The sequence below is a fragment of the Pseudomonas sp. TE12234 genome (assembly GCF_054061835.1).
Genome location: NZ_JBSSEP010000001.1, coordinates 452866 through 797714 on the forward strand (window position 1 = coordinate 452866; position 344849 = coordinate 797714).

General features: G+C 60.2%; 311 protein-coding genes, 1 tRNA gene, 1 pseudogene and 1 riboswitch (1 of these 314 running past the window's edge). Of the genes and pseudogenes, 153 read left to right on the forward strand and 160 right to left on the reverse strand.

The window, feature by feature from the left end; translation table 11 throughout:
* Window positions 1-222 carry the beginning of a glutamine synthetase family protein gene (locus ACVWYU_RS02130; RefSeq protein ID WP_090326336.1) on the reverse strand. Its footprint begins 1155 nt before the window's first position, so only the first 222 of its 1377 coding nucleotides appear in the window; it begins with the start codon at window positions 220-222; its stop codon lies beyond the left edge, outside the window.
* Window positions 223-500: 278 nt separating this feature from the next.
* Here ACVWYU_RS02130 and ACVWYU_RS02135 point away from each other — a divergent pair, with 278 nt between their 5' ends.
* The 8 genes from ACVWYU_RS02135 to ACVWYU_RS02170 all read left to right on the forward strand — a co-directional run bounded on the left by ACVWYU_RS02135 (window position 501) and on the right by ACVWYU_RS02170 (window position 9327).
* Window positions 501-809 carry a glutamine amidotransferase gene (locus tag ACVWYU_RS02135; RefSeq protein WP_390957633.1) on the forward strand — a complete coding sequence of 103 codons (309 nt, stop codon included), beginning with the start codon at window positions 501-503 and terminating at the stop codon, window positions 807-809.
* A gap of 93 nt (window positions 810-902) precedes the next feature.
* Window positions 903-2261, forward strand: coding sequence for a glutamine synthetase family protein (locus tag ACVWYU_RS02140; RefSeq protein ID WP_247254406.1), 1359 nt, complete (start codon window positions 903-905; stop codon window positions 2259-2261).
* 59 nt (window positions 2262-2320) lie between these two features.
* Window positions 2321-3685 (forward strand): aspartate aminotransferase family protein, encoded by a 1365-nt coding sequence (locus ACVWYU_RS02145; protein ID WP_090326331.1) that lies wholly within the window; start codon window positions 2321-2323, stop codon window positions 3683-3685.
* A 168-nt stretch (window positions 3686-3853) separates the two neighbouring features.
* Complete coding sequence (locus ACVWYU_RS02150) at window positions 3854-4966, forward strand: polyamine ABC transporter substrate-binding protein (protein ID WP_457371801.1); 1113 nt, start codon at window positions 3854-3856, stop codon at window positions 4964-4966.
* Window positions 4967-5209: 243 nt separating this feature from the next.
* The gene (locus ACVWYU_RS02155; RefSeq protein WP_457371802.1) at window positions 5210-6307 is read left to right on the forward strand and encodes a polyamine ABC transporter substrate-binding protein; all 1098 of its coding nucleotides are present in this window, start codon (window positions 5210-5212) and stop codon (window positions 6305-6307) included.
* A 73-nt stretch (window positions 6308-6380) separates the two neighbouring features.
* The gene (locus tag ACVWYU_RS02160) at window positions 6381-7523 is read left to right on the forward strand and encodes an ABC transporter ATP-binding protein (RefSeq protein ID WP_090326325.1); all 1143 of its coding nucleotides are present in this window, start codon (window positions 6381-6383) and stop codon (window positions 7521-7523) included.
* 35 nt (window positions 7524-7558) lie between these two features.
* Complete coding sequence (locus ACVWYU_RS02165) at window positions 7559-8440, forward strand: ABC transporter permease subunit (RefSeq protein WP_174552510.1); 882 nt, start codon at window positions 7559-7561, stop codon at window positions 8438-8440.
* Window positions 8437-9327 carry an ABC transporter permease subunit gene (locus ACVWYU_RS02170; protein ID WP_090326320.1) on the forward strand — a complete coding sequence of 297 codons (891 nt, stop codon included), beginning with the start codon at window positions 8437-8439 and terminating at the stop codon, window positions 9325-9327. Before ACVWYU_RS02165 ends, ACVWYU_RS02170 begins: the two co-directional genes overlap by 4 nt.
* A gap of 143 nt (window positions 9328-9470) precedes the next feature.
* On the opposite strand, the gene ACVWYU_RS02175 is transcribed toward ACVWYU_RS02170, so the two are convergent.
* Window positions 9471-10112, reverse strand: coding sequence for an HD domain-containing protein (locus tag ACVWYU_RS02175; RefSeq protein WP_247254408.1), 642 nt, complete (start codon window positions 10110-10112; stop codon window positions 9471-9473).
* 305 nt (window positions 10113-10417) lie between these two features.
* Here ACVWYU_RS02175 and ACVWYU_RS02180 point away from each other — a divergent pair, with 305 nt between their 5' ends.
* A complete protein-coding gene (locus ACVWYU_RS02180) occupies window positions 10418-11383 on the forward strand; it encodes a GlxA family transcriptional regulator (RefSeq protein WP_457371803.1) in 966 nt (321 codons plus the stop codon).
* 127 nt (window positions 11384-11510) lie between these two features.
* Here the strand turns inward: ACVWYU_RS02180 and ACVWYU_RS02185 are convergent, their stop codons facing one another.
* On the reverse strand, window positions 11511-13922 hold the full coding sequence (locus ACVWYU_RS02185) for a penicillin acylase family protein (protein WP_457371804.1): 2412 nt from the start codon (window positions 13920-13922) through the stop codon (window positions 11511-11513).
* A gap of 99 nt (window positions 13923-14021) precedes the next feature.
* Window positions 14022-14603, reverse strand: a complete 582-nt coding sequence (locus ACVWYU_RS02190; protein WP_457371805.1) for a DUF6436 domain-containing protein — start codon at window positions 14601-14603, stop codon at window positions 14022-14024.
* Between the two features lie 97 nt (window positions 14604-14700).
* On the opposite strand from ACVWYU_RS02190, the gene bipL reads away from it, so the two are divergent.
* Window positions 14701-15648 carry a phospholipase BipL gene (bipL, locus tag ACVWYU_RS02195; protein WP_457371806.1) on the forward strand — a complete coding sequence of 316 codons (948 nt, stop codon included), beginning with the start codon at window positions 14701-14703 and terminating at the stop codon, window positions 15646-15648.
* Window positions 15649-15667: 19 nt separating this feature from the next.
* Here bipL and ACVWYU_RS02200 read toward each other — a convergent pair whose 3' ends face one another.
* Window positions 15668-16420, reverse strand: a complete 753-nt coding sequence (locus ACVWYU_RS02200) for a DUF2059 domain-containing protein (protein ID WP_090326304.1) — start codon at window positions 16418-16420, stop codon at window positions 15668-15670.
* Between the two features lie 108 nt (window positions 16421-16528).
* Between ACVWYU_RS02200 and ACVWYU_RS02205 the strand changes: the two genes are divergently transcribed.
* Window positions 16529-17161, forward strand: a complete 633-nt coding sequence (locus ACVWYU_RS02205; protein WP_247254414.1) for a 2OG-Fe(II) oxygenase — start codon at window positions 16529-16531, stop codon at window positions 17159-17161.
* Window positions 17162-17163: 2 nt separating this feature from the next.
* A complete protein-coding gene (locus ACVWYU_RS02210) occupies window positions 17164-17649 on the forward strand; it encodes a DUF523 domain-containing protein (protein ID WP_457371912.1) in 486 nt (161 codons plus the stop codon).
* 127 nt (window positions 17650-17776) lie between these two features.
* Here ACVWYU_RS02210 and ACVWYU_RS02215 read toward each other — a convergent pair whose 3' ends face one another.
* Window positions 17777-18361: a transporter substrate-binding domain-containing protein gene (locus ACVWYU_RS02215; protein WP_090326300.1), complete on the reverse strand. Its 585-nt coding sequence runs from the start codon at window positions 18359-18361 to the stop codon at window positions 17777-17779.
* Window positions 18362-18495: 134 nt separating this feature from the next.
* On the opposite strand from ACVWYU_RS02215, the gene ACVWYU_RS02220 reads away from it, so the two are divergent.
* Window positions 18496-18921, forward strand: a complete 426-nt coding sequence (locus ACVWYU_RS02220; RefSeq protein ID WP_390957614.1) for a DUF4399 domain-containing protein — start codon at window positions 18496-18498, stop codon at window positions 18919-18921.
* 62 nt (window positions 18922-18983) lie between these two features.
* On the opposite strand, the gene serA is transcribed toward ACVWYU_RS02220, so the two are convergent.
* Window positions 18984-20213 (reverse strand): phosphoglycerate dehydrogenase, encoded by a 1230-nt coding sequence (gene serA / locus ACVWYU_RS02225; protein ID WP_077048552.1) that lies wholly within the window; start codon window positions 20211-20213, stop codon window positions 18984-18986.
* Between the two features lie 204 nt (window positions 20214-20417).
* Here serA and ACVWYU_RS02230 point away from each other — a divergent pair, with 204 nt between their 5' ends.
* The 4 genes from ACVWYU_RS02230 to ACVWYU_RS02245 all read left to right on the forward strand — a co-directional run bounded on the left by ACVWYU_RS02230 (window position 20418) and on the right by ACVWYU_RS02245 (window position 24657).
* Window positions 20418-21812 (forward strand): FAD-binding oxidoreductase, encoded by a 1395-nt coding sequence (locus tag ACVWYU_RS02230; RefSeq protein ID WP_090326295.1) that lies wholly within the window; start codon window positions 20418-20420, stop codon window positions 21810-21812.
* Window positions 21813-21835: 23 nt separating this feature from the next.
* Window positions 21836-22501 carry a fumarylacetoacetate hydrolase family protein gene (locus ACVWYU_RS02235; protein ID WP_090326292.1) on the forward strand — a complete coding sequence of 222 codons (666 nt, stop codon included), beginning with the start codon at window positions 21836-21838 and terminating at the stop codon, window positions 22499-22501.
* A gap of 196 nt (window positions 22502-22697) precedes the next feature.
* Window positions 22698-23624, forward strand: coding sequence for an SdiA-regulated domain-containing protein (locus ACVWYU_RS02240; protein WP_457371807.1), 927 nt, complete (start codon window positions 22698-22700; stop codon window positions 23622-23624).
* Window positions 23625-23736: 112 nt separating this feature from the next.
* Window positions 23737-24657: an SdiA-regulated domain-containing protein gene (locus ACVWYU_RS02245; protein ID WP_247254418.1), complete on the forward strand. Its 921-nt coding sequence runs from the start codon at window positions 23737-23739 to the stop codon at window positions 24655-24657.
* Window positions 24658-24777: 120 nt separating this feature from the next.
* Here ACVWYU_RS02245 and rpiA read toward each other — a convergent pair whose 3' ends face one another.
* Entirely contained in the window at window positions 24778-25452 is a 675-nt protein-coding gene (gene rpiA, locus ACVWYU_RS02250) for a ribose-5-phosphate isomerase RpiA (protein ID WP_090326285.1), read from the reverse strand.
* 310 nt (window positions 25453-25762) lie between these two features.
* Between rpiA and ilvA the strand changes: the two genes are divergently transcribed.
* Both ilvA and ACVWYU_RS02260 read left to right on the forward strand, forming a co-directional pair.
* Window positions 25763-27277, forward strand: a complete 1515-nt coding sequence (gene ilvA, locus ACVWYU_RS02255; RefSeq protein WP_390957607.1) for a threonine ammonia-lyase, biosynthetic — start codon at window positions 25763-25765, stop codon at window positions 27275-27277.
* 39 nt (window positions 27278-27316) lie between these two features.
* Window positions 27317-27742 carry a DUF2269 domain-containing protein gene (locus ACVWYU_RS02260; RefSeq protein WP_457371808.1) on the forward strand — a complete coding sequence of 142 codons (426 nt, stop codon included), beginning with the start codon at window positions 27317-27319 and terminating at the stop codon, window positions 27740-27742.
* A 119-nt stretch (window positions 27743-27861) separates the two neighbouring features.
* Here the strand turns inward: ACVWYU_RS02260 and ACVWYU_RS02265 are convergent, their stop codons facing one another.
* A complete protein-coding gene (locus ACVWYU_RS02265) occupies window positions 27862-28518 on the reverse strand; it encodes a histidinol-phosphatase (RefSeq protein ID WP_090326278.1) in 657 nt (218 codons plus the stop codon).
* Window positions 28519-28661: 143 nt separating this feature from the next.
* On the opposite strand from ACVWYU_RS02265, the gene ACVWYU_RS02270 reads away from it, so the two are divergent.
* Together ACVWYU_RS02270 and ptsP are read left to right on the forward strand one after the other, a co-directional pair.
* Entirely contained in the window at window positions 28662-29141 is a 480-nt protein-coding gene (locus tag ACVWYU_RS02270; protein WP_007897732.1) for an RNA pyrophosphohydrolase, read from the forward strand.
* A gap of 22 nt (window positions 29142-29163) precedes the next feature.
* Window positions 29164-31443 (forward strand): phosphoenolpyruvate--protein phosphotransferase, encoded by a 2280-nt coding sequence (gene ptsP / locus ACVWYU_RS02275; RefSeq protein ID WP_090326277.1) that lies wholly within the window; start codon window positions 29164-29166, stop codon window positions 31441-31443.
* A gap of 161 nt (window positions 31444-31604) precedes the next feature.
* Here ptsP and ACVWYU_RS02280 read toward each other — a convergent pair whose 3' ends face one another.
* A complete protein-coding gene (locus tag ACVWYU_RS02280) occupies window positions 31605-32351 on the reverse strand; it encodes an NRDE family protein (RefSeq protein WP_457371809.1) in 747 nt (248 codons plus the stop codon).
* 132 nt (window positions 32352-32483) lie between these two features.
* On the opposite strand from ACVWYU_RS02280, the gene ACVWYU_RS02285 reads away from it, so the two are divergent.
* The 3 genes from ACVWYU_RS02285 to ACVWYU_RS02295 all read left to right on the forward strand — a co-directional run bounded on the left by ACVWYU_RS02285 (window position 32484) and on the right by ACVWYU_RS02295 (window position 35182).
* The gene (locus tag ACVWYU_RS02285) at window positions 32484-33266 is read left to right on the forward strand and encodes a sulfite exporter TauE/SafE family protein (protein WP_090326273.1); all 783 of its coding nucleotides are present in this window, start codon (window positions 32484-32486) and stop codon (window positions 33264-33266) included.
* Window positions 33267-33349: 83 nt separating this feature from the next.
* Window positions 33350-34162, forward strand: coding sequence for a prolipoprotein diacylglyceryl transferase (lgt, locus tag ACVWYU_RS02290; RefSeq protein ID WP_090326270.1), 813 nt, complete (start codon window positions 33350-33352; stop codon window positions 34160-34162).
* A gap of 48 nt (window positions 34163-34210) precedes the next feature.
* A complete protein-coding gene (locus ACVWYU_RS02295; protein WP_248914491.1) occupies window positions 34211-35182 on the forward strand; it encodes a thymidylate synthase in 972 nt (323 codons plus the stop codon).
* 133 nt (window positions 35183-35315) lie between these two features.
* Here ACVWYU_RS02295 and cadR read toward each other — a convergent pair whose 3' ends face one another.
* On the reverse strand, window positions 35316-35765 hold the full coding sequence (cadR, locus tag ACVWYU_RS02300) for a Cd(II)/Pb(II)-responsive transcriptional regulator (protein ID WP_390957600.1): 450 nt from the start codon (window positions 35763-35765) through the stop codon (window positions 35316-35318).
* 85 nt (window positions 35766-35850) lie between these two features.
* Between cadR and ACVWYU_RS02305 the strand changes: the two genes are divergently transcribed.
* From ACVWYU_RS02305 to ACVWYU_RS02335, 7 genes are all read left to right on the forward strand, one after another.
* Window positions 35851-38142 (forward strand): heavy metal translocating P-type ATPase, encoded by a 2292-nt coding sequence (locus ACVWYU_RS02305; protein ID WP_457371810.1) that lies wholly within the window; start codon window positions 35851-35853, stop codon window positions 38140-38142.
* A gap of 16 nt (window positions 38143-38158) precedes the next feature.
* The gene (locus ACVWYU_RS02310) at window positions 38159-39022 is read left to right on the forward strand and encodes a LysR family transcriptional regulator (RefSeq protein ID WP_390957596.1); all 864 of its coding nucleotides are present in this window, start codon (window positions 38159-38161) and stop codon (window positions 39020-39022) included.
* A gap of 218 nt (window positions 39023-39240) precedes the next feature.
* Window positions 39241-40317: a putative 2-aminoethylphosphonate ABC transporter ATP-binding protein gene (locus ACVWYU_RS02315; RefSeq protein WP_090326194.1), complete on the forward strand. Its 1077-nt coding sequence runs from the start codon at window positions 39241-39243 to the stop codon at window positions 40315-40317.
* Window positions 40317-42041: a putative 2-aminoethylphosphonate ABC transporter permease subunit gene (locus tag ACVWYU_RS02320; protein ID WP_457371811.1), complete on the forward strand. Its 1725-nt coding sequence runs from the start codon at window positions 40317-40319 to the stop codon at window positions 42039-42041. The genes ACVWYU_RS02315 and ACVWYU_RS02320 overlap by 1 nt, the downstream gene beginning before the upstream one ends.
* Before the next feature lie 53 nt (window positions 42042-42094).
* Window positions 42095-43120 (forward strand): putative 2-aminoethylphosphonate ABC transporter substrate-binding protein, encoded by a 1026-nt coding sequence (locus ACVWYU_RS02325; RefSeq protein ID WP_090326187.1) that lies wholly within the window; start codon window positions 42095-42097, stop codon window positions 43118-43120.
* Window positions 43121-43235: 115 nt separating this feature from the next.
* Window positions 43236-44369 (forward strand): TIGR03364 family FAD-dependent oxidoreductase, encoded by a 1134-nt coding sequence (locus tag ACVWYU_RS02330; protein WP_457371812.1) that lies wholly within the window; start codon window positions 43236-43238, stop codon window positions 44367-44369.
* Complete coding sequence (locus ACVWYU_RS02335; RefSeq protein WP_248914488.1) at window positions 44369-44926, forward strand: phosphonate degradation HD-domain oxygenase; 558 nt, start codon at window positions 44369-44371, stop codon at window positions 44924-44926. Before ACVWYU_RS02330 ends, ACVWYU_RS02335 begins: the two co-directional genes overlap by 1 nt.
* A gap of 132 nt (window positions 44927-45058) precedes the next feature.
* Here the strand turns inward: ACVWYU_RS02335 and ACVWYU_RS02340 are convergent, their stop codons facing one another.
* On the reverse strand, window positions 45059-46423 hold the full coding sequence (locus tag ACVWYU_RS02340; RefSeq protein ID WP_090326180.1) for a GTPase/DUF3482 domain-containing protein: 1365 nt from the start codon (window positions 46421-46423) through the stop codon (window positions 45059-45061).
* Entirely contained in the window at window positions 46416-47786 is a 1371-nt protein-coding gene (locus tag ACVWYU_RS02345; protein WP_457371813.1) for a DUF2868 domain-containing protein, read from the reverse strand. The genes ACVWYU_RS02340 and ACVWYU_RS02345 overlap by 8 nt, the downstream gene beginning before the upstream one ends.
* 100 nt (window positions 47787-47886) lie before the next feature.
* Here ACVWYU_RS02345 and ACVWYU_RS02350 point away from each other — a divergent pair, with 100 nt between their 5' ends.
* On the forward strand, window positions 47887-48399 hold the full coding sequence (locus ACVWYU_RS02350; protein ID WP_247254430.1) for a dihydrofolate reductase: 513 nt from the start codon (window positions 47887-47889) through the stop codon (window positions 48397-48399).
* A 115-nt stretch (window positions 48400-48514) separates the two neighbouring features.
* On the opposite strand, the gene ACVWYU_RS02355 is transcribed toward ACVWYU_RS02350, so the two are convergent.
* Window positions 48515-49906 carry an L-cystine transporter gene (locus tag ACVWYU_RS02355; RefSeq protein ID WP_457371814.1) on the reverse strand — a complete coding sequence of 464 codons (1392 nt, stop codon included), beginning with the start codon at window positions 49904-49906 and terminating at the stop codon, window positions 48515-48517.
* A 240-nt stretch (window positions 49907-50146) separates the two neighbouring features.
* On the opposite strand from ACVWYU_RS02355, the gene ACVWYU_RS02360 reads away from it, so the two are divergent.
* The gene (locus tag ACVWYU_RS02360) at window positions 50147-51202 is read left to right on the forward strand and encodes a haloacid dehalogenase-like hydrolase (RefSeq protein ID WP_457371815.1); all 1056 of its coding nucleotides are present in this window, start codon (window positions 50147-50149) and stop codon (window positions 51200-51202) included.
* Window positions 51203-51384: 182 nt separating this feature from the next.
* On the opposite strand, the gene ilvD is transcribed toward ACVWYU_RS02360, so the two are convergent.
* The 4 genes from ilvD to ACVWYU_RS02380 form a co-directional block, all read right to left on the reverse strand.
* Window positions 51385-53226, reverse strand: coding sequence for a dihydroxy-acid dehydratase (gene ilvD, locus ACVWYU_RS02365; protein WP_090326166.1), 1842 nt, complete (start codon window positions 53224-53226; stop codon window positions 51385-51387).
* Window positions 53227-53485: 259 nt separating this feature from the next.
* Window positions 53486-54688 (reverse strand): MFS transporter, encoded by a 1203-nt coding sequence (locus ACVWYU_RS02370; RefSeq protein WP_457371816.1) that lies wholly within the window; start codon window positions 54686-54688, stop codon window positions 53486-53488.
* A 133-nt stretch (window positions 54689-54821) separates the two neighbouring features.
* Window positions 54822-55280 carry an REP-associated tyrosine transposase gene (locus ACVWYU_RS02375; protein WP_457371817.1) on the reverse strand — a complete coding sequence of 153 codons (459 nt, stop codon included), beginning with the start codon at window positions 55278-55280 and terminating at the stop codon, window positions 54822-54824.
* A 215-nt stretch (window positions 55281-55495) separates the two neighbouring features.
* Entirely contained in the window at window positions 55496-56692 is a 1197-nt protein-coding gene (locus tag ACVWYU_RS02380; protein ID WP_090326160.1) for a class I SAM-dependent rRNA methyltransferase, read from the reverse strand.
* A 248-nt stretch (window positions 56693-56940) separates the two neighbouring features.
* Here ACVWYU_RS02380 and ACVWYU_RS02385 point away from each other — a divergent pair, with 248 nt between their 5' ends.
* Both ACVWYU_RS02385 and mutM read left to right on the forward strand, forming a co-directional pair.
* Complete coding sequence (locus ACVWYU_RS02385) at window positions 56941-57756, forward strand: HDOD domain-containing protein (RefSeq protein WP_457371913.1); 816 nt, start codon at window positions 56941-56943, stop codon at window positions 57754-57756.
* 44 nt (window positions 57757-57800) lie between these two features.
* The gene (mutM, locus tag ACVWYU_RS02390) at window positions 57801-58613 is read left to right on the forward strand and encodes a bifunctional DNA-formamidopyrimidine glycosylase/DNA-(apurinic or apyrimidinic site) lyase (protein ID WP_047534590.1); all 813 of its coding nucleotides are present in this window, start codon (window positions 57801-57803) and stop codon (window positions 58611-58613) included.
* 195 nt (window positions 58614-58808) lie between these two features.
* On the opposite strand, the gene ACVWYU_RS02395 is transcribed toward mutM, so the two are convergent.
* From ACVWYU_RS02395 to ACVWYU_RS02415, 5 genes are all read right to left on the reverse strand, one after another.
* Window positions 58809-59060 carry a YfhL family 4Fe-4S dicluster ferredoxin gene (locus tag ACVWYU_RS02395; RefSeq protein ID WP_090326155.1) on the reverse strand — a complete coding sequence of 84 codons (252 nt, stop codon included), beginning with the start codon at window positions 59058-59060 and terminating at the stop codon, window positions 58809-58811.
* A 203-nt stretch (window positions 59061-59263) separates the two neighbouring features.
* Entirely contained in the window at window positions 59264-59743 is a 480-nt protein-coding gene (gene coaD, locus ACVWYU_RS02400) for a pantetheine-phosphate adenylyltransferase (RefSeq protein WP_007939322.1), read from the reverse strand.
* Between the two features lie 115 nt (window positions 59744-59858).
* Window positions 59859-61454, reverse strand: a complete 1596-nt coding sequence (locus ACVWYU_RS02405; protein WP_457371818.1) for a GMC family oxidoreductase N-terminal domain-containing protein — start codon at window positions 61452-61454, stop codon at window positions 59859-59861.
* Window positions 61455-61586: 132 nt separating this feature from the next.
* Window positions 61587-62132, reverse strand: coding sequence for a twin-arginine translocation pathway signal protein (locus ACVWYU_RS02410; protein ID WP_090326151.1), 546 nt, complete (start codon window positions 62130-62132; stop codon window positions 61587-61589).
* A gap of 28 nt (window positions 62133-62160) precedes the next feature.
* Entirely contained in the window at window positions 62161-63591 is a 1431-nt protein-coding gene (locus ACVWYU_RS02415; RefSeq protein ID WP_457371819.1) for a coniferyl aldehyde dehydrogenase, read from the reverse strand.
* Window positions 63592-63737: 146 nt separating this feature from the next.
* Here ACVWYU_RS02415 and ACVWYU_RS02420 point away from each other — a divergent pair, with 146 nt between their 5' ends.
* Window positions 63738-64406, forward strand: a complete 669-nt coding sequence (locus ACVWYU_RS02420) for a TetR/AcrR family transcriptional regulator (protein ID WP_090326146.1) — start codon at window positions 63738-63740, stop codon at window positions 64404-64406.
* A gap of 50 nt (window positions 64407-64456) precedes the next feature.
* On the forward strand, window positions 64457-65311 hold the full coding sequence (locus tag ACVWYU_RS02425; RefSeq protein ID WP_457371820.1) for a sulfurtransferase: 855 nt from the start codon (window positions 64457-64459) through the stop codon (window positions 65309-65311).
* Window positions 65312-65362: 51 nt separating this feature from the next.
* Here the strand turns inward: ACVWYU_RS02425 and ACVWYU_RS02430 are convergent, their stop codons facing one another.
* From ACVWYU_RS02430 to ACVWYU_RS02450, 5 genes are all read right to left on the reverse strand, one after another.
* Window positions 65363-66202: an AraC family ligand binding domain-containing protein gene (locus ACVWYU_RS02430; protein WP_457371821.1), complete on the reverse strand. Its 840-nt coding sequence runs from the start codon at window positions 66200-66202 to the stop codon at window positions 65363-65365.
* A gap of 3 nt (window positions 66203-66205) precedes the next feature.
* The gene (locus tag ACVWYU_RS02435) at window positions 66206-67204 is read right to left on the reverse strand and encodes a hydrolase (protein WP_457371822.1); all 999 of its coding nucleotides are present in this window, start codon (window positions 67202-67204) and stop codon (window positions 66206-66208) included.
* Between the two features lie 63 nt (window positions 67205-67267).
* On the reverse strand, window positions 67268-67882 hold the full coding sequence (gene rsmD / locus ACVWYU_RS02440) for a 16S rRNA (guanine(966)-N(2))-methyltransferase RsmD (RefSeq protein ID WP_130206689.1): 615 nt from the start codon (window positions 67880-67882) through the stop codon (window positions 67268-67270).
* On the reverse strand, window positions 67882-69372 hold the full coding sequence (locus tag ACVWYU_RS02445; protein WP_248914479.1) for a M16 family metallopeptidase: 1491 nt from the start codon (window positions 69370-69372) through the stop codon (window positions 67882-67884). Before ACVWYU_RS02445 ends, rsmD begins: the two co-directional genes overlap by 1 nt.
* Window positions 69365-70720 carry a M16 family metallopeptidase gene (locus tag ACVWYU_RS02450; protein WP_248914478.1) on the reverse strand — a complete coding sequence of 452 codons (1356 nt, stop codon included), beginning with the start codon at window positions 70718-70720 and terminating at the stop codon, window positions 69365-69367. Before ACVWYU_RS02450 ends, ACVWYU_RS02445 begins: the two co-directional genes overlap by 8 nt.
* A gap of 344 nt (window positions 70721-71064) precedes the next feature.
* On the opposite strand from ACVWYU_RS02450, the gene ftsY reads away from it, so the two are divergent.
* From ftsY to rpoH, 4 genes are all read left to right on the forward strand, one after another.
* Window positions 71065-72507 carry a signal recognition particle-docking protein FtsY gene (ftsY, locus tag ACVWYU_RS02455; RefSeq protein WP_457371823.1) on the forward strand — a complete coding sequence of 481 codons (1443 nt, stop codon included), beginning with the start codon at window positions 71065-71067 and terminating at the stop codon, window positions 72505-72507.
* Window positions 72504-73175: a cell division ATP-binding protein FtsE gene (gene ftsE / locus ACVWYU_RS02460; protein ID WP_457371824.1), complete on the forward strand. Its 672-nt coding sequence runs from the start codon at window positions 72504-72506 to the stop codon at window positions 73173-73175. The genes ftsY and ftsE overlap by 4 nt, the downstream gene beginning before the upstream one ends.
* Window positions 73172-74194: a permease-like cell division protein FtsX gene (gene ftsX / locus ACVWYU_RS02465; RefSeq protein ID WP_457371825.1), complete on the forward strand. Its 1023-nt coding sequence runs from the start codon at window positions 73172-73174 to the stop codon at window positions 74192-74194. The genes ftsE and ftsX overlap by 4 nt, the downstream gene beginning before the upstream one ends.
* 113 nt (window positions 74195-74307) lie before the next feature.
* Window positions 74308-75162: an RNA polymerase sigma factor RpoH gene (gene rpoH / locus ACVWYU_RS02470; protein WP_047534555.1), complete on the forward strand. Its 855-nt coding sequence runs from the start codon at window positions 74308-74310 to the stop codon at window positions 75160-75162.
* 175 nt (window positions 75163-75337) lie between these two features.
* On the opposite strand, the gene mtgA is transcribed toward rpoH, so the two are convergent.
* Window positions 75338-76060, reverse strand: a complete 723-nt coding sequence (gene mtgA / locus ACVWYU_RS02475) for a monofunctional biosynthetic peptidoglycan transglycosylase (protein ID WP_457371826.1) — start codon at window positions 76058-76060, stop codon at window positions 75338-75340.
* A 74-nt stretch (window positions 76061-76134) separates the two neighbouring features.
* Here mtgA and ACVWYU_RS02480 point away from each other — a divergent pair, with 74 nt between their 5' ends.
* From ACVWYU_RS02480 to trmB, 4 genes are all read left to right on the forward strand, one after another.
* Entirely contained in the window at window positions 76135-76515 is a 381-nt protein-coding gene (locus ACVWYU_RS02480; protein WP_090326120.1) for a DUF423 domain-containing protein, read from the forward strand.
* A gap of 71 nt (window positions 76516-76586) precedes the next feature.
* The gene (gene thiS, locus ACVWYU_RS02485) at window positions 76587-76787 is read left to right on the forward strand and encodes a sulfur carrier protein ThiS (protein ID WP_007953386.1); all 201 of its coding nucleotides are present in this window, start codon (window positions 76587-76589) and stop codon (window positions 76785-76787) included.
* 60 nt (window positions 76788-76847) lie between these two features.
* Window positions 76848-77642, forward strand: coding sequence for a thiazole synthase (locus ACVWYU_RS02490; RefSeq protein WP_457371827.1), 795 nt, complete (start codon window positions 76848-76850; stop codon window positions 77640-77642).
* A gap of 9 nt (window positions 77643-77651) precedes the next feature.
* The gene (trmB, locus tag ACVWYU_RS02495) at window positions 77652-78377 is read left to right on the forward strand and encodes a tRNA (guanosine(46)-N7)-methyltransferase TrmB (RefSeq protein ID WP_457371828.1); all 726 of its coding nucleotides are present in this window, start codon (window positions 77652-77654) and stop codon (window positions 78375-78377) included.
* A gap of 117 nt (window positions 78378-78494) precedes the next feature.
* On the opposite strand, the gene ACVWYU_RS02500 is transcribed toward trmB, so the two are convergent.
* The 9 genes from ACVWYU_RS02500 to ACVWYU_RS02540 form a co-directional block, all read right to left on the reverse strand.
* On the reverse strand, window positions 78495-78818 hold the full coding sequence (locus ACVWYU_RS02500; RefSeq protein WP_056853986.1) for a DUF3392 domain-containing protein: 324 nt from the start codon (window positions 78816-78818) through the stop codon (window positions 78495-78497).
* Window positions 78819-78827: 9 nt separating this feature from the next.
* The gene (gene hemW / locus ACVWYU_RS02505) at window positions 78828-80033 is read right to left on the reverse strand and encodes a radical SAM family heme chaperone HemW (RefSeq protein WP_457371829.1); all 1206 of its coding nucleotides are present in this window, start codon (window positions 80031-80033) and stop codon (window positions 78828-78830) included.
* The gene (gene rdgB, locus ACVWYU_RS02510; RefSeq protein ID WP_090326109.1) at window positions 80030-80626 is read right to left on the reverse strand and encodes an RdgB/HAM1 family non-canonical purine NTP pyrophosphatase; all 597 of its coding nucleotides are present in this window, start codon (window positions 80624-80626) and stop codon (window positions 80030-80032) included. The genes hemW and rdgB overlap by 4 nt, the downstream gene beginning before the upstream one ends.
* The gene (locus ACVWYU_RS02515; protein ID WP_090326107.1) at window positions 80623-81057 is read right to left on the reverse strand and encodes a DUF4426 domain-containing protein; all 435 of its coding nucleotides are present in this window, start codon (window positions 81055-81057) and stop codon (window positions 80623-80625) included. Before ACVWYU_RS02515 ends, rdgB begins: the two co-directional genes overlap by 4 nt.
* A gap of 26 nt (window positions 81058-81083) precedes the next feature.
* Window positions 81084-81704, reverse strand: a complete 621-nt coding sequence (metW, locus tag ACVWYU_RS02520) for a methionine biosynthesis protein MetW (protein WP_390957555.1) — start codon at window positions 81702-81704, stop codon at window positions 81084-81086.
* A gap of 7 nt (window positions 81705-81711) precedes the next feature.
* Complete coding sequence (metX, locus tag ACVWYU_RS02525) at window positions 81712-82851, reverse strand: homoserine O-succinyltransferase MetX (RefSeq protein ID WP_090326101.1); 1140 nt, start codon at window positions 82849-82851, stop codon at window positions 81712-81714.
* 183 nt (window positions 82852-83034) lie between these two features.
* Window positions 83035-83622: a YggT family protein gene (locus tag ACVWYU_RS02530; protein WP_090326098.1), complete on the reverse strand. Its 588-nt coding sequence runs from the start codon at window positions 83620-83622 to the stop codon at window positions 83035-83037.
* Between the two features lie 24 nt (window positions 83623-83646).
* Entirely contained in the window at window positions 83647-84465 is an 819-nt protein-coding gene (gene proC, locus ACVWYU_RS02535) for a pyrroline-5-carboxylate reductase (protein ID WP_090326095.1), read from the reverse strand.
* Window positions 84466-84499: 34 nt separating this feature from the next.
* Window positions 84500-85186, reverse strand: coding sequence for a YggS family pyridoxal phosphate-dependent enzyme (locus ACVWYU_RS02540; RefSeq protein WP_457371830.1), 687 nt, complete (start codon window positions 85184-85186; stop codon window positions 84500-84502).
* Between the two features lie 57 nt (window positions 85187-85243).
* On the opposite strand from ACVWYU_RS02540, the gene ACVWYU_RS02545 reads away from it, so the two are divergent.
* Window positions 85244-86278, forward strand: a complete 1035-nt coding sequence (locus tag ACVWYU_RS02545; RefSeq protein ID WP_247254447.1) for a type IV pilus twitching motility protein PilT — start codon at window positions 85244-85246, stop codon at window positions 86276-86278.
* Window positions 86279-86419: 141 nt separating this feature from the next.
* Here ACVWYU_RS02545 and ACVWYU_RS02550 read toward each other — a convergent pair whose 3' ends face one another.
* Window positions 86420-87040: a C40 family peptidase gene (locus ACVWYU_RS02550; protein ID WP_090326087.1), complete on the reverse strand. Its 621-nt coding sequence runs from the start codon at window positions 87038-87040 to the stop codon at window positions 86420-86422.
* A 250-nt stretch (window positions 87041-87290) separates the two neighbouring features.
* On the opposite strand from ACVWYU_RS02550, the gene ACVWYU_RS02555 reads away from it, so the two are divergent.
* Window positions 87291-87710, forward strand: a complete 420-nt coding sequence (locus ACVWYU_RS02555) for an NINE protein (protein ID WP_090326084.1) — start codon at window positions 87291-87293, stop codon at window positions 87708-87710.
* A gap of 100 nt (window positions 87711-87810) precedes the next feature.
* Here ACVWYU_RS02555 and ACVWYU_RS02560 read toward each other — a convergent pair whose 3' ends face one another.
* The 7 genes from ACVWYU_RS02560 to gshB form a co-directional block, all read right to left on the reverse strand.
* Entirely contained in the window at window positions 87811-89082 is a 1272-nt protein-coding gene (locus ACVWYU_RS02560) for a dihydroorotase (RefSeq protein ID WP_248914474.1), read from the reverse strand.
* A complete protein-coding gene (locus ACVWYU_RS02565) occupies window positions 89079-90083 on the reverse strand; it encodes an aspartate carbamoyltransferase catalytic subunit (protein ID WP_007939362.1) in 1005 nt (334 codons plus the stop codon). Before ACVWYU_RS02565 ends, ACVWYU_RS02560 begins: the two co-directional genes overlap by 4 nt.
* A 27-nt stretch (window positions 90084-90110) precedes the next feature.
* Window positions 90111-90614 (reverse strand): bifunctional pyr operon transcriptional regulator/uracil phosphoribosyltransferase PyrR, encoded by a 504-nt coding sequence (gene pyrR, locus ACVWYU_RS02570; RefSeq protein ID WP_090326079.1) that lies wholly within the window; start codon window positions 90612-90614, stop codon window positions 90111-90113.
* 94 nt (window positions 90615-90708) lie between these two features.
* A complete protein-coding gene (gene ruvX / locus ACVWYU_RS02575) occupies window positions 90709-91146 on the reverse strand; it encodes a Holliday junction resolvase RuvX (RefSeq protein ID WP_130206659.1) in 438 nt (145 codons plus the stop codon).
* Window positions 91146-91718: a YqgE/AlgH family protein gene (locus ACVWYU_RS02580; RefSeq protein WP_090326075.1), complete on the reverse strand. Its 573-nt coding sequence runs from the start codon at window positions 91716-91718 to the stop codon at window positions 91146-91148. The genes ruvX and ACVWYU_RS02580 overlap by 1 nt, the downstream gene beginning before the upstream one ends.
* 204 nt (window positions 91719-91922) lie before the next feature.
* Entirely contained in the window at window positions 91923-92822 is a 900-nt protein-coding gene (locus ACVWYU_RS02585) for an energy transducer TonB (RefSeq protein WP_247254450.1), read from the reverse strand.
* Between the two features lie 64 nt (window positions 92823-92886).
* Window positions 92887-93840, reverse strand: coding sequence for a glutathione synthase (gshB, locus tag ACVWYU_RS02590; protein WP_247254451.1), 954 nt, complete (start codon window positions 93838-93840; stop codon window positions 92887-92889).
* 360 nt (window positions 93841-94200) lie between these two features.
* On the opposite strand from gshB, the gene pilG reads away from it, so the two are divergent.
* From pilG to ACVWYU_RS02620, 6 genes are all read left to right on the forward strand, one after another.
* Window positions 94201-94605, forward strand: coding sequence for a twitching motility response regulator PilG (pilG, locus tag ACVWYU_RS02595; protein WP_090326068.1), 405 nt, complete (start codon window positions 94201-94203; stop codon window positions 94603-94605).
* A gap of 57 nt (window positions 94606-94662) precedes the next feature.
* Window positions 94663-95028 carry a twitching motility response regulator PilH gene (gene pilH, locus ACVWYU_RS02600; RefSeq protein ID WP_090326066.1) on the forward strand — a complete coding sequence of 122 codons (366 nt, stop codon included), beginning with the start codon at window positions 94663-94665 and terminating at the stop codon, window positions 95026-95028.
* 10 nt (window positions 95029-95038) lie between these two features.
* Window positions 95039-95578 (forward strand): chemotaxis protein CheW, encoded by a 540-nt coding sequence (locus ACVWYU_RS02605; RefSeq protein ID WP_090326063.1) that lies wholly within the window; start codon window positions 95039-95041, stop codon window positions 95576-95578.
* Between the two features lie 129 nt (window positions 95579-95707).
* Window positions 95708-97768, forward strand: a complete 2061-nt coding sequence (locus tag ACVWYU_RS02610; protein WP_425524285.1) for a methyl-accepting chemotaxis protein — start codon at window positions 95708-95710, stop codon at window positions 97766-97768.
* 49 nt (window positions 97769-97817) lie between these two features.
* Window positions 97818-103826, forward strand: coding sequence for an Hpt domain-containing protein (locus ACVWYU_RS02615; protein ID WP_457371831.1), 6009 nt, complete (start codon window positions 97818-97820; stop codon window positions 103824-103826).
* Window positions 103819-104286 carry a chemotaxis protein CheW gene (locus tag ACVWYU_RS02620; RefSeq protein WP_457371832.1) on the forward strand — a complete coding sequence of 156 codons (468 nt, stop codon included), beginning with the start codon at window positions 103819-103821 and terminating at the stop codon, window positions 104284-104286. The genes ACVWYU_RS02615 and ACVWYU_RS02620 overlap by 8 nt, the downstream gene beginning before the upstream one ends.
* A gap of 109 nt (window positions 104287-104395) precedes the next feature.
* On the opposite strand, the gene ACVWYU_RS02625 is transcribed toward ACVWYU_RS02620, so the two are convergent.
* The 8 genes from ACVWYU_RS02625 to ACVWYU_RS02660 are packed head-to-tail and all read right to left on the reverse strand — an operon-like array spanning window position 104396 to window position 113760.
* Window positions 104396-105499, reverse strand: a complete 1104-nt coding sequence (locus tag ACVWYU_RS02625; protein WP_248914472.1) for a helix-turn-helix domain-containing protein — start codon at window positions 105497-105499, stop codon at window positions 104396-104398.
* The gene (locus ACVWYU_RS02630; protein WP_457371833.1) at window positions 105453-107639 is read right to left on the reverse strand and encodes a lipase family protein; all 2187 of its coding nucleotides are present in this window, start codon (window positions 107637-107639) and stop codon (window positions 105453-105455) included. The genes ACVWYU_RS02625 and ACVWYU_RS02630 overlap by 47 nt, the downstream gene beginning before the upstream one ends.
* 12 nt (window positions 107640-107651) lie before the next feature.
* Window positions 107652-108425, reverse strand: coding sequence for a hypothetical protein (locus ACVWYU_RS02635; protein ID WP_457371914.1), 774 nt, complete (start codon window positions 108423-108425; stop codon window positions 107652-107654).
* 31 nt (window positions 108426-108456) lie between these two features.
* Window positions 108457-109230 carry a hypothetical protein gene (locus ACVWYU_RS02640; protein WP_457371915.1) on the reverse strand — a complete coding sequence of 258 codons (774 nt, stop codon included), beginning with the start codon at window positions 109228-109230 and terminating at the stop codon, window positions 108457-108459.
* A gap of 31 nt (window positions 109231-109261) precedes the next feature.
* Complete coding sequence (locus ACVWYU_RS02645) at window positions 109262-110035, reverse strand: hypothetical protein (protein ID WP_457371916.1); 774 nt, start codon at window positions 110033-110035, stop codon at window positions 109262-109264.
* A gap of 31 nt (window positions 110036-110066) precedes the next feature.
* On the reverse strand, window positions 110067-110840 hold the full coding sequence (locus tag ACVWYU_RS02650; protein ID WP_457371834.1) for a hypothetical protein: 774 nt from the start codon (window positions 110838-110840) through the stop codon (window positions 110067-110069).
* Window positions 110837-111691 (reverse strand): DUF4123 domain-containing protein, encoded by an 855-nt coding sequence (locus ACVWYU_RS02655; protein ID WP_248916666.1) that lies wholly within the window; start codon window positions 111689-111691, stop codon window positions 110837-110839. The genes ACVWYU_RS02650 and ACVWYU_RS02655 overlap by 4 nt, the downstream gene beginning before the upstream one ends.
* Window positions 111688-113760: a type VI secretion system Vgr family protein gene (locus ACVWYU_RS02660; RefSeq protein ID WP_457371835.1), complete on the reverse strand. Its 2073-nt coding sequence runs from the start codon at window positions 113758-113760 to the stop codon at window positions 111688-111690. Before ACVWYU_RS02660 ends, ACVWYU_RS02655 begins: the two co-directional genes overlap by 4 nt.
* Before the next feature lie 164 nt (window positions 113761-113924).
* Between ACVWYU_RS02660 and ACVWYU_RS02665 the strand changes: the two are divergent.
* The 12 genes and pseudogenes from ACVWYU_RS02665 to madM form a co-directional block, all read left to right on the forward strand.
* Window positions 113925-114014, forward strand: a pseudogene (locus ACVWYU_RS02665) (chemotaxis protein CheW); the annotation flags it as partial.
* Between the two features lie 61 nt (window positions 114015-114075).
* A complete protein-coding gene (locus ACVWYU_RS02670; RefSeq protein ID WP_090326052.1) occupies window positions 114076-114705 on the forward strand; it encodes a nucleotidyltransferase domain-containing protein in 630 nt (209 codons plus the stop codon).
* Window positions 114668-115093, forward strand: a complete 426-nt coding sequence (locus ACVWYU_RS02675) for a hypothetical protein (RefSeq protein WP_247254455.1) — start codon at window positions 114668-114670, stop codon at window positions 115091-115093. The genes ACVWYU_RS02670 and ACVWYU_RS02675 overlap by 38 nt, the downstream gene beginning before the upstream one ends.
* A gap of 233 nt (window positions 115094-115326) precedes the next feature.
* Window positions 115327-116997, forward strand: a complete 1671-nt coding sequence (gene mdcA, locus ACVWYU_RS02680) for a malonate decarboxylase subunit alpha (protein ID WP_457371836.1) — start codon at window positions 115327-115329, stop codon at window positions 116995-116997.
* A complete protein-coding gene (locus ACVWYU_RS02685; RefSeq protein WP_457371837.1) occupies window positions 116997-117872 on the forward strand; it encodes a triphosphoribosyl-dephospho-CoA synthase in 876 nt (291 codons plus the stop codon). The genes mdcA and ACVWYU_RS02685 overlap by 1 nt, the downstream gene beginning before the upstream one ends.
* Window positions 117872-118171 (forward strand): malonate decarboxylase subunit delta, encoded by a 300-nt coding sequence (locus ACVWYU_RS02690; RefSeq protein ID WP_247254458.1) that lies wholly within the window; start codon window positions 117872-117874, stop codon window positions 118169-118171. The genes ACVWYU_RS02685 and ACVWYU_RS02690 overlap by 1 nt, the downstream gene beginning before the upstream one ends.
* Window positions 118164-119015: a biotin-independent malonate decarboxylase subunit beta gene (locus tag ACVWYU_RS02695; protein WP_457371838.1), complete on the forward strand. Its 852-nt coding sequence runs from the start codon at window positions 118164-118166 to the stop codon at window positions 119013-119015. The genes ACVWYU_RS02690 and ACVWYU_RS02695 overlap by 8 nt, the downstream gene beginning before the upstream one ends.
* The gene (gene mdcE / locus ACVWYU_RS02700) at window positions 119012-119815 is read left to right on the forward strand and encodes a biotin-independent malonate decarboxylase subunit gamma (protein ID WP_457371839.1); all 804 of its coding nucleotides are present in this window, start codon (window positions 119012-119014) and stop codon (window positions 119813-119815) included. The genes ACVWYU_RS02695 and mdcE overlap by 4 nt, the downstream gene beginning before the upstream one ends.
* Window positions 119809-120429: a malonate decarboxylase holo-ACP synthase gene (locus tag ACVWYU_RS02705; RefSeq protein WP_457371840.1), complete on the forward strand. Its 621-nt coding sequence runs from the start codon at window positions 119809-119811 to the stop codon at window positions 120427-120429. The genes mdcE and ACVWYU_RS02705 overlap by 7 nt, the downstream gene beginning before the upstream one ends.
* On the forward strand, window positions 120426-121337 hold the full coding sequence (mdcH, locus tag ACVWYU_RS02710; RefSeq protein WP_457371841.1) for a malonate decarboxylase subunit epsilon: 912 nt from the start codon (window positions 120426-120428) through the stop codon (window positions 121335-121337). The genes ACVWYU_RS02705 and mdcH overlap by 4 nt, the downstream gene beginning before the upstream one ends.
* A 58-nt stretch (window positions 121338-121395) precedes the next feature.
* Window positions 121396-121812, forward strand: a complete 417-nt coding sequence (gene madL, locus ACVWYU_RS02715) for a malonate transporter subunit MadL (protein ID WP_090326027.1) — start codon at window positions 121396-121398, stop codon at window positions 121810-121812.
* A gap of 1 nt (window position 121813) precedes the next feature.
* Window positions 121814-122578 (forward strand): malonate transporter subunit MadM, encoded by a 765-nt coding sequence (gene madM / locus ACVWYU_RS02720; protein WP_247254463.1) that lies wholly within the window; start codon window positions 121814-121816, stop codon window positions 122576-122578.
* Window positions 122579-122620: 42 nt separating this feature from the next.
* Here the strand turns inward: madM and ACVWYU_RS02725 are convergent, their stop codons facing one another.
* The gene (locus tag ACVWYU_RS02725; protein WP_090326021.1) at window positions 122621-123535 is read right to left on the reverse strand and encodes a LysR family transcriptional regulator; all 915 of its coding nucleotides are present in this window, start codon (window positions 123533-123535) and stop codon (window positions 122621-122623) included.
* Between the two features lie 230 nt (window positions 123536-123765).
* Between ACVWYU_RS02725 and trhA the strand changes: the two genes are divergently transcribed.
* Window positions 123766-124383 (forward strand): PAQR family membrane homeostasis protein TrhA, encoded by a 618-nt coding sequence (gene trhA / locus ACVWYU_RS02730; RefSeq protein WP_247254464.1) that lies wholly within the window; start codon window positions 123766-123768, stop codon window positions 124381-124383.
* 6 nt (window positions 124384-124389) lie between these two features.
* Here the strand turns inward: trhA and ACVWYU_RS02735 are convergent, their stop codons facing one another.
* Window positions 124390-125313: a LysR family transcriptional regulator gene (locus tag ACVWYU_RS02735; protein ID WP_457371842.1), complete on the reverse strand. Its 924-nt coding sequence runs from the start codon at window positions 125311-125313 to the stop codon at window positions 124390-124392.
* Between the two features lie 109 nt (window positions 125314-125422).
* Here ACVWYU_RS02735 and ACVWYU_RS02740 point away from each other — a divergent pair, with 109 nt between their 5' ends.
* Genes ACVWYU_RS02740 through ACVWYU_RS02750 form a run of 3 tightly spaced genes read left to right on the forward strand, consistent with a single transcriptional unit; the run spans window position 125423 to window position 127980 of the window.
* A complete protein-coding gene (locus ACVWYU_RS02740) occupies window positions 125423-126664 on the forward strand; it encodes a D-amino acid dehydrogenase (RefSeq protein ID WP_457371843.1) in 1242 nt (413 codons plus the stop codon).
* Window positions 126665-126691: 27 nt separating this feature from the next.
* Window positions 126692-127045: a RidA family protein gene (locus tag ACVWYU_RS02745; protein ID WP_457371844.1), complete on the forward strand. Its 354-nt coding sequence runs from the start codon at window positions 126692-126694 to the stop codon at window positions 127043-127045.
* A gap of 32 nt (window positions 127046-127077) precedes the next feature.
* A complete protein-coding gene (locus ACVWYU_RS02750; protein ID WP_090326005.1) occupies window positions 127078-127980 on the forward strand; it encodes a transporter substrate-binding domain-containing protein in 903 nt (300 codons plus the stop codon).
* Between the two features lie 102 nt (window positions 127981-128082).
* Here the strand turns inward: ACVWYU_RS02750 and ACVWYU_RS02755 are convergent, their stop codons facing one another.
* Window positions 128083-128802 carry a 16S rRNA (uracil(1498)-N(3))-methyltransferase gene (locus ACVWYU_RS02755; protein WP_247254467.1) on the reverse strand — a complete coding sequence of 240 codons (720 nt, stop codon included), beginning with the start codon at window positions 128800-128802 and terminating at the stop codon, window positions 128083-128085.
* 185 nt (window positions 128803-128987) lie between these two features.
* Entirely contained in the window at window positions 128988-130394 is a 1407-nt protein-coding gene (locus ACVWYU_RS02760) for an adenosylmethionine--8-amino-7-oxononanoate transaminase (RefSeq protein WP_457371845.1), read from the reverse strand.
* A gap of 902 nt (window positions 130395-131296) precedes the next feature.
* Here ACVWYU_RS02760 and ACVWYU_RS02765 point away from each other — a divergent pair.
* On the forward strand, window positions 131297-131848 hold the full coding sequence (locus ACVWYU_RS02765; protein WP_457371846.1) for a cytochrome b: 552 nt from the start codon (window positions 131297-131299) through the stop codon (window positions 131846-131848).
* Between the two features lie 32 nt (window positions 131849-131880).
* On the forward strand, window positions 131881-132474 hold the full coding sequence (locus tag ACVWYU_RS02770) for a YceI family protein (protein ID WP_457371847.1): 594 nt from the start codon (window positions 131881-131883) through the stop codon (window positions 132472-132474).
* A gap of 233 nt (window positions 132475-132707) precedes the next feature.
* Here the strand turns inward: ACVWYU_RS02770 and ACVWYU_RS02775 are convergent, their stop codons facing one another.
* The 4 genes from ACVWYU_RS02775 to ahcY form a co-directional block, all read right to left on the reverse strand.
* Window positions 132708-134570: a DEAD/DEAH box helicase gene (locus ACVWYU_RS02775; protein ID WP_090325988.1), complete on the reverse strand. Its 1863-nt coding sequence runs from the start codon at window positions 134568-134570 to the stop codon at window positions 132708-132710.
* Window positions 134571-134792: 222 nt separating this feature from the next.
* Entirely contained in the window at window positions 134793-135608 is an 816-nt protein-coding gene (locus ACVWYU_RS02780) for a substrate-binding periplasmic protein (RefSeq protein ID WP_390957516.1), read from the reverse strand.
* Between the two features lie 193 nt (window positions 135609-135801).
* Window positions 135802-136647: a methylenetetrahydrofolate reductase [NAD(P)H] gene (gene metF, locus ACVWYU_RS02785; RefSeq protein ID WP_090327591.1), complete on the reverse strand. Its 846-nt coding sequence runs from the start codon at window positions 136645-136647 to the stop codon at window positions 135802-135804.
* Window positions 136648-136808: 161 nt separating this feature from the next.
* A complete protein-coding gene (gene ahcY, locus ACVWYU_RS02790) occupies window positions 136809-138218 on the reverse strand; it encodes an adenosylhomocysteinase (RefSeq protein ID WP_457371848.1) in 1410 nt (469 codons plus the stop codon).
* 23 nt (window positions 138219-138241) lie between these two features.
* Window positions 138242-138344: riboswitch (S-adenosyl-L-homocysteine riboswitch) on the reverse strand.
* 198 nt (window positions 138345-138542) lie between these two features.
* On the opposite strand from ahcY, the gene ACVWYU_RS02795 reads away from it, so the two are divergent.
* Both ACVWYU_RS02795 and ACVWYU_RS02800 read left to right on the forward strand, forming a co-directional pair.
* On the forward strand, window positions 138543-138950 hold the full coding sequence (locus ACVWYU_RS02795) for an acyl-CoA thioesterase (protein ID WP_003229043.1): 408 nt from the start codon (window positions 138543-138545) through the stop codon (window positions 138948-138950).
* A 176-nt stretch (window positions 138951-139126) separates the two neighbouring features.
* The gene (locus ACVWYU_RS02800; RefSeq protein WP_457371849.1) at window positions 139127-140014 is read left to right on the forward strand and encodes a formate/nitrite transporter family protein; all 888 of its coding nucleotides are present in this window, start codon (window positions 139127-139129) and stop codon (window positions 140012-140014) included.
* Between the two features lie 21 nt (window positions 140015-140035).
* Here ACVWYU_RS02800 and ACVWYU_RS02805 read toward each other — a convergent pair whose 3' ends face one another.
* Entirely contained in the window at window positions 140036-141205 is a 1170-nt protein-coding gene (locus tag ACVWYU_RS02805) for an MFS transporter (RefSeq protein ID WP_248916678.1), read from the reverse strand.
* A 318-nt stretch (window positions 141206-141523) separates the two neighbouring features.
* Between ACVWYU_RS02805 and ACVWYU_RS02810 the strand changes: the two genes are divergently transcribed.
* Both ACVWYU_RS02810 and ACVWYU_RS02815 read left to right on the forward strand, forming a co-directional pair.
* Window positions 141524-142357 (forward strand): EamA family transporter, encoded by an 834-nt coding sequence (locus ACVWYU_RS02810; protein ID WP_090325970.1) that lies wholly within the window; start codon window positions 141524-141526, stop codon window positions 142355-142357.
* 52 nt (window positions 142358-142409) lie between these two features.
* Window positions 142410-142793 carry an MAPEG family protein gene (locus ACVWYU_RS02815; protein ID WP_090325967.1) on the forward strand — a complete coding sequence of 128 codons (384 nt, stop codon included), beginning with the start codon at window positions 142410-142412 and terminating at the stop codon, window positions 142791-142793.
* A gap of 112 nt (window positions 142794-142905) precedes the next feature.
* Here the strand turns inward: ACVWYU_RS02815 and mltA are convergent, their stop codons facing one another.
* Window positions 142906-144090 carry a murein transglycosylase A gene (gene mltA / locus ACVWYU_RS02820; RefSeq protein ID WP_457371850.1) on the reverse strand — a complete coding sequence of 395 codons (1185 nt, stop codon included), beginning with the start codon at window positions 144088-144090 and terminating at the stop codon, window positions 142906-142908.
* A 129-nt stretch (window positions 144091-144219) separates the two neighbouring features.
* Between mltA and ACVWYU_RS02825 the strand changes: the two genes are divergently transcribed.
* Window positions 144220-144669, forward strand: a complete 450-nt coding sequence (locus tag ACVWYU_RS02825; RefSeq protein ID WP_247254475.1) for a c-type cytochrome — start codon at window positions 144220-144222, stop codon at window positions 144667-144669.
* A gap of 175 nt (window positions 144670-144844) precedes the next feature.
* On the opposite strand, the gene ACVWYU_RS02830 is transcribed toward ACVWYU_RS02825, so the two are convergent.
* The 4 genes from ACVWYU_RS02830 to ACVWYU_RS02845 all read right to left on the reverse strand — a co-directional run bounded on the left by ACVWYU_RS02830 (window position 144845) and on the right by ACVWYU_RS02845 (window position 149480).
* Window positions 144845-145240 (reverse strand): DUF1090 domain-containing protein, encoded by a 396-nt coding sequence (locus tag ACVWYU_RS02830; protein ID WP_390957506.1) that lies wholly within the window; start codon window positions 145238-145240, stop codon window positions 144845-144847.
* 99 nt (window positions 145241-145339) lie between these two features.
* Window positions 145340-147019, reverse strand: a complete 1680-nt coding sequence (gene ligB, locus ACVWYU_RS02835; RefSeq protein WP_457371851.1) for an NAD-dependent DNA ligase LigB — start codon at window positions 147017-147019, stop codon at window positions 145340-145342.
* 255 nt (window positions 147020-147274) lie between these two features.
* The gene (gene metK / locus ACVWYU_RS02840) at window positions 147275-148465 is read right to left on the reverse strand and encodes a methionine adenosyltransferase (RefSeq protein ID WP_247254478.1); all 1191 of its coding nucleotides are present in this window, start codon (window positions 148463-148465) and stop codon (window positions 147275-147277) included.
* Window positions 148466-148484: 19 nt separating this feature from the next.
* A complete protein-coding gene (locus ACVWYU_RS02845) occupies window positions 148485-149480 on the reverse strand; it encodes an ArsR/SmtB family transcription factor (protein WP_090325948.1) in 996 nt (331 codons plus the stop codon).
* 259 nt (window positions 149481-149739) lie between these two features.
* On the opposite strand from ACVWYU_RS02845, the gene tkt reads away from it, so the two are divergent.
* From tkt to ACVWYU_RS02880, 7 genes are all read left to right on the forward strand, one after another.
* A complete protein-coding gene (gene tkt / locus ACVWYU_RS02850) occupies window positions 149740-151737 on the forward strand; it encodes a transketolase (RefSeq protein WP_090325945.1) in 1998 nt (665 codons plus the stop codon).
* 190 nt (window positions 151738-151927) lie between these two features.
* Window positions 151928-152992 (forward strand): erythrose-4-phosphate dehydrogenase, encoded by a 1065-nt coding sequence (epd, locus tag ACVWYU_RS02855; protein ID WP_457371852.1) that lies wholly within the window; start codon window positions 151928-151930, stop codon window positions 152990-152992.
* A gap of 17 nt (window positions 152993-153009) precedes the next feature.
* Window positions 153010-154173 (forward strand): phosphoglycerate kinase, encoded by a 1164-nt coding sequence (locus tag ACVWYU_RS02860; RefSeq protein ID WP_247254481.1) that lies wholly within the window; start codon window positions 153010-153012, stop codon window positions 154171-154173.
* Between the two features lie 35 nt (window positions 154174-154208).
* Complete coding sequence (locus ACVWYU_RS02865; RefSeq protein ID WP_090325935.1) at window positions 154209-154430, forward strand: hypothetical protein; 222 nt, start codon at window positions 154209-154211, stop codon at window positions 154428-154430.
* 56 nt (window positions 154431-154486) lie between these two features.
* Window positions 154487-154819, forward strand: a complete 333-nt coding sequence (locus ACVWYU_RS02870; RefSeq protein WP_090325932.1) for an MliC family protein — start codon at window positions 154487-154489, stop codon at window positions 154817-154819.
* A 289-nt stretch (window positions 154820-155108) separates the two neighbouring features.
* Window positions 155109-156173 (forward strand): class II fructose-bisphosphate aldolase, encoded by a 1065-nt coding sequence (gene fba, locus ACVWYU_RS02875; RefSeq protein WP_019694035.1) that lies wholly within the window; start codon window positions 155109-155111, stop codon window positions 156171-156173.
* Window positions 156174-156411: 238 nt separating this feature from the next.
* Window positions 156412-156828 carry a hypothetical protein gene (locus ACVWYU_RS02880; RefSeq protein ID WP_247254482.1) on the forward strand — a complete coding sequence of 139 codons (417 nt, stop codon included), beginning with the start codon at window positions 156412-156414 and terminating at the stop codon, window positions 156826-156828.
* A gap of 97 nt (window positions 156829-156925) precedes the next feature.
* Here ACVWYU_RS02880 and ACVWYU_RS02885 read toward each other — a convergent pair whose 3' ends face one another.
* Window positions 156926-157594, reverse strand: coding sequence for a polysaccharide lyase family 7 protein (locus ACVWYU_RS02885; RefSeq protein ID WP_390957495.1), 669 nt, complete (start codon window positions 157592-157594; stop codon window positions 156926-156928).
* Window positions 157595-157917: 323 nt separating this feature from the next.
* On the opposite strand from ACVWYU_RS02885, the gene ACVWYU_RS02890 reads away from it, so the two are divergent.
* From ACVWYU_RS02890 to ACVWYU_RS02900, 3 genes are read left to right on the forward strand one after another with little or no spacing between them, the layout of a single operon-like run.
* The gene (locus ACVWYU_RS02890) at window positions 157918-160041 is read left to right on the forward strand and encodes a putative bifunctional diguanylate cyclase/phosphodiesterase (protein ID WP_457371853.1); all 2124 of its coding nucleotides are present in this window, start codon (window positions 157918-157920) and stop codon (window positions 160039-160041) included.
* A gap of 45 nt (window positions 160042-160086) precedes the next feature.
* A complete protein-coding gene (locus tag ACVWYU_RS02895) occupies window positions 160087-160578 on the forward strand; it encodes a M48 metallopeptidase family protein (RefSeq protein WP_248916684.1) in 492 nt (163 codons plus the stop codon).
* A gap of 17 nt (window positions 160579-160595) precedes the next feature.
* Window positions 160596-160892, forward strand: a complete 297-nt coding sequence (locus ACVWYU_RS02900; protein WP_007894945.1) for a winged helix-turn-helix domain-containing protein — start codon at window positions 160596-160598, stop codon at window positions 160890-160892.
* 105 nt (window positions 160893-160997) lie between these two features.
* Here ACVWYU_RS02900 and ACVWYU_RS02905 read toward each other — a convergent pair whose 3' ends face one another.
* The gene (locus ACVWYU_RS02905; RefSeq protein ID WP_247254486.1) at window positions 160998-161450 is read right to left on the reverse strand and encodes a GNAT family N-acetyltransferase; all 453 of its coding nucleotides are present in this window, start codon (window positions 161448-161450) and stop codon (window positions 160998-161000) included.
* Between the two features lie 254 nt (window positions 161451-161704).
* Between ACVWYU_RS02905 and ACVWYU_RS02910 the strand changes: the two genes are divergently transcribed.
* Entirely contained in the window at window positions 161705-162442 is a 738-nt protein-coding gene (locus ACVWYU_RS02910) for a substrate-binding periplasmic protein (RefSeq protein WP_248916685.1), read from the forward strand.
* Window positions 162443-162687: 245 nt separating this feature from the next.
* On the opposite strand, the gene yccS is transcribed toward ACVWYU_RS02910, so the two are convergent.
* The 9 genes from yccS to betI all read right to left on the reverse strand — a co-directional run bounded on the left by yccS (window position 162688) and on the right by betI (window position 176717).
* Window positions 162688-164871, reverse strand: coding sequence for a YccS family putative transporter (gene yccS / locus ACVWYU_RS02915; RefSeq protein ID WP_457371854.1), 2184 nt, complete (start codon window positions 164869-164871; stop codon window positions 162688-162690).
* Between the two features lie 252 nt (window positions 164872-165123).
* Window positions 165124-166302 (reverse strand): BaiN/RdsA family NAD(P)/FAD-dependent oxidoreductase, encoded by a 1179-nt coding sequence (locus tag ACVWYU_RS02920; protein ID WP_248916686.1) that lies wholly within the window; start codon window positions 166300-166302, stop codon window positions 165124-165126.
* 147 nt (window positions 166303-166449) lie between these two features.
* Complete coding sequence (dbpA, locus tag ACVWYU_RS02925; RefSeq protein WP_231977978.1) at window positions 166450-167787, reverse strand: ATP-dependent RNA helicase DbpA; 1338 nt, start codon at window positions 167785-167787, stop codon at window positions 166450-166452.
* 248 nt (window positions 167788-168035) lie between these two features.
* A complete protein-coding gene (gene mdtD, locus ACVWYU_RS02930) occupies window positions 168036-169463 on the reverse strand; it encodes a multidrug transporter subunit MdtD (protein ID WP_247254489.1) in 1428 nt (475 codons plus the stop codon).
* Between the two features lie 176 nt (window positions 169464-169639).
* Window positions 169640-170977, reverse strand: a complete 1338-nt coding sequence (locus ACVWYU_RS02935; RefSeq protein ID WP_390957485.1) for a TldD/PmbA family protein — start codon at window positions 170975-170977, stop codon at window positions 169640-169642.
* The gene (locus ACVWYU_RS02940; RefSeq protein ID WP_457371855.1) at window positions 170977-172419 is read right to left on the reverse strand and encodes a TldD/PmbA family protein; all 1443 of its coding nucleotides are present in this window, start codon (window positions 172417-172419) and stop codon (window positions 170977-170979) included. The genes ACVWYU_RS02935 and ACVWYU_RS02940 overlap by 1 nt, the downstream gene beginning before the upstream one ends.
* A gap of 266 nt (window positions 172420-172685) precedes the next feature.
* Window positions 172686-174386: a choline dehydrogenase gene (gene betA, locus ACVWYU_RS02945; RefSeq protein WP_457371856.1), complete on the reverse strand. Its 1701-nt coding sequence runs from the start codon at window positions 174384-174386 to the stop codon at window positions 172686-172688.
* A gap of 157 nt (window positions 174387-174543) precedes the next feature.
* Window positions 174544-176016: a betaine-aldehyde dehydrogenase gene (gene betB, locus ACVWYU_RS02950; RefSeq protein WP_090325899.1), complete on the reverse strand. Its 1473-nt coding sequence runs from the start codon at window positions 176014-176016 to the stop codon at window positions 174544-174546.
* A gap of 107 nt (window positions 176017-176123) precedes the next feature.
* Window positions 176124-176717, reverse strand: coding sequence for a transcriptional regulator BetI (gene betI / locus ACVWYU_RS02955; protein ID WP_090325896.1), 594 nt, complete (start codon window positions 176715-176717; stop codon window positions 176124-176126).
* A gap of 378 nt (window positions 176718-177095) precedes the next feature.
* Between betI and ACVWYU_RS02960 the strand changes: the two genes are divergently transcribed.
* Window positions 177096-179036: a BCCT family transporter gene (locus ACVWYU_RS02960; protein ID WP_245706755.1), complete on the forward strand. Its 1941-nt coding sequence runs from the start codon at window positions 177096-177098 to the stop codon at window positions 179034-179036.
* 124 nt (window positions 179037-179160) lie between these two features.
* On the opposite strand, the gene choV is transcribed toward ACVWYU_RS02960, so the two are convergent.
* From choV to ACVWYU_RS02975, 3 genes are all read right to left on the reverse strand, one after another.
* The gene (choV, locus tag ACVWYU_RS02965; RefSeq protein ID WP_090325891.1) at window positions 179161-180339 is read right to left on the reverse strand and encodes a choline ABC transporter ATP-binding protein; all 1179 of its coding nucleotides are present in this window, start codon (window positions 180337-180339) and stop codon (window positions 179161-179163) included.
* Window positions 180336-181181, reverse strand: a complete 846-nt coding sequence (choW, locus tag ACVWYU_RS02970; RefSeq protein ID WP_090325888.1) for a choline ABC transporter permease subunit — start codon at window positions 181179-181181, stop codon at window positions 180336-180338. The genes choV and choW overlap by 4 nt, the downstream gene beginning before the upstream one ends.
* A gap of 66 nt (window positions 181182-181247) precedes the next feature.
* Window positions 181248-182195, reverse strand: coding sequence for a choline ABC transporter substrate-binding protein (locus tag ACVWYU_RS02975; RefSeq protein WP_090325885.1), 948 nt, complete (start codon window positions 182193-182195; stop codon window positions 181248-181250).
* Between the two features lie 436 nt (window positions 182196-182631).
* Here ACVWYU_RS02975 and ACVWYU_RS02980 point away from each other — a divergent pair, with 436 nt between their 5' ends.
* A complete protein-coding gene (locus ACVWYU_RS02980; RefSeq protein ID WP_090325883.1) occupies window positions 182632-184008 on the forward strand; it encodes an L-serine ammonia-lyase in 1377 nt (458 codons plus the stop codon).
* A gap of 538 nt (window positions 184009-184546) precedes the next feature.
* Window positions 184547-185650, forward strand: coding sequence for a choline metabolism transcriptional regulator GbdR (gene gbdR, locus ACVWYU_RS02985; protein ID WP_090325880.1), 1104 nt, complete (start codon window positions 184547-184549; stop codon window positions 185648-185650).
* Between the two features lie 155 nt (window positions 185651-185805).
* Here the strand turns inward: gbdR and ACVWYU_RS02990 are convergent, their stop codons facing one another.
* The 6 genes from ACVWYU_RS02990 to ACVWYU_RS03015 form a co-directional block, all read right to left on the reverse strand.
* Window positions 185806-186072, reverse strand: a complete 267-nt coding sequence (locus tag ACVWYU_RS02990) for a hypothetical protein (protein WP_457371857.1) — start codon at window positions 186070-186072, stop codon at window positions 185806-185808.
* Between the two features lie 364 nt (window positions 186073-186436).
* Window positions 186437-187600 (reverse strand): gamma-butyrobetaine dioxygenase, encoded by a 1164-nt coding sequence (locus tag ACVWYU_RS02995; protein ID WP_457371858.1) that lies wholly within the window; start codon window positions 187598-187600, stop codon window positions 186437-186439.
* Between the two features lie 13 nt (window positions 187601-187613).
* Window positions 187614-188090: a thioesterase family protein gene (locus ACVWYU_RS03000; protein WP_457371859.1), complete on the reverse strand. Its 477-nt coding sequence runs from the start codon at window positions 188088-188090 to the stop codon at window positions 187614-187616.
* 131 nt (window positions 188091-188221) lie between these two features.
* Entirely contained in the window at window positions 188222-189187 is a 966-nt protein-coding gene (locus ACVWYU_RS03005; protein WP_457371860.1) for an L-carnitine dehydrogenase, read from the reverse strand.
* A 129-nt stretch (window positions 189188-189316) separates the two neighbouring features.
* Window positions 189317-190204, reverse strand: coding sequence for a BKACE family enzyme (locus ACVWYU_RS03010; RefSeq protein WP_090325869.1), 888 nt, complete (start codon window positions 190202-190204; stop codon window positions 189317-189319).
* A gap of 89 nt (window positions 190205-190293) precedes the next feature.
* Window positions 190294-191238 carry a choline ABC transporter substrate-binding protein gene (locus ACVWYU_RS03015; RefSeq protein ID WP_457371861.1) on the reverse strand — a complete coding sequence of 315 codons (945 nt, stop codon included), beginning with the start codon at window positions 191236-191238 and terminating at the stop codon, window positions 190294-190296.
* A 208-nt stretch (window positions 191239-191446) separates the two neighbouring features.
* Here ACVWYU_RS03015 and ACVWYU_RS03020 point away from each other — a divergent pair, with 208 nt between their 5' ends.
* Window positions 191447-192391: a GlxA family transcriptional regulator gene (locus ACVWYU_RS03020; RefSeq protein ID WP_090325863.1), complete on the forward strand. Its 945-nt coding sequence runs from the start codon at window positions 191447-191449 to the stop codon at window positions 192389-192391.
* A 139-nt stretch (window positions 192392-192530) separates the two neighbouring features.
* Here the strand turns inward: ACVWYU_RS03020 and ACVWYU_RS03025 are convergent, their stop codons facing one another.
* From ACVWYU_RS03025 to ACVWYU_RS03040, 4 genes are all read right to left on the reverse strand, one after another.
* Window positions 192531-192947: a DUF3010 family protein gene (locus ACVWYU_RS03025; protein ID WP_090325861.1), complete on the reverse strand. Its 417-nt coding sequence runs from the start codon at window positions 192945-192947 to the stop codon at window positions 192531-192533.
* Window positions 192948-192980: 33 nt separating this feature from the next.
* Window positions 192981-193304: a helix-turn-helix domain-containing protein gene (locus ACVWYU_RS03030; protein WP_390957472.1), complete on the reverse strand. Its 324-nt coding sequence runs from the start codon at window positions 193302-193304 to the stop codon at window positions 192981-192983.
* Window positions 193288-193542, reverse strand: a complete 255-nt coding sequence (locus tag ACVWYU_RS03035; protein ID WP_090466679.1) for a type II toxin-antitoxin system RelE family toxin — start codon at window positions 193540-193542, stop codon at window positions 193288-193290. The genes ACVWYU_RS03030 and ACVWYU_RS03035 overlap by 17 nt, the downstream gene beginning before the upstream one ends.
* Window positions 193543-193754: 212 nt before the next feature.
* On the reverse strand, window positions 193755-194156 hold the full coding sequence (locus ACVWYU_RS03040) for a lysozyme inhibitor LprI family protein (RefSeq protein WP_090325858.1): 402 nt from the start codon (window positions 194154-194156) through the stop codon (window positions 193755-193757).
* A gap of 248 nt (window positions 194157-194404) precedes the next feature.
* Between ACVWYU_RS03040 and ACVWYU_RS03045 the strand changes: the two genes are divergently transcribed.
* The 7 genes from ACVWYU_RS03045 (at window position 194405) to ACVWYU_RS03075 (ending at window position 202910) form a co-directional block, all read left to right on the forward strand.
* Complete coding sequence (locus ACVWYU_RS03045; protein WP_008033250.1) at window positions 194405-195382, forward strand: dipeptidase; 978 nt, start codon at window positions 194405-194407, stop codon at window positions 195380-195382.
* Between the two features lie 78 nt (window positions 195383-195460).
* Window positions 195461-195991: a DUF5943 domain-containing protein gene (locus ACVWYU_RS03050; protein WP_056726569.1), complete on the forward strand. Its 531-nt coding sequence runs from the start codon at window positions 195461-195463 to the stop codon at window positions 195989-195991.
* A gap of 15 nt (window positions 195992-196006) precedes the next feature.
* Window positions 196007-198067 (forward strand): dimethylglycine demethylation protein DgcA, encoded by a 2061-nt coding sequence (dgcA, locus tag ACVWYU_RS03055; RefSeq protein WP_090325856.1) that lies wholly within the window; start codon window positions 196007-196009, stop codon window positions 198065-198067.
* Between the two features lie 209 nt (window positions 198068-198276).
* A complete protein-coding gene (gene dgcB, locus ACVWYU_RS03060; protein WP_390957467.1) occupies window positions 198277-200226 on the forward strand; it encodes a dimethylglycine demethylation protein DgcB in 1950 nt (649 codons plus the stop codon).
* Window positions 200226-201446, forward strand: coding sequence for an electron transfer flavoprotein subunit alpha (gene etfA / locus ACVWYU_RS03065; protein WP_247254499.1), 1221 nt, complete (start codon window positions 200226-200228; stop codon window positions 201444-201446). Before dgcB ends, etfA begins: the two co-directional genes overlap by 1 nt.
* Window positions 201447-201461: 15 nt before the next feature.
* Window positions 201462-202232 (forward strand): electron transfer flavoprotein subunit beta, encoded by a 771-nt coding sequence (gene etfB, locus ACVWYU_RS03070; protein WP_457371862.1) that lies wholly within the window; start codon window positions 201462-201464, stop codon window positions 202230-202232.
* A 111-nt stretch (window positions 202233-202343) separates the two neighbouring features.
* Window positions 202344-202910 carry a GNAT family N-acetyltransferase gene (locus ACVWYU_RS03075; protein WP_090325848.1) on the forward strand — a complete coding sequence of 189 codons (567 nt, stop codon included), beginning with the start codon at window positions 202344-202346 and terminating at the stop codon, window positions 202908-202910.
* A 920-nt stretch (window positions 202911-203830) separates the two neighbouring features.
* Here the strand turns inward: ACVWYU_RS03075 and gbcA are convergent.
* A complete protein-coding gene (gbcA, locus tag ACVWYU_RS03080) occupies window positions 203831-205126 on the reverse strand; it encodes a glycine-betaine demethylase subunit GbcA (protein WP_090325846.1) in 1296 nt (431 codons plus the stop codon).
* Between the two features lie 295 nt (window positions 205127-205421).
* On the opposite strand from gbcA, the gene gbcB reads away from it, so the two are divergent.
* Window positions 205422-206522: a glycine-betaine demethylase subunit GbcB gene (gene gbcB / locus ACVWYU_RS03085; RefSeq protein ID WP_247254500.1), complete on the forward strand. Its 1101-nt coding sequence runs from the start codon at window positions 205422-205424 to the stop codon at window positions 206520-206522.
* A gap of 65 nt (window positions 206523-206587) precedes the next feature.
* Here gbcB and ACVWYU_RS03090 read toward each other — a convergent pair whose 3' ends face one another.
* The 6 genes from ACVWYU_RS03090 to ACVWYU_RS03115 form a co-directional block, all read right to left on the reverse strand.
* Window positions 206588-206974: a hypothetical protein gene (locus ACVWYU_RS03090; protein ID WP_457371863.1), complete on the reverse strand. Its 387-nt coding sequence runs from the start codon at window positions 206972-206974 to the stop codon at window positions 206588-206590.
* 30 nt (window positions 206975-207004) lie between these two features.
* Complete coding sequence (locus tag ACVWYU_RS03095) at window positions 207005-207391, reverse strand: hypothetical protein (protein WP_390957464.1); 387 nt, start codon at window positions 207389-207391, stop codon at window positions 207005-207007.
* Window positions 207388-208860 (reverse strand): hypothetical protein, encoded by a 1473-nt coding sequence (locus ACVWYU_RS03100; RefSeq protein WP_457371864.1) that lies wholly within the window; start codon window positions 208858-208860, stop codon window positions 207388-207390. The genes ACVWYU_RS03095 and ACVWYU_RS03100 overlap by 4 nt, the downstream gene beginning before the upstream one ends.
* Complete coding sequence (locus tag ACVWYU_RS03105) at window positions 208857-209342, reverse strand: Hcp family type VI secretion system effector (protein WP_248916698.1); 486 nt, start codon at window positions 209340-209342, stop codon at window positions 208857-208859. Before ACVWYU_RS03105 ends, ACVWYU_RS03100 begins: the two co-directional genes overlap by 4 nt.
* A gap of 142 nt (window positions 209343-209484) precedes the next feature.
* Complete coding sequence (locus ACVWYU_RS03110) at window positions 209485-210309, reverse strand: SDR family oxidoreductase (protein WP_457371865.1); 825 nt, start codon at window positions 210307-210309, stop codon at window positions 209485-209487.
* Window positions 210310-210518: 209 nt separating this feature from the next.
* Window positions 210519-211559, reverse strand: a complete 1041-nt coding sequence (locus ACVWYU_RS03115; RefSeq protein ID WP_457371866.1) for a threonine aldolase family protein — start codon at window positions 211557-211559, stop codon at window positions 210519-210521.
* A gap of 143 nt (window positions 211560-211702) precedes the next feature.
* Between ACVWYU_RS03115 and ACVWYU_RS03120 the strand changes: the two genes are divergently transcribed.
* The 8 genes from ACVWYU_RS03120 to fdhA all read left to right on the forward strand — a co-directional run bounded on the left by ACVWYU_RS03120 (window position 211703) and on the right by fdhA (window position 221781).
* Complete coding sequence (locus ACVWYU_RS03120) at window positions 211703-212434, forward strand: TraX family protein (protein WP_457371867.1); 732 nt, start codon at window positions 211703-211705, stop codon at window positions 212432-212434.
* A gap of 283 nt (window positions 212435-212717) precedes the next feature.
* Window positions 212718-213971 (forward strand): serine hydroxymethyltransferase, encoded by a 1254-nt coding sequence (gene glyA, locus ACVWYU_RS03125; protein ID WP_090325837.1) that lies wholly within the window; start codon window positions 212718-212720, stop codon window positions 213969-213971.
* 23 nt (window positions 213972-213994) lie between these two features.
* Complete coding sequence (locus tag ACVWYU_RS03130; protein ID WP_007980419.1) at window positions 213995-215245, forward strand: sarcosine oxidase subunit beta; 1251 nt, start codon at window positions 213995-213997, stop codon at window positions 215243-215245.
* A 14-nt stretch (window positions 215246-215259) separates the two neighbouring features.
* On the forward strand, window positions 215260-215589 hold the full coding sequence (locus tag ACVWYU_RS03135) for a sarcosine oxidase subunit delta (RefSeq protein WP_047534309.1): 330 nt from the start codon (window positions 215260-215262) through the stop codon (window positions 215587-215589).
* Window positions 215586-218603 carry a sarcosine oxidase subunit alpha gene (locus ACVWYU_RS03140; RefSeq protein ID WP_090325834.1) on the forward strand — a complete coding sequence of 1006 codons (3018 nt, stop codon included), beginning with the start codon at window positions 215586-215588 and terminating at the stop codon, window positions 218601-218603. The genes ACVWYU_RS03135 and ACVWYU_RS03140 overlap by 4 nt, the downstream gene beginning before the upstream one ends.
* Before the next feature lie 132 nt (window positions 218604-218735).
* Window positions 218736-219368 (forward strand): sarcosine oxidase subunit gamma, encoded by a 633-nt coding sequence (locus ACVWYU_RS03145; RefSeq protein WP_090325831.1) that lies wholly within the window; start codon window positions 218736-218738, stop codon window positions 219366-219368.
* A gap of 155 nt (window positions 219369-219523) precedes the next feature.
* Entirely contained in the window at window positions 219524-220381 is an 858-nt protein-coding gene (gene purU, locus ACVWYU_RS03150; RefSeq protein ID WP_047534304.1) for a formyltetrahydrofolate deformylase, read from the forward strand.
* Between the two features lie 200 nt (window positions 220382-220581).
* Entirely contained in the window at window positions 220582-221781 is a 1200-nt protein-coding gene (fdhA, locus tag ACVWYU_RS03155) for a formaldehyde dehydrogenase, glutathione-independent (RefSeq protein ID WP_090325828.1), read from the forward strand.
* A 62-nt stretch (window positions 221782-221843) separates the two neighbouring features.
* On the opposite strand, the gene ACVWYU_RS03160 is transcribed toward fdhA, so the two are convergent.
* From ACVWYU_RS03160 to ACVWYU_RS03175, 4 genes are all read right to left on the reverse strand, one after another.
* The gene (locus ACVWYU_RS03160) at window positions 221844-222962 is read right to left on the reverse strand and encodes an RHS repeat-associated core domain-containing protein (protein ID WP_457371868.1); all 1119 of its coding nucleotides are present in this window, start codon (window positions 222960-222962) and stop codon (window positions 221844-221846) included.
* A gap of 133 nt (window positions 222963-223095) precedes the next feature.
* Window positions 223096-223770 carry an anti-sigma factor gene (locus ACVWYU_RS03165; RefSeq protein ID WP_457371869.1) on the reverse strand — a complete coding sequence of 225 codons (675 nt, stop codon included), beginning with the start codon at window positions 223768-223770 and terminating at the stop codon, window positions 223096-223098.
* Window positions 223767-224411, reverse strand: coding sequence for an RNA polymerase sigma factor (locus tag ACVWYU_RS03170; protein ID WP_090327580.1), 645 nt, complete (start codon window positions 224409-224411; stop codon window positions 223767-223769). The genes ACVWYU_RS03165 and ACVWYU_RS03170 overlap by 4 nt, the downstream gene beginning before the upstream one ends.
* 55 nt (window positions 224412-224466) lie before the next feature.
* On the reverse strand, window positions 224467-225063 hold the full coding sequence (locus ACVWYU_RS03175; protein ID WP_390957458.1) for a fasciclin domain-containing protein: 597 nt from the start codon (window positions 225061-225063) through the stop codon (window positions 224467-224469).
* A 301-nt stretch (window positions 225064-225364) separates the two neighbouring features.
* Here ACVWYU_RS03175 and ACVWYU_RS03180 point away from each other — a divergent pair, with 301 nt between their 5' ends.
* Window positions 225365-225925: a DUF2780 domain-containing protein gene (locus ACVWYU_RS03180; RefSeq protein WP_457371870.1), complete on the forward strand. Its 561-nt coding sequence runs from the start codon at window positions 225365-225367 to the stop codon at window positions 225923-225925.
* Here ACVWYU_RS03180 and ACVWYU_RS03185 read toward each other — a convergent pair whose 3' ends face one another.
* Window positions 225926-226813 (reverse strand): acyltransferase, encoded by an 888-nt coding sequence (locus ACVWYU_RS03185; protein WP_457371871.1) that lies wholly within the window; start codon window positions 226811-226813, stop codon window positions 225926-225928.
* A gap of 305 nt (window positions 226814-227118) precedes the next feature.
* Between ACVWYU_RS03185 and rloA2 the strand changes: the two genes are divergently transcribed.
* On the forward strand, window positions 227119-227622 hold the full coding sequence (gene rloA2, locus ACVWYU_RS03190; protein ID WP_390957455.1) for a retropepsin-like aspartic peptidase RloA2: 504 nt from the start codon (window positions 227119-227121) through the stop codon (window positions 227620-227622).
* A 146-nt stretch (window positions 227623-227768) separates the two neighbouring features.
* Here the strand turns inward: rloA2 and ACVWYU_RS03195 are convergent, their stop codons facing one another.
* The 11 genes from ACVWYU_RS03195 to ACVWYU_RS03245 all read right to left on the reverse strand — a co-directional run bounded on the left by ACVWYU_RS03195 (window position 227769) and on the right by ACVWYU_RS03245 (window position 240800).
* Window positions 227769-228650 (reverse strand): RHS repeat-associated core domain-containing protein, encoded by an 882-nt coding sequence (locus ACVWYU_RS03195; protein ID WP_457371872.1) that lies wholly within the window; start codon window positions 228648-228650, stop codon window positions 227769-227771.
* 192 nt (window positions 228651-228842) lie between these two features.
* Window positions 228843-229943 (reverse strand): RHS repeat-associated core domain-containing protein, encoded by a 1101-nt coding sequence (locus tag ACVWYU_RS03200; protein WP_457371873.1) that lies wholly within the window; start codon window positions 229941-229943, stop codon window positions 228843-228845.
* A gap of 102 nt (window positions 229944-230045) precedes the next feature.
* Window positions 230046-230675 carry a glutathione S-transferase gene (locus tag ACVWYU_RS03205; RefSeq protein ID WP_248916661.1) on the reverse strand — a complete coding sequence of 210 codons (630 nt, stop codon included), beginning with the start codon at window positions 230673-230675 and terminating at the stop codon, window positions 230046-230048.
* 190 nt (window positions 230676-230865) lie between these two features.
* The gene (locus ACVWYU_RS03210) at window positions 230866-232164 is read right to left on the reverse strand and encodes an MFS transporter (protein WP_090325807.1); all 1299 of its coding nucleotides are present in this window, start codon (window positions 232162-232164) and stop codon (window positions 230866-230868) included.
* 287 nt (window positions 232165-232451) lie between these two features.
* Entirely contained in the window at window positions 232452-232631 is a 180-nt protein-coding gene (locus ACVWYU_RS03215; protein WP_457371874.1) for a hypothetical protein, read from the reverse strand.
* Entirely contained in the window at window positions 232628-233758 is a 1131-nt protein-coding gene (locus ACVWYU_RS03220; RefSeq protein ID WP_457371875.1) for a PepSY-associated TM helix domain-containing protein, read from the reverse strand. Before ACVWYU_RS03220 ends, ACVWYU_RS03215 begins: the two co-directional genes overlap by 4 nt.
* A gap of 72 nt (window positions 233759-233830) precedes the next feature.
* The gene (locus ACVWYU_RS03225; RefSeq protein WP_457371876.1) at window positions 233831-236266 is read right to left on the reverse strand and encodes a TonB-dependent siderophore receptor; all 2436 of its coding nucleotides are present in this window, start codon (window positions 236264-236266) and stop codon (window positions 233831-233833) included.
* A gap of 186 nt (window positions 236267-236452) precedes the next feature.
* Window positions 236453-237460, reverse strand: coding sequence for a FecR domain-containing protein (locus ACVWYU_RS03230; protein WP_457371877.1), 1008 nt, complete (start codon window positions 237458-237460; stop codon window positions 236453-236455).
* A complete protein-coding gene (locus ACVWYU_RS03235) occupies window positions 237457-237975 on the reverse strand; it encodes an RNA polymerase sigma factor (protein WP_090325797.1) in 519 nt (172 codons plus the stop codon). The genes ACVWYU_RS03230 and ACVWYU_RS03235 overlap by 4 nt, the downstream gene beginning before the upstream one ends.
* Window positions 237976-238161: 186 nt before the next feature.
* On the reverse strand, window positions 238162-238869 hold the full coding sequence (locus ACVWYU_RS03240) for a 3'-5' exonuclease (RefSeq protein ID WP_457371878.1): 708 nt from the start codon (window positions 238867-238869) through the stop codon (window positions 238162-238164).
* Entirely contained in the window at window positions 238866-240800 is a 1935-nt protein-coding gene (locus tag ACVWYU_RS03245) for a putative nucleotidyltransferase substrate binding domain-containing protein (protein WP_342671318.1), read from the reverse strand. The genes ACVWYU_RS03240 and ACVWYU_RS03245 overlap by 4 nt, the downstream gene beginning before the upstream one ends.
* Window positions 240801-241060: 260 nt before the next feature.
* Between ACVWYU_RS03245 and ACVWYU_RS03250 the strand changes: the two genes are divergently transcribed.
* Window positions 241061-241507 carry a response regulator gene (locus tag ACVWYU_RS03250; RefSeq protein ID WP_247254517.1) on the forward strand — a complete coding sequence of 149 codons (447 nt, stop codon included), beginning with the start codon at window positions 241061-241063 and terminating at the stop codon, window positions 241505-241507.
* A 169-nt stretch (window positions 241508-241676) separates the two neighbouring features.
* Here ACVWYU_RS03250 and ACVWYU_RS03255 read toward each other — a convergent pair whose 3' ends face one another.
* Window positions 241677-243854 (reverse strand): malate synthase G, encoded by a 2178-nt coding sequence (locus ACVWYU_RS03255; protein WP_090325787.1) that lies wholly within the window; start codon window positions 243852-243854, stop codon window positions 241677-241679.
* Window positions 243855-244431: 577 nt separating this feature from the next.
* On the opposite strand from ACVWYU_RS03255, the gene ACVWYU_RS03260 reads away from it, so the two are divergent.
* Window positions 244432-244950 (forward strand): glycine cleavage system protein R, encoded by a 519-nt coding sequence (locus ACVWYU_RS03260; protein ID WP_090325785.1) that lies wholly within the window; start codon window positions 244432-244434, stop codon window positions 244948-244950.
* Window positions 244951-245165: 215 nt separating this feature from the next.
* On the opposite strand, the gene rarD is transcribed toward ACVWYU_RS03260, so the two are convergent.
* The 5 genes from rarD to ACVWYU_RS03285 all read right to left on the reverse strand — a co-directional run bounded on the left by rarD (window position 245166) and on the right by ACVWYU_RS03285 (window position 250923).
* Window positions 245166-246053, reverse strand: coding sequence for an EamA family transporter RarD (gene rarD, locus ACVWYU_RS03265; RefSeq protein ID WP_390957446.1), 888 nt, complete (start codon window positions 246051-246053; stop codon window positions 245166-245168).
* A 183-nt stretch (window positions 246054-246236) separates the two neighbouring features.
* Entirely contained in the window at window positions 246237-247211 is a 975-nt protein-coding gene (locus ACVWYU_RS03270; RefSeq protein ID WP_457371879.1) for a serine/threonine protein kinase, read from the reverse strand.
* Window positions 247212-247385: 174 nt separating this feature from the next.
* A complete protein-coding gene (locus ACVWYU_RS03275; protein WP_457371880.1) occupies window positions 247386-249287 on the reverse strand; it encodes a PhoX family protein in 1902 nt (633 codons plus the stop codon).
* A 67-nt stretch (window positions 249288-249354) separates the two neighbouring features.
* A complete protein-coding gene (locus ACVWYU_RS03280; RefSeq protein WP_457371881.1) occupies window positions 249355-250119 on the reverse strand; it encodes a TOBE domain-containing protein in 765 nt (254 codons plus the stop codon).
* 63 nt (window positions 250120-250182) lie between these two features.
* Complete coding sequence (locus ACVWYU_RS03285; protein ID WP_457371882.1) at window positions 250183-250923, reverse strand: phosphoribosyltransferase family protein; 741 nt, start codon at window positions 250921-250923, stop codon at window positions 250183-250185.
* 86 nt (window positions 250924-251009) lie between these two features.
* Between ACVWYU_RS03285 and bioB the strand changes: the two genes are divergently transcribed.
* From bioB to ACVWYU_RS03320, 7 genes are all read left to right on the forward strand, one after another.
* On the forward strand, window positions 251010-252065 hold the full coding sequence (gene bioB, locus ACVWYU_RS03290; protein ID WP_090325772.1) for a biotin synthase BioB: 1056 nt from the start codon (window positions 251010-251012) through the stop codon (window positions 252063-252065).
* A gap of 193 nt (window positions 252066-252258) precedes the next feature.
* Window positions 252259-253437 carry an 8-amino-7-oxononanoate synthase gene (gene bioF, locus ACVWYU_RS03295; RefSeq protein WP_248916652.1) on the forward strand — a complete coding sequence of 393 codons (1179 nt, stop codon included), beginning with the start codon at window positions 252259-252261 and terminating at the stop codon, window positions 253435-253437.
* On the forward strand, window positions 253430-254161 hold the full coding sequence (locus tag ACVWYU_RS03300; protein ID WP_457371883.1) for an alpha/beta fold hydrolase: 732 nt from the start codon (window positions 253430-253432) through the stop codon (window positions 254159-254161). The genes bioF and ACVWYU_RS03300 overlap by 8 nt, the downstream gene beginning before the upstream one ends.
* Window positions 254154-254966, forward strand: a complete 813-nt coding sequence (bioC, locus tag ACVWYU_RS03305) for a malonyl-ACP O-methyltransferase BioC (protein ID WP_390957441.1) — start codon at window positions 254154-254156, stop codon at window positions 254964-254966. The genes ACVWYU_RS03300 and bioC overlap by 8 nt, the downstream gene beginning before the upstream one ends.
* Window positions 254963-255643, forward strand: a complete 681-nt coding sequence (bioD, locus tag ACVWYU_RS03310) for a dethiobiotin synthase (protein WP_090325756.1) — start codon at window positions 254963-254965, stop codon at window positions 255641-255643. Before bioC ends, bioD begins: the two co-directional genes overlap by 4 nt.
* A 107-nt stretch (window positions 255644-255750) precedes the next feature.
* Complete coding sequence (locus ACVWYU_RS03315) at window positions 255751-256047, forward strand: pyrroloquinoline quinone biosynthesis protein PqqE (RefSeq protein WP_090325755.1); 297 nt, start codon at window positions 255751-255753, stop codon at window positions 256045-256047.
* 277 nt (window positions 256048-256324) lie between these two features.
* Window positions 256325-258130: a phenylacyl-CoA dehydrogenase gene (locus tag ACVWYU_RS03320; RefSeq protein ID WP_457371884.1), complete on the forward strand. Its 1806-nt coding sequence runs from the start codon at window positions 256325-256327 to the stop codon at window positions 258128-258130.
* A gap of 77 nt (window positions 258131-258207) precedes the next feature.
* Here the strand turns inward: ACVWYU_RS03320 and ACVWYU_RS03325 are convergent, their stop codons facing one another.
* Window positions 258208-259977, reverse strand: a complete 1770-nt coding sequence (locus tag ACVWYU_RS03325) for a hypothetical protein (RefSeq protein WP_457371885.1) — start codon at window positions 259975-259977, stop codon at window positions 258208-258210.
* A gap of 1184 nt (window positions 259978-261161) precedes the next feature.
* On the opposite strand from ACVWYU_RS03325, the gene ACVWYU_RS03330 reads away from it, so the two are divergent.
* The 4 genes from ACVWYU_RS03330 (at window position 261162) to ACVWYU_RS03345 (ending at window position 268546) form a co-directional block, all read left to right on the forward strand.
* Window positions 261162-263249 carry a cytochrome-c peroxidase gene (locus ACVWYU_RS03330; RefSeq protein ID WP_457371917.1) on the forward strand — a complete coding sequence of 696 codons (2088 nt, stop codon included), beginning with the start codon at window positions 261162-261164 and terminating at the stop codon, window positions 263247-263249.
* Between the two features lie 155 nt (window positions 263250-263404).
* The gene (locus tag ACVWYU_RS03335; protein ID WP_090325751.1) at window positions 263405-264697 is read left to right on the forward strand and encodes a GGDEF domain-containing protein; all 1293 of its coding nucleotides are present in this window, start codon (window positions 263405-263407) and stop codon (window positions 264695-264697) included.
* Window positions 264698-264783: 86 nt separating this feature from the next.
* Window positions 264784-266580 (forward strand): acyl-CoA dehydrogenase C-terminal domain-containing protein, encoded by a 1797-nt coding sequence (locus tag ACVWYU_RS03340; RefSeq protein ID WP_457371886.1) that lies wholly within the window; start codon window positions 264784-264786, stop codon window positions 266578-266580.
* Between the two features lie 187 nt (window positions 266581-266767).
* Complete coding sequence (locus ACVWYU_RS03345) at window positions 266768-268546, forward strand: acyl-CoA dehydrogenase C-terminal domain-containing protein (RefSeq protein WP_457371887.1); 1779 nt, start codon at window positions 266768-266770, stop codon at window positions 268544-268546.
* 227 nt (window positions 268547-268773) lie between these two features.
* Here the strand turns inward: ACVWYU_RS03345 and ACVWYU_RS03350 are convergent, their stop codons facing one another.
* Entirely contained in the window at window positions 268774-269703 is a 930-nt protein-coding gene (locus tag ACVWYU_RS03350; RefSeq protein WP_248916647.1) for a LysR family transcriptional regulator, read from the reverse strand.
* Between the two features lie 169 nt (window positions 269704-269872).
* Between ACVWYU_RS03350 and ACVWYU_RS03355 the strand changes: the two genes are divergently transcribed.
* The 4 genes from ACVWYU_RS03355 to ACVWYU_RS03370 all read left to right on the forward strand — a co-directional run bounded on the left by ACVWYU_RS03355 (window position 269873) and on the right by ACVWYU_RS03370 (window position 272316).
* Window positions 269873-271156, forward strand: a complete 1284-nt coding sequence (locus tag ACVWYU_RS03355; protein WP_457371888.1) for an aspartate aminotransferase family protein — start codon at window positions 269873-269875, stop codon at window positions 271154-271156.
* A gap of 247 nt (window positions 271157-271403) precedes the next feature.
* On the forward strand, window positions 271404-271760 hold the full coding sequence (locus ACVWYU_RS03360; RefSeq protein ID WP_247254542.1) for a type II toxin-antitoxin system RelE/ParE family toxin: 357 nt from the start codon (window positions 271404-271406) through the stop codon (window positions 271758-271760).
* A complete protein-coding gene (locus ACVWYU_RS03365) occupies window positions 271753-272073 on the forward strand; it encodes a helix-turn-helix domain-containing protein (protein WP_247254529.1) in 321 nt (106 codons plus the stop codon). The genes ACVWYU_RS03360 and ACVWYU_RS03365 overlap by 8 nt, the downstream gene beginning before the upstream one ends.
* Before the next feature lie 84 nt (window positions 272074-272157).
* Complete coding sequence (locus ACVWYU_RS03370; protein WP_003228885.1) at window positions 272158-272316, forward strand: YqaE/Pmp3 family membrane protein; 159 nt, start codon at window positions 272158-272160, stop codon at window positions 272314-272316.
* A gap of 90 nt (window positions 272317-272406) precedes the next feature.
* Here ACVWYU_RS03370 and ACVWYU_RS03375 read toward each other — a convergent pair whose 3' ends face one another.
* The 10 genes from ACVWYU_RS03375 to ACVWYU_RS03420 all read right to left on the reverse strand — a co-directional run bounded on the left by ACVWYU_RS03375 (window position 272407) and on the right by ACVWYU_RS03420 (window position 283385).
* On the reverse strand, window positions 272407-274233 hold the full coding sequence (locus ACVWYU_RS03375; protein ID WP_457371889.1) for a prolyl oligopeptidase family serine peptidase: 1827 nt from the start codon (window positions 274231-274233) through the stop codon (window positions 272407-272409).
* Window positions 274199-275371, reverse strand: a complete 1173-nt coding sequence (gene pqqE, locus ACVWYU_RS03380; RefSeq protein ID WP_248916644.1) for a pyrroloquinoline quinone biosynthesis protein PqqE — start codon at window positions 275369-275371, stop codon at window positions 274199-274201. Before pqqE ends, ACVWYU_RS03375 begins: the two co-directional genes overlap by 35 nt.
* Window positions 275343-275618 (reverse strand): pyrroloquinoline quinone biosynthesis peptide chaperone PqqD, encoded by a 276-nt coding sequence (gene pqqD, locus ACVWYU_RS03385; RefSeq protein WP_021784513.1) that lies wholly within the window; start codon window positions 275616-275618, stop codon window positions 275343-275345. The genes pqqE and pqqD overlap by 29 nt, the downstream gene beginning before the upstream one ends.
* Window positions 275615-276367 carry a pyrroloquinoline-quinone synthase PqqC gene (pqqC, locus tag ACVWYU_RS03390; protein WP_247254532.1) on the reverse strand — a complete coding sequence of 251 codons (753 nt, stop codon included), beginning with the start codon at window positions 276365-276367 and terminating at the stop codon, window positions 275615-275617. Before pqqC ends, pqqD begins: the two co-directional genes overlap by 4 nt.
* A gap of 149 nt (window positions 276368-276516) precedes the next feature.
* Window positions 276517-277428 (reverse strand): pyrroloquinoline quinone biosynthesis protein PqqB, encoded by a 912-nt coding sequence (gene pqqB / locus ACVWYU_RS03395; protein WP_248916643.1) that lies wholly within the window; start codon window positions 277426-277428, stop codon window positions 276517-276519.
* 86 nt (window positions 277429-277514) lie between these two features.
* On the reverse strand, window positions 277515-277589 hold the full coding sequence (gene pqqA / locus ACVWYU_RS03400; protein WP_009045898.1) for a pyrroloquinoline quinone precursor peptide PqqA: 75 nt from the start codon (window positions 277587-277589) through the stop codon (window positions 277515-277517).
* Window positions 277590-277744: 155 nt separating this feature from the next.
* On the reverse strand, window positions 277745-280174 hold the full coding sequence (gene pqqF, locus ACVWYU_RS03405; RefSeq protein WP_457371890.1) for a pyrroloquinoline quinone biosynthesis protein PqqF: 2430 nt from the start codon (window positions 280172-280174) through the stop codon (window positions 277745-277747).
* Between the two features lie 38 nt (window positions 280175-280212).
* Window positions 280213-281007: a carbon-nitrogen hydrolase family protein gene (locus tag ACVWYU_RS03410; RefSeq protein WP_390957429.1), complete on the reverse strand. Its 795-nt coding sequence runs from the start codon at window positions 281005-281007 to the stop codon at window positions 280213-280215.
* A gap of 12 nt (window positions 281008-281019) precedes the next feature.
* Window positions 281020-282702, reverse strand: a complete 1683-nt coding sequence (locus tag ACVWYU_RS03415) for a flavin monoamine oxidase family protein (RefSeq protein ID WP_090325731.1) — start codon at window positions 282700-282702, stop codon at window positions 281020-281022.
* Between the two features lie 221 nt (window positions 282703-282923).
* Entirely contained in the window at window positions 282924-283385 is a 462-nt protein-coding gene (locus tag ACVWYU_RS03420) for an Lrp/AsnC family transcriptional regulator (RefSeq protein WP_007980298.1), read from the reverse strand.
* A 175-nt stretch (window positions 283386-283560) separates the two neighbouring features.
* Here ACVWYU_RS03420 and ACVWYU_RS03425 point away from each other — a divergent pair, with 175 nt between their 5' ends.
* Both ACVWYU_RS03425 and ACVWYU_RS03430 read left to right on the forward strand, forming a co-directional pair.
* Window positions 283561-285915 (forward strand): glucose/quinate/shikimate family membrane-bound PQQ-dependent dehydrogenase, encoded by a 2355-nt coding sequence (locus tag ACVWYU_RS03425; RefSeq protein ID WP_390957427.1) that lies wholly within the window; start codon window positions 283561-283563, stop codon window positions 285913-285915.
* A gap of 113 nt (window positions 285916-286028) precedes the next feature.
* Window positions 286029-286649: a peptidase M41 gene (locus ACVWYU_RS03430; RefSeq protein ID WP_457371891.1), complete on the forward strand. Its 621-nt coding sequence runs from the start codon at window positions 286029-286031 to the stop codon at window positions 286647-286649.
* Window positions 286650-286772: 123 nt separating this feature from the next.
* Here the strand turns inward: ACVWYU_RS03430 and ACVWYU_RS03435 are convergent.
* From ACVWYU_RS03435 to rpsU, 5 genes are all read right to left on the reverse strand, one after another.
* A tRNA-Ile gene (locus ACVWYU_RS03435) sits at window positions 286773-286849 on the reverse strand.
* Window positions 286850-286864: 15 nt separating this feature from the next.
* Window positions 286865-290611 carry a bifunctional diguanylate cyclase/phosphodiesterase gene (locus ACVWYU_RS03440; protein ID WP_390957425.1) on the reverse strand — a complete coding sequence of 1249 codons (3747 nt, stop codon included), beginning with the start codon at window positions 290609-290611 and terminating at the stop codon, window positions 286865-286867.
* A gap of 123 nt (window positions 290612-290734) precedes the next feature.
* Window positions 290735-292582, reverse strand: a complete 1848-nt coding sequence (gene rpoD / locus ACVWYU_RS03445; protein ID WP_457371892.1) for an RNA polymerase sigma factor RpoD — start codon at window positions 292580-292582, stop codon at window positions 290735-290737.
* A gap of 67 nt (window positions 292583-292649) precedes the next feature.
* Complete coding sequence (dnaG, locus tag ACVWYU_RS03450) at window positions 292650-294617, reverse strand: DNA primase (protein WP_247258108.1); 1968 nt, start codon at window positions 294615-294617, stop codon at window positions 292650-292652.
* Window positions 294618-295097: 480 nt separating this feature from the next.
* Entirely contained in the window at window positions 295098-295313 is a 216-nt protein-coding gene (rpsU, locus tag ACVWYU_RS03455; protein ID WP_002551877.1) for a 30S ribosomal protein S21, read from the reverse strand.
* Between the two features lie 199 nt (window positions 295314-295512).
* Between rpsU and tsaD the strand changes: the two genes are divergently transcribed.
* Entirely contained in the window at window positions 295513-296538 is a 1026-nt protein-coding gene (gene tsaD, locus ACVWYU_RS03460) for a tRNA (adenosine(37)-N6)-threonylcarbamoyltransferase complex transferase subunit TsaD (RefSeq protein ID WP_247258109.1), read from the forward strand.
* A 23-nt stretch (window positions 296539-296561) separates the two neighbouring features.
* On the opposite strand, the gene plsY is transcribed toward tsaD, so the two are convergent.
* Window positions 296562-297131 (reverse strand): glycerol-3-phosphate 1-O-acyltransferase PlsY, encoded by a 570-nt coding sequence (plsY, locus tag ACVWYU_RS03465; protein ID WP_090325720.1) that lies wholly within the window; start codon window positions 297129-297131, stop codon window positions 296562-296564.
* Between the two features lie 74 nt (window positions 297132-297205).
* Here plsY and folB point away from each other — a divergent pair, with 74 nt between their 5' ends.
* Window positions 297206-297562: a dihydroneopterin aldolase gene (gene folB, locus ACVWYU_RS03470; protein WP_457371893.1), complete on the forward strand. Its 357-nt coding sequence runs from the start codon at window positions 297206-297208 to the stop codon at window positions 297560-297562.
* The gene (folK, locus tag ACVWYU_RS03475) at window positions 297553-298071 is read left to right on the forward strand and encodes a 2-amino-4-hydroxy-6-hydroxymethyldihydropteridine diphosphokinase (protein ID WP_090325719.1); all 519 of its coding nucleotides are present in this window, start codon (window positions 297553-297555) and stop codon (window positions 298069-298071) included. Before folB ends, folK begins: the two co-directional genes overlap by 10 nt.
* Window positions 298072-298156: 85 nt before the next feature.
* Here the strand turns inward: folK and ACVWYU_RS03480 are convergent, their stop codons facing one another.
* The 11 genes from ACVWYU_RS03480 to ACVWYU_RS03530 all read right to left on the reverse strand — a co-directional run bounded on the left by ACVWYU_RS03480 (window position 298157) and on the right by ACVWYU_RS03530 (window position 312348).
* Window positions 298157-299386, reverse strand: coding sequence for a multifunctional CCA addition/repair protein (locus tag ACVWYU_RS03480; RefSeq protein WP_457371894.1), 1230 nt, complete (start codon window positions 299384-299386; stop codon window positions 298157-298159).
* A gap of 63 nt (window positions 299387-299449) precedes the next feature.
* Window positions 299450-301012, reverse strand: a complete 1563-nt coding sequence (locus ACVWYU_RS03485; protein ID WP_390957418.1) for a SpoVR family protein — start codon at window positions 301010-301012, stop codon at window positions 299450-299452.
* Window positions 301009-302280, reverse strand: coding sequence for a YeaH/YhbH family protein (locus ACVWYU_RS03490; protein ID WP_390957417.1), 1272 nt, complete (start codon window positions 302278-302280; stop codon window positions 301009-301011). Before ACVWYU_RS03490 ends, ACVWYU_RS03485 begins: the two co-directional genes overlap by 4 nt.
* Before the next feature lie 201 nt (window positions 302281-302481).
* A complete protein-coding gene (locus ACVWYU_RS03495; protein WP_047534149.1) occupies window positions 302482-304404 on the reverse strand; it encodes a PrkA family serine protein kinase in 1923 nt (640 codons plus the stop codon).
* Window positions 304405-304700: 296 nt separating this feature from the next.
* Complete coding sequence (gene glpE, locus ACVWYU_RS03500; RefSeq protein WP_390957416.1) at window positions 304701-305030, reverse strand: thiosulfate sulfurtransferase GlpE; 330 nt, start codon at window positions 305028-305030, stop codon at window positions 304701-304703.
* Window positions 305031-305063: 33 nt separating this feature from the next.
* The gene (locus ACVWYU_RS03505) at window positions 305064-305948 is read right to left on the reverse strand and encodes a symmetrical bis(5'-nucleosyl)-tetraphosphatase (RefSeq protein ID WP_457371895.1); all 885 of its coding nucleotides are present in this window, start codon (window positions 305946-305948) and stop codon (window positions 305064-305066) included.
* Window positions 305948-306328: a Co2+/Mg2+ efflux protein ApaG gene (gene apaG / locus ACVWYU_RS03510; protein ID WP_090325715.1), complete on the reverse strand. Its 381-nt coding sequence runs from the start codon at window positions 306326-306328 to the stop codon at window positions 305948-305950. The genes ACVWYU_RS03505 and apaG overlap by 1 nt, the downstream gene beginning before the upstream one ends.
* Before the next feature lie 123 nt (window positions 306329-306451).
* The gene (gene rsmA / locus ACVWYU_RS03515) at window positions 306452-307270 is read right to left on the reverse strand and encodes a 16S rRNA (adenine(1518)-N(6)/adenine(1519)-N(6))-dimethyltransferase RsmA (protein WP_090325713.1); all 819 of its coding nucleotides are present in this window, start codon (window positions 307268-307270) and stop codon (window positions 306452-306454) included.
* A complete protein-coding gene (gene pdxA / locus ACVWYU_RS03520; RefSeq protein ID WP_457371896.1) occupies window positions 307267-308256 on the reverse strand; it encodes a 4-hydroxythreonine-4-phosphate dehydrogenase PdxA in 990 nt (329 codons plus the stop codon). Before pdxA ends, rsmA begins: the two co-directional genes overlap by 4 nt.
* Window positions 308253-309575 carry a peptidylprolyl isomerase SurA gene (gene surA, locus ACVWYU_RS03525; RefSeq protein ID WP_390957414.1) on the reverse strand — a complete coding sequence of 441 codons (1323 nt, stop codon included), beginning with the start codon at window positions 309573-309575 and terminating at the stop codon, window positions 308253-308255. Before surA ends, pdxA begins: the two co-directional genes overlap by 4 nt.
* The gene (locus tag ACVWYU_RS03530) at window positions 309550-312348 is read right to left on the reverse strand and encodes an LPS-assembly protein LptD (protein ID WP_457371897.1); all 2799 of its coding nucleotides are present in this window, start codon (window positions 312346-312348) and stop codon (window positions 309550-309552) included. The genes surA and ACVWYU_RS03530 overlap by 26 nt, the downstream gene beginning before the upstream one ends.
* A gap of 130 nt (window positions 312349-312478) precedes the next feature.
* Between ACVWYU_RS03530 and ACVWYU_RS03535 the strand changes: the two genes are divergently transcribed.
* From ACVWYU_RS03535 to ACVWYU_RS03545, 3 genes are read left to right on the forward strand one after another with little or no spacing between them, the layout of a single operon-like run.
* A complete protein-coding gene (locus ACVWYU_RS03535; RefSeq protein WP_457371898.1) occupies window positions 312479-313498 on the forward strand; it encodes an aminoglycoside phosphotransferase family protein in 1020 nt (339 codons plus the stop codon).
* Entirely contained in the window at window positions 313495-314166 is a 672-nt protein-coding gene (gene murU / locus ACVWYU_RS03540) for an N-acetylmuramate alpha-1-phosphate uridylyltransferase MurU (RefSeq protein WP_457371899.1), read from the forward strand. Before ACVWYU_RS03535 ends, murU begins: the two co-directional genes overlap by 4 nt.
* Window position 314167: 1 nt before the next feature.
* Complete coding sequence (locus ACVWYU_RS03545) at window positions 314168-314932, forward strand: TerB family tellurite resistance protein (protein WP_248916634.1); 765 nt, start codon at window positions 314168-314170, stop codon at window positions 314930-314932.
* A gap of 98 nt (window positions 314933-315030) precedes the next feature.
* Here ACVWYU_RS03545 and ACVWYU_RS03550 read toward each other — a convergent pair whose 3' ends face one another.
* Window positions 315031-316023, reverse strand: coding sequence for an alpha/beta hydrolase family protein (locus tag ACVWYU_RS03550; RefSeq protein ID WP_457371900.1), 993 nt, complete (start codon window positions 316021-316023; stop codon window positions 315031-315033).
* A 73-nt stretch (window positions 316024-316096) separates the two neighbouring features.
* Here ACVWYU_RS03550 and ACVWYU_RS03555 point away from each other — a divergent pair, with 73 nt between their 5' ends.
* From ACVWYU_RS03555 to ACVWYU_RS03620, 14 genes are all read left to right on the forward strand, one after another.
* Window positions 316097-318496, forward strand: coding sequence for a PAS domain-containing sensor histidine kinase (locus tag ACVWYU_RS03555; protein ID WP_457371901.1), 2400 nt, complete (start codon window positions 316097-316099; stop codon window positions 318494-318496).
* A complete protein-coding gene (locus tag ACVWYU_RS03560) occupies window positions 318497-319126 on the forward strand; it encodes a response regulator (protein WP_090325697.1) in 630 nt (209 codons plus the stop codon).
* Window positions 319127-319445: 319 nt separating this feature from the next.
* Window positions 319446-320570: an ABC transporter ATP-binding protein gene (locus ACVWYU_RS03565; protein WP_090325695.1), complete on the forward strand. Its 1125-nt coding sequence runs from the start codon at window positions 319446-319448 to the stop codon at window positions 320568-320570.
* A 48-nt stretch (window positions 320571-320618) separates the two neighbouring features.
* Complete coding sequence (locus tag ACVWYU_RS03570) at window positions 320619-321662, forward strand: ABC transporter substrate-binding protein (RefSeq protein ID WP_047534118.1); 1044 nt, start codon at window positions 320619-320621, stop codon at window positions 321660-321662.
* Window positions 321663-321858: 196 nt separating this feature from the next.
* Complete coding sequence (locus ACVWYU_RS03575) at window positions 321859-323106, forward strand: ABC transporter permease (RefSeq protein WP_390957407.1); 1248 nt, start codon at window positions 321859-321861, stop codon at window positions 323104-323106.
* A 12-nt stretch (window positions 323107-323118) separates the two neighbouring features.
* Window positions 323119-323943: an ABC transporter permease gene (locus tag ACVWYU_RS03580; protein WP_090325691.1), complete on the forward strand. Its 825-nt coding sequence runs from the start codon at window positions 323119-323121 to the stop codon at window positions 323941-323943.
* Window positions 323944-324169: 226 nt separating this feature from the next.
* Window positions 324170-325324 carry an iron-containing alcohol dehydrogenase gene (locus ACVWYU_RS03585; protein WP_457371902.1) on the forward strand — a complete coding sequence of 385 codons (1155 nt, stop codon included), beginning with the start codon at window positions 324170-324172 and terminating at the stop codon, window positions 325322-325324.
* Between the two features lie 85 nt (window positions 325325-325409).
* Window positions 325410-326084 (forward strand): ribulose-phosphate 3-epimerase, encoded by a 675-nt coding sequence (gene rpe / locus ACVWYU_RS03590; protein ID WP_457371903.1) that lies wholly within the window; start codon window positions 325410-325412, stop codon window positions 326082-326084.
* Window positions 326081-326899: a phosphoglycolate phosphatase gene (locus ACVWYU_RS03595; protein ID WP_090325686.1), complete on the forward strand. Its 819-nt coding sequence runs from the start codon at window positions 326081-326083 to the stop codon at window positions 326897-326899. Before rpe ends, ACVWYU_RS03595 begins: the two co-directional genes overlap by 4 nt.
* A gap of 70 nt (window positions 326900-326969) precedes the next feature.
* On the forward strand, window positions 326970-328451 hold the full coding sequence (trpE, locus tag ACVWYU_RS03600) for an anthranilate synthase component I (protein WP_247258124.1): 1482 nt from the start codon (window positions 326970-326972) through the stop codon (window positions 328449-328451).
* Between the two features lie 113 nt (window positions 328452-328564).
* Window positions 328565-329158 (forward strand): aminodeoxychorismate/anthranilate synthase component II, encoded by a 594-nt coding sequence (locus ACVWYU_RS03605; protein WP_090325683.1) that lies wholly within the window; start codon window positions 328565-328567, stop codon window positions 329156-329158.
* Window positions 329159-329167: 9 nt separating this feature from the next.
* The gene (gene trpD / locus ACVWYU_RS03610) at window positions 329168-330217 is read left to right on the forward strand and encodes an anthranilate phosphoribosyltransferase (RefSeq protein WP_247258125.1); all 1050 of its coding nucleotides are present in this window, start codon (window positions 329168-329170) and stop codon (window positions 330215-330217) included.
* The gene (trpC, locus tag ACVWYU_RS03615; RefSeq protein ID WP_390957405.1) at window positions 330214-331050 is read left to right on the forward strand and encodes an indole-3-glycerol phosphate synthase TrpC; all 837 of its coding nucleotides are present in this window, start codon (window positions 330214-330216) and stop codon (window positions 331048-331050) included. Before trpD ends, trpC begins: the two co-directional genes overlap by 4 nt.
* Before the next feature lie 145 nt (window positions 331051-331195).
* The gene (locus ACVWYU_RS03620) at window positions 331196-331897 is read left to right on the forward strand and encodes a lipoate--protein ligase family protein (RefSeq protein WP_457371904.1); all 702 of its coding nucleotides are present in this window, start codon (window positions 331196-331198) and stop codon (window positions 331895-331897) included.
* On the opposite strand, the gene crp is transcribed toward ACVWYU_RS03620, so the two are convergent.
* Window positions 331894-332538, reverse strand: a complete 645-nt coding sequence (gene crp / locus ACVWYU_RS03625) for a cAMP-activated global transcriptional regulator CRP (protein ID WP_247258128.1) — start codon at window positions 332536-332538, stop codon at window positions 331894-331896. The two genes, ACVWYU_RS03620 and crp, sit on opposite strands and share 4 nt — an antisense overlap.
* A gap of 229 nt (window positions 332539-332767) precedes the next feature.
* Between crp and ACVWYU_RS03630 the strand changes: the two genes are divergently transcribed.
* Together ACVWYU_RS03630 and speD are read left to right on the forward strand one after the other, a co-directional pair.
* Window positions 332768-333190, forward strand: coding sequence for an OsmC family protein (locus tag ACVWYU_RS03630; RefSeq protein WP_008061600.1), 423 nt, complete (start codon window positions 332768-332770; stop codon window positions 333188-333190).
* A gap of 237 nt (window positions 333191-333427) precedes the next feature.
* Window positions 333428-334222, forward strand: a complete 795-nt coding sequence (gene speD, locus ACVWYU_RS03635) for an adenosylmethionine decarboxylase (protein ID WP_247258129.1) — start codon at window positions 333428-333430, stop codon at window positions 334220-334222.
* A gap of 81 nt (window positions 334223-334303) precedes the next feature.
* On the opposite strand, the gene coq7 is transcribed toward speD, so the two are convergent.
* The 6 genes from coq7 to hemJ all read right to left on the reverse strand — a co-directional run bounded on the left by coq7 (window position 334304) and on the right by hemJ (window position 338888).
* A complete protein-coding gene (gene coq7, locus ACVWYU_RS03640; protein WP_090325671.1) occupies window positions 334304-334951 on the reverse strand; it encodes a 2-polyprenyl-3-methyl-6-methoxy-1,4-benzoquinone monooxygenase in 648 nt (215 codons plus the stop codon).
* Between the two features lie 208 nt (window positions 334952-335159).
* Window positions 335160-335498: a histidine triad nucleotide-binding protein gene (locus ACVWYU_RS03645; protein ID WP_047534088.1), complete on the reverse strand. Its 339-nt coding sequence runs from the start codon at window positions 335496-335498 to the stop codon at window positions 335160-335162.
* A gap of 81 nt (window positions 335499-335579) precedes the next feature.
* Window positions 335580-336368, reverse strand: coding sequence for an SDR family NAD(P)-dependent oxidoreductase (locus ACVWYU_RS03650; protein ID WP_090325668.1), 789 nt, complete (start codon window positions 336366-336368; stop codon window positions 335580-335582).
* A gap of 61 nt (window positions 336369-336429) precedes the next feature.
* Window positions 336430-337380 (reverse strand): DUF805 domain-containing protein, encoded by a 951-nt coding sequence (locus ACVWYU_RS03655; RefSeq protein ID WP_457371905.1) that lies wholly within the window; start codon window positions 337378-337380, stop codon window positions 336430-336432.
* Between the two features lie 74 nt (window positions 337381-337454).
* Entirely contained in the window at window positions 337455-338423 is a 969-nt protein-coding gene (locus tag ACVWYU_RS03660) for an NAD(P)H-dependent flavin oxidoreductase (RefSeq protein WP_390957402.1), read from the reverse strand.
* 33 nt (window positions 338424-338456) lie between these two features.
* On the reverse strand, window positions 338457-338888 hold the full coding sequence (gene hemJ, locus ACVWYU_RS03665) for a protoporphyrinogen oxidase HemJ (protein ID WP_090325662.1): 432 nt from the start codon (window positions 338886-338888) through the stop codon (window positions 338457-338459).
* A 135-nt stretch (window positions 338889-339023) separates the two neighbouring features.
* Between hemJ and argC the strand changes: the two genes are divergently transcribed.
* Window positions 339024-340058: an N-acetyl-gamma-glutamyl-phosphate reductase gene (gene argC, locus ACVWYU_RS03670; RefSeq protein WP_247258132.1), complete on the forward strand. Its 1035-nt coding sequence runs from the start codon at window positions 339024-339026 to the stop codon at window positions 340056-340058.
* Between the two features lie 168 nt (window positions 340059-340226).
* Window positions 340227-340577 (forward strand): iron-sulfur cluster insertion protein ErpA, encoded by a 351-nt coding sequence (gene erpA, locus ACVWYU_RS03675; RefSeq protein ID WP_007906865.1) that lies wholly within the window; start codon window positions 340227-340229, stop codon window positions 340575-340577.
* Between the two features lie 66 nt (window positions 340578-340643).
* Here the strand turns inward: erpA and ACVWYU_RS03680 are convergent, their stop codons facing one another.
* Window positions 340644-341735 (reverse strand): anhydro-N-acetylmuramic acid kinase, encoded by a 1092-nt coding sequence (locus tag ACVWYU_RS03680; protein WP_457371906.1) that lies wholly within the window; start codon window positions 341733-341735, stop codon window positions 340644-340646.
* Between the two features lie 3 nt (window positions 341736-341738).
* Window positions 341739-343169, reverse strand: coding sequence for a peptidoglycan DD-metalloendopeptidase family protein (locus tag ACVWYU_RS03685; RefSeq protein ID WP_247258134.1), 1431 nt, complete (start codon window positions 343167-343169; stop codon window positions 341739-341741).
* A gap of 213 nt (window positions 343170-343382) precedes the next feature.
* Here ACVWYU_RS03685 and tyrS point away from each other — a divergent pair, with 213 nt between their 5' ends.
* Complete coding sequence (tyrS, locus tag ACVWYU_RS03690; protein WP_457371907.1) at window positions 343383-344582, forward strand: tyrosine--tRNA ligase; 1200 nt, start codon at window positions 343383-343385, stop codon at window positions 344580-344582.
* Window positions 344583-344849 lie beyond the last annotated feature (267 nt).

Consider the following 344849-nt stretch of genomic DNA (forward strand, 5'->3'; position numbering starts at 1 on the left):
GGTGCTTTCCACCGTAGAGCCATTGATATCCAGAGCAAATAGAGAGGCCGGCAGGTTGATGCCTTTCTCGTAAACCTTGTGGAGGCTGGTGCGTTCGATGCGCTTGCCGCGCACCACACCATTCATATCCGCAATCAGAAGGTCAACGTACAGAACCTCAGGATGTTCCTTAAGGAACGCGTTCGCTTCGTTAAGCTGAACGGCACGCGGGGGTACCGACATGATGCAACACCTTTGTTGTTAAAAATATCAATCATTGATCTCTTCGGATTCCAGTCAACCCGAACGGCATGCCGAAGTCAAGCGAGGCCGTTTTTGCCCTAAAAAAGCGCTCGTGTGGCTTTTTTGAAGCACTTTGGGGCGTTTTTATGCCCTTGAGCGCTATGCCGTATGCAGGCTTGAGCGGGCCGTGTTGTATTTTTTACGGGGGTGTTGTGTAAAAAAATGAACAAGGCTAAGCTCGAATCAAACCCATAACAGCAATAATACCGGGGTGCTTCATGTCTCGCCTGCCGTTAATCGGCGTCACCGACTGCTCTAGGCAGATCGGTCTGCATGCTTATCACATCAGTGGCGACATTGACGTCAGCGTCGCAGCCTTCACGGCTCCGGGACTGCCGGTGATTCTTCCGTCCCTGGCGAGTCGACCATTGGCGTCCGATATTCTGGACAGCCCTGATGTCACCCCCATTACGGTTACTCCATTCAATATAGAACCGATTCACAATAGCGGCGCCTCCATTGCCTTGGGCACCGCTTGCGATTCTGCACGCCCGGCATTTGCCGCGTGGTGCGAAAAAACACGATAGCCTTTCGTACACTGGAATTTCAACGCGACGCCGATGCGTCAAACATCGCCTGGCTCATGCAAGAGTCGGGAAACTCAAAGCCTAGAGGCATTTATGAGTAACAACCTCGACCAGCTCACCGATTGGTTGAAAGACCACAAGATCACAGAAGTCGAATGCATGATCGCCGACTTGACCGGGATCACCCGGGGCAAGATTTCGCCGACCAACAAATTCATCGCGGAAAAAGGCATGCGCCTGCCAGAGAGCGTGCTGCTGCAGACCGTGACCGGCGATTACGTCGAAGACGACATCTATTACGAGCTGCTTGATCCGGCCGACATCGACATGGTCTGCCGTCCCGACCAGAACGCGGTGTACCTGGTGCCTTGGGCCATCGAGCCCACCGCCATCGTCATTCACGACACCTACGACAAGCAAGGCAACCCGATCGAGCTGTCGCCGCGCAACGTGCTGAAGAAAGTCCTGAAACTCTATTCCGACAAGGGCTGGCAGCCCATCGTCGCGCCGGAAATGGAGTTCTACCTGACCAAGCGCAGCGATGACCCGGATTACCCGCTGCAGCCGCCGATCGGTCGTTCCGGACGCCCTGAAACCGGTCGCCAATCGTTTTCCATTGAAGCGGCCAACGAATTCGATCCGCTGTTCGAAGACGTCTATGACTGGTGCGAACTGCAGGACCTGGACCTCGACACGCTGATCCACGAGGACGGCACGGCGCAGATGGAAATCAACTTCCGTCACGGTGATGCCCTGTCCCTGGCCGACCAGATCCTGGTGTTCAAGCGCACCATGCGCGAAGCGGCGCTCAAGCATGACGTGGCCGCCACCTTCATGGCCAAGCCCATGACCGGCGAGCCGGGCAGTGCCATGCACTTGCACCAGAGCATCATCGACATCGAAACCGGCAAGAACATCTTCTCCAATGAAGACGGGACCATGAGCCAGTTGTTCCTGCACCACATCGGTGGCTTGCAGAAACTGATTCCCGAGCTGTTGCCGCTGTTCGCGCCCAACGTGAACTCGTTCCGCCGCTTCCTGCCGGACACTTCGGCACCGGTGAACGTTGAATGGGGCGAAGAGAACCGCACCGTGGGCCTGCGGGTTCCGGATGCCGGGCCGCATAACCGTCGGGTGGAAAACCGCTTGCCGGGCGCCGATGCCAACCCGTACCTGGCGATCGCCGCGAGCCTGCTCTGCGGTTACATCGGCATGGTCGAAGGCCTGAACCCGAGTGCTCCGGTGGTGGGCCGTGGCTATGAGCGCCGCAACCTGCGCCTGCCACTGACCATCGAGGACGCGCTGGAACGCATGGAAAACAGCGCGACCATCGCGAAATACCTGGGCAAAAATTTCATCACTGGCTACGTCGCGGTCAAGCGGGCCGAGCATGAAAACTTCAAGCGCGTGATCAGTTCGTGGGAACGGGAATTCCTGCTTTTTGCCGTCTGACGCGCCGGGCGTCGTTGTGATCAAACGGCGCCTCCACCTGATTTTTTTAGGAGATTGGTATGACCAGCAACAACCCGCAAACCCGTGAATGGCAAGCCCTGAGCAGTGACCACCACCTGGCCCCGTTCAGCGACTTCAAGCAGTTGAAAGAGAAAGGCCCGCGGATCATCACCAACGCCAAAGGCGTTTACCTGTGGGACAGCGAAGGCAACAAGATCCTCGACGGCATGGCCGGCCTGTGGTGCGTGGCCATCGGTTACGGTCGCGATGAACTGGCCGATGCCGCCAGCAAGCAAATGCGCGAACTGCCGTACTACAACCTGTTCTTCCAGACCGCTCACCCGCCGGTGCTGGAACTGGCCAAAGCCATCGCCGATATCGCGCCTGAAGGCATGAACCACGTGTTCTTCACCGGTTCCGGCTCTGAAGGCAACGACACCATGCTGCGTATGGTTCGCCACTATTGGGCGATCAAGGGCCAGCCGAACAAGAAAGTCATCATCAGCCGCAAGAACGGCTATCACGGTTCCACCGTGGCCGGCGCGAGCCTGGGTGGCATGACCTACATGCACGAACAAGGCGACTTGCCGATCCCGGGCATCGTCCACATCGCCCAGCCGTACTGGTTCGCCGAAGGCGGCGACATGACGCCGGAAGAGTTCGGTGTCTGGGCGGCCAACCAGCTCGAAGAGAAAATTCTGGAAATCGGCGTCGACAACGTGGGCGCCTTTATTGCCGAACCGATCCAGGGCGCCGGCGGCGTGATCATTCCGCCAGACACCTACTGGCCGCGCATCAAGGAAATCCTCGCCAAGTACGACATCCTGTTCGTGGCAGACGAAGTGATCTGTGGTTTCGGCCGCACCGGCGAGTGGTTCGGTTCCGATTTCTACGGCCTCAAGCCCGACATGATGACCATCGCCAAAGGCCTGACCTCCGGCTACATCCCCATGGGTGGCCTGATCGTGCGCGACGAAGTGGTGGCAGTGCTCAATGAAGGCGGCGATTTCAACCACGGTTTCACGTACTCCGGGCACCCGGTGGCGGCTGCGGTGGCGCTGGAAAACATCCGCATCCTGCGCGACGAAAAAATTATCGAGCGCGTACACAACGAAACGGCACCGTATTTGCAGAAACGCTTGCGGGAACTGAATGATCACCCATTGGTGGGCGAAGTTCGTGGTGTGGGTCTGTTGGGGGCTATCGAGCTGGTGCAGGACAAGGCCACTCGCAAGCGCTACGAAGGCAAGGGCGTTGGCATGATCTGCCGGCAGTTCTGCTTCGACAACGGCCTGATCATGCGCGCCGTGGGCGATACCATGATCATCGCTCCGCCGCTGGTGATCACACTGGCGGAAATCGATGAGCTAGTGACCAAGGCACGCAAGTGCCTGGACCTGACCCTGAGTGCATTGCAGGGCTAAGTGCTAGGCTCTGAGCGCAAGTATGAAACTTTCGCTCAGAGCAGCCATAAAGGGTGGCCTTTTGTTGAAAGACCGCCTCGGAACTTGCCAGACTAGCCGCGGTTCCAGTTGCCCGGGTTCGGCCGCTGAACTTAGTGGTTCAAAAAAGAAAAATTTGGAGCATCACGCATGAAGGCATTAGGCAAAAAGTTTGCTGGCAAGACTCTTCTCGCCATGTCCCTGATGGGCATTATGGCGGGCGCGGTTCAGGCCGATGACAAAGTTCTGCACGTGTACAACTGGTCCGACTACATTGCTCCGGACACTATCGCGAACTTCGAAAAAGAGTCCGGCATCAAAGTCGTGTATGACGTTTTCGACAGTAACGAAACCCTGGAAGCGAAGTTGCTGGCAGGCAAGTCCGGCTACGACATCGTTGTACCGTCGAACAACTTCCTGGCCAAGCAGATCAAGGCCGGTGTTTACCAGAAGCTGGACAAGTCCAAGCTGCCTAACTGGAAAAACCTGAACCCGGACCTGCTCAAGGCCGTAGCGGTGAGCGACCCAGGCAACGAACACGCCTTCCCGTACATGTGGGGTTCGATCGGTATCGGCTTCAACGCCGAGAAGGTCAAGGCTGCACTGGGTGCCGACGCACCGACCAACTCCTGGGATCTGATCTTCAAGCCTGAAAACGCCGCCAAGCTGAAGTCGTGCGGTATCAGCCTGCTGGATTCGCCGACCGAGATGATTCCGGTGGCGCTGCATTACCTGGGCCTGCCAACCGACAGCCAGAAGAAAGATGACATCGACAAGGCTCAGGCGCTGCTGCTCAAGGTTCGTCCTTCGATCGCCTACTTCCACTCTTCCAAGTACATCTCCGACCTGGCCAACGGCAACATCTGCGTAGCCGTGGGTTATTCGGGTGACGTGTACCAGGCCAAGTCCCGCGCGGCTGAAGCCGGTGACAAGGTGAAAGTCAGCTACAACATTCCGAAAGAAGGTGCGGGCAGCTTCTACGACATGGTCGCCATCCCTAAAGATGCCGAAAACGTCGAAGGCGCCTACAAATTCATGACCTACCTGCAGAAGCCGGAAGTCATGGCTGCAATCACCAACGCCGTGCGCTTCCCGAACGGTAACGCGGCTGCCACGCCACTGGTTGATAAAGACATCACCAGCGATCCAGGCATCTACCCGCCAGCGGATGTGCAGGCCAAGCTGTACGCGATTGCCGACTTGCCGGCCGCGACCCAGCGGATCCTGACTCGCAGCTGGACCACGATCAAATCCGGTAAGTAATGGGTAAAACCTTGTAGGAGTGAGCTTGCTCGCGATGAGTCTGATAGCGCCGCGAGGTGTCAGGCACCCAGCGTCATCCTTGACGGCCATTGCGAGCGGGCTCGCTCCTACAGGTAACTGCATAAAAGTTTTGCTGGAACGGTTTTTCGAGGGTAAGTTGCGCGCCGGTTTTGTTGCCAGGCAGCCATGGCTGTCATGTAACGCGGGGCAACTTGGGCCCAACTAATTTTAGAGGACCTCCACTTGCCTATTTTTTCTTTTTTGCGCAATGCCTTGCTGGCTGCTGCCGGGTTGACGCTTGCCGTCAATGCCCAGGCCGCCGGTACTGTGCATGTTTATAATTGGTCGGATTACATCGGGCAGACCACCCTGGCGGACTTTCAGAAAGAGACCGGCATTAAACCGGTTTATGACGTTTTCGACTCCAACGAAACCCTGGAAGGCAAGTTGCTGGCCGGGCGCACCGGGTACGACGTGGTCGTGCCGTCCAACCACTTCCTTGGCAAGCAGATCAAGGCCGGCGCTTTCCAGAAGCTCGACAAGAAACTGCTGACGAACTACGGCAACCTTGATCCGGCGCTGCTCAAGCGCCTGGAGCAGAACGATCCGGGCAACCAGTACGCCGTACCGTACCTCTGGGGCACCAACGGCATCGGCTACAACGTCGACAAGATCAAGGCCGTGCTGGGCGTCGATTCGATCGATTCCTGGGCGGTGTTGTTCGAGCCGGAAAACATCAAGAAGCTGCAGAGCTGCGGTGTAGCGTTCCTCGACTCCGCTGACGAAATGATGCCCACCGTTCTCAACTACATGGGCCTGAACGCCAACAGCACCAACCCCGAAGATTACAAAAAGGCTGAAGCCAAGTTGCTGGCAGTGCGGCCTTACGTGACCTACTTCCATTCGTCGAAATACATCACCGACCTGGCCAACGGCGATATCTGCATCGCGGTCGGCTTCTCCGGCGACATGTTCCAGGCACGCAACCGTGCCGAAGAAGCCAAGAAAGGCGTGAAGATCGCCTACACCATTCCCAAAGAAGGCGGCGCACTATGGTTCGACATGCTGGCGATTCCGAAAGATTCGGCCAACGTCAAAGAGGCCCACGCGTTCATCAACTATTTGCTGAAACCTGAGGTTATCGCCCAGGTCAGTGATTACGTCGGCTACGCCAACCCTAACCCGGGGTCGGACAAACTGATGGAACAGTCCATTCGCACCGACGAAGCGGTTTATCCACCGCAAGCCGTGCTCGACAAGACTTACGTGTCTATCGAGTTACCACCAAACATTCAACGTTTGATGACCCGCAGCTGGACCAAGGTCAAGTCGGGTAAATAGCTTCAAGGCTCAAACTATCCAAGGTTGGCTCACCTTGAGCGAACTGCACTCTTTTTTTCTGGGAGTTTCGTAAATGGCAGTTGCCTCCGGCGCCTATAAGAAAGCCCTCGAGGGCGACCAGTCACCTAAACAGGTGCTGGTCAAAATCGACCGGGTCACGAAGAAGTTCGACGAGACGATTGCCGTGGACGATGTGTCCCTGGAAATCAAGAAAGGCGAGATTTTCGCCCTGCTCGGCGGTTCGGGATCGGGCAAATCCACCTTGCTGCGTATGCTCGCGGGTTTCGAGCGTCCAACCGAAGGACGGATCTTCCTCGATGGCGTAGACATCACCGACATGCCGCCCTACGAGCGGCCGATCAACATGATGTTCCAGTCCTACGCGTTGTTCCCGCACATGACCGTGGCGCAGAACATCGCCTTCGGCCTCAAGCAGGACAAGCTGCCGGCCGCTGAAATCGATGCACGCGTGGCCGACATGCTCAAGCTGGTGCAGATGAGCCAATACGCCAAGCGCAAACCCCATCAATTGTCCGGTGGTCAGCGTCAGCGTGTGGCCCTGGCCCGTTCCCTGGCCAAGCGGCCGAAGCTGCTGCTGCTCGACGAACCGATGGGCGCACTGGACAAGAAGCTGCGTTCGCAAATGCAGCTGGAGCTGGTGGAGATCATCGAACGCGTCGGCGTAACCTGCGTCATGGTGACCCACGACCAGGAAGAGGCCATGACCATGGCCGAGCGCATCGCGATCATGCACCTGGGCTGGATTGCCCAGATCGGCAGCCCGATCGACATCTACGAAACCCCGACCAGCCGCCTGGTCTGCGAATTCATCGGCAACGTCAACATCTTCGACGGTGAAGTGATCGACGATGCCGAAGGCCACGCGACCATCACCTGCAAGGACCTGGACCGCCAGATCTATGTCGGCCACGGCATCAGCACCTCGGTGCAGGACAAGTCCGTGACCTACGCGATTCGTCCGGAAAAGCTGCTCGTGACTCCGACCATGCCGACCTGCGAATACAACTGGTCCAGCGGCAAGGTGCACGACATCGCTTACCTGGGCGGTCACTCGGTGTTCTACGTCGAACTGCCGAGCGGCAAGATCGTCCAGTCCTTCGTCGCCAACGCCGAACGCCGTGGCCAGCGGCCGACCTGGGGTGATCAGGTGTACGTGTACTGGGAAGACGACAGCGGCGTGGTACTTCGCTCATGAACATGCGCAAACTCAAACGCCGCTTCAGTCGAATAATTCCCGGTGGCCGCCAGTTGGTCATCGGGGTTCCCTTCATCTGGCTGTTCCTGTTCTTCATGCTGCCGTTCTTCATCGTCCTGAAGATCAGCTTCGCCGAAGCCGACGTGGCCATTCCGCCGTACACCGAGATCTACAGCTACGCCGAGCAGAAATTGCAGCTGCTGCTGAACCTGGGCAACTACGCGACGCTGGCTGGCGACGAGCTGTACATCGCCGCCTACCTCGGCTCGCTGAAGATGGCGTTTTTCAGCACCATCCTCTGTCTGCTGATCGGCTATCCGATGGCCTACGCCATCGCCAGCGCCCGTAAAGAGCTGCAAACGGTGCTGGTGCTGCTGATCATGATGCCGACCTGGACCGCGATCCTGATCCGCGTGTATGCGTGGATGGGCATCCTCAGCAACAACGGTCTGCTCAACGGTTTCCTGATGAGCATGGGCTGGATCAACGAACCGCTGCAGATCCTCAACACCAACCTGGCGGTCTACATCGGCGTGGTTTATTCCTACCTGCCGTTCATGATCCTGCCGCTCTACGCCAACCTGGTGAAGCACGATCAAAGCTTGCTGGAAGCCGCGTCGGACCTGGGTTCGAGCAACTTCAACAGCTTCTGGAAGATCACGATTCCGCTGTCGAAAAACGGCATCATCGCCGGCTGCATGCTGGTGTTCATCCCGGTGGTGGGCGAGTTCGTGATCCCGGAACTGCTCGGTGGTCCGGAAACCCTGATGATCGGTAAAGTGCTCTGGCAAGAGTTCTTCAACAACCGAGACTGGCCGGTGGCTTCTTCCCTGGCGGTAGTGATGCTGGCGATCCTGATTGTGCCGATCATTCTCTTCAACCGCAGTCAGGCCAAGGAAATGGAGGGTAAAGAATGAAGCGCTTCCGTTTCTCCAGCTTGATGCTGGTGTTGGGTCTGCTGTTCATTTATGCGCCGATGCTGATCCTGGTGATCTACTCGTTCAACGCCTCGAAACTGGTGACGGTGTGGGGCGGCTGGTCGATCAAGTGGTACGTCGGCCTGCTCGACAACACGCAACTGATGGGCTCGGTGGTGCGCTCGCTGGAAATTGCCTGCTACACGGCGGTGGCGGCGGTGGCACTGGGTACGCTGGCAGCGTTCGTCCTGACCCGTATCACTCACTTCAAGGGCCGTACGCTGTTCGGCGGCCTGGTGACCGCGCCGCTGGTCATGCCCGAGGTGATCACCGGTCTGTCGCTGTTGCTGCTGTTCGTGGCCATGGCGCAGATGATCGGCTGGCCACAGGAACGCGGCATCGTCACCATCTGGATCGCTCACACCACGTTCTGTGCGGCGTATGTGGCGGTAGTGGTCTCGGCGCGTTTGCGTGAGCTGGACCTGTCCATCGAAGAAGCGGCCATGGACCTCGGTGCTCGGCCATGGAAGGTGTTCTTCCTGATCACCATTCCGATGATCGCGCCATCCCTGGGCGCGGGCGGCATGATGTCCTTCGCCCTGTCCCTGGATGACCTGGTGTTGGCGAGCTTCGTGTCGGGTCCGGGGTCCACGACCCTGCCGATGGAAGTGTTCTCGGCGGTGCGCCTGGGCGTGAAGCCGGAGATCAACGCCGTGGCCAGTCTGATTCTGCTGGCGGTATCGCTGATGACGTTCCTGGTGTGGTTCTTCAGCCGCCGCGCCGAAGAAAGCCGCAAGCGGGCGATTCAGCAGGCCATCGAAGAAGGCGCTGCCGATTCGTGGAAGCAACCGGACGTGCGTCGAGCGCAGGCACCGGAAGCGGCTTGAGCTTGATGTCGGGTTGGCCACAATTTCGTGGCCGACCCTGATCCACTGTAGGAGCGAGCCTGCTCGCGATGGACTCCCAGTCGACCTCTTCGTTGACTGACTCTCCTTCGCGAGCGGACTCGCTCCCACAGGTTGTTTGGAGGTCAGGCAACCCAAGGGGATTTGCGGATGACCTCGACAAAGTTCATCGGTTTGAACCCCGGCTCCTGATCCACCAGCACATCCGTCTTCACGTTGCCAAACGTGGTCTGCGGGCGATGGCGCAAGCCGTCGGCAAAGGCGCAGATGATGCATTCCTTGAATCCTTCACCCCGTGGATGCGCATGCACCACTGCTTCGCGCTGCGCGGTGGGAAACGCTGCGTAGTCCATCCCCAGTACGTCCATCTCGACACCGGCCGTCACCAGCGCAACGGTAGGCCGCAAATGTTGGGGCACGCCAGGGGTGGTGTGCAGGGCGATCGATAACCAGACCTGCTCGATGTCGTCATCGCTGAACCCGTAGGGCCTGAGGAACGCGGCCGCCGCATTGGCGCCATCGACTTCGAAGCGTTCGCTGTCACTGCGATAGCCTTCCACCAGGCCGAGGTCATGGAACATCGCGCCGACGTACAACAGCTCAGGGTTATAGGCCAGTTGCTTGCGTTCACCGCTCAGCGCACCAAACAGGAATACCCGGCGCGAGTGGTGGTAGAGCAGGTCTGATTCGATGTCGCGGATGTATTCGGTGGTGGCTCTGGCCAAGGCGCTGTCAGGGATTTTGATACCGGCGATGGTGGTGCTCATGGGAGTTCCCTCGTGATGAACGCCGTGGCGGCGCTGAGGGGTTCAGTCTGTTCGTCCACCCCAAACCGGACAATCGATCCATGGCTGCGATCCCGGCCAATGAGCGAACATATCGCGCCAACCTCGCTTGTCGGGCCTGGATTGGCTAGGGTTGCACACAGCCCCTGTAGGAGCGAGCCTGCTCGCGATGCACGCAAGAGCGCTGCGTTCATCCAGGCAGCCCGCGTCATCGTTGACGTCTATCGCGAGCAGGCTCGCTCCTACAGGAGACGGTGTGATCCGATTCATAAAAGGCTATTCACGTCATGAGTAAAACCGTTGCCATCGTGGTGTTCGCAGGTGTGCAGTCGCTGGACGTCACTGGCCCCATGGATGTGTTTTCCGAAGCCAATCGATTCCTCGCCCCCAAGGATCATTATCAGATTGAAGTGATAGGCGTGGAGCGCGGCGCGATGGCGTGTTCCAACGGCCTGTCGCTCAACGCCCATCGACATTTCAGCGAAGCATTGCAGGGCTACGACTTGCTGCTGGTGGCGGGTGGGCCGCAGTTGCCATTCATGAATTTCGGCGCGGCATTCGATGCCTGGCTGCGCGATGCCTGCGCGCGGGCGCAACGCTTTGGCTCGATCTGCAACGGCGCATTCATGCTCGCCCGGGCGGGTTTGCTGCAGGGGCGTACGGTGACCACCCATTGGAGCGATGCGCCAGCGTTGGCGGCGCTTTGCCCGACCACTCGGGTCGAAGCCGATCGCCTGTACGTCCAGGACGCCGAGCTTTACACCTCGGCGGGGGTCACGGCGGGGATCGACTTGTCGTTGTACCTGCTGGGTCGCGACCAGGGGCCGGAAGTGGCGTTGAGCGTGGCCAAGCGGCTGGTGGTGTTCACCCAGCGCTCGGGCGGCCAGTCACAGTTCAGCCCGTTCCTCGCTCCCCACGCCGAACCGACCTCGGCGGTGGCAATGGTCCAGCACTACGTGTTGGCCAACCTCAACGGCGACCTGACCATCGCCGACCTGGCCAATGCCGCCAACATGAGTGCGCGCAATTTTTCCAGAGTGTTTGCCAGGGAAGCGAAGATCACCCCGGCCGAGTTCGTCGAGCGGGCCAGGGTAGACGCGGCACGGGTGCTGCTGGAAAGCACCCGGTCGCCGCTCAAGACGGTGGCCTATCAATGCGGCTTCCGCGATGCCCAGCACATGCGCAGTGTGTTCAATCGCAGGCTGGGAGTGACGCCGCAACAGTTCAGGCTGAACTTTGCGGCGATGGTTTAAGCCAGGATTTGCGTTGTTCTCGCTGGCCTTATCGCTAGCAGGCTAGCTCCCACAATGGATCTGCGTGCGCCGGATCAATGTGGGAGCGAGCCTGCTCGCGATGAGGCCAGTCCAGGCAACACAAATCTTACTGAGCACCTCGCGCCGGCAACAGCTTCAACGTACTGCGCGTATTGGCCGTGACCTCTTCATCATTGAGATATGCCTGGTAGTACAGGCCTTCGATGTACGACTCGGCCTGATCGTCGTAGTGGCTGTCGAACGGCACGCCGCTCTGGCCGACCGGGTTGACGGTCAGGCTGTGGGCCGGGTCGGCGAAGTCGATCAGGCGCCGGGTCGACGGGCCATACGTCACCGGCCAGGGCGCCGGGCCGATCTTGGCTGACAGGTTGTTCGGCACTTCATGGCTGCCGGGCGCGGCGAAGGGGCCGACGTTGAAAATCAGGTCCAGCGGTTTTTGCTGCCCCAGCGGATGGCCGTGGGTCAGCGTATGGGCCTTGCCCCACTGCCATTGCGCGAAATCCGGACCGAGGGTGGTCTTGAGGTGGGCGATACAGGCCTGCCACGCAACCTTGACGGTATCGGCCCGGGTTTCCTTGCCAAGGGTGTTGCGATTGTCCCACCACGGCGAGTCGGGGCTGGCGGCCAGGCGCGGCAGCGCGGCGTCGATCACGCGGGTCGAGAGCAGTGTTTCGAAGAAATCGTTGCCCAATTCATCGTGCATCGTCGCGTCAGCCAGATTGAACAGAAACTGGTTGAACACCGTGGCGCTGGTGGATTCCAGCGGGTAGTCGCCCTTCCATTGAGCCAGTTGTTCCACCAGTTTCAGTTCGGCGGGATCGCTCACCACTGCACGCAACACCGGCAGTAATGGCGCTAACACGCGCGGGCCGTAGGCAGTGGTGGTACCCAGTTGCAGCTTCTGGCTGGATTCCAGATCCCACTTGACGCCCTTGGCGCTGAGTTGTTGATTGAGCTGCTGACCACGGTCGGCCAGGTTGTAATAACCGGGGATCTCCATGCCCGTCGGTGACACCGGCTGGAAGTTGGCCGAGACGATGTACCCCCGCGCCGGGTTTTCTTCCTGCGGGTTGGCGCTGAAGGGATAGAAACCGTCCTTGTCGGCCTCGGGCGTGCTGCCGTCGAGGATAAAGCCGGGGCGCACACCCGCAGGGCGCTTGGGTAGTTGTGCTGCGGCCCACCAGCCGATGTCGCCCTTGGCGTTGGCCCAGACGATGTTCAGGCCGGGGGCCTGGACCTTGGCGGCAGCACTGCGTGCCTTGGCCAGGGTGTCGGCACGGTTGAGCTGATAGAAGCCCTCGAGGATCGGGTTCTGGCTTTCGAGAAAACCCCACCACATGGCGATTGGCGTCTTGCCCACGCCGCTGCCCAGTGCATCGTTGACGATCGGGCCGTGGGGCGACTGGCGCAACACCAGTTTGACCGGAGCCTGACCCTTGACCGCGATTTGCTGTTCGCTGGTCGACATGTCCACCCACTTGCCGTGGTACCAGACCTGGTTGGGGTTGTCCGGGTTGACCTTTTCGGCAATCAGGTCGAGGTCGTCGTTCTGGAACATGGTGATGCTCCAGCCGAAATCACGGTTCATGCCCAGCGAAGCGAACGGCATCAAGGCCTGATAGTGGCCGTAGAGTTCGAACCCCGGCGCAGAGAGATGCGCTTCGTACCACACCGCGGGCGCGGAAAAGCGGATATGCGGGTCGCCGGCCAGCAGCGGCTTGCCGCTTTGGGTCCGGCTGCCGGCGACGACCCAGGCGTTGCTGCCTTCGAATTGCGGCAGGCCATTGTCGGCCAGCGCCTGTTCACTGAGGCGGGCGAGGGCGTTGAGGTCTTTCCAGTCGCTGCCGGCGAGTGCGGGTGCCGCGCCACTGTGACGCTTCGCCAATACGCCCTTGGGCTGCCAGTCGAGATCGAAGATGTTCAGGTAGTCGGCGCCCAGCTGATCGCGCACGTAGGTCAGCAGGGGCTCGGTGCGAAACGCCGCAGCAAAACTGTAGGCCATGTAACCGGCGATGCTGATGGTGTCCTGGGCCGTGAACGGGCGCTTGGGAATGCCCAGTACATCGAACTCCACGGGTTTGGCGTGAGTGTCCTGATACTGGTTGATGCCATCCAGATAAGCCTGCATGGCGATGAAGGCGGGCGATTGTTTATCCAGGTTCGCCAGGTAGGTTTCGGCGCGCTCGCGAATGCGCAGGCTGCGCATCAGCTTGTCGGTGTCGAGCAGTTTCGGCCCGAGCACTTCGGCCAGCTCGCCACGGGCCAGGCGACGCAGGATTTCCATCTGGAACAAGCGGTCCTGGGCATGGACGTAGCCGAGGGCGCGGTAAAGATCGGTTTCGTTTTCGGCGCGGATGTGCGGCACGCCACGCTCGTCGTAGCGCACGGTGACCGAACCTTGCAGGTGTTGCAGTTCCACCATGCCCTGGCGTGACGGCTGCTTGCTGTAGGCGTACCAGCCGCCCGCCGCGGTGAGCGCGATGATCAGCAAACCGAGAGCGGTCAGGCTACGTTTCATGGTGTCTCCTTATTGTTATGTGTGACAGCGATTCCCTGGCGCCACTGTTTAACACGGCAGGCCGGTTTGGCCCATCGCCCGTAGGAGGGATTCGTGTGGCTACTTCGCCGTGGTAACGGGCCAGGGGCAGTAACACCCCACCGCCAGGGTGTGCGTGGCACTCACCTCACGACCTTCGTTCAGCGCTTTGAGGATCGGTTCGATAAAGCTGTTGCTCGAATTGCAGGTCAGGCCTTCGCTGTAGGGACCGAAGTACGCCAGTTTGCCGCTGCGATCCCAGATCGCCACGGCCGGGCTGGCCGGGATCTGCTCGGAGCCGGGCAAGACGTCGAGGCTTTTCAGGCTGCTCAGGGTGCTGGGTAGCTGGCCATGACTGCCGGGCTTTTGCACCGCATAAAATTCCACACCTTGCGGCACGTAGCGCTCGACCAGTTCGGCCAGGTGTTGTTGATTGCCGACATTGCACGGACAGGCCGGGTCCCAGAAATGCACCAGGCGGATGGCGCCGGGGCCGGCGAGGTCAGCGGGAAGTCGCAACGGATCGCCGGAGAACACCGCCGTGTGCTCACTGAACGCGCGCAGGTAACGCCCTTGAAACCAGTCGTATGCAGCCCACAGTACTCCGGCACACATGAGCGCCAGCAGGCCGATAAGCAGTGTGGCGCGGTAAGGCGGGCGCATTGAGGGCACTCCTTGAGGGTCGGCTAGCTTGCCATGCTTGCTGCGACAGATGAATATCGCAGGTCAATAAAGTCCGTTTCACGCCCTGGAATCGTTCATGCCTGCCACCTTCGACCCTGATCACCTGCGCGCCAGCCTGCGGACATTGGCCGAGAGGCAGCCGTTGTCGGTAGAGGCGCAGGCTTATCAGCGGTTTTACGGGCTGGATTTTTCTTCACGCAATGTGCGCAGCGGCCTGGGGCGTTTCCAGGTCGACGGCTATGAAGTCGTCAGCCAGTTCTGGTGGCCCGAGCGGGCGAAAGCGACGCTGTTTGTGTTCCATGGTTTTTATGATCACACCGGGCTTTACCGGCATGTGATCGAGTGGGCGCTGGATCAGGGTTTTGCCGTGATTGCCTGCGACTTGCCGGGGCATGGACTGTCCAGTGGCGAGCGGGCGAGCATCAGGGACTTCGCCGAGTACCAGGACACCCTGCAAGGGTTGTTCAGCGAAGCGCAATCCCTGGAGCTGCCGCAACCGTGGCATTTGTGCGGGCAAAGCACCGGCGGCGCCATTGTGATCGATCATGTGCTCAATGCGGGGGCGAGCAGCCCGGCCCAGGGCCAGGTGATTCTGCTGGCACCGCTGGTGCGGCCGCGGGCGTGGGGTTGGTCGAAATTCAGCTATTACCTGCTCAAGCCTTTCGTCAAAGCCATTGCCCGCCGCTTCAGCGAGAACTCCAACGACCCGGAATTTTTGCCCTTCCTGCAGGCCGATCCATTGCAGCCACTGCGTCTGCCGACGGCTTGGGTAGGCGCGCTGGCACGCTGGATCAAACGTGTCGAAGCCGCACCGGCGAGTCCCCGGCGACCCCTGATTGTGCAAGGCCAGGCGGACATGACAGTGGACTGGGAGCATAACCTTGAGGTGTTGCGGGGCAAGTTCGATCGGCCGCAGGTGCTGATGCTGCCCGAGGCGCGGCATCATTTGGCGAATGAAGTGCCGGCGTTGCGAGGGGAATACTTCGGGTTTTTGACCAAGCGGATCAAGGGGCGGAATCAGTGACCATTCTGGCCCCCAAAAATTATTGGGCCAGGTTTGACGTGCTTTGCCCCACCGCCAGCCCCGCCCGAATCGCCGCCAGTGCCGCCTGGTAATAAGCCTTGCCCTCTGCCGACTCGGCAAACGTGGCGAACTCTTCCAGTTCTTCATCCGACAGATCGCGATAGACATACAGCAGTGTGTTGTTCAGGTCGCTGCCGATCTGCTCCATCAAGCGCTGGCGCTGACTGTTCAACATGCCTTGTGCCTGACCGGCGCCGAGCAGGCCGGGGATCATCGCGCTCAGGCTGTCGGCCGCAACACCGGCAATCGCCAGGCTGACTTCCGCGCCGGCCTCGCGAGCGGGCAGGGCCTGGGCCAGGTGACCGATGATCAACAGGCGGCTATCGCTGGCCTGCATCCTCGGCAAGCCCTTGGCGTTTTTCGCCAGTTGGTCGCGGCGGGTCGCCAGCAATTCGGCGGTGACGATCTTCTTGCCCAGTGGCGATTGGAAGAAGGCCAGCGCCGGTTTCGGATCGGCGAGGTTCTTGCGCAGTTGCGATTCGGCGCGCTGATCCACGGCTTTGGGGTCAAAGCGTTGATTGCTGTTGTTGACCAGTGCCTGGAACACTGCAGGTGGCAGACTGCTTTGGTAGCGTTGTTGGGCGGCTGAAAGAGCGTCGTTGAAATGCGCGCGTTGTTCTGGCCAACCGGCGACCTTGTACAACTGGTCGTGGCCGTCTGCCCAAGCGGGCAAAACGCAGAACATCAGCAGGGAGAAAAGCAAACGGCGCATAGGGACTCCTGTCAGCAGGCGACTATTCTCCGTGTGGCATACGGACTTGTCGAGAATTCGTATCAACCCGCTGCGTGGCTCTGTCGGATTTTCAGGCGCAGGAATACTATGCGCGCCATGCCAATACCTTCTGATCACCCATTGCTGTTACGAATCGTCGATGACCTGGCCGCCAATGGCTGGTCGCAGCAAAATATTTTCCTGCCCCTGGATCTGACCCGGGCACTGGCGGCCGAGTGCCGTAAACGTGCCGCCGAAGGTGAGCTGGCTCCCGCTGCGGTGGGGCGCGGGTCGTCCTCGGAGATTCGCGAGGGTATTCGCGGCGATCATATCCAGTGGATCGAGCCCGGCCAGGCCGAGCCTTGCGACAGTTACCTGGAGTTGATGGACAGCCTGCGCGAGGCCATGAACCGCGATCTGTTCCTGGGGCTGGAAGATTTCGAAAGCCATTTCGCGATGTACCCGCCGGGGGCGTTCTACCTCAAACATGTCGACCGGTTTCGCGATGACGACCGGCGCATGGTCTCGGCCGTGGTCTACCTCAATGAGGGTTGGCTGCCCGAGCACGGCGGCCAATTGCGCATGTACCTGGAGGAAGGCGCGGCATACGATGTGACACCGATCGGTGGCTGCCTGGTGGTGTTCCTGTCGGGTGAGGTCCCCCATGAAGTTTTGCCTGCGACCCGCGAACGCCTGTCGTTGACCGGCTGGTTCCGGCGTCGCGGCAACGAGCCGTTCTGATGATGCAGAAAATTCTGGTAAGCCGCTGCCTGCTGGGGCATCGCGTACGTTACGACGGCGGGGCCAGCGGTCCGTTCGATCAGCTACAGATCTGGCTCGATGAAGGTCGTGTCGTGCCGTTGTGCCCGGAAGTCGCCGGTGGATTGCCGACACCACGTGCGGCGGCGGAAATCCCGGGCGGGCAGGGCGGTGAAGTGCTGGATGGTCAGGCGTCGGTGCTGACGACCGAGGGCGAGGACGTCAGCGCGCAGTTTCTGAGTGGGGCCTGCCAGGCACTGGAGCTGGTGCGGCAGCATGGCATCCGCATCGCCGTACTCAAGGCCAACAGCCCGTCTTGTGGCAATCTGCTGACCTATGACGGGACGTTCAGTGGGGTGAAGGTCCGTGGCGAAGGCGTGACGGCTGCACTGCTCAAGCGCCACGGCGTGCAAGTCTTCAGCGAGCTGGAGCTGGCTGAAGCGGCGGCGGCCCTGGAAAACCTGAGCTGACCCCGAACCCTGCAGGCGCTGGCTGGTCGGGTCGCCGCATCGCAGCGATGGTCGTTAACGATAACGCGTGTGAGCTGTGTAAACGCGGCGCACTTGAGTCCTTTGCGAGCAAGCTCGCTCTACAGGGTCATTGCTTTGGCGTTACACCCGCATCTGGCCCAAACCATTTCTCTTCCAGCGCTTTAAGCCGGCCATCGGCCTTGATTCGCTGCAACGCGTTTTCCAGGCTGGCATGAAAGGCCGGATTACCCTTCTGAAACGGAATCGCCAGGTTCACGGGCGAACTGGCTTTGGGCTTCTCTTCTGTCAGCGATTGCACCAGCAGCATTGAGCGCGGCTCGTCTTTCTGCGCAATCAGCTGTGCATCGGTACGACGATAAGGTTCGCTGAAGTCGAAACGTTCCTTGAGCGCCGGGGTCTCTGTTATGTGATTGATGGCGATGTCGTACTTGCCGCTTTCGACGCCGGTCAACAGATCGCTGCCGTCAGTGACGACGAAATCGGCCCGAACTTCCAGTTCGTTGGCGAGCAGTTGGCCCAATTCAACTTCGAAGCCCTCGAGCTTGTCGTCTTTCTTGAAATTGAAAGGGGGAGTATTGGCCTCAAGGGCTATGCGCAGTTCGCCGCGGTCGTTGACGTCATCAATCAGTTCGGCATGAGCCAACGGGCTCAAAAGGGGTAGCAGGCAGATCAGGCCAGGCAGAAAACGCATGGTCACTCCTTTGAAATCATTATCGCGACGCTGTTATCAGGTTCGCTTTGCTATGGTTATCGAGTGCCTTCGACAACGATTGACCATGAAGTTGTGATGGTCACGCGGATTTTACGGAAAAACTGGAGAAGAGAATGAAAACCTTTATGTCACGAGCTGCTTTGGCTGGCCTGCTGATGGGCGTTTCTGTGCTGGCCAGTGCTGCGACTCCGGCGCCTGCGGGTGCTGCAGTGTCCATCGTTTCTCCTAAAGACGGTGCGACGGTTCCACAGACTGTCGTCGTCAAGTTCGCTGTCGAGAACATCGCGCTGGCGCCAGCTGGCGATCCCACCAAGAACACAGGCCACCATCACCTTCTGATCGATGTGGATAAAATGCCGGCGGCGGGTATGCCGATTCCGAACGATGCCCACCACCTGCACTACGGCAAGGCGCAGACCCAGGCTGAAATAACCCTGACACCGGGCAAACACACCCTCCAGCTGGAGCTGGGCGACAGCGGCCACATGCCATTCGATCCGCCGATCGTCTCGAAGAAGATCACCGTAAACGTTAAATAACGTTATTGCGCGCATGAAAAAGGGAGCCCCGAAGGCTCCCTTTTTTGTCGCTCAACTCGCGATCAGAACAACACGCGGCTACGGATGGTGCCGTTGACGTGTTGCAGCTTCTCTTGCGCCAGCTCCGAGTATTCGGCGTCTACGTCGATAACCACGTAGCCGACTTTCTCGTTGGTCTGCAGGAACTGACCGGAAATGTTGATGCCGTTTTCGGCGAAGACCTTGTTGATCTCGCTCATCACACCCGGAATGTTTTCGTGGATGTGCAATAGGCGGTGCTTGCCAGGGTGAGCCGGCAGGGCCACTTCCGGGAAGTTCACGGACGATACCGAGGTACCGTTGTCGCTGTACTTGACCAGCTTCTCGGCCACTTCCAGACCAATGTTGGCCTGCGCCTCGGCGGTGGAACCACCGATGTGCGGGGTCAGGATCACGTTGTCCAGGCCACGCAGCGGGCTTTCGAACTCTTCATCGTTGGAGCGTGGCTCCACCGGGAATACGTCGATGGCAGCGCCGATCAGGTGTTTGTCCTTGATGGCGGCGGCCAGGTGGTCCAGCTCGACCACGGTGCCGCGTGCGGCGTTGATCAGGATGCCGCCCTTCTTGATGGCGCGGATTTCCTTCTCGCCGATCATCCACTGGGTCGCAGCGGTTTCCGGTACGTGCAGGGTCACGATGTCGGACATGCCCAGCAGCTCGTGCAGGTTGCCGACCTGGGTGGCGTTACCCAGTGGCAGCTTGGTCACGGTGTCGTAGAAGTACACCTGCATGCCCAGGCCTTCAGCCAGGACCGACAGTTGGGTACCGATCGAGCCGTAGCCGACGATGCCCAGCTTCTTGCCACGGATTTCGAAGGAGTTGGCCGCGCTCTTGATCCAGCCGCCACGGTGGCAGGAAGCGTTCTTCTCGGGGATGCCGCGCAACAACAGGATCGCTTCGGCCAGCACCAGTTCTGCGACGGAGCGGGTGTTGGAGTACGGGGCGTTGAACACGGCGATACCGCGCTCGCGGGCCGCGTCCAGATCAACCTGGTTGGTGCCGATGCAGAAACATCCAACCGCGACGAGCTTCTTCGCATGATCGAAGATCTCTTCGGTCAGTTGAGTGCGCGAGCGAATGCCGATGAAGTGAGCATCAGCGATCTTTTCCTTGAGTTGGGCTTCCGGCAGAGAACCTGTGAGGTACTCGATGCTGGTGTAGCCCGCCGCCTTGAGGACGTCGACAGCCGATTGGTGGACGCCTTCGAGAAGAAGGAACTTGATCTTGCTCTTATCGAGAGAAGTCTTGCTCATCTGCGTAAACCTGTATCCCGGAGAAAAATGGCAGGAGATAGCCAGCAGACGCTGACCCGGACGGCAGGAAAGCCGTCGCCGCAGAACAGCCGTTGGGCACTATGCTGCGGGGTCGGTATGCTAGCATATGCGCCCCGCTAAACACTCATTCCTGCGACGTGAAGCGTTCTCAGGATGACCATGAATTGTTCGAGAGTTCTGTCGATGACCAATCCTGCCCTGATTGATGAGCTGAAGACCCTGGTTGAGCCCGGCAAGGTGCTGACCGATGACGACTCCCTGAATGCTTACGGTAAGGATTGGACCAAGCATTTCGCCCCGGCACCCACGGCCATCGTGTTCCCGAAGACCACCGAACAGGTCCAGGCCATTGTCCTGTGGGCCAATAAACACAAGGTGGCGCTGGTGCCGTCCGGCGGTCGTACTGGTCTTTCTGCGGCGGCGGTCGCGGCCAACGGCGAAGTCGTCGTGTCGTTCGACTACATGAACCAGATCCTCGACGTGAACCTCACCGACCGCACCGCCGTGTGCCAGCCGGGCGTGGTGACCGAGCATTTGCAGAACGTGGCCGAAGAAAACGGCCTGTACTACCCGGTGGACTTCGCGTCGGCAGGTTCAAGCCAGATTGGCGGCAACATCGGCACCAATGCCGGCGGGATCAAGGTGATTCGCTACGGCATGACCCGTAACTGGGTCGCCGGCATGAAAGTGGTCACCGGCAAGGGCGACGTGCTGGAACTGAACCGTGACCTGATCAAGAACGCGACCGGCTACGACATGCGTCAGCTGTTCATTGGTGCTGAAGGCACCCTCGGTTTCGTGGTCGAGGCGACCATGCGCCTGGATCGCGCACCGAAAAACCTCACTGCCATGGTCCTCGGCACCGCCGATTTCGATTCGATCATGCCGGTGCTGCACGCGTTCCAGAGCAAACTCGACCTGACCGCCTTCGAATTCTTCTCCGATAAAGCCCTGGCCAAAGTCATGGCCCGTGGCGACGTTCCGGCGCCGTTCGAATCCGATTGCCCGTTCTACGCACTGCTCGAATTTGAAGCGACCACCGAAGAAGTGGCCAACCACGCGCTGGAAACCTTCGAGCACTGCGTCGAGCAGGGCTGGGTGCTGGACGGCGTGATGAGCCAGAGCGAAACCCAGCTGCAGAATTTGTGGAAACTGCGCGAATACATCTCCGAAACCATTTCCCACTGGACGCCATACAAGAACGACATTTCGGTCACCGTGTCGAAAGTCCCGGCGTTCCTGAAGGAAATTGATGCGATCGTCGGCGAACACTACCCGGACTTCGAAATCGTCTGGTTCGGTCACATCGGCGATGGCAACCTGCACCTGAACATCCTCAAGCCGGATAACCTGAGCAAGGACGAGTTCTTCGCCAAGTGTGCGACCGTTAACAAATGGGTATTCGAAACCGTCGAGAAGTACAACGGTTCGATTTCCGCCGAGCACGGCGTGGGCATGACCAAGCGTGATTACTTGACCTACAGCCGCTCCCCGGTTGAGATCGAGTACATGAAAGCCGTCAAGGCGGTGTTCGACCCGAACGGCATCATGAACCCGGGCAAGATTTTCGCTGTTTGAATCAACGAATCAGGAGTCGGTCAATGAGCTATCAGCACCAGTATGTCGACGGTACGCGTATTCATTTCCCGCTGGGAAAAGTGGTGTGCATCGGCCGTAACTACGCCGAACACGCCAAGGAACTGGATAATCCGATCCCGACCGAGCCATTGCTGTTCATCAAGCCGGGCAGTTGCGTGGTGTCACCGGAAGGTGGTTTCAGCATTCCGACCGACCGCGGTGCAGTGCATTACGAGGCGGAAATTGCGGTGTTGATCGGCAAGTCACTGTCGACCAAGCCAAGCCGTGAAGAAGTGCTCGACGCGATCTCCGGTTTCGCTCCGGCCCTGGACCTGACCCTGCGTGACAAGCAGGCCGAGCTGAAATCCAAGGGCCTGCCCTGGGAAATCGCCAAGTCCTTCGACGGTGCGGCGGTGATTGCTCCGTTCGTATCCGGCAGCACTTTCGCCGACCTGACCGATATCGGCATTCGCCTGACCATCAACGGTGAAGTTCGCCAGGATGGCAACAGCAGCGCGATGCTCAACCCGATCGTGCCGATGATCCAGCACATGGCCGGCTGCTTCTCGCTGCAGGCCGGTGATGTGATCCTCACTGGCACGCCAGTGGGCGTGGGTCCGTTGAATGTCGGTGATGAGATCGTTCTGGAACTGCCGGGCGCCAGCAGCTTCACCAGCAGCGTTCGCTGATCACACGCAAGACCTCGGTAGGCGCTGGCTTGCCAGCGAAGGCGGTCTTCCAGTCAACCTGTTCATTGACTGTGAGGGCCTCTTCGCCGGCAAGCCAGCCCCGCAGAGGTGTCACTTCGCCCGCCTGGTTTTCGGCGCCTGAGCCGAGCCCAAGCGTGCTTTTACCCACCGATTGATTTTCTGGATGCATTCCCCGATGGCCACCCGACCGCTGACCACGCTGAAAACCGCCCGCCGATCGCGCTTCGCCATGCGTTGGTACTCCTGGCTTTTGCTGGTCATCGTCGCCGCCTACGGCCTTGCATTTGCCATGCATTGGGACAATCGCGGCGTGCTGTGGGTGCGAGAGCAGTTCAAGAGCCCGGCTGAGCGCCAGGCGAGTGTCTGGCTGCCGGACTATCGTGCGGTGATCGACGCCAAGCCCCTGCCGGGCATGGAAAAGGACGAAGCGTCGGACCTGGCCTACGATCCGCTGACCAAAACCCTGTTTTCGGTCATGGGGAAAAACCCGTTTCTGGTCGAGTTGACGTTGCAGGGCGATGTGTTGCGCAAAATGCCGCTGGTGGGCTGGAGCAACCCGGAAGGCGTCACGGTGCTGGGCAACGGCTTGCTGGCCATTGTCGATGAGCGCTCTCACTTGATTACCATCGTCAAGGTCGATGCCGATACCCGCGAGCTGAACATCGCCAATTTCCCGAAATACGACCTCGGCCCGTCTAAAGACCAGAACAAAGCGTTCGAAGGGGTCACCTGGGATTCGAGCAATCAGCAATTGATGCTGGGTGAAGAGCGTCCGCCAGCGTTGTTTGCCTGGAAAGGCGACGGCAAGGTCCTGACTGGTGACAAGGTCAAGCTTGCCAGTCATGCGCTGGACATGCGCAACCTTTCGGCCCTGGCCATTGATCCACGGACCGGGCACATGCTGGTGCTGTCCGCCGATTCCCATCTGCTGCTGGAGCTGGATAAAAAGGGCGAGCAGGTCAGCTTTATTGCCCTGCTGGGTGGTTTCAATGGCCTGAAAAATACCATTCCCCGCGCTGAAGGCGTGGCCATGGATGAGGCCGGTACGCTGTACATGGTGAGTGAGCCTAACCTGTTCTACCGCTTCGAAAAGCACAAGTAATCGCGGCGACGCCGGCAGCTCTTGCGTTGTCCTTCAGGGCTGATGGCCATTAAGCTGCAATTCAGACAGGCGTGATATTTCATCCGCCTGTTTTGATTCCGAGCCTGTCCGAATGCGTCGATTTGCCCGCCCCAAGCCTCTGATACTGATCCTGTCGGCGATTGCGCTGATCGTTCTGGTCGCAATCGGCCAATACCTGCGCCTGTTCGAGCGCGCGTGGTTCAACCTGAATACGCTTTGGCAGCCGATGGATACCCAGTCCATTGGCCTGGACCAGTATCAAGTGGTCCTGGAAGGGCAAGTCATCAAGGGTCTGGACGCCGATGTTTCGGCGTTGACCTTCGATCCGGTGCGCAAAAGCCTGTTCACCGTCACCAACAAAAATGCCGAGTTGATCGAGCTGTCCCTGGACGGCAGGATTTTGCGTCGTGTGGCATTGATCGGTTTTGGTGATGCGGAAGCGGTGGAGTTCATCAGTGCCGACACCTACGTGATCGCCGACGAAAGCCAGCAGCGCCTGATCAAGATTCACCTGGAACAGGGCACTACCTTCCTCGATGCGGTGGACGCCGAACAGATGACGCTCGGCGTGCACGCGAGCGGCAACAAGGGCTTCGAGGGGCTGGCCTACGATTCGGTGGGCAAGCGTCTGTTTGTCGCCAAGGAGCGCGACCCGATGCTGATCTACGAAGTGCACGGGTTTCCGCACTTCAATCCGGAAAAATCCTACGCGGTGCACGTCATCAACAATCCCAAGCGTGACGCCGGTTTGTTCGTGCGGGATCTGTCGAGCCTGCAATATGACGAACGCAGCGGGCACTTGATGGCGCTGTCCGACGAGTCTCGGTTGGTTCTGGAGCTGGATGTGGACGGACGACCGCTGAGCACGATGTCGTTGAGCAAGGGGCGCCAGGGGTTGCAAAAGAACGTGCCGCAAGCGGAAGGGATCGCCATGGGTGACGACGGTACGATGTACCTGGTGAGTGAGCCGAACTTGTTCTATGTCTTCAAGAAGCCGCACCAGAGCGAGTAAACACCCCCAAACAACTGTGGCAGCGAGCCTGCTCGCGATTTCGGTCCATCATTCAACATCTGAGTCGACTGATCAGGCCTGATCGTGAGCAGGCTCGCTGCCACAGGTTTTGTGTCTGGCTTATTCGGCGCGCAGGGTCTTCACGCCTTCGCTGGTTCCCAGCAACAACAGGTCCGCCGGACGCGCCGCGAACAAACCGTTGGTGACTACGCCGACGATCGCGTTGATTTGCTTCTCCAGCTCCACCGGGTTGGTGATCTGCATGTTGTAGACGTCGAGGATGATGTTGCCGTTGTCGGTCAGCACGCCTTCACGGTAGACCGGGTCACCGCCGAGTTTCACCAGTTCGCGGGCCACGTGGCTGCGGGCCATCGGGATCACTTCCACCGGCAGCGGGAAGGTGCCCAGTACCGGCACCAGCTTGCTGGCGTCGGCGATGCAGATGAAGGTCTTGGCCACGGCCGCGACGATTTTTTCGCGGGTCAGGGCTGCGCCGCCGCCCTTGATCAGGTGCAGGTGCTCGTCGCTTTCATCGGCGCCGTCGACGTAGAACTCCAGATCGCTCACGGTATTGAGCTCGTACACGGGAATGCCGTGGCCCTTGAGGCGGGCGGCCGTGGCTTCGGAGCTGGCGACCGCGCCGTCGAATGCACCCTTGTGTTGGGCCAGGGCGTCGATGAAGCAGTTGGCGGTGGAACCGGTGCCGACCCCGACGATGCTCTTGTCATCGAGTTTCGGGAGGATGAAGTCGACGGCGGCCTGAGCCACTGCCTGTTTGAGTTGATCCTGGGTCATGCGGGCTCCGAGGTGCCGAAGAGGGGAACGAAAGGCCTGCATTATAGGCGTCGGGGCGGGGAAGGTCATTGCCCGATTGGCGGGTCATATGCACGCCCAATTACTGAGCGAGCTTGCTCGCGATGGTCGTGAACGATAACGCGTAAAACCAGATACCCCGTGGTGCCTTTGGTTTTTTCGCGAGCAAGCTCGCTCCTGCAGACAGTGATCTCTTTCGGGTGACTTAAAACCACCGGTTTAGTGTGGTCGCCTGCCCAAAAGCCGGGTTAGACTCCTTGGTCCTGCCCAACCCGCTCAGTGATGCTTTCCGATGCTTGAACAGTACGTCAAAAAGATCCTCACCTCGCGCGTTTATGACGTTGCCGTAGAAACCCCATTGCAGACTGCCCGTCAGCTCTCCGAGCGGCTGGGCAACAGTATTTTGCTCAAGCGCGAAGACTTGCAGCCGGTGTTCTCGTTCAAGATTCGCGGCGCTTACAACAAGCTGACCCAATTGAGCGACGAAGAGCGCGCGCGTGGCGTGGTCACCGCTTCGGCGGGCAACCATGCGCAAGGCCTGGCCCTGGCGGCCAAGGTGTTGGGCGTGAAGGCGACCATCGTAATGCCCAAGACCACTCCCGAGATCAAGGTCGAAGGCGTGCGCTCCCGTGGCGGCAAAGTGGTGCTGCACGGCGATTCGTTCCCGGAAGCCCTGGCCTACTCGCTGAAACTGGTCGACGAAAAAGGCTACGTCTACATCCACCCTTATGACGATCCCCACACCATTGCCGGGCAGGGCACGGTGGCCATGGAGATCCTGCGCCAGCATCCCGGGCGCCTGGACGCGATTTTCGTCCCGGTGGGCGGCGGCGGGCTGATCGCCGGTATCGCGGCGTACGTCAAATACCTGCGCCCTGAAATCAAGATCATCGGCGTCGAACCGGACGACTCCAACTGCCTGCAAGTCGCCATGGCGGCGGGTGAACGGGTTGTGCTGCCGACCGTGGGCATCTTTGCCGACGGTGTCGCGGTGGCCCAGATCGGCCAGCACACCTTTGATATCTGCAAAGACCATGTCGATGAAGTGATCACTGTCAGCACCGACGAAATCTGCGCCGCGATCAAGGATATCTACGACGATACCCGCTCGATCACCGAACCTGCCGGGGCCTTGGGCGTGGCGGGGATCAAGAAGTACGTCGAGCAGCGCGGCGTCACCGGGCACACCTTCGTGGCCATCGATTCCGGGGCCAACGTCAACTTCGACCGTTTGCGCCACGTGGCCGAGCGCGCCGAACTGGGTGAGGGTCGCGAAGCCATCATCGCCGTGACCATTCCCGAGAAACCGGGCAGCTTCAAGGCGTTCTGCGAAGCCATCGGCAAGCGCCAGATCACCGAATTCAACTACCGCTACAACACCGGCAGCGAGGCGCACATCTTCGTTGGCGTGCAGACGCACCCGGAAACCGACCCGCGCAGTGCGCTGATCGCCAGTCTCGGCGAGCAGGGCTTCCCGGTGATCGACCTGACGGACAACGAACTGGCCAAGTTGCACATCCGTCACATGGTAGGCGGCCGCGCGGCCCATGTGGTCGATGAAGTGATCCTGCGCTTCGAGTTCCCGGAGCGTCCGGGGGCGTTGTTCAACTTCCTCAACAAACTCGGCGGGCGCTGGAACATATCGATGTTCCACTACCGCAACCATGGTGCGGCGGATGGCCGTGTGGTTGCCGGCCTGCAGGTGCCTCACGATGAGCGTCACCTGGTGCCCGCAGCGCTTGAGGAAATCGGCTACCCGTACTGGGACGAAAGCGACAACCCGGCCTATCAGCTGTTTCTCGGCTGAACGGCTACGCTGATGGGCAAGCCATAAGGAACTCGAGCCATGGAAACGTTAACTGCCCTGAAAGCGGCGCACATGGTGGCAACGGTCGTGTTGCTGCTGTGTGCTTTGGGTCTGGGGATCTGGGTCTGGCGGACCCGGCGAAACGGTGACGCCACGGCGGGAAGTCGCACCTTGCAGAAGCCGCGGGTGTTTGTCTGGCTGTTGATGGGACTGGCGCTGCTGAGCATGCCGTTTACCGGCTGGGGGATGGTCCACTTGGTGGGCTGGCCATTGGGTCAGACCTGGCTGCTGGCATCGAGCGTGTTGTACGCCGTGGCAGCGCTGGCTTGGTTCTGGCTGCTGGTGCGCTTGAATCGGTTGCGCAAGGCACCGGGTGGTGTCGGCAAATTCAGCTTTGCCTTGGCGCTGTTCAGCTTTGTGTGTTTTATCGCGATTGCCGGTTTGATGGGCGCCAAACCGGTCTAACCCCGAAACCGCGCTGGCCCAATCGCTGGCAAGCCAGCTCCCACAGGGATCTTCAGTGAATACAGATTTTGTGAACACCAGAGACACTTGTGGGAGCTGGCTTGCCAGCGATGGCGATATCAGCCGCGCAGACTGATGACCGGCCAGCCACGCTTTTTGGCTTCAGCATGGAGGTTGGGGTCCGGGTCGACGGCCACCGGGTTCGCCACCTGCTCCAGCAACGCCAGGTCATTCATCGAGTCGCTATAGAAGTAGCTGTCTTCCAGCGAATGCCCGGTTTCTTCCAGCCATCGATTCAACCGTGTCACCTTGCCTTCACGGAAGCACGGCACGTCGGTGCTGCGCCCGGTGTAACGGCCGTCGACCATCTCGCATTCGGTAGCAATCAGGTGTTCGACACCCAGACGCACGGCAATCGGTCCGGTGACGAAGCGATTGGTGGCGGTGATGATCACCAGCTTGTCGCCGGCTTCCCGGTGTTTGGCCAGCAGATCAATCGCCTTGGGCAGTACGATCGGCTCGATGCAATCGCGCATGTAGTCGCTGTGCCATTGATCCAGGGTGGCCATTTCGGTGCGGCCGAGGACCTCGAGGCAGAAATTCAGGTAGGCGGCGTTATCCAGCTTGCCGGCCAGGTAGTCCTGATAGAACTCGTCGTTGCGTGCCTTGTAGGCCACGGCGTCGAGGAAGCCGCGTTCACAAAGGTAATCGCCCCAAGCGTGGTCGCTGTCACCGCCCAGAAGGGTGTTGTCCAAGTCGAATAAAGCCAGCCGCATTGCAGTTACTCGCTGAAAAGTCTGTAGAAAGGTGTCCAGAATACGGACTTTTCACAAGAGTGCACATAAGGTAGGCCCGCGCGTTGCTGCCTTCACAACCTTTGTGGAACAATGCGGCGACATGCGTTTGCGAGGTTGTTGCCGTGATCGACCCCGATGGTTTCCGTCCTAATGTCGGGATCATTCTCACGAATGATGCCGGACAGGTGCTATGGGCTCGCCGTATCAATCAAGATGCCTGGCAGTTTCCCCAAGGTGGAATCAACCCCCAGGAGACGCCGGAAGACGCCTTGTACCGCGAGTTGAACGAAGAAGTGGGCCTGGAGCGCGAAGATGTTGAAATTCTCGCCTGCACCCGGGGCTGGTTGCGCTATCGTTTGCCGCAACGTCTGGTCAGGACTCACAGCCAACCGCTGTGCATCGGCCAGAAGCAGAAATGGTTTCTCCTGCGCCTGATCTCCAACGAGCAGCGGGTGCGGATGGATTTGACCGGTAAACCGGAGTTCGATGGCTGGCGCTGGGTCAGCTATTGGTATCCGTTGGGCCAGGTGGTGACATTCAAGCGCGAGGTGTATCGACGCGCTCTCAAAGAGCTTGCCCCGCGCCTTTTAGCGCGCGACTGACGACGGAGTTCGACCCCGAGCCATGCTCAATACGCTGCGCAAGATCGTCCAGGAAGTTAACTCCGCCAAGGATCTCAAGGCGGCGTTGGGGATTATTGTGTTGCGCGTCAAAGAGGCCATGGGCAGCCAGGTCTGCTCGGTCTACCTGCTTGACCCCGAGACCAACCGTTTCGTGCTGATGGCCACCGAGGGCTTGAACAAGCGCTCGATCGGCAAGGTCAGCATGGCGCCCAATGAAGGTCTGGTCGGTCTGGTCGGCACGCGTGAAGAACCCCTGAACCTCGAAAATGCTGCGGATCACCCGCGCTACCGCTACTTTGCCGAAACCGGCGAAGAACGCTACGCCTCGTTCCTCGGGGCGCCGATCATCCACCACCGTCGCGTTGTCGGCGTGTTGGTCATTCAGCAAAAAGAACGTCGCCAGTTCGATGAAGGTGAAGAAGCCTTCCTCGTGACCATGAGCGCGCAGCTCGCCGGCGTCATCGCCCACGCCGAGGCCACCGGTTCGATCCGTGGCCTGGGCCGTCAGGGCAAGGGCATCCAGGAAGCCAAGTTCGTCGGCGTACCGGGTTCACCGGGCGCGGCGGTCGGTACGGCGGTGGTCATGCTGCCCCCGGCCGATCTGGACGTGGTGCCCGACAAGACCATCATCGACATCGACGCCGAGCTGGGGCTGTTCAAGACCGCCATCGAGGGTGTGCGCGCCGATATGCGCGCATTGTCCGCCAAGCTCGCCACGCAGCTGCGTCCCGAAGAGCGCGCCCTGTTCGACGTCTACCTGATGATGCTCGACGACGCGGCGCTCGGCAGTGAAGTGACCACCGTGATCAAGACCGGTCAGTGGGCCCAGGGCGCGTTGCGTCAGGTGGTGACCGATCACGTCAACCGTTTCGAATTGATGGACGACGCCTACCTGCGTGAGCGCGCTTCGGACGTCAAGGACCTGGGCCGGCGCTTGCTCGCCTACCTGCAGGAAGAGCGTCAGCAAACCCTGGTCTACCCCGACAACACCATTCTGGTCAGCGAAGAACTGACGCCGGCCATGCTCGGCGAGGTGCCGGAAGGCAAGCTGGCGGGGCTGGTCTCGGTACTCGGTTCGGGTAACTCCCACGTGGCGATCCTGGCGCGCGCCATGGGTATCCCGACGGTGATGGGCCTGGTCGACCTGCCGTATTCCAAGGTCGACGGCATCCAGATGATCGTCGACGGCTACCACGGCGAGGTCTACACCAACCCGAGCGACGTATTGCGCAAGCAGTTCGCCGACGTGGTCGAGGAAGAGAAACAGCTGGCGCTGGGCCTCGATGCCCTGCGCGATTTGCCGTGCGTGACCGTCGATGGCCACCGCATGCCGCTGTGGGTCAACACCGGCCTGCTGGCCGATGTGGCGCGAGCGCAGAAGCGCGGTGCCGAAGGCGTTGGCCTGTACCGCACCGAAGTGCCGTTCATGATCAACCAGCGCTTCCCCAGCGAAAAGGAACAACTGGCGATCTATCGCGAGCAACTCGCCGCGTTCCACCCGCAACCGGTGACCATGCGCAGCCTGGACATCGGCGGCGACAAGGCGCTGTCGTACTTCCCGATCAAGGAAGACAACCCGTTCCTCGGCTGGCGCGGCATTCGCGTGACCCTCGACCACCCGGAAATCTTCCTGGTGCAGACCCGCGCCATGCTCAAGGCCAGCGAAGGCCTGAACAATCTGCGAATCCTGCTGCCGATGATCTCCGGTACCCATGAGCTCGAAGAAGCCCTGCACCTGATTCATCGGGCCTGGGGCGAAGTGCGCGACGAAGGCACCGACGTGCCGATGCCGCCCATTGGCGTGATGATCGAGATTCCGGCGGCGGTGTACCAGACCAAGGAACTGGCGCGGCAGGTGGACTTCCTGTCAGTCGGCTCCAACGACCTGACCCAGTACCTGCTGGCCGTGGACCGTAACAACCCACGGGTGGCCGATCTCTACGATTACCTGCACCCGGCCGTGCTGCAAGCGCTGCAAAACGTGGTGCGCGATGCCCATGCCGAAGGCAAGCCGGTGAGCATCTGCGGTGAAATGGCCGGTGATCCGGCGGCGGCGGTTCTGTTGATGGCCATGGGTTTCGACAGCCTGTCGATGAACGCCACCAACTTGCCGAAAGTGAAGTGGATGCTGCGCCAGATCAACCTGAGCAAGGCCAAGGAGTTGTTGGCGGAGCTGATGACCATCGACAACCCGCAAGTGATCCACAGCTCGCTGCAACTGGCGCTGAAAAACCTCGGGTTGGCGCGGATGATCAATCCGGCTTCGGTCAAAACCCTCTGAGTCTGCACACCCCTGTGGCGAGGGAGCTTGCTCCCGTCCGGCTGCGAAGCAGTCGTAATTTGGGCCGATGCGGTCTTACTGAAAGAACGCATCGGCGGGGTCGGGAGCGCTTCGCGCTCCAGCGGGAGCAAGCTCCCTCGCCACAGTTTATCGCCCGACCTTCAAGTCATGACTTCAACTTCCCCCAAATGCCCGCCATAGGGCCCGAAACTCCTTTCGACCAAATGCCGCGAGCCGTCCGCGTGCACAATCAACGCCGTACTCGCCCGGGTGCCGTAACTCTGGCTGGCAATGAACACGCTCGACAGCAATGTCTCGGTGGCCAGTCCCACGCCGGTATCCGGCAGCTCGGCGAATGGCGCGGTCTGCGGATCGCTCAGCAAGGTCAGTAGTGTGTCAGGTCGTGGATCATCCATTGCCGCGCTCAATGCAGCCTTGGCCTTGAGCAGCTTCGGCCACGGCGTATCCAGCCCGGCATTCGACACCCCGTAGACGCCCGGTTGCAGCATGACGGCTTCCGATTCCCGGGCATTGAAGTGCCACAGCTCATGCAGGTTGCCCACCAGCAGGTTAAAACCGCCGTATTCCGGCGAACGTGCGACAACGTCGTCTAAATAGTCGTCAATCGGCAGTTCGCCAGCGAGAAAGCGCGCCACCAGTTCACCACGGGACCGGCGGCCGGGCGGTCGATGCGGATCGCGGATATTGGTCAGCGCGGCAAAGCGACCATTGGCGCCAATGCCGAGCCAGGTTCCACCCGCCTCCAGGTCGCGGCCGGCATGAACCTGCGGTGCTTCAGGCCATTGCGCCAGCGGCAGGCTGGGGCGGGCGTAGAACTCGTCGCGGTTGGCCGCCACGATCAATGGCTGGGCATGACCCGGGCGCCAGGCGAAAACAATCAGGCACATAAGGTTGTCCTTGTGTGTTTTTTGCTCACTCTACGCAGTCATTGCGCGGGTATCCATCGCCATCCAGTGGAGCCGAGGGCCATGCATCCGTTACCATGCCGCTCCGGTTTTGGGGTTGGGTGGTGTAGCACCATGGAATTTCTGCTCTATCTGGCGCTCGGCGCCTGTGCCGGCGTGCTGGCCGGGCTGTTTGGCGTGGGCGGCGGGATCATTATCGTCCCAGTGCTGGTGTTCAGCTTCAAGGCGCAAGGGTTTGATCCGTCGATCCTCACGCACCTGGCCGTCGGCACGTCCCTGGCGACCATCATTTTTACTTCGGTCAATGCCATTCGCGAGCATCACCGGCGTGGCGCCGTGCGCTGGCCGATTTTCGTCTGGCTGACCGTTGGCATTCTGATCGGCGCCGGTTTCGGCGCAGTGACGGCTGAGGCGATTTCCGGGCCAAACCTGCAAAAGATCATTGGTGTGTTCGCCCTGGTCATTGCCGCGCAATTGGCGCTGAACCTCAAACCCAAGGCCAGTCGAACGGTGCCGGGTAAATTCGGTCTGACCGTGGCCGGCAGCGTTATTGGTTGGGCGTCGGCGATTTTCGGGATTGGCGGCGGTTCGCTGACCGTGCCGTTCCTGACCTGGCGCAGTGTGCCGATGCAGCAAGCAGTGGCCACGTCATCGGCCTGCGGCTTGCCGATTGCGTTGTCCAGTGCATTATTTTTCATGATTCTGGGCTGGCACGATCCCTTGCTGCCGGCCCATAGTCTCGGTTTTGTTTACTTGCCGGCGCTGCTGGGCATTGCCCTGACCAGCATGTTCTTCGCCCGCATCGGCGCACGTTTGGCCCACAAGCTGTCGCCGAAGTTGCTGAAAAGACTGTTTGCCGCTTTGCTGTTCTGCGTCGGCCTGAACTTCTTGCTCTGACACAGGGCGCAATCCTGGCTTAATCCTGAGGTGGCAGCGTCGCCCGGGAATTTTTGAGATTTGAACTCTAACGAGGAGTCGCAATGCTGCCTTACCCGCAGATCGACCCGGTGGCCGTGGCCATCGGTCCGCTGAAAATCCACTGGTACGGTCTGATGTACCTGATCGGCATCGGCGGCGCCTGGCTGCTGGCGTCGCGCCGGTTGAACCGCTTCGACCCGACCTGGACCAAGGAAAAACTCTCCGACATGGTGTTCTGGATGTCGATGGGGGTGATCGTCGGCGGCCGCCTCGGCTACGTATTGTTCTACGATCTGAGTGCGTACCTGGCCAACCCGACGCTGATTTTCGAAGTGTGGAAGGGCGGCATGTCATTCCACGGCGGCTTCATCGGAGTGATGCTGGCGGCCTTGTGGTTCGGTAAAAAGAACAACAAGTCGTTCTTCCAGCTGATGGACTTCGTCGCCCCCATGGTGCCGATCGGCCTTGGCGCCGGACGCATCGGCAACTTCATCAACGCCGAGCTGTGGGGCAAGCCGACCGACGTGCCGTGGGCCATGATCTTCCCGCCGTTCAGCGATCCGGCGCAGTTGCCGCGTCACCCGTCGCAGCTGTATCAGTTCGCCCTCGAAGGCGTGGCGCTGTTCCTGATCCTGTGGCTGTTCTCGCGCAAACCGCGGCCGACCATGGCGGTCTCCGGGATGTTCGCGCTGTTCTACGGCATCTTCCGTTTCATCGTCGAATTCGTCCGCGTGCCGGACGCACAACTGGGCTATCTGGCCTGGAACTGGCTGACCATGGGTCAGTTGCTGTGCGTGCCGATGATCGTTGGCGGGCTGTTCCTGATCTGGCTGGCGTATCACCGCGCCCCGGCGACTCCAGCAGCAGCGGCATAAATTCGAACCCCGCAGCGACGGCTGCGGGTTCAAGGACACAGGTAACTCATGAAGCAATATCTCGAACTGGTCGCCCACGTCATCAAGAACGGCACCAAACAGGCCAACCGTACGGGCGTGAACACCATCAGCTTCCCTGGTGCGATGCTGCGTTATGACCTGAAGGAAGGTTTCCCGGCGATCACCACGCGCAAGATGGCCTTCAAATCCGCCATCGGCGAGATGTGTGGCTTTCTGCGGGGCGTGAACAACGCAGCAGAATTCCGCGCCCTGGGCTGCAAGGTCTGGGACCAGAACGCCAACGAAAACGCTCAGTGGCTGGCCAACCCGTTCCGTCAGGGCGAAGACGACCTGGGCGAGATCTACGGCGTGCAATGGCGCAAATGGCCAGCGTACAAGCAGATCCCGGTCAGCAACCAGGCCGCCATCGAGCAGACCCTGAAGCAAGGCTACCGTCAGATCGCCGAAGGCGAAGAAGGCGGCCAGGCCTACGTGGTGCTGTACAAGGCCATCGACCAGGTTCGCCAATGCGTCGACACCATCATCAAGGACCCGGGCAGCCGCCGCATTCTGTTCCACGGCTGGAACGTCGCCCAGCTCGATGAAATGGCCCTGCCGCCGTGCCATCTGCTGTACCAGTTCCACCCGAATGTCGAGACCAAGGAGATTTCCCTGACCCTCTACATCCGCTCCAACGACCTGGGCCTGGGCACGCCGTTCAACCTCACCGAAGGCGCCGCGCTGCTGAGCCTGATCGGTCGCCTGACCGGCTACACGCCGCGTTGGTTCACCTATTTCATCGGTGACGCCCACGTCTACGAAAACCACCTGGACATGCTCAACGAGCAGCTCAAGCGCGAGCCGTTCCCGATGCCGAAACTGGTGATCAGTGATCGTGTGCCGGAATTTGCCAGGACGGGTGTGTACCAGCCGGAATGGCTGGAACTGGTCGAACCGAGCGATTTCTCGCTGGAAGGCTACGAGCACCATCCGCCGATGACGGCGCCAATGGCGGTCTGAAGCCTAACGCTACCCCCTGTAGGAGCGAGCCTGCTCGCGATGGACGTGAACGATGACGCGAATTGTCTGAAAGAATGCGTCGTCATTGAGTCCATCGTGAGCAGGCTCGCTCCTACAAGGGTAAGTGGTGTTTTCAGTGGCCGTGGCTACGGCCCACATGTGAATGCTCAACTTCCGTCGCCACCACCCCGCCACTCACTTCCAGCCGCTGCAAAATCCCGCATTGATCGATGTCCGGCCCTTCGCCACAGCGTTGGCGCAGGTCGAGCAGTTGTGCCTGTAGCGCGAGCAGCCCGTCGATCCGCGCCTTGACGTGGTGGATGTGTTCGTCGATCAACGCATTCACGCTTTCGCACTGATCCTGCGGACTGTCGCGCAACGTCAGCAGGCTGCGGATTTCTTCGAGGGTCATGTCGAGGGTGCGGCAGTTGCGGATGAAGGTCAGGCGCTCGGCGTGGGCCTGGGTGTAGACGCGGTAGTTGCCGTCGCTGCGGGCCGGTTCCGGCAGCAGGTTTTCGCGCTCGTAGTAGCGGATGGTTTCCACGGCGCAGTCAGTGAGTTTCGCCAACTCTCCAATCTTCATGACGGCAATCTCCAAATGGGGGCTTGACCCTATAGTGGCTACAGGGTCTTTACTTGGCAACAGGCACCTTCATGGACGCGACCCAATGAGCGATTCCCTTCACACCCATAAACCCGAGGCTGATCACGATCACGATCACGATCACGATCACGATCACGATCACAGCCACAAGCTGCAGCCTGTGCAGAAGCATGAACATGGCGGTCACGGCGATTCCTGCTGTTCCGCCAAAGTGGCGGCGCCGTCGCTGGTCAAAGTGAGCGAAACGCCAACCGCTGGCGCGCGGCTGAGCAGCTTCCGCATCGAAGCGATGGACTGCCCGACCGAGCAAACACTGATTCAGAACAAACTCGGCAAGCTGGCGGGTGTGCAGCAGCTGGAATTCAACCTGATCAACCGGGTGCTGGGCGTGACCCACGACCTGCCAGGCACCGCACCGATCATCGAAGCCATCAAGTCCCTTGGCATGCAGGCCGAGCCGCTGGAGCAGGGCGTTGAAGCGCCAGCTCCGGCCGTCGAGAAAAAGCCCTGGTGGCCCTTGGCGCTGTCTGGCGTCGGTGCATTGCTGGCCGAAGTCATTCATTTCACCGGCGCTGCGCCGAACTGGGTGGTCGCGATCATTGCGCTCGTGTCGATCCTCAGCGGCGGGTTGGGTACTTATAAAAAGGGCTGGATCGCCCTGAAGAATCTCAACCTGAACATCAACGCACTGATGAGCATTGCAGTGACCGGTGCGATCCTGATCGGACAGTGGCCGGAAGCGGCCATGGTGATGTTCCTGTTCACCGTGGCCGAGTTGATCGAAGCCAAATCCCTTGACCGTGCGCGCAACGCCATCGGCGGCTTGATGCAGATGGCCCCGGAGCGGGCCACGGTGCAGCAAGCCGACGGTGTTTGGGTTGAACAGGACGTCAAAACCATCGAACTCGGCGCCCGCGTACGTGTACGTCCCGGCGAGCGCATCGGCCTGGACGGCGAGGTGCTGTCCGGCACTTCGACCATCGATCAGGCGCCGATCACCGGCGAAAGCCTGCCGGTGGAGAAAACCGTCGGCGATAAAGTGTTCGCCGGCACCATCAACCAGGCCGGTTCGCTGGAATACGCCGTGACGGCCGCAGCGAACCACTCGACCCTGGCACGGATCATCCACGCCGTCGAACAGGCCCAGGGCGCGCGGGCGCCGACCCAACGATTCGTTGACCGGTTTTCGAAAATCTACACCCCGGCCGTGTTCATCCTGGCCTTGGCGGTGGCGGTCATCCCGCCGTTGTTCATGGGCGCGCTGTGGTTCGACTGGATCTACCGCGCACTGGTATTGCTGGTGGTGGCCTGCCCCTGCGCGCTGGTGATTTCCACACCTGTGACCATCGTCAGCGGCCTCGCTGCGGCGGCGCGCAAAGGCATTCTGGTGAAGGGTGGCGTTTATCTGGAAGGTGGTCACAAGCTGGATTACCTGGCCCTGGACAAGACCGGCACCATCACCCATGGCAAACCGGTGCAGACCGATTACCTGGCGCTCGATCCGGTTGCTGCAACGTTGGCCCCGGCCCTTGCCGCGGCGCTGGCCGGTCGCTCGGACCACCCGGTGTCCCTGGCCATTGCCAATGCAGCTGTGGATAAACAGCTTGCGCCGCTGACTGTGGATAACTTCGAGGCTCTGGCCGGGCGCGGGGTGCGCGGGGAGGTGGGCGGACAGGTCTATTACCTGGGCAACCACCGCCTGGTGGAAGAGCTGAATCTTTGCTCGCCTGAATTGGAAGAGAAGCTGTTCGCGCTGGAAAAACAGGGTAAATCCGTGGTGCTGTTACTCGATCAGACCGGCCCATTGGCGCTGTTTGCAGTGGCCGACACGGTAAAGGACTCCAGCCGTGAAGCGATCCGACAATTGCACGATCTGGGTATCAAAACCCTGATGCTGACCGGCGATAACGTTCACACCGCGCAGGCGATCGCGGCGCAGGTCGGTATCGATCAGGCCCGGGGTGACCTGCTGCCGACCGACAAACTGCAAGCCATCGAAGCGCTTTATGCACAGGGCCATCGTGTGGCAATGGTCGGCGACGGCATCAACGATGCGCCGGCACTGGCCAGGGCGGAAATCGGTTTCGCCATGGCCGCCGCGGGCACCGATACCGCCATCGAGACCGCCGATGTTGCCCTGATGGACGACGATCTGCGCAAAATCCCGGCATTCATTCGCCTGTCGCGGCAAACCTCCAGCATCCTCAAACAGAACATCGCGTTGGCATTGGTCATCAAAGCGGTCTTTCTTGGGGTAACCTTCGCCGGGCTCGCTACCATGTGGATGGCGGTGTTCGCCGACATGGGCGTGAGCCTGTTGGTGGTGTTCAACGGTTTGCGCCTGTTGCGCAAGTAGAAGAAGAGGGACGGGTGTGCTGAGTGCCGAGCTTAAGGCTTTTTACATGGTGGCCCGCCTGGGCAGCATTACCCTGGCGGCAAAAAAGCTCGGCCTGAGCCAACCGACGGTGACGACGCAGATTCGCAACCTCGAGAGTCAGTATTCGGTGGAGCTGTTCTACCGTGGCGGCCGCCGCCTCAGTGTCAGCGATGAAGGCGCGAAGCTGTTGCCGATGGTCAAGGTACTGATGCAGCAGGAAGCCGACATCGAGTTTTTCCTGCGCAACTGCGGCCAGGTCCAGGGCACATTACGCATCGCAGCCACGGCGCCGTATTACATCCTCGATCTGGTGAAGACCTTTCGTGAGCGCTTGCCCCAGGTGGAAGTGTCGGTGGAAATCGGCAACTCACAACAGGTTCTCGAAGCGCTTGAGGAGTATCGGGTCGATGTCGCGGCATCCTCGCAGTTGCTGGAAGACGCTCGGTTGATCCGCCGGGTGCTCGGCAGCGATCCATTGGTGCTGGCGGTGCATCGCAATCACCCGCTGGCAGTTCACGATCATGTGCCGCTCAGTGCACTGGCGGGGCATACCTTGCTGATGCGTGAACCGGGCTCGACCACCCGTCGGCTGACTGAAGAGCTGCTGGCTGGCGCAGGCGTGTGCTTTGGGCCGTTGCTGGAGATTGGCAGTCGTGAGTCGATCCGTGAGGCGGTGCTGCGCAACATCGGCATCAGCATCATCGCCCGCCAGGAGGTCCCTCATGATCCGCAATTGCGGGTGCTGACCATCGAGAACGCGCCGCAGATCCCCGAGTATCTGTATTGCCTCAAGGAGCGGAAAAACGCCCGGTTGCCGGCGGCATTTTTGGGCGTGGCGCAGGAAATGGCGCCGGCCTGAAATCTCTATTGCTTGTCCCGGCCTCATCGCCGGCAAGCCCGCTCCCACAGTTGACCACAATCCCCTGAGCGAGCTTGCTCGTGATGGCGGCCGATGGAACAACGCAAGACTTGAACCAAAATCCTCGAATACCACTATCGGCAGTTTTTGCCCTACTGCCACATGACGGACTCATTACAACTCTAGGATGGCTCTCATCTGCCAGATGAGGTCCGTCCATGAACAACCCGATCGCAACTGCCCTGACCAACCCGGGCGCACCCATGAAAGTGCGTGGCGTCCAGAAACGCTTTGGCGCCTTCACTGCGCTGGATAACGTTTCCCTGGACGTGGCGGCCGGTGAGCTGGTGTGTCTGCTCGGCCCGTCGGGCTGTGGCAAAACCACCTTGCTGCGCTGCATCGCCGGGCTGGAAAAGCAGGACAGCGGCGAGTTGTACCTCGGTGACCGCGACGTCTCCCACCTGGCACCCCAGGCCCGTGACTACGGCATTCTGTTTCAGTCCTACGCGCTGTTTCCCAACCTGACAGTCGAAGCGAACATTGCCTACGGCCTTGCCGGCAGTGGCCGCGATGAAATGCGCCGCCGGGTCGGTCAGATGCTGGAACTGGTCGGCCTGACTGGCAGTGAGAAAAAGTACCCAGGCCAGTTGTCCGGTGGTCAGCAGCAACGGGTTGCCCTGGCTCGTGCCCTGGCTCCGGCGCCTTCGCTGTTGCTGCTGGATGAGCCGATGTCGGCACTGGACGCCCGGGTCCGCGAGCATCTGTGCACGGAGCTGCGCCAGCTGCAACGCAACCTCGGCATCACCACCCTGATGGTCACCCACAATCAGGACGAGGCCATGCTGATGGCCGACCGCATTGCCGTGATGAACAATGGCAAGGTCGAGCAATACGCCACGCCACAGGAAATCTACAACCGCCCGGCCACGCCATTCGTGGCGGAGTTCGTCGGTCAGGGTAACTGGTTGCCATTCCATCGCAGCAGCGACAGTCACGCCCAGGTCGGTGGCATGAACATGCGCCTGGCCGACGGCAGTGCCAAAAGCGCTTCGGGGCGGCTGTTCTGTCGCCCCGAAGCGATCAACGTCAACCCGCCGGTGCATGAAGAAAACCTGTTCCCGGCCAAGGTTCGCGAAATCACCTTCCTCGGTAATCGCTGCCGCATGAGCTTCGAACTCGATCAGTTGCCGGGGCACGCGCTGCTGGCCGAACTGGCGCCGGAAGCCATGCCGCGTCTGGGTTCGCAGCAAATCATGGTCGCCTTGCCGCCGCGCAGCCTGCAGGTGTTTGCCTGATGGGCGCCAATATCGCGCTGCCGCTGCCACACAAGCAGGTGCGGCAGACCTCCCGTGCCGAGATCGGCGATCGGTTGTTCGTGGTCGGCGGCAAGGTCCTTCTGCTGGTGTTGCTGGGCGTCGCGGTGTTGATGCCGTTGTTGGCGATTTTCTGGCGCGGGTTCAGTTCTGAAGCCGGGCAGGGCGGTGGCTGGATCGCCGCCAGGGAACTGGTGACCAGCGACAATTTCCACTGGTTGCTGGGCAATAGCCTGAAAGTTTCTCTCAGTGTCGCGGCCATCGTCGTACCGCTGGCCTACCTGTTTGCCTACGCCTTGCAGCGTACCTTGATCCCGGCCAAAGGCATCTGGCGCGGCATTTCCCTGCTGCCCTTGATGGCGCCATCGATGCTGCCGGGGATCGCGCTGGTTTACCTGTTCGGCAACCAGGGCCTGTTGCGTGGCCTGCTCTCGGACAACATCTATGGCTTCTGGGGCATCGTGCTGGGTGAGGTGATCTACACCTTCCCACACGCCCTGATGATTCTGCTGTCGGCCTTGTCCCTGGCGGATGCGCGGCTGTTCGATGCCGCCTCCAGCATGGGTGCCAGTCCGGCGAAAGCCTTTCGCAGCATCACCTGGCCGGCGACGCGTCAGGCGGTGTTCGCCGCGTTCTGCCTGGTGTTCACCCTGACCATCACCGACTTCGGTGTGCCCGTGGTGGTCGGTGGCGACTATCAAGTGCTGGCGCTGGAAGCCTACAAGGCCGTCGTCGGCCAGCAACAGTTCGGACGCGGCGCCTTGATCGGCATGGTGTTGCTGCTGCCAGCGCTGTTCAGCTTCGGTGTCGATGCCTGGTTGCGCCGTCGTCACGGCGACGCCATGAGCGGGCGGGCCCAGGTGTTCAAGCCGGCGTCATCGAAGCGGCGCGACGGTTGCTACCTGGCCATCGTCCTGCTGATCAGCGTCGCGCTGTTGCTGGTGTTCGGCATGGCGGTGTTCTCCTCGCTGGTGAAGTTCTGGCCGTACAACCTGTCGCTGTCGCTCAATCACTACCAGTTCAACGAAACCGCCGGCGGTGGCTGGCTGGCCTACGGCAACAGCCTGAAGATGGCCCTGGGCACAGCGTTGATCGGCAGCCTGCTGATCTTCACCGGTGCCTACCTGATGGAAAAAACCAAGGGACAGCGCGGCCTGAACCTGACCCTGCGCATGCTCAGTTTCGTGCCGATGGCCGTGCCGGGCCTGGTGCTGGGGTTGGGGTACGTCTTCTTCTTCAACCTCACCGGCAACCCGCTGCATGTGCTCTACGGGACCATGACCCTGCTGATCGTGTGCACCATCGCGCACTACCTGACCACCGCGCAAATGACCGCCACCACCGCGTTGCGCCAACTCGACGCCGAGTTCGAAGCCGCCGCGCTGTCGCTCAAGGCGCCGCTGTACCGGCACTACCTGCGCGTGACCATGCCGATCTGCCTGCCGGCGCTGCTGGACATCGTGCGCTACTTGTTCGTCTCGGCTATGACCACCGTTTCGGCGGCGATCTTCCTCTACAGCCCCGACACCATCCTCGCGGCGGTGGCGGTGCTGAACATGGACGACGCCGGCAATGTCGGCGGCGCGGCGGCCATGTCGACCCTGATTCTGTTCACCTCGGCGGGCGTGTCCCTGCTGCTGGCCTGGGCTTCGCGCGGCTTGCTGCGCCGTTCCCAGGCCTGGCGGCAGACCGCGCCTGGTCACTGAATCCTTCTCCTCAAACCGAAAGCACCCACTCAACTCAACAACAGGAAAAGATCATGTTCAAGCCTATGGCCCTGGCCGCTGCTGTCCTCACCGCTTTCAGCCTGAACGCCTATGCGGCGAAAACCGAGTTGACGGTGTACACCGCCCTCGAAGCCGAACAGCTGACGGCCTACAAGGCCGCGTTCGAAAAGACCAACCCGGACGTTGAAATCAAGTGGGTGCGTGATTCCACCGGCATCATCACCGCCAAACTGCTGGCCGAAAAAGCCCGCCCACAAGCTGACGCGGTCTGGGGGCTGGCTGCTTCGAGCCTGGCGATCCTCGACCAGCAAGGCATGTTGCAAAGCTACGCGCCAAAGGACCTGGGCAAGATCGGCGGCAACTACCGCGACGCCGCCAACCCGCCAGCCTGGGTCGGCATGGACGTCTGGGCCGCGACCATTTGCTTCAACACCGTCGAAGCCGAGAAGCAGGGCCTGAGCAAGCCAGTAAGCTGGCAGGACCTGACCAAGCCTGAGTACAAAGGCAAGATCGTCATGCCGAACCCGGCTTCGTCCGGCACTGGTTTCCTCGACGTCAGCGCCTGGCTGCAGACCTTCGGCGAGAAGCAGGGCTGGGCTTACATGGACGCCCTGCACCAGAACATCGGTCAGTACGTCCACTCCGGTTCCAAGCCTTGCAAACTGGCGGCAGCCGGTGAATTCCCGATCGGTATTTCCTTTGAATACCCGGCCGTACAGCTCAAGCGCCAGGGCGCGCCGCTGGACATCATCCTGCCGAAAGAAGGCCTGGGCTGGGAAATCGAAGCCACCGCCGTGATCAAGGGCACGCCACACGAAGACGCGGCGAAGAAACTCGCGGACTTCTCGGCTAGCCCAGAGGCCATGGAACTCTACAAAGAGAACTTCGCCGTCCTCGCACAACCTGGCATCGCCAAGCCGCAGACTGAACTGCCAGCGGATTACGAGCAGCGCCTGATCAAGAACGACTTTGCCTGGGCTTCGAAGAACCGCGACGAGATCCTGACCGAATGGCGCAAGCGCTATGACGGCAAGTCCGAGAAAGTTGTAGCCAAGTAATTTTCATCGGCTGACAGGGCCTCTTCGCGAGCAGGCTCGCTCCCACATTGGAATGCGCTCTCCTGTGGGAGCGAGCCTGCTCGCGAAAGCGGTCTCGAATTTAAGGCATCTCTTAATGACACAACACAACGACATGCTGATCGTCGGCGCTGGCATCCTGGGTTTGTCCCACGCTTATGCGGCAGCCAAGCGCGGTCTCAAGGTCACGGTTTTCGAACGCAGCGAAACGCCCGTCGGTGCTTCGGTGCGCAACTTCGGCCAGGCGTTGGTCACCGGCCAGCCGCCGGGTCCGATGCTGGAGCTGGCCCGCGCCAGTCGCGGCATCTGGGGCGACTGGGCGCAACTCGCCGGCGTGCAACTCAAGCGCAATGGCTCGTACCTGTTCGCCCGCACCGAGGCCGAAGAACAGTTGCTTGAAGCCTTCTGCGAGGGGCGCGCCGTTGAACACGGCTACCGCGTCGACTTGCTGCGCGGCGCTGCATTGCGCGATTTGTACGACGGCCAATTTCGCCATCATCGCGCCGCTTTGCACGGCATGGACGACCAGCAGCTGTATTCGCGCGAAGCGATTCCGGCGCTGATCGATTTCCTGCGCCGCGACCTGGGCGTCGAGTTCCACTTTTCCACGCTGGTGCGCGATATCGAACCGGGCCGCTTGCACAGCACGGCCGGCAGTTTCAGCGCCGGGCAGATCATTGTCTGTTCCGGCCACGATTATCAGACCTTGCTGGCCGAGCAGATCGCCGAACTCGATCCGCAAATCTGCCGCCTGCAAATGCTCCGCGCCCGACCGCAGATCAACCTGAACCTGCAACACGCCTTGCTCACCGGTTTGAGTTGCGTGCATTACGGCGCCTTCGCCGACCTGCCGGAAGCGGCGGCGGTGCAGGCTGAAATTCTGCGGGACGCGCCGCATCTGCACGAAAACGGCATTCACCTGCTGATCAGCCCGACGCCTTATGGCGAACTGATCATCGGTGACTCCCACCATTACGGCCGTGATCCATCGCCCTTCAATGCCGAGCAGGTCGACGACTGGATGATCGAGCTGGCTGAGCAGACGCTGGGCTGCAAGGTGCAAGTGGTTGAACGCTGGCAGGGTGTCTATGGTTCACGGGGGCCGGGGCCGTTTTCGTTCCTGCGTCCGGCTGAAGGTCTGAGTGTGGCGTTGATGCACACCGGCGTCGGCATGAGCGTCGGGCCGGCGATGGCCGAGCGCAACGTGGCCACTGTTTTGGGAGAAGTCTGATGGCGTGTCATGAGCAAGTCATCGCCGAAGTGTTCGGGTTATACGAGCGCTTTGGCGACAGCGATTACATCGGCGAGCCGGTGTCGCAGATCGAGCACATGTCCCAGGCCGCCGAACTGGCCATGGCTGAAGGCTTCGATGACGAAGTGGTGCTGGCGGCGTTCTTTCACGATATCGGGCATATCTGCAGCGAAGGCGCGGAGAACATGGGCGGTTTCGGTGTGGTCAGTCATGAGCGGCTGGGCGCCGATTACCTGCGCCGCGTTGGCTTCAGCGAACGCATGGCGCGCTTGGTGGAGTATCACGTTCAGGCCAAGCGTTATCTGACGCTCCGGGAGCCGGGGTACTACGAACGCTTGAGTGAAGCCAGTCGCCGGACCCTGGAATATCAGGGCGGGGTGATGACGCAGACCGAGGCCGAGGCGTTCGAAAAAGACCCGTTGTGCGCGATCAGTTTGCGCATGCGCCAGTGGGATGAACAGGCCAAAGAGATGCATGTGCCGGTCATTGATCTGGCGGTATTGAAGGACAAGGCATTGCGGCTGTTGGCGGCGTAAACCGCTGGCACCGAGTCGCGGCCATCGCGAGCAGGCTCGCTCCCACAATAGGGCAGCGTCGACCACAGATTCTGTGTCCACTGCGAAACCGTCGTGGGAGCGAGCCTGCTCGCGAAGAGGCCGGTCAGGCCACTAGAGCTGCTGCGCCAAGACTTCGATCTGCTCCTGCCGCTCCGCCTGATTCAACTTCGCATGGGGATTGAGCGACGACCACTGCGGGTACGCCCGCGCCTTGTTCAAGGCTTCCGGCAGTTTGCCTTCGCGCCAGGTCTTGTCCTGGGGCGTGGCCACTTGAATGCTGTCCATCGCTGCGTGTCCTCGCGCGTCGAGCGCTTGCAGCAGTTGGCGTTGGCGTAGCGCCAGTAACCGCAGCACGCTGTCATCGACTGTGAGTTCGCGCTGGCCTTTGATCTTGCCCAACAACCGGCTGCCGTAACTGCGCGCGGTTTGCAGGGCACCACCCGCGATGGCCCCGGCCAGTGCCGCTGCGCCAAGGGTCAGGCCGCCGACCAGCAAGTCGACCCCGGCCCCGGCGGCCGCACCGGCCGCAATTCCACCACCAACCCGCACGCCCAGTTGCTTGAGGGTCTCGGGGTTGAACAGGTCATCGCCCCAGCGGCCATCGAGCAGCGGCAGATCACTGGCCGCCGCATCCTGCGGGCGGAAAGCGTAGAGCTTGAGCAAGGCTTCGACGCAGCGCTGTTCCCGTTGACGCACGGCCTTGCGCAATTCGCCGATGGCCTGTTGTTCCTGCTCGGCATCACTGGCCACGCTGCGCCGGCAGGCGGCGCAGTCGATCAATAACTCGGCGATCAAACGCACCGCACTCTGCTGACGTGCCCGGCGCTGAGCCTGTTGATCGGCAATCAAACGCTCCAGCTGCGGGCGGGCATGTTCGAGCAACAGCGCGAGGCTTTCATAGAGTCGGCGTTCGCCATCCTCGGGCGGTGCGACGCTGTCGAAGCGCACCAGCGCATGCAGGCCGAGGCGCGCCAGGGCTTCGCGCCAGGCCGGTTCGCGGTGGTTGGCGCTGCTGACAAAATTCAGCACCGGCAGCAGCGGTTTGCCACAACCGGCCAGCACTTCCAGTTCGTCGCGGTACTTGGCCAGCACCGGCTCGCGGGCATCGATCACATAGAGGCCGGCGTCGCAGGCCAGCAATTGCCGCAGCACCTTGGCTTCCTGTTCGAAACGCTGTCGTGCTTCGCTGCCCTCGAGGAAGCGAGCCAGCCGGGCAGGGCCATCGAGGCGTTCGCCGGGGCGCTCCAGGCGTTCGAGGTAATCGAGCAGGGCGATGGCGTCTTCCAGGCCGGGGGTGTCGTAGAGATCGAGCAAGGGCTCGCCCTCCACCGACAAGCGCGCGCCTTCGACGTGTCGCGTGGTGCTGGGGCGATGGGACACTTCACCAAAGCCGACGTCACGGGTCAGGGTGCGCAGCAACGAGGTCTTGCCGACATTGGTGTGGCCGACAACGGCGAGCTTCAGCGGTTTAGTCATGACCCGTCTCCAGCCAATTGAGCGGTGCGCAATCGGCAAACGGCAGCTCCAGTTGTTGCAACGCTACGTGCCAGTCGCCAAGGCGCTCGGCGTCCAGCGCCTCACCGGGCGGTGCTTGCAACAACCAGACGCGGGTGGCGCTGGCGCTGCGGGCCAGTTCGGCGATCAGCGCAAGACTACCGCGATCCGGCGAGCGCCGTGGATCGCAGGCGATGGCCAGGCGCGCTGGCGGGAAACGGCTGAGTTGTTCGAGGAGTTTGTGCCGCGACTCGCGACTGTCGAGGACGCCGGCATTACTCACATTCTTCGGCAGTGGCGGCGGCCACGGACGCTGGTCGTCCAGTTCGATGGCCACCAACAGCGCGCCATCGCTTTGCTGGTCGCTGACACCGCCTTCGACCCGATGCAGTTGCTCGGGCGCGGCGTCGCTGATGCCCAAACGTTCGCTGGTCGGCATCAAGCGTTCGCGCAATTGCGCATAGCCGGGCAGATTCAAGTCCAGGTGCAAGGACGCCTGGCCGGTTTTCCAGCGCCACAGACAAAAAGCGGCGAGCAGCAGGCGCGGGACAACGCCGCAGACCAGTAGCACGCCCACCAGCCAGGTGGCCCAGGCCTGGCGGGCGCTTTCGATGTTCAGTGCGGCATCGCCACTGGCGCGGATCATTTCCACGGTCGGCACGTTGAACCCGAGCAAGGACGGCAACGCACCGAGGGCCTGGGTCACGGTGATGAAGGTATCGGCGCTGAGAATGGTGGTCTCCCAGACAAAGCCATAGCGCCGGGTCGCCAGCAGCGTCAGCAGAATCACCAGCGCGCTGAGCATCGCCAGCAACCACAAACTGTTGACCAGGACGCCGATGGCCCAGCGATTGAGTTTGTGTCGTTGCAACATCAGGATCAGGGCCGGTGCCAGTTGCGCGGCTTTGGCGTCGCGGGCGAGCTTTTCGCTGAGCCACAGCCACAAACGCCCGAGGCTGGCGCCATGTTCGCCGGCAAACACCAGACCCAATGCCCAGCTCAACAGCAGGATCAGGTTCAGTCCGAGCAAACTGCCCAAGGCCCAGAACACATTGACCGGCATCTGGCCGTCCCCCAGGGCGGCAAACGCCAGGCCGGCACCACTGACCACGGCCAGCACGGCCAATACCAGCAGCGCCAGCCGCGCCCCTTGCAGCCAGTGTTTGAGGGCGTCGCTCAGGCCATCGCGCTCGGCCAGCCACAAAGCGCGGCGTTGAATGCGTGTCGGTAAATCACCGCCAGCATTGCGGGCGAGGCGATTGGCTTCCAGATCCTCCAGAGGGCCGGCGTGCTCTTCGCGCAGGCGGATGGTTTCTGTCAACCAGAGGGTATTGAGTTCAGTCACGCGGCATCCCGTCGCTTGGATTGAGTCGTGAGCATAACCGCTGTGGCACTTGTCGGGGGGCTACGTTGCGAGAAGCCGAGCCTCTGGTATCCTCGCCGGCATGACTAAATCACTCCCCCTCAGCCTGATCGCAGCCCTCGGTGAAAACCGTGTGATCGGCATCGACAACAGCATGCCCTGGCACTTGCCAGGGGACTTCAAATACTTCAAGGCCACCACTCTGGGCAAGCCGATCATCATGGGGCGCAAGACCTGGGATTCCCTCGGTCGTCCGTTGCCGGGCCGCTTGAACATCGTGGTCAGCCGTCAGGCCGATCTGGTGCTGGAAGGCGCGGAGGTTTATCCGTCGCTTGAGGCTGCGGTGATTCGCGCAGAAGCATGGGCGAACGAACAAGGTGTCGATGAGCTGATGCTGATTGGCGGCGCGCAGTTGTATGCGCAAGGGTTGGCGCAAGCTGATCGCTTGTACCTGACGCGTGTGGCGTTGAGCCCGGAAGGGGATGCGTGGTTTCCGGAGTTTGATTTGGGCCAGTGGAAGCTGGTGTCGAATGTTCCAAACCCGGCCGAAGGCGACAAACCGGCGTACAGCTTCGAAGTCTGGGAAAAAGCCTAAAAGCTTCGCTGGCAAGCCAGCTCCCACAGGGATCCATGGTGTTCACACAATGGGTATTTCACCCAGGACACTGTGGGAGCTGGCTTGCCAGCGAAGGCGATCTGTCAGGCGCTGCTTATGCGTGCGCCAACTCCGGATGCTCATCCGCATCCAGCAACGCTTTATCCGTCTGTTGCATCACCTGACTGGTAATCGCCCCGGCCGTGATCGAACCACTCACGTTCAACGCCGTGCGCCCCATATCAATCAGCGGCTCGACCGAAATCAGCAACGCCACCAGTGATACCGGCAAACCCATCGCCGGCAGCACGATCAGCGCGGCGAAGGTCGCGCCACCGCCCACTCCGGCTACCCCGGCCGAACTCAGCGTCACAATCGCCACCAGCGTCGCGATCCACAGCGGGTCCAGCGGATTGATGCCCACGGTTGGCGCCACCATTACCGCCAGCATCGCCGGGTACAGACCGGCACAGCCGTTCTGGCCAATGGTCGCGCCGAACGAGGCGGCGAAACTGGCGACAGACTGTGGAATGCCCAGGCGACGGGTCTGCGCTTCGATGCTCAGCGGGATCGTCGCCGCGCTCGAGCGGCTGGTGAAAGCGAACGTCAGCACCGGCCAGATTTTGCGGAAAAAGCGCAGCGGGTTGATCCCGGCTGCCGACACTAGCACGCCGTGGACCACAAACATCAGGCCCAGGCCCAAGTAGGAAACCACCACGAAACTGCCGAGCTTGATGATGTCCTGCAGGTTGGAACCGGCGACCACTTTGGTCATCAGCGCCAACACGCCGTACGGGGTCAGCTTCATGACCAGGCGCACCAGACGCATCACCCAGGCTTGCAGGGTGTCGATGGCGTTGATCACTTTCTGACCTTTTTCCACGTCATCCTTGAGCAGTTGCAGCGCCGCGACACCCAGGAAGGCGGCAAAGATCACCACGCTGATAATCGACGTCGGCTTGGCCCGCGCCAGATCGGCGAACGGGTTTTGCGGGATGAACGACAGCAACAGTTGCGGCACATTCAGGTCGGCGACCTTGCCGGCGTAATCGGTCTGGATGGTTTGCAGGCGGGCCATTTCCTGGGTGCCGGCGACCAGACCTTCGGCGGTCAGGCCGAACAGGTTGGTCAGGCCGATGCCGATCAGCGCCGCGATGGCGGTGGTAAACAGCAGCGTGCCGATGGTCAGGAAGCTGATTTTGCCCAGCGACGAAGCATTATGCAGACGGGCCACGGCGCTGAGGATCGAGGCGAACACCAGTGGGATCACGATCATTTGCAGCAACTGCACATAACCGTTGCCCACCAGATCGAACCAGCCGATCGAGGCTTTGAGCACCGGGTTACCGGCACCGTAGACCGAGTGCAGGGCCACGCCGAATGCCACGCCCAGCCCCAATGCAAGCAGGACTTTTTTCGCCAGGCTCCAGTTGGAGCGGCGGGTTTGTGCCAGGCCCAGGAGCAGGGCGAGGAACACCAGCAGATTCAGAATCAGCGGCAGATTCATTGGAACTCCCATTAGACATGTGCCAACTGCCTTCCGGGGCAGTTGCGAACCGGCAAGGCTAACAGCTTGATATCTAATGAATTAATATCAAAAACGTCTGTTAACTGTCGTTTTTGGAATAAGCGCATGTCGCTCTCGGCGATGCAATTGGCGCGATAGGTAAGTTGGCGGTCGCTGACAGACGAGGACTGTCACACTTATTTGTTAGCGTCGATGCCTTTAATTCAGGGAGAAACGCCAATGAAGTTCGCACCGAAATTTCTGGCAGCAGCACTTTGCGTGGGCCTCGCGGGCCAAGTGTTTGCAACGGATCTTAAGCACTGGCCCGCCGATCAGGCCAAGGCGCTGGACGCGATGATTGCCGCCAACGCCAACAAGGGTAACTTCGCAGTGTTCGACATGGACAACACCAGTTACCGCTACGACCTCGAAGAGTCCTTGCTGCCGTTCATGGAAAACAAGGGCCTGATCACCCGCGAGACCCTTGATCCCTCCCTGAAACTGATGCCGTTCAAGGACACCGCCGACCACAAGGAAAGCCTGTTCAGCTACTACTATCGCCTCTGCGAAGTCGATGACATGGTGTGCTACCCATGGGTCGCCCAAGTGTTCTCCGGCTTTACCCTGCAAGAACTCAAGGGCTATGTCGACGAGATGATGGCTTCGGGCAAACCGGTCCCGGCCACTTATTACGATGGCGACGTGGTCAAGAGCCTCGACGTCAACCCGCCGAAAATCTTCACGGGTCAGAAAGAGCTCTACAACAAGTTGATGGAGAACGGCATCGAGGTCTACGTGATGACCGCCGCCTCCGAAGAACTGGTGCGCATGGTCGCTGCCGATCCGAAGTACGGCTACAACGTCAAACCGGAGAACGTGATCGGCGTGACCACGCTGCTCAAGGATCGCAAGACCGGCGAACTGACCACCGCCCGCAAGCAGATCACCGCCGGCAAGTATGACGAGAAAGCCAACCTCGGCCTCGAACTGACCCCGTACCTGTGGACACCTGCGACCTGGATGGCCGGCAAACACGCGGCGATCCTGACCTACATCGATGAGTGGAAAAAACCGGTGCTGGTCGGCGGCGACACCCCAACCAGTGATGGTTACATGCTGTTCCACGGGGTCGACGTGGCCAAGGGCGGTATTCACTTGTGGGTCAACCGCAAGGATAAGTACATGACCCAGATCCAGGGCATGATGGCCAAAAACGCCGCAGCCCAGGCCAAGGAAGGGCTGGCGGTAACGGCGGACAAGAACTGGGTGATCGTCAAACCGGAAGAAATCCAGTAAGGATTTGATTTCACAGTAGGAGCGAGCCTGCTCGCGATGGTCGCAAGGGCAACGCGTTAAATCAGAAAGTACGCGTTATCGTTGACGACCATCGCGAGCAGGCTCGCTCCTACAGTTGACCGGATGTTGCCCAAAAAATACCCCGCACTTGGCGGGGTATTTTTTTGTTCGACGGTTAAGCCTTACAGCCCGTCGAGCATGGCCTTGTTACGTACCGCACCCTTGTCGGCGCTGGTCGCCAGCAGGGCATAGGCTTTCAGGGCCGTGGTCACTTTGCGTGGACGCTTCTCGACGGGTTTCCAGCCTTTCTTGTCCTGCTCGACCCGGCGCGCGGCCAGTTCTTCGTCGCTGATCAACAGGTTGATCGAGCGGTTCGGAATGTCGATCAGCACTTTGTCGCCGTCCTGCACCAGGCCGATGGCGCCACCGGCTGCCGCTTCAGGCGACGCGTGACCGATGGACAGGCCCGAGGTACCGCCGGAGAAACGGCCGTCGGTGAGCAGGGCGCAGGCTTTGCCCAGGCCTTTGGATTTCAGGTAGGACGTCGGGTACAGCATTTCCTGCATGCCCGGACCACCTTTTGGGCCTTCGTAGCGAATGATGACGATGTCGCCTTCCTTCACTTCGTCGGCGAGGATGCCGCGTACGGCACTGTCCTGGCTTTCGAAGATCTTCGCATTGCCTTCGAAGACGTGGATCGACTCGTCGACGCCCGCGGTTTTCACCACGCAGCCATCGAGCGCGATGTTGCCGTACAGCACGGCCAGGCCGCCCTCTTTCGAGTAGGCGTGCTCGACACTGCGGATGCAGCCGTTTTCACGGTCGTCGTCCAGGGTTTCCCAACGGGTCGACTGGCTGAACGCGGTCTGGGTCGGGATGCCTGCCGGGCCGGCCTTGAAGAAGTGGTGCACGGCTTCGTCAGTGGTCTGGGTGATGTCCCACTTGGCGATGGCTTCTTCCATGCTGCGGCTGTGCACGGTTGGCAGGTCGGTGTGCAGCAGGCCGCCACGGGCCAGCGAGCCGAGGATGCTGAAGATCCCGCCGGCACGGTGCACATCTTCCATGTGGTACTTCTGGATGTTCGGCGCGACCTTGCACAGTTGCGGTACATGACGGGACAGACGGTCGATGTCGCGCAGGTCGAAATCGATCTCGGCTTCCTGGGCAGCGGCCAGCAAGTGCAGGATGGTGTTGGTGGAACCGCCCATGGCGATGTCCAGGGTCATGGCGTTTTCGAACGCCTTGAAGTTGGCGATGTTGCGCGGCAATACCGACTCGTCGTTCTCGCCGTAGTAACGCTTGCACAGCTCGACGATGGTGCGGCCGGCCTGCAGGAACAGCTGTTCGCGGTCGCTGTGGGTGGCCAGGGTCGAACCGTTGCCTGGCAAGGCCAGACCCAGTGCTTCGACCAGGCAGTTCATCGAGTTGGCGGTGAACATGCCGGAGCACGAACCGCAGGTCGGGCAGGCACTGCGCTCGTACTCGGCGACTTTCTCGTCAGAAGCGCTGGAGTCGGCGGCGATCACCATGGCGTCCACCAGGTCGAGGCCGTGGGAGGCGAGTTTGGTCTTGCCGGCTTCCATCGGGCCGCCGGAAACGAAGATCACCGGGATGTTCAGGCGCAGGGACGCCATCAGCATGCCTGGGGTGATCTTGTCGCAGTTGGAGATGCAGACGATCGCGTCGGCGCAGTGGGCGTTGACCATGTACTCGACGGAGTCGGCGATGATTTCGCGGCTCGGCAGCGAATACAGCATGCCGTCGTGGCCCATGGCGATACCGTCATCGACGGCGATGGTGTTGAATTCTTTCGCCACACCGCCAGCGCGTTCGATTTCGCGGGCGACCAGTTGGCCCAGGTCCTTGAGGTGCACGTGGCCCGGTACGAACTGTGTGAACGAGTTGGCGATGGCGATGATCGGCTTTTTGAAGTCGTCATCTTTCATCCCTGTTGCGCGCCACAGTGCGCGGGCGCCGGCCATGTTGCGGCCGTGGGTGGATGTTTTCGAACGATAATCAGGCATGAAGCACTCCGGGCGGCTAAATCAGGTATCAAAAGGGAAGTGAGCTTCTATTGACGTCTGGAACACTCAGAAATGGCCGTGTGTCCGGAAGTTGCCGATAACTTTGCGGGATCGCCGCGCGCTTCAGCTTGAGCTCATAAACCCGCCGGGGGATGACTGGCGATGAATGTCGCGATTCTACACGGCTGGCGGCTGGAGGGAATGCCGGGAAGCGTCGAACCCGTATCAGCGGAGCACACGGGATGACGACCGGCAGCTGTCACGCCCCGTCCAGAGCCCCCTGATTCTTGTGGTCGATCAACGCATTCAGGCCCAGACCTGCAAGACTCAATATCAGGAAGCCAATGGCCAGTGTCGTGGTCAGGTCCCCGGACACCAGATTGATCACCATGCTGACGACGCCGCCACCCATGAAAATCAGCACAGCGCCGACCGATGTCGAGGTTCCGGCATATGCCGGATGGATGCTCATGGCCCTGGAGTTGACGACGGGCCGGGTAATGGTGGTCCCGACCGTGCAGATCAGCATGGATACCAGTACCGCAGCGGCAGACAGGCCGAAGTGGCGAATCAGCCACAGCATCAACACACCCGAAACCGCGATCAGCCCCAGGCCAACAACGATCTGAGTATGGGCTTGCAGGCGTTCATGCAAGACGTTGGCGACTGCGCCGCCGCCCACGTACGCAACGCCATAGAGCAATAACGTCCAGGCGAACTCGTAGGGTGAGAGGGCCAGGTGTTCCATGAAAATAATGGGTGAAGTCACGATGAACGAAAAATGGCAGGCGAAAGCCAGGGCCGAAATCAGCCAGTAAGCCATGAAGCGTGCATTCGAACAGACGTGCCAGTAGGCACTGAAAAATCCCCCGCGCGATGCGGTGCGGATAGCTGAGGACTCCTTGAGCAGCCAGCAGGCGCTTGACCAGACTGAAGCGGCCAGTGCGACAAACACATAAAAGCTGCCTTGCCAGCCAAGCTGCAATTGCAGCCACGTCCCCAACAGCGGCGAAATTGAAATGAATACGCCACTGGCGGTCACCATCCAGATCCTCAGTCGCTGCCTTTCATGGCCTTCGAACAAATCCTGCACCAGCGCCTGTGACAGCGAAAAGGACCCGCAACCGATCGCCTGGACCACACGAAAACCCAGGAACCAATGGTATTCGCTGGAAACTGCGCATCCCAACGCGCCAATGGCCGCGATGGCTATACCTCCCAACAACAGCTTCTTGCGGCCCCACATGTCCGAGAGGGGGCCAACCAGCATCACGGAGAACGCCAGGCTGACGGCGAACAGGCTGACAGACAACGCAGTGTCGGCAGGCGAAATCCGGAAGCAGGCCGACAGGTCTGGAAAGGAGGGAAGAACCACGTCCAGCGGGAATACGCCCAGCAGGGTCATGGTCATCAGCAGCAGGACGATTAACGGCTTTTCTTTGGCGTTATTGGTGTGCCGCATTCTTCAACACGCTCGTTCCGTGAGAGGTGGACGAGAATTGATTTGATAAAGAAGCAAGTCAATGCGGCAGGGTGTGGGCCCTTTCTGAATCTGCTGTAGGAGCAGGCTCGCTCCTACAGAGGTGGGGTGTGTATTAGAGCCAGACGGCATCCCAGAGTGGATAGTTGCCGATATGGTCGACAAGCCCTGCGCGAAGCGGGTTGGCGATGATGTATCGAGCCATGGCTTTCAGATCTTCCTCACGCCGCAGGGCTCGGTCGAAGTAGCCTTTTTGCCATACGGGAGTATATGGATCTCGTTTCTGATTGATCAGGCGCGTGCAGCGAGATTTGGTGGCTTGTACCAGTTTTGGCAAATCACCGTTGTGCAGTTCAATCAGCCAGTGGAAGTGATCCGGCATGACTACCCAGGCTATGGAGGTGGCATGGCCGACTTCCTGAGCCCTTCTGAACTCATGCACCAAAAAACGGCCCGTACGCCAATCCTGGAAGAAAGGCTGTCGTTCATGGGTGACGGCGGTCAGGTGATAGATACGACCGGATTGCGAGTGTCGACCGGTGCGTGATCGATGGGCTTTTGGCGTGTTGGACATTCCGTTGTCCTCTTCAATGGTGGGAAGAGAAAACGGTAGGCGTGGGGCAGGAGGTTGTCGTTTCGACAGTGGATCAGGATGTGTCGTGAACCTGTAGGAGCGAGCCTGCTCGCGATGAACGTCAACGATAACGCGGTGTGTCTGGTGCCCGCGGTGTCTTTGCGTTTTTCGTCGGAACGCCGCCCGGAGCAGGCTCGCTCCTACAGGAGGTGTTGTCAGCTGTTTGGCAGCAGCCGGCAGGTGATGCTCTTGATGTAGCGGGTTTCGGCAATGGCTGGGTGCACCGGGTGATCCGGACCCTGGCCGCCGCGCTCGAGCATCTGGATGTTGCGATCCAGGTGACGGGCGCTGGTCAGCAGGATGTTCTGCAGGTCGTCTTCCGGCAGGTGCATCGAGCACGAAGCGCTGACCAGGATGCCGTCCTTGGTGAGCAGGCGCATGGCTTGCTCGTTCAGGCGGCGGTAGGCGCCTTCGCCGTTCTTCATGTCTTTCTTGCGTTTGATGAACGCCGGTGGGTCGGCCACGATCACGTCGAAACGTTCTTCGCTGGCTTTCAGCTCTTTCAGGGCTTCGAAGACGTCGCCTTCGATGCAGGTCATCTTCTCGGCGAAGCCGTTCAGCGCGGCGTTGCGCTCGACGCCGTCGAGGGCGAAGGCCGACGCGTCGACGCAGAACACTTCACTGGCGCCGAAGGCAGCGGCCTGCACGCCCCAGCCGCCGATGTAGCTGTAGAGGTCCAGTACGCGTTTGCCTTTGGCATAAGGTGCCAGGCGTGCACGGTTCATGCGGTGGTCATAGAACCAGCCGGTTTTCTGGCCCTGGATGACGGGCGCTTCGAATTTCACGCCGTTCTCTTCCAGCGCAACCCACTCCGGCACCAGGCCGAAGACGGTTTCGACATAGCGATTGAGGCCTTCGGCATCACGGGCCGCGGAGTCGTTCTTGAACAGAATGCCGCTTGGCTTGAGCACTTGGGTCAGGGCCGCGATCACGTCGTCTTTATGGGCTTCCATGGTCGCCGAGGCGATCTGCACGACCAGGATGTCGCCGAAACGATCGACCACCAGACCTGGCAGCAGGTCGGAATCGCCGTAGACCAGGCGATAGAAAGGCTTGTCGAACAGACGATCGCGCAGCGACAGGGCGACGTTCAGGCGATGCACCAGCAGCGACTTGTCTAGCGGCAGCTTGATGTCGCGCGACAGCAGGCGGGCGCAGATCAGGTTGTTCGGGCTCATGGCAACGATGCCCAGGGGCTTGCCGCCTGCGGCTTCGAGGATCGCCTGGTCGCCGGCCTTGAAACCGTGCAAAGGGGTCGCCGCTACATCGATTTCGTTGCTATAGACCCACAAGTGACCGTTGCGCAGACGACGGTCGGCATTGGCTTTGAGGCGCAGGCTAGGCAGGGACATGACGTCGCTCCAGAAAAAAGAGCGGGAGTATAGCGTGTTGCGGCGCTTGCAGGTTCAGCGGCTAGACATGTGGCAAACGGCTTGAGAAATCCATAGTCACCCTTACCCCCGGCATAACGCATTGCCTGGCGATTTGGTATGTCGGATCCAACTTTAAGAAGCTAGAATCTGCGCCTGACCCAGAGTGTGTACTTATGTCCCAAGAGCTGACTCCCGAACAGATCCAACAGTCCCTGCAAGGCATTAGCGTGCCCGCTCAACCGCAGATCATGGTGGATTTGCAGATGGAGCAGTACATGCCGGACCCGGATCTGGAGGTGATCGCGAAGCTGATTTCCCAGGACCCAGGCCTTTCCGGCTCCCTGCTGAAAATCGTCAACTCGCCTTATTACGGCCTGACGAACAAGATCGCCTCGATCCAGCGCGCGGTGAATCTGCTGGGCAGCCGTTCGATCATCAACCTGATCAACGCCCAGTCGATCAAGGGTGAGATGAACGATGAAACCATCGTCACCTTGAACCGTTTCTGGGACACCGCCCAGGACGTGGCGATGACTTGTCTGACGCTGGCCAAGCGCATCGGTGCCCAGGCCAGCGATGAAGCCTATGCCCTGGGCTTGTTCCACGACTGTGGTGTGCCGCTGATGCTCCAGCGTTTCCCCGACTACATGAGCGTCCTGGAACAGGCCTACGCCAATGCCGGGCCCGAGTGCCGGGTGGTGGATACCGAGAACAACGCGTTCAACACCAATCACGCGGTGGTCGGTTACTACACGGCCAAGTCCTGGCGCCTGCCGGACCACGTGACGGCGGCGATTGCCAACCATCACAATGCCCTGGCGATCTTCAGCGATGAATCGTCGCGCAACAGCTCGCTGAAAAACCTGCTGGCGATTCTGAAAATGGCCGAGCACATTTGTGCGTCCTACCGTGTACTGGGGAACCAGACCGAGGACCACGAATGGAACAGCATTGGGCATTTGGTGCTCGATTATGTCGGTCTGTCGGACTACGACTTCGAAACCCTCAAGCAGACCATTCGCGATCTCGGCACTCACCGCTGAGTGCCGGACCTTCTTCTTTTTCGAGCGCCCGATTCGAGAGCACCATGCCTGAACTGCCAGAAGTCGAAACCACCCGTCGCGGCATTGCCCCGCACCTGGAAGGCCAGCGCGTCAGCCGGGTGATCGTGCGCGATCGCCGCCTGCGCTGGCCGATCCCCGAAGACCTCGATGTGCGGTTGTCCGGGCAGCGTATCGTGCTGGTTGAGCGGCGCGCCAAGTACCTGTTGATCAACGCCGAAGTCGGTACGTTGATCAGCCATTTGGGCATGTCGGGCAATTTGCGTCTGGTGGAAGTCGGCACGCCGGCGGCCAAGCATGAACACGTGGATATCGAGCTCGAATCAGGCCTGGCCCTGCGCTACACCGACCCGCGACGGTTTGGTGCGATGCTGTGGAGCCTTGATCCGCTCAACCACGAATTATTGATTCGTCTGGGGCCGGAGCCGTTGACCGACCTGTTCGACGGCGAGCGGTTGTTCCAGCAATCCCGCGGGCGTTCGATGGCGGTCAAGCCGTTCATCATGGACAACGCGGTGGTGGTCGGCGTCGGCAACATCTATGCGACCGAAGCGCTGTTCGCCGCCGGGATTGACCCGCGTCGCGAGGCCAAGAGCATTTCCCGGGCGCGCTATCTGAAGCTGGCCATCGAAATCAAACGCATCCTGGCCGCCGCCATCGAGCGCGGAGGCACCACGCTGCGGGACTTCATCGGGGGTGATGGTCAGCCGGGCTACTTCCAGCAGGAGCTGTTCGTTTATGGCCGTGGCGCTGAACCGTGCAAGGTCTGTGGTACAGAGCTGCGGGAAGTGAAGCTCGGGCAGCGGGCCAGCGTCTTCTGCCCACGCTGTCAGCGCTGAAACGCCTGCGGTCTATAGGCAGGTTTCTGACTGTCCAGCCGGAGTCGGGGAGAGGGTCGAGCGGCGGGAGTTATTCAGTCGGATATTGGGTGCATCTGATGACGTCATCGCGGGCAAGCCCGCTCCCACAGGGTTTAAGCGATCCTTGTGGGAGCGGGCTTGCCCGCGATGGCGTTTGAACAGATATCGAAAGACTCAAGCCTTGCCGGTGATTTTCCGGTACTTCTCCATCAACTGCTCGTGAGTTTCCGGATGGGCTTCGTCCAGGGGAATGCAATCGACCGGGCAGACCTGCTGGCACTGCGGTTCGTCGTAGTGGCCGACGCATTGGGTGCACAGGTTCGGGTCGATCACGTAGATCTCTTCGCCTTGGGAAATGGCGGCGTTCGGGCACTCAGGTTCGCAGACGTCGCAGTTGATGCAATCGTCGGTGATGATCAGGGACATGCTAACTCCAGCCGGGGCGGCAGGCCCGGGCGCAATAAATCAATGCGCGTAATTGTGCCGCATTGGCGCCTGCGTTGCACGCAGGTGCGACGTACTGTAGAGCCAGCCTGCGGGCGTTGAACCCGAGAACGCCGCGGGGTGTCAGGGTTCCCGCGTTCGTTCACGTCCATCGCCCGCAGGCTCGTCCCTGCAGTGTGCGGGGTTTATTTCTTGAAGCGTTCGGTCAGGGCGTCCGCCACCACAGGGTGCACGAACTTGGTGATATCGCCGCCAAGGGCTGCAATTTCACGGACCAGCGTCGAGGAAATGAACGAATAACGCTCGGACGGGGTGAGGAACAGACTCTCCACATCCGGAGCCAACTGACGGTTCATGTTGGCCAGCTGGAATTCGTATTCGAAGTCCGACACCGCGCGCAGACCACGCAGGAACACATTGGCATTCTGCTCTTTGGCAAAGTGCGCCAGCAGTGTCGAGAAGCCGACGACTTCAACGTTCGGCAGATGTTTGGTGACCTCGCGGGCCAGCTCCACACGCTGTTCCAGGGGAAACAACGGGTTTTTCTTCGGGCTGGCGGCGACGGCAATGATCACGTGATCGAACAGGCGCGAGGCGCGTTCGACCAGATCGCCATGGCCCTTGGTAATAGGGTCGAAGGTACCTGGGTACAACACTCGGTTCATCGCGTCGTCCTGGCGGGAGTGCGTTGGGGAGTCGGATGGTATCGCAGCCTAACCGGTCGGCCAAGTCGCCTGTTGGGTAAGAAAGCACTATAGACGATGGGAATATTCGTCGTTTTCATGAGTTTTTCAAACGCTCGGCCAGGGAAGTCGCCAGTTGCGCCGTCAGCCCGTAGACCGATAACTGCGGGTTTGCGCCAATGCTGGTGGGGAACAGCGAGCCGTCGTGAATCGACAGATTGGCCAGTTGATGATGTCGACCGAGGCTGTCGGTCACGGCGGTTTTCGGGTCTTCGCCCATGGCGCAACCGCCCATCACATGGGCGCTGCCCAGCCGCGTGCGGTACAGCTCCAGGCTCAAACCATCGATCAGCGTGCGCGCTTCGCCCAGGGTTTTCACATAGCGGGCGTCGGCGTGCATGGGCATCACGGCCTTGGCGCCACCGGCAAACTGAATCTCGGCCATGCTGTGGAACGCACGGCGCAAGCCTTCCCACACATAAGGCGAAACCTGGTAATCGAGCACCGGCGTGCCATCACCGCGCAATTCGACGGCGCCGCCGGTGCTGTCCGGGTGAAAACCGTCCCGCAGCAACGCGAGCATGGCGTGAGTATGGGGAAGGTTGGCCAGGTGCTGGGCATTTTCCTGGCCGAAACCACCAAGCAGCGTCGTGGCCAGCGCCGGGTGCAGCGGCGGCACCTCCAGTTTGTACGCCATCCTGCCCGTAGTGCCGTCCAGCCATTGGAAATGGTCGGAGTAAATCGACTGCGGTGCCCCGTAGAACGGATTGATCACCTCGTCAAACAGCCCGGCAGACATGTTCACCACATGCAGGAAAGTCCGCTTGCCCAGCCGGTTGTGCGGATCGGGCGCCTCGGAACGCAGCAACAGTGCCGGGCTGTTGATCCCGCCGCCGGCCAGCACATAATGCCGCGCCTTGACTGTGATTCGACGTCCAGTGGGTTCGACGCAGCGCTCGTCCATCGCCACGCATTGCAGGCCGGTAACCTTGTCGCCAGTCAGAATGAGCTTTTCAGCGCGGGCCAGGTAAAGCAACTCGCCACCCTTTTCCAGGGTCGCCGGAATGGTCGTGACCATCATCGATTGCTTGGCGTTGGTCGGGCAGCCCATGCCGCAGTAGCCGAGGTTCCAGCAGCCGCGCACGTTGCGCGGGATCACATGCCAGCTGTAACCGAGTTTCTCGCAGCCTTTGCGGATCACGTCGTTGTTGGCATTGGGTGGAACCCTCCACGGCGCCACCCCCAGGCGCTGCTCCATTTTCTCGAACCAGGGCGCCATTTCAGCCGGTGAGTGGCCTTTTACGTTGTGCTCCCTGGCCCAGTGTTCCAGGGTCGGTTCCGGGGTGCGGAAGCTTGAGGTCCAGTTGATCAACGTGGTGCCGCCCACCGCCCGGCCCTGGAGAATGGTGATCGCGCCATCCTTGCTCATGCGGCCGATACCTTCCTGATAAAGGCTGGCATAGGCCTGGTCTTCAAGCAGTTTGAAGTCACTGCTGGTCTTGAGCGGCCCCTCCTCGATCAGCAGCACTTTGTAGCCGGCTGCGCTGAGGATTTCGGCCGTGGTTCCACCGCCGGCGCCACTGCCGATGATCGCCACATCCGCTTCGAGGGTCAGGTCCTGGGTCAGTTGTGAGCCGTTGTAGGTTTTCCAGCCACGGGCCATGCCTTCGCGGAACGGATCGGGTACGGGCATCTTGGGGTTCTCTTGTTGTTATGGTTTGGATCAGCGGTGTTCATGACGCCGACTTCGCGAGCAGGCTTGCTCCCACAAGGGGAGGCGATTCTCTGTGGGAACGAACCTGCCCGCGATAGGGTTGACTCGACTTCAAACCGTGGGCGGCCCGGGATACCCGCAGTGCGCCCACGATTCCTTGCGCCCGTACCAGGCCATCATCACCAGTTGCAGTAACGAGCTGTGACCCATGCGTAACAGGCTCAAGGAGCTGTTTTCCCAGCGATCGAGAAAGTGCCGGATCTCATCGCCGCTGGCGTTTTCCCAGCTACCCCAGATACCGGTCAGCGGCCCGCGGGTCACGGCCATGCCCAGCACGTCGAACAACTGCCGGGTCAACTTGAGCATTTCCGGTGACAGGTGATCGAGGCTGTAGTCCAGGCCTTTGAGGGTGCCTTCGACGGCGTCGGGCATCCGTTCGACGGGCACGGCACCGTCGAGCATCACCGGCACCAGTGCCCGCAGGCACAGCAGGTCGCCACTGCGCAGTGCAGCGAAGCCGCTGGCTGCAATGCTCGACGAGCAACCGCTGAGGCTGGCCCCCAACCCGGCGGTGGCAAGAAAGGCGCTGGCGCCGAGGCTGAATTTGAGCAGGCCGCGCCGTGACAGCGCGGGTGTATCGGACAGGCTTGGGCTCATTATTGTTATTACCCGAGGGTGATGATCGTTAGCGGATGAACAACTTCTGGATCAGTTTCTGAATGGATTTCCCGTACGGCGGATAGATCAGTTTCGCCGCGTTGAACCGCTGTTTCATCAGCACACCCTTGGCCTTGCTGAAGGTCAGGAATCCTTCGTGGCCGTGGTAATGGCCCATGCCAGAGGCGCCAATGCCGCCGAACGGCATGTCGTCCTGGGCAACGTGCAGCAGGGTGTCGTTCAGGCACACGCCGCCGGAATGGGTTTCATGAAGTACGCGGTTTTGCTCGCGTTTGTCGTAGCCGAAGTAGTACAGCGCCAGTGGGCGAGGGCGCTGGTTGATGTAGGAAAACGCCTGATCCAGCCCCTTGTACGGCACGATCGGTAGCAGTGGGCCGAAGATTTCATCCTGCATTACCGTCATGTCGTCGCTGACGTTGAGCAGCAAGCTGTGGCCCATACGGCGTCCCTGGGCCTGTTCGAACAGCGGTATCAGCAGCGCGCCTTTGCTGGTGGCATCGCTGATATAGCCATTGAGTCGCGCCAGTTGGCGGTCATTGATGATCGCGGTGTAGTCCGGGTTGTCGGCCAGGGTCGGATAAAACCCGCGAACCGCCTGGCGATAGGCCTCGACGAAAGATCCGACGCGTTCTTCGGGCACCAGCACGTAGTCCGGCGCCACGCAGGTTTGCCCGGCGTTGAGGGTCTTGCCGAAAGCGATGCGTTCGGCGGCGTCCTTGAGGGGGACGTCGCGGGATACGATGGCCGGGGATTTGCCGCCCAGTTCGAGGGTCACCGGCGTCAGGTTCTCCGCAGCGGCCCGCATCACGTGTTTGCCGATGCTGGTGGCGCCGGTGAACAACAAATGATCGAAATGCAGTCGTGAGAACGCGACGCCGATGTCGGCCTCGCCCAGCACCACGCAGACCAGGTCTGCGGGAAAGATGCGCCCCAGCAGTTCCTTGAGCAGCAAACCGGTAGCGGGGGTCGACTCGCTGAGCTTGAGCATCACTCGATTGCCGGCTGACAGCGCACCGACCAAAGGCCCGATGGCCAGGTACAGCGGGTAGTTCCACGGCACGATCACCCCGACCACGCCCAGCGGCTGGTAGACCACTTTCGCCGAGGCTGGCTGGAAGGCCACGCCGACCTTGCGTCGCGACGCTCGCATCCAGCCCTTGAGGTGGCGGCTGGCGTAATGAATGCCATGCAGGCTGGGCATCAATTCGGCGAGCAGGGTTTCATCGGCGCTGCGATGGCTGAAGTCCTGGCTGATGGCGTCGATCAAGGATTGGCGTTCGCTGCTCAACAGGTCGCGCAAGGCCTTGAGCCATTGCTGGCGCTGGGCCGCGGGTGGCATCGGGTTGGAGGCATAGGCGGCGCGCTGTGCGTCGAAGAGGTTTTGGAGTTCTTCCAGAGGCTGCTGCAAGTCTTGCAGGTAGGAAATTTCAGCGGTCATGGTCGGCTCCGAATTTATTGTAATGAGGCTCGTTTTAGAGTCTATGCTCTAGAAAGTCAAATGACATCCTGCCGCAGCTTTGTTTTATCCCTGTCCGGTTAGGTCGTAAGATGCCCGTCAACGCACTCTGAATTAAAGCTCAAGCCATGGCCCCAAGGATCAAAACCAGCGAGCGCATCGTGCAGAACAGCCTGGAGCTGTTCAATCAACAGGGCGAGCGCAGCATCAGCACCAATCACATCGCTGCTCACATGGAGATTTCTCCGGGCAACCTGTACTACCACTTCCCCAACAAGCAGGCGATCATCGCTGTGCTGTTCAGTGAGTACGAAAGCCTGGTGGACAGTTTCCTGCGTCCGCCACAGGGCCGCGCCGCCACAGTGGAAGACAAGCGCTACTACCTCAAGGAGCTGCTCTCGGCGATGTGGCGCTACCGGTTTTTGCATCGCGACCTCGAACATTTGCTCGACAGCGATGCAGATCTTGCCGGGCGGTATCGGCGCTTTTCCCAGCGCTGCCTGATCCAGGGCACGCACATCTACGAAGGCTTCGTCGAGGCAGGCATACTGAAGATGGATCGGGTGCAGATCGAATCCCTGACCCTCAATGCCTGGATCATCCTCACGTCCTGGGTGCGCTTTCTGTGCACCACACGGGAAAACTCCAGCCACCTCAGCGAGCAAGCGATCAAGCGCGGGGTCTATCAGGTATTGGTGCTTGAGGCCGGCTTCGTCACGGATCAGGCGCGCGATGCGGTCAACGCCTTGTTCGAAGAGTTTTACGTGCCGCTGGCCCAGGCTCTGGAAGAGCTGTGATTCGCAAAGTGCAGTAGGATCGTCATTCGACACCATCACAGGAGCCTGTTATGCCCATTGCGCAACTGATCAGCCCGCAAGCACTGGACCTGAAGAAGGACCAGCCGGGGTTGGTGATTCTGGATTGTCGTTTTGCCCTCGAGGACCCGGATTACGGTCAGCGCAGTTATGCCGAAGGACACATCGCCGGGTCGAGCTTCGCCGATCTTGAACGCGATCTCAGCGGCAAAGTGGTCAGGGGCGTGACCGGGCGTCATCCGTTGCCCGAGCCGGCCGACCTGATCGAGCGCCTGCAAGCCTGGGGCATCAACGCCGACAGCGAAGTCGTTTTGTATGACGATGGTCCCGGGGCTTACGCGGCGCGGGCCTGGTGGCTCCTGGCCTGGCTGGGCAAGCGTGATGGCGTGTTCATCCTCGATGGCGGGCTCAAAGCCTGGCATGCCGCGGGGTTACCGTTGAGTCTGGACGCGCCTTCAATCACTCGCGGTACCTTTACCGGGAGTCCCGACGCCTCGCTGTTGCTCAGCGCAGAACAGTTGCACAAGCGTCTGGGCCAACCCGCACTGACCTTGCTTGACGCCCGCGCCTTGCCGCGCTTCAAGGGCGAAGTGGAGCCGATCGATCCGATTGCCGGGCACATCCCCGGCGCGCAGTGTGCGGCGTTCACCGACAACCTGGGCGGCGATGGGCGTTTCCTTCCGGCCGATCAACTCAAGCAGCGTTTTGCGGCGAAGCTGCAAGATCGTTCGCCAACTGAGCTGGTGGCGTATTGCGGTTCCGGTGTGACGGCTTGCCATAACCTGTTTGCGTTGTGCCTGGCGGGTTATCCGTTGGGTTCGTTGTATGCCGGGTCGTGGAGCGAGTGGATCAACGAGCCTGCTCGGGGCATCGCCACCGGCGAATAAACAGCGCAAACCTGTGGGAGCGAGCTTGTTCCCACATTGTTTTTGTCGTCATCAGGATCCGGGCAACTGCCGCGCACTTCGATACGCCCCCGGCCCAACCCCATACACCTGCTTGAATTGCCGACTCAGATGGCTCTGGTCGGCAAATCCCAACTGCGTCGCAACTTCCAGCGGCCAGCAACCGCCCTGCAAGAGTGCCCGTGCCTGAGCGATGCGTTGTTGCATCAGCCAGGTGTGCGGCGGCATGCCGGTGGCGCGGCGGAACACCCGGGCAAAGTGAAAGGGCGACAAGTTCACAGCCGCTGCCAGTTCCTCCAGCGAGGGAGGCGCCGCCAGGCGCGTGTGCAGCAGGTCCTTGGCCAATGTCACCGCCCGGTGTTCCTTGCCCGGTTTTCCCGCATCCGCAACTGCCGCGTGGCGCTGCAACAGAGACAGCATCAGTTCACGCCAGGCGGTCTGTTGTTGCAGTGCGCTGGCCGGGCTTTCCAACAAGCGGTGCAATTGGCAGAAGCCGTTCACCAGATCCGGATCCCGGTACAGCGTGGCACCGAACGCCGGCAGGTTGTGGGTGGGCAATTCGAGTTCGGCCAGCAGCGACAGGATCTGCCCGCTATCGGGATAAAACGCCCGGTATAACCAGCCGTCCTCCGTACCTTTGTGCCCGGTGTGCAGTTCATCCGGGTTGATCAACACCAGTGTGCCGCTGCCAGCCAGATGCTCGGCACCGCGATACCGGTAGCGCTGGGCGCCGGCCATGATCATGCCGATCACGTAGCCGTCGTGCACATGAGGGGCGAAACGCTGCTCGATGTAGCGCGCCGATAATAACTCGACCCCGGCCAGCGGCGCGGTATGCCAGAAGTGGATGGATTCGCCCTGAGGGTTGTTCACGGTCTACTCGCGGGCCACGGTGGCCAGCCACTGTGGGATACGCCGTTCCAGGTAGTACCCCGGTTGGCGGAACGAGCCGTCGACAAATCCGACATGCCCGCCTTTGGCCTGCAACTCGAAATGCGTGCAGGCCGACAGCTCTTGAGTTTGGGGCAGGCTGTGGGGAAATACGAAGGGGTCGTCGGCGGCCTGAATGATCAGGGTTGGCGTGCGGATTTCGCCGAGGAAGTAGCGGCTCGACGCGCGGCGATAGTAGTCCTCGGCATCGGCGAAACCATTCAGCGGTGCAGTCACCCGGCCGTCGAAATCCCAGAACGTGCGCATGTTCTCCAGCGAGCCCAGCGCCGCGATTGCCGCCAGGCCGTCTTCGCGCCCGTCATGCTGGAACTGCCGTTGCTTGTTCTTGATGTAGGCCAGCATCTCGCGCATGAAATGCGCTTGATAGACCTTGGAAAATCCCTGGCCGATGCGGTCGGCGCATTGGTCGAGGCGAAACGGCACTGACACCGCCACCGCACCGAGCACGCCGCTGGCACTGCCGGTTTCGCCCAGGTGTTTAAGCAACACATTGCCGCCCAGGGAGTAGCCGACCGCAAACAGCGGAGCGAGAGGGCGTTTGGCGCGCAAGTGCCTGATGGTTTCGGCCAGGTCTTCACTGGCACCGGAATGGTAGCTGCGCGGCAGCAGATTGGGCTCGCCGGAGCAGCCGCGCCAGTTCAGCGCGACACTGGCCCAGCCGCGATCGCCCAGCGCCTTTTGTATCCCGGCCACATAAGGCGAATTCGACGAACCTGTCAGACCGTGCAACACCAGGACCAGGGGCGCATCGACGCTGTGCGGACCGTGCCAGTCGAGGTCGAGGAAGTCGCCATCCTCAAGCCACAGGCGTTCACGCTCACGCTGAAGGTGAGTGGTTTTGCGCCACAGCGGTCCCCACAAGGTTTGCAAGTGCGGGTTGCCGAGGCCGAAGGCCGGGATGAAGCGTTCTGACGGATGGGACACGAGTGTTCTCGAAGCATCGGCGCGTACCTTGAAGGAGGCACGCGCCTTGTTCAGGCCGATCGATTAGCCGGCAATCTCTGCCATACGTTGCCACAACGAATAATAGACCCGCCCGGACTTTTGCTCCCGGTGCAGACGCCAGTTGCCTGGCAGGCCCAGGGTCGAGGGTGCGCTTTCGCTTTCGGTATAAACCCAGGCGTCGTCTGCCAGCCACTGACGCTCTTCAAGCAGCGTACAAACGGCGGGCAACAGGTTTTGGTTGAACGGCGGGTCGAGGAATACCAGATCGTAGGCAACCGCTGGCTGGGTTTCCAGATAGCGCAGGGCGTCGGCGGTCTGCACCTGGCCGGTGGTGCAACGCAGCGTACCCAGATGCTCCTTGAGGCTGGATACCGCCAGGCTGCTGGCGTCCAGCGCCTGGCCCATGGCTGCGCCACGGGACAAGGCTTCGAGAAACAGCGCGCCACTGCCGGTGAACGGGTCGAGCACCTTGGCGCCGGGGACGTAGGGAGCGAGCCAGTTGAACAGGGTTTCACGCACCCGGTCCGGCGTCGGGCGCAGGCCCGGAGCGTCAGGGAAGCTCAGCTTTCGGCTGCGCCATTCGCCGCCGATGATGCGCAGTTGGTTCACGCCGTTATGCACGTTGTGAACCGGTTTTTTGGGACGGGAAGTGGCCATTAATGCTCCGGAACCCCGAGCGGTTGCTCGGCAGGTTTATCAGTAGGGGCCGGTAACGGCTTTTGTGGCACGGTCGGGCCAGCGCTGACGATGACCATTTTGTCCGTGCTCAGGTGTTTGTTCAGTGCAGCCCGGACTTGCTCGACAGTCAGGTTCTGGGACTGTTGCATGAAGTCCTCCAGATGACTCAACGGCAGGTTATAGAAGCCGATGGCGCCCAGTTGGCCGACAATGTCGGCGTTGCTGGCGGTCGACAGCGGGAAGCTGCCGGACAGTTCGCGCTTGGCGTCGTCGAGTTCTTTTTCGGTCGGGCCGGTTTTAAGGTAGTCGGCCAGCACGTCCTGCACCAGCTTCAGGGTGCCTTCGCTCATTTCGGCGCGGGTCTGCAGATTGATCATGAACGGGCCGCGCGCCTGCATCGGGGTGAAGCCCGAATACACACCATAAGACAGGCCACGCTTCTCGCGGACTTCGCTCATCAGGCGAGTGCCGAAACCGCCACCGCCGAGGATCTGGTTACCCATGGACAGGGCCGCGTAGTCCGGATCGTCACGGTCGATGCCCAGTTGCGCGATCATCAGATTGGTCTGCTTGGACGGAAACTCGATGTGGCTGACGCTGGCCTTGGGTTCTGCCGGTTGTGCGATTTTCGGCAGGGCCGGGCCTTTGGGCAGGGCTGCGGAAACCTGTGCCGCAATGGCTTCGGCTTCAGTGCGGGACAAGTCACCCACCAGTGCGATCACTACGTTCCCGGCAGCGTAGGCTTTCTGGTGGAACGCACGCAGTTGCTCCAGGGTGATGGCCGGAATGGTGTCCGCCGTGCCGTCGCTGGAATGCGCATACGGGTGATCGCCATACAGGCGGTTCATCAATTCGACGCTGGCCAGTTTGCCGGGATTCTGTTTCTGGTATTCGAAACCGGCGAGCAACTGGTTCTTGATGCGGGTAAAGGAATCAGCGGGGAACGTCGGTTTGCCCACGACTTCGGCGAACAGCTTCAAGGCTGGCTCGCGTTTGTCCGCGGCGCTGAGGCTGCGCAAGGAGGCGACTGCCATGTCTTTGTAGGCACCGTTGCCGAAATCGGCGCCCAGTCCTTCGAAGCCCTGGGCAATCGCGCTGACGTCTTTGCCTGCGACGCCTTCGTTGAGCATGGCGTTGGTCAGGGTCGCCAGACCGGGTGCATCGCCATCCTGGCTGCTGCCGGCGGCGAAGATCAGGCGCATGTCGAACATCGGCAGCTCACGGGCTTCGACAAACAGCACCTTGGCGCCTTCGGCTGTTTGCCAGGTCTGGATGTCGAGTTTGCGATGGCTCGGCGCTTTGCCGTTGAGCTCGGTCAGCGATTGCAGTTTCTGGCTGGCCCTGGCTTTGTCCAGCGCCTCGCTGGCAATGGAATCATCAGTCTTGGAGAAATAGAACGCGGCTGAGCCGATCAGCATGGCTGCGATCAGGCCCAGCAGGGCCAGGCGCGATTTTTTACGCTCACTCATGAGTCGTCTCCTCTGGCAGAACATGGGCGACGCTGAGACGTTCGCGGGTGAAATACAGCTTGGCGGCTTTCTGGATGTCTTGCGGTGTCACGCTTTCCAGATCGGTGAGTTCGGTGTCCATCAATTTCCAGGACAGGCCGACAGTTTCCAGTTGACCAATAGCAGAGGCCTGGCTGGTGATCGAGTCACGTTCGTAAACCAGACCGGCGATGACCTGCGCACGCACGCGCTCGAGTTCTTCGCTGGACGGGGCGGTGGTTTTAAGTTGTTCGAGCAGCTTCCACAAGCCGGCTTCTGCCTGTTCGATGGTTTTGTTTTTCTGACTGTTAGGGGTTGCCGACAACGTGAACAGACTGTCGCCACGGGTGTAGGCGTCGTAACTCGACGAGCCGCCGGACACCAGCTCTTCGCCACGCTCCAACTGGGTCGGGATGCGAGCGCTGTAGCCGCCGTCGAGCAGGGCGGAAATCAGGCGCAAGGCATTCACCGAGCGTTTGTCTTCGGCGGTGGCAATGCTCGGCACGTTGAATGCCAGCATCAGGCTGGGCAATTGGGTCTTCACGTGCAGGGTGATCTGACGCTCGCCGGGCTCGGCCAGTTCCAGCGGAATCTTCGCCGGCGGCACGTCGCGTCTGGCGATCGGCCCGAAGTAACGCTGGGCCAGGGCTTTGACTTCGTCCGGGGTCACATCGCCGACCACCACCAGCGTGGCGTTGTTCGGCACGTACCAGGATTGGTACCAGTGGCGCAGCTCTTCGACCTTCATGCGGTCCAGATCCGCCATCCAGCCGATGGTGGGCGTGTGATATCCGCTGGCCGGGTAGGCCATGGCCTTGAAGCGCTCGTAGGCCTTGGACATCGGTTTGTCGTCGGTGCGCAGGCGGCGTTCTTCTTTAATGACTTCGATTTCCCGGGCGAACTCATCGGCCGGCAGGCGCAGGCTGGCCATGCGGTCGGCTTCCAGTTCGAAGGCCACGCCCAGGCGATCGCGGGCCAGCACCTGGTAATACGCGGTGAAGTCGTCGCTGGTGAAGGCGTTCTCTTCGGCGCCGAGGTCACGCAGGATCAGCGAGGCTTCGCCGGGACCGACTTTCTCGCTGCCCTTGAACATCATGTGTTCCAGGGCGTGGGACAACCCGGTCTGACCCGGAGTCTCGTAGCTGGAGCCGACCTTGTACCAGACCTGTGAAACCACCACCGGCGCGCGATGATCTTCGCGCACGACGACCTTCAGGCCATTGTCGAGGGTGAATTCGTGAGTGGGTTGCGGGTCGGCAGCCAGGGCCGAAAGGGGCAGGCAAACTGTGCTGAGCAGCAGGCCTGCGGCGCGGCGGGCTAGAGCATTCATTCGTTTTTAAACCTTTGGGGCTGTCCGCTTGGTCTTAGCCTAGGCGGGCGAGGAGGTGCTAGGATACTGATCCGTTTTAGCGGCGGCCACGCCTATCAGGCCTTTATGCTTGATCAGGTTGATTGGGTTTACGACGGAAGGTGGATATTTATCAACTGAATTCCGCTTTTTCGCCGATTTTGCTGCTTTAGTCCTATGAGAAGTCGATTTCTTGAGGCGCCGTTGAGCACCTCGACAAAATGTTGCGCGTGAACAAGCTGGATGAATCACAGTCTGTTCTGCATCGAATATTTATTTGCCGGGGCGCCCGTTGGCGCGTCGCTACCGTGAGATAGCCGTCCCCCATGTTTGGTTCCAACGACGACAAGAAGACCCCAGCTGCGGCTGGCGAAAAGAAAAGCCTGTTCGGATGGCTGCGCAAAAAACCGCAGGAACCCGTCGTCGAACAGCCACAGTCAACACCCGAGCCAGCGCCTGCGCCAGTTGTGTTGCCAATCGCAGAGCCGGTACTGCAACCGGTTGCCGAACCTGTAGACGAAGTTCCGGCCGAATTGCCCCGAACCCCGGTCGCTCAGCCCTGGCTGACGTTGCCGGTGGCGGAAGAACCGGTGGCCCTGGTTGAAGATGAGCAGGCGCCACACGTGACGCCGCCGATTCCTGCACAGCCACCCGTGGCTCATGAGCCGGTTCGTGCGCCAGTGATCGAGCCGGTTATTGCCGCGCCGGTTGTCGAGACTGCGCCGGTATTCGTCCCACCGGTTGCACCGGTTGTCAAAGCGCCAGAGCCTGCACCTGCACCTGTTGTCGCTGCACCGGTCGAACCGCCGGCTGAACCCGTTCGCACCGAAGAAACCAAGGCCGGTTTCTTCGCCCGCCTCAAACAAGGCCTGTCCAAGACCAGCGCCAGCATCGGTGAAGGCATGGCCAGCCTGTTTCTGGGCAAGAAAGCCATCGACGATGATCTGCTCGATGATCTCGAAACCCGTCTGCTGACCGCCGACGTCGGCGTCGAAGCCACTTCGGTGATCATTCAGCGCCTGACCCAGAAGGTTGCGCGCAAGGAGCTGGCTGACTCCGATGCCTTGTACAAATCCCTGCAAGCCGAACTCGCGGCCATGCTCAAGCCCGTCGAGCAACCGCTGAAAATCACCTCGCAAAACAAGCCGTTCGTGATTCTGGTCGTTGGCGTCAACGGTGCCGGCAAGACCACCACCATCGGCAAGCTGGCAAAGAAACTGCAGCTGGAAGGCAAGAAGGTCATGCTCGCTGCCGGTGACACCTTCCGTGCCGCGGCGGTCGAGCAATTGCAGGTCTGGGGTGAGCGCAACAAGATTCCGGTCATCGCCCAGCACACGGGTGCCGACTCGGCTTCGGTTATCTTCGACGCCGTGCAGGCCGCCAAGGCCCGTGGCATTGATGTGCTGATCGCCGACACCGCCGGTCGTCTGCACACCAAAGACAACCTGATGGAAGAGCTGAAAAAAGTTCGCCGGGTGATCGGCAAGCTCGACGCCGATGCACCGCACGAAGTGTTGCTGGTGCTCGATGCCGGCACCGGCCAGAACGCCATCAACCAGGCCAAACAGTTCAACCAGACCGTCGAACTGACTGGCCTGGCACTGACCAAGCTCGACGGAACCGCCAAGGGCGGGGTGATTTTTGCCCTGGCCAAGCAGTTCGGTCTGCCGATCCGCTACATCGGCGTCGGTGAAGGCATCGACGATTTGCGCACTTTTGAAGCTGAACCCTTTGTCCAGGCACTGTTTGCCGAGCGGGAGCGTTCATGATTCGTTTCGAACAGGTCGGTAAACGCTACCCGAACGGTCACGTCGGCTTGCATGAGCTGAGCTTTCGAGTCCGTCGCGGTGAGTTTTTGTTTGTAACCGGCCATTCCGGTGCCGGTAAAAGTACTTTGTTGCGGTTGCTGCTGGCCATGGAACGTCCCACCAGCGGCAAGTTGCTGCTGGCCGGGCAGGACCTGAGCACCATCAGCAACGCGCAGATTCCATTTTTGCGCCGACAGATCGGCGTGGTGTTCCAGAACCACCAGCTGTTGTTTGATCGCACGGTGTTCAACAACGTCGCGCTGCCGTTGCAGATTCTTGGCCTGTCCAAGGCGGAAATCGCCAAGCGCGTGGATTCGGCCCTGGAGCGTGTAGCGCTGTCGGACAAGACCGGTCTGTACCCCGGCGACCTCTCCACCGGCCAGCAACAGCGCGTCGGCATTGCCCGCGCCATCGTCCACCGTCCGGCCTTGCTGCTGGCGGACGAACCGACCGGTAACCTCGACCCGCGTCTGGCGGCGGAAATCATGGGTGTGTTTGAAGACATCAACCGTCTGGGCACCAGCGTGCTGATCGCCAGTCACGACCTGGCCCTGATCGCGCGCATGCGCCATCGCATGCTGACCCTGCAACGCGGTCGATTGATTGGCGACGGGGAGGCCGGCGTATGAGTGCGACTCGCAGTCCAAAGGTTTCCGAGCGTGTGGCCCCGAAGGCTGCCGATCCGCAACCGACCAAGAAAAAGCACGACGACGATGACGGCCCGGACTTCGCCACGCTGTTCCGTGCCTGGGTCGAGAGCCATCGCGCCAGTCTGCTCGACAGCTTGCGTCGTCTGGGCAAGCAGCCTATCGGCAGTTTTTTCACCTGCATGGTGATGGCCGTGGCCCTGAGTTTGCCCATGGGTCTGTCACTTTTGCTAAGTAACGTTGAGCGTCTGGGTGGTTCCTGGCAGCGAGCTGCGCAAATTTCCCTGTACCTGCAACTCGAAGCCAGCCCGGCCGAAGGCGAGGCGCTGCGCGAGGGGATCAAGGCTATGCCGGGCGTGGCCGATGCCGAATACGTTGGGCGGGATCAAGCGCTGGAAGAGTTCCAGCAGCAGTCCGGCCTGGGCGACGCGCTCAAGGAGTTGCCGGAAAACCCGCTGCCCGGCGTGGTCCTGGTGACGCCGAACGAAGTCGATAAGCCGACTCTTGAAGCATTAAGACAAAAACTTTCCGAGCTGCCGAAGGTACAGCAGGCGCAGCTTGATTTAGTCTGGGTGGAGCGTCTGGCAGCCATTCTCAAGCTGGGCGACCGTTTTGTCTTCGGTCTGACCGTGCTTCTGGTTTCTGCATTACTTTTGGTGATAGGCAATACCATTCGTCTTCATATTGAAAACCGCCGCACAGAGATAGAAGTGATTAAACTGGTCGGCGGCACTGACAGCTATGTACGCAGGCCCTTTCTCTATATGGGCGCGCTTTATGGCTTCGGTGCGGGGATTTTTTCCTGGGGTGTATTGGCGTTTGGCCTTAACTGGCTGAATGACGCGGTAGTCGGGCTGGCCGGTTTGTACGGCAGTGATTTCGCGCTGGCCGGAGTGCCGGTTGCCGACGGTCTGTCTCTCTTGCTTGGCGCGGTGCTGTTAGGGTATATCGGTGCATGGATTGCAGTCGCACGCCACCTGAGGGAGCTTGCGCCTAAGTAGTATCATTTTGCTCGTATTGACCTTTCAGCGTTTATGGGAACTTGTTCTTCGGTTTCCGGTCAATTTTCGCAGTGCTTAACTGCACGAGTTATGTAAGTCGGAGGTTTTTTCGTATGACCAATTCTTTGCAGCCTGCATATGCTCTGGTCCCGGGTGCGAACCTGGAGGCCTATGTGCACACGGTGAACAGCATTCCTTTGCTGACGCCGGAGCAGGAGCGTGAACTGGCCGAGAGTCTCTATTATGAGCAGGATCTTGAGGCGGCTCGGCAGATGGTGCTCGCCCACCTGCGTTTTGTCGTACATATCGCCCGCAGCTATTCCGGCTACGGTCTGGCTCAGGCTGACCTGATCCAGGAAGGTAACGTCGGCCTGATGAAGGCCGTGAAGCGCTTCAACCCGGAAATGGGCGTGCGCCTGGTGTCCTTTGCCGTGCACTGGATCAAGGCTGAAATCCACGAATTCATCCTGCGCAACTGGCGTATCGTGAAAGTCGCGACCACCAAGGCCCAGCGCAAACTGTTCTTCAATCTGCGCAGCCAGAAGAAACGTCTGGCCTGGTTGAACAATGAGGAAGTCCATCGTGTGGCGGAAAGCCTCGGCGTAGAGCCGCGGGAAGTGCGCGAGATGGAAAGTCGCCTGACCGGCCATGACATGGCCTTCGACCCGGCGGCTGAAGCTGACGACGACAGTGCTTTCCAGTCGCCGGCCAACTACCTGGAAGACCACCGGTACGATCCGGCCCGTCAACTGGAAGATGCCGACTGGAGCGACAACTCCAATCACAACCTGCACGAAGCGCTGGAAGTGCTGGACGACCGCAGTCGAGACATCCTCTATCAGCGTTGGCTGGCAGAAGAAAAAGCCACGCTGCACGACCTGGCGCAGAAGTACAACGTGTCGGCCGAGCGTATTCGTCAGCTTGAGAAGAGCGCGATGAACAAGCTAAAGCTCTCGATTGCCGCGTAACCGTCAAGCAGGCAATAAAAAACGCCCCGATCCATTGATCGGGGCGTTTTTGTTTCTGGCCTCACACATACCGAATGTGGGAGCCTGCTCGCGATAGCGTCGGATCAGTCGACATAAATATTGAGTTTGGTGACCTCATCGCGAGCAGGCTCGCTCTCACAGGGGATTGGCAGCGTCATTGAGACCACGGCGCCCGGCGCGAATCGTTCAGTCCCGCCAGATAGCTGTCGCCCCCCAACTGGCTCATCTGCTGCCGTATCCACCCCGCACGCCGCGAAACGTACGAAGTCGGATGGCTGGCGCTCCACACGCGCGGGTTGGGCAGCACAGCGGCTAATAGACTCGATTGCTGGCGGCTGAGGTTTTTCGCACTGATGCCAAAGTGATGTCGTGCAGCGGCCTCGGCACCAAATACCCCGTCATCCCACTCGACGCTGTTGAGATACACCTCGAGAATCCGCTGTTTGGGCCAGAACACTTCGATCAGGCCGGTAAACCAGGCCTCCAGGCCTTTGCGCAACCAGCTGCGACCGGACCACAGGAACAGGTTTTTCGAAACCTGCTGGCTCAGGGTACTGGCGCCGCGAACTGTGCCTCCGAGCTCGTTATGGGCCAGTGCGGCCTGGATCGCTCCGAAGTCAAAGCCCCAGTGCTCCGGGAATTTCTGATCCTCACCCGCGATCACCGCCACTTTCAGGTCATCCGAGATTTCATCCCAGGGCTTCCAGGTGCGTTGCAGGTCAATGGGTTCGCCGTTGAACCAGGATTCAATCTTGCGTTCAACCATCAACGCCGTCCCCGGCGGTGGTACCACGCGAAAAATCAGCACGAGCAGTACGCTGCCGCCCATGAACCAGAGCACGGCCTTCGTGAATCGACGGAAAAATATACGCAGCATAGAGATGGCTTGGCCGAACCCGTTGAGCGGGCCATTATACAGACCCTGTTGATTGCGTCTGACTGGAGTTCTTCATGCTGCGTGGCTTTCTGATGCTGGCCGCTTTTTTCGGTTTCACCGGTGTCGGCCTTGGCGCATTCGCCGCCCACGGTCTGAAAAATCGCCTGAGTGCCGAGTACCTGGCCATTTTCCACACCGGCGTCACCTATCAACTGGTGCATACACTGGCACTGCTGGGGGTGGCGCTGCTGGCCACGCAGGTGCCCGGTCGACTGATCACCTGGGCCGGTGCGTCCTTTGCCATCGGCATCCTGCTGTTCTCCGGCAGTCTGTACGTGCTGACGCTGACAGGCTTCAGCAAGCTCGGCATCATCACGCCTTTTGGCGGCCTGGCATTCCTGGTCGGCTGGTTTTGCCTGGGCCTTGCCGCCTGGCGCTTGCAGCTTACCGCTTGACGCTTGTTGCTGACCTTTAGGTCACGATCGGGCTAGAATGCCAGCCCCTAAAAATGATGGCGGCATCCGGCATGCGCATTCAGTTGAACGGCGAATCCTTTGAACTGCCCGACGGTGAAACCGTTGCGGCCCTGCTGACCCGTCTGGACCTGACCGGACGTCGGGTGGCGGTCGAACTCAATCTGGATATCGTCCCGCGCAGTCAGCATGCCGATACCACGCTCAATGACGGCGACAACGTCGAAGTCGTGCACGCCATCGGCGGCGGCTAGCCGTCTGGCCCGCATGGGCCGAGAATTCTGCAAGACCCTCACTCCTACAGAGGATTTCCCATGAGCATCGTTCGTAGCGACAAGCCCTTCGTCCTGGCTGGTCGTACTTACCAGTCGCGTTTGCTGGTAGGTACCGGCAAGTACCGTGACATGGAAGAAACCCGCCTGGCCATCGAGGCCTCGGGTGCCGAGATCGTCACTTTCGCCGTGCGTCGTACCAACCTCGGCCAGAACGCGGGCGAACCGAACCTGCTGGATTTCCTGTCGCCGGATCGCTACACCTTTCTGCCGAACACTGCCGGTTGCTATGACGCAGTCGAGGCCGTGCGCACCTGCCGCCTGGCGCGTGAGCTGCTCGATGGCCACAACCTGGTGAAGCTGGAAGTGCTGGCGGACCAGAAAACCCTGTTTCCCAACGTGATTGAAACCCTCAAGGCCGCCGAGTCGCTGGTCAAGGAAGGCTTCGACGTGATGGTCTACACCAGCGACGACCCGATCATCGCCCGGCAACTGGCGGAAATCGGCTGCATCGCGGTGATGCCGCTGGCCGGCCTGATCGGTTCTGGCCTGGGGATCTGCAACCCCTACAACCTGCAGATCATCCTTGAAGAAGCCAAAATTCCGGTGCTGGTGGATGCCGGTGTCGGTACCGCTTCCGACGCTACCATCGCCATGGAACTGGGTTGTGACGCCGTGCTGATGAACTCGGCGATCGCCCACGCCCAACAGCCGATCATGATGGCTGAAGCCATGAATCACGCCATCGTTGCGGGCCGTTTGGCTTACCTCGCTGGCCGCATGCCGAAAAAACTCTATGCCAGCGCCTCTTCGCCGCTGGATGGTCTGATCAAGTAAGAGCCATTGATGACTGAATCGAACGACACGCCTATCCAGACGGAAGAAGGCGACGAGCGCCAACACCGCCGCATCAAGAGTTTCGTGATGCGTGCCGGGCGCATGACCGAAGGCCAACAACGTGGCCTGGAGCAGGGCGCACCGCTGTTCGTGCTGCCCCTGGCCGACGCGCCGGTGGACTTCGACCATGTATTCGGTCGCTCGGCCCCGCGCTCGCTGGAAATCGGTTTCGGCATGGGCCATTCGCTGCTGGAAATGGCGGCGGCTTCGCCGGAGCAGGATTTCATCGGTGTCGAAGTGCACCGTCCGGGCGTTGGTGCGTTGCTCAATGGCGTGCTGACCCAGGGTTTGACCAACCTGCGGGTCTACGATTGCGATGCCATCGAAGTGCTCAACCGTTGCGTGGCCGACAACAGCCTCGATCGCCTGATGCTGTTTTTCCCGGACCCATGGCACAAGAGCCGTCATCACAAGCGTCGCATCGTTCAGGCTTCGTTCGCTGAACTGGTACGCAGCAAGTTGAAGGTCGGCGGCATCCTGCACATGGCCACCGACTGGGAACCGTACGCTGAATACATGCTGGAAGTGATGAACGTCGCGCCGGGTTATCGCAACCTGGCCGAAGACGGCAAATGCGTACCGCGCCCGGCCGAGCGGCCGATCACCAAGTTCGAACGCCGTGGCGAACGTCTTGGGCATGGTGTGTGGGATCTGAAGTTCGAAAAACTGGCGTAAAACCTATGGGAGCGAGCCTGCTCGCGATAGCGGTCTGACAGTCGACGAAGATGTTAAATGTCAGCCCCTCATCGCGAGCAGGCTCGCTCCCACAGTTGTTTTATGTACAGCCGAAAGTCAGCGGCGGTCAGCCACGACGCCGATGAGCACCAGCACCACCAGCAACACCGGCGCCAGGCTGTAGTTGTTGAATTGGCTCAAGCCGCGAACGATCCACGGCGTGGCGTAGATCAGCGCGGCGCCGCTGCCCACCATGCACAGCAATGCCATCAACGGTACGCGCAAGGCGCCAGCAATGCTGCCCAGGCGTTGCTCGACCCAGCCTTTGAAGTCAGCGCCAAACAGCACCAGCAGACAGCCCACCAGGGCCAGGGCGATTTCCGAGAGATTGCTGCGGCTCCAGCGAGAAACGGTGGCGAGCAGGTCGAGTACCAGATCCATTCGATTTCCTTATGTCAGAAACTTTTGCAGCAAGTCGTTGAGGAATAGCTGTCCGCGCTCGGTAGCCGCCAGACGTGTCGGTTCGACCTGCAACAGGCCACTTTGTTCGGCCTCGCGACGCGCTTCGGCCAGGCTTTCCAGGGACAGGCCGGTGCGTTCCGGATACAGGCGCGATTCGACCCCTTCGGTCAGGCGCAGGGCATTCATCAGGAACTCGAACGGCATCTCGTCGTTGGTCAGGGCTTTCTCGCCCGCCTGGAAGCTTTTGGCCGGGTTGAGGTAGTCCTTCGGCAGGCGAGTCTTCCAGGTTCGCACGATGCGCCCGTCCGGATGGCTGAGCTTGCCGTGGGCGCCGGCACCAATGCCAATGAAGTCGCCGAAACTCCAGTAATTGAGGTTATGCCGTGCCGGGCGGCCCGGTTGGGCGTAGGCCGAGACCTCGTACTGCGCGTAACCGTGTTCGGCCAGCAGTGCCTGGCCGGCTTCCTGAATGTCCCACAAGGTGTCGTCTTCCGGCAGCGTCGGCGGCTGGTTCCAGAACACGGTGTTCGGCTCCAGGGTCAGCTGATACCAGGAAAGGTGGGTCGGCTTCAGGGCGATGGCCTGGCGCAGGTCGCTCAGGGCGTCCTCCAGTGACTGATCCGGCAGGCCGTGCATCAGGTCCAGGTTGAAGTTATCGAACCCGGCCTGACGCGCCATGCCAGCGGCTCGCACCGCTTCGTCGCCGTTGTGAATCCGCCCCAGCGCCTCGAGCTTTGCTTGCTGGAAGCTCTGGATGCCGATCGACAGGCGATTGATGCCGAGCGCCCGATAGGCGACGAATTTCTCTTGCTCGAACGTGCCGGGGTTGGCTTCCAGGGTGATTTCGATGTCGTTGGCAAAGGGGATGCGCTGTTCGACGCCTTTGAGCAGTCGGCCCAGCGCGGCGGCGCTGAACAGGCTCGGCGTGCCGCCACCGAAGAAAATCGAGGTCAACTCGCGGCCATAGACAGCGTGCAGGTCCTGATCGAGGTCGGCCAGCAACGCATCGACATACTCCTCTTCCGGCAGCACCGGGCTGGCGGTATGGGAGTTGAAGTCGCAGTAAGGGCATTTGCGCACACACCACGGGATGTGGATGTACAGCGCCAAGGGCGGCAGGACCGGCAGGGCCGCCCGAGGCGATTGCGCGGCACCGCCGAAGATGAGCGGCGACGCGGAGCGGTCGTGGGTCATTTCAGGCCCAGACGCTGGCGCAGCAGATCCATTGCACGGGCGCGGTGGCTGATCTGGTTCTTGTCGCCCGGGCTCAGCTCGGCGCTGGAGCAATCGCGCTCCGGCACCCAGAACAGCGGGTCGTAGCCAAAGCCGTGTTCGCCACTGGCCTCATTCAGGATGCGACCATGCCACAGGCCCTCGCAGAGAATCGGCAGCGGGTCTTCAGCATGTCGCACCAGGGCCAGCACGCAGACGAACTGTGCGCCGCGTTCGGCCTCGGGCACGTCCTTGAGGACGTCCAGCAGTTTGGCGTTGTTCGCCGCATCGCCCTTGCCGTCGGCATAGCGCGCCGAGTAGATGCCCGGCGCACCGCCGAGGAAGTCCACCGCCAACCCGGAATCGTCGGCCAGCGCCGGCAGGCCGGAAATGCGCGCGGCGTTGCGGGCCTTGAGAATCGCGTTCTCGACGAACGACAGGCCGGTTTCTTCAGGCTCGACCTGGCTGAACTCGCCGATCGAGCGCAGTTGCACCGAGTCGCCGAGCATGGCCTGGAGTTCCTTGAGTTTGCCGGCGTTGTGGCTGGCCAGTACGAGTTGCGTGAAATTGATCATTCGCCGGGGAAGAGCTCTTGGTTGAAATTGATGGTGTTGATTTTGTCACCGGTCTGCACCTTGATCTCGAAGGTGCGGGTTTCCTGTTGAGGCACAGGGTACTGAGCGATGTAATAAATGGCGCCCTGCTCGGTGATCTGTTTAAAGCTCAGTGGCACGCTCTGGCTGGTCAGGTCTTTGACCGTGCCGGTGACTTGCGCCATCAGCGGTTTACCGTCCTTGAGCACCGAAATATTGATCACGCCCTGATTCTTGCTGCGAATGAGCTCGGCCGATTTGGCGATGTCCGGCGTCAGGTAGGTGGAATTGAAGGTGTTGTAGTGCACCGTCACGTCGCCAAAGGTTTCCTGGCGCTCGCTTTTGATGACGTCGGCGGCCATGGCCGTGACGCTCAGGCAGGCGGTGAGTAGAAACAGCGCTAGACGACCCATGATCGTTCTCCTCGAAATGTGGTGATTCAGACCGCGACCTTGTGGTCCGCAAGCCCCGGGCTGCTGACGCGGTAGATACCGATCTCACCTAACAGATTAGGCCATAGCTTACTGGCCCACCCGTGCCGATGCTGTTGATCCACGGCAAGCCGATCAATGACCTTGGCTTCACGTTCGCGACACAAGGCTTCAAAGTCTTCGAAAGTGCAGAAATGGATGTTTGGCGTGTTGTACCAGGTGTACGGCAGAAACTCGGAAACCGGCATCCGCCCCTTGCTGGCCAGGTACCAGCGGCAGCGCCAGTGACCGAAATTGGGGAAGGTGATGATGCACTGGCGACCGACCCGTAGCATTTCGTCGAGGATCTTGTCCGGGTAATGCACCGCCTGCAGCGCCTGGGTCATGACCACGATGTCGAAGCTGTTGCTGGCAAAGTTGCCCAGGCCCTTGTCCAGGTCCTGTTCGATGACGTTGATGCCCTTGGCCATGCATTCGGCGATGTTGTCGGCGTCGTTTTCCAGGCCATAACCGGTGACCTGCTTGTTATCACGCAGCCAGCTCAGCAACTCGCCATCGCCGCAACCCAGGTCGAGCACGCGGCTACCGGCGGGGATCCATTCCTGGATGATTTCCAGATCAGCTCTCATGGCTATCTCACAACGTAATGCGGTTCATGTAATTGCCGAACGCCTGCAAGTAACGCGGGATCGGAATCAGGAAGGCGTCGTGGCCCTGCGGCGCGTCGATTTCCAGGTAGCAGACGTCCTTGCGCGCGGCCATCAGTGCGTCCACCAGTTCCCGGGAGCGGGCAGGGGAGAAGCGCCAGTCGGTGGTGAACGACATCACACAGAACTTGGCGGTGGCGCCGGCGAAGGTCTTGGCCAGGTCATCGTCGAAATTGGCGGCCGGATCGAAGTAGTCCAGGGCCTTGGTCATCAGCAGGTAAGTGTTGGCGTCGAACCGTCCGGAGAACTCTTCCCCCTGGTAGCGCAGGTAGCTTTCGACCTGGAACTCGACGCTGTGGAAGTCGTAGTTGAGCTTCTCGCTTTTCAGGCCGCGACCGAATTTCTCGCCCATGGAATCGTCGGACAGATACGTGATGTGCCCGACCATCCGTGCCAGCATCAGACCGCGCTTGGGGATCACGCCAAATTCCTGGAACGAACCACCGTGGAATTCCGGATCGGTGAGAATCGCCTGACGTGCCACTTCGTTGAAGGCGATGTTCTGCGCCGACAGCTTCGGTGCCGAGGCGATGGCCAGGCAGTGCCGTACGCGGTCCGGGTAGGTGATGGTCCACTGCAGGGCCTGCATGCCGCCCAGGCTGCCGCCGATGACGGCCGCCCATTGGCCGATGCCGAGCAAGTCGGCGAGGCGCGCCTGGCTGTGCACCCAGTCTTCCACGGTCAGCACCGGGAAGTCGGCACCAAATGGCTTGCCGCTCTCCGGGTTGATGCTGCTCGGGCCGGTGGAGCCGTTGCAGCCGCCGAGGTTGTTCAGGCTGACCACGAAGAATTTGTTGGTGTCGATGGGCTTGCCGGGGCCGATGCAGCTGTCCCACCAACCGGGTTTGCGGTCGTCAGGGCTGTGATAGCCGGCCGCGTGGTGGTGTCCGGACAAGGCGTGGCAGATCAGCACGGCGTTGCTCGCCGTGGCGTTCAGCGTGCCATAGGTTTCGTAAATCAAGTCATAGGCTGGTAGCGAACGACCGCAGGCCAACGCCAGGGGTTCGCTGAAGTGCGCCACTTGCGGCGTCACCAGACCAACAGAATCGGGGGGGAAGGCAGCTGGCATCGACCCTGCTCTCATTGAAATGAGGCGTAAGTCTAAAGACCGGTGGGGTTAGCGGCAAGCAAAGGGCGGGCCTGATTTCATTCAGTTGTACCGAGGCACTTCATTCGCGAGCAGGGTCGCTCCCACAGGGGAAACGCATTCCAATGTGGCAGCGAGTCTGATCGCGATGAATGATGAAGCGGTTTAGATCAAGCCGAATAATTCCTTAGGCATCAGCGCGTAGTAAGCCAGGCGCGGAATCAGCCAGCTTTGCAGCAATTGCAGTGCGATAAAGGCGAAGATGGGCGAGATGTCGAGGCCGCCCAGGTTCGGAATGATCCGGCGGAAGGGTGCAAGTACCGGTTCGGTGATCTGCTGGACCAGTTCTGCGCCGGGGTTATGGCTGCCTGGAGCGACCCAGGACAGGATCACACTGATGATCATCGCCCAGAACAGGATCTTCAAAAACAGCGCGAAGATACCGATCAAGGCCCATGGCACCAGGAACAGCACGTCGACCTTGTACCCGCTGAGCAGCAGGATGACGGCGAACAGCACCATCTGCACGATCAGCGCCAACACCAAGGACGACATGTCCAGCCCGAACATGCTAGGGATGACCCGGCGCAGTGGCTTGAGCAACGGTTGGGTGGCCTTCACGGCGAACTGGCAGAGCGGGTTGTAGAAGTTTGCCCGCACCAGTTGCAGGATAAAGCGCAACAGCACGACCAGCAGATACAGGCTGCCCAGGGTTTGAATCACAAAAATGGCAGCGTCATTGAGTCCGAGCATCATTGATTCCTTTGTGAGAGCGGATTAGCGACCGAGTTGCTCAGCCATTTCGGCCGAACGGTGCGCGGCGGCGCCCAGTGCTTTTTCGACCAGCGCTTCGAAGCCGCCAGCCTGGAACGATTTGATCGCCGCTTCCGTGGTGCCCGCAGGCGAGGTCACGCGACGACGCAGTTCAGCAGCGTCGACGTCGCTGGACACCGCCATGTGAGCGGCGCCCAGTGCGGTTTGCAGGGTCAATTGAGCAGCGATGTCGGCTGGCAGGCCGAGTTTCACGCCCGCGGCGGTCATGGCTTCGATCAGCAGGAAGAAGTAGGCAGGGCCCGAGCCGGAAACGGCGGTGACCGCATCCAGTTGCTGCTCCTGCTCCAGCCACAAGGCAATCCCGACGGCCGATAGCAGCTCTTGCGCTTGCTGACGCTGTTCGGCACTGACCTGAGGCGTGGCGAACAAGCCGCTCACGCCCTGACGCAGCAGTGCCGGGGTGTTGGGCATGCAACGCACGATCGGCTGGGCGCCGAGCCAGTTGTTCATGCTGGCGCAGGTGATGCCGGCAGCAATGGAAACCACCAGTTGCTCAGGCTTCAGGCTTGGACGGATCGCTTCGCAGACTGTTTTCATCGCTTGAGGCTTGACCGCCAGTACGATCACGTCGGCACCGTCGATGGCCTGTGCGTTGTCGGCAAAGGTTTCGATGCCGTGTTCGGCGCTTACCCGGGCGCGGGTTTCTTCACCCGGGTCGCTGGCGCGGATCTGCGTGGCGTCCAGGCCTTTGGCCCGCAGGCCGCCGATCAGACTGGCGGCCATGTTACCGGCACCGATAAAGGCGATACGCGTCTTGCTCATGTCAGGTCCTTATAAAAAGTGTGTAAGCCATGGATCAAGGCTGTGAATAGTCGCGAGCGCCAAACAGGGCCGTACCAATGCGGACCCAGGTGGCGCCCTGAGCGATGGCCGATTCGAGATCGTGGCTCATGCCCATGGAAAGTGTGTCGAGCGGCAGATTGAGGCTGGCTTGCAGGTTCTGCACGGCAGCAAAGGCGGCATCCTGGGCGGCGCGATCTTCAGTCGGCTCGGGAATCGCCATCAATCCGCGCAACTTGAGGCGTGGCAGGGCACTGATGGCATTGGCCAGGGCCGGCAGGTCGGCCGGGGCGCAGCCGGATTTACTGGCCTCACCGCTGACATTGACCTGGATGCAGATGTTCAACGGTGGCAAATCGGCAGGTCGTTGTTCGGACAAGCGTTGTGCAATTTTCAGGCGATCCACGGAATGCACCCAGGCGAAGTGCTCGGCGATTGCGCGAGTCTTGTTCGATTGAATGGGGCCGATGAAGTGCCAGATCAAGGGCAGGTCGCCCAATTCGAGCTGCTTGCCCAGGGCTTCCTGCAGGTAGTTTTCGCCAAAGTCGCGCAGGCCGGCGGCATAGGCGTCGCGCAGGGCTTGTGCCGGTTTGGTCTTGCTCACGGCCAGCAGCTGGACGCTGTGTTCGTCCCGGTTGGCGGCGAGGGCGGCGGCGCGGATGCGCGAACTAACCAGTTCAATGTTGTCTGCTATCGTGGACATTCAAGAGGCGCCAGCGGGTCTGAGGTTGGCGGCATTCTACTGGAATTGAGGAGTGCTATGGATATCACTGAGCTGCTGGCGTTCAGCGCCAAACAAGGAGCATCCGACCTGCACCTGTCCGCGGGCCTGCCACCGATGATTCGGGTTGATGGCGATGTGCGGCGCATCAACCTGCCGCCCCTGGACCACAAGGAAGTGCAGGCGCTGATCTACGACATCATGAACGACACCCAGCGGGTGGACTTCGAGAAGCACCTGGAAACCGACTTTTCCTTTGAATTGCCCGGCGTGGCACGTTTTAGGGTCAACGCGTTCAACCAGAGCCGCGGTGCTGGCGCCGTGTTTCGCACCATTCCCTCCAGGGTCTTGAGCATGGAGGAGTTGGGCATGGGTGATGTGTTTCGCAAAATGACCGACGCTCCCCGTGGCCTGGTGCTGGTGACCGGCCCGACCGGCTCCGGCAAGTCCACGACGCTGGCGGCGATGATCGATTATCTGAACAATCATCGCCACCACCATATCCTCACTATTGAAGACCCTGTCGAGTTCGTCCACGAATCGCGCAAATGCCTGATCAATCAGCGTGAGGTCCACCGTGATACCCGCAGCTTTGCCACGGCCTTGCGTTCGGCCCTGCGCGAAGACCCGGATGTCATTCTGGTCGGCGAGATGCGCGACCTGGAAACCATTCGCCTGGCGCTGACCGCCGCCGAAACCGGTCATCTGGTGTTCGGCACGATGCACACCACCTCGGCGGCGAAGACCATTGACCGGATCATCGACGTGTTTCCGGGGGATGAAAAGTCGATGGTGCGTTCGATGCTGTCCGAATCGTTGCTGGCAGTGGTTTCCCAAACCCTGGTCAAGAAGATCGGCGGCGGGCGTACAGCCGCCCACGAGATCATGCTCGGCACGTCGGCGATCCGAAACCTGATCCGCGAAGACAAGGTGGCGCAGATGTATTCATCGATTCAGGCAGGAGGGTCGCTGGGCATGCAGACGCTGGACATGAGCCTGAAGGACCTGGTGACCAAGGGCCTGGTCACTCGCGACCATGCGCGGGAGAAGGCGCGGTCGCCGGATAATTTCTGAGGGGCTGGTACAGCATTGTGGCGAGGGAGCTTGCTCCCGCTCGAGTGCGTAGCGCTCGCGCTTTTTGGGGCCGCTTCGCAGCCCGGCGGGAGCAAGCTCCCTCGCCACAAATGCCTGCCTCGGGAGGCAGGCGTTTTCAAATCAGCGCTGAACAACCCGCATCTGATGCGGTTCTTTTGGCAGAACCCGTTTTGCAACGGCGTAGTGGTTTTCCCAGTACGGCTTCTTCAGTGTGTCGATGGTCACCGACTTGCCACGACGCGGTGCGTGGATGAAGCGATCGTTGCCCAGGTAGATGGCAACGTGATTGACTCGACGACTCTTGATGTTGAAGAAAATCAGGTCGCCCGGCTTCAAGTCGTTGCGATCGACTTTCTGGCCGTGACCGCTGGCCATGGCATTGGAAGTGCGTGGCAGGTCAAACGTGGCGTCGTTGAACGCGTATTTCACCAAGCCGCTGCAGTCGAAACCTTTGCTCGGGCTGCTGCCGCCCCAACGATACGGTGTACCGAGGACGTTGACCGCGCGGCTCAGCACGTTGCTGCTTTCCTTGTTCGCCATCGGCGGAACCAGGCCGCTTTTTTTGCTGGCCAGGTGTTGAGCGTGTTTGACTGACTTTTTGCTTTTGTTCGAAGGAGCAGAAGCATGGGATTTCGGGGTGTAACCATTAACGTTCGGAAGACGTTGCTCACGATTGGTGGCGTGGGCGGCCAGTGGCAATAATAGGCAAATGGTTAGCCATGTCTTTATAAATGGACGCATTAGGCAGGGCTCGTATGGGTTAGCGCGCAACTTTATAACAGCTTTTTTGTCCCTTCCGAGGCCGTTGGTCGATTCAACCTGGGGGTCAACGGAACCAAATAAGCGGCAAAAAGACGCAATTGTCGGACAGAAGTCAGGTGCTACAAGGCTTTGACGGGAGACAACGTACCATTTGCCATACGTCGGGTGCTCGTAAAAAAGTCACAAAGAATTCAAGAATATTTATCTATCGCGTGAATCGAGGTCATCCATGAACACCTATCAACAACCTGTTCCCCATCAAGATACCCACAGCAAAGTGATCGGCTATCTGCTGTGGATTTTCGGTTTCACCGGGGCTCACCGCTTTTATTACGGCAAGCCGGTCACGGGGACGATCTGGTTCTTCACTTTTGGCTTGCTGGGGATCGGCTGGTTGATCGACCTGTTTCTGATCCCGTCCATGGACCGTGAGGCTGATCTTCGGTTCAACGCCGGACCGATCGAATACAACGTTGCCTGGATTCTGCTGACGTTTCTCGGGGTGTTCGGTGTGCACCGGATGTATCAGGGGAAATGGATCAGCGGCTTGATCTACCTGCTGACGGGGGGGCTGTTCTTCGTGGGAGTGCTGTATGACTTCTGGACGCTGAATGATCAGGTTTCGCTGCGTAATGCGCAGAACCGCTGATTAATTGTGGCGAGGGAGCTTGCTCCCGCTGGACTGCGTAGCAGGCCCATCTTGAGGCCGCTACGCACCCTGGCGGGAGCAAGCTCCCTCGCCACAGGTCTTACGCCTGGTGGCTGATCCGTCCATCCACCAGGGTGTAACGCACCAGACCCGGCAGGCTGTGTCCGATGAACGGGCAGTTCTCGCCTTTGGACAGCCAGGTTTCCCCGGCCACGGTCGAGGCTGCAGGGTCGAACAGCACGATATCCGCCGCACCACCCACCGCCAGTTTGCCCGCCGGCAGGCGCAAGGCCTCGGCAGGACCGGCGCCAAGGCGCGCCAGCAGGGTCGGCAAGTCCAGCAAACCGTCTTCCACCAGTGTCATCGCCAATGGCAGCAGCAGTTCGACGCTGCTGATGCCGGGCTCGGTGGCACCGAACGGCGCCAGTTTGGCATCGCGCTCGTGGGGTTGGTGGTGGCTGGAAATCGCCGAAACCACGCCCGACTTCACTGCCGCGCGCAGGCCCTCGCGGTCGGCGCGGGTACGGAGCGGAGGCTGGACGTGATACAGGCTGTTGAAGTCGATCAGCGCTTCGTCCGTCAGGATCAGCTGGTACAGGGCGACATCCGCCGTAACCTTCAGGCCGCGGGCCTGGGCCTGGGCGATCAGGGCCACACCGCGAGCGCTGGTGAGCTGGCTGAAGTGCGCGCGCACGCCGGTTTGCTCGACCAGCAGCAGGTCCCGGGCCAGGGCCACGGTCTCGGCGGTTTCCGGAATACCCGGCAAGCCGAGGAAGCTGGCGGTCGGGCCTTCGTGGGCCAAACCACCCTCGGCCAGATCATGGTCCTGGGAGTTGAAAATCACCGTCAGGTCGAAGGTTGCCGCGTACTCCAGTGCCCGGCACAGGGTGCGGGTGTTGCGGAAGCTCTCCAGTCCGTTGCCGAAGGCTACGCAGCCGGCATCGCGCAGCGCGACCAGCTCTGCCAGCTGTTCGCCGTCCAGGCCTTTGCTCAGGGCGCCGATCGGGAAGACTTTGGTGTTGCCGGCCTCGCGGGCGCGGTCGAGGATCAGTTCGGCCACCGCCGAGGTGTCCAGTACCGGTTTGGTTTTTGGCGGGCAGCACAGGCTGGTCACGCCACCGGCCGCGGCTGCGCGGGTTTCGCTGACGATCGAACCTTTACGGCTGTAGCCCGGCTCGCGCAGGGCAACGTTGAGGTCAACCAGGCCAGGGGCGGCCACCAGGCCTTTGGCGTCGAGGGTGTCGACGGCGACAAAACCGGCCGGTGCGGCGCCAATGGCGACGATCTTGCAGGCTTCAATGTGGATATCGGTTACTTGATCCAGGCCGCTGGCTGGATCGATCACGCGGGCGCCGAGAATGCTGAGCTTCACTGGGCGTTCTCCTGCTCGAATTGGCGCTGGGCTGTCTGCCCGCTCATGGCCATGGACAGCACGGCCATACGAATGGCGATGCCGTAGGTCACCTGATTGAGGATCACCGAGTGCGGGCCGTCGGCCACCGCCGACTCAATTTCCACGCCACGGTTGATCGGCCCCGGGTGCATCACGATGGCATCGGGCTTGGCGCCGGCCAGGCGCGCGGTGGTCAGGCCGAACAGGCGGTAGAACTCGCCTTCGCTTGGCAGCAGGCCGCCGGTCATGCGTTCGCGCTGCAGGCGCAACATGATCACCACGTCGACGTCTTTCAGGCCTTCGGTCATGTCGGTGTAGACCTTCACGCCGTATTGCTCGATACCGATCGGCAGCAGGGTTTTCGGGGCGATTACGCGGATATCGGGGCAGCCCAGGGTCTTCAGCGCGAGCATGTTCGAGCGCGCCACCCGCGAGTGCAGGATGTCGCCGACGATGGCCACCGAGAGGTTCTCGAAGCCGCCCTTGTGCCGGCGGATGGTAAGCATGTCGAGCATGCCCTGGGTCGGGTGGGCGTGACGACCGTCGCCGCCGTTGATGATCGCCACTTGCGGGCAGACATGCTCGGCGATGAAGTGTGCGGCGCCGGAGTCACCGTGACGCACGACGAACATGTCGGCCGCCATGGCTTCCAGGTTGCGCAAGGTGTCGAGCAGGGTTTCACCCTTGCTCGCCGACGACGTGGACACGTTCAAAGTGATCACGTCAGCCGACAGGCGCTGGGCCGCCAGTTCGAAGGTGGTGCGGGTTCGGGTGGAGTTCTCGAAGAACACGTTGCACACGGTCTTGCCGCGCAGCAGCGGGACTTTCTTCACCGCCCGGGCGCCGACTTCGAGGAACGAGTCGGCGGTGTCGAGGATTTCCGTCAGCAGCTCGCGGCGCAAACCGTCGAGCGAGAGGAAGTGGCGCAGCTGGCCCTGATCATTGAGCTGCAGCGGGCGCTTGGTTTCTAGAGGCGTCATCGCAAGGGGGACTCTCAATAGGGCGAATTAAAGGGCGAGGTCTTGCACTTCGAGCTTGAGCTCCGGGCCGGACAGCTTCACGCGCTCGTGGGCGGCGAGTGACAGCGTCGCACCGACCACGTTCGGGCGGATCGGCAGCTCGCCGGCGTCCAGGTCCAGCAGGCAGACCAGCGTCACGCTGGCCGGACGCCCGTAGTCGAAGAGTTCGTTCATGGCCGCGCGGATGGTCCGGCCGCTCATCAGTACGTCGTCGATCAGCACCAGGTGCTGGCCTTCGATTTCGAACGGCAGGGCAGACGGACGCACTTGCGGGTGCAGGCCGTTCTGGCTGAAGTCGTCGCGGTAGAAGGAAACATCGAGCGTGCCGAGGGGCTCATGGCTGCCCAGCTCTTTGAGCAGGGCCTGGGCGACCCAGACGCCGCCGGTACGAATACCGATGAAACGCGGTTCGCTGATGCCACGGTGTTCCAGGTGTGCCTTGAGACGGATCGCCATCTGGCTGATCAGTTCGGTGGGATTGGGCAGGCTCATGGTTGCTCCTTCTTGGACCCGAGTCGGGTTGTGCTGGGCTTGGCTCGGGTTGTAGCTAAAAGAGGCGCGTGGCGACTCTTCAGGGTTAGGTGCATCAGGATTCGAACAATGCGCTGTTTTCGTCGAGCCAGCCTTGCAGCAACAGGGCGGCGGCGATGGCATCGACCGGGTTATCGCGGTAACTGCCTTTCTGGCCGCCACGATCACGTCGTTCGCCTTTGGCTTCGAACGTGGTCAGGCGTTCGTCGTGGGTATAGAAGGGCAGATTGAAACGACCGTTCAGGCGGCGGGCGAACTTTTCCGCGCGGGCGCACATGTCGCTGGGCGTGCCGTCCATGTTCAACGGCAGGCCGACCACCACGGCGTCGGGCTTCCATTCCTTGATCAGGGCTTCGACCTGATCCCAGTCGGGAATGCCGTTCTGCGCTTTCAGGGTGCACAGTTCGCGGGCCTGGCCGGTAATCACCTGGCCTACCGCAACGCCGATCTGTTTGGTGCCGTAGTCGAATCCCAGGATCAGCCGCAGGGCCATCAGGCGTGCCCCGCCTGGCTGGTGAGCAGGCTGAGGTTGACGCCCAAATGTTTGGCGGCCGCTTCCAGGCGCAATTCACTGCTGGTGTTGAACAGAACGTCAGCGTCGAACGGGCAGGTCAGCCAGGCGTTCTGCGCCAGTTCGGCTTCCAGTTGCCCGGCTTCCCAACCGGCATACCCGAGGGCGATCAGGCTTTTCGCCGGGCCGACGCCATCGGCGATGGCGAACAGTACATCCTGGGAGGTCGACAGGGATAAATCGCCTTCCAGATCAACGGTCGCCTGATAGCGCTGCCCCGAGGGATGCAGGACAAACCCGCGATCGGTCTGCACCGGGCCGCCGATGAAAATCGGCACGTGCTGGCAGAGTGCAGGAGGTTCGATATCCGGGCGCAATTGCTCGAGGATATCGGCCAGGTTCAGGTCCTGCGGACGGTTGACCACCAGCCCCATGGCACCATTGGCCGTGTGCTCGACGATGTAGGTCAAGGTGTGCGCAAAGTTCGGGTCGACCATGTGTGGCATGGCGATCAGGAAGTGGTGCTTGAGGTAGCTGGGGCTGACGTTTTTCATGAGCGCTAGTGTGGCGTTGGAGGGGCGAACTGACAAGCTGGGGATGCGCAGGAAATGCCGCAAATTGCTGTTGGCGACACAATCCCTGTAGGAGCGAGCCTGCTCGCGATGGTCGTCAACGATAACGCCGCAAGGTTGATACTACGCGGTGCTCTCAGGTTTATCGCGAGCAAGCTCGCTCCTGCAGGGGGATTTGGATTGGTATCAGTTGCTTGAGAGGCGATCGCCGCGGGCAAACTTCCAGGTGCGAATGATTTCCAGGCGGTCAATATCCGACAGATCCCCGGTAAACGGAGCAAAGGGCGCGGCCAGCCGCACGATGCGCTGGGCCGCCTGATCGAGCAACGGTTGCCCGGAAGACTCCAGCACCAGCACCTCATACAGCGAACCGTCCCGGTTGATCGACACCATCAGGCGCAAATTGCCGTAAATCTGCTTGCGCCGGGCTTCGTCCGGGTAATTGAGGTTGCCGATGCGCTCGACCTTCTTGCGCCATTCGTCCTTGTACCAGGCGCCCTTGTCTTTCATGGTCGAGGCGGCGCTCAGGCGATGGATGCGCGGGCGCTTGGCGTACAACTGTTGTTCGTTGGCCAGTTCCGCTTCCAGGCTGGCGATGTCGCTGGATAACTGTTCGGTGTCAAACGTCGGCGCGGCGACCGCGGGTTTGATGTCGGTTTTGGGTTCTTCGGTCTTGGCGGCGGTTTTTTTCGGCTTCGGCGCGACGGTGGTCACGGCAGCCTTGGGCGGAGCGTCCCGCACTTCAGGCTTGGCCGCCGGCGGTGGCGTGACTTTCTGCACCTTGTTGTCCTGGAACGGCGCGACCTCGGTGGTCTTGGGAATGGCCTTTTTATCCAGGGTGCCGCTGCCTTGCTGGTTTTCCTGGGCGAGGAAATCAGCTTTCTCAGGCTTCTTTTCGCTTTTGAAAGTGGCGAGGGTGATTTCCAGGGTTTTGCTGATCTGCTGGGGCTCGACCATCGTGAAGCCGACACCCAGCAGCAAGGCCAGGTGAATCAGCGCCGCGAGAAACAGGGTAAAACCGAGGCGATCGGCCGGGCGCACGCCACGGTGGGCGAGTTCGGCGGGCAGATCGGACGGGAGTGTCATGACAAGGAAACCAACATCGCGTTTTCACAGGCCGCGCATGATAACGCAATGTTGGTTTGGCTTTTCAACGAGCCTTGAGCTTCTGATCGATGGCATCCATCAGCAGGCCGCCGATGTCGGTGCCAAAGGCGTTGTCGATCTCGCGAATGCAGGTCGGGCTGGTGACGTTGATTTCCGTCAGATGTTCGCCGATCACGTCCAGGCCTACGAACAGCAGGCCCTTTTCGCGCAGGGTCGGGCCGACTTGCGCGGCGATCCAGCGGTCTTTTTCGGTCAGCGGACGCGCTTCGCCACGGCCACCGGCGGCCAGGTTGCCACGGGTTTCGCCGGCAGCGGGAATGCGCGCCAGGCAGTAGTCCACCGGTTCGCCGTCGATCATCAGGATGCGTTTGTCACCATCGACGATGGCGGGCAGGTAACCCTGGATCATGATCTGCTGTTGACCGTGCAGGGTCAGGGTCTCGAGGATCACCGACAGGTTCGGGTGGCCCGCGGTGTGGCGGAAGATCGACGAGCCGCCCATGCCGTCCAGCGGCTTGAGGATCACGTCGCCATGGTGGTCAGCGAATTCGCGCAGCACATCCGGGCGACGGCTGACGATGGTCGGCGGCGTGCACTGCGGGAACAGCGTGGCGAACAGTTTTTCGTTGCAGTCACGCAGGCTCTGCGGTTTGTTGACCACCAGCACGCCAGCGCTTTCGGCTTGCTCGAGCAGATACGTGGTGTAGACGAACTCCATGTCGAACGGCGGATCCTTGCGCATCAGGATCACGTCCAGATCGCTCAGCAGATTGTCCTGCTCGGCGTCCAGTTCGAACCATTTTTCCGGATTGGCGAAGACCTTCAGCGGACGCATCCGCGCCCGTGCCTGGCCTTCGGCCTGGTACAGGTCACGCTGCTCCATATAGAACAGTTCCCAGCCGCGCTTCTGCGCAGCCAGCAGCATGGCCAGCGAGCTATCCTTTTTATAGGAAATGCCGGCAATAGGGTCCATGACAATCCCGACGCGAACGCTCATGGGTGTTTCCTCGAAAGTTGGGGGCGTATGAATGACCTGTAGGAGCGAGCCTGCTCGCGATAGGCTTGAGGGCGCCGCATTTTTCCAGCCGGCCTGCGTCATCGTTGACGACCATCGTCGGAACGCCGCCCGGAGCCGGCTCGCTCCTACAAAAGATCAGGCCGTAAAGTGGCGTCAGAGTGGCGCTGAGTGTGTTCCCGGTCAAGGAAAAACCACCTCGAAGGTTGGCCGATAGATTGGTGTTGGAGACTGTGCTAAAAAGACTGCCAAGTTGTACTGGCCCTTGAGTATCAAGGGTTTCTGGCCGCCATTAACCGGCAAACGGACAATTTGATTCGCAAAGGCGACGGTAGAGCATTTATGGAACAGCATTCCAGCGCCTTGAAGGTCATGGTCATCGACGATTCGAAGACGATTCGCCGAACCGCCGAAACGCTCTTGAAAAACGTGGGCTGTGAAGTGATCACGGCCATCGACGGATTCGATGCCCTGGCCAAGATCGCCGACAATCACCCTGGCATCATCTTTGTCGACATCATGATGCCGCGTCTGGATGGCTATCAAACCTGCGCATTAATCAAGAACAACCCGGCTTTCAAGTCCACGCCAGTGATTATGCTGTCGTCCAAGGACGGGCTGTTCGACAAGGCCAAGGGGCGTATCGTCGGCTCCGACCAGTTTTTGACCAAGCCTTTCAGCAAGGAAGAACTGCTGAACGCGATCCAGGCCCATGTTCCGGGCTTTGCCGCCGTTTTGCCGCAGTAAGACACCTACAGTGACGCTCGGCCAACGGGCCTTGCGTCGACAAGAATGGGGAAGACCATGGCTCGTATTCTGATCGTCGATGATTCGCCGACTGAGATGTACAAACTGACCGGCATGCTGGAAAAGCACGGTCATGAAGTATTGAAAGCCGAAAACGGCGCCGACGGCGTGGCCCTGGCCCGCCTGGAAAAGCCCGACGCGGTGCTGATGGACATCGTCATGCCCGGCCTCAACGGTTTCCAGGCGACCCGTCAGTTGACCAAAGACCCGGAAACCGGGCACATCCCGGTGATCATCATCACCACCAAGGATCAGGAAACCGACAAGGTCTGGGGCACACGCCAGGGGGCCAGGGACTACCTGACCAAGCCCGTCGACGAAGAAACCCTGATCAAGACCCTGAACAACGTCCTGCCCGGTTGATTGTCCGGTCATGACCGAGTCGCTGACTGCCTTCGAGCTGCTGCTGCAGATTGACCAGCGTTGTCGTCTGCTGGCCGCGGACTTGCCGTCCCAGCCACCCCGGCAGGACAGCTGGAGTGGCATCGGCTTTCGCGTGGGCGAGCACTGGTATGTTGCGCCCATGAGCGAAGTCGGCGAGGTGTTGCACGAGCCGCGCTTTACGCAACTGCCCGGGGTCAAGCCTTGGGTCAAGGGCGTGGCTAACCTGCGCGGACGGTTGTTGCCGATCATGGACCTGTGTGGCTTCTTTGGTTACGAACTGTCGACCGCGCGAAGGCAGCGACGGGTATTGGTGGTGGAGTACGAAGATGTGTTTGCCGGCTTGATGGTCGACGAAGTCTTCGGCCTGCAGCACTTTGCTCAGGACAGCCTGAAGGCCGTGCCCGCTGACGAATTGCAGGGGCCGATGGCGGCATTTGTTGAAGGCTGTTTCCAGGGCGAGCAGAGTTGGCGGGTGTTCAGCCCGTTTGCGCTGGTACGCTCGCAAGGATTCATGAACGTGGCCCTGTAAACCCTGTGGGAGCGAGCCTGCTCGCGATTGAACGATAACGCGGTTTTCCTGATGCGCCGCGGCGCCTGAATCGCGAGCAGGCTCGCTCCCACAGGTACTTCGGCAAGCTTTAAAGGGTGTTGGTGACCGATGATAAAAGCAAAAGCAGGCAAGCCAATGGAAGGGTCGCGCAGCCGGTCGCAGATCATTGTGCTGTTTATCGCACTGATCATCTTCATCATGCTGTTGTTCGCCAACTTCGCGTACCTCAACACCCAGGCCACTTACGATAAGCAGTACATCGGCCACGCTGGCGAATTGCGCGTGCTGTCCCAGCGCATTGCCAAAAACGCCACCGAGGCCGCCGCCGGCAAGGCTGCGGCATTCAAGCTGCTCAGCGATGCGCGCAACGATTTTGCCCAGCGCTGGGGCTATCTGAAAAAAGGCGATCCGGCGACCGGCTTGCCGCCAGCGCCGGCGACCGTGCGCCCGGAAATGCGCGCCGTGCAACTGGATTGGGAGCGCCTGCTGAAAAACACCGACGCCATTCTCTCCAGCGAGCAGACCGTGTTGTCGCTGCATCAGGTGGCCGCCACCCTCGCCGAAACCGTGCCGCAGTTGCAGGTCGAATACGAAAAGGTGGTGGAAATCCTCCTGCAGCGCGGTGCTCCGGCGGGTCAGGTGGCGATGGCCCAACGTCAATCGCTGCTGGCTGAGCGGATTCTCGGCGCGGTGAACACGGTGTTGTCCGGCGATGAAAATTCGCAACAGGCCGCCGACGCTTTCGGTCGCGACGCGGCGCGTTTCGGCCTGGTGCTCAACGGCATGCTCCAGGGCAACCTGTCGCAGAGGATCAGCCAGGTCGAAGACCGCGATGCGCGCGCGCGACTGACCGAAATTTCCGAGCTGTTCGAGTTTGTCTCGGGTTCAGTGGATGAAATCCTCGAAACCTCGCCCGAACTGTTCAAGGTGCGCGAATCGGCCACCAACATTTTCAGCCTGTCGCAAACCCTGCTCGATGAAGCCTCGCACCTGGCCAACGGTTTCGAAAACCTGGCGGGCGGGCGCACCACCGACACCATTGGCGGTTACGTGCTGGGTCTGTTGGCGTTGGCCTCCATCATCCTCATCGGCCTGGTGATGGTGCGTGAAACCAATCGCCAGCTACGGGAAACCGCCGAGAAAAACGAGCGCAACCAGAACGCGATCATGCGTCTGCTCGACGAGATCGAGGACCTGGCCGATGGCGACCTGACGGTCACGGCATCGGTCACCGAAGATTTCACCGGCACGATCGCCGACTCGATCAATTACTCCGTGGATCAACTGCGCGACCTGGTGGCGACCATCAACCTGACGGCCGGCCAGGTGGCGGCCGCGGTGCAGGAAACCCAGGCCACCGCCATGCACCTGGCGCAGGCGTCGGAGCATCAGGCGCAGCAGATTGCCGAAGCCTCTACCGCCATCAATGAGATGGCCGAATCCATCGACCAGGTGTCGGCCAACGCTGCCGAGTCGTCGGCGGTGGCCGAACGCTCGGTGGAAATCGCCAACAAGGGCAACGAGGTGGTGCACAACACCATCCACGGCATGGACAACATCCGTGAACAGATTCAGGACACCGCCAAACGGATCAAACGTCTTGGCGAGTCTTCCCAGGAAATCGGCGACATTGTCAGCCTGATCGATGACATTGCCGATCAAACCAACATCCTCGCCCTCAATGCGGCGATCCAGGCGTCCATGGCCGGTGATGCAGGGCGCGGTTTCGCGGTGGTCGCCGATGAAGTGCAGCGTCTGGCCGAGCGCTCATCTGCGGCGACCCGGCAGATCGAAACCCTGGTACGGGCGATTCAGACCGACACCAACGAAGCCGTGATTTCCATGGAACAGACCACCACCGAAGTGGTGCGGGGCGCCCGGCTGGCGCAGGATGCGGGTGTGGCCCTGGAAGAAATCGAAGGGGTTTCCAAGACCCTGGCGGCACTGATCCAGAGTATTTCCAATGCCGCACAACAACAGACGTCGTCTGCCGGTCAGATCTCCCTGACGATGAATGTGATCCAGCAAATCACGACGCAGACCTCGTCAGGTTCCACCGCCACTGCCGAGAGCATTGGCAACCTGGCGAAGATGGCCAGCCAGTTGCGGCGGTCGGTGTCCGGTTTCACCTTGCCGGCCGCCAAGGCGCAGGCGACGGACAAAGCTTGAACCGCCTGCGGGCGTTGGCATTTTGACTGAAGTGGTAACTGAGGTGGTTATGGGTGATCGGCACGACTATGTGGCCCTCGAATGGGTCAAAGGCGAGATTGCCGAAACGCTGAAGCAGGCTCATCACGCCATCGAAACCCTGCTGGATGATCCGCAGGCGACGCACGCGCTGGGCGATTGCCTGGCGTACATTCATCAGGTTCACGGCAGTTTGCAGATGGTCGAATTCTACGGCGCGGCCCTGCTCGCCGAAGAGATGGAGCAGCTTGTAAGCGCCCTGCAACAGGGCCGCGTCAGCCATCGTGACGAGGCGCTGCACCTGCTGATGCAAGCCTTGGGGCAACTGCCGATGTACCTCGACCGGGTCCAGGGTGCGCGACGCGACCTGCCGCTGGTGGTGCTGCCGCTGATCAACGACCTGCGCAGCGCCCGTGGCGAAGGCCTGTTGTCGGAAACCAGCCTGTTCAGCCCGCTGCTGCCCGATCTGCCGCCGCTGGACGAAGCGTCGCTGGCGCATCTGGAACCGCCGGACCTGCCGGGCGTGCTGCGCAAATTGCGGCAAATGCTGCAGATGGCCCTGGTCGGCTTGCTCCGCGAGCAGGATGACGAGACCAACCTCGGTTATCTGGCCAAGGTATTCAATCGCCTCGAAAGCCTGTGCGGTAACGCACCCCTGAGCCCGTTGTGGCAGATCGCCGCGGCGCTGGTCGAAGGCATGCGCGCCGGTGCGATTGCCAACAGCCCTGCCTTGCGCAGCCTGTTCAAGGAAGCCGACAAAGAACTCAAGCGCCTGCTCGAACAGGGCATGCCTGCCATCAATCAACCGGCGCCGCCGGAGCTGCTCAAGAGTTTGCTGTTCTACATAGCCAAAGCCGAACACCCCACCGGGCAGATGCTGACCATGAAAGATCGCTACGGACTGGATGACGCGCTGCCTGACAGCGCAATGGTCGATGAGGAACGTGCACGACTGGCAGGGCCTGACCGCGACGCCATGCGTTCGGTACTGACAGCACTGTGCGAAGAGCTGGTGCGGGTCAAGGAGCGCCTGGACCTGTTCGTGCGCAGCGACCGTCAACACGCTTCCGATCTCGACAGCCTGCTGGCGCCGCTGCGGCAAATCGCCGACACCCTGGCGGTGTTGGGTTTCGGTCAGCCGCGCAAGGTCATCATTGACCAATTGGCCGTGGTCCTGAGCCTCACCCAGGGCCAGCGCGCACCCGATGACGCGATTCTCATGGACGTCGCCGGGGCCTTGCTCTACGTCGAAGCGACGCTGGCCGGCATGGTCGGCACCGTGGAGCCGGAGAGTCAGGAAGAAAGCCGTCTGCCAACCACCGACCTGACGCAGATTCACCAGATCGTGATCAAGGAAGCGCGCATCTGCCTGCAACAGGCCAAGGACATGATCGTCGACTACATCGACGCCGACTGGGACCGTCAGCATTTACAGGCGCTGCCGGCCTTGCTGACCCAGGTTCGCGGTGCGCTGGCGATGATTCCGTTGAGCCGCGCGGCCAGCCTGATCGAAACCTGCAATCACTTCATCCGCGAGCACCTGCTGCTCGATCCCGGTCAGCCCGGCTGGCAGGAACTGGACAGCCTGGCCGACGTGATCGCCAGCCTCGAATACTATCTGGAGCGCCTCAATGATGACCCGGAAGCACCCGGTGAGTCGTTGCTCGATATCGCCGAAAAAAGCCTGGCGTCACTCGGTTTCTTCCCTAGCGAACAGCATGTGCCGGTGCTCGAGGATGTACTGAGTCCGAGCGAAGCGCAGGTCATGCAGCAGAGGCAGGAACTGGACACCCCGGCCGTCGTCCAGACCCTGGCGGATGTGTTGGCCAGCCCGGTGTCGGCACTCAACCCGCCCGCCCAGACCACACCGGGCAGCCTGTTGCCGCCGCCTGCCGGCGAAACACCGGTGGATGACGAGTTGCGCGAAGTGTTCCTCGAAGAGACCGACGAGGTGCTGGACATCCTGCGGGAATACCTGCCGCGCTGGTCGGCCAACCCTGATGACCCGTCAGCCCTTGGGGAAGTGCGTCGCGCTTTCCATACGCTGAAGGGCAGCGGCCGAATGGTCCGGGCACTGGTGCTCGGCGAACTGGCCTGGGCCGTGGAAAACCTGCTCAACCGTGTGCTGGAACACAGCGTCGCCCCGGGCGCTGCGGTGCAACAACTGCTGGGCGATGTGTTGACGCTGTTGCCGGAGCTGGTGGCCGAATTTGCCGCCAATGCCCAACGCCAGCGTAACGACGTCGACCAACTGGCCGCCCGGGCCCATGCCCTGGCCAAGGGCGAGGCATTGGCCGCCGATGAAGATACCCAGGACGTCGCGGCCCTCGATCCTTTGTTGCTGGAGATCTTCCGCAAAGAAGCCGAATCCCATTTGAGCAGTCTCAATCGCTTTCTGGATCAGGCTGCCGAGCACGTGCCGTTACAGGCCAGCGATGAATTGCAGCGCGCCTTGCACACCCTCAAGGGCAGTGCGTCGATGGCCGGGGTGTTGCCGATTGCCGAGCTCGCCGCGCCGCTGGATCAACTGGCCCGGGAATACAAGGCCCACCAGATCGCCCTCGACCTGGACGAAGTCGAATTGCTGTTGGAAGCCGAAGGTTTGTTCCGCCTCGGTTTGCGCCAATTGAAGTCGGACCCGTTGGCCGAGATCCCTGACGCGGCGGCATTGATCGAACGCACCCAGGCCTTGTTGGCCGAACGTCTGGCCAGCCTGTCGAACACCCCGAACACAGGTCTGCGCATCAAGCGCGATCCGCAGTTGATCAACAACTTTCTGGCCCAGGGCATGGACATCCTGCTGGACGCCGAAAGCCTGTTGCAACGCTGGCAGCAACACCCCGGCGAACGCCAGGAACTCAGTGCGCTGCTGGATGAATTGACCACCCTCGGCGAAGGTGCACACCTGGCTGATTTGCATCCGGTGGATGAGCTGTGCGAAGCCTTGCTCGACCTTTACGGTGCCGTGGAAGAAAGCAGCCTGGCGGTCAGCGAGACGTTTTTCCATGAAGCGCAAAGTGCCCATGAAGCGCTGATCAACATGCTCGACGAACTGGCTGCCGGCCAGGAAGTCAGTCCGCGCCCGGAACGGATTCGCGCGTTGCACGGCTTGCTCGATCAGAGCCTCGACCCGTCGGCCATGGGCCTGATCCGTAGCGATGGCAGCCGTACCCTGAGCATCCGCGAACTGTCTGATGCCACCGCCGAACTTGAAAACTCCCTGCCCCCTGTGGGCGCTGGCTTGCCAGCGATGGTCGTCAACGATGATGCGTTATCGCAGGATAAACGCGGCGCCTGTGAATCCATCGCGAGCAGGCTCGCTCCTACAAGGGAACGCGAGCCGGACGACGAGATCGTTTCGATCTTCCTCGAAGAAGCCGCGGATATCCTTGAAAGCGCCGGCCCGGCCTTGCAGCGCTGGTTAAGCGAGCCGTCCAATGCCGCGCCGCTGTCGTCCTTGCAACGGGATTTGCACACCCTCAAAGGCGGCGCGCGCATGGCCGAGGTCGAGCCGGTCGGCGATCTGGCCCATGAACTGGAAAGCCTTTACGAAGGCTTGGTGGACCGCCGGTACAGCTACAGCGACGGGCTCGCTTCTTTGTTGCAACACAGCCACGATCGCTTGGCGCATTTGCTTGAACAGCTTCAACAGCATCAACCCCTCGACGATCCGGGCGAACTGATCGAAGCGATCCGTGCGTTCCGCCAGGGACACGCAGGCCATGCCGATCTGATCGAGCCGGCGGCCAGCAATGACTCGGCCCATCACGACAGCGAGTTGCTGGACATCTTCCTTGAGGAAGGTTTCGACATCATCGAAAGCTCTGGTGCGGCGCTGGTGCGCTGGCAGGCCGAGCCGTCGAATCGTCAGGAAGTGGAAACCCTGCTGCGCGACCTGCACACGCTCAAGGGCGGCGCACGCATGGTGGAGATCACCCCGATCGGCGATTTGGCCCATGAGCTGGAATTTCTCTACGAAGGTTTATCCGCCGGAGTACTGAAACCCACGGCGGCGTTGTTCGAGCTGCTGCAACGCAGCCATGACCGACTGGCGCAAATGCTCGACGCGACCCGCGCCGGCGAACCCTTGCCGCCGGCCGATCGACTGATCGACGCGATCAAGAATTTCAGCCACCCGGCGCTGCCTGAAACGCCCGCGCCAATCGCGCTGCCCGTCGCCGCAAAAGCCGAAGCCCCGCTGCAACCCGATGCCGGCGCCGACATGGTCAAAGTCTCGGCGGAACTGCTCGATGACCTGGTGAACCTGGCCGGCGAGTCATCGATTGTTCGCGGCCGCATCGAGCAGCAGGTCAGCGATGCGCAAATCGCCCTGAACGAGATGGAAACCACCATCGAGCGGATGCGCGATCAGTTGCGCCGGCTCGATATCGAAACCCAGGGCCGGATCCTCAGTCGCCAGCAAGTCGACGCCGAACGCCTGGGTTACGAAGAGTTCGATCCCCTGGAAATGGACCGTCACTCACAATTGCAGCAACTGTCGCGGGCACTGTTCGAGTCCGCTTCCGACCTGCTCGACCTCAAGGAAACCCTCGACCGGCGCAATCAGGACGCGGAAAACCTGCTGCAACAGCAGGGCCGTATCAACACCGAGCTGCAGGAAGGCCTGATGCGCACGCGCATGGTGCCGTTCGAAAAGATGCTGCCGCGCTTGAAACGCATCGTGCGTCAGGTTTCCGAGGAGTTGGGCAAGGACGTTGAGTTCATCGTCGAAAACGCCGAAGGCGAGATGGATCGCAACGTGCTCGAACGCATGGCGGCGCCGCTGGAGCACATGCTGCGCAACGCCGTGGACCATGGCCTGGAATCTGCCGAGGCGCGGATAGCGGCGGGTAAACCGGCCCAGGGACGGATCACCCTCGACCTGTCGCGCGAGGGTGGCGACATCATTTTCGATATCCGCGACGACGGTGCCGGCGTGCCGCTGGAGGCGGTGCGGCGCAAGGCGATCAAGCGCGGTCTGCTCGACCCGAACAGCGAAATCAGCGACCGCGACGTGCTGCAATTCATCCTGCAGCCGGGGTTCTCCACGGCCGAGAAAATCACCCAGATTTCCGGGCGCGGCGTCGGCATGGATGTCGTGCACGAAGAAGTCCGGCAACTGGGTGGCAGCATGAGTATTGATTCCGTGCCGGGGCAGGGCGTGCATTTCCGCATTCGCCTGCCGTTCACGGTGTCGGTCAACCGCGCGCTGATGGTGCAATGTGGCGAGGATCAATACGCGATCCCATTGAACACCATCGACGGGATCGTCCGTGTGCTGCCCAACGAACTCGAAGGGCACTTCCGCCTCGACCCGCCGACCTATGAATACGCCGGGCAACGCTATGAACTGTGCTACCTGGGCGAACTGTTGAAAACCAGTCCACGGCCGAGGTTGCTGGGCCAGAACCTGCCGCTGCCGGTGCTGCTGGTGCAGTGCAACGAGCGGCACATCGCGGTGTTGGTCGACGCCATGGCCGGCACTCGCGAGATCGTGGTCAAGAGCCTCGGCCCGCAGTTCGCGGCCGTGCAGGGCGTGTCTGGCGCGACGATCCTGGGCGATGGCCGGGTGGTGCTGATTCTGGATTTGCTGGCGCCGATCCGCGCCCTGCAAGCGCATGTGCCACAGCGTCCGGCCAATCACGATCTCGAGCCCGAGCCGCAACGGCCGTTGCTGATCATGGTGGTCGATGACTCGGTGACCGTACGCAAGGTCACCAGCCGCTTGCTCGAACGCCATGGCATGAACGTGCTGACGGCCAAGGACGGCGTCGACGCCATGTTGTTGCTCGAAGAGCACAGGCCGGACGTGATGCTGCTCGACATCGAAATGCCGCGCATGGACGGTTTCGAAGTGGCCAGGCAAGTCCGCAGTGACGAGCGTTTTCAGCACCTGCCCATCATCATGATCACCTCCCGCACCGGCCAGAAACACCGCGACCGCGCCATGGCCATCGGTGTCAACGACTACCTCGGCAAGCCGTACCAGGAATCGGTACTGCTCGAAAGCATTGCCCTATGGAGCAAAACCCATGCTTGAGCGGCTGATCAACCCGCGCACCAGCCACCTCACCGGCCTTTTGCTGCCCCTGGCCGACCGCAACCTGATCCTGCCCAACGTTGCGGTCGCCGAACTGATCGACTACCAGCCCGCCGCGTTCGACCTCGACACGCCGCCCTGGTATCTGGGGCGAGTACCGTGGCGCAACCGGCAAATCCCGCTGCTCAGTTTCGAGTCGGCGTGCGGCAGTAAAGTCGTCATCGGAGAGCGCGCGCGGATCGTCATCCTCAACGCCCTCGGCGGCCGCCCCGAGCTGAAATTCATCGCCATGCTGGTCCAGGGAATTCCCCGCTCGTACAAGCTCGACAGTCAATTGAGCTATGTCGACGTGCCGCTGTGTTCGCTGGAAAAAGCAGCGGTGCAAGTGGGCGATCAAGTGGCCAGGGTGCCGGATTTGCTGGGGTTGGAAGAACTGCTTGTGATTGCCGGGCTGGCCTGACCGAATCCCTGTGGCGAGGGAGCTTGCTCCCGTTGGTACGCCCAAAAGTTCCAGCGCACGGATCATTCGCCTGCGGCGTTCCCAAGACGCGGCGCTGTCCTGGATGGGCTTACGAATCCGAGCGCCGTTTCCGGGCGTCCCTTGGCAGAAAGGCAAAGCGCCGCTTTGAATTGGCTGAATAGCGGGAGCCTTTGACCGCTGCCAACTGCCCGCCGTCACGCACAAAATCACTCACCTCTTTGACTCGGCGACTGCGTAGCCACTTGATCCATTTGGCCAGATCGGCGTGACCCTGCTGTTCGAATATCAGCATGAAACGCACCTGCCAGCGTTTGCATGCCCGCTCACAAAGCCCTGTACGCCGCTGCAGATCAGTCACACTTTCGCCATTGATCAACCCTTGGGCAAACGTCAGCCAGTGCTCTGGATAACCCAATCGGGATAGCAGCGTTCCACGGAGCAAACTCAGCGTGCTTGAGCATCCGCGGCAATAGAAATCAGGGCGTCGCTCATTGATACGCTTTGTATCGGCCGAGCCGCATCTTGAACAGACAGCGTGCCGGGTCGTCAGCAAGTGCTCCAGGCTACTCTGGAAAGCCTTCGCCTGAGCCGCAATGTGCGCCGGGGGCTCCAGATTGGTTCGATCCTGGCGTGCCGACCACCAGCGATACAGGGCTGGAAATTCTTTGGCCATCACCGCGCGGCAAGGCTTGATCCAGCGCCACGTGGTGCTTGGGGAAATCCCCATGGCCTGGGCGATGCCGGGCGTGGGCCAGCCGGCCAACAGGTATTGACCGTAGGTCGACCACAGGTGCATCAGCCCATAGTTCGTGAAGGGCGTCTTCGACAGACAATTGAAGCCCTTGTTACAGGCAACGCAGCGGTAAAAAGGCAGGCGCGTGTTCTGGCTGGTATCCAGTCTGAAGCGAGGATGACCGCAGTTCGGGCACTCGACCGGTGAACGTTTGGGCAGCTGGTGTAAATAGCGGATGAAGTCTTGTGCCTCGTCGTGAAGTTCCACGGGAAGGCATTTGAGGTAGTCGGATAGTCCTTGAACATCAGACATTGAGCTTGGGTTATTCATCGACAGTCTCGCGGGTTTACCGATCAGCCTTGAATCGCCGCTCACCGGAAAACGCGCATCCGGCGACAGGGCTGCGGGGTTTTCAAATAATCGAATCGATGTCCAGGGTGCGGGGGATACCAATGACATGGCCGTAGATCGAAGACAGCCGTTCGCCATGATTGCCGTAGGCTGGCGCCATGGCCAACTGCTCGATGACCCGGTTTTCCGCGTGGGCAAGCCAGCGCTGCAGGTTTTCGGCCAGCCGCTCGGGCTGAGTTGAAAGCGATCCATAGACATCTGCTTCGCTGGGGAGCTTGAACTGCAATGATTTCAGTCGAGCGCGCGTTGCATGTACTTTGTCGATCTCAAGAATGATCGCGCTGATTTCCGCCTCGTAAGTTTCTTGATATCTCGGAGACTGGTTCGAGAAATGACGCCGCCTTGCACGCAACTGATCGGTAATGTTCTTGAGTGCATCCTCTATCCTTTCAAACTCCAGGTCGGTGACGAGGGGGCGGTTCTTTTCTTGAGCCTCCTGCGAACGTTTGAGCGATGCCCAGCAGGCTGGAATGTAGCTGCCGGTCATCGAGTGGCTGGGGAAGCTGAAGAGTTGAGCCAGAAATAAAGGTCGGTCCGGTAGCCCGTTTATTTGCTGGATGGCCACCGAGCAAGCGGCATGTTGAGTGATGGTGTCGCAACCAGGCTCCCACAAGATCATGGACATTTCCCTGGGGCCAAATTGCACCGGCATCGCATGACGCAGGGTGCCGTGATGGTCGTAGGGTTCGCCTTTCCAGTTAGTGATGCCTGCTAAAAATACCGAGAGGCCGGCGGGCACGTTAACAAAGCTCAGCACAGCCCCGGCCCCGAAAACGCTTGCCTTGGTGTTCATCCAGGTACCGGGCACGCTCGGCACCGGGTCGTTATGGGCGACCATGCGGTAGTGCACCAGCGGCTTCGCCTCTTTTGCGAAATTGGCATCGCCGGCGCGGGGGGCGCCGTAGGTGTAGAGCTGGATGTTGTAGCCTTCAGGTCGGCGGCGCAGCATTTCCGAGAGTAGCAATGCCACTGCACCCCCGAGGCTGTGCCCGCAGATCAGCAGTTTTTGACCGGCATAGAATCTGGAGAGGTACTTCACAACGAAGTCGTAGGCTTTCTGTGCTGCCTGGTAAAAGCCCCGGTGAACCTTGCTGTCGGTCTCTTCAAACGGCACTTGAAAGGCATCGGCGTCGCGCAGGCCATCCGCGATGAGTTCATAGGTGCCACGCACGGCAATCAGGATCAGTTCGTCATGGTGGGTGATGAAGGCCTGGGTATCGGTGGCTGCCGAGCCATGGCCCCGGTCGTCGAGGAAGTGAATTTTGGCAGGATGTTCCTGATCGCCCTTCAATTCAGGGTTGTTTACGGCGTAGAGACCTGGGTCGAATGGCACGATTTCCAGGCGCCTGGAGTACGGCACGTCCTCATACAACGGGTAGTAGGCGGTCGTTTGGGTCGAATCGACTCTCCCCAGTTCTTCAAACTTGGCCAGTGCGTCCCCGAACCAGTTGCCCACGGTGGGTTGCAGGGGAAAGCTTACAGTCGCGGTGTCGACGGGGTGTCCATCGGGTTTTTGACCAAAGGGGCAATAGCTCAAGGTGGCCATCAGCGCCAGTTGATACAGGTTGAGCGAACAGTACGCGGAATCGGTGGACAGCATGGGGCGCAACGCCCGTAGCGGGCGCACTTCCAGCACGGTGTGTTTGAGTGGCAAGAGGGCAACACCCAGTGAGCCTTGCTTGCCCATGATTCTCGCCGGCCCCGACCCCATCGGGTGATGGCTGTAAACCTGCGGCGGTAAATGGGCGACATGCTTGACCAGATGGCGCACTTCCACCTGGAAAAATGCATCCGCGCAGGCTTGGGCGGGGTTTTCTCGGGTGCGGTTGGCGTCAGGGTTCAGGTAGCGGGTTTGCTCGGCGCGGACCTGGAGTTCTGTGATTTCGAGGGGGTAGTGGGGTCTTGTTTGTAAATCTTTATATAGCTGTTCTGACCCTTGGTACGTTTGATCAATTAAGAGCAAAACGGGACCAGCGAAGTGATCAGTAATCTTACCGGTGCCTGCGGCATCCAGATTGCCTTCGTAGGTTTTCCCTTCCGAATCGGTTGCGATGTAGGCCAACCCGGCATAGGGTTCGCCTGAGCCGAACTCGTCGACCAGCTGAAAGCTGCTCCATCGACCCTGTGCGGGGCATGCCAGTATGCGGCTGCTCAGCGGCGACTCCAGTTCTCTCTCCAATGACTTCATGTCTAAACCTCCTTATTCAGTGCAGCCGGGGTAAATGGTGCATTGCCGTCCGTCGACCATCTGAAAGCCGCTGAAATCCTTGTAATTGCCATTGCAGTACCCACGCTGATCTTCATAGCCCTTGCCCATGCAGCGTTTCCAGCCGTTCGGAACTTTGACCCAGGTGTCACCCCAGCCGGGCCTTTCCTCGTCGGCCAGCTTGATGTGCATCTTTACGGTCTTACCCGGCAGTTGGTCAGGGGTAAATGCCGCGAAAGGCTGGCTAGTCCCTCGTTCACCCTGCGCATCGATTGTTTTGCAGTTGAGGAGTTTTCTCAGGATGCGAGGCTTGCCTGAGGTGCGGAACAGCCATTGGCATTCACCGTAGAAGGAACTTTCGCCCGCTTCGTTAACGATGCTTTTGTACTGATCCTCCACCTCGTTGCGAATGAACACACTGGCGACATCCGCATCAAAGTCTCCTCGGGCTTTTCCATAGGTCGCGTTAATGTCCAGCTCGATGCGGTTGATGATCAACGGGCAACCGCTGACCGTTCGGCGCAGGGCGATTTCAGCGGTGGGTTGATAGTTTTCACGCCAATTCATGTTGTAGCCGACAGCGGTATTGCGCCCGCCCGGCACGGTGCAGGTTTCGCCGTTGGCAGGCACATATTTGGCGATGGCCTGATAGACGAAGTCGGGCGGCAGGTCGGCGGTGAAGGTAAAGGTGTTCGGCTGACTGCTGGCGCAGCCTGCGGTTAACGCGATGCAGCCGCTCAAACCAAGGTTCTTAAATAGCGACTTCACCAGCGGATACGGCATTGTCATGGGGATGTCCTTATTCGGTGCAGCCGGGGTAAATGGTGCATTGCCGTCCGTCGACCATCTGAAAGCCGCTGAAATCCTTGTAATTGCCATCGCAGTACCCACGCTGATCTTCATAGCCCTTGCCCATGCAGCGTTTCCAGCCGTTCGGAACTTTGACCCAGGTGTCACCCCAGCCGGGCCTTTCCTCGTCGGCCAGCTTGATGTGCATCTTCACGGTCTTACCCGGTAGTTGATCGAGGCTATACATGGAAAAGGGCTGATGGCTCCCGCGCTCGCCTTGTGCATCGGTTGTTTTGCAGTTGAGGAGTTTTACGATGCGGCGTTTTGGCCCTACCGTTCGGAATAGCTGTTGGCATTCACCGAAGAAGGCGCTTTCACCTGTTTCGTTAAAGACACTTTTGTACTGTTCCTCCACTTCATTTCGAATGAACACGCTGGCGATATCCACCCCGTAATCTCCCCGGGCTTTACCGTAAGTTGCGTAGATTTTCAGCTCGATTTGGTTGATGACCAGCGGGCAACCGCTCACTGTTCTGCGCAGGGCTATTTCAGCGTCAGGCTGGTAGATTCCACGCCATTTCATGTTGTAGCCGACAGCAGTATTTCGCCCGCCCGGCACGGTGCAGGTTTCGCCTTCGGCGGGCACATATTTGGCGATGGCCTGATAGACGAAGTCGGGCGGCAGGTCGGCGGTGAAGGTAAAGGTGTTCGGCTGACTGCTGGCGCAGCCTGCGGTCAACGCGATGCAGCCGCTCAAACCAAAGTTCTTAAACAGCGACTTCACCAGCGGATACGGCATTGTCATGGGGATGTCCTTATTCAGTGCAGCCGGGGTAAATGGTGCATTGCCGTCCGTCGGGCATTAGAAAGCCGCTGAAGTCTTTGTAATTGCCATTGCAGTACCCACGCTGATCTTCATAGCCCTTGCCCATGCAGCGTTTCCAGCCGTTCGGAACTTTGACCCAGGCGTCACCCCAGCCGGGCCTTTCCTCGTCGGCCAACTTGATGTGCATCTTCACGGTCTTACCCGGTAGTTGATCGAGGCTATACATGGAAAAGGGCTGATGGCTCCCGCGCTCACCTTGTGCATCGATTGTTTTGCAGTTGAGGAGCTTTACGATGCGTCTTTTTTTTCCCACGGTGCGGAACAGCCATTGGCATTCACCGTAGAAGGAGCTTTCGCCCGCTTCGGTAACGATGCTTTTGTACTGATCCTCCACCTTGTCGCGAATGAACACACTGGCGATGTCTGCGCCAAAATCTCCCCGGTCTTTTCCGTAACGCCCAAAGATTTCCAGCTCGATGCGCCTGATCACCAACGGGCAGCCGCTGACCGTTCGGCGCAGGGCGATTTCAGCGGTGGGCTGATAGTTTTCACGCCAATTCATGTTGTAGCCGACAGCAGTATTTCGCCCGCCCGGCACGCTGCAGGTTTCGCCTTCGGCGGGCACATATTTGGCGATGGCCTGATAGACGAAATCGGGCGGCAGGTCGGCGGTGAAGGTAAAGGTGTTCGGCTGACTGCTGGCGCAGCCTGCGGTTAACGCGATGCAGCCGCTCAAACCAAGGTTCTTAAACAGCGACTTCACCAGCGGATACGGCATTGTCATGGGGATGTCCTTATTCAGTGCAGCCGGGGTAAATGGTGCATTGCCGTCCGTCGACCATCTGAAAGCCGCTGAAATCCTTGTAATTGCCAAAGCAAAACGCATATTGGTCTTCAAAGTTGTCGCCCATGCAGCGCTTCCAGCCGTTTGGCACCTTGACCCACGTATCCCCGATGGCGGGCCTTTCCTCGTCGGCCAGCTTGATGTGCATCTTTACGGTCTTACCCGGCAGTTGGTCAGGGGTAAATGCCGCGAAAGGCTGGCCCCGTCCCCGGTCGCCCTGTGCATCGATCGTTTTGCAACTGAGGAGTTTTCTCAGGATGCGAGGCTTGCCTGAGGTGCGGAACAGCCATTGGCATTCACCGTAGAAGGAACTTTCGCCCGCTTCGTTAACGATGCTTTTGTACTGATCCTCCACCTCGTTGCGAATGAACACACTGGCGACATCCGCATCAAAGTCTCCTCGGGCTTTTCCATAGGTCGCGTTAATGTCCAGCTCGATACGGTTGATGATCAACGGGCAGCCGCTGACCGTTCGGCGCAGGGCGATTTCAGCGGTGGGTTGATAGTTTTCACGCCAATTCATGTTGTAGCCGACAGCGGTATTGCGCCCGCCCGGCACGGTGCAGGTTTCGCCGTTGGCGGGCACATATTTGGCGATGGCCTGATAGACGAAGTCGGGCGGCAGGTCGGCAGTGAAGGTAAAGGTGTTCGGCTGACTGCTGGCGCAGCCTGCGGTCAACGTGAGGCAAAAGCCCGGAATTGCTGTGCGGATCAGGCGCTTCATAGGGCGCCTTCTCCTTGCCAGAATGCCGTTGTTTGATACACCCGTTCAAAGTGATCATCAGGGCTTTCCCCTGGACGAACCCGCCAATGCGCCGCCAGACTGTAAGCGGGTGCTTGCAGGCTCTGGATCAGCAGAAATTCCAATTGATCCGGTGCGAACCATCCCCACGCCTGTGCCTGGGAAACTCTGGTGCGCAGCCACATGTCAGGATCATATTGTTCAGCGAGTTTGGCGTAGGCCTCGACATGCTCCGCCAGCAGGTAGCGACGAGCATTGGTCAGGCGAATGTCATCAGTCTGTAGGTTGGGCGCCGGCACTTGATGCCACAGCGGTTGATCGGGCACTGGATAGGTGCCGGGGGCGGGGTTATCCGTGCTTTCCCAGCGTTCTCCCTGCCAGTAACACACGCTGATTGCCGGCCCGAGGTAGGCCGGACAGGCTTCAACCGGTAGATGCGCCAGGGCCCGGCTCAGCACCCGATTATCGTGGAAGCGGTACAGCGCCTGATTCGGCCGCGTGCCAATGATCAGACGCTCCTGCCAGTGTTTTACCAGTGTGGGCAGGTCGCCCTTTTGCAGGCTGGCGAACCAGCCCCAGTTTCGCTGCGGATGTTTGAGCAGTTCGTCGATGCGTCTGTCGCCGACATGATCGAAGGCGAAGACAAACGGCCCGGCGTCCGCCAGGTCAGCCACCCGGGTTTTGCCGTACAGGCTCGAATACTGGTCGAATCCGCAGGTCTTCAACCACGATTGGCGCGTGTCGCGTTCGTTCTCCGAATCCAGAACGAGGCACAAAACATGGCCAGATTGCTGTTGCCGGATCATCCATTGGCGAGCTATCGAGTCGGTCATGGGGCGGTTTCCTGTGTCATGCAAATGCCTTCTCGGCAGGCTTCGCAGATGGGGCAGAAATCAGCGCCCATGACTTTGCTGGCCGACATGAGGGCGCCCTGGCTGAGCGCAATCATGGGCGGCAGTTGCGATGGCTCCGACAAGGCGTCCAGAGTTCCGGGCATCGAAAACGAAGCGGCCGAGCCCGCCATCGGAGCGCCCCCGATCTGGATTTCGCTGCTGCTGAAAATGCCACCGTGGCTGATCACAATGTGCTGTCCACCCGCTTTGAGGCTGATGCTCGCGCCAGCGTCCAGCGTCAGGTGCGCCCCGGCCTGGATGTGCACTTGCTGACCGGCCTCCACCACCAGCGTTTGATCGACTCGGGTGTGGCTATTACTGGCGACATGCAGATAGTCGTTGGCCTTGAGCTTCACATTGCGGTCAGCGGTGACGGTTCGGTGTTCTTTGGCTTCCAGTATGGTGATGCTGTCGCCCTTGATGGTTTCCCGGCGCTCGTTCCCGACCTCCAGACGGCTGTCGTTCTCGACCTTCTGCTCCATGTCGCGTTGGGCGCGCAGGTAGATCAATTCCCGGCCGGCGCGGTCTTCCAGGTGCAATTCGTTGAATCCGCCGCTGTCCGGTGTGCTTCGGGAGCGAAACACGCTACGGGTTTTGTGGGCGGGTAATTCGTAAGGGACCGGGTTGGCGCTATTGGCCAGACATCCACTGATCACCGGTTGATCAGGGTCACCTTCAAGAAAACTGACCAACACCTCCATGCCCACTCTCGGGATGGTGACGCTGCCATGGGCATTGCCGGCCCAATTGGAGGACACCCGCAACCAGCAACTGCTTTTGTCATCGTGGCGACCTTCGCGATCCCAGAAAAATTGAGCCTTGACCCGACCGTACTTGTCGCAGTGGATTTCCTCGCCTTTGGGGCCGGTGACCTTGGCGGTCTGACTGCCCAGCACTCGCGGCTTTTTGTAATGATGTGGCGGACGGTAGAAAACGTCCCAGGGTATGGCGACAAACTGGTTTCGATAGCCTTGAACAAGTTCATCCTCATGACCGGTGGCAACGCTGGTATAGCTCTCTTGAAGCACTTGCGGCTGCTTACACTCGTGGCGAACCGCTGTCAGTAACCAAAGGTCGTTCCACTCTGTGCGTGAGTGCTCGGACATTTGCAGAAAATGCCCGCTCACCAATGTCTGTTGATCGCTTTTGCCTTCCGCCTGGAGGTAGTCGGCACGATGGCGTTCCAGCGCGCGTTTGGTTAAAAACTCGCCACGCTCTCGCGAGGTAAAACGTCCGGGGTAGTCGTAATCTTCCAGATCGGGCTGCACCTGGGTGGCGGGCTGATAGTCGGACTCCAGCAGAATGCGGGCCTTTTCAAAATCGTGGTCACGGCGGGTGGTGCGGCTGGTACGGGCTTCTACACGCAGGCCAAACTGTTTGATCACCGCCTCTTCGGCAACCATGCCACTGTCCTGTTTATAGGGCGTTGGCCGTTGAAGTCTGGGGAACACGGTCTGGTCATCCCCAAAGACCATCAGGTGTTTCTCTCGGCTGTGCCGAAAGTGGTAATGAATGCCTTCCTCTTGGCAAAGCCGTTGAATGAAATGCAAATCTGACTCGTCGTACTGCACGCAGTACTCACGATTTGGGTACTTGGAGCCCAACTGAAACGAGTGAAAGTCGCTATGAATGCCGTGCTCTTCCAGCACCTGCGCAATGATCTGCGGGACGGTCAACTGTTGAAAAATGCGTTGGTTGATGCGGTGGCTCAGATAGGCCACCCGAGGAACGAGTGTCACGTTGTAACGAGTCAGGCGTTTTCCGGCGTCGCCTTGGGCCACGCGATGGATTTGCCCGTGAATGCCATTGCCACCCTCGCCATAAGTCAGAAAGCCTTGTTTATGCAGCAGGCTTTCCAGATCGATATTCGGTCTCTCGCTGACCAGAACCACGTCAAAGGCAAAGGGCGTACTTATCGCTTCCTGGCCGGTGAACTCCAGGACTTGAAAATCGTGCTTCAGGTCCTGAATCGTCAGATTGAAACGTGCGAGTGAGCTAGAGCTGAACATCCTTTGTTCCTTCGGCGGTCGCTGAGGGCGTTTTGTATCTGAATTTGTTGAGGGGGAGGCGAGGGGGCGAACGCTAGCAAAGGAGCAGAGGAATGAATGTAGGACGGTTCGTCTATGGCTGCGGGAAAGGGCTCTTATTGTTCGGCTGCCATTGGCCGACCGCAAAAAAGGCGGTGCAAGTGGGCGATCAAGTGGCCAGGGTGCCGGATTTGCTGGGGTTGGAAGAGTTGCTGGTAGGGGCGGGGTTGGTTTGAAGGTTGATGATTCCCAAAAAGGGACCTAAAGTTCCCTTTTTGGGACCTTTTGGTTGTTGACGTGGAAAACCTGTCGCTGAGCGAAGCATTGTTCACCACGACCCAGCAAAAAGTGCTGGGCCTTATGTTTGGCAAACCCGACCGAAGCTTTTACGCGAACGAGATCGCCCGCTGGGCTCAGGTCGGAAAAGGCAGTCTCATGCGCGAACTGGACCGCTTGCAACGAGCGGGTGTGCTGACGATGTCACGTCTGGGTAATCAGACCCACTACCAGGCCAATCCCGATTGCCCGATCTATGCCGAACTGTTGGGTATTACTCGCAAGACATTCGGTATCGCCGAGCCTTTGCGTGAGGCACTGCAACCCTTCGCCGAACAACTCACATGGGCGTTTGTTTATGGGTCCATCGCCAAGGATCAGGCCATCGCATCCAGTGACATTGACCTCATGTTGATCGGGGAAGGGCTGCACTACAGTGATGTGATGGAGCGGCTCTTGCCTCTGGAAGAGCATCTGGGCCGCACCCTTAATCCGACGCTCTATACCCCTGATGACTGGGTTGCAAAACTGACGGCCGAAAACAGCTTCGTCATGCGGGTAGCGCAACAGGAGAAGATCAACCTGATGGGGGAAAACCCTTTGGAGTCCAAGGATGGGCAGCAACGAGAATCTGGAAAACCTGTTACGTAGTGGTGGACTGAAGGCCGAAGCACCCGATCGCAAGGAATGCGAAGGCTTGATGCGTTCGGCAACAGATCGCCTGAAAGATGCGCAAACCTCTTCACTTTCCTTCGCCAGCCGATTCGATCTGGCCTACAACGCTGCCCATGGCATTGCACTGACAGCGCTTCGATTGCGTGGCTACCGTTCGGATAAGCGTTACCTGGTTTTCCAGTGCCTGATCCACACCGCAGGTTTCAGCAAGGTGCAGGTTCGGCTATTCGCCCTTTGCCATGAACGACGCAACCTGGCGGAGTACGAAGGCTATATGGATGAAGATGAGGCATTGCTGGGGCAGTTGCTGGAAAGTACTGCGCAGTTGTTGATCGGGGTGGAGCAGCAAATGGCAGAACCGTGATTCAGGAATCTTCGAAACGTTTTGACGGCCCCATCGCCGGCAAGCCGGCTTCCACACTGTTCTTGCAATCACGATACCTGTGGGGGCGGGCTTGCCCGCGAAGGCGTCAGCCATGGCAACGAAACTCTTCGGCACCATTAACCTGACCGTAACAATCCATCACCCTGCTTGATTGATGCCCGCCACCCAACGCTCCTAAGGTGACCCCACGACAGCGAACCCGTGGAGTGGTCATGACAACAACAATATCCCCCGACTCGCGATGGACGCGGCGGCGCAGCGAAAAGTTGCGGCGTCTCGAACTGGTGCGGGGCCTTGCCGCCGGTGTGGTGTTGCCCACCGACAAGATCGTGGCGGCGCTGGAGGCGTTGATTCTGCCTGGCGACCGTGTGGTGCTGGAGGGCAACAACCAGAAGCAGGCGGATTTTCTCTCCCGCTCGTTGGTCAAGGCCGATCCGGGCAAGCTGCATGACTTGCACATGATCATGCCCAGCGTCGGACGCGCCGAGCATCTGGACCTGTTCGAGCGCGGCATCGCCAGCAAGCTCGACTTCGCCTTCGCCGGCGCGCAAAGCTTGCGCATCAGCCAGTTGCTCGAAGACGGCCTGCTGGAAATCGGCGCGATCCACACTTACATCGAGCTCTATGCGCGGCTGGTGGTGGACCTGATTCCCAACGTCGTGCTCTCGGCCGGTTTCATGGCCGACCGCGCCGGCAACATCTACACCGGAGCAAGTACCGAAGACACCCCGGCCTTGATCGAGCCGGCCGCGTTCAGCGACGGCATTGTCATCGTCCAGGTCAATCAGTTGGTGGACGATGTCAGCGAATTGCCCCGCGTCGACATTCCCGCGTCCTGGGTCGATTTCGTGGTGGTAGCCGACAAACCGTTCTATATCGAACCGCTGTTCACCCGCGACCCCCGGCACATCAAGCCTGTGCACGTGCTCATGGCGATGATGGCGATCCGCGGCATCTACGAAAAACACAATGTTCAGTCGCTCAATCACGGCATCGGTTTCAACACCGCCGCCATTGAGCTGATCCTGCCGACCTACGGCGAATCCCTCGGATTGAAGGGCAAGATCTGCCGCAACTGGACACTCAATCCGCACCCGACGTTGATCCCGGCGATTGAAAGCGGTTGGGTCGAAAGCGTGCATTGCTTCGGCACCGAACTGGGCATGGAAAACTACATCGCCGCCCGGCCTGACGTGTTCTTCACCGGGCGTGACGGATCCATGCGTTCCAACCGCATGTTCAGCCAACTCGCCGGGCAATACGCGGTGGACCTGTTTATCGGCGCCACCCTGCAAGTCGATGGCGATGGCCATTCTTCAACCGTGACCCGTGGACGCCTGGCCGGTTTCGGTGGGGCACCGAACATGGGCCACGATCCGCGTGGCCGGCGCCACGGTACGCCGGCCTGGCTCGACATGCGCCACAGCGACGCGCCTGAACCCATGCTCGAACGCGGCAAGAAACTCGTGGTGCAGATGGTCGAGACCTTCCAGGAGGGCGGCAAACCGACGTTCGTCGAAACCCTCGATGCGATCGACGTGGCGAAGAAAAGCGGCATGCCGTTGGCGCCGATCATGATCTACGGCGACGACGTCACCCACCTGCTCACCGAAGAAGGCATCGCCTACCTCTACAAGGCGCGCTCGCTGGAAGAGCGCCGGGCGATGATCGCCGCCGTCGCCGGGGTGACCGCCATCGGCCTGCGTCATAACCCCAAAGACACGGCGCGCATGCGCCGCGAAGGGCTGATCGCCTTGCCCGAAGACCTGGGCATCCGCCGCACCGACGCCACCCGCGAATTGCTCGCCGCCAAAAGCGTGGCCGACCTGGTCGAGTGGTCCGGTGGTCTCTACAACCCGCCCGCCAAATTCAGGAGCTGGTAATGCACGCATTCAACCTGCAAGCGAAACCCCTGAGCCTGGCCGACCGGCTGGCGGACCTGGCGGTGGACGCACTGATCGACGAAGCGGACCTGTCGCCGAAGCCGGCGCTGGTCGACCGACGCGGCAGCGGTGCCCATACCGATTTGCACCTGGGGCTGATGCACGCCTCGGCGCTTGCGTTGTGGCCAGCGTTCAAGGAAATGGCTGAAGCCGCCATGGAAATCGGCGAGATCGGTTTACCCCTGCGTGAGGCCATCGGGCTGATCGGCCGAGAAGGCGAGCAAGCGATGCTCGCCACCACCCACGGCGTGAACACCCATCGCGGGGCCATCTGGGCGTTAGGCCTGTTGGTTGCGGCTGCCGCGCTGGAGCCTGAATCCACTGCCGCAGGTTCCATCGCTTTGCGCGCCGCATGCCTGGCCTTGCTCGACGACCGCCATGCGCCACGGCCTCTGAGCCATGGTGCCCAGGTCGCCCAGCGCTATGGCGCTCGCGGTGCCCGGGAAGAAGCGCAGTTGGGCTTCCCGGCCGTCACCCAGCGCGCCCTGCCACAACTCAAGCGCAGCCGCGCCGCCGGCCATGGCGAACAGAACGCCCGGCTCGATGCACTGCTGGCGATCATGACCCGGCTGGCCGACACCTGCGTGCTCTACCGCGCCGGCGAGCATGGCCTGCACACCATGCAGCGTGGCGCCCAGGCGGTACTCGACGCCGGTGGCAGCGCCAGCCTCGGCGGTCGCCGTCGCTTGCACGAGCTGGACCAACAATTAATCGCGCTGAATGCCTCGCCCGGTGGTGCTGCCGATCTGCTCGCAGCCTGCCTGTTCATCGACCGCATCGAATCCCGCGACGGCATTAATCAGGGAGCTTTTTGATGGAAACCTTATCCTTTGAATTCCCCGCCGGGCAGCCGCCACGCGGGCGCACACTGGTGGGCTGTGTCGGCTCGGGCGATCTGGAAGTGCTGATCGAGCCGGGTCAGGCCGGCAAGCTGACGATCAACGTGCAGACCTCGGTCAATGGCAGCGAGCAACGCTGGCAGCATCTGTTTGCACGTATGTTCGACGGGCAGACCCCGCCGGCGATGGACATCAATATTCACGATTTCGGCGCCACCCCCGGCGTGGTGCGTTTGCGCCTGGAGCAGGGCTTCGAGGAGATCGGCCATGACTGACAGTGCTGAACTGCTGCACAAGCACAGCTTCGTCGAACTCGGCGCCCGCCAACGGGCGAAAGCCTTGCTTGATGCCGGCACTTTTCGTGAATTGCTCGACCCGTTTCAACGGGTCATGTCGCCCTGGTTGTCGCGTCAGGGCGTGGTGCCACAGGCCGATGACGGCGTGATCATTGCCAAGGGCAGCATCGACGGTTTGCCGGTGGTGATCGGGGCTATCGAAGGGGCGTTCCAGGGCGGCAGCCTCGGTGAAGTCGGCGGGGCGAAACTGGCCGGTGCACTGGAGTTGGCGGCCGAAGACAACCGCAAGGGCATTCCGACCCGTGCCGTGCTGCTGCTGGAAACCGGTGGCGTGCGTTTGCAGGAGGCCAACCTCGGCCTGGCGGCGATTGCCGATGTTCATGCGGCGATTGTCGACCTGCGCCAATACCAACCCGTGATTGGCGTGGTGGCCGGTAGCGTGGGCTGCTTCGGCGGCATGTCGATTGCCGCGGGCTTGTGCAGCTACTTGCTGGTGACCCAGGAAGCGCGCCTCGGCCTGAACGGCCCGCAGGTGATCGAACAGGAGGCCGGGCTTGAGGAGTACGACTCGCGGGATCGTCCATTCATCTGGAGCCTGACCGGCGGCGAACAACGTTTCGCCACCGGCCTGGTGGACCGCTTCGCGGAGGACGACGTGGCCCAGATCCGCCAGCAGGTCAGCGCATTGCTCAAGCAGGGTTTGCCCGCGCAGCAACGCAGCACTCAGGCCGACCTGTTCCTGCAACGACTGGCGCGTCTGGACGCCGGGCCGCAAATCGAACCTTCAGTGGTTCGCGATCTGTATCAAGGAGAGCGCTCATGAGCTCGTATTCCCTGAGGGGCTTGAACTGGTTCAACGCCTTGAGTGCCGGTGCCAAACCGGTCGAAGGTTTGCCGGCCTCACTGAAGGTGGCGGATGGATGTATCGGTGAACAAGCCGTTCGGTTTATCGCGGTGGTGGCCGATCCGGATAACCGTTTCGTTCGTGCCCGACATGGCGAGGTCGGCTTGCTCGAAGGCTGGGGCCTGGCCAAGGCGGTGAATGAAATCATTGCGGCCGATCAGGACAAAGCGCAAAAACGTGCCTTGATCGCCATCGTCGACGTACCGAGTCAGGCTTATGGCCGGCGCGAAGAAGCGCTTGGTATTCATCAGGCCCTGGCCGGCGCCGCCGACAGTTATGCCCGTGCCCGACTGGCCGGCCACGCCGTGATCGGCTTGTTGGTGGGCAAGGCCATGTCCGGGGCGTTTCTCGCCCACGGCTATCAAGCCAACCGGCTGATTGCCTTGCGTGATCCGGGTGTGATGGTGCATGCCATGGGCAAGGCTTCGGCGGCGCGGGTGACGCTGCGCAGTGTCGAAGAACTGGAAGCCCTGGCCGCCAGCGTGCCGCCGATGGCCTATGACATCGACAGCTATGCCAGCCTCGGCTTGCTCTGGGAAACCTTGTCGGTGGAGCAGATCGAACAACCGACGGCGAACGATCTGGCGAGGGTGACTGAGTGCCTGACTTTGGCGATCGGCGATGTCGCCGCCAAAGGTCGTGACCTGAGCGGCCGCCTCGGTGCCGCCAATCGTGCGGCCTCAAGCCAGGTTCGCCAATTGCTGAGGGCACAGTGGTGAACACGCTGCTGGCCCACGACCTGCTCTGGGGGATGACCCTGGAGCAGTTGCCCGCGGATGCGCCGGCGTGGGTGATCGAGTCTGTTCGCGCCGGGCAACCGGTGGTGGTACGGCGCGCTTTGTCAGCGGCAGGGCAGGTTGCGGTCGGTGTGCGTGGCCGTCTGCGTGAGCAGCGGTACGCGGCGTCGATGGCGATCAGGTCGATCACCCGTCGGGTCACGCCGGAAGCACTCTGTCATGTCGACAGCGACCGTGCGTTGCCGGCACTTCGAGCGCTGAAAAAATTGCGGCCCGTGCTCAATGGCGGCGGTTGGGTCTGGGGTGTCAGTGGCAGTGCCGGGTTTGAGCTGGCCAGCGGTTTTACAGCCCTGCACAAGGGCAGTGATCTCGACCTGATCCTGCGTACGCCGCAGCCGCTGAGTCGCACCCGCGCTCAAGCGTTGCTGGCGACGCTCGACAGCGCCATGTGCGCGGTGGACATGCAATTGCAGACGCCATATGGCGCCGTCGCCTTGCGTGAATGGGCCGGTTCTTCGAATCGCGTACTGCTCAAGAAGGCCAGTCAGGCCTGTCTGGTGCTCGATCCATGGAACCCGCAGGAGCAAGCAGCGTGAGCAGCCTGTTGGTGTTCCCCGGCCAGGGCGCGCAGCAGCCGGGCATGCTCCAGGGCTTGCCTCGGGAAACCCTGAACGAGGCCAGCGACGTGCTCGGTGAGGATGTCTTGCGGCTCGATTCTGCCGAAGCCCTGCAGTCGACGCGGGCCGTTCAGTTGTGCCTGTTGATCGCGGGCGTGGCGGCGTCACGACAGCTGTCAGTGGCTGCGGATTATGTCGCCGGATTGTCCATCGGTGCCTATCCGGCAGCGGTGGTGGCCGGTGCGCTGAGTTTCAGCGATGCGTTGCATCTGGTCAGCCTGCGCGGTGAGTTGATGCAGCAGGCTTATCCACAGGGCTACGGCATGACCGCGATCATCGGTCTGGATCTGGCTACGGTAGAAGGTTTGCTGGCCCGGGTTCACGGCAGTGACTCGCCGGTTTACCTGGCCAACATCAACGCCGATAACCAGGTGGTGATCGCCGGCAGCGATGGTGCGATGAAAGCGGTCGCCGAGTTGGCGAAAGTCCATGGCGCCGGACTGGCCAGGCGTCTGGCGGTGAGCGTGCCTTCGCACTGTCCGCTGCTGGATGCGCCGGCGAAGGTCCTGGCCGAAGCCTTCGCCACGGTGTCACTGAAAACGCCTGTCCTGGGTTATCTCAGCGGCAGCCGCGCGCGGAGGGTGACCCACATCGAAGCGTTGCGCGACGACCTCGCTTTCAACATGTGCCGTGTGGTGGATTGGCGCGGCACGGTACAAAGCGCTTATGAGCGTGGCGTACGTCTACAGATCGAACTGCCGCCCGGCGCGGTGCTGACCGGGCTGGCGCGCCGGGTGTTCGAGCAGGGCACCGTGATGGCGTTCGACGGTGCACGGCTCGATACCCTGCAGGCGCTGTTGCGTGAGGAGGGAAGCCGCCAACCCTAGATCTCAGGCTTCGAACAACAAAAACAATATTCGACGATGCACTTTGAGGACGACAACAATGATTATTTACGGTGTGGCGCTGTTGGCGATCTGTACGCTGGCAGGGGTGATCATGGGTGACATGCTGGGCGTGTTGCTGGGTGTGCAATCCAATGTCGGCGGAGTCGGGATCGCAATGATCCTGCTGATCTGCGCGCGGTTGTGGATGCACAAGCGTGGCGGCATGACCAAGGACTGCGAGATGGGCGTCGGCTTCTGGGGCGCGATGTACATTCCGGTGGTGGTGGCGATGGCCGCACAACAGAACGTGGTCACGGCGCTGCACGGCGGCCCGGTGGCGGTGCTGGCGGCCATCGGTTCGGTGGTGGTCTGCGGCTGCACCATTGCGCTGATCAGCCGGACCCACAAGGGCGAACCCTTGCCCGACGAGCCGGCGGAAATAACGTCGGTTGGCGCATCGGCAGGAGGTCGCTGATATGTGGGATCTCATCGAGAAAGGTCTGGAACACAACGGTCTGGTCACGGCGTTCGCATTCGTTGGCGTGATCATGTGGGTGTCGGTGGTGGTGTCCAAACGCCTGACTTTCGGGCGTATTCACGGCTCGGCGATTGCCATCGTCATCGGCCTGGTCCTGGCCTGGGTCGGCGGTACGCTGACGGGCGGGCAGAAAGGCCTGGCGGACCTGACGCTGTTCTCCGGCATTGGTTTGATGGGCGGCGCGATGCTGCGTGACTTTGCCATCGTCGCCACGGCGTTCGAAGTGCAGGCGACCGAAGCGAAGAAGGCCGGTTTGATCGGGGCGATTGCCTTGTTGCTGGGCACGGTGCTGCCGTTCATTGTCGGTGTGTGCATCGCCTGGGCCTTCGGTTATCGCGATGCGGTGAGCATGACCACCATTGGCGCTGGCGCGGTGACCTACATCGTCGGGCCGGTGACCGGGGCGGCGATTGGCGCGAGTTCCGATGTGGTGGCGTTGTCGATTGCCACCGGGCTGATCAAGGCGATTCTGGTGATGGTCGGCACGCCGATGGCGGCGCGCTGGATGGGCCTGGATAACCCGCGTTCGGCCATGGTGTTTGGTGGCCTGGCCGGGACGGTCAGCGGTGTGACAGCGGGGCTGGCGGCGACGGATCGGCGTCTGGTGCCTTATGGTGCGTTGACGGCGACTTTCCACACCGGGCTGGGCTGCTTGCTGGGGCCTTCGTTGTTGTTCTTTATCGTTCGGGGGATTGTGGGCTGATTGCTTTTTGTGGCGAGGGAGCACGCTCCCTCGCCACCCGTTTCAGGCCTGCCGATTGGCATACATCCGACACTCCGCCAGCAACGCCAATAGATTCGGGTCACGCTCCTTGGCCTTGAGAAACACCACCCCGATGTGCTGCTGCAACCGGTATTTTTCCTGCAACGGGATCAGTTTCACCCGGTTCTCATACACCGCCGCAATCCTGCCCGGCAGCAAGGCATAACCCACCCCCGAACTGACCATGCTCAGCAAGGTGAAGATGTCGTTGACCTGCATCGCCACCTTCGGCTCGAACCCCGCCTGCTCGAATACCCGCTTGCCGTCCTGGTGGGTGGCGAAGCCCTGGGTCAGGGTGATGAAGGTTTCGTCGCGCACTTCGGCGAGGTCGACTTCGCTGCGTTGGGCGAACTTCGAATCGGCCGGCGTGGCGAGGAAGATGTCGTCGGAAAACAACGGAATCTGCTCGCAGTCCGGGTCGTTGATGCTGTCGTCCAGGGACACCAGGATCGCATCCACTTCCATGTTCTTGAGTTTGTAGAGCAGGTCGAAATTCGAGCCAAGGATCAGGTCGATGTTGAGTTCACTGCGGCGGATTTTCAGGCCCATGATCAACTGCGGCACGGTCTTCACGGTCAGCGAATACAGCGAGCCCAGTTTGAAGCGTTCAGCGGAAAATCCGGCGGCCTCGCGAGTCAGGCGCACGCTCTCGAGCACGTCCTGAATCAGCTTCTGTGCCCGCTCCTCCAGCACGTAGGCGCTTTCCAGCGGCGTCAGGTTGCGGCCCTCGTGTTTGAACAGCGGGCAGCGCAAGGCACTTTCCAGGGAATGGATCGCCCGGTGCACGCTGACGTTGCTGGTCTGCAACTCGGCCGCGGCCCGCGCCAGGTTACCGGTGCGCATGAAGGCCAGGAACACTTCGAGTTTTTTCAGGGTCAACTCTTCGTCAATCAACATGGCGCGGACTCTTTTTGGAATGACCCGATTGTGCCTATTTACATTGGGTTACGCAGACCTTTGTGGGAGCTGGCTTGCCAGCGATGGCGTCATGAAGATCAACGTAGAGTTCGGGGCCCCAACGCCAGCAAGCTGGCTACAAAGAGATTTGTGTTTTGAAACATTGCGCTTTTACGCTTGAAGCCTGAGCCTTGCGCACGGCGGCAACGAAATTTCGAGGTGAGCAATACATGTATCACGGGGAAAGACTCAATGCCTGGACGCATCTGATCGGAGCGGTGGCGGCGTTTGTTGGTGGTATTTGGCTGATCGTCCTCGCCAGCCTGGATGGCAGCCCGTGGAAGATCGTCAGCATGGCGATCTACGCCTTCACCTTGCTGGTGCTGTACAGCGCGTCGACCGTGTACCACAGCGTGCGCGGACGCAAGAAAGTGATCATGCAGAAGGTTGATCACTTTTCGATCTACCTGCTGATCGCCGGCAGTTATACGCCGTTTTGCCTGGTGACCTTGCGCGGGCCCTGGGGCTGGACGTTGTTCGGGATTGTCTGGGGGTTGGCACTGATCGGCATCTTGCAGGAGATCAAGCCGCGTTCTGAAGCGCGGATTCTGTCGATCGTGATATACGCGGTGATGGGCTGGATCGTGCTGGTGGCGGTCAAGCCATTGCTGGCGGCGCTGGGTGGCGCCGGGTTTGCGTGGCTGGCCTCGGGCGGGGTGTTTTACACCGTGGGCATTATCTTTTTTGCCCTCGACCATCGCCTGCGGCATGCCCATGGGGTCTGGCATCTGTTTGTGATCGCCGGGAGTCTGTTGCACTTCGTGGCGATTTTCTTTTATGTCCTGTGATCGCTCCTACAGATCCGCTGCAAGACCCGCAATGCGGTCGAGTTGTGCCTGGGCCTGTCGACTGAACACTTGCAACAGGTCGCTCAATGTGTGGGGCGGCGGTTCCGTGGCACGGGTCACCGCATACAGGGTGATGGGCAGCGGTGGCGCGAGAGGGCGAATAGTCGTTGTGGCGGGGGAAGCGCCCAGGGCCGTGAACGGATCGATCACCGCCAGCCCGGCACCGGACTCTACCATCGCCCGGGCCAGCGAATAGGTCTGCACCGCGATGCGCACCCGAGGCGGCGGTTCGACCGCTTCGAGGTAGCTGTCGAGCCGGGCGGCCAGCGGGTCGGCGCTGGACAAGCCAATCAGCGGCGCATCGGCCAGGGCCATCAATGACAATGGCATGCCGACCTGCGCCGATGGCCAGTAACCCGCCGGTGCCAGCACCACCAATACACCGCCCGCCAAGGCGTGGGCCTTGAGCCCCGGATGATCCGGTCTTTGAAGTGTCAGGGCGACATCCACTTCACGCATCAGCAGATTTTGCACCAGCTCACGGCTATGGGCGCTGGACAGTTCGCAGGCGATGTCCGGATAGCGTGCGGTCCACTCGTGAATGGCCGGCGGCAACAACGACAGGGCCAGCGCCGGAGTGGCACCGATCCGCAGGCTGTGGCCGGGTTCGCGACGCAGGCTCTGAGCCAGGCGTCGCACGCCTTGCAGGCTTTCGCTGACCTTGTCGACCTCGCGCTCCAGCTCCAGCGCTTCGGGCGTCGCTTGCAACTTGCCGCGAACGCGCAAGAACAACGGGAACCCCAACTGCTGCTCGGCGTGTTGCAGCACCTTGGTCACCGCCGGTTGCGAGACATGCAGCAATTGCGCGGCGGCGCTGATCGATCCGGTTTGGCGGATGGCCTGGAAAATCTCGATGTGACGAAGGCGCATGGCGAGTCCATAACCTTTGTTTATGGGTTGAGCATCTTTATTCATTGTTCGCCGCCTGTCACCTGGCCCTAACCTCGGCTTCGTCATCACAACGGTTTTAAGGACGGACATGGCTCAGCGTGTGTGCATTATCGGCGGCGGCGTGATTGGCCTGGCAACGGCTTATGCGCTGGTGCGCGACGGCTTCGAAGTGACCGTCATCGAGGCGCGGGACGCGTTGGGCAGCGAAACCAGTTTCGCCAATGGTGGGCAACTCTCCTATCGCTACGTCGCACCTTTGGCTGACGCCGGTGTGCCGTTGCAAGCCATCGGCTGGATGCTGCGCGGCGATTCACCCTTGAAGCTACGCCCGCGGTTCGACGCTGCGCAGTGGCGCTGGATCGTGTCCTTCCTCGGCGCTTGCCGCCGTTCGGTCAACCGCGAGAACGCCGCGCACTTGCTGCGGCTGGCGCTGTTCAGTCAGGGCACATTGGAGGCATGGCGCGAAGACGATGGGCTCGCAGGCTTCCAATGGCGGCGCAACGGCAAACTGGTGACCTTCCGGGAGCGCGCCAGCTTCGAGCATGCATGCCGGCAGCTGGCCGACCCTCAGCAGCAACAGGTGCTGTCGGCGGCCGAGTGCGCTCAACTTGAGCCGGCCCTGGCCGATGCCCCATTTGTCGGTGCGATTTATACGCCCGACGAAGAAGTGGGCGATTGCCATGCTTTCTGCCGGCTATTGGCTACACGGTTGCAAGCATCCGGGCGTTGCGAGCTACGCCTGGGGCAAGCGGTGACCGGCATTCGCCACGCCAATGGCAGCGTCAGCGCCATCGATCTGGGTGAGCAAGTGTTGCCGGTCGATCAATTGGTGATCGCCGCCGGCCACCGCAGTCCGCTGTTGGCATTGCCCGGTCTGCAATTGCCGTTGTACCCGCTCAAGGGCTACAGCCTGACGGTGCCCATTGGCCCCGAACACCAGGCCCCGGATGTGAGCGTCACCGACTATGACCGCAAGATCGTATATGCACGGATCGGCGACCGGTTGCGGGTGGCCGCGATGGTCGACATCGTTGGCTTTGATCCGGCTATAGACCCCAAGCGACTGGCGCTGATCAAGCGTCAGGCCCGTGACACCTTCCCCAATGCCGGGGCCTATGACGCGGCCACCGAATGGGCCGGGATGCGCCCGGCCACGCCAAGCGGCGTGCCGTTGCTGGGCGCCACCGCCTATCGCAACCTGTGGCTCAACATCGGTCATGGCGCGTTGGGGTTCACCCTGGCTTGTGGCAGTGGGCAGTTGCTCAGTGAGCTGATCGGCCAGCGCCGGCCCTCTATTGATATGCACGGTTTCAACCACCGGGCTGCCTGATCATTTATTTGCGAAGAGGACACTGCAATGACCATTACCCGACTCCACAGCAACTCGAGGTTGTCTGGCGCCGTGTCGTTTGGCGATCTGGTATTTCTCTCCGGCCAAGTGCCGGGTGAGGCCGCGGACGTGGGCGGTCAGACCCGCGAAGTGCTGGCCAGGATTGATGCATTGCTGGCCGAAGCCGGCAGCCACAAGGATCAAATGCTCAGTGCGACCATTTACTTGAAAAACATCACCGACGATTTTGCCGCCATGAATGATGTCTGGTCGACCTGGCTATCGCCGGGGCAGGCCCCGAGCCGCACGACCGTGCAGGCCGAGCTGGCGCGGCCGCAGGTGCTGGTGGAAATCACCGTCATCGCCGCTCGTTTGAAATGACCGTCACCCAATACCCACAACGGAGAATAACAATGCAAAAAATCACGTTGCTCGGCTGCACCCTCGGACTGTTGCTCGCGAGTCAGGTCCAGGCCAACGAGGCCCCGCTGACCGGCACCCTGAGCAAGATCGCCGATGCCAGGAGCATTACCCTGGGCTATCGCGATGCGTCGGTGCCGTTCTCTTACGTGGGTGATCAAACCGGCAAGCCGATGGGCTATTCAGTGGATCTGGCGGGCAAGATTGTCGAGCGCATCAAGCAACAATTGGTGTTGCCGGACCTGAAGGTCAAGTACAACCTGGTGACGTCGCAAACACGCATTCCTCTGGTGCAGAACGGTACCGTGGACCTGGAGTGCGGCTCCACGGGCGTGACCGCCGAGCGGCAGAAGCAAGTGGCGTTTTCCTATGGCTTCATCTATGTAAAAGGCCAATTGCTGACTGCCAGGGACAGCGGCATCAAGAGCTTCGCCGACTTGCGTGGCAAGAACGTGGTGACGACTGCCGGTACTACCAACGAGCGCTTCCTGAAGAGCTATAACGTCGACCACAAGATCGACATGTTCGTGATCAGCGCCAAGGACCACGGCGAAGCCTTTCAGATGTTGCAATCGGGTCGTGCCGCCGCTTTCTACATGGACGATGCGCTTCTCTACGGCGAGCGCGCCAAGGCCCATGACCCACACAAGTGGGTGGTGGTGGGAGAGGAGCAATCGCGGGAGATCTACAGCTGCATGGTGCGCAAGGACGATCCGCAGTTCCTGGCGCTGGTCAACGGCGCGCTGGGGGATCTGTACAGTTCGGGGGAAATCAACGGCATCTATCAGCGCTGGTTCGAACAGCCGATTCCGCCGAAGGGTTTGAACCTTGAGTTTCCGATGACCAGCGAACTCAAGGCGATCATTGCCAAGCCGGTGAGTGATCCGGTGCAATAGTTACCTGTGCTGTTTCCGTAGACCGCGTCGCGGCCATCGCGAGCAGGCCCGCTCCCACAGTGGAACGCATTTCAAGTGTGGGAGCCTGCTTGCGATGAGGCCCTAGAAATCGCCCCACAACTGCTGGGCCACCGCCAAGGCAACCACCGGCGCCGTCTCTGTACGCAATACCCGAGGCCCAAGCCGGGCCGCATGAAAACCGGCCCCCTTGGCCTGATCCACTTCCGCATCCGACAACCCGCCTTCCGGGCCGATCAGAAACGCCAGCGTCGCAGGCTTGGCATGGCTGACCCATGGTTCGGCCACCGGGTGCAGCACCAGCTTCAATTCAGCCTGAGTCTGCTTCAACCAATCGGCCAGCAGCACCGGCGGATGGATCACCGGTACCCGTGAGCGCCCGCATTGCTCGCATGCGCTGATGGCGACCTGACGCCAGTGCAGCAGGCGTTTGTCGGCGCGTTCGTCCTTGAGCCGGACTTCGCAGCGTTCGCTGAAGATCGGGGTGATTTCGCTGACACCCAGTTCAGTGGCTTTCTGGATCGCCCAGTCCATGCGCTCGCCACGGGACAGGCCCTGGCCCAGATGGATCTGCAGTGGCGAATCGATCTGGCCGGCGAACTGCTCGTCGATCTGCACCACGACACGTTTCTTGCCGACCTCCACCAGAGTGGCGCGGAATTCCTGGCCCGAGCCATCGAACAGTTGCAGCAGATCGCCTTCAGCCATGCGCAACACGCGGCTGATGTAATGGGCCTGGGCTTCGGGCAATTCGTGCTCGCCGGTACTCAGGGGGGCGTCGATAAAGAAGCGGGACAGTCTCATTTGAGTTCTCTACTAAATACGATCGGAGTCGCTTTTGTGGCGAGGGAGCTTGCTCCCGCCCGGCTGCGCCGCCGTCGTAAATCCAGTGGATGCCATACAACTGGAAAAACGGGGTTGCAGGTTTTGGGGCCGCTTCACAGCCCAACGGGAGCAAGCTCCCTCGCCACAGGGTCGTGCAGTGACGGTCAGCCCGGATCACGGAACCCCGGATGGAAGTCCTTCGGCACCGAAACACTGACGCTGTCGCGAGTCGCGATGTCGATGCCTTCGCTGGCCACTTCGGCCAGAAAGTCGATCTGCTCCGGCGTGACCACGTACGGCGGCAGGAAATACACCACGCTGCCCAATGGTCGAAGTAGCGCACCGCGCTCCAGCGCATGCTGGAAGACCTTCAGGCCACGGCGCTCCTGCCATGGATAGGCCTCTTTGCTGGCCTTGTCCTTGACCATCTCGATGGCCAGGACCATGCCGGTCTGGCGCACTTCGCTGACATTCGGGTGATCCACCAGGTGCGCCGTGGAGGAGGCCATGCGCCGGGCCAGGACCTTGTTGTTCTCGATGACGTTGTCTTCTTCGAAGATATCCAGCGTTGCCAGCGCCGCCGCACAGGCCAGCGGGTTGCCGGTGTAGCTGTGCGAGTGCAGGAAGGCGCGCAGGGTCGGGTAGTCGTCGTAGAACGCGCCGTACACCTCTTCGGTGGTCAGACAGGCGGCCAGCGGCAGGTAGCCGCCGGTCAGGGCCTTGGACAGACACAGGAAGTCCGGGCGGATGCCGGCCTGTTCACAGGCGAACATGGTGCCGGTGCGGCCGAAACCGACGGCGATTTCGTCATGGATCAGGTGCACGCCATAGCGGTCGCAGGCTTCGCGCAGCAGCTTGAGGTACACCGGGTGGTACATGCGCATGCCGCCGGCACCCTGGATCAGCGGCTCGACAATCACTGCCGCGACCGTGTCGTGATTCTCGGCCAGGGTCTGCTCCATGGCGGCGAACATGGTGCGCGAGTGTTCTTCCCAGCTCATGCCTTCGGGGCGCAGGTAACAATCCGGGCTTGGTACCTTGATGGTGTCGAGCAGCAGGGCTTTGTAGGTTTCGGTGAACAGCGGCACGTCGCCCACCGACATCGCGGCCATGGTTTCGCCGTGGTAGCTGTTGGTCAGGGTCACGAAGCGCTTCTTGTTCGGCTGACCGCGGTTGAGCCAGTAGTGAAAGCTCATCTTCAGCGCCACTTCGATGCAGGAGGACCCGTTATCGGCGTAGAAACACCGTGTCAGGCCTTCCGGCGTCATCTTCACCAGGCGCTCGGACAATTCGATCACGGGCTGATGGCTGAAACCGGCGAGGATCACGTGTTCGAGTTGATCGACCTGATCCTTGATGCGCTGGTTGATGCGCGGGTTGGCATGGCCGAACACATTGACCCACCAGGAGCTGACGGCATCGAGGTAGCGCTTGCCTTCGAAGTCTTCCAGCCAGACACCTTCGCCGCGCTTGATCGGGATCAGAGGCAGTTGTTCGTGATCTTTCATCTGGGTGCAGGGATGCCACAACACCGCGAGATCGCGGTCCATCCACTGTTTATTCAGGCCCATTTTCACTCTCCTGGAGGCGGTCCGTGACAAGCGCGGACATACAATCGCGCAAGCCTATGCAATGCATCGCGTGGGGACAACCCATTGTGTCGATTGGGCTACTTTGTATCGGGCGTTCAGACGCTGCTGGCAGGCGTCTGGCAGTTGACGTGTCCTTCGCGGTTCTTGAGCCGACTGGCTCGCAAAGACCGCTATTTTTTTGCCATAAGACATGAGTAATTCCGGCTTCGCCTGCGCAGTCCTGCACGCCTCAGCGATGTATCAGATACATCCCACAACCGAATCAGAATGAAATGATAGAGAGCGGCTGCTCTTGAAACCCAGGATCTTCAAAACCTGGAGGTCGTATGAAAGCACTCGCACTAATAATTGGATTGATCGCACTTTCTGGCTGTGTAGATGGCCATTTTTTTCCTAAAGGACATGGTCATGAACTGGACTTTAAATGTGAGATGAATCCGTACGATCCTGAATGCTTACAGATACGCCCGGTCTACCATAATTAGAGAAACCAACCATGGTGAGCCCAGGAAAGCCTGACTGCTCGCCTTCGTAACCCACCAAATCCCCTCCTGAATTGCATGCTCCGGCCAAGGCACCAACGAAAAGTGCCTTTGCTCCCTCCAGAACGCGATGCCGCCCGGAAAATGGGTTCGCGCCAGGCCTCAGGGCCCCCATTTTTTGCCTGAAAAAAAACCGCGAGCAGAAATCGAATAAATCTTTCAGTACAGGTGTTCTCAGATTTGTATTCACTTTTTCTGACAATTTGCTCTTTAATCTTTCCTTAACTCAGCTATTTCAGACTCTTGATCGTATTTCTCGATATTTCAAAGCAAAATTTTCCGCTTTTTTTCGATAGATAACTCGATAGTCTTGGGCCAGCACTTACAGGGATCTAGGCAATGCAGCTACGTAACTCCACTTCTCGCTATGGCTGGGTCAGCATCTTCCTGCACTGGGGGGTAGCGCTGGCGGTTTTCGGTTTGTTCGCCCTGGGGCTGTGGATGGTGGGTCTGGGTTACTACGATCCCTGGCGCAAAGCCGGGCCGGACATCCACAAGAGCATCGGGCTGATACTGCTGGCGTTCATGGTGTTACGCGTATTGTGGCGTTTCATCAGCCCACCACCGCCGACGTTGAGCAGCTACAGCCCCATGACGCGTCTGGGCGCCAAGTTGGGCCATGCCTTTCTGTATATCTGTCTGTTTGCCGTGATGATTGCCGGTTACCTGATTTCCACCGCAGAAGGTGTCGGGATTCCGGTGTTTGACTGGTTTGAAGTGCCTGCACTGGTTTCCGGACTACCGGACCAGGCAGATAACGCCGGTGCGATTCATCTCTACCTGGCGTGGGCGCTGGTCATTTTTTCCGGCCTCCATGCATTGGCAGCTTTGAAGCACCACTTTATCGACCGCGATGTGACCCTGAAACGAATGCTGGGTCGCAAAGCCTGAAGTTCAACCTCGACTCCCAAGGAAAACCAAGCATGTTGAAAAAGACTCTCGCCGCTCTGGCAATCGGTTCCGCCCTGCTGTCTGCCAATGTCATGGCCGCTGACTATGTTGTCGATAAACAAGGCCAGCACGCCTTCGTCAACTTCAAGATCAGCCATCTGGGCTTCAGCTACATCACCGGTACCTTCAAGGACATCGACGGCAAGTTCAGTTTCGACGCGGCCAAGCCTGAAGACAGCAAGATTGAGTTCAACGTGCACCCCGCGAGCGTTTTCACCAACAACGCTGAGCGTGACAAGCACATCTCCAGCAAAGACTTCCTGGAAGTGGATAAATTCGCTACGGCCACCTTCGTGTCCACCAGCGTCAAATCCACCGGTAAAAACGCCGCTGGCAAAGACACTGCCGACGTGACCGGTGATTTGACCATCCACGGCGTGACCAAGCCAGTGGTGGTCAAGGCCACTTTCCTGGGTGAAGGCAAGGATCCATGGGGCGGCTACCGTGCGGGCTTCGAAGGCACCACCAGCATCAAGCGTTCCGATTTCGGCAAGATGATGGATCTGGGTCCACAGTCTGACGCCGTCGATCTGTACATCACGTTTGAAGGCGTCAAAGCGAAGTAATTTTTCGCTCCTGACAAAAAACGCCCGCTGCTTTCCCGAGCACGGGCGTTTTTTATTGGCGAACACGCATCCATTGTGGGAGCGAGCGTGCTCGCGATGGCGGCCATTCAGTCAACACAGTTCTGAATGTGAGGGCCTCATCGCGAGCAGGCTCGCTCCCACAGGTATTTGTATCGCTCATAAAAAATGCCCCGGACCTTTCGGCTCGGGGCATTTTTATGGCTTTGAAAAACTCAGCGATTGCGGGTCAGCAAGGCCGGTTTTTCACCGCGAGGGCGGGTTGGCAGTTGATCCAGCTGCTCGGGTGTCGGGAAGCGATCAGCCTTCGACTCCTTGTGCATGATCTTCGGCGCCGGGCCACGCGGGTTCTGCACGGCCGGTTCCGAACGAGGCTGGTCGTCGCGGGCCGGACGGCGGTTGCGCGAGTCTTCGCGACGGGCCTGGCCGTCACGCGGCGCACCATTGCGTGGGCCGCTGCGTTTGGCTGGCGGTGTGCCGGTGCTGGCGCCATCGCTGTTGCGCGGACCGTTCTGGCGACCTTGTGGCTTGCCGCCACGTGGTGCGCCGGAACCTGCCGTCGCGCCATGTGCCGGAGCACCCGGACGGCGGCCACGGCCCTGGGCCGGTTTTTGCTGTGGCACGTAGTCGACGCGGTTACCGAAGTTATCGATATCGTCGTCGAGGAACTCGTCCGGGGCACGATCAGCGGCCGGGCGAGGAGCCGGGCGTTGCTGTTCACGGGCCGGCGTGCCTTCGCGCGGCTTTTGCTCACGGGCCGGGCGCTCGCCGCGACCGGACGCGGCAGGTTTTTCCTTGCCTTTGTCCTTGCCCTTGTCTTTGCGACCGCCACCGCTGCCGTTCGGGCCATCGCCGCGCGGGCCACGTGGATTGCGCGGGTTACGCACATCCGGACGCTCGCGAACTTCAGGCTTCTCGGCTTCCACGGCGCTCGAATCGAAGCCCATCAGGTCACCGTCGGCGATTTTCTGCTTGGTCATGCGTTCGATGCTTTTGAGCAGCTTCTCTTCGTCCGGAGCCACCAGCGAGATCGCCTCGCCCGAACGACCGGCACGGCCAGTCCGGCCGATGCGGTGCACGTAGTCTTCATCGACGTTCGGCAGTTCGAAGTTGACCACGTGTGGCAACTGGTCGATGTCCAGGCCGCGAGCGGCGATGTCGGTGGCGACCAGGATGCGTACGTCACCGGCCTTGAAGTCGGCCAGGGCTTTGGTGCGGGCGTTCTGGCTCTTGTTGCCGTGGATCGCGACAGCGCTCAGGCCGTGCTTGTCCAGGTACTCGGCCAGGCGGTTGGCGCCGTGCTTGGTACGGGTGAACACCAGCACTTGTTCCCAGGCACCGGCGGTAATCAGGTGCGCCAGCAGGGAGCGCTTGTGGTTGGCCGGCAGGCGGAACACGCGTTGCTCGATGCGCTCGACCGTGGTGTTCGGCGGCGTGACTTCGATGCGTTCCGGGTTGTGCAGCAATTTGCCGGCGAGGTCGGTGATGTCTTTGGAGAAGGTCGCGGAGAACAGCAGGTTCTGCCGTTTGGCCGGCAGGCGGGCCAGGACCTTTTTCACGTCATGGACGAAGCCCATGTCGAGCATGCGGTCGGCTTCGTCCAGCACGAGGATTTCCACGTGGGACAGGTCGACGCTGCCTTGGCCGGCGAGGTCGAGCAGGCGGCCAGGGCAGGCCACCAGCACGTCTACACCGCGGGACATGGCCTGAACCTGCGGGTTCATGCCAACGCCGCCGAAGATGCAGGCGCTGACGAACTTCAGGTCACGGGCATAGACCTTGAAGCTTTCGTGCACTTGCGCCGCGAGTTCGCGGGTAGGGGTCAGGACCAGGACGCGTGGTTGGCGCGGGCCATGACGCTGGGATTTGTCCGGATGACCGTTCGGGAACAACCGCTCCAGGATCGGAAGGGCGAAACCGCCGGTTTTACCAGTACCTGTCTGTGCCGCGACCATCAGGTCGCGACCTTGCAACACGGCGGGAATGGCCCGCTGTTGCACCGGAGTAGGCTCGGTATAGCCCGCTGCCTCGATGGCGCGGACTAAAGCCTCGGAGAGACCGAGGGAAGCAAAGGACATGAGTAATCCTGTTTTAGTTAGGGCTTGGCCCAATGGGAGTCTTGCCTGGCGCGAATGGCGTTTAAGAGGAACGCAATCCCGTCCGGTCCTGCTGGGTTTCGAAAGCTCGTCTGAAGCGCTCGCGCGGGCTGCAAAGCTGCGCTGTAGCGGGTCGAGATGCCTTGAACGATTCCGAGCGTCCGGGCGTGAGCCTGGCGGGAAGGCCGGAGTATAACAGAGCAATCACTGCGCGCTGCTTTCCTGCTGCTCAACGGTTTTTGCGGTGGTGGCAGTGGCGTGTTCCGCCGGTGCGGTGGTTGTCGGGTCGGCACCGTATCGGGCGCTTAGCTCTGCGTAGGCCGGTTCGCGCTTGAAGCGCTTGAGCTCGGCACCGAAGCGCTGCACCAGCAAATCCATGCCGGCGTTGCGGCGCACCGCCAGAAACTGGCTCTGCTGGCTGATGATGGTCGGGTTTTCGGTGATTTTGTCGCGGATGTTCAACTGGTCGAGTAGATGCTGGCCGACCCGGCGATCGGTGATCAGCAGGTCAATGCGCCCCCGCAACAGTTTGCCGAAGTTGGCTTCATGGCTCGGTGCGGGCTCACGGGTGAACAGTGTCGAGTCCCTGAAGTCCTGGCTGTACAGGTAGCCCGGCGAGGTGCCGATGGTCAGGCCGCGCAGTTCATCGAGGCTGTGGAACGGATGCGGCCGCTCATTGGCGTAGAACATCACGAACTGTACTTCCGAGAGCGGTTCGCCGGGGTAGAGCAGCATCGCGTCGCGTTCGTCGCTGTGGAAAATGTCCAGCGCGCCATCGGCCTGGCCTGTTTCAAGCATCGACAGGCAGCGTTTCCATGGCAGGAATTGCCACTCGACTTCGATGCCCAGTCGCTTGAAGACAATCGCCGTGGTTTCGTAGTCCAGCCCCAGGGATTTGCCGTTCTCCTCATAGACGTAAGGAGCCCAGGGTTCCGTGACAATGCGCAGTTTCTCGCCCCGGGCCGCGAAGCTCAGGCAAGTGAAGACAAGCACGGCGATTAGCTGCGTGATCAAAGGCATGGGCTTGAGATTACGACGAGAAACGGCAAAGAGCCAGAAACGGGATCCAGAAGCTCTATCTCCGTGTGTTGCGTCACAATAAACCTGCTGTTGAAGCAAAAAATCGCCGCCCGAGAAGGCGCCTACAGAAACGTCGGTTTCCAATGCAGGCGCTTTCGCAGGCGGCGATCTTTTGATCTTGCTTCGATAGCTTTTAGCGCGGCAGCTTCAGGTTGTTCCACACCGCCAGGCTCGCTTCGGCCTGGTTCAGTGTGTAGAAGTGCAGCCCCGGTGCGCCGCCTTGCAGCAGGCGTTCGCACATTTCGGTGATGACGTGTTCACCAAAGCGTTGAATGCTCTGGGTGTCGTCGCCGTAGGCTTCCAGTTGCTTGCGGATCCAGCGCGGGATTTCCGCACCGCAGGCATCGGAGAAGCGCGCCAGCTTGCTGTAGTTGGTGATCGGCATGATCCCCGGCACGACAGGGATGTTCACGCCCAGTGCCCGTACACGCTCGACGAAATAGAAGTAGCTGTCGGCGTTGAAGAAGTACTGGGTGATCGCGCTGTCGGCGCCGGCTTTGGCCTTGCGGACGAAGTTGGCGATATCGTCTTCGAAATTGCGCGCTTGCGGGTGCATCTCCGGGTAAGCGGCCACTTCGATGTGGAAATGATCACCGGTCTCTTCACGAATGAATTCAACCAGGTCATTGGCGTGACGCAATTCGCCGCTGGCCATGCCCATGCCCGAAGGCAGGTCACCGCGCAGGGCAACGATACGTTTGATGCCGGCAGCCTTGTACTGGCTCAGCAGGCCGCGCAAGTCATCCTTGCTGTCGCCCACGCAAGACAGGTGCGGCGCGGCAGGTACTTTGACTTCGCTTTCGAGCTGCAACACGGTGTTGAGGGTGCGATCACGGGTCGAACCGCCAGCGCCGTAGGTGCAGGAGAAGAAATCGGGGTTATAGGTTGCCAACTGGCGGGCAGTGGCGAGCAGCTTTTCTTGCCCGGCATCGGTCTTCGTCGGGAAGAACTCGAAGCTGTAGCGACGATCTTGGGACATGGTCATATCCTTGGAAACGCGTAAAGCGGACGCAGGCCGCTCCTTGCAGGAGCGAGCCTGGTCGCGAAAAACGTGAGGGCAGCGCGTTCAGCCAGGCAGTACGCGTTATCGTTAACGTCCATCGCGAGCAGGCTCGCTCCCACAGGGGAGGAGCCGGCCTATCAGTAGCGGTAAGCGTGTGGCTTGAACGGACCTTCGACGGTCACGCCGATGTAGTCGGCCTGGGTCTTGGTCAGTTGGGTCACTACGCCGCCGAAGCCACGGACCATTTCCAGGGCCACTTCTTCGTCGAGTTTCTTCGGCAGTACTTCAACGGTCAGGCGCTCGGCTTTCTGGGCTGGCGACAGGTCGGCGTACTTTTGACCGAACAGGAAGATCTGGGCCAGAACCTGGTTGGCGAACGAACCGTCCATGATGCGGCTTGGGTGGCCAGTGGCGTTGCCCAGGTTAACCAGGCGGCCTTCGGCCAGCAGGATCAGGTAGTCGTCGTTCTGGGCATCGAATGCGCCAGGACCGGTACGGTGGATCTTGTGAACCTGTGGCTTCACTTCTTCCCATGCCCAGTTCTTGCGCATGAAAGCGGTGTCGATTTCGTTGTCGAAGTGGCCGATGTTGCAGACAACAGCGCGCTTCTTCAGGGCTTTGAGCATGTTCGAGTCGCAAACATTGACGTTGCCGGTGGTGGTCACGATCAGGTCGATCTTGCCCAACAGTGCCTTGTCGATGCTGGCTTCGGTACCGTTGTTGATCCCGTCGATGAACGGCGAAACCACTTCGAAACCGTCCATGCAGGCTTGCATGGCGCAGATCGGGTCGACTTCGGACACTTTGACGATCATGCCTTCCTGGCGCAGGGACTGAGCCGAGCCCTTGCCCACGTCACCGTAACCGATGACCAGCGCTTGCTTGCCGGACAGCAGGTGGTCGGTACCGCGCTTGATCGCATCGTTCAGGCTGTGACGGCAGCCGTACTTGTTGTCGTTCTTGCTCTTGGTGACCGAGTCGTTGACGTTGATGGCCGGGATTTTCAGCTCGCCCTTGGCCAGCATGTCCAGCAGACGGTGTACGCCAGTGGTGGTTTCTTCGGTCACGCCGTGGACGCGATCCAGCACCTGCGGGTACTTCTTGTGCAGCAGCTCGGTCAGGTCGCCGCCGTCGTCGAGGATCATGTTGGCGTCCCATGGCTTGCCATCCTTGAGGATGGTTTGCTCCAGGCACCACTCGTACTCTTCTTCGGTTTCGCCTTTCCAGGCGAAAACCGGAATGCCGGCAGCGGCGATGGACGCAGCCGCCTGGTCTTGAGTCGAGAAAATGTTGCAGGACGACCAGCGTACTTCGGCACCCAGGGCAACCAGGGTTTCGATCAGCACGGCAGTCTGAATGGTCATGTGGATGCAGCCGAGGATCTTCGCGCCCTTGAGCGGTTGCTCTTCGGAGTACTTGCGACGCAGACCCATCAGGGCTGGCATTTCGGATTCGGCGATGATGGTCTCGCGACGGCCCCAGGCAGCCAGGGACATGTCGGCCACTTTGTAATCGGTAAAACCTGCAGGCGTGATAACAGCGCTCATGAAGAGCCTCCATTCGTAATGTATGCGAATGGGCGCCGTTGTGCGTTTAGTGTCTGGCTGATGACAGCCAGGCAACGCCCCATCCGAGCCTGACAGGTTGAACCTGCTGCAGCGCCCCTCGGACAGGTGGCGGGAAAACGGTACCCGGTAGAGGTTACCGTTTTGAAACGGGGGCGATTATAGCGGGCTATGCTGATCTTCCAAAGCCTTTCTGTTGGTCAATGTCCGAACGGTAATCGAGACCATAGTCGATGGTTAATAGAGCTCTGGCCCGGGGTCTGCCAAGATACCGCCCATCATTCGGCAAGACGCTCAGGAGTGAATATGAATTTCCACACCCGCAAATGGGTTAAGCCCGAAGACCTCAACCCCAACGGCACCCTGTTCGGCGGCAGCCTGTTGCGCTGGATAGACGAAGAGGCGGCGATTTACGCCATCGTCCAGTTGGGTAACCAGCGCGTCGTCACCAAGTACATTTCGGAAATCAACTTTGTCAGCGCCTCGCGACAAGGCGACATCATCGAACTGGGCATCACTGCCACCGAATTCGGTCGCACCTCGATCACCCTGACCTGTGAAGTGCGCAACAAGATCACCCGCAAAAGCATCCTCACGGTGGAGAAGATGGTCTTCGTCAACCTGGGCGAAGACGGCTTGCCGGCGCCCCATGGCCGGACCGAGATCAAGTACGTCAAAGACCAGTTCAAGGAAGATGAATTGGTTACCAAGTGACATCGGTGTTGGCTACATCGCGAGCAGGCTCGCTCCCTCAAGGATCACGTTGTACCTGAGGGGGCGAGCCTGATCGCGAAAACGGTTGTGCAATCACCGAAGATTTACCTGCCTACTGAACAGCCATGAACCACGGGGGTCGTAACTTAATCGCACGCCAGCGGTTCAGGAGTCCCATGGACACTCAAAAAGACGGCAAGACCCCCGACCTCTCGGCCAAAGAGCAGCGCGAGGTCGAAAAGAGTCAGCCACCGCGCGCGGCGGTGCTGCACGAAATCATCCGCACCCAGGGCGATCAAGAGCTTGAGCGCAGCGTTGCCGCGCTCTGGTGGTCGGCGCTGGCCGCCGGCCTGACCATGGGCCTTTCCCTGATGGGCATGGGCTTGCTCAATTCCCGGCTGCCGGAGGGTGAAGGCTTCAAGGTGATCGCCAGTTTCGGGTACTGCGCGGGTTTTCTTGCAGTGATCCTTGCCCGCCAGCAGTTGTTCACGGAAAACACTCTGACTGCTGTGCTGCCGATCATGAGCAAACCCACGCTGGCAAACTTCGGTCGCTTGCTCCGGCTGTGGACGGTGGTGCTGGTCGGCAATCTGTGCGGCACCTTGCTGGTGGCCTACGTCATGCTGAAGCTGCCGATATTCGATAGCAAAACCGATTTGGCCTTTCTGGACATCGGCCGCAAGGTCATGGAAAACCACCCCAGTCAGATGTTCGCCAAGGGCATCGTCTCCGGCTGGATGATCGCCACCATGGTCTGGATGATTCCATCCATGGAGAGCGCCAAGATGTGGATCATCATCCTCATCACCTACCTCATGGCGCTGGGGGATTTCACTCACATCGTGGTCGGTTCGGCCGAGGTTTCCTACCTGGTGTTCGCCGGCGAGCTGCCGTGGAAGGATTTCTGGCTGGTGTTCGCCGGGCCGACGCTGGCGGGGAATATCATCGGCGGCAGTTTCATCTTTGCGCTAATAAGCCATGCGCAAATTCGCAGCGAAAGCGGAGCGCCAAAGGAAGCTGCGGACCGAGACCGGGAATCCGGTCCGCAGGAGCTCAAAAAATGATCAGGGCAAAAAGGCCGAGGCTCAGCCGGGCACATTGACCACGGCAGCATTGCGCCGCTGCAGATGGATGAAGTACAGCGCCGCCAGTACCGTCAAGCCGCTGACCAGCGCACCCGTCCAGGGCAGGTCGGCCAGGTCGGCACCGCTGGCGACCACCAGGCCGCCGATCCAGGCGCCCGCTGCGTTGCCGAGATTGAAAGCGCTCTGATTCAGCGTCGAACCCAGGTTCGGCGCCTCATGGGCCTGGTCAATGATCAGCAATTGCAGGATCGGGCACAGGGCGAAGGCAAAAATTCCCCACAGTACCAGCGTGATGGCGGCCGGGATCACCGAGTGGCTGGTCTGGCTGAACGCGGCCAATACCACCACCACGGCCAGCGCCATGCCAACCAGTGACGGCAGCAGGCGACTGTCTGCCAGGCGCCCGCCGAGCATGCTGCCGGCCGTCAAACCGACGCCGAACAACAGCAGCATGATGGTCACGCCGTGGGGGCTGACGCCGGTGACGTCCTGCAGAATCGGGGCGATGTAGGTGAACACGCTGAACAGACTGGTCGATGCCAACACGCTCATGCCCAGCGCCAGCAGCACGTTGGTTTTGCCCAATACCTTGAATTCGCTGGCCAGGTTGGCCCTGTCCATCGCGATGTGCGTGGGCAGCCACACCCACTGTGCAATCGCGGCAATCACGCCGATCACCGACACCGCCCAGAAGGTAGAGCGCCAGCCAGCGTATTGTCCGAGTGCCGTGCCCAGCGGCACGCCGAGCACGTTGGCCAGGGTCAGGCCGGTGAACATCATGGCAATCGCCTGGGCCCGTTTGTTGGGTGCGACCAGCCCGGCGGCCACGACCGAGCCGATGCCGAAGAACGCGCCGTGACAGAGCGCGGTAATCACCCGCGCGGCCATCAGCGTGGCGTAGTTCGGCGCCAAGGCGCAGAGCATGTTGCCGAGAATGAACATCAGCGTCATGCCAAGCAGCGTGGCCTTTCGCGGCATGTTGGCCGTGCCGACGGCGAGGATCGGCGCACCGAACACCACGCCCAGCGCATAGCCGGTAATCAACAACCCGGCGTGGGGAATGCTCACGGCCAGATCGCGGGCGACGTCGGGCAACAGGCCCATGATGACGAATTCAGTGGTGCCGATGCCGAACGCGGCAACGGCGAGGGCAAGCAAGGCGAGTGGCATGCGCAAGGTCTCTGTCGGTAGTCTTGACGCTGTGATCAGGCATACGCATGCCAAAGTCCGTTCTCGACGAGAGCGGGCAGGGGCAGATTTTATTGGAATTAGTCTGTGCGCAACTGAGTGCGGCGTGGTCGCTTGCAGTATAAACAGCTGCTGACATATGGCGAATCAATTATCCGCCCGAACACTGTAGGAGCGAGCTTGCTCGCGATGAACGCCAACGATGACGCGTGCTTGCTGGCTAGTCGCGTTGCTCTTGGTCTTTTCGCGAACAAGCTCGCGCCTGCAGGGAGCGCGGAAAAAATAAAAAAGGAGTGTGCCGTGCTTGCAACGGCTTTGGTGTTGGTGGCGGCGCTGTTACACGCGGCGTGGAATACCTTGATCAAATTCAGCGCCGAACGGCTGCTGGTGGTGGCCTGCATGGACAGCGTGGCGTTGCTGTTTGTCGCCATCATGCTGCCGTTTGTGGCGTTGCCGCCGCTGGAAATCTGGCCGTGGATCCTGGCGTCGGCGGCGTTCGAGTTGCTGTATCGCTACTTGTTGATCCAGGCCTATCGGGTCGGCGACCTGGGCTTGGTCTATCCGCTGATGCGAGGCTTGTCGCCGCTGGTGGTGCTGGCGTTGACGCTGATCTTTGCCGGCGAGGCGCTGACGGATCAGCAGGTTTTCGGAATTCTGCTGATCCCGCTCGGCATGCTGTGCCTGCTTTGGCAGGGCGGCGGCGGTGCGCGTTTGCCGTGGTCGATGTTGCCGGTGGTGGCGTTGATCGGCTTGTGCATCGGTTGCTACACCTACATTGACGGCCAGGCGCTGCGGCGCTGGTCGCATCCGCTGGATTACCTGGTCTGGGTGACGTTGCTCAGTGCCTGGCCATTTCCGTTGTTGGCCTGGGTGAGCAAGCGACCGGCCTTCAAGCTGTTCTGGCGTGAGCAGTGGCGATTGGGGCTGGCGGTCGGGTTCTGCGTATTGTTCAGCTACGCTCTGGTGCTGTGGGCCATGCAGTTGGGTTCGATTGCCGAAGCGGCGGCGTTGCGCGAGATCAGTGTGATTCTGGTGGTGCTGTTCGGCATGCGCTATCTGAAAGAACCTTTCGGCAGACCTCGGCTCTTAGCCTGTGGGCTGGTGTTGGTTGGCATGCTGGTCATGAAGTTCTGACTGGCCCGTGAGGGAGCCCGATTGTCTATAACGTGAAGAAGGGACTGCTTTTATGACGGTTGCTCTGTGGTGCATTTTGATCGCGATTTTTCTGCCTTACCTGTGCACGGGGATCGCCAAGGCCAGTGGCCGGTACAACCTGAAAGACAACCATGACCCACGGGACTTTCTCGAGTCACTCAATGGTTTGGGTCGACGCGCACATGCGGCGCAACTGAACGGCTTCGAAGTGACCCCGGCGTTTGCGGCGGCCGTGATCGTGGCGCACCTGGTCGGCAATGCCGAACTGGTGACGATCAATGTGCTGTCGGTGTTGTTCATTACCAGTCGGCTGCTTTACATCATTTGCTATCTGGCGGACTGGGCGATTTTGCGGTCGCTGGTCTGGCTGGTGGGGATGGGCCTGATTGTGTCGTTTTTTGTTGTATCTGTTTGAGTCTCCACCGCCTATATCTGCCGCTTCGCAAGCAGGCTCGCCCCCACAGGGGTATGCATTCCAATGTGGGAGCAAGCCTGCTCGCGAAGCTTTTTAGCGGGGAGTTCCGGTCTCAGGGTTTAGTCTTTTCTGCATCCGCCACCTGCGGTACTTGTGGCAATGCCGCCCCTTTGGGCCACAGCATCCAGATCTGCCCCTGCTGCTTCATGTCCCCGGCCAATTGCCCGGCGGCGTCGCCCGTGCCCCAGAACAAGTCCGCGCGCACTTCGCCGGCAATAGCGCCACCGGTGTCCTGTGCCGCCACGGGGCGGACCAGTGCCGTACCGTCCGGCTTGGTGGTCGACAACCACAACAGGCTGCCCAGCGGAATCACTTTGCGATCCACTGCCGCGCTGTAACCCGCCGTCAGCGGGACGTTCAGCGAGCCGCGAGGCCCTTCGTTGCTGTCGGGGTTGCGGGTGAAAAACACATAGCTGGGGTTGCTGCCGAGCAGTTCCGGAATGCGCGTCGGGTTCGCCTTGGCCCAGGTGCTGATCGCACCCATGGTCACGTCCTCTTTCTTCAACTCGCCTTGCTCGACCAGCCAGCGACCGATGGGTCGATACGGATGGCCGTTCTGATCGGCATAAGCGATGCGCAACTGACGGCCACTGTCGAGCTGGATGCGACCCGAGCCCTGGATTTGCAGGAACTGCAGGTTCATCGGGTCGGTCAGCCAGGCCACCACCGGCGCCTTGACGCCCTTGCTCTCGATGGTGGCTGCATCGTCATAAGGTTTGAGCACGCGGCCTTCGAGCCGACCGCGCAGGCGTTTGCCTTTGAGTTCCGGATAGAGGCTGTCCAGCGCAACGATGATCATGTCTTCGGGCACGCCATACACCGGGATGTTCGCCGTTGCGGTCTGGGTCAGGCTGCCGGGGTATACCGGTTCGTAGTAGCCGGTGATCAGGCCATTGGGGTTGTCGTTGGCAGCGCGCAAGCCATAGACGTCAAGGTTCTGCTTGAGAAAGCCACGGATTTCGTTGGCGGTCTGCGGGACGTTGGCGGCCGCCGTGCAGGTTGCGCCCCAGACCGGGTCAGTCTTGAGTCGGGTGCAAGCGCTGCGCCAAGAGCCGAAACCGGCGACAAGGTCATTGTCCGACACCGCCGGCAGTGCTTCCCACGTGGCACTGGAATAGGTGGCCAGGGCGTGGGTTTTCGGTTTGTTGTTGTCACCTCCGGTGCAGCCTGCGAGCAGGGCCACCATCGGCAGGGTCCAGGCCAGGCTGTGACGCCATGCCTTGAAACGGCTATTCATGGAGTGATTTCCTTTGCCGGTTGCCTGAGTGCTCCATGCGCTCAGGCAACCCTTATCGATAATAGGGCTATTGGTGTTTGCCGATGACGCGAGGATACTGGCCGCCATTTCCCGTGACTTGAAGCCAACATGACTCTTAAAAGACTTTCTGTTGTATTGCTGGCCTGCCTGACGTTGACCGCTTGCGGCGCGGTCGATCCCAACTCGCCGCTCGGTCAACGCAAGGCTATTTTCAAGCAAATGCTCAAGACCGGCGAAGACCTGGGTGGCATGTTGCGTGGCCGGATTGCATTCGATGGCCAGAAATTCGCTGACGGCGCCGTGAAGCTCGATGCGTTGTCCCATGAGCCATGGAAACATTTTCCGCAAGTGCGCGAAGAAGATCACACCAGCGCCAAAAGCGATGTCTGGGAGCAGCAGGCACGCTTTCAGGCCATGGCCCGCGATCTTGAAAAGGCTACCGGTGAACTGGTGACGGTCAGTCAGGTTCAACCCTACAAGGCCAGCAACCTGGGGCCGGCGGTGCAGAAGGTCGAGGACGCCTGTAGTGCGTGTCATAAAGCGTTTCGGGATCATTGATTGCCTGAGATGACCGGGTAACTGAACAACTGTGGCGAGGGAGCTTGCTCCCGTCGGGATGCGCAGCAGCCCCAAAGCCATTCAGCCGATTTGTATCAGAAAGACCTGGTCGGCCGGATGTGCGACGGCTGCGCCGCCGAGCGGGAGCAAGCTCCCTCGCCGCAGCGTTCGTGGATTACTTATCCAGTTCATCCAGTGCGTCCTGCAATTCCTTGCGCGACTCGGCGAGTTTGTCCTTGCGCTTGTTGATCTTGTCGGGATCGCCTTTTTTCATGGCCTTGTCGAGGTCGGCCTGACGAACGCTGACTTCATGTTTGGCGTCGAGGACCCTGTTTTCCCGTTCCTTTTTCAAGGAGGCGTCGGTGCAATGTTCGGTGACTTCGCTCAAGGCTTTTTCCAGGCCGGCCTGCTGGTCCGCATTGCCGTGGGATTTGGCCAGTTCGATCTGATTGATGATGCCTTGCTTCTTGGCGGCGCAGCCCGTCAGCTCCGGTGCCTCTTCAGCGGCCATCAGCGGGGCGGCCAACACGCTGCAGAGGGTCAACAGGGCGAGCGGTGAAAGAAGTTTCATAAAAGCTCCAGGTGAAAAGGCGATCGGGTCAGCGCAGCGATGGCTTGTTTGAGCTCATCGGTACCACAGGGTTCCCGCACGGGCGGGCAGCTGCGGCCGTTAAAAACCGTCGATCCCCACCCTGCGTAAAGTTTCACTCAAGGCCAGGACCTGCGGGTCGCGGAAAAATGCGCTCAATTGCGCCGCGCGTCCCGGGCCGATCCCGGCCTCGGCCTGCCATTGTCCGGTGTCTCGTCGAGCCAGTTCCTGCCAGGAATCGGCAAGGTTCGCCTGGCCTGTCGGCGGCAAACCCAGTGCTTTCAACCAGCGTATAAAAGGGCGTTGCCGGGCACTGTTGAAACTGTCCACGAGACGAGCGGCACTGCGCTCGCCGAAACCGTCAATGTTAGCAAGCTCTTGAGCATCGAGGGTCAACCAATCCAGCAGGTTGTTCAGATGACCTGCCGCAAGCAATCTTTTCCAGGTGCCAGGGCCGACATGGGGCAAGGCCAGGCCCTGCTTGCCACTGAGCCAGGACAGGCGCGCAAGAAACTGACTTTCGCAGCCCGGCGTCGGTTGCCAGCAACTGAGCGGATGAAAGTCTTCTGCCGCCGGCACCCTCAGGTCTGGGCGCAGGGTGCTACGCAATACGACGTCATCCAGCCTTGGAATGGTCAGGCCCGCCAGGCTGATCGCGACCTGGTCGCCCGGACGGATATCCAGTGTTTGCCAGCGCTGCAGGGAGCCCACGCTGACGCGTTTGATTTGCCGGTCATCGAGTGTCACCGCTGTCAGCTCCAGTAGCGGGGTGATGCGCCCGGTCCGGCCAACCTTGAAGTGAACCTTGCGCACTTCGGCCAGCGCCTGGGCGAAAGGGTATTTCCAGGCGGCGATCCAATACGGCGGTTTGGACTGCCAGCGTTCGGCGGGCGGGCGCTGCTCCTGGCGCAGGACGATGCCATCAGTGGCGAAGGGAAGGGGCGAGCGATACCAGTGATTACGCCAGCGCTCGGCGTCGGTGAAACCACTGATCGGCTGGCTGTAGGCAGAGCTATCGGGGAAGCCCAGCGTATTCAGGGCTGCATGACGGGCGAGCAAACTCGCAGGCCCCTGTGGCCAGTCCCAGACAAACAGACCGATACCCGCCGTCTGTCCGGCATCCAGCACCTTGCGGGCCATCAGGCCGGCCACCGTGGTGCGGGCATTGAGGCTGCCGGCCCGGACTTGTACGTGGTCGGTCAGGCGCCAGTAGAGTTCGCCTTGCACGACCAAGTCCAGTGGTTGCGACAGTTGACCGGGAATGGCCGGTATCTGGCGCGCCGCGGCCGTCCAGTCCTGGCCACTTACACCGTCGCCGCGACTGATGGCTTGCACAAGCAGGCCACCGCGATACACCAGGGTGACCGCCACACCGTCGACTTTGGGTTGAACCCACACATCGGAGCGATCCCGCAGCCAATGCTCGACGGCGCGGGCATCGCGCAGTTTTTCCAGGCCAGTGTGGACGACAGGGTGGGAAACCGCGCCGCGCGCGGTGCGCAGTGGTTCTGTGGATGGGCCGAGGTTGAAGCATTGGCGCCAATCGATGAGGCGTGTGCGGGACTGGTCATACAGTTCATCGGCGACCAGTGAGCGACCCTGGCGGTGATAGTGGTCGTCCCAGGTGTCGATTTGTTTTTGCAGGGCGGTGACTTCTTTGAGAGCGCGTTCGGGCGGCCAGTCGGGGCATTGGTCTGCCTGGGCGTTCAGGCAGGAGAAAATGAACAGGCAGGTGAAAGACAGGCGCAGGTTGCGGAACATCGCGAGCGTCCTTGCTCATGGGGGTGTTTGAAAGCTAGGTCAGTAATGGTGGGTGCGAGGAGCGGGAGTTTTGCCGGGTATTTCTGCTGGCAGTGCCGGCCTCTTCGCGGGCAAGCCCGCTCCGCAGGGGCCGATGGTGTACGCAGAATATGCGCCCCCCAATCCTTGCTCGCGAAGGCGGCGATACGGTGAGAAAGCATAAAAAAGCCCCGCACGGCGAACCGTGCAGGGCTTTTGGGTACCGCGGGGGAGGACTTACAGGCCGGCAGCGGAGCGCAGGGCTTCGGCGCGGTCGGTTTTTTCCCAAGTGAATGTGGTGAAGGTGTCGTCGCCCACAGTCTTGGTTGTCGGGGTGCGACCGAAGTGGCCGTACGCAGCGGTTTCGCGGTACATCGGGTGCAGCAGGTCAAGCATCTTGGTGATGGCGTATGGGCGCAGGTCGAAGATTTCGCGGACCAGTTTGACGATTTTGTCGTCGCTGATCTTGCCGGTGCCGAAGGTGTTCAACGAGATCGAAGTCGGCTGGGCGACGCCGATGGCGTAGGAAACCTGAATCTCGCAGCGTTCGGCCAGACCGGCAGCGACGATGTTCTTGGCGACATAACGGCCGGCGTAGGCCGCCGAACGGTCAACCTTCGATGGATCCTTGCCGGAGAACGCACCACCGCCGTGACGGGCCATGCCGCCGTAGCTGTCAACGATGATCTTGCGACCGGTCAGGCCGCAGTCGCCAACCGGGCCGCCGATGATGAACTGGCCAGTCGGGTTGATGTGGAACTGGGTGTCCTTGGACAGCAGTTCGGCCGGCAGCACGTGCTTGACGATCAGCTCCATCACGCCTTCGCGCAGGTCGTTGTACGACACATCCGGGTTGTGCTGGGTCGACAGAACAACGGCGTCGATGCCGACAACCTTGCCGTTTTCGTAGCGGCAGGTCACTTGCGACTTGGCATCCGGACGCAGCCAGGGCAGCAGGCCGGATTTGCGGGCTTCGGCTTGCCTTTGTACAAGCTGGTGCGAGAAGGTGATCGGTGCAGGCATCAGCACGTCGGTTTCGTTGCTGGCGTAGCCGAACATCAGGCCCTGGTCGCCGGCGCCCTGATCTTCAGGCTTGGCACGGTCGACGCCCTGGTTGATGTCAGGGGACTGCTTGCCGATGATGTTCATCACGCCGCAGGTCGCGCCGTCGAAACCGACGTTGGAGCTGGTGTAGCCGATGTCGGTGATCACGTCACGAACGATCTGCTCCAGGTCAACCCAGGCCGAGGTGGTGACTTCGCCGGCGATGATCGCCACGCCCGTTTTCACCAGAGTCTCGCACGCCACACGGGCGAACTTGTCTTCAGCAATGATGGCGTCCAGCACCGCATCAGAAATCTGGTCGGCGATTTTGTCCGGATGCCCTTCAGACACGGACTCGGAGGTGAAAAGGGAGTATTCGCTCATCTCGATGTTTTCCTGATATTTACCGATGGTGAGTGTCGCCAGTCGACCGCTGAAAATGGCGGACCTGAATCTGGAAACCATTACGTAAGCCTACATAGAGGCTTTCCCCGGGAACGAGTCCCGCAGCGGTGGCCCAACGGGCCAGATCGTCCTGTTCAAACCCCAACCAGAGATCACCGCAGGCTTCCCTGGCCCAACTCTGGTTGTGGCTACATAACTCTGTCACTAACAGGCTACCGCCTGGTTGCAGCAAGTCGGCCATGTGCTTGAGCGCTTCGGCCGGCGCGGCGAAATGGTGCAGCACCATGTTCAGTACAACGCAATCTGCCGTCAGGCTGACGCCATTCAATGCATCGGCCAGTTGCAGGGTAACGTTAGCCAGCGCGTCGCGTTCGCAAACCTGGCGGGCCAGTTCAAGCATCGCCGAGCTGTTGTCCAGCGCCGTGACCTGAGCGAAACGGCGCGCCAGTTCCGGCAGAAAAGCGCCATCACCGGGGCCGACTTCAATCGCCGTGGCGTCAGCGCTGAAGCTCAATTTGTCGAGCAAGGCCACCACGCTTTCGCGGTACTGCGGCAGGCCGGCAATCAAGTCTTGCTGGGCGCGAAATTTCTCCGCGACCCGTGAGAAAAAGTCCTGGCTGGCGGCTGCCCGTTGTCCATGGACCTGAGCAATTCGTGACTGCACATCGACAGGCAGGGGCAGGTTGTCCACTTCTTCGAGCAAGGCGGCGTGCAGCTTGCCGCCCAGCAATTCGGTGTGGGGCAGGGCGCGACGGTAGAAAATCGCATTGCCTTCACGGCGGGTCGCCACCAGGTCGGCCTGGGCCAGTACCTTGAGGTGGTGACTCATGCCGGACTGGCCGATGCCAAAGATCTGCGCCAGCTCCAGTACGCCAAACGAGTCGTTGGCCAGTGCGCGCAATACATTCAACCGCAGAGGATCGCCGCCGGCCTTGCACAGGGCCGCCAGGTCATCGCAATCGTCATGTCGAATGGAAGGCGCGCGTAGATTCATAAGGCCGGCAGTCTAGACACGCGCCGAAAGCACCGCAAGGGCAATATCAAAAAGTTTTGATATTGCACGATAAATGGCACTTCTCACGAGGTGGTTAACTCTACAAGCGAACAGCGGAAAGGTTTCATCAGTCGAAACCGCCGTAAACCATGGGAAAAACGTCTCCAGATGACTATCTGTCATTGCCCCGAGGCGGCCGGGTGAGGGAAAATGCTCGCCTTTTTTCCGTTTCGTTTATTCAAACCCCAGGAGATCAGCGATGCCTAGCCGTCGTGAGCGTGCCAACGCCATTCGTGCCCTCAGCATGGATGCCGTGCAAAAAGCCAACAGCGGCCATCCCGGTGCCCCCATGGGTATGGCGGATATCGCCGAAGTGCTTTGGCGCGACTACCTCAAGCACAACCCGAGCAATCCATCGTTCGCCGACCGTGACCGCTTCGTGCTGTCCAACGGTCACGGCTCGATGTTGATCTACTCGCTGCTGCACCTGACCGGCTACGACCTGTCGATCGACGACCTGAAGCAGTTCCGCCAACTGCACAGCCGCACCCCGGGTCACCCGGAATTCGGTTACACCCCTGGCGTCGAGACCACCACCGGTCCACTGGGTCAGGGCCTGGCCAACGCCGTGGGTTTTGCCCTGGCTGAAAAAGTCATGGCGGCGCAGTTCAACCGTCCAGGGCACAACATCGTTGACCACCACACCTACGTTTTCCTGGGTGATGGCTGCATGATGGAAGGCATTTCCCACGAAGTCGCTTCCCTGGCCGGTACCTTGGGCCTGGGCAAACTGATTGCCTTCTACGATGACAACGGCATTTCCATCGACGGCGAAGTCGAAGGCTGGTTCACCGACGACACGCCGAAGCGTTTCGAAGCCTACAACTGGCAAGTGATCCGCAACGTCGACGGTCACGACCCGGAAGAGATCAAGACCGCGATCGAGACTGCACGCAAAAGCCCGCTGCCGACCCTGATCTGCTGCAAGACCACCATCGGCTTCGGTTCGCCGAACAAGCAAGGCAAGGAAGACTGCCACGGCGCCCCGCTGGGTGACGCGGAAATCGCCCTGACCCGCGCGGCACTGAAGTGGAACCATGGCCCGTTCGAAATCCCGGCCGACATCTACGCCGAGTGGGACGCCAAGGAAGCCGGCCGCGCCGTTGAAGCCGAGTGGGACCAGCGTTTCGCGGCCTACTCCGCCGCATTCCCGACTGAAGCCAACGAGCTGATCCGTCGCCTCAGCGGCGAGCTGCCGGCTGACTTCAGCGAAAAAGCCGATGCCTACATCGCCGAAGTGGCCGCCAAAGGCGAAACCATCGCCAGCCGCAAGGCCAGCCAGAACGCGCTGAACGCTTTCGGTCCGCTGCTGCCGGAGTTCCTCGGCGGTTCGGCTGACCTGGCCGGTTCCAACCTGACCCTGTGGAAAGGCTGCAAGGGCGTCACCGCTGACGACGCCAGCGGCAACTACATGTACTACGGTGTGCGCGAGTTCGGCATGACCGCCATCATGAACGGCGTTGCCCTGCACGGCGGCCTGGTGCCTTACGGCGCGACCTTCCTGATGTTCATGGAATACGCCCGCAATGCCGTGCGCATGTCGGCCCTGATGAAGCAGCGCGTGATCCATGTCTACACCCACGACTCCATCGGTCTGGGCGAAGACGGTCCGACTCACCAGCCAATCGAGCAACTGGCCAGCCTGCGCTGCACGCCGAACCTCGACACCTGGCGTCCAGCCGATGCCGTTGAATCGGCGGTGAGCTGGAAGTATGCGCTGGAGCGTAAAGACGGTCCTTCGGCCCTGATCTTCTCGCGTCAGAACCTGCAACACCAAACCCGTTCTGCCCTGCAGATCGCCGACATCAGCCGCGGTGGCTACGTGTTGAAAGATTGCGCGGGCGAGCCTGAGCTGATCCTGATCGCCACCGGTTCGGAAGTCGGCCTGGCCGTACAGGCCTTCGACAAACTGACCGAGCAGGGCCGCAAGGTACGTGTGGTTTCCATGCCGTGCACCAGCGTGTTCGATGCCCAGGACGCCGGTTACAAGCAGTCGGTTCTGCCGTTGCAAGTCAGCGCCCGTATCGCCATCGAGGCCGCTCACGCGGACTACTGGTACAAGTACGTCGGCCTGGAAGGTCGCGTGATCGGCATGACCACCTACGGCGAGTCGGCGCCTGCGCCTGCCTTGTTCGAAGAGTTCGGCTTCACCCTGGAAAACATCCTGGGTCAGGCTGAAGAACTGCTGGAAGACTAAGCACAACGCGGCGGTTTCACGACCGCCGCGATTCCCCTGTAGGAGCGAGCCTGCTCGCGATGGTGGCCCAGACAACGCGGGTATTCAGGCACCCAGCGTTATCGTTAGCGACCATCGCGAGCCGGCTCGCTCCTACAGTGGGGTGTGTCGCACACAAGAATTTCGTCTGACTGCGTCTATCGAGAACCCCATGCCTCAACCGCGTCCCTACAAAGTTGCACTCAACGGCTACGGCCGGATTGGTCGTTGCGTCTTGCGTGCGTTGTTCGAGCGAGGCGAGAAGGCCGGGTTTGAAATTGTCGCGATCAATGATCTGGCCGACATGGCCAGCATCGAATACCTGACACGCTTCGACTCCACCCACGGGCGCTTTCCCGGCGAGGTGAAGGTCGACGGCGATTGTCTGCATATCAATGGCAACTGCGTGAAGGTCCTGCGCAGTGCCGCCCCCGAAGGCATCGATTGGACGTCCCTGGGCGTCGATCTGGTGCTGGAATGCTCCGGCGCCTACCACACCCGCGCAGACGGCCAGCGTTTTCTCGACGCCGGCGCGCCCCGGGTGCTGTTTTCCCAGCCGATGGCCAGCGAATCGGATGTCGACGCCACCATCGTCTACGGCGTGAACCAGGATTGCCTGACCGGTGATGAACTGCTGGTGTCCAACGCGTCCTGCACCACCAACTGCGGCGTGCCGTTGTTGCGCCTGCTGGATCAGGCGATTGGTCTGGAGTATGTGTCGATCACCACCATTCACTCGGCGATGAACGATCAGCCGGTGATCGATGCGTATCACCATGAAGACCTGCGTCGCACCCGTTCGGCGTTTCAGTCGGTGATTCCGGTGTCCACTGGTCTGGCGCGCGGCATCGAACGCCTGTTGCCGGAACTTGCCGGGCGAATTCAGGCCAAAGCCGTACGGGTGCCAACGGTTAACGTGTCTTGCCTCGACATTACGATGCAGACCGTCAGCGATACCGACGCCGTCGAGGTCAACCGGATCCTGCGCGAGGCTGCCACCAGCGGCCCGCTAAAAGGCCTGTTGGCCTACACCGAGCTCCCCCATGCAAGCTGTGATTTCAATCATGACCCACATTCGGCCATCGTCGATGCCAGTCAGACCCGTGTTTCCGGCCCCCGGCTGGTCAACATCCTGGCCTGGTTCGACAACGAATGGGGTTTTGCCAACCGAATGCTGGATGTAGCAGAACATTATCTGCAAACAGCTACTTCACTTTCTGTCTCTACAAAACAGTAACTCAGGAAATGCGACCCATGACCGTGTTGAAGATGTCCGACCTCGATTTGCAAGGTAAGCGCGTATTGATCCGCGAAGACCTCAACGTCCCAGTCAAGGACGGAGTTGTCACCAGCGACGCGCGAATCCTGGCTTCGCTGCCGACCATCAAGCTGGCCCTGGAAAAAGGCGCGGCCGTGATGGTTTGTTCGCACCTTGGCCGTCCGACCGAAGGTGAATTCTCGGCCGAGAACAGCCTCAAGCCAGTCGCCGACTACCTGAGCAAGGCCCTGGGCCGTGAAGTGCCGCTGGTGGCTGACTACCTGGGCGGCGTTGACGTCAAGGCCGGCGACATCGTGCTGTTCGAAAACGTGCGCTTCAACAAGGGCGAGAAAAAGAACGCTGACGAACTGGCCCAGCAATACGCCGCCCTGTGCGACGTGTTTGTGATGGACGCCTTCGGCACCGCTCACCGTGCCGAGGGTTCGACCCACGGCGTGGCCAAGTTCGCCAAAGTTGCTGCGGCAGGTCCCCTGCTGGCTGCCGAGCTGGAAGCACTGGGCAAAGCGCTCGGCGCCCCGGCCAAGCCAATGGCCGCCATCGTCGCGGGCTCCAAGGTGTCGACCAAGCTCGACGTGCTGAACAGCCTGAGCCAGATCTGCGACCAGTTGATCGTCGGCGGCGGCATCGCCAACACCTTCCTCGCGGCTGCCGGTCACCCGGTCGGCAAATCCCTGTACGAACCGGACCTGCTCGACACCGCTCGCGCCATCGCCGCCAAGGTCAGCGTGCCGCTGCCGGTGGACGTGGTAGTGGCCAAGGAATTCGCTGAAAGCGCCGAAGCGACCGTCAAGCTGATCGCCGACGTGGCGGCCGACGACATGATCCTGGACATCGGCCCACAGACCGCAGCGAATTTCGCCGAGCTGCTGAAGTCGTCGAAAACCATCCTGTGGAATGGCCCGGTCGGCGTGTTCGAATTCGATCAGTTCGGTAACGGCACCAAAGTGCTGGCCCAGGCCATCGCGGACAGCGCGGCATTCTCCATTGCCGGCGGCGGCGACACCCTGGCCGCTATCGATAAGTATGGCGTTGCCGGACAAATCTCCTACATTTCTACCGGTGGCGGCGCGTTCCTCGAATTCGTCGAAGGCAAAGTGCTGCCTGCCGTTGAAGTCCTGGAAAGCCGGGCCAAGGCCTGAGGGTCGCCCGTTTGACCTGGCAAGGGAGTGTTCACATGGTCAAGACGCTAGCGCTGTTGGTCGTCGCGGGCTCACTGGCGGCTTGCGGGAGTAACCCGAAAGCCACGCCGGAGCCTGCGCCGGTTGCGCCCCAGAACGGCTGCTACCAGGCCGAGTGGCAGGCGGAAACCAATCCGGTGATCAACAAGCGTTCCGGGCCTGATGGCCTGGACAAATACGAGACACAGACCCCCGCCAAGGAACATGGTTGCCCTTGACGGGTCTGACTGATTACGCAGGGCTGACGGCGTGTGCTGCCAGTCGAGGAGCACGGATGAAAGGTTTTATCGCCGTCGCGGCGTTGTCGTTGCTGGCCGGTTGTTCTCAGTTGAACCTGTTCCAGTCGTCCGCTCCTGTGGATAACTGGACCACCTGGACCTGCGACAGCCAGGCCAAAGTGCTTTGGCGCTACACCGATGACAGCCGCAAGGCAGTTGATGTGCGCCTGGGCGGTGCCGATCAGGTCTACCGCTTGAAGCAGGAGCCGGGCGCGTCCGGTTCGTTGTACAGCGACAACATGCTGGCGTTTCACATAAAAGGTGAGGAAGGCCTGGTTTACTGGGTCGCCACCAATGATTTGATCGGGCGTGGTTGTAAAGCGCAATAAAGCCGTCGATTGGAGGGATTTTGTGGCGAGGGAGCTTGCTCCCGCTGGAGCGCGAAGCGGTCCTAAAGCAGTCGGCGCGGTGCTTCGACAGAACCGCGTCAACGGTTTACGACTGCTTCGCAGCCGAGCGCGAGCAAGCTCGCTCGCCACAGGGTTCTTCATTATTTACAGATTATGCTGTACCGAATTCGCAGCCCGGGCCAACCCCCGATCTGCAATAACTTGAATAGCCGCCGCCGCTACGGCAGGCTGGCACGATTAACGACCCAAACCGGGAGAGACACACACAATGGCACTTATCAGCATGCGCCAGATGCTGGACCACGCAGCCGAGTTCGGCTACGGCGTTCCAGCCTTCAACGTCAACAACCTTGAGCAGATGCGCGCCATCATGGAAGCCGCTGACAAGACTGACTCCCCGGTGATCGTCCAGGCTTCGGCCGGTGCTCGCAAATACGCCGGCGCGCCGTTCCTGCGTCACCTGATCCTGGCGGCAATCGAAGAATTCCCGCACATCCCGGTGTGCATGCACCAGGACCACGGCACCAGCCCTGACGTCTGCCAGCGTTCCATCCAGCTGGGCTTCAGCTCGGTCATGATGGACGGCTCCCTGGGCGAAGACGGCAAGACCCCGACCGACTACGACTACAACGTCCGTGTCACCCAGCAAACCGTGGCCATGGCTCACGCCTGCGGCGTTTCGGTAGAAGGCGAGCTGGGCTGCCTGGGTTCGCTGGAAACCGGCATGGCCGGTGAAGAAGACGGTATCGGTGCCGAAGGCGTTCTGGATCACAGCCAGATGCTGACCGACCCGGAAGAAGCCGCTGACTTCGTCAAGCGTACTCAGGTCGATGCCCTGGCCATCGCCATCGGCACCAGCCACGGCGCCTACAAGTTCACCAAGCCACCTACCGGCGACGTGCTGGCGATCGATCGCATCAAGGAAATCCACAAGCGCATCCCGAACACTCACCTGGTGATGCACGGTTCGTCTTCGGTTCCGCAAGAGTGGCTGGCGATCATCAACCAGTACGGCGGCGACATCAAAGAAACCTACGGCGTACCGGTTGAAGAAATCGTCGAAGGCATCAAGCACGGCGTGCGCAAGGTCAACATCGACACCGACCTGCGTCTGGCATCCACTGGCGCAATGCGTCGCCTGATGGCCACCAACCCGAGCGAATTCGATCCGCGTAAATTCTTCGGCGCCACCGTAACCGCCATGCGCGACGTGTGCATTGCTCGCTACGAAGCCTTCGGCACTGCGGGCAACGCTTCGAAGATCAAGCCGATCTCCCTGGAAGCGATGTTCCAGCGTTACCTGAAAGGTGAGTTGAACGCCAAGGTCAACTAAGCCTCCAGCGTTTGATTTGCATGAAAAACCCGCCGGAAGGCGGGTTTTTTTATGGGCGTGTTAAAAGTCAAAGCTTGAATCTGTTCATTTTATTAGTTGTAGGAAGAGTTGCTCAATGAGCAGGTATTTTTCCGTTTGTTTTGGTGGCCTTTGACAGGGTATGGGGCATGCGCTAAATGAGTTTGTCGATGGCTGGATTGCCATCGATTTTGTTTATTCATGGAAGAGGAACTTGAGCATGTTTTCTGGAAAAAATATCAAGCAATCAGGTCTTTATGTTTTATCGATGTTGTTCCTGGGGGCTGGCTCGGCCGGTGCCCATGCGGCAGACCGCTTTTTTACGGCCTCCATTGATAGCAAGGGTGCAGTGATAAGGCAGTCACCCGAATGGATCAGTGGTGTGAAACATTACCCCCGGCCGGGATATTTTTCTGAATATGAAATATCCCTCAAGGCTGGCGTATTTGAGCGAGCGTCAGAGTTCTGCTCTGTATCAGTAACCGATGTTGAGTCATACGACGATTTGTTATTCGCTCAAGCCAAACTGGCTGGAACGCCGACGACGCGTAAGTTGAAAGTGATCACCCAAGTATCAGGCAGTTCAGAAAAGGATGTGGGGACGTCGAAGAGTTTCATGCTGATGTGCGTTCGCTAGACTTCAGGACGAGCAAGTGATCCGGCGGTTTTTCGGTCGCGCCGGGTCACTCTGTTGCAGCCTCGTCAGGTGTTTCGGGACTTGAAAGACAAGACCGTTATTTATCGTGATCAATGTCCAGCTTGCTGAACGTCACCATCCCGCCCTCGCTGGTATATCCGGTGTTGTCCTGCACATACACCCCGGCCTTGAAGTACAACGGTTTATCGCGCCACGTCGCGCTGATATTGGTATCCCACTGGTAACCCGCCGCGCTGATGCCAAGCGCGCCCCCAGGGCTGAGGTGGATGAGGTAGGAGAACTGCTGATTGAGTTTCACACCGGTGGCGATGGTGATCACCCGGCCCTCATCGTCATCGGGATGCATGCGCACTTTGGCGACGATATTGCCGTTCAAGGTCGAGGTCTTGTATTGGTACTCGACCTTCACCAAGGGCTTCTGGCTTTTATAGGCATGGATCTGGCCAATCACGATCTTGCCCGAACTGGGCACCTGGTTCACCGCCAGGGTGGCGCGCAGGGAGTTGTCGGCGTCCGGGTAGTACCAGTTTTTCAGCGTGCCATTGCTGTAGGTTTCTCGCAGTTCGGTGCGTGGGTAGATGGCATTTTCAGTGCGCGAGCCGGTCACCGGGGTCCAGAAGAACAGCGTGCCGGTGTCGGAATGGAAGTATTGATCCTTGAAGCCGTTCACCAGTTTGGAGGTTTCAACGGTGTATGGCGGGCTGCCGACAGGAACGCTGAGGTTCCAGGTTGCGAGGTCGATCATAGTCAGAAACTTCCACGAATTTTTTACTGCACGCGCGTGCCAATCGCTCTAGCACGCGCCTTTGGGCGGCCTTTATAAGCGTAGAGGACTTCTTTGTTAACGCCCGTCCGGCGGTTTGCTGGCGTCAACATCCTGTCGAAATGCCATCTATGCCGGTTTTAGCGGGCTGTAGCGCCGACCGTTAGTCGGCAAATGAACCCTTCAGTTAAATGATGGCGCTCTGACACCTTCTGATTTTCCGGATCCGGGTCTAGAGTGAAGGCTTAGTATTTGTCCGGTTTTCACAAGAGCCCGGCCTGACGTCCCGAATATAGAGAAGCAGCATGGAATGCGCCCACCCGAAGCCAGTCGAAGGCAGCTCAACCTTATTAATCGTCGACGATTACCCTGAAAACCTGATCAGCATGCGCGCGTTGTTGCAGCGCCAGGACTGGCAAGTCATCACCGCAGCTTCGGGTTTCGAAGCCCTCAGCCTGTTGCTGGAACACGATGTCGACCTGGTACTGCTGGATGTGCAGATGCCGGGCATGGATGGTTTTGAAGTCGCGCGCCTGATGCGCGGCAGTCAGCGAACCTCCCTCACACCGATAATTTTCCTGACGGCCAATGAACAGTCCCAGGATGCCGTGATCAAGGGTTATGCCAGTGGCGCGGTGGATTACCTGTTCAAGCCGTTCGACCCGCAAATTCTCAAGCCCAAGGTTCAGGCATTGCTGGAGCACCAGCGTAATCGCCGGGCATTGCAGCGCCTGAGCCATGACCTGGAAGTCGCTCGCGCCTTCAATGCCTCGGTGTTGGATAACGCCGCCGAGGGCATTCTGGTGGTTGGCGAAGACGGCCGGATCGGCTTTGCCAACCCGGCGATCTCGCGGCTGCTCACGGCCCCGGTGCAAGAACTGCAAGGCCGGGAGTTTCTGGATTTCCTGCAAAAACCGCATGTCCCGGTCTGGGCCGATTCGGATCTGTTGGCCGGGTACAGGCGCGGCGAAACCTTGCGTCTGCACGATGCGCTGCTGCGTACCGCGCCCGGTCAGCAGGTGCCGGTGGCCTTGTCCTGCGCGCCGTTGCCCGCCGAACAGCGGGCGATGGTGGTGACGATCCAGGACATGTCGGTGGTGCGTCACCTGCATCAGCAACTGGAATCCCAGGCGGTCACCGACCCGCTCACCGGGCTGCTCAATCGGCGCGGTTTTTACCAGACCGTGGAGAACCTGCTGCTGCGCGGCGAACGCTCCGACAGTGCCTGGGTGCTGTTGTACCTGGACCTCGATGGCTTCAAGCGAGTCAACGATTCCCTCGGTCACGATGCCGGCGACCGGGTGCTGCGTTGGGTGTCCGAGCAACTGAAGGCCTGCCTGCGGCCGTTCGATATCCTGGCGCGCATGGGCGGCGACGAATTCACCGCGTTTCTGGACCTGGAATTCCCGGAGCAAGCGGCCAAGATCGCGGAAAAACTGATCGAGCGGGTTTCGATTTGTCAGCAGATCGACGGTCTTGATATTGCCTTGGGTGCGAGCATCGGCATCGCCACATTCCCGGATTGCGGTGCCAATCTGGACGGGTTGCTGCGGGCTTCCGACATCGCCATGTACGAGGCCAAGCGCGCCGGGCGACAGCAATATCGCTTTTACGATCATGAAATGAACGGACGGGCACGCTCGCGGCTGATGCTCGAAGAAAGTGTGCGCACGGCCATCGAGAATCGCGATTTCAATCTGGTGTATCAACCCCAGGTGTCCATCGCCGACGGGCAGATTCGTGGCTTCGAGGCGTTGCTGCGCTGGCAGCACCCCAGCGTTGGCGATGTGCCCCCAGGGCTGTTTTTGCCATTGCTGGAAGAGGCGCGGTTGATCAGTCGGCTGGGCAGCTGGATTTACCATCGCGGTGCCGGGCAGCGCAAAGCCTGGGAAGCGCTGTTTGCCGAGGATCTGGTGCTGGGCGTCAGTTTGAGCAGCACGCAATTTGCCATGCCCAATCTGGTCACCGAGTTGCGCCAGGTGCTGGAGCGACATGGCTTGCAGGCGCGTCACCTGGAAGTCGAGGTGACGGAACAGGCCTTGATGCATCATCCGGAAGAAACCCGTAAACAGCTGCGGTTGCTGCGTAATCTTGGGGTCCGGGTCGCGCTGGATGACTTCGGTTCCGGCCCCTGTTCGCTGGCTCATTTGCGCGATCTGGAACTGGATACGCTCAAACTTGACCGCCATTTGATCGCCCGGCTACCGGATTCTTCACGGGATGCAGCGCTGGTGCGCAATGTCATCGAGCTGTGCAAGCAGTACGGGATGCTGGTGATTGCCGAAGGGGTGGAAACCATGGCGCAGTACGACTGGCTGCAAGCCCATGGCTGCGAATATGTGCAGGGCTTTCTGGTATCGCGTCCGATGATGGCCGAGGACACCGGCCACTTTGCGCAGCCGTTTGACTGGAGCGCGCTGACGCGCTGAATTCGCTACACTGGCGACCTTTTCGTCACTTGTGTTGCCGCACCGATGACCGCGTTGAAATACCTCCAGGCTTATCCCGCCACGTTGCAGGACCAGGTACGCCAGTTGATCGCTGACGATCGGCTGGGCGACTACCTGAGCCAGCGTTACCCGGAAAAACACGGCGTGCAGAGCGATAAGGCGCTGTACACCTACGCGCTCGACCTCAAGCAGGAATACCTGCGCAACGCACCGGCCATCGACAAGGTGTTGTTCGACAACCGTCTGGACCTGACTCACCGGGCACTGGGGCTGCACACAACGATTTCCCGGATACAGGGCGGCAAGCTCAAGGCCAAGAAGGAAATTCGCATCGCCTCGCTGTTCAAGGAAGCGCCTTCCGAGTTTCTGAAAATGATCGTGGTACATGAGTTGGCGCACTTCAAGGAATCCGATCACAACAAGGCGTTCTACAAACTGTGCGAACACATGCTGCCGGGCTATCACCAGGTGGAGTTCGATGTGCGGGTGTACCTGACCTGGCGGGATATGCAATAAAAGAAAAGGATCGTCAGATGGATGTCAGCAAGACCAAAAGCAGCTTCTACCGTCGCCTGTATGTGGCGTATCTGATCGACAGCGGACTGGCCAGCAGCGTCCCGGCATTGACCGAGGTCACCGGGATGCCACGACGCACGGCCCAGGACACCATCGCCGCGTTGGCGGACCTGGATATCGTTTGCGAGTTCGAGCAGGAAGAGGGCGCACGCAATCACGCCGGGCGCTATCGGATTCGCGAGTGGGGAGCGATCGATCGGGGATGGATCGAGCGTAATTTGCGGCAGATCAAGGCGGTGCTGGAGTATCCCTGAGATTTTGTGGCGCCAGTGATGACGCCATCGCGGGCAAGCCACGCTCCCACAAGGTTTGTATCGTTCGCAAAAACTGTGGGAGCTGGCTTGCCAGCGATGGGTTCCTTACTGGCGACGCATGCCTATATGTGGAATGCCATCCTCGACATACACCTCACCCGCCACCACAAACCCGTACCGCCCGTAGTACCCCTGCAAATGCGCCTGGGCAGAGAGGTAGATCGGGATCTCGGGCCAGTACTTTTCGGCCTGCTTCAGCGCCTGGGCCATCAACTCATGACCCAACCCGGTGCCCCTTGCAGCGGGAGCAATGACCACTCGCCCGATCACCACGTCGCCGCCCTGTAGCTCGGGGTCCAGCAGGCGCAGATAGGCCACCAGGCGATCGCCGTCCCACGCCATCAAATGGCAGGTGTCACCTTCAAGGTCCTGGCCATCGATATCCTGATAGACGCATTTCTGTTCGACGACAAATACCTCTGCGCGCAATTGCAGAATGGCGTACAGCTGTTCCTTGCCCAGATCGCTATGGTGTTTGCAGACCCAATCGATTGTCATGTTCCTGATTCCCTGAAAACGTCCCTGAGATACTAAGCGCCTCGACGCTGGATGTCTTGAAGGCGGAGAAATCTGTGATAAAGACCAAAATGCCATCATTCATTTCTCGCGCCGCTGTCTTCTTTGTGTAATCTGGGATCAAGCGATGTGCAGTGGCTTCAATGAGCTAACGTTAGTGCCTGGGCGTGCCGGTACGGGGCTTGGAGTTTGGCTGAAAACACGTCGGGCAGCCCGCCCGCTAAGGATTTTCTAGCATGCCGCGATTGCATCGAGCCTTTGCTTTGATTGGATTGCTGTTGCTGACTCAAAGTGCCGCAGCGGAGAAGCTGCGACTGGTGGCGGATGCCTGGCCTCCGTTTACCGATGCCACGCTGGTCAATGGTGGGTTGGCCACCGATATTGTCAGCACCGCCCTGGCACGCGCCGGCTATGCCAGCGATTTCGAGCAGGTGCCTTGGGCACGCGCACTGTTGGGCGTGGGCGAAGGACGCTACGACGTGCTGGTCAACGCCTGGTACACCGATGAACGCACAAAACTCGGCCAGTTTTCTGCGGAGTACCTGCTCAATCGCGTGCGCTTTCTCAAGCGCAAGGACGCGCCGATCGAATTCAATAATCTGCAGCAACTGCACACCTACCCGATCGCGGTCGTGCGTGGCTATGCCTATTCGGCGGCGTTCGATGAAGACCAATCCCTGCAGAAAATCCCGGTACACAGCTTTGCCATGGCCGTGCGGATGGTCGCCGCCGACAGGGTCAAGCTGACCCTGGAAGACGAGTACGTCGCCCGGTATTACCTGGCCCGTGAATCAGCCAAGGTGCGCAACGCAGTGGAGTTCCTGCCCAAGCCCCTGAGCGAGAACAGCCTGCATATCCTGGTCAGCCTGAAGAACCCGCAGCATGAGCAGATCGTCGCGGGTTTCGACCGCGAGATCGCGGCGATGAAGGCGGATGGCAGTTATGAGCGGTTGATGAAGCAGCATGGGATGTAGGCTTTGTGGCGGGGCTCATGGCCTCATCGCTGGCAAGCCAGCTCCCACAGTGTCCGGTGGGTTACAAAGGTTTTGTGTCCAACCCAATTCCCTGTGGAAGCAGGCCAGCTCCCACAGTATCCGGTGGGTTACAAAGGATTTGCGTCCAACCCAATTCCCTATGGGTTACATAGGATTTGTGTCTACCCCATTTCCCTGTGGGAGCTGGCTTGCCAGCGATGACGTCCGTCAGGACACTGCAGCCCTCAATCCTCGCTCGTATCCTTGATCAAATGCGCCGCCAGCGTCCTTAGGGGCCCCAGTTGCCGGCAGATCAACGCCAGTTGTGTCTGAACCAGCCGTTGGCCTTCATCGATCTCGTCGGGCATCTGCTCAAGCGTATTGGCCAGCGCTTCTTCCTCGTCACTCTGAATGGCAATCGCCGCTTTGCTGGCAAGCCCCTGGGCGATTTCGTCGATGCTGGCGGCCAGCTTCACGCCGGCGCCTTCGATCAACTGCTCGCGAACATCCGGCGGCAGTTGGGTTTCCCGGTGTGCGCCCAGTCCAGACAGGTAACTGAGCAATGTGTGCGAGAGCACCAGGAAGCGGAAGCCAACATCGGCCTCCTTACGGAAATGTCCCGGCTCCATCAGCATGTTCGCCAGCGTGGTCGACAGCGCCGCGTCAGCGTTGTGCGCGTTGCGCCGGGCCAGGCGATACGCCAGGTCGTCGCTCTTGCCAGCGGCGTATTGCTGCATGATCTGGCGCAGATAAACGCTGTTGCAGGTCAGGGTATTGGCCAGCACCTTGTTCAGGCGTCGACCCTGCCAGTCCGGCAGGAACAGCAGCACCGCGAGCCCGGCGATCAGCCCGCCGAGCAGGGTGTCGAGCAGCCGAGGCAGAAACAATCCGTAGCCGTCGCCCACCTGGTTGAAACAGAACAGCACCATCAAGGTAATCGCCGCCGTCGCCGCGGTGTAGCGGGTGGTGCGGTTGGTAAAGAACACCACCCCGGCGGCAATCGCGAAGCACGACTGGATCAACGGATTGGGGAACAGGTCGAACAGTGCCCAGGCCAGGGTCAGGCCGATGGCGGTGCCGATGATCCGTTGACCGAGTTTGCGCCGGGTCGCGCCGTAGTTCGGCTGACAGACAAAGAGCGTGGTCAGGATGATCCAGTAGCCCTGGGACGGGTGGATCAAATGCACCATCGCGTAGCCGACGCTCAGGGCCAGGGGCAAACGCAGGGCGTGGCGGAACAGCAGGGACGTCGGCGTCAGCTGCGTGCGCAGGCGTACCCAGACATCCTTGAGGTTGCGCGGCGAACGGTCCAGCAGGCTGCTGTCGGTGGCGTCGGCCAGGGCGTCGGGGTTACTGGCGTCGCTGAGCAACCGGTCGAGGGTGGCGAGGTTGGCCGCCAGCGCCCGCAACGAGCGCAGCAAACCGCGCCAGGCCGGGTTGCTCTGGATGCGCAGGTGTTCGAGGGAGGCGTGCAGGTCGCTCAGGGCTTCGGCGAAGCTTGCGTCATAGATGAACGGCTGGCGCATCTGGATCGATTCGGCCAGCGCCCGGCAGGCCTTGCCCTGCTGACGCAGCAGGCGTTGGCAGCGGAACAGCACGTCACTGTGGAAAAACGCCTCGGCCAGTGCGTTATACGGGTAGTGCGAGGAGCTGGCGCGTTCGTGAATGTCCTGAGCGAGAAAGTACAGTTTCAAGTAACGGCTGACTTTCGAGCCCGGCCGACCGTTACCGACCCGATGCAGGATGATTTCCTTGGCGGCGTTCAGCGCGGCGACCACGCGACCGTTTTGCTGGGCCAGTTCCAGGCGCCGTGCTTCCACGTCCAACTGGCGGATCGGCTCGAACAGCGACGACTTCAATTTCAGGTAAAAACCCAATTCACGGAACAACCGCGCCAGGCTTTGTTGCACCGGCTGATTGGAAAACAGCGCCTGCCACAACACCGACAGAAAACCGTACCAGGCCGCACCGGCCACCAGTAGCACGGGTTCGTGCCAGAAATCGGTGACCGCGCCGCCGCGCTGGTCGACGCCGATCATGGTGTAGACCGACAGAATCAGCGTCGCCGAGGCAATCGCGCCATAGCGTTCGCCCAGGGCACCGAGCATCGTCAGGCAGAACGCAGCCAGGGCGAAGGCAATGATGAAAATGATGGGGTAGGGGAACAGCAATTCAACCGACAGCGCGGCGACCAGGAAACACACCAGCGTCACCGCCAGTGCGTTGAGTCGACCTTGCCAGCTGTCGTCGGTCTCGGCCAGGGCACTGGCGATAATCCCCAGGAACAGCGGGATCAGCAGCCCCATTTCATCCTGATACCAACACAGCGCCATGGTGCCGGTCAGGGCGATGAACACCCGCACGCTGTAACTGAATTTATCCAGCGCCCAAAGGCGCCGCAAAGACTGATGAAACGAGGTCGATGACATGAAGTGCGAGGGCCTTCCGAGGCGATGACGCTAAATTGAGCCAGTAATGACGCCGACGCAATGGCGCCGATCACATCTGACAGCAAAATCTGTTCCTTTGAGATCCTGTGCCGACCGCAATCTTTGAGATTGACATAGACCCCTGTGGGCGCTGGCTTGCCAGCGATAGCGACCTGACAGTCAACAAAGACGTTGGATGTACCGGCCTCATCGCTGGCAAGCCAGCTCCCACAGGAATTGTATTTACATTGGTCAGACGTACTGCGCAGCAGCGTAGCCGGAGGCCCAGGCCCACTGGAAGTTGAAACCGCCCAGGTGCCCGGTTACGTCGAGCACTTCGCCGATGAAGTACAGGCCTGGGCTTTTCAGCGATTCCATGGTCTTGGACGAGACCTCGTTGGTATCGACGCCACCCAGGGTCACTTCGGCGGTGCGGTAGCCTTCGGTGCCGGCCGGCACGATTTTCCAGCACGCCAGTTTTTCGGCGATGGCAGCCATTTCAGCGTGGGTGTACTGCTTCATCGGTTTGGAGACGAACCAGTTGTCCGCCAATAGGTTGGCCATCTTCTTGGTGAAGATTTCACCGAGCAGGGTTTTCAGCTCGCTGTTGGGGCGTTCGGCTTGTTGCTGTTGCAGCCAGGACGGCACGTCATGGTCGGGCATCAGGTTGATCTCGACCGTGTCGCCGGGCTCCCAGAACGAAGAAATCTGCAGAATCGCCGGGCCGCTCAAGCCACGGTGAGTGAACAGGATGTTCTCGCGGAAGCTCTGGTCATTGCAGCTCACCAGGCAATCGACCGAAGTGCCGGACAGCTCGGTGCACAGTTCCTTGAGCTGATCGGTAATGGTGAACGGCACCAGCCCGGCGCGGGTTGGCAGCAATTCGTGGCCGAACTGCCTGGCCACCTGATAGCCGAAACCGGTGGCGCCCAGGGTCGGAATCGACAGGCCGCCGGTGGCGATCACCAGGGATTCACAGGTGACCTGGCCCAACGTGGTGTCCAGCAGGTAGCCCTTTTCGAGCCTCTCGATGGTCTGGATCGAGGTGTCCAGGTGCAGGCTGACGCCGACCTGATCGCACTCGTTGAGCAGCATTTCGAGGATGTCGCTGGATTTGTTATCGCAGAACAACTGGCCGAGCTTTTTCTCGTGGTACGGCACGCCGTGCTTGGCGACCATGCCGATGAAATCCCACTGAGTGTAGCGGGCCAGGGCGGATTTGCAGAAATGCGCGTTCTGCGAAAGGAAATTGCCGGGTTCTGTGTACATGTTGGTGAAATTGCAGCGCCCGCCGCCCGACATCAGGATTTTCTTGCCGGCCTTGTTCGCGTGGTCGAGCAACAGCACCTTGCGCCCGCGCCCGGCGGCGGTCAGCGCGCACATCAACCCTGCGGCGCCAGCGCCAATGATCACGACTTCGGTAGAGCGCAAAACGGTGTCCTCAGACAAAATTCATGTTCCCCAGAAACCATTGTGGGAGCGGGCTTGCCCGCGATGGCGGACTGACAGGCAACATGAATGTTGAATGTACTGACCTCATCGCGGGCAAGCCCGCTCCCACAGGGTCGGTGGCGTTTTTTACAAAATACGCACGCGCAGCGAACGGCCCTTGATCTTGCCGTCGTTCAGGCGCTGCAGGGCTTGTTTGGCGATGCCGCGTTCAACCGCCACATAGGCCTGGAAATCGAAAATCGCAATCTTGCCCACCTGAGCACCGGGAATACCGGCATCGCCGGTCAGTGCGCCGAGAATGTCGCCCGGGCGTACCTTGTCCTTGCGGCCGGCGCCGATGCACAGGGTGCTCATCTGCGGCAGCAGCGGACCACCGCCCTGGGACGTGAGGTTGTCCACCTGATCCCAGGTCAACGGGGATTTCTGCAACTGTTCGATGGCTTGGGCGCGCTGGGCTTCGGACGGCGCCACCAGGCTGATCGCCAGGCCTTTCTCACCGGCGCGACCGGTACGGCCGACGCGGTGGATGTGGATTTCCGAGTCACGGGCCAGCTCGACGTTGATCACCATGTCCAGCGAGTCGATGTCCAGGCCGCGTGCTGCAACGTCGGTGGCGACCAGTACCGAAGTACTGCGGTTGGCGAACATCGCCAGGACCTGATCGCGATCACGCTGTTCCAGATCGCCGTGCAGGCCGACGGCGGAAATGCCTTTGGCGGTCAGGTGATCGACGGTTTCCTGAACCTGCTGCTTGGTGAAGCAGAAGGCTACGCAGGACGCCGGACGGAAGTGGCCCAGTACCTTGGTCACCGCGCTCATGCGCTCTTCCGGGGAGATTTCGTAGAAGCGCTGCTCGATCTGCGTGTCATCGTGGAACGCCTCGGCCTTCACTTGCTGCGGATTGCGCATGAACTTCGAGGCCAACTGCTTGATGCCCACCGGGTAGGTGGCGGAAAACAGCAGGGTCTGGCGACGTTCCGGGGCCTGCATGATGATTTCTTCGATGGAATCGTAGAAACCCATGTCGAGCATGCGGTCGGCTTCGTCGAGGATCAGGGTGTTCAGGCCGTGGAGCACCAGCGAACCTTTGCGCAGGTGCTGCTGAATGCGCCCCGGCGTGCCGACGATGATGTGCGCGCCGTGTTCCAGCGAAGCGATCTGCGGGCCGAGGGACACGCCGCCGCACAGGGTCAGGACCTTGATGTTGTCTTCGGCACGGGCCAGGCGACGGATTTCCTTGGCGACCTGGTCGGCCAGCTCGCGCGTCGGGCACAGGATCAGTGCCTGGCAACCGAAGTAGCGCGGATTGATCGGGTTCAGCAGGCCGATACCGAAGGCCGCGGTCTTGCCGCTGCCGGTCTTGGCCTGGGCGATCAGGTCCATCCCCTTGAGGATCACCGGCAAGCTTTGCGCCTGGATCGGCGTCATCTGGGCATAACCGAGGGAGTCGAGGTTAGCCAGCATGGCGGCGGACAGCGGCAAAGTATTAAAAGCGGTGGCGATGGTGGTCACGGGACTGGCCTGCAAAACAAAATGTCGCGCAGTGTACCAGCCCGATGGCCATTCGCCCGTAGTTTCCGGACGAGAAGTAGCCGAGCGATGACCAAGCAAGGCGAAAACAGGCGAAAAAGCGGAGTTGGCTTTAGCCAATGAGCATTTCGAGGCTGTTTTCAACGCAGCATGGTCGAGCGTAGGCACTTATCGTCCGGAAACTAAGGCTCTATGTGTTGTTCCGGATGCTTGACGCGCCGTCCGTCATTCTTCGACAGCTGCGAGAAGATCGTCGCGGCCAGCATCGCCATGATGCCGACGGTCACAAAGGTCAGTTGGAACGCGCCCAGCACGGTTTCCACGCCGTCATTTCCGATCTCCGCCGTAAAGCCGCCGAGCAGCGCACCGGCGCAGGCCACGCCCAGGCTCAGGGACAATTGCGCGACCACCGACAGCAGGCTGTTGCCGCTGCTGGCACTGGCGTCGTCGAGGTCGATCAGGGTCACGGTGTTCATGGCGGTGAACTGCAAGGAGTTGATCGCACCCAGGACCGCCAGCAGGCACAGCAGCAACCAGTATGGCGTCTGTTCACTGACCAGGCCCATGCTCGCCAGCATGATGCCCAGGGCCAGGGTGTTGCCGGTCAGCACGATGCGGTAGCCCAGACGCTCGATCAGCGGGCGCGCCACCCACTTGGCGATCATCGCGGCAGCCGCCAGCGGCAGCATGCTCATCCCCGCCTGGGAGGGTGAGTAGCCCAGCGCCACTTGCAGCAGCAACGGCACCAGAAACGGCAGGGCGCCGCTGCCCAGTCGGGCGAACAGATTGCCGAGAATGCCGACGGCAAAGGTGCGGGTCTTGAACAGCGAAGGCGCGAACAGCGGGTTTTCGATGTGCCCGGCACGTAGCCAGTAGGCCGCCAGGCAAGCCATGCCGCCGAACAGCAGCAACATCACCCGCAGGTGCGGCAGGTGCAGTTCGCCCAGGCCTTCCATGGCGATGGTGATCAGAATCATCGCCGCGCCGAACAGCAGGAAACCCAGGCTATCGAAACGGGTGCGCTCGTTGCCGCGCAGGTCCGGGATGAATTTCCACACGGCATAACAACCGACCACCCCCACCGGCAGGTTGATCAGGAAGATCCAGTGCCACGTCAGGTATTGCACCATCCAGCCGCCCATGGTCGGGCCGATCAACGGGCCGAGCAGGCCGGGAATGGTGATGAAACCCATGATTCGCACCAGTTCCGAGCGTGGGTAGGCGCGCAGCACCACCAACCGCCCGACCGGCAACATCAGGGCGCCGCCCAGGCCCTGGATGACCCGGGCGCCGATCAGCAGGGTCAGGCTGGTCGACAGCGCGCACAGCAATGAACCGATGCTGAACAGCAGAATCGCGCCGAAGAAGATTTTCCGGGTGCCGAAGCGATCGGCGATCCAGCCCGAAGCCGGGATCAGCAAGGCGACCGTGAGCATGTAGGCGATGATCACACCTTGCATGCGCAGCGGGTCTTCGGCCAGGTCTGCGGCCATGGCCGGCAGGGCGGTGTTGAGGATCGTCCCGTCGAGGGACTGCATGAAAAAGGCAATGGCGACGACCCACGGCACCCAGCGGGCGGTGACAGCGTCGAGAGGCGGGCGGTTGGGCATGGGACCTCTGAGTCAGAAAGTGCTCGGTCCTTGTGGCGAGGGGGCTTGCCCCCGTTCGGCTGCGGAGCAGTCGTCAATCCAGCGAATGCGGTCTTCCTGATGAAAATGCGTTTGCCGGTTTTGGGGCCGCTTCGCAGCCCAACGGGGGCAAGCCCCCTCGCCACAGGGTTTTGTGTTTACAACGTCAGTGTAAGTTTGCTGACCAGCGCTCCCGGCAACAACGCCGAAGCCGTGGCCCGCTGGCTGTAGGTACTGGCCGATAACAGCATCTCGCGTTCCTGGGTCAACGCTTCCAACTGCGAACCGAGCAGGCTGAAGGCGCTGTCGTCGAAACGCATGGTGCTGACCGGTGCCTGAATCTCGCCGTTTTCGACCCAGAACGTCGCAAACCGGGTCATGCCGGTCAGGCGCGCCGCCGGTTGGTCCGAGTAGTTCAGGTACCACAGGTTGCTGATGTACAAGCCGGTGCCCAGCTCCTTGAGGATTTCCGATTCAGGCAGCACGCCGCCCTTCATGTTCAAGGCACTGGGTGATTCGCCGCCGCTGGCGCCGTTGGCGGTCAGGCCATATTCGGCGGCACTGCGAGAGCCCACCAATTGCGCCCCGGCCTTGCCCTCGACAATCAACTTGAGATCACTGCGCGGATAGCCTTCGTCGGAGAACGCCGGGCTCAACGAGCCGCTGACCTTTTCGTCCAGCGAGACCAGCGGGCTGAACGCCTGGTCGCCCCCGTAGAGCTTCTGCAGCGGGCTGTTTTTGCTGGCAATCGACTGCGCCGAAAAACCGCCCCAGCACAGCATGCTCATGATCTCTTCCAATGCGGCTGGCGCAAGGTAGGCGCGGTACTGACCCGGCGCCAAGGTGCGCAAGGGGCGGCCCAGGAACTCAAGCTGCTCGCGGGCCTGCCGGAAGCGCCTGGCGAAGCCTTCGCTGCTCCAGTCGTGCCCGGCGTAGCTGGCTTTCACCGCCTGGCCGTTTTCATGAAACAGGCTGAAATCGAAATTGAAACTGTTGGCCTGATGCCAGCCGAAGGCGCCGGAGGAGCTGGCAAAGCCACGGCTGATGGGACCGGCGGCATAGAAACCGACCAGATCCAGGCCTTGCGCGGCATGAGCGATTTCAGCGACCACTTGCTCGGTGTCCGGCAGCGGATGCTCCTGCACGTTCTTGCTCTGCCAGCTGTTGTAGTTCAGCAACAGATACGGATCCTGCGGCAGCAGCGGCAAGGTTTCCCGCAGCTGTTGCAGGCCTTCGGACAGACGCTGCAAGTCGACGTCGGGGTCGCCAGCCAGGGTGATGTGCAAATCCGCATGACGACCCTCGTTGATCAATTTCAAACCGATGCTCGCCTGCTGCACCTGACCGGACTGGCGCACCTTGGCGTGGTTGAAACGGACGAAAGCCGACGACTCGGCGGCATAACTGAGGGTGAACTGTTCCGGTTCGCGCAGGGCTTCACGCAAACCGGCGACCAATGCCTTGAACGACTCGGCCTGGGTTTTCGATGGGCTCATCAGGCGTCTCCTCCGAACACATCCACATGGCTGAACACACAGGCCGGCGAGGCATGGCCGACGCGGATCACCTGATTCGGTTCGCCCTTGCCGCAGTTGGGGGTGCCGAGCACCTTGAAGGTGCTGGCATCGCCGACAGCGTTGAGGCTCTTCCAGAACTGCGCGGAAATCGCCCGGTAATTCGGGTTTTTCACCACGCCCTTGAGTTCGCCGTTTTCAATCAACTGGCCCCATTCGCAGCCGAACTGGAACTTGTTGCGGGCATCGTCGATGGACCACGAGCGGTTGGTGCTCATCAAGATGCCGTGCTCAATGTTGCCAACCAGTTGCTCCAGCGGCTGATCGCCAGGCTCGATGTTGAGGTTGGCCATGCGGTCGATCGGCGGGCGGTTCCAGCCGCAGGCGCGGCTGTTGGCGACGCCTTCCAGGCCGGCGCGGAATTGCGACAACGCGCCACCCAATGGCCGCAGCAGCAAGCCTTCGCGAATGAGGAACTGTTTGCTGGCGGCGCTGCCATCGTCGTCATGGCCGTAACTGGCGAGCTGTTCGGGGATGTCTGGATCGAAGGTCACGTTGAGCAGCTTCGAGCCGTATTGCAGGCGGCCGAAGTCTTCGGCTTTGACGAAGCTGGTGCCCGCGTAATTGCGTTCGTCACCGAGAATGCGATCCAGCTCCAGCGGGTGGCCGATGGATTCATGGATCTGCAGCATCATCTGGTCAGGCATCAGCAGCAGATCGCGCGGGCCTTGGGGCGTGTTCGGCGCCAGCAGCAATTGCAGCGCCTGGTCGGCGACGGTCGGCCCGGCACCGACCAGGCCGCAACGGCTGATGACGTCGGCGCCACCTTGTTGGCCGAAGTTCTCGCGGCCGAGGCTGCGGGTCTGGCTGTCGTTGCCGTCGTAGGCGGTGACGTCGAGGCCGGGGTAGACGAAGCGTTGAGCCTGACGCAATTCGGCGCCGGCACTGTTGAGGTAGATCTGCTCAACGTGGGTGATGCCGATGCTCACCTGCCAGTTCACCAGGCGCTCGTCCCTGGGCACGGCGGCGGACTCGTCGTCGAGCAACTGGTAGCAGTCGCTCAGGGACGGGAACGGCTGGTCGAGGTTCGGCGAAAAGTAATCGGCGCAAGCACTCGACACGGCATGTTCGCGCAGGTCCAGCAAGGCGTGGGGCTTGAGGCGGCGAGCTTGCTGTTCGGCACGTTCGAGGGCGGCTTGCAGGCCCTGTTGCGACAGGTCGTTGGTGGCGGCATAGGCTTCGACACCGCTGACCCGCACCGTCAGCATCGCGCCTTCGTCACGGCTCAGGCTCGGCGGTTCGGCGACGTTCTTGCGCACCGACAGGTACTGGCCGGACTCGCGCACATAACGCAGGGAAAAGAATTCAGCGCCCGTGCGCAAGGCAGCAAAACGCTGCTTGAGCTGGGGATGTAAATCGAACATTCGGGAACCTCCTTGGTGTGGAGCATCGATGTTGCGAGGGGAGGGTGAAACGTTTGCGTGGCGCTAGAGTAGGCCCGTGCGGGGGGTAGGATCAAGGTTGGAGCGGTGCGGGAGGGGATTGCTGTGTCTGGCAGGAAAATATGTACTGGTTTGCCCGGCCTCATCGCGGGCAAGCCCGCTCCCTCACGATTCGCGTGATTTCAAAATCGACGCATGACCTTGTGGGAGCGGGCTTGCCCGCGATGGGAGCGGCGCAGTTCTACGCCTTATGCAGTCTGGCCTACTTCACGCAGCGGCTTGCCCTTGACCGGCGCATCGCCGGCCACGTAGTAGGCAGCCTTGCTGCGTGGCAGCGGTTTGCGACCACGGATTTTGTCGGCGATTTTCTCGGCGATCATGATCGTTGGCGCGTTGAGGTTGCCGGTGGTGATGATCGGCATGATCGAAGCATCGACCACACGCAGGCCCTGCAGGCCATGCACGCGACCTTCGCCATCGACCACGGCCATCTCGTCGGTGCCCATCTTGCACGAGCAGGATGGGTGGAACGCGGTTTCGGCGTGCTCGCGGATGAACTTGTCCAGTTGCTCGTCGGTTTGCACCTCGATGCCGGGGCTGATTTCGCGGCCACGGAAGGCGTCCAGTGCAGGCTGTTGCATGATTTCGCGGGTCAGGCGGATGCCGTCGCGGAATTCCTGCCAGTCCTGCTCGGTGGCCATGTAGTTGAACAGGATGCTCGGGTGCTGGCGTGGGTCCTTGGACTTGGCCTGGATGCGACCACGGCTCGGCGAACGCATGGAGCCCATGTGCGCCTGGAAGCCGTGCTCTTTCACACCGTTGCTGCCGTTGTAGTTAATCGCTACCGGCAGGAAGTGGTACTGGATGTTCGGCCACTCGAATTCCGGACGGGTGCGGATGAAACCGCCGGCTTCGAACTGGTTGCTGGCGCCGATGCCGGTGCCGTTGAACAGCCATTCGGCACCAATGGCCGGCTGGTTCCACCACAGCAGCGACGGGTACAGCGAGACCGGTTGGGTGCACGCGTATTGCAGGTACAGCTCCAGGTGGTCCTGCAGGTTTTCACCGACGCCCGGCAGGTCGTGGACCACCGGAATATCGAGCTTTTTCAGCAGTGCGGCCGGGCCGACACCGGAGCGTTGCAGGATCTGCGGCGAGGCGATGGCGCCGGAGCACAGCAGCACTTCCTTGCGTGCCTTGACCTCGACGCGCTCTTCGGCGGCGCCGACCAGGTAACGCACGCCGACCGCACGCTTGCCTTCGAACAGGATCTTGTCGGTCAGGGCGTGGGTGACGATGGTCAGGGTCGAACGCTTCTTGGCGATGTCCAGGTAGCCGCGCGCGGTACTGGCGCGACGACCTTTCGGCGTCACGGTACGGTCCATCGGGCCGAAACCTTCCTGCTGGTAGCCGTTCAAGTCTTCGGTGCGCGGGTAACCGGCCTGCACGCCGGCTTCAACCATGGCGTGGAACAGCGGGTTGTTGCCGGCTTTGGGCGTGGTCACGCTGACCGGGCCGTCGCCACCGTGGTAATCGTTGGGGCCGATGTCGCGGGTTTCGGCTTTGCGGAAATACGGCAGGCAGTCCAGGTAGGTCCAGTCTTCCAGACCTGGCAGTTTGGCCCAGCCGTCGTAGTCCATGGCGTTGCCGCGGATGTAGCACATGCCGTTGATCAGCGAAGAACCGCCCAGGCCCTTGCCGCGCCCGCACTCCATGCGACGACCGTCCATGTAGGGTTCCGGATCGGTTTCGTAGGCCCAGTTGTAGCGACGGCCTTGCAGCGGGAACGCCAGGGCGGCCGGCATCTGCGTGCGGAAGTCGGAACGGTAGTCCGGGCCGCCCGCTTCGAGCAGCAGGACGGTGACGCCTTCGTCTTCAGTCAGACGGGTCGCCAGGGTGTTACCGGCCGAGCCGGCACCGATGATGATGTAATCGAATTCTTGGGACATTGAATGCACCCTCTTTGTTAGTGGTCAGGTCGGGCCCAGGCGAGTGCTGCGCACTCGATTCGCGAGCAGGCTCGCTCCCACAGGGGGATTGCATGTGCTCTTGTGGGAGCGAGCCTGCTCGCGAAGAGGCCCTCGCGAGCAGTTCAGGACTCGGGTCTTAGAACACCGAGACGTAATCGCCCAGCTCGACCTGTACCGATTTGATGCGGGTGAAGTTGTTCAGCGAGCTGATGCCGTTCTCACGACCCACACCCGACTGCTTGTAGCCGCCAACCGGCATCTTGGCGTCGGATTCGCCCCAGGCGTTGATCCAGCAGATACCGGCTTCCAGTTGATGAATCACGCGGTGGGCGCGGTTCAGGTCGCGGGTGACGATGCCGGCGGCCAGGCCGAAGTCGGTGTCGTTGGCGCGACGGATCACTTCTTCTTCGGTTTCGTAGGTGAGGATCGCCATCACCGGGCCAAAGATTTCTTCACGGACGATGGTCATGTCGTCGGTGCAGTCAGTGAATACGGTCGGCGCGACGAACGCGCCCTTGGCGAATTCGCCGTCGGTCAGACGCTCGCCGCCGCACAGCAGGCGGGCACCTTCTTCCTTGCCCTTGGCGATGTAGCCCAGCACGCTTTCCATGTGGGCGAAGCTGACCAGCGGGCCGAAGTTGGTGTTTTCGTCTTGCGGATTGCCGACGCGAATGCGCGCAACGCGCTCAACGATCTTGGCTTCGAAGGCGGCTTTGAGGTGGCTCGGCACGAATACGCGAGTACCGTTGGTGCAGACCTGACCGGAGCTGTAGAAGTTGGCCATCATCGCGGTGTCGGCGGCGCGATCGAGGTCGGCGTCGTCGCAGATGATCAGCGGGGATTTGCCGCCCAGCTCCATGGTCACGTCCTTGAGCGAAGAGCTCGAAGCGCTGGCCATGACTTTCTTGCCGGTGTCGGTGCCGCCGGTGAACGAAACTTTTTCGATGCGTGGGTGCTCGGTCAGCCAGGTGCCGACTTCGCGGCCGCTGCCGGTCAGGACGTTGAATACGCCAGCCGGAACGCCTGCCTCGGTGTAGATCTCGGCCAGTTTCAGGGTCGTCAGGGACGTGACTTCGCTTGGCTTGAAGATCATCGCGTTACCGGCCGCCAGGGCTGGCGCGGATTTCCACAGGGCGATCTGAATCGGGTAGTTCCACGCGCCGATACCGGCCACCACGCCCAGCGGCTCGCGACGGGTGTAGACGAACGAAGTGGTGCGCAGCGGGATCTGCTCGCCTTCGATGGCAGGCACCAGGCCGGCGTAGTACTCCAGCACGTCAGCGCCGGTGACGATGTCGACGTAACGGGTTTCGGAATATGCCTTGCCGGTGTCCAGGGTTTCCAGGGCGGCCAGCTCGTCATTGCGCTCACGCAGGATTTCCACGGCGCGACGCAGGATGCGCGAACGCTCCATCGCGGTCATTGCCGCCCAGATTTTCTGACCCTTTTCAGCGCTGACTACGGCGCGCTCGACGTCTTCCTTGGTTGCGCGCTGTACGGTTGCGAGGACTTCACCGTTAGCCGGGTTGATGGCTTCGAAAGTGGCGTCGCTGCTGGCGTCGGAGTACGCGCCATCGATGTAGAGTTTTTGCAGTTCGAAACGGGCCATATAGTCCTCGCAAGAGCATAAGTGGTTGGCGTTAACCACCGGGCGTGCCGTGGAGCCTTGGCGTCGCTGGTCGGTGGCGGTTCAGGGGTCGAGCGGTTATGTGTGCTCTAACTCACCTGCTTGGCCAATTGGATATCCATGTATTCGTAAGCGATCTGTTGCGCCTGCTCGGTGTCGAAAGCGTCTCCCGACAACGCGCCGCGCAACCACAACCCGTCAATGAGGGCTGCCAGGCCACGGGCGGCGCTGCGCGCTTGATCGAGCGGCAACACACGGCGGAACTGGCAGCACAGGTTGGAATACAGACGGTGATCGTTGATCCGCTGCAACCTGTGCAAAGACGGCTGGTGCATGCTGGTGGCCCAGAAGGCCAGCCAGGTTTTCATTGCCGGGCCATTGACCTGGCTGGCGTCGAAGTTGCCTTCGATGATCACCTGCAGATGTGCCCGGGGGCTGTCATCTGCCAGCGCTTGGCGGCGCAGGGTGACGTTCTCGCTCAGGACGCTCATCAGATACCGCATCGTGGCGGCGATCAGGCCGTTCTTGTCCTGAAAGTAGTGACTGATGATGCCATTCGAGACACCGGCCAAACGGGCGATCAGCGCAATGCTGGCGTCCCCCATACCGACCTGATCGACAGCCTGCAAAGTGGCTTCGATCAACTGCTGGCGGCGGATGGGTTGCATACCGACCTTGGGCATCTTGCACATCTCCTTAGGCCTTCCGGCGGGCGAAGAACGACCACCGGACTGAGGCCAGTCTATTTTGTTTTGATTGAACGTTCAATCAACAAAGAATAAGATCTGCGACAATTCGTCGCTGCTTACAGATTTTTCCTACATGTAAATGGCGTCAAACCGACATCCGAAAACGCTCGAATCCTGTACGCGCTGGCGTCTGCAGGGCTTCGGGCTTTTTCGGCGTGTCTTTATATCACCCACTGGTCGGCTGCCCACTAACCGATTGGTCGGGTAACACACTGCCTTGCGTTCTTCTCTCGCACTGCCCGGAGCATCTGTGCCATGAGTTCTGCCTCGCTAATAAAGACCCCACCCGAGAAGGTGACGGTCAACGGTTGGGTGTTCTACACCTCTACCGCGTTGATTCTGTTGTTGACCGCCATTCTGATCATCGCCCCGCAAGAGGCCGGCAGAATGCTCGGTACGGCGCAGGCCTGGTTGTCCCGCAGCTTCGGCTGGTACTACATGGTGGTGATCGCCGCCTACCTGATTTTTGTCGTTGGCCTGGCGTTTTCGTCCTACGGCAAGCTCAAGCTCGGCAGCAAGGACGACACCCCGGACTTCAGCTACGGCGCCTGGGCGGGGATGCTGTTCTCGTCGGGCATCGGCATTTCGCTGTTGTACTTCGGCGCTTCCGAACCGCTGGACCACTATTTCAACCCGCCGGAAGGCGTGGCGGGCAGCAACCTCGCCGCGCGTCAGGCGGTTCAGCTGACGTTCCTGCACTGGGGCCTGCACGGCTGGGCGATCTATGCGCTGGTCGGCCTGGCCGTGGCGTACTTTGCCTATCGGCATAACCAGCCACTGGCGTTGCGTTCGGCGTTGTATCCGCTGGTGGGCGAGCGTTGGGTCAAGGGTGCGGCCGGTCATGCGGTGGACGGCTTTGGCATGTTCGTGACCCTGTTGGGTCTGGTGACCAACCTGGGGATTGGTTCGCTGCAGGTGTCGTCGGGCCTTGAAAACCTGTTCGGCATGGAACACAGCAACACCAACCTGCTGATCGTGATCATCGTGATGAGCACGGTGGCGACCATTGCTGCGGTGTCGGGCGTGGAAAACGGCATCCGTCGCCTGTCCAACCTGAACATCGTGCTGTTCAGCGGCCTGCTGATTTTCGTGCTGCTGTTCGGCCCGACCCTGCACTTGCTCAATGGTTTTGTGCAGAACGTCGGTGATTACCTGAACGGCGTGGTGCTGAAAACCTTCGACCTCTATGTGTACGAAGGCGACACAGAGAAGTCCGACCGCTGGCTGGGCCTGTGGACCCTGTTCTACTGGGCCTGGTGGATTTCCTGGGCACCATTCGTGGGCATGTTCGTCGCGCGTATCTCCCGTGGTCGCACGGTGCGTGAGATGGTGGCCGGCGTACTGCTGATTCCGTTGGGTTTCACCCTGGCGTGGCTGTCGATTTTCGGTAACTCGGCGCTGGACCTGGTGATGAACCACGGTGCGGTGGAGCTCGGCAAGACGGCGCTGGAACAGCCGTCCATGGCTATCTACCAGTTGCTGGAGCATTACCCGGCGTCGAAAGTCGTGATCGGCGTGTCGATCTTTGTCGGTTTCGTGTTGTTCCTGACCCCGGCGGATTCCGGCGCGGTGATGATGGCCAACCTTTCGTGCAAGGGCGGTAACGTCGACGAAGACGCCCCGCACTGGTTGCGGATCTTCTGGTCGGTGGTGATCACCCTGGTGACCATCGGTCTGCTGTTTGCCGGTAACTTCGAGGCCATGCAAACCATGGTGGTGCTGGCCGGCCTGCCGTTCTCGGTGGTGCTGGTGTTCTTCATGTTCGGCTTGCACAAGGCCATGCGCCAGGACGTGCAGATCGAACAGGAACAAGCCGAGCTGGCGGCGCGTGGTCGTCGTGGTTTCAGCGAGCGTTTGACGCAACTGGACCTGCAACCGAGCCAGTCTGTCGTGCAGCGTTTCATGGACAAGCATGTGAGTCCGGCGTTGCAGGATGCGACGGCGCAAATGCGTGCCCAGGGCCTGCAAGTGCAGACGCTGCTGGGCAAGTCCAAGCGTTGCATGGGCGTGCGGGTGGAGATGGAAGAGGGCAACCCGTTTGTCTACGAAGTGAGCCTGGACGGCTACCTGGCCACGCCAACCGAGTCGGCTCAGTCCGATGAATCGCGTCAGCGTTACTACCGTGCCGAGGTGTACCTGCACAACGGCAGCCAGGACTACGACTTGATGGGCTTCACCCAGGATCAGATCACCCGTGACGTGCTCGACCAGTTTGAAAGCCATCGGCAGCTCCTTGGCCGGGTGTATAGCTAAGGCTTGAGGTTTTGCAGTGCAGTCAGATGGACTGCAGAATCATTGTGGTGTCAGTATTCCAAGTCTTTTATGTGCACCAACAAAAACGCCGCGATTCTCTCGCGGCGTTTTTGTGTCTGTTGCCTTATCCCAGGTTCTTGCCGAGCAGCGCGTGGTACAGCTCGCTGTCGCCGAGAATCCCGACCACATGGTTGTTGTCGTGCAGCACCAGTTTGTTGCCGGTCTGATAACGAATCTGCAGCGCATCGCGCATGCCGATGTTCGAATCCACCAGCGTTGGTCGACGACCCAACCCTTCAACCGCCTGACCCGGTACCCAGTTCTGCAGGTCCAGCACCGAGCCGTTCTGGCGTGCACCCTTGATGGTGTTGCCTTCGGCCAGGTCCAGCCAGGAGTCGCCGCCCGGATCGAGGCACACCGAACCGTTGATGCGCTTGCAGTTGTCCAGGGTGCGCATCAGGCTGCGACCGCACAGTACGTTCAGCGGGTTGGTGTGGGCCACGAAGGTCCGCACGTAGTCATCCGCCGGGTTCAGCACGATCTCTTCCGGCACGCTGTACTGGATGATCCGGCCGTCTTTCATGATCGCGATACGGCTACCGAGCTTCAGGGCTTCATCGAGGTCGTGGCTCACGAACACGATGGTTTTGCTCAGCTTGCGTTGCAGTTCCAGCAGTTCGTCCTGCAGGCCTTGGCGGATCAGCGGGTCGAGGGCCGAGAACGGTTCGTCCATCAGCAGAATGTCGGCGTCCATCGCCAGGGCGCGGGCCAGGCCCACGCGTTGTTGCATGCCACCGGACAGCTCGTTGGGTTTCTTGTTGCGCCACTGGGTCAGGCCCACCAGCTCAAGCTTTTCGTCCACCAGCTTGCGTCGTTCCTTCTCGGGACGACCCTGCATTTCGAGGCCGAAGCTGATGTTCTCGCGCACCGTCAGCCAAGGCATCAGGGCGAACTTCTGGAACACCATCGCGATGCGCTTGGTGCGCATCATTTTCAGTTCCGCCGGGGTACAGGACGCAATGTCGATCTGCTTGCCTTCATGCTCGACGAACAGCTTGCCGCGGCTGACGGTGTTGAGGCCGTTGATGCAGCGCAACAGACTGGACTTGCCGGAGCCGGACAGGCCCATCAGTACGCAGATTTCACCTTTTTCGATGTCCAGGCTGGCCTTTTCGACCCCCACGATCTGCCCGGTCTTTTTCAGGATCTCGTTGCGGGTCATGCCTTGATCCAGCAGCTTGAGTGCCTCGCGTGGATCCTTGGAGAAGATAACGTCGACGTTATCGAAGCGAATAATGCTCATGCGTCACCCCCTACTTTGGCTTCGGGTTGTTTGCAGATACGGTCGAGCATGATCGCCAGCAGTACGATCGCCAGGCCGGCTTCGAAGCCCAGGGCGATATCAGCGGTATTCAGTGCGTTGACCACCGGTTTGCCCAGGCCATCGGCGCCCACCAGTGCCGCGATCACCACCATCGACAACGACAGCATGATGCACTGGGTGATACCGGCCGCGATGCTTGGCATGGCGTGGGGCAATTCGATTCGCGAGAGCAGTTGACGTCGCGAGCAGCCAAAGGCCTTGCCGGCGTCCATCAATTCTTCCGGAACATCGCGGATACCCAGGTAGGTCAGGCGGATGGGCGCGGCAATCGCGAACACCACCGTCGAAATCAGACCCGGGACCACACCCAGACCGAAGAGGGTCAGGGTAGGAATGAGGTACACGAAGGTCGGTACGGTCTGCATCAGATCGAGTACCGGACGCATCAGCGTGTAGAACATCGGTTTGTGCGCGGCGACGATACCCAGAGGGACGCCGATGACCACGCAGACCAGGGTGGCGAACATCACCTGGGCGAGGGTTTCCATGGTTTCCTGCCAGTACCCCAGATTGAGGATCAGCAGAAAGGAGGCGATGACGAATACGGTAAGGCCCCATTTGCGCTGGATGAAGTGTGCCAGTAGTGCAATCAGGCCGATCAATGCCAGCGGGTTGAACCAGGTCAGCGCAAATGTCACGCCGTGGATCATCGTTTCCAGTGTCACGGCGATTGCGTCGAAGGTGCTGGCGCCGTGTTTCGTCAGCCATTCAACGAAGCCCGCGATGTACTGGCCTAAGGGGATTTTCTGATCAATCAGCATGGTAGTGAACGTCCGCATGCAAGGAAATAAACAGCCCGGGCGGGCTAGCCCGCCCGGCGTAAGCGATTACTGCGCGAGCTTGGCTTTCACGGCCTCCAGGCCTGGTTTACCGTCAATGGTGGTCACGCCAGCGAGCCAGGTATCGAGCACCTGTGGATTCTTTTTCAGCCAGGCCTTGGCGGCCGCTTCAGGCTTCATCTTGTCGTCCAGGATGTTGCCCATGAGGGTGCTTTCCATGTCGACAGTGAACTCCAGATTCTTCAGCAACTGACCCACGTTGCTGCATTCCTGGGTGTACCCCTTGCGGGTATTGGTCAGGACGGTTGCTGCACCGAAATCCGGGCCGAAATAATCGTCGCCGCCGGTGAGGTATTGGATTTTGAAACGCTTGTTCATCGGGTGAGGAGCCCAGCCGAGGAACACCACGGCGGTGTCGCGTTTCTGCGCGCGGTCGACCTGCGATAGCATGCCGGCTTCACTGGATTCGACCACTTTGAAACCGGCGTCTTTGAGGCCGAAGGCGTTCTTGTCGATCATACTCTGGATCAGACGGTTACCGTCATTACCCGGCTCGATCCCGTAAATCTTGCCGTCGAGCTCTTTCTTGAACTTGGCGATGTCGGCGAAATCATGCAGGCCTTTGTCATACAGGGCCTGTGGTACCGCCAGGGTGTATTTGGCGCCTTTGAGGTTGGTGCGCACGGTATCCACGGTGCCGGCATCGCGGTAGGCCTTGATGTCGTTTTCCATGGTCGGCATCCAGTTCCCCAGGAAAACATCCATGTTCTTGCCGTCGGCCAGGGACTTGTAGGTCACCGGCACGGAAATCATTGTGGTCTTGGTCTTGTAGCCCAGGGCATCGAGTACGACGCTGGTGGTGGCGGTTGTTGCGGTGATATCGGTCCAACCGACATCGGAGAAGTTTACGGTACTGCATTGTGCCGGCTCGGCGGCTTGCGCCAGGAGCGGCAGACTAAGCATGGCGGCCAACAACAACGACGGGGAACCTTTCATGGATGGACTCCTTGGTGTTTTTTTTGGCAGTGTTCCGACTGGGACCACCGCACTTATGGGTTGCGGTTGGATGGCGTTTTGGAGACAGCTCTACCACGGCGCCTTGCAATCGAGTCGATACGATCATGTACCAGTGAAAATCTGACGCCTACAGGGTGCGTCGTAACCAGTACAGGGAGGGTCGCATCCAGTGTCAGTGACGTCGCTTACAGCTTTTTTCAGCCCGATTTCCCCCTGCGTGTCGCAAAAAAACGGCGAAAACACGACGTAAAAGACACGCGGCGTTCGTGAGCATGAGTGCGTCGGTGTGAGACGTCGAACGACAAATTAAAAGCCTGATGATGCGGCCATCCCGACGGATTGCAGCTTGAGCGTAGCAGCTCCGTCACCGGGCGCTTTTGCGCCTGGAGTTGGCACATCCAGGAGTCCGGCAGTAATGGCTATCAGTGTTTTCGACCTGTTCAAAATCGGCATCGGCCCTTCCAGTTCGCATACCGTGGGCCCTATGCGGGCAGCGGCGCTGTTCGTGCAAGGTTTGCGTGAGCGCGGATTGCTGGAGCAAGTACGGCGCGTCGAAGTTCAGCTTTTCGGCTCGTTGTCGGCCACAGGCATCGGCCACGGCAGCGACAATGCGGTGATCATGGGGCTGATGGGCGAATGGCCGGATGCGATCGATCCGTCGCAAATCGGCATTCGCATCGCCACCCTGCGTGAAACCCACACGCTGTTGCTCGACGGTCGCCTGTCGGTGCCGTTTATCTGGGACCGGGACATGCGCCTGATCGACGAGAACCTGCCGTTCCATCCCAACGCCATGACCCTGATTGTCGAAGACGATCATGGCGAGCTGCATCGCGACACCTACTATTCGGTCGGCGGTGGCTTTGTCGTCGATGAGGCCCAGGCCTCCAGCGGTGTCGTCGACCTCGACAGCACCGTATTGCCATACGATTTTTCCAGTGCCGCCGAGCTGCTGGAACTGTGCAAAAAGCACGACCTGCGCGTGGCTGAATTAATGATGGCCAACGAGAAAGTCTGGCGCAGTGAAGAAGAGATTCGCAGCGGTCTGATGAAGCTCTGGCGCGCCATGCAGGATTGCGTGGATCACGGCCTCAAGCACGAAGGCATCCTGCCTGGTGGCCTGAATGTGCGCCGGCGCGCGGCCAAGCTGCATCGCAGCTTGCAGGAGTTGAACAAACCCAACGTGATCGGCTCGACGCTCAGTGCCATGGAGTGGGTCAACCTGTTCGCCCTGGCGGTCAACGAAGAAAACGCGGCCGGCGGGCGCATGGTCACGGCGCCGACCAATGGCGCGGCGGGGATCATTCCGGCGGTGTTGCACTACTTTATGAAGTTCAGCGAAGACGTGACCGACGCCAACGTCGTCGACTACTTCCTTGGGGCCGCTGCGGTCGGAATTCTGTGCAAGAAGAACGCTTCGATTTCCGGTGCCGAAGTCGGTTGCCAGGGGGAAGTCGGTTCGGCCTGTGCCATGGCGGCGGCCGGGTTGGCGGAAATCCTCGGCGCCACGCCGGAGCAACTGTGCAACGCAGCGGAAATCGGCCTGGAACATAACCTCGGCTTGACCTGCGACCCGGTAGGCGGGCTGGTGCAGGTGCCGTGCATCGAGCGCAACGCGATTGCCGCGGTGAAAGCGATCAACGCGGCACAGATGGCCTTGCGCGGCGATGGTCAGCATTTCATCTCGCTGGATCGGGTGATCCGCACCATGCGCGATACCGGTGCCGACATGCATGACAAATATAAGGAAACATCGCGGGGCGGGTTGGCGGTCAGCGCCGTAGAGTGCTGAGACCGTGTCGAGCCTGTGGCGAGGGAGCTTGCTCCCGCTCGGCTGCGTAGCAGTCGTAGAGATTTTAGGGCCGCTTCGCACCCTAGCGGGAGCAAGCTCCCTCGCCACACCAGACCAGTCAAAACTGCGCGCTAAATGAACACCCGATCGAAAACGCGCCACCTTTTGGCGCGTCGCAAACAGGTAAATCATGACCTCTAGGTCAGGGATCGCCAGCGACCCTGACCGCCTGTCACCTGTGCCTGCGGTGACACTCTTCCCGGTATCGTTTCAGCCCAGTTCCCACAAGTGCTACCGATTTGCTCACACGCAACGGGGCAGCGCACTTGTCCGGCCCGATGGCCTCTTAATCCCTACTCGCCGCGCGTCATATGCAGACACATTCCGACGTCGTTTTTAGGAGTTATTGAACGCGCATTCAAATTTAGGCATGGCATTTGCTCTGTCATTACAAAGCCCGTCTCCCACGCGAGAACGATGGCAATAACAAGAGCCTCCGCCTGAGGCCATCACCCGCTTTGTGTGAGGAGATACCGCGATGACGTCGTTCAACTCCGGGGCCCAACCCCAGAACCGTGCGCCTCAATCCATCGGCTTTCTGCTGCTGGACAATTTCACGCTGATTTCCCTGGCTTCCGCAGTGGAGCCTCTGCGAATGGCCAACCAATTGTCCGGTCGCGAGCTGTATCGCTGGACCACCCTCACCGTCGATGGCGGTCAGGTCTGGGCCAGTGACGGTCTGCAAATCACCCCTGATGCCTCCATGCACAAAGCCCCGCCAATGGACACCGTGATCGTCTGCGGCGGCATCGGTATTCAACGCACTGTTACCCGTGAACACGTGTCATGGCTGCAGAGCCAGGCGCGTCAGTCCCGTCGCCTCGGTGCGGTCTGCACCGGCAGCTGGGCACTGGCATGCGCCGGTTTGCTGGACGGTTTCGACTGCAGCGTGCACTGGGAATGTCTGGCCGCGATGCAGGAAGCTTTCCCGCGTGTGGCCATGAGTACGCGTCTGTTCACCCTCGACCGTAACCGCTTCACCAGCTCCGGCGGCACCGCGCCGCTGGACATGATGCTGCACCTGATCAGCCGTGATCATGGTCGTGAACTGTCGGCCGCGATTTCGGAGATGTTCGTCTACGAGCGCATCCGCAACGAACAGGATCACCAGCGCGTGCCGCTGAAGCACATGCTCGGCACCAACCAGCCGAAATTGCAGGAAATCGTCGCGTTGATGGAGGCCAACCTCGAAGAGCCGATCGACCTGGACGAACTGGCGGTGTATGTCGCCGTATCCCGTCGTCAACTGGAGCGGCTGTTCCAGAAGTACCTGCACTGCTCGCCGTCGCGTTACTACCTGAAACTGCGCCTGATCCGTGCACGGCAGCTGCTCAAGCAAACGCCGATGTCGATCATCGAAGTGGCGTCGGTCTGTGGCTTCGTGTCCACGCCGCACTTCTCCAAGTGCTACCGCGAATACTTCGGCATTCCGCCGCGTGACGAACGCGTAGGCTCCAATACCACCCAGCAAGTGGCGATGATGCCGCTGCCGCAAGCGCTGGTGCTGTCGCCGTTGTCCGGGCCGTTGTCGGCGCTGAGTCAGGCGCGGAACGAGTCGACGTTTGCCAGTGTAAGGCTCTAAACCACTGTGGCGAGGGAGCTTGCTCCCGCTGGGCTGCGAAGCGGCCCCCTGGATCGGCGGATGCGGTTTTCAGAATAATCGCATTCGCCGGTTTTGCGACCGCTTCGCGCTCGAGCGGGAGCAAGCGCCCTCGCCACAGAGTATTTGCAGGTCGCCTATCGGGCGCGATGGCTCTGCTGATACTCCGCCAACGCCGGCAGCAATTGCCTGTCGATGGCCTGACGCACGGCCGGCAGGATGGTCGCGCCGCTGGTGTACATCTGCTTGACCATCGTGCGCAGCACGATCGCCCGTTCGTTGTTCAAACCTCGTACCGCACATTCGCAAGCCTGGTCGGCGGTCGCGCCATGGGGCGCTTGGAATCCCAATGCCTTGAGCTGGCCCAACAGGTCTTCCTGGTCAATCAAATCGGCGTGCATCATGACGCAAATCCTTCTTCTGGGAACGGTGTCGTGGCTCGATTCTGGTAGGGGTGCAGGGTGGCGGCAAGGGCGATTTGTCGCGATGGCCGCAATGGCTATGAACAGGTCGTTTTCGGCTAACTTGCCGGTCAAGGGAGTCGGCAAACTGGAATCAGCTGGCTTCACGAAGGTTTGGTCACCCTCGCGCGCAGCTCCTCAACAGTACCTTCTGCCTCGATCTTGTCACGGCTTGATCGGGGTTTTTTTTGGTCCATGAATCCTGGGTCTTGTGTTGCTTGTGCGGACGCCATCGCGAGCAGGCTCCCCCAGAGGATCGCGTGCCCCCTGTGGGAGCGGGCCTGCTCGCGATGAACGATGACGCGGTTTAACGCTGTAACACGAGGATGCGCGACAGCAATTCATCGCGGTCCACATAGCAACCCTGAAAATGCCGGGCGCCGGTGGCGGGGTCGAAAGCATTGCGGGCGTGCAGGGTGCGGCGGTTGTCGAAGCACCAGAGTTCGCCGGGATTGAGCCTTTGCATCAAGCGGAACCGGGGTTCGCGCGTCATCGCAATAAAGCGCCGATAGGCCCGATACAGCCGGGGCATTTGTTCCACCGAGGCATCGAACGGGCCGCGCAAAAAGTTGGCCATGCGGATTTCCGACACCTGCCCGCAAGCGTTCAGGGCGATGATCGGCGCGAGGCAGCGGTAGTCGCTGTGGCGGTCCTTGTTGCGGAATTCCACCGGGATTTCGCAGAGGCTTTGAAAGGCTTGCGGATCTTCCTGGCGCAACGCCTCGGCGATGGCAAAGCCGTCGACAAAAATGCTCTCGCCCCCCTCGGCGTCGTTGACCAGGCAATGCAGGAACTGCAGCCCCGGTTGCAGCTCCCGGGTCGGCAAATCACTGTGCAGCGGCAGGTTGAAAGCGGTGTAGGCGTTGCTGTCGGCATCGGCCTTGGATTGCACGTTGAACAGCACACCGAAATTGCTTTCGCGGATGAACGAAATACGCTGCGCGATCAACTTCAATGAGCCAGGTTCGGTGGGCACGCCGCGGACCTGGGTCAGGCCGATATCGCGCACGGCCAGCAGCCATTGCAACAAGGCCTGGTTGTCTTGCATCAGCGCCTCATAGCCGAACACAGGCAGTTGCAGATCGCTGTGCCAGAGCCTGGCTTTCGGTTTGCCGGCCTGACGCTCGGCACGGGATTCGTCGTCATACGCGTGGGCGCGCAGCCAGCCGGGGTCGAAGCGGCTGAGGTGGCCGTCTTGCCACTGCACGCACAGGCAGCCCTCAGCATCGACGCCGGCCTCTGCGGGCTCCAGCTGTTCCGGGACGTCGACGATCTCCAGCACCTGCTCTCGGGTGACGGTGTAGACGCATTGCGGGCAGGGGCAGTTGTCCCGTAGCCATTGATGATGAAACGGGCTGAGGCGGTTGTCGGCCCACTTCACCAGAACATGATCGGCCATGACCTGCACGCCCTTCAGCGCGCTGATCAACGGATAAGTACGGAAGTCGGCGAAAGCGGCGGCGGTGTTCATGGCGATCTCCTTGTTATTTTTTGGGGGGTAACGCGATCACTCGGCCAATGTACTCGGGGGTGGGCAGGTCGGTTTGTTCGGCGACGATGGCTTGCAGGCGACCCAGGGTGTCTTCGCTGAACGGCGCGGAACGCGGCCCGGCGAGGTCGACGTGCAGCAGCATTTGCTCGTTGCCCGCCAGTTCCTTGTCGTCACCCACAAGATGCAGGCTGTGATAGAGGTGCAGGCGTTTGCTGTCGTGGCCGACGATCTGCGTGTGCACTTCGACCTCGGCATCGAGCTTCACTTCGTGCAGGTAGTTGAGGTGCAGCTCCAAGGTAAACAACGAGTTGCCGCTGGCTTCGCGGCTGTTGCTGTCGAGCCCCAGGCGATCCATCAGCGCATCGGTAGCGTAGCTGAAGATGAGCAGGTAGAAGGCGTCGCGCAGGTGGCCGTTGTAGTCGACCCAGTCGGGGATGATTCTGGTTTGGTAGGTGGTGAGGGTGGGCATGTCATCACATCCTGAGGGCATGAAACCTTTAGGAACCGGCTTGCCGGCGAAAGCCCTATCAGCACCGCGAAAAAGGGCGGCGGATGTACGGACGCCTTCGCTGGCAAGCCAGCTCCCACAGGGGGCAGTGTTTAGTCGGCGAAAGCCATACCGTGCTTGGCTTTGGTGGTCTTCACCGCCTCCAGCACCGCCAGCAGGCAGTCATCGCGATAGCGCTCCAGCGCCGAAATGCTGTGTTTGCCCAATTGCTCGCTGGTGCCATCGACCACGTCATCGATCAGCTTGTCGGTCAGCTCCGGCGCTGGCAGGTAGGTCCACGGCAACTGCAACGCCGGGCCGAACTGTGCCATGAAGTGGCGCATGCCGGCATCGCCGCCGGCCAGGGTGTAGGTCAGGAAGGTGCCCATGAACGACCAGCGCAGGCCCGCGCCGAAACGGATCGCGTCGTCGATTTCACCGGTGGTCGCCACGCCGTCGTTGACCAGGTGCAGCGCCTCGCGCCACAGCGCTTCGAGCAGGCGGTCGGCAATGAATCCGGGTACTTCCTTGCGCACGTGCAGCGGGCGCATGCCGAGGGATTCATAGACTTTCATCGCGGCTTGTACCGCTTCAGGCGCGGTGTTCTTGCCGCCGACCACTTCGACCAATGGCAGCAGGTAAACCGGGTTGAACGGATGGCCGACCACGCAGCGTTCCGGGTGCGTGGCGCTCTCGTAGAACTCGCTCGGCAACAGGCCGGAGGTGCTGGAGCCGATCAATGCGTCGGGCTTGGCCGCGGCGCTGATTTTGCTGTGCAGTTCCAGTTTCAGTTCCAGGCGTTCCGGAGCACTTTCCTGGATGAAATCGGCATCGCGAACGCATTCTTCGATGGTCGCGACAAAGCGCAGACGATCCTGTGAGGCGCCAGGGGCCAGGCCTTGTTTTTCCAGGGCGCCCCAGGCGTTGGCAACGCGTTTGCGCAGGGCTGCCTCGGCGCCGGGCGCCGGGTCCCAGGCGACAACGTCGAGACCGTGGGCGAGGGCGCGGGACACCCAACCGCTGCCGATGACACCGCTGCCCAGGGCGGCGAAGGTTTTGATATCGGTGATAAAGCTCATGGCAACTTCCTGAATAGTTCGGTGATCCTTGTAGGAGCGAGCCTGCTCGCGATGGTATTCCAGGCGCTGAGTGGCGTCGGCTGTACCTTTTTCGCGAGCAAGCTCGCTCCTGCAGGGGAAAAGGAGGGGTTATCCGCGCTGGGTCAGGCCCATTTTCTTGCGGCCTTCAGCCGGGGTGAGCACGCGGGCACCGAGGCGGCTGAGGATTTCCGTAGCGCGTTCGACCAGTTGGCCGTTGGTCGCCAGCACGCCCTTGTCCAGCCACAGGTTGTCTTCCAGACCGACTCGCACGTTGCCGCCGAGCAGCACCGCTTGAGCGGCCATCGGCATTTGCATGCGACCGATGCCGAAACCGGCCCACACCGCATCGGCCGGCAGGTTGTCGACCATGGCCTTCATGGTGGTGGTGTCAGCCGGCGCGCCCCATGGGATGCCCAGGCAGAGCTGGAACAGCGGGTTGTCGAGCAGGCCTTCCTTGATCATCTGTTTGGCGAACCACAGGTGACCGGTGTCGAAAATTTCCAGCTCGGCCTTCACGCCCAGCTCTTGAATGCGTTTGGCGCCAGCGCGCAGTTGCGCCGGGGTGGAGACGTAAATGGTGTCGCCGTCGCCGAAATTCAGGGTGCCGCAATCGAGGGTGCAGATTTCCGGCAGCAGTTCTTCTACGTGAGCCAGACGGGTCAGCGGGCCGACCAGGTCGGTGTTCGGGCCGAACTCCATCGGGTTCTCGCCAGCGCCGATTTCCAGGTCGCCGCCCATGCCGGCGGTCAGGTTGACGATGATGTCGACGTCGGCTTCGCGAATGCGCTCCATCACCTCGCGGTACAGCGCCACATCACGGCTGAACTTGCCGGTTTCAGGGTCGCGAACGTGGCAGTGAACCACGGTGGCACCGGCCTTGGCGGCTTCCACGGCGGCAGCGGCGATTTGTTTCGGGGTGACCGGCACATGTGGGCTCTTGGCGGTCGTGTCGCCAGCACCGGTGAGTGCGCAGGTGATGATGACGTCGTGGTTCATGAGGTGGTTCCTTGCAGGCGTGATTGGTCTGTCCGCAGCCCTTTCGGGCTGCGAATCGGTGGTTCGATTCAGATCGTGTTACGGGTGAGTCATTTGCTGGTCAGTTGCAGGTTCTGAGCAGCCGGTTTGCCATCGAAGGTGGTGACGCCTTCAAGCCAGCGTTGCTTGTCTTGCGGGTGATCCTTGAGCCATTGCCTGGCGGACTCCAAGGCGTCCTTGTGATCGAGCAGCGGCTGCATCATGCGGCTCTCGTCTTCGGCGGTGAATTTCAGATTGGTCAGCAGGCGACCAATGTTTGGGCACTGCTCGGCATATTTTGGCGCGGTGACGGTCCAGACGGTGGCCTTGCCTTCGTTCGGGCCGAGGGCGTTGTCGCTGCCGGTCAGGTAGGTCATCTTCACGTTGACGTTCATCGGGTGCGGCGCCCAACCGAAGAAGACCACGGCTTCATTGCGACGCACGGCGCGATCCACCGCGGCGAGCATGCCGGCTTCGCTGGACTCGACCAACTGGAACTTGCCGAGGCCGAACTGGTTCTTGGCGATCATCGCCTTGATCTGGGTGTTGGCGCCCGAGCCTGGCTCGATGCCGTAGATTTTGCCGCCCAGTTCTTTTTCGAATTTGGCGATGTCGGCGAAGGTTTTCAGGCCCTTGTCGGCGAGGTAGGTGGGCACGGCCAGGGTGGCGCGTGCGTCTTCCAGGCTAGGTGCCTCAAGTACCTTGACCTGGTTGGCCTGGACGAACGGGGTGATGGTCTGGGTCATCAGCGGGTTCCAGTAACCCAGGAACAGGTCGAGGCGCTGATCACGGATCCCGGCAAAAATGATTTGCTGGGAGGCGCTGGTTTGTTTGGTGTTGTAGCCGAGGCCATCGAGCAATACCTGGGTCATGGCGCTGGTGGCGATCACGTCGGTCCAGTTCACCACACCCATGCGCACGTTCTGGCATGCGGCGGGTTCGGCGGCCATGACACTGGCGCTCAGCAAAGCGGTACCGCTGAGTGCAAGAACACAGCTGCTGATCAGTCGTTTCATCTCAGGTTTCCTCGGCAGTTCGTTATTGTGAGTTCCGGCGTCTGACGCGCCGGTGATGCCAAGTTACGCACCCAGGGCGCCATGAAAGCGCACTGCGGCGACCAGCTCTTGCACTGCAGCGACCTGTGCTCTTGAATGCCGCTGGTAAGTGGCGTATCAACATCAACACGCTGCCCGCCCTCTCGTTTCCGCCAACCGAGTGCGCTCCATGTCCCAGGATTTCTATTTCTTGTTGATGCCGGGTTTCTCGGCCATTGGATTTATCTCGGCCATCGAGCCATTGCGGGTCGCCAATCGCTTTCGCGGCGAGTTGTATCGGTGGCATGTATTGAGCGCCGATGGCGGGGCAGTGCTGGCCAGCAACGGCATGTCGGTCAACGCCGATGCGGCGCTGGAGCCGCTGAAAAAAGGCGCGACCCTGTTAGTGGTCGCCGGTTTCGAACCGCTGAAATTCGCCACCCCGACGCTGGAGCACTGGCTGCGACGGCTGGACAACGAAGGCGTAACCCTCGGCGCCATCGACACCGGCAGTTTCATCCTCGCGCAAGCGGGCCTGCTCGACGGCCATCGCCTGACCCTGCACTGGGAAGCCATCGACGCCTTCAAGGAATCCTACCCGCAGCTCAGCGTCACCCAGGAGCTGTTCGAGATCGACCGCCGGCGTATCACGTCGGCGGGCGGCACGGCCTCCATCGATCTGATGCTCGACCTGATCGCTCAGGCCCACGGCCCGGAGCTGGCGATTCAGGTCAGCGAACAGTTCGTGCTCGGCCGCATCCGCCCGCGCAAAGACCACCAGCGCATGGAGGTCGCCACCCGATATGGCATCAGCAACAAGAAACTGGTGCACGTGATCGGCGAAATGGAGCAGCACAGCGAACCGCCGCTGAGCACGCTGGAACTGGCGGAATCGATCAAGGTCACCCGGCGTCAGCTCGAACGGCTGTTTCGCCTGCACCTGAACGACACACCGAGCAATTTCTATCTGCGCTTGAGGCTGGAGAAGGCCCGGCAATTGCTGCGCCAGACCGACATGAGCGTGCTGGAAGTGAGCATTGCCTGCGGGTTTGAGTCGCCGTCGTATTTCACCCGTAGTTATCGGGCGAAGTATGAGCGCTGTCCGCGGGAGGACCGGCGTACTGCCAAAGCGTGATTCTGAAAACACCGAAAAAACTGTGGGAGCGGGCTTGCCCGCGATGAGGTCGGCACATTCAACATTGATGCTGACTGATACGCTGCCATCGCGGGCAAGCCCGCTCCCACAGTGATCTGTTTTGAAAGGATAAAAAGGGTTACTTCTTCATCAGCGCCGAACACGCCGCCTTGTAAGCCTCATGCTGATACTTGTTCAGCGTTCCCGGTAGTTCGAAGTCGTGCTTTTTGCTTTGCGCATTGATGGTCTGCGGTGACAGCAGTGTCACCTCGCAATTGTCCAGCAACTGGAACACACCCTCGATCTTGAACGTGGTCGGCCCACCAGCGAATTCGCCCTTCTTGCTGCGCTTCTTGATGGCGATGCGATCAATGGCATTTTCGCGAACAAAGGACGCCACCTGAGCCGCGAACACCTTGACGTTGGCGGCTTCGTCGTCATCGTCGAGGGCGATTTTCCTGGTCGCGAGCGCAACATGGCTCAGTGCCTGACCCTCCAGCATGGCCACGGCGATGATCGCTTCGCTGCCTTTGATTTCGATGCCGCAGACTTTCATGTTGAATCCCTTTACTGGCTGAAGGCGTGCAGCTTACAGCTCTAGTTGACTGGCGTTGATGCCAAAAGCCGCAGCGATTTTTTCGCGGGTGGCCTTGCGCGGCTTGGCGACTGTTTCTTGCTGGGCGAAAGCCGGCTGGGAAATCCCCATCCGTTTGGCCACTTCATCCTGAGTAAGGTTCAAGTGTTCGCGCCAGGCGCGGATGGGCGTGGCGCCATCGACCATGCGACTGACTACATCGTGCGGGATCAGGTCGGGTTCGATTTTTTGCGCCAGATACTGCGCATAGGGAATGACCACGAATGCAGGGTTGCCGTGTTCATCATTGATAATCTGAACGTCAGTAGGTGCGTTCATCGCGTTTTTTGACCTCTTGAATACTGACCACTTTGATCGCGCCATCCCAGTCGAACATGACCCGATAATTACCGACGCGTAGCCGGTAAGAGTGGTTATGACCAACCAGTGCTTTGACTTGACCTACATTGGGCATGTCAGCCAGCGCCGTGATGGCATCACGAACCTGGATCTGGTGAACGGAATGCAATCTCAAGAGTTGCTTAACGGCCTTTCGAGTCCAGTGAATGCTGTTCATGAAGAATATAAGTCTTTTATAAGATTTGCGAATCTTTGCTTATATTTTTCAGATAGCCAATAAGCGAAACTTATCGGGATATTGCTGGAAACGAACGCCAAAAATACTCGTTACGCCAGGAATAGTCGGAAGAGTCAGAATGGTTTGTAGGAAGAGGGATTTTTTGGGATGAAAGCTGGAGTGGGTTCCAGCTTTCGACGGCTTATAAGAGATTACTCCTGTCCAATCGACTCCAAAAACTCCGACCGCTCGTCACTCATACGCGCCACGCAATCATTTTGCGCAATGGTGAATGCCTTGCTGCCGGCGGTGGCCGGGAAGGCTTCGACGGCGCAGTCGGCGTCGCGGGTCTTCGTCCACTGCTGCTGAGCGGTCTTGATCCTGGCGGTGATGTCGCTCAGTTGCGACGGGGTCTTGCCGTAGAGCGACTGCATGCGCTCGTTCAGGCTTTTGAGGTTTTCGCTCAATAGATCTTCGGCGGTTTTTTTGCTGTAAACGGAGCATTCCAGGGTCTGGACGTCGTTTTCCACTTTGTCGCATGGGTTGTCGTCGGATTCCTCCGCCGCGTGTACGCCGGTCGCAATCAGCGCCAGAGCCAGGATGATGGATTTCATTACGTTGCCGCCCCTTATTCCAGTAAAGCTTCCAGTAAGGCCTCAAGAGATGCGGCGAATTCTGGCCCAAGCGGAACGTGTTGAACAGGTAGCAGATTGCGCCTGGCGACGACCCTTTGTCGCGGATTGACGCTTTCGGCAATTCCCCTGTCGTTTTTGCACCCGGCTGCCGAGGCACCGAGGCATATGCTGGCCCAAAGCGCCGGCAGACGATTCGGCGCATGAATCGCTAACAAGGGGACAGCCTGATGAGCCCAGCCGAATTGCACGCCGACAGCATCGTTATCGACGGGCTGATTATTGCCAAGTGGAACCGCGAACTGTTCGAAGACATGCGCAAGGGCGGTCTGACCGCTGCCAACTGCACCGTTTCGGTGTGGGAGGGCTTCCAGGCCACTGTCAACAACATCGCTGCCAGCCAGAAACTGATCCGCGAGAACAGCGACCTGGTGATTCCGGTGCGTACCACCGCCGATATCCGCAAGGCCAAGGAGCAGGGCAAGACCGGCATCCTCTTCGGTTTCCAGAACGCCCACGCCTTTGAAGACCAGATCGGCTATGTCGAAGTGTTCAAGCAGCTCGGCGTCGGTATCGTGCAGATGTGCTACAACACCCAGAACCTGGTCGGCACCGGTTGCTACGAACGTGACGGCGGCCTGTCGGGCTTCGGTCGTGAAATCGTCGCCGAGATGAACCGCGTCGGCGTCATGTGCGACCTGTCCCACGTCGGCTCCAAGACGTCCGAAGAAGTCATCCTCGAATCCAAGAAGCCGGTCTGCTATTCCCACTGCCTGCCGTCGGGTCTGAAGATTCACCCGCGCAACAAGTCCGATGAAGAATTGAAGTTCATCGCCGACCACGGCGGTTTCGTCGGCGTGACCATGTTCGCGCCGTTCCTGGCCAAGGGCATCGATTCGACCATCGACGACTACGCCGAAGCCATCGAATACACCATGAACATCGTCGGCGAAGACGCCATCGGCATCGGCACCGACTTTACCCAGGGTCATGGCCAGGACTTTTTCGAATACCTGACCCACGACAAGGGCTACGCCCGCCGCCTGACCAGCTTCGGCAAGATCATCAACCCGCTGGGCATCCGTACCGTGGGCGAGTTCCCGAACCTGACCGAGACCCTGCTCAAGCGCGGCCACTCCGAGCGTGTGGTGCGCAAGATCATGGGCGAGAACTGGGTGAACGTCTTGAAAGATGTTTGGGGCGAATAAGCCACCGCACTTCTGAATCCTTACCTGCGGCCATCCGCGCCGCAGGCAACACCAAAATTTTTCTGGAGTTAAGTTTCCATGGCCAAGATCGCCCCGCAATTGCCAATTGAAGTCGACAGCGAGACCGGTATCTGGACGTCCGACGCCCTGCCGATGCTGTACGTGCCGCGCCATTTCTTCGTCAACAACCACATGGGCATCGAAGAAGTGCTGGGCGCTGAAGCCTACGCCGAGATCCTCTACAAAGCCGGCTACAAGTCCGCCTGGCACTGGTGCGAAAAAGAAGCTGAATGCCACGGCCTGGAAGGCGTCGCGGTGTTCGAGCACTACATGAAGCGCCTGTCGCAACGCGGCTGGGGCCTGTTCAAGATTCAGGACATCGACCTCGACAAAGGCACCGCCAGCGTCAAGCTCGAACACTCGGCGTTCGTCTACGTCTACGGCAAGGTCGGACGCAAGGTCGACTACATGTTCACCGGCTGGTTTGCCGGTGCGATGGACCAGATCCTCGCCGCGCGCGGCAGCAAGATCCGCACCGTCGCCGAACAAGTCTACGGTGGCTCCGAAGAGGGCCATGAAGACGGTTTGTTCACCGTCAAGCCGTTGTAAGTCGAGGAACCCGCCATGGCTTTCGAAGCAATGTTCCAGCCGATCCAGATCGGCAAACTGACTATCCGCAACCGCGTGCTCAGCACCGCGCACGCCGAGGTCTATGCCACCGACGGCGGTATGACCACCGACCGGTACGTCAAGTATTACGAAGAGAAGGCCAAGGGCGGGATCGGCCTGGCGATCTGCGGCGGTTCGTCCGTGGTGGCCATCGACAGCCCTCAGGAATGGTGGAGCTCGGTGAACCTGTCCACCGACCGCATCATCCCGCACTTCCAGAATCTGGCCGACGCCATGCACAAGCACGGCGCCAAGATCATGATCCAGATTACCCACATGGGTCGTCGCTCCCGTTGGGACGGCTTCAACTGGCCGACGCTGATGTCGCCGTCGGGCATCCGCGAGCCGGTGCACCGCGCCACCTGCAAAACCATCGAGCCGGAAGAAATCTGGCGGGTAATCGGCAACTACGCCCAAGCGGCACGCCGCGCCAAGGCCGGCGGCCTGGACGGTGTCGAGCTGTCGGCCGTGCACCAGCACATGATCGACCAGTTCTGGAGCCCGCGGGTCAACAAGCGTACCGACGAATGGGGCGGTACCTTCGAAGGCCGCATGAAGTTCGGTCTGGAAGTGTTGAAAGCGGTGCGTGCCGAGGTCGGTGACGATTTCTGCGTGGGCATGCGTATCTGCGGTGACGAGTTCCACCCCGATGGCCTGTCCCATGAGGACATGAAGCAGATCGCCAAATACTACGACGACACCGGCATGCTGGATTTCATCGGTGTCGTGGGTTCGGGTTGTGACACTCACAACACCCTGGCCAACGTGATTCCGAACATGAGTTATCCACCGGAGCCGTTCCTGCACCTGGCCGCCGGTATCAAGGAAGTGGTCAAGGTTCCGGTGCTGCACGCGCAGAACATCAAGGACCCGAACCAGGCCACCCGTATTCTGGAAGGCGGCTACGTCGACATGGTCGGCATGACCCGCGCCCACATCGCTGACCCGCACCTGATCGCCAAGATCAAGATGGGCCAGATCGACCAGATCAAACAATGTGTCGGCGCCAACTACTGCATCGACCGTCAGTACCAGGGCCTGGATGTGCTGTGCATCCAGAACGCGGCCACCTCCCGTGAATACATGGGCCTGCCGCACATCATCGAGAAAACCACCGGCGTGAAACGCAAAGTGGTGGTGGTCGGTGCCGGTCCTGCGGGGATGGAAGCGGCGCGTGTGGCGGCTGAACGTGGCCACGACGTGACCTTGTTCGAGAAGAAAGAATTCATCGGCGGGCAGATCACCACGGCCTCGAAAGCGCCGCAACGGGACCAGATCGCCGGTATCACCCGCTGGTATCAACTGGAACTGGCACGCCTGAAAGTCGACCTGCGCCTGGGGACTGCGGCGGATGCGCCCACCATCATGGACTTGCGTCCGGACGTGGTGGTGCTGGCGGTCGGCGGTCATCCGTTCCTGGAGCAGAACGAGCATTGGGGCGCGGCTGAAGGCCTGGTGGTCAGCAGCTGGGACATCCTCGACGGCAAGGTGGCACCGGGCAAGAACGTACTGGTGTACGACACCATCTGTGAATTCACCGGCATGTCCACGGCGGACTTCCTCGCCGACAAGGGCAGCCAGGTCGAGATCGTCACCGACGACATCAAGCCGGGCGTGGCGATTGGCGGTACGTCGTTCCCGACCTACTACCGCAGCATGTACCCGAAAGAAGTGATCATGACCGGCGACATGATGCTGGAGAAGGTCTACCGCGAAGGCGACAAGCTCGTGGCCGTACTGGAAAACGAATACACCGGCGCCAAAGAGGAGCGGGTGGTGGACCAGGTGGTCGTGGAAAACGGCGTGCGCCCGGACGAAGAAATCTACTACGCGTTGAAGGAAGGTTCGCGCAACAAAGGCCAGATCGACGTCGAAGCCTTGTTCGCGATCAAGCCACAACCGTGCCTGGAGCAGAGCGGCGCCGGCTATTTGCTGTTCCGCATCGGCGACTGCGTGGCCCAGCGCAACGTGCACGCGGCGATCTACGACGCGTTGCGGTTGTGCAAGGATTTCTAACGGATAACCACCATCACCTGTGGCGAGGGAGCTTGCTCCCGCTGGGCCGCGAAGCGGCCCCAAAACTTGCAGTCGAGGTGCATCAGGTATGCAACTGCGGCTGGTTAGGGAGCGCTTCGCACTCCAGCGGGAGCAAGCTCCCTCGCCACAAGTAGTGCGTTGCTCTTACCGGCACGCATACGACCCTGCGGTCTTTGGGAGCAACACCTATGTTGAACACCCTTCTTCCAATCCTGTTGTTCGCTGCCCTGGGCCTTGCGGTTCTGGGCGCGTTACGGCGGGTGTCCATGTGGCGCCGGGGCCGTGCCTCGAAGGTCGATCTGATCGGCGGCCTGTTCGCCATGCCCAAGCGTTACATGGTCGACCTGCACCACGTGGTGGCGCGGGACAAATACATCGCCAACACCCACGTGGCTACGGCCGGTGGTGCGGTGGCGTCCATCGTGCTGGCGATTCTGGTGCACGGTTTCGGCCTGCATAACCGCATCCTCGGGTACGCACTGCTGCTGATGTCGGCGGTGATGTTCGTCGGTGCGATCTTCGTTTACCTGCGTCGACGCAACCCGCCGAGCCGTTTGTCCAAAGGCCCGTGGATGCGCCTGCCGAAAAGCCTGCTGGCGTTCTCGGCGTCGTTTTTCCTGGTGACCCTGCCCGTGGCGGGCATTCTTCCGGAGAACTTCGGCGGCTGGCTGTTGGCGACGATCCTCGGCATCGGCGTGCTGTGGGGCGTATCGGAGCTGTTCTTCGGCATGACCTGGGGCGGGCCGATGAAGCACGCCTTCGCCGGTGCCTTGCACCTGGCCTGGCACCGTCGCGCCGAGCGCTTTGGTGGCGGTCGCTCCACGGGCTTGAAGCCGCTGGATCTGACCGACCTGTCCGCACCGCTGGGCGTAGAAAAACCCAAGGATTTCACCTGGAACCAATTGCTCGGTTTCGACGCCTGCGTGCAGTGCGGTAAGTGCGAAGCGGCGTGCCCGGCGTTCGCCGCCGGCCAGCCGTTGAACCCGAAAAAACTGATTCAGGACATGGTCGTTGGCCTGGCGGGCGGCACCGATGCCAACTTTGCCGGCAGCCCGTATCCGGGTAAAGCCATCGGCGAACACGCTGGTAATCCCCATCGGCCGATCGTCAACGGTCTGGTGGATGCCGAGACCCTTTGGTCATGCACCACTTGCCGCGCCTGCGTCGAGGAGTGCCCGATGATGATCGAGCACGTCGATGCCATCGTCGACATGCGCCGTCACCTGACCCTGGAAAAAGGCGCGACCCCGAACAAGGGCGCCGAAGTCCTGGAAAACCTGATCGCCACCGACAACCCGGGCGGCTTTGCGCCGGGCGGGCGGATGAACTGGGCGGCGGACTTGAATCTCAACCTGCTCAGTGAAAAGAAATCCACCGACGTGCTGTTCTGGGTCGGCGACGGTGCCTTCGACATGCGCAACCAGCGCACCCTGCGCGCATTCGTCAAAGTGCTGAAAGCGGCCAAGGTCGACTTCGCCGTGCTGGGCCTTGAAGAACGCGACAGCGGCGATGTGGCCCGGCGCCTGGGCGATGAAGCGACCTTCCAGTTGCTGGCCAAGCGCAACATCCAGACCCTGGCCAAATATCGCTTCAACCGCATCGTCACCTGCGACCCGCACAGCTTCCATGTGTTGAAGAACGAGTACGGCGCTTTCGATGGCAACTACCTGGTGCAGCACCACAGCACCTACATGGCGGAAATCATCCAGGCCGGTGCGCTGAACCTCGGTCAGCACAAGGGCGACAGCGTGACCTATCACGACCCGTGCTACCTCGGCCGCTACAACGGCGAGTACGAGGCGCCGCGCGAGGTACTGCGTGCGCTCGGGATCGAAGTCAAGGAAATGCAACGCTCCGGTTTCCGCTCGCGCTGCTGCGGCGGTGGCGGCGGGGCGCCGATCACTGACATTCCGGGCAAGCAACGGATTCCCGACATGCGCATGGAAGACATCCGCGAAACCGGCGCTGAACTGGTGGCCGTGGGTTGTCCACAGTGCACGGCGATGCTCGAAGGCGTGGTCGAACCGCGGCCGTTGATCAAGGACATTGCCGAACTGGTGGCCGATGCGCTGCTCGAAGACCAGGCACCGAGCAAGCCATCCACGCCAGCCAAACGTGAACCTGCGGAGGCCCACTGATGAGCGACATTATCCGCCGCGACCCACGGGCTGAATGGATCGCCCGAAACCGCCTGCATCCGCTGCACGCAGCCATGCAGCCGGCGCAACACAGCTGGATGGGGCCCAATGGCGTCATCCGCAAGAACCCGCACGGCATCGGTTTTATCGGCCCGAACGGCATCAAGCGCATCGACCGCAGTGGCGCGCAGCAGGGCGGTGCGACCAAGCGCTCGGCCGCCGTTGAAGTGCAATTGCCGCTGCATCAGGTGCCAGCACCGGCGTTCTACATCAGCGTCGTTCCGGACATGGTTGGTGGCCGCTTGAGCAGTCACGACCGCGACCTCCTGGGCCTGGCCCATCAACTGGCGGGCAAGGACGGCGCGGTGTTGGCCGTGGTCTTTGGCGAACATAAAGAGAGCGCCTTTGCCAGCGCCGGTGTCGATCGCCTGCTGGTGCTCGAAGGAGATGAATTCAGCGGTTATGCACCGGAACAACGTGTCCAGGGCCTGCGGGCTGTGGATAACCAGTTCAGTCCGCGTCACTGGCTGCTACCGGACAGTCGTACCGGCGGTGGCGAGCTCGGTCGCCGTTTTGCCGCGGCGTTGGGCGAACGCCCGGCCACGCGGGTCTGGCAGGTCAAGGACCAGGAATGTATCGGCCGCGCCGGTGCCGGTCTGCAAGACCTTGCGCGTCCGCTCGCACGGTTGATTCTGGCGGCTGCCGAATGCGCCGAACCGGTCAGCGAAACCCGTCACGAAGCCCTGCCGGTGGAGTTATCCACAGCAGTCCCGCGCAGCCTGTCGCGGATCGAGGATCTGGGTGCGGTGGCGGTGGACCCGGCGGCGATCCCGATGGCCGAAGCGGAGTTCATCTTCTCCGGCGGCAACGGCGTCAAGGACTGGGGACTTTTCCACAGGACCGCCGAGGCATTGGGTGCCACCGAAGGCGCGTCCCGGGTTGCCGTGGACGACGGTTTCATGGCCCGCGACCGTCAGGTTGGCGCCTCGGGTACCTGGGTCACTGCGCGGGTCTACGTGGCGGTGGGGATTTCCGGGGCGATCCAGCACCTGCAGGGCATCGGTGCCTGCGACAAGGTGGTGGCGATCAACCTCGATCCCGGCTGCGACATGATCAAACGGGCCGACCTGTCGGTGATCGGCGAGAGTGCCGAGATTCTTCAAGCCTTGATCGCGGCGGTAGAGGCCTACCGCAACGACGCCAAGCGCGATGCGGCTTAAGGGAAGGAAAGGGTTATGAGCACGAAAATCATCAGCCTGGTGTCCATCGGCGCCCACCCGACGTCCGGCCGTCCACGTCGCGCCGAACAGGATGCGCGTGCCGTGGAACTGGGTTTGCAGTTGGCTGGGGATCACTTGCAGGTGCTGCATGCCGGCGATGTCGCCGAGCCTGCGTTGCGCGCTTATCTGGGCATGGGGCTGGAGCAATTGCATGTCCTGGAACAACCCGAGGGCGCGGATGCGCTGCCGGCGCTGACCGCGTATTTGCGCGATGCCGGTGCTCAGGTGGTATTGACCGGCAGCCAGGCTGAAACCGGCGAAGGCTCGGGCATGTTGCCGTTCCTGCTGGCTGAAAGCCTGGGCTGGCCGCTGGTGGTGGGGCTGGCGCAGGTCGAGTCCATCGATGGCAGTTCGGCGCTGGTGCTGCAAGCCTTGCCGCGTGGTCAGCGTCGTCGCTTGAAGGTTCGCCTGCCGTTTCTCGCGACTGTGGATAACGCTGCGCCCAAGCCACGGCAAAGCGCCTACGGCCCGGCCCGGCGCGGGGTGTTGCAGGCCGATGAAGTGGAAGTCGTCGACGATGAACTGCTGGCGGTGGCGACCCTGCAACCGGCCAAGCCGCGACCCAAGCGCCTCAAAGTCATCAAGGCCAAGAGCGGTGCCGACCGCATGAAAGCCGCGACGGCCAAGGCCAGTGGCGGCGGCGGGCAAGTGCTCAAGGGCGTCACGGCGCAGGCGGGGGCTGAAGCGATTCTCAAGCTGCTGATCGAAGAGGGCGTGGTGCGCTGACACCCAGCCTCGAGCCGCAATACCCGGAAAAACACCCATCCCTGCGGCGCGTTGCTGCGCCGTGAGCGCCCACGTAAAACGGGCGCTCGATGATCTGTGGAGTTTTAATCAATGTCGGTTGAGTTTCGTTCGGCGGTACGCGCGGATGCGCGCGAGATTGCGCGTCTGTTTCAGATTTCCTCGGAAGGCGCTTCGGATTACATCTGGAGCCAGATAGCAGAGCCCGGGCAGGACCTGTTGGACGTGGGAGCCATCCGTTATGCCCGTGAAGATGTGGATTTTTCCTACCAGAATTGCCTGATCGCCGAGGCCGAGGGGAAGGTCATTGGCATGCTGCACAGCTACGTGATGCGTTATGACCCGTTCGCGGAGCCAGTGACCGATCCGGTGCTGGCGCCGTACGCGACGATGGAGATCCCCGACACCCTTTATATTTCCAGCCTGGCGCTGCACGAGGGCTGGCGAAACCAGGGCCTGGGCAAGCAATTTCTCGCTTATGCCTACGACCGTGCCAATCGGCTCGGACTCAACGGCCTTAGCCTGATCGACTACGCCGCGAACACCGGCGCCCGGCGCTTCTATGAGCGCCACGGCTTCCGCATCGTCGATACCTGCCAGATCACGCCGCACCCGATGATCCGGGTCACGGGCGAAGCCTATTTGATGTACCGGCCTTAACGGGCTATGGCGACGACCGCCCCTGACAGATTTGCCAGGGGCGGTACCAAGCCGTCATTTCTTTAAAAGAACATCCCGCCCGGAAGACCCCTCCGAACATGATCAGGCGCACTCGTGTGGATAAAGCCTGTCTGGTTCTCCACAAACGCTGTTGGCGATTCTGTGGATAACATGTTCGCCCCTCGCTGCAGCCCTTGAAAATAAAGCCTTTCAGCCCGTAGATCAAAAAACAATCAGCGTAAGCTACGGTTTTTTCGTTGGTTTTTCTGAGGATAAGTGTGAGCACGAAGCAAAACTTGTCCCCGATCTCTGTTGGCGCTTCTGTGGATAAGATGTTCGCTTACCGCTACAGGCCGTATAAAACGGGCCTCTCAGACGCTTGGTCAAAAATTGATCGAATCGTCGTTTTTATCTGTTCCAACTCTCGCAAATGCAGAAATTACGCGGCTTTCAGCGGTTTTCCACAGAGGCGCAGAAGTTGCCCCCAAAGTCTGTTGGCACTTCTGTGGATAAGGTGTTTGCCATCCGCTACAGGCCAGGTAATACGTGGTCTTCATGGATTTGGTCAAAAATTGATCAGGCGCGGCGGGAAACCGTGATTCCGGATAAGTCACGGATTTTCTTCGGTTTCTGTGGAGAAAATTAAGAGCCTGTCCACAGTTGTCCCCATTTGCTGTGGGTGGAGATGTGGATAACTTGTTCGCGAAAGGCTGGGAGGCGCGCACTGTATAGCGCCGAACGGAATAGATCATATTTCGTACAGTGCTAAATGGAAGAGGGTAATGGCGGGAGTAAACGTCGCGAGCAGGCTTCTGTAGGAGCGAGCCTGCTCGCGATGGTCGTGAACGATAACGCGGGGTATCAGTTATCCCGCGGTGCTCATGCGTCCATCGCGAGCAGGCTCCTAGAGAGTGGGATATTTAACCTTGGACAGGGACACCTTTGAGGTAAGGCGCCGGCTCAGCCCCCAGATTGTTCAGCATCCGCTCGCTGTACCAGTCCACGAAGTTCACCACGCCAAATTCATACGTCTTGGAGTAAGGGCCAGGCTGATAAGCGGTGGAGTTGATGCCGCGCTGGTTTTCTTCGGCCAGGCGACGGTCCTGGTCGTTGGTGGCGTCCCAGACCTTGCGCATGCGCTCCACGTCGTAGTCCACGCCTTCGACGGCGTCCTTGTGCACGATCCACTTGGTGGTGACCATGGTTTCCTGGGCGCTGATCGGCCACACGGTGAAGACGATGATGTGGTCGCCCATGCAGTGGTTCCACGAGTGCGGCAGGTGCAGGATGCGCATGGAGCCCAGGTCGGGGTTCTTGATGCGGCCCATCAGCTTGGCACAGCCTTGTTTGCCGTCCATGGTCATCGACACGGTGCCCTTGAGCAGCGGCATGCGCACGATGCGGTTACGCAGGCCGAAGCTGGCGTGGGCGTAAGGAATCTTCTCGGCTTCCCAGGCAGCGGCGGAGGCGGCGACGTGGTCCTTGAACGCCTGGTCGGCGCGCGGGTCGGTGACGTCGTCCCATTCCAGCAGGGTTTTCAGCAGTTCCGGGTGTGAGCCGCCGCAGTGGTAGCACTCGCGGTTGTTTTCCAGCACCAGTTTCCAGTTGGCTTTTTCCATCAAGGTGGTTTGCACCGCCACCTTGGTGTTTTCCATGTCGTACGGTTCCATGTAATGGCTGAGCGTCGACAGGAAGTCGTCGATGGCCGGCGGGTTGTCCGCCAGGCTGATGAAGATGTAGCCACCTGCGGTTTTCACATTCACCGGCTTGAGGCCGTACTGGTTCATGTCGAAGTCGGCGCCCATCTCGGTGCCGGCGAACAGCAGGCGACCGTCGAGTTCGTAGGTCCACTGGTGGTAGTGGCAGACCAGTTTGGCGACCTTGCCCTTGTCGCTGGTGCACAGGCGCGAGCCACGGTGACGGCAGACGTTATGGAACGCATGCACGACGCCTTCGGCGCCACGGATCACAATGATCGGGTTCTTGCCGACCTGCAGCGTCAGGTAGTTGCCCTTGGTGGGGATCTCGCAGGTCATGCCGGCGATGAGCCATTCTTTCTGAAAGATTTCCTGCATGTCGATATCAAACAGGCGCTCGTCAGAGTAAAACGGCTGCGGCAGCGAGAACGTGCGCTCGCGCTCTTGCAGCATCTGGGCGGTGGCCTTGCGTGCGGGTTCCAGCGGATCGCCCAGGCTCAGGGTAGTAGTGACGTCCATCGTTTAATCCTCAAGGCCATCTGCGTGGCCGGCGAAAGTGGCTAATCAGGTGTGCTGCTCAGGTTTGCTACGCAAGGTGTAAAGGTTGTGTCTTGGTATGGGGCGAGTGTGGGGCCGGCGCTGGCCAGAACCTTATCCATGGGCGACATGGTGCAATCTGTTCCCGACGCGCAAGCCCCGGTAGTTGGGGGCTGGTCGCGATAAGCATGTGAATGTCGCAGATAGGTAAATGGGTGGTTCGCGCTATACGCAGAATCGCCATCATGAAGGCCGACAGTCGGCCGTGGAGATCAGCATGTCCAACAACTTCCTGAACCCGGTAACCACCCAGACCTGGGCCAATGGTCGGCACATCGTCCGTTGCGTCAAAGTCATCCAGGAAACCTGGGATGTGCGCACCTTTTGCTTCATGGCCGACCAGCCGATCATGTTCTTCTTCAAGCCGGGGCAGTTTGTCACCCTGGAGCTGGAAATCGAAGGCCAGCCGATCATGCGTTCGTACACCATTTCCAGCTCGCCATCGGTGCCGTACAGCTTTTCGGTGACCATCAAGCGCGTGCCGGGCGGCAAGGTTTCGAACTGGCTGCACGACACCCTGCACGAAGGCTACGAACTGGCCGTGCACGGTCCGGTCGGGCTGTTCAACGCGATCGACTTCCCGAACCCTAAAGTGCTGTACCTCAGCGGCGGCGTGGGCATCACGCCGTGCATGTCCATGGCGCGCTGGTTCTTCGACACCAACGGCAATGTCGACATGGCGTTCATCCACAGCGCCCGTTCGCCGAAAGACATCATTTATCACCGCGAGCTGGAACACATGGCAGCGCGGATCGAGAATTTCAGCCTGCACCTGATTTGCGAAAAACATGGCTTCGGCGAGCCATGGGCTGGTTATCGCGGTTATTTGAACCACAAGATGCTGGAACTGATGGTCCCGGACTTCCTTGAGCGCGAAGTATTCTGCTGCGGCCCGACGCCGTACATGAATGCGGTCAAGCGCCTGCTGGAGAACGCCGGCTTCAACATGAAGCACTATCACGAGGAGTCCTTCGGCGCCACGCCGCCGGAGGCAATCGCCGATGCTGTGGAGAATGCCGAGCAGGCCGCCGATGCGCCGGAGGTGGATGACGCAGATCTGCATGAGGTGGAGTTCATTGCCTCGGGCAAGAGCATTCGCGTGGCACCGGGCGAGACCGTTCACGCCGCTGCCGCGAAAGTCGGCCTGATGATCCCGAAAGCCTGCGGCATGGGCATCTGTGGCACGTGCAAGGTACTGAAACTGGGCGGCGAAGTGGAGATGGAGCACAACGGCGGGATCACCGAGGAAGACGAGGCCGACGGGTACATTTTGTCGTGCTGCAGCGTGCCGAAGGGTGATGTGCGGATCGAGTTCTGAGAGCAGTCTGTAGGCATTGGCCGATCTCCCCGCAGGGGAGATCGAAGGGGGATTAATGGTTGGTTTTAAATTAGTTTGAATGTGGCGAGTAAGCCAAAGCCCATGAATGTAAAGCCGAAAATTTTCTGGTATCTGTGCAGTGTAAGTAGTGTGCGTTTTAGTTTGGGTGGGGAATTCTGAATATCTTTTGCGCTTAATTTTCCTTGGTAAATGTAGGTTGCGGGATTTCCGAGAATGCCGAAAACTTCTCCCATCATATATATTCGCCCCAGCAAACCTCCATGCCATAGCATCAGCAGAGAGGAGGCGATTGAGCTGTTTTGAAGGTGGTTCAATATAAGTTCTATTTTTGTTTTTGCGATATATAGCGAAATTGAATTAACTATTATGAGCCCCGCGAAGCTAATGGTGATCGTAATCATCAATATATCTTTTGCGGTGTCAAGGCTCATTTTATTCTCTCTATGATCCATGTCGCGGTATTAAACAAGACCTAACCAAGCAACTAAACCAAGGCACATCATTACTGCCCAGAATATAAAGACGTATTTATGCAGGGTAATTAAGTTTTGCCTTAGCTTGTGAGGGAACTTTTCCATGTCTTTTGCGCTAAGTGTTCCGGCGTGAATGTAAATTTCGGGATTTCTCATGATGCCGAAAATTTCGCCCATCATGTAGATTCGCCCCCATGGTCCTCCGTGCCATAGCATTATGATTCGGCTGGAAATTGAACTGTTTGTCAAATGGTTTAATATTGTTCCGGTTTTTGTTTTGGCGACGTATAACATAATTCCAAGCAGGATGAAGATGCCTGTGAAATCTACAATGCCAATCAATAAGAATATAATTTCCGACGTGCGAAGGGTCATTTAACAACCTTATAAACTATCTCTGCGAGCTCTTTACCGCCCTTTTCGCCAATAACACCCCCTGCATAGGACCCAACGCCTGCTACTAGAGCACCGCAAAGGACAGTACCGAGCCCCCCTGTCGGAACGCCAACCCCCACGCAAATCGTCGCGGCAGCTAAGTTCGTCATTGCGCCGGTAACTATTCCGCCACCCAACCCACCCAAAAAACTTCCGCTCTCAGTGAACTTCGCCTTTTCACAAGCCACGGAACTTCCATTCCGACAAACATCCTGAACCTTCATGACTGACGCTCCACCGCCCACAGCTGTGCCAATCCAACCACCATATTTGACGTATTGCGATGCTTTGGTGACGGCCTGAATATGAGTGGCATAACCGGGAACCTGGCCGATGCCGCCGGCTTTTCTCCAGCGGTGCAAAAGGTGAGGGTGATCAATGCCAAGGGCGGTTTTAAGGTTTGGATGATCCGGCAAGCCAATACTCCTCTTGGTCAACGTGGTGAGTTCTCCGTCAAGGCGTTTGAGTAGGCGGGCGCGCTGCTTCTTGAATGCCTTTGAATTCAGACGACCATTTGTCTGGAGGGTGCTTGTGTACAAGGCTTCCATGTCTTTCAGGATGGTTTTTACCCCGTCCAGGTGATTGGCCGCCATGGCTGTGCCTACACCGATCACTTGCGACCCGTTAGTGAGCGTTCTTTTTATCACCTCATAGTGCTGCGCCATAAAGTCGGCTTCCTCCACCGTCAGCGGCTCCAGCACTGTGCTGACAATTTTTGCGGTTTGCATCAACAACGCTTCCTCATAAGTACATTGCTGATTATTCGGATCGCTCAGCACAATCATCGACCCGGCTTTGACTTGATCCAGATTCGGATTCAGGGATTTGAATTTGGCGATGACGGCGGGGGAGGCGGAGCTGAATAGCTGGGCCTCCAGTTTTTCAGCGGTCGTGCTCTTGGGGACGATGTAGAAGCCCGGTTGCTCGGGTTCCGGGAGGGGCGCAGGCCAGCGCTCGCGGGGGAAGAAATTCAAGTCGGGGACCGGGTGCGGCGACGGGGCTGCCTCGACCGAGTTGGCTGTGTTGGCGGCATTCGTTTTGAGATTTTGCGCGTGAACATGCCTCAGTAAACGCTCGGAGTCCGGTTTCAATCCTGGTTGCGTGAGCCTTGAAGTTGGCATTCTTTCAATCGAATCGACGATCGCGTGGGGGCCTTTGCGTGTGACAACTTGCGCCTGGATGAGCAGATCACGCTGCTCTCGGAGCAACGCCTGTATGCCTTGTTCCGGGGTTTTTCGACCTTGCGCGACATCGTCGGCAATGCGCTTGGCGTACCAGGCCACTTCCTGATTGAACTGCATGCGCGGTACGCCATGGGGCAGATGGCGGGTACTGAGGGTATGGGCCTGCGCAATCAGTTTTTCTGCGGCGCCGTTGACGTCCCAGACGTCATAACGATAGGAGGTCACCCCTCTTCGCCCCACGAACTGTGGCCGCTGGTTCCTGCTGTGTGGTGGATCCAGGTGATATCACGATAACGGATGGCGAGATGTTCTTGAGGTTCTGCGTCGTTTTGCATGATCGCGTGAGGCACTTCAAGCGTCAGGTCAACAATGACGCCGCCACTGATCGCTACGGAATAAAACTTCTCCTGTTGACCAGACGAAGACACGCGATAGAAACGAAGCGTGCATTCGATTTCTTCTCTCTTTGAGAGTGCCTGGGCCAGTAGCGGTGAGGATTTATCGATGGCTTTGGTGATGATGACCGGGTTGTGTGTGGATTTATTGTTGTTCCCGATATTGGACATGTTGTGGTTGAAAGACAGCAGCATGATTTCATCGGTGTGCGCGGCTTGAAACTTGTTCCCGATGGACGCTGGGGTTGAGCAACCGGCGGAGATGAGTCCTTGAATCTTTCCGGTGATGGTCATGTAGCCGGGGTTCGCCATAAGTAACACTCCTTGTCGTCAAGAAGGCAGTTTACGACGATGAATCGAAGCGTTTATGTAGTCCGTTTCCGAAAAAACCTAATGGAGTCAGTGCGTGCAAGCTGTCACCGATCCCGACGGGCAGGATCGGTGTTTAACGCGTTCAGCCGATAAACAGATCCGGCATCAGCGTGTCGCTGGTGCCCGGTGCGAACCGATAGTGTTCGAACTCGGTCACGCCGTTCTCCCGCAGTATTTCCTCATCAATCAACAACCGCCCGGTCAGGCTGCGATTCGCGCTGCTCAGAATCACATGTGCTGCGTCAGCCATGATCGCGGGCGTCCTGGCGTGCTTGAACGACTCCCGTGACCCCAACTGAAACTCGATGGCGGCGGTGGCGATCATTGTTTGCGGCCACAGCGAGTTGACGCTGATGCCGTAGTGCTTGAATTCCTCGCTCATGCCCAGGGTCAGCATACTCATGCCGTACTTGGTCACGGTGTACGGGCTGTATTGGGCGAACCATTGGGTCGCCAGGTTCAGTGGCGGCGACAGGTTGAGGATGTGCCCGGCGGATTTCTTCAGGTATGGCAGGGCGGCCTGGCTGCACAGCAGCACGGCGCGGGTATTGATCTGGTGCATGAGGTCGAAGCGCTTGAGTTCGATGTGCTGCACACCGGTCAACTTGATCGCCCCGGCGTTGTTGACCAATGCATCGATGCCGCCGAAATGTTCGTTGGCCTGGGCCAGGGCCTGGTGCACGGCGACTTCATCGCGCACATCCACTTGCAAGGCCAGCGCCTTGCCACCCGCGTTTTCGACTTCCTCGGCCACGCTGTAAATGGTGCCGGGCAGCTTGGGGTGCGGTTCGGCGCTTTTGGCTGCAATCACGATATTGGCCCCGTCGCGTGCCGCCCGCAGGGCGATCTCCCGACCAATCCCGCGACTGGCGCCGGTAATGAACAGCGTTTTGCCTTGAAGGGACATGCTTGCGCTCCTGATTATTGTTATGAGAGCGGATGGGCTCGACAAACAATGTAGACGAAGTCTTCAGGTGCGAATGATGAGGGTGAGTGGGTGGGGCTTTTGTGGGAGCTTGCTCGCGATGGCGGTGTGTCAGCTGACATCATTGTTGGATGGGCTGGCCTCATCGCGAGTGAGCTCGCTCCCACAGGGGGCAGTGCAAACCAAGGTTGTTAGTGCGACATCACTTCACGGATGTCCCTGGCCAATTCCCGAACGCGTTCTTCTTCGGTGTCCCAGGAGCACATGAAGCGTGCGCCGCCGTTGCCGATGAAGGTGTAGAAGCGCCAGCCCTTGGCGGTCAGCGCGGCGATGGCCGGCTCCGAGAGTTGCAGGAACACGCCGTTGGCCTGAACCGGGAACATCAGTTCCACGCCGGGAATGTCGCTGACCAGCTCGGCCAGCAATTGCGCGCAACGATTGGCGTGGTTGGCGCATTTGAGCCAGGCGTCGTTTTCCAGGATCCCGACCCAGGGGGCGGAGAGGAAACGCATCTTCGACGCCAGTTGCCCGGCCTGTTTGCAGCGGTAGTCGAAGTCTTCGGCCAGTTTGTGGTTGAAGAACAGGATCGCTTCGCCCACGGCCATGCCGTTTTTCGTGCCGCCGAAGCACAGCACGTCGACGCCGGCCTTCCAGGTCAGGTCCGCTGGCGAGCAGCCGAGGAACGCGCAGGCGTTGGAGAACCGCGCGCCGTCCATGTGCAGGTTCAGGCCCAGTTCCTTGCAGGTAGCGCTGATGGCGCGGATTTCGTCCGGGGTGTAGACGCTGCCGACTTCGGTGGCCTGGGTCAGGGTCACGACGCGGGGTTTCGGGTAGTGGATGTCCTGGCGCTTGAGAGCGACTTCGCGGATCGATTCCGGAGTCAGCTTGCCGTTTTCGGTGCGGGCGATCAGCAGTTTGGAGCCGTTGGAAAAGAATTCCGGCGCCCCGCATTCGTCGGTTTCGACGTGGGCGGTTTCCGAGCAGATCACGCTATGGTAGCTCTGGCACAGCGACGACAGGGCCAGTGAGTTGGCGGCGGTGCCGTTGAAGGCGAAGAACACTTCGCAGTCGGTTTCGAACAATTTGCGGAAATAGTCGGACGCGCGAGCGGTCCATTCGTCGTCGCCGTATGCACGCTGGTGGCCATGGTTGGCCTGCTCCATGGCAGCCCAGGCTTCAGGGCAAATGCCGGAGTAGTTGTCGCTGGCGAATTGTTGGCTCTTGTCGGTCATGGCCTGCTTCCGTGGTCGAGACGCCTATGGTGAAGTGTCTCGTGGTCAATGATGGTGCGCACTTTACCGAAGATCGTCCGGGGAGCACACGGGATGTCACTGTCTGAAAAATACGGGGATGCCGGGCAATTATGCACCTGGCGATGCACATGACACAGCGGCAGTTAAAGCCGCGTGACGGTGCACTCGATTTGCTCAAGTGGCTGGCGCTGCTGAGCATGGTGCTCGACCACCTGCGCTATGTCGGTTATTCCGTCGATCTGCTGTATGTGCCGGGGCGCCTGGCGTTCCCGTGGTTTTGCCTGGCGATGGCGGCGAATCTGGCGCGCGCGCCAATCGTGAACACCCAGGGGCAATGGCGCTATCTGGGCTGGTTGCTGCTGTTCAGCGCGCTGAGCGAAGGGCCTTACCGGATGTACATTCCCGATCCCGACACCTTGAACGTGTTGCCCACCCTGGCCTTGGGCCTGCTGGTGGCACGGGGCTGGCAAACGCGGGGGCTTCAGGCGCGACTGTTGGCGGTTGTCGCTCTGCTGCTGGCGGTCGTGTTCTGGTCGCGATTGATGTTCGGCTTCTTTGGTGTGCTGTTGCCGCTGGCGCTGTTGCTGGTGATCCGTCGTCCCTGGTATTTCGCGCTGTTGCCGGGGCTGGTTTGTCTGGCGGCCAATCAGTGGCAAGTGCTGTATTACGCCGCACGGCTGGGCAACCCCGCGGCCCTTCCGGCCATCGTCACCTGCCTGATCGCGCCCTGGCTGGGGCTGTTCTTGTTGCGACATGCCAAGGGCGTAAAACCACCACCGATGCGGCGTTGGGCTTATGCCCTCTATCCGGTGCATTTCCTTGTGCTGCTACTCGTCCGCCAGTTCGCCGTATAACCCTGTGGGCGCTGGCTTGCCAGCGATAGCGGTGGACCCGTCGCCATCAAGGCTGGATGTGACGCCGTCATCGCTGGCAAGCCAGAGCCCACAGGGTTTCTCACTGATTTGAGAAGAGTGCCCGCCCCGTCATTTCCCGCCATGTCGTAAACGCACCTTTACGTGGCGTCCGTAGGCATTTGGCCTGCCTGCGCCGGTCATACCATCGCTATCAAAGGGCACTGCCGAAACACCGGTGCCTTACCGAGACGAATGGCGCATAGATGCCGCTGGGAGAGACGCGATGTTCAGCAAGCAAGACCAGATCCAGGGTTACGACGATGCACTGCTGGCGGCGATGAATGCCGAGGAGCAACGTCAGGAAGATCACATCGAGCTGATCGCGTCGGAGAACTACACCAGCAAACGGGTCATGCAGGCCCAGGGCAGCGGCCTGACCAACAAATACGCCGAAGGCTATCCGGGCAAGCGCTACTACGGTGGCTGCGAGCACGTGGACAAGGTTGAAGCCCTGGCCATCGAACGCGCCAAGCAACTGTTCGGCGCCGACTACGCCAACGTGCAGCCGCACTCCGGCTCTTCTGCCAACAGCGCCGTGTACCTGGCCCTGATTCAGCCAGGCGATACCATTCTCGGCATGAGCCTGGCCCACGGCGGTCACCTGACCCACGGTGCCAAAGTGTCGTCCTCGGGCAAGCTGTACAACGCGGTGCAGTACGGCATCGATACCAAGACCGGTCTGATCGACTACGACGAAGTCGAGCGTCTGGCCGTCGAGCACAAGCCGAAGATGATCGTCGCCGGCTTCTCCGCCTACTCCAAGACCCTGGACTTCCCCCGCTTCCGTCAGATCGCCGACAAGGTCGGTGCACTGCTGTTCGTCGACATGGCTCACGTGGCCGGTCTGGTTGCCGCCGGTCTGTACCCGAACCCGCTGCCGTACGCTGATGTGGTCACCACCACCACCCACAAGACCCTGCGCGGTCCACGTGGCGGCCTGATCCTGGCCAAGGCCAACGAAGAGATCGAGAAAAAGCTCAACGCCGCGGTATTCCCCGGCGCCCAGGGCGGCCCGCTGATGCACGTGATCGCCGGTAAGGCGGTGTGCTTCAAGGAAGCGCTGGAGCCAGGCTTCAAGGCCTACCAGCAACAAGTCATCGATAACGCCCAGGCCATGGCCGGCGTATTTATCAAACGCGGCTACGATGTAGTGTCCGGCGGCACCGATAACCACCTGTTCCTGGTCAGCCTGATCCGTCAGGGCCTCACCGGCAAAGACGCGGATGCAGCACTCGGTCGCGCCCACATCACCGTGAACAAGAACGCTGTCCCGAACGACCCGCAGTCGCCGTTCGTGACCTCCGGCCTGCGCATCGGCACCCCGGCGGTAACGACCCGTGGCTTCAAGGTCGCTCAGTGCACCGAGCTGGCTGGCTGGATCTGCGACATCCTCGACAACCTCGGCGATGCCGATGTCGAGGCCAACGTCGCCAAGCATGTGGCAGCCCTGTGCGCGGACTTCCCGGTTTATCGCTGAGTGCGGTTTTGGAGTAAATGACTATGCAACGCTACTCGGGCTTCGGCCTCTTCAAACACTCTCTCAGCCACCACGAAAACTGGCAGCGGATGTGGCGCACGCCGACCCCTAAAAAGGTCTACGACGTGGTCATCGTCGGCGGTGGCGGGCATGGTCTGGCGACCGCCTACTACCTGGCCAAGGAGCACGGCATCACCAACGTGGCCGTGGTCGAAAAAGGCTGGCTGGGCGGCGGTAACACCGCGCGCAACACCACCATCGTTCGCTCCAACTACCTGTGGGACGAGTCGGCGCACCTGTACGAACACGCGATGAAGCTGTGGGAAGGCCTGTCCCAGGACCTGAACTACAACGTGATGTTCTCCCAGCGCGGCGTCTACAACCTGTGCCATACCCTGCAGGACATCCGTGATTCCGAGCGTCGGGTCAGCGCCAACCGCCTCAACGGCGTCGATGGCGAACTGCTCGACGCCAAGCAAGTGGCCGACGAGATTCCGTACCTCGACTGCTCGAAGAACACCCGCTACCCGGTGATGGGCGCTACCGTCCAGCGTCGCGGCGGCGTGGCCCGTCACGATGCCGTGGCCTGGGGCTTTGCCCGGGCCGCCGACGCACTGGGCGTGGACCTGATCCAGCAGACCGAAGTGATCGGTTTCCGCAAGGAAAACGGCGTGTGCATCGGTGTCGAAACCAACAAGGGCTTCATCGGCGCCAAGCGCGTCGGCGTGGTCACCGCCGGTAACTCCGGGCACATGGCCAAGCTGGCCGGTTTCCGTCTGCCGATCGAATCCCATCCGCTGCAAGCGCTGGTGTCCGAGCCGATCAAGCCGATTATCGACAGCGTGATCATGTCCAACGCCGTACACGGTTACATCAGCCAGTCCGACAAGGGCGACCTGGTGATCGGCGCCGGTATCGACGGCTACAACGGCTACGGCCAGCGTGGTTCGTACCCGGTGATCGAACACACCATCCAGGCCATCGTCGAAATGTTCCCGGTGCTGTCGCGCGTACGCATGAACCGTCAGTGGGGCGGCATCGTCGACACCACGCCGGATGCATGCCCGATCATCTCGAAAACCCCGGTACCGAACATGTTCTTCAACTGCGGTTGGGGCACCGGTGGCTTCAAGGCAACACCTGGCTCGGGCAACGTGTTTGCCGCGAGTCTGGCCAAGGGTGAAATGCACCCGTTGGCCGCACCTTTCTCCATCGACCGTTTCCACAACGGTGCGTTGATCGATGAACACGGCGCTGCTGCGGTTGCCCACTAACAGGAGAAATCCCCATGTTGCATATCTTCTGTCCTCACTGCGGCGAACTGCGCTCCGAAGAGGAATTCCACGCATCCGGCCAGGCGCACATCCCGCGTCCACTGGATCCGAACAGCTGCACCGACGAGGAGTGGGGCGACTACATGTTCTTCCGCGACAACCCTCGCGGTCTGCACCATGAACTGTGGATTCACGCCGCCGGTTGCCGTCAGTACTTCAACGCCACCCGCGACACCGTGACCTACGAGATTCTCGAAACCTACAAGATCGGCACCAAGCCACAATTCACCGACAAGACCGATAGCCCGAAAGCGGCCAGCACGGCTCTGGGAGAGAAGGTATGAGCCAGATCAATCGCCTGTCCAATGGCGGACGGATCGACCGCAACAAAGTCCTGACGTTCTCCTTCAACGGCCAGAGCTACAAAGGCTTCGAAGGCGACTCACTGGCCGCTGCACTGCTGGCCAATGGCGTTGACATCATTGGTCGCAGCTTCAAGTATTCCCGTCCGCGCGGCATCTTCGCCGCCGGTGCCGAAGAGCCGAACGCCGTGCTGCAGATCGGCGCTACCGAAGCCACGCAGATCCCGAACGTACGCGCCACGCAACAAGCGCTGTACCAAGGCCTGGTCGCCACCAGCACCAACGGCTGGCCAAGCGTGAACAACGACATGATGGGGATCCTCGGCAAGGTCGGCGGCAAGCTGATGCCGCCGGGCTTCTACTACAAAACCTTCATGTACCCGCAATCGTTCTGGATGACTTACGAGAAGTACATTCGTAAGGCCGCCGGTCTTGGCCGTTCGCCGACCGAGAACGATCCGGACACCTATGACTACATGAACCAGCACTGCGACGTGCTGATCGTCGGCGCCGGCCCTGCGGGTCTGGCCGCTGCACTGGCGGCTGCACGCAGTGGCGCCCGGGTGATCCTGGCTGATGAGCAGGAAGAGTTCGGCGGCAGCCTGCTCGACTCCCGCGAAAGCCTCGACGGCAAGCCTGCCCTTGAATGGGTCGCCAGCGTCATCGCCGAGCTGAAGAACACCCCGGACGTGCTGCTGTTGCCGCGCGCCACGGTCAACGGCTATCACGACCATAACTTCCTGACCATTCACGAGCGCCTCACCGATCACCTCGGCGACCGTGCCCCGATTGGCCAGGTGCGTCAGCGCATCCACCGCGTTCGCGCCAAGCGTGTCGTGCTGGCAACCGGCGCTCACGAACGTCCGCTGGTCTACGGCAACAACGACGTGCCGGGCAACATGCTGGCCGGTGCTGTCTCGACGTATGTACGCCGTTACGGCGTGGCGCCGGGCAAGAAGCTTGTCCTGAGTACCAACAACGACCACGCCTACCGTGTGGCCCTGGATTGGCTCGACGCCGGCCTGCAAGTCGTGGCCGTCGCTGATGCTCGCAGCAACCCGCGTGGGGCGCTGGTGGAAGAAGCACGCGCCAAGGGCATCCGCATCCTCACCGGCAGCGCCGTGATCGAAGCCCGTGGCAGCAAGCGCGTAACCGCTGCCCGCGTGGCCGCGATCGATGTCAAAGGACACAAGGTCACCAGCCCTGGCGAATGGCTCGAGTGCGACCTGGTCGCCAGTTCCGGCGGCTACAGCCCGGTGGTTCACCTGGCTTCGCACCTGGGCGGCAAGCCGATCTGGCGTGAAGACATCCTCGGTTTCGTACCGGGTGAAGCACCGCAGAAACGCGTGTGCGTCGGTGGCATCAACGGCGTCTATGGCCTGGGCGATTCCCTGGCGGACGGTTTTGAAGGCGGCGTGCGCGCGGCCAGCGAAGCCGGTTTCGGCCCGGTCGAAGCGACGCTGCCCAAGGCCCTGACCCGTCTGGAAGAGCCGACTCTGGCGCTGTTCCAGGTGCCCCATGAAAAGAACACCGCACGGGCGCCGAAGCAATTCGTCGACCTGCAGAACGACGTCACCGCCGCCGCCATCGAACTGGCGACCCGCGAGGGCTTCGAGTCGGTCGAGCACGTCAAGCGCTACACCGCGCTGGGCTTCGGCACCGACCAGGGCAAGCTCGGTAACGTCAACGGCCTGGCGATTGCCGCCCGTTCGCTGAACGTGACCATCCCGCAGATGGGCACCACCATGTTCCGCCCGAACTACACGCCGGTGACATTCGGCGCCGTGGCCGGTCGTCACTGTGGGCACATCTTCGAGCCTGTGCGTTTCACCGCTCTGCATCACTGGCACCTGAAAAATGGCGCCGAGTTCGAAGACGTCGGTCAGTGGAAACGTCCCTGGTACTTCCCGAAATCCGGTGAAGACATGCATGCCGCGGTCAAGCGTGAATGCAAAGCCGTGCGCGACAGCGTCGGCCTGCTGGACGCGTCGACCCTGGGCAAGATCGACATCCAGGGCCCGGATGCGCGTGAGTTCCTCAACCGCATCTACACCAACGCCTGGACCAAGCTCGATGTGGGCAAGGCGCGTTACGGCCTGATGTGCAAAGAAGACGGCATGGTGTTCGACGACGGCGTGACCGCCTGCCTGGCCGACAACCATTTCGTCATGACCACCACCACGGGCGGCGCCGCACGCGTGCTGCAATGGCTGGAGATCTACCAACAGACCGAATGGCCAGACCTGAAGGTGTACTTCACGTCCGTGACCGACCACTGGGCGACCATGACCCTGTCCGGGCCGAACAGCCGCAAGCTGCTCAGTGAAGTCACCGACATCGACCTGAGCAACGAAGCCTTCCCGTTCATGACCTGGAAAGAAGGTCTGGTCGGTGGCGTGCCGGCGCGGGTGTTCCGGATTTCGTTTACCGGTGAGCTGTCGTACGAAGTCAACGTGCAGGCCGACTATGCGATGGGTGTGCTGGAGAAGATTGTCGATGCCGGCAAGAAGTACAACCTGACGCCCTATGGCACCGAAACCATGCACGTGCTGCGGGCCGAGAAGGGCTTCATCATCGTCGGTCAGGACACCGACGGCTCGATGACCCCGGACGACCTGAACATGGGCTGGTGCGTGGGTCGCACCAAACCGTTCTCGTGGATCGGCTGGCGTGGCATGAACCGCGAAGACTGCGTGCGTGATCAACGCAAACAGCTGGTCGGCCTGAAACCGATCGATCCGACCAAATGGCTGCCGGAGGGTGCGCAACTGGTGTTCAACACCAAGCAAGCGATCCCGATGACCATGGTCGGTCACGTGACCTCCAGCTACGCGCACAACTCCCTGGGCTATTCGTTTGCCATGGGTGTGGTCAAGGGCGGCCTGAACCGCATGGGCGAGCGTGTGTTTGCGCCACTGGCGGACGGTAGCGTGATCGAAGCGGAGATCGTTTCTTCGGTGTTCTTCGATCCGAAAGGCGAACGCCAGAACGTTTGACACCACAGTACCTGTGGGAGCGTGGCTTGCCCGCGATAGCGTCAGACCTGACAACACAACAGTGACTGACCTATCGCTATCGCGGGCAAGCCCGCTCCCACAGGGATTACGAATTCAGGAAAAAGGTGCTTTATGACCGCAGCCAATGTTTACCAACAACGCCCAACCTCCGGGGCCAAGGCCGAGTCGTCGCTGCATCATGCCGACCTCGCCAGCCTGGTGGGCAAGGGTCGCAAGAACGCCGGCGTGACCGTGCGTGAGAAAAAACTCCTCGGTCACCTGACCATCCGTGGCGATGGCCATGACGCGGCGTTCGCTGCCGGCGTGCACAAGGCCCTGGGCATCGAACTGCCGGGCGCGCTGACCGTTATCGTCAAAGGCGAAACCAGCCTGCAATGGATGGGGCCGGATGAATGGCTGCTGATCGTGCCGACCGGTGAAGAGTTCGCCGCCGAGAAAAAACTGCGTGAAGCGCTGGGCAAGCTGCACATCCAGATCGTCAACGTCAGCGGCGGGCAGCAGATCCTCGAACTGAGCGGCCCGAATGTGCGCCAGGTGCTGATGAAGTCCACCAGCTACGACGTGCACCCCAACAACTTCCCGGTGGGCAAGGCGGTTGGCACGGTGTTCGCCAAGTCGCAACTGGTGATCCGTCACACCGCCGAAGACACCTGGGAACTGCTGATTCGTCGCAGTTTCTCGGATTACTGGTGGTTGTGGTTGCAGGATGCAGCGGCTGAGTACGGGCTGAGCGTTCAGGCCTGACCACAACCGACCTTGCAGGAGCGAGCTTGCTCGCGATGGACTTGAGGGCGGCGCGTCGTATCAGTGAGAACGCGTCATCGTTAACGTCCATCGCGAGCAGGCTCGCTCCTACAGCAAGCCGTTTCGCTTATCGATGTCTCAGGAGTCACCGCACTATGAGCCGCGCCCCAGACACATGGATTCTGACCGCTGACTGCCCCAGCGTCCTCGGCACGGTGGACGCGGTGACGCGCTTTCTGTTCGAGCAGGGCTGCTACGTCACCGAACACCATTCCTTCGATGACCGGCTTTCGGGCCGTTTCTTCATTCGCGTGGAGTTCCGTCAGCCCGACGGTTTCGACGAGCAGTCTTTCCGCGCGGGCTTGCAGGCCCGCGGTGAAGCCTTCGGCATGGCCTTCGAGCTGACCCCGCCGCACTACCGGCCGAAAGTGGTGATCATGGTGTCCAAGGCCGATCACTGCCTCAACGACCTGCTCTACCGCCAGCGCATCGGCCAGTTGTCGATGGACGTGGTTGCGGTGGTGTCGAACCACCCGGACCTCAAGCCCTTGGCGGACTGGCACCAGATTCCGTATTACCACTTCCCGCTGGACCCGAACGACAAGCCGTCCCAGGAGCGTCAGGTCTGGCAGGTGATCGAAGAGTCCGGCGCCGAACTGGTGATCCTTGCCCGCTACATGCAAGTGTTGTCGCCGGAGCTGTGCCGCAAACTCGACGGCAAGGCGATCAACATTCATCACTCGCTGCTGCCGGGTTTCAAGGGCGCCAAGCCGTACCACCAGGCTTACAACAAGGGCGTGAAACTGGTCGGCGCGACCGCGCACTACATCAACAACGACCTCGACGAAGGGCCAATCATCGCCCAGGGCGTCGAGGTGGTGGATCACAGTCATTACCCCGAAGATCTGATCGCCAAGGGACGGGATATCGAAGGCCTGACCCTGGCGCGGGCCGTTGGTTATCACATTGAGCGACGGGTGTTCCTCAACGCCAATCGTACGGTCGTTCTTTAGATCGCCATCGCTGGCAAGCCAGCTCCCACAGGGTTTTATGCCGTTCGCAGAATTTGCGTACACCCCGTCCACTGTGGGAGCTGGCTTGCCAGCGATGAGGCCCTTACAAGCAAGACAAGAAACAGCATCTGTACCCGAGCACTTAACGCGCTGCCTGCCTGGGCAACGCGGTTCCATAAAAACAACAGCGAGGTGAAAGCATGTCTGGCAATCGTGGTGTGGTGTATCTCGGCGCTGGCAAGGTCGAAGTACAGAAAATCGACTATCCGAAAATGCAGGACCCGCGCGGTCGCAAGATCGAGCACGGGGTCATTCTCAAAGTGGTTTCCACCAACATCTGCGGCTCCGACCAACACATGGTGCGCGGCCGTACCACGGCACAAACCGGCCTGGTGCTGGGCCACGAGATCACCGGTGAAGTGGTCGAGAAAGGCAGTGACGTCGAGAACCTGAAAATCGGCGACCTGGTGTCCGTGCCGTTCAACGTGGCTTGCGGGCGCTGCCGTTCCTGCAAGGAAATGCACACCGGCGTGTGCCTGAGCGTCAACCCGGCCCGTCCGGGCGGTGCTTATGGTTATGTCGACATGGGCGACTGGACCGGTGGCCAGGCCGAATACGCCATGGTGCCGTACGCCGACTTCAACCTGCTGAAACTGCCGGACCGCGACCGGGCCATGGAGAAAATCCGTGACCTGACCTGCCTTTCCGACATCCTGCCGACCGGTTACCACGGCGCCGTGACGGCAGGCGTTGGCCCTGGCAGCACCGTGTACATCGCCGGTGCCGGTCCGGTCGGCCTGGCGGCTGCCGCTTCGGCTCGCCTGCTGGGTGCGGCGGTGGTGATCGTCGGTGACGTCAACACCGTGCGCCTGGCTCACGCCAAGGCCCAGGGTTTCGAAATCGCCGACCTGTCCCTGGACACCCCGCTGCACGAACAGATCGCCGCGCTGCTGGGTGAACCGGAAGTGGATTGCGCCATTGACGCCGTAGGCTTCGAAGCCCGCGGCCACGGCCATGACGGCGTGAAACACGAAGCCCCGGCCACCGTCCTCAACTCGCTGATGGGCGTGGTACGTGTGGCCGGCAAGATCGGCATTCCTGGCCTCTATGTCACCGAAGATCCGGGTGCCGTCGACGCCGCCGCGAAATTGGGCAGCCTGAGCATCCGCTTCGGTCTGGGCTGGGCCAAATCCCACAGCTTCCACACCGGCCAGACCCCGGTGATGAAGTACAACCGCCAGCTGATGCAGGCGATCATGTGGGACCGCATCAACATTGCCGAAGTGGTGGGCGTGCAGGTGATCAGCCTGGATCAGGCGCCGCAGGGCTATGGCGAGTTCGATGCCGGCGTGCCGAAGAAGTTTGTGATTGATCCGCACAAGATGTTTAGTGCGGCGTAAGGCTTGAGGCAAAACAAGAACGGCGACCTTCGGGTCGCCGTCTCTGTGTATTGTCATTCCGATTATTTCTTTCTTAGTTGCAGCATTCTTTTTTCGAAGAACTCCGTGCGCAAGTCATCTAAGGGGATTAGGAAACTTCCTTGAGCATATGTTTCAGCGTTAGCGCGGATGTTACGGCTAATGCGTTGGCCTGCAAATTGGATGGCGTTGTGTTCATGTGCTGACGTAGGGTATCCGGTAGGTGGCATCTGCATCACCGCCGTCATTTGTTCATTAGGCACACCAATGGTCGTATCGACCCAGCTTTGGAGATCTGCCCTGGATCTTCCAGTGGGTAACCTATTTATGTTCTGAGTTGAGAAATGAGATTCCGAGTGAGAACTTCCAGGTGGGGGACGATGAGGAACAGAAGGGGCGATAGAGGTGTCGACGCTGCTATACGATTGAACACTTGCGTACCCGTACCCGGATGAAGGCAGCCCTGAAGAACTTTCTGCTCCAGCATTTGAATAAATCGAAGAGGATTTCGTGGATGTTGATTTGTTCGGGGCTTGCTGCGTCTGCGTAGTTTTTTTGTACGCCGTGTTTGCTCGAGCCATACGCGGTGTTCTGAGCCCTAAAAAATTCAAGAAGCCTTTCCACGGATTTCCAAAATGTCCTGTCGGATCACTCCGATTCACCGGATCCCCCACACAGTACCCATACGCATTCAACCCCCCCTTCCCAAACGGACTCCAACTGTCCGGACTGTTAAACCGCATCAACACCGTATTAAACGCTCGATAACCATTACCCAGGAAATACCAACCCGTAAGCGGATCCCGCCTTTCGCCGTTGAAACCGAGCAGGCTGAGCAAGGCGTTCTGCCAATGACGATGCCCGTAAGGTGTGTAGACCAGCGCATGCCGCGCAACGGTGTCGAGCAGGTTCAGCACCGAGCGTTGCTGGTCCGTGGCCAGGAGGTGGGTGTGCATGGCGGTGGTTTGGCGCTCTCGCTGCGCGAGCAGTTGATCCTCGTGCTGCATGATCGAACGCTGCACGGCGCCCTGGATCTCGGTGGTCAGGCGGTCTTTCAGGTAGAAGCGCTGAGCGCTTGCCTGCGCCGAGGGCGTGCTGGCGGCCAGTCGATCCAGCGGGTCGTAGTGGTAGCGGCACAACACGGTGGCGCGATTGGACGGCATGGTGAGGGCTCCCTGAAATATCCGGCCATTCAGGGTTTCACTGTGGCGCAATCGGCCAGGGCTGCCTACTAGCAGAACTGATAGTAGAGCTGTACTTGCGCAGTGTTCACAGGTCCTTGTGGCGAGGGGGCCATTACAACGCCGCCAACGCCCCTTGGTACAACACCGGCCCTGTCGGTTGCCCGGTCGGCGAACCGCCCTTCGGCTCCAGACTGACCGCCAATGCAATCGGTTTGCCGATCAGTGCTTTCTGCGCGTCGCTCAGTTCAACCTTGCCTTTGCCGCCCGCCGGGATCACCCCGAGGGAAACCGGTTTGCCGTCGGCCGGTATCGCCCACAGTTCCAGGCTTTGCTGCGGTGTGATCGCCGCCAATGCCAGCGGTTCGACTTGCAGGTAATCGGCGTGCGCCTGGACCCGCAGTGCCGGCTGCGCATCGGCGCTGGCCAGGGTTGCGCTGTAGCGCACGTCGTCGCGGGTGTAGATCATGCCGATGGTCACGGCGATCACCAGCGTGGCAATCGCCGCTGTTGCCCGCAGCCAGTTCCAGAACGGGCGTTTGTGCGGCAAGTGCAGGACCTGCGGTTCGATGCGCGCGGTAATGCCTTTCCACACGCGATCCGGCACCGGTTGCTCAGGCAGCGTATCGGTGAGGCTGGCAAGGCTTTGCTGCCATTGCGCCAATTCCACGCGTAGTGCCGCGTCTTCCAGCAGCAGTTGTTCGAAGCGTCGACGCGCGGCCGAGGGCATCAGACCGATGGCGTAATCGGCAGCGAGGGCGCGGCGCAGGGATGGCGTTTGATAGTTCATGATTCGAGGCACCTGCGCAGGCGTTCCATGCCACGGCGGATCCAGGATTTCACCGACCCCAGCGGCGCCGCCAGGTGTTCAGCCAGTTCGGCGCCGGACATTCCCTGAAAGTAGGCGATGGTGATCGATTGGCGCTGCATGCCTTCGAGGCTGTCCAGGCAGCGCTTCAGGGCGCTGGCCTCGCGTGCACTGCTCAACTGTTCGTGGGCCGATGGGGTTTCATCCACCAGTGATTGTTCTTCGAGATCGCTCAACGGCCGATCACGGTGTTTGCGCAGCTGGTCGATGGCCTGATTGCGGGTGATGTTGATCATCCAGGTCAACGGCGCCGACAGATGCGGTTCGTAGCGCGAGGCGTTGTTCCAGATCCGCACGAAGCTTTCCTGCAGCACTTCTTCGGCCAGGTCCGGGCGCCCCATGAAACGCAGGGCCACGCCATGCAAGCGCGGGCCTACGCTGCGGTAAAGCGTCTCGAACGCGCGGCGGTCACCCAGTGAGCACTGGGCCAGGAGCTGCCTGAGCTGATCGGCGTCGGCGATGGAAATAGCGGTTCTCCAGGCAATCAAGTCGGCGATGGTCGGCGGCGTAGGGTGCCGGTTGCAGGCAGAGGTTAGTTCACGGTGCGCAGTTGTTCCATTCACCAGCGGATACCCCGGAAAAACCGCCGGCCCCCAGGCACGGGGCCGGCGACATGGCTCAGCTTTTCGGCATCAGGACTTTGTCGATGACCTGAATTACGCCGTTGGACTGGTACACGTCATAGGTGGTGATGTCGGCGACGTCGCCTTTTTCATCCTTGATCGTGATGTTGTGCGGGCCGTTCATCGTTGCCCATAGCTTGCCGCCCGCGACGGTGGTGAGTTCGGTCTTGCCGCCGCCTGCCTTGATCTTCTCGGCCAGGGTCATCATGTCGAGTTTGCCGGCGACCACGTGGTAAGTGAGGATCTTGGTCAGGGTGGCTTTGTTTTCCGGTTTCAGCAGGGTGTCGACGGTGCCGGCGGGCAGGGCGGTAAATGCCGAATTGACCGGAGCGAAAACGGTGAACGGGCCTTTGCCCTTGAGGGTGTCGACCAGACCCGCGGCCTTCACGGCGGCGACCAGGGTGGTGTGGTCGGCGGAATTGACCGCGTTATCGACGATGTCTTTGCTCGGCAGCATGCTTTGGCCACCGACCATCACGCTGTCGTGGCTCATGGTGGCGGCTTGCGCGGTGGTGGTCAGGGCGAAGGTGCCGCCAAGGGCCAGGGTCAGCAGGCTGGCAATCAACGGTGTTTTGATCGAGGTGCGTATCATGGTGATGATCCTTTTGGGGGAGAATCGGCCAGGAATGTCTGTCCGTGCTTGATATACGGGCGTGGGGGCAAGCCGGATGCAGCACCGGGAAAATATTGTGATGAACCTGATCCCTGTAGGAGCGAGCCTGCTCGCGATGGAATCCAGGACAACGCGTTGACTCAGGAAGTACGCGTTATCGTTGGCGTCCATCGCGAGCCGGCTCGCTCCTACAGGGGCGGGAACAATGTCGGGGGATACCAGTCCAACACACAGCTTTTCACCGCCCACTGCCGGGCGGTTTTTCATAGGGGATGTCTGGATGAAGATTTCACGCGCTTTTGCACTGGCTTCGTTGATGAGTCTGGCGGCCAGCCCGGTCTTCGCTCAGTTCAGCCTGGGCGATGCCGCCAACGCCATTTCGGGGATGCAGGGCGGTAACGCAGCCACTGATGTTGCACCGACGCCGCAGACAGCCGACCTGCTGGGGGCGCTCAGCCAGTTGAACGTAACCCCGCAACAAGTGATCGGTGGCACCGGAGCGATGCTGGCGTTGGCGAAAAATCAGCTGAGTTCGACCGACTATTCGGAACTGGCCAGGAGTGTGCCGGGAATCGACAGCCTGTCGGGTGGTGGCGAATTGGGTTTGCTCACCGGTTTGCTCGGTGCAACCGGCAAGGCGGCAGGGCTGGATAATGCCTTGGGCAACGTCAAGGACACCAACGACTTGAATAACGCCTTCAGCACGCTGGGCATGGACAGCGGCATGGTCGGTATGTTTGCCCCGGTGATCCTGCAATACCTCGGTCAGCAAGGTGTTACCGGTTCGCTGTTGCAAAGCCTGGGCGGCATCTGGGGGACCGGCATCGGCACCGGCAGTTGATCAACGGCTCTCGCCGCGCAATGCGTCGATGCGCCGGTCCTTCTCGATCCAGAGCTGGTTGACCCAGTTCTGGATGTCTTCGCGAAACCGCGGATCGTTTTCGTAATCGCCCTGCCACAGTGCCGGGTCGAGTTCGCGGGTCTTGATGTCGATGATGACCCTTGGCACGTTGCCGCTGATCAAATCCCAGAACCCCGGAATTCCCTGCTGCGGATACACCACCGTGACGTCGAGAATCGCATCCAGCTGTTCGCCCATTGCCGCCAGCACAAACGCCACGCCACCCGCCTTGGGTTTGAGCAAGTGAGTGAAGGGTGACTGCTGCTGAGCGCTTTTCGCTGCGGTGTAGCGAGTGCCTTCCAGATAATTGACCACCGTCACCGGCTGGCGCTTGAACAATTCGCAGGCCTGCCTGGTGATCTCCAGATCCTTGCCGGCCAGCTCCGGGTGCCTGGCCAGAAACGCCTTGGAGTAGCGCTTCATGAACGGGTAATCCAGCGCCCACCAGGCCAGGCCCAGGAACGGCACCCAGATCAGCTCTTTCTTGAGGAAGAATTTGAAGAAGGGTGTGCGTCGGTTCAGCGTCTGGATCAACGCCGGAATGTCGACCCAGGACTGGTGGTTGCTGATGACCAGGTAGGAGGTGTCGCGACGCAGGTCGTCACCGCCGCGTATATCCCATTGGGTGGGGATGCACAGACGGAAGATCAGCTTGTCGATTTCCGACCAGGTCTCGGCGATCCACATCACCGACCAGGAGGCGTAATCGCGAAATCGGCCGGGCAGGATCAGTTTGAGCAAGGCAAACACCATCAAGGGCCCGATCAGGACCAGGGTGTTGAGTAACAGCAGCAGGGTGACGAAACAGCCGGTGAGCAGGCGGCGCATAGGTAACTCTTGAAAGCGTTTGGGCGCGCCATGATAAGCAGCTTCGGGCGGCAGGCCAAATCGGCTGATGACGAATGTTTCACCCTTGGATGGGTAGGCTGGGTGGGAAAATCCGGTCCCATCACGATGTACATGGCACCGGCGCCTTCGCGGGCAAGCCCGCTCCCACGGTGGATTGCGGTGTTTTTGAGTCACACAAGACCCTGTGGGAGCGCGGCTTGCCCGCGAAGCGATTTCAAGAACGAACGAATTGCCCGCTGAGGGTCTAAAATTTCGCTGCCCCATTTATCCAGGACGCCCATCACGTGAAATCCTTCCTCGCACTGTTGTCCCTTTTAGCCCTGCCGGTGCTGGCCGCCGAGCCCACCCTGTATGGGCGTTACGAATACATCGCGCTGCCGGAAATCGGCGGTGAAGTGCTCAAGGCGAAAATGGACACCGGCGCCCTGACGGCGTCGCTGTCGGCCAAGGACATCGAAACCTTTACCCGAGATGGCGAGAACTGGGTGCGTTTCCGCCTCGCCACCAAGGATGCCAGCAACAAGGTCTACGAACACAAGGTCGCGCGGATCAGCAAGATCAAGACCCGTTCCGAAGAGGACGAAGACGAAGAAACCGCCGCGCCGACCAAGCGCCCGGTGGTCGAGCTGGAATTGTGCCTGGGCAACGTCAAGCGCACGGTTGAGGTCAACCTGACGGATCGCAGCAACTTCAACTATCCGTTGCTGATCGGCGCCAAGGCCCTGCGCGAGTTTGGCGCGGCGGTGAATCCGGCGAGAAGGTTTACGGCGGACAAGCCGGATTGTTAAGAAGGTAATGGAATAAATATTGGCGTTATCATCTGCGGGGTTGCGAATGTCCCGATGCCCGCAAGCGGGCGATCAGGATCGCCCGCTTGTGTCATTGACTTGATACTCGATGGATCTTCCTTGGAAGGCGGCTTGGTTTAGCGATTTTAAGGTTGACGTATTTGTTCAATATTCGGGGTGGTGGGAGGATTCATCCGTTGGGGCCTCGGGATTCGTAGGGAGGGGGATCTGTGAGGTATTGGTGGGGGAGTAACTCTGCTGGATATCGGGCGAGGGGTTGCGGAGTGCCTAAAGCTGTACATTCCTCCGAGTCCAACGCCTAATAAAAGGCTTGATCCAAGTAAAAGTGCTGTGTTTGAGGTTTCATCCAACTCAACGGTTGCCTCTACTATAAGCCCGGCTGAGCCGGCTAATGTTGCCATTGCCGAAGCCTTGAGCATTGTAGGTTTGGCAAAATTCTGCAGGCTACTGCCAATTTGCTTGAGCAACGCGAGAAATGAAAAATGTCCGGTCGGATCGCGTCGTCCAATCGGATCGCCCTTGCAATACGCATACGCATTCAACCCGCCCTCCCCAAACGGACTCCAACTGTCCGGGCTGTTGAATCGCATCAACACCGGATTAAACGCTCGATAGCCATTACCCAGGAAATACCAACCCGTGAGCGGATCCCACCGTTCGCCGTTGAAACCGAGCAGGCTGAGCAAGACGTTCAGCCAATGATGCCCGTAAGGTGTGTAGACGAGCGGATGCCGCTGAGTGGCGCCGAGCAGGTTCAGCACAGAGCGTTGTTGGTCCGTGGCCAGGAGCTGGGTTTGCACGGCGGCGGTTTGGCGTTCTCGCTGCGCCAGCAGGTGATCCTCGTGCTGAATGATCGACCGCTGCACGGCGCCCTGGATCTCGGTGGTCAAGCGGTCTTTCAGATAGAAGCGCTGAGTGATTGCCTGCGCCGAGGGCGTGCTGGCGGCCAGTCGATTCAGCGCATCGTAGTGATAGTGGCACAGCACAGTGGCCTGATTGGATGGCATGGTGAGGGCTCCTGAAATACCCGACAAGTCAGGCTTTCACTGTGGCGCAATCGGCAAGGGCTGCCTACTAGCAGAACTGATAGGGTCACAACGCTACCAGCGTTCTCTGATAGAACGCTGGTCTGTTGGCGGCCAGGTTGGCGAATGGCCTTTCGGTTGAAGATTGATCGCCAGCAGCAGTCGGGCTGCCCATCAGCGACTTCCGCGCCGGATCATTCGCATGTCGCCATTAGGGCGTACCTCGCGGATCCATCCTTTATCCGGGGCTGGTGTTTTTGACTCTTTTCCCAAGGAAATAGAATGACGGTAAGTTATTTGTGTTCTCTGGTGGCGCGTAAAGTAAATCGATTGGGCCGTAATAGAGCTAGTTGGGTTGTAAGAGTAGTTTGAAGCGGTATGTGTGTCGTAAAGAGTTTGTGCCGTTTCTACGCTGATTCGTTTTGTTGCTTCGGCGCTGCTGATGCCCTGGATTTTCCCCAGGCCAACTTGGATTGTTTTGTCCAATGGTGTCGCTGACTTGTGGGGGTTGAAAATATGAGGTGAGTTGCCCTTTAAATAAACCTTGAAGTTGTGTTCGGATGCTTGGTCGATTTTGGGTTTTATTACTTTTGAGGTGAGTCGCAAGCTATTCATGTCCTGGCTTGGCAGGTATTTTGATAGTTTGTGGAAGATGTCCTGGTTTAAGTCTTCGAATGTTGTACGGGGTTCAGGTTTTGTAGATTTGAATAATTTACTTACAGCACCGAGGAAAGATTTAAATACATGCCCATCTGGATCCACACGGTTCGTTGGATCCCCCCCGCAATACCCATACGCATTCAATCCCCCCTCCCCAAACGGACTCCAACTGTCCGGACTGTTAAACCGCATCAACACTGTGCTGAATTGCCGATACCCGTTGCCCAGGTGGTAGTCCCCGGTCAGCGGGTCCGGTTGTTCGCCGTTGAACCCGCGCCGGCTGAGCAGTCTATGGAGCGCTGGATGATGGCCATAAGGGGTATACGCGAGGGGATGTGGCCCGGAGGCGTCGAGGGCGTTGAGCACGGAACGTTGCTGATCGGTCGCCAGTAACGTAGCGGTCACGTTTGCTTCGAGATGATTTCGTTGCGCCAGCAGATGGTCGCCATGCTGAAGGATGCTCCAGCGCGCACTGCCCTGGATTTCAGTGGTCAATCGGCCATCGCAATGGAAACGCTGGATGACCGGTTGTTGAGGCAGTGTGCAGCCGCTCTGACGGTCCAGCGGGTCGTAGTGGTAGCGGCACAGCAGGGTTGCATGAGGTGGATTGGGCATGGGTTGAGCTCCGTGCAGGGGCCGGTTGGCCGAACCTTGAGCATCGGAGCTTTTTCAGTGTTTGCCCACTAGCAGAACTGCTAGTGCGTTAGCGTCGGCAGGTTAAACCTTCGGCATCGTGGCTATCATCGAAGGCCGCTGGCTCACCTCGAAATACCACGCCGCCAGCTGCGGATTCGTATCACGCCAAGCCAGGTCCGGATGGCGCAAGTCCAGGTAACCCAGGGCACAGGCCACGCTGATCGCCGCCACATCGAAATGGCTAGTCAGTTCGGCGATCGCGTCTTTTTCCAGCAAAGCCAGGGCGCGGCGGATTTTGTCGCGCTGACCGTCGAGCCATTCATCCCAGTGTTTTTCCGGGGCGCGCAGGGCCACTTCGTAACGGATCAGAACGGCGGCGTCCATGATGCCGTCCGCCATGGAGGCCAGCGTCAGGCGTCGCCAGCGGGCGGAGCCCTCACGGGGAATCAGCGGGTTGCCGACGTGCTGGTGGTCGAGATAGTCGAGGATCACCCGGCTGTCGTGGATGACGTTGCCGTCGTCCAGACGCAGCGCGGGGATCTTGCCCAACGGGTTGTCTTCGTTGAGGGTCAGGTCGGGACTGACCGGCGTCAGTACGCTGGTCTGCAAGGCCACGCGGTCCTGTTGACCGGTTTCGTGCAGCAGCACCATGACTTTACGCACGAAGGGCGAGAGAGGGTTGTGGTACAGGGTCATGCTCGGGGTGGACATGGCAGTGACTCGGTCGGTGGCGGTGTCACGCAGCATAACGTGTGGAGGCGATAGCTCAAGATCACCGTCACCTGTAGGAGCGAGCCTGCTCGCGAAAAACCTGAGTGCGCCGAGCGGTGTCAGGTGCCCGGCGTCATCGTTATCGGCCATCGCGACGATTCGACAGGCTCGCTCCTACAGGGTTTGCGTTTTAGCTGGCGGGTTGCAGCGTCTGCGCGGCTTCAGGGCCTGAAACTGCCTGAGGCTTGAGCTCGCGAGCAACGGTCCAGACGATGAACGCTGCCACGATGTCGAAAATCGCCAGCACCACGAACAGCGGGCTGTAGCCGATCTTGGTCACCATCACGCCAAACACCAAGGTAAAGGCGGCCGCACCCAGGTAGCCGAACATGCCACCCATGCCCGTGGCGGTGGCCACTTCGTTTTTGCCGAACGAGTCGGAGGTGATGGCGTACAGCGCGCCGGACAAGGTCTGGTGAGCGAAACCACCGATGCACAGCAACGCGATGGCAGTGTACGGGCTGGCGACCAGGCCGATGCACGCCGGGCCGATCATGCACGAGGCGCCGAACAGCAGGACCATTTTGCGCGAGGTGAACAACGACACTTTGCAGTACTTGTGGAAGAACGGGCTCAGGTAGCCGCCGAGCACGCAGCCCAGATCAGCGGCGAGGAACGGCAGCCAGGCGAACATCGCGATTTCCTTGATGTTCATGTGGCGCTCGGTCATCAGGTACAGCGGAATCCACGCGTTGAAGGTCTGCCAGGCGGGCTCGGAGAGCATCCGGGCACTGGCGATGGCGTAGAAGTTGCGGCTGCCGATGATCTTCTTCCAGCTGCCCTTTTTGTGGGTGGTGTCTTTGAAGTGATCTTCCTGGCCGCTGAGGATGTAGTCGCGCTCTTCATCGCTCAGGCGTTTTTGATCGCGCGGATGTTTGTAGAGGATCATCCACAGGAACGTCCAGGCCACGCCCAGACCACCCACGATCAGGAACGCCAGCTCCCAACCGCTGTGCAAGATGGCCCAGACCACCAGAGGCGGTGCCAGCACGGCGCCAATCGACGAGCCGATGTTGAACCAGCCGATGGCCACCGAGCGCTCTTTGGCCGGGAACCATTCAGTGGAAGTCTTGACCGCCGCCGGCAAACCGGCCGCTTCCGTCAGGCCGAGCAGGCCGCGGACAAACGCCAGTCCCTGCCAGCCCGTCGCCAGTGCCGCCAGCGCGCAGGCGATCGACCAGGCGAAGGCAAAAATGGCGAAGCCCATTTTGGTACCGATGGCATCGATGATGTAGCCGGCGACCGGTTGCATGAACGCATAGCAAAGCTGCCAGGCGACGACGATGTGCGAGTACTGCTCGGTGGAGATGTTCATTTCGCTCATCAGGGTCGGAGCGGCCACTGAGAGGGTATTGCGCGCCAGGTAGTTGACCATCAGGCCGGCAGTCACCAGACCGACCATCCACCAACGGATGCCTTTGACTTTCATCACTTCACCATTCTTTATTTTTGGATTTTTTGGTGTTGCCGTTGTTGTAGGTTGTCGTACAACATGCGTCTTTATAGAAGCACACAGGCTAAAGTGTCAACAAATATGTCAGAGGATTTGCAGTGTGAGGCGACCGGCGGAATAGAGGGTCATCGTATGACTTGTAGGGGCGAGCCTGTCGAATCGTCGCACCGTCGCGATGGTCGTCAACGATGACGCGGGGAGCCTGATGCTCCGCAGCGTATTCGAGTGCACCGCGAGCAAGCTCGCTCCTACAGGGGGGCGCGTCAATTGCGTTGCAACAACCCTCGCAGGCCAAGCGCAGCGGGGATGCCGAGGCCCAGCCAGCTCAGGGCATCCCAAATGCCATCGCCCAGCAGCGCGGCAAACAACCCGGCGGCGCTGAACAGAGCGATGACGGCGGGAGTCGCGAAGACCTTCCAGAAGTTCGACTGCCGGGGCCTCATGCCATGCTCTCCGCTTTTTCCAGCAGCGGTTTCGCGGCTCTGCGCCGTACCACCCAAAGGTAAACCCCGCTGCCGAGCACGATGATCGTCAGCACATCCAGGGTCGCCCAGAGGATTTTCATCGGCAGGCCGCCGTAGTCACCGAAGTGCAGTGGCTGCGACATGCCCATGGCGTCCATGTACCACGGGCGTTCGGCCACGGCTGTGACTTGCAGGGTGCTGGCATCGATCAGCACTGGCGTCAGCAGGTGCGAAGTCAGGTGCGTGCTGCCTTTCATGAACACCGCGTAATGGTGCTCGCTGGAGAAGCGGGTGCCGGGGAAGGCGATGAAGTCTGGCTGCATGTCTGACGCGACTTCATTGGCGATGTCCAGCAACCGGGTAGCGGGCGCCCGTTGTGTCAGCGGCGGGGCGTCGCGGTACGGCGCGATCATTGCGCTGAGGCTGTCGTTGCGCCAGGCGGCGATCAGCAAGTCGGCGCAGGCGCTGATGACCCCGGTCACGCCGACCACCAAGGCCCAGGTCAGGGTCACCACACCGATCAGGTTGTGCAAGTCGAGCCAGCGCAGGCGGGTGGATTTGTCCTGGCGCACGGTGGCGAATTTCAAGCGCCGCATGAAGGGCAGATACAGCACGGTGCCGGAGATGATCGCCACCACGAACAGGATGCCCATGAATGCCAGCAGTAACTTACCCGACAGCCCGGCGAACAGGTCCACATGCAGGCGCAGCAGGACCATCATCAAGCCGCCGTTGGCCGACGGCATCTCCAGCGCCTGGCCGGTGCGGGCGTCGAGCATGAAGGTGTGGGAGGCGTTGGGTTCGGTTCCGGCCGTGGGCGCCATGATCGCGATCACGGCGTCGGGCTCATCGTCCTCGAAACCGAAATACTGCACGACGTCGCCGGGGCGATGCTTTTCGGCGGCCTGCACCAACTGCTGCAAGTTCAGGTGCGGGGTGTCCTCAGGCATAACCTTCAGCTCGGCGGCATCGCCCAGAAAATGGTCGATCTCGTGATGGAAAATCAGCGGCAGGCCGGTCAGGGCCAGCATCAGCAGGAACACCGTGCAGATCAGGCTGCTCCAGGTGTGCACGGCGGACCAGCGGCGAATTGTTTTGCTTTTCATTTCATGGCCTTCGGATATACCGAAGCCGTCCATGGAGGACGGCCTGGTTGTGGGGCAGGTCAGGTCACGCCCTTACCACTTGTAGTTAACGCTGGCCATGACGTTGCGGCGGTCGCCGTAGTAGCAATAGAAGCCGTCACAGGTTGAGATGTATTCCTTGTCGAATACGTTATTGGCATTGACGGCAACACTGACGCCCTTGAGCGTATTGTTCAGACGGCCCAGGTCGTAATGAACAGCGGCGTCATAGACGGTGTAGGAATCGGTATGGCCGTCTGATTTATCGCGCACGAATTCCATGCTGCCGATCGCGATGTTGTCGGTCTCGCCGATGTAGCGCACGCCGAATCCAAGTCCAAAACCATCCAGCACGCCGGTATGCCAGGTGTAGTCAGCCCAGGCAGAGGCCTGGTTTTCCGGCGTCAGTGGCAGGGGGCGATTTTGGTCCAGGGGGCTGGTGACTTTGGTCATCCTGGTGTTGGCGTAGGTATAGGCTGCCGTCAATTTGAGGTTTTCGTTGACGTCGCCGGTGGCTTCCAGCTCGAAGCCACGCACTTTGGCTTCACCCAGTGGACGCGATACGCCAAGGGTGTCGCTGAGCACGATGTCTTTTCGCGTCAGGTCATAGGCGGCGGCGGTGAACAGCATGTCGCTGCCTGGAGGCTGGTACTTGAGCCCCACTTCATATTGCTTGCCAGTGCCCGGGCGAAAAGCCTGGCCATTGGCACCACCTGCTTCGGCTTGAAAGGACTCGGCATAGGAGACGTAAGGGGTGAAGCCGGAATCGAACACATAGCTGAGGGCGGCATTGCCGGTGAAGGCGGTGTCGTTACGGGTGTCCCTGGCGTCGTTCAGGTTGTAGAAGGTCGAGTCGGTGTGCAGCCAGTCCTGCCGCCCACCCACCGTCAGGCGCCAGTTATCGAGGGCCATCTGGTCCTGGGCATAGAGGCCTGTGTCATGGGTCTTCTGGTTGTAGTCATTGAACGCGGTGTAGCTGACGTTGCTGAAGTCCTGGCCGTAAATCGGGTTGATGATATTGCTGGTCAGTGCGCTGCCATACAGCCATTGGTAGTTGGTGTTGACGCGCTGATGGTCAAGTCCCAGCAACACAGTGTGCTTGAGCGAACCCGTTTCAAAATCGGCCTGGAAGTTGTTGTCCACGGCGAACTGGCTGATGTCTTCGTTGACGATGTTGGCGCCCCGGGCCACGGTGCCGTCGTCACTGACCGAACCATAAAACCCGCCTGCAGTGATGCCCTGGAAGAATAGATCGCTCTTGGTATAGCGCAGGTTCTGACGGAACTGCCAAACGTCGTTCATCCGGTGCTCAAAGGCATAACCCAGGGCGTAGTAAGTCTTGTCGTAGAACTCCCATTGCGGGTCGCCGAGGTTCTTGTGGTACTTCACTTCGCCGGCAGGCGATGAAAGCCTGGTGCCTTGCAACGGCAGAAACTGGCTGGTGATGCCGGTATCGTCACGGTTGAACTGGCTGAGGAGGGTCAGTCGGGTATCGGGATCAATGTTCCAGGTCAGGCTGGGAGCGATGTTGTAGCGTTTGTCGTCGTTGTGCTCGATGGTGGTGTTGCTGTCCCGTACCACGCCGCTGACACGGTAGAGAAAGCGTCCGTCGTCGTCGAGCGGGCCGGTGCTGTCGAAGCTGATCTGCTTGCGCTGATAACTGCCGATCTGCAGTTGCACTTCGTTGCTGGCAAAGGCTTCAGGACGACGGCTGACCATATCGATCAACCCTCCGGGCGGCGTCTGGCCGTACACCGAGGATGCGGGGCCGCGCAGCAAGGCCACGCGCTCGAGATCCCAGGTTTCCATTTTCGGCATGGTGTAGGCGCCCTTGGGGAGCGGCAAGCCATCGAGAAATTGAGTCGGTTCAAATCCGCGGACCTTCAGCCACTCGGCGCGGCTGTCACTGCCGTAGCTGCTCGCGACAACACCGGGCATGTAACGGACGGCGTCGTCCAGGTTCTGTACGGCGCGATCTTGCATCTGCTCGCGAGTGGCGACCGAAATCGAACGCGGCACTTCGGCCAGAGCCGTATCCGTCTTGGTCCCGGCGGCCGTGCGCTTGGCCAGGTAGCCTTGCACCGGTCCCCAGGCGCTTTCAGTGTCTTCTACGCCGATCACACTGGTCGCCGGCAGGGCCAGCGCGCCCTCGGGGACGGCCGCCAGACTGAAGGTGCCGGTGCCGCTCTGTTCCAGTTGCAGGCCGCTGCCGCGCAAGGCTTCACGCAGGGCGCCAGGGGCGTCGAACTGGCCTTTGACCGGTGCCGAGGTCTTGCCCGCCGCCAGCGACGGATCGAGCGACAACGCCAGGCCGGCCTGACTGGCGATCTGGTTCAGCGTGCTGGCCAGGGGCGCGGCCGGCAAGTCGTAGGCGCGAACGCTGGTCGCCTGTTCAGCGGCAATCAATTGGCTGCTGGCCAGGGGGGCGCAAAGCGCAATGGCAACCGCCAGCAAACCGGGGCGCAACAAGGTGTCTGGGGAACGGGACATACGGCGGCTCCTGAAAGGGAATACTTCTCAATTGCCTGGGTGCCGAGCGAAAAGTGAAAAGTGATAGGGCGGGATGAAAATAATTTCGATTCAGTTATTTCGAGGTCATCGCGGACCAGCATGAGCCGGTTTGCCCAGCTATGCCCTTAAAAGCCCCGCGTTTATCCAATGAGCATGGCGTTATCGTTAACGACCATCGCTGGCAGGCCAGCTCAGGGGATTGCGCTTGGCCTCAGTCTTCGCCGCCACTGTCACCCACCATGGCGTGTGCTGGTCGATCTGCACCGGCAGGGTCGGCAGCAGCGCGTTCAGTGCCAGGTTGGTGTCCTTGAGCGGGAAGCTGCCGGTGATTCGCAGGTTGGCCACTGCCGGCGTGACGCTCAGATGTCCGGGGCGATAACGGGCTAACTCACGGATCAGGTCCTCCAGGCGCACGTTGTCCACCACCAGCATGCCGCGGGTCCAGGCATCCGCGCCGAGGTTGAGCGCAACGATCGGCCCCATGCCGTTGTTGCGTATCAGCACTTGCTGGCCTTCGCGCAGGATCTGTTCTTCCGGGCTCGATTCAGGATGCGCAGCCACCGCCGACTTCAATACGCTCAGGCGCGTGCCTTGTGCTTCACGCTTGACCAGAAACCGCGTACCGAGGGCACGCATGCTGCCTTCGCGGGTTTCGACGATAAACGGACGGGCATCGCCATGGGCGGTTTCGACCAGGATTTCGCCTTCCTGGAGAATGACCCGGCGCTGCTTCTCGTCGAAGCACACATCGATGGCACTGTGGGTGTTGAGGTTGATCAGCGTGCCGTCGGCCAGGCGCAGGGTGCGTTGCTCGCCGGTGGCGGTGCGCTGGTCCGCCAGCCAATAGTCGATTGGCAGGTACCGATCCGCAGTGAACAGCGCCAGGCCAATCACGGCGACGACACTGGCCAGGCCGCTGCCAAGCTTGCGCACTCGCCGGCGAATGTTTTCGCGCGATTGCAGCAGGGCGGTGCGGGCCGGACCGCTGGCGACGCTGAAACGCTGGTCAAGCATGCCCAGTTGGCGCCAGGCGCGCGCATGCTCTTCGTGGGCCGCGTGCCATTTGGCGAACGCTTCGCGCTCGACCGCAGTGCCGGAGTCCAGTGACAGCTGCCAGGCAATCGCGGCGTCCAGCACCTGTGCCGACACCGGCCTGGAACTGGCCGGGCTCACGTCGGCTCACCGTACAGCGCGATGTAGCACTGCCGAATACCTTGGGCCAGGTATTGGCGCACCCGTGGCACTGAGACACCCAGGCGTTCGGCGATTTGTGCGTGTCCCAGGCCGTCGAGACGGTTGTAGAGAAACGCCGCCCGCGCCTTGCTCGACAGTTTGCCGAGCAGGCGATCGATGTTTTTCAGGTCTTCGAGGATCATTTGCTGTTCTTCCACCGACGGTTGCTCGGCTTCGGGAATCAGCATCAGTTCGGTCAGGTAAGCCTGTTCCAGTGCGGCTCTACGGAAGTGGTCAAACAGCAGGCCCTTGGCAATCGCCACCAGAAAGGCCCGCGGTTCGCGTGGCGCCGTCAATTGCTCACGGCCGAGCAAGCGCAGGAACGTGTCCTGACTCAGGTCTTCGGCGCGTTGCGGGCAAGCCACGTTGCGCCGAAGCCAGGCCAACAGCCAACCGCGATGGTCGCGATATAACGCACCGACGAGCTCATTTTGGGGGCTTGGGACTGGCGTCACGTAGCATTACCGATTGGGAAATATTAACTAACGAGAATTGTTCGCGATTGTGTCAGAGGCGGGGGAGGTAATGCAATTGGCGTTGGTCGGGAGACCGCGTCATCGTTCATCGCGGGCAAGCCGCGCTTCCACAGGGATTGTGCGTAACCTTGTGGGTGCGTGGCTTGCCCGCGATGGGGCCGGAAATCAGAAGGACGGTGTGTGCTGCCGTCGCTTCCACTGATTCAAGCGCTGCTGCAAATTCAACGGGCTATGAATCTGTTGCTGCCGCGCCCGGCTGAACAGGATCAGCGCCAATTCGGCGGTGGCCAGGGCATCGGCGCTGGCGTTGTGGCGTTCGAAGACTTCGAGCTTGAACCAGTCGATCCACTCGTCCAGTCCGGCTTCGCGGATATTGGCTTGCGGGCACAGCAGCGGGGCGATGTCCGCCACATCCAGAAATGGATGCTGCAACTTGTAGCCCAGATGGTCTTTCAAGGCGCGACTGAGCATGTGTTGGTCGAAAGGCGCATGAAAGGCCAGGATCGGGCTGTCGCCGACGAACTCCATGAATTCGACCAATGCCTGCGCCGGGTCGCTGCCGGCGGCAATCGCGCTGGGGCCGATGCCGTGGATCAAGACGCTGGGGCCGAGTTTGACCTCGGTGCACTGCAGGGTGCGTTCGAATTGCTGGCTGAAATCAATCGCGCCGTCCTCGATCACCACCGCGCCGATGGACAACACGCGGTCCTTGTTCAGGTTCAGCCCGGTGGTCTCCAGGTCGAGTACCACCCAGCGCTGTTCGCGCAGGCTGCACTCGCTCAGTCCGGCGGGCGTTGGCAAGCGTTGCAGGCGTTGTTGCAGCTCCCCGGACAGGATCGGGCCGGCCGGGCGCAGCCATGAAAACAGGCTCATAGCTGATACCGCAGGGCCAGGCTGCTTTGCAGGCGTTGTGCCTGGCGCAGGGATTCACGCAGGATCCGTCGATCCAGATGATTGAGGCTGTCCGGATCGACGCGGTTGGAGTAGGGCAGATTCTCCCGGGTCTGGAGTTGATGTTGCTGCATGCGGGTTTGCTGGATGAAGTGATACGCCTCTTCATACGCTGCGCCGTCCAGCGGCTCGATGACCTCTTTGTCGACCAGCTGGCGAAACCGCTCCAGGGTATTGTTGGCTTCGATGCCGTTGGCCAACGCCAGTAATCGTGCGCCGTCGACGAACGGGGTCAGGCCCTGAACCTTCAGGTCGAGGGTGGCCTTCTCGCCATTTTTTCGGGCCAGGACAAACTCGCGGAAACGGCCCACGGGCGGACGATTGCGCAAGGCGTTCTCGGCCATCATGCGCTGGAACAAGCGGTTGTCGCCGACTTGATCGAGAATCGCGCGGCGCAACTGTTCGCAGCCTTGCTCGCTGCCCCAGACCACGCGCAAATCGAAATAGATGCTCGAACCGAGCAGGTTCTCAGGCGTCGCCTCGCGGATAAACGCAGCAAAGCGCCGTGCCCATTCGGCCCGGGACAAACACAGTTCGGGGTTGCCGGCCATGATGTTGCCCTTGCACAGGGTGAAACCGCACAGGGCCAGGCTCTGGTTGATCTGTTGGGCGATGGGCAGCAACTTGCCGCGGATCTCAGCGGCGTGGGCGGCGTCCCGCGCTTCAAAAATGATGCCGTTGTCCTGATCGGTATGCAGGGTTTGTTCGCGGCGGCCTTCGCTGCCGAAGCACAGCCAACTGAACGGTATGCCCGGGTCGCCTTTCTCGGCCAGGGTCAATTCGATCACTCGGCACACGGTGTGATCGTTGAGCAGGGTGATGATGTGGGTGATCTGGGTTGAAGACGCCCCGTGGGCCAGCATGCGTTCCACTAGTTGGCCGATCTCGCCGCGTAGCGTGACCAGGTTTTCCACGCGCTGGGCGCTGCGAATGGTGCGCGCCAGGTGCACCAGGTCGACCCGTTGCAGGGAAAACAGGTCACGTTCCGAGACCACGCCACACAGGCGCTGATCCTTGACCAGGCAGACGTGGGCGATGTGGCGTTCGGTCATGGCGATGGCCGCATCGAAGGCGCTGTGATCCGGCGACAGGAAAAACGGCGCCTGGGTCATGTGCCGTTCGATGGCTTCGTTGAAGTCATTCGTGCCGTTGGCCACGACCTGGCGCAAGTCGCGCAGGGTGAAAATCCCCAGCGGCGCCTTTTGCTCGTTGACCACCACAATGCTGCCCACCTGCTGTTCGTGCATCAGGGTCACGGCTTCGCGCAGGGGCGTCATCGGGTTGCAGGTCACCGGATGGCGCATGGCCAATTCGCCGAGGCGGGTGTTGAGCGAGTATTGGGTGCCGAGGGTTTCCACGGCTTTTTGCTGGACCTGCTGGTTGACCTGATCCAGCAGGCTACTGACGCCGCGTAGGGCAAAGTCGCGAAAGGTGCTGGAAATGGCGAACAGTTTGATGAATGCGAGCTTGTTCAGCTGTAGGCAAAAGGTGTCTTCGGCGGCCAGATGCTCGGTGCGGGTCGCCCGTTCGCCCAGCAACGCGGCGAGGGGAAAGCACTCGCCGGTGGTGATCTCGAAGGTCGTTTCGGTACCGCCCTTGGCCGTGTGCGGACGCTCGCCCACGACCCGACCCTGCTTGACGATGTAAAAGTGCTCAACCGGGCCATCGGCAGGCTTGATGATGCTCTCGCCGGGCGCATAAAAACGCAGCTGACATTGTTCAACCAGGTACGCCAGGTGAGCGTGCTCCATCTGATTGAAGGGCGGGAAGCGCTGAAGAAATTGCAGGGTGCCCTGGATGTTTTGCAACACCGCCGTTTTCCCTGCTTGTGTGAAGGCGTCCGCTTTACTCATAACCATAACCGCAGTCTTTTTTGGATTTGTTGTCGTCGGATGACTCAGCCATGGTCGGCCCCTGCGGTCCGGGTGCCCATTGGACGTAAGTCTAGGTAGGTGATGTGTGAGAGGGAATGTCGGAAAAGCCTTACGCAATTGTGCGAAAAACCTTTCCGTACACCTATTGGAAAAATATCTGACGAAGTGCACATTGAGGGTCTGCTTAGCGATGTCTGACCACTGTGCTAGGGAATTGAACTGAACATGTAGAGAAAGCCATGTCCGACCACGATATTTTGAGTGACGCCGAGCGCGAGGCGCTCAGTGCCGTCATGCTGGAACCTGACTTGCCGCCGCAGCGCGTGCTGATCGTCGATGACGATAAAGACGCCCGGGAATTGCTGTCAGAGATTCTGGCGCTCAACGGGATTCGCTGCCTGACCGCTGCCAGTGGCGAGACTGCACTCAAGATGCTGGAAGAGAAACCGGCGATTGGCCTGGTGATCACGGATTTGCGCATGGGCCACATAGACGGCCTGGACCTGATCCGCCGGGTGCGTGAATCGGTGCGGGCGGCAATGCCGGTCATCATCGTCTCGGGGGACGCCGACGTGAAAGACGCCATCGCCGCAATGCATTTGAGCGTGGTGGATTTCCTGCTCAAGCCGATTGATAGCGACAAGTTGCTGGAGTTGGTCAAGCATGAGCTGGGGATGGAGCCTTAGTCACCCCTGTAGAGCCGGCTTGCTGGCGAAGAACGTTTACACATTTTGCCTGATTCACTGCGGCGTCTGGATCGCCAGCAAGCCGGCTCCTGCGGGAAGGCATGACACCCATGAATAAAAAGGCCCTGATCCGAAGATCAGGGCCTTTTTTTACGGCGCAAACGCTCAGTTACAGGCCATTGGCAGCCTTGAACTCGCGACGACGACGGTGCAGGACCGGCTCGGTGTAGCCGTTCGGTTGCTTGGTACCTTCGATCACCAGCTCGACAGCGGCCTGGAAGGCGATGTTGCTGTCGAAGTTCGGTGCCAGAGGACGGTACAGCGCATCACCCGCGTTCTGACGGTCCACCACCGGCGCCATGCGCTTGAGGCTTTCCATCACTTGCTCTTGAGTGACGATACCGTGACGCAGCCAGTTGGCGATGTGCTGGCTGGAAATACGCAGCGTCGCACGGTCTTCCATCAGGCCGACGTCGTTGATGTCCGGCACTTTCGAACAGCCGACGCCCTGGTCGATCCAGCGCACCACGTAACCGAGAATGCCCTGGGCGTTGTTGTCCAGTTCGTTCTTGATCTGCTCGGCGGTCCACTGCGGGTTCACCGCCAGCGGAATGGTCAGGATGTCGTCCACCGAGGCGTGAGCACGCTTGGCCAGTTCGGCCTGGCGCGCGAACACGTCAACCTTGTGGTAATGCAGTGCGTGCAAGGCGGCGGCGGTCGGCGAAGGTACCCAGGCGGTGTTGGCGCCGGCCAGTGGATGAGCGATTTTCTGTTCGAGCATCGCGGCCATCAAGTCCGGCATGGCCCACATGCCTTTACCGATTTGTGCGCGACCCTGCAGGCCGGTGCTCAAGCCGATATCGACGTTGGAGTTCTCATAGGCACCAATCCATTTTTCCGCCTTCATGTCGGCCTTGCGCACCATCGGGCCGGCTTCCATGGAAGTGTGGATTTCGTCACCGGTACGGTCGAGGAAGCCGGTGTTGATAAACACCACGCGCTCGCTGGCCGCCTTGATGCAGGCCTTGAGGTTGATCGTGGTACGACGCTCCTCGTCCATGATCCCGACTTTGAGGGTGTTGCGTGGCAGGGCCAGTACGTCTTCGATGCGACCGAACAGCTCGTTGGTGAATGCGGCTTCTTCCGGCCCGTGCATTTTCGGTTTGACGATGTAGATCGAACCGGTGCGAGTGTTTTTGCGCGACGTGTTGCCGTTCAGGTTGTGCAGCGCGGCCAGGCAAGTGACCAGGCCATCGAGGATACCTTCCGGCACTTCGTTGCCGTCTTTATCCAGGATCGCGTCGATGGTCATCAGGTGACCGACGTTGCGCACGAACAGCAACGAACGGCCGTGCAGGCTCAGTTCACTGCCATCGACGGCGGTGTAGGTACGGTCGGCGTTCATGGTGCGGGTAAACGTCTTGCCGCCCTTGGCGACTTCTTCCGACAGGTCGCCCTTCATCAGGCCGAGCCAGTTGCGGTAGATCACCACTTTGTCATCGGCATCGACTGCAGCGACGGAGTCTTCGCAGTCCATGATGGTGGTCAGCGCCGCCTCCATCAGGATGTCTTTGACACCGGCGGCATCGGTCTGGCCGACCGGGGTGCTGGCATCGACCTGGATTTCGAAATGCAGGCCGTGGTTTTTCAGCAGGATCGCGGTGGGGGCCGAAGCAGCGCCCTGGAAGCCGATCAACTGGGCGTCGTTGCGCAGGCCGGTGTTGCTGCCACCTTTGAGGGCGACCACCAGTTTGCCGTCAACGATTTTGTAGCCGGTGGAGTCGACGTGGGAGCCGGCCGCCAATGGTGCCGCTTCGTCGAGGAAGGCACGGGCGAAGGCGATGACCTTGTCGCCGCGCACCTTGTTGTAGCCTTTGCCTTTTTCCGCGCCGTCAGCTTCGCTGATCGCGTCGGTGCCGTAGAGCGCGTCGTACAGCGAACCCCAGCGGGCGTTCGAAGCATTGAGCGCGAAACGGGCGTTCATCACCGGCACTACGAGTTGCGGGCCGGCCATGCGGGCGATTTCATCATCGACATTTTGCGTCGTTGCCTGGAAATCGGCTGCTTCTGGCAGCAGATAACCGATGTCTTGCAGGAAGGCTTTATAGGCCACGGCGTCGTGTGGCTGACCGGCACGGGATTGGTGCCAGCCATCGATACGAGCCTGGAGATCGTCGCGTTTGGCGAGTAGGGCTTTGTTCTTCGGCGCCAGGTCATGAATGACCTTGTCGGCACCGGCCCAGAACGTATCGGCGGTGAGGCCGGAACCGGGAATGGCTTCGTTGTTCACGAAGTCGAACAGGACTTTGGCGACCTGCAGGCCACCGACTTGAACGTGTTCAGTCATTGCTTGCCTCACTCTGCTCAGCTATTTCGCTTTTCAGCTCTTCAATTTAACAATGAAGCCTTTGGCATTTAAACCACAAACCCTGGGACCAGTACATGCCATTTCTGACGGCTGGGTGGGGACCAATCAACGGCGCGGAGGCCGTGCTGACGGGGCTTTCAGGGATGCGACTGCGCCTGAGGCAGACATCGATCCAACGTTATGTAGTGCGCGCTGCGGCATACTACATGATGAATTGCGCTTGTGAAAATTAGACTAATTACGTCGTTCTGCGACCCCATGACGCATTGCAGTCACGCCGGGGATCGGGATGTTCTCAAAAAACTATGAGATTGTTCCAGTTAAATATAAAAAGTTGTACACATAATCTTTGCTGCACGGCTATGGGGCTTTGTTTTTTGGTGGCGAGGGAGCTTGCTCCCACTGGCTCGCGAATCAAGCCCAAAAGCTTTTACGACCGCTACGCGGTCGAGCGGGAGCAAGCTCCCTCGCCACAGAAAAGCTGCGCCAAGCCGATTCCGGTGCCTTGCCTATACTTGGTTTTCGATAACAAAAGTCATGACCAGAGGGCTGCGCCATGGACCACCTCGTACTCACCGTTTTTGCACCGGACAAGCCAGGGCAGGTCGAGCGCATTGCCCAATGCATTGCCGAGCACGGCGGCAACTGGCTGGAAAGCCGCATGTCACGCATGGCCGGGCAGTTCGCCGGGATCCTTCGAGTGGGCGTGCCGGCAGAGGCCTACGATGCGTTGGTCGATGCCCTGCAAGGCCTGTCCGCCCAGGGCATTCGCGTCTTGATCGCCGAAAGCGGCATCGAACAATCCTGCACCTGGAAACCCATCGCCATGGAGCTGGTAGGCAATGACCGGCCGGGGATCGTGCGTGATATCACTCGACTGTTGAGTGAGCAGGGGGTGAATCTGGAACGGCTGGTGACTGAGGTGCGGCCGGCTCCGATGAGCAGTGAGCCGCTGTTCCACGCCGAAGCGATTCTCGCGGTGCCGTTGACCTTGTCCCTGGATGTATTGCAGTCGCGCCTGGAAACCCTGGCCGACGATCTGATGGTGGAGTTGGTGCTGCGCAGTGAGCCTTGATCGGGTTATCCAAGTTAAACGTGCACCCGCCTGTGGATAACCTGTAGAGACAGCCCGCCAGGCCACGCCGACCGGGGCTTTTCAGGAATTGATCAAAAAACCAACAGTTTCAGCGACTTGCGCACATTCGCCGGGGATCAGGCTGTGGATAACCTTGGGAAGAAACGATGCAGGCCACGATTGACGTGGCCTGCAGAGGTTTGTGCGTTTTTTGATCAGCCTCGGCGGCGCAGGCTGAGCCATGCGTCGACGCTGTAAACGGCCAGGCCGGCCCAGATAAAGATGAAGGCCAGCAACGTACTCGACGACAGGTGTTCGCCAAACAGCAGCACGGCCAGCAACAACACCAATGTCGGTGCCACGTACTGGAGAAACCCCAGCGTGGTGTAGGGCAAATGCCGTGCAGCAGCGTTGAAGCAGACCAGCGGCACCAGCGTCACCGGGCCGGCAGCGACCAGCCACCAGGCTTCGGACGTCGTCCAGAACTCAGGTTGAGTACTCGCAGCGGTCGGATTGAACAGCAACCAGGCGACGGCAATCGGCACCAGCATCCAGGTCTCCACCACCAGCCCCGGCAATGCCTTGACCGGTGCCTGCTTGCGGATCAACCCGTAGCAACCGAAGGTCAGGGCCAACACCAGCGACACCCACGGCAGGCTCCCTACCTGCCACACCTGCTGCGCCACACCGATCGCCGCCAGACCCACGGCGATCCACTGCATGCGCCGTAGCCGTTCGCCGAGGATCAACATGCCCAGCAGCACGTTTACCAGCGGGTTGATGTAATAGCCAAGGCTGGCTTCAAGCATGCGTCCGTTATTCACCGACCAGACATACGTCAGCCAGTTGGCGGCGATCAGCGTGCCGCTCAGGGCCAGGATCGCCAGTCGTTTCGGGTTCTCCCGCAGCTCGCGCCACCAGCCCGGATGTTTCCAGACCATCAGCAGCAAAGAGCCGAACAGCGCCGACCACAACACACGGTGGATGATGATCTCCACGGCGGGCACATTGGCGATGGCTTTGAAGTAGAGCGGGAAAATTCCCCAGATGATGTAGGCACTCAGGCCCAGGATGTACCCCCGACGGAGGTTGGCAGCTTGCATGCAGAGTCCTTGCTTAGGCAGCTAACAAAGAGGGGATTGTAAGGAGATTTTTCCTGATGTGCTGATCGATGTAGGAGCGAGCCTGCTCGCGATGAACTCAAAGGCGCCGTGGGGTATCAGGTTCCCCGCGTTATCGTTCACAACCATCGCGAGCAGGCTCGCTCCTGCAGGGGGCGCTGCTGTTTAGAAAAGTTTCAGCGGTTCTTCGTTGAGTGCCGCGAGTTGTTCACGCAATGCCAACACCTGATCGCCCCAATACCTTTCCGTCCCGAACCACGGAAAACTGCGCGGGAAGGCCGGGTCGTCCCAGCGGCGGGCGAGCCAGGCGCTGTAGTGCATCAGGCGCAAGGCGCGCAGTGGTTCGATCAAGGCCAGTTCGCGCGGGTTGAAATCGTGGAATTCGTTGTAACCGTCCATCAATTCCGACAATTGTCCGAGGCAATCCTGGCGATCCCCCGCCAGCATCATCCAGATGTCCTGCACCGCAGGGCCCATGCGGCAGTCGTCGAGGTCGACGATGTGGAACATTTCGTCGCGGCACATCATGTTGCCGGGGTGGCAGTCGCCATGCATGCGGATGTTCTGGTGTGGCGTGGCGTCGTAGACCTCTTTCACGCGCTTGAGCAGATCACGGGCCACCGACTCGTAGGCCGGCAGCAGGCTGCGGGGGATGAAGTTGCCTTCGAGCAAGGTGGTCAGCGAGTCATAACCGAAATTCTTCACACCCAGTGCTTCACGGTGCACGAACGGTTTGGTCGCGCCCACCGCGTGCAGGCGACCGAGCAGTTGCCCGAGGCGATACAACTGATCGAGGTTGCCTGGCTCCGGCGCACGGCCACCACGGCGGGGGAACAGGGTGAAGCGAAAGCCGTTGTGTTCGTGCAGGGTTTCACCGTTATGGATCAGCGGCGCGACGACCGGCACCTCGACGTCGGCGAGTTCGAAGGTGAACTGGTGTTCTTCGAGAATCGCTTCGTTGGTCCAGCGCTGCGGACGGTAGAACTTGGCGATCAGCGGCTCGGAGTCTTCGATGCCGACTTGATAGACGCGGTTCTCATAGCTGTTGAGCGCCAGAATGCGCGCGTCGCTGAGAAAGCCGATGCTTTCGACGGCATCGAGCACGAGGTCTGGGGTGAGTGTTTCAAACGGGTGGGCCATGCTGACTCCTGCGCGCAGCAGGCTGCCGCGTCCGGCCATGCATGGTAGCGCAGACGGGACTTCTTGAGTGACTGGGCTTGAGATGTGTGTGGTTTGGGCCGACGTCATCGCGAGCAAGCTCCCCAGGTTCGGTGTTGCCCATATGGGAGCGAGCCTGCTCGCGATGAGGCCTTATCAGGCGCCGACGACCCCGCCATCCTCTCGGGTAATCGCCATCACCGAAGACCGCGGTTTACCGTTCGGCAAATGCTCGGGGAAGGTCGATCCGCCGTTTTCGCCAGGATGCTGAATCCCGACGAACAGCGTCTTTTGATCCGGCGAGAAGCTGATCCCCGTCACCTCGCAACCAATCGGCCCGACCATGAAGCGGCGAATCTCACCCGTCTGCGGGTCGGCACAGAGCATCTGGTTGTTGCCCATGCCCGCAAAGTCGCCGGCATTGCTCATGTCGCCGTCGGTCAGAATCCACAAGCGCCCGGCCTTGTCGAAACCCAATCCATCGGGGCTGTTGAACATGTTCTGGGCCGTGATGTTCGACGATCCAGCCTTCGGCGTCCCGGCGTGCACCTGCGGGTTGCCCGCTACGACAAACAAGTCCCAGGCGAACGTGTTCGCGCCATGGTCATCGCGGTCGGTGCGCCAGCGCAGGATTTGCCCGTAGACGTTCTTCTCCCGCGGGTTCGGACCGCCTACCGGCTGGCTGTCTTCGCCGCGTTTGGCGTTGTTGGTCAGTGTGCAATAAACCTGGCCATCCATGGGACTGACGACGATCCATTCCGGGCGGTCCATGCGCGTGGCTTGCACCACGCTGGCGGCCAGGCGTGCATGAATGAGCACCTCAGCCTGATCGGCAAAACCGCTGCTGGCGTCGATGCCGTTCTTGCCGTGGGTCAGTTCGATCCATTCGCCCTGGCCTTTGGGGTGATCAGCATTGCCGTCGCCGGCGTCGAAACGCGCCACGTACAAGGTGCCGTGGTCCAGCAGGTCGCGGTTGGCCTTGGGATTCTTGTGGTCGATCTTGTCGCGGCTGACGAATTTGTAGATGAACTCGCCGCGTTCATCGTCGCCCATGTACACCACGGCACGACCGTCGCCGGTTTCCGCCAGGGCCGCGTTTTCATGTTTGAAGCGGCCCAGTGCGGTGCGTTTGACCGGGGTCGATTTCGGGTCGAACGGGTCGATCTCCACCACCCAGCCGTGACGGTTGAGTTCGTTGGGGTTCTTGGCCAGGTCGAAGCGCTCGTTGTGCGGGTGCCAGTTGATTTCTTTGCTGGTCGCCACCGCGCCGTAGCGCTTCTGTGCGGCATCGAATTTCTGTTCGGCATCGCTGCTGCCGAAGCAGTCGGTGAAGTTCTCTTCGCAGGTCAGATACGTGCCCCACGGCGTCTTGCCGTTGGCGCAGTTCTGGAACGTCCCGAGGACGTTCTTGCCATACGGGTCGGCGCTGGTTTTCAACAGGTCGTGACCCGCTGCCGGGCCGCTCAGGCTGATCGGCGAATTGCCGTGGATGCGTCGGTTGTAGTGCGAGCCCTGGACGAACTGCCAGTGACCGTTCTTGCGCTGCACTTCGATCACCGACACGCCTTCGCAGGCCAGTGCCTTGCGCACGTCATGCGCCGACTGCGGCATGCCGCCGTGGGGATAGAGGTAGCGGTAGTTGGTGTATTCGTTATTGATCGCCATCAGCGCCCGGTCTTTTTCACCGGGGAATTCAAACAGGCTCATACCGTCGTTGTTGTCGCCGAACTGCACTTCCTGATGCTCGGCCGTGCCATTGCCGCTGGGGTCGAAGGCCGGACCGTTTTTCTGCAGGGGCTGGCCCCAGCTGATCAGTACCGAGGATTTGTAGCCAGGCGGCAGGGAGATCGCATCGCTGGTGGCGGCGGGGATGCTGTCGAAACCCAGCAATTGGCTGTTGCCGGCGCTGACTCCAGCGGCCAGCACACTACGGCTCAACAGGTTGCCGCCGAGAAACATGGCGGCACCGCACAGGGCGCCCGCGCTGATGAAACCGCGACGGCTGAGGCCGACCATTTGTTCGAGGTCGGTGGGTTGGTTGTCTTCTAATAGGCTCACATCAGGCTCCCTGCGAATTTTGCAGTCACCTTAATGATGGGGGATGAAGCTTTTGTTTCAGTTGTCTTTACAGCGGCGTGCCGAGCAAGACGTTGGACGGCGAGAACTGCACGCGTACCGATTTGCCGGTGCCCAGCTGGCGTGATTGCAAATGCCGGGATTCGGCCAGGGCGCAGAGGGTCTGGCCATTGGGCAGGCCGATGCGCACTTCGCAGGGACCGTCTTCGGCATCGAGGATCTGGTCGATGACGCCCTCCAGGCAATTGTGTCCGGGTGTTGCTGCATCGTCGCTGCCGAGCAGTTCGAGCCAGCCGGCCTTGATCAGGGCCACGACTTCAGTGCCGGTTTGCAGGTCCAGGCGCAGGGTGCTGTCGTGGGTAATTTGCGCATCGAGGCTCAAGCCTTTGGCCAGCTCAAGGCGAACCCGGTCGTTATGCCCTTGGGTTTCAATGGCCACCACCTTGCCGTGCAACTGATTGCGTGCGCTGGTCCTGAGCATCAGGCGACCGAGCAGGTCGAGGTCGCTGGCTTCTTCAGCCGCTTCCAGGACCTGGGCCTGCAACGCCTGCAGTTTTTGATAGAGGCGCAAGACCCGCTCCCCTTCGGCGGACAGTTTGGCGCCGCCACCGCCCTTGCCGCCGACGCTGCGTTCCACCAGTGGTTTCTGCGCGAGGTTGTTCAGCTCGTCAATCGCGTCCCAGGCCGCCTTGTAGCTCAGGCCCGCGCTTTTCGCCGCGCGGGTGATCGACCCCTGTTCGGCGATGTGTTGCAACAGGGCAATGCGCTGCGGGCGGCGGACAATGTGCTGGGACAACAATGTAGGCAAGGACATGGCAAGGCGCTATGGGCTGTGACGATGATGCGGACGTTGGCGGCTCGGGGCGCGGGAGTCAAGTCACGGCGACTCGCCAGGTTTGGGCGTGCGTGCCAGGCAATAGACGTCGACCTGCCTGGCGCCCGCGTCCATCAGCAGGCGTGCGATGGCTTGCGCGGTGGCGCCGGTGGTCAGGACATCGTCCACCAGTGCCAGGTGGCGTCCTTTTGGCGAAGCGTCGGCGGCCAGGGCGAAGGCATTGCGCAGGTTTTTTTTGCGCGCCTCGGCATTCAGGTCTTGTTGAGCGTCCGTATCGTGGGGTCTGAGCAGCAACCGTTCATCGGAAGGTATATCAAGGTGGGCGCTGAGCCAGCGCGCCAGCATGGCGGCCTGATTGAACCCCCGTTGGCGCAGACGCCGGTTGGCCATCGGTACAGGTACCAGCGCATCGGGGCGCGCCAGGTCGTCGTCGAAGCGATGTTGCAGCGATTGGGCGAGAAGTTCGCCGAGCAGGTGACCATAGGGCCATTTCGCGTTGTGTTTGAAACGGGTAATCAGGCTGTCGATCGGGAATCCATAAGTCCAGGGTGCGATCACCTGTTTAAAGGCGGGAGGCCGGTGCAGGCATTGGCCGCACTCGAGGCCCGAAGCCGGCATGGGCAGGGCACAGGTCTGGCAATGATCGCCGAGCCAGGGCAGCTCGGTTTCGCAGCTGACGCAGATGGGCGTGGTGCCATCGGCGGGTTCATCACAGAGCAGGCAGGATTGTTTGTTTTTTAACCAGATGTAAACCGGTCCTTGGTATCGAGGTTGACAGTGCATCGCTCTTCCTTAAATATGCCGAAACATCTTGATGCGACTGCGATTCCATCCCCAGCCGCCTGTCCAAGCATAAAAAGGAAGCACCCATGAGCGCCAGCACCTCGGCAACCCTGCGTCATGACTGGTCTTTGGCCGAAGTCAAAGCACTCTTCGTTCAGCCATTCAACGACCTGTTGTTCCAGGCTCAGACGGTGCACCGTGCGCATTTCGACGCCAACCGTGTTCAGGTGTCGACCCTGCTGTCGATCAAAACCGGCGCCTGCCCGGAAGATTGCAAATATTGCCCACAGTCCGGTCACTACAACACCGGCCTGGAAAAAGAAAAACTGATGGAAGTGCAGAAGGTCCTCGAAGAGGCTGCACGCGCCAAGGCCATCGGTTCGACCCGTTTCTGCATGGGCGCGGCGTGGAAACACCCGTCGGCCAAAGACATGCCCTACGTGCTGAAAATGGTCGAAGGCGTAAAAGCCCTGGGCCTGGAAACCTGCATGACCCTCGGTCGCCTGGATCAGGAGCAGACCGAAGCCCTGGCCAAGGCCGGCCTCGACTACTACAACCACAACCTCGATACCTCGCCCGAGTTCTACGGCAGCATCATCACCACCCGCACCTACAGCGAACGCCTGCAAACCCTGGCGTACGTACGTGATTCGGGGATGAAAATCTGCTCCGGCGGCATTCTCGGCATGGGCGAGTCCCTCGACGACCGCGCCAACCTGCTGATCCAGCTGGCCAACCTGCCGGAGCATCCGGAGTCGGTGCCGATCAACATGCTGGTGAAAGTCGCCGGCACACCGCTGGAAAATGCCGACGACGTCGACCCGTTCGACTTCATTCGCATGCTCGCCGTTGCCCGGATCCTGATGCCGAAGTCCCACGTGCGCCTGTCCGCCGGCCGCGAAGCGATGAACGAGCAGATGCAGGCCCTGGCGTTCTTCGCCGGCGCCAACTCGATTTTCTACGGCGAGAAATTGCTGACCACCGCCAACCCGCAGGCCGACAAGGACATGCAGCTGTTCTCGCGTCTGGGCATCCTGCCGGAAGCCCGCGAAGAGCACGCCGACGAAGTTCATCAGGCCGCCATCGAACAGGCGCTGGTGGAGCAGAAGAGCAGCGAGCAGTTTTATAACGCGGCGGTTTAATCACGGCGCCTGTTCCATTGCTGGAATGCAAAACCCTGTAGGAGCGAGCCTGTCGAATCGTCGCACCGTCGCGATGGTCGTCAACGATGACACGGGACATCTGATACCCCGCGGCGTCCTAAAGCCCATCGCGAGCAAGCCCGCTCCCACATGGAACTGCGATTGCTTCTGAAACCTGATCCCCGAGGCCTGCATGTCTTTCGATCTCGCCGCACGCCTTGCTGCCCGTCGTGCCGAAAACCTCTACCGCCAGCGCCCGCTGCTTGAGACCCCGCAAGGCCCGCAAGTGGTGGTCGATGGTCAGCCGTTGCTGGCGTTCTGCAACAACGATTACCTGGGCCTGGCCAATCACCCGCAAGTGATCGAAGCCTGGCGCGCTGGCGCGTCGAAGTGGGGCGTCGGTGGCGGGGCCTCGCATTTGGTGATCGGCCACAGTGGCCCGCATCACGCGCTGGAAGAAGCCCTGGCTGACCTGACCGGGCGCCCGCGTGCCTTGCTGTTCACCACCGGTTACATGGCCAACCTCGGCGCGGTGACGGCGCTGGTGGGGCAGGGCGATACGGTGCTCGAAGACCGGCTCAATCACGCATCGTTGTTGGATGCCGGGCTGTTGTCTGGCGCGCGTTTCAATCGCTACCTGCACAACGACGCGGCGAGTCTGGCCAAGCGTCTTGAGAAGGCGACCGGCAATACCCTGGTGGTCACCGATGGCGTGTTCAGCATGGACGGCGACATCGCCGACTTGCCGGCGCTGGCCCGGGAAGCCAAGGCCAAAGGCGCGTGGCTGATGGTCGATGACGCCCATGGTTTCGGTCCTCTGGGGGCCAACGGCGGCGGCATCGTCGAGCATTTCGGCCTGAGCCAGGATGATGTGCCAGTGCTGGTCGGTACCCTCGGCAAGGCGTTCGGCACCGCAGGCGCCTTTGTCGCTGGCAGCGAGGAGCTGATCGAAAGCCTGATCCAGTTCGCCCGCCCTTACATCTACACCACCAGCCAGCCACCGGCCCTGGCCTGCGCCACGCTGAAAAGTCTGGAGCTGCTGCGCAGTGAACATTGGCGACGTGAGCATCTGAAAACGCTGATCAGCCAATTCCGTCGGGGCGCCGAGCAGATCGGCCTGGAGTTGATGGACAGCTTCACGCCGATCCAGCCGATCATGGTGGGCGACGCCGGGCGTGCGGTGCGTCTGTCGCAGATGTTGCGCGAGCGCGGCCTGATGGTGACCGCGATCCGCCCGCCGACCGTGCCCGCCGGCAGCGCCCGTTTGCGCGTGACCCTGACCGCCGCCCATAGCGAGGCGCAGGTGCAGCTATTGTTAGAGGGACTGGCCGATTGTTTTCAGCAACTGGGACCGGAGCCAAGCCATGCGTGATCGACTGATTCTGCTGCCCGGTTGGGGGCTCGGCGTTTCACCGCTGGAACCCTTGGCTGCGGCGTTGCAAGGTCTGGATGAGCACCTGCGTGTCGAGATCGAGCCGTTGCCGGAGCTGGAGTCGAGTGATCTTGAAGAATGGCTCGACGAACTCGATTCGACGGTGCCACAGGATGCCTGGCTTGGCGGTTGGTCACTGGGCGGCATGCTCGCTGGCGAATTGGCGGCGCGTCGCGGTGATCGCTGCTGCGGCTTGCTGACCCTGGCGAGCAACCCGTCCTTTGTCGCCCACGAACACTGGCCCAGTGCGATGCCCGGTGAAACCTTCGATGCGTTTCTGGCGGGCTGTGCAACCGACCCACGCATGACGTTGAAGCGCTTTTCACTGCTCTGTGCGCAAGGCGCCGTAGACCCGCGCGGTTTGTCGCGATTGTTGCTCGGTGGTGCGCCCCATACGGCGGCGCCAGTGTTGATGAGTGGCCTGGAGTTGCTTGCACAACTGGACACCCGGCCAGCGTTGCAAGCATTTCGCGGTCCGCAACTGCATTTGTTCGCCGGCCTCGACGGGCTGGTGCCGGCCGAAGCGGCGGGAGACTTGCTGGCGTTGCTGCCGGATATCGAAATCGGTCTGATTGAACAGGCCAGCCACGCGTTTCTTCTGGAAGACCCCCACGGTGTGGCGGGGGCGATCCAGGCTTTTTTGCATGAGTCCGGTGATGACTGATTTATCCCTTCCCACTCTATCCGGCGGTTTGCCCGACAAGCGCCAGGTAGCCGCTTCCTTCTCCCGTGCAGCGGCGAGCTACGACAGCGTGGCCGAGTTGCAGCGTGACGTCGGCAGCCAATTGCTGCGTCGTTTGCCGGATGATTTCGTGCCGGGGCGCTGGCTGGACATGGGGTGTGGCACCGGGCATTTCAGCCGTGCGCTGGGCGAGCGGTTCCCCACCAGTCACGGCGTGGCGCTGGATATTGCCGAAGGCATGCTCAACCATGCCCGGCCGTTGGGCGGCGCCACGCATTTCATCGCGGGTGATGCCGAGCGTTTGCCGCTGCGAGATTCGACCTGCGACCTGGTCTACTCCAGCCTGGCAGTGCAGTGGTGCGAGGACTTCGCCTCGGTGCTCAGCGAGGCCCGGCGCGTGCTGAAACCGGGCGGTGTTTTCGCATTTGCTAGTCTGTGTGTGGGTACGTTGTTTGAACTGCGTGACAGTTGGCGGCAGGTGGACGGTATGGTCCATGTCAACCGCTTCCGCGAGTTCGCCGTTTATCAACAGCTGTGTGCGGCCAGTGGTTTGCAGGCGCTCAGTCTGGAAACCCGTCCCCATGTTTTGCATTACCCCGATGTGCGCAGCCTGACCCATGAGCTCAAGGCGCTGGGGGCGCATAATCTGAACCCTGGTCGGCCGGGCGGTTTGACCGGCCGGGCGCGGATTCTGGGTTTGATCGAGGCTTATGAGCAGTTTCGTCAGGCCCAGGGACTGCCGGCGACTTATCAGGTGGTGTACGCCGTTTTGGAGAAACCCTTATGAGCGCAGCCTATTTCATCACCGGCACCGACACCGATGTCGGCAAGACCACGGTGGCCGCCGGGTTGCTGCATGCGGCGCGTTCGGCGGGCCTGAGTACGGCGGCGGGCAAGCCGGTCGCTTCCGGTTGCGAGGTTACGCCCAAGGGCTTGCGTAATGCCGATGCGCTGGCGCTGCTGGCGGAATGTTCACTGCCGTTGACTTATGCACAGGTCAACCCGGTGGCGTTCGAGCCGGCCATCGCTCCGCACCTGGCTGCCCGTGAGGCGGGCGTTGCTTTGACGGTGCAGTCCTTGTTGGCGCCGATGCGGCAGATTCTCGATATGCAGGCCGATTTCACCCTGATCGAAGGCGCCGGCGGTTGGCGCGTTCCGTTGGCGGACCAGGCCAATCTGTCCGATCTGGCGATGGCGCTGGACCTGCCGGTGATTCTGGTGGTCGGTGTGCGCCTGGGTTGCATCAGCCATGCGTTGCTGACCGCCGAGGCGATTGCCCGAGACGGTTTGCAACTGGCAGGCTGGGTGGCCAACATCATCGATCCGAAGACTTCGCGCCTGGAAGAAAACCTGGCCACCCTCGCCGAACGAATTCCGGCGCCTTGCCTGGGGCGTGTGCCGAAACTCAAGGCGGTGACGGCCGAGGCGGTGGCAGAGCACCTTCAACTGGATCTGCTTGACTAGGCGTTGCCTATGACAAGGCACTGTGCCATTAGTGTTTTTGTCGGGTGTTTTCCCGGCGCCTCTGGTTCAATGCTCACTGTTGATCCTTCGCAGGGACGGTTTCTCCCATGGAAATCTCAGGAAGCACCGCTTTTTACGCCGGTCTGAGCACTATTCAGGCAGGGCAGAACCGTGTCGATCAAGCCGCCGGCCAGATCGCCAACACGACGATCGAGCGTTCGGTGACCAGCCAGTCCTCCGAAGCGCAAGTCGATCGCTTGCTGTCGGTTGATCGCAGTCAGCAATCGGACCTGGCCAGCAACGTGGTCGACATGTCCCAAGGCAAATTTCAGGTGGAGCTTGGGGCGAAAGTCGCCAAGGCATCCGATGAAATGCTCGGTACGCTGATCGATACGTTCGCCTGATTCCCCGCTGAATCGGCCCCCGGAACGCCGCGAACATTCGCGGCGTTTTTCTGCGTAAGTCCTTCTCCCCAAAAATAATCTTTCGATACGGCGCGTTGTTCGGTCAACGGCGTTGCGCACGGCTGCGTCCTGCATACCCGTGAAGTGATGACCAACGGCAAAAGATCGACGCTTGACAAGATTTCGGCGTAAACGTATGTTTCAAACAACTGTTTGACCGTCGCAGCAAATCGACACGGTCGCTCATTCCCGGTTACATCAGCAGAGGTTTATCGCTATGCCTGACTACAAGGCCCCCTTGCGTGATATTCGCTTCGTTCGTGACGAACTGCTCGGCTACGAAGCGCACTATCAGAGCCTTCCGGCTTGCGCAGACGCAACTCCGGATATGGTTGACGCCATTCTCGAAGAAGGCGCCAAGTTTTGTGAGCAGGTGCTGGCTCCGCTGAACCGCGTGGGTGACATCGAAGGCTGCACCTGGAGCGAGTCCGGCGTTAAGACCCCGACCGGTTTCAAAGAAGCCTACAAGCAATTCGTCGAAGGCGGCTGGCCAAGCCTGGCCCACGACATGGAACACGGCGGCCAGGGCCTGCCGGAGTCCCTGGGTCTGGCGGTGAGCGAAATGGTCGGCGAAGCCAACTGGTCGTGGGGCATGTACCCAGGCCTGTCCCATGGCGCGATGAACACCATCTCCGAGCACGGCACTCCAGAGCAGCAGCACGCCTACCTGACCAAGCTGGTGTCCGGCGAATGGACCGGCACCATGTGCCTGACCGAACCGCACTGCGGCACCGACCTGGGCATGCTGCGCACCAAGGCCGAGCCTCAGGCCGACGGTACCTACAAAGTGTCCGGCACCAAGATCTTCATCTCGGCCGGTGAACACGACATGGCCGATAACATCGTCCACATCGTGCTGGCCCGCCTGCCGGATGCACCGGCCGGCACCAAAGGCATCTCGCTGTTCATCGTGCCGAAATTCCTGCCGAACGAAGACGGTTCGATCGGTGCGCGTAACGCGGTGTCCTGTGGTTCCCTGGAACACAAGATGGGCATCCACGGCAACGCCACTTGCGTGATGAACTTCGACGCGGCCACCGGTTTCCTGATCGGCCCGGCGAACAAAGGCCTGAACTGCATGTTCACCTTCATGAACACCGCACGTCTGGGGACCGCGCTGCAAGGTTTGGCCCACGCCGAAATCGGCTTCCAGGGCGGCCTGAAATACGCTCGCGATCGCCTGCAAATGCGCTCGCTGACCGGCCCGAAAGCGCCGGACAAAGCCGCTGACCCGATCATCGTGCACCCTGATGTACGTCGCATGCTGTTGACCATGAAGGCCTTCGCCGAAGGCAACCGTGCGATGGTTTACTTCACCGCCAAGCAAGTCGACATCGTCAAGTACGGCGTAGACGAAGAAGAGAAGAAGAAAGCCGACGCTCTGCTGGCGTTCATGACGCCAATCGCCAAAGCCTTCATGACCGAACTCGGTTTCGAATCGGCCAACCACGGCGTGCAAATCTACGGCGGCCACGGTTTCATCGCCGAGTGGGGCATGGAGCAGAACGTTCGCGACAGCCGCATTTCGATGCTGTACGAAGGCACCACCGGTATCCAGGCACTCGACCTGCTGGGCCGTAAAGTGCTGATGACTCAAGGCGAGGCCCTGAAAGGCTTCACCAAGATCGTCCACAAGTTCTGCCAGAACAACGAAGGCAACGAAGCGGTCAAGGAATTCGTCGCACCGCTGGCTGCACTGAACAAGGAATGGGGTGAGCTGACCATGAAGGTCGGTATGGCCGCCATGAAGGATCGCGAAGAAGTCGGTGCCGCCTCCGTGGACTACCTGATGTACTCCGGTTACGCCTGCCTGGCCTACTTCTGGGCTGACATGGCGCGTCTGGCTGCCGAAAAACTGGCTGCAGGCACCACCGAAGAGGCGTTCTACACCGCCAAGCTGCAGACTGCGCGTTTCTACTTCCAGCGCATCCTGCCGCGTACCCGCACTCACGTGGCAACCATGCTGTCGGGCGCCAATAACCTGATGGACATGAAAGAAGAAGACTTCGCGCTGGGTTACTAAGTCTTAACGCAGTACTTCAAAAAAACGCCGCTTCCTCCCGGAGCGGCGTTTTTTTTTGCGCGGTGGTCAGGCTTTGATCACCAGGGCGTCGGATCCAGGGGGCCTACACCCGTCGGGGTGCTCACGCCTTCGCCGTTACGTATGAATGGCAGGTGCCAGAAGTCGTTAGGCACCACTGGATCGCCAGGCTTGACGCCTTCCGGAAAGATGAACTCAAACACCGGCGCCACATACTGTCCGGCAGTCAGTCCATTGGCGACAGTCGACCTGGCCGCATTCTGGATGCAACTGTCCACAGCGGTCTGGGACAGGCTCTGCTGTGGAACGCAAAGTGACCGCGCCAAGACACGCAAGGTTCGTGTCGGCTGGCTAAGAAGCCCGGCGGGCGCTTTGGTCGCACGTAATCTGGCTCGTTGTGGCTGAGGGCCCGTGTTCTGTGTGGTAATACCCCCCGAGGCTCCCAGGCAACTGGCCGCAAGACCCAGCGCAGGGTTGCATTCACCTGTCATCTCATAGGGTGTAATCCAGCGATTGGTTTGCACACCTGTCGATGGATTGACATCTATCAGATAGATGTCGACCGGGGTCTTGATGTCGGTGGTCGAGGCTTCTAGGAAAATCCGGTCCTGCGTCTCCTGGGCTACTCCGCTGATGGCCGTTGCGGCCGGGTCGGCCGTACCGATGCCAAATTCCCCGATAGCCATGTAGCTGGGCTGTGAACCAGGCTGAGTGTATATCCCGACATTCGCCTCGATCGTGTGCGCAGAGATGAAGTCCGGGGCGCCCGTTGTTGCTGACTTGAACAGGGTACCGGACCAACTGATGAAGTCGCCGACTTCGAAGGGGGCCTGTTGTGTCGGGTCGGGGTCCGTCGACGTGCGTGTAGCATCGCTGAATCTCTTCATGACGTACTGGCTGCAATAAACCTGCCCCACTGCTGGCCCCGAGAGTTCCCCACTGGCCGGAAGCGTGACACCTGCCTGGCTGAAATTGCGGCAGTTGTTGGTCGTGGTCGGGGTGACCACTTTTGGCCGGTTTTTCTGTGGGCAGAGTGCATCGTCCCCGGAAATCGTGCGTGGCACGCACATCGGGTAGCCGGTGGCGGCATGGATGGTCGGGTTGGCATCATCGACGGAGAACCGTGGGTCGGGGCTTTGGGCACGGCCAAAACGTCCGTTCGGATCGTTGATCTGAATAATCGTGGGTTGTTTCGGGTTCCCGCTGTCAACTTCGAGGTTGCCGTTGGTGTAGTCGATCCGGGTGATGAAACCGCTCCCCGCGTTGACTGATTGCTGGGAGACAAAGATCAGCCCGGCAATCTGCTTGTTGGAAACGCTATTGCCTACCACATGAATCTCGAACGAGGGGTAGGCCGCCGCTGATTTTCCGAGCGCCAGGGTTCCACCCCTGACGAAGTCGGCCCAGGTCAGGGTGTTGGCCGGCATCTGCATGATGGTGTTGCAAGGGACAATAATCGTGACGCCGTTCAACTGGACGGTCCCCCCAAAGCGGCCCGGGTCGCTGGTATTGGGGCAATTCGCATTGGTGGTGTCCAGCGTCATGTTCTGGATAAAGCCGGTAACGTCAAACCCGTTAATCGCAGTCGGGTTTGTAAAAACCGGGTCAGGCAGTGTGGGTGTCGAGAACGGCGAGGGCACCCCCGGGGGCTTGGCAGTCCCGCCACCACCGCCAGCACCGTTTTTGGCAAATGCATCTCCACCACCAGCAATGGTCAGCGCGACAGCGACGGCACTGGCAAGCAGGGCATGGCGACTGAAGATGCCGTTGAATCGTTTGTGAGATAGCAGCGGTATGGCGAGCGTTTTTTCGTACAAAGATAAGCTCATGGCTCACTCCAGAATCTTGCAGGACCAATTGCCGGCCAATCGAGATCGCAGATCTGCTGATGCGCTGAATCCTGCGCAAGAAAAACGCAAAGCCGTGAAATTGGGCTCGATCCAGCGGATTGAGTGCCTGTGTACGGTCGACACTTGCCGTTCGGATGCTTTCACCTGCGTTGCGTCGGCCGGTTACGGGCGCAATAGCGAGAGACATTTCCTTGAGCCTGAGGCGTACAAAGCAGTTGTTGTGCCTGTTATGAAATAATTAGACACAAATAGCCGCCGGGGTATTCAGAATGCGGGCCGCGCGGCCAGGGATGGTATCGCGCACGAAGCTACCGAATTAATATTCACCAATATAGGGGGGGATATATACCCAGGTTCGGGAGTGTGCGAAGGGAAGTGTAAGTGCTCGATGGGTTTATTTGATCATGAGTACTAAATGAGAAAAGTTGTCTATATCTATTCCGGGCGGAATGATATTGCAAGAAAAAGTATTGAGGGTGTTAGTCATGAAGTTTTGGTTTGATATTAAATAAATGCCATAGCTCACGCGGTGCAACGTGCGCACAAATGGAATAGTGGTAATTAAAATTGTTCCTCCCTATAACGTGTCTTTTTGATAATCGCTGTAGTAAATACACGATTTCCCTATGCTGTACGAATTAGCAATTACTCTGCCAGTTTGCCAAAAAAGCGTGGAAAGCCTGATTTTCTCCAGTAAGCGCTGGGCTATTGAAAGTGTCGCTGGTTGCCGGGGACCGACTGTTGGGGAATAACACCCAGTAATGGGGGGGAATTCCACCGGTATTCATTGCTGTAGGGAGTTACGGGTGTTGTGGTGTCTTTTTGGCAATTGCTATCCGAGGAGGGTAAGTAAAAAATATTTTTGTTTTCTGTTGAAATCTTTTGTTACAGCTACAGTTGGGTTAAGCGCCCTCGGAGGTGCGACGGAGTAATGTTTTAATCAAGCCTGAGCCAAGAGAGTACTTTGCCTGTTACGTCTTGCCGTGTCTTGCCAACTTTTGCATTGGTTTGGCCGTGGGTGCGAGCAGCAGGATTCATGGCGATTAGTTCCTCTCGCAACAGGACAATCACGGAGCCCGGCTACTCCGTGCTGAATCGAGAATGTCATCATGGTTAAGTACTTGAGGGTCTTTCGAACTCCTTGCCTGGCCCGTGTGACGGCGATGATGCTTTTCGCCACTGGCCTACCCGTCATGAACGTTTGGGCTGCAGATCCGATTGAGGTCGTTCCGACCGTGCCGGATGTGCCCAGCCTGCAGTCGCTGCGCGGCCTGACGCCACCCGATCCTTCGGGAACCGAAGGCGGGCGTAAAGTCGACCTGATGACCGACTACGTGCTCAATCGCTCGGCGGCAGTGCTACTGGGCAAAGCACTGTTCTGGGATATGGAGATCGGCAGCGACGGTTCCACCGCTTGCGCGTCCTGCCATTTCCACGCGGGTGCCGATCACCGCACCACCAACCAGATCAACCCGGGCCAGGCAAACACCAACGCAAACGTCTCGTCGATCTTCAACAAACCGTTCATTGCTTCGGACATTCCAGGTGATGTGCCGAGTTACACCACCAAATCCGGAGGCAAGGGCGGCCCGAACTACCTGCTGAAGAAAAACGACTTTCCGACCCATGTGCTGGCGGACCCTCTGAATCGCGATTCGGCGATTGTCTATTCGACTGACGATGTGATTGGTTCCCAGGGTGTATTCGACGCCAACTTCGTCAAGCCTCATCAGGCACGTTTCGACAAATGCATCCAGCAACCGGACGGCATCTTCCAGGTGGGCGGCATCAATGTGCGTCGCAGTACCGGGCGCAACGCACCCACCGTTATCAATGCCGCGTTCAACGTGCGCAACTTCTGGGATGGTCGGGCCAATAACGTCTTCAATGGCTTCTCTCCATTCGGCAATCGCGACCCTGACGCCGGGATTTTCGTGACCAGCGATGGCAGTGGCGTGGCAACCAAGGTCAAGCTGGCGCTCAAAGATGCTTCGGCCGCCTCGCAAGCAGTCGGGCCACCCGGCAGCCCTGTGGAAATGTCCTGTGGTGGGCGTACCTTCGCTGACATCGGCCGGCGCATGCTCGACACCTTGATGCTCAAGCAGCAACGGATCTCGTCCACCGACTCGGTACTCGGGCCAGTGTCCGGTGCCCGTCGGCCGACCTACCGTGAACTGATCAAGAACGCGTTCCAGCCACGCTTGTGGAACGCCACCCAGCAAGTCTCACTGGGCGGCGCGCCATACACCCAGATGGAGGCGAATTTCCCGCTGTTCTTCGGCCTGGCGATTCAGATGTACGAGTCCACGCTGATCTCGGATCAGGCTCCGCTGGATGCCTATTTGCAGGGTGATCACACGGCCATGAATAACCAGCAGGTCCAGGGCATGAACCTGTTTTTGGGCAAGGGCAAGTGCGTCAATTGCCATGGTGGTGCGGAGTTGACCAACGCCGGCAGCCGGTTGCTCTTCCATCCCCGTGAGCGTATCGAGCGGATGGTCATGGCCGACAACCTGACTACGCTCTATGACAACGGGTTCTACAACACCGGGGTGCGTCCAACCTCGGAAGACCTGGCGCTCGGTGGCTCGGATGCCTGGGGTAACCCGTTATCTTTCACCCGTGAGTACAACACCGTGCTTAAGGGGGGCCAGATACCTGACCCGCTGGATGTCGATGTGTGCGCCTTCGAAGCGCGTTTGAGCCCGGCAATCCCCTGTGATGCGACGCTCAAGCCTGAAGTCGGTTTCCGCGATGCGGTCGATGGCGCCTTCAAGACGCCGACCTTGCGTAACATCGCGTTGACCGGGCCGTACTTCCACAACGGCAGTCGCGCAACACTGCAACAGGTCATGGAGTTCTATAACCGCGGTGGTGACCGGCGTGGGGAGGATGCCAGCAACACCAGTGGCTTCGAACACCCGGCAGTCAATCAGCACAATGGCTCAAACCTCGATCCGGACATGACCCGGTTGAACCTCACCCCGGATGAAGTGGATGCGCTGGTCAAGTTCATGGAAGTCGGGCTAACCGACCCCAGGGTCGCGTGGGAACGGGCACCGTTTGACCATCCGTCGCTGGTGCTGCCGCAGGGTGCAAAGGGTGATGAAAACTCCGTCGGTCAAAAACCGGCCAGTCCGAAGATCACTACCCGGCAGGCGCAGGACGCCGAGATTCTGCTCAAACCGGTCGGTGCCGAAGGTCGCGCAGCTCTGGAAGGGCCCCTGCAACCGTTCAACAACGACTTGTAATCGTATTTCTCCTTGCGTCACTGGCGGCCCGTTCGTCGCCTGTGACGCTGTTTTTTTAAAAAATACCTCAGTAATTCACTCAGCAATCCGGGGGTTCTGCCGTTACAGTAGTGGGCACATTGCCATCTATTGATTTGACGGTCGGAGTTTTACCCTTGCCGCGTCCTTCCGCTGTACGCTTCAGTCATTTCCTGCCTTCATTACTGCTGTTGCTGGCGGGGCTTGCGGCGGCTTACGTCAAGGATCTGAACGTCTTCTTCACCTCGCTGTTCAACGTGCTGCCCACCCTGGTGCTGCTGCTCGGAGGGGCTTACTGCGCGGTTTATCGACGTCAGCGTGAGCTTTTTCTGATGGTCACGGTGTACATCGCCTACTTCCTGCTCGACACCCAGACCGACTACTACCGCGACAACGGCAAGGTGCGCGATGACGCGGCCGTGGTCTTCCACTTGTGTTGCTTGCTGCTGCCGTTGCTGTTTGGCGTGTTCGCCGCCTGGCAGGAGCGCACGCACCTGTTCCAGGACATGGTGGCGCGCTTCGCCGTGTTGCTGGCAGTGGGCAGCGTCGCGTTGGGGCTGGAGCAAAGCTACCCGCATGCGCTGCTGATCTGGCTGTCGGAGATCCGCTGGCCGGCACTGCACGGTGCCTGGATGAGCCTGATCCAGTTGTCGTATCCGGTGTTCATCGGTTCGTTCCTGCTGCTGGCGTATCAGTACTGGCGCAATCCGCGACCGCTGCACGCTGCACAACTGGTCGGCCTGCTCGGGCTGTTCTGGATGTTGCCCAAGACATTCATCCTGCCGTTTACCCTGAACATCATGTGCAGCCAGGTGATGCTGATGATCGCCGCCGCCGTTGCGCATGAGGCCTATCAGATGGCGTTCCGGGATGAGCTCACCGGTCTGCCGGGGCGCCGTGCCTTGAACGAACGCATGCAGCGGCTGGGCCGCAACTACGTGCTGGCCATGAGCGACGTCGATCATTTCAAGAAATTCAACGACACCCATGGTCACGACGTCGGCGATCAGGTGCTGCGACTGGTCGCCAGCAAGCTGTCGAAAATCGGCGGGGGCGGCAAGGCGTACCGTTATGGCGGTGAGGAGTTTGCCCTGGTGTTTGCCGGCAAGACGCTTGAAGAGTGCATGCCGCACCTGGAAGTCATCCGCGAATCCATCGCCACCTACAACATTCACCTGCGTAACCAGGACAGCCGTCCGCAGGATGACAGCCAGGGGCGTCAACGTCGTTCCGGTACCCATGCTTCGAGTGTGTCTGTCACGGTGAGCATCGGCGTCGCCGAACGCATTGAACAACGCACCCCGGAAGAAGTGCTCAAGTCTGCGGACCAGGCGCTCTACAGCGCCAAGGGCGCCGGCCGTAACTGCGTCATGGCATTCGGTCAGACGCGTCGTGGCGCGGTGCGTATGGAGGCCGCCACGGTTGAGTGATGATGGCGCATTCAGCGTCTGGACTGTGATTGTGAGGGGCGGTCGGCGGCAGTAGGTTTGAGTTATCTGCTGCCGGAGAAATGACCATGCCCCAATACAAAGCTCCCTTGCGCGACATGCGCTTTCTGATCGACCACGTCTTCGATTTTCACAGCAACTACGCCGCGCTGGGGGTCACTGACGCCAGTCCGGACATGGTCAGTGCCATCCTCGAAGAAGGCGCGAAGTTCTGCGAGAACGTGCTGTCACCCCTCAACCGCAGCGGCGACGAAGAAGGCTGCCATTTCGACAATGGCGTGGTCACGACGCCCGCAGGCTTCAAGCAGGCTTTCGCACAATATGTGGACGGCGGCTGGCATGGCCTGGCGGCCGACCCTGCGTACGGTGGCCAGGGGCTACCGAGCTCTCTGGGGCTGGTCATCAGCGAAATGGTGGCCTCCAGCAACACGTCCTGGGGCATGTACCCCGGCCTGACTCACGGCGCCATGTCAGCGATCCACGCCCACGGCACCGAAGAACAGAAGCAGACCTACCTGAGCAAACTCACCGCCGGCCAATGGACCGGCACCATGTGCCTGACCGAGGCCCATTGCGGTACGGACCTGGGCATTATCAAGACCCGCGCCGTGCCTGCGGCCGACGGCAGCTATGCAATATCCGGCAGCAAGATCTTCATCTCCGCCGGTGAGCACGACATGAGCGACAACATCATTCATCTGGTGTTGGCCAAGCTGCCGGACGCGCCGGCCGGGACCAAGGGCATCTCGCTGTTTATCGTGCCCAAATTCCTGCCAGACGCCGCGGGTGAGGCTGGCGAGCGCAATGGCGTGTCCTGTGGCTCCATCGAGCACAAAATGGGCATCAAGGCGTCGGCCACCTGTGTGTTGAACTTCGATGGCGCCAAAGGCTTCCTGATCGGCGAGCCGAACAAGGGCCTGAACTGCATGTTCACCATGATGAACCACGCGCGCCTCGGCACCGGCATGCAGGGTTTGTGTCTGGGCGAGGCGAGTTTCCAGGGTGCAATCAAATACGCCAACGAGCGTTTGCAGATGCGCGCGCTGACCGGCCCCAAGGCACCGGACAAGGCGGCCGACCCGATCATCGTCCATCCCGACGTGCGCCGCATGCTGTTGACCATGAAGGCCTTCAACGAGGGCAATCGCGCACTGACCTACTTCACGGCGCAGTTGCTGGATGCTGCCCATCTGAGCAAGGACGAAACGGCGCGCCAGGACGCGGAAGACCTGCTGGCGTTCCTGACGCCGATCTGCAAGGCCTTCATGACCGATACGGGCCTGGAAGTGACCAACCTCGGCATGCAGGTCTTCGGTGGTCACGGCTTTATACGTGAATGGGGCATGGAGCAACTGGTGCGCGATTGCCGCATCGCACCGATCTATGAGGGCACCAATGGCATTCAGGCGCTGGACCTGCTGGGGCGCAAGGTCCTGGGCAGCCAGGGCAAACTGCTGCGCGGCTTTACCAGGATCGTGCACAAGTTTTGCGTGGCGAACGCTGAACATCCGCAGTTGGGCAGCTATGTGGCGCAGCTGCATGGCCTGAACCAGCAGTGGGGCGAGTTGACGACCAGGGTCGGCATGGCCGCGATGAAGAACCCCGATGAAGTGGGGGCCGCGTCGGTGGATTACCTGATGTACAGCGGCTACATCATTCTCGGCTATCTGTGGTTGCGCATGGCATGGGTGGCCCAGGCCCGGCTGGAGGATGGCAGTGGCGATGCGGATTTCTGCAAGGCCAAACTGGCGACCAGCGAGTTCTACTTCAAGCGATTGTTGCCGCGCACTGCCGCTCATCGGGCGGCCATTGAGGCGGGTAGCGATTGCCTGATGCAGCTGCCGGCGGAGTTGTTTGCGCTTTAATCTTTAAAACCAGTGACAAAGGAGCCCGCGATCTTGCGGGCTTTTTTATGACTGTATGGTCGGTGACTAAACATTACAAAACGGTCACTGCCTGACCCTATGTGTCACAAAAGTTGTTGGGTTACACTCGGACACAACGAAAATACTACCCCTACGATTCACCTGTTTAGATCTTGCGAGGTTTGCCATGGCTGACTACAAAGCGCCCCTGCGCGATATGCGCTTCGTCCTCAATGAAGTTTTCGAGGTCGCCAAACTCTGGGCCGAGCTGCCTGCGTTGGCCGAAACCGTTGACGCGGAAACGGTCGAGGCCATCCTTGAAGAAGCCGGCAAGGTCACCAGCAAAAGTATCGCGCCCCTGAGCCGCGCGGCGGACGAAGAGGGTTGCCACTGGGCGGACGGTGCCGTCACCACGCCGGCAGGCTTCACGGAGGCTTATCAGACCTACGCCGAGGGCGGCTGGGTCGGCGTGGGCGGTGACCCGGCCTACGGCGGCATGGGCATGCCCAAGGCTGTTTCGGCCCAGGTCGAAGAAATGGTCAACTCCGCCAGCCTGGCGTTCGGTCTGTACCCGATGCTGACTGCCGGCGCCTGCCTGTCGATCAACGCCCATGCCAGCGAAGAGCTGAAAGCGGCGTACCTGCCGAACATGTATGCCGGTGCCTGGGCCGGCTCCATGTGCCTGACCGAACCGCACGCCGGTACCGACCTGGGGATTATCCGCACCAAGGCCGAGCCTCAGGCCGACGGCTCCTACAAGGTCAGCGGGACCAAGATCTTCATCACCGGCGGCGAGCATGACCTGACCGAGAACATCATTCACCTGGTGCTGGCCAAGCTGCCGGACGCGCCGGCGGGGCCGAAAGGCATTTCGCTGTTCCTGGTGCCGAAGTTCATGGTCAATGCCGATGGCAGCCTGGGCGCGCGCAACCCGGCGAACTGCGGCTCGATCGAACACAAGATGGGCATCCAGGCGTCTGCGACCTGCGTGATGAACTTCGATGAAGCGGTGGGTTATCTGGTCGGTGAGCCGAACAAAGGCCTGGCGGCGATGTTCACCATGATGAACTACGAGCGTCTGGGTGTCGGCATTCAAGGCCTGGCCACGGGCGAACGCTCGTACCAGAACGCCATCGAATACGCCCGTGACCGTCTGCAAAGCCGTTCGCCGACTGGCGCGCAGAACAAGGACAAAGTGGCCGACCCGATCATCGTCCACCCGGACGTGCGTCGCATGCTGTTGACCATGAAAGCATCGAACGAAGGCGGCCGTGCCTTCTCGACGTACGTGGCCATGCAACTGGACACTGCCAAGTTCAGCGAAGACGCCGCGACCCGCAAACGCGCGGAAGACCTGGTGGCGCTGCTGACGCCGGTGGCCAAGGCGTTCCTCACCGATCTGGGTCTGGAAACCACCGTCCATGGCCAGCAGATTTTCGGCGGTCATGGCTACATCCGCGAATGGGGCCAGGAGCAACTGGTGCGTGACGTGCGCATCACCCAGATCTACGAAGGCACCAACGGGATTCAGGCGCTGGACCTGGTCGGGCGCAAGATCGTCGGCAGCGGCGGGGCGTTCTACAACCTGTTCGCTGACGAGATTCGTCATTTCACCGCCACGGCCAGCGCCGATCTGGCGGAATTCACCAAGCCGCTGAACGATGCCGTGACGACCCTCGACGAACTGACGGCATGGTTGCTGGATCGGGCGAAAAACAACCCGAATGAAATCGGCGCGGCGTCGGTCGAGTATCTGCAAGTGTTTGGCTACACCGCCTACGCCTATATGTGGGCTCTGATGGCCAAGGCTGCTTTCGGCAAAGAAGCACAGGACGATTTCTACGCCAGCAAACTGGGTACGGCGCGGTTCTATTTCGCTCGTCTGTTGCCGCGGATTCACTCGTTGAGCGCGTCGGTAAAGGCTGGCAGTGAGTCGTTGTTCCTGCTGGATGCAGCGCAGTTCTGATTGTGTATCGTCATGTAAGCATTCTCTTACATGACGTGCTGCTGTTCTCCCATAGAAGCAAATTGGATCCACAGCTAATCTACTTCTCATGGACGTAGCGCAGGAAGCGCAAAGCAACAACACGGACACGTAGGATTCTGCCAGGACGGCGGAGTGAAATGGATGTCAGGGAAACAGTCTGCAAAGCCCCGCTTCGGCGGGGTTTTCTTATGCCCGCGAAAAAGTATTCAGCTCAGTCCATCCAGCGCCGATGGGCTGCTCAGGTGTTCATCCGGTCGATTCATCACCTCCTCCAGCAATGTTCGCAACAACGCCAGCGAGGCCTGTTGCCGTTGCACATCCCGACACACCAGTCCGATTTTCAGCGGCACCCGGGGTTCGCTCAAGGGTTTCCACAGCAGCTCCTTGTTGCCGTGTGCCTTTTGCGAGCGCCCAGGCAATACCGTCGCCAAGCGCGTGTGAGGCAGGCTGTCGAGAATCCCGGCCATGTTGTTCAGTTCGGCTTGTACCTGCGGACGTCGCCCCAGACTGGACAACTGCGATTGCCAGATTTGCCGTACTTGAAACTCCTCGCCGAGCAGCAACATGGGCAACTCGGCGGCCTGACTCATGGACACCTTCTTGAATTCCCGCAGCGGATGGTCCGCCGGGATGACCAGCGTCAGTTCATCTTCGTACAGCATCACGCCGTGCAAGCCAGGCTGCCGGGGTGGCAGGTAGCTGATGCCGATGTCCAGCGAGCCATTGAGCAGGCGTCGCTCGATTTCCAGGCCTGTCAGTTCGTAAATCTGCACCACCAGATGCGGTTGCGCCTTGCGCACCCGTTCGAGCATCTGCGGCACCAGGCTGGTATGTACCGTCTGCAAAACGCCAATCGCCAAGGTGCGCAGCGCCTGCCCCTTGAAATTACCCAGCGCCTCGCGTGCCCGTTGCAGGCCATCCAGCAGGGGCAAGGCGTGGTTGTACAGGGTATGTGCTGCCAGCGTTGGCAGCAGGCGTTTGCTGCTGCGTTCGAACAGGCTCACATCGAGCAATTGTTCAAGTTGCCGGATCTGCTGGGACAGCGCGGGTTGAGAGATGGACAGTCGCTCGGCAGCACGGCCCACATGGCCTTCTTCGTAGACCGCGACGAAATAACGCAGTTGTTTAAAATCCATAAGTAATACTTATCGAAAATGCTGAGAAATCGAAATGGCCCAAGGCCTTGTCTGAGCCTAGTCTAACCGCATTCACAAGGCTTACAGGGCCACAGAGCGCGATGATTACCGTTTGCTTCGATGGTGTTTACATAGGTAAGGCAAAAAATCAAAAACGGGGGTTGAACGGATGAATCTGTTCAATCTGCGCCGTCATTCGCCGAGTCTTGATGATTTGGTGGCGGATGCTTCCTTTCAATCCGGGGGCGACAACCTTTCCAGTGAGTGCCTGATGCCCAGTGTCGAGCGACCGAAGCAGGTTTTTGTCCGGGGCCAGGGTTCCTGGTTGTGGGACAACGATGACCGGGCTTATCTGGATTTCTCGCAAGGCGGTGGCGCCAACAGCCTTGGACACAGTCCCAAGGCACTGGTCGATGCCATCGCGGTGCAGGCACAAGCGCTGATCAACCCCGGTTTCGGCCTGCATAACCGCGGCATGCTCAACCTGGCCGAACGCCTGTGCGCCAGCACCGGCAGCGACCAGGCCTACCTGCTCAACAGTGGCAGCGAAGCCTGCGAGGCAGCGATCAAACTGGCACGCAAGTGGGGTCAACAACATCGCGGCGGCGCTTCGCGGATTATCGTCGCCAATAACGGATGTCATGGCCGTAGTCTGGGGACGATTCCGGCGTCAGACAGTTCGACGCTGGTCAATCGATTCGAGCCCCAACTGCCGGGTTTCAGCCACGTCCCGTTCAACGATCTTCCAGCGCTGCATGCGGCCGTGGATGAGCGCACCGTCGCCATCATGCTCGAACCTATCCAGAGCGAGGCCGGCGTGATTCCCGCGACCGCGCATTACCTCAAGGGGGTCGAGCGCCTGTGTCGTGAGCTCGGCATCCTGTTGATCTTCGACGAAGTGCAGACCGGCATCGGGCGCTGCGGCACTTTGCTTGCCGAACAGTCCTGCGGCGTGCGGGCGGATATCGTTGTGCTCGGCAAAGGGCTGGGCGGTGGCGTGCCATTGGCGGCCTTGTTGGCGCGGGGCCAGGCGTGCTGTTTCGAACTCGGCGAAATGACCGGAACCCATCACGGCAATGCGCTGATGACAGCCGCAGGCCTGGCCGTACTCGACAGCGTGCAGGACCGGGCATTTCTCGAGCATGTCGGGCAAAGCGCCCAGCATCTGCGCGAAGGGCTGCAGCGCTTGGCGCATCGCTATGGCCACGGCGAGTTGCGCGGGCAAGGGCTGCTCTGGGGACTGACCCTGTCCGATGACTCAGCCGACGCGGTGGTCAAGGCCGCGCTCCACGAAGGCTTGCTGCTCACCGCCCCGCAACCCGACTGCCTGCGCTTCACACCGGCGCTGAACGTCAGCAAAGCCAACATCGATGAAATGCTTTTGCGCCTGACTCGCGCCTTCTCCCGTGTACGCACCGCCCAGTTGCAGTGCCGTAAAGGAATCGCCGTCTGATCAGACGCACCCTGCACGAATCCCCGAACCGTCTCGCGGTATAACGCACGCCCCACGCCTGATTCTTTTGGCGTGGGGCGTTTTTTTGTGGCTGGGTTTTGCCAAGCGCTATGCCGGGCTTGAGCGATGGAAGCATCGATGGCTTTTTATAGGGGCGGCAGGGAATGCACGCACCAGCGAAACAAATTTTGAAGAGCTGGTTTTGAAATCTATACCACTGGGTGGTATGTTTTTGGAAGGGATGCCAATGTCACCAAGGCTATTTAAAACAAAACACTTTGCGATGCTGGCCGCAAAGGCCTGGATTGGAGATGACGAGCTTCGACAGGCATTCACCGAAATGCTCAACGGGCAGGCGGACAATCTCGGCGGCGGGGTCTGGAAAAAACGCTTGAATGCCAATCGCCATCGTTCGATTGTCTTGGCAAGGGGCAGTTATTACTGGGTTTACCAGTTCATTTACGCCAAAAAAGATCAGAGCAATATCAGTCAGGCCGAACTGATCGGTTTCCGGAAAATGGCCAAGACCTACCAGGGACTGACGGAGATGCAAGTCCAGTACTTGCTGGATACGAAGGCGTTTACGGAGATTTTTTATGAGTAAGAAATTCAAAAGCGAGGCGTTTGAATCAATTCACGAATCGGCCACTGCGCTATACGCCATCGGTGCAATCAGCAAGGCAACCATGCGTGAATTCGATGAGTCTTGCCTCGCTACCGTACCGGACGCGATTCCGGCGGAGCAGATCAAAGCGCTACGTGAGCGTAACAATGTCAGTCAGCCGGTATTCGCGCGTTACTTGAACACCAGTGCTTCAACGGTCAAGCAATGGGAAGCAGGGGCCAAACACCCCAGTGGCATGGCGTTGAAGTTGCTGAGTATCGTGCAGAAGCACGGCCTGGAAATCCTGGCTTGAGGAATCGGGCTGAACCCTCACCAGCGGCGCAGGTCGATTGTGTGTAAGGCTCGTATGAGCCGACTTCAATCAGGAGCTGACCCCATGGATTTCATTCGAATCATCATCGCCATTCTGTTGCCACCGCTGGGTGTGTTTCTGCAAGTGGGGTTTGGCGGGGCGTTCTGGCTGAACATTCTGCTGACGTTGTGCGGTTACATTCCGGGGATCGTGCATGCGGTGTACATCATCGCCAAACGTTGATTTTCGCGTCGTGTTAGATACCGCGATCGCTGGCTAGCCAGCTCCCACAGGGACATCCCCGCATTTGTAGGAGCTGGCTGGCCAGCGATTTCAGCCAGCGTGCTCCATCACCCTTCGGTAAAACAACCACTCCTGTTCCAGCGCATGGGCCTGATTGCCGGCCTTGCGAAAGCCATGGCGTTCGTCCGCGTAGTAATGGGCTTCGACTGCAATGCCGTTGTTCTGCAACGCTTTGACCATCTCGCGGGTTTGCGCCGGCACCACCACCGCATCCAGTTCGCCCTGAAAGAAGATCACCGGCACGCTGATGTTGCTCGCGTGCTGTAAAGGCGTTCGTGCGGCGTAGCGCTCGGCGTCTTGCACCGGATCGCCAATCAGCCAATCCAGATAGTCCCCTTCGAACTTGTGGGTCGCCCGGCCCAGGGCCACGGGATCGCTGACTCCATAGAGGCTGGCGCCGGCGCGGAAGACCTTGTGGAACGCCAGTGCGCACAGCGTGGTGTAGCCGCCGGCACTGCCGCCGCGAATGAACGCTTTGTCGCCGTCGACCAATCCGCGTTCGGCGAGATGACTGACCACCGCGCAGGCGTCTTCGACATCGACCTCACCCCAGCTCAAATGCAAGGCCTGGCGATAGGCCCGGCCGTAGCCGCTGCTGCCACGGTAGTTGAGATCGGCCACGGCGAAGCCACGTTGCGCCCAGTATTGAATGCGCGGATCGAGCATCGGGTAGCACGCCGATGTCGGGCCGCCGTGGATGAATACCACCAGCGGCGGTTTAGCCTGGCCGGACATCGCCGGGTAGAAGAAGCCGTGAGCCTCGCCCGACCCACTCGGGTAGCGCAGGGTCTGTGGAATGCTGATGTGCTCGGCCGGCAGCGGAGTCATGCCGCCGGCCAGCTTTTTCACTCCCCCGGTTTGTCGGTCGATGGCGATCACGGCCGGCGAACTGATCGGCGATGCCGCGATGCAGTAGATGAACTGTTCATCCACGGCGAGATGGCGGAAGCGGCTGTATTGGCCAGTGAAGTCCGCGTTGGCGTCGCCACGCACAGCCAGTCGACCAAAGCCTCCTTCCGTCCAGCTGGCCAGATAACTGGACTCGCCCAACGGCAGCCAGGTGCAGCCCCCGAGTTGCCAGGGGGCGGGACCATGATCGGCCGCGGCACTGGCTAACGGGCTCAATCCCTCGCTGGATTCCACCCAGGGTTGCCAGAAACCGCCGCGATCGGTCAGGCAAAACAAGCGACCGCTGTCGTCAAATCGTGGTTGTTGAAGGGACTCTTGATCGTCGTCACCGGCTAAGCAACGGGGCGGGGCAAAACCGCCATCGCTCTGGCGTTCGGCGAGCATCAAGCGAGTGGCCGTCCAGGGCTGATGCGGGCGACTCCACTCGATCCAGGCCAGGCGACGGGCATCCGGGCTCAATGTCGGGGCGGCATAAAAGTCCGCGCCCTCGGCCAGCACATGCCTTAAGCCGTCAGCCAGTTCAATCGCCACCAGCCGATGTTGGTCGTGGTTCTCTTCTACCGCCAGCACTTGACCCTTGGCGAACTGAAGATCGCCATAACGGCACACCCCTGATGTCAGCACTTCGGGCGATTCACCCTGCAACGATTGCCGATACAGTTGCTGGTCGGTCTCGTTGACGAAAACGACGCCATCGTCAGTCAGACAAAACGCACCACCGCCATATTCGTACACCCGACTGCGAACACTGAACCCCGGTGGCGTCAGACATTTCGCCGTGCCGTCGCGCCAGTGCCAGATTCGGCAAGCGCCATCTTCCGGGCGGTATTCGTTCCAGAACAGGCCGTTGGCGCCCGCCTGCAACTCGGCAAAGTCGATACCGGCCGCGACGGCGTTGGCCGCGCTGAACGGGTCAGCTTTTGGCGATGAGGCGTGAGTTTCGTTCATTGCGAAAGGCCAGTTGGTCGATGGTCTGGGTGGCATGCTCGGCTTCTTCGCGGGCCTTGAGGATCACGCCGTGATGGTGCGATTTGCTGCACACCGGGTCGGCGTTGCTCGCATCACCCGTGAGCATGAACGCCTGGCAACGACAGCCGCCGAAGTCCTTTTCTTTCTCGTCGCAGGAGCGGCAGGGCTCGGGCATCCAGTCGTAGCCACGAAAGCGATTGAAGCCGAACGAGTCGTACCAGATGTGCTGCATGCTGTGGTCGCGCACGTTGGGAAACTGCACCGGCAGCTGTCGGGCGCCGTGACAGGGCAGTGCGGTTCCGTCCGGGGTGACCGTCAGAAAAATACTGCCCCAGCCGTTCATGCAGGCTTTCGGGCGTTCTTCGTAATAGTCCGGGGTAACGAAAATCAGCTTGCACGGATGACCTTCGGCTTCGAGTTTTGCCCGGTATTCGTTGGTGATGCGCTCGGCGCGTACCAGTTGTTCTTTGGTCGGCAACAGGCCGACGCGGTTGAGCTGGGCCCAGCCGTAGAACTGGCAAGTGGCGAGTTCGACGAAGTCCGCTTCAAGGGCAATGCACAACTCGATGATGCGGTCGATTTGGTCGATGTTGTGCCGATGGGTCACGAAGTTCAGCACCATCGGATAGCCGTGGGCCTTCACCGCGCGGGCCATTTCGAGCTTCTGCGCAAAGGCTTTTTTCGACCCGGCCAACAGGTTGTTCACCTGCTCGTCGCTGGCCTGGAAACTGATCTGGATATGATCCAGGCCGGCCTTTTTGAAGTCGCTGATTTTCTGCTCGGTCAGACCGATGCCGGAGGTGATCAGGTTGGTGTAGAAGCCGAGTTGGCGCGCTTCAAAAATCAGTTCGGCGAGGTCCTGGCGCACCAGCGGTTCGCCGCCGGAAAAGCCCAGTTGCGCCGCGCCCATCTCCCGGGCTTCGCGAAACACCTTGATCCACTGCTCGGTGCTCAGCTCTTTGCCCTGCTCGGCGAAGTCCAGCGGATTGGAGCAGTAGGGGCATTGCAGCGGGCAGCGGTAGGTCAGCTCGGCGAGCAGCCACAGCGGCAGACCGACTTCGGGTTTGGGCGGTACTTGCACCGATGACTCAGGCAAGTTCGATCCAGTGCTGCGCACGGGCAACCTCCATGAATTGCTCGATGTCGTCACCGAGCTCGGGCACGCCGGGGAACTGCTTGTCGAGTTCATTGATGATCGCCGCGACATCGCGTTGGCCATCGATCAAGCCGCCGATCAGCGCGGCGCTTTCATTGAGTTTGATCATGCCTTCGGGGTACAGCAGCACGTGGCCTTTCTGCGCCGGTTCGTACTGGAAGCGGTAGCCGGGCCGCCAGGTCGGAGTCTTGCTGCGATCGAAACTCATAGGGTGATTCCTTTATGCCAGACCCGTTGTTCGGTCACGCTGTGATACGGCGGGCGATTCAGTTCGTAAGCCATGCTCATGGCATCGAGCATGCTCCAAAGAATGTCCAGTTTGAACTGGAGAATTTCCAGCATGCGCTCCTGGCCGACCCGCGTTGTGTAGTGCTGCAAGGTGATGGCCAAGCCGTGTTCGACATCGCGTCGCGCCTGACCCAGGCGGGTGCGGAAATACTCGTAGCCGGCCGGGTCGATCCACGGGTAATGCTGCGGCCAACTGTCCAGGCGCGACTGGTGGATCTGCGGCGCGAACAGTTCGGTCAGCGAGCTGCTGGCAGCTTCCTGCCAACTGGCGCGGCGGGCGAAGTTGACGTAGGCGTCCACGGCGAAACGCACGCCGGGCAGTACCAGCTCCTGGGAGCGCAGTTGATCCGGATCGAGGCCGACGGCCTGGCCGAGGCGCAGCCAGGCTTCGATGCCACCGTCTTCGCCGGGTGCGCCGTCATGATCGAGCAGGCGCTGAATCCACTCGCGGCGGATTTCGCGGTCCGGGCAGTTGGCCAGAATGGCGGCGTCCTTGAGCGGGATGTTCACCTGATAGTAAAAGCGATTGGCGACCCAGCCCTGAATCTGCTCGCGGGTCGCCCGGCCTTCATACATCGCCACGTGATACGGGTGATGGATGTGGTAATAGGCCCCCTTGGCGCGCAGGGCGGCTTCGAATTCGGTTGGGGACATCGGGGTGTCGGTCATGTCTGTTCTCCGGGAACAAGCATTTGATTCTGTGGTGTCTGGTCGGATGTCATCGCAGCGATGCGGCGACCCGACAAGCCAGCGCCCACAATGCTTTGTGGCGCACATAAAACCTGTGGGAGCTGGCTTGCCAGCGATGGGGCCATCCGCTACAGCACAATACTCATACCATCAAAAGCCACTTCAACATTACGCCGCGCCAGTTCCGCGCGCTGCGGCGAATCCTCATCGAGAATCGGGTTGGTGTTGTTGATGTGGATAAGAACTTTGCGCTGCGTGGGCAGTTGCTCCAGCACTTCGAGCATGCCGCCGGGGCCGTTCTGTGCCAGGTGACCCATCTCCCGCCCGGTGCGGGTGCCGACGCCACGGCGTTGCATTTCGTCGTCGTCCCACAGCGTGCCGTCCACCAGCAGGCAATCGCTGCCGGCCATGATCTCCAGCAACGGCGCATCGACCTTGCCCAGGCCCGGTGCATAGAACAGTTTGCCGCCCGTGTTGAGGTCTTCAACGATCAGGCCGATGTTGTCCCCCGGGTGCGGATCGAAGCGATGGGGCGAGTAGGGCGGCGCGGCGCTGCGCAACGGCAGCGGGGTGAAGCGCAGGTTCGGGCAGGCCGGGATACTGAAGCTCTGGTCGAGTTCGATGCGGTTCCAGGTCAGGCCGCCGTTCCAGTGGGTCAGCATGTTGAACAGCGGGAAACCGCTGCTCAGGTCTTCGTGGACCATGTCCGTGCACCAGACCTGATGCGGGCACCCTTCACGCAGCATGAGCAGGCCGGTGGTGTGGTCGATCTGGCTGTCCATCAGAATGATCGCACTGATCCCGGTGTCACGCAGGGCGCGGCCCGGTTGCATCGGCGCGAAACCCTGAAGTTGGGCGCGGATGTCCGGCGAGGTGTTGCACAGCACCCAATTGACCCCGTCATCGGAGATCGCGATGGATGACTGGGTACGCGCCTTGGCATTCAGGCTGCCGTCGCGAAAACCTGCGCAGTTGGCGCAGTTGCAGTTCCATTGGGGGAAACCGCCGCCGGCGGCGGATCCCAGGATCTGGACAAACATGGAGGCTCCAAACATTCAACAGCTGAAAATAAAAACGCCTCGGCGAACCGAGGCGTTGAACCGCATGTTCTACCTGGCGGCAGGACTCAACGGCTGGCGAAGTACATGGTGACTTCAAAGCCGATACGCAGGTCGGTGTAAGCAGGTTTGGACCAGGACATGGGAGCGCTCCTTCAGGTGATGGGACAGTTGAGATCTATACATATAGTCCACCTCCAGCAGGAGATGTTCAGATAGTTAGGCTGCTATGTTACTTAAAATTTCACAATAATTGGCTGCAAATGTTCGAGAAAGTTAATTGCAGCCTCGGTAATGATCATTTTGTCACTTGCCAAGGCGAGCCGGGGCAACTCCCGCTGGACAGGCAGCGCCAGCCGTCTTCTGCCTGTTTCAGGCGTTGCGCTGCGGCAATGATCGTCGGTCGATCAACCAGCAGAATCGCCTCGGGCAGTTGACTCAAATAATCCGACGAGCGGCCGGCCAGTTTGCCCTGCCACAGCAGTTCAGCGGCTTGGGCATTGGGCAACACGGCACTGGCGAATTGGTCGGCCAAGGCCTGGCGCAGGGCGATGAAACTGCCTTCATCGATATCCCGGATCATCTGCGGCAACCCGCCCAGGAACTGCTCAATGTGTTGCAGCAGGTCGACTGGCGCGACGCTCGGCGATTGCACGCCGAACAGCAGTCCGGTTTGGCCGTGCATCTGGCGCAAGGCGCTGAACACCGCATAGCCGAGTTGCAGCTCTACCCGCAGGCGCTGGTAGAACGGCGTGTGGCAGATGTGTGCCAGCAGGCGCCATGCGGCTTCGTCAGCGATCGCTTCGCTCGCGGATGGGCAGAACAGCAGCAAGGCGTGTTCGCTGGAGCCGGTATTGATGGTGCTCCACAGATAGTGCGACGGGCTCGATGGCGGCGGTGTCAGCTGACTGTCCGGCGTGCCGGGGATGCGGCTTAAAGCCAGGCCCATGGCCGCTTGGGTCTGCGCCGACAGACCTATCGCCAGGCCATCCCAGCGGGCGCTTGACCAGAGTTGTTGCAGGTCATCTGAGTAGGCGATGGGTTCAAGGCAATGATCGGGCAAGGCCTTGAGCAATTGTCGAATCGGCATCAACGCAGGGGGCGTCGGCTCATCGGGTAAGAAATCCGCCTCACGTTCTGTCAGTGCTTTCAGTGCATGCTCGAGGACAGCGGGCATCGGCTCCTGCAGCCCGGTCATCTTCAGTAGCCATTCGTTTCCCGATGCGCTGAAGGAAAAGTCCACACCGGCCTGACGCGCTTCTTCGCGCAATATTTGCAGATGGTTTTCCAGGCGCGTCTGCAGAAGCGTGGAAGGTGCTGCATCAAGGCGCCAACGCAGATACACCGCACCTTGTGCACCCATCTCCGACAGCGCCTGGCTGAACTGCATCGGTGAGCGTTCGCGGCGGCTGCGCGAGCGGTCCTGAGCGAAGGTGCGCAGGCCACGGTGGGCGCTGGTCTGGCCACGAATCAGGCCGGCGTTGGGGGTGGGCGCATCGGAGCGCAGGAAGGGGTTGGGTGTCGGCAACCGCCATTGGCCGCTGAAGTTATCCACAGCACCGATTTGATTCAGCACTTGCCTGAGGGCTGTAGCACCCTGTTCGGATAACCCGGCTTCAAGCTGTTCGTTGTCCAGTCGGGCCAGTTGCAGGGCTGTGCTGACTTGCTGCTGGCGTTGCAGCAAGGCGGCATATTCGGCGCTCAACGCGCTCCAGTCTTGCCGGGCGAAAAAGCCCAGCCAGTCCAGCAGCTGTTCGCGAATCGTCGCTGGCGATGCATCGGCGTTGCGTGTGAATTCGATGTGCAGCAAGGCTTGCCCGGCGAATTGATACAACGGCGCCGCTTTCAGGTGGGTGACCCAGCCCCGGTCACGCAACCCGGCCAACAGTCCGCCGGGTATGGCGCTGTTGAGCCAATGGCACAGGAACGCCAATGCGTCCGCCGAAGAGTCGGGCAGCGCTTCAAGGGCGAACAACAGGTGCAGGCGATGGGCGTCCACCTGTTGATAACTGTTTTCCGAAGCACTCATCAGCGGTGCAGGCGCTTGTTGCGTGATCGGGCTGCCCGCGGGGATGGCATCTGCGAAACCCTGGGCCAGTGCTTTCAGTTCTTCCAGACTTTGCGGCCCCGCCAGGCTCAGGGTCATCTGCCTGGCTTGATAAAAACGCTGATAAAAATCCCGCAAGGCGTGCTGAAACTCCGGTTGCGACACTGGAAGACTGTCGCGGTTGCCGGCGTGAAAGCCGCGCAAAGGGTGCGTTTCACTTAGCCCGTCGAACAGCGCCAGTTGCTGTTGGGCCGTGGCGTCCTGGGACCAGGCGACAAACTCGGCCTGCAGCACTTCTCTTTCGCGCTGCTGATCATCCGGATTCATTCGCGGGTGAGCGAGCATGTCTGACAGACGTTCCAACCCACCGGCCAACGCCTGTGCCGGCAATTCGAAAAAGTAGTCGGTGGTGCGCTCATTGGTTCGCGCGTTGACCTGCCCACCATGACTCTGGACGTAGGCCATCAACCCTTGCCCGGCAGGAAAACGCTCGGTGTGCAGAAACAGCAGATGCTCAAGAAAGTGCGCCAGGCCGGGCCAGGCCAGCGGGACATCGTGGCTGCCCGCAGCGACTCGCAACGCCGCTGCGCAGCGCTTCAAATCCGGCGCATGACGCAGCGTCACCCGCAGACCGTTGGCCAGGGTTTCAGAATGGGGGCGAGGGTGATTCAGCGCAGGCATGGGCACTTCCAGAACAGTGAAGTGCCAATGCTAGCGGATTAGCGCTTGTTCAGCGCGTCGTAAAGCTCGGGGCGGCGATCGAGGAGGTAGCGATTGGCGGCGCGGGAATCGACCATCAACTGACGATCCAGCTCACCGACGATCAGTGCCTCATCAAGACCGGCCTGCGCAATGCGGCTGCCGTCCGGTGCGGCGATGCTGCTCTGGCCGCAGTAGTGGATGTCGCCTTCATGCCCGCAGTAGTTGGCGTAGGCCACGTAACACTGATTTTCGAAAGCGCGGGCGCGGACGGTGACATCAGCGATGAAATCGAAGGGAATCATGTTTGCCGTCGGCACCAGGATCAGCTCGGCGCCCTCGAGGGCCAGGCGCCGGGCATTCTCCGGAAACTCCAGGTCGTAGCAGATCAGGAAACCGAGCTTCCAGCCGTTGAGTTCAACGACCGGAAAATCGTTGGTGCCGGGGCTGAACATCGAGCGGTCGAGGTCGCCGAACAGGTGCGTCTTGCGGTAGTTGCACAGGCGTTCGCCATTGGCATCGATCAACTGCACGGCGTTGTAGATCTGCCCGTCCTCGGTGCGCTCGGGATAGCCATACAAAATGGCAATCCCGGCAGCCTTGGCGATGCGCGCGACCTGTTGCGCCGACTCACCGTTGTACACCTCCGCCAGCACGCTGACAGCATCGACGCCGATGTTGTAGCCGGTCAGAAACATCTCCGGCAGCACCAGCAAATCGGCGCCTTTGGCCTCCAGCGCAAGCTGGTGCAAGCGTTGCAAGTTACCCGCGACATCCAGGGGCAACGGTGGACATTGGTAAAGGGCTACGCGCATTTCGGATTCCTCTTACTCGGGCAGGGCGATCGGTCCGATCTCGTTGAATACATCACCTGGACCCGGATTCTCGGCGTGAGTTGCACCGCCGAAGTGTTTCATGATGCCCCATACCGCATTGAGCGACGTCTGCACGGCGCCTTCGACCCAGGCCGGTGTCCACGAAACATCATCACCGGCGATGAAAATCCCGCGTTGTTCGGCCGGCATGTCGTCCTGCATGAAGTGCGCGTACATGCGCTGGTTGTAGCGGTAGTGACCGGGCAGGGCGCCTTTGAAGGCACCGAGGAAATGCGGGTCGGCTTCCCAGGACACGGTGATCGGATCGCCGATGATGCGCGCGGCGATGTCGACTTTCGGGTAGATCTTTTTCAGCGCATCGAGTGCCAGCTTCACGCGTTTTTCCACCGGGTGCGGGAGCATTTTCAGCGCATCGCTCATCCACGAGTACGACAGGCAAATGACCCCCGGCTTGTCGTCGCCGTTGTCGAACAGGTAGGTGCCACGGGTCAGGCGATCGGTGAGGGTCATGCTCATCAGGTCGCGGCCGGTTTCCGGGTCCTTGTCCTTCCAGAACGGGCGGTCGACCATCACGAAGGTCTTCGACGATTGCATGTAGCGGGTACGGTCCAGGGCCATCCACATCTTTTGCGAGAATAGGGTTTCGTCGCATTCGATCTGGGTGGTCAGCAGCCAGCTCTGGCAGGTGGTCAGCACCGCGGCATATTCGCGGGTGTCGCCATTGTTGTCGGTCACCGCAAAACGGCCACCGGGGGCGTGGGCGATTTTTTTCACGCCGGAGCGCGGGGCGCCCCGGTGCAACGATTTCAGACTGGTGCCTTCAGGCCAGTGCACGCAACGTTCCGGCACATGGCGCCAGATCCCTTGCGGTACTTGCTCGACACCACCGACCACCAGGTGTTGGTGGTCGTCGCAGTTGGTCATGACCACGCGGAAGATTTCCAGCATCGAGTTGGGGAAGTCGGAGTCCCAGCCGCCGGTGCCGAAGCCGACCTGGCCGAACACTTCGCGGTGGTGGAACGACAACTTGGCAAACGCCTTGGAGGTAGCGACGAAGTCGTAGAACGTGCGGTCGTCCCACAGTGGCACCAGGGTATTCCACAGTTCTTTGAGGCGTGGCACGTCGCGGTCGCGAATGGCCTGCTGGATTTCGCCGAAGCGTGAGCCGTCTTCCAGTGCATCGGCCCAGGCATCAGCCACTTCCTGGAACAGCGCAGGAAGGTCCGCCAGTTTCTGTGCGTAATGGGTCTGGCCTTCCAGGTCGATCACGGTGCTGCCGGAGGCAGGCGTCAGCGGGTTGGGGAAGGGTTTGGTCTCAAGGCCGAGTTTGTCGACGTAGTGGTAGAACGCGGTGGACGACACCGGGAAGCGCATGCCGCCCAGTTCGGCGACGATGCCATCGGTGCCGTTGAAGGTCTGGGAACGCAGGCGGCCGCCCATCTTCGACGCTTCGTAAACCACCGGCTTGAGGCCGAGTTTCATCAGCTCATAAGCCGCCACCAGCCCGGCGATGCCGGCACCGACAATCGCCACTTCGGCACCATGATGGTGCTCGGGAATGCTGCCCAGCCCGGCCGGGTGTTCGATCCAGTCGTCGAAGGCGAAAGGAAAGTCCGGGCCGAAAATGGTGACTGGTTTCTTACCGTCTGCAGGGTGGCGATTGTTCTTGTTCATGGCTGACCTTACTGGCGTCCGGACGCGGGGTGCGCGTCTGAGTATAGGAAAAGATGCCGGCCATTCTAGAGAGCGTAGAACACGTTAATAAGACGCAAAGTGTCGTCGTTTTGCCATATTAATGATCAATATGACGATTGTTCTGTGCACACTGTCCACTGTGGGAGCAGGCTTGCCCGCGAAGAGCCCGATCAGGCTCCGGAGATTGATTGGCTGGATACTCAAACCGGCTGCCCCCGATCAATCTTGCTGCTCAGGATGATCGAGGTCGTCGTTTTCTCCACCCCGTCGACACTGCCGATCTGATCCAGCAACTGATCCAGCTGCTCTGGCGAGTCGGTCCGCAGCCACGCCACATAATCAAACTCGCCACTCACGGCACATAACTGCTGCACCTGGGCCATGGCGCTCAGGCGTCGCAACACTTCCTTGCCGGAGCGCGGTTGCACGGTGATTCCCACGTACGCCTGCAACCCGCCGTCGACCACACGCTGACCCAGGCGAACGCCATAACCGGTGATCACCTTGGCTTTTTCCAGGCGTGCCAATCGCGATGTAACGGTGGTGCGCGCGATGCCCAGCTGCCGGGCAAGCATGGCCACGCTTTCGCGGGCGTTGATCTGCAGGGCCGCGATCAACTGGCGGTCGATTTCATCAAGAACGGGCGGACGAGTGTCAGGCAAGGGTTGTCTCCAGCGGGACCGAGCAATGGGCAAGCATGTTACAGCCACATCTCTTCGAGCGGAGGTTTGAACTAGGCTGACTACCGTTCATGCCATTTTTACCTGCGACAATTTGCCATAAGTAACTAGGTAGTACATTATTCCGCGCTTGTCACAAATGGGGATAATTTCCGACATGAATACTTCTGGGGCTGCCGCCGGCAGCAAATGGTTGCTGGCGGGACTGGGTGTCCTGATTGCACTGATCGGGCTCGGTCTGGCAGGGGGCGGTGGCTACCTGATTTCACTCGGTGGCAGCTGGTATTTCCTGCTGATGGGCCTGGCGATGCTGGTCTCCGGGCTGATGATTGCCCGCCGTAAACCGGCTGGCGCCTGGTTGTATGGTCTGGCGCTGATACTGACGGCGATCTGGGCGGTATGGGATGCTGGCTTCGAATATTGGCCGCTGGTCTCGCGCGTGCTGACCTTTGCCGTGATCGGCCTGGTCGTGGCACTGATCTATCCGACGCTGGTGCGTGCCTCGGGAGCGTCCGCAGGGCGTGGCGCCTATGGCCTGGCCGGTATTCTGGCCGTCGGTGTCGTCGCCACCATGGCCTACATGTTCGTGCCGACCCATGTGGTCAAGGCCACCACCGAACCTGCCGTCACGCCGGTCGCACCGGGCACCGAGCAGAAAGACTGGGCGCACTGGGGCAACACCACCGCGGGCAACCGCTTTGCCGCGCTGGACCAGATCAACAAGGGCAACATCGACAAGTTGCAGGTAGCCTGGACCTTCCGTACCGGCGACATCCCGCAAAGCACCGGCGCCGGTGCCGAAGACCAGAACACCCCGCTGCAAATCGGTGACACGGTCTACACCTGCACTGCCTACGGCAAAGTCTTCGCCCTGGATGCTGACACGGGTGCCCAGCGCTGGAAGTTCGACCCGCAAGGCTCCGCGCCGAACTGGCAGCGTTGCCGCGGTTTGGGCTATTCCGAAGCCCCGGCACCTGCAGGTGCTCAGCCAACGGCCTGCACGAAACGTCTGTTCCTGCCGACCGGCGATGCGCGCTTGATCGCCATCAATGCCGAAACCGGCAAGCCATGCGAAGAGTTTGGCAACAAAGGCACGGTCGACCTGAAAACCGACATGGGTGAAGTGAAGCCCGGTTACTACCAGCAGACTTCGACGCCATTGGTCGCCGGAGACGTGGTGATCGTCGGTGGTCGCGTGGCCGACAACTATTCCACCGGCGAGCCGCCAGGCGTGGTCCGTGCCTACGACGTGCGCAGCGGCGAACTGGTGTGGGCGTGGGATCCGGGTAATCCGAACACCACCAAACGCCCACCAGCAGGTGAGACGTATACCCGTGGCACGCCGAACGTGTGGTCGGCCATGTCCTACGACGCCAAACTCGGTCTGGTGTACTTGCCCACCGGCAACGCCACCCCTGACTTCTTCGGCGGTCAGCGCACCGAGTTCGACGACAAGTGGAACTCCTCCATCGTCGCCGTCGACGTGAAAACCGGCCAGGTGCGCTGGCACTTCCAGACCACCCACCATGATCTGTGGGACTTCGACCTGCCGGCACAACCGCTGCTGTACGACGTGCCGGACGACAAGGGCGGCCTGCAGCCGGCCCTGGCGCAAGTCACCAAACAGGGCGAGATCTTCCTGCTCAACCGCGCAACCGGCGTGCCGATTTCACGCGTTGAAGAACGTCCCGTTCCACAGGGGCATGTGCCTGGCGAACGCTACTCGCCGACCCAGCCGTTCTCGGTGGACATGCCTTCGATCGGCAACAAGACGCTCACCGAATCCGACATGTGGGGCGCCACGCCGTTCGACCAGTTGATGTGCCGCATCCAGTTCAAGGGCATGCGCCACGAAGGCGTCTACACCCCGCCGGGTATGGACCGCGCCCTGCAATTCCCGGGCTCGTTGGGCGGCATGAACTGGGGCAGCGTCTCGGTGGATCCGAACACCAACTACATGTTCGTCAACGACATGCGTCTGGGCCTGGCCAACTACATGATCCCGCGCGACAAGATCGGCGCCGGGGCCAGCGGCATCGAAATGGGCGTCGTGCCGCAGGAAGGCACGCCATTCGGTGCCATGCGCGAACGCTTCCTCTCGGCGGCCGGTATTCCGTGCCAGAAGCCACCGTTCGGCACCATGTCCGCCATCGACCTCAAGACCCATAAATTGATGTGGCAAGTCCCGGTCGGCACCGTGCAAGACACCGGCCCGCTGGGCATCCGCATGCACCTGCCGATCCCGATCGGCATGCCGACCCTCGGCGCTTCGCTCGCGACCCAGTCCGGCCTGCTGTTCTTCGCCGGCACCCAGGACTTCTACCTGCGCGCCTTCGATACCGGCAATGGCAACGAGATCTGGAAGTCGCGTCTGCCAGTGGGCAGCCAGTCCGGGCCGATGACTTACGTTTCGCCGAAGACGGGTAAGCAGTACATCCTGCTCACCGTAGGCGGTGCACGTCAGTCAACGGACCGTGGGGATTACGTGATTGCGTATGCATTGCCCAAATAAGGGCTGACGTTTGACTCGGAAAAGCCGCGCCATTGCGCGGCTTTTTTCTGGGCGAAAGAGCGACTGTGGAGATCGGCTAGGATTGATGCAGTCGAGAGTGCGAGGCGAAGGACATGACGACAAAATTGCCTGCCGCTGTACGGGACCGTGCATTGCGGATCGCCCATCACGAAATGGGACACTATGTCGTGGCCCGCTCATTGGGGTTTGAAACAGGTGGGGTCACCCTGACCGTGACCATGGACCTGCGGCACAAAGGGGGCGCAACCATCAATCTGGTGCAGCCCATTGCGTCGATGGCTGCCATGAAGGCCTACCTGGAATTCCGGATCATCATTCTCTTCGCAGGCGCGATGGCCCAGACGTTACCTTCAGCACCTGTCGGCGCAAAACGTGTCGACCTGTCGGAAGCGGCGGCCATCCTCAAAGGGGCATGCGGTGCTGAACGGGACGACGCAAAAATCAGTGAGCTGCGGCACCTGCTGCGCAACATCACCTATCCCGATACAGGCCTCACATCATCCGAGCGCATCGCGGCCGAACTGAAAGCAATCAATGATCGCCTTTGGCTGACGGCTCAAGAAATGGTTGAGGCTTTGGCAGACACCATTACAGAATTGGGCGCTGCAGTGGTGGATCGTATGGTTCTAGTGGAGCAGTGGGGGAGGCCTGCGGATACGTATGAAGTGGCGTTGACGGGCGAGAGGCTTGAACGGATTGGGTCGGTGCGTTGAAACGCGGCAAATCCCTGGTAGGGGCGAGCTTGCTCGCGAAGGTCGTGAAGCAATAAAAAAATGGCTCTATTGCTTCAGGCCATTCAGAAACGCAAAAGCCGCGCATTGCGCGGCTTTCTTGTTTGGTGGGCCCACACGGACTTGAACCGTGGACCAAAGGATTATGAGTCCTCTGCTCTAACCAACTGAGCTATAGGCCCTCAGTAGGCCGCGGATTATAGCGACGGTTTCGCGGCTGTGCTATCCGAAAAGTCTGAAACGGTTGAACGAAGAAACGTCGCGGCGAATTCGTCGGGGGGCAGGGGCAGGCTGACGATGTAGCCCTGGATCTGTTCGCAGCCTTCGTCGGCCAGGAATCGTTGCTGCGCATGAGTCTCCACGCCTTCGGCAATCACGGTGAATTGCATGCTGCGGCCGAGGGCGATGATGGCGCGCACGATGGCGGCGTCGTGTGGGTCATCGGGCAAGCCGCGAACGAAGGATTGGTCGATTTTGAGTATGTCCAGGGGCAGGCGCTTGAGGTAACTCAGTGACGAGTAGCCGGTGCCGAAGTCGTCGATCGCCAGTTGCACGCCCAGATGCTTGAGTTGATGCAGCACCGCCAGCGCTTCTTCCGCCTGGCTCATGATGAAGTTTTCGGTGATTTCCAGCTGCAGGAATCCCGGTTTGAGGCGGTTGTCCTTGAGCAGTTGTTCGATGCGGCCGAGGAGGTTGGGTTGGCGCAGCTGAGCGCCCGCCAGGTTGACGGACAGCGGGCCGAGGCCTTCGTAGGTCAGGTTCCATTCGTGCATTTGCCGGCAGGCGGTTTCAAGCACCCAGTCGCCGATCTGCAGGATCATGCCGTTCTCTTCGGCCAGGGAAATGAAATGCTCTGGCGGTACGTCGCCAAAGGTCGGATGACGCCAGCGAATCAGCGCTTCTGCCCCCACCAGGCGATAGTCTTCGAGGCTGATTTTCGGTTGGTAGTAGAGCTGCAGCTCGTTGCGCTCGATGGCGCGCCGCAATTCGTGCTCCAGCGCCACCCGTTCACTGGCTTGCGCGGTGAGGTCGCGGGTATAGCTTTCGACCCGGTTACGGCCCTTGGCTTTAGAGCGATACATCGCCGCGTCGGCGTTCTTGATCAAGGTGGCGACATCACAGCCGTCCTGTGGATAGAGGCTGGTGCCGATACTGGCGCTGATGAAAAACTCGTGCTCACCGGCCTGGAACGGGGCGGTAAAGCAATTAAGCAGCTTGGTGGCGATATTGTCGGCGTCGCTGGCTTGCTGCAGGCCAGGTAACAGGATGATGAACTCATCGCCGCCCAGGCGGGCCACGGTGTCGATATCGCGCAGTTGCTCCTTGAGGCGCACGGCAATGCCTTTGAGCAGCAGGTCGCCGACCGGGTGACCGAGGCTGTCGTTGATGTGTTTGAAACGGTCCAGATCCAGGAACAGTACCGCGCCCTGGCCGCCATTTTCCTTCTGGGTATTGAGGGCGGTCTGCAGGCGGCTTTCGAATAGTGTGCGGTTTGGCAGACCCGTCAGCGGGTCGTGGTGGGCCTGGTAATCGAGTTTGGCCTGGGCGTGTTTGAGGCTGGAAATGTCAGCGAATACCGCCACGAAGTGGGTGATGAACTTGTCCCGGTTGCGCACGGCGCTGATGGTCAGCCAGCTTGGGTAGAGCTCGCCGTTCTTGCGCCGGTTGGAAATCTCGCCTTGCCAGTGACCTTCGGCGGTCAATTGATGCCACATGGCGGCGTAGAACGCGCTGTCATGCAGGCCGGAGGCAAGCAGGCGCGGAGTATGGCCCAGGGCTTCGCTTTCGCTGTAGCCGGTGATTTCGGTAAACGCGCGGTTGACGGCGCTGATGTGCTGCTGGGTATCGGTGATCAGTACGCCTTCGGCAGTGCTCTCGAACACCGTCGCCGCTTGTTGCAGTTTCTCCTGCATCAGGTGGCGCTCGGTGATGTCCCGGGCGATGGTCAGCATGCAGTCCTCATCGCCAATCGGCAGCGGACGGCTGGACACTTCGCAGAGGCGAATCTGCCCGTCGCTGCGGCGAATATGGCAGCTAAAGTCGCGGACAAAACCGTCGCGGTGCAGCAGGTCGAGCATCTGCTTGCGCTCGTTGAGGTTGACCCAGATACCCAGGTCCAGCGCCGAACGGTCCACCGACATCGCGCTGTTGAACCCGGTAATGCGGCTGAATCCCTCGTTGACCTCGATCAGCAGACCGTCACTTTGCCGGGACAGCAACAAGCCGTCCGGCGAGGCGTGGAACGCCTTGGCGAATTTCTCTTCGGAGGTTTGCAGTTGTTGCTGGGTTTCCTTGAGCTGGGTGATATCACGCACGACCACCACCAGCGCCGGGGTCGTATCGAGGTCAAAGGGTTCGGCGGAAATCAGGCCGGTAAACACCTGGCCATTGCTGCGACGAAAGGGCATCTCCAGGTTGCGGATGCTGCCAGCCTGCAAGCGCTGCAACAGCCCCGGCCCGACGCCGGGAATGCCCCAGATATTCAGGTCGGTGGCGGTCTGGCCGATGACGTCCTCGGCACGCAGGCCGATCTGTTCTTCGAACGCTTCGTTGACTTCGAGCAGGCAGCCGTCGGAAAGGCGCGCGATGACCAGAATGTCGGGGCATTGCTGGAAGACCGAGGCAAATTTCTGCTCCGACAGGCGCAGGGCTTCTTCGGTGCGTTTGGCTTCGCTGATGTCGATCATCAACCCGCGCATCACTGGTTCGTGGCCATGTTCGATCAGGCTGACGATATCGCGCACCCACAGACAGCGCCCATCGGCGGTGATGACCCGGTAATCGAGGCTGTGATCGCGTCCGGCCAGCACTTCGTGATCACAGAAGTTCTGCGCGCGGGTCAGGTCGGCGGGGTGAATGATGTTGCGCCAGAAACCCGGAATCAGCCAGTGCGACAGCGGATAGCCAAGCAAGGCTTCGGCGTGGGGCGACACATAGCTGTAGGTGAAGTCGCTCATCCGCGCTTCCCAGGCAATGGCCGACAGGCTCTCCACCAGCCCGCGGTAGTGGTATTCGCTGCTGCGCAGTTCCTGTTCCAGATCGACGCGGCGGGCGATCTCCGAGCTCAGTCGGCGGTTGATCCGGATCACCACGGCCAGCACGATCATCAGCAGCAGTAATCCCGGCAGGCCATAGACCAGTAGATCGGACCAGAAAGTTCGATGATCGAGGACGTTGCCCACCCAATGCTCCTGGATGGCACTGATTTCTGCAGGGCTCACGTCCGCCAGTACCTTATCCAGGATGCCAACCAACACCTTGTTGTCCCGGGGCACGCCCATGGCCAATTGATAGCGATAAGGGGTTTCGCCGCTGACGTACAGCCCGTCCAGCTTGAGCTGGCGCAGGCTCCACACACTGGAGGCGAGGTCGCCCACCACCGCGTCCACTTCATCGGTGGCGAGCGCCTGCAGTGCAGAGCTGACATTAGGCATCGCCACCAGGTTCAAATCGGGATTGTGGGTGCGCAGCAGTTCGTGGGGGGCGTAGTTTTCCACCACGGCGATTTTCAGCCCGTAGAGGTCTTGGATTTTGCGAGGTTGGGCGCCACCGACATGCGCCAGGATGACAATCGGGAAATCCAGATAGGGGCGCGTGAACGACAGGTAGTTCTGGCGTTCCGGGGTCGACATGATGCCCGGCAACAGGTCCAGCTTGCCTTGTTTGGCTTGCTCCAGCACGGCTGTCCAGCTGACCGGCTCGATAGGCGTCAGCTGAACGGCCAAACGCTGACGGATCAGGTCGATATAGTCCGCCGCAAGTCCCTGGTATCGGCCCTGATCGTCGCGAAACTCAAAGGGAGGCCACGAGGCATCGACACCCAGGCGCAAGTTCGGGTGGGCCGCAAGCCAGCTACGTTCTTCGTCGTTCAGAGTCAGCGCGCCAGCCGTTGCGGTCCAGGTCATCAGCGACAGCAAAAAAAGCACGGTCGGCAGTCTGGGCATAACGGTCTCGTTATGGCTCGGGGGAATGTTTCGAGTGTAGACGGGCAAATCGGCGGAAGGGGGAGGACGGGGGATTTAATCTGTAGAAAGCAAAACCCCCGGCCAGGGCCGGGGGTTTTGTGATCACTCGTCGAGGAAGGAGCGCAGATGCTCGCTTCTCGTCGGGTGGCGCAGCTTGCGCAGCGCCTTGGCTTCGATCTGACGAATCCGTTCACGGGTCACGTCGAACTGCTTACCAACCTCCTCAAGGGTGTGGTCGGTATTCATGTCGATACCGAAGCGCATGCGCAGAACCTTGGCTTCACGGGCAGTGAGGCCGGAGAGTACTTCGCGCGTCGCTTCCTTAAGGCTCTCAACGGTGGCTACATCGATTGGCGACTGCATGGTCGAGTCTTCGATGAAGTCGCCCAGATGGGAGTCTTCGTCATCACCGATCGGGGTTTCCATGGAGATCGGCTCTTTAGCGATCTTCAATACCTTGCGGATCTTGTCTTCAGGCATTTCCATGCGTTCGCCCAGCTCTTCCGGCGTCGGTTCACGACCCATTTCCTGCAGCATCTGGCGGGAAATGCGGTTGAGCTTGTTGATCGTCTCGATCATGTGCACCGGAATACGGATGGTGCGGGCCTGGTCGGCGATCGAGCGAGTGATCGCCTGACGGATCCACCAGGTGGCATATGTCGAGAATTTGTAGCCGCGGCGGTATTCGAACTTGTCTACCGCTTTCATCAGGCCGATGTTGCCTTCCTGGATCAGGTCGAGGAATTGCAGGCCACGGTTGGTGTACTTCTTGGCGATGGAGATCACCAGACGCAAGTTCGCTTCAACCATCTCTTTCTTCGCGCGGCGGGCCTTGGCCTCACCGATCGACATGCGACGGTTGATGTCCTTGATCTCGGCGATCGTCAAACCGGTTTCGGTTTCCAGCGCGGTCAGCTTTTGCTGGCAACGAATGATGTCCGGTTGCAGGCGACCAATGGCTTCAGCGTATTTGCTTTTGCCTTTGGCCAGTGCGTCGGACCAGCTTTCGTCGACTTCGTTGCCCGGGAACTGGCGCAGGAAATCGGCACGCGGCATGCGCGCATCACGAACGCAGAGCTGCATGATTGCACGCTCTTGCTGACGCAGGCGATCCAGGGCACTGCGAACACGTTCGACCAGGCCTTCGAATTGCTTCGGAACCAGTTTGATCGGCATGAACAAGTCGGCCAGCGCCAACAGTTCGGCGATAGCTGCCTTGTTGTGGCGACCGTGCTTTTTCAGGGCCTTGCGGGTGATTTCCATCTGATCGGCAACAGCACCAAAGCGCTGTGCTGCGATGATCGGATCCGGACCGCTTTCGGCTTCCTCTTCGTCATCCGAGGCTTCGGCGTCATCATCGTCAGAATCGTCGTCCGCTTTCACGGCTTTCGGATCGATCGGTGGTGGCACTTCGGCTGCAGGCGGCGCAATGCCGTCGTCCGGGTCGATATAACCGCTCAGGACGTCGGACAGGCGACCACCTTCGGAGGTGACGCGGGTGTACTCGGAGAGAATATGGTCAACCGTGCCAGGGAAGTGCGCGATTGCGCTCATCACTTCACGGATGCCCTCTTCAATACGTTTGGCGATTTCGATTTCGCCTTCACGCGTGAGGAGCTCTACAGTACCCATTTCGCGCATGTACATGCGCACCGGGTCGGTAGTGCGACCAATGTCGGTCTCGACCGCTGCCAGCGCAGCTGCTGCCTCTTCGGCCGCGGCTTCGTCGGTATCGGCGTCGGCCAGCATAAGGGAATCCTTATCTGGCGCAACCTCGAATACGTTGATCCCCATGTCGTTGATCATGCGGATGATGTCTTCCACCTGTTCCGGATCTGAAATATCCTCCGGCAGGTGGTCGTTGACCTCCGCGTAAGTCAGGTAGCCCTGCTCACGACCCAGTTTGATCAACTCAATAATACGAGACTGCTGTTGCGCTTTTCCGGACATAACACCCTATCCACTGAAGGTCTTGGCGGGCAAAAAACAAGCCGAGGATTATACCTGAGCTATGACCTCACGCGCCAGTTGAGGTCGGGTTTGATGCGGAAACATTGCGACTTAATAGGTCGCGCAGTTGGTTTTTCTCTTCTGTGCTCAGTTCACTTTGACGTGCTTTCCTGAGCAGTTGTTCCAGGTTTCGCTCGCGTTGGCGGGCTGACAAGCTAGTAATGGTGTCGAAAAACTGTTGTTCAAGGTTGTCCCCTTCAATCAGCCATTCCTTTTCCGCCAGGGCCTTGAGCAAACGGCCTTGCTCTGTGCCGTGCCAACGTGCAATCAATTGAAATGAGTTTAGCTTGGGATTCTTCTGCACGGCTTCGAGCAACGCCACCAGCAGTTGAGTGTTGGTGTGGTCCTCGGCGGCAAAGTGCCCGGCATCCTCGACTTTTTCCGCCAGTTGCGGGTGATGCAGTAGCGTACGCAAGGCGGCAAGGGTCGGTGGTTCGACGGCGGCCGGGACCCGCGGGGCACGTGGTTGATCGCGATCGCCGCCACGCTTGCCGTTCTTGTCCCAGGGTTTTTTGTCCCATTTCTTGCCGCCGGCACCGGGTTTCTTGGGCGTCCATTCCTGTTGCGGCACATACATTTCTTGCGATTGCGGCTGATGATAGTCGCTGTAATCGGGCATCGCGTCGTAATCGATGCCCGGGTCGTAAGCGGGCGGCGCCTCTTGTGGCGCGCTTTGCGCCAGTTGGCTGACCGTTTCGCTGCTCAGGCCGGTGATTTCGGTCAGGCGCTGGCGCATCAGAATGCGCAGGTTGGCTCCCGGAACCTTGTCGATCAACGGCGCTGCGAGGGTGGCCATATGGGCCTTGCCTTCGAGGGAGCGCGGGTCCGATTCTTCTGTCAGCTGTTGAAAGAAATAATCTGCCAGTGGCTGGGCGTGCTGGTTGATTCGCGCGCGAAAGGCGTCAGTGCCTTCGGAGCGTACCAGTGTGTCGGGGTCTTCGCCTTCGGGCAGGAACAGAAAGCGTGCCCGTCGCCCATCCTGCAGGCTTGGCAGGGTGGCTTCCAGTGCACGCCACGCGGCGTTGCGGCCGGCCTGGTCACCGTCGAAGCAGAACAACACGCTGGGCACGACGCGAAACAGTCGCTTGAGATGTTCTTCGCTGGTGGCGGTACCCAGGGTGGCGACAGCGTTGCGCAGACCTTGTTGGGCGAGGGCGATGACGTCCATGTAGCCTTCGACGACGATGATTTCGTCGAGGTTGCGGTTGTTCTTACGCGCTTCATACAGGCCATAGAGTTCCTGGCCTTTATGAAATACCGGGGTTTCCGGTGAGTTCAGGTATTTCGGCTTGTCGTCGCCCAGCACCCGACCACCGAAGGCAATGACGCGCCCGCGACTGTCGCGGATCGGGAACATCACGCGATCACGGAAGCGATCGTAGCGTTTGCCGGTTTCGGCGTTCTCGATCAGCAGGCCGGCATCGATCATGGCTTTTTGCTGCAAGGTGTCGCTGCTCAAGTGCTTGAACAGGTTGTCCCAGCCGGGTGGCGCGAAGCCGAGGCCAAAGTCGCGGGCGATTTCGCCGGTCAGGCCACGACCTTTGAGGTAATCCACTGCAGCTTTGCGCGATGGGTGGCTCTTCAGGGCCTGACGGTAAAAGTCGGCCGCAGCGGTGAGTAACGGATACAGTGGCGAATCGGTCGGCTGGCGCGGTTTGTGCGCGCGACCGCTTTCTTCCCTTGGGACTTCCATGCCGGCCGCCTTGGCCAGGTCTTCGACGGCCTGGACGAAATCCAGGTTGTCGTGGTCCATGATGAAGCCCAGGGCATTGCCGCCAGCGCCGCAGCCGAAGCAGTAATAGAACTGCTTGTCGGGACTGACGCTGAACGAAGGGGTTTTCTCTTTGTGGAACGGGCAGCAGGCGGTGTAGTTCTTGCCGGCTTTTTTCATTTGCAGGCGAGAGCTAACCACGTCGACGATGTCGGTGCGGTTCAGAAGGTCGTCAATGAAGCTCTGGGGAATTAGCCCGGCCATGGCGTTCTCGTCATCTGCGCTGAATGAAGTCCGAAACGAAGGGTAGTCGAACGAAGGTCGTTGTTTGAGGCGCGCAAGAAGGGCGGCTCGACCGGTGTCGTCTGCGTAATCGCTATCGGGAAGTGTATCTGCCGAAAATCCCCTGACGTTAATGCCAATCAGTATTCGATTTTTTGAAAGTGTTGCGCTGAATCCGGCTGCGGCCAGTCATGGGCCTCGGATAGCTCATCATTTGCACGCGTGAGGTGCCTTGGGCTGATCGTCGTGAGAGGAATCAGTGGGTGTGCTCGTCAGTAGCCTTGAAAGGCTCGTCAGAAAAGACGTGCACCGCTGGCAAAAGAGCCAGGTCTGACGCGGTGAAGCAGATTTGTCTCGGTCGCGTCTGCGGCTTCGACAGTGAAGCATCAAGCGTTTTACGCAAATGCCATTAGCCCGGCAAAGAGCCGGGCTTGGCAGAAGCTTGCTACGAACGTCTGTGTATTAGTACAGACGAACGGCGCGGCGCTGTTCGCGCTGAACTTTCTTGGCGTGACGCTTAACAGCGGCTGCTGCTTTGCGCTTACGCTCAGAAGTTGGCTTCTCGTAAAATTCGCGGCTACGAACTTCAGCCAGTACACCGGCTTTTTCGCAGGAGCGCTTGAAACGACGCAGAGCTACGTCGAAGGGTTCGTTCTCTTTTACTTTGACGGCTGGCATCCAGAGCTACCTTCATTCATTACCGGGGTCAACATCCTCGCGGCAAAAGAGCACTTGAAGACGTCGGTTTTTAAGGGTTGCGGATGTTAACCCCTCATCGCACGGAATGCAAAGCCTCTGATCGAAAACCGCTGGTCGGGGCATCACGCGACGACTATTATGCGCGCCTTCGAATTCAGCCTAAACAAGGCGCAAACCCATGCTAGTACTGGGATTAGAAACCTCCTGCGACGAAACCGGTGTCGCATTATATGACAGTGAACGCGGTCTGCTGGCCGATGCGCTGTTCAGCCAGATCGACCTGCACCGTGCCTATGGTGGCGTGGTGCCGGAGCTGGCCTCGCGTGACCACGTCAAACGCATGCTGCCCTTGATTCGTCAGGTGTTGGCTGAAGCCGACTGCGTGCCGACCGAGATCGATGCGATCGCTTATACCGCGGGTCCTGGCCTGGTAGGGGCGCTGTTGGTCGGCGCTTCCTGTGCTCAGGCACTGGCCTTCGCCTGGGGCATTCCGGCCCTTGGCGTACACCACATGGAAGGCCACTTGCTGGCGCCGATGCTGGAGTCGCAACCGCCGGAGTTTCCGTTCGTCGCTTTGTTGGTATCCGGCGGTCATACGCAGCTGGTTCAGGTCGACGGGATCGGTCAATACACGCTTTTGGGCGAGACCCTGGACGATGCCGCCGGCGAAGCGTTCGACAAGACCGCGAAAATGATGGGCCTCAACTATCCTGGTGGCCCGGAAATCGCTCGTCTGGCTGATCAAGGGGTTGCAGGACGTTTCGTCTTCCCGCGTCCGATGTGTGACCGTCCTGGCCTCGATTTCAGCTTCAGCGGCCTGAAGACCTTTGCCCTGAACACCTGGCAGCAGTGTGTGAGCGCCGGGGACGACGGCGAGCAAGCCCGTTGCGACATCTCGCTGGCGTTCCAGCAGGCCGTGGTGGAGACTTTGACCATCAAGTGCAAGCGTGCCCTGAAGGCGGCGGGCATGAAGCGTCTGGTGATCGCTGGCGGGGTCAGCGCCAACAAGGCGCTGCGCACGTCCCTGGAAAAAATGCTCGGTGACATGAAGGGCGATGTTTTTTATGCCCGCCCACAGTTCTGTACCGACAATGGGGCGATGATCGCTTTTGCCGGCTGCCAGCGCTTGCAGGCCGGTCAGCAGGAAAGTCTGGCGATCAGTGTCCAGGCGCGTTGGCCGATGGAGCAGCTCTCGGCGCTGTGATGATGGGCGCTACCGGGCGGCATTTAAAAATGCCGTTCGCGCCCGGCAAACAGGTCGCGTAGATTGCCGCGATGACGCCAGACGATCATCCCCGTGAGCGCGCTCATGGGCAGCAGCGCCCCGGGTTCTTGCCAGGCCAGCAGCGGCAGGGTCAGCGGCGTAGCGATCAAGGCGGCCAGTGAGCTGGTGCGGGTCAGGTAGAACGTCAGCAGCCAGGCGCAGACCGCCAGTAGCGCCGCAGGCGGGTACAGGCCCAGCAGCATGCCGGCAGCGGTGGCGACACCCTTGCCACCGCGAAAGCGGAAGTACAGCGGGAACAGGTGGCCGATGACGGCGCAGACGCCGATCCAGGCCTGATCATGCAGGGAAAGCCCGGCAAAACCGGCGATCAGCACGGGCAGCAGGCCTTTGCAGAGGTCTCCGAGCAAAGTCAGGACGGCGAGTTTTTTGCCGGCCAGGCGCAACATGTTGGTGGCGCCGGCATTGCCCGAGCCACTCATTCGCGGATCGGGGTTACCGGTCAGGCGGCTGAGCAAAATGGCGAAGGACAGAGAGCCGAGCAGGTAGGCGAGGATCGCCAATAACCAAAACATGCTAACTATTCCGGGCGAGGAAGCCCTGATTCTAACGGCGCATTGCGCCCTTGTCGTGTAGCGGAGAAAAGTGCTTGGACAGAGTGTTTATCGAAGGCCTGGAAGTCGACACCGTAATCGGTGCCTACGACTGGGAGCGAGGCATCCGACAGTGCTTGCGTCTTGATCTGAGTTTCGCCTGGGATAATCGTCCGGCAGCCGCCGGTGACGATCTGACCCTGGCGCTCGATTACGCGAGTGTTTCGTCGCGCATCCAGGCCTTTGCCGAGCAGGCGCAGTACCAATTGGTGGAAACCTTCGCCGAGCGTCTCGTGGAAGTGCTGATGGGCGAATTCAAGATCACCTGGATGCGTCTCAAGCTGACCAAGCCCGGTGCAGTGCCGGCCGCTACCGGCGGTGTGGGTGTGGAGATTGAGCGCGGATGTCGCTGACTCAGGTGTATCTCGGTCTCGGTAGCAATATCGAGCGTGAAGCCCATTTGCAGGCCGGCCTGGAGGCTTTGGCAGGATTTCTGGTGGACATCCGCTGCTCGGCGGTTTTCGAAAGCCAGCCGGTGGGGATCAAGAGCGGGCCGTTTTTCAATTTCGTGGTGTCGGCCTTTACCGATCTGCCTCTTATTGAACTGGATCGCCGGCTGAAATTCATCGAGGCGGACAATGGCCGCTACGCGCCGGATCGCAAGGGTTTGCCGTTGGACATTGATGTATTGCTGTTCGGTGATCTGGTGGGCAACTTCGATGGTTTGGTGTTGCCGCGAGCAGAAATTCTGAAAAATGCCTTCGTGCTGTGGCCGTTGTCGTTGATCGCGCCGGATCGAGTTCATCCGGGCGTCGGCAAGAGTTTCGCCACATTGTGGGCGCAATCGCAGATTGATCAAGTGCTGGCGCCCGTGGCCTTTGAGTGGCGTGGCATTCAACTGACACCTTCAGATTTGTTGTGACATTCATGACGCCATCGCGGGCAAGCCCACTCCCACTGGTACGATGCAATCCCTGTGGGGGCGGGCTTGCCCGCGATGACGTCAGTCAGGACGACGCAGTCTCTTTGTAGGCCTTCAACGCCTTGAGCCGTTCACGCTTGATTGCCTCACCCAGTTCCGGCCCCTTGAACCCCTTCTCCAGCAATGGCTGCACCGCAACACTGCGTGCCGCAGTCGCTGCCCCGCGCAGATAATCCGCTTGTGGATAACTTCGCTGCTCCAGACCCTTGCGTCCGCACGCGTCCATTTCGCATGCGGCGATAAATTCCTCGAACCGTTGCGGTCGACGGTAAACGTCGAAACTCTGCAGCAACTCCAGTAACGTCGACGGCTTTAGCTCCAGGGCACGATGGCCGTGGGTGTGATATTCACCCACCAACAGCGCCAGTTCCTGACAATCCTTGGGGGCCTTGAAGCGTTCGTTGACCGCTTTGATCAGTCTCAGTCCCTTGAATTCGTGGGCGATGTGCCGAGGCCATTCTTCTTCCGGCGTCAGGCCTTTGCCCAGATCATGCAGCAGGCAGGCCCAGCGAACGGTGAGCGGTTGCTTGTGGCGTGCGGCTTGTTCCAGCACGCTCAGGGTATGCGCGCCCGTGTCGATTTCCGGATGATGGGCTTGTGGCTGCGGCACGCCGAACAAGGCATCGACTTCTGGCATCAGTTCTTTTAGTGCGCCGCATGCCCGCAGCACTTCAATGAATACTTGTGGCTGATCTTCCATCAGTGCGCGGGAGATTTCTTTCCAGCTGCGTTCCGCGGTCAGTGCTTGCAGCTCACCTGATTCGCTGAGTTGACGCATCAGTTCCAGCGTTTCGGGAGCGACGGTGAAGCCAAGCGCGGCATAACGGGCCGCGAAGCGCGCAACGCGCAGAACCCTCAGGGGATCTTCGGCAAACGCGGGGGAAACGTGACGAAGCAGGCGCGCTTCGAGATCGCGTTGTCCGTGGTACGGATCGGTCAGGTTCTGTTGATCGTCTTCGGCCATGGCGTTGATGGTCAGGTCACGACGGATCAGATCTTCTTCAAGGGTCACTTCGGGGCTGGCGTGAAAGGTGAAGCCGCCGTAACCGCGTCCGCTTTTGCGTTCGGTGCGGGCGAGGGCGTATTCCTCTCCGCTTTTTGGGTGAAGGAATACCGGAAAGTCCGAGCCGACCGGGCGAAAGCCCTTGGCGAGCATTTCTTCGGTGGTGGCGCCCACCACAACCCAATCGATATCGGTGACAGGTTTGCCCAGCAGGCGATCTCGAACGGCACCGCCGACTTTATAAATACGCATAAAAAACCTCCGTTAGCTCGACAGGATAACCGTTGCGTCGAGCTTTCGGAGGCCGAAACAGGATCAAAGATGTATGACGGCCAAATCCAGTCGGCCGTAATCTCCCTCGCCGTGCTCGCTTCTGGGCGGAACGTGGTGGGTTTTCATCACTTGGTCGCCTTGCAGGGTCTCCAGGTGGATGTCGAAGCCCCAGAGGCGGTGCAAGTGCTTGAGCACTTCCTCTGTGGAGTCTCCCAGCGGTTTGCGATCATGTTGCTGGTGGCGCAGGGTCAACGAGCGGTCACCGCGCCGGTCGATGCTGTAGATCTGTACGTTGGGTTCGCGGTTACCCAGATTGTATTGGGCAGCCAGGGTTTCACGAATGATCCGATAGCCGCCTTCATCGTGGATGGCCGGTACCAGCAGGTCGTCCTTCTGGTCGTCATCGAGAATGCTGAACAGCTTCAGGTCGCGGATCACCTTGGGTGAGAGGTACTGCAGGATGAAACTCTCATCCTTGAAGCTGCTCATGGCGAATTTGATGGCCGCGAGCCAGTCGGTGCCGGCAATTTCCGGGAACCAGCGGTAATCCTCTTCCGTGGGTTCTTCGCACATGCGCCGGATGTCGCGGTACATGGCGAACCCCAGGGTGTAAGGGTTGATCCCGCTGTAGTACGGGCTGTCGAAACCGGGTTGAAAGACCACGCTTGTGTGGGACGTCAGGAACTCCATCATGAAGCCATCGGTGACCAGGCCCTCGTCGTACAGGTCGTTCATCAAGGTGTAGTGCCAGAACGTAGCCCAGCCCTCGTTCATGACCTGGGTCTGACGCTGTGGATAGAAATACTGGGCGATTTTTCGCACGATCCGTACGATTTCCCGCTGCCACGGCTCCAGCAGTGGCGCGTGTTTCTCGATGAAATACAGGATGTTTTCCTGAGGCTCGGCAGGGAAGCGCGCATTGTCCTTGTCGCTGTATTTATCCGCACCTTTGGGAATGGTACGCCACAGATCATTGATCTGTTTCTGCATATGTTCTTCCCGGTCCTTTTGCCGGCGACGCTCTTCTTCGGCGGAGATCGGATAGGGACGTTTGTACCGATCGACTCCGTAGTTCATCAGGGCGTGGCAGGAATCGAGCAGGTCCTCGACCGCGTCGATGCCGTGGCGTTCTTCGCACTGCATGATGTACTGCTTGGCGAACACCAGGTAATCGATGATCGAACTGGCGTCTGTCCAGGTGCGAAACAGGTAATTGCCTTTGAAAAAGCTGTTGTGCCCATAGCAGGCATGCGCAACCACCAGTGCCTGCATGCAGATGGTGTTTTCTTCCATCAGATAGGCGATGCACGGGTCCGAATTGATGACTATCTCGTAGGCGAGACCCATCTGGCCGCGGCTGTAGGATTTTTCAGTGCTAAGGAAGTGTTTGCCGTAGGACCAGTGGTGATAACCCAGGGGCATGCCGACAGAGGCGTAGGCATCCATCATCTGCTCTGCGGTGATCACTTCGATCTGGTTGGGGTAAGTGTCGAGCGCATAGCGGGCTGCAAGACGACTGATTTCTTTGTCGTAGGCCTGGATCAGCTCGAACGTCCATTCCGAGCCGGTGGAAATGGGTTGGCGCTTCTGCTCTTTGGCGGTCATGTCACTAACCTGCGCTGGAAGAGTTCACGGAAGACCGGATAGATATCCCCGGCCGAGACCAGTTGTTGCTGGGCAAAAGTGTCAGAGAACGCTTCGGCGATGCGTTCATACTCGAACCACAAAGCCTGATGTTCGCGTGGAGTGATCTCAACGTAAGTGTAGTACTGGACGAACGGCATGATCTGGTTGATCAGGATGTCGCGGCAGATCGGCGAGTCGTCGTTCCAGTTGTCGCCGTCGGAAGCCTGGGCGGCGTAGATGTTCCACTCATTGCTCGGATAGCGCTCGGCCATGATTTCCTGCATCAGCTTCAGGGCGCTGGACACGATGGTCCCGCCGGTTTCGCGGGAGTAGAAAAACTCTTCCTCGTCCACTTCGCGGGCGCTGGTGTGGTGGCGGATGAACACGACGTCGATCTTGTCGTAATTACGTTTGAGGAACAGGTAGAGCAGGATAAAGAAGCGCTTGGCGATGTCCTTGGTCGCCTGAGTCATGGAGCCAGACACGTCCATCAGGCAAAACATCACGGCCTTTGAACTTGGATTGGGCTGCTTGATCAGCAGGTTGTACTTGAGGTCGAACGTGTCGAGAAACGGAACGCGATGGATACGTGCGCTGAGTTTTTCAATTTCGGCTTCGACTTTCTGAATATCGCCGAAATTGTCCGGTTCTTCTTGCTTCAGTCGCAGAAGTTCCTCTTTCGCTTCACGCAGTTTGGCCCGGCTGCTGCCGGACAGCGCAATTCGCCGTGCATGGGCTGAACGAAGGGTGCGAATGATGTTGATCCGCGAGGGGTTACCCTCGTTACTGATGCCTGCGCGAACGGTTTTGAACGTGTCGGTGCCGGTCAGGTTGCGCTTGACCAGGTTCGGCAGCTCAAGATCCTCGAACATGAATTCGAGGAATTCTTCCTGGGTGATCTGGAAGACAAATTCATCCATCCCTTCGCCGGAGTTGCCGGCCTTGCCTGGCCCTCTGCCGCCGCCACCTCCCGGTGGGCGCGCAATGTGTTCGCCGCTGGTGAACTCCTTGTTACCCGGGTGCACGACTGTCTGCTTGCCACCGCGACCATGGTGAAGCACTGGCTCGTCAATGTCGCGGCCAGGGATGCTGATTTGCTCGCCGTGCTCCATATCGGTAATGGAACGCCGGCTGACCGCCTCTTCGACAGCCTTCTTGATGTGATCACGGTAACGCCGCAGAAACCGCTGACGATTCACCGTGCTTTTGTTCTTGCCATTGAGACGTCGGTCGATCACATAGCTCATGACTGCTCCTTAGAAGCTGTCCTCAAAGGGGCAAGCAATCAAGCAGCACACCGAGTGCCAAGGGATGTACACGCTCCCCCAAGCGCTGTGGATACTGCCTGAACCTCGCTACTGCCTTTCGAACACCTTCCTGAGGCCTGTGTAACAGAAAATGCGTAAACAGGCCTCGGGCTGACGACAACCGGTCTGACCGGCAGCGGGTTATTGTGATTTTCTGACCCGCAGGTACCACTCGGACAGCAGTCGTACCTGTTTGTCGGTGTAGCCCCGCTCGACCATCCGTGTGACGAAGTCGTTGTGCTTCTGCTGGTCCTCTTTGCTGGCCTTGGCATTGAAGCTGATGACCGGCAGCAGGTCCTCGGTGTTGGAGAACATTTTCTTCTCGATGACCACCCGCAGTTTTTCGTAGCTGAGCCAGGTTGGGTTCTTGCCGTTGTTATTGGCCCGCGCACGCAGTACGAAGTTGACGATTTCGTTGCGGAAATCCTTGGGGTTGCTGATGCCGGCCGGTTTTTCGATTTTTTCCAGTTCCTCGTTGAGTGCCACGCGGTTGAGGATTTCGCCGGTTTCCGGATCGCGGTATTCCTGATCCTGAATCCAGAAATCGGCGTACAGCACGTAGCGGTCGAAAATGTTCTGGCCGTACTCGCTGTAAGACTCGAGGTAAGCGGTCTGGATCTCCTTGCCGATGAATTCGATGTAACGCGGTGCCAGGTATTCCTTGAGGAAACGCAGGTAGCGTTCGCGGGTTTCTGCCTGGAATTGTTCCTGTTCGATCTGTTGTTCCAGCACGTAGAGCAAGTGCACCGGGTTGGCGGCGATTTCGTGTGGGTCGAAGTTGAAGACTTTCGACAGGATCTTGAACGCGAAACGGGTAGACAGGCCGTTCATGCCTTCATCGACGCCAGCATTGTCGCGGTATTCCTGGATCGACTTGGCCTTCGGATCGGTGTCCTTGAGGTTTTCGCCGTCGTACACGCGCATTTTGGAGTAGATGTTGGAGTTTTCCGGCTCCTTGAGGCGAGAAAGCACAGTGAACTGGGCGAGCATCTTCAGGGTGTCGGGCGCGCAATGGGCCTTGGCCAGCGAACTGTTGAACAGCAGTTTGTCGTAGATCTTCACTTCGTCGCTGACCCGCAGGCAGTACGGCACTTTGACGATGTAGATCCGGTCGATGAACGCTTCGTTGTTCTTGTTGTTGCGGAAGGTGTGCCATTCCGATTCGTTGGAGTGGGCCAGCAGGATCCCGGTGAACGGAATCGCGCCAAGACCTTCGGTACTGTTGTAGTTGCCTTCCTGGGTTGCCGTCAGCAATGGGTGCAGCACCTTGATCGGTGCCTTGAACATTTCGACGAACTCCATCAGGCCCTGGTTGGCCCGGCACAGTGCGCCCGAGTAGCTGTAGGCGTCGGCGTCGTTTTGCGGGAATTCTTCCAGTTTGCGGATATCGACCTTACCCACCAGTGCCGAGATGTCCTGGTTGTTTTCATCTCCCGGTTCGGTTTTGGCCACGGCGATCTGGTTGAGGATCGACGGGTATAGTTTCACCACGCGGAACTGGCTGATATCGCCGCCGAATTCGGCCAGGCGTTTGGTGGCCCACGGCGACATGATGGTATTGAGATAGCGCCGTGGAATGCCGAAGTCTTCCTCGAGGATCGCGCCATCTTCAGTGGCGTTGAACAGACCCAGAGGCGATTCGAAAACCGGCGAGCCCTTGATGGCGTAGAAGGGCACTTTTTCGATCAGTTGTTTCAGCTTCTCGGCCAGGGACGATTTACCGCCGCCTACAGGGCCGAGCAGATAGAGGATTTGTTTCTTCTCTTCCAGGCCCTGAGCGGCGTGGCGGAAATACGACACGATCTGGTCGATGCATTCTTCCATCCCGTGGAAGTCTTCAAAGGCCGGATAGCGACGGATGACCTTGTTGGAGAAGATTCGCGACAACCTCGAATTGGTCGAAGTGTCGAGCAGCTCCGGTTCACCGATGGCCAACAGCAGACGCTCGGCGGCGGAAGCGTAGGCGCTGCGGTCCTTTTTGCACAGCTCAAGATACTCTTGCAGCGTGAGTTCTTCCTGGCGTGTGGACTCGAAGCGTTGTTGGAAGTGGCTAAAGATACTCATGACGTCACCTCGCTCGATACGTGGAGCCGACGCCGGATCACTCAGTCGATGCTGGCAGCAACCGAACAGGCAGTTGCTGTTTACCCCCCAGAAATCTCTCGAAGCTGACGACTCCGAAAGCTACTCCCGATGACCCGTGCGCCGGTGTACCGGCTCTCCCCTGTTTTGGATGGCCTGCGCTTAAGGATAGTTGGGAATTCGGGAGGTAAAGGCGAGATGCGTAATTATGTGTGGCAGACCGTTCGTCTGCCACCGCGCTAGCCCGCGGGGGCCGGGGCTTGCGTGTTACAAAAAAATTATTCGGAGGTGCCTTGCGCCGTTTCCGAAGGATACGTCGTACGCCACAGCTCAAAACCGCCATCCATGCTGTAGACGTCAGAAAAGCCCTGGCTGACCAGGTAGGCGGCAGCGCTTTGGCTGGAGTTGCCGTGGTAGCAGACCACCACGGTCGGTGCGTCGAGGTCGGCGGCGCGGATGAAATCCGAGATCGAATGGTTGTCCAGATGCTTCGAGCCACTGATGTGCAGCGCGGCGTAGGTACCGGGATCACGGATATCGACCACCACTGCGCCTTTTTCGCGCAGTGCTTGGGCCTGTTCCGGGGGGATGCGTTTGAATTCGCTCATGTCGGGCTCCTTTGGCTCGGCTGAATGGGCAGTCTAGCGCGGGGCGCTGGCTGGCGATGTTTCGGGAATGGTTAAGGCGACTGGCGGCGCGGCGGCATTGCCATGTTCATCGCACTTGCAGGACAGGCGTTCGCCCGTATCGACATTCATCAGGGTCAGGGCGCCGCCCCAAACGCAGCCGGTGTCGAGGGCGGATATGCCTGGCTCCTGTACCTTGCCTTCCAGTGCCGCCCAGTGGCCAAAGATGATCTTCAGGTCCTTGGTCTTGCGTTCTTTGTGCTGGAACCAGGGTTTATAACCGGGCGGCGCTGATTCGAGCCCTTCCTTGCTCTTGAGGTCGAGTTTGCCGTCGGCGGTGCAGAAGCGCATGCGAGTGAAATAGTTGGTGATCACCCTCAGGCGAGTCACGCCTTTGAGGTCGCTGTCCCATTTCGCCGGATCGTTGCCGTACATGCCATCGAGATAGGGTGGGAACAGGTTGTCGTCGCGCAGGGCGGCCTCGACTTCGGCGGCGTATTTCAAGGCTTTGCGTAGCGACCATTGGGGCGGTATGCCTGCATGCACCAGCGCCACGTTGCGTTGCTCGTCGTAGTGCATGAGTTTTTGTTGGCGCAGCCAGTCCAGCAAATCGGTGCTATCGGGCGCTTCAATGATCTCGCGCAGGGTGTCAGCTTTTTTCAGGCGTTCGATGTTCTGACCGGCGGCCAGTAAGTGCAGGTCATGGTTGCCGAGCACGCACACCAGCGATTCGCGGATGCTATAGAGGAAGCGCAGGGTCTCCAGTGACTGCGGGCCACGATTGACCAGGTCGCCTACCAGCCACAGGCGATCCTTAGCTGGATCGAAGGCGACTTTTTTGAGCAGGCACTGCAACGCTTCAAGGCAACCTTGCAGGTCTCCGATAGCGTAAGTCGCCATCAGTGCAAGGCCCCGGGTACCGCAAGGCGAAACGGGGCGATGATGGCGTCGAAGTGCGTACCGTCATCGGCAATCATCTGATAGCTGCCCTGCATGGTTCCGACTTTGGTGGTCATGACGGTTCCGCTGCTGTAGGTGTGGCTTTGGCCCGCCGCGATCAACGGTTGCTGGCCGACCACGCCCGCACCGCGAACCTCTTCGACATGCCCGTCGCCGTCGGTGATCACCCAGTGGCGTGACAACAGTTTGGCGGGTAACTCGCCATTGTTTTGCACGGTAATGGTGTAGGCGAAGGCAAAGCGGTCTTGTTCAGGTTGCGATTGTTCTGCCAGATAGCGGGTGACGACGCTGACGTCGACCTGATAACGAGGATCGGACATGCAAGAGGCCTTAAAAACGAAGCGGAACGCGGGGCTTAGCTGATGGAGATCAGTCTAGGCCAAGTATCGGATAGTAAACCAGACATGGGCGCTGGTGTCCTATCCGATAACGCGTCGGGTCTGTCAGATACCGGCAGGCTTCTGTAGGACTTGTTCGCTGAGCTTGTCGGCCAGGCGCACGAAGGCGGCCAGATCGAGCTGCTCGGGACGCAGGCTGCCATCGACGCCAGCGGCTTCGATTTCGGCATTGCTCAGCAGCAGCTTGAGGGTGTTGCGCAAGGTTTTGCGGCGCTGGTTGAAGGCTTCGCGTACGACGCGTTCAAGCAGCCGGTGGTCTTTGGCGGGGTGCGGCAGCACCGCGTGGGGCACCAGTCGCACGATGGCCGAATCGACTTTCGGCGGTGGATTGAACGCGCCCGGGCCAACGTTGAACAGATGCTCAACCCGACAGTGATACTGGACCATGATTGACAATCGACCCCAATCACCACCACCCGGGCCTGCTGCCAGACGCTCGACCACTTCTTTTTGCAGCATGAAGTGCATATCGCGAATCAGATGGGAGTTGTGCAGCAGGTGGAAAATCAGCGGGGTAGAGATGTTGTACGGCAGGTTGCCAACCACACGCAGGCTGCCGGGAGCAGCGTTCAGGCTGTTGAAGTCGAACTTAAGCGCGTCGCCCTGGTGCAGGTTGAAGTTGCTCTTGCCGGCGAACTGCTGGTTAAGGATCGGGATCAGATCCTTGTCCAGTTCCACCACGTCAAGTTGCGCGCCGCTGTTGAGCAGTCCTTCGGTCAATGCGCCCTGGCCTGGGCCGATTTCCAGCATGCGGTCATCGGGTTTGGCGTGGATGGAGCGCAGGATGCGGTCGATGACGCCGGCATCGTGCAGAAAGTTCTGGCCGAAGCGCTTGCGCGCCCGGTGTTGGTATTGCTCGGTCATAAACGGGTCTCGGCCATCTGATAGGCGGTTTCCAGGGCGACTTGCAGGCTGCCGGTATCGATTTTGCCGCTGCCGGCCAGATCAAGCGCAGTGCCGTGATCGACCGAAGTGCGGATGATCGGCAAGCCGAGGGTCACGTTGACTGCTGCGCCAAAGCCTTTGTATTTCAGCACAGGCAGGCCCTGGTCGTGGTACATCGCCAGCACTGCGTCGCAGTGCTCCAGATATTTGGGGGTAAACAGAGTGTCGGCGGGCAGGGGGCCGCGCAGGTCCATGCCTTCGCCGCGCAGGCGCTCTAATGTGGGTTCGATAATGTCGATTTCTTCATGGCCCAGGTGTCCACCTTCGCCGGCGTGGGGGTTTAGCCCGCACACCAGGATCCGTGGCTGGGCAATGCCGAATTTTTGTTGCAGGTCGGCATGCAGGATGCGGGTGACCCGCTCCAGCCGCTCTGGCGTGATCGCATCGGCAATTTCGCGAAGGGGCAAGTGTGTGGTGACCAGGGCCACGCGCAGTCCTCGAGTGGCGAGCATCATGACCACTTGCGCGGTATGGGTCAGATCGGCGAGAAATTCGGTGTGCCCGGAAAAGGCAATCCCGGATTCGTTGATCACGCCCTTGTGCACGGGGGCAGTGATCATCCCGGCAAAGTGCCCGTCCAGGCAGCCTTGACCGGCTCGGGTCAGGGTTTCCAGGACGAATGCAGCGTTGGCCTTGTCCAGTTGCCCGGCGACGACCTTGGCATTGAGCGGTGTATCCCAGACGTACAGGCTGTTGGCGGGGGCAGGGGCATCCGGCCAATTGTCCGGAGTGACCGGCAGCAAGTCGACAACCACACCCAGCTGCGCGGCCCGCTCAAGGAGCAGGTCATGGCTGGTGATGGCAATCAGGGGGTGCGGCTGGGCTTGCGAGGCAAGCAGCAGGCACAGGTCGGGACCTATGCCGGCCGGCTCGCCGGGTGTCAGCGCGAAACGTTTGGGCTTCACTGCGCGGCCTGGGTCGCGCCAGGGAGTTTGATTTCGACATACGCTTCGTCACGGATCTGACGCAGCCAGGTTTGCAGCTCTTCATCGTATTTGCGATTACGCAATACTGTCATCGCCTGCTGCTCGCGAGCCTGGGCGGTGTTGTCGGTGGCGCGGCGGCCAAGGACTTCCAGGACATGCCAGCCATATTGAGTCTTGAATGGCTTGGACAATTGACCTTGTGGGGTCTTGGCCATGACTTCGCGGAATTCCGGAACCAACACGTTCGGATCGATCCAGTTCAGGTCTCCGCCATTGAGGGCGGAACCGGGGTCCTCCGAGTAGCTTTTTGCCAGCTCGCCGAAGTCTTCGCCCGCTTCAATGCGGGTATAGAGCGACTGAGCCAGGGCCTTGGTTTTTTCTTCGTCGCGAATCGGGCTTGGTTTGACCAGGATGTGACGCACATGCACTTCGTCACGCACCTGTGTCTCGCCGCCACGCTTGTCGGTGACTTTCAGGATGATGAAGCCGCCCGGTGTGCGCATTGGCTGGGTCACATCGCCAACTGCCATGGTGCTCAGCAGGCGATCGAATGGCGGTGGCAGTTGAGCGGCTTTACGCCAGCCCATGTCGCCACCTTCCAGTGCGGTTTCGCTGGCGGATTTGGCTATGGCCAATTGACCGAAGTCAGCGCCTTGCTTGAGTTGCTGGTAAACCGCATCAGCCTGTTTGGCAGCATTCTGAATCGCCTCGGAGTTGGCGCTTTCCGGCGTAGGAATCAGGATGTTGGCCAGTCGGAACTCTTCGGATAGCTGCATTTTGCCGAGGTCCGAAGCCAGGAAGTTCTTCACTTCCTGCTCGGAGACCTGGATGCGCTCAGCCACACGGCGCTGACGCACACGGCTGATGACCATCTCGCGACGAATCTGGTCGCGGGCGTCGTCAAAAGACAGGCCGTCGCGAGTCAGCGCGGCGCGGAATTGATCGACCGACATGTTGTTGCGTTGGGCAATGGTGCCGACAGCCTGGTTGAGTTCTTCCTCGGTGATACGGATACCGGAACGTTCGCCAATCTGCAGCTGCAGGTTTTCGACGATCAGGCGCTCAAGCACCTGTTGCTCCAGCACGCTGGCCGGTGGCACGGCAGAGCCGCGCTTGGCGATGGTTTGCTGAACTTCATGAACACGTTGGTCCAGTTGGCTCTGCATGACCACGTCGTTGTCGACGATAGCCACCACCTTATCGATGGACTGTACCGCAGCGTTGGCCGCGGTACCCAGGAACAGCGCGCCCAGCAGCAGCGGGCGCAGACAATCAGAAAGCTTGGTTTTCACGTTCACGATAACCTTGGATGCCTTTGTCGAGGAAACTCTCTGCTTTGGCGCCGGTGAGGTCGCCGAGTCCCTTCAGAACGATTTGTAGGAATACGCCGTGGTCGCCTTTTTCGTTTTGCGGTGCTTCCTGACTGAATTCGTCGTAGGAAACCCAGTAACGGTTGATCAGGCGCAGTTTCCAGCAGCAGTTGTCGTACTCGAAACCGCCGAAGGCTTCCAGGGTACGGTTGCGGTTGTAGTCGTATTGCCAGCGGCTGATGGCGTTCCATTGCGGCACGACCGGCCAGATCACCGAGAAGTCGTGCTGTTTGATTTTGTAGTAATCCTTCACATAGCCAGGTGTGCCAGGGGTGCCGTAGTCACCACCGCCCACCGACCACTTGCCGGTTGTCTGGTCGTAACGGACCTGGTCATTGCGATAGCGGTAGCCGGCGTTGATGACCTTGTTCGGGTTGTCTTCAGGCTGGTAGTGGAACATCGCGCTGCCCGAGCGAGGGCTGCGGCTGTCCGGGTCCCAGTTGTAATCGGCGGTAGTGCGCCAGTCGCGGTTCCAGCGATATTCGTATTCCAGTGCATAAGGCGAAACGTTCGAATGCGCATCCTGACGGGTTTTCGGGTCAATGCCTGGCAACTGGACTTCACGGTCCTTGAAGTACAAGGCCTGGCCGACGCTGATGCGTTGACGTTCAAAACCGCTGTCTTCGATCCAGCGGTTTGTCACGCCCAGGGACAGCTTGTTCTCGTCACCGACACGATCGGAACCGGAGAAGCGGTTGTCACGGAACAACGACGCATAGTTGAAGGTGTATTCGCCGGTGTCGAATACCGGAATGTCTTGTTGATCCTTCTCTGGGACATAGAGGTAGTAGAGGCGTGGTTCAAGGGTCTGGCGATAGTTCTTGCCGAACCATTGGGTGTTGCGATCGAAATACAGGCCGCTGTCGATGCTGGCGATCGGCACGCCACGATTCTGGGTGCTGCCGAAGGTGCCGTTCAGCTGATCCTGTTCTGCGGACTGCGCGGCAATCTGGCTTTTGCCGATGCTGTCGAGATCCAGTTGATACTGGGTGTACTGGTATTTAAGAGTCGGCTTGAGGAAGCCGTAGGTCCAGTTCAGCGGCAGGCTGACGGCCGGTGCAAGATTGAGGCGATCGCCGTTAGCGCGTGCCAGACCTTGAACGTTGGTATCCAGTCGCGGCGACACGTTGCCGTCCACATCGGTGAACGTGCCATTTTTCAGGTCACGATCAAAACGCACGACTTCAGTGTTGTAAGTGAAATCCAGGCCGTTCGGATGATAAGGCAGCGCACCATCGAAGGTGATTTGCGGCAGTCGGTCATACGGGGTGATGTTCGAAACGGTTGCAAGCTGGTAAGCCTGGGCGTTCACGCGCGCGGTGTAGCTTTCGCCCCGATAGGTGACGGAACCTTGTTGGTTCACGTAATCAGCACTTTTCACACCAATCTGGTCGGTCTGCAGGTCCTGGAAGTAATAAGGATCGCTGATCTTGGTGTAATCGACTTGCGTGAAGACTCGCGAATCCAGACCACCCTTGTGCTGCCAGTTATACATGTAGCGGTCTTTTGTGTAATCGGTCTGCTTGCTGCGTTCGGTGTCGTCGTCATTGAGGTACGCGGCACCGAACTGACCTTCGCTGGACTTGGTCAGGTAGCGGAATTCGCCTTCCATCAACAGGCCGCGTTTGCTCATGTAGCGTGGGTACAACGTGGCATCGTAGTTCGGTGCCAGGTTGAAGTAGTACGGTGTCACCAGCATGAAGCCGGTGTCAGTGCCGGTGCCGATTGTTGGCGGCAGGAAGCCGGACTGGCGACGGTCATCGATCGGGAAGTAGATGTAAGGCGTGTACAGGACCGGAATGTCCTTGACCCGCAATGTCACGTTGGTCGCAGTACCGAAACCGGTAGCCGGGTTCAAGGTGATGTTGTTGCCCTTGAGTTGCCAGGCGTTGCTGTTCGGTTCACACGTAGTGTACGTACCATCCTTGAGGCGGATGATCGCGTTTTCGGCACGTTTGGCGTATAGCGCGTTACCGCGGATACGAGACTTGTGCAGCACGTATTCGGCGTTATCGACCTTGGCCTCGCCTGTGTCGAGCTGAACATCGGCATGGTCGCCCACGATCAGCGCGCCATTGTCGCGAATGCGCACATTGCCGTTCAGTTCGCCACGGCTCTCGGCCTGGTACAGGCTGGCTTCGTCGGCTTCGACCTGCATGCTGCCCTGGCGCATGACTACGTCGCCGGCCAGGGTGGCAATTTGCTCATCCTGCTTGTAGCGAGAGGCTTTCGCGCCGATAAAGGTTGGTGCGTCACTTTTATTCGTCGTGTCATTCATGCCAGGACGAATCGGTTCGATATAGGAACCAGAGCAGTAAGGACCGGTTTCGGCCAATTGTGCTGCTGTGAGCTGATCGCGTGGAACCCAGTCGAGGTGGCTGTAGTCTTCGCTACGCGACTTCAGACCGCGACCCTCGGACTCGGTGACGAGCGCGGGCTTGGCGCCGGTCTCTGCGCTGGTACCTTCCTGTGCAGGGGCCTCGCCAGTGGCGCTGACGGCACTGCCTTCATGCACTGGACGTGGTGGCAAAGCTGCCGCTGGAGATTTTGGCGCACAGGCCCAGGCACCCGAAGCAGAGACTGAGCAGTCATACTGTTCCGCGGCGACCACGTAGGAAGTGGCTAGAGGTTGCAAGGCCAGCATGCTGCCGGTTACCAACAACGGAAATTTTTTACGAAACGCGGGGGATTTCAATGCCATCTTATTAGTCCGGGCTTCCTGCGTGCCATCTGCCCGCGGTGTGGGCCGCACGCCTCTCGATGGTCTGAAAAAGATGCTGGATAATAAAGCATGACCCGCTTGACGGCTAGCGCCGTCGGAGACCCTTGCAATGCCTGACCAAGATGTACGTTTGCAACACCTGAAAGTTTGGCTCGATGAGCAATTGGCGATCCTGTATGCAGAGCAAGGCTGGGGTGCCGTCCCCCCGGCCACGTTGACCGCCGCCAGTAGTGACGCGAGTTTCCGGCGGTATTTTCGCTGGGAAGGCGCGGGTAAAAGTTTCATTGTGATGGATGCGCCACCGCCCCAGGAAAACTGCAAACCCTTCGTGGATATTGCATTTTTGCTGGCGAAATCCGGAATTAACGTGCCGAAAATTTATGCCGAGGACCTCGAGCGCGGTTTTCTTTTGCTCAATGATCTGGGTAACAAGACCTATCTGGACGTAATCGACAGCGAAAATGCCGACGATTTGTTCGCCGATGCCTTGCAAGCGCTGCTGGCTTTTCAGCAGTTGCCGATGATTGCGCCGCTGCCCAGTTATGACGTGGCGCTGCTGCGACGCGAACTTGAACTGTTCCCGGAGTGGTACGTGAAACGCGAGCTGGGCATCGAATTCGACGCCGCGCAGCAAGTGCTTTGGCAGCAGGTCAGCGATCTGTTGATCGACAGCGCCCTGGCTCAGCCGAAAGTCCTCGTACATCGCGACTACATGCCACGCAATCTGATGCTCAGCGAGCCCAATCCCGGCGTGCTGGATTTCCAGGATGCTGTTTATGGCCCGGTGACTTACGACGTGACTTGCCTGTTCAAGGACGCCTTTCTCAGTTGGCCAGAGGAACGCGTGCGTGGCTGGCTGGAAAGTTACTGGCAGCAGGCCGCGGCGTTGAACATTCCGGTTCAGCCCGACTTCGAAGATTTCCTGCGCGCCAGTGACTTGATGGGCGTGCAGCGTCACCTGAAAGTGATCGGCATCTTCGCCCGTATCTGTCACCGCGACGGCAAGCCACGTTACCTGGCCGATGTGCCGCGTTTCTTTGCTTATATAGATGAGGTGATCGCGCGTCGTCCGGAGTTGGCTGAACTGGACGTGTTGCTGGCCAGTCTGCGCGCTGGAGTGACGGCATGAAGGCAATGATTCTGGCAGCGGGCAAAGGCGAGCGTATGCGCCCGCTGACGCTGACCACGCCTAAACCGCTGATTCGCGCAGGCGGTGTGCCCTTGATCGAGTATCACCTGCGCGCGCTCGCCTCGGCAGGGTTTACCGAGATCGTGATCAACCATGCCTGGCTGGGTCAGCAGATCGAAGACTATCTGGGCGATGGCTCGCGGTACGGCGTGCACATTCAATACTCGCCGGAAGGGGAGCCGCTGGAAACGGGAGGCGGGATTTTCCGCGCATTGCCGTTGTTGGGTGATGAGGCGTTCGTGGTGGTCAACGGCGATATCTGGACCGATTACGACTTTAGCGTGTTGCATCAGCCGATTGCCGGTCTGGCTCACCTGGTGCTGGCGAACAACCCGGACCATCATCCGGCCGGGGACTTCCAGTTGATCGACGGGCAGGTCCGCGACGCTCAACCGGAGGTTGCCACCTTGACCTACAGTGGTATTGCAGTGCTGCACCCGCAGTTGTTCGAAGGGTGCTCTGCCGGGGCGTTCAAGCTTGCGCCATTACTGCGCACGGCAATGGCGAACGGGCAAGTCTCCGGCGAACGGCTGAACGGGCAGTGGGTCGATGTCGGAACTCATGAACGATTGGCGCAAGCAGAAACCTTGATTGAAGCGAGACGCTGACATGCTATGGCCAGGGACTCTGATTGGAGCCGGAGCGGGGTTTGCCATTGCCAGCATTCCGGGGGCCTTGCTGGGTGCGTTGTTGGGGCAGGCGCTGGACCGGCGCCTGCACTTGCAGAGCTGGGGGCACTTGCTGGAAAAGCTCGGTGGCCGCCCGACGCTGCGCAACGATGAACTGTTGTTTGTATTGTTGGGGCGATTGGCCAAGAGCGACGGGCAGGTAATGGATGGCCATATCCAGCAGGCGCGGCAGGAAATGCGTGCGCTGGAGATGAATGAATCGGCTCAGCGTCGGGCGATAGCGGCATTCAATCGCGGCAAGTCGGGCAACGATCGGTTGCGTGGTTATCTGCGCCGCTTGAGTGCTCAACCCCATGCGGCAGAAGGGGTGTTGCGCGCCTGTTGGCGGATGATCTGGGCGGACGGTCGGGCCGGCACCCATGAGCGGGAGTTGATTGCCCAATGGGGGCGGTGGCTGGGCTGGCGGTCGTATCAGGTGCAGGCGTTGGCGGCGGACTATGAGCCGCAGAAGCGGTCGGTGGCTAATAAAGCAGCCACCTATCAAGACGCCATGCGGTTGTTGGGCGTGTCAGCCACCACCGAGCCGGCGCAGATCAAGCGTGCCTATCGCCGCCTGCTCAGTCGTCATCACCCGGACAAGGTGGCCGGCAACGGCGCGACGGAGCAGCAGGTTCGCGAAGCGACCGAGAAGACCCGTGAATTGCATGGCGCTTATATGCTGATTCGTCAGCGGAGGGATTTTTGATAGCGGCAACGGGTTGTAGGGCCGGCGACGCCGCCATCGCTGGCCAGCCAGCGCCTGCAGGATTTGCGTTTTGCTGCAGGCGTTGGCGGCTCGGTCACTCAGTGCGCCACAGGCTGTGGATTCAACCAACCCCGAACCCGGCGCACTAACTGCTCCTGCTCTGCCTTGGCGTTACCCGGCAACGCCTTGAGTGAAACCTGGCTGAACGCCGAAGCCTTCAAGCGTTTGCTGGCCTGCAAGCGGGCAAGCGCCGCGTTGCGATCCAGTGGTTTGTCCATGTAGTAAATATCGGCGGTAGGCAGTTTCAGGGTTGGCGTGAGTTCATCCAGCGCGGGTTTCGCTTGAACCGGCGTCTGCGCGGCAACCATCACGAATCGCTCGACCTGCGATGTCTGTTTTTCACTCAGATACCGTGCGGCCCAGTAGGCCCCCGTACCATGTCCCAATACCACAATGCTGCGCGCGCTTTGCTGTTCGGCGAACGCGATAGCGGCATCGATACGGGCAAAGATCCGCTCGGCGTCGGCCTTGGCCTGTTCTTCGGTGGTTTCGGCGGTGGCCTTGTCGGCCACATCCGCTTCGCCGCCAGCGGCCTGTTCGATGGGCGCTGCGGTGGTCGAATCCTTGCTGCCGGTGTCTGCCGCCTTGGGGACGGGCGGCACTTCGACGATACGCGGTGCAATGGCATCGCTTTGCAGGTCCGGCAAGGTGATACTCAGGCTGCTCCACGCGGTGTTCGGCAAGTTGCGCCGCAAAGGGCCGATCGCTTGAGGCCAGTCAACGGTTTCGCCCGCGCCCGGGATGATAATTACCGCGCCTTTGGGTTCGGCGGTATTGGCCGGTTTCCACAAGGCCAGGAAAGAATCGCTGCCCGCTTGCAGTTGCTGCTGTTCCTGAGCCGGGATTTTCCGCTCGAGTGCGGTCGCTTCTTCCTGACTACGCTCAGGCAAGGGCTGGCGCTCGACCGGTTTTTCTTCGGCGGGCTTTTGCGTGGCGGCTGGTGCCGGGTCGGCAGCTTCGACGGAAAAAGCGCAAGGCAGGATCAGCGACAGGCACAATGCTGGCAGTGCCAGGCAGTAGACAGGGGGCATCGGATATTCCAGGCCAGAAGTAATTCCGGCAGCCTAATGGGTTGGTCAGTATTTGTCAGTGTGTGAGAGTTCGATGATGCGTTTTCGCTGCCTGTGGGTTATCGGCTGTTTGTGGTTTCCCTTGATGGGCTGGGCGGCAGTCATGCCTCCGGCGCACGTTGCAACCTTGTCACCCAAGCAGCAACAGTGGCTGGCCCAGCAAGGAGAGCTGCGGGTCGGGCTGGTGTTGCAAGCGCCTTACGCACTCTACGATCGCCGTTTGCAGCGACTGTCCGGGGTTAACGTCGAGCTGATGAAATGGCTGGCCAAGTCACTCAAGGTCGAGCTGAGCTGGCGTAACTTTCCCGACCTCGAGCAACTTGAAGCGGCTGCGCGCGAGGGCGAAATTGATATCGCGCCAGGACTGACCCAAACGCCCGGGGGGCTGCGCCTCTGGCAGTTTTCCGACCCGTACATGCGGGTGCCTCAATTGGTGGTCAGCGATCAGAAAGGCACCGGGTCGGTCGAGCTGGAAAAACTCGACAGCCAGACCCGCGTCGCCATTCGCATGCCCAGCGCCACTGCCGATTACTTGCACAGCAACTATCCGCATTTGAACCTGCAGGGCGTTCCGGTGGAGCGACAGGCGCTGCAATTGTTGTTGAGTCAGCAAGCGGCCTATGCCGTCGTCGATGAGGCGCAATTGGGGCGACTGTCCGTCGAACCGGAATTCGCCGGGCTGGTTGTCGTGGGCGACATAGGCTTGCCGCAACTGCTGCGGATCGCGACGCGGCGCGACCGGCCGGAGCTGGCCGGCATCGTCGAGAGCGCATTGCGGGCGATCCCGGCCAAGGATCTGGAGAACCTGCACAACCAATGGCTGCAACCCAAGTACCCCCGGCTCACCGAATCTCCGGGTTTCTGGCAAAACCTTTGCCTGCTGTTGCTGGTGCTGGCGCTGAGCAGCATGGCCATCGTGTTCTGGCAGCGGCGCCAGCAACACAGCCTGGAACAACGACTGGCGGCCGCGCAGGACGACATTGCCTTGCGTGCCGCCAGCGAAGAAGCCTTGCGCCTGACGCAGTTTTCCATCGACCAGAGCACCGTGGGCATTCTCTGGGTCAATTGGGACAGTCACGTGCGTTATGCCAACCGCGCGGCCGAAACCATGTTGGGCTATGCATCGGGGGGAATCATTGACCGGCCCTTGATTGACTTCGAGCCGGGCTTGCACATGGATCGCTGGTTGAACCTGTGGAAACTCGCCAGGGCCAGTGATGACGCCCCGCAAAGTTTCGAAACCAATTGCTTGCGGGCCGATGGCAGCATCTTGCCAGCTGATGTTTCGTTGAGCTTCCTGCGGTTTCGCGACGGCGAATACCTGGTGGTTTACCTCACTGACGTCACCGAGCGTCGTCGCGCCCTGGCCGCGTTGCAGGAAAGTGAAGCGCGACTGCAAGGGATCGCGGCGAATGTGCCCGGATTGGTCTTTCGTCTGGAGCGGGCACCGGTGACAGGCCAGATCGACTTTGCCTACATCAGCGAAGGCAGCGAGAAGCTGGTGGGTTATTCCCCGGCCACCCTGGCCCACCGTGACAAAGGTCTGCGCAGTCTGGTGCATCCGGATGACAAGGCCAGTTATCACCAGACCCAGGACCACGCGCTGGACACCGACAGCGACTGGTCATGGCAAGGGCGAATCCTGACCCGTCAAGGCGAGCAACGCTGGGCGGAGATCAAGGCGATTACCCGGCGACTCAAGGACGGTGCCTATGTTTGGGACGGTATTGTCTGGGACATCAGCGAGAGCAAGCGCATCGAACTGGAGTTGGCCAGTTCCCGGGAGCAGTTGCGGGAGCTGTCCGCGCACCTGGAAAGCGTGCGTGAAGAGGAAAAGGCGCGCATTGCCCGGGAAGTTCACGACGAGCTGGGTCAGATGCTGACCGTGCTCAAACTGGAGACATCCATGTGTGAGCTGGCCTACGCCCAACTCGACCCCGGTCTGAACGAGCGCTTGAACAGCATGAAGCGCCTGATCGCTCAGTTGTTCCAGTTGGTACGTGATGTGGCGACAGCATTACGGCCACCGATTCTCGATGCCGGGATTGCCTCGGCCATTGAATGGCAGGCCCGTCGCTTTGAGGCGCGCACTCAGATTCCGTGCCTGGTGCAGGTGCCGGACAATTTGCCGGTGCTCAGTGATGCCAAGGCGATTGGCCTGTTTCGTATCCTTCAGGAAGCACTGACCAATGTCATGCGCCATGCCCAGGCGCATACTGTCGAACTGACACTGGCCCTTGATGGCAACGAGCTTTGTCTGACCGTCAGCGACGATGGCGTAGGATTCGTCGCAGTTGCTGGCAGGCAGACTTCCTTTGGCGTGGTGGGCATGCGCGAACGGGTGCTGATCATGGGCGGCCAGTTGTCGCTTGAGAGTGAGCCGGGCGAGGGCACGACCCTGATCGTGCGAGTGCCGCTGGATGAGGAGAAGTGAGTGATCCGTGTACTGGTAGCCGAAGACCACACCATCGTCCGCGAAGGCATCAAGCAATTGATCGGCCTGGCCAAGGACTTGCTCGTGGTAGGGGAGGCGAGCAATGGCGAACAATTGCTCGAGACTTTGCGACATGTGCCCTGCGAAGTGGTCCTGCTGGATATCTCCATGCCGGGCGTAAACGGCCTGGAAGCGATTCCACGCATACGTGCGCTGAACAATCCACCGGTGATCCTGGTGTTGTCGATGCACGATGAAGCGCAAATGGCGGCCCGGGCGTTGAAGGTCGGCGCTGCTGGCTACGCCACCAAGGACAGCGATCCGGCCCTGTTGCTGACGGCTATCCGCCGGGTGGCGGCCGGTGGACGCTATATCGATCCGGAACTGGCCGACCGGATGGTCTTTGAAGTCGGCCTGACCGATTCGCGCCCCCTGCACTCGCTGCTGTCGGAACGCGAGTTTTCAGTGTTCGAACGCCTGGCCCAGGGGGCGAACGTCAACGACATCGCCCAGCAATTGGCGTTGAGCAGCAAAACCATCAGCACCCACAAGGCGCGGCTGATGCAGAAACTCAACATCACCTCCCTGGCGGAGCTGGTGAAGTACGCGATGGAACACAAGCTCCTCTAAAAGCGCCAAAATTCTCTGTGGGAGCCAGCTTGCTGGCGATGGCGTACTTGAGATCCTTTCGCCAGCAAGCTGGTTCCTACAGGAATAACGCGACGCCATATCCATTTACGACATCGCGCCAAAAAGCTTTTGCCGTCGCCCGTGGCTTGTAGCTGACAGCTTGCCGCTGCGTATGCCAAAACGCGCCATCCTTGTAGGGCAATCCCTACCCCCAACCTTCCATCCGTCTGAGGCGATTCTCTCCTGCACCCCGATTTGCGTGGTCTCCAGCGTCCACTAGGCTTAGTCCACAGCAGTCATCAACAACAAAGGTGTGGGTATGAGCCAGGTCGATTCAAGCGCAGGGGCCAATGATGTTCTGGTCAGCTTTCGTGGAGTGCAAAAGAGCTACGACGGCGAGAACCTGATCGTCAAAGACCTCAACCTGGATATTCGCAAAGGCGAATTCCTCACCTTGCTCGGGCCGTCCGGTTCCGGCAAGACCACCAGCCTGATGATGCTTGCCGGTTTCGAAACCCCGACCGCCGGTGAAATTCTCCTGGCCGGTCGTGCCATCAATAACGTGCCGCCGCACAAGCGCGACATTGGCATGGTGTTCCAGAACTACGCGTTGTTCCCGCACATGACGGTCGCCGAGAACCTGGCGTTCCCGCTGACCGTTCGCGGCATGAACAAGAGCGATGTCAGCGACAAGGTCAAGCGTGTGCTGAGCATGGTGCAACTCGACGCCTTCGCTCAGCGTTACCCGGGACAACTGTCCGGCGGTCAGCAGCAGCGTGTGGCGTTAGCCCGCGCACTGGTGTTCGAGCCGCAACTGGTGCTGATGGACGAACCCCTTGGCGCGCTCGACAAACAACTGCGTGAACACATGCAGATGGAAATCAAACACCTGCACCAGCGTCTGGGCGTGACCGTGGTCTACGTGACCCACGACCAGGGCGAAGCCCTGACCATGTCCGACCGCGTGGCGGTATTCCATCAAGGTGAAATCCAGCAGATCGCGCCGCCGCGCACGCTCTACGAAGAGCCGAAAAATACCTTCGTTGCCAACTTCATCGGCGAGAACAACCGACTCAATGGCCGTTTGCACAGTCAGACCGGCGACCGCTGCGTGGTGGAACTGGGGCGTGGTGAAAAAGTTGAAGCGCTGGCGGTGAATGTCGGCCGGACCGGCGAGCCGGTGACCTTGTCCATTCGCCCGGAGCGCGTGAGCCTCAATGGCTCCAGCGAGTCCTGCACCAACCGCTTCTCCGGAAGGGTGGCGGAATTCATCTATCTGGGCGACCACGTCCGGGTTCGCCTGGAAGTCTGTGGCAAGACCGACTTCTTCGTGAAACAACCGATTGCCGAGCTCGATCCCGCGCTGGCGGTGGGTGATGTGGTACCGCTTGGCTGGCAGGTCGAGCACGTTCGCGCGCTCGATCCCCTTCTAGAGGCGAATTGATCGCCCTGGCTTCAACAACACCAACCCTGCACGTGGAGAGAACAATAAATGTTGAGATCCCTGAAATTCACCGCTCTGGCACTGGGCATGATGGGGGCAGCAAGCGCGATGGCCGCTGGCCCGGACCTGACCGTGGTGTCCTTTGGCGGCGCGAACAAGGCAGCGCAGGTCAAAGCCTTCTATGCACCGTGGGAAGCGGCAGGCAACGGCAAGATCGTGGCAGGCGAATACAACGGTGAAATGGCCAAGGTCAAGGCCATGGTCGACACCAAGAGCGTGTCCTGGGATCTGGTGGAAGTAGAGTCGCCAGAACTGTCCCGTGGTTGTGACGAAGACATGTTCGAGCCGCTCGATCCGAAGCTGTTCGGCAAGACCGAAGACTACGTCAAAGGCGCGATCCAGCCATGCGGCGTGGGTTTCTTCGTGTGGTCGACCGTGCTGGCGTACAACGCCGACAAGCTGAAAACCGCACCGACCAGTTGGAAAGACTTCTGGGACACCAAGCAATTCCCGGGCAAGCGTGGCCTGCGTAAAGGCGCCAAGTACACCCTGGAATTCGCTCTGATGGCCGACGGCGTTGCGCCGAAAGACGTCTACAAAGTGCTGGCCAGCAAAGACGGTCAGGACCGCGCGTTCAAGAAACTCGACGAACTCAAGCCAAGTATCCAATGGTGGGAGGCCGGTGCTCAACCGCCGCAATACCTCGCATCCGGTGATGTGGTCATGAGCTCGGCCTACAACGGCCGTATCGCTGCCGTGCAGAAAGAAAGCAACCTGAAAGTCGTGTGGAACGGCGGCATCTACGACTTTGACGCTTGGGCCATTCCAAAAGGCCTGGACAAGGCGCGGGCAGAAGCGGCGAAGAAATTCATCGCCTTCTCGGTGCAGCCACAGCAGCAGAAGACCTACTCGGAAAACATCGCCTACGGCCCGGCCAACACCCAAGCCGTACCGCTGCTGGCCAAGGATGTCCTGAAAGACATGCCGACCACTCCGGAAAACATCGCCAACCAGGTGCAGATCGACGTCAGCTTCTGGGCTGACAACGGCGAGCAACTGGAACAGCGCTTCAATTCCTGGGCTGCGAAATAAACAGAGGGCTCGCCCTCTTGTGAGGGCGAGCTTTTGTGGCGAGGGAGCTTGCTCCCGCTTGAGTGCGCAGCACTCACAAAATTGGAAGTTGTCAGCAGAATTTTGGGGCCGCATCGCAGCCCAGCGCGAGCAAGCTCGCTCGCCACAAAAGTTCGCTCCCACTTTAATGATCGTTTAAAGATTTCCGGAGTACGCCATGGCTATCGCCGTTCCCCTGAACGCGGGCACTGATCCCACCTTGAAGCAACGGCTCAAGCACGCCGAGCGGGTCAACCGCTGGAAGGCCCAGGCCTTGATCGCGCCGCTGGTGCTGTTTCTGTTGCTGGTGTTCCTGGTGCCGATCGTGGCGCTGCTCTACAAAAGTGTCGGTAACCCGGAAGTGGTTGGCGGCATGCCGCGCACCGTAACGGCTATCGCCAGTTGGGACGGCCGAGGGCTGCCCGCCGAACCGGTTTACAAGGCGGCCAGCGAGGACCTCGCTGAAGCCCGCAAGAATCAGACCTTGGGCGATCTGTCCAAGCGCTTGAACATGGAGTTGGCCGGCTATCGCAGCCTGTTAACCAAAACGGCCCGCGCCTTGCCGTTTGCCACCGAGCCAACCTCTTATAAAGAAGCACTGGAAGGGCTCGACGAGCGCTGGGGTGATCCCGCCTATTGGCAGGCCGTACGTCGCAACACCAGCAGCATTACGCCTTTCTATTTGCTGGCTGCCGTCGATCATCGCATCGATGACCTCGGCGAGCTGGCACCAGCCACCCCGGATCAGGCGATCTACCTCGACATCTTTGCCCGCACCTTCTGGATGGGCCTGATCATCACCGTCATTTGCCTGGTGCTGGCCTATCCGTTGGCCTACCTGCTGGCGAACTTGCCGTCGCGTCAAAGCAACCTGCTGATGATTCTGGTGCTGCTGCCGTTCTGGACCTCAATCCTGGTGCGGGTCGCGGCGTGGATCGTGTTGCTTCAATCGGGTGGCTTGATCAACAGCGGCCTGATGGCCCTGGGCATCATCGATAAACCGCTGGAACTGGTGTTCAACCGCACCGGGGTTTACATCTCGATGGTGCACATCCTGCTTCCGTTCATGATTCTGCCTATCTATAGCGTGATGAAAGGCATCTCGCCGACCTACATGCGTGCGGCGATTTCCCTCGGTTGCCATCCGTTCGCCAGCTTCTGGCGGGTGTACTTCCCGCAGACCTATGCCGGTGTCGGCGCCGGTTCCCTGTTGGTGTTCATCCTCGCCATTGGTTACTACATCACCCCGGCATTGCTGGGCAGCCCGAACGATCAGATGGTCAGCTACTTCGTCGCCTTCTACACCAACACCAGCATCAACTGGGGCATGGCGACCGCGCTGGGCGGGCTGCTTCTGCTGGCAACGGTCGTGCTTTATCTGATTTACAGCTGGCTGGTAGGCGCCAGTCGCCTGCGCCTGAGCTAAGGGGAGAACGAAATGCTGAGTCCTTATATGTCGCCCATTGAGCGGGTGTGGTTCTACAGTTTGCGGATTCTCTGCGGCCTGATTCTGTTGTTTCTGATTCTGCCGGTGCTGGTGATCATTCCGCTGTCGTTCAACTCCGGCAGCTTCCTGGTGTACCCGCTGCAAGGTTTTTCGCTGCACTGGTATCAGGACTTCTTCGCGTCGGCCGAATGGATGCGCTCACTGAAGAACAGCATCATCGTCGCCCCGGCCGCCACCGTGCTGGCCATGGTCTTCGGTACGCTGGCGGCCATTGGTCTGACCCGTGGCAATTTCCCTGGCAAGGCGCTGGTCATGGCGCTGGTGATTTCGCCGATGGTGGTGCCGGTGGTGATCATCGGTGTGGCCAGTTACTTGTTCTTCGCCCCGCTGGGTTTTGGCAACAGCTTCTTCTCGTTGATCGTGGTGCACGCGGTATTGGGTGTGCCGTTCGTGATCATCACGGTGTCGGCGACTTTGCAGGGCTTCAACCAAAACCTGGTGCGCGCCGCTGCCAGCCTCGGTGCTTCGCCGCTGACGACGTTCCGTCGGGTAACCCTGCCGTTGATTGCGCCGGGCGTGATCTCCGGTGCGTTGTTCGCCTTCGCCACCTCGTTCGATGAAGTGGTGGTGACGCTGTTCCTCGCCGGTCCAGAGCAAGCGACTCTTCCACGGCAGATGTTCAGCGGGATTCGTGAAAACCTCAGCCCGACCATCGCCGCTGCGGCGACGTTGCTGATCGCTTTCTCGGTGATCCTGTTGCTGACCCTGGAATGGTTGCGTGGGCGTAGCGAGAAATTGCGGACCGCACAGGTCTGACGCTCGACCAACTCCAGGAGCGAGCCTGCTCGCGATGAACGTCAACGATAACGCGGGGAACCTGACATCCCGCGGCGCTCTCAGGTTCATCGCGAGCAAGCTCGCTCCTACAGGTGTTCTTTAGTGGTTCTCGGGGTCGTCGGTCATTCACGACCTGAATACCAGACAACCCCAAATCCCCAGCTACTCTTGTGCCAGCTCCCCTACCTATAAAGAGGCTGCGCACATGAGTCTTTCCTCTTTCAAAATCGCTCATAAATTGATCACTGGCGCCGGGGCTATCGAGCAACTGGCGGCGGAGTTGACGCGCCTGGACATCGACAACCCGCTGATCGTCACTGACGCCGCTCTCGTCAAATCCGGGACGGTGGAGCTGGCGCTGGCGCAGTTGGGGGATCGCACTTACGAAATCTTCGACCGGGTTTTGCCCGACCCGGAAATCGCCATCGTTGAAGACTGCATGCGGGTCTACCGCGACGGCGGGCATGACGGCTTGATCGGCCTGGGTGGCGGCAGCGCCATCGACATCGCCAAGAGTGTGGCCGCGTATGCCGGTTACCACGGCGCCTTGGAGGACCTGTTCGGCATCGACCAGGTGCCACGCAAGGGGCCGCCGCTGATCGCCATCCCGACCACGGCCGGTACCGGTTCGGAAGTCACCAACGTGGCGATCCTCTCCGATAAGGTCGCGCATTTCAAGAAGGGCATCGTCAGTGATTACCTGCTGCCGGACGTCGCTCTGGTCAGCCCGCAGATGACCTTGACCTGTCCCCGCAGTGTCACGGCGGCCAGTGGCGTCGATGCGCTGGTGCACGCCATCGAATCCTATCTATCGCTGAATGCGTCGCCGATTACCGATTCCCTGGCCATTGGGGCCATCAAACTGATTGCCAGGGCGCTGCCCAAGGCCTACGCCAATCCGTCCAATCTGCAGGCCCGCGAGGACATGGCTACCGCCAGCCTGATGGCCGGCATGGCCTTTGGTAATGCCGGTGTCGGCGCGGTCCATGCGCTGGCGTATCCGCTGGGTGGGCGATACAACATCGCCCATGGCGTCAGCAACGCGTTGCTGCTGCCCCATGTCATGCACTGGAACAAGATGGCCTGCGTCGAGCGCATGCAGGATATTGCCGAGGCGATGGGTGTGAAGACCGCTCATCTGAGCGTCACGGAAGCGGCCGATAAAGCCGTGGAAGCGATGACCGAGCTGTGCGCGGCGGTGGAAATCCCGTCCGGCCTGTGCAGCTTCGGGGTTCCCGAAGACGCGATTCCGGCCATGGCCGTGGAAGCGGCGGGAATCGAGCGCCTGATGCGCAATAATCCGCGCAAACTGAGTGCTGTCGATATCGAGAAGATCTACCGCGCGGCTTACCAGGCATAGCCCAATCATCGCGGTCACGGTGCGCGCGTCAAAGCATGAGGTATACAATGCGCGCCATCGTGATTCTGCTCAGAAAAGGTGCGTCATGCAGCCCTTCGTTATTGCTCCGTCGATTCTCTCCGCCGACTTCGCCCGCCTGGGTGAGGAAGTGGACAATGTCCTGGCCGCTGGCGCCGACTTCGTGCACTTCGATGTCATGGACAACCATTACGTGCCAAACCTGACCATTGGCCCGATGGTGTGCTCGGCGCTGCGCAAGTACGGCGTGACCGCGCCGATCGACGCGCACCTGATGGTCAGCCCGGTGGACCGCATCGTCGGTGACTTCATCGAAGCGGGCGCGACCTACATCACCTTCCACCCGGAAGCCACGCAGCACATCGACCGTTCCCTGCAACTGATCCGTGAAGGCGGCTGCAAATCGGGCCTGGTGTTCAACCCCGCGACCCCGCTGGACGTGCTCAAGTACGTGATGGACAAGGTCGACATGATCCTGCTGATGAGCGTCAACCCAGGCTTCGGCGGGCAGAAGTTCATTCCCGGCACCCTCGACAAGCTGCGCGAAGCGCGGGCGCTGATCGACGCCTCCGGTCGCGATATCCGTCTGGAAATCGACGGCGGCGTGAACGTCAACAACATCCGTGAAATCGCTGCAGCCGGTGCCGACACCTTCGTCGCGGGCTCGGCGATCTTCAACGCTCCAAATTATCAGGAAGTCATAGAAGAAATGCGCTCCGAACTGGCGCTGGCTCGTCCATGAGCGGATTTGAGCAGCTGTTCCCGGGAAGCCTGCCACGGCTGGTGATGTTCGATCTGGACGGCACATTGATCGATTCGGTCCCTGACCTTGCGGCGGCCGTGGATAACATGCTGCTCAAACTCGGGCGTCAACCTGCCGGCATCGAAGCGGTGCGTGAGTGGGTGGGCAACGGCGTTCACATGCTGGTGCGCCGTGCCCTGGCCAATCACATCGACGCCGAGGGTGTCGATGAGGTCGAAGCCGAGCATGCCCTGGAGCTGTTCAATGGCTTCTATGAACAAGGTCACGAACTGACGGTGGTCTACCCTGGCGTGCGCTCCACCCTGAAGTGGTTGCACAAGCAGGGTGTAGAGATGGCGCTGATCACCAACAAGCCGGAGCGCTTCGTCGCGCCGCTGCTGGATCAGATGAAGATCGGTCGCTATTTCCGCCTGATCATCGGTGGTGACACGCTGCCGCAGAAGAAGCCCGATCCGGCCGCGCTGTTTTTCGTGATGAAAATGACCAATATCCCGGCTTCGCAGGCCTTGTTCGTTGGCGATTCGCGCAGTGATGTGCTGGCAGCGAAAGCGGCGGGGGTCAAGTGCGTCGCCTTGAGTTACGGCTATAACCATGGCCGTCCGATTGCCGAAGAATCGCCGACGCTGGTCATCGACGATCTGCGCAAACTAATTCCCGGTTGCCTGGATCCAGCGGCTGAGATAACGTTGCCCGACGCTGTTCAATCCCCTCCTGGAAATTCCATCGTGGTGGTCACTCGCAAACTCTGGATGAAAGTCATCAAGGCCCTGGCCCGTTGGCGTTGGCGCGCCTGACTTGTTCCTGGCCGGTTATCCGGCGCGTTTGCATACCTGACAGTTAGACCCTCAAACCACGAGGCACATCATGATCCGCGAAGAATTCCTGCGTTTGGCCGCTGCCGGCTACAACCGCATCCCGCTTGCCTGCGAAACCCTGGCCGACTTCGACACGCCGCTGTCGATCTACCTGAAACTGGCCGACGAGCCTAATTCTTACCTGCTGGAATCGGTACAGGGCGGCGAAAAGTGGGGCCGTTACTCGATCATCGGCCTGCCGTGCCGCACCGTGCTGCGGGTTCACGACCATCACGTCAGCGTGACCGTCGATGGCGTGGAGACTGAAAGCCACGACGTGGAAGACCCGCTGGCCTTCGTCGAAACCTTCAAGGCCCGCTACAACGTACCGACCATCGCCGGTCTGCCGCGTTTCAACGGCGGCCTGGTGGGTTACTTCGGCTACGACTGCGTACGTTATGTGGAAAAGCGTTTGGGCAAATGCCCGAACCCGGATCCGCTGGGCGTGCCGGACATTCTGCTGATGGTCTCCGACGCGGTGGTGGTGTTCGACAACCTCGCCGGCAAGATGCACGCCATCGTCCTGGCCGACCCGGCACAGGAACACGCCTTCGAGCAAGGTCGCGCACGCCTGGAAGAACTGCTGGAAAAACTGCGTCAGCCGATCACTCCACGCCGTGGCCTGGACTTCAGTAAGCAACAAGCGGCCGATCCGGTGTTCCGCTCCAGCTTTACCCAGGACGATTACGAAAAAGCCGTCGACACCATCAAGGAATACATCCTGGCTGGCGACTGCATGCAGGTTGTGCCGTCCCAGCGCATGTCGATCGATTTCAAGGCCGCCCCCATCGACCTGTACCGCGCGCTGCGCTGCTTCAACCCGACGCCTTACATGTACTTCTTCAACTTCGGCGACTTCCACGTCGTCGGAAGTTCGCCGGAAGTGCTGGTGCGGGTCGAAGACAACCTGATCACGGTGCGCCCGATTGCCGGCACCCGTCCGCGTGGGGCGACCGAAGAGGCCGATCTGGCGCTGGAAAAAGATCTGCTGTCCGACGACAAGGAAATTGCCGAGCACTTGATGTTGATTGATCTGGGTCGTAACGACACCGGTCGGGTCTCGGAAATCGGTTCGGTGAAACTCACCGAGAAAATGGTCATCGAGCGTTATTCCAACGTGATGCACATCGTGTCCAACGTCACCGGGCAATTGAAGGCCGGGCTGACGGCGATGGACGCATTGCGGGCAATCCTGCCGGCGGGCACCTTGTCGGGCGCTCCGAAGATTCGAGCGATGGAAATCATCGACGAGTTGGAGCCCGTCAAGCGCGGCGTCTACGGCGGCGCCGTCGGCTATTTCGCCTGGAACGGCAACATGGACACCGCCATTGCAATTCGCACGGCGGTGATCAAGAACGGCGAGCTGCATGTGCAGGCCGGTGGCGGCATCGTCGCCGACTCGGTGCCGGCGCTGGAATGGGAAGAAACCCTGAACAAGCGCCGCGCGATGTTCCGCGCCGTTGCCCTGGCTGAACAAACTCCAGAAAGCTGACCCATGGACGGACCCGTATGCCGGCCGCCTCGACTGATCGAGCGCAGGCCGCAACGGGTGGTTCATCCGAAAGCTGCATTAGAAGTCAGTGAATTCAAGAGGTTCTTAACGCCATGTTGCTGATGATCGATAACTACGACTCTTTTACTTACAACGTTGTGCAATACCTGGGTGAGCTGGGCGCCGAGGTCAAAGTCGTGCGCAACGATGAACTCACCATTGCTGAAATCGAAGCCCTCAACCCGGAGCGCATCGTGGTGTCTCCCGGTCCGTGCACGCCGACCGAAGCCGGCATCTCGATTGAAGCGATCAAGTATTTCGCCGGCAAACTGCCGATTCTCGGTGTGTGCCTGGGCCATCAGTCCATCGGCCAGGCCTTTGGCGGCGATGTGGTCCGTGCCCGCCAGGTCATGCACGGCAAGACCAGCCCGGTTTTCCACGAAGACAAAGGTGTCTTCGAAGGCCTGAACCGCCCGTTGACGGTCACGCGCTATCATTCATTGATCGTCAAGCGTGAAACCCTGCCTGATTGCCTGGAGTTGACGGCCTGGACCCAGCTCGAAGACGGTTCGGTGGACGAGATCATGGGCCTGCGTCACAAGACCCTGAACATCGAAGGCGTGCAGTTTCACCCTGAATCGATCCTCACCGAGCAGGGTCACGAGCTGTTCGCGAACTTCCTCAAACAAACTGGCGGCACGCGCTAAGGACTTTTCATGAATATCAAGACAGCCCTGAGCCGTATCGTCGAGCAGCTCGACCTCAGCACCGAGGAAATGCGCGATGTGATGCGCGAAATCATGACCGGGCAATGCACGGACGCGCAGATCGGCGCGTTCATGATGGCCATGCGCATGAAGAGCGAAAGCATCGATGAAATCGTCGGTGCCGTGTCGGTCATGCGTGAGCTGGCGGACAAGGTCGAACTCAAGACCCTCGACGGTGTCGTCGATGTGGTCGGTACCGGCGGTGACGGTGCCAACATCTTCAACGTGTCGACCGCTTCGGCCTTTGTGGTCTCGGCGGCCGGCTGCACTGTGGCCAAACACGGTAACCGCGCGGTTTCGGGTAAAAGCGGCAGTGCCGATTTGCTGGAAGCCGCCGGTATCTACCTGAACCTGACCCCGGTTCAAGTGGCGCGCTGCATCGATAACGTCGGCATCGGCTTCATGTTTGCCCAGACTCACCACAGTGCCATGAAGCATGCCGCTGGCCCGCGCCGCGAACTCGGCCTGCGCACCCTGTTCAACATGCTCGGCCCGCTTACGAATCCGGCCGGTGTGAAACATCAGGTGGTGGGCGTTTTCACCCAGGCCCTGTGCCGGCCATTGGCCGAAGTCTTGCAGCGTCTGGGCAGCAAGCATGTGCTGGTGGTGCATTCGAAGGACGGTCTGGACGAATTCAGCCTGGCTGCGCCTACTTATGTGGCCGAACTCAAGGATGACCAGATCACCGAGTATTGGGTCGAGCCGGAAGATTTGGGCATGAAGAGCCAGAGCCTGCATGGCCTGGCGGTGGAAAGCCCGGCGGCGTCCCTTGAGCTGATTCGCGATGCCTTGGGCAAGCGCAAGACCGAAAACGGTCAGAAGGCCGCTGAGATGATCATGCTCAATGCCGGTGCAGCGTTGTACGCCGCCGACCATGCCAGCAGTTTGAAAGAGGGTGTCGCCTTGGCGCACGATGCGCTGCACACCGGCCTCGCTCGGGAAAAACTCGAGGAGCTGGGTGCCTTTACCGCGGTATTCAAAGTGGAGAATGAGGGATGAGTGTACCGACGGTTCTGGAAAAGATTCTGGCACGCAAGGTTGAGGAAGTTGCCGAGCGCAGCGCTCGCGTAAGCCTCGCCGAGCTGGAAAACCTGGCCAAGGCGGCCGATGCACCCCGTGGTTTTGCCAAGGCTTTGCTGGCTCAAGCCAAGTTGAAGCAACCGGCAGTCATTGCTGAAATCAAAAAAGCGTCGCCGAGCAAAGGTGTGATCCGCGAGAACTTCGTTCCCGCCGCCATTGCCAGGAGCTACGAGAAAGGCGGCGCCACCTGTCTGTCGGTGCTCACCGATATCGACTACTTCCAGGGCGCTGATGAGTACCTGCAGCAGGCGCGTGCCGCGTGCAAACTGCCGGTTATCCGCAAGGACTTCATGATTGATCCGTACCAGATCGTTGAAGCCCGGGCTTTGGGCGCGGACTGCGTGCTATTGATCGTCTCCGCTTTGGACGACGTGAAAATGGCCGAGCTGGCGTCGGTGGCGAAAAGCGTCGGCCTCGATGTGCTGGTGGAAGTCCACGACGGCGACGAGTTGGACCGGGCCCTGAAAATCCTCGACACGCCGCTGGTTGGCGTGAACAACCGTAACCTGCACACCTTTGACGTCAGCCTGGAAACCACCCTCGACCTGTTGCCGCGGATCCCGCGCGATCGTCTGGTGATCACCGAAAGCGGCATCCTCAACCGTGCCGATGTCGAGTTGATGGAAATCAGCGACGTTTATGCGTTCCTGGTCGGCGAAGCATTCATGCGCGCCGAAAGCCCGGGCACCGAACTGCAGCGCCTGTTCTTCCCTGAGCGTGGCATTCCTGTCAGTGGTTCTACACTCGACTGATCACCCGCAGATCGAATCGAACCTTTCGCGGGCGGGCTCGCTCCCACATTGAATCTCTGATGTTGGCAGAAACTTTGTGGAAGCGAGCCTGCTAGCGATGGCGGCATAAGACGCGCCACAGACTTTGTGTCCTACGGAATACCTTATGACCTCACCTGTTTCCCTGACCATTGAAGCCGGCCTGCAAGCCGAACAGGATTTGCTGGCGTCGGTTTGTGCCGGCGATGCGGAGTTCGGCCTGCTGTTCTGGCAACCGAGCGATCGCGCATTGGTCATGCCGCGCCGCTTGAATCGTCTGCTTGGTTTCGAGCACGCCTGCGAAGTCTCCGCCGCTGCCGGCTGGCCAGTGCTGTTACGTGAAACCGGCGGTGAGCCGGTGCCGCAATCGGCGTCGACGATCAACATTGCGCTGGTCTACGCACCGCCACGCAGCGAGGGGGATTTGAATCGCATCGAATCCGGTTACCGGCGCTTGTGTGATCCGATCTGTCAGTTGCTCGATGAGCTGGGCGGCACTTCGTCGCTGGGCGAAATCGAAGGCGCGTTCTGCGATGGCCGTTTCAACGTGAACCTTGATGGACGCAAGATGGTCGGTACTGCCCAACGCTGGCGCCAGAGCCAGGGTGGCCAGCGCCCGGTAGGGCTGGTGCACGGTGCAATGCTGTTGGATGACGAGCGTGAGTCGATGGTCGCGGCGGTCAATCGCTTCAACGCGGCATGCGGTCTGGATCAGCGAGTGCGCGCTGAAAGCCACATCGCCCTGCACGAGAAGTTCTCGGCACCCGACGCGTTGGAACGTCTCGATGAACGCTATCGGTTGATGCTGGCGCGGATGTTCAGCGCTTAGCGGGTACCGAAGACCACCATGGTCTTGCCTTTGACGTCCACCAGGTTGCGTTCTTCCAGGTCCTTGAGCACGCGGCCGACCATTTCCCGTGAGCAACCAACAATCCGTCCGATTTCCTGACGGGTCACTTTGATCTGCATACCGTCCGGATGGGTCATCGCGTCCGGCTGCTTGCACAGTTCGAGAAGGCAGCGCGCAACGCGTCCTGTCACGTCGAAGAACGCCAGGTCACCGACTTTGCGCGTGGTGTTACGCAGGCGTTGTGCGATTTGTCCGCTTAACACGTAAAGAATGTCTGGGTCCTGCTGGGACAATTCACGAAATTTTGCGTAGCTGATTTCCGCGACTTCACATTCGACCTTGGCACGCACCCAGGCACTGCGCTCCTGTTCCAGGCCTGCTTGTTCAAACAGGCCCAGCTCCCCGAAAAAGTCCCCGCTGTTCAGGTAGGCGATGATCATTTCCCGGCCGTCATCGTCCTCGATCAGGATGGTGACCGAGCCTTTGATAATGAAAAACAGTGTGTCCGAGCGGTCACCGGCACAAATGATGTTGCTCTTGGCCTGATAGCGACGACGCTGGCAATGCATCAACAGCTTGTCGAGGTTTTTGATCTTGGGGGTTGGGGCAATAGCAACCATGGTTGTATCCCGAAAAGACAGCACGGTGTGTTTGGTTTTTTTATGAAACGCGAAAGCCGCGGCAAGCTGGCTATGCGCCAGCGAATTGGCGCCAGCTTAACAGACACGTCTTGCAATATTCGAGAATTTACCTACAGCGCTGGAGGTTATGTCCTAGGAAGGCGAGCGCTGTCAATCACGGGGCCTGTGCTAAGCTGGCGACCCTTTTTTATACAGTGGAGTCTTGGCGATGAAGGCACGCATCCAATGGGCTGGCGAAGCCATGTTCCTCGGCGAATCCGGTAGCGGTCATGTCGTGGTCATGGACGGTCCGCCCGATGCTGGCGGACGTAACCTGGGTGTCCGGCCGATGGAAATGCTCCTGCTGGGTGTCGGCGGTTGCAGCAATTTCGACGTGGTCAGCATCCTCAAGAAATCCCGCCAGGCGGTCGAAAGCTGCGAAGCTTTCCTCGAGGCTGAGCGTGCGACTGAAGATCCGAAGGTTTTCACCAAGATCCACATGCACTTCGTGGTAAAGGGCCGCGGGCTGAAAGAAGCTCAGGTCAAGCGTGCCATTGAGCTGTCTGCCGAGAAATATTGCTCGGCCTCGATCATGCTCGGTGCGGCCGGTGTCGAGATCACCCACGACTACGAAATCATCGAGCTCGGTTGAATCGACATTCAACTATCATAAAAGCCGTGCAGACTCTGCTGATGCCAAGCCGACGTCTGCATGATGCGCCAATTTTTTCAGGGCAGTGGCCGGTCCAGCGACAGGCCGCTTACCCGAACAGACAACCCAAATCGCCATTGCAAAGAGGTGTCAACCGTCCTACGCAGCTGCGTCGTTCGCATCTGACGGGCATGCTTGATCACGCGGCCGGGCCGCATACATAGAGAGTTCTTAACGGTGAAAAGCAAACTCAAGCTCCACGGGTTCAATAACCTGACAAAGACCTTGAGCTTCAACATCTATGACATCTGCTACGCGGAAACCCCGCAAGACCAGCAGGCCTACGTTGAGTACATCAATAAAGAGTACAACGCCAAGCGCCTGACGCAGATCCTCACAGAAGTTGTCGATATCATTGGTGCCAACATCCTGAACATCGCCAGTCAGGACTATGAGCCGCAGGGCGCCAGTGTCACGATTCTCATCTCCGAAGAACCGGTGACCCCGACTGACAGCCAGATCGAAGAGTCGCCGGGCCCGCTGCCCGAAATTATCCTGGCCCACCTCGACAAGAGCCACATCACGGTGCACACCTATCCGGAAATCCATCCGGTCGACGGCATTGCAACCTTCCGTGTGGATATCGACGTGTCGACATGCGGGGTCATTTCACCGCTAAAAGCGCTCAACTTCCTGATTCACCAGTTCGATTCGGATATCGTGACAGTGGATTACCGTGTGCGTGGTTTCACCCGCGACGTTGAAGGCAAAAAGCACTTCATCGACCACGAGATCAATTCGATTCAGAACTACCTTTCCAAAGACACTCGCGATGCGTATCAGATGACTGACGTGAACGTGTATCAGGAAAACCTGTTCCACACCAAAATGCTGCTGAAGAACTTCGAACTGGATAACTACCTGTTCGGTGATGCGACCAGCAGCTTGTCCTCTGAGCAACGTGCGCAGGTGACCGAGCGTGTGAAACACGAAATGCTCGAAATCTTCTACGCGCGCAATATGTCGAGCTAAGACCATCGAGCACAAAAAAAGGCGACTTCCTTGCGGCAGTCGCCTTTTTTATTGCTGGCGCGGGCTCCTGTAATAAAGGAGTCAGATCCGGTAAGTGCTCTTGGTCATGACCTTGGCCAGCAGACTCATCCCGAATTTCACGGGTGCCGGAAAGCGGAAACCGCCCGCTTCCCGTGCGCTCTCGGCATGCTGCTCTTCATCAAGACGCATTTGCTCGAGAATTGCCCGGGACTTTTCATCCTCGGCCGGCAGTTGCTCAAGGTGTTCATTCAAGTGCTTGCACACCTGATCTTCAGTCGCTGCAACGAACCCCAGGCTGACTTTGTCGCTGATCAACCCGGCGACCGCACCAATCCCGAACGACATGCCGTAAAACAGTGGGTTGAGAATGCTGGTGTGGCTGCCCAGCTGATGAATGCGCTGTTCGCACCAGACCAGGTGGTCGATTTCTTCTTCGGCGGCATGCTCCATGGCCTCACGCACCTTCGGCAGCTTGGCGGTCAGGGCCTGACCCTGGTACAGCGCCTGGGCGCAAACTTCACCGGTGTGGTTGATACGCATCAGGCCGGCGACGTGCCGGGTGTCCTCGTCGCTCATCTTCGCATCCGGCTGCACGATGGCAGGCGACGGACGGTACGGCTGACCACTGAAGGGCAGCAAAGTACGCATCGCGGCATCGGCTTGCAGCAGAAGGCGGTCAATTGGCGAGTAGTGACGTTGGGTAGTCATGCTGACCTCCGGGGGGAATCTCGGCGGCCAGTTTAACTCAATCGGCCGGGGAAGGTTTGCGCTGGGTCAGTGTGGGGCTGGGGTTGTGACAATGCTGTGATGCCTCTGTGGGAGCGAGCCTGCTCGCGAAGAGGCGCTGACATCCAACGACTGTATTGGCTGCCACTGCGGCTTCGCGAGCAAGCTCGCTCCTGCAGGTTTTACGAAATCAGCCCGGCGGCCAGTGCATCTGGCGCTGACCCAGCACATGCATGTGAATGTGATAGACGGTCTGGCCACCCAGTTCATTGCAGTTCATGACGACGCGGAAGCCGTCTTCGCAACCCAGTTCCTTGGCCAGGCGCTGGGCTGTGAACAGGATATGCCCGGCCAATGCCTTGTCGTCCTCGGTCAGGTCGTTCAGGGTGCGCACCGGTTTTTTCGGGATCACCAGAAAATGCACGGGTGCCTGTGGGGCGATGTCGTGGAAGGCCAGTACCTGGTCGTCCTCGTAAATGATCTTCGCCGGGATTTCCCGGTTGATGATCTTGGTGAACAGAGTATCCACAGCTGTTTTCTCCGTTGTTTGGGCTGGCCTGAGTGTACTCATGGGGTGTGTCCGAGCCCAGCCTTTTACCTGTCAGGTCGATCAGCGTGGGCAGTGAGCCTTGATGACCATGCCAGCGATTGTTCGGGTCAACCACCGCGAGCCGAAGCGGGGCAGGGCGGCGAGCCAGCGGTTGCGGCGTCCCGGAATGATGATTGCGCGATTTTTTTCCAGGGCCCGCACGGTATAGAGCGCGACTTCTTCCGGGCTCATCAGCAGTTTGCTCTTGGCCAGTTTGTCGGTGTTGAGTTGTGCGGTGCGGAAAAAGCCCGTGCGCGTCGGGCCAGGGCAGAGCACGGACACGTTGACCGCGCATTTTTTCAGCTCGACACGCAGGCCTTCGGAAAAATGCAGCACGTAAGCCTTGCTGGCGTAGTAAGTGCTCATCCAGGGACCGGGCTGGAACGCCGCAAGCGAGGCAACATTCAGAATCTGTCCACCGCCCTGCAGCGCCATACTGTTACCGATGGCGTGGCACAGGCGGGTCAGCGCCAGAATGTTCACTTCGATCAGGTCCTGCTCGGTCATCCAGTCCTGGGCCAGGAACGGGCCGCAAGTGCCGATACCGGCACAATTGACCAGCAAATCGATCTGCCGGTCGCCTTCCTCCAGTTCCAGCAGGAACCCCGACAGGCGCAACGGTTCGCCCAGGTCACAGGCGCGGAACAATACTTCCACACCAAAACGTTGGGTCAGTTCAATCGCAATACTTTCCAGCTGATCACGCTGGCGGGCAACCAGAATCAGGCTGCGGCCACGCCGGGCCAGCGCTTCGGCCATCGCCAGGCCGATGCCGCTGGAAGCGCCAGTGATCAGAGCGTAACGGGTCATGCAGTTCTCCATCGCAACAGCTCCGCGCCGCGACGCAGGTGTCATGGGCGGGGAGCGCTGTTCATTCTTGCGCAGAGTCTACAGGGGGCAGGGCTTGTTCGGCTGCATCGTCGGTGGAATTTGGTGTCGGTTCGACCTCGATGTCGATCTCGTCGGTGGTGATCGTGCCGCTTTGGTAGCTGCTTTCGAGGGTGTTTTCGTATGCATCCTGAATGGCCGAGATACCGCCCGCCAATGCTCCGACGATCATCAGGGCAATCAATACGAGCCATAACGACGACAGTACCTTGACCGCCGTGCTGTTGGGCGGTGGAGGTGCGCCGTAACGGTTGGTCATGCTGGTTCCCGGTAAAGCCACCAGCAACAGCGGAAAGAAACTGCCCACGAACGGTACAAGGTTCAGCAACCAGAGCCAGCCTGACCAGCCGATATCGTGCAGGCGTTGAATGCTGATCAGGACGCTGGCGATCAGGAACACCACGCCCAGGATGAAAGCCAGAATGCCGCCCATGATCAGGCCGGCGGTCGAATCGGTGCTGACGAGTGCCAGACCGATCAGGGCAAATACGCTGGCCACAGTCATCGCCAGCAGGCACAGCACCATGGACCATGCGAGAAACCGCAGGCGTCCGATGCGTCCTTCGACGCCGAATGGCTTGAGCGGCGCGTACTCGGGCACGGGCTCAGCGACCTCAGCCTGCGGCGGAGTGTAGGGGGAGTCGGGTTCTGTTACTGCGCCGACGTGGTCACGGACTTCGGAGAGATTCAGTTCGATCGCCGGTTCTGGCTCGAGGCGGGCATCTATGCCGGCATTCTTCAGGGCTTGCAGGTAGGCCTGCGCGTCAATCTGTGACAGATCACGTTTGAGTGCGACGGGTTGACCGCTGAACAGGCGCTCGATGGCGGCAACCTCGCTTTTGTAAAGTGCGGCGAGATTGAGTTTGGCGGTGTTGATATCAACACCTGGCAGTAGCGTGCCGTCAAAGACGATCTTGAAACGGTTGTCGCTCATTGCCGAGGCATCCTTGTCGCGAGTGTTTTAAGGGTGATGTGCAGGGCCAGCCAAGGGAGGATGGCCCGGTTTTTTCAGCGTGGCCAGCGTCTGGGCAGTTGTGCGGCCTGTTCCAGTGCCTTGCGATACTCCGCGTCGAGCCGCGCCACCAATTGGTCAACGCTGGGTAAATCATCGATTCCCCCCACGCCCTGGCCTGCGGACCATACGGTTTTCCAGGCTTTGGCTTCATCGCTGATCGGCTTGAGCTTGGAGCCGAAGTTGACCTCACCCTTGTTTTGCAGCGCTGCCATGTCAAACCCGGCGGCTTCCAGGCTTTGGCGCATGAAGCTCGCCGGTACACCCGACACGGCTGGAGTATGGATGATGTCTGCCGCCTTGGACGACAGCAGCATTTCCTTGTAGGCGTCAGGCGCATGGCTTTCGGCAGTGCCGATAAATCGCGTGCCGAAGTAGGCCAGATCCGCACCGAGCAATTGGGCGGCGAGGATTTCGTGCCCATGGTTCAGGCATCCGGCCAACAACAATGTCTTGTCGAAGAATTGTCGGATCTCGGCGATCAGAGAGAACGGGCTCCAGGTTCCGGCATGCCCACCGGCACCGGCGGCCACGGCGATCAACCCATCCACGCCAGCCTCGGCGGCTTTTTCGGCATGGCGGCGCGTCGTCACGTCATGGAATACCAGGCCGCCGTAACTGTGCACGGCGTCAACCACTTCTTTCACTGCGCCGAGGCTGGTGATCACAATCGGCACTTGGTGTTCGATGCAGATCGCCAGATCCGCCTGCAGTCGCGGATTGCTGTTGTGCACGATGAGGTTCACCGCGTAGGGCGCGGGACTTTCCAACGCTGCCAGCCCGGCTTCGATCTCTTCCAGCCAGGCTTTGAAGCCGCTGCTCTCGCGCTGATTCAGCGCAGGAAAACTGCCCACTACCCCGTTGCGGCAGCAGGCGAGCACCAGTTGCGGATTGGAAATCAGGAACATCGGCGCCACCACCACGGGCAGGCGTAGACGTTGTTCAAGCAGAGCGGGCAGCGACATGGGAAGTACCCCGGTGAGTTGTGCCTGTTGGATTTAGAACGGCCGAACAACGACCAGAATGACGATAGCCAGCAATATCAGAACCGGCACTTCATTGAACCAGCGATAAAAGACATGGCTACGGGTGTTTTCGCCACGGGCAAAGCGCTTCACCTGAGCGCCACACATGTGGTGGTAGCCGATAAGCAGAACCACCAGGGTCAGTTTGGCGTGCATCCAGCCACCCTGGCTGAAATAAGCGCCAGGGTTGAGGCTGATCAGCCAGCCACCGAAAATCAGCGTCGCGATCATCGCCGGGCCCATGATGCCGCGGTAAAGCTTGCGCTCCATGAGGCTGAAGCGTTCCTTGCTGACGGTGTCCTCGCTTTGAGCGTGATAGACGAACAGGCGCGGCAGGTAAAACAGACCGGCAAACCAGCACACGACGCTGATGATGTGAAAAGCTTTGAGCCACAGATAAAGCATTTTTAGTTATTCCCAGATTCACGGTAGCCGGGATAGTAGAGGCTTGAGGCTCCATACGTCACCTTGCCGGTTGTCGCAGGCGCGCCAGGCCCCTATTATCGACGGCTTTCCAGTGGGTTCGTTGAGGGCAGGTTTATGGTCAAGGTCGGTATCGTCGGCGGCACGGGTTACACCGGTGTCGAACTGCTGCGTCTGTTGGCACAGCATCCGCAAGCTGAAGTGGTAGTCATCACTTCCCGATCCGAGGCCGGCCTGGCCGTGGCCGACATGTACCCGAACCTGCGAGGCCACTACGACGGCCTGGCGTTCACCGTTCCGGACATCAAGACCCTGGGTGCCTGCGATGTGGTGTTCTTCGCCACTCCACACGGTGTTGCCCATGCCCTGGCGGGTGAGTTGCTGGCGGCGGGGACCAAGGTCATCGATCTGTCGGCTGACTTCCGTCTGCAAGATGCTGATGAATGGGCCAAGTGGTACGGCCAGCCGCACGGTGCACCGGAGTTGCTGGATGAGGCGGTTTACGGCTTGCCGGAAGTCAATCGTGAGCAGATCAAAAAAGCGCGCCTGATTGCGGTACCGGGTTGCTACCCAACCGCCACGCAACTGGGTTTCCTGCCGTTGCTTGAAGCTGGTCTGGCCGATGCTTCGCGCCTGATCGCCGACTGCAAGTCCGGCGTCAGCGGTGCCGGTCGTGGTGCTGCCGTCGGTTCGTTGTACTCCGAGACATCGGAAAGCATGAAGGCCTACGCCGTCAAAGGTCACCGCCACTTGCCAGAAATTCGCCAGGGGCTGCGGCGTGCTGCAGGCAAGGATGTCGGTCTGACCTTTGTTCCGCATCTGACACCGATGATTCGTGGCATTCACTCCACGCTGTACGCGACTGTGGTGGATCGTTCGGTGGATCTGCAGGCGCTGTTCGAAAAGCGTTATGCCAACGAACCGTTCGTCGACGTAATGCCAGCCGGTAGCCACCCGGAAACCCGTAGCGTGCGTGGCGCCAACGTCTGCCGCATTGCAGTACATCGGCCACAGGACGGTGATCTGGTGGTAGTGCTGTCGGTGATCGACAACCTGGTCAAAGGTGCGTCGGGTCAGGCGGTGCAGAACATGAACATCCTGTTCGGACTGGATGAGCGCCTTGGCCTGTCTCACGCTGGCATGTTGCCGTAAGGTGCTGTAGCACCGAGTAAAAAGGCCCGTTGAACGGGCCTTTTTGCATTCCGGGCTAGCGATTGGATTGGTTGATATACCATAACAATAGTTGACCGCTTTTCTAGGAGAAGCGGATAATGCGCGTCATCACGCATTATGGCGGCGTAACGCCGGGAGATAGTCAGCATGAGCGTCGAATCCTTCACCCCCACGGCTTTGCAATTCACCCACGGTGCCGCGCACAAGGTGAAGAGCCTGGTCGATGAAGAGGGGAATGATCGCTTGAAGCTGCGCGTATTCGTTACGGGCGGCGGTTGTTCAGGTTTTCAGTACGGTTTTACCTTTGATGAAGAAGTGGCCGATGACGACACCATCGTCGAGCGCGAAGGTGTGAGTCTGGTTGTCGATCCGATGAGCTTCCAGTACCTGGCCGGGGCCGAGGTTGATTATCAGGAAGGTCTGGAAGGTTCGCGCTTCGTCATCAAGAACCCCAATGCAACCACAACCTGTGGCTGCGGGTCTTCGTTCTCGATCTGATCAGCACGCTTGCATTACTAAACGCCGCAAAGCCTCAGGGCTCTGCGGCGTTTTGCTGTGGGGCGTTTATGCGGGGTAGATCGCGCCCAATACACGCAAACCGCGGGCACCGGTGACGCTCGGGCGATTGGCTGCGATGCCTTCGAGGCAACAGTGGGCCAGCCAGGCGAAAGCCATGGCTTCCACCCAGTCAGGGTCGACACCGTAAGCCGCAGTACTGCTGACGGTTGAGTCTGGCAGCAGGTTGGCCAATCGGTTCATCAGCGTGGTGTTATGTGCGCCGCCGCCACAGACCAGCAGCTCCTGGGTGTCCGATTGGGCGCTTTGCAGGGATTCGACGATGGTTAGAGCTGTCAGCTCAAGCAGCGTCGCTTGCACGTCTTCGGGAGCGCAGGTTGGCAGCTGTGCCAGGTGCTGCATCAGCCATGGCAAGTTGAACACTTCCCGGCCGGTGCTCTTCGGTCCTTTGGTCAAGAAGAATGGGTCGCTGAGCAGCGCTTTCAATAGCACTGGCTCGACTTTCCCGCTGGCAGCCCATTGGCCGTTCCGGTCGAAATTGTCACCGCGCTGGTGATGAATCCACGCGTCCAGCAGCACATTCCCCGGGCCGCAGTCGAAGCCGGCGACAGGCTTGCCCGGCTCAATCAGGCTGAGGTTGCTGAAGCCGCCGACGTTGAGCACAGCTCGGTTGCCGGTCCGTTCTTCAAACAAGGCTTCGTGGAAGGCCGGCACCAGTGGGGCGCCTTGCCCGCCAGCGGCCACATCACGGCTGCGGAAATCACTGACCACTGTGATGTGTGTCAGCTCCGTCAGCAGGGCCGGATTACCGATCTGTACCGTAAAGCCCCGCGCGGGCTCGTGGCGAATGGTCTGGCCATGGCTGCCAATCGCTCGAATGTCTTGGGGTTTGAGCTGTTCTTGTGCAAGGAGGGCGTGAATGCCCTGCGCTGCGAGCGCCACCCAGTTTTGCTGGGCAATGGCGGAGCGGGCTATCTCGTCGGGTCCGCTGGCGCACAGGCCAAGTAGCTCGGTGCGCAGGGTGTCGGGCATGGGAATGTAGTGCGTGGCGATCAGCCTGATCGTCTGGGTTTGCTCGATCAGCGCAATGTCCAGGCCATCAAGGCTGGTTCCGGACATCACGCCTATATAGAGCGACATGGCTTAACGCTTGCTCGAAGCCAGCATGGTGGCCTTTTCCTGGTCCATGCGCGCCATCAGCGGCTGGCTCTGTGCGAGGAAGCGGGCGCGCTCGGCTTTGGCGATTGGATCAGCCATCGGCAGCTTCTGGCCCAGTGGATCGACGTGAACGCCATTGACCTGGAACTCGTAGTGTAAGTGCGGTCCGGTCGAAAGTCCGGTGGTGCCGATGTAGCCGATGACCTGACCCTGTTTGACGCTGCCACCGGTTTTCACGCCTTTGGCAAAGCCTTGCATGTGGCCATACAACGTCGTGTAGGTGCTTCCGTGCTGAATGATCACGGTGTTGCCATAGCCACCGCGGCGCCCGGCCAGCAATACTTTACCGTCACCAGCCGCCTTGATTGGCGTGCCGCGTGGCGCTGCATAGTCGACGCCTTTGTGGGCGCGAATCTTGTTCAGGATCGGGTGCTTGCGGCCCATGGAAAACTTAGAGCTGATGCGGGCGAAGTCCACCGGGGTACGGATGAACGCCTTGCGCATGCTGTTGCCTTCAGCAGTGTAGTAGCTGCTGTTGCCTTGTTTGTTGGTGTAACGCACAGCCGTGTATGTTTTGCCACGATTGGTGAAGCGCGCGGACAGGATCGGACCGTTGCCAACAGCTTTGCCATTGACGACTTTTTGCTCGTAAATCACATCGAATTCGTCGCCCTGGCGAATGTCTTGGGCGAAGTCGACGTCATAGCCAAATACGCTGGCCATATCCATGGTCAGGCTGTGGGACAGGCCGGCACGAGCAGCGGACTGCGACAGCGAGCTGTTGATCACGCCATGTACGTAGGCGGATCGTACAGTCGGCTTGGCGGTAATGCGGTTGAACGTATAGCCCTTGTTGTTCTTGGTCAGGGTGATGGTTTCGAGGTCGCTGACCTTGCTGTGCAGGTTGTTCAGCTGGCCGTCGGGGCCCAACTCGAATTCGAGTTTCTGTCCGTGCTTGAGCTGACTGAACTGTTTGGCCTGTTTGTCACTGGCCAACACATCATGCACCGATGCGGCTGGAAGGCCGACTTTCGCGAACAGGGTGGAGAGGGTATCGCCCTTGCCGACGATCACTTCCCTGTGGTTGGGTGCCTTCTTTTCTACCGCGGCCGGCGCGGGTGCAGGCGCTGGCGCGGATTGAGCGGTTTCCTGAGTGTCTTCTGCGCTGTTGTCGATCTGCGCAAAAGGGGAAGTAACCGGCTCATTTGTGGCTTGAACGGCTTCGGTAGCGTCTTGTTCTTGTGTCAGTTGTTCAGCAGGACTTTCCAGTTCAAGACTCAGGGTCGTCTTTTTGGCTTCAACATCACTGGAAGGGAATACCAGAAGCGCCAGGCTCAGGAGGGCGGCAATGCCACTCGCTGCGAGCAGATGGGTTTTCGGGTAAAGCGGTGGCGCTTTAGACGATTCTTTGGTCATAAGTGATTTTTTGACTTTGAAAAAGATGAATTGGAAAAGATGAATGACATGATGAAGATGAAATAACTGTATAAAATATAACCAAATCATCTCTGAAGCAAGTCTGCGGACGCTCTGTTCGTGGATTGGCGTCCGTGCGCCGGGCAAACCTTGTATTTGACGCGCGATCTTGTATGGTTGGGTCCCTTTGAATCTGAGCCTTGCGGGTCTGTTATGAAGTCGGTTGAAGAGCAGCTAGCGCTGATCAAACGTGGTGCGGAAGAACTGTTGGTCGAGTCCGAGCTGATTGAAAAGCTCAAGCGCGGCCAGCCGCTGCGTATTAAGGCAGGCTTCGATCCGACTGCGCCGGATTTGCACCTGGGGCATACCGTGCTTATTAATAAGCTGCGCCAGTTCCAGGAGTTGGGTCACCAGGTGATCTTCCTGATTGGCGATTTCACCGGGATGATCGGTGATCCCAGCGGCAAGAGCGCCACGCGTCCCCCGCTGAGCCGTGAGCAGGTGCTCGAAAACGCCGAGACCTACAAGACCCAGGTCTTCAAGATTCTTGATCCGGCTAAAACCGAGGTGGCATTCAACTCCACGTGGATGGACAAGATGGGGCCGGCCGACTTCATTCGCCTGACTTCGCAGTACACCGTAGCTCGCATGCTCGAGCGCGATGACTTCGACAAGCGATACACGACCAATCAGCCAATCGCCATTCACGAGTTCCTCTATCCACTGGTTCAGGGTTACGACTCGGTTGCCTTGCGTGCGGATGTCGAACTGGGCGGTACCGACCAGAAGTTCAACCTGTTGATGGGGCGCGAGCTGCAGCGTAGTTACGGTCAGGAGGCTCAATGCATTCTGACCATGCCGTTGCTTGAAGGTCTGGATGGCGTAAAGAAGATGTCCAAGTCGTTGGGCAATTACGTGGGTATCCAGGAGGCGCCGGGTGTCATGTACGGCAAGCTGGTCTCCATTCCGGATGCGCTGATGTGGCGTTACTTTGAGCTGCTTAGCTTCCGCTCCATGGATGAGATCAATGCTTTCCGCGCTGATGTAGAGGCGGGCGCTAATCCGCGTGATATCAAGATCAAGTTGGCGGAAGAGATTGTTGCGCGCTTCCATGGTGAGGAGGCTGCGGCCAATGCTCATCGCGCAGCCGGCAACCGTATGAAAGATGGTGAGCTGCCTGACGATCTGCCGGAGATCGAGTTAACTGCAGCTGAGGATATGCCGATCGCTGCCGTCCTCAATAAGGCAGGTCTGGTGAAGAACTCGGCGGTCGCTCGGGATCTGCTCGGCTCTGGTGGTGTGCGTATCGATGGCGAGGTTGTTGATCGCACCTTTATATACGCGCTGGGTGCAACCCATGTTTGCCAGGCGGGAAAGAAGGCATTTGCGCGAATTACGCTCAAATCCGAATAAACCTTAAATAAGGGGTTGACGGCGAATTTTAGAAGCCTATAATTCGCCCCACTTCCGGCGCAGTCGAAACGGAAAACTCCTTGATAAACAATGAGTTACGCAGTTTTCGGCAGCAGGTTGCTTCAGGTCATCGAAGCGCGAAGGAAGTTGAAAAAGAGGTGTTGACAGCAGCGAGTAACGCTGTAGAATTCGCCTCCCGCTGACGAGAGATCGAAAGCGCAAGTGGTTGAAGTTGTTAAGGATTCCTTGAAAACTTCTGAAAATAAT

Coding starts and splice junctions, on each gene's coding strand:
- ACVWYU_RS02135 (WP_390957633.1), top strand. CDS start 501: ATGTCTCGCCTGCCGTTAATCGGCGTCACCGACTGCTCTAGGCAGATC.
- ACVWYU_RS02140 (WP_247254406.1), top strand. CDS start 903: ATGAGTAACAACCTCGACCAGCTCACCGATTGGTTGAAAGACCACAAG.
- ACVWYU_RS02145 (WP_090326331.1), top strand. CDS start 2,321: ATGACCAGCAACAACCCGCAAACCCGTGAATGGCAAGCCCTGAGCAGT.
- ACVWYU_RS02150 (WP_457371801.1), top strand. CDS start 3,854: ATGAAGGCATTAGGCAAAAAGTTTGCTGGCAAGACTCTTCTCGCCATG.
- ACVWYU_RS02160 (WP_090326325.1), top strand. CDS start 6,381: ATGGCAGTTGCCTCCGGCGCCTATAAGAAAGCCCTCGAGGGCGACCAG.
- ACVWYU_RS02170 (WP_090326320.1), top strand. CDS start 8,437: ATGAAGCGCTTCCGTTTCTCCAGCTTGATGCTGGTGTTGGGTCTGCTG.
- ACVWYU_RS02175 (WP_247254408.1), bottom strand. CDS start 10,112: ATGAGCACCACCATCGCCGGTATCAAAATCCCTGACAGCGCCTTGGCC.
- ACVWYU_RS02180 (WP_457371803.1), top strand. CDS start 10,418: ATGAGTAAAACCGTTGCCATCGTGGTGTTCGCAGGTGTGCAGTCGCTG.
- ACVWYU_RS02185 (WP_457371804.1), bottom strand. CDS start 13,922: ATGAAACGTAGCCTGACCGCTCTCGGTTTGCTGATCATCGCGCTCACC.
- ACVWYU_RS02190 (WP_457371805.1), bottom strand. CDS start 14,603: ATGCGCCCGCCTTACCGCGCCACACTGCTTATCGGCCTGCTGGCGCTC.
- bipL (WP_457371806.1), top strand. CDS start 14,701: ATGCCTGCCACCTTCGACCCTGATCACCTGCGCGCCAGCCTGCGGACA.
- ACVWYU_RS02200 (WP_090326304.1), bottom strand. CDS start 16,420: ATGCGCCGTTTGCTTTTCTCCCTGCTGATGTTCTGCGTTTTGCCCGCT.
- ACVWYU_RS02205 (WP_247254414.1), top strand. CDS start 16,529: ATGCGCGCCATGCCAATACCTTCTGATCACCCATTGCTGTTACGAATC.
- ACVWYU_RS02210 (WP_457371912.1), top strand. CDS start 17,164: ATGCAGAAAATTCTGGTAAGCCGCTGCCTGCTGGGGCATCGCGTACGT.
- ACVWYU_RS02215 (WP_090326300.1), bottom strand. CDS start 18,361: ATGCGTTTTCTGCCTGGCCTGATCTGCCTGCTACCCCTTTTGAGCCCG.
- ACVWYU_RS02220 (WP_390957614.1), top strand. CDS start 18,496: ATGAAAACCTTTATGTCACGAGCTGCTTTGGCTGGCCTGCTGATGGGC.
- serA (WP_077048552.1), bottom strand. CDS start 20,213: ATGAGCAAGACTTCTCTCGATAAGAGCAAGATCAAGTTCCTTCTTCTC.
- ACVWYU_RS02230 (WP_090326295.1), top strand. CDS start 20,418: ATGACCAATCCTGCCCTGATTGATGAGCTGAAGACCCTGGTTGAGCCC.
- ACVWYU_RS02235 (WP_090326292.1), top strand. CDS start 21,836: ATGAGCTATCAGCACCAGTATGTCGACGGTACGCGTATTCATTTCCCG.
- ACVWYU_RS02240 (WP_457371807.1), top strand. CDS start 22,698: ATGGCCACCCGACCGCTGACCACGCTGAAAACCGCCCGCCGATCGCGC.
- ACVWYU_RS02245 (WP_247254418.1), top strand. CDS start 23,737: ATGCGTCGATTTGCCCGCCCCAAGCCTCTGATACTGATCCTGTCGGCG.
- rpiA (WP_090326285.1), bottom strand. CDS start 25,452: ATGACCCAGGATCAACTCAAACAGGCAGTGGCTCAGGCCGCCGTCGAC.
- ilvA (WP_390957607.1), top strand. CDS start 25,763: ATGCTTGAACAGTACGTCAAAAAGATCCTCACCTCGCGCGTTTATGAC.
- ACVWYU_RS02260 (WP_457371808.1), top strand. CDS start 27,317: ATGGAAACGTTAACTGCCCTGAAAGCGGCGCACATGGTGGCAACGGTC.
- ACVWYU_RS02265 (WP_090326278.1), bottom strand. CDS start 28,518: ATGCGGCTGGCTTTATTCGACTTGGACAACACCCTTCTGGGCGGTGAC.
- ptsP (WP_090326277.1), top strand. CDS start 29,164: ATGCTCAATACGCTGCGCAAGATCGTCCAGGAAGTTAACTCCGCCAAG.
- ACVWYU_RS02280 (WP_457371809.1), bottom strand. CDS start 32,351: ATGTGCCTGATTGTTTTCGCCTGGCGCCCGGGTCATGCCCAGCCATTG.
- ACVWYU_RS02285 (WP_090326273.1), top strand. CDS start 32,484: ATGGAATTTCTGCTCTATCTGGCGCTCGGCGCCTGTGCCGGCGTGCTG.
- lgt (WP_090326270.1), top strand. CDS start 33,350: ATGCTGCCTTACCCGCAGATCGACCCGGTGGCCGTGGCCATCGGTCCG.
- ACVWYU_RS02295 (WP_248914491.1), top strand. CDS start 34,211: ATGAAGCAATATCTCGAACTGGTCGCCCACGTCATCAAGAACGGCACC.
- cadR (WP_390957600.1), bottom strand. CDS start 35,765: ATGAAGATTGGAGAGTTGGCGAAACTCACTGACTGCGCCGTGGAAACC.
- ACVWYU_RS02305 (WP_457371810.1), top strand. CDS start 35,851: ATGAGCGATTCCCTTCACACCCATAAACCCGAGGCTGATCACGATCAC.
- ACVWYU_RS02315 (WP_090326194.1), top strand. CDS start 39,241: ATGAACAACCCGATCGCAACTGCCCTGACCAACCCGGGCGCACCCATG.
- ACVWYU_RS02320 (WP_457371811.1), top strand. CDS start 40,317: ATGGGCGCCAATATCGCGCTGCCGCTGCCACACAAGCAGGTGCGGCAG.
- ACVWYU_RS02325 (WP_090326187.1), top strand. CDS start 42,095: ATGTTCAAGCCTATGGCCCTGGCCGCTGCTGTCCTCACCGCTTTCAGC.
- ACVWYU_RS02330 (WP_457371812.1), top strand. CDS start 43,236: ATGACACAACACAACGACATGCTGATCGTCGGCGCTGGCATCCTGGGT.
- ACVWYU_RS02335 (WP_248914488.1), top strand. CDS start 44,369: ATGGCGTGTCATGAGCAAGTCATCGCCGAAGTGTTCGGGTTATACGAG.
- ACVWYU_RS02340 (WP_090326180.1), bottom strand. CDS start 46,423: ATGACTAAACCGCTGAAGCTCGCCGTTGTCGGCCACACCAATGTCGGC.
- ACVWYU_RS02350 (WP_247254430.1), top strand. CDS start 47,887: ATGACTAAATCACTCCCCCTCAGCCTGATCGCAGCCCTCGGTGAAAAC.
- ACVWYU_RS02355 (WP_457371814.1), bottom strand. CDS start 49,906: ATGAATCTGCCGCTGATTCTGAATCTGCTGGTGTTCCTCGCCCTGCTC.
- ACVWYU_RS02360 (WP_457371815.1), top strand. CDS start 50,147: ATGAAGTTCGCACCGAAATTTCTGGCAGCAGCACTTTGCGTGGGCCTC.
- ilvD (WP_090326166.1), bottom strand. CDS start 53,226: ATGCCTGATTATCGTTCGAAAACATCCACCCACGGCCGCAACATGGCC.
- ACVWYU_RS02370 (WP_457371816.1), bottom strand. CDS start 54,688: ATGCGGCACACCAATAACGCCAAAGAAAAGCCGTTAATCGTCCTGCTG.
- ACVWYU_RS02375 (WP_457371817.1), bottom strand. CDS start 55,280: ATGTCCAACACGCCAAAAGCCCATCGATCACGCACCGGTCGACACTCG.
- ACVWYU_RS02380 (WP_090326160.1), bottom strand. CDS start 56,692: ATGTCCCTGCCTAGCCTGCGCCTCAAAGCCAATGCCGACCGTCGTCTG.
- mutM (WP_047534590.1), top strand. CDS start 57,801: ATGCCTGAACTGCCAGAAGTCGAAACCACCCGTCGCGGCATTGCCCCG.
- ACVWYU_RS02395 (WP_090326155.1), bottom strand. CDS start 59,060: ATGTCCCTGATCATCACCGACGATTGCATCAACTGCGACGTCTGCGAA.
- coaD (WP_007939322.1), bottom strand. CDS start 59,743: ATGAACCGAGTGTTGTACCCAGGTACCTTCGACCCTATTACCAAGGGC.
- ACVWYU_RS02405 (WP_457371818.1), bottom strand. CDS start 61,454: ATGCCCGTACCCGATCCGTTCCGCGAAGGCATGGCCCGTGGCTGGAAA.
- ACVWYU_RS02410 (WP_090326151.1), bottom strand. CDS start 62,132: ATGAGCCCAAGCCTGTCCGATACACCCGCGCTGTCACGGCGCGGCCTG.
- ACVWYU_RS02415 (WP_457371819.1), bottom strand. CDS start 63,591: ATGACCGCTGAAATTTCCTACCTGCAAGACTTGCAGCAGCCTCTGGAA.
- ACVWYU_RS02420 (WP_090326146.1), top strand. CDS start 63,738: ATGGCCCCAAGGATCAAAACCAGCGAGCGCATCGTGCAGAACAGCCTG.
- ACVWYU_RS02425 (WP_457371820.1), top strand. CDS start 64,457: ATGCCCATTGCGCAACTGATCAGCCCGCAAGCACTGGACCTGAAGAAG.
- rsmD (WP_130206689.1), bottom strand. CDS start 67,882: ATGGCCACTTCCCGTCCCAAAAAACCGGTTCACAACGTGCATAACGGC.
- ACVWYU_RS02445 (WP_248914479.1), bottom strand. CDS start 69,372: ATGAGTGAGCGTAAAAAATCGCGCCTGGCCCTGCTGGGCCTGATCGCA.
- ACVWYU_RS02450 (WP_248914478.1), bottom strand. CDS start 70,720: ATGAATGCTCTAGCCCGCCGCGCCGCAGGCCTGCTGCTCAGCACAGTT.
- ftsY (WP_457371823.1), top strand. CDS start 71,065: ATGTTTGGTTCCAACGACGACAAGAAGACCCCAGCTGCGGCTGGCGAA.
- ftsE (WP_457371824.1), top strand. CDS start 72,504: ATGATTCGTTTCGAACAGGTCGGTAAACGCTACCCGAACGGTCACGTC.
- ftsX (WP_457371825.1), top strand. CDS start 73,172: ATGAGTGCGACTCGCAGTCCAAAGGTTTCCGAGCGTGTGGCCCCGAAG.
- rpoH (WP_047534555.1), top strand. CDS start 74,308: ATGACCAATTCTTTGCAGCCTGCATATGCTCTGGTCCCGGGTGCGAAC.
- mtgA (WP_457371826.1), bottom strand. CDS start 76,060: ATGCTGCGTATATTTTTCCGTCGATTCACGAAGGCCGTGCTCTGGTTC.
- ACVWYU_RS02480 (WP_090326120.1), top strand. CDS start 76,135: ATGCTGCGTGGCTTTCTGATGCTGGCCGCTTTTTTCGGTTTCACCGGT.
- thiS (WP_007953386.1), top strand. CDS start 76,587: ATGCGCATTCAGTTGAACGGCGAATCCTTTGAACTGCCCGACGGTGAA.
- ACVWYU_RS02490 (WP_457371827.1), top strand. CDS start 76,848: ATGAGCATCGTTCGTAGCGACAAGCCCTTCGTCCTGGCTGGTCGTACT.
- trmB (WP_457371828.1), top strand. CDS start 77,652: ATGACTGAATCGAACGACACGCCTATCCAGACGGAAGAAGGCGACGAG.
- ACVWYU_RS02500 (WP_056853986.1), bottom strand. CDS start 78,818: ATGGATCTGGTACTCGACCTGCTCGCCACCGTTTCTCGCTGGAGCCGC.
- hemW (WP_457371829.1), bottom strand. CDS start 80,033: ATGACCCACGACCGCTCCGCGTCGCCGCTCATCTTCGGCGGTGCCGCG.
- rdgB (WP_090326109.1), bottom strand. CDS start 80,626: ATGATCAATTTCACGCAACTCGTACTGGCCAGCCACAACGCCGGCAAA.
- ACVWYU_RS02515 (WP_090326107.1), bottom strand. CDS start 81,057: ATGGGTCGTCTAGCGCTGTTTCTACTCACCGCCTGCCTGAGCGTCACG.
- metW (WP_390957555.1), bottom strand. CDS start 81,704: ATGAGAGCTGATCTGGAAATCATCCAGGAATGGATCCCCGCCGGTAGC.
- metX (WP_090326101.1), bottom strand. CDS start 82,851: ATGCCAGCTGCCTTCCCCCCCGATTCTGTTGGTCTGGTGACGCCGCAA.
- ACVWYU_RS02530 (WP_090326098.1), bottom strand. CDS start 83,622: ATGCTCGGACTCAATGACGCTGCCATTTTTGTGATTCAAACCCTGGGC.
- proC (WP_090326095.1), bottom strand. CDS start 84,465: ATGAGCAAGACGCGTATCGCCTTTATCGGTGCCGGTAACATGGCCGCC.
- ACVWYU_RS02540 (WP_457371830.1), bottom strand. CDS start 85,186: ATGTCCACGATAGCAGACAACATTGAACTGGTTAGTTCGCGCATCCGC.
- ACVWYU_RS02545 (WP_247254447.1), top strand. CDS start 85,244: ATGGATATCACTGAGCTGCTGGCGTTCAGCGCCAAACAAGGAGCATCC.
- ACVWYU_RS02550 (WP_090326087.1), bottom strand. CDS start 87,040: ATGCGTCCATTTATAAAGACATGGCTAACCATTTGCCTATTATTGCCA.
- ACVWYU_RS02555 (WP_090326084.1), top strand. CDS start 87,291: ATGAACACCTATCAACAACCTGTTCCCCATCAAGATACCCACAGCAAA.
- ACVWYU_RS02565 (WP_007939362.1), bottom strand. CDS start 90,083: ATGACGCCTCTAGAAACCAAGCGCCCGCTGCAGCTCAATGATCAGGGC.
- pyrR (WP_090326079.1), bottom strand. CDS start 90,614: ATGAGCCTGCCCAATCCCACCGAACTGATCAGCCAGATGGCGATCCGT.
- ruvX (WP_130206659.1), bottom strand. CDS start 91,146: ATGGCCCTGCGGCTGATCCTGGGATTCGACTACGGCACCAAACAGATC.
- ACVWYU_RS02580 (WP_090326075.1), bottom strand. CDS start 91,718: ATGAAAAACGTCAGCCCCAGCTACCTCAAGCACCACTTCCTGATCGCC.
- ACVWYU_RS02585 (WP_247254450.1), bottom strand. CDS start 92,822: ATGACACTCCCGTCCGATCTGCCCGCCGAACTCGCCCACCGTGGCGTG.
- gshB (WP_247254451.1), bottom strand. CDS start 93,840: ATGAGCGTTCGCGTCGGGATTGTCATGGACCCTATTGCCGGCATTTCC.
- pilG (WP_090326068.1), top strand. CDS start 94,201: ATGGAACAGCATTCCAGCGCCTTGAAGGTCATGGTCATCGACGATTCG.
- pilH (WP_090326066.1), top strand. CDS start 94,663: ATGGCTCGTATTCTGATCGTCGATGATTCGCCGACTGAGATGTACAAA.
- ACVWYU_RS02605 (WP_090326063.1), top strand. CDS start 95,039: ATGACCGAGTCGCTGACTGCCTTCGAGCTGCTGCTGCAGATTGACCAG.
- ACVWYU_RS02610 (WP_425524285.1), top strand. CDS start 95,708: ATGATAAAAGCAAAAGCAGGCAAGCCAATGGAAGGGTCGCGCAGCCGG.
- ACVWYU_RS02615 (WP_457371831.1), top strand. CDS start 97,818: ATGGGTGATCGGCACGACTATGTGGCCCTCGAATGGGTCAAAGGCGAG.
- ACVWYU_RS02620 (WP_457371832.1), top strand. CDS start 103,819: ATGCTTGAGCGGCTGATCAACCCGCGCACCAGCCACCTCACCGGCCTT.
- ACVWYU_RS02625 (WP_248914472.1), bottom strand. CDS start 105,499: ATGTCATTGGTATCCCCCGCACCCTGGACATCGATTCGATTATTTGAA.
- ACVWYU_RS02630 (WP_457371833.1), bottom strand. CDS start 107,639: ATGAAGTCATTGGAGAGAGAACTGGAGTCGCCGCTGAGCAGCCGCATA.
- ACVWYU_RS02650 (WP_457371834.1), bottom strand. CDS start 110,840: ATGAAGCGCCTGATCCGCACAGCAATTCCGGGCTTTTGCCTCACGTTG.
- ACVWYU_RS02655 (WP_248916666.1), bottom strand. CDS start 111,691: ATGACCGACTCGATAGCTCGCCAATGGATGATCCGGCAACAGCAATCT.
- ACVWYU_RS02660 (WP_457371835.1), bottom strand. CDS start 113,760: ATGTTCAGCTCTAGCTCACTCGCACGTTTCAATCTGACGATTCAGGAC.
- ACVWYU_RS02675 (WP_247254455.1), top strand. CDS start 114,668: ATGGGCAGCAACGAGAATCTGGAAAACCTGTTACGTAGTGGTGGACTG.
- mdcA (WP_457371836.1), top strand. CDS start 115,327: ATGACAACAACAATATCCCCCGACTCGCGATGGACGCGGCGGCGCAGC.
- ACVWYU_RS02685 (WP_457371837.1), top strand. CDS start 116,997: ATGCACGCATTCAACCTGCAAGCGAAACCCCTGAGCCTGGCCGACCGG.
- ACVWYU_RS02690 (WP_247254458.1), top strand. CDS start 117,872: ATGGAAACCTTATCCTTTGAATTCCCCGCCGGGCAGCCGCCACGCGGG.
- ACVWYU_RS02695 (WP_457371838.1), top strand. CDS start 118,164: ATGACTGACAGTGCTGAACTGCTGCACAAGCACAGCTTCGTCGAACTC.
- mdcE (WP_457371839.1), top strand. CDS start 119,012: ATGAGCTCGTATTCCCTGAGGGGCTTGAACTGGTTCAACGCCTTGAGT.
- madL (WP_090326027.1), top strand. CDS start 121,396: ATGATTATTTACGGTGTGGCGCTGTTGGCGATCTGTACGCTGGCAGGG.
- madM (WP_247254463.1), top strand. CDS start 121,814: ATGTGGGATCTCATCGAGAAAGGTCTGGAACACAACGGTCTGGTCACG.
- ACVWYU_RS02725 (WP_090326021.1), bottom strand. CDS start 123,535: ATGTTGATTGACGAAGAGTTGACCCTGAAAAAACTCGAAGTGTTCCTG.
- trhA (WP_247254464.1), top strand. CDS start 123,766: ATGTATCACGGGGAAAGACTCAATGCCTGGACGCATCTGATCGGAGCG.
- ACVWYU_RS02735 (WP_457371842.1), bottom strand. CDS start 125,313: ATGCGCCTTCGTCACATCGAGATTTTCCAGGCCATCCGCCAAACCGGA.
- ACVWYU_RS02740 (WP_457371843.1), top strand. CDS start 125,423: ATGGCTCAGCGTGTGTGCATTATCGGCGGCGGCGTGATTGGCCTGGCA.
- ACVWYU_RS02745 (WP_457371844.1), top strand. CDS start 126,692: ATGACCATTACCCGACTCCACAGCAACTCGAGGTTGTCTGGCGCCGTG.
- ACVWYU_RS02750 (WP_090326005.1), top strand. CDS start 127,078: ATGCAAAAAATCACGTTGCTCGGCTGCACCCTCGGACTGTTGCTCGCG.
- ACVWYU_RS02755 (WP_247254467.1), bottom strand. CDS start 128,802: ATGAGACTGTCCCGCTTCTTTATCGACGCCCCCCTGAGTACCGGCGAG.
- ACVWYU_RS02760 (WP_457371845.1), bottom strand. CDS start 130,394: ATGGGCCTGAATAAACAGTGGATGGACCGCGATCTCGCGGTGTTGTGG.
- ACVWYU_RS02765 (WP_457371846.1), top strand. CDS start 131,297: ATGCAGCTACGTAACTCCACTTCTCGCTATGGCTGGGTCAGCATCTTC.
- ACVWYU_RS02770 (WP_457371847.1), top strand. CDS start 131,881: ATGTTGAAAAAGACTCTCGCCGCTCTGGCAATCGGTTCCGCCCTGCTG.
- ACVWYU_RS02775 (WP_090325988.1), bottom strand. CDS start 134,570: ATGTCCTTTGCTTCCCTCGGTCTCTCCGAGGCTTTAGTCCGCGCCATC.
- ACVWYU_RS02780 (WP_390957516.1), bottom strand. CDS start 135,608: ATGCCTTTGATCACGCAGCTAATCGCCGTGCTTGTCTTCACTTGCCTG.
- metF (WP_090327591.1), bottom strand. CDS start 136,647: ATGTCCCAAGATCGTCGCTACAGCTTCGAGTTCTTCCCGACGAAGACC.
- ahcY (WP_457371848.1), bottom strand. CDS start 138,218: ATGAGCGCTGTTATCACGCCTGCAGGTTTTACCGATTACAAAGTGGCC.
- ACVWYU_RS02795 (WP_003229043.1), top strand. CDS start 138,543: ATGAATTTCCACACCCGCAAATGGGTTAAGCCCGAAGACCTCAACCCC.
- ACVWYU_RS02800 (WP_457371849.1), top strand. CDS start 139,127: ATGGACACTCAAAAAGACGGCAAGACCCCCGACCTCTCGGCCAAAGAG.
- ACVWYU_RS02805 (WP_248916678.1), bottom strand. CDS start 141,205: ATGCCACTCGCCTTGCTTGCCCTCGCCGTTGCCGCGTTCGGCATCGGC.
- ACVWYU_RS02815 (WP_090325967.1), top strand. CDS start 142,410: ATGACGGTTGCTCTGTGGTGCATTTTGATCGCGATTTTTCTGCCTTAC.
- mltA (WP_457371850.1), bottom strand. CDS start 144,090: ATGAATAGCCGTTTCAAGGCATGGCGTCACAGCCTGGCCTGGACCCTG.
- ACVWYU_RS02825 (WP_247254475.1), top strand. CDS start 144,220: ATGACTCTTAAAAGACTTTCTGTTGTATTGCTGGCCTGCCTGACGTTG.
- ACVWYU_RS02830 (WP_390957506.1), bottom strand. CDS start 145,240: ATGAAACTTCTTTCACCGCTCGCCCTGTTGACCCTCTGCAGCGTGTTG.
- ligB (WP_457371851.1), bottom strand. CDS start 147,019: ATGTTCCGCAACCTGCGCCTGTCTTTCACCTGCCTGTTCATTTTCTCC.
- metK (WP_247254478.1), bottom strand. CDS start 148,465: ATGAGCGAATACTCCCTTTTCACCTCCGAGTCCGTGTCTGAAGGGCAT.
- ACVWYU_RS02845 (WP_090325948.1), bottom strand. CDS start 149,480: ATGAATCTACGCGCGCCTTCCATTCGACATGACGATTGCGATGACCTG.
- tkt (WP_090325945.1), top strand. CDS start 149,740: ATGCCTAGCCGTCGTGAGCGTGCCAACGCCATTCGTGCCCTCAGCATG.
- epd (WP_457371852.1), top strand. CDS start 151,928: ATGCCTCAACCGCGTCCCTACAAAGTTGCACTCAACGGCTACGGCCGG.
- ACVWYU_RS02860 (WP_247254481.1), top strand. CDS start 153,010: ATGACCGTGTTGAAGATGTCCGACCTCGATTTGCAAGGTAAGCGCGTA.
- ACVWYU_RS02865 (WP_090325935.1), top strand. CDS start 154,209: ATGGTCAAGACGCTAGCGCTGTTGGTCGTCGCGGGCTCACTGGCGGCT.
- ACVWYU_RS02870 (WP_090325932.1), top strand. CDS start 154,487: ATGAAAGGTTTTATCGCCGTCGCGGCGTTGTCGTTGCTGGCCGGTTGT.
- fba (WP_019694035.1), top strand. CDS start 155,109: ATGGCACTTATCAGCATGCGCCAGATGCTGGACCACGCAGCCGAGTTC.
- ACVWYU_RS02880 (WP_247254482.1), top strand. CDS start 156,412: ATGTTTTCTGGAAAAAATATCAAGCAATCAGGTCTTTATGTTTTATCG.
- ACVWYU_RS02885 (WP_390957495.1), bottom strand. CDS start 157,594: ATGATCGACCTCGCAACCTGGAACCTCAGCGTTCCTGTCGGCAGCCCG.
- ACVWYU_RS02890 (WP_457371853.1), top strand. CDS start 157,918: ATGGAATGCGCCCACCCGAAGCCAGTCGAAGGCAGCTCAACCTTATTA.
- ACVWYU_RS02895 (WP_248916684.1), top strand. CDS start 160,087: ATGACCGCGTTGAAATACCTCCAGGCTTATCCCGCCACGTTGCAGGAC.
- ACVWYU_RS02900 (WP_007894945.1), top strand. CDS start 160,596: ATGGATGTCAGCAAGACCAAAAGCAGCTTCTACCGTCGCCTGTATGTG.
- ACVWYU_RS02905 (WP_247254486.1), bottom strand. CDS start 161,450: ATGACAATCGATTGGGTCTGCAAACACCATAGCGATCTGGGCAAGGAA.
- ACVWYU_RS02910 (WP_248916685.1), top strand. CDS start 161,705: ATGCCGCGATTGCATCGAGCCTTTGCTTTGATTGGATTGCTGTTGCTG.
- yccS (WP_457371854.1), bottom strand. CDS start 164,871: ATGTCATCGACCTCGTTTCATCAGTCTTTGCGGCGCCTTTGGGCGCTG.
- dbpA (WP_231977978.1), bottom strand. CDS start 167,787: ATGCTGGCTAACCTCGACTCCCTCGGTTATGCCCAGATGACGCCGATC.
- mdtD (WP_247254489.1), bottom strand. CDS start 169,463: ATGCCCAACCGCCCGCCTCTCGACGCTGTCACCGCCCGCTGGGTGCCG.
- ACVWYU_RS02935 (WP_390957485.1), bottom strand. CDS start 170,977: ATGAGCCCATCGAAAACCCAGGCCGAGTCGTTCAAGGCATTGGTCGCC.
- ACVWYU_RS02940 (WP_457371855.1), bottom strand. CDS start 172,419: ATGTTCGATTTACATCCCCAGCTCAAGCAGCGTTTTGCTGCCTTGCGC.
- betA (WP_457371856.1), bottom strand. CDS start 174,386: ATGTCCCAAGAATTCGATTACATCATCATCGGTGCCGGCTCGGCCGGT.
- betB (WP_090325899.1), bottom strand. CDS start 176,016: ATGGCCCGTTTCGAACTGCAAAAACTCTACATCGATGGCGCGTACTCC.
- betI (WP_090325896.1), bottom strand. CDS start 176,717: ATGCCCAAGGTCGGTATGCAACCCATCCGCCGCCAGCAGTTGATCGAA.
- choV (WP_090325891.1), bottom strand. CDS start 180,339: ATGAGCATTATTCGCTTCGATAACGTCGACGTTATCTTCTCCAAGGAT.
- choW (WP_090325888.1), bottom strand. CDS start 181,181: ATGCTGATTGATCAGAAAATCCCCTTAGGCCAGTACATCGCGGGCTTC.
- ACVWYU_RS02975 (WP_090325885.1), bottom strand. CDS start 182,195: ATGAAAGGTTCCCCGTCGTTGTTGTTGGCCGCCATGCTTAGTCTGCCG.
- ACVWYU_RS02980 (WP_090325883.1), top strand. CDS start 182,632: ATGGCTATCAGTGTTTTCGACCTGTTCAAAATCGGCATCGGCCCTTCC.
- gbdR (WP_090325880.1), top strand. CDS start 184,547: ATGACGTCGTTCAACTCCGGGGCCCAACCCCAGAACCGTGCGCCTCAA.
- ACVWYU_RS02990 (WP_457371857.1), bottom strand. CDS start 186,072: ATGATGCACGCCGATTTGATTGACCAGGAAGACCTGTTGGGCCAGCTC.
- ACVWYU_RS02995 (WP_457371858.1), bottom strand. CDS start 187,600: ATGAACACCGCCGCCGCTTTCGCCGACTTCCGTACTTATCCGTTGATC.
- ACVWYU_RS03000 (WP_457371859.1), bottom strand. CDS start 188,090: ATGCCCACCCTCACCACCTACCAAACCAGAATCATCCCCGACTGGGTC.
- ACVWYU_RS03005 (WP_457371860.1), bottom strand. CDS start 189,187: ATGAGCTTTATCACCGATATCAAAACCTTCGCCGCCCTGGGCAGCGGT.
- ACVWYU_RS03010 (WP_090325869.1), bottom strand. CDS start 190,204: ATGAACCACGACGTCATCATCACCTGCGCACTCACCGGTGCTGGCGAC.
- ACVWYU_RS03015 (WP_457371861.1), bottom strand. CDS start 191,238: ATGAAACGACTGATCAGCAGCTGTGTTCTTGCACTCAGCGGTACCGCT.
- ACVWYU_RS03020 (WP_090325863.1), top strand. CDS start 191,447: ATGTCCCAGGATTTCTATTTCTTGTTGATGCCGGGTTTCTCGGCCATT.
- ACVWYU_RS03025 (WP_090325861.1), bottom strand. CDS start 192,947: ATGAAAGTCTGCGGCATCGAAATCAAAGGCAGCGAAGCGATCATCGCC.
- ACVWYU_RS03030 (WP_390957472.1), bottom strand. CDS start 193,304: ATGAACGCACCTACTGACGTTCAGATTATCAATGATGAACACGGCAAC.
- ACVWYU_RS03035 (WP_090466679.1), bottom strand. CDS start 193,542: ATGAACAGCATTCACTGGACTCGAAAGGCCGTTAAGCAACTCTTGAGA.
- ACVWYU_RS03040 (WP_090325858.1), bottom strand. CDS start 194,156: ATGAAATCCATCATCCTGGCTCTGGCGCTGATTGCGACCGGCGTACAC.
- ACVWYU_RS03045 (WP_008033250.1), top strand. CDS start 194,405: ATGAGCCCAGCCGAATTGCACGCCGACAGCATCGTTATCGACGGGCTG.
- ACVWYU_RS03050 (WP_056726569.1), top strand. CDS start 195,461: ATGGCCAAGATCGCCCCGCAATTGCCAATTGAAGTCGACAGCGAGACC.
- dgcA (WP_090325856.1), top strand. CDS start 196,007: ATGGCTTTCGAAGCAATGTTCCAGCCGATCCAGATCGGCAAACTGACT.
- dgcB (WP_390957467.1), top strand. CDS start 198,277: ATGTTGAACACCCTTCTTCCAATCCTGTTGTTCGCTGCCCTGGGCCTT.
- etfA (WP_247254499.1), top strand. CDS start 200,226: ATGAGCGACATTATCCGCCGCGACCCACGGGCTGAATGGATCGCCCGA.
- etfB (WP_457371862.1), top strand. CDS start 201,462: ATGAGCACGAAAATCATCAGCCTGGTGTCCATCGGCGCCCACCCGACG.
- ACVWYU_RS03075 (WP_090325848.1), top strand. CDS start 202,344: ATGTCGGTTGAGTTTCGTTCGGCGGTACGCGCGGATGCGCGCGAGATT.
- gbcA (WP_090325846.1), bottom strand. CDS start 205,126: ATGGACGTCACTACTACCCTGAGCCTGGGCGATCCGCTGGAACCCGCA.
- gbcB (WP_247254500.1), top strand. CDS start 205,422: ATGTCCAACAACTTCCTGAACCCGGTAACCACCCAGACCTGGGCCAAT.
- ACVWYU_RS03090 (WP_457371863.1), bottom strand. CDS start 206,974: ATGAGCCTTGACACCGCAAAAGATATATTGATGATTACGATCACCATT.
- ACVWYU_RS03095 (WP_390957464.1), bottom strand. CDS start 207,391: ATGACCCTTCGCACGTCGGAAATTATATTCTTATTGATTGGCATTGTA.
- ACVWYU_RS03105 (WP_248916698.1), bottom strand. CDS start 209,342: ATGGCGAACCCCGGCTACATGACCATCACCGGAAAGATTCAAGGACTC.
- ACVWYU_RS03110 (WP_457371865.1), bottom strand. CDS start 210,309: ATGTCCCTTCAAGGCAAAACGCTGTTCATTACCGGCGCCAGTCGCGGG.
- ACVWYU_RS03115 (WP_457371866.1), bottom strand. CDS start 211,559: ATGACCGACAAGAGCCAACAATTCGCCAGCGACAACTACTCCGGCATT.
- ACVWYU_RS03120 (WP_457371867.1), top strand. CDS start 211,703: ATGCACATGACACAGCGGCAGTTAAAGCCGCGTGACGGTGCACTCGAT.
- glyA (WP_090325837.1), top strand. CDS start 212,718: ATGTTCAGCAAGCAAGACCAGATCCAGGGTTACGACGATGCACTGCTG.
- ACVWYU_RS03130 (WP_007980419.1), top strand. CDS start 213,995: ATGCAACGCTACTCGGGCTTCGGCCTCTTCAAACACTCTCTCAGCCAC.
- ACVWYU_RS03135 (WP_047534309.1), top strand. CDS start 215,260: ATGTTGCATATCTTCTGTCCTCACTGCGGCGAACTGCGCTCCGAAGAG.
- ACVWYU_RS03140 (WP_090325834.1), top strand. CDS start 215,586: ATGAGCCAGATCAATCGCCTGTCCAATGGCGGACGGATCGACCGCAAC.
- ACVWYU_RS03145 (WP_090325831.1), top strand. CDS start 218,736: ATGACCGCAGCCAATGTTTACCAACAACGCCCAACCTCCGGGGCCAAG.
- purU (WP_047534304.1), top strand. CDS start 219,524: ATGAGCCGCGCCCCAGACACATGGATTCTGACCGCTGACTGCCCCAGC.
- fdhA (WP_090325828.1), top strand. CDS start 220,582: ATGTCTGGCAATCGTGGTGTGGTGTATCTCGGCGCTGGCAAGGTCGAA.
- ACVWYU_RS03160 (WP_457371868.1), bottom strand. CDS start 222,962: ATGCCGTCCAATCGCGCCACCGTGTTGTGCCGCTACCACTACGACCCG.
- ACVWYU_RS03165 (WP_457371869.1), bottom strand. CDS start 223,770: ATGAACTATCAAACGCCATCCCTGCGCCGCGCCCTCGCTGCCGATTAC.
- ACVWYU_RS03175 (WP_390957458.1), bottom strand. CDS start 225,063: ATGATACGCACCTCGATCAAAACACCGTTGATTGCCAGCCTGCTGACC.
- ACVWYU_RS03180 (WP_457371870.1), top strand. CDS start 225,365: ATGAAGATTTCACGCGCTTTTGCACTGGCTTCGTTGATGAGTCTGGCG.
- ACVWYU_RS03185 (WP_457371871.1), bottom strand. CDS start 226,813: ATGCGCCGCCTGCTCACCGGCTGTTTCGTCACCCTGCTGCTGTTACTC.
- ACVWYU_RS03195 (WP_457371872.1), bottom strand. CDS start 228,650: ATGCCATCCAATCAGGCCACTGTGCTGTGCCACTATCACTACGATGCG.
- ACVWYU_RS03200 (WP_457371873.1), bottom strand. CDS start 229,943: ATGCCCAATCCACCTCATGCAACCCTGCTGTGCCGCTACCACTACGAC.
- ACVWYU_RS03205 (WP_248916661.1), bottom strand. CDS start 230,675: ATGTCCACCCCGAGCATGACCCTGTACCACAACCCTCTCTCGCCCTTC.
- ACVWYU_RS03210 (WP_090325807.1), bottom strand. CDS start 232,164: ATGAAAGTCAAAGGCATCCGTTGGTGGATGGTCGGTCTGGTGACTGCC.
- ACVWYU_RS03215 (WP_457371874.1), bottom strand. CDS start 232,631: ATGAGGCCCCGGCAGTCGAACTTCTGGAAGGTCTTCGCGACTCCCGCC.
- ACVWYU_RS03220 (WP_457371875.1), bottom strand. CDS start 233,758: ATGAAAAGCAAAACAATTCGCCGCTGGTCCGCCGTGCACACCTGGAGC.
- ACVWYU_RS03225 (WP_457371876.1), bottom strand. CDS start 236,266: ATGTCCCGTTCCCCAGACACCTTGTTGCGCCCCGGTTTGCTGGCGGTT.
- ACVWYU_RS03240 (WP_457371878.1), bottom strand. CDS start 238,869: ATGAGCCTGTTTTCATGGCTGCGCCCGGCCGGCCCGATCCTGTCCGGG.
- ACVWYU_RS03245 (WP_342671318.1), bottom strand. CDS start 240,800: ATGAGTAAAGCGGACGCCTTCACACAAGCAGGGAAAACGGCGGTGTTG.
- ACVWYU_RS03250 (WP_247254517.1), top strand. CDS start 241,061: ATGTCCGACCACGATATTTTGAGTGACGCCGAGCGCGAGGCGCTCAGT.
- ACVWYU_RS03255 (WP_090325787.1), bottom strand. CDS start 243,854: ATGACTGAACACGTTCAAGTCGGTGGCCTGCAGGTCGCCAAAGTCCTG.
- ACVWYU_RS03260 (WP_090325785.1), top strand. CDS start 244,432: ATGGACCACCTCGTACTCACCGTTTTTGCACCGGACAAGCCAGGGCAG.
- rarD (WP_390957446.1), bottom strand. CDS start 246,053: ATGCAAGCTGCCAACCTCCGTCGGGGGTACATCCTGGGCCTGAGTGCC.
- ACVWYU_RS03270 (WP_457371879.1), bottom strand. CDS start 247,211: ATGGCCCACCCGTTTGAAACACTCACCCCAGACCTCGTGCTCGATGCC.
- ACVWYU_RS03280 (WP_457371881.1), bottom strand. CDS start 250,119: ATGTCCTTGCCTACATTGTTGTCCCAGCACATTGTCCGCCGCCCGCAG.
- ACVWYU_RS03285 (WP_457371882.1), bottom strand. CDS start 250,923: ATGCACTGTCAACCTCGATACCAAGGACCGGTTTACATCTGGTTAAAA.
- bioB (WP_090325772.1), top strand. CDS start 251,010: ATGAGCGCCAGCACCTCGGCAACCCTGCGTCATGACTGGTCTTTGGCC.
- bioF (WP_248916652.1), top strand. CDS start 252,259: ATGTCTTTCGATCTCGCCGCACGCCTTGCTGCCCGTCGTGCCGAAAAC.
- ACVWYU_RS03300 (WP_457371883.1), top strand. CDS start 253,430: ATGCGTGATCGACTGATTCTGCTGCCCGGTTGGGGGCTCGGCGTTTCA.
- bioC (WP_390957441.1), top strand. CDS start 254,154: ATGACTGATTTATCCCTTCCCACTCTATCCGGCGGTTTGCCCGACAAG.
- bioD (WP_090325756.1), top strand. CDS start 254,963: ATGAGCGCAGCCTATTTCATCACCGGCACCGACACCGATGTCGGCAAG.
- ACVWYU_RS03315 (WP_090325755.1), top strand. CDS start 255,751: ATGGAAATCTCAGGAAGCACCGCTTTTTACGCCGGTCTGAGCACTATT.
- ACVWYU_RS03320 (WP_457371884.1), top strand. CDS start 256,325: ATGCCTGACTACAAGGCCCCCTTGCGTGATATTCGCTTCGTTCGTGAC.
- ACVWYU_RS03325 (WP_457371885.1), bottom strand. CDS start 259,977: ATGAGCTTATCTTTGTACGAAAAAACGCTCGCCATACCGCTGCTATCT.
- ACVWYU_RS03330 (WP_457371917.1), top strand. CDS start 261,162: ATGATGCTTTTCGCCACTGGCCTACCCGTCATGAACGTTTGGGCTGCA.
- ACVWYU_RS03340 (WP_457371886.1), top strand. CDS start 264,784: ATGCCCCAATACAAAGCTCCCTTGCGCGACATGCGCTTTCTGATCGAC.
- ACVWYU_RS03345 (WP_457371887.1), top strand. CDS start 266,768: ATGGCTGACTACAAAGCGCCCCTGCGCGATATGCGCTTCGTCCTCAAT.
- ACVWYU_RS03350 (WP_248916647.1), bottom strand. CDS start 269,703: ATGGATTTTAAACAACTGCGTTATTTCGTCGCGGTCTACGAAGAAGGC.
- ACVWYU_RS03355 (WP_457371888.1), top strand. CDS start 269,873: ATGAATCTGTTCAATCTGCGCCGTCATTCGCCGAGTCTTGATGATTTG.
- ACVWYU_RS03360 (WP_247254542.1), top strand. CDS start 271,404: ATGTCACCAAGGCTATTTAAAACAAAACACTTTGCGATGCTGGCCGCA.
- ACVWYU_RS03365 (WP_247254529.1), top strand. CDS start 271,753: ATGAGTAAGAAATTCAAAAGCGAGGCGTTTGAATCAATTCACGAATCG.
- ACVWYU_RS03370 (WP_003228885.1), top strand. CDS start 272,158: ATGGATTTCATTCGAATCATCATCGCCATTCTGTTGCCACCGCTGGGT.
- ACVWYU_RS03375 (WP_457371889.1), bottom strand. CDS start 274,233: ATGAACGAAACTCACGCCTCATCGCCAAAAGCTGACCCGTTCAGCGCG.
- pqqD (WP_021784513.1), bottom strand. CDS start 275,618: ATGAGTTTCGATCGCAGCAAGACTCCGACCTGGCGGCCCGGCTACCGC.
- pqqC (WP_247254532.1), bottom strand. CDS start 276,367: ATGACCGACACCCCGATGTCCCCAACCGAATTCGAAGCCGCCCTGCGC.
- pqqB (WP_248916643.1), bottom strand. CDS start 277,428: ATGTTTGTCCAGATCCTGGGATCCGCCGCCGGCGGCGGTTTCCCCCAA.
- pqqF (WP_457371890.1), bottom strand. CDS start 280,174: ATGCCTGCGCTGAATCACCCTCGCCCCCATTCTGAAACCCTGGCCAAC.
- ACVWYU_RS03410 (WP_390957429.1), bottom strand. CDS start 281,007: ATGCGCGTAGCCCTTTACCAATGTCCACCGTTGCCCCTGGATGTCGCG.
- ACVWYU_RS03415 (WP_090325731.1), bottom strand. CDS start 282,702: ATGAACAAGAACAATCGCCACCCTGCAGACGGTAAGAAACCAGTCACC.
- ACVWYU_RS03425 (WP_390957427.1), top strand. CDS start 283,561: ATGAATACTTCTGGGGCTGCCGCCGGCAGCAAATGGTTGCTGGCGGGA.
- ACVWYU_RS03430 (WP_457371891.1), top strand. CDS start 286,029: ATGACGACAAAATTGCCTGCCGCTGTACGGGACCGTGCATTGCGGATC.
- ACVWYU_RS03440 (WP_390957425.1), bottom strand. CDS start 290,611: ATGCCCAGACTGCCGACCGTGCTTTTTTTGCTGTCGCTGATGACCTGG.
- rpoD (WP_457371892.1), bottom strand. CDS start 292,582: ATGTCCGGAAAAGCGCAACAGCAGTCTCGTATTATTGAGTTGATCAAA.
- dnaG (WP_247258108.1), bottom strand. CDS start 294,617: ATGGCCGGGCTAATTCCCCAGAGCTTCATTGACGACCTTCTGAACCGC.
- rpsU (WP_002551877.1), bottom strand. CDS start 295,313: ATGCCAGCCGTCAAAGTAAAAGAGAACGAACCCTTCGACGTAGCTCTG.
- tsaD (WP_247258109.1), top strand. CDS start 295,513: ATGCTAGTACTGGGATTAGAAACCTCCTGCGACGAAACCGGTGTCGCA.
- plsY (WP_090325720.1), bottom strand. CDS start 297,131: ATGTTTTGGTTATTGGCGATCCTCGCCTACCTGCTCGGCTCTCTGTCC.
- folK (WP_090325719.1), top strand. CDS start 297,553: ATGTCGCTGACTCAGGTGTATCTCGGTCTCGGTAGCAATATCGAGCGT.
- ACVWYU_RS03480 (WP_457371894.1), bottom strand. CDS start 299,386: ATGCGTATTTATAAAGTCGGCGGTGCCGTTCGAGATCGCCTGCTGGGC.
- ACVWYU_RS03485 (WP_390957418.1), bottom strand. CDS start 301,012: ATGACCGCCAAAGAGCAGAAGCGCCAACCCATTTCCACCGGCTCGGAA.
- ACVWYU_RS03490 (WP_390957417.1), bottom strand. CDS start 302,280: ATGAGCTATGTGATCGACCGACGTCTCAATGGCAAGAACAAAAGCACG.
- ACVWYU_RS03495 (WP_047534149.1), bottom strand. CDS start 304,404: ATGAGTATCTTTAGCCACTTCCAACAACGCTTCGAGTCCACACGCCAG.
- glpE (WP_390957416.1), bottom strand. CDS start 305,030: ATGAGCGAATTCAAACGCATCCCCCCGGAACAGGCCCAAGCACTGCGC.
- ACVWYU_RS03505 (WP_457371895.1), bottom strand. CDS start 305,948: ATGGCGACTTACGCTATCGGAGACCTGCAAGGTTGCCTTGAAGCGTTG.
- apaG (WP_090325715.1), bottom strand. CDS start 306,328: ATGTCCGATCCTCGTTATCAGGTCGACGTCAGCGTCGTCACCCGCTAT.
- rsmA (WP_090325713.1), bottom strand. CDS start 307,270: ATGACCGAGCAATACCAACACCGGGCGCGCAAGCGCTTCGGCCAGAAC.
- ACVWYU_RS03530 (WP_457371897.1), bottom strand. CDS start 312,348: ATGGCATTGAAATCCCCCGCGTTTCGTAAAAAATTTCCGTTGTTGGTA.
- ACVWYU_RS03535 (WP_457371898.1), top strand. CDS start 312,479: ATGCCTGACCAAGATGTACGTTTGCAACACCTGAAAGTTTGGCTCGAT.
- murU (WP_457371899.1), top strand. CDS start 313,495: ATGAAGGCAATGATTCTGGCAGCGGGCAAAGGCGAGCGTATGCGCCCG.
- ACVWYU_RS03545 (WP_248916634.1), top strand. CDS start 314,168: ATGCTATGGCCAGGGACTCTGATTGGAGCCGGAGCGGGGTTTGCCATT.
- ACVWYU_RS03550 (WP_457371900.1), bottom strand. CDS start 316,023: ATGCCCCCTGTCTACTGCCTGGCACTGCCAGCATTGTGCCTGTCGCTG.
- ACVWYU_RS03555 (WP_457371901.1), top strand. CDS start 316,097: ATGATGCGTTTTCGCTGCCTGTGGGTTATCGGCTGTTTGTGGTTTCCC.
- ACVWYU_RS03565 (WP_090325695.1), top strand. CDS start 319,446: ATGAGCCAGGTCGATTCAAGCGCAGGGGCCAATGATGTTCTGGTCAGC.
- ACVWYU_RS03570 (WP_047534118.1), top strand. CDS start 320,619: ATGTTGAGATCCCTGAAATTCACCGCTCTGGCACTGGGCATGATGGGG.
- ACVWYU_RS03575 (WP_390957407.1), top strand. CDS start 321,859: ATGGCTATCGCCGTTCCCCTGAACGCGGGCACTGATCCCACCTTGAAG.
- ACVWYU_RS03580 (WP_090325691.1), top strand. CDS start 323,119: ATGCTGAGTCCTTATATGTCGCCCATTGAGCGGGTGTGGTTCTACAGT.
- ACVWYU_RS03585 (WP_457371902.1), top strand. CDS start 324,170: ATGAGTCTTTCCTCTTTCAAAATCGCTCATAAATTGATCACTGGCGCC.
- rpe (WP_457371903.1), top strand. CDS start 325,410: ATGCAGCCCTTCGTTATTGCTCCGTCGATTCTCTCCGCCGACTTCGCC.
- ACVWYU_RS03595 (WP_090325686.1), top strand. CDS start 326,081: ATGAGCGGATTTGAGCAGCTGTTCCCGGGAAGCCTGCCACGGCTGGTG.
- trpE (WP_247258124.1), top strand. CDS start 326,970: ATGATCCGCGAAGAATTCCTGCGTTTGGCCGCTGCCGGCTACAACCGC.
- ACVWYU_RS03605 (WP_090325683.1), top strand. CDS start 328,565: ATGTTGCTGATGATCGATAACTACGACTCTTTTACTTACAACGTTGTG.
- trpD (WP_247258125.1), top strand. CDS start 329,168: ATGAATATCAAGACAGCCCTGAGCCGTATCGTCGAGCAGCTCGACCTC.
- trpC (WP_390957405.1), top strand. CDS start 330,214: ATGAGTGTACCGACGGTTCTGGAAAAGATTCTGGCACGCAAGGTTGAG.
- ACVWYU_RS03620 (WP_457371904.1), top strand. CDS start 331,196: ATGACCTCACCTGTTTCCCTGACCATTGAAGCCGGCCTGCAAGCCGAA.
- crp (WP_247258128.1), bottom strand. CDS start 332,538: ATGGTTGCTATTGCCCCAACCCCCAAGATCAAAAACCTCGACAAGCTG.
- ACVWYU_RS03630 (WP_008061600.1), top strand. CDS start 332,768: ATGAAGGCACGCATCCAATGGGCTGGCGAAGCCATGTTCCTCGGCGAA.
- coq7 (WP_090325671.1), bottom strand. CDS start 334,951: ATGACTACCCAACGTCACTACTCGCCAATTGACCGCCTTCTGCTGCAA.
- ACVWYU_RS03650 (WP_090325668.1), bottom strand. CDS start 336,368: ATGACCCGTTACGCTCTGATCACTGGCGCTTCCAGCGGCATCGGCCTG.
- ACVWYU_RS03655 (WP_457371905.1), bottom strand. CDS start 337,380: ATGAGCGACAACCGTTTCAAGATCGTCTTTGACGGCACGCTACTGCCA.
- ACVWYU_RS03660 (WP_390957402.1), bottom strand. CDS start 338,423: ATGTCGCTGCCCGCTCTGCTTGAACAACGTCTACGCCTGCCCGTGGTG.
- hemJ (WP_090325662.1), bottom strand. CDS start 338,888: ATGCTTTATCTGTGGCTCAAAGCTTTTCACATCATCAGCGTCGTGTGC.
- argC (WP_247258132.1), top strand. CDS start 339,024: ATGGTCAAGGTCGGTATCGTCGGCGGCACGGGTTACACCGGTGTCGAA.
- erpA (WP_007906865.1), top strand. CDS start 340,227: ATGAGCGTCGAATCCTTCACCCCCACGGCTTTGCAATTCACCCACGGT.
- ACVWYU_RS03680 (WP_457371906.1), bottom strand. CDS start 341,735: ATGTCGCTCTATATAGGCGTGATGTCCGGAACCAGCCTTGATGGCCTG.
- ACVWYU_RS03685 (WP_247258134.1), bottom strand. CDS start 343,169: ATGACCAAAGAATCGTCTAAAGCGCCACCGCTTTACCCGAAAACCCAT.
- tyrS (WP_457371907.1), top strand. CDS start 343,383: ATGAAGTCGGTTGAAGAGCAGCTAGCGCTGATCAAACGTGGTGCGGAA.